The sequence below is a fragment of the Microbacterium sp. OVT16B genome (assembly GCF_019969705.1).
Lineage (GTDB): Bacteria > Actinomycetota > Actinomycetes > Actinomycetales > Microbacteriaceae > Microbacterium > Microbacterium natoriense.
Window position 1 is genome coordinate 1,189,988 of the sequence record NZ_JAHXZA010000001.1, and the last position, 453,213, is coordinate 1,643,200.

The following is a 453,213-nucleotide window of genomic DNA, read 5'->3' on the forward strand; positions in this document are numbered from 1 at the left end:
GACCCGCACGGCGATCGTCTTGGCCGTAGGGGCGTGCCTCATCGCGTTCGTCACGCCCTCCTGCACGATGCGGGAGACCGCGTGCTCGATCGCGGGGCTCAGTTCCGCGCTCCCGGAGGTGGAGAGGGTGACGGGGAAACCCGCCCGCTGCGCGTTCACCACCGTGTCGTGCGGAGCAGGCGCGGTGATGGGCGCCAGCGGCAGCGGAGCGTCATCGTCGCGCAGCACGCCGAGCATCGAGCGCATCTCGCCCAGGGCCGAGCGGGCGGTGTCGGCGGCAGCAGTGGCCGCGGCGCGGGCGCGGGCGGCATCCGGCGTGGCCGCGGCTCCCTCCGAGAGGGCGACGATCACGGTGAGCGAGTGCGAGACGATGTCGTGCATCTCCCGGGCGATCCGTGCCCGCTCGGCGGCCGCAGCCAGCTGAGCCTGCTGGTCTCGTTCGATGAGCAGCTGCCGTGAGCGGTCGATGATCGCAGCGACGTAGCGTTTGCGGCCACCAACGTTGATGCCGATGAGCGTGCCGATGAGGGCGACCACCAGGTTTCCGATCAGCGCGTTCAGGGCGGTCTGGAGCGAGATCGCTCCGACCCCCGCCAGCCCTCCGGCGACGACGGCCAGCCCGGCCAGCCCGTACCCGAGTCCCGCCCAGGCGGCGCGGGTCGACACGTACACGGCGAGGGAGTACGCCGCCACCGTGACCATGGGCGTCCCCCCGGGAGCACCGAGGAAGAGGAAGAGCACCTCGGCGGCGAACGCCGCGGCGAACGCGACGATCGGATGCCGGCGCCGGAAGAGCAGCGTGACGCAGGCGACGAGGACCGAGAGCGGGATCAGCACCGCGATGACGATCCCGAACGGCTCGGGGAGATCGGGGGAGGAGTCTCGGCTGGGAACGATCGAGACCAGCAGACAGAACAGGGCGATCAGCACATCCGCGAAGAGCGGGTGCCGTGCCCAGAAGCGGCGGAACAGCCCGGGAGGACGCGGCAGCCGCAGCCCGTCGTCCTCGCGGACGTCGGCGCTGCGGCTGCGCGTCTTCTTCACGGAGCGACTCTACGCGTCGCGAGTGCGCAGCACCGCCCAGGCGCCGAGCATGCCAGCGACCACCCAGCCGGCCAGCGTCAGGTAGGGCACAGGTCCTTCGAGCGTGGCGCCGTCGGGGAGGATCGCGCTCTGCGCGGCCGCGACGGGCAGGTAGGTCGCGGCATCCATCACCCACTTCCACGTCTCGCCGGCGAAGGCGAAGAAGTTCGCCACGATCGGCAGCACGAACAGCAGACCGACCGTCGCCGCGATGGCGCCGGCGCCGGAGCGCAGGATGAATCCGAACGCCACGCCGATCAGGGCGAACACAGCCATGGCGAGCGACGAGACCAGGATCGGCAGGAGCGAGGCGGATGCGTCGGACCAGTCGATGCTCTGCTCACGACCGGAGACCACGAGCGACACCGCGAGCGCAGCGGCGCCGAAGATGATCAGCGACGACACGAACAGGAACGTGGCGAGCACGGTGGCCTTCGCGGCGAGGACGGAGCCGCGCACGGGGTTGGCGGTCAGCGTCGAGCGGATCATGCCGGTGGAGTACTCGCCGGTGACCGAGATCGCGCCGAGGATGCCCGCGAGGAGCATCGTGAACTGGATCGGCATGACCACGGCGTTGATGGGGTCGAAGCCCGGAACGTCGATGGCCTGGGCGATGAGCATCGCGATGCCGATCGTGAGGACGGCGGTGATCGCGATCGACCACCAGGTCGAACGGACGGTCGCGAGCTTGATCCACTCGCCCTTCAGCGCGCGGAGGAACGTCAGGCGCTGGCCGGAGCTCGTGCGGACGGGAGCCGCAGGAGCGGCCTGGACGGCGGTCATGAGATCTCCTTGGTGCGGTACTCGACGGAATCGCCGGTGAGCGCCAGGTAGGCGTCCTCCAGCGAACCGGTGGTCGGGGTGAGCTCGTGCAGCGGGATGCCGCGATCGGCGGCGAGGTCGCCGATGCGGGATGCCGGGAGCCCGACGATGTCGAGGAGACCGGGCTCGGTGGTCACGATCTCGACCGCGGGACCGGCGACGGCCGCGGCGAGGTCGGCGGCGCGGGGGGTGCGCACGCGCACGGTGTTGGTCGTCCATGCGTGCACCAGCTCGGCGAGCGGAGCGTCGGCGAGGACCTGTCCGCGTCCCATGACGATGACGTGGTCGGCGGTCTGCGCCATCTCGCTCATGAGATGGCTCGACAGCAGCACGGTGCGCCCCTCGGAGGCGGCATGGCGGACGAACTGTCGCACCCAGCGCACCCCCTCGGGGTCGAGGCCGTTGACGGGCTCGTCGAGGATCAGGGTGTGCGGGTCGCCGAGCAGAGCCGAGGCGATGCCGAGCCGCTGCCCCATGCCGAGCGAGAACCCGCCCGCACGCTTGCGGGCGACGGGACCGATGCCGGCGAGATCGATGACCTCGTCGACCCGGGAGGAGGGGATGCCGTGCGTCGCGGCCATCGCCCGCAGGTGGTTCCGCGCCGTGCGTCCGGTATGGACGGCCTTCGCATCGAGGAGCACGCCGACCTCGGTCAGCGGCGCCTTCAGCTTGCGGTACTCGCGCCCGGCGATCGTCGCGCGGCCCGACGTCGGCTGGTCGAGACCGACGATCATGCGCATGGTGGTGGACTTGCCCGCGCCGTTCGGCCCGAGGAAGCCGGTGACGCTTCCCGGCTTGACCGTGAACGACACGTCCTGGACGGCGGTCTTGTCTCCGAACCTCTTCGTGAGGCCTTCAGCTGTGATCATGCCCTCCACGCTAGGCGGCGGCATCTCGACCTCGCGTCCTCCTCAGGTACCGTTCTCGGCGGCGGCATCCCCCGTGCGACGGACTACGGATCGACGATGTCGAAGGTCATGTCCTCGGGATCAGGGCCCCACGGACCGAAGATCACGTCAGGGTCGTAGACATCGGCCGCATGCTCCTCCGGAGGCCCCCAGAAGCCGTCGGCGTCCAGGGCGCGGAAGGTGAACCAGTACCAGCCGACCGCATTCATGCGCAGCCGCTTGACCGCGTGCCCTGTCGCGTCGAGTGCGAAGACCGCCGTGTGCCCCTCCATCGTCGAGACGTAGATCCGTCCGTTCGCGGGACCCGTGGCCGAGATCACGATCCCGGTGGTGCTGGCCTCCTCGACCAGCATGTCCTCCATTCCCGTGAGCTCTTCGAACCCGGCCACGACGATGGGCAGCACGGTGAAGCTGCCCGTCGTGGCCGGCGACTGGTTCTCGGCGTCGAAGGACCAGGCGCGGTAGTCGTATGTCCCGGCGGCGAGCTGGAGGGCACGGGGCTCGAACGTCCAGGCGCCGTCCGCGGCGACGGCAGGTGTGTACCGCCGACCGTCGACCTCGACGGCGACGGCGGACCCGGGCGTCGCCGTGCCCGCCAGCGTCGGCGGAAGGTAGCCCGAGTACCCGGACGGAGTGGTGACGCCGGGTGTCAGCGCGGATGTCGGCTCCTCCGCCGGTCCGGGGGTCGTGCCGGGCGCGGTCTGCGGGCGATCGGGAGCCGTCGGCAGATCGGCGTCCGGATCGTTGACGAGATCGACGGAATCGATGGAGGGGTCGGCGTTGCGGCGTCCGAGGGTCGGGGCGTGAGGTCCCGTCGTCGGAGCCGACGACGGGAGCGCATCCGTCCCCCCGGACCGCGGCCCGGCGGTCTGCGGGGCGGTGACCACCGGACGCGAAGAGGTCGCGTCGATCGCCGAGGGCGCCGCCTCCACGGGGGCGCCCACCAGGATCGCCGCGAGGAGCAGTCCGCCGATCGAGAACGCGCCCACTCCGCCGGCGAGGAGGCTGGCCACCCCGAAGCCCGTCGACGCCGTGATGAGCGCTGCCGCTGCCGCCGTGCCGGGGGCCAGCGCGGAGCCCGACGGGATCGCGACGCCGAGGGCGCCGAAGCCGACGGCGGAGAGCGTGACGCCCTGCAGGCGGCGGGCATCGCTGCGCAGGCTCAGCAGCAGCTCGCCGCATCGGACGCACGAGTCCACGTGGGCGGAGATCTCGGCCGTGAGGTCGGCATCGTCGGGCTCGGTGAGATGGCGGGGGAGGAGCCGCGCGACGTGATCGGGATCATCGCGCAGCAACGCGGGGACCTGCTTCGTGAGCCACTGGAACCTCAGCCCCGATCGCGCCCTGCGATGGAGTGCGGACACGGCGTTCGGTCTGATCCCGAGCTCCTTGGCGATCTCGGGACGTGCGACGTCGGCGACCTCCGCCAGCCACAGCACGCGCTGCCAGCGCTCCGGCAGCTCCTGGAAAGCACCGAGGAGCTCGTTGGCGTCGGCTTCGCGCTCGACCAGGCTCAGGGCGTCGCGGAAGTCGATGCGATCGGCGTCGGCCGTATCGTCGACGCGGTACGCCTCCGTGCGCCATCGGATCGCGATGTTGCGGATGACCGCCTTCAGATACGACCGGAACGCGAACTCCGGACCCTTGTCGGTGGTCGTGACCTGCTGATAGATCGCGAGGAACGCCTCCGAAACGAGGTCCTCGGCACGAGAGGGGAGCAGCCGCGACGCCTGCCGCAGGGCGGCGCCGATGTGCCGCTCCCACAGCACGACGTACGCATCGCGATCACCGTCGCGCAGGGCGCGGAGCAACTCGGCGTCGCCACGAGAATCTTCCACGCTTTCCCTCCCAGAAAACGCACGCTCATTCCCCCGACGAGCAGACGATCGATCGCTCGCGCCGGGTGGGCGACGGGCGGTCGATTGGACTTCTCCTCATGATAGGAGTCGCGTGCGTCGGTGCAGCCCCACCGGACGCCCCACGCGTCCGCCGAACGACGTCGGCCGGGGGAAGGGCTGCACCCTGGGCACCGCGGGGGGAGGGCTCCCGTGATCGATTCCCATAGGGAAGGAGCGGAGGAGGGCGGAAAGGTGACGCGCCGGTCCGCCGCTATCCGGCGGCGGCCGCCGGACTCGACCGCACGGCGCGGTCGGACTCGGCGACGAGGTATCCCTCGGCCCAGGCGATGCGCGCGAGCTCCAGCTTGGATCGCGCAGGACGGCCGATGACCGTGTACTTGTCCCGCACGCGCTTCAGGTACTTCCTGGCGGTGTCGTGCCGCACGCCGATGCGCTCCGCCACCTCCGCGATCGTGAGGCCCGAGGCGTACAGCGCCAGCGCCCGCTCCTCCTGCCTGCTCAGTCGAAGAGTCTGATCCGCGCCGTGGATCGTCGCCTGGGCGCGTGCGGTGATCATCGTCCCCCCGGCCAGCGCGGCGTCGGCGGCGAGCAGGAACTCGTCCTCCCCGTCCGAGGTCGACACCACGGCGTCGATGCCGAGTTCGACCAGCCTGCGCGCGGCGCTGCGGTTGCGCAGAGCAGAGAGCACGAGCACGCGCATGCCGGCGTCGCGCAGCGCGGCGATGAGGTCGAGATCGCGCGGCGGATCGACGTCGGTCGGCAGATCCAGCACGAGCAGATGCGGCCACCGCGTCCGATCCGTGCGCTTGAGCCAGGCCATGAACATCGGGAGCGTCGCGCCCGTATGCACCACCTCGAGCTTCAGATCGTTCGCCAGCAGCTGCGCCGCGCGCGTGCGCTGCAGCACCGACTCCTCCACCACCGCGGCGCGGCGCACTCGCCGCGCGTCGACACGGTCGTTCCGCATCGATACCTCCCCTGGTAGCGGGAGCATCCGTTCGGCAGGGCTCGGGTGACCTGCTGGGGACCGGATCCGGATGCTCCCTTACAGGGAAGGTGCACGTTCGGCGTGAAAAGTGACGCGGGGGTCATGCCTGACCCCCAAAAGGGGTCACGGACACTGTCAGGCGGGCGGTCGACCGAAGATCGCCGGGTCGACCGGACGCTGCGCTCGCGGCAGCTTCTCGACCACGAGGAGGTACGACTCCGTCACCAGCTCGGAGATGAGATCCGCCTCCAGCGATGGCCCGGGCAGCAGCGTGATCCAGTGCTTCTTGTTCATGTGGTAGCCCGGGACGATGTCGGCGAACGTCTCCCGCAGGGCCACCGCATCATCGGGGTGAGATTTCAGCGTCACCCGCCCCGTGCCGTCGAGCGGGGTCAGCAGGAACACCCTGCCGCGGACCTTGAACACGTCCCACTCCGGGCCGAACGGGTTCTCCCGCTCCGACCCGGGGAGCTCCTCGGCACGCGCGGACGCCAGGGCGATCAGTTCTGCGGCATCCATGTCAGAAGAGCCGGTCCGTGCCCTTGTCGTCGGCACGGGGCACCGCGACGACCCGCTCATCGAGGGATGCCGCCGCCAGCAGCGCCTCATCGATGAGCTCGCGGTCGCCCTGCGCGCGCAGCCAGTCCTGAGCGAACGAGGTGGGGATGAGCACGGGCATCCGGTCGTGGATGCCGACCAGGTGCGCGGGTGCAGGGCGCATGACGATCGAATAGCACGTGTACCACTCGCCGTCGTCGGTGCGACCGCGCTGTGTGACGGCGGCCATGCCGAAGAGCCCGCCGCCGTCGAGCCCGAACTCGTGCCAGACCCGTTCGGGCTTCTTGAGCTCGTACCATCCCGTCGCCGGAACGAGCGCGCGCGAGCGCAGGCTGCCGGGGCGCTCCTGGAGCCGTTCCGACCGCGTGTTGATGGACGGGAACCTCGCGGGCTGGCCGTCGACCAGGAAGCCCCACCACGCCGGTTCGACGGCCGTCGAGCCGTCGTCGTCGAGGAGGATCGGATTGAGGTTGCGGAGGTTCCTCCCGGTGGGGCGCACGGTCTCGCCGGCGTTGCGGTCGGCCCAGGTGCGCAGAGCATCGAGCACCGCCTGCTCGGCGGAGTCGAGCAGATCGTCGCTGTCGGTGAAACGGGGGTCAAGGCCGTAGCTCGCGCACATGCTGCCAGAGTAGACCCGGCCCCCGACACGGGCTCGGGTAGGGTCGACAGGTGATCGAGAAGCGCTCCCTGCCCGCTCCGCTTGCACTCGGCGGAGCGGTCGCGATCGGCGTGATGACGGCCGTCCAGGCGCGCGTCAACGGCGTGCTCGGCGTCGAGGTGGACAACGGGATCGTCGCCGGATTCATCTCGTTCTCCGTCGGACTCCTCGTGCTCGTCGTCGTCATCCCGTGCATCCCGTCGGCCCGCCGTGGCGCGGTGCGGCTGTGGACGGGCGTCCGCGGAGGCACGATCCCGTTCTGGATGCTGCTCGGCGGTGCCTGCGGCGCGCTCACCGTCTCCACCCAGGGCATCACCGCCGGAGTCCTCGGCGTCTCGCTCTTCACCGTGGGCGTCGTCGCGGGGCAGACGCTGCACGGCCTGGTGCTCGACCGCATCGGATTCGGCCCGGCCGGTGTCGTGGCGGTGACCCCAGGGCGGGTCCTCGGAGGGGCGCTGGCCCTCGCCGCCGTCGGCATCTCGCTCTCCGGCGACGTGCTCTCCACCGCGCCGCTGTGGATGCTCCTCCTGCCGTTCGCGACAGGGGTCGGCATCGCCTGGCAGGCAGCGACCAACGGCAGGCTCGCGCAGCGCGTGCAGTCGCCGATCACGGCGACGCTGATGAGCTTCATCGCCGGGACCGTCGCCCTCGCGCTCGCCGCGGGCGTCAGCATCGCCGTCAGGGGGATGCCGCAGCCGCCGCCCGCCGAGCCGTGGCTGTACCTCGGCGGATTCCTCGGCTTCGCCTACATCCTGCTCGGGGCCTTCATCGTCGCGCACACCGGGGTGCTCCTGATGGGGCTCGGCTCCGTGCTCGGTCAGCTCACGGCATCCGTCGTCATCGATCTGATCTGGCCGGTGGAGGCGGGTCCCGCTCTCTGGCAGCTCGCGGCGATGGTCATCGTCGCCGTCGGATCGGTCGTCGTGGCCGTGCCGCGTCGACGCGCGCGCTGACTACTTCTTCTTGTCCTTCTTCTTCGGCATCCGCGTCACGAGCTTGCGCGCGTCGACGGGCTTACGCCGACCGGGGCGCTTGCCCGCCGGCTTGCCGCCGACGTAGAGCCAGCCGAGCAGCTCCTCGTCCTTGCCGAGACCGTGCGCCTTGGCGACGGCCTTGGAGCGCGTGTAGTGGCCGGTGCGCCACAGGACGCCCCACCCCGCCTCGTCCAGCAGCAGGCTCAGCGTGTGGGCCACACCGGACGCCACGGCCTCCTGCTCCCACCGCGGCACCTTGTCGCTCTTGCGGTAGCTGGCGACCACGGCGATCAGCAGCGGTGCGCGCAGCGGCTTGGACGACGGCGACTTGTCGCCCTCGGCCTTCGCGATCGCCGCACCCAGCACCTCGCGGTCGGCGCCGCGGAGCTCGATCAGACGCCACGGGCGCAGCGACGAGTGGTCGGCGACGCGTCCGGCGGCCGCCACGAGCTGCAGCAGCTCCTCGCGGTTGGGCGCGAGCTCGGTGACCTTGGACCAGGACTGACGGGAGCGGACCGCCTCCAGCGCGCTCACTCGGCGTCCGGGGTGAAGTTCAGGGCGATCGAGTTCATGCAGTAGCGGTCGCCGGTGGGCGTTCCGAACCCGTCGGGGAAGACATGCCCGAGGTGCGAGCCGCAGTGCGCGCAGCGCACCTCCGTGCGGACCATGCCGAGCGTCGTGTCCTCGATGAGCTCGACGGCCTCCGGACGGATGGACTCGTAGAAGCTCGGCCACCCGCATCCGGAGTCGAACTTCGTGCCGCTCTTGAACAGCTCCGCACCGCACGCACCGCACGTGTAGAGGCCAGCGCGCTTCTCGTCCAGCAGCTCGCCGGTCCAGGCGCGCTCGGTCGCCGCCTCACGCAGCACGGCGTACTGATCCGCGCCGAGCTCGTCGCGCCACTCTTCTTCTGTCTTGTCCACGCTGTACGCCATGCCTCCATTCTCGCGCGTCCGGCTGTGAACGGGGTCCGCCGCGACAGAATGGACGGATGACGGATGCCGTGCAGGAGCGCTACGCCCGATTCGCCGAGCAGGAGGCGCCAGGTCGGAGCGATCTCTACGCCGAGTGGGCGCTCGGGGTCGCCGGCGACCCGGCGGTGCGTGACGTGCTGTCGCGCATACCCGAGAACCGTCGCCAGCCGCCGCTGGTCTTCGCCGTCACGCGGATGCTCGGCGCGGATCTGACCGGGTACGGCGCCTGGCGGGGGTTCGTGCTCGCGCATGCCGAGGAGATCGTCGCGGAGTGCACGGCGAGACGGCTCCAGACCAACGAGCCCCTCCGCCTCGCGCCGCTGCTCCCCGTGCTCAGCGAGATCGAGGGCCCCATCGCGCTGCTCGAGATCGGCGCTTCGGCGGGGCTCTGCCTGTATCCCGACCGGTACTCCTACCGATTCGTCGACGGAGACGGGATGCTGCGGCGATCGCTCGACCCGGTGGACGGCCGGTCGGCCGTCGTGCTGGAGAGCGTGGTCGAGGGTGCGATTCCACCCCTGCGGCTGCCGGAGGTCGTGTGGCGCGCCGGCATCGACCTCGCGCCCCTCGACGCGTCCGACGAACGCGATCGCCGCTGGCTGCAGGGCCTCGTCTGGCCGGGGGAGGAGGGGCGCGAGCAGCGCGTCACGGCGGCGCTCGACATCGCCGCATCCGACCCTCCGCACCTCATCGCCGGCGACGCCCTTGAGCGGATCGACGCGCTCGCCGCGGAGGCGCCGGACGGTGCGACGCTCGTCATCACCACTCCCGGCGTGCTGGTGCACATCCCCCGGGAGCAGAGGCTCGCGCTCGTCGAGGCCATCCGCGCGCTCCCGGCCAGATGGATCACCATCGATCCGCCGGCTCTGCTCGACGTGTGGGAGCCCGCCGTCGACGACGGATCCTGGACCGGGTTCGTCGTCGCGCTGGACGGCAGGGTGCGGGCCGCGGCTGATCCGCTCGGACGATGGTGGGAGTGGCGCGGCGGCGATGGCGTCGCGGCGATCTAACCTGTTCTCATGCTGGGAGAGATGACCGAGCGCGATCGTGCGATCCTCGCGTTGGAGACCGTGTGGCCGCGGCACAGCGGCGCGAAGGAAGAAGTGATCCGCGCGCAGCTCGGCATGAGCTCGGCGCGCTACTACCAGCTGCTCGGTCGGCTGATCGACTCCGACGCCGCGCTGGCGTACGACCCGATGCTCGTCGGCAGGCTCCGTCGGATCAGGGAGTCCCGTGCGCTGCAGCGCTCGGCCAGGACTCCCGGCTTCGTCGGCTGAGTCCGCGGTTTCGGACGCCGCCCCCGTCGTGATGCGGACGCACAGGCGGGTGCCGCTAGCATCGAGTGGTGTCCAAGCCCACTCGTGACCGATTCGACGACGTCCCCCACTCCGCAGGACGTGTAGGAGCGCATCGCGCCGAAGCCCCCGGCATGAACGGCTGGGTCGTGCTGCTCTGGTCGTTCGTGGCCGCGCTGGTGCTGATCATCGCAGGCATCTTCGGCTCGCTCGTCGTCATGGGCCGCATCACGCTCTTCCCCGAGGCCGTGCCGTCGTCGACGCCGACGCCGGTCGAGACCGGCGTCGTCGACACCGCCTACTCGGTGATGATCCTGAACGCGACTCCGGAGGAGGGCCTCGAGGCTCAGATCCGGGCGAAGCTCATCGACAGCGGATGGACCGCCGACAAGGTCTCCGCCACCGAGAGCGCCAGCAAGGACTTCGCCACGACGACCGTGTACTACGTCGACGACGCGGACGAGCTCGCGGCCATCGGGCTCGCCAACCTCATCGGCGGAGCGGACGTGCAGAAGAGCGACTTCTACGCCTCCATGAACGAGACCGGGGGCAAGCAGCTGACCGTCGTCATCGGCCTCGACCGCTCGTCCTCCGCCCCGGCCACCACGGAGGAGACTCCGGCCCCCTGATCGGTCGGCGGCGCACCCTCCTCGCGGCTTGCACTCGAAGGTGTCGAGTGCCAGAATGGCGTTAGCACTCTCTCACTCTGAGTGCTAAACCCAACGTCTACGTCCAGGAGGGACGACAAAACTCATGGCAAAGATCATCGCTTTCGATGAGGAGGCCCGCCGCGGCCTCGAGCGCGGCCTCAACATCCTCGCCGACGCGGTCAAGGTGACCCTCGGCCCGCGTGGCCGCAACGTCGTGCTCGAGAAGAAGTGGGGCGCCCCCACCATCACGAACGACGGCGTGTCCATCGCCAAGGAGATCGAGCTGGACGACCCGTACGAGAAGATCGGTGCGGAGCTCGTCAAGGAGGTCGCCAAGAAGACCGATGACGTCGCCGGCGACGGCACCACCACCGCCACGGTCCTCGCGCAGGCCCTCGTCCGCGAAGGCCTGCGCAACGTCGCGGCCGGCGCCGACCCGATCTCGCTCAAGCGCGGCATCGAGAAGGCCGTCGCGGCGATCACCGAGGAGCTGCTGAGCAGCGCCAAGGAGATCGAGTCCAAGGAGCAGATCGCCGCCACGGCGTCCATCTCCGCAGCCGACCCCGCGATCGGCGAGCTCATCGCCGAGGCGATCGACAAGGTCGGCAAGGAGGGTGTCGTCACCGTCGAGGAGTCGCAGACCTTCGGCACCGAGCTCGAGCTCACCGAGGGCATGCGCTTCGACAAGGGCTACCTGAACCCCTACTTCGTGACGGACCCGGAGCGCCAGGAGGCTGTCTTCGAGGACCCGTACATCCTCATCGCGAACCAGAAGGTCTCCAACATCAAGGACCTCCTGCCCATCGTCGACAAGGTGATCCAGGACGGCAAGGAGCTCGTCATCATCGCCGAGGACGTCGAGGGCGAGGCTCTCGCGACGCTCGTGCTGAACAAGCTCAAGGGCATCTTCAAGTCGGTCGCCGTCAAGGCTCCCGGCTTCGGCGACCGTCGCAAGGCGCAGCTGCAGGACATCGCGATCCTCACCGGCGGACAGGTCATCACCGAAGAGGTGGGCCTCAAGCTCGAGAACGCCACGCTCGACCTGCTCGGCCGTGCGCGCAAGGTCATCGTCACCAAGGACGAGACCACGATCGTCGAGGGTGCGGGCGAGGCGGAGCAGATCGAGGGTCGCGTGACCCAGATCCGTCGAGAGATCGAGAACACCGACAGCGACTACGACCGCGAGAAGCTGCAGGAGCGCCTCGCCAAGCTCGCCGGCGGCGTCGCCGTCATCAAGGCGGGCGCGGCCACCGAGGTCGAGCTCAAGGAGCGCAAGCACCGCATCGAGGACGCCGTCCGCAACGCGAAGGCAGCCGTCGAGGAGGGCATCGTCCCCGGTGGTGGCGTCGCGCTCATCCAGTCGGGCACCAAGGCTCTCGACGCTCTCACCCTCACGGGTGACGAGGCGACCGGTGCGAACATCGTTCGCGTCGCGATCGAGGCTCCGCTGAAGCAGATCGCTCTCAACGCCGGTCTCGAGCCTGGTGTCGTCGCGAACAAGGTCGCCGAGCTGGCCTCGGGTCACGGCCTGAACGCTGCGACCGGCGAGTACGTCGACATGTTCGCAGCGGGCATCATCGACCCGGCCAAGGTCACGCGTTCGGCTCTGCAGAACGCGGCGTCGATCGCCGGCCTCTTCCTCACCACCGAGGTCGTCGTCGCCGACAAGCCCGAGAAGGCCGCCGCCCCCATGGGCGACCCGTCCGGTGGCATGGACTTCTGATCCACACCAGCCGCACTGACAGAAACGCCCCGGCCTCGGCCGGGGCGTTTCTGCATTCCAGGGGGTGTCGAAACAGACGTGTCGGAACTGGCGTGTCTGAACCGATGTGTCGGAACAGGAGCGTCTGAACTGGCGTGACTGAACCTCCACCCGGGAACAGGCAGGGAGGCAGGTCGCCTCAGCGGAACAGGCCGGCCGAGTACTGGTCGGCATCCGCGTACTGCGTCGCGGCGCCGCCCAGCCGGCTGCCGATCGCGTCGAGGGTCTCTTCGACGTGACGGGCGGCGCCGTGCCACTCCTCAGCGCAGCCCTGGAAGGCGTTTGACGCGGTGCCGATCCAGGACGACTGCAGTTGAGCGAGCTGCGCCATCAGGGTCGCTGACTCGCTCCGCAGACGCTCCATGGTGGCTCGTGCGGCAGCCTCTGCCGCGCGGACGGCCTCGGTGTCGACGGTGAAGACGGACATGGGATCTCCTCTCGTTGGAGTCTCCGACGCTACGAGAGGCGGGGCGAGGGCAGTCGTCCTGGTCTCGCCCTTCCACGGGTCCTGTGCGCAACCCCCAAGGTCACACCTTTGTGCAGGAGCACTGCTCAGAGGTCGAGCGGCTCCAGCGGCTGCGTGTCCTCCAGCAGGTGCTCGGGCGTCGCGCGCGAGGGGGCGAGGGGGAAGGTGACGGTGAAGGTCGCGCCGCCACCCGGCGTCTCGGACACCGCGACACTGCCGTGCAGTGCCTTCACGATCGAGGCGACGATGGCCAGGCCCAGACCGGAGCCGCCCGTCTCCCGCGCTCGCGAGGTGTCGGCACGCCAGAAGCGCTCGAAGATCTGCTCGCGGATCTGCGGAGGGATGCCCTCGCCGTGGTCGACGATGGCGATGGAGCCCGTTCCGAGCATCCGATCGGCATCCACGACGATCTCGATCGGGCTGTCCTCGGAGGAGAACCGGCGGGCGTTGCCGAGGAGGTTCGCCACGACCTGGCGGACCTTGTTCTCCTCTCCCAGGATGATCGGAGGCGTGCGCACGGGCACATCGGCGACCTCGGTGAAGTCGATCGCCGGCATCTGCTCGGTCGTGGTGCGCGGGCGACGGCGCAGCCGGGCGAGAGTGGCGCGCGAGAGACCACGGGGTGCGGGCTGCTGCGCGGCGGGCGTCACGGGGATGCTCCGGGTCGGCGTGCTCAGCCGCGCCTTCAGAGTCTCGTCGACGACGGTGATCGTGCGACCGGGGGCCGCCGCCCGCACATCGAGAGCGGCGTCACGGGCGATCGGACGGAGGTCGAGGGGCACGATCTCGAGCTCGCGCTCGTCGTCGAGTCGGGCGAGGGCGAGGAGGTCCTCGACGAGCACGCCCATCCGGATCGCCTCCTTCTCGATGCGCTCCATGGCCCGAGCCGTGTCCTCCTCGCCCTTGATCGCGCCCATCCGGTAGAGCTCCGCGTAACCGCGCACGCTCACCAGCGGCGTGCGCAGCTCATGGCTGGCGTCTCCGATGAAGCGTCGCATGTGCTGCACCGTGCGGTCGCGCTGAGCGAGGGAATGATCGGCCCTGTCGAGCATCGCGTTGATGGCGGCGTTGAGCCGACCGACCTCGGTCGTGGGCTCGAGGTCGGTGAGGCGCTGGCTGAAGTTGCCGGCCGCGATCGACATCGCTGTGGACTCGACCTGACTGAGGCGCCGGAACGTCAAGGTCACGAGTCCGCGGATGAGGAGAGCGGCGATCACGATCGTGATCAGGGCGACGGTGATGTAGATGCCGAAGAACTGACTGATGATGCGGTCGGCGGCCGACAGCGGCATCGCCACGAGCTGGATGCGGACGGCGCCGCCCGAGACCGGCACGTTCGCGACGGCGGCATGGAAGCTCGTCCCCTTCGTCCCGTCCAACGGGAAGGTGACATCGCCCTTCGCGAGCGCCTCCTGCAGCGAGTAGCTCGACGGGAAGATCGGCGAACCGCTGGACGTCGTCGTGTTGCCGGTCGTGCCCCGGAGGACTCCCTCGCCGTCGTACACGGCGAGGAAGAAGTCCCGCGGCGTCTCCTGTGACTGGGTGTACGTCGTCACCCCGTCGTCGGTGGTCATCACCTCGAAGTAGCGTGAGACGAGATCCGACGAGGCGAGCGACGGAAGCTGGGAGTCGATGTTGCCGATCAGCGTGCCCCGCAGGATCGGCACCGTCCCGAGCCCTGCGACGAGCAGGCCGAGGGCGAGGACGGCCACCGTGACGCCGGTGACCTTGGCGCGCAGGCTGATCGCCCGCCACCAGCGGGTCACCGCGTCAGGCTTCCTCGCCATGCGGTCCTCCACGGGTGGCGTCATCGAGCGGTCGGCTGCTTACTTGCCGACCTTGAGCATGTAGCCGAAGCCGCGCTTGGTCTGGATGAGCGACTCCTCGGTGTGCGGGTCGATCTTGCGGCGGAGGTACGAGATGTAGCTCTCCACGATGCCGGCGTCGCCGTTGAAGTCGTACTCCCAGACGTGGTCCAGGATCTGCGCCTTCGACAGCACGCGGTTGGGGTTGAGCATGAGGTAGCGCAGCAGCTTGAACTCGGTGGGGCTCAGCTCGATCGACTCCTTGCCCACCTGCACGTCGTGCGTGTCCTGGTCCATCGAGAGCTCACCGGCGCGGATGATCGACTCCTCATCGGCCTGCATGGTGCGGCGGAGGATGGCCTGTGCGCGGGCGACGATCTCGTCGAGGCTGAACGGCTTGGTGACGTAGTCGTCGCCGCCGGCGTTGAGGCCCTCGATCTTGTCCTCGGTGCCGTCCTTCGCCGTGAGGAAGAGGATCGGCGCGGTGAAACCCGCGCCGCGCAGCCTCTTGGTGACGCTGAACCCGTTCATGTCGGGCAGCATCACGTCGAGGATGATGAGGTCGGGCTCCTCTTCCAGCACCGCCGAGATGGTGGCGGCGCCGTTGGCGACCGTCTTCACCAGGAACCCGGCGAAGCTGAGGCCGGTGGAGAGGAGGTCGCGGATGTTCGGCTCGTCGTCGACGACCAGGATGCGCGGTGCTGTCATGTCCCCATTATGGTGACTCGGGCGATGCTCTGCCTGATTATCCGCCGGAGCGGCGGGTCAGGGGTGCGGCGAGGGGCCGATCAGGCGGCGATGGCGTCCGCATCCATGATCGTGTAGCTGTACCCCTGCTCGGCGAGGAATCGCTGCCTGTTCTGGGCGTAGTCCTGATCGATCGTGTCTCGGGCGACGAGCGTGTAGAAGCTCGCCGTGTGGCCGGACTGCTTGGGACGCAGCAGGCGCCCGAGTCGCTGGGCCTCCTCCTGGCGGGAGCCGAACGAGCCGGACACCTGGATGGCGACCGACGCCTCAGGCAGATCGATCGAGAAGTTCGCGACCTTCGACACGACGAGCAGCTGGATCTCGCCGACGCGGAACTGCCGGTACAGCTCCTCGCGTTCGTCGATCGGCGTCGCGCCGGTGATCTGCGGGGCGTTCAGCGCCTCCGACAGCGTGTCGAGCTGGTCGAGGTACTGGCCGATCACGAGGATCTGCTCGCCGGGGTGCTTGGCGATCAGCTCGCGCACCGCCTCGATCTTCGCCGGGGCGGATGCCGCCAGCCGGTACCGCTCGTCGTCGGTGGCCGCGGCGTACTCCAGCCGGTCGCTCGGCGGCAGGTCCACGCGCACCTCGTAGCAGACGGCCGGGGAGATGAAGCCCTGCGCCTCGATCTGCTTCCAGGGCGCGTCGAAGCGCTTGGGGCCGATCAGGCTGAAGACGTCGCCCTCGCGCCCGTCCTCCCGGACGAGCGTGGCGGTGAGGCCGATGCGACGGCGAGCCTGGAGGTCGGCGGTGAGCTTGAAGACCGGGGCGGGCAGGAGGTGCACCTCGTCGTAGACGATGAGGCCCCAGTCGAGCGCGTCCAGCAGCGCGAGGTGCGCGTACTGCCCCTTCCTCTTGGCCGTGAGGATCTGGTAGGTCGCGATGGTGACGGGCTTGACCTCCTTGGCCTGGCCCGAGTACTCGCCGATCTCCTCCGGTGTGAGGCTCGTGCGCTTGAGGAGCTCGTCGCGCCACTGGCGGGCGGACACCGTGTTGGTCACCAGGATGAGCGTGGTCGTCTTGGTCGCGGCCATCGCCCCGGCGCCGACGATCGTCTTCCCCGCGCCGCAGGGGAGGACCACCACGCCGGAGCCGTCCTTGGAGAAGGCGTCGACGGCATCCTGCTGGTAGGGGCGGATCTGCCACCCGTCCTCGGCGAGGTCGATCTCGTGCGGGGTGCCGGGGGTGTAACCGGCGAGGTCCTCGGCCGGCCAGCCGATCTTCAGCAGCTCCTGCTTGATCTGTCCGCGTGCCCAGGCGTCGACGACGAAGGTGTCTGGCGCCGGGTGGCCGATCAGCAGCGGCTGGATGCGCTTGTTGCCCGCCACCTGGGTGAGCACGGCAGGGTCGGAGGAGCGCAGGATGAGCGTGCCCTCCTCGTCGCGCTCGATGACGAGACGGCCGTAACGGTTCACGGTCTCGCGCAGATCGACGGCGACCGACGGCGGCACGGGGAAGCGCGACCAGCGATCGAGCGTCTCGAGCATGTCCTCGGCGGTGTGCCCGGCGGCCCGGGCGTTCCAGAGGCCGAGCCTGGTGATCCGGTAGGTGTGGATGTGCTCCGGGGCGCGCTCCAGCTCGGCGAAGATCGCCAGCTCGTGTCGGGCGCTCTCGGCCTCCGCGTGGGCGACCTCGAGCAGGACGGTGCGATCGCTCTGGACGATCAGGGGGCCATCAGACATAGCTGACCAGTTTACCGCCCGTCATCGCTCAGGGGGCCACGACGGTCGCGGAGCGGATGCTGGACACGGGGAGTGTGCGCTCCACGTCGGCAGCCCGATCGCGTCCCCGCAGGCGGCCGCCTCCGAGGCCCGTGGCCTCCAGGAGGAGATCCCTGGTCGAGCCGTCCGGCATGCCGACGGTCACCTGGAGCACCGCTCTGGCCCGCACGGCGGCCTCCAGCTCGCGATCCAGCCATGCGGCATCCGCGTCAGGGCCCTGTCGGGTCCGCAGCGCGGCGATGAGGATCGAATGGTCCGGCCGCTCCGGCGTCGAGGCCTCGACGAGCGGATAGCGGTCGCCGGTGAGCACGGTCCCGTGCTCGTCGACCGGGGTCGCGGGGTAGCGGGCATCGGTGAGCGCCCAGTAGACGGTGTCTCGCCCGACGCGTGTGGTGAGTGAGTCGACGTGCTTCGCGAGGGCGAGCGGTCGCAGGCCCTGATCGATCGCCATCGCCTGGATGAGGGTCTGGTCGTCGCTCTCGATCCGGGTGCGGCCCGTCTCGGGATCCGTCGACACCCTGACCAGACCGTGGCGCTGTGCCGTCTGTGCCACGAGGTAGCGCAGCGGCTGTGGGATGCCGGTGAGCGAGAGGTCTTCGAGGAAGCCGATGATCGACTCCTCCGTCTCGCCGCTGACGAGGGCCCGAGCGATGGACTCGCCGGTGAACCGGTAGGAGGAGGCCTGCGCGGCGGACTCGCGGGCCGCGATGGCACGCAGCCTCACGTCGAGCGCGGGGGCGAGCGGGCCGGGTGAGATGGCCGTGAGGTCGTTCTGCAGGAAGATGCGGTCGACCTCGGCCGGAAGCAGCTCGGCGAGTGCGGTCGCGTCGGGGGCGAGGCCGGCGCGCACGGGCTCGGCCCACACCGGCTCGGTGCCGTCGTCGGCGATCAGCCCGAGCAGCCGGGCGCGCTCGCCCAATGCGGCGCTGCGCTCGGGCCAGCCGGCGTCCCAGGGATGCGCGAACGTCCACGACGCCGGAGTCAGGTACCCGCCTGCAGGGGTGTGGATGCCGCGGGGCAGCGTGCTCAGGAAGCCCGAGACCAGGTCGCTCCAGCGGGCGGCCGCCGACGAGCGCAGCCACTCCTCTGCGGTCGTGGTGGCGCGAAGTCGCCTGTCGTCCGCCAGAGCCAGCCGCGCATCGACCGCCAGGGCGACCAGGGGGTCGACGGCGTCGGCGGGGATGCCGTTCTCCGCCAGCTGCTTCCTCTCACCCGCGCTGATGCCCCCGCCCGAGAGGAGCCCGAGGGGGTTCTCTCTCGCCAGGAGCAGCAGATCGGCGACGGCGGCGACGGTCGTGAAGGCGCGCTCGGCGGCATGCGCGGACGCGGCCTGATCGGATGGTGAGAGTGCTGTCTCGGGTACCGGAGCGGGAGCGGGGCGGTCCAGGACGGCGGAGGCGACCGGGGCGAACGGCGTGCCGTCAGGGCGAAGCAGCGCGAGGGCGGTCAGGGTCTCGCGCTCGGCGCCCGCGTCTCCGCCGTGCGCCGCGTGCGCGAGGGCGGAGGCCTCCGCGGCGGTCAGCTGCGGCAGGATGCGCGAGAGCGATCCTGCGTCGAGCAGCGCCTCGGCGGCGTCGAAGAAGTCCTGCCAGCCGGCATCCGTCCGCACGCCGCGCGCACGGAACAGCGTCTCCAGCTCGTCGTCGCTCGCCGCGGCCAGCCATTCGGCCAGTGGTCGGGCGTGCGCGCTCATGTCCGCCTCAGGGCCGCGATGCCGCGCGACCCTTCCGGATGAAGCTCATCACCAGCAGGACGATGATCAGCACGAACGCGACCGGGAGGCCCCAGTAGGGGATCGCGGCGATGAACGGCCAGGCGCCGCCGCCGAAGTCGTCTTGCTTCATGCCGACCGCCGTGCCGATGATGATGGCGAAGAAGCAGATCACGGATGCCGCGGCGATGCCCAGCGCGGTGAACGCCAGGAGGCGATCGACCGGGCGGACCTCGGGTTCGGGATTCTGCGCGCTCATCCTTCTCAGCCTACTGCGTCGCCGACCGGTAGGCTTGAGGGGGCCGCCCGAGGGCGTGCCTTCTTTCCGTACGATTCAGCGAGGTTTCCCCATGCCCACCGGCAAGGTCAGGTTCTACGACGAAGACAAGGGTTTCGGCTTCATCGCCTCCGATGACGGCCAGGACGTCTTCCTGCACGCATCATCCATGCCCGCGGGCACGGTCGTGAAGGCGGGTGCTCGCGTGGAGTTCGGGGTCGCCGACGGCAAGCGCGGACTCCAGGCTCTCTCCGTGCGCGTGCTCGAGGCTCCGCCGAGTCTCGCCAAGGCGAAGCGCAAGCCCGCCGACGACATGGCCATCATCATCGAGGACCTCGTGAAGCTGCTCGACGGCATGGGCGGAGACCTCCGCCGTGGCCGCTACCCCTCCTCCTCGCACGGGCGCAAGATCGCCGCCGTGCTCCGCAAGGTCGCTGATGACCTCGAAGCCTGACGCCGACCAGCGTCTCCTCGACGCCCACGATCTCGCGCTGAACGCTCTGCGCGAGATCACTCCGGCGTCGTCCATCGGGCCCGCAGCGGGCTACCTTCCCGAAGAGGACGGCTCGGTGTCGCTGCGGTTCGAGAACCGTCTTCCCGGATACCCCGGCTGGTACTGGACCGTCACGGTCGACCGGGTCGACGACGAAGAGCCCACCGTGCTCGAGGTGGAACTGCTCCCCGGTGACGGCGCGCTGCTCGCGCCGGAATGGGTGCCGTGGGCCGAGCGCCTCGCCGAGTACCGCGCGCACCAGGTCGAACTCGCCGAGCAGGCCGCCGCTGCGGCGGTCGACGCGGATGGCGACATCGTCGACGCCGAGGAGCTCGAGGACGCCGACGACGAGGATGCTGACGATGACATCGACGACATCGATGAGGACGAGCTGATCGAGGAGACGCGTGTCCTGCACGCGGGCGACCTCGACGGCGTCGACATCGACGAGCTCGACGACTCCGTCGATGACGACGATGAGTCGGATGACGATGACGACGACTCGGATGATGACGAGTCCGACGACGATGACGACGACTCGGATGACGACGAGTCCGACGACGATGACGACGATGAGTCGGATGACGACGATGACGACGATGAGTCGGATGACGATGACGAAGACGAGTCTGACGACGATGTGACCGACTCCGAGGGCCGAGGGTCCGACGAAGAGGAGTGATCTCCGTCAGGAGCATGTAGAAGGGGGCCGCGTGAACACGCGGCCCCCTTCTTCTTTCGTCTCAGGCGGCGCTCAGGCGCTCTGGTGCTCCAGCACGTAGTCCAGGGCGCGGGTCAGCTGACGCACGTCGTCGGGCTCGATGGACACGAAGGTGGCCACGCGGAGCTGGTTGCGCCCCAGCTTGCGGTACGGCTCGGTGTCGACGATGCCGTTCGCCCGCAGGGTCTTCGCGATCGCGGCGGCGTCGATGCTCTCGTCGAAGTCGATCGTGACGACGACGGGGGAGCGGTGCGCGGGGTCGGTTACGAACGGAGTCGCCACCGGCGTCGCCTCGGCCCAGTCGTAGAGCACACCGGACGACTCCGCCGTGCGGGCGGCGGCCCAGGACAGCCCGCCGTTCGCGAGGATCCAGCGGAGCTGGCTGTCGAGCAGATGCAGAGTCGTGAGCGCGGGGGTGTTCAGCGTCTGGTTGAGGCGGGAGTTGTCCACCGCGTTCTTCAGGCTGAGGAACTCGGGGATGTAGCGGTCGGATGCCGCGATCCGCTCGATCCGCTCGATCGCGGCGGGAGAGACCGCGGCGAACCAGAGACCGCCGTCGGAGCCGAGGTTCTTCTGCGGCGCGAAGTAGTAGACGTCGGCCTGCGCGGCGTCGAAGTCGATGCCGCCGGCCGCGCTGGTCGCATCGATCACGGTGAGAGCGCCCTCTGCGGCGACGCGCTCGATCGGGGCGGCGACGCCCGTGGAGGTCTCGTTGTGGGGCCAGGCGTAGACGTCGACCCCGTCGACGACCTCGGCGGCCGAGCGGGAGCCGGGCGCCGACGTGCGCACGTCTGGGGCCTCCAGCCAGGGGGCCGCAGCGGCCGCGGCGAACTTGCCGCCGAACTCGCCGAACACCAGGTTCTGGCTGCGACGCTCGATCAGGCCGAAGGCCGCGGCATCCCAGAACGCCGTGGATCCGCCGTTGCCGACGATGATCTCGTAGCCCTCGGGAAGGCGGAACAGCGCGGCCAGCTGCTCGCGCACGTTGCCGACGAGGTTCTTCACCGGCGCCTGGCGGTGCGAGGTGCCCAGCAGTCCTGCTCCGGCGGCGAGCAGCGCGTCGAGCTGCTCGGGGCGCACCTTTGAGGGGCCGCATCCGAAGCGGCCGTCAGCGGGCAGGAGGTCTCGGGGAATCTCGATCGCCATGGGTCGATTCTAGGGTGCGCGCTCTCCGGGGTTTCGCCGCATGACGCCTCGATGTCCCCGCGGGAATGTAGGCTTGCCTAAGAAGACCCGGAGGGCCAGATGACGGACTTGATCGACACCACGGAGATGTATCTCCGCACCATCCTCGAACTCGAGGAGGAGAACATCGTGCCGCTGCGCGCTCGCATCTCCGAGCGTCTGGGGCACTCGGGCCCCACGGTCTCGCAGACGGTCGGGCGCATGGAGCGCGACGGTCTCGTCGTCGTCTCCGAGGACCGCACCCTCGAGCTCACCGAATCCGGACGCCGCAAGGCGGTCGACGTGATGCGCAAGCACCGTCTCGCCGAGCGCCTGCTCTCCGACGTGATCGGCCTCGACTGGGCCTACGTGCACGAAGAGGCCTGCCGCTGGGAGCACGTGATGAGCGAGCAGGTCGAGCGCCGCCTGGTCGAGCTGCTCGGCCACCCGACGGAGTCGCCGTACGGCAACCCGATCCCCGGACTGGACCAGCTCGGAGACGTCCCCGCCCGCACGTTCGACGAGGGCGTGATCGGTCTCGTGCAGAAGCTCAACGCGGCAGGGGAGCCCATCAAGGGCACGGTGCGTCGTCTCGCCGAGCCCGCTCAGGTCGACCCCGAGCTCCTCGAACAGCTCAGGGATGCGGGCGTCGTGCCCGGCGCCGAGGGCGACTACCGCTTCAACGAGGGCTACGTGCTGATCCAGATGGACGGCAAGGACGAGGGGCTCGAGCTCCCCGTCGAGCTCGCGTCGCACATCTTCCTCGTCGGCGAGCCCAGCTGACCCCGTCGGCGGATCACCGCTGACCCCGCCCGGGGGATTAACAGGTTCTCGGGGTGACACGACCGTTATCTTCCGGTAACCTCGGACAGGTCGTCAGCGAAGAAGCCCGTTGACGGTTACCCGCGAGGATCGCCTTCCAGGCTCGTCGTCTTCACGGTAGGAACGCACAAAGTACCCCGAGCTACATTCGTGCCACGAGAACAGAGTGCCGACGAGCCAGCGCTACCCGAAGCGTGCAGGCGCAGGAGGATTACGTTTTGGCCGCAGACATCGAACCGCCCCTGAAGACAATCGAAGACCGCGCAGTCGCCCGTCGTGGCGATGCTCGCGGCCCGGCCCGCAAGGTCGTCAAGCCGCTCCGTTCGGTCGTGATCTTCGGAGCGGTCGGCGCTCTGGTGGCGGCTGTCGCCCTTCCTGCGTACGCATCGTCGAAGCCCGCCGACACCGCGGCCACCCTGCAGCAGCTCGCGGCGGAGGATGCGCAGTCGCTCGTCGTCGCGTCCGTGGCCACGTCGGCTCCTCTCGAGCACGGCAGCTTCACCGCCACCACGCCGGAAGAGATCGCGAAGAAGAAGGCTGAGGAAGAGGCTGCTGCCCGTGCGGCGGCAGCGGCGAAGACCGCCTCGGTCGCCACAGGCGTCGATCTCAGCAAGTACGCACTGGTCTCCCCGGGATCGGGTGAGGTGCGCTATCCGCTTCCGCAGGGCTCCTACACGGTGAGCCGCACCCTCGGCGGCGCGCACAACGGGGCCGACATGTGCGCCCCCGCGATGACGCCGATCTACGCGGCGGCCGCCGGCGTCGTGCGCGTGTCCTCCGAGAACTACTACGGCTACGGCGTCGGCATCGTCATCGACAGCGTCGTGGGCGGTCAGCGTCTCGAGACCACCTACGGGCACATGACCTACGGCACTCGCCAGGTCGAGGTCGGCGCGACGGTCGCAGCCGGGCAGCTCATCGGGTTCGTCGGCAGCACGGGGCGATCGACCGCGAACCACCTCCACTTCGAGGTCAAGGTGAGCGGAACCCTGCAGGAGCCGATCGGCTGGCTCGCCGCCAACGCCGGCTGATCCACGGCATCCATCGCTGACACGCCTTCGGGCGTTCACCCTCTGTTTCGCCCTGCACCCCGTGGAATGGGTTAGCCTGAACCCGTTGTCGCACTGACGGGAGAGGCTGATGGAACGAATACCGAGCATCCGCACCATGGATGCCCTCGGTCGTCACGTCCTTCAGCATCGGCCGCAGGGATGCCACGGTGTTGCCGTGCGCGAAAGGCGCTGTCTGTAGACAGCGCCTTTTTTCATCCCCGCGTCCACTCGATCATCGTGCGGCTCGTGTGAGTCGAGAGTGCCGGGAAGCCGTCCCGGCGGATCGAGAGGATGATGATGCGCACACTTGTCTTGAACGCCGGATACGAGCCTCTGGCCATCGTGTCCTTCAAGAGAGCCCTGGTCCTTGTCATGAACGACAAGGCCACGGTGATCGAGAGGGTGGACGACGATCCCGTCTGGGGGAGCCACGGCGTCTACGATCGACCGGCGGTCATCATCCTGTCGCGCTATGTGCGCGTCCCGCTCAGCAGGCGCGCGCCGGTGACGAGACGGGGCGTGCTGCGCCGGGACAACCACCGGTGCGGTTACTGCGGCAAGGCGGCGTCCACGATCGACCATGTCCTCCCTCGTTCCCGTGGCGGTGCGGACTCCTGGGAGAACCTCGTCGCCTGCTGCCTGCGCTGCAACAACGTGAAGAGCAACCGCACGCCGCAGGAGATGCACTGGGAGCTGCGGTTCACGCCGCGCCCTCCGCACGGCACGTCGTGGACGGTCCGGGGCTCCGAGCGCAGCGACCCGCGCTGGGAGCCGTACCTCGCCCTCGCCGCGTAAAGGGTGCTACGACGGTTCCCGTAGAATCGTCGTAGGCCCTCGTAGCTCAGCAGGATAGAGCAGCCCTCTCCTAAAGGGCAGGTCGCAGGTTCGAATCCTGTCGAGGGCACCACGACGACGCAACAAGACGGCGCAGCGCGTCAGCCGACCGCCGCCCGCAGGACCGCCGCGAAGGTGGCGTCGAGCACGGACCTGGCGCGGCCGGCGGCCCATCCGCTCTCCGTTCCGATGCGGTACTCGATCAGGGTGAGCGCATCGCTGTCGGTTCCGTGTCCGATGCTGGTCTGGTGCAGCGAGAGCACGTCCACCTGGATGCCGCCGCTCGCCAGCGCGGCGACGAGGCTCTCCACGGGGCCCACCCGATCCGTGCGGTGCGCGATGTCGACGCCGTCGATGCGCAGCGCGATCTCGGTCTGCCCGTCGTCCACGCGGTAGTGCACGAGCTCCGGCGTCTCCGCCGCGCCGCGGTCGACGTAGCTCTCCGTGAACAGGGCCCAAAGCTCTTCCGGGGAGAACTCGGCTCCTGCGGCATCCGCCTGCGCCTGCACCCGGCGAGCGAAGTCGATCTGGAGTCGCCGGGGGAGCTCGACTCCGTACCCGGTCTCCAGCAGGTAGGCGATCCCGCCCTTGCCCGACTGCGAGTTCACGCGGATCACGGCGTCATAGCCGCGTCCGAGATCGGCCGGGTCGATCGGCAGGTAGGGCACGCGCCAGGCGAGATCCTTCTCGGCCACGCCCTCGTGTGCCGCGCGGGCACGGTGCTCGGCGAGGCCCTTCCTGATCGCGTCCTGATGCGTGCCGCTGAACGCCGTGTGCACGAGATCGCCGACGTAGGGATGCCGCGCGTGCACCTCGATGCCGTTGGAGTGCTCGACCGTGCGGCGGATCTCGTCGATGTCGGAGAAGTCGATCATGGGATCGACGCCCTGCGCGTGCAGGTTGAGAGCGAGAGTGGCGATGTCGACGTTGCCCGTGCGCTCACCGTTGCCGAAGATGCATCCTTCGACCCGTTGGGCGCCGGCGAGCACGGCGAGCTCGGCGCAGGCGATTCCGGTGCCGCGGTCGTTGTGCGGGTGCACCGAGAGGATGACGCCGTCGCGCCTCGCGAGGTTGCGGTGCATGTACTCGATCTGGTCGGCGTAGACGTTCGGCGAGGCGATCTCGACGGTCGCGGGCAGGTTCAGGATGACGGGCCGCTCCGGCGTCGCGTCCCAGAGCGTGGTCATGGCGTCGCAGATGTCGAGCACGTAGTCGGGCTCGGTCAGGTTGAAGACCTCGGGCGAGAACTCGAAGCGCACGTTCGAGTGGTCTCCGGCGAGTGACAGCACATCGCGTCCGGCGTCCAGAATCAGTTCTTTGAGGTCGGCACGGGATCGGCCGAGCACGACGTCGCGCCAGGTGGGTGCGGTCGCGGTGTAGACGTGGATGACGACAGGGTTGCGGATGCCGTCGACCGAGGCCACGGTGCGCTCGATGAGGTCGGTCCTGGCTGCGGTGAACACGACGATCGTGACGTCCTCAGGGGCCAGGTCGGTCTCGGCGAGGAGCCGGACGAAGTCGAAATCGGTCTGCGAGGCGGAGGGGTAGCCGACCTCGATCTCCTTGTAGCCCATCGCGACCATGAGCTCGAAGAAGCGACGCTTGCGGGCCGGGTCCATCGGCTCGGCGAGGGCCTGATTCCCGTCGCGCAGGTCGACGGGCACCCACAGCGGGGCGACGGTGAGCCGGCGCGTCGGCCAGCTCCGCTCGGCGAGGGGGAGCAGGACGCGGTCGTGGACGGGGAGGTAGCGGTGCGACGGCATCTGCGAGCCGCGCTGGCGGTTCCAGTGCGGTGCGTCGGCGGGAACCGGCCCTGATGGCGTGGACAGAGTGGGGAACGTGCGGGAGGTCATGCCTGAAGAACGTAGCAACTCCTCAGACAAGTTGACAAGTTATACTCGGGGCATGGCACAGATCCAGCGCACTCCGCTCGCCGATCAGGCGGCGGATCTCCTCCTCGACCGCATCCGCTCCGGCGAGTGGCAGCTCGGGCAGAAGCTCCCGGGAGAGACGACGCTCGCGCCCCAGCTGGGCGTGGGGCGGTCAACGGTCCGCGAGGCCATCCGTCAGCTCGCAGGGCGAGGAGTGCTCGCGACCCGTCAGGGCGCCGGCGTCTTCGTGACAGCGCTCGATGCGCCGGAGGACTGGGATGCCGTGCTGCGCCGGGCGGACATCGTCAGCGTGATCGAGGCGAGGATCGCGATCGAGTCCGAGGCGGCGTCGCTCGCGGCCTCCCGCCGCACCGCGGCGGATGTGCGTGCGATCCGGCGGGCTCTCGACCACCGCGGCGCCGCGGTCTCCAGCATCGAGGAGCACGTCGACGCCGACACGGCCTTCCACCGCACGATCATGGCCGCGGCGCACAACCCGATCCTGCTCGACCTGTTCGACGGCCTGACTCCGCGACTGCGTCAGACGATGGTCGAGATGCTGCGGATCCGTGTGGATTTCGGGGGAGCGGAGGACCACGAGCGGCATGTCCGTCTCGCCGCCACCGTGATCGATCGCGACGCGGACGCCGCCGCCGCGGAGAGCCGCAGCCACCTGATCGCGCTGAAGGCGGCGCTCGCGTGACCGTCGACGTGCTGCGGCTCGACGGGGTGACCTTCCGACGCAACGGGAAGGAGATCCTGCACGGCATCGACCTCCGAGTCGGGGCCGGGGAGCACTGGGCGCTGCTCGGTCCGAACGGTGCGGGAAAGAGCACGATCCTCGGGTTCTGCGGGGCGCAGACCCACCCCACTTCAGGAACGGTCGACGTTCTCGGCCGACGACTGGGGCGCGTCGACATGCAGGAGCTGCGCCGTCACATCGGCCACGTGAACCCTCGGCATCCGATCCGCTCCGACCTGACCGTCGTCGACGTCGTGCTCACCGGGTTCACCGGCACGATCGAGAAGATGATGCGCTGGGCGCCGAGCGACGCCGAGCGCGCGCGGGCGTACGAGCTCATCGCGCTGGTGGGCCTCGACGACCGTGCGGACGCCGAGTGGCCCACGATGTCGCAGGGCGAACGCGGACGCTCGCTCATCGCGCGCGCGCTCGCGGCGTCACCCGCCCTGCTCCTGCTCGACGAGCCCACCACGGGGCTCGACGTCGCGGCGCGGGAGCAGCTGCTGGAGACGGTCGACGACCTCTCCCGCAGCGAGCCGGAGGTCGCATCGGTCCTGGTCACCCATCACCTCGAGGAGCTCCCGGAGAGCACGACGCACGCCATGGTGATCGCCGACGGCCGTGTACTGGCCGCCGGCGCCACCGCCGACGTCGTCACCTCCGAGACGATCAGCGAGGCGTTCCGGCATCCGATCGACGTCGCTCACGACGAAGGGCGCTGGAGCGCCAGGGCGCGCAAGCGCCTCGTCGTCTGATTCAGTCCTGCCCCCTGCGCCACAGGGCAGACGGCCACCAGATGCGTCGGCCGATGTCGTACGCCAGGGCGGGGACCAGCAGGGAGCGGACGACGAAGGTGTCGAGCAGGACGCCGAAGGCGACGATGAACGCCAGCTGCACGAGGAACAGGATCGGGATCACGGAGAGCGCGGCGAAGGTCGCTGCCAGCACGAGTCCCGCCGAGGTGATCACGCCTCCCGTGATCGAGAGTCCTCGGAGGATGCCGTCGCGGGTGCCGTGCCGTCGGGACTCCTCGCGGACCCTCGTCATCAGGAAGATGTTGTAGTCGATGCCGAGGGCGACGAGGAAGACGAATCCGAAGAGCGGAACGGCGGGGTCGGCGCCGGGGAAGCGGAAGATCCCGTCGAAGACCAGCGCGGAGACGCCGAGGGCGGTGCCGAACGAGAGCACGGTGGTGAGGATGAGCAGCACCGGAGCGAGTATCGACCGCAGCAGCAGCATGAGGATCAGCATGATCACCACGAGCACCACCGGGATGATCAGGTTGCGATCGTGGATCGAGGCGTCATTCGTGTCCACCGACGTCGCGGTGACGCCTCCGACGAGGGCGCCGAGCGGATCGAGCTCGGTGCGCAGATCGCGCACCGTGGATGCCGCGGCATCCGAATCGGCCGCGTCGGTGAGCGTCGCCTGAAGGAGGACGTCCCCGTCGACCAGCGTCGGCGAGGGGATCGGCGTCCCCGGCGCGCCGACGGCTCCGATGCCGTCTGCGGTGACCGGCGCCGTCCCGCTCGGCGAGTCGGCCGCGGTCACCGAGACACCGTCGATGCCGTCGTTCGCGAGCAGTGCATCGGCGGCATCCTGCAGGCGATCCTCCGGCACGACCACGTAGACGGGGCTGCCGGAGCCGCCGGGGAAGTGCTCGCCGAGGGCGGACTGGCCGTCCCGCGCCTCGGACGACCCCAGCACCAGGTCGGATTGCGGCACACCGGTGGCGTTCAACTGCGTGAGGCCTGCGGCGCCGATGAGCAGCAGCGCGGTCGTCGCGATCCAGATCGTGCGGGGGCGCCGGCTGATCATCCGTGCGACGCCGGCCCAGAGGCCGGTCGTGGGGCGGCCGTCCTCGGCGGCGACGGCCTCAGGGTCGAACACGGGGCGGCGCGGCCAGAAGACGGCGCGACCGCACAGCATGAGCAGGGCGGGCAGCAGGGTCAGAGCGGCGAGCATGGCGAACACGATGCCGATGGCGGCGACCGGTCCGAGAGTGCTGTTGGACTTCAGGTCGCTGAGCAGCAGGCACAGGAGTCCGGCGATCACGGTGCCGCCGGAGGCGACGATCGGCTCGAACGATCCCTTCCACGCCGCGGCGAGGGCGGCGCCCTTGTCGTGGGTGCCCCGAAGCTCCTCGCGGAATCGGGAGACCAGGAGCAGGGCGTAGTCGGTCGCCGCGCCGATGACGAGGATGAACAGGATGCCCTGGGTCTGACCGCTCAGCAGCAGCACGCCGGTCTTCGCGAGCCACCACACCACGAGGAGCGCCACGCAGAGGGCGAACAGGCTGGTCGACAGCACGACCACGGGCAGAAGCAGCGAGCGGTACACGAGCACGAGGATGATCAGCACGGCCAGCAGAGCGACGCCGAGGAGGAGGCCGTCGATCCCGGCGAAGCCCGCGACGAGATCGGCGCTGAAGCCCGCGGGGCCGGTGATGTAGACGGTCACGCCCTCCGGAGCCGCCGAACGGAGGTGATCGGCGAGCGCGGACACGGCGTCGCCGAGTTCCGCGTCGCTGCTGATCGGGATGAAGGCCTGGGCCGCCTTCCCGTCATCGGAGGTCAGCGCGGGCGACACCTCGTCGGCGACGCCCTCCACCTCGGTCGCCGAGCTCACGGCATCCGAGATGGCCGTCACGTCTCCGTCGGACAGCGTGCCGTCGGCGACGAACACGGCGATCGCCGGGATCGAGTCGCTGTCGGTGAACTCGCCGAGCAGCTTCTGCACCTGGGTGGCATCGGCGGATTCGGGGAGGTACGCGGTGCGGTCGTTCGACGAGACCTCATCGATCTTGCCGAACAGCGGGCCGCCGAGTCCCGCGCCCGCGAGCCACACGAGGATCAGCGCTGCGGGGAGGATGGCGCGCAGCCAGGCGCGGTGCCGAGGGCGCGCGCGGCGCGCGGTGTCGGGGGCGCGGTCTGGTCGGGACATCGGGTTCCTCTCGGGAGGGGCGGTCAGGAGTTCCAGGCGAGGATGAGGATCATCGTCGCGAGGAATCCGGCTATGTAGTTCATGACGATGAATCGACGCCACGCCGTGTTGGTGCGTGCGGAGGTCTCATCCGTCACGCTCCACCAGGGCAGGGCGTTGACGATGTAGGGGAGGGCGAGCACGGCGCCGAGGGGCGCCGGCCAGTGGGTGAAGAGCATGGCGATGCCGGCGACGAACCACAGGATCACAGCCATCCGCACGGTGGCGCGGGCGCCGATCACGGTCGCGATCGACGAGATGCCGGCTGAGCGATCGGGGCCGACGTCCTGCACGGCGCCGAAGGCGTGTGCGGCGGCGCCCCAGAGGAAGAACGCGAGCAGCACGAGAACCGTGCCGAGGGTGATGTCGGCGCCCGCGAGGGTGAGACCGACCACGGCGGGGGAGACGAAGTGGATGCTGGAGGTCGCCGAGTCGAGGAAGGGGCGCTCCTTGAACCGCAGCCCCGGAGCGGAGTAGGCGATGACGGCGAACATGCTCACCCCCAGAGCGATCCACGACACGGGAGATCCGACGACGGCGAGCCAGACCAGGAACGGGAGGTTCGTGACGACAGCGGCCCAGAGCGTCCAGCGGTGCAGCCGAGGCGGCAGCAGCGCCCCCTCGATTCCCCCCTTGCGAGGGTTCGCGAGATCGGAGGCGTAGTCGAAGACGTCGTTGATGCCGTACATGGCGAGGTTGTACGGGATGAGGAAGTACACGAAGCCCACGATCGCCGTCGCGTCGAGCTCTCTCGTCGTGAGCAGGTACGCGGCGCCGAAGGGGAAGGCGGTGTTGATCCAGCTCACCGGCCGCGATGACAGCAGCACCAGAGCGGCGTCGCGCACCGCGGAACGGGGGGATGCCGGGGCGGTCATGTGCTCTCCTCCTCGGCTCGTGCCCGACGGCCCCGCAGGAACTCCCACAGAGCGGGGAGCAGGAGCGCGCCGGCGAGCGGATACGCGAAGTCCTCGACGGGGGCGAGACCCACGCTCACGCCGAGGAGCTGCGCCGCGTCGTAGTGGAAGAGCCCCGCCCCGATCATGAGGTTGTCGAAGGCCGCTGTGAGGACGAAGAGGACGAGCGCCGTCAGGGCCATCGCGCCGACGTGGGCGCGGCGACGCCTCCCGGAGAGGAGGGTGAGCAGCGCGGCCAGCGCGGCGGCGATGCCGACGAACCAGAGCGCGAGTGACAGGTAGGCGGTCATGACGCCTCCTCTCTTCGCGTGCTGCGCCCCCGACGGGAGAGGATCCGTGCGGCACCCGTGTAGGCGATCATGATGCACTGCACGAGGAAGAGGAGGAACACCGGCTCCTCGATCGGCATCTCCGGGGCGAGCACCAGGCCGGTCGCGATCGTCGCGTCGCCGCGCAGGAAGAGGCCGGTCGCGATCCCGGCTGCGTCCCAGGCGAGGAAGAACGCCGCGCCGACGACCGTCACGACGAGCGCGGACAGCGGATCGCGCCAGAAGAACAGCCGATAGCGCCGGTCCACCAGGACCAGGCATCCCGCCGACACGAGGAGTGCGCCGAGGTAGATCAGGCCCGTCATCGCCCGGCCTCCCTGGAGGCGGCGACCGGGTCCGTCGCCAGCGGCCCGCTGGATCGGTCGCCCCTGACCCGCTTGAGGACGATCTCCGCGCTGATCAGGCACATCGGCACTCCGACGCCGGGTGACGTCGTGGCGCCGGCGTAGAAGAGGCCGCGGACGCGACGCGACGCGTTCCCCGCGCGGAACATCGCACTCTGCGAGAGCGTGTGCGCGGGCCCGAGCATCCCTCCGCGCCACGAGTGGAAGTCGTCGCGGAAGTCGGCGGGTCCCGTCGTCTCGCGCACCACGATGCGCTCGCGCAGGTCGTCGATTCCCGCCCAGGTGGCGACCAGGTCGATGGCGGCATCCGCGGCCCGTTCGACCGCGGCGGAACCGGTGCCGTCCGGTCCGCCGTGCCCGATCTCGACGTCCGCGGGGACGGGCACCAGGATGAAGAGGTTCTCGTGCCCCTCCGGCGCGACCTCGACGTCCGTCGCGCTCGGGCGGCAGACGTACACGGATGCCGGAGAGGGGATCGAGGGGTGCGGGCCGAAGATCGCATCGAAGTTGGCATCCCAGTCGTCCGTGAAGAAGAGCGAGTGATGGGGGAGCTGAGGCAGTGCGCCGCGGACGCCCAGCATCACGAGCACCGCACCGGGGCCGCTCGTGCGGCGCTGCCACCATCGCTCGGGATAGGAACGCAGCGCCGGGGGAAGCAGACGGGTCTCGGTGTGGTGCAGATCGGCGGTCGAGACGACGACATCAGCGCGCTCGACGTGCTGCGCGCCGTGCTCGTCGACCCACTGCACGCCGGTGGCTCTGGCGCCCCGGCGCTCGCCGGAGGTGAGGATCGCCGTGACCTCCGCGCCCGTGCGCGTCTCCGCACCCGCCTCGGACGCCAGCGCGGCGATCCTCTCGGCGACACGGTGGAACCCGCCCTGCGGGTACAGCACCCCGTCGTCGAGATCGAGGGCGCTCATCAGGTGGTACATCGCCGGCGCGGTTCGCGGATCGGTTCCGAGGAACACCGCCGGATACCCGAGGATCTGCCGCAGCACCGGATGCCGGAAGCGACGCGCCGCGAACGACTGGAGCCGGGTCAGGAGGAGGGGGACCAGGCGCGGCGCCGCGCGGAGCACCTCGGGGTGCGTCATCCAGGAGGCGCCCGTGAAGGGGTTGTAGAGGAAGTGCTTCTCCGCCATCGCCCCCGCGTGCACGGCGGAGTCGAGGTAGGAGCTCAGGGCCGCCCCCGCGCCGGGCTCCATGGTCTCGAACAGGTGCATGGTCGCGGCGCGGCCCGCGGTGACGGTCACCGCGCCATCCGGGTGCGTCACAGGGTCCGTGAACACGCGATACGCGGGGTCCAGGGCGACGAGGTCGAGTTGCTCTGCGCTGCTCGTCCCCATCATCCGGAAGAAGTGCTCGAACACCTGCGGCATGAGATACCACGACGGGCCGGTGTCGAAGCGGAAGCCCTCGCGTTCCAGCGATCCGGCGCGGCCGCCGAGAGCGCCGTTCTTCTCGAGGATCAGAACCTCATGCCCGTCCTTCGCGAGCAGCGCCGCGGTGGCGAGTCCGGCGACACCCGCGCCGATGACGACGATGCGGCTCACGAGGCGCGCTCCAGACGGGTCCGCAGCGTCGCACGGACCGCGAGCCAGATCTTGAGCGCATCGGGGACCCGCACGCGGCGCCGGTACAGCTCGGCCGTCGGCGTCGTCGCCACCCGGTCCGCGAGCGCGGCGAACAGGTCGTGGGCGCTTCGAACGGCGGAGCGGCAGTCTCGGGGCAGCAGCGGCATCACCGCGCGGGCGTCGGCGAGCTGCGCGCGCACCGTGGCGACCCACCTGTCGCGGTCCGTGTCCGTCAGGCGGTGCTCTCCTGCGAGGTAGCCGCGATGAAGGCGCGTGGTGTCATCGGCGAGGTCCCGCAGGAAGTTGACGTTCTGGAACGCGGCGCCGAGCTGCCGTGCGCCGTGCTCGAGTGCCGCGAGCTCCTGCTCCGTCCGCGACTCCGCCCGGAGGAAGATCCGCAGGCACATCAGCCCCACGACCTCCGCGGAGCCGTACACGTAGCGTTCGTGAGCCCCCGCGTCGTAGGCGACCAGGGCATCGGAGCCGGAGTCGGCGGCGATGTCGGCGGCCATCGACTCGAAGAACGGCCGGGTGAGATCCTCGCCGATGCCGGACGCCCGCGCGGTGCGGGCGAAGGCATGGAGCACGAGGTTGGTGCTGTAGCCGTCGCGCAGGGCGCGGTGGGTCTCGTCGACGTAGGACGACAGCGCGGCGCGCTGCCCCTCGGCATCGAGCCCCGCCTCCGCGGCGACCCCGTCGACGATCTCATCCGCCACGCGCACCATGGCGTACACGTTGCGCACGTGCCGACGGTGGCGCGTGCCGAGGAGCCGCGTCGCCAGGCCGAACGACGAGGAGTACGCCGTGATGACGTCGGCGGACGTCGCCTCCGCCGCTCGGGTGAACCTGTCGAGGGAGCTCACCTCGACGGCGTCGCCGCGGGTCATGACCGTCTCCCCTCGACGCGGTCGACGAGGTGTGCGACGCGATCGACCGCGGTCGGCGGCAGCGCTCCCGATCGCTCCGCGGTCGACAGGAGCGCGCGAGCCGTCGCGATCTCCTCGTCCACCAGCCGCTGCACGAACTCCTCGGCGCCGCAGGCACGGAGGAGGTCGCGCACGTCCGCCTCCTCACCCGGCTGAAGATCGGGGGAGCCGAAGAGCGGAGCGATGCGCGGCCATGTGCTCGTCGTGCGCGCGAAGGCGATGATCGCGGTCACCTTGCCCTCGCGGAGGTCGGAGCGCGGGTCCTTGCCGTGCTCGGCCGCCTCTCCGAAGGCCGAGAGCAGATCGTCCTGCAGCTGATACGCCAGACCGAGGGGGCGACCGATGTCGACGAGTGCGGCCTCGGCATCCTCCGACGCGCCGGCCAGGATGGCGCCGCAGCGCAGGGGGAGCTCGAAGGAGTACGCCGCCGTCTTGTCGGCCGTCATCGCGAGGATGGTCTCGAGGTCGGGCGGGATGATCCCGTCGGCGAGGCCGACGTCGCGGTGCTCGCCCGCGACGGTCTCGGTGACGGTGCGGTCGATCACGTCCAGCAGACGGTCCCGCACGCGGGAGGCGAGGTCGGCTCTGGCCGCGCCGAGGAGAGCGGATGCGAGGAGCAGGTCCCCCATCAGGAGGGCGCTGCTCCGGGCCCAGTGGAGTCGTGCCTCTTCGTCGATCCGTGGGTGCGCCTCGGTGCTGAGCGCGCCGATGAGGTTGGTCGTTCCGCGCCGGAGGACGTCGCCGTCGATGATGTCGTCGTGCAGGAGGAACGCGAAGTGGATCTGCTCGACCAGCGCGGCGATCTCCAGCACGGTCGGCGGCAGCGGATCGGACTCGGCGTCATCGGAGAACGCGTGATGGATCTCGACGAGGAGCCGTGGGCGCAGCAGCTTTCCGCCCACCGCCTTCTCGGCGGTGAGCTCCCACAGGCGGGAGAACTCCGGTCCGTAGCGTCGGGCATCGGGCATGCGCTGGTCGAGCTGGCGGCGCAGTGCCTCTTCGATGGGGATCCGGAGGTCGGCCCCCAGGGCGAGGGCGTTCATGAGGCGCCGATCGGCCGGAGCAGCGGAAGGTGACCGAGCTGCGGCAGCTGCTCCCGCAGCCACGGGCTGAAAGCGAACGGCGCCGACGCGACGGCAGTGGCGAGAGCAGCGGGATCGACCCATGCCCATTCCATGACCTCGGCCGGATCCGGGGACACGGTGCCGTCGATCGTCGCGACATGCACGGGGCAGATCTCGTTCTCGACGATGCCGCTCGCGTCGACCGCACGGTAGCGGTACTCGGGCAGAGCGAGCTCGACGGCGGAGAGTCCGATTCCGAGCTCTGCGAGAGCGTGTCGGTGCACGGCATCCGACATGTCCTCCTGCGGTTGGGGGTGACCGCAGAAGCTGTTGGTCCACACGCCGGGCCACGTGCGCTTCGTGAGGGCGCGCCGGGTGACGAGGAGGTGGCCCGCATCGTCGAAGACGTAGCAGGAGAAGGCCAGGTGGAGGGGAGTGTCGGTGCTGTGCACGCTCTCCTTCGGCATCGTGCCGATGGGGGAGCCGTCTTCAGCGAGAAGCGTGACCTCGACCATCGTCCTCCTCATTTCGCTAGCTTGGCTAATAGTCAACTTAGCATGAAGTAATTCGTGTGTAACATGATCGCATGGACACCGGACCTGATGCCAGCCCGTTGACCGGGGGCACGACGGAGCCCGGTTCCTCCGCCGAGCGGACGTCTCCCGACGGTCTGACGCACGCCGCCATCTACGACGTGGAGGCCAGCGATCCGCGCAGCGCGCTGATCGATCGCACCGGCGTGTCTCCGGAGGATCTCCGGCAGATCGCCGTTCTCATGGGTGCGCTGGGTGACCTCCGCGATGCGGAGCAGAAGCTCTCCCTCGCGTCTCGGCGCTTCATGCGACTCAATGAGACCGACATGCGCGCGCTGCACTACCTCATCGTGTGCGCGAACAGGGGAGTCATCGCGACCCCCTCAGGCATCGCCGGGCACCTCGGCATCTCGACCGCGTCGACGACGAAGCTGCTCGACAGGCTGGAGAAGAGCGGGCACATCGTTCGCGCGCCGCATCCGACGGATCGGCGGGCGCTGGCGATATCGATCACGGCGGAGACCCGCCATGCGGCCATGGAGACCGTGGGTCGGCAGCAGTCCAAGCGGTTCTATGCGGCCGCGCGGTTATCGGCCGCGGAGCGCGACGTCGTGATCCGCTTCCTCGTCGACATGACCGACGAGATCACCCTCAGGGATGAGCCCTGGGCGCAGAAAGGCGCCGAGGAGCCCTCCCGAGATCGGGGAGACTCCTCGGCGCCGGTGTGACTCAGTGAGCCGCGTTGTAGGCCTCGATGACAGGAGCGGGGATGCGACCGCGCTCGGAGAGGGTGTAGCCGTTGTCGTTCGCCCAGGCGCGGATGGCCGCGACCTCGGGGTTGCGCGCGGGGCGCTTGCGGGGAGCGGCAGCGCGAGACGGCGCTCCCGATGAACCCGCACGGCGGCCGGCGGAGATGTACGGAGCGAATGCCTCGCGCAATTCTTCTGCGTGCTCGGCATTCACGTCGATCTCGTATGCGGCTCCATTCAGGGAGAAGTGGATTGTCTCGCCTTCTCCGACTTCCAGGACGCTTCCGTCGATGTCATCGACCAGCTGATGCACAATTCTTTTCGCCATGGAATTGACACTACAACCTGACGGCTAATTGCGCCAAGGATTATTCGTGGCCGGGGTCGATCAGTTTCAGACCGACAATGCAGCCCACGAGACCCAGGAGAAGGAGAATGCGGATCCAGGAGATCTCGCTGTCTCCGGTGATCATCGCCCAGACCACGGTCAGCGTCGCGCCGATTCCCACCCATACCGCATAGGCGGTGCCGGTGGCGATCTCCCGCATGGCGAATGCGAGTCCGAACATCGACAATGCGAGCCCGCCGAGGAAGATCACGCTCGGCCAGAGTTTTGTCAATCCTTCTGATTTACCCAGGGCGGTCGCCCACACGGCTTCGAGGATTCCGGAGGCGACAAGAATGATCCACGACATGATGGTCCTTTCGGACCAGTCTTTTCGCTCACCGGGTACTGGTCTGCCTCGTCCGGGGCCGAGGTTCATCGGCCAGGACCCACCGTAGCAACAGGCGCTGGGCAGGGCCTGTGCAGTCAGGGGAGCAGGCCGGCACGCCGCGCTCTCGCCACGGCGGCGTGGCGGGTGGAGGCGTCGAGCTTCGACATCGCGGAGCCGAGATAGGCCTTCACGGTGCTTTCGCGCAGACCCAGCTGCGTCGCGACCTCCGCGTTGGTGGCCCCGAGTGCCGCGCAGGCGAGAACGTCCGTCTCGCGCCGGGAGAGGTGGATGGTCGGAACGGGGCCGGTCGTGGTCGGGAGCGCATCTCCCGCGAGGGCGACGAGGCGGCTCTCCACTCCGGCGATCCGCGCCCGCAGGTCGGCGTCGTCGATCGATGCGGCGATGCTGCGCAATTCGGCGAAGCTCTCGCGGAGCTCCTCGCGCTGCGACGGCGCGACGGCATCCGATCCCTGTGCCGCGCGCAGGCGTCGATCGACCTCGTCGCGGATCCTCAGCTCGTCTGCGACGGACTGGGCCACCTGCATCGCGGGAGCCGTGGTGACGCCGCCCACCGGGGTCTCGTCCCAGGCGCCGGCGTAGAGCACGCCGCGCGGGCGACCGCTGACCACGATCGGCAGGGCGAGCAGCGTGCGAATGCCCTCGCCGAGCACGAAACCGTCGTAGTCGTGCGTGATCTGCTGCGAGGAGCCGTAGTCGCTGGTCATGCGCGGACGCTGCTCCATCATCGCCCGTCCGCCGAGCCCTCGCTCCGGGCGTACCCGGAGGCCGTCCAGGCTGTGGGTCCGGTTGCCGACGATGCTCGTCACGCGGACGACGCCTCCTTCGACCAGGCCTCCGAAGGCGACGGGGAAGCGCGTGCGCGTGGCGAGCTCTCTCACCGCGCGGGCGACGAGCTCGGCCTCGGATTCCATTCCGGACGGAGTACTCACGACCACCTGCTTCCGGGGTGACGGCGTCGTGCCCCATTTCGTAGCGACGACGTTACCACCGGGCCGTCGTGGGCACGCGGGCCCGGCGGCCTACTCGCCGGACCCGCGTCGTCTTTCCGCTATCCCCTCCGGGCTTCGAGATCGAGCAGATAGCGCTTCCGCTCGGGGTGCGCCCCGTAGTGACCGGGGGTCCCGTCGGAGCGCACCACCCGGTGCACGGGGACGATGATCGAGAACGGTGTGAGCCGGCACGCCGTTCCCACGGCGCGTGCCGCACCCGGATGCCCTGCCAGCGCGGCGACCTCGCCGTAGCTGAGGGTCTCGCCCCACTCGATCGTGCAGATCGTCTGGAGGGCTTTCAGGGCGAAGCCGTCTGCGAGGCGCCAGTCGAGTCGGAGATGATCGTCGAACCGGACCGGTTCGCCGTCGAAGTAGTCCTCCAGCAGATGGGCGAGCTCGTCGGCGGCGCCGGGGTCGGGCTCCGGCACCGAGCGGAGCCTGCGGGCGACGCCCTCGAGGAGCCAGGGGACGGTCGGGTCGTCGGACTCGGACAGGTCGAACTGGACGATCCCCTCGTCGGAGAACACCGCGAGTGCATCACCGAACGGTGTGGGAGCGAAGTCGTAGCGGTACGTCATGAGCCCATACTGACGGGCGACGCCGACCCTGCACGGCACGAGACCCGGGATCGGGGGAGAACCCGTCCACGCCCGGCAGGCGTGGACGAGGAGTGGAAAGGGGAGCGGTGCGGCCGCTCAGCGGCGGAAATCCGGTGAAACCCGCCCGGGATACCGGCCCTGTGGCGTGTCGCGCTTAGGGTGTGAGGTGTGTGGCGACGTGATGGCAAGGCTGCGGAAGAAGCGGCAACGGACGCCGCAGTGACCCTCGGAGAGCTGGGCGACGGCGCCACGGGCGTCGGTGTGGCCCATGCGGCCGAGGCCGAGCGCACCCGGCTCCGCGCGGAGGCCGCCGACCTCGGCGGGCCCTCGCCCCTGGTGTCCTTCCGTGACACCGTCGAATCGGGCATCGACATCTCCAAGGCGCACCCCGGCAGCCTTCCCCAGTTCATCACCGGCAAGTCGACGCTTCTCTCCAACCTCTTCCGCGACGAGGTCGGCCTGCGCACGGCTCGCCTCGCCGCCGAGCGGATCACCGCCAAGAACACCGAGCTGCGCACCGTCCGCGGCATCGAGGCCGTGCATCTCGCGGTCGGCGTCGCGGGATGGCGCATCGGCGGCGTCGACTTCGCGGCGCCCGTGCTGCTGCGCCCGCTCGCCATCCGCCGACACCACTCGGACTTCGAGCTCAAGCTGCAGGGCGCGTTCGAGGTGAACCCCGAGCTCATCCGCATCGCGCGCGAGCACTTCGGCATCACGATCGACGCGGCGGCGCTCGCGGCGCTCGCCTACGACGGCGGCATCTTCAAACCGCAGCCGGTGATCGACAGCCTGCGGGCGACGACGCGCTCGATCGACACCTTCTCCGTGCAGCCCCGTCTGCTGGTCTCGACCTTCGCGGACGTGAGCGGGGCCATGACGCGCGACGCCCGCTCCCTCGATCACGTCGTGCTCAACGCCCTCGCGGGTCATGTCGCAGACCGCGAGCAGGTCACGGCACGGCGCCCCGATCCGCGGTACACCGGACCGGACGACCGCGCCCCGGCATCCGACAATCTGCTCCTCGATGCGGACGCGGAGCAGGAGGCCGTGCTCACGCGGATCGCCGCGGGCCACTCGCTGACCGTCGCCACGCTCCCCGGCACAGGGGGCACGCAGACCGTGATCAACGCGCTCGGAGAGCTGGTGCGTGCGGGCAAGCGCGTCCTCGTGGTGTCTGCTCGACGCTCGACTCTCGACGGCGTGCGTCATCGGCTCGCCGGGATCGGGCTCGACAGCCTCGCCGTGTCGACGGCGGGAGTCCGCCGGGATCTCGTGCGGGCGATCGGCAGGAACGAGAAGGCCGCGGCGCCGAAGGTCAGCGACGTCGACGACGCCCTGGTGCGCCTGCGGACGGTCCTGCGCGACTATCGCAGGGCGCTGACCTCCGAGGTCCACGGGACGGGAGCATCGGTCCTCGATGCGACCAGGCACCTCACGGCGCTCGCCTCGCTCCCGCAGCCGCCGTCCACCACCGCTCGGCTGAGCGCGGAGACGCTGCGCCGCCTGGCCGGAGACCGCACGGCGGCGGCGGAGTCCCTCGCGCAGGCCGCGCGGCTCGGCGAGTTCCGCTTCGGACCCGACGACTCGCCCTGGTACGGCGTCACGTTCACGAGCACGGATGCCGCGCGATCCGCTCACGAGCTCGCCGCACGGCTGCACTCGACGAGCGTGCCCGCCCTGCTCGAGCGCGGCTACGCGCTGATCGCGCAGACCCATATGAGGCCCTTCTCGACGATCGACGAGCTGGGGGAGTACCTGCGGCTGCTCCAGGGCATCCGCGACTCGCTCGACCGCTTCAGCCCCACCGTCTTCGAGCGTCCGCTGGGCGAGCTGATCCAGGCTCACGGTTCCCGACGCGATGCGCCGGGCATGTCCGGCGCCAACCGCCGACGGCTCCGCAAGCTGGCCAAGGAGTACGTGCGCCCCGGTGTGCACGTGACCGAGATGCACGAGGCTCTCCTGCGGATCCAGACGCAGCGGACGCAGTGGCAGCGCTGCGTCGAGGCGGGAGTGGCTCCGGAGATCCCCCTCGGTCTCGCCGACGTCTACGTCTCGTGGCAGCGGGTGCAGGCCGAGCTCGCAGAGCTCGACGCCGCTCTCGGTCGCCGCGAGCCTCTCGCCTCGATCCCGGTCGCGCGACTGGTGCGCACGCTCGCCGGACTCGCCGCGAAGTCCGACGTCTTCGACAACCTCGTCGAGCGGGCGAAGCTGCGCGACAGCCTGGCCGAGCTCGGCCTCGGCCCCCTGCTCGCCGAGCTGTCCGTCCGTCATGTGTCCGAGGCGCGCGTGGGTGACGAGCTCGAGTTCGCCTGGTGGCAGTCCCTGCTCGAGCGGGCGCTGCAGGACGACCGCGCGCTCCTCGGAGCCAACACGGCGGTCGTCGACAGGCTGGAGCGGGACTTCCGACTGGTCGACGAGGCGCACGCGGCGGCCGCGGGTCCTCTGCTGGCGTGGCAGCTGGCGAACCAGTGGAAGATCGCCATCGTCGACGAGCCGCAGGAGTCGCAGCATCTTCGCCGCGCCCTGAAGCAGCCGGGAACGACAACAGCGGAGATCGTGAGCTCCGCTCCGAGCCTCGTGAACGTGCTCGCCCCCGTGTGGATCTCGTCGCCGTATCTCGTGCCCGAGATCCCGGACTCCGTCGAGTTCGACACGGTGCTGCTGGTGGATGCCGCCGCCGTGAACCTCGCGGAGGCGACCCCGGCGATCCGCCGTGCACGCCAGGTCGTGGCATTCGGCGACCCGGTGACGCAGAAGCCCAAGCCGTTCCACGTCGCCGTCGATCCCGCCTCCGACTGGGAGGCCGAGGTGCCGTTCGACGAGGTCTCGGTGTTCGAGCGCCTCTCCGAGGTGCTGCCGGTGATGACGCTGACCCGCAGCTATCGCGCGGGCGGCGAGGATCTGGTCGAGCTCATCAACGACGCCTTCTACGGCGGCGAGATCGTGTCGCTGCCCTGGGCGGGTTCGTACCTCGGTCGTGGCAGCCTCACCGTCGACTACGTGGAGGGTGGCACCGGCGCCCCCGATCCGATCTCCGGAGCCGTCGAGAGCCCCGAGGCCGAGGTCGCCCGGGTCGTCACTCTGGTCGTCGAGCATGCCGTGCACCGGCCGGAGGAATCACTCATGGTCGTCACCGCGAGCGCCCGCCACGCCGAGCGCGTGCGCGCCGCCGTGACGTCGGCGTTTGCCGGGCGCTCCGACGTGGCCGACTTCGTGGGCCGCGACACGGCAGAGCCCTTCGCCGTCCTCACGCTCGAGGAGTCCGTGGCTGAGAGCCGCGATCGGGTGATCTTCTCGCTCGGATTCGGCCTGACCAAGCACGGCCGCGTCCTCAGCGACTTCGGCGACCTGTCTACCCCCGACGGAGAGAGGCTGCTCACGGTCGGGATGACGAGAGCCCGCCGCTCGATGGTGATCGTCTCGTCCATCCGTCCGTCCGCCTTCGACGACGGGCGGCTGGAGCACGGTGCGGCCACGCTCATGTCGACGCTCGGCAACCTCGCCACGCGCGGCAGGGAGGCCCGCCTCGAGGATCTCGCCGATCCGCTCACGCTGGCTCTCGCCAGGGAGCTGCGCCGCCTCGGAGCCTCCGTCGACGTCGACTACCGCGGTCTGCTGCCGCTCGTCGCGCAGCACAACGGCAAGGCGGTGGTCATCGAGTCCGACCCCGAATCGCGGGGGGAGTCGCTGCGGGAGACGCTGCGGCTGCGCCCGCATGTGCTTCGCCGGCTCGGCTGGCACTACGTGCGGGTGCACGCCTTCGACCTGTACAGCGACCCGGTGACGGCGGCGACCCGCATCGCCGGAGTGCTCGGCATCTCGGCATCCGCGCCCCGCGCCGACAACGACACGCAGCCGCTCGACGTCGACGACGCGCGAGATGACTGACGACCGCCCCCAGCACGTCGTGCGGGTCCCCGGCTCGCGCCGCGCTCGGCTGACCCCGGTGCCCGGCACCGACCCGTCTCCGGAGACGGGGACCTCCGACGAGGAGCGCCCGCCGCCGCCGGCATCCGCGGGGAAGGGCCCCAACGATCAGCAGCTGCTGCGCGACGTTCCGCCGCATTACTGAATCGCGAACGTGCCTTAGCCCTGTCGAATCGCGAACGTGCCTTAGCCCTATAGGGGCGGATGCAGCAGAACGCCCGGCTCCTCGAGGGAGGAGCCGGGCGTTCTCGCGTAGACGGGTCAGGCCCCGCGCTGCTGCTTCAGCAGGTCGCGGATCTCGGCGAGGAGCTCGCCTTCGGTGGCCTGTGCGGCCTCTTCGGCGATGGGGTTCTTCGCGGCCTTGCGCGCCTTGTACGCGTTCATCGGCAGCACGAACGCGAAGTACACGACCAGCGCGACGGCGAAGAAGCTGATGACCGCGGTGATGAGGTCGCCCAGAGGGAAGGTGACCTCCTGGCCGTAGATGCCGGTGATCTTCGGACCGAAGTTGCCGGCGGCGTCGGCCATGAAGAACAGCGAGACCAGCGGATTGATGACGCTGGCGACGACCGCGTTGACGATCGCGGTGAACGCGCCGCCGATGACGACAGCGACGGCCAGGTCGATGACATTGCCCTTGAGAATGAACTCTTTGAATCCCTGGATCACAGAAACTCCCCCAAACGGATCGAGGACCTCAGGATGAGGCCGGAGTCGACGCAGGGGCCTTTTTGGCTCCCGTCGAGGATTCCGTCTTCGATGATGCCGAAGCATCCCCAGAACTGACGGATTTGCTGCGCGAGTCCGTGCGATAGAAGCCGGAGCCGTTGAACGTCACGCCGATCGAGCCGTACTGCTTGCGCAGGGCGCCGCCGCATTCGGGACAGATGGTGAGGGCGTCCTCGGCGAAGCTCTGGACGGCGTCGAAGCGGTGTCCGCACGATGTGCAGGCGTAGGCATAGGTGGGCATGTCGTTCCTCTGAGGTCAGCGTCGCGTCTGCGACAGGATCAGGGTCTGCGTCGGCGTCACGACGCCGGTCACCGGCTGGTCGTGGATCTCGCGAGGCAGCGAGTCGAGTATCTCGGAATCATAGATGACCGCGTAGACGGGCGGGCACTTCTCCATCGAGCCGATGGTCTTGTCGAAGTACCCGCGCCCCCATCCCATGCGCATGCCGCTGCGGTCGACGGCCGCCGCGGGGATGATCATCAGGTCCACGTCGTTCACGGCCATGGGGCTCAGCACCTCGCCGGTCGGCTCCGGAAGGCCGAACAGGCCCTCGGCGACCTCGTCGTCGTCGGTGGCGACCGCCCAGTCGAGCAGACCGTCGGTTCGGGTGATGGGGAGCAGGACGCGGATGCCGCGCCGCACCGCCCGCGTGACGAAGTCCCGCGTGCCCGGTTCGGTCGTGGTCGAGAGGAAGCAGGAGATGGACCGCGCGCCGAGGGAGTCCACGAGGTCGTCGAGCCTCTGGCCGATGGCGGATGCCGCATTCTCGCGCTGCGCGGCGCTCAGGAGCTGGCGGCGTTCGCGGAGCTCGGCGCGCAGAGCCCGCTTGGCATGCTCGACGTCATTCGACATGGCTCAGAGTCTACGGGGATGCCCACCGCTAGGCTGGGGAGATGGGTGAGCACAAGATCAAGGCCGTCATTCCCGCAGCAGGATTGGGGACGCGATTCCTGCCTGCGACCAAGGCGATGCCGAAGGAGATGCTCCCCGTCGTCGACAAGCCGGCGATCCAGTACGTCGTCGAAGAGGCGGCGGATGCCGGCATCGACGACATCCTCGTCATCATCGGGCGCAACAAGAACGCGATCTCGAACCACTTCGACTCCGTGCCGGAGCTCGAGGTGAAGCTGATGGAGAAGGGCGACACCGGGCGCCTCGAGCGGGTGATGAAGTCGAGCGACCTCGCCGACATCCACTTCGTCCGCCAGGGAGAGCCGAAGGGACTCGGACATGCCGTGCTGCGGGCCAAGACCCACGTCGGCGACAGCTCCTTCGCCGTCCTCCTCGGCGACGATCTCATCGACGAGCGCGATCCGCTGCTCACCGAGATGATCGCCGAGCACGAGCGCTCCGGCGCCGCGGTCATCGCCCTCATGGAGGTCGACCCCGCCAGCATCCACATGTACGGCGCGGCAGCGGTGGAGGAGATCGAGGGGCAGGGTGCCGTGCGCGTCACCGGCCTCGTCGAGAAGCCGGCACAGGAGGACGCACCGTCCAATCTCGCCGTGATCGGCCGCTACGTGCTGCCCGCGTCGATCTTCGAGATCCTCGAGCACACCGAGCCGGGCAAGGGCGGGGAGATCCAGCTCACCGATGCGCTGCAGGTGCTCGCGACCGACCCGAGCGGCCCCGGGGTCGTCGGAGTGATCTTCCGTGGTCGCCGCTACGACACGGGCGACCGCGTCGACTACATCAAGGCGATCGTGCAGCTGGCATCCGACCGCGATGACCTCGGGCCCGAGCTGCGACCGTGGCTGAAGGAGTTCGCGGAGCGCCTGTAGGCGACGCGGACGTCGGGAGTGCGCGGATGGATCTGTCGACGGGGATGCGGCACGGGCCGATCGAGCTGAGGCTGGTCCGCACGCGCGACGCACGCGCCCTGCAGCATGAGCTGCTGGCCAACCGCTCCTGGCTCCAGCCGTGGGAGGCCACCGTCCCGTACGGATCCGTCTCGTTCGACATGCGGCTGAGCATCCGGCGTCTTCTTCAGCAGTATCGGGACGGGGCGGGATATCCCTTCGTCATGGAGTACGACGGCGAGATCGCCGGACAGCTCAACGTGTGGGGCGTCGCGCGCGGCTCGCTGTGCTCGGCGACCATCGGGTACTGGGTGAGCGAGAGGTTCGCGGGCAGGAACATCACGCCGACGGCCGTTGCGCTCGCGACCGACGCGTGCTTCGTCGAGTACGGCCTGCACCGCATGGAGATCTGCATCCGTCCCGAGAACGCGGCGAGCCTCAGGGTCGTGCAGAAGCTCGGGTTCCGATACGAGGGCCTGCGGCGGCGCTTCATCCACATCGACGGGGACTGGCGCGACCACTACGCGTTCGCGCTGACCAAGGAGGACGTGCCCCAGGGGGTGCTGGCTCGCTGGATCAACGGCCAGGTGCCGCCGGATGCCGCCACCATCCCTCCCGCCGACCGCTTCGCCGTCTGAATAGGCGATCCGATCGCGACACGCGCCCGCGCGGTGCGAGGCGCGCCGCCCTGTTCCCCGTACCGTTGTGGCTATGGATGGGCCGGTGCTGAGCGGGGGAGTGATCGTCCTCGTCGCTGTGCTCCTGTGGATGCTCTATCTGCTGCCTTCGTGGCGCGGTCGCTTCCAGTACAACGCGGCTGAGCGCAACGCCGTCCGCCTCAATCAGGCCCTGCGCGTCCTCGCCGAGACGAGTGAGACTCCGGGTGAGGTGCATCTCGAGCTGACGGCTCGGACCGCGCTCGCCCAGCAGAAGCTCGCCAAGAAGGTGCAGTCGGAGAAGGAGTCCGCCGAACTCGTGCTCTTGCGCGAGCAGCTCGCGGCGACGAAGGCCGACCCGGTGGTCCGGCAGGCGCGCGCCCGCCGCAGGCTGCGCCTCATCGCGACCTCGGCTCTGCTCGTCGGTCTCACCGCAGCGGCGTTCGGCGTGTGGCAGCTCATCGCCGTGCAGGCGTCTGGGCTGTTGTGGGCCGGCGGAGCTCTCGTCGTTGTCGCGAGCGTGATGCTCCAGCGCATGTCTTCCGTGGCCGCTCGTGCGTCGCGACGGTCGGCGGCGCCGATCGCTGCGCCGGCAGCACCGCGCACGGCACCTCCACTCCACGATCAGGGTCCGGCCACGTGGACTCCGCGTCCGCTTCCCGAGCCTCTCGTCTCGAGGGCGGGCTCGCGCGCACAGGTCGCTCTGGCGCAGATCGATGCGCAGGAGGAACTGCGCAAGGCGGCGCGCATGGCCGAGCTCCGTGATCGCGCAGAGCAGATGGCTGCGTCCACGGCGCCGGTGCAGATGCCGGCGGCCTCCTCGCCGTACACGAGGATGGGCTTCGTGGATGATGCGGAGATCGAAGCGCACGTCCGCGACCTGCTCGCCCGCCGTGCGGCCGGGTGACCCGGTCGGCGCAGACGTCTCCTTCAGCGTGATAACGTAGATGACGTCAAGGGCCTATGGCGCAGTTGGTAGCGCGCCTCGTTCGCATCGAGGAGGTCAGGGGTTCGAATCCCCTTAGGTCCACAGACGAAGGAAGCCCCCTCCGAGCGCAGCCCGGAGGGGGCTTCCTACGTCTATACGGCTGAGTGATTCGGGGAGGAGCCGGAGCGCAGCACCGGCGGCGGAGTCCCTCAGGCCCGCCGACGATCTCGGTGACGGAGTCTCCTCAGTCTCACCGGCACCGGAGTTCCCTTGGCTCCACCAATGACGAGGTCTCACGACACACGTTGTCGTAGAGCGACGGATCGATCGCGCCGAAACCCGTCGGTCCCACACGGCACCCGTGAGGAGCACGCCACTCCGGCGACATCCCCCGACAGTTGCAGCTTCCCCACGTCACAGGACCCGCCTGACCCCAAGGCAGCGTCGGCGCCGGCGCTGTCGCACTCCGGTGCGCGAGTGCGCGCGGGCCGCCCCGTGGGGGAGCGCGCATCTGACGACTCTCTCGTGCGATGAGGCTTACGGTGCCTCGGTGCCTCGGTGCCTCGGTGCCTCGGTGCCTCGGTGCCTCGGTGCCTCGGTGCCTCGGTGCCTCGGTGCCTCGGTGTCCTGCGCGCAGGCAGAGCGCCCTCACCGCGGAGGACCACTTCCGCCGCAAAAGGAGTGCCGGATGTGCGACACGCCCGGCGGACCGCCCTGATTTGCCGGAGGCCCGGGATCCACGTAAGTTATTACTTGTTCGCCCCACAGGGAAGCGGAGAGGCCGAGAGCCTTACCCCCCTCAAGCGGAGAACCACCCCCACACGATCAGCTCCTCGGAGAAGATCGCAGACATACTTCTGTCTGATGTGGGGCTCCGGATTCCGGATCGCGTCGATTTGACAGCGAAACGGAATCGGGTAAGCTAGTCGAGTTGCCTCGGCGCGGTAAGCGCCGGGCAATAACATCAGCTCCCGAGCTTTCGGCGTGTCGATTTGACAGCCTGAATTGCTCCGGTAAGATTGAGAAGTTGCCCTTCGGGCCTGGTTGTGATGACTGGGTCGGGGGAGCGTCCGATCCTTGAGAACTCAACAGCGTGCACTTGTCAAATGCCAAATAACCTCGATCTAGCTTCGGCTAGGTGAGATTCCTTTGGATCAAAGACCAGCCCTTCTTTTTGGGGGGTTGGCATTCGGATGAAGTCAGCAATGAATTTGTCTCTTTGGTCAGCATCAAACTCGCTGCGTCACCGTTTTCCCGGTGGGGTATGCATTTCTTTTTTACGGAGAGTTTGATCCTGGCTCAGGATGAACGCTGGCGGCGTGCTTAACACATGCAAGTCGAACGGTGAAGCAGAGCTTGCTCTGTGGATCAGTGGCGAACGGGTGAGTAACACGTGAGCAACCTGCCCCTGACTCTGGGATAAGCGCTGGAAACGGCGTCTAATACTGGATACGAGCAACGGCCGCATGGCCAGTTGTTGGAAAGATTTTTTGGTTGGGGATGGGCTCGCGGCCTATCAGCTTGTTGGTGAGGTAATGGCTCACCAAGGCGTCGACGGGTAGCCGGCCTGAGAGGGTGACCGGCCACACTGGGACTGAGACACGGCCCAGACTCCTACGGGAGGCAGCAGTGGGGAATATTGCACAATGGGCGGAAGCCTGATGCAGCAACGCCGCGTGAGGGATGACGGCCTTCGGGTTGTAAACCTCTTTTAGCAGGGAAGAAGCGAAAGTGACGGTACCTGCAGAAAAAGCGCCGGCTAACTACGTGCCAGCAGCCGCGGTAATACGTAGGGCGCAAGCGTTATCCGGAATTATTGGGCGTAAAGAGCTCGTAGGCGGTTTGTCGCGTCTGCTGTGAAATCCCGAGGCTCAACCTCGGGCCTGCAGTGGGTACGGGCAGACTAGAGTGCGGTAGGGGAGATTGGAATTCCTGGTGTAGCGGTGGAATGCGCAGATATCAGGAGGAACACCGATGGCGAAGGCAGATCTCTGGGCCGTAACTGACGCTGAGGAGCGAAAGGGTGGGGAGCAAACAGGCTTAGATACCCTGGTAGTCCACCCCGTAAACGTTGGGAACTAGTTGTGGGGTCCATTCCACGGATTCCGTGACGCAGCTAACGCATTAAGTTCCCCGCCTGGGGAGTACGGCCGCAAGGCTAAAACTCAAAGGAATTGACGGGGACCCGCACAAGCGGCGGAGCATGCGGATTAATTCGATGCAACGCGAAGAACCTTACCAAGGCTTGACATATACGAGAACGGGCCAGAAATGGTCAACTCTTTGGACACTCGTAAACAGGTGGTGCATGGTTGTCGTCAGCTCGTGTCGTGAGATGTTGGGTTAAGTCCCGCAACGAGCGCAACCCTCGTTCTATGTTGCCAGCACGTAATGGTGGGAACTCATGGGATACTGCCGGGGTCAACTCGGAGGAAGGTGGGGATGACGTCAAATCATCATGCCCCTTATGTCTTGGGCTTCACGCATGCTACAATGGCCGGTACAAAGGGCTGCAATACCGCGAGGTGGAGCGAATCCCAAAAAGCCGGTCCCAGTTCGGATTGAGGTCTGCAACTCGACCTCATGAAGTCGGAGTCGCTAGTAATCGCAGATCAGCAACGCTGCGGTGAATACGTTCCCGGGTCTTGTACACACCGCCCGTCAAGTCATGAAAGTCGGTAACACCTGAAGCCGGTGGCCTAACCCTTGTGGAGGGAGCCGTCGAAGGTGGGATCGGTAATTAGGACTAAGTCGTAACAAGGTAGCCGTACCGGAAGGTGCGGCTGGATCACCTCCTTTCTAAGGAGCATCTGACACCTCTTGTAGGTGTCCAGAACCCAGATCGAAGGCGTACGTTCTTCGCTGGGAGCTCATGGGTGGAACATTTGACATGGCATCGAGATCTTGTCTCGGAATGAGTACGCCGCTTGCGGTGGGAAAGTTCTGGGGGGAGGGGTCGGTGTCTGCACGCTGTTGGGTCCTGAGGGACCGGACGTCGTGGCCTTTCGGGGTTGCGTGTCTGTACCTCTGGGCCTCTTGTTGTTTCCCCTGGTGGGAAGTGGTGAGGGGTACCGCCCGTACTTTGAGAACTACACAGTGGACGCGAGCATCTTGCAACAGCCTTCGGGTTGTTGCGATAGATGATCTTAAAGATCATTAGTCAATTTCTGATCCCGCCTTCGGGTGGGGTCGAGTTTTGATTCAAACTCATGTGATTTCAAGTCTTTAAGAGCAAACGGTGGATGCCTTGGCATCTGGAGCCGAAGAAGGACGTAGCAATCTGCGATAAGCCTCGGGGAACTGATAAGCAAGTTTTGATCCGAGGGTGTCCGAATGGGGAAACCCCGCTGGGCGGCGTGCCGACCTAGTGACTCCCGCCTGAATATATAGGGCGGGTAGAGGGAACGTGGGGAAGTGAAACATCTCAGTACCCACAGGAAGAGAAAGCAACCGCGATTCCGTTAGTAGTGGCGAGCGAAACCGGAACAGGCTAAACCTAGCGTGTGTGATAGCCGGCAGGCGTTGCACGTTGGGGGTTGTGGGACTTTTCAGTCATCTCTGCCGAGGTGGCGGCGTTACACGATGGTATAGACGAACGGTCTTGAAAGGCCGGTCATAGAGGGTGCCAACCCCGTAGTCGAAATGCCAACCGTGGCGCGAAGAGTATCCCAAGTAGCACGGGGCCCGTGAAATCCCGTGTGAATCTGTCAGGACCACCTGATAAGCCTAAATACTCCCAGATGACCGATAGCGGACAAGTACCGTGAGGGAAAGGTGAAAAGTACCCCGGGAGGGGAGTGAAATAGTACCTGAAACCGTTTGCTTACAAACCGTTGGAGCACCCCTGGTAGGTGTGACAGCGTGCCTTTTGAAGAATGAGCCTGCGAGTTAGCGATATGTGGCGAGGTTAACCCGTGTGGGGTAGCCGTAGCGAAAGCGAGTCTGAATAGGGCGATTCAGTCGCATGTCCTAGACCCGAAGCGAAGTGATCTATCCATGGCCAGGTTGAAGCGACGGTAAGACGTCGTGGAGGACCGAACCCACTTAGGTTGAAAACTGAGGGGATGAGCTGTGGATAGGGGTGAAAGGCCAATCAAACTTCGTGATAGCTGGTTCTCTCCGAAATGCATTTAGGTGCAGCGTTGCGTGTTTCTTGCCGGAGGTAGAGCTACTGGATGGCCGATGGGCCCTACAAGGTTACTGACGTCAGCCAAACTCCGAATGCCGGTAAGTGAGAGCGCAGCAGTGAGACTGTGGGGGATAAGCTTCATAGTCGAGAGGGAAACAACCCAGACCACCAACTAAGGTCCCAAAGCGCGTGCTAAGTGGGAAAGGATGTGGAGTTGCTGTGACAACCAGGAGGTTGGCTTAGAAGCAGCCACCCTTGAAAGAGTGCGTAATAGCTCACTGGTCAAGTGATTCCGCGCCGACAATGTAACGGGGCTCAAGCACGCCACCGAAGTTGTGGCATTGACATTATTGGTAGGCCTTCGTGGTCCAGCCGTGTTGATGGGTAGGAGAGCGTCGTGTGGCCAGCGAAGCGGCGGTGTAAACCAGCCGTGGAGGCTACACGAGTGAGAATGCAGGCATGAGTAGCGAAAGACGTGTGAGAAACACGTCCTCCGAAAGACCAAGGGTTCCAGGGTCAAGCTAATCTTCCCTGGGTAAGTCGGGACCTAAGGCGAGGCCGACAGGCGTAGTCGATGGACAACGGGTTGATATTCCCGTACCGGCGAAGAACCGCCCAAACTAATCCAGTAGTGCTAAGTATCTGAATCCTCACATTGGATCCTTCGGGATCCGCCGTGGGGCCTAGCGTACGACCCCATGCTGGTGCGGTTAGCGTATTAACAGGTGTGACGCAGGAAGGTAGTCCAAGCCAGGCGATGGTTGTCCTGGTGCAAGTGCGTAGGCCGAGAGATAGGCAAATCCGTCTCTCACATAGGCTGAGACACGATGCGGATAAAAAGTGGATGATCCTATGCTGCCAAGAAAAGCATCGACGCGAGGTTCTAGCTGCCCGTACCCCAAACCGACTCAGGTGGTCAGGTAGAGAATACCAAGGAGATCGAGAGAATCGTGGTTAAGGAACTCGGCAAAATGCCCCCGTAACTTCGGGAGAAGGGGGGCCATCCACTTATACGGATTTACTCCGAAAAGGGTGTGGTGGCCGCAGAGACTAGTGGGTAGCGACTGTTTACTAAAAACACAGGTCCGTGCCAAGTCGCAAGACGATGTATACGGACTGACGCCTGCCCGGTGCTGGAAGGTTAAGAGGACCGGTTAGCCGCAAGGCGAAGCTGAGAATTTAAGCCCCAGTAAACGGCGGTGGTAACTATAACCATCCTAAGGTAGCGAAATTCCTTGTCGGGTAAGTTCCGACCTGCACGAATGGCGTAACGACTTCCCAACTGTCTCAACCGCGAACTCGGCGAAATTGCATTACGAGTAAAGATGCTCGTTACGCGCAGCAGGACGGAAAGACCCCGTGACCTTTACTACAGCTTGGTATTGGTGTTCGGTGTGGCTTGTGTAGGATAGGTGGGAGACTGTGAAGCAGGGACGCTAGTTCTTGTGGAGTCATTGTTGAAATACCACTCTGGTCACTCTGGATATCTAACTTCGAACCGTAATCCGGTTCAGGGACAGTGCCTGGTGGGTAGTTTAACTGGGGCGGTTGCCTCCCAAAAAGTAACGGAGGCGCCCAAAGGTTCCCTCAACCTGGTTGGCAATCAGGTGTCGAGTGTAAGTGCACAAGGGAGCTTGACTGTGAGACTGACAGGTCGAGCAGGGACGAAAGTCGGGACTAGTGATCCGGCAGTGGCTTGTGGAAGCGCTGTCGCTCAACGGATAAAAGGTACCTCGGGGATAACAGGCTGATCTTGCCCAAGAGTCCATATCGACGGCATGGTTTGGCACCTCGATGTCGGCTCGTCGCATCCTGGGGCTGGAGTAGGTCCCAAGGGTTGGGCTGTTCGCCCATTAAAGCGGTACGCGAGCTGGGTTTAGAACGTCGTGAGACAGTTCGGTCCCTATCCGCTGCGCGCGTAGGAAGTTTGAGAGGATCTGACCCTAGTACGAGAGGACCGGGTTGGACGAACCTCTGGTGTGTCAGTTGTTCCGCCAGGAGCACCGCTGATTAGCTACGTTCGGGATGGATAACCGCTGAAAGCATCTAAGCGGGAAGCCGGCCTCAAGATGAGACTTCCATACCTTCGGGTGAGAGGCTCCCAGCCAGACTACTGGGTTGATAGGCCAGATGTGGAAGTGCAGTAATGCATGCAGCTGACTGGTACTAATAAGCCGATGACTTGATAACACACCGTTTGTAGGTGCTACGCGTCCACTGAGTGGTTCTCGATGTACGGTCGAGAACCACACAACACACACGAACTTTTTCGTGCACATGTTGTGTACTGATTGAAACATCAATAGTGTTTCGGCGGCCATAGCGTGAGGGAAACGCCCGGTTACATTCCGAACCCGGAAGCTAAGCCTCACAGCGCCGATGGTACTGCAGGGGGGACCCTGTGGGAGAGTAGGACACCGCCGGACTCCTTTTAGTCAAAATGGCCACCCATCGCTGGGTGGCCATTTTGCATATACACGAACAAAACAGATTGTGCGCGCAGTACGTCGCACGCTCAGTGAGAAGAGCCACCCGTCACCGGGTGGCTCTTCTGCGTTAACGGATCTTCTCTGTCGACGCCGTGTGTGCCGTTGGAGCTTGTCAGCGGGCGATCGGCAGGCGAAGCGTCAGCACGCTGCCGGCGCCTTCCGCAGAACGGATCGACACATCGCCGCCGTGGCGGCGCATCACCGTCGCCACGAGCGTGAGACCGATACCTGAGCCGCTCACATCGCGTGCGTTCTGCGCACGCGCCAGTTCGTCGAACACAGTGGACAGTTCGGCGGAGGGGATGCCGCGACCGGCATCCGCCACCTCGATGACCGCCCAGCCGTCCTGTTCACGCAGACGCACCTCGATGGGGCCGGACTCGGAGTACTTCGCGGCGTTGCCCAGCACGTTGTCCAGCGCGACGGAGAGGAGGTCGACGTCGACGGAGAGCGGCGGGACCGCCCACGGGACCCGGGTGACGGCGAGGACGACCCTGGCGCCCGCGGTGGGGTTCTGCTGCGCGAGTGCGGTGACGGATTCGCTCAGCAGCTGCTCGAGGTCGACCTGCTCTCTGTCGAGTGGCCGGGTCTCCAGTTCGGCGAGCTTCCGCAGATCGCGGATGAGTGTGCTGAGCTTCGCGGCCTGGGCGTCTATCGTTCGCCATGCGTCGGTCTGCGAGCCGTTCTGAGCCGCGACGGCGGTCGCACGGATGGCAGTGATCGGGTTCTTCAGCTCATGATCGAGCCGGGCGAGGAAGCGCTGGTGGGTCGCGCGCTCGTGGAGGGCTGCCGCATCCGCCGCATCCCTCGCGCGCGCGTCGTTTCGGACGTCGCGGCGCCGGGCGCGGTTGCGCGCTACCAGCACGGTGAGCGGGACCGCGGACAGGACGAGCCCCGCTGCAAAGGTCGCGGCAGGAAGGGGCGTGCTCATCGTCAGGAGGCGCTCGTCTCCGGCCAACAGCATCCCGCCGGCCGTGAGCGTGCACAGCGCCACCGGTACGGCGGTCAGGATGCCCAGGGCGACGTCGGCGCGGCGGCTCATCCGGCCACGACCTTCGGGACGAACTGATAGCCCATGCTCTGCGCGGTCTCGATGAAGCGCCCGTCTCCCAGGACCCGTCGGAGCTCGGCGATCCGGTGATCGACGGCTCTGCTCGATGTGGCGAAGTCGAAGCCCCAGAGGGTGGAGAGGAGGCGCTCGCGCGTGTGGACCTCCTGCGGGTGGAGCATGAGGTACTCGAGCAGCGTCAGCGCCTTGGGCGTGAGCGTCAGTTCGGCATCACCGCGCCAGACCCGGCGAGCGGTGCGGTCGAGGGTCAGGTCGAGGGCACGCAGGCGCGGCGCGGAGCGGAGAGAACCGGCGCCCTGTTCGGTACGGCGCAGCACGGCGCGGATCCTCGAGATCAGCTCGTGAGGATCGAAGGGCTTGTTCAGATAGTCGTCGGCGCCTTCGTCGAGCGCGGCACTGCGCTCCCACGATTCGCCCACCTGGGTGAGCAGGATGATCGGCAGCCAGAGCTGGCGCGCACGTACGCGGCGCACGAATTCGCGCCCGTCGACATGAGGCATGAGCACGTCGCACACCACGAGGTCAGGGGCGTCGCGCTCGACCTCGAGGAGGCCTGCGCGGCCGTCCTCCGCGATGCGCACGTCGAATCCGCTGCGCCCGAGGAACGCGCCGAGCGCGCCCGTGATCGCCTCGTCGTCGTCGACGATGAGGATCCGCGGGCGGTCCGGCGCGTCCATGCTCAGCCCTTCCGCAGCGTGTTGGACGAGCCGCTGTCGTGCACCGTCGGGGTGGCGCCCGACCAGAAGATCGAGCTCGCACTACCCGTGACCGTGACGACACCGAGGTTCTCGGCGTACACGATGGTCCCGCTGCCCTCGAGTGTGAGCTCGTCGACGTCGTCGGCGATCACGACGCCCGCGTCGATCTCGATCACGACCTCGGGGCATGCGCCCTCGACCCGGACGATCGCTCCGTCGGCGGTCAGCGGACCGTCAGGGCACGGCATCGTGGTGGTGGCAGCGGCGATGAGCCGATCGCGCTCCTCCTGCCCGTCGGCGCTCAGCCCGGAGGCCGCGGGCGTCTCGGCCTCCGGCGTCTCCTTCTCGGCATCCGGAGCCTGCGACGTCCGCTCCTGCGTGGGGGACTTCTGTGAGGGTTCGGACGGATCGACGATCCCCACTGTGCATCCGGTCAAGCCCGCAGCGAGAAGGGCGAGGGAGAGGAGGGGCATCAGACGCGGTGCTCGCATGGTTCTATCCTCTCGTCTTTTCAGAGAGTCGCCGGGATGAAGATCTCCACCCGACGGTTGAGCTGCCGACCGGCGGGGTTGTCTGCTCCGTCCACTTCATTGGGAGCGACGGGACGGGACTCGCCGAAGCCCTCCGCCGTGAGCGACGCCGTCACACCCCGCTTCTCCAGACCCGCGACGACGGACTGGGCTCGGTCCTCAGAGAGCTTCTGGTTGGCGTCGTCCGAGCCGATCGCATCCGTGTGGCCTGAGACCTGTGCCTGGGCGATGGACAGGGAGCCGAACACCTCGGCGACGGCATCCAGGGTGGCGGCCGCGTCCGGGCGGATGTCGCTCCGATCGAAGTCGAACAGGACGCCGTCGTCGAAGGTGAGCGTCGTGCCGCAGGATTCGATCGGGGCGAGGGCTCCCAGGGGAGGGAAGGAGCCGAGCTTCGGCACGGGAGGGAGCTTGTCGGCCTCGACGGTCTCGCCGTCGACGAGCGCGGTGCCGTCTCCGAAGTTCTGAATGCTGATCCTGCCGTCGGAGTAGTTGCCGGAGCCGTCTCCGAAGTTCTGGATCGTGACGGTGCCGTCGGAGAAGTTGCCAGAGCCGTCTCCGAAGTTCTGGATCGTCACGGCGCCGTCGGAGTAGTTGCCCGACCCGTCTCCGAAGATCTGCACGGTCTTCGTCGCGTCGGAGTAGTTGCCGGAGCCGTCTCCGAAGTTCTGGATCGTGACGGTGCCGTCCGAGTAGTTGCCGGAGCCGTCTCCGAAGTTCTGGATCGTGACGCCGTTGATCGTGGAGTTGCCGGACCCGTCTCCGAAGTTCTGCACGGTGCCGTCTGCGCCGGTGAACGTGCCGGAGCCGTCGCCGTAGAGGAACGACGTGCCGTTGCCGGACACCACGCCGCCCGACGCATCGCAGTGCGCCGGGGTGGCCGTGACGCCGGGGATGTCGGAGAGCGCGTCGTTCACCTCGATCGTGAAGGCGGATGCCGAGGTGTCGAGCAGCGCCAGGTCGGGGAGCACGAACAGCGGCACGGCAGGGAACTGTCCCACGTCGTACCCCGGCACCACGGAGGTCCGGGGAGCGGAGGCCGACGGAGTGGACGATGCGGGCGGCTTCTTCCCGCCGGAGGCCGGCTCGGCTGCGCAGCCGGTGAAGAGGAGGGTCGCGGCCAGGCCGAGAACGAGGCCGCGGCGACGGATGGTGCTGGTCGAGGAGGTCATGCTTCGACAGTAGCCAGTGGGTGTGGCGGGACTGTCGCCATCGTGTCGCAGGTCTGCGACATTCCGATACTCAGCGTTTCAGGCGGGACTCCAGCGTCGCCGCGGTGTCGCGCACGGCATCCGCCAGAGCGCTTTCGTCGAGGTCGCCGTCCGCCCAGGTGACGGCCACGGCGGCGATCGGCCATCCGGCGTGATCGCGTACCGCGACGCCCACGCTGCGCAGCCCGTCGGCGACCTCGCTGTCTTCCGTGGCGTATCCGCGGGCGCGCACCTCGCGCAGGAGCTCGCGGAGCTCACCCGGCCTGCGGGGACCGAGGCCGGTGCGGTCGGGGAACGAGGAGGCGCTCGGGTAGAGCGCCCGCACCTGCTCACGGGGGAGGGAGGCGAGCATGGCGCGTCCCGACGCCGTCAGGTGCGCGGGGAGCCGCACGCCGACGTCGGTGATCAGCGCGGGCCGTCGAGGAGCGCGCTCCTCGACGATGTAGAGCACGTCTCCGCCGCTCATCACGGCGAGGTGCGTGCTCTCGCCGAGGCGATCGGAGAGGGAGGCCACGAGCGGACGCCCGAGACGGGCGAGTGGCTGCTGCCGTGCGTAGCCGCCGGCGAGCTCGAACGCCGAGGTGCCGAGACCCCATCGCCGCTCCTCGCGGAGATGGAGGACGAAGCCGTGCGCGGCGAGCGTCGTGAGCAGGTGGTACACGGTCGACCGGGGGAGTGCGAGCTCCCTGGCGATGGCGGATGCCGCGACCGGCGCCGGTCGTCCGGCGAGGTAGCGCAGGATGCGGAGCGTGTTCTCCGCCGCCGGAACCTGGGCGGAGGCGGCATCCGATATGTCTGGTATCACAGACAAAGGATGCCATGAACCGGTGCCGCGCGCGACCGCGACGGTGTGGAATCGACGTATGAGTGATCAGTCCCCCGTTCTCGTCGGCGTCGAGCCCCTGCGCCACGCCGACGTCGTCGCCGTCGCCCGACACGGCGCCCCCGTCGTCATCGCCCCCGAGGCTCTCGCCCGCGTCGCCGAGACCCGCACCGTGATCGACGGCCTCGCCGCGGACCCGAACCCGCACTACGGGGTCTCCACGGGCTTCGGCGCGCTCGCGACGACGTTCATCGCCCCCGAGCGCCGCCTGCAGCTGCAGGCCAGCCTGATCCGCTCGCACGCCGCCGGCACCGGCGCGGAGATCGAGCGCGAGGTCACGCGCGGCCTTCAGCTGCTGCGCCTGCAGACGCTCGCCTCGGGGCGCACCGGCGTGCGACCGGTCGTCGTCGAGACCTACGCGGCACTCCTCAACGCGGGGATCACCCCGATCGTGCGCGAGTACGGCTCGCTCGGCTGCTCCGGCGACCTCGCGCCGCTCGCGCACATCGCGCTCGCCACCATGGGCGAGGGAGACGTCCGCGACGCCGCAGGCACGCTGCTCCCGGCATCCGAGGCGCTCGCCGCTGCGGGGATCGAGCCGCTCACCCTCGTCGAGAAGGAGGGCCTCGCCCTCATCAACGGCACCGACGGCATGCTCGGCACCCTGGTGCTCGCACTGCATGACCTGGAGGAGCTCCTGGTCACCGCCGACATCGCGGCCGCGATGTCGATCGAGTCGCAGCTCGGCACCGACGCCGTGTTCGCCGCCGACCTCATGGCGCTGCGTCCGCAGGTCGGTCAGGGAACCTCCGCCGCGAACCTGCGCGCGTTCCTCGGCGACTCCCCGATGGTGCACAGCCACAAGGGCCCGGAGGACGGCCGCGTGCAGGACGCCTACTCGCTGCGCTGCACGCCGCAGGTGCACGGCACCGCGCGCGACACCGCAGGTTACGCGGCGACCATCGCCGACCGCGAGCTCGCCAGCGTCATCGACAACCCCGTGATCACGCTCGACGGACGCATCGAGTCGAACGGCAACTTCCACGGCGCCCCGGTCGCGGCGGTCCTCGACTTCCTCGCCATCTCGGTCGCCGATGTGGCCTCCGTCTCCGAGCGCCGCACCGACCGCGCCCTCGACCCCGCGCGCAACCACGGCCTCCCGCCGTTCCTCGCCGACGAGGTCGGCGTCGACTCCGGTCTCATGATCGCGCAGTACGCGGCGGCCGGCATCGTGTCCGAGCTCAAGCGCCTCGCCGTCCCGGCATCCGTCGACTCCATCCCGTCGTCTGCCATGCAGGAGGACCACGTGTCGATGGGCTGGGCGGCCGGACGCAAGCTGCGCCGAGCGATCGACGGCCTCGGTCGCGTCCTCGCCATCGAGATCCTCACCGGCGCGCGCGCCCTCGACCTGCGCGCGCCCCTCCGGGCCGGAGCAGCCACCGGGGCCGTCCGCGACCTCGTCCGCACGGTCGCCGCCGGCCCCGGCCCCGACCGCTTCCTCTCTCCCGAGATGGAGGCCGTGACCGCCCTCGTGCAGTCCGGCGCCATCGCACGCATCGCAAAGGAGCACGCGAAATGAGCACCACCCACACGAACATCCGGGCGCCGCGCGGCAACGAGCGCACCGCCAAGAGCTGGGGCGCCGAGGCCGCCAAGCGGATGCTGATGAACAACCTCGACCCCGAGGTCGCCGAGCACCCCGAGGACCTCGTGGTCTACGGCGGCACCGGCAAGGCCGCCCGCAACTGGGAGGCGTACGACGCGATCGTCCGCACGCTCGACGAGCTCGAGCCCGATGAGACCCTGCTGGTGCAGTCGGGCAAGCCGGTCGGCGTGTTCCGCACGCACGAGTGGGCTCCCCGCGTTCTCATCGCGAACTCCAACCTCGTCGGCGACTGGGCGAACTGGCCCGAGTTCCGCCGTCTCGAGCAGCTCGGCCTCATGATGTACGGGCAGATGACGGCCGGGTCGTGGATCTACATCGGTTCGCAGGGCATCCTGCAGGGCACCTACGAGACCTTCGCCGCCGTCGCTCGCTCGCTCGGACGGGAATCGCTCAAGGGCACCCTGTCGCTCACCGGCGGCGCCGGCGGGATGGGCGGCGCGCAGCCGCTCGCCGTCACGATGAACGACGGCGCCGTGCTCATCGTCGACGTCGACGAGACCCGTCTGGCCCGTCGCGTCGACCACGGCTACCTCGACGTCTACTACACCGATCTCGACGAGGCCATCGCTCGGGCGGTCGCCGCCAAGGAGGCCGGCGAGGCGCTTTCCGTGGGCATCGTCGGCAACGCGGCCGAGGTCTTCCCCGAGCTGTTCCGTCGTGGCGTCCCGATCGATATCGTCACCGACCAGACCAGCGCGCACGACCCGCTCGCCTACCTGCCGATCGGCATCTCGGTCGAGGACTGGAAGGCCGAGGCCGAGCGCGACCCCGAGGAGTTCACGCGTCGCTCCCGTCTCGCCATGGCGGCGCACGTCGAGGCCATGGTGGCCTTCAAGGATGCGGGGGCCGCGGTGTTCGACTACGGCAACTCGATCCGCGCGGAGGCCCAGCTGGGCGGCTTCGACAGGGCGTTCGAGTTCCCCGGCTTCGTGCCGGCGTACATCCGCCCGCAGTTCGAGGAGGGGCGTGGCCCGTTCCGCTGGGCTGCGCTCTCCGGCGACCCCGAGGACATCCGCAAGACCGACCGCGCGATCGCCGAGCTGTTCCCCGAGGATGCCGCTCTGCACCGCTGGCTGGAGAAGGCCGGCGAGAAGGTCCACTTCGAAGGTCTTCCCGCCCGCATCTGCTGGCTGGGCTACAAGGAGCGCCACCTCGCCGGACTCAGGTTCAACGAGATGGTCGCGTCGGGCGAGCTGTCGGCTCCGATCGTGATCGGCCGCGACCACCTCGACTCGGGCTCCGTCGCCTCGCCGTACCGCGAGACCGAGGCCATGAAGGACGGCTCCGACGCGATCGCCGACTGGCCGCTGCTGAACGCGCTGCTGAACACGGCATCCGGCGCCTCCTGGGTGTCGCTGCACCACGGCGGGGGCGTCGGCATCGGTCGTTCGATCCACGCCGGTCAGGTCACCGTGGCCGACGGCTCAGCGCTCGCCGCCGAGAAGCTCGAGCGCGTGCTGACGAACGACCCCGGCACCGGCGTCATGCGCCACGTCGACGCCGGCTACGAGCACGCCCGCGAGGTCGCCCGTGAGCGCGGCCTCAAGGTCCCGATGCTCTGACTGTGACAACCTCATGAGAGGTCAGAGGACGTCTCTCCGGACCCCCGGCAGGCGACGCTCTCTGACCTCTCACGGAAGGGAGACCCCGGATGACCGTGCTGATCACGAACATCGGCGAGCTGACGACCAACGTCCGCTCGGCCGACGGCGACCCGACCGGAACCCTGCACGACGCCGCCGTCCTCATCGACGACGGGCGGATCGTCTGGGTCGGCGCTGCGGCCGATGCCCCTCAGGCCGACGAGACGGATGACGCCGGCGGCGCCGCGGTCATCCCCGGATTCGTCGACAGCCACAGCCACCTCGTGTTCGGCGGCGATCGCGCCGTCGAGTTCGAGGCGCGGATGGCGGGGCAGAAGTACGCGGCGGGAGGCATCCGCTCCACGGTGGCCGCGACCAGGGCCGCGACGGACGATGAGCTGCGTGCGCGTCTGCGCGGCTTCATCGAGGAGCTGCGCGCTCAGGGAACGACGACCGTCGAGATCAAGAGCGGCTACGGACTGAGCGTCGTCGACGAGGAGCGGCTCGTCCGCCTCGCCGCCGAGGTGACGCCGGAGGTCACGTTCCTCGGCGCGCACGTGGTGCCCGCCGAGTACGCGGACCGCGGCGACGAGTACGTCGACCTCGTCACGGGGCCCATGCTCGACGCCTGCGCTCCCCACGCGAAGTGGATCGACGTGTTCTGCGAGACCGGTGCGTTCTCGGTGGAGCAGTCCCGCCGGGTCCTCGAAGCGGGCATCGCCCGAGGACTCGCTCCGCGCGTGCATGCGAGCCAGCTCGGCCCCGGCGACGGGGTGCGCCTCGCCGTCGAGCTGGGCGCGGCATCCATCGACCACGGCACCTACCTGACGGATGCCGACGTCGAGGCGCTCGCAGGGTCCGACACGGTGCTGACGCTGCTGCCCGGCGTGGAGTTCTCCACGCGCCAGCCGTACCCCGACGCCCGGCGTCTCATCGACGCGGGTGTGACGGTGGCGCTCGCGTGCGACACCAACCCCGGGTCGAGCTTCACGAGCTCCATGCCGTTCTGCATCGCCGTCGCCGTCCGCGACATGGGGATGACGCCGGCCGAGGCGGTCTGGGCCGCCACCGCCGGAGGCGCGGCGGCGCTGCGCCGCGACGACGTCGGCGTCATCGCCCCTGGGTATCGTGCGGATCTCGTGCTGCTGAAGGCCCCCACGCGCATCCACCTGGCGTACCGTCCCGGCGTGCCGCTCGTGGACCAGGTGTGGAAGGACGGGGTCGTCGTCGCCTGAGCGGACGACGACGACCCCGACCGCTCATTCGAGCGCGCGAGCGCAGACCACTGCCGCGGCGGCCGACCAGGCCTGCGGGCGGCACGCGGCAGGGTAGGGGACAGGGCGCCCGCCGGGCACCCTCTCGTCGCCGGCGTGCAGTTCGGGGACCCGGTACTCGAATCCCTCGGCGACGTCGATCAGCTGCGCCGCGACCGCACGCGCCTCGTCGGCGAGACCGGCGCGCAGCATGCCGTGGACGGCGATGGCCGTGTCGTGGGTCCACACGCTGCCGCCGTGATAGCTCAGCGGCCAGTAGCCGGCGGCTCCGGTCGAGAGGGTCCGGATGCCGAAGCCGCTGGACATCGATCGGCCCGTGAGCAGAGCCGCGCAGGCGCGCTCCTCCTCGGGGTCGAGGATGCCGGTGCCGATCAGGTGGCCGATGTTGCTCGTCAGAGAATCGACCGCGGCCCCGTGCGCATCGAGTGCGATGGCGGGATAGTGCCCCTCCTCGGTGCGCACCCAGTACGCGGCGCGGAAGCGGGCCCGCAGATCGGCCGCCCACTCGCGCAGTGCGGTGCCGCCCGTCTCTCCCAGCTGATCGAGCAGCCCGGCCCCGCGCACCGCCGCCTCGTAGGCGTACGCCTGCACCTCGCTGAGGGCGATCGGACCGTCGGCGAGCCGGCCGTCGCGCCACTGGATCGAGTCGCCCGAGTCCTTCCAGCCCTGGTTGGCGAGGCCGTGCCCCGACTCGTCGGCGTAGTCGATGAAGCCGCTGCCCGAGGCGTCCCCGTGCACGATCATCCAGTCGAGCGCCGCACGCAGGGCGGGAAGCAGCTCGCGCAGTTCGTCGTCTGGCATCCCCGCGTCCCGCGCGTCGGCGAGGAGGCACACCCACAGCGGCGTCGCGTCCACCGTGCCGAAGTAGAGGGGCGGCAGGTGCACGCCCTCGTTCGGCAGGGAGAGGATGCCGCTGCGGAGCTCATGCGGGATCTTTCCAGGGGCCTCCGCCGAGTCGGCATCCGTCGTCGTCCCCTGCAGGCGGGCGAGCACCCGCAGCGTCGACGCCGCCATCTCCGGCGCGGCGGCGAGAGCCAGTCGCGCCGCCCAGATCGAGTCGCGGCCGAACAGGGTGAAGAACCACGGGGCGCCCGCGGCGTAGAACGCATCGTCGGGGTGGTCGGGCAGAGCCAGCCGCAGCGCGTCGAGATCGGCGGTCGCCCTGTCCAGCCAGCGGGACGCTCGGGGGTCGACCGGGGAGGCGAGCCGGTGGGGTTCCGCGGGGGCGGCGGCGGAGACGACGAGCGTCGGATCGTCCATGGTCACCGACCAGGAGAGATCGAGCGAGCCGTGCGGCGGTATCACCGCACCCCAGGTCATCGTGATGCCGTGCTCGTCGGCGGTCACGGTCGCTCCGGCGGCGGCGAGCGTGAAGGACGCCTCGTCGGCACGGCAGACCGCGCCGTCCCACGACCAGGACGCCTCGGCGGAGAGCCCGGCCTTCACCTCCTGCATGGGCGCGAAGTCGGGGACGATGCGCACCGTGAGGTCGACGGGCACACCGTCGTCGAGGTGAGCGGAGACGCGGAGACGCTCCGAGAACGCGCCGGCCGTCACGGTGCGCTCGCGGTCGAGCCGCACCTTCGGGTCGGCCGAGTCGTCGTCGATGCCGCGCAGCACGTCGACGAGGAGCACACGGCGGGGGGTGGGGGAGGCGCAGCCGATCGATTCCAGCTCGGTGCCGCGCACGGCGACGTCGATCGCTCTGATGTGCCGCACGTCGCCGTGATAGACCCCGTGGATGGGTGCGGTTCCCATGCGCCCCTCGGCATCCGACCACACCTGGGTCGGCGCCTCGAGGGCGATCACTGCGTCGTGCAGCAGCGGTTGCAGCGGCGGGGTGGGGGTCATTCCTTGACGGCTCCTTCTGTGGTGTTCATGATGCGGCGCTGGAAGATGAAGAACATCACGGCGACGGGGATCGTCATGAGGAGCGCCGCCGCGAGCTTGATCGGGTACTGCGTGCCCTGGCTGAGCTGGCCGCTCGCGAGCGAGGCGACGCCCTTCGTCAGCGTGGTCAGAGCGGGATCGTTGGTGGACACGATGAAATGGCTCAGCTCGTTCCACGAGCCCTGGAACGACAGGATCACGATCGTCACGAGCGCCGGGGTCGCCATCGGCAGGACGACCGACCAGAACAGCCGGAACGTGCCGGCTCCGTCGATGCGCGCCTGCTCCTCGACGGAGACCGGGATCGACTCGAAGAAGTTCTTCATGATGAAGACTCCGGCGGCGTCGACGAGCAGCGGCAGGATCATCCCCGCATAGGAGTTGAAGATCCCGAGCTGGTTGATCACGAGGAACTTGGGGATCAGGAGCACGACCGCCGGCACCGACATGACGGCGACCAGAGCCGCGAAGACGACGCCCCGCCCTCGGAAGTGCAGACGTGCGAGCGCGTACCCCGCGAGCGAGTTGAAGAAGACCCGGCCCGCCGTCACGAAGATCGTCACGATCGCGCTGTTGACGAACCACGACGGGAAGTCGGAGTTCGCGAACAGGCGGTCATAGGCCGCGAAGGTCCACACCTGGGGGATGAGCGAGATGCCGCTGGATGCCGCGTCCTCGTCGGTCTTGAAGCTCGTCGCGACCTGGACCAGGAAGGGGTAGATGTAGATGAGCGCGAGCCCGATGAGCACGGCGTACAGCACGATCTGCCAGGTCAGCTGCTTGCGGGAGAGCCTCATGATGCACCGCCCTTCTCCGTGACCTGGTAGGCGCGGATGCGGCGCTGGGACACGGGGCGGTCGCGCAGCACCCAGCGCTGCACGAGGGTGAAGACGACGATGATCACGAAGAGGATGAAGGCGATCGCGGCGCCCTGGCCCCACTCCTGGTTGTTGAACGCCGACTGGTAGGAGAGGTAGGCGGGCGTCAGCGTGGTCTTGCTCGGCGCGCCGCGGGTTCCGGCGTAGATCTGGTCGAAGACCTGCCAGCATCCGATGAGGCCGAGGGTCAGGACCGTGAACAGGGTCGGCCGAAGCTGGGGGAGGGTGATCCGCCAGAAGCGCTGCCAGCCGTTCGCGCCGTCCATCATCGCTGCCTCCTCGACGTCGCCGCCGAGGTTCTGGAGCCCGGCGAGGAAGAGAAGCATGAACGTCCCGGACGTCGTGAAGACCGCCATCAGGATGTAGGCGCTCATCGCGATGGACGGGCCGGAGAGCCAGTCCCACCAGGAGACCCCCAGCATCCCGCCCTGGGCGAGCGCAGCGGGTCCGCTGTCGCCGAGGAGGAGATGCAGGATGCCGCGCGGATCGTTGAACCAGTTCGGCCCGTTGAGGCCGAACCAGGACAGCACGTCGTTGACCGCTCCGCTCGCCGAGAACAGGAACATCCACAGCACGGTGATCGCGACGGAGCTGGTGACGGAGGGGAAGTAGTAGGCGGTGCGGAAGAAGCCGCGGCCGCGCAGCATCGCCCTGTTGACGAGGACCGCGAGGAACAGCGCGAGCGCCGTCTGCAGCGGCACCACCAGCACGACGTACCAGGCGTTGTTGCGCAGCGCGGTGCCGAAGTCCTTGGTGGCGAGTCCGCCGTCGGTGAGGACCGCGGCGTAGTTGTCGGCGCCGACGAACGACACCGAGCCGGCGAGGGGGCTTCCGCGGCCCGCCCAGTCGGAGACGCTCACCCACAGCGCCATGAGCACCGGGACGAGGAGGAAGACGCCGAGGATGGCGATCACCGGCGCGGTGAACAGCCACCCGGCTGCGGCCTCGCCGCGGCGGAGCCCGGAGGATCCGCCGCGACGAGGCGTGGCCAGAGCGGTCATGGTTACTTGACGACCGCTTCGAGGTTGGACTGGACGGAGTCGAGGATCGTCGCGGGGTCGGCGGTCTTCAGCGACTCGAGCTGCGCGTTGAAGTCGGAGACGACGTCGGCCGCCCCGTCCTGGTTCGGCGGGAACTGCGCGTAGTCGGCGCCGGCGAGGAAGGGGGCGAGGGCGGCGTTGTCGGCCGTCCAGGCGTCGGCTGCCGACTTGATCGAGGGCATGGGGCCGAACGCCTTCGAGAAGGCCAGCTGGCTGTCGGCGCTCGTGAGGTACTCCACGAGGTCGAGGGCGGCCTTCTGGTTGGGGCTGTCGGCCGCCATGCCCCAGCAGTTGGTGAACTGCAGGGTGCCCTGGCCGCTGGGGCCGGCGGGGAGCTCCGCGACGGTGTAGTCGACGGACGAGTAGTCGTTGGTCATCGCCCCGGTGATCCAGTTGCCTTCGATCACCATCGCGGCGGAGCCCTTGCCGAGTGCCTCCCCGCCCCATCCGGCGCCGACGTCCTTGGCGAAGGCGAAGGTGCCGTCCGCGAGGTGCGACTTCACGTAGGTCAGAGCGTCGACGTTCGCCTGGTCGCTTGCGATGGCCTTGCCGTCCTTCACGAGGCCGCCGCCCGCCTGCGCCATGAAGGTGCCGACGCGCTGGTACTCGGCGCCGAACGCGAGGCCCACGTGCTCGGGCGTCGTGAGCTTCTGCGCGACGGAGGCCAGGTCGTCCCAGGTCTTCGGCAGATCGGCGTCGGTGAGGCCGGCATCCGCCCACATCTTCGTGTTGATGACGAGCGCGAGGGTGGAGAAGTCCTTCGGCGCGCAGTAGAAGTCGCCGTCGACGGTGAAGTTCTCGACGAGCGAGGGGTAGAAGTCGTCCTTGTTCTTCAGGTCGTCTCCGTAGGCCTTCAGAGAGCCGTTCGATGCGTAGCCGGCGATCTGGTCGGTGGAGAGATAGAAGAGGTCGGCGGGCTTGCCCGCGGCGAACCCCTGGGAGAGCTCCTGGTTGAGGTCGCTGGCCACCTGGAGGGAGGTCTTCGTGCCGGACTTCGCGGTCCAGTCGTCCAGCGCCTTCTGCACGGCGGCGGTCTCGGCATCGCCCGAGGAGCCGATGAGGACGGTGAGCGCGTCGTCGGAGGAGGTGAGGCCGCCGGCATCCGGCTTCGCGTCTCCTCCGGAGAAGCCGGATCCGCAGCCGGTGAGCACCAGGGTGCTGCTGATCAGCACCGCTCCGGTGCCGAGGACTGCGCGTGTGATGTGCCGTGTCATGGTCTCTCTCCTTTGATGAGTCACTGCGGGCGACGGCCGCGTGCGGCTCGTGCGAGTTCGGGAAGGGTAGGAATTTGAACGATCAAATCCTGTGTGGAATAGGCTAGGGGCGAGGGCGCGGAAGTGTCAACCCCGCACCTGTGACCCAGGCCGTGAACGAGGAGGTGCGATGGCGAAGGCGCCCACTGTCGAAGACGTCGCCGAGCACGCCGGAGTCTCCCGCCAGACGGTCTCGAACGTGCTCAACACGCCAGACATCGTGCGTCCGGCCACGAGGGAGCGCGTGCTCGCCGCCATCGACGCCCTCGGCTACCGACGCCATGCCGCCGCGCGACAGCTCCGACTGCGGCGCAGCTCGACCATCGGCATCCGCCTCGACCCCTACGTCGGCGGCATCTCCGGAGTCGTGCTCGACAGGTTCGTGCACGCCATCACCGAGCACGCGAGTGAGCGGGGCATGCGCATGCTCGTCTACGCCGCTCGCACTCCGGAGGAGGAGATCGCCCGCCTCGCGGAGCTGTGGGAGGGGTCGGAGATCGACGCGGCGATCATCACCGGCACCATGCGCGACGACCCCCGCGTGGGCCGGCTCGACGATTCGGGACTGCCGTTCATCTCGTTCGGACGGCCGTGGGGAGAAGACGACATCGCCGACCCGCGGCACCTGTGGGTCGACGTCGACGGCGCGGCCGGCACCCGCGCGGCGACGGAGCACGCGCTGACCTTCGGCGGCCGTGTCGCGTTCCTCGGCTGGCCATCCGGCTCCGGCACGGGCGACGACCGCGAGCGCGGGTGGATCGAGGCGATGCGCGCGGCCGGCGCGAAGGGTGCGCGGGTCGTCGCCGACGACTCGGTGCCGCAGGTGAGGGCGAGCGTCGCGCGCGCCCTCGACGAGGGACTGGATGCCGACGCCGTCGTCTGCGCGAGCGATTCGCTCGCCGTCGGCGCTCTTCTCGCGCTCTCCGATGCGCGGCGGTCGGTTCCCGTCATCGGCTTCGACAACACCCCGACCGCGGAGGCGCTGGGGTTCTCCAGCGTCGAGCAGCGCCCGGAGGACGTGGCCGCGGCCATCCTGGAGCTCATGATGGGCCCGACAGGCGACGTCGTCGCCCCGCGCCGTGTCCAGTCAGGCTCGGCGCACGCCCTGATCACCCCTGAGCTCGTGGTGCGCTGACCGCCTCGAGCACGTGCGCGAGGCGCTCCTGCGGATCGCCGGAGACGACCAGGAGAGCAGGCAGGGCTCCGTCGCGTTCGAGGTCGTCGACGATCTCCAGGAGCGCATCGTCCATCGCGTCCCTCAGCTCGGGGTCCTCATCGTCGGGGACGAGGATCGGATGCCGCCTGTCGAGGGGGAGCACGACGACGAGGTCGATCTCGCGCATGGAGGCGGCGGCGATCTCCGTGGCTCTGGCGAGAAGAGACCCGTCGCTGCGCCCCAGGGACTCCAGGGCGGTGAGATAGGCGACGAAGTCCAGTGGCCCCCGCTCGGACACGACGGAGGGCTCGTGCGCGGTCTCGCGCAGCCGTGCGGCGGTGACCGCCAGCTGCGCGGCGAAGCTGCGCTCTCCGGTGGGGGCGTCGTCGTCGATGTCGTCGAAGGGGTCGCCGAGCACGAGGTACTCGGGCAGCGCGGCGCGGAGGTCGGCGATCAGGGTGCTCTTGCCGCTCGCGTGGGTTCCGGAGACGACGATCCTCATCGTCGGGAGTGCAGTCCTGCGAGCAGCTCCAGCACGCAGAGCGCGGCGAGGCGGACGGTGCGGGCGTCGTCGGCGTCCGCCGTCGCGTCGACCTCCGCCAGGTCGGCGCTGACGACCCGGGGGTCTGCGGCGACAGCGCGCGTCAGCGCGCGGAGCTCCCAGGCGGCGAGCCCGCCGGGGATGCTCGCAGGGCACCCCGGCGCCACCGAGCGGTCGCACACGTCCACGTCGATGTCCAGGTGCACGCGGGGCGCGGCTCCGGCCCCGGCGATCTCCAGCGCCTCCGCGACGACGTCGTCGATGCCGCGGCGGCGCAGCTCGTCGAGCGTGATCACCCGGATGCCCCAGTCGGCCGCCCGCTTCGCGTACGCCGCGGAGTTCGCGAAGTCGGCGATGCCGATCTGCACGATGTGCGCGGGGTCGATGCGCGAGGTCTCCAGCGTGGCCGCAGCGGGAGCGTCTTCGACGAGTCTGCGCACGGGCGTGCCGTTGGAGACGCCGTCGCGCAGGTCGAAGTGCGCGTCGAAGGTGATGAGGCCGGTGGCCTCGGCGCCGAGGGCCACGGGGTAGGTGAGGGAGTTGTCGCCGCCGAGAGCGATCACGAGTTCGGCGGATGCCGTGAGCTCCCGCACGCGGGAGATCACATCGGACTCTCCCGCGTCGCCGTCCGGCTCGTGGACGTCGCCGGCGTCGGCGATGCGCAGCGCCTCGTTCAGATCGACGATCGGCGGCCCCATCAGCGTGGCGCCGTAGCGGGGCAGCGCCTCGCGGATCGCGGCCGGGGTCGCGTGGGCGCCGGTCGGGGAGAGCGAGGTGCGCCACACCGGCACGCCGAGCAGCACGGCATCCGCCGTGGAGTCGAAGGCCGGCCAGCCGCCTGCGCGCGGCCAGAGGGGATCGTGCGACAGTGCCATGGTTCAGACTCCGGGGATCAGGGCGTGGGCGATGGTGAAGATGGCGAGTCCGGCGAGAGCGCCGACGACGGTGCCGTTCAGACGGATGTACTGCAGGTCGCGTCCGACCATGAGCTCGATCTTCTCCGTGGTCTCGGCCGGGTCCCAGCGTTCGACGGTGTCGGTGATGATCGAGGCGATGTCGTGCCGGTAGCGGTCGACGAGGAAGACCGCGGCATCCGAGACCCAGGTGTCGACGCGGTGCTGCAGCGCGGCATCCGTCGTGAGGCGCTCGCCGACCTCCTGGAGCGCCTGCACGAGCCGTCGCCGAAGTCCGCTCTCGGGGTCGGCGAGGGCGGAGAGGAGCCCGTTCTTCGCCGTGTTCCACGCCTCGGCGGCGAGGGCGCCGACCCGAGGGCTGTCGAACAGGGAGGCCTTCGCGTTCTCGAGCTTGGTGCGGGTCGCAGGGTCGTGCTGCAGGTTGTCGGCGAGGCGGGTGAGGTAGCCGTCGATCGCGAGCCGGGCGGGATGCCGGGGGTCGGCCTTCACCGCGTTCACGAACCGCACGGCCTCGTTGTAGGCGGTCTCGTCGACGAATCGATGCGCCAGACGAGGCACCCACGAGGGCAGGCGGCGGGAGATGAGTCCGTTGAAGGCGACGGCGTTGGCGTTCAGCCAGGTGGCGATGCTGTCGACGGCGAGGTCGACGGCGCCGTGGTGGGCGTCGGCCGCGACGATCTTCTCCAGCCACACTCCGGCCGGCGTGCCCCACTCCGGGGCGACGAGGTGCTCGCGGGCGAGGTCGGTGATGAGGTCGCGCACGTCGTCGTCGCTGAGGGCGTTGAGCACCGCGGTGGCGACCGTCGCTCCCTCCGTGCCGACGCGTTCGGCGTGCGCGGGCTCGCGCAGCCACTCGCCGGCCCGCAGCGCGATCGGGGTGCTGGAGAGCTTCGTGCGCACGACGTCCGCTGCGAGGAAGTTCGTCTCCACGAACTCCCCGAGCGTGCGGCCGATCTCGTCCTTGCGGCTCGGGATGATCGCCGTGTGCGGGATCGGGATGCCGAGCGGATGCCGGAACAGCGCCGTCACGGCGAACCAGTCGGCCAGGGCGCCGACCATGCCGCCCTCGGCTGCGGCGCGCACATAGGAGAGCCAGCCGACGCGCTCCTGAAGGGCGAAGGCGATGACGAAGGCGAGCGCCATGAAGATCAGCGCGCCGAGCGCGACGGCCTTCATGCGGCGGAGCGCGCGCAGTCGGTCCTGGTCGGCGGGGGAGAGCTGCGTCATCGGCGTTCGCGGCATGGAGTCATCCTTTCACGCGATCACCGGGCGGGGCGTGGTCGGGGGGATGAAGCGTCTCGGCGCCCAGACAGGATCACCTGTGTAGTACCATCACTACATTCTGAATCGAGGTGCACGATGTTCACCATGAGCGCTCGAGAGTTCAATCAGTCCGTCGCGCGTGCGCAGCGTGTCGCCGACGGTGAGCCGGTGCTGATCACCAGGCGCGGCGAGCCGGCGTATGTGCTGCTCAGCATCGAGGAGTACGAACGGATCGTTCCAGCCCGACCGGGGTCGATGCTCGAGCTTCTCGCGATGCATGATGACGACCTCGCGCACGACGACGGCGCGTTCGACCGCATCATCGACGAGATCGTCGCCGACCGGAAGAACGACTTCGGTCGCCCTCCGATCGAGTTCTGAGCGATGTATCTGGTCGATACGAACACCTTCTCCGAGGCGCGGCGCGGGGGAGAGCTCGGAAGCGCTGCGCGGACGTGGATGGAAGGAGTGGTCCCTGACGCCCTGCACATGAGTGCGATCACGGACTACGAGTTGGAGCTCGGAGTTCTCGGACTTCACAGACGCGACCCGCAGCAGGCGAGGGCGCTCAGGCAGTGGTTGAGTGTGATCCGCCAGAGCCTCGGCCCGCGGATCCTCCCCGTCTCTCCCGAGATCGCGCGGACGTGCGCCGCGCTCAACGTGCCGAATCGGCGGCCGTGGGCGGACGCGCTCATCGCCGCCACCGCACTGCATCACGGGCTGACCGTCGTCACTCGCAACGAGAAGGACTTCGACGTCCCCGGGCTCGCGGTGATCAACCCCTTCTCGAGCTGATCGGCCGGCGTCCGGCCCACGCGAGTACGCTCGATTCCGTGATCGAAGACATCAAGAAGCGCGCCCTGCACCGCACCAGCATCCTCGAGGGCCAGATGCGCGGCGTCGCGCGGATGATCGAGAACGAGGAGTACTGCATGGACATCATCACCCAGTCCCGTGCGATCCAGAAGTCCCTGGAATCCCTCAACAGGCTCCTGCTGGAGAACCACCTGCGCACGCACGTCACGCACATGTTCGAGGAGGGCGGCGACGAACGCGACAAGGCGGTCGTCGAGCTCCTCAAGGCGTTCGACTTCGATTCGAAGTAGACGACTTGATCGCACGTTGATTCGTGATCTCGCAACGGAAATCGTTGCGAGAGGTCCAACTGGCCTCGGTTTTCGCTGTACCTGACGCGATTCGTGTGTTTGACTGTCCCCCAGTGATTCTCAATGGGGAGGCTTCATGCCCGATTCCACCGGCGGCGTCAGCATCGACGGCGTCACCAAGCTCTACGGCGCCGCCACGGCCGTCGACCATCTGACCCTCGACATCCAGCCCGGCGAGTTCCTCTCCCTGCTCGGGCCCTCCGGCTGCGGCAAGACGACGACGCTCCGGATGATCGCCGGGTTCGAGTATCCGGATGCCGGCGACATCCGCATCTCCGGTCGCAGCGTCCTCGACCTGCCTCCGCACAAGCGCGAGGTCAACACCGTGTTCCAGGCATACGCGCTGTTCCCGCACATGACCGTCGCCGAGAACGTGGCGTACGGCCTGCAGCAGCGCAGGGTGCCCAAGGCCGAGCAGCGCGAGCGCGTCGCCGAGGCTCTCGACATGGTGCAGCTGCGCCGCTTCGCCGATCGCAAGCCCACCCAGCTCTCCGGAGGGCAGCAGCAGCGCATCGCCCTGTCGCGCGCGCTGATCAACCGGCCCAGCGTGCTCCTGCTCGACGAGCCACTCGCCGCCCTCGACCGTCAGCTCCGCGAGGAGATGCAGCTCGAGCTCAAGCTGCTGCAGGCGAGGCTCGGCACCACGTTCGTCTTCGTCACCCACGATCAGGCCGAGGCGCTGTCGATGAGCGACCGCATCGCGGTGATGCGGGCCGGCCGCATCGAACAGCTCGCCGAGCCCGCGGAGATCTACGCCGAACCGGCATCCGCGTACGTGGCGTCCTTCATCGGACAGCAGAACTTCGTGCACGGCGCCGTGCGCGCCGACGGCACCTCCCTCGACACCGGGATCGGCGTGATCGGCGGACGATGGGGTGGGGAGAGGGTCGCATCGGGGCAGGCGGCGGTGGCCGCGATCCGGCCGGAGTACGTGCGCCTCGAGGCGGAGGGAGAAGCCGGCATACCCGGTCGCGTCCTCGGGGTGTCGCACCTCGGCGAGACCCTGCAGGTCGCCGTGCAGGTCGGCGGCGAGTCCACCTTCCTCTCGAGGATGCCCGCTCCCACGGCGCCGCGGATCCAGGTGGATGACGATGTGCGCTGCGTATGGGATGCCGCGGACGTGCGGCTGTTCGCCGCCGACGGCATCCCCACCACGGCGACGCACGTCATCGCACTGCCGAAGGCCGCCGCATGACCGGGGCGCCCCCGGTGCGCGTGCTGGCGGACCGCGGCGCGGCGCACATCATCCGCACCGAGCTGACCAGGCGAGGGTTCCTCGCGACGGCGCTCGCCGCGACCGGGACGGTGCTGTTCACCGCGTGCGCTCCCGGCCAGGTCGGCGCGGCCCCGCAGGCTCATGGCGGTCCGCTCGAGGACAAGCTGTCGATCTACACGTGGAGCGACTACGACGCCCCCGAGGTCCTCGATGCGTTCAGCGCGAAGAAGGGGCCCAGGATCGTCGTCGACGCCTTCAACTCGAACGAGGAGCTGATCGCGAAGCTGGTCGCGGCTCGGGGCACCAGCGGATACGACATCGTCGTGCCCAGCGGCCTGTTCGTCACGCCGATGGCCGAGAACGGGCTGCTCGAGGAGCTCGACCTCGACCTGATCCCGAACTTCGCCACGATGAATCCGAACTTCATCCACCGCTCCTTCGACCCCGACAACCGGTACTCGATCTGCAAGGCATGGGGCACGACCGGCTTCGTCTACGACCGCCGCGTCATCACCAGGGAGCTGACCGACTGGGCGGACTTCATCGATGCGGCGCAGAACGAGGCGTCGGGCAAGGTGTCGCTGCTCGACGATCCCGCTCCGATGTGCGGCATCTACTTCTGGTCGCACGGCATCGACTGGAACACCACGAAGAAGGCAGACCTCGACGCGTGCGAGAGATTCCTCGTGAAGGAGCTCGCCCCGCACGTCTCGACCTTCGACTCCGCGCCGGGAGGGCAGGTGATCCCGCAGGCCTCCGCCGCGCTCGTGCAGTCGTACAGCGGCGACGCGCGCACCGGCATGAACGAGTCCGACGACCCCGAACGCTGGCAGTGGGTGCTCGGCGCCCCCGCCACCGAGCTCTGGATGGACAACTGGGCGATCGCCAAGGGCGCACCGCACCCCGAGGCCGCCCACGCGTTCATCGACTTCATGATCGCGCCCGACGTGCAGCTCGCGCAGGTCGACTACATCGGCTACGACACGGGTGTGCAGGGCACGCAGAAGAAGGCGGAGGACGCCGGGCTCGAGAGGCTCGACATGGTCTACTTCGACGACGCGCAGGTGGAGACGATGCACGAGCAGGAGTTCACCGAGGCGCAGGAGCGGATCGTCTCGATCTGGAACGCGACGAAGGCGGCCGCCGGTGCGTAAGCTCAGGATCCGCTTCGGCCTCGCCCTCCCCGCGTGGGTGTGGCTCATCATCTTCTTCCTCGTGCCGATCGGCGTGGTGATCTGGTACAGCTTCGGATACAAGCCCAGCATCTTCGCCACGAACTCGAACGACAGGCTGTCGTTCGACCGCTACGTCGAGGCGCTGTCGCCGACCTTCTTCACGACGTTCCAGAACACGCTCTGGGTCGGCGTCACCGGCACGCTGCTGTGCCTCCTGATCGGCGCGCCCGTGGCCTACTGGATCGCGGTGAAAGCCGCTCCGTCGCGGAGGGGGATGCTCCTCGCCCTCGTCATGGTGCCGTTCTGGACGAACTTCCTGGTGCGGACCATCGGATGGCAGGTGATCCTCGCCCCCGAGGGGTGGCTCTCGCAGGCGCTGCAGTTCATCGGCGTCATCCCCGGCCCGCTCGAGATGCTCAACACCAGAGGGGCGGTGCTCCTCGGCGTCGTCTACAACTACCTGCCGCTGATGATCCTCCCGCTGTACGTCGCGTTCGACCGCGTCAGTGGACCGCTGCGCGAGGCGAGCAAGGACCTCGGCGCGAACAGCGTCACGACGTTCCTGCGGGTCACGGTGCCGATGGCGCGCCCCGGGATCATCGCCGGCATCCTTCTGGTGTACATCCCTCTCATGGGCGACTACATCACCGCCACCGTGCTCGGCGGCGCGAAGGGCAACATGGTCGGCCAGATCGTCGCCAGCCAGTTCCAGACGGCGCAGAACTGGGCGCTCGGTTCGGCGATGGCGGTGCTGCTCATCCTCACCATCGCCCTGTCGATCGGGGTGGCGGCGCTGCTGCTGTGGCTCGTCACGATCCCGGTGCGACGACGCAACCGGCTCATCCTCGGGGAGGCATCATGACCAGGCGCGGCATCACACGACACCTTCTGCCGATCTGGGCGACTCTGGTGTTCCTCTTCCTGTTCCTGCCGATCATCGTGATCATCGTGTACTCCTTCAACGTCGGTCGGCTGCTCGTGTCGTGGGACCACTTCGGGTTCGACTCGTTCGCCGCCATCGTCACGAAGCCCGCGATCCGCGACGCCGTCCTGGTGTCTCTGCGCACGGGCCTGCTCGCGGCGGTCTTCGCGACCGCCCTCGGAACGCTCGCCGGCATCGCCATGGCGCGGACGCCCGGCAGGTGGGTCGGCTGGTTCCTGGCGATGCTGCTGCTGATCTCGGTGACGCCGGAGATCGTGGACGCGGTGGCGCTGCTGCCGTGGATGGTGTTCCTCGGGCAGGACCTGGGGATGAGCGTCTTCAACGACGGCACGGTGCGGCTCGTCGTCGGGCAGTCGCTGTTCTCCATCGCGATCGTGTCGTACATCGTGCGGGCGAGGCTGGTGGGTCTGGACGCGCGGCTCGAGGAGGCGTCCGCGGATCTGTACGCCCCGCCGTTCCGCACGTTCATGAAGGTGACGCTGCCGCTCGCGATGCCGGCCGTGCTCGCCGGATTCCTGCTCTCGTTCACGCTCGGGCTCGACAACACCGTCGTCTCGGCGTTCGTCCAGGTCTCGGGCACGACCCCGTGGCCGGTCTACGTGCTCAGCGCGCTGCGCAGCGGCCTGCGCCCCGAGATCGCCGCGGTGTCGACGATCATGCTGCTCGTGACGCTGCTGGCGCTCGCGCTGGTGGCCGTGGTGCTGAAGAAGGCCGGCGACTCCGCGACCGACATCGCCCGCACGATGGCGGGCGGCTGAGGGTTCACCTCCCGAACGCGAGAACTCCTCCCGAACCTGTGCGGCTCGGGAGGAGTTTCTCTGCAACGGGTCAGCTCGCGGCGTGCTCGTCCGCGACGGTGAGGGCCTCGTCGATCGCGGACAGGCCGCGCACGAGCTCCTCTTCGGAGATGACCAGCGGGGGAGCGACGTGCACGCGGTTGAAGTGCGTGAACGGCCAGACGCCGGCCTTCTTTGCGGCGGCGGCGAAGGCGCCCATGGGCGCGGCATCCGCTCCCGAGGCGTTGAAGGGCACCAGCGGCTCGCGGGTCTCCCTGTCGCGCACCAGCTCGATCGCCCAGAACAGGCCGCGTCCTCTGACGTCGCCGACGCTCGGGTGCTTCTCGGCCCAGGACCGCAGCGTCGGCTCCACCACGCGGGCGCCGAGGTCGCGCACGCGCTCCAGGATGCCGTCACGACGGAACACCTCGAACGTGGCGACACCTGCAGCGCACGCGAGCGGGTGACCGGAGTAGGTCAGGCCGCCGGCGAAGGGCACGGTGTCGAACGCCTTCGCGATGGCGTCCGAGATGACGACGCCGCCGAGCGGGACGTAGCCCGAGTTGACGCCCTTCGCGAAGGTGATGAGGTCGGGCTTCGCGTCGAACGCGTCGATGCCGAACCACTCGCCCAGACGACCGAAGCCGACCATGACCTCGTCGGCGATGTAGACGATGCCGTAGCGGTCGCACAGTTCGCGCACGCCCTGCAGGTAGTCGGGCGGCGGGATCAGAACGCCGTTGGTGCCGACGACGGTCTCGATGATGATCGCCGCGATCGTCTGCGGACCCTCGAGCTGGATGGTCTGCTCGAGGTGGGCGAGCGCGCGCTCGGCCTCCTGCTCCTGCGTCTCCGAGTGGAACGGCGAGCGGTACAGGTACGGCCCGAAGAAGCGCACGGCGCCGGAGTCGACGGTGTCGTTCGCCCAGCGCCGAGGGTCGCCCGTGAGCGAGATCGCCGTGGCCGTGGAGCCGTGGTAGCTGCGGTACATCGAGAGCACCTTGCGGCGCCCGGTCGACTGCCGCGCCATGCGCACGGCGTACTCGTTGGCCTCGGCGCCGCCGTTGGTGAAGAAGACCTTCTCCATGCCGTCCGGCGCGACCTCGGCGATGAGCCGTGCGAGCTCGCCGCGCACGTCGTTCGCCACGGACGGCTGGATGGTCGCCAGGCGCCCGGCCTGCCGCTGGATCGCCGACACGAGATCAGGATGCTGGTGTCCCAGGTTCAGGTTCACCAGCTGGCTGGAGAAGTCGAGGTAGGCGTTGCCCTGGTAATCCCAGAACGTCGAGCCCTCGCCCGCGGCGACCGGAAGCGGGTCGATGAGGCCCTGCGCGCTCCACGAGTGGAAGACGTGCCCGCGGTCGTCCGCACGCACCTGAGCTTCGGCAGCCGCGTCGGGCAGCGCGTGCGCGGCTCCGTGTCGGTCGGTGTAGTTCGTCATGTCGGTGCCTTTCGAGAACCGTGTCCGATCAGTGGTTGCTGGGGAAGCCCAGGTCGATCTGCGAGGGGGTGTGGTCGGGCCAGCGGGTGGTGACGACCTTGGACCGAGTGTAGAAGTGCACCGATTCGGGGCCGTAGATGTGGGAGTCGCCGAACAGCGAGTCCTTCCAGCCGCCGAAGGAGTACGCGCCGATCGGCACGGGGATCGGCACGTTCACGCCGACCATGCCGACCTCGATGTCGAACTCGTACTGACGTGCGGTGCCCCCGTCGCGCGTGAAGATCGCGGTGCCGTTGCCGTAGGAGTTGGAGTTCACGAGCTCCACGGCGTCTGCATAGCTCTCCACGCGGACCACGGAGAGCACGGGGCCGAAGATCTCGTCCTCGTAGACCTTCATGCCGGGACGGACGTGGTCGACGAGGCTCACGCCGATGAAGAACCCGTCGGAGTCGAACTGCTGAGTGGTGCCGTCGACGACGACGGTCGCGCCCTCGGCCGCTGCGCCCGTGACGTAGGAGGCGACGCGATCGCGGTGCTCGCGCGTGATGAGCGGACCCATCTCGCTCGCGGCATCCGTTCCGTCGCCGATCGTGAGCCCCTGGATGCGCGAGGAGATCGCGTTGATGAGGTCGTCGGCGACGTCGCCGACCGCGACCAGCACCGAGACGGCCATGCAGCGCTCGCCGGCGGATCCGTAGGCCGCGGAGATCGCGGCGTCGGCCGCGGCGTCGATGTCGGCGTCCGGCATCACGACCATGTGGTTCTTCGCGCCGCCCAGCGCCTGGACGCGCTTGCCGGCGGCAGAGGCGCGCTGGTAGATCGAGCGGGCGATGGGGGTGGATCCCACGAAGCTGATCGCGTTCACGCGCGGCGACTCGAGCAGCGCGTCGACCGCCTCCTTGTCGCCGTTGACGACGTTGAGGACGCCGGCGGGCAGACCCGCCTCCTGGAAGAGCTTCGCGAGCCAGATCGCCGCCGACGGGTCCTTCTCGCTGGGCTTGAGGACGACCGTGTTGCCGCAGGCGATCGCGGAGGCGACCATCCACAGCGGCACCATGACCGGGAAGTTGAAGGGGGTGATCGCGGCGACGACGCCGACCGGCTGCTTCACGGAGTGCACATCGACGCCGCGGGCGACCTGCTCGCTGCGCTCGCCCTTGAGCAGGTGCACGAGACCTGCGGCGAACTCGACGTTCTCGATGCCTCGCGACACCTCGCCCGCGGCATCCGACAGCACCTTGCCGTGCTCGTTCGTGACGATCGCGGCGAGCTCGGGGGTGCGCTCCTTGAGAAGCTGGCGCAGGCGGAAGAACACGTCGGCGCGCTTGATCAGGCTCGTCTCGCGCCACGCGGGCAGAGCGGCGGCAGCGGCGGCGATGGCGGTCTCGACCTCGGCGGTCGACGCGAATGCGACCTCCCTGGCGACCTCGCCGGTGGCGGGGTTGAAGATCTTGCCGGTGCGGGCCGCCTCGGCGGTCTCCACTCCGTCGATGACGTGACGAACGATGTCCACGGTTCTCCTTCGAGCTGGAAGCGCTTATCGAACACTCTGACCGGGGTTCGATACGCTGGTACTTCTCAATGATCACAGAGGGGAACGGCGATCAGCGATGTCAGAACGTCAGGACTTCGGCGCAGATCAGACAGATCGTCCGGCGCGACGTGATGCGCTGCTGACCGTGGCGGACGTGCTCGCCGAGCCGGTGCTGCAGGCGGGCTCTCCGGAGGTGATCGTCGGGGGAGGAGCCCTCGACGCCGAGGTGCGCTGGGCGCATGTCTCCGACAGCGCCGCCGTCGCCCGTCTGCTCGACGGTGGAGAGCTGCTGCTCAGCACCGGGGCGGGGTGGCCGTCGGATGCGGGGGAGCTGCGCTCGTTCGCACAGGCGCTGCATCGTGCGGGGATCGCGGGCATCGTCGTCGAGCTCGGCTCCGGGCACGCGCGCGTCCCCGATCCCGTGATCGACGTGTGCGTCGAGGCGGAGCTGGCGCTGATCGCGCTGCACGCGGAGATCAAGTTCGTCACGGTCACCGAGGCCGTGCACCGGGCGCTGATCGCGGCGCAGACCGACGCGCTTCGTGAGCGCCAGCGACTGCACGAGCTGTTCACGGCGCTGAGCCTTCAGGGAGCCCCGGCCGATGTCGTGGTGTCGGAGACGGCGAAGGCGCTGGGCGCCCCTGTCGTCCTGGAGAACCTCGCGCACGAGGTGATCGCGCTGGAGGCGCTGCGGATGCCGGTGGCCGAGGCGCTGAGGGATCTCGGGGAGGCCGATCGCGTCCCGGTGCAGGCGAGAGGGGTGCGGTGGGGGACGCTCCTGGCGCTGCCTGGACCCGCGCATCCTGCGGGTCGCCTCACGGTGCTGGAGCAGGGGGCGACCGCGCTCGCCTTCGGATGCCTCGCCGACGGCGGCGACGCCGAGTGGTCGGTGCTCGCCCAGAGCGGCATCATCGACGACCTGCTGGGGGCGCGGTTCGCGAGCCCCGACGACATCGCCGCACGCCTCGCCGCCGGGGGCTTCGCCGTCGCGGATCGGCAGTGCCACGGAATCGTCGCTCGCGGCGCACGCTCGGCCAGCGAACTCGCGTATCGCGCCAGGCAGGCGGGATGCGCCGTCGTGGCCGCCCGGGTGGGCGACGACGACGTGGCGCTGCTGTCGCTGCCGGCATCCGTCGTGCTCACCGACGAGCTGGTGGTCCGCATCGCGGGCGGCGAGCGGGCGGTCTTCGTCGGGCCGCCGGCCGACGGCGTGCTCGATCTGCTCTCCTCCCTCCGCGCCGCGCGCGACCTGGCGGCGAGCGATCGCTCCGACGCGGGCGCTCGGGTGCGTCGCGTCGACGACCGTCCGCTCGAGCGCCTGGTCGCCTCACTGCGCGACGATCACCGCCTGCACGCGCACAGCGAGCGGATGCTCGCACCCCTCGTCGCCTACGACCGCGAACGCCGAGGCGATCTGCTCGACGTGCTCGGCGCACTCGTCGCTCATCCGGGCAACCGCTCTGCGGCGGCATCCGCCAGCCATCTCTCCCGGTCGGTGTTCTACCAGCGGATCACGCTGATCGGCGATCTGCTGGACGCCGACCTCGACGACGGCGAGACGCTCGCGGCGCTCCACCTCGCGCTGCTGGCGAGGCGGAGCACCGCGGGGAGCTAGAGGACCCCCTGCGCGCGGGTCAGCACATCGCGGAGGATCTGCTCGATCTCGCGGAACTCGGACGGCCCGATCGTGAGTGGCGGTGCGAGCTGGATCACGGGGTCGCCGCGGTCGTCGGCGCGACAGTACAGCCCCGCCTCATAGAGTGCGGGGGAGAGGAAGCCGCGCAGCAGGCGCTCGGACTCCGCGTCGTCGAACGTCTCGCGGGTCGTCTTGTCCTTGACCAGCTCGATGCCGAAGAAGTACCCGTCGCCGCGGACGTCTCCCACGATGGGCAGGTCGCTGAGCTTCTCGAGCTCGGCGCGGAACAGGGGGGAGTTCTCCCGCACGTGCGCGTTGAGGTTCTCCTCGTCGAAGATCGCGAGGTTCTCCAGCGCGACCGCGGCCGACACGGGGTGCCCGCCGAAGGTGTAGCCGTGATAGAAGGTCGTGTCGCCCTTCGAGAACGGCTCGTAGATGCGGTCGCTGACGATGGTCGCGCCGATCGGGGAGTAGCCGCTGGTCATGCCCTTGGCGCACGTGATCATGTCGGGCACGTAGCCGAGTCCCGTGCACGCGAAGGTGTGGCCGAGACGACCGAAGGCGCAGATGACCTCGTCGGACACGAGCAGCACGTCGTACTTGTCGCAGATCGCACGGACCCTGGCGAAGTAGCCGGGAGGCGGCGGGAAGCACCCGCCGGAGTTCTGCACGGGCTCGAGGAACACCGCGGCGACCGTCTCCGGGCCCTCGAAGAGGATCATCTCCTCGATGCGGTCGGCGGCCCAGCGGCCGAACAGCTCGATGTCGTCAGACGGCGCGCCCATCTCGGCGGCGCGGTAGAAATTCGTGTTCGGCACGCGGAATCCACCGGGGGTGACCGGCTCGAACATCGCCTTCATGGCGGGGATGCCGGTGATCGCCAGAGCGCCCTGCGGGGTGCCGTGGTAGGCGACCGCGCGCGAGATGACCTTGTGCTTGGTGGGCTGGCCCATCAGCTTCCAGTACTGCTTGGCGAGCTTGAAGGCGGTCTCGACCGCTTCGCCGCCGCCCGTGGAGAAGAAGACGCGGTTCAGGTCGCCCGGAGCCTCCTCGGCCAGCCGATCGGCGAGCTCGATCGCCGCGGGGTGGGCGTAGGACCACAGCGGGAAGAAGGACAGCTCAGACGCCTGCTTCGCCGCAGCCTCGGCGAGCCGGCGACGGCCGTGACCCGCGTTGACCACGAACAGGCCGGCGAGGCCGTCGAAGTACTCCTTGCCCTTGGAGTCCCAGATGCGGTGGCCGTCGCCCTTGACGATGATGGGCACGCCCGACTTCTCCATCGTGGACTGCCGGGTGAAGTGCATCCAGAGGTGGTCTTTGGCCATCGCCTGGAGTTCGGCTTCGGTGGGTGTGGTGCTCATCTGGTCCCCCAGTTGTAGAGCTGCTTCTGCAGCTTGGCGTAGATGAAGGTCTCGGTCGACAGGACTCCGTCGATCGGTCGGATGCTGTCGTTGATCAGCGCGAGCAGATCGTCGTCGTCCTCGCACACGACCTCGGCGAGGATGTCGAACGAACCGACCGTGATCACGACGTAGTCGATCGCCTCGATCGCGGCGATCTCCTCGGCGACGACCCGGGTGTCGCCGGTCACGCGGATGCCGATCATCGCCTGCCGGCTGAAGCCGAGCTGCATCGGATCGGTCACCGCGACGATCTGCATGACACCGGAGTCGGTGAGGCGCTGCACGCGCTGGCGGACGGCGGCCTCACTGAGGCCGACGACGCGCCCGATATCGGAGTACGAGCGGCGCCCGTCCTCCTGGAGCAGCTCGATGATCGTCTTGGAGACGTCGTCGAGGGTGGGGAGCTTCTTCGTCGAACCCATGGTGCGATCCTCGCATCACCAAGGGTCGATCGGCAACCGATTCCGCAGGAGAAATTCAGAAAATCTGCGAAATCGCGGGTTCAGGCCTCGATTGGCCCCAGCCACGCGCTCGCCGCCGTGGCGTGCGCGGACTCGGGGTCGGAGGGATGGAACGCCCCGGCGAGCACGTCGCGGTAGAGCCGCGACAGCTCGTTGGAGGAGAAGTACGATCCGCCGCCCGCCGTGAGCATCGCCTGGTCGACGACGTGCTTGGCGGTGGTGATCGCACGATGCTTCACACCGGACAGCAGCGAGAACCAGCGGGCGCCGTGGTCTGCGCTCTCGTCGACGTCGCGCGCGAGCGCGGCGATCTGCGGCGGCAGCGCATCGTAGGAGAGGGCCATGTCGGCGATCCGCCAGCGGATGTCCGGGTCCTGGGCGTAGGCGAGGCCGGTCCTCTTCGAGGTGCGCTTCTGCGCGGTCAGCACCGCGAGATCGAGGGCGCGGCGCGCGATGCCCGTGTACACCGAGGCGAGCAGGATCTCGAACACCGAGAAGATGCCGAACACGATCGGATCGGGCGTGGGCCCGGGGTCGATGCGGCGGACCACGTGCGCGGCATCCGCCACCGCGCCCTTCAGCCGGGTGGTGCGCGACTGGGTCGCGCGCATGCCCAGGGTGTCCCAGTCGTCTCCGGTCTCGACGGCCGCCGTGCGTTCCACGAAGGCGAACACGAGCTTCGGGGCGTCGTCGCTCGTGGTGTCGAGCCCGTGCAGTCCGAGCTTCGTCCAGACCGGGGCCAGGGAGGTGAAGATCTTCGTCCCCGTGAAGGAGTAGCCGCCGTCTCCTGTCGGTTCGGCAGCGGTGTCGCTGCCGAACAGCACGAGGTCGTTGCCGCCCTCGCTGATGCCGAAAGCGAAGACCTCCCCGGCGACGGCGCCGTCCTGCACGAACTCGAGACCGGGCACCCCGCGGTCGGAGAAGACCTTCGCGACGCCCGTCCAGACGAGATGCATGTTGATCGCCAGCGCGGTCGCCGGGGCTGCACCGGCGAGCCGCTGCTGCAGGAGCGCGGCCTCGGCGAGGCCCAGCCCCGCGCCGCCGCGCTCGGCGGGCACGAGGATCGAGAGGTAGCCGGCATCCCGCAGCTCGTCGAGGTCCTGCTGGGGGAAGGTGTTCTCGCGGTCGTGGATCGGTGCGCGCTCGCGGATGCGCTCCAGGAGGTCGTCCGGCAGGTACGCGGCGGGATCGAATTCGCTCATGACAGGGCCTCCAACAGGTGACGCACGGACTCGTCCGGCTTGTCGCGGTGCAGCGAGTGGCCGGCTCCCTCGACCACGCTCATCGTGAGACGCGGATTCGATGCGAGGATCTCCGCGGCCGAGTCTCCGCGGAACAGGCTGAAGACGGTCGGATCCGCGGCGATCACGTGCGTGGGGACGGACAGCTGCGCAGCCTCTGGACGGACATCCCAAGGCCGGTTCTGGACGCTCGTCTGCTCGACCGCCCAGCGGCTGGCGCGGTGCACGGCGTCCACCTTCAGCTCGACGTCCTGCGGGTGCCAGTGCGGATGCTCGTCGCGCACGGCGTCGATGCGGTTGTCGGCGAACGCGCGCTCCTGGCTCTTGCGGATGACGTTCGCATCGCGTCCGTCGAGCACGATGGCAGGGTCGATGAGGACGAGTCGGAGCGTCCATCCGGGAGAGGACGCCGCGGCCACCGTGCTGGATGCGCCGCCGAGGGAGTGGCCGATCACGGCATCCCAGGCCCCGTCTCCCTCGGGGCGGGTCGCCGCGAGATCGGCGGCGTACGCCGCGATCGTGTAGTCGAGGGAGCGGGGTGCGTCTCCGTGACCGCGCAGGTCGACGGCGGTGGCGAGCCATCCGGCCCCGGCCAGGGCGTCGCCCAGACGCCACATGAGAGCGGCCGAGGAGCCGAGACCGTGCACGAGGAGCGCTCGTCTGGAGGACGCGGGATCTCCCCAGGAGATGCGGGGGAGGGTGAGCGGCGCGGGCATGAGCCCAGCTTACGATCCGCTCAGGACGGGGTGACGGCGAGCGGCTCCGTGTCGGGGCGGGGGCTCGCGTCGCGGCCGCGCAGGTCGGGGAATGCTCGGACGAACACGATCGACACCACCAGCCCGACCGCGGCGAACAGCGTGGCCGCGAGGTACGCGCCGCGCCAGTCGGTGACGTCGACGAGGAAGCCGGCGACCGCGGAGCCCGCAGCCGCGCCGATGAGCTGACCGGTGCCCGCCCAGCCGAACGCCTCGGCGGTCTCGCTGAACTTCACGCTCGCCGAGGTGATCGCGAAGAGCATCGCGAGGGCGGGGGCGATGCCGATCCCCGCGAGGATCAGGGTGCCGCCGAGCCAGAACACGTTCAGCATCACCATCGTCAGCGCGAGTCCTACCGTGACGATCAGCAGTCGCCTGGCCATCGCCCAGGGGCCGATGGGGAGGTGGCCGAACGCGAGTCCGCCCGCCAGGCTGCCCGCGGAGAACACCGCGAGGACGAGCCCCGCCTCCAGGCTTCCGTGCTCGAAGGTGGCGACGACGCCGACCTCGACCGCGGCGCACGCGCCGATCAGGAGGAAGCCGATCACGGTCGCCAGCATCACCGGAGGCTTGAGCACGACCGTGCCGAGGGGGTTGCGGCTGCGCGGGATGCGGACGCGGCCGACCTCGGGGGAGAGGATGAACCACGAGCCGCCGCCGACCAGCACGATCGCCACGAGCAGCAGGCCCTCCACCGTGCCGATCTGCGTGGACACGAGGGTGATCACCACCGGAGCGAGGATCCAGATGATCTCCTGCAGGGAGGCGTCGAGGGAGAAGAGCGGCGTCAGCTGGGACGAGTTCACCAGCTTGGGGTAGATCGTCCGCACCGCTGCCTGGATCGGCGGGGTGGAGAGCCCGGCGATCAGACCGAGGATCATGTATCCCGGCAGGGTGAGAGGCAGCAGGGCGAGACCCAGGACGGCGACGACGCACACGCTGAGCGTGAGCGTGAGCACGCGCCGCATGCCCCAGACACCCATCCACCGGCTCGTGATCGGACCGGCGACGGCCTGACCGACGCTGGTCGCCGCGAGCACGAGACCGGCGGCGCCGTACGAGCCGGTCTGCTGCTCGACGTGCAGCAGGATCGCGAGGGAGCTCATCCCGTTCGGGAAGCGCGCGGTCAGCTGAGCAGCGATCATGCGCGCCACTCCCGGCGTGCGAAGAAGATCCCGATATCCCGCCACGGGTCAACGCTACCGGGCGGCGGGGACACGGAGGAACCCGCGTGTGCGGTCGCGCACGGCGCTTGCCTCCCGGTGAACGGCTGATCGCGTCCTCTTGCTCACTCGCGGGCACGCGCGCGAACGTGGACCGCGGACCCGGCGCCCGGTCGGGTCGCCGAGGAGGACCCGATGACCGAGGTGCTGAGAGCCCGACGAGGAGCTGTTCCGGCCGAGGCGACGGCCGGATTCTCCTCCTTCCGCGCCGACGAGGCGGAGGCCCTGTGGGGCGCGCTGCGTCGCCACACCCTCGAGCTGAGCTGCGGAGACGGCGACCGGGACGCCCGCCGCGCGGCCGTGGAGGAGGTGCTCGACGTCTGGCTGGACGACGTGCTCGCCGTCGAGGAGCCCGGTGATGAGGAGTCGTCCTGCACGGTGCGGCTGCCGAGCGACGACACCGACCTCGTCCTCGCCCTGCTGACGAGGGGCTTCGCTCCCGTCACGATCGACGCGGTCCGCAGGCTGTCCTCCTCCGGCCGATCGGATGCCGCGCACGGACTCGCCGCCACGCACGGACTCGGAGACGGGGCGCTGCTGCGTGCGGCCTCGGCATCCGACGCCTCGGCGCTCGCTGCCTTCGACGCCCTTCTCCTCTCCCATGAGGCCGACTTCGGCGCCGTGTTCCGCAGGCAGGGGGCGGAGCAGCTGCTTCTGGCGTCGATGACGGATCGGCTGCGGTCCTGGCCGGACTGGACGTGGTTGATCGAGCAGGACGGCGCGGCGCTCGGCTACGTGCACGCCTTCCCCGAGGCGGAGACGCCCGGCTCTCCGCCTCGCGCCTACCTCGACGCCATGTACCTCGCCCCGGATGCGCGCGGAGCCGGACTCGGCCGGAGGGTGGTCGACGCCGTCCACGGCATCCTCGCGGGGGAGGGGGCGGGCTCCGTGCGGCTCGACTACTCGGTGGCGAATCCGCAGTCGGGGCCGTTCTGGTCGCGCCTCGGCTACCGGCCCGTCACGACCACCTGGCAGCGTCGTCCGTCGGTGCGCTGAGGTTCGTGTCGCGGACACGCCGCGACACGCCGGAACGCAGTTTCCACAGAAAATCGAATGTCGGATGCCGCGCGTAGCGTGCCCCCTGTGGATGGATCCGAGCGGGGCTCTCCGGAGCCGCGAGATTACGCGTTTCGACGCCCGGTTCGACACCCTCGGGGCTGTGGAAGAAACGGTGGAGAACCTGTGTTGTATCGGTGGAGAACGGTGGAAAACTACACGGATGTAACTACTACCCCTTGTGGTCGCCTCCAATGTCCGTCCCTATATGTAGTATTGAACTCCCGGCGGGGGTCTGCCGGATAAACCAGAGATTTGAGGGGATTCACGATGTCGATCACGGTCTACACGAAGCCTTCCTGCGTTCAGTGCAACGCCACCTATCGTGCGCTGGATGCCAAGGGCATCGAGTACGAGATCCACGACCTGTCGGAGGACCCGGCGGCGCTCGAGCAGGTCAAGTCGCTCGGCTACATGCAGGCGCCGGTCGTCGTGACCGATGAAGACCACTGGTCGGGCTTCCGTCCCGACAAGATCGACGAGCTCGCGTCCCGTCTGGCCTGATCACCCATGAGCGCCGTCGCGACCGCTGCGCCGCTCCTGGTCTACTTCTCCAGCGTGTCGGGCAACACCGCACGCTTCGTCGAGAAGCTCGGGCTTCCGGCCCGTCGTATTCCGCTTCGACCGCAGGAAGAACCGCTCGTCATCGACGAGCCGTTCGTGCTCGTCACCCCCACCTATGGCGGGGGTGAGGGGCGCGGCGTCGAGCGCGGAGCCGTGCCCAAACAGGTGATCCGGTTCCTCAACGACGAGAACAACCGGCGTCACATCCGCGGAGTCATCTCCGCGGGCAACACCAACTTCGGCGAGTCCTTCTGCCTCGCCGGCGAAATCATCAGCCGCAAGTGCCACGTGCCTCACTTGTACCGGCTCGAAATCTTCGGCACACAGGACGATGTCGATCGGGTGACCGACGGATTGGAGCGACGGTGGGTACCACAGTTGACGAGCAGGACGCAGTGACCGAGACAGTGGCGTTCAAGGCCAACCCCAACTATGAGGGCCTCGACTATCACGCGCTCAACGCGATGCTGAACCTGTACGACGCGGACGGCAAGATCCAGTTCGACGCCGACAAGCGCGCGGCGCGGGAGTACTTCCTGCAGCACGTCAACCAGAACACGGTGTTCTTCCACTCGCTCAAGGAGCGGCTCGACTACCTCGTCGAGAAGGAGTACTACGAGCCCGCCGTGATCGAGCAGTACTCGATGGAGTTCATCCAGAAGCTCAACGATCTCGCGTACGGCAAGAAGTTCCGCTTCGAGACGTTCCTCGGGGCCTTCAAGTACTACACGAGCTACACGCTCAAGACGTTCGACGGCAAGCGCTACCTCGAGCGCTTCGAGGACCGCGTCGTGATGACCGCCCTCGGCCTCGCCGACGGCGACGAGAAGCTCGCCGTCGCGCTGGTCGAGGAGATCATCTCCGGCCGCTTCCAGCCGGCGACCCCGACGTTCCTCAACGCGGGCAAGGCGCAGCGTGGCGAGCTCGTCAGCTGCTTCCTCCTGCGCATCGAAGACAACATGGAGTCGATCGCCCGCGGCATCAACTCCGCCCTCCAGCTCTCCAAGCGCGGCGGCGGCGTGGCGCTGCTGCTCTCGAACATCCGCGAGGCGGGTGCGCCGATCAAGCAGATCGAGAACCAGTCCTCCGGCATCATCCCCGTGATGAAGCTGCTCGAAGACTCCTTCAGCTACGCCAACCAGCTCGGTGCCCGTCAGGGCGCCGGCGCGGTGTACCTCAACGCGCACCACCCCGACATCATGCGGTTCCTCGACACCAAGCGCGAGAACGCCGACGAGAAGATCCGCATCAAGACGCTGTCGCTCGGCGTCGTCGTGCCCGACATCACGTTCGAGCTCGCGAAGAACGGCGAGGACATGTACCTCTTCTCGCCGTACGACGTCGAGAAGGTCTACGGGGTGCCGTTCGGCGACATCTCCGTCACCGAGAAGTACCGCGAGATGGTCGACGACCCTCGCATCAAGAAGACGAAGATCAACGCGCGCGAGTTCTTCCAGACGATCGCCGAGATCCAGTTCGAGTCGGGCTACCCGTACATCATGTTCGAGGACACGGTGAACAAGGCCAACCCGATCAAGGGCCGCATCAACATGTCCAACCTCTGCAGCGAGATCCTGCAGGTGAACACGCCGACCACGTACAACGACGACCTGTCGTACGACCAGATCGGCAAGGACATCTCCTGCAACCTCGGCTCGATGAACATCGCGCTGTCGATGGATGCCGATGACCTCGGCCAGACGGTCGAGACGGCGATCCGCGCGCTGAGCGCGGTCAGCGACCAGAGCCACATCCGCTCCGTGCGCTCGATCGAGGACGGCAACGACCGCTCCCACGCGATCGGCCTCGGCCAGATGAACCTGCACGGCTACCTCGCTCGCGAGCACGTGTACTACGGCTCCGAAGAGGGCATCGACTTCACGAACATCTACTTCTACACGGTGCTGTTCCACGCGCTGCGCGCCTCGAACAACCTCGCGATCGAGCGCAAGCAGGCGTTCGACGGGTTCGAGGACTCGACCTACGCGTCGGGGGAGTTCTTCGACAAGTACATCGATCAGGCGTGGGTGCCGGCGACCGAGAAGGTCAAGGAGCTCTTCGCGGGCAAGCACATCCCGACGCAGGAGGACTGGGTCGCGCTCAAGGCGTCGATCCAGGAGCACGGCATCTACAACCAGAACCTGCAGGCCGTGCCGCCGACCGGTTCGATTTCGTACATCAACAACTCGACGTCGTCGATCCACCCGATCGCGTCGAAGATCGAGATCCGCAAGGAAGGCAAGCTCGGTCGCGTCTACTACCCGGCTGCGTTCATGACGAACGACAACCTGGAGTACTACCAGGACGCGTACGAGATCGGCTACGAGAAGGTCATCGACACGTACGCCGCCGCCACGCAGCACGTCGACCAGGGCCTGTCGCTGACGCTGTTCTTCAAGGACACCGCCACCACGCGCGACATCAACAAGGCGCAGATCTACGCATGGCGCAAGGGCATCAAGACGATCTACTACATCCGTCTGCGTCAGATGGCGCTCGAGGGCACCGACATGACCGAGTGCGTCTCCTGCATGCTCTGACCTGTCCCTGAACCCGAGAAACGACGAGAAGATGACTCCCCACACCCCGATCAAGCTGGTCGACAGCGTTCAGGCGATCAACTGGAACCGCATCATCGACGACAAGGACCTCGAGGTCTGGAACCGTCTGGTGAACAACTTCTGGCTGCCGGAGAAGGTGCCGCTGTCGAACGACATCCAGTCGTGGAACACGCTGACTGCTGATGAGCAGCTGCTCACGATGCGCGTGTTCACCGGCCTGACGCTGCTCGACACGATCCAGGGCACCGTCGGCGCCGTGTCGCTGATCCCCGACGCGATCACTCCGCACGAGGAGGCGGTGTACACCAACATCGCGTTCATGGAGTCGGTGCACGCGAAGAGCTACTCCTCGATCTTCTCGACGCTCGCGTCGACCAAGGAGATCGACGAGGCGTTCCGCTGGTCCACCGAGAATCCGAACCTTCAGAAGAAGGCCCAGATCATCATGGACTACTACCAGGGCGACGACCCGCTCAAGCGCAAGGTCGCCTCGACGCTGCTCGAGTCGTTCCTGTTCTACTCGGGGTTCTACCTGCCGATCTACTGGTCGTCGAAGGCGAAGCTGACGAACACGGCCGACCTGATCCGCCTCATCATCCGTGATGAGGCCGTGCACGGGTACTACATCGGCTACAAGTTCCAGAAGGGGCTCGAGAACGAGACCGAGGAGCGTCGTCAGGAGCTGAAGGACTACACCTTCAACCTGCTGTTCGAGCTCTACGACAACGAGGTGCAGTACACGCAGGACCTCTACGACGGCGTCGGCCTCACCGAAGACGTCAAGAAGTTCCTGCACTACAACGCCAACAAGGCGCTGATGAACCTCGGGTACGAGGCGATGTTCCCGTCGACGGTCACGAACGTGAACCCGGCGATCCTGTCGGCGCTCTCGCCGAACGCCGACGAGAACCACGACTTCTTCTCCGGCTCGGGTTCGTCTTACGTCATCGGCAAGGCCGAGGCCACGGAAGACGACGACTGGGACTTCTAGACCGAGCCGATCAGTCGCAGAGTCTGTGACGACGAAAGGCCCCAGGGTGTTCGCTCGAGCCGAGCGAACACCCTGGGGCCTTCGTCGTGTCCGCCGTGTTCTGCGTCAACGGGCGCGTCCGCTCGCCCCCCAGCGGTGGTGCATCCCGGTCAGGAGCGCATCGAGGCCGATCGTGAACAGCAGGTCACGCGGTGGCAGGTCGCGTTCGGCCACCGTGGCGGCGAACGCCGTCGCCGTACGCGCCAGCACGGGAGAGCGGCCCGGATCCTTGGGCTGATACACGTCATCCGGGGAGTCCGAATCGGCGGTGGCGCCGAAGATGTAGGTCTCCAGGATGCTCATCGCGGTGATGATGCTCTCGTCCGGCCATCCCGCCTCGGTGAACCCGGTCACCACGCGCTGATACATCAGCGCCGTGTAGGGCGTATGAGCCAGAGGGACCGCGACGATGAGCGGCACCAGCTCCGGACGTGCGCGAAGACTCTCCAGATAGCTCCAGGCCCAGCGGGAGAGCGCCTCGCGAAGGGGCACGACGCCGAAGCCTGTCGTGTCCACGGTCGCAGCGAAGCGCTCCTGCAGCAGCGCCAGCACGTCGTCACGGGAGGAGACGTGGTTGTAGAGGGCACTGGGAGTCACCCCCAGTCGTCGCGCGAGCGCACGCATCGTGAGTCCGCGGATCCCCGCGGCGCGGATCTCGGCGAACGCCGCCTCGGCGATCAGGTCGCGATCGAGCACGCGCTCGCGGGGCCTTCCCGGCGCGCGCCGGACGGACGGCGCAGCGGCGGCACGCGATGTCGACATGGGCCCTCATTAATGAACGATTTGAAGTGAGCTTGAGCTGATTCTATGCGCTCCTAGGGCCGATAAATGTACGTTCCCGGTGATCTCCTGGAGCGTGATGCGACCGCTTGCCTAGGCTCGGAGGGCCATCAGCGCTGATTCGGCTCGGTACTCCGGCCACGCTGTGAGCGGGTCCGCCCTGCGCGGTCCGGAGCGAGAGGAAGACCATGACGGGTGCACGATCCACTGCCGGAGACGTGGACGAAACGGAGGTCCTCGACCGTGACGTCGTGGTGATCGGTGCGGGCATATCCGGTCTCGTCACCGCGCGCCGCCTGACGCAGGCCGGGCATTCGGTCGCCGTGCTCGAGGCCAGGGATCGCGTGGGCGGACGCACCTGGTCTCAGACGATCGACGGCTCGTTCTTCGAGATCGGCGGGCAGTGGATCTCGGTCGAGCAGACTGCGCTGAAGGACCTGCTCGCCGAGCTGGGCAAGGAGACCTTCCGCCGGTACCGAGAGGGCGACTCCGTCTTCGTGACCCCCGACGGGGTGCGCCACGAGTTCGACGGGGACTTCCCGGTCGCTCCGGCCACGCTTGCCGAGATCGGGCGTCTGGTCGAGGGGCTGGACGAGCTGGCGGCGCAGATGGACGTGAGCGCGCCCTGGGCGCACCCTCGGGCGGCGGAGCTGGATCGGATCTCGTTCGCCACCTGGCTCTCCGAGCATTCCGGTGACCCTCAGGCCCGTCGCATCGTCGAGCACTACATCGCCGCCGGAATGCTCACCAAGCCTGCACATGCCTTCTCCGTGCTGCAGGCGCTGCTGATGATCGCCTCGGCGGAGAACTTCGGAAACCTCATCGACGAGGATCTGCTGCTGGACGAGCGCGTGGTCGGAGGCATGCAGTCGGTCTCGGAGCAGATCGCCGCCGAACTGGGCGCGGACGTCGTGCGCGTGAACGCCCCCGTGCGCTCGCTGCACTGGAGTGCGGACGGCGACGGCGCACCCGGTGAGGTGCTCGCCGTCAGCGACGGACTGCGGGTGCGGGCGCGCTTCGCGGTCGTGGCGGTCCCGCCGAACCTGTACTCGCGCATCGACTACGTGCCGGAGCTGCCGAGAGAGAGGCAGGTCGCTCATCAGCACGTGTCGATGGGTCTCGTGATCAAGGTGCAGGCCGCCTACGATCGTCCCTTCTGGCGCGATCGAGGTCTCAGTGGGACCGGCTTCGCCTCCCACGAGCTCGTCTGCGAGGTCTACGACAACAGCTCTCCGCACGAGAGCAGAGGAATGCTCGTCGGATTCATCGCGGGGGAGGCCGCGGACCGCGCCTGGGCGCTCCCTGAGGAGGAACGTCGCCGCGCGATCCTGAACTCGTTCGCCGCGTACTTCGGCGAGGAGGCGACGCAGCCCGTGGCCTCCTACGTCTCCGACTGGGGGAGCGAGCAGTGGACCCGCGGAGCATTCGCCACGAGCTACGATCTGGGCGGTCTGAGCCGCTGGGGTCACCAGCAGAACCAGCCGGTCGGGCCGATGTTCTTCGCGAGCAGCGACATCCAGGGCAGCGGATACCAGCACGTCGACGGCGGTGTACGGATCGGCACGGACACGGCAGCGCGGATCGTGGAGGCTCTTTCCGAACGCGTGTGACCTCGACGCGACAGGACGAAGGGCAGTGCCGATCGGCACCGCCCTTCGTCGTTCCTCCGCAGCGGGTCAGCCCCCGACCGGACGTCCGTCCTCGCGACGCGGCACCGACAGCGGGTTGCCGTCGCGCAGCTCCGCCGGGAGCACGCTCTGCGGGGCGTCCTGGTACGCGATCGGAGTGAGGAATCGTCGGATCGCCGTCGCCCCGACCGAGGTGTGCACGGACGCCGTGGATGCCGGCCAGGGGCCGCCGTGGTGCTGGCTCCACGCGATCGCGACGCCGGTCGGCCAGCCGTTGTAGAGCACGCGCCCGGCGATCCGTGACAGCGCCGTCGTCGCCGCCGAGACGAGAGCGTCATCGTCGTCGTCCGGTGCGTACCAGACCGTGCCGGTCAGGCTCCCCTCGAGCACGGCCAGGGCGGCGTCGAGCTGTGCGGCGGAGTCGTACCGCACCAGCAGGGTGAGCGGACCGAAGTGCTCCTGCTGGAACCTCTCCGGCTCTGCGAGGAAGGCGTCGGCGCCGATCGCGGCGACCACGGGCGCGGCCTCCCCGTCCACGGACGGCGCCTGCGCGAGAACCTCCACGTCGGCTTCCGCCTCGAGCTCCGCCGCGCCCTCCCCGAACGCGGAGGAGATCCCGCTGGTGAGCAGTTGCTGCCCGGCTGACGCGGCGACGGCTGCGGTCAGCGCCTCGTCGAACTCGGCGCTCGGCGGCACGAACACCAGCCCCGGCTTGGTGCAGTACTGCCCGCCGTCGCGCGTGAACGAGCCGGCCAGGCCGGCCGCGATGCCGGCGCCGGATGCCGCGACCGCCCGCGGCGTGATCACGACCGGATTCACCGAGCCGAGCTCGCCGTAGAACGGGATCGGCGCGCGGCGGGCGGAGGTGAGGTCGAACAGCGCGCGCCCTCCGCGGGTGGATCCGGTGAATCCGACGGCGGCGATGAGCGGATGCTGGACGAGTGCGGCTCCTGCGCTGACGCCCTCCACGAGCGTCAGCGCGTCTGCGGGGCCGTTCGCGGCGACGAGCGCCTCGCGGGCGATCTCGGCCACCCGGCGGGACAGCCCGGGGTGGCCCGGGTGGGCTTTCACGACGACGGGGCAGCCCGCGGCCAGCGCTGAGGCGGTGTCGTTGCCGAGCACGGAGAACGCGAACGGGAAGTTCGACGCGGCGAACACCGCGACCACCCCGAGCGGCCGCAGGATGCGGCGCAGGTCGGGCCGAGGCGGGATCAGTGCGGGGTCAGGGCTGTCCAACGTGGCCTCCAGGTAGGAGCCCTCGCTGATCACGTCGGCGAAGAAGCGCAACTGGGTGGCGGTGCGCACGACTTCTCCGCCGAGTCTCGCGAGGCTCAGATGGGTCTCGACGTGGGCGAGGGCGATCAGCTCGTCGGCGTGCGCGGTGAGCGCATCGGCGATCGCGCGCAGCCACACCGCGCGATCGGCGCGCGAGGACTCGGCGAGGCCGGAACGGGCGGCAGCGAGGACGGCATCCTCCATGGCATCGTGCGCACTCATGTCAGAACGCGCTCAGGCCGGTCAGGGCGCGTCCGATGACGAGCTGGTGGATCTCGTCGGTGCCCTCGTAGGTGCGCACGGACTCGAGGTTGGCGGCATGCCGCATCACCGGGAACTCGTTCGTGATCCCGTCTCCCGCGAGGATCGTGCGGGCCTGGTGCGCGATCTTCAGCGCCTCGCGCACGCTGTTCAGCTTGCCGACGGAGATCTGCGCCGCGGTCAGAGCGCCGCGCTCCTTCAGCCTGCCGAGGTGCAGCGCGAGGAGCGTGCCCTTCTCGACCTCGAGCAGCATGTCGGCGAGCTTGGCCTGGGTGAGCTGGTTCGCGCCGATCGGCTTGCCGAACACCTCGCGGGAGATCGATCGCTCGAGCGCCGCCTCCAGGCAGCTGCGGGCGGCGCCCATGGCGCCCCAGATGATCCCGTACCGCGCTTCGTTCAGGCACCCGAACGGGCCGGAGAGCCCTTCGGCGCCGGGGAGGATCGCGTCGCTCGGCAGCCGCACGCCGTCGAGCGTGACATCGCACTGCACGGATGCGCGCATCGACAGCTTTCCTGCGATCGGCGTCGCCGTGAAGCCGGGCGTGCTCGTCGGAACCAGGAAGCCGCGCACCGCGCGTCCCCCTTCGCCGTACGCGGGGTCGTCGACGCGCGCCCAGACGATCGCGACGTCGGCGAGCGACGCCAGTCCGATCCAGCGCTTGGCGCCGTCGATCACCCAGCCGTCGCCGTCGCGCCGAGCGGTGGTGGTCATCGCTGCGGGGTCGCTCCCGCCCTGGGGTTCGGTGAGGGCGAAGCATCCGACGGCCTCTCCCGTCGCCATCCGCGGCAGCCACTGCTGCTTCTGCTCTTCGGAGCCGTACTTGGCGATCGCGCTCATCGCCAGCGAACCCTGGACCGATACGAAGGTGCGCCAGCCGCTGTCTGCAGCCTCCAGCTCCAGGCACACCAGACCGTACGACACGGCGCCAGCGCCCGCGCATCCGTATCCGCTGATGTGCATGCCGAGGAAGCCCTGTGCTCCGAGCTCGGGAATCAGCTCTCGACGGAAGTGCGCGTCCTCGAAGTCCTGCTCGATGACCGGCTGGATGCGCTCCTGCGCGAACGCTCGCGCTCGCTGCTGCCAGTCGCGTTCTTCGTCGGTGAGCAGCGCGTCGAAGTCGAACACGGTGTCGATGCGGGGGGCGTGTGTCATGGGAGTTCCTCTCCGGTGAGCCATGCGGCGGGGTGCGCGTCGTTCAGTTCAGGGGGCGCGGTGCGGTAGTCCGCGGGGGTCTCGCTCAGACCGATCGGACTCGCGATCGTGCGCGATGCGCCGAGCTCGACGACCGGGTCCAGCCCGAGCCGTTCGGCGAAGGCGATGGCCTCGGCCACGTCGTTCACGAGGCCGGCGGGGATGCCCGCGGCGCTCAGGTGCGCGACCCACTCCGTCGCCGGGGCGGTCGCCAGGCGATTCTCGAGGATGGCGGTGAGCTCGTCGCGGTGCGCGACGCGGTCGGCGTTGCTCGCGAAGCGCGGATCTGTCGGAAGCCCCGCCAGATCGAGCGCCGCGGACAGCGCGCGGAACTGCTTGTCGTTGCCGACGGCGATCACGAGGTCGCGATCGGCGGCGCGGAACAGCGCGTACGGCGCGATCGACGGATGCTCGTTGCCGAGGCGCCGCGGGGGCGTGCCGGTGGCGAGGGTGGAGGCGGCCTGGTTGGTCAGAGCCGACAGCAGGCTGTGCAGGAGGTCGACCTGGATCCGCTGCCCGACCCCGCTGCGGTCGCGCTCGCGGAGTGCGAGGAGGATCCCCGCGACAGCGTTCTGCCCGCACAGCACGTCGACCAGAGCGACACCGGCCTTGGCCGCAGGGCCGTCGGGGTCTCCGGTGATCGACATCAGCCCTCCCACGGCCTGCACGAGCAGGTCGTAGCCGGCCAGGGCGGCGCCGGCCCCGTCGCCGAAACCGGTGATCGAGCAGTAGACGACGGCCGGATTAACCGCGCGCACGGCGTCGTGGTCCAGGCCGAAACGCGCCATCACGCCTGGACGGAAGTTCTCGACGACGACATCGGCGGATGCCGCCAGCCGCAGTGCACGCGCGCGATCCGCCTCGTCGGTCAGGTCGAGCGCGACAGACCGCTTGTTGCGGTTCACGCTGCCGAAGTAGGTGGCCATCCCGTTCTCGTCGATCGGAGGCAGCCAGTGCCGGGTGTCGTCGCCGAGCGGCGGCTCGATCTTCAGGACGTCGGCGCCGAAGTCGGCCAGAGTCATCGTGGCGTAGGGGCCGGCCAGCACCCGGGAGAAGTCCGCGACGCGCACGCCGTCGAGGACTCCGTGTCGTCCGGAGCGCGCTGAATCGGTCATCGTCATCCGCCTTCGCATGTCGGGTGCAGCGTGCAACCGGTATTGATCCTATATGGAATCTTTCAAAGCACTCAAGCGTTCGGCGAGGCCGGGCTCGACTATCGTGAGGACATGCCCTCGAACCTTGGACCCGGCGTGAAAGCGGCCGTGTTCGCTCAGCTCACCGACGCCGGTCGCGCGGAGCAGGTGGCGCAGCGGCTCGCCGACGGCATCGCGCTCGGTGTGCTGCAGCCCGGTGAGCGGCTGCCCAGCGAGCCGGAGCTGGTGCGCCGCTTCGGCGTGGCGCTCATCACGGTGCGCGAGGCCCTCGGGATCCTCCGCACGGCCGGGGTTCTGGAGACCCGCCGCGGTCGCGGAGGAGGGAGCTTCGTCGTCGGGCAGGGCGGAGACCAGGACGACATGCTCGCTGCCAGAGTGCGGCGTCTGAGTCCGATGGAGCTCGCCGACATCGCCGTGATCTTCGGAGCGCTCGCGTCCGCATCGGCGGCCGCCGCCGCAGAGCGCGCCACCGAGGACGAGGTCGCCAGAGTGACGCGCTGGCTGGATGCGGCGGACTACTCCTCGGCTGCGGCTGCGCGGATGAACCAGGGCGGCTTCCAGCTCGAGCTCGCCGTGCTGAGCCAGTCTCCGCGACTCGTGCGCGAGCAGATCCGTCTCCAGGCGGAGTCGGGTTCCGTGCTGCTGGCGGGTCTCGACGACGAGGCCACGCGGAGCGACGTCAGAGCAGCCGATCGGCGCATCCTCCGTGCGGTCCAGCGGCGGCAGCCGGGGGCTGCGCGCTCTGCGGTGGAAGCGCTCGAGCAGGCGCTCCTCCGGCGCGTGCTGGCCAGCCGCATCGAGGGCGCTCGGCAGGAGGTGAGCGATGGACGCGCGAGCTGACGCCGCGGCGCACGCCGACGACCTCTTCGACGGCGTCGTGGCGACCCTGCACGGCTGGCGGGAGCGCGCAGAGCAGGTGCTGGCCGAGGGGGGAGACCGCCGTGTCGAACTCGATGCCTGCGTGGAGTCTCTGGTGGTGCCGGAGCTGGCGCGCGCGAATCCGCTCCTCGTCGGTGCCGGTGCGATCGCGGACGACGCATCCGAGGGGCCGGGCGGAATGCACTTCGCGTGGTGGCTGGGGCCCCTCAGCACCAACCCGGTGCTTCGCACCACGACAGAGCCCACGCCGCTCGACCTGTCCGCCCGCGGCTACGTCGAGTACGTGCGGGACTTCCGTGATCGCGAGTGGTATCGCGTGCCCGTCGACACCAGGCGGGCTCATGTCACCGGGCCCTATGTCGATCATCTGTGCACCTGCGACTACATCGTGACAGTGACGATGCCGCTGTCGTCGGGGGCGTCGGAATCCGCGACCGTGGTCGGCGTCGTGGGCGCCGACATCGCCGTGAGCACCCTCGAGCGCGAACTCCTTCCCGGTTTCGCCGCTTCTTCCGCCCCGCTGGCGCTGGTCGGAGCGGGTGGCCGGGTGGTGCTCTCCACGGTGCCGGAGATCGTGCCGGGCTCGCGGGCTCGATGGCAGGACGGCGCCGCGCTGGCGTGCCGCAGCGCGCCGTTCGCGGTCGTCATGGACCCGCAGCCGGACCCGGTGCGAGGATGATCAGGGGTCACGTCTTATCCTGAAACATCCTGTGTAGTATCTTTTTTCAACAGCGTGCGGATCGAGCGCGCGCCCGCATGGATCGAAGGAGCCCCATGACCTACGCAGTGACGAACCCGACGACCGGCGTCATCGAGCGCACGTACGACACCATCGGCGAAGACGCCCTCCAACAGGCGATCGCGGATGCCGAGCGGGTGCGGCTCACCTGGACCAAGACGTCGACGGTGGCCGAGCGGGCGGCGCTGATGCGCCGCGTGGCCGAGCTGCACGCCGAGCGCGCCCAGGAGCTCGGCGAGATCATCGTCCGCGAGATGGGCAAGCCGATCGAGCAGGCCGTCGGAGAGGTGGAGTTCGCCAGCGCGATCTTCGAGTACTACGCCGACAACGCCGAGTCGCTGCTGGCGGATGAGCCGATCGAGCTCCTCGCCGGAGAGGGGTCGGCCTTCGTGCGCCGCTCTGCGCTCGGCGTCCTGCTGGGCATCATGCCGTGGAACTTCCCGTACTACCAGGTCGCGCGTTTCGCGGGCCCGAACCTCGTGATCGGCAACCCGATCCTGCTCAAGCACGCCGAGCAGTGCCCCGAGTCCGCCGCGGCGATCGAGAGGATCTTCCTCGACGCGGGGTACCCGCAGGGGGCGTACGTCAACCTCTACGCCTCGCACGATCAGATCGAGACGGTCATCGCCGATCCGCGTGTGCAGGGCATCTCGCTCACCGGGTCCGAGCGCGCCGGAGCCAAGGTCGCGGAGATCGCGGGACGCCACCTGAAGAAGGTCGTGCTCGAGCTCGGCGGATCCGACCCGTTCATCCTGCTCTCCACCGACGATCTCGACGCGACCGTGGAGGCTGCCGTGCTCGCCCGCGTCGACAACAACGGACAGGCGTGCAACGCGGCGAAGCGCTTCATCATCGTCGACGAGCTCTACCAGCCGTTCCTCGACAGGTTCACCGCAGCGATGAACGCGGTCGTCGAGGGCGACCCCGCGCAGGAGGGCACCGCTCTCGGGCCGCTCTCGTCGGCTCGTGCCGCCGAGATCCTCGCCGAGCAGGTCGACCGCGCGGTCGCCCAGGGGGCCACGCTGCACTCGGGCGGCACTCGTCGGGAGAACTACTACTCGGCGACGATCCTGACGGACGTGGCTCCCGGCAGCGACGCGTTCCATGAGGAGTTCTTCGGCCCGGTCGCCCAGGTCTTCCGCGTGGCCGACGAGGCGGCGGCCGTGGAGCTGGCCAACGACACGCCCTTCGGTCTCGGGTCGTACGTCTTCACCACCGACCCCGAGCAGGCACTGCGCGTCGCCGATGGGATCGAGGCCGGCATGGTCTTCGTCAACGTCGTCGGCGCCGACGGTGCCGAGCTGCCGTTCGGTGGCGTCAAGCGCAGCGGTTCCGGCCGTGAGCTCGGCCGCTTCGGGGCCGACGAGTTCGTGAACAAGAAGATGATCCGCATCGGCTGATCGGATCGGATCGGGTCGCGGGAACGGGTCGCTCGGACGCATCCGTCAAGCCCACTGCGCTCATAGGGAGCGCGGCGAATACTGGGGTGATGCTCGATCAGCTCCCCGACCGTTCCGGTGCGATCGACCTCGTGCGGCTCCTCGCGGTCGCCGCGATCGTCGCAGGGCACGCGTTCACGAAGGACGTCACGCAGGCGTGGCTGTACTCGTGGCACGTGGCCGTGTTCTTCATCCTGACGGGGTACCTCTGGAAACCCGGACGGATGCTGCGCACGGAGGTCTTCCGTCGCGCGCTCAGCCTCGGGCGCCCCTACGTGGCGGCGTTCGCCGTGCTGACCGCGGTGCTGCTGATCGTGAAGCCGGTCGATGCGCTGCACACGATCGCCGGGGGTGTGGAGGGCGGCCGGTTCGCGCAGATGCCCTACGTGACGCTGTGGTTCGTCTCGGCCCTGTTCTTCACCGCCGTCGTGTTCCGCGCGATGGAGCGGCTCCCGTACGCCGCGCAGTGGGGCATCGGCATCGCGGGCGCCCTCGCGGCGTGGGCGTGGAGCGGACCGTTGTCGCGCACGCCCCTGGGCATCGGCTACATCGCCACCTGTCTGCTCTACCTGCTGGTCGGCGATGCGCTGCGTCGGGTGCGGGACCGGATCGCGATGCCGCTGGTCTCCGGCGTGGTGGCCCTGACCATCGGCGCCGCGCTCGTCGCGGTCGGCGCGGCGGCGCCGCTGGACATCAAACTCGGCGACGACGGCACGCCAGCCGTGTCCGCTCTCGCCTCGAGCGCGATCGCGATCGGCCTGATCCTCGTGGCCGAGAGCGTCGTGCGCCCCGGGCGCTTCTCCAGGGCCTGCACTCTTCTCGCCCTGCCGCTGCTGACCGTGGTCCTGCTGCATCCGCTCGTGCTCTGGCTGGGGGCGCCGCCGTGGGCGCAGTTCGCCCTCGGCATCCTCGTGCCGCTCGCCCTGGGGCTGGTCGCGCTGCGCACCCCGCTCTCCCCGTGGATCACCGGGCAGACCAGGGTGCGGGGCGCACGGGCGATAGGCTCCGCCGTATGACAGACGACGTTCGCAACGTGCACGACGCCCTCGCGGCCATCACCGAGCACTGGCAGCCGCATCGGCTGACCAGCGTGAACGACTACGACGTCAAGGTGGTGAAGCTGCAGGGCGAGTTCGTCTGGCACACCCATCCCGACACCGATGAGCTGTTCATGGTGATCAGCGGCACCCTGACCATCCAGCTCCGCGACGGCGACGTCGTCCTCGGCCCGAACGACGTGTACGTGGTGCCGCGCGGCGTCGAGCACTGCCCGAAGGCCGACGACGAGGTCCATGCCCTCCTGTTCGAGCCGAAGGGCACGGTCAACACAGGGGATGCCGGAGGCGACATGACCTCGGAGCTGCGAGAGCTCCGCTGACCTGACCGGTCCTCCGCGCCGCGGCGGGGAGCTAGCTCCGGTGCTCGGCGTAGTACTCCAGCAGCGCCTTCGTCGACGGGTCCTGTGCCGCGACGGCATCCGCGTCGCCCTCGATCGCCGGGGCGATCTGCATGGCGAGCTGCTTGCCGAGCTCGACGCCCCACTGGTCGAACGAGTTGATGCCCCAGATCGTGCCCTGCGTGAACGTGATGTGCTCGTAGAGCGCGATGAGCTGGCCGAGCACCTGCGGGGTGAGCGCCGGCGCGAAGATCGACGTCGTCGGGCGGTTCCCGGCGAAGGTGCGGGCGGCGACGAGAGCCCCCGTGGTGCCCTCGGCCTCGACCTCGGCGGCCGTCTTGCCGAACGCGAGCGCCTTGGTCTGCGCGAGGAAGTTCGCCAGGAACAGCGCGTGCACGTCCTGCCCGCCGTCGGTGAGCGGGTAGGCCGGGTTCACGAAGGCGATGAAGTCGGCGGGGATCAGCCGGGTGCCCTGGTGGATCAGCTGGTAGAACGCGTGCTGGCCGTTCGTCCCTGGCTCGCCCCAGAAGACCTCTCCGGTGTCGGTGGTGACGGGCGTGCCGTCCCAGCGCACCGACTTGCCGTTGGACTCCATGGTGAGCTGCTGCAGGTACGCGGGGAAGCGGCTGAGCTGCTGCGCGTAGGGGAGCACCGCATGCGACTGCGCGTCGAAGAAGTTCACGTACCAGACGTTCAGGAGCCCCATCAGGACCGGGACGTTGCGCTCCAGTGGAGTGGTGCGCACGTGCTCGTCGACGGCGTGGAAGCCCGCGAGCAGGTCGCGGAACGTGTCGGGTCCGAGGGCGATCGCGAGCGACAGGCCGATGGCGGAGTCGACCGAGTAGCGGCCGCCCACCCAGTCCCAGAAGCCGAAGGCGTTCGTCGGGTCGATCCCGAAGGCCGCGACCTTGTCGAGCGCGGTGGAGACCGCGACGAAGTGGTGCGCGACGGCATCGGTGCGGGACTGCTCGCCGCCGTCGATCGCACCGGATGCCGTGAGACCGGCCCACAGCCAGTCGCGGGCGAGCCGGGCGTTGGTGAGCGTCTCCAGGGTCGTGAAAGTCTTCGACGCGACGATGAACAGCGTCGTCTCGGGGTCGAGGTCCGACGTCTTCTGCGCGAGGTCGGTCGGGTCGATGTTCGACACGAAACGGGCCTGGATGCCGGCATCCGCGTAGGGCTTGAGCGCCTCGTAGACCATGACGGGGCCGAGGTCGGAGCCGCCGATGCCGATGTTCACGACGTGCGTCACCCTCTTGCCGGTGATGCCGCGCCAGTCGCCGGAGCGGACGCGGTCGGCGAACGCCGAGAGCGCGCCGAGCACCTCCTGCACATCGGCATCCACATCCTGCCCGTCGACGACGAGGGCCGGAGAGGCGTTCGCGGGGCGGCGCAGCGCCGTGTGCAGCACGGCGCGGTCCTCGGTGGTGTTGAGGTGCGACCCCGAGAGCATGGCGGCGTAGCGCTCGGCGACCCCGGTCTCCTCCGCGAGGCGGAGGAGCGCTGCGAGCACGTCGTCGGTGACGAGGTTCTTCGACAGGTCGACGTGCAGATCGGCGAGGGGGAGCGAGAAGCGCTCCGCGCGCGCGGGGTCGGCGGCGAACCAGCCGCGAAGGTCGGGGACGAACCCGCCGCGGAGCGCGGTGAGCTCGGACCAGGCGGACGTGCGGGTCGGGTCAACGGGAGCGGTCATGGGTACATCCTAGGATTGCGGAGATGAGCGAGACGACGGCACCGGCACGGATCGTCGTGCCGCTGTGGCGGCGGATGCTGTTCAACCCGGTGCTCTGGGGGACGGCATTGCTCGCGGCCGCGACCGCGCTGACGCTGGGGACGCAGGACATCGACCTCCCGCAGTTCCTCCTCATGATCGTCGGCGGGTGGTGCTTCGGCCTCGCGTTCGTCAACGCGACCTTCGGGATGCGGCGCAACGGGCTCGTGCTGCACCTCGCCGTCGCGGTCGTCCTGGTGGCGACCATGCTCGTCGTCACGGAGTACGGGTCGCGCCTGCTCGACCCGCTCCCCGACCCGGTGAAGGGCGTGCTCCTCGTGCTCTGGATGGCGGCGATCCCCGCGACGGGGTGGATCGTGCTGGGTCTTCTGGGCAGGGTGACCGATGCCCTCACCCGGCGCGAGCGCAAGAAGACTCCGGTGCGCGTCCCTCCGGAGTGGGAGCGCGATGAGCGCGGCGACGGCTCGTTCGTGCGGTTCCCGGCGATCGAGATGCGGATGCGCGAGCTGACCCTGTCGATCATCGGGATCACGGTCTTCGTCGGCCTCATCGGCATCGCCCTGCTCATCTCATTCAGCGACGTCGTGATGCGCTTCCCGCCCCGTCTGGCGATCGTCCTCATGGGGCTGGTGCTCGGACTCCCCGCCTACCTCGTGCTCACCGCGACGCTCAGGAAGCGCACGAAGGAGTGCACGGTGGCGTTCGGGAACGACGAGATCCGCATCCGGCTCGGCGATTCGGCATCCGTCGTGCGCTTCTCCGAGCTGGAGCACCTGCGCTGGCGCTGCCGCAGCGACTACGCGCGCATCGAGGTGCGCGGTCCTGGCGTCGACCTGTCGCTGTTCGCCGGCTTGGCCAAGGCGCCTCCCGGGCGCACCTCCGAGCTGCCGGTGCTGCCTCGACGCGTCTTCCGCAGGTTGGAGCTCGCGGGTCTCGTCGTGGCGAAGTCCCGGCGGGACGAGGTCATCACGTTCTCGCGCGCGGTCTGAGCAGCGAACGGGCGGAGGTATCCTGGTAGACGGCCGCTACGACAGGAGACCCCGTGATCCTCAGCTTCATCTTCTTCATGATTCTCTTCCTCGGAGGCATCTATCTGATGGGTCTCGCACAGTCGCTCGAGGACTTCCAGATGATCGTGTTCATCGCGGGCCTGCTGATCGTGAGCCTGTCTCTCGCGTTCATGATGCGCCAGGGCGGCTCGGCCACTCGCCGCTCGAACAACTGGTCAGGCAAGGCCGCGGAGTAGCCCCCGCGCCTCAGCGCCTCTTCGCGAGACGCGCCTCGAGGTTCGCCTTGACGGCGGGCCACTCCGGCTCGATGACGGAGTACTCGACGCTGTCGCGCAGGGCGCCGTTGCGGTAGCGGCTCATCGCCCGCATCACGCCGTCCTGCTTGGCGCCGAGTCGCTCTATGGCGGCGCGCGACTGGAAGTTCACCCACTGGGTCGTCAGTCCGACGCGGAACGCGCCGAGCGTCTCGAACGCGTGCTGCATCAGGAGCAGCTTCGATTCGGCGTTCGTGCCGGTGCCATGCGCCGAAGGACGATTCCACGTGTAGCCGATGTGCACACGGGGCACATCGGCGACCAGGTCGTACAGCGAGGTGAGGCCGAGCACCCGGCCGGACGCGTCGAACGCGGTGAACGGCACCATCTCACCCGACTCGATCAGACCGAGACGGCGGTCGATCTCCGCGGCGAGGCCGTCGGGGGACGGCACGGACGTGTACCAGGCGGTCTGCCACAGGTCGCCCTCCTGCAGGGCGTCGAGGAGGCCGTCGTGGTGCGAGCGGTCGAGCGGGCGCAGTTCGACGAGGCGTCCGGTGAGGGTGACGGGGAGCGGAGCGGTGCGGAATGCCATGCGGCCATTCAACCAGCGCGGCGACGATGCGGCGTCACGCCGCACGGGCCCGCTGGAGCAGACGCTGGAACCCGAAGACCAGTTCGACGGTGACCCCCAGCTCGAAGGCGATGCTGGGCGCGTGGGGGCCGCGGGTCGCCTCCGCCTCGGCGTACGAGGCGGGCGTGATCAGCAGCTGAGCCGCCCATTCGTCGGCTCGACGCTCCTGTCGGTCGCGGAGCGACGCCCTCGTCGTCGGAAGGTGTCCGAGGACGGCGTGCGCCAGCTCGTGCGCGAGCACGCTCCTCTTCATGCGCTCGCTCATGCCGGGAGCGAGGCGGATCGTGCGCGACCACGGGTCGAAACCGCCCGGGGTTCCTCCGGGCCTCTCGACGATGCGCAGGCCATGCTCCTCGATGAGGGGAAGGAGCTGGTCCATGCGCTCTCCTACTGGTAGAGGTCGTCCGTGTCGCCGTCGTGGGTGAGGTGCGATTCGAAGGCGACCTCAGCATCATCTTCGCGTCGACCGGGGACATCGGAGCGGCGGCGGATGGGCGTGACCGTTCCGGCGCCCGCTCGCCGGGCGTCGTCGGCGCGGAGCCGCTCCTCTGCGCGGGCGAGGACGACGTGCGGCTCGACGTCGAGGGCGACGCAGACGCCGTAGAGCACGGGGATCGGGATGGAGCGCTTGCCGGTGACGTAGTTGTCGAGTCCGCTTCTCGCGATGCCGACCTCGCGCGCCATCGCGGCGATGCTGCTGCCGCCGGCGGCGATCTCGGCCCGCAGCTGGCGACCCACGGCCGCGTTGAACTGCTCGCCCTGTGTCTTCACCCGTGTCACGATAGCACCGGGGTGAAGCCAAGATGCCGTCATTCTGGTTGCTGAACGCTTGATCGCTCACAGTCGGGGCGATAGTGTCGTCAGGTGACGACAGAAGTGCGACGAAAGGTGGCTGACGCCGTCAGGTCCGCGCTCGCCGCCTCCGGGCACACGGAGCGATGGCTGGCCGCGCGGGCGAGCCTCGACCGTGACGACCTGCGTGACAAGCTCGCGCTGCGCACCGATTTCACCGTCACCGACCTCGCAGACATCGCCGTCGCGCTCGGCATCCCGATCGCGAGCCTGTTCCCGCAGTCGAGCGGCGACGTCTCGCGAGCGAGTGATCATCAGCGCTGATGATCTGCGGCGCACGGCCGCTCAGCGTGAGGATGAGCGCGCGCTCCCTCACCATTCCGCCCGGTAGCGCTGCGCGCATGAGGGTAGCGTTGCACGCATGAAGACTGTGCCCTTCGGCTCCGCCGCCGCCCCCGCCGTCATCGCCGGCATGATGCGCATCGACGACAAGGATGATGCGCAGATCCGCGCGCTCTACGACACGGCCAGGGCCTCGGGGATCGACTTCTTCGACCACGCCGACATCTACGGCGGGCGGATGCACTTCTGTGAGGAGCGGTTCGCCGGAGCGCTGCAGCTCAGCCGGGCGGAGCGCGAGGAGATCGTGCTGCAGACCAAGTGCGGCATCGTCCCCGATCGAGGGATGTTCGATTTCTCCTACGAGCACATCATCGGCCAGGTGGAGGGCTCGCTGCGGGCCCTTCAGACCGAGTACATCGACGTGCTGCTCCTGCATCGCCCCGACGCCCTCGTCGAGCCCGACGAGGTCGCTCGCGCCTTCGACGAGCTGGAGTCCGCGGGCAAGGTCCGCGCCTTCGGCGTCTCGAATCACACGCCCCGGCAGATCGACCTGCTGCGCACCGCCGTTCGTCAGCCCCTCGTCGCGAACCAGCTGCAGCTGTCGATCACCCACGCCCCGATCATCGCCCAGCCGATCGCCGCCAACATGGCGGGTGAGGAGCAGAGCGTCGTCCGCGACGGCGGCGGGATCGTCGACTACTGCCGCGTCAACGGCATCACGATCCAGGCCTGGTCGCCGTTCCAGGGCGGCTTCTTCACCGGGGTGTTCCTCGGCAACCCCGAGTACGCCGACCTCAACGCGGTGATCGACCGGCTCGCGGCCTCCTACGGCGTCGCCCCGATCGCGATCGCGACGGCGTGGATCACCCGCCACCCGGCGAAGATGCAGGTGGTGCTGGGCACCACGACGCCCGGGCGGGTGCGGGATGCCGCGGCCGGAGCCGACGTGGAGCTGACCAGGGCCGAGTGGTACGAGCTGTTCCGGGCGGCCGGGCACCTTCTGCCCTGATCCGGTGCTGCCCTGATCCGGCGGGCGTCGTCTACCCTGAGATCATGCCGTTCCTGTTCTCGCTCCTCGTCATCGCGCTGATGGTCGGCGCGCTGATCGACATCATCACGCGCGAGGACTCGCAGGTGAAGTACCTCCCGAAGATGGTGTGGATCATCCTCGTCATCCTCCTGCCGCTGATCGGCGGCCTGCTCTGGTTCGCGCTCGGCAGGGAGTACGGCGACGGCGGCATCCGGATCCCGCAGATGCGCCGCGCCGCTCCGACGACCCGCACGGCGCCCGCTCCGCCGGCTCCGCCCGCCGACCTGCGGACCACAGAGCAGCAGATCGCCGACCTCGACCGTGAGATCGAGGAGTGGCGGCTCCGCGAGGAGCTCGAGAAGCGCAAGCGCGACCAGCCGCCTGCGGCCGAGGGCTAAGCCCGCGCGAAGGACTCCCGCAGCGCCTCGTCGAGAAGCGGATAGCGGAACTCGAAGCCCGCGGCGGTGAGCTTCTCGGGCAGCACCCAGCGGCTCTTCAGCACGAGCTCCGTCTCGGTGCGGATGCCGATGGCTCCGAGCTCGAGCATCCATCGCGGCATCGGCGGCCCGATGCGCGCCCCGAGCACGGCCCGGACCGCCGCCATGAAGCCGACGTTGTCGACGGGGTTCGGCGACGCCGCGTTGACCGGGCCGTCGAGCGACGGGGTCTGCTCGAGGAAGTCGATGATGCGGGCGATGTCTTCGACGTGCACCCAGCTGAACCGTTGCCGTCCGCGCTTCGCCCCGGGGAAGTGGCCGGTGCCGGCCGCGCGCCGCGCTCTGCTCACGGGCCAGCGGCCGTCGTACTGGGGGCCACCGAGGCCCAGTTTCGCCAGGGTGCGGAGCGGGCCGAGGACTCCGCCGTCGCCCAGCACGATCGCGCTGCGGAGGGCCACCCTGCGTGTCGACGGGAGGTCCTGCGCGAACAGGGCCTTCTCCCACGCCGTGGCGACCTCGACGGAGAAGCCCGTGCCGATCTCACCCGTGGACTCCGTCATCGGACGGTCTTCGGCGTGGCGGTAGATCGTCGCGGTCGAGGAGTTCACCCACAGCGGCGGCGGGGAGTCGGCCCGAGCGATGGCTGTGGCGAGGGAGGAGGTGGTGTCCAGGCGCGACCGGAAGATCTCCGCCCGGTTCTCCGGGGTGTAGCGGCAGTTCACGCTCTTGCCCGCGAGGCCGATGACGAGAGCGGCGCCGTCGACGGCGCGGTCGATGCCCGCCTGGTCGCCCCAGCGGAGGTCGGCGTGCGAGCGGGAGATCGTGATGACCTCTCGCCCGGCCTCGCGCAGCCGCTGCTGCAGATACCCGCCCATGAATCCGGTGGAACCGCCGATCACGACGTGACCCGTGCTCATCCCTGTGCCTCCTCGATGCGATAGTCGAAGTCCCCGCGGTACTCGTACACGCGTCCGATGAACGGCGCATCGACGGTGAGGGCGATGCGCTGGCGTCCGACCTCGTCGTCGAACCTCTCGGTCAAGCGCACGACGGGGGAGAGCGCGCGCGGCGCGCGGAGCCGCAGACGACCGAGGCGGACGCCGACCGCGCGGCTCGTGAGACGGAGGGCGCCGTCTCGCACGTCCACGTCGAAGCACGCGACGACGACGCCCGGTTCGCCGAGCTCATCGACCACGCGGCCGTGGCGGGAGAGGACGACGGCATCGCGCATGGTCCAGGCGCCGGTGGGGAAGTCGAACCGGCGCATGCCGATCGCCCGCGAGGCCACGGTCACGTTCTCGACCCGGAACGGCACGTCGCGCTCCCACCGGGCGGCCACGACGCCGCGGCGCTCCAGTGTGCGCAGCAGCGGCCACAGCCAGCGCCGCGGAGTGCCGACGCGCTGGAAGACCCCTTCGCCGACCCCGACATGGCCGTCGGGGACGCCGCGGAAGTACTCGCGGAGGCGCGGATGCAGCTCCTCGATGCGGTCGCCGAGCGCCCTGGCATACGGGGACTGCGGAACCGGCGTCACGCTCCGAGCCTACCGACCTCGTGCGGGAGGTCGTGCCGGGGAGCGGAGCATCAGCTCGAGCGCGGCGAGGGCGTCGTGCTGCGGGGCGCTGTCGTCGAGCAGCCACTGCGTCTGCAGGCCGTCGGATGCCGCGATGACGAGAGCGGCGACCGCGTCCGGCGGCACGTCGTCGCGGATGAGACCCGACTCCTGCTGCAGCCGTACGCGCTCGGAGAGCTCGTCGCGCAGCCGGGCGAAGCGGGTGGTCGCGAACTCCCGTGCGGCGGGGTGCCCCTCTTCCAGGGCGGTGGCGATGAGCGAGGAGTACAGCTGCACGAGCCCCGGCACCTCGCGGTTGGTGCGGGCCGACTCGATCATGAGCTCGACCGGCGTCATGTCGTCGGGGATGGGCTGGTGCTCGTCGTCCTCATCGCCGCTGGCGAGGTAGACCGCGACGAGGAGCTCTTCCAGAGAGCCGAAGTAGTGGGTGAGGGCGGCGTGCGTGACGCCGACCTCCTTGGCGATCGCGCGCAGGCTCGTGCGGTCGGCGCCTCTCGCCGCGAACACCTCGATCGCCCTGTCCAGGATCTCCTGGCGGCGAGCGACGCCCTTGGCGTAGGCCCCCCGCTGGCGTGGTCGCTCGTTCTGTCCGGACATGACGCGAGTCTATCGAACTAAAACTTCCGCTTGGAGGTTTTCGGTGATAGCCTCCTGTGCACAGGGCGGCACCGGCCCGCGCGTCACCGAAGACCACGAAGGAGCACCACCGATGACGGTTCAGACATCCATCCAGCTGTTCACGCTCAAGAACGAGCTCGACGCCGATCTCGACGGCACGCTCGCCGCCGTCGCCGCCCGCGGATTCGTCGCCGTCGAGCCCTACGACTTCGTGCACCGCGCCGAGCCGCTCGCCGCGGCCCTCGCCGCCGCCGGCCTGGTCGCACCCAGCGGTCACGCCTTCCTCGCCTCGGAGTCCTTCGTCAACCCCGACGGCAGCGGCACCAGCGTCCCCGTGCCGACCCCCGCCGAGGTGTTCGCGGCGGCGAAGACGCTCGGCATGGGCACCGTCATCGACCCCTACACCGAGCCCGCCCGCTGGGAATCGGTCGAGCAGATCGCGGAGACCGCGCGCCTGCTCAACGCGGCCGCCGAGATCGGCGCCGCATCCGGCATCCGAGTCGGATACCACAACCACGCCCACGAGCTGGAAGCGGTCTTCGACGGCGTCACCGGTCTCGAAGTCCTCGCCGGGCTCCTCGACGAGCGCGTCGTGCTCGAGGTCGACCTGTACTGGGTCGCCCGAGGCGGCGTCGATCCCGTCGCGCTGCTGCAGCGCCTCGGCAGCCGTGTCGTCGCCGTGCACGCCAAGGACGGCACGCTCGATCCGGAGCTCGTGAACGCGTACCCGCCCGCCGACCAGGTCCCCGCAGGAGACGGCGCCGTGCCGCTCGTCGCGGCGATCGCGGCCGCACCGGCGCTCGAGCTCGCGATCGTCGAGTTCGACCACTACGAGGGCGACCTCCTCGACGCCGTCGAGCGCAGCCGCATCTACCTCGACGAGAACGTGGCCGCCTGATGGCCGCCGACAGCACGACGGTGGGTGTCGGCATCATCGGCGCCGGCAACATCAGCGACCAGTACCTCAGCAACCTCACCACCTTTCCCGACGTGCGGGTGCTCGCCATCGGAGACGTGATCGTCGAGCGCGCCGCTGCACAGGCGGCGAAATACGGAGTGCCACGCTCCGGGGGCGTCGATGTCGTGCTCGACGACCCCGAGATCGACATCGTCGTGAATCTCACGATCCCGGCCGTGCACGTCGAGGTCTCCGAGGCGATCATCGCGGCGGGCAAGCACGTGTGGACCGAGAAGCCGCTCGGAGTGAGTCGCGAGGAGGCGCGCGGACTGCTGGAGAAGGCGGATGCCGCCGGCCTCCGCGTCGGCGCGGCGCCCGACACCGTGCTCGGCCCCGGAGTGCAGACCGCCAAGCGTCTGATCGCCCGCGGCGACATCGGCCGTCCGCTCTTCGCGCAGACCACCTTCCAGTGGCAGGGTCCGGAGATCTTCCACCCCGACCCCGCTTTCCTGTACGCCAAGGGCGGCGGTCCGCTGCTGGACATGGGACCGTACTACGTCTCCACCCTCGTGCACGTGTTCGGCCCGGTCGCGACCGTGGCCGCACTCGGGCTGAAAGGTGCAGAGACGCGGCGCGTGCAGCAGGGGCCTCTGGCCGGACAGGAGTTCCCCGTCGAGGTGCCCTCGACGCTGAGCGTGCTGATGGACTTCGAGCGCGGCGGTCAGGCGCAGAGCCTGTACAGCACCGACTCCCCGATGCTCCGTCAGGGCATCGTCGAGATCACCGGCACGGAGGGGACCCTCGTGATCCCCGATCCGAACACCTTCGGCGGTGCGATCTCGATCACCCGCCCGCTCACGCGGATGTTCATCCCGCCGGAGCCCATCCAGCAGGAGATCGTCGACGTCGAGCAGGAGGGCGTGCTCTCCGGCCGCGGCATCGGACTGCTCGACATGGTGCGCTCGGTGCGCGACGGCCGTCCGCACGTCGCGACCGGCGAGTTCGGCTACCACGTGCTCGACACGCTGCTGTCGATCGAGGAGGCCGCGGCCTCGCGCTCCTTCGTCGCCGTGGAGAGCACTCTCGACGAGGTCGGGGCGCTGGACGCGTCGTTCGACCCGTACGCCAGGACGTTCTGAGGCGGGCGCCTGGTCAGGCCGCGGGTTCGCGGAGCCTGACCAGGCGCTCGTGACCGGTCTCCTCGAGCTCGGCGATGTCATCGCGCGACTTGAGGAAGTCGGAGAACGAGCGATAACCCAGGGCCTTCTCGCTGAAGGACGGGTCCATGCGCCGCATGTGGGTCTTCACCGCCGAGCTGTGCAGCCACTCGTCGGCATCCGCCTTGTCGTGGCCCAGACGCAGCGCGCGCTGCAGCAGCGCGGTCGCCTCGCCCTGCTCGTCGAGCTTCGCGGGAGCGGGCGCATCCGCCGTCGATGCGGCCTTCGAGCGGGAGGCCTTGGCCTTGGGCGCCGCCTTGGCCTTGGCGGCGGGCTCAACCTGATCGACGGTCTCGGGCGCGGGGGCAGGAGCGGCGATCCGCGTCGGCCTGACCACGCCAGGCAGCGAGTCGTACGACTCGAACTCGTCGCACGCGGCCGCGAGGGACTTCGCGGTCGATCCGGCGACGCCGACGCCGATCACGTAGCGCCCCAGCCGCTTGCAGCGCTGGGCGAGGGGCACGTAGTCGCTGTCGCCGGCGACGATCACGGCGTGGGTGAGGTCGGGGAGGCGGAACATGTCCTCGACGGCATCCACGGCGAGGCGGATGTCGGCGCCGTTCTTCGCGTACGCCGCGGCGGGGAAGAGCTGCACCAGGTCGACGGCGCGGGCCACGAGCTGCGTGCGGTACTCGGCGTTCACCGGCGACGACCAGTCGGCGTAAGCGCGCGTGAGGACGAGGGTGCCGAACGACGCGGCGTAGTCGATGATGGCGCCGACGTCGATCATCGCGGCGCGCAGTCGCTCGGTCACCTCGGGGTCGTCTGGGCGCTCGGTGATGCGCTGGCGGTCTTTGCCGTAGGCGTTGCGCCCGTGCACCCGGTCGTACCAGGAGATGACGATGTTGTCGAAGTCGAGGTAGACCGCGACGCGGGCCTCCGATGCCTCAGCCATTGTGCGACTCCTCTGTGGGGTAGGTCACGCCGATCTGAGCGCGGATCTCGTCGAGCGTGCCCATGATCGCCACGGTCTCGGCGATCGGCAGGATGTCTCCGTCGAGGAGCCCGTCGCGCACGAGGCGCTCGGCGGCGTGGGCCTCGTGCTCCATGCCGCGGGGCGCATCCGGAGCCGGTGGGCCGCCGATCTCCTCGAGGACGGTGCCGTCGGGGGCGATGAGGCGGAGGGTGGATGCCGACGACCACGCCGGCTGGATCTCGATGCGCGCCCTGGTGCCGAGGATCGACGCCGTGTTCGACCCGGCCGCTCTCGACGAGGAGAAGCTCGTCGAGACGGCGCCGCCCTCGTGGACCATGACCGTGGCGACCTCGGCGTCGGCGCCGGTCTCGACGAGACGGCCCGCGGCCTGGATGCTGGTCGGGGCGCCCAGCACGTCCCAGATGAACGAGATCGGGTAGATGCCGAGGTCGAGCAGAGCGCCGCCGCCGAGTTCCAGCGCGTTGAGGCGGTGCGCGGGGTCGGAGGGGAGGAGCTGGGTGTGCGAGGCCGACACCGTGCGGATCTCGCCCAGGGCGCCAGAGGCGATGAGCTCGCGCATCCGCACCATCTGCGGGAGGTAGCGCGTCCACATGGCCTCCATCACGAGCAGGCCGCGCTCGGCGCCGAGGCGCTGCAGGGACTCGGCCTCCGCCCGGTTGACCGTGAACGCCTTCTCGACGAGGACGTGCTTGCCGGCCTCGAGCGCGAGTCGCGCGTTGTCGTGGTGCATCGGGTGCGGCGTCGAGACGTACACGATGTCGACGTCGGGGTCGGCGACGAGCGCCTCGTAGGTGGGGTGGGTGTGCTCGGGGGCGATGCCGTGCGCGGCGGCGAAGGCGTCGGCGGACTCCTGCGAGCGTGAGCCGACAGCCACCAGATCGAGCCCTGCGCTGCGCAGATCGGATGCGAACGCGCCGGCGATGCCGCCGGTCGCGAGGATTCCCCAACGAAGACCAGTCATGGTCTCAGCGTAGAGGGTAGGGGCGCGGTCAGGCCTTCGCGAGCGCCTGATCCAGGTCGGCGATGAGGTCGCGGGGATCCTCGAGGCCGGCGGACAGTCGGATGGTGGTGAGCGAGATGCCCGCCGCCTCGCGCTGCTCGGCGTTCAGGTGCGAGTGCGTCATCGACGCGGGGTGCGCCACCAGGCTGCGCGCATCGCCGATGTTCGCGACGAGACGGACCACCCGCAGGGCGTCGATCACCCGGCCGACGCGCTCCTGGGCGCCCTCGTCCGCAGGGCCGGCCAGGTCGAAGGAGAACACCGACGGCACGCCGTCCGGCAGGTAGCGCTGCGTGAGCCCGTGCCAGGGATTGCCCTCGAGACCGGGGTGGTTGACCCTGGACACCGAGGGGTGCTCGGCGAGGAAGCGGGCGACGGCGAGGGCGGTGGCGCTCTGCCGCGACACGCGCAGGTCGAGGGTCTCGATGCCCTGCAGGATCTGCCAGGCGTTGAACGGCGAGAGGGACGGGCCGAGGTCGTGCACGTACTTCGACTTCACCAGCGCCGCGAACGCCTGCCCGATGCCGAACCGCTCCCACAGCACGAGCTCGCCGAAGCGCTTGTACGGGGCGGTGAACTGCGGCCAGCGGTCGGGCTCCGCTCCGAAGTCGAACGTGCCCTGGTCGACGACGACCCCGCCGAGGGAGGTGCCGTGCCCGGAGAGGAACTTGGTGGCCGAGTGCACGACGAAGTCGGCGCCGTGCTCGCCGGGGCGCACCAGGTACGGCGTCCCCACGGTGTTGTCGATCACGAGCGGCACCCCGGCCTCGTGCGCGATGTCGGCGACGAGTCCGATGTCGAGCACCTGAGCGACCGGGTTCGCGACGGACTCGGCGAACAGGGCGCGGGTCTCCGGACGGATCGCGGCCCGCCAGGCGTCAGGGTCGTCCTGATCGACGAAGGTCACCCCGATGCCGAAGTCCTCGAACGTGTCCTGGAACAGGTCGACGGTGCCGCCGTAGAGCTGGTTCGCGGCGACGATGTGGCCGCGCACGCCGACGAGCGCGAGCAGGGTCACCGCGACGGCGGCCTGACCGGAGGCGACGGCGACCGCGGAGGCGCCGCCCTCGAGCGCCGCGACGCGCTCCTCCAGAACCTGCTGGGTCGGGCTGGCGTTGCGGCTGTAGAGGTTGCCCGTGGTGCGCAGCGCGAACAGGTCCGCAGCATCCGCGAGCGAGGAGAACTGGTACGCGGCCGTCTGGTAGATCGGCGGCACGGCGCTGTTCTGGGGTGTCCCTGGGACGTAGCCGGCCTGGATCTGCCGGGTCGCGAACTCGCTCATCAGACCATTGTGATGAGCGAGCGGTCCGTGCTTCGGCGTGTGTCGAACTGTTGCACCGCGTGAACCTCCGAATCGCCGCCGTGGCGCGGTGGAGCGACCGCTCGTACCGTGGCCGCCATGACCGAACCGCTCATCATCGGCGCCATGGTGCGCACTCTCGGCGCGTACCCCTCCGGGTGGCGTCACCCCGACGCCCACCGCGACCCGTCCGCCGACCACGCCGTCCTGCGGCGCATCGCGGAGGAGGGAGAGGATGCCGGTCTCGACTACCTCTTCTTCGGGGACTGGCTGGCCACGGGGCCCGACCTCGAGTTCCGCGACCCCTACCTGCTCGCACGGATCGACCCGGTGAGCGCCGTGCTGTTCCTCGCCGGGCTCACCTCCCGTATCGGGCTCATCGCGACGGTGAACACCACCTACGCCGATCCCTACACGACGGCGCGCTCGCTCGCATCGCTCGACGTGCTCTCCGGGGGCCGCGCCGGCGTCAACCTCGTCACCGGCGCCGAGCCGCGGGCTGCGGGCAACCACGGCCGCGACGCGCACGCCGACAACGAGGGCCGCTACGACAGGGCGGAGGAGTTCGTCACCGCTCTCCGCCGACTGTGGGACTCGTGGAGCGAGGACGCCTGGGTCGCCGATGCCGAGCGCGGCGTGCTCATCGATCCGGAGGGTCTGCGCCCCGCCGACGTCCGCGGCGACCACGTGCGGGTGGACGGTCCTCTCAACGTCGCCCGACCTCCGCAGGGGCAGATCCCGATCGTGCACGCGGGCACCTCGCCCCGGTCGCGCCACCTCGCCGCGACCGAGGCCGATCTCGCGCTCATCGCGGCGCCGACCCTCGCGGACGCGATCGCGACGCGCGGCACTCTGCGCGACATCGCGGCAGAGGCCGGACGCTCTCCCGACGACGTGAAGGTCATCGCCCCCGTGCTCCCGGTGGTCGCGGAGTCGGATGCCGAGGCCCACCGCATCGTCGAGAGGCTGCTCTCCCTCGTGCCGCTGGCGGAGGGGCATCAGCGGGATCGGACGGCCTTCCCTCCGAACCGCACGGTCGAGGCGGTGGCCGACGCGCTCGGGGTAGCGGCCGACGACCCGCTCAGGGCGGCGTCCTTCGATGCGCCGGTGACCGCCCACGAGGCCGCGCGGCTCGGATCGGCGGGAGAGGCGCTGATCGCCCGCGTCGCGCGCATCGCCGGTCTCGGCGTCGGCGGAGAGCATCCGGTGACCTGGCGTCATCTCGTGGCCGCGCACGCGGTGCCGGCGGCCTTCGTGGTCGGCGACGCCTCGGCGATAGCCGACCACTTCGAGACCTGGCGCGACGAGGGGGCGGCCGACGGATTCAACGTCCTCTCCGCCTTCCAACCCGCGCAGTTCGAGGCGTTCACCCGGCTCGCCGCCCCCGAGCTGCGCCGCAGAGGGCTGCTCGGACGCGACGGCGGCACCCTCCGCGACCGCCTGCGCATTACGTCGCATGTCGATGCGTGACAGCGGGTGACCGCTCGTGAACGGTCGTGTCCGCCGCATCGTCGCCCGGCATCCCTCGTCCCTAACGTGAGTCGCACCCTGCATACCCGAACCCTCCAGGAGGCCCCCGCATGAATCGTCGCCTTGTCCGCGCCGTCGCCGTCGCACTCCCGCTCGTCATGGCGGCCGGTCTCGCCGCCTGCGCCTCGTCTCCGGCGCCGGCGAACGCGCCCTCCGCCGGCGGCGACCCCGTCACGGGCGGCACGCTCACCTACCTCGAGCACCAGACCTACACGAACCTGTACCCGCCGCAGGCCGGCTTCTACCCGAACGGCGGCATCGTCAACAACATCACCGCTCGTCTGACGTGGCAGAACCCGGAGACGCTCGAGATCGAGCCCTGGATCGCCTCCGACTGGACGGTGAACGACGACGCGACCGAGTACACCTTCGACCTCCGCCCCGGGGTCACGTTCTCCGACGGCACCCCGCTCGACGCCGCGGCGGTCGCGAAGAACTTCGACACCTACGGGCTCGGAGCACCGGATCGGGGGCTCACGGTCTCCGAGGCGGTGAACAACTACGCCAGCAGCGAGGTCGTCGACGACGACACCGTCACGTTCCGCTTCTCCGCCCCGTCTCCCGGGTTCCTGCAGGCGACGTCGACCATCAACTCCGGGCTGCTCTCGCCGGACACGCTGGACGGCACGATCGAGGACTTCGGCGCAGGCAACGCGGCCGAGATCATCGGCTCCGGGCCGTTCACTGTGACGGGGGAGAAGCTCGGCACCGAGTACACGCTCCAGGCGCGGAAGGACTACGCGTGGGCTCCCGAGAGCGCCGCGAACCAGGGCCGCCCGTACCTCGACGACGTGCACGTGATCGTGACGCCGGAGGACTCCGTGCGCATCGGCTCGCTGCTCGCCGGTCAGGCCGACCTCGTCCGGTACGTCCAGGCCTTCGACGAGGCCCGCGTCTCGGGCGCCGGCTTCACGCTGTACGCGCCGCAGACCCGCGGTGTGAACAACTCGATCGCCCTCCGCCCGGGGAACCCGATCCTGAGCGACATCACGGTCAGGCAGGCGCTCGTCGCGGCGGTGGACGCCAAGGAGGTGGTCGACACCCTCTTCACCGAGAACTACCCGGTGGCCACGTCGGTGCTCTCCTCCGAGGCGCTCGGCTACAAGGACGAGTCCGAGCACTACGTCTACGACCTCAAGAAGGCGAAGAAGCTCCTCGATGAGGCCGGGTGGGAGGTCGGAGGCGACGGGATCCGCGAGAAGGACGGCCAGCGGCTCTCGATCACCGTCTACGAGGCCAAGCCGCAGCCGCAGTCGAAGGCCACGCTCGAGCTCGTCGCCCAGCAGCTCGCCAAGGCGGGCGTCGAACTGACCGTCAAGCCGGGAGACGCGGGCAGCTACGCCGAGGACACGCGCGATCCGCTCAAGACGGGCTTCTACCACTCGATGGTCGGCCGCGCCGATCTCGATGTGATCAAGAGCCAGTTCTTCACGAAGAACCGCGACGTGCTCATCTCCGAGGATGCCGAGCTCGACCGCCTGCTGCTCGCCGTGGCCTCCGAGCCCGACGCCGACAAGCGCGTGAAGGCGTCGCAGGCGGTGCAGGACTACATCGCCGAGCAGGCGTACGTCATCCCGCTGTTCGAGGAGCCGCAGGTGTACGGAGCGGCGACCTACGTGCAGGGCTTCGCGTCCGAATCGGTCGGCCGCCCGACCTTCTCCGAGGTCTGGCTCCAGGAGCACTGATGACCTTCGTCCTCCGACGAGCCGGGCAGGCCGCGATCGTTCTGATCGCGGCCTTCACGGCCACCTTCTTCCTGCTGCAGCTGCTGCCGGGGGATGCGATCCTCATCAAGTTCTCCGACCCGAGTCTGGGGCTCTCGCCCGAGCAGCTCGACGGCATCCGCGCGGCCTACGGCGCCGACGTGCCGTGGTGGGAGCAGTACGTGCACGCGGGCCTCGGCTTCGTCGCCGGGGACTTCGGCTACTCGACCCAGTTCGGCACCCCGGTGCTCAGGATGCTGGCCGAGGCGCTGCCCGCGACGCTGCTGCTGGCCGCGCTCGGTCTCGTCGTCGCCCTGCTGCTCGCCGTGCTCATCGCGGCCGTGTCGTCTCTGGCCCCGTTCGCGTGGCTCCGCGACGGACTGCGTCAGGTGCCCGGCCTCTTCGTCGCCGTGCCGGTGTTCTGGCTCGGCATCCTCCTCATCCAGGTGTTCTCCTTCGGCCTCGGCTGGGTGCCGATCGTGGGCGCCGATCCGGTGCGGGGGCTGATCCTGCCGGTGCTCACGCTCGCCGTCCCGATCTCGGCTCCGCTCGCCCAGGTGCTCGTGCGCGCCGTCGATCAGGTGCAGGCGCAGCCCTTCATCACCGTGGTGCGCGCGAAGGGCGCCCCTCCGACGTGGGTGCTCACGCGATCGGTCGCGCGCAATGCGGCCGTCCCCGCGCTCACGATCGCGGGCGTCCTGTTCGGCGAGCTCGTCGGCGGCGCCGTCGTGACCGAGACGGTGTTCGGACGCACGGGCATCGGCAGGCTCACGGAACAGGCCGTGGCGAACCAGGACATCCCGGTGCTGCAGGGCGTCGTGCTGCTGTCCGCCCTCGGCTTCGTGCTCATCTCCTTCGCCGTCGATCTGGTCACCCCGCTCATCGACCCGCGTCAGCGTGTCCGCCCCGCGATCGGAGTCCGTTCATGACCGCGCTCGTCGCTGCTCCTGCCCCTGCGCCGGTGTCCGAGGACGTCGCCCGGGTCGTCGCCAGCCGTCGGCCCCGTCGGCCTCGTCGCCCGTGGGGCCTCTACGTCGCGGTGGCCCTCGTCGCGGTGGTCGTGCTGTGGGCCGTGATCCCCGGGGTGTTCGCTCCGGGGGATCCGCTCTCCGGGGCGCCGGCCGACAAGCTCCTCCCGCCGAGCGGGTCGCACTGGTTCGGCACCGATGCCCTCGGCAGGGACCTGTTCGGGCGCGTCGTGCACGGGTCGGTGCACTCGCTCTCCGGGGCGCTCATCGCCGTCACGGTCGGGCTCGGCCTCGGCACCCTGATCGGCGCGGTCGCCGGGGCGCTTGGCGGCATCGTCGACGACATCCTCATGCGGGTCGTCGACGTGCTGCTCGCGATCCCCGGACTGCTGCTCTCGCTCTCGGTCATCATCCTCCTCGGGTTCGGGACCGTGAACGCCGCGATCGCCGTCGGTCTCGGCAGCATCGCCGCCTTCGCGCGGCTGATGCGCTCCGAGGTCGCACGGGTGCGGCGCACCGAGTACGTCGAGGCCGCGTACGGGAGCGGGGGCACCTTCTTCGCCGTGCTCCGCCGGCACGTGCTCCCGAACTCGCTCACGCCGATCGTCGCGCTCGCCGCCCTGCAGTTCGGCACCGCGATCCTCGCGATCTCCACCCTGGGCTTCCTGGGGTACGGGGCCCCGCCGCCCACCCCGGAGTGGGGTCTGCTGATCGCGGAGGGACGCAACTACATCGGGACGTCGTGGTGGCTCACGGCCCTCCCCGGTCTCGTCGTGGTCGCCGTCGTGCTCAGCGCCAACCGCATCAGCCACCGTCTCGGAAGGAACATCCGATGAGCGTCCACGGTGCGCCGGGTGTGCGGGTACAGATCAGCCACCGCCTCGGAAGGAACATCCGATGACCGTCAACGCTCCCACGGGCGGGACCGTCCTCACCGCCGCCGACCTGCGGGTCTCCTATGCGGGCCGAGAGGTCGTGCACGGGGTGTCGTTCGAGCTGAACGAGGGGGAGACCCTCGCCCTGGTCGGGGAGTCCGGATCGGGCAAGTCCACGACCGCGCACGCGATCCTGGGGCTCCTGCCGGAGGGCGGCCGCGTCGACGCGGGCTCGGTGCGCCTCGGCGACCTCGACGTCTCGGGGTGGTCGGACCGGGCACTGCGCGGCATCCGCGGTCCGATCGTCGGCCTCGTGCCGCAGGATCCGGTGACCTCCCTCGACCCCGTGCGGCCGATCGGCGCGCAGGTCGAGGAGATCCTGCGCCTGCACGGTCATCGCGACCGCCGGCGGCGTCGCGCCCGCGTGCTCGAGCTGCTCGACCGGGTCGGCATCGACGACCCCGACCTGCGGGCGCGCCAGTACCCGCACGAGCTCTCCGGCGGCATGCGCCAGCGCGTGCTGATCGCCACGGCGATCGCCCTGCGACCGCGCGTGCTCATCGCCGACGAGCCGACCAGTGCGCTCGACGCCACGGTGCAGCGGCGCGTGCTCGATCTGCTCGACGAGCTGCGGCGCGAGGAGGGCACCGGCATCCTGCTCGTGACCCATGACCTCGGCGTCGCCGCCGACCGCGCCCAGCAGCTGGTGGTGCTGAAGGACGGCGCCATCGTCGAGCAGGGCGCGAGCGCCGACGTGCTGGCGGCCCCCTCCGACGCCTACACGCGGCAGCTCCTCGCCGACGCCCCGGCGTTCGTCACCGGCTTCCGTCGTCCCGAGGCGCCGCCGTTCCTGCGCGACGCCGCCGCCGTCGCCGCCGAGGATCCGTACGCGATCGTCGCCGAGGGGCTCGTGAAGGAGTTCAGGGTCAAGAGACGCGAGAGCTTCCGCGCGGTCGACGACGTCTCCTTCCGCGTGCGCCGTGGCACCACCCACGCGCTGGTGGGGGAGTCGGGGTCGGGCAAGACGACGACGGCGCGGCTGATCACGCGCTTCCAGCGGGCGGATGCCGGAACGATACGGCTGGACGGGGAGGACGTCACCGGGGTGTCCGGCGAGGGACTGCGGGCGCTGCGCCGACGGATCCAGCTCGTGTACCAGAACCCCTTCGCCTCGCTCGATCCGCGACAGCAGGTTGCCGACATCGTCGCCGAGCCGCTGCAGAACTTCCGTGTGGGGTCGAAGGCCGAGCGGCGCGAGCGCGCTCTCGCCCTCATCGACAGGGTGGCGCTGCCCGCCGATCTGGCCCGGCGGACTCCGCGCGAGCTCTCCGGAGGCCAGCGGCAGCGCGTCGCGATCGCGCGGGCGCTGGCCATCGACCCCGAGATACTCGTGCTCGACGAGGCGGTGTCCGCCCTCGACGTCACCGTGCAGGCGCGCATCCTCGAGCTGCTGGCCTCGCTGCAGGCGGAGCTCGGGCTCACGTACCTGTTCATCTCGCACGACCTCGCGGTGGTCCGCAGGATCAGCCACACGGTCTCGGTCATGCGCCGCGGCCGGATCGTCGAGGAGGGCGCCACCGAGGAGCTCTTCCGCGACCCGCAGCACGACTACACCAGGGAACTGCTCGCCGCGGTCCCGGGACGCGCTGCCGAACGCACAGCCGAACCGGCAGCCGCACTCACCGCCGCACTCACAGGAAGAGCCCTCTCATGACCGCGCCCACTGTCGCCTTCTTCACCCGGCTGCTCGACGACGCCGCCCCGGCGGAGCGCTACGCGCTCGCGACGGAGCAGATCCAGCAGGCGGAGAGGTACGGCGTCGGCCGCGCCTGGGTCGCGCAGCACCACTTCCGCGCGGCGGAGGGAGGCCTGCCGTCGCCGCTCGTCCTGCTCGCGAACGTCGCGGCGCGCACCACGAGCATCCGCCTCGGCACCGGCGTCATCACTCTGCCTCTGGAGGACCCCGTGCGGGTCGCGGAGGACGCGGTCGTGACGGATTTGCTCTCTGGTGGGCGGCTGGACCTCGGTCTCGGCAGCGGCGGCACGCCGTCGTCGTTCGCGCCCTTCGGGGAGGACGTGCGCGCGAAGGCGGCGACCTACGACCGCAAGCTCGGGGTGCTGCTGGATGCGCTGGCCGGACGCGACATCGGCGCGGACAACACGCTCTACCCGGATGCCGGCTCGCTCGCCGACCGCATCTGGCAGGCGACGTTCTCGGCGCCGGGCAGTCACAGGGCCGGCGTGCACGGTCACGGCCTGCTGCTCTCGCGCACGCAGCCGCGTCGCGCCGACGACCTGCACGCCCCGCTGTCGGCACTGCAGGACCCGATCATCGACGCGTACCTCGAGGCGCTGCCCGAGGGCGTCGCGCCGCGGATCACGGCGTCCCGCACCGTGTTCGTGGCGGATGACAGGGCCGAGGCGCTGCGCTTCGCCGAGGTCGGGCTGCGCCGGGCCGCCGAAGGCTTCCGGAGTCAGGGGCAGACGATCCCCGGCGACGACCTCGACGACCTCATCGCGGCGCTCGACACCCACCTGGGCACGCCGGACGAGGTCGCCGAGTCGCTCGCCGCCGACACCACGCTCGCGCGGGCCACGGAGGTCGCGTTCCAGGTGCACTCGGTCGACGCCCCGCACGAGCACGTGCTGCGCTCGATCGAGCTCTTCGCCGACAGGGTCGCCCCGGCCCTCGGCTACACCCTCGACACCATCAAGGAGAAGGCATGACCACCGACATCGTCGATCAGATCGCGGGGGTGACGCCCGAGCTCGACGAGCTGCGGCGCCGCCGTCCGGTGACCAGGGAGCAGCTGCAGGCGAGCTTCGACGCGCTGTTCCGGCCCGTCTCCGTCGCGCACGTCTCGCAGGAGGAGCGGGAGCTGGTCGCGGCCTTCGCGACGCGGCTCGCCGGCGACACCGACGCCACGGGCACGTTCTACGCCGACCGCGCGCTCGCCGCCGACCCGCGGCGAGCGGCGATCGTCCTCGCGGAGGCCGCCGAGGCCGCGACGACGGGCCCGTACGGCGCCTACACGGAGGAGGGGCTGCGCTCCGAGAGCACGGACGGACCCCGCTACACCCCGGACGGTGACGCCGTCGATGCGCTCGGGTCGCGGCTGGCCGCTGCGCTCGCGCACACGCACCTGCTCATGCTCCGGCCGCGCGAGGCGTCGGGCGACGACATCGAGCGACTGCTGGACGCCGGCTGGTCGGCAGACGGCATCGTCACGCTGTCGCAGCTCGTCTCCTTCCTCGCCTTCCAGCAGCGGGTCGTCACCGGCCTCCGCGTTCTGGGGGCGGCGGCATGACCGTCGCGGACTCCGTGCTCGTGCACCACGACGCCCCGCATCCGCACGCCTTCACGCGTGCCGAGGTCGGCTGGCGACCCCACCTCGCGCCGCTCGCCGAAGAGGAGCTCACCGAGCGCCACTACGACGGACTCGTCGAGGCGGCGCGCGCGAAGAACGACTACTTCCGGCTGCTGGCGCGCGACCCCGAGGTGCTGAAGGCGCGCACCCTGGTCGACAAGGACATCTTCTACAACGTCGCGGAGGGCCTTCCCCGTGCGGAGCGCGAGCTGGCGGCGACGGCCGCGTCTCGTCGCAACGGCTGCGTGTTCTGCGCCTCCGTGCACTCGCGGTTCGCGGCGCACTACGGCAAGCGGCCCGACGACGTCGACCTCCTCCTCGACGAGGGGACGGACGCCGATCTCGGCGAGCGGTGGAACGCCGTGGTCGCGGCATCCGTCGCCCTCACCGACACTCCGAGCGCCTTCGGCCCCGCTGAGGTCGCCCGGCTGCGTGCGGCGGGTCTCGACGATCTCGAGATCTCCGACGTCATCCACGGCGCGGCGTTCTTCAACTGGGCCAACCGGCTCATGCTGTCGATCGGGCGTCCGGTTGCGCCGGACTGATCCTCAACGCGCCGCAAGGAACCCCGCGACGGCGTCGAGTGCTCCGTCGTGCGCCTCCAGATGGGGGAGGTGAGCGACATCCCGCAGCTCGAGGAACGTCGAATTGGGGATGCTCGCGGCGACTTGGAGGGCGTAGCGCCGGATGTGTTCGAGGTCGAGGTCGCCGACGATGACGAGCGTCGGCACCGCTATATCGCCGAGGCGCGTCCAGGCGTCGCCAGGCTCGGACTGCTCACCCGGATCGGCTGCGCGCAGGGCGACGCCGTTCATCGCCAGAAAGTGCTCGCGGGCCGTGTGCGAGGCGCGACCGGGGCGTTCCGGCCCGTCGAGCCAGACGATCGCCTCGAGGCGGTTCACCTCATCGACGTCTCCGTCGGCGTCTGCTGCGTCGATCAGTTGATCCAGCTCAGCAACCCTCGGGGCGAGCACGGGCGCGGGAGCACCGCTCACGGCTGGTGCGATGAGCACGAGCGCCGACACCCGGTCCGGGTGCGCGAGCGTCAGATCGAGCGCCGTTCTGCCGCCCATCGAGCATCCGATCACGACTGCGGCGCCCGGTTCGCAGGCATCCAAGACGGCGAGCGCGTCTGCGACGGGTGACCACCCGTCCTCGGTCTCGTAGGCGGTCTCCCCGTACCCTCGGGCGTCGAACCTGACCGTGCGGAAACCGTCTCCGAGCCGTGCGACCAGGGAGTCCCACGATGTCCTGTCGGTCACACCGGCGTGGATCATCAGCACGGCGCCGCCGTGACCGGTCGCCTCGGCGGCGAGCTGCGCGCGCCCGGAGGCGACGGTGATCAGAGTCACGGGACGAGGATGAGCTTGCCGTCGGCGGCGTGGGACTCCACGAGTTCGTGGGCTCGCGCCGCCTCGGCGAGCGGCAGCTCCTGACCGAGCTCGACCGTGAAGTCGCCCGCGGCGATGAGCGCGATCGTGGCGGGCAGCGCCTCGGCGCGCCAGGCGAGCTCCTGCTCCGTGAGCGGGATCGGCGATCCGCCGGAGAACGCACGGATGCCGAAGGACGCGGCGTCCGGTCCGCGCACGATCGTCGCGATGCGGTCGCGGTCGGAGACGAGGGCGAGCGAGGTCTCGATCGCCTCGTCGGTGCCAGCGCAGTCGAGGGCGACGGTCGCTCCGTGCGGCGCGGCGGCGCGCACGCGATCGAGCAGCCCGTTCCCGTAGGCGACGGGGATCGCGCCGAGCTCGCGCAGCTGATCGTGTCGTGCCGGGCTCCCGGTCGCGATGACCGTCGCACCCCAGGCCACCGCGAACTGCACGGCCGCCTGGCCGACAGCCCCGGAGCCCGCGTGGACGAGGAGGACGTCGCCGGCGGTCACGGCGAGTGAGCGCAGCGCCTGATACGCCGTACCCGCGGGGATCGCGATCGCCGCGCCCTCGGCGACGGTGACGCTGTCGGGGAGCGGGGCGAGATGAGCAGCCGGGACCGCGAGCGCCGAGGCGTAGGTGCCGAGCGTGTCGCGGATCGCGACGCGGTCTCCCACGGCGAACCCCTCCACGCCCTCGCCGATGGCCTCGACCACGCCGGCGCCGTCGAAGCCGATCCTGCGCGGCTCGGTGATCGGGGCCGAGGGCCTCCTGCCTCCGCGGAGCTTCGCGTCGATCGGATTCACCCCCGCTGCCTCGATGCGGACGACGACCTCGCCGGCACCAGCGACCGGGTCGGGGATGTCGCTGAGATGGAGGACGTCAGGGGAACCGAACTCTGTGTAGACGATCGCGCGAGCCATGTCTCCAGGCTAGCTCCGGCAACCGATCAAGGGGGCGGATGGCCGGCAACCCCTCAGCGGGCCGCGAGCGCCTTCGTGATGCGCTGCGGCGACACCGGCTGCGCGGTTCCGAGGCGCTGCGCGAACACGCTGATCCGGTACTCCTCCAGCAGCCACCGCGTCTCCACGAGGGCGGGCGCGGCGTCGGCGGCGAGCGGGATCGTTCCGCCGGCATCCTCGAACGCCTTCGCCATCCGCTCGAACTCGCTCATGCGCGAACGGTCCTTGCCCGGCTCGCTCGCGAGCGTCTTCAGCCGGTCGAGCATGCCGTCGAGGTAGCGCGGGAAGTGCGCCAGACGGTCGACGCCGGCCGCCGAGATGAACCCGGGGTGCAGGAGCCCTGCGAGCTGGGTGCGGATGTCGTTCAGCGGCCCGAGGAGGGAGAGGGAGTTCTGCGACTTGATGCCGCGCTCCACCTCGCGCGCCTTCGTGAGGACGCGCGCCACCAGCGACACGCACGCGAACAGGTCGTCGACCAGCGTCGCGGACACGGCGTCCCTCGCCTGCGCGAACGCGGCCTCGGTGCGCAGCGGGCCGCGCGCATCGAGCACGCGGCGGGCCACGGCGGTGCGGGCGTCCTCGATGAGCGCCGCCGCATTCTGGTACGGGGATGCCGCGAGTGCCAGCTTCTCCTGGCTGGTCAGGTGCTCCTGGATGTACGAGGAGGGCGTCGGCACGGCGAGGAGCACGAGGCGCAGCACGCCGTCGCGGGTCGCCGCCGCCGCGGCATCCGCCGTCGCCTCGACCCGCACCGCGACGGTCCTGCCCTGGTCGACGATCGCCGGGTATCCGCGCACGACTCCGCCGGCGACCCTGGTGTCGAGCACCTCGGGGAGATCGCCGAAGGTCCACGTGGTGAGCCCGCTGCGCTCGATGGAGGCCGTGGCGGCCGGTGCCGACGGTCCCTTCGCGCCCGCGGGACGGGGGGAGGCGACCGAACGAGCCACGCTGCTGCGCGCGCGGTCGGCCAGACCCTTCTGCAGCGCGGCGAGGTCGCGGTCGGAGCCGACCACGCGTCCGCGCTCATCGACCGCGCGGAAGTTCATGCGCAGATGCGCCGGCACCCGATCGTCCTCGAACTCCGCAGCCGAGACGAGCTGGTTGGCGAGCGGCTGGATGAGACGGGCCAACGCCTCCTTCAGCGTGCGCGACGGGCGGCCGTCGTGCGACTCCGGTCCCTGCCCTGCGAGCTCGACGCCGAACTTCTCCGCCCAGTCCGCTGCGGGCACCACGTGCCGTCTGATGGCCTTCGGGAGGGCGCGCAGGAGTCCGGTGATGAGCTCAGCGCGCAGTCCGGGCACCTGCCAGTCGAAGCCCGTGTCCTCGATCTGCGCGAGGAGTGCGAGCGGCACCACGACGCTCACGCCGTCGTCGGCGGCGCCGGGCTCGAAGCGATAGGCGAGCCCGAGCACCTGGTCGCCCTGCGTCCACCGGGTCGGGAACTCGCTCTGGTCCGCGCGGCCGTCGTCGTCGAGCAGATCGGCCTCGCGCATCACGAGGAGCTTCGGCGTCGCCGTCAGGGCCTCGCGCCACCACTTCTCGAAGGACCGCACGTCGAAGACGTCGGACGGGATGCGCTCGTCGTAGAAGCGGAACACCGCCTCGTCTCCGGCGAGGATGTCGCGGCGGCGCTCGCGCTCCTCCAGCTTCTCGAGGCGCTTGCGCAGTTCGGCGTTGCTGCGCCAGAACGCGCTCACCCTCTTGTCGATCCGGGTCGGGTCCCACTCGCCCTCGACGAGCGCGTGCCGCACGAACATCTCCCGAGAGGCGGCGCGGTCAATACGGGCGAACTGCACGCGGCGTCGGGGGATGATCTCCACGCCGAACAGCGTCACCTTCTCGAAGGCGACGGCCGCTCCGGCATCCTTCGACCAGTGCGGTTCGCTGATCTGACGCTTCGCGAGGTCTCCGGCGAGGGACTCGGCCCATGCGGGGTCGATCTCGGCCACCGTGCGCGCGAACGTCCGCGAGGTCTCCACGATCTCGGCCGCCATCACGGCGCGTGGGCTCTTCTTGCGCAGCCCTGACCCGGGGAAGATCGAGAAGCGGATGCCGCGGGCCCCGCGGTACTCCGACACCGTCCGCTTCTTCGGGGTGCCGCCCTTGGCGGTGCTGCGCTCGTCGATGATGCCGATCTGCGAGAGCAGCCCGGACAGGAGCGCCCTGTGGATCGCATCGGGGTCGGCGGTGCCGGAGCCGTCCTTCTCGCGCACCAGGGAGCGCAGCTGCCGGTGCACGTCGAACCACTCCCGCACGCGCACGTAGTTCAGGTGCTCGCTGCGGCACATCCGACGGAACGCGCTGGAGCCGAGCTCCCGCTGCTGCTCGCGCAGGTGGTTCCACAGGTTCAGCACGGCGAGGAAGTCGCTGGTCGGATCCGCGAAGCGCGCGTGCATCCGCTCCGCCTCGTCGCGCACCCCCTGCGGGGCGTCTGCGGACGGGCGCTCGCGCACGTCCTGGATCGTCAGGCCGGCCACGATCGGCAGCACCTGGGCGGTGACGCCGGTGCGCGAGGCCTCGACGAGCATCCGGGCGAACCGCGGGTCCATCGGCATCCGCGCGAGGTCCCGGCCGATGCGGGTGAGCCTGCCGTCGGCGACCGCTCCCAGCTCGGTGAGCAGGTCGAACGCGGCCTTGACCCCGCGGGAATCCGGAGGGGTGAGGAAGGGAAACTCGGTGATGTCGCCGAAGCCGAGCGACAGCATCTGCAGCACGACGGAGGCGAGTGACGTCCGCAGGATCTCCGGCTCGGTGAACTCGGGGCGCTTGTCGTAGTCGTCCTCGCCGTACAGGCGGATGGCGATGCCGGAGCTCGTGCGCCCTGCGCGACCGGAGCGCTGGTTGGCCGACGCCTGTGACACCGGCTCGATCGGCAGCCGCTGCACCTTCGAGCGGTTGCTGTAGCGGGAGATGCGCGCGGTGCCGGTGTCGACGACGTACTTGATGCCCGGCACCGTGAGGCTGGTCTCGGCGACGTTCGTGGCGAGGATCACGCGGCGCCGCAGACCCGCGACCGTGGAGCGCTCGAAGACCCGGTGCTGCTCGGCGGCGGAGAGCCGCCCGTACAGGGGCAGCACCTCGACCGGCGAGGTCTGCGAGCGGTAGGCACCGCGCACCGCGTCGGCCGCATCGCGGATCTCCGCCTCCCCGGGGAGGAACACGAGCACGTCGCCCGGGGCCTCCCGGTCGAGCTCGCGCAGCGCCGTGACGATCTCGGCGACCTCGTCGTCCTCCGTCTCCTCGGTGCGCGCGCGGTAGCGGATCTCGACGGGGTACGTGCGGCCGGAGACCTCGATGATCGGCGCGGGGCGGCCGTCGGCATCGGCGAAGTGCGCCGCGAAGCTCTCCGGATCGATCGTGGCCGAGGTGATGACGACCTTGAGGTCGGGGCGTTCGGGGAGGATCCGCACGAGGTAGCCGAGCAGGAAGTCGACGTTGAGAGAGCGCTCGTGGGCCTCGTCGATGATGATCGTGTCGTAGCGGCGGAGCAGCCGGTCGCGGTGGATCTCGTTGAGCAGGATGCCGTCGGTCATCAGCGCGATGCGCGTGGCGTCGGAGACCTGGTCGGTGAAGCGGACCTTGTAGCCGACGGCCCCGCCGAGCTCGACCTGCAGCTCCTCGGCGACGCGCTCGGCGATCGTGCGCGCGGCGAGGCGGCGCGGCTGGGTGTGGGCGATGCGCTCACGGCCCAGCTCGAGGCAGATCTTCGGCAGTTGCGTCGTCTTTCCCGATCCCGTCGCACCGGCGACGATCACGACCTGGTGGTCGCGGATGGCGTCGGCGATCTCCTCCCTGGCCGCGCTGACGGGCAGCTCAGGGGGGTAGGAGATCACGGGAGAAGACATAGCCCTCCATCGTATGCCGGGATCGAGCGCATACGATCATCGGGTGACGAGAGTGCTGCGATGGTTCCGCGAGTTCGGCCTCCCTCCGCGGATCCTGGGGCTCGACATCGCCCGCGGCCTCGCGATCCTCGGCATGGCCGGCGCCCACGTCGGCGAGACGGGGGAGTTCGATCTGCTCGACCCCTCGACCTGGCTGGCGATCGTGCACGGCCGCTCGTCGATCCTCTTCGCGGTGCTCGCCGGCGTCTCGATCGCGCTCATGACCGGGCGCAGCGAGCTGCCCGATCCCGCCAGGATGCCGGCGCTGCGACTCAACCTCGTCGGCCGGGGCGCCGTCATCTTCGCGATCGGCCTGGTGCTGGAGATGTTCAACACCCCGATCGCGGTGATCCTCACCCTCTACGGCATCCTCTACGTCGCGATCATCCCGTTCCTGCGGTGGCGTCCCTCGCACCTGCTCCTGCTCGCGGGGCTGCTCGCCGTCGCCGGGCCCGCGGTGCTGGCGCTGATCACCGCCGTGACGCTGCATCCCTACGGCGCGGGGATCTCCTTCGCCCTGTACGGCTCCTATCCGATCACCGTCTGGTTGGCGTTCGTCCTCGGCGGCCTGGCACTCGGCCGTCTGCGGGTCGAGCGCGTCGAGACCGCCCTCGTCGCGTTCGGCGTCGGGCTCGGGCTCGCGGTGGTCGGCTTCGCGCTCGAGGTGGTCGGAGCGGTCGCGGGCATCGGGACGTCGGAGTCCGAGGGGGCGTGGTCGGGAGGCGATGGCTGGAGCGGATATCCGGACGCGCTGGCCGATGCTGATCCCTTCGGCGCCGTGCTGTCGGCGATCTTCGCGTCGTACCCGCACTCCGGGGGCACCGCCGAGATCCTCGGCTCCGGGGGATTCGTGCTCGTGGTGATCGCGCTGTGCCTGCTGCTGAGCCGCCCGCTGCGTCGGGTGCTGCTGCCGCTCGGCGCCCTGGGGTCCATGCCGCTGTCGGCATACAGCCTGCACGTCGTGTCGGTGTCGCTCATCGCGGGCCCCGGCGGCTTCATCCAGAGCAACGCGTTCTGGGCGCTCACGGCCATCGTGCTGCTCCTGCTGGCCACCGTGTGGTCGATCTTCTTCGGGCGTGGTCCGCTGGAGCGGCTCGTCGGCACCGCGGCCACGGCGATGGCTGCGGTGCCGACGAGGTGAGCCGATCAGAAGTGCGTGCCGCCGTCGATGCGCACCTCGGTGCCGGTGATGAAGGCGCCGTCTTCGCTCGCCAGCATCGCGACGACGCCGGCGACGGACTCCGGTCCGGCGAAGCCCTGGCCGATCGCGGGGGCGAGCTTCATGAAGAGGCTCATGTCGGCGTCCTCGGGCAGGCCGGGGCCCACGCTCTGACGGCTCTGGCCTGAGCCGTCCGTCATGCCGGAGGAGATCGAGCCCGGCTGCACGGCCGTGAAGCGGATGCCGCTCTTGGCGTACTCCGCGGCGAGCGCGTGGGTCATCGACTGCACGCCGCCCTTGCTGGCCGCGTAGGCGGCCATGTAGGGGTGCGCGAAGCCGGCCGACGTCGAGCTGAAGTTCACCACGGCCGACGAGGCGCCGTCGCGCAGCGCGGGGATCGCCTCGCGGATCACGAGGAACGTGCCGACCAGGTTGATGCGGATGATCTGCTCGAACTGGTCGAGCGTCGTCTCGTGCGTGTGCGAGGAGCGCAGGATGCCGGCGGCGTTGACGAGCACGTCGAGCCCGCCGAGGGCCTCGACGGCGGCGGCGACCCCGGCGCGGACGGACGCCTCGTCTCCGATGTCCATGGTGACGGTGGTGAGGCGGTCGGAGAGCGCCCCTGCCTTCGCGACCGTGTCGTCGAGGCCGGCGGCGCTGACGTCGGCGGCGACGACGCTGCCGCCCTCGCTCAGCATCCGCAGCACGGTGGCCTGGCCGATGCCAGAGCCTCCGCCGGTGACGAGCGCCCGACGTCCTTCGTAGCGGTTCATGATCTTCCCTTCGTCGATGTGTGATCACTTGGCAGGATATGCCTGGGTGGCACGATGTGCCAACTAGTACTCTGGGGCGGTGGAGACGCAGACCCTGACCGCGCGGCGCAAGGCTGCGACCGAGCGCGACATCGCGGGCGCGGCGGCCGCCCTCTTCGCGGAGCAGAGCGTGGCGCAGGTCACCGCCGAGCAGATCGCCCAGCGCGCCGGGGTGTCTGTGCGCACGTTCTACCGCTACTTCGCGCGCAAGGAGGACGCGATCGCGCCGATCCTCACGGTCGGCGCCGCCCGCTGGCAGGCGGCGTTCGCGGAGGCGGGGGACGGCGCTCTCCGCGAGCGCATCCCCGCCGTGATCGCCGGACAACTCGGCGCCGACGGCGAGGGAGACCTCCAGGTCATGCGCGCGCTGCTGATCGGGATCGAGTCCGACGATGCGCTGCGCGACGTGTGGCTGCGCGTCAACGACGACTCCGAACGGCGGCTGAGGGAGATCCTGCAGGGCCGAGGTGCGGCCGGAGCCGATGCGCGGATCCTCGCCGCCGTCGCGACGGACGCGATCCGCATCGCCTTCGAGGAGTGGGCCTCCACCGACGACGGACCACGGCCCGACGTGCTCGCCGTCGAGATGTTCCGGCTCATGTCCGCGGGGATCTCCGGGCTCGACTGAGCGGTCGTAGGGTGGAGATCATGACGATTCCTGCTCTCGAACTGAACGACGGCCACTCCATCCCGCAGCTCGGCTACGGCGTCTTCAAGGTGCCGCCGGCGGAGACCGAGCGCGCGGTGAGCGAGGCGCTCGAGATCGGCTACCGGCACATCGACACGGCCGCGATCTACGGCAACGAGGAGGGCGTGGGGGCGGCGATCGCGGCATCCGGCATCCCGCGCGAGGAGCTGTTCGTCACCACCAAGCTGTGGAACGACCGCCACCACGACGACGAGCCCCGTGCCGCGATCCGCGAGAGCCTCGACAAGCTGCGCCTCGACAGCGTCGACCTCTACCTCGTGCACTGGCCGACGCCGGCGAAGGACGACTACGTGCACGCCTTCGCGAAGCTGATCGAGCTGCGCGAGGCAGGGCTCACGCGCAGCATCGGCGTCTCGAACTTCCTGGTGCCCCACCTGGAGCGCACGGTGGCGGAGACGGGGGTCGTGCCCGCGGTGAACCAGATCGAGCTGCACCCCGCCTACCAGCAGCGCGATGTCGTCGCGTGGGCCGAAGCCCACGACGTCCGCATCGAGGCGTGGGGACCGCTCGGCCAGGGCAAGTACGACCTCTTCGGCGTGCCCGCCGTCGCGGATGCCGCGGCCGCCCACGGCGTCACCCCGGCACAGGCGGTGCTGCGCTGGCACCTGCAGAAGGGGAACATCGTGTTCCCGAAGTCGGTGCGCGCCGAGCGCCTGCGCGAGAACCTCGACGTCTTCGGCTTCGAGCTCACCGCGGACGAGATCGCCGCGATCGACGCACTCGACCCGCTGGACGGGTCGGGCCGCGTCGGCTCCCACCCCGACGACGTGAACTGAGTCCCTCTCGTTCCTTGCATGACGCCCTGTGTCGCGGCCCGCGACACAGGGCGTCGTCGCGGGTAGCTTCGTCGGCATGACAGCTGCCTACCGTGTCGTCGCCGTCTCGGGTTCCCTGCACGAGCCGAGCAAGACCACCGCTCTCATCCGCGCCATCGGCGCCGCGATCGCCGAGCGCGCCGACATCGAGTTCGAGCTCATCGAGCTCACCGACATCGGTCCGGACCTCGCCGGTGCGCTGCGCCGCGACCAGTTGCCCGCGCGGGTGGAGGACAAGCTCCTCGCGGTCGAGAAGGCCGATCTGCTGATCGTCGGCAGCCCCGTCTACCGGGCGTCGTTCACGGGTCTGTTCAAGCACCTGTTCGACTTCGTGGGGCAGTACGAGCTCGTCGGCAAGCCGGTGCTCCTGGCCGCCACGGGCGGCGGCGAGCGCCACGCCCTGATCATTGAGCACCAGCTGCGTCCGCTGTTCGCGTTCTTCCAGGCGCTCACGCTTCCGCTCGGCGTGTACGCGAGCGACACGGACTTCGCGGGGTACGAGATCAGCTCCGAGGTCCTGCACAGCAGGATCGCCCTCGCCGCTGAGCGCGCGCTGCCCCTCGTCGGCTACGCGGCCACCAGACCCGTGGAGCTGCTCGCCGGCTGATCCGACGGCGGCGTACGGTGAGGCTATGACCAACCGGCTCGCCGACACCCTCAGTCCGTACCTGCGCGCGCACGCCGAGAACCCGGTCGACTGGTACCCCTGGGGTCCCGAGGCCTTCGCCGAGGCCCAGCGACGGGATGTGCCGCTGCTGATCTCGATCGGCTACTCCACCTGCCACTGGTGCCATGTGATGGCGCGCGAGTCCTTCGCCGATCCGGCCATCGCGGCGCTGATCGACGAGGGGTTCGTCGCGGTGAAGGTCGACAGGGAGGAGCACCCTGACGTCGACGGCGCCTACATGGCGGCGGCATCCGCCTTCACGCAGAGCCTCGGCTGGCCGCTCACCGTGTTCGCGACCCCGCGCGGCCGCGCCTTCTACGCCGGCACCTACTGGCCCCCGGAGCCGCGCCCGCCGATGCCGTCGTTCCGCGAGGTGCTGGCGGCGGTGCGCGAGGCCTGGACGCTGCGGCGCGCGCAGGCGGAGGAGTCGGCGGATGCGGTGTCCGACGCGCTCGCGAGAGCGACGGGGTCGGCTCCCTCCGACCTGCCGACCGCCGCTGATCTGGCCGCTGCGGCCACGGCGATCGCCCATCGGGAGGACCGGGTCCACGGAGGGTTCGGCGGAGCGCCGAAGTTCCCGGTGGCGACCGCGCTGAGCTTCCTGCAGACGCCGCTGGTGCGCCGAGAGGCTCCCGAGGCGGCCGCTGCCGCCGAGAGAGCGCTCCTCGCGATGGTCGGCTCCGAGCTGAGGGATCGGGACGGCGGGTTCTTCCGCTACGCCACCCAGCGCGACTGGACGGTTCCGCACTACGAGCGGATGCTGACCGACAACGCGCAGCTTCTCGACGTCGCTCTCGCCTCGGGCGACGATGCGACGGCCGAGGGGGTGGTCTCGTTCCTGCGGGGCTCCCTGCGCCGCGAGGGTGGAGGGTTCGGCGCCGCCCAGGACTCGGAGTCGTGGATCGACGGAACCCGCAGCGAGGGCGGCTACTACGCGAGGACCGCGCAGGAGCGCGCCGGTCTCGAGCCCCCGGAGGTCGACGGCAAGATCATCACGGGCTGGAACGGACTCGCGATCGGGGCGCTCTCACGGGCGGGCGCCCGGCTCGGGGAGAGCACCTGGATCGACGCCGCGGCGGAGGCTGCGGAGTCCGTCCTGCGCGCCAACCGCGCCCCGGACGGCCGGCTCGTGCGCACATCGCTCGCGGGGATCCCCTCGTCCGCCGCCGCGACGGCATCCGATCTCGCACTGCTCGCCGACGGGCTCTTCGCGCTCGCCCTGGCGAGAGGAGAGGTCGCATGGGCGGTCAGGGCACGGGAGCTGCTCGACCAGGCGATCGCCGGCGTCGCGGGCGATCCGCTGCTGTCCGCGCAGGGCATCGCCGGCTCACCTGATCACTCCGACGGCGACCTCCCGTCGGATGCGTCCGCCGTGGCGGCGGCCGCCCTGACGGCGTGGCGGCTGGGAGCGGGGGAGCGCTATCGGGAGGCGGCGTCCGAGATCGTGCGCGTCCACGGCGCGGCCTCGGTGGCGCAGCCCTTCGCGCACGGCAGCATGCTGCGTGCGGCCGCGGGGCTCGTCGATGCGCCGCGGCAGGTCGTCGCCGTGACATCGGCGCCGGACGGCCCTCTCGCGGTCGCGGCGCGCGCGGCGGATGCCGAGGCGGTCGCCGTGGTCTCGCCCGCGCAGGCGCGCGCCTTCGCGGAGGCCGGGTTCGAGCTGTTCGAGGGCAAGGACGCGGTGCCGGAGCGCGTGCACGACTGCCGTGCGTTCGTGTGCCGTCTCCCCGTGAGCGATCCGGCGGAGGTCGTCGCGACGCGCTGAGTCAGCTCGCGTTGCGCGGATGCCGCTTCGCCGCGCGTTCGTTGCCGCGGCGGTAGTTGCCGGTGACCCGCGCCATCAGCAGCTGCGGGTCGCCGGCGTCGGCCTCGGCGAGGAAGGCGGCGGCCTTCGCTCCGCGCAGCACGGTCGCCGTCGTGCCGTGATGGCGGATGACGACGTCGCCTCCGCGCACCACGTACTCGAATCCTGCCGGGGCCGCCATGAGGCGATCGTAGACCGTGAGATCAGACGTTGGCGTAGCCCATGCCCATCGCGGACCTGACCTCGCGCAGGGTGGCGTCGGCGATCGAGCGGGCGCGGGCGTTGCCCCTGCGCAGCACGTCGTCGACGAGACCCGGCTCCTGGGCGAGCTCGGCCCGGCGGGACCGATGCCCGGCGAGGAAGCCGTTGACGGCCTCCGTCGCGAGGGTCTTGAGTCCGGAGGAGCCCGCCGCGCCGACCTCCTCCGCGACGCGCTCCGGGGTCGTGCCGAGGCATGCCGCCGCGGCCTGGAGCAGCCCCGACACTCCGGGGCGCCGCTCGGGGTCGAAGGTGATGAGGCGCTCCGAATCGGTCGGGGTGCGGCGGATCAGGGCAGCCGTCTCGTCCGCCGTCATCGACAGGGAGATCGCGTTCCCGTAGCTCTTCGACATCTTGCGGCCGTCGAGTCCCGGCAGCTCCGGCGTCTCCGTCACGAGCGCTTCGGGTTCGGGGAACACCTCGGCGTAGCGTTCGTTGAACCGTCGGGCGATGAGCCGGGTGATCTCCACGTGGGGGAGGTTGTCCTTCCCCACGGGCACGAGGGTGCCCTTGCAGAAGAGGATGTCGGCCGCCTGGTGCACGGGGTAGGTCAGCAGCAGTCCGCTCAGAGCCCTGCCGGATGCCGCGTGCTCGGCCTTCACGGTCGGGTTGCGGTGCAGCTCCGCCTCGCTGACCAGGCTGAGGAACGGCAGCAGGAGCTGGTTGAGCTCCGGCACGGCGGAGTGCGTGAAGATCGTCGTGCGCTCGGGGTCGAGCCCCGCGGCCAGGTAGTCGAGGATCGCCGAGCGGACGTTCGCGGCGACGCCGTCCGACGCGTCGCGGTCGGTGATCACCTGATAGTCGGCGAGGATCACGAAGGTCTCGACCCCGAGCTCCTGGAGTCGGACGCGCTCCCTGATCGTGCCGAAGTGATGGCCGAGGTGGAGGGCGCCGGTGGGGCGCTCTCCCGTGAGGATGCGGAAGCCGGACGGGTCGTCGGCGATGCGGCGCTCCAGGGAGGGCATGCGTGCGGCGGTCGCGGTGAAGGAATCCATGTGTGCTCCAGGTCGATGGGTGCACGAACAGACATCCGCGGGTCGCGGGCCGCCGTGCAGCCCGCGAGACATGCGTCTGAGGGCTGCTACCGCAGCCACCAGCTCACCGAGAGGAGAGAACGCATGCATCCATCCTACGGCGGGGGAATCACTGTGCAGACTGCTCAGCGATTCGAGGGAAGTACCCGCTCGGCTGCGCGCCCTGCGCAGGGAATGCTGCACCGTTTGCCCAGCGGGCGGCATCCGGTCTAGTGTTGCGCGACAGCGGCCGACGCCGGTCGCCTCCGATCTCAGCAAGGATGCTCTGACGATGACCCTCCCCACCCGTCCAGGCCTCGAGGCCGTTCCCGCCTATCGTCAGGGCCGTTCGGCGCCGGCCGGCGCGTCCAAGCTCTCCTCGAACGAGTCTCCGCACCCGCCGCTCGCCTCGGTGGTGGCCGCCGTGCAGGATCGTCTCGGCACGATCAACCGCTATCCCGACATGAGCGCCGCCGCGCTGCGCGACGCCCTCGCGGCCAGGTACGACGTCGACGCCGCGCTCGTCACGGTGGGCGCGGGCTCGGTGGAGCTCGCCGCACAGCTCATCCACGCCGTCGCGGGCGAGGGAGACGAGGTGATGTTCGCGTGGCGATCGTTCGAGGCCTACCCCTCGCTCGTGCGCATCGCCGGGGCCGTTCCCGTGGCCGTGCCGCTGGACGCCGAGCACGCGCACGACCTCGACGCGATGCTCGCCGCGATCACCCCGCGCACCCGCGCGATCTTCGTGTGCAACCCCAACAACCCCACCGGCACCGTCGTGAGCGCGGCGGAGCTGGAGCGCTACGTCGCCGCGGTGCCGCACGACATCCTCGTCGTGATCGACGAGGCGTACGTGCACTTCGACCGCACCGACAGCTACGGCGCCGGCATCGAGCTGTTCCGCCGGCATCCGCACGTCGCGGTGCTGCACACGTTCTCGAAGGCCTACGGGCTGGCCGGTCTCCGCGTCGGCTACGCGATCGCCCCGCGCGAGGTCGCCGACAATCAGCGCAAGGTCGCGGTGCCGTTCGGCGTCACCGACCTCGCGCAGACGGCGGCCAGGGCGTCTCTGGATGCCGAGGACGAGCTCGCCGTGCGCATCGAGGAGGTCGTCGTGCAGCGCGACCGCCTGCAGGCTCTCCTCGTGGATGCCGGGTGGCCGGCCGTCGCCTCTCAGGCGAACTTCGTGTGGGTGCCGGCGGGGGAGCGCACCTCGGAGCTGGAGGCGCTGCTCCACGAGGGCGGCGTGATCGCCCGCGCCTTCCCCGGCGAGGGCGTGCGCATCTCGTCCGGCAGCATCGACGACATCGACCGCGTGGCAGCCACGCTCGTTCGCAAGGAGGCGACCGTATGACCGAGGTGCCCACCACCACGACCACGACCAAGGGCCTGCATCCGGGACTCACCCGTCGGCAGATCTCCATGATGGGGCTCGGCGGCGCGATCGGCGCCGGCCTGTTCGTCGGATCCGGCCAGGCGATCAGCATCGCGGGTCCCGCCGTGCTCGTCTCCTACCTCGTCGCCGGCGGCATCGTCGTCCTCGTGATGGCGATGCTCGCCGAGATGGTCGCCGCCCGCCCCAGCTCCGGGGCGTTCAGCTCCTACGCGCAGAAGGCGATGGGCCGAAGCGCGGGCAGCGCCGTGGGGTGGCTGTACTGGATCCAGCTCGTCGTCGTGATCGCCGCCGAGGCGACGGGTGCCGGCGGCATCATCGCCCAGTGGGTGCCCGGCATCCCCGCCTGGGCCTGGGTGCTGGTCTTCGTCGTCGCCCTCACCGCGGTGAACCTGTTCGGCGTGCGCAACTACGGACGCTTCGAGTTCTGGTTCGCCGCGATCAAGGTCGCCGCGATCATCGCCTTCCTCGTGGTGGGCGTGTGCGCCATCATCGGGCTGATCCCCGGCGTCCCCGCGACGGGCGTCTCCCACATCGTCGACCACGGCGGCTTCGCTCCGAGCGGCATGACCGGCATCGCCGCCGCGCTGCTCATCGTGGTGTTCGCGTTCGGCGGCACCGAGGTCGTGGCCATCGCCGCGGCGGAGTCCGACGACCCCTCTCGCAACATCCGCCGCATCGTCCGCGAGGTGCTCGTGCGCATCCTCATCTTCTACGTCGGCTCGATCTTCGTGATCGTCGCCGTGCTCCCGTGGAACGACCCGGCGGTGAAGAAGGGGCCGTTCTCCGCGGTGCTCGACACGCTGAACGTGCCCGGCGTGGGGCTCGTGATGGACCTCATCGTCGTCATCGCGCTGCTCTCGGCCATGAACGCGAACATCTACGGCGCCTCGCGCATGGCGTACTCGCTTGGAGAGCGCGGCCTCGCCCCTCTCGCCGCCACCCGCACGAGCGTCAAGGGCGTGCCCTACATCGCCGTGCTCGCCTCGGTGGCGTTCGGCTTCGTGACCGTGGCGCTGAACTGGATCTACCCCGACGCCGTGCTGCCCGCGCTGCTCAACGTCGTCGGCTCGACGATCCTGGTCATCTGGACCGCGACGGCCGTGTCGCAGATCATCCTCCGTCGTCGCGCCGACCGCGACGGCGAGGCGATGCCGATGCGGATGTGGGGCTTCCCGTGGCTGTCGTGGCTGTGCCTGGTGCTGCTCGGCGTCGTCATCGCCCTCGCGATGATCGACGAGGGCGCGCGCGTGCAGCTGCTGCTCACGATCGGTCTCACCGCGGTGCTCCTCGTCGTCGCCCGCCTCACGCGCGGCGTCGCACGGCCCGGCGTGGTGCGGGAGTAGCCCGTGCGGATCGACCGTCTCGATGCGGCGCTGATCCGCCTGCTCACCGAGGAGCCGCAGCTGCCGATCCTCGAGTGCGCACGGCGGCTCGGCGTCGCCAGGGGCACCGCGACGAGCAGGCTCGCGCGTCTGCACGAGGGAGGCGTGATCCAGGCGATCGTGCCGCAGCTGGACCCCGCCGGCTTCGGCTACGCGGTCGTGGCGTTCTGCCTGGTGGAGATCGACCAGAAGGTCGGCCACGATGAGGTCGCGGTCGCCCTCGCCGACGCGGTGCCCGAGATCGTCGACATGCACACCGTCACCGGGGCGAGCGACATGCAGCTGCGCCTCGTCGCTCGGGACGCCGCCCAGCTGCAGGAGGTCCTCGACAGGGTGGCGCTGGTGCCGGGGGTCGCACGCACGGCATCCTCGATCGCGATGCGCACACACCTGTCCGGCCGCGTGCTCCCGCTCGTCGAGCACGTCGCCGAGGCGGAGAACGGCTAGATTCCCGCGTTCGAGAACTCGCCGGTCAGCGTGCCGTCCAGATGCACGCCGTGCCCGCCGAACATGTCCGCGTCATCGAACTCCAGCGAGAACGAGCCGTCGTCGTGCGCGACGTGGATCGAGATGAGTCGCAAACGGGCGGCGAACTCGTCGCCCGTCAGCCGCGCCTCCTCGCTCTCCGCCCAGCTCTCGTTGTACATCTCCAGGAGCGCCTCGGCGGCGAACCCCGTGGCCGCCGACTGCCACTCCGAGGGTGCGGAGAGGAGCGTGGCGATCGTGCCGCACATCGTCGCCATCCGCGCATCCGTCGACGAGACGATCGACACCTCGGCGTCGTGTCCCATCCACCCCCGCCGCATCGAGTACCACCCCGTGGAGCGGTCCTCGGTCAGCGCGCCGAGATCGGCGGACAGGAAGGTCTTCGGCGTCGTCCGCGCCGCGAGGAACGACTCCAGCGCGGGGACGGACCTGGTGGGAAGAACCTCGACCAGGAGGAAGCGGCGCGGGTCGGCGAACGAGAAGCCTCGTTCTTCGAGCTGGCGTCGCGCATCGGCCTCCTCGGGGGAGAGATAGCCGTTGGAGCGCCGCACCCGCACGGTCAGGATGCTGTCGCCGGTGAGCCGCTCGCGCAGAGCGGCCAGGCCGTCGTCGTCGACGAGCTGTTCCAGTCGGCAGCTCTCGCTGATGAGGGGAGCGCCGGCGTCGATGTCCCCGTCGATCCAGGCCGCGATCTCGATCGACGCGGCCCACAGCTGGGCCGGTCCGGACGGGTGCTGCGCTCCGTGCTTCGAGGCCGAGACGCCGTTCGGCCCCGTGACGACGGTGATGTCCTCGGTGCTCCGCTCGAACTTCTGATCCTGCAGGGCGAGCTGGTGAGCCGCGTCCATCACACCCAGCCCGGCAGCCAGTTGTGCAGCAGCCAGAAGTCGTAGGGCACGCTCATGCCGGTCCACACCGGGTAGAAGAACGCCGAGACGAGCACCGCGAACGCCAGGAAGATCAGCACGGTGCGCTCACCCGACTGCCTCCGATGCAGAGGATCCTCACGACGCCCCGCGATCACGCGCATCGTGACGGCGAGCCCGATCACCATGAACGGCATCATCGCGACCGTGTAGAACTGGAAGATCGTGCGCTCGGGGAACAGCAGCCACGGCACGTAGGTCGCGGCCAGCCCGATCAGCGGGTAGGTGAGCGCGGGGTCGAGCGGCTGCTTCGCGATCCAGCTGCGCACCAGACGGTAGAGCAGGTAGACGGATGCCGCCACCGCCGCGTACCAGATGAGCGGGTTCGGGATGCTGGAGATCACCGCGATGCAGTGGTCGGTGCCGCACCCGCTGGGTTCGGCGCCGACCCACACCGCGGTGGGGCGCAGCAGGAGGGGCCACTCCCACGCGGGGCTCGCGTACGGGTGCCCGCTGGTGAGGCCGACATGGAAGTTCAGGATCGCCTGGTGGTAGCGCCAGAGTGAGGCGAAGGGGTTCGGGTCGAGGTCGCGGTTGTAGCCGCCGGAGGTGACGAGCCAGCCCGTCCAGCTCGCGAGGTACACGGCGAACGCCGGGACCACCAGGAGCACGAACGACACGGGGCCCTGCTTGAAGGCGGCGGCGGTCGGCCACAGCACGACTCCCGCCCGGCGCCGGGCGAGGGCATCCGTCACCACGACGTAGAGTCCGAAGGCCGCGAGGACGTACAGCCCCGACCACTTCACGGCGCACGCGGCGCCGAAGGCGAGCCCGGCGGCGACGAGCCATGGGCGTCGCCAGAGCACGCGCCCCCACATCGGATCGGGGGCGTCGTCGTCCCTGCGCTCCAGGAGGGGGATCGTGCGCTCCCTGTCGTACAGGACGAACAGGACGCCGAGCATGATGAAGAAGGTGAGGATGCCGTCGAGGAGGGCGATCCTCGAGAGCACGATGCTGAGCCCGTCGATCGCGAGCAGGCCGCTCGCGACCGACGCCACGACGACCGAGCCGGTGAGCCTGCGCGCGATGAGGTAGGTGAGCAGCACGGTCCCGGTGCCGAGGAGAGCGGTGGCGAGGCGCCAGCCGACGCTGTTGTCGGGTCCGCCGAGAGCCATGCCGAGAGCGATCAGCCACTTGCCCAGAGGCGGGTGGACGATGAACGCGCCCTTCGCGTCGAGCGGGAGCTGCTGCAGCGTGATGAACGCCTCGTTCGCGTTCTCACCCCACGTCCCCTCGTACCCCAGGGTCCACAGCGACCAGGCGTCCTTGACGTAGTAGGTCTCGTCGAAGGCCAGCTGATGGGGGTGCCCGAGGTTCACCAGTCGCAGCACACCGGCGAGCAGGGTGATGACCAGCGGCGCGAACCAGTGGATCATCCGCCCCCAGTCGGGGCTGCGCAGGATGCTGTCGCGCAGCTGTCCGTAGCGGGTGAGGCGCTCCTCGGGGGCGGGCAGCAGGGGCACGGGCGCGGTCACGGGTACAGCCTAGACAACGCGCATAGGCTGAGCGTGTGATCATCCTCGCCGCCACGCCCATCGGAAATCTCGGCGACGTCTCTCGCCGCCTCATCGAGGTGCTGGAGAACGCCGAGGTCGTGGTCGCGGAGGACACCCGCACGACCGGCCGCCTGCTGCAGGCGCTGCAGATCGCGAACCGCCCGAGGCTCATCGCCCTGCACGACCACAACGAGAAGCAGAAGGCCGGCGAGCTCGCGGCCCTCGCCCTCGAATCGGACGTCGTCGTGGTGAGCGACGCAGGGATGCCGGCCATCAGCGACCCCGGCTACGGTCTCGTCGCCGAGGCCGTCGCCCAGGGGGTCACGGTCACGGCGATCCCCGGCCCGAGCGCGGTGCTCATGGCGCTCGCGATCTCTGGCCTGCCGACCGACCGCTTCACCTTCGAGGGCTTCCTCCCTCGCAAGCCGGGGGAGAGACGTTCGACGCTCCGCGCGCTCGCCGCGGAGCCGCGCACCATGGTGTTCTTCGAGTCCCCGTCCCGGCTCGCCTCGTCGCTGGCCGACATGGGCGCCGCCTTCGGAGACGACCGGCGGATCGCCGTGTGCCGCGAGCTGACCAAGTTCTACGAGGAGGTGCGCCGCGGCTCGGCATCCGAGCTCGCAGAGTGGGCCGCCGACGGCGTGAAGGGCGAAATCGTCGTCGTCGTCGAGGGCGCACCGCGCCGAGAGGCCTCGCCCGACGACGCGCTGGCGCAGGTGCAGTCGCTCGTGGCGTCGGGCCTCAGGCTGAAGGAGGCTGCGGCCGAGGTCGCCGGACTCACCGGCCTGTCCTCGCGCGATCTGTACCAGGCCGCGCTCGCCGCGAAGAAGCCGTGACGCCCTCCGCGGATGCCGCGGTCGGCGCCGCCTACGACGAGCGTGCGGACGAGTACGTCGATGTGGCCGGCACGCTCGCGCAGATGGATCAGCGCGACCGTGACACGATCGCGCAGTGGCGGGACACGTGCTCCGGCCCGCTCCTCGACGCCGGATGCGGTCCGGGGCTGTGGGCGGAGTTCCTCGCCCGAGGGGGACGCGAGGTGCGCGGCATCGACCTGTCGGCCGCGTTCATCGCCGCTGCTCGCGCCGCGCACCCTCAGCTGAGGTTCGACGTCGGCTCGTTCCGCGCGCTCCCCGTCGAGGACGGCTCGCTGGGCGGCATCCTCTCCTGGTACTCGCTAATCCACACCGAACCGGACGAGGTCCCCGCCGTGCTCGCGGAGTTCGCCCGCGCGCTCGCGCCCGGCGGAGGCCTTCTGCTCGGCTTCTTCGACGGGCCGTCGCGGCAGGGTTTCGACCACCGGGTGGCGCCGGCCTGGTTCTGGACGCCGGCGACCATGAGCGAGCTGCTCGCGGATGCCGGATTCGAGGTGACACGCACCGAGGTCCGCGGGCGCGACGCCGCGGAGATCAGCGTGCGCCCGCATGCGGCGGTCGCGGCGGTCCGCTCTCCGTCGACGCGGCGAGAGCGTACGCTCTCTCCATGACGCGCAGGCGATCGGGGCTTCGGCCGGGGGTGCTCGGCATCGTCGCCGTGCTGCTCGGCGCCGGCCTCGGCGAGCTCGTCGCCGCGTTCTTCGCCGCGTCGGCCAGCCCGTTCGCCGCGGTCGGCGGCGCGCTGATCGACCTCGCCCCGGCCTGGGCGAAGGACACCGCGATCGCCCTGTTCGGCACGGGGGACAAGATCGCCCTGCTCACCGGGATCGCCATCGTCCTCGCGGCCGTCGCCTTCGGTGCGGGGATGCTGGAGCGACGGCGTCGCTCCGTCGGCGCGGCCGTCGTCGCGGCGATCGGCATCGCCGGTGCGGTCATCGCCGTCATCCGCACCGACCTCGGCCTGCTGGCGGCGCTGCCCTCCCTCGTCGCGGGCGGCGCCGGAGCGATGACGCTGCGCGCGCTCGTGTCTCTCGGCGAGACCGAGCAGGAGAGCGCCCAGGACCAGGACAGGCGGCGGTTCCTCATCTGGACGGGAGCCGCGACGGCCGCGGGCCTCCTGGCCGTCGCGGCGTCGCGCATCGCGACGGGAGCATCCAGGGTCGTCGAGGCCGTGCGCGCCGCCCTCCGACTGCCCGCGCCCGCGACGTCGGCGCCGGCCGTCCCTGCGACCGCAGAGCTCGGCATCCCCGGCCTGGCGCCGGTCGTCACGCCGAACGCCGACTTCTACCGCATCGACACGGCGCTCGTCGTTCCCCAGGTCGACCCGAAGGACTGGTCGCTGCGCGTGCACGGGATGGTCGATCGGGAGGTCGTGCTCACGTGGGACGAGCTGATCGCCTCGCCGCTCACCGAGGCCGATGTGACGCTCGCGTGCGTCTCCAACACCGTCGGCGGCGATCTCATCGGCAACGCGCGGTGGCTCGGCCTCCCCGTGCGAGAGGTGCTCGCCCGCGCCGGGGTGGATGCGGATGCCGACATGGTCCTGTCCACGTCGATCGACGGCTTCACGGCGTCCACCCCGCTCGAAGCGCTCACCGACGATCGCGATGCGCTGCTCGCGATCGGGATGAACGGCGAACCGCTGCCCATCCCGCACGGCTTCCCCGTGCGGCTCGTGGTGCCGGGGCTCTACGGCTACGTGTCGGCGACGAAGTGGGTCACCGAGCTCGAGGTCACCCGCTTCGACCGCGCGACGGCGTACTGGACGACCCGGGGGTGGTCGGAGCGCGGACCCATCAAGCTGCAGTCGCGCATCGACGTGCCGCGTGGCTCGATCGACGCGGGCGACACGGTCATCGCCGGCATGGCCTGGCAGCAGCACGTCGGCGTCCGCGGCGTCGAGGTGCGCATCGACGGAGGACCGTGGCGGCCCGCGACGCTCGCGACGGCCATCTCCGACGACACCTGGGTGCAGTGGAGCCTCCCGTGGGCGGCTGAGAGCGGGCAGCACGACATCGAATGCCGGGCGGTCGGCGCCGACGGCGTCACGCAGACCGATGCGCTCGCGCCCCCTGCTCCGGACGGCGCCACGGGGTGGCACCGCATCTCGGTGACGGTGCGCTGACGCGGCGTAACCACCCTCGGCATCCCACCTAGAATTGTCCCCATGCCCGCAGGCGAATCGTTCTACATCACCACGCCCATCTACTACCCCTCCGATGTGCCTCACATCGGCCACGGGTACACGTCGGTGGCTGTCGACGCGCTCGCGCGCTGGCACCGCCAGGGCGGTGACGACACCTGGATGCTGACGGGCACCGACGAGCACGGGCAGAAGATGCTCCGCGCCGCGGCGGCGAACAACGTCACGCCGCAGGAGTGGGTAGACAAGCTCGTCACCGAGGCGTGGTTCCCGCAGCTGGCGACCCTCGACGTCGCGAACGACGACTTCATCCGCACCACGCAGGCGCGGCATGAGGAGCGCGTGAAGAAGTTCGTGCAGGCCATCTACGACCGCGGGTACATCTACGCGGGCGAGTACGAGGCGCTGTACTGCGTGGGCTGCGAGGAGTTCAAGCCCGAGTCCGAGATCCTCGACGGCACCGGACCGTTCGAGGGGCTGAAGGTCTGCGCGATCCACTCGAAGCCGCTGGAGCTGCTCCAGGAGAAGAACTACTTCTTCAAGCTCAGCGAGTTCCAGGACCGCCTGCTCGAGCTGTACAAGACGGAGCCCGACTTCGTGCGCCCCGAGTCGGCCCGCAACGAGGTCGTCTCGTTCGTGCGCCAGGGGCTCAAGGACCTGTCGATCTCGCGGTCCGCGTTCGACTGGGGCATCGAGGTCCCGTGGGACAGCTCCCACGTCATCTACGTGTGGGTCGATGCGCTGCTCAACTACGCCACCGCCGTCGGCTACGGCGAGGACGAGGAGACGTTCGCCCGTCGCTGGCCCGCGTACCACGTGGTCGGCAAGGACATCCTCCGCTTCCACGCCGTCATCTGGCCCGCGATGCTGATGGCCGCGGGGCTCGACGTGCCCAAGGGCGTGTTCGCGCACGGCTGGCTGCTCGTCGGCGGCGAGAAGATGTCCAAGTCGAAGCTCACCGGCATCGCGCCGACCGAGATCACCGACGTCTTCGGCTCCGACGCGTACCGCTTCTACTTCCTGTCGGCGATCGCGTTCGGGCAGGACGGCTCGTTCTCCTGGGAGGACCTGTCGGCCCGCTACCAGGCCGAGCTCGCCAACGGGTTCGGCAACCTGGCCTCGCGCACCACGGCGATGATCGAGAAGTACTTCGAGGGGATCGTGCCGCCCGCGGCCGAGTACACCGAGAAGGACCTCGAGATCCAGCGGATCGTCGCGGATGCCGCGTCGAACGCGGACGCCGCGATCGAGCAGTTCCGCATCGACGAGGCCATCAAGGAGATCTGGACCATCGTCGACGCGCTCAACGGCTACATCACCGAGAACGAGCCGTGGGCGCTGGCCCGCGACGAGGATCAGCGCGCCCGCCTCGGCACCGTGCTGTACACGTGCGCGGAGGGGCTGCGCGCCCTCGCCGTGCTGCTCTCGCCGGTGATGCCGAAGTCGACCGAGAAGCTGTGGATCGCGCTGGGCGCGGCCGAGACGCTCGGACGTCTGCAGGACCAGCCGATCCGCGAGGCCGGAGCCTGGGGCGTGCTGCGCCCCGGCACGAGCGTCAACGGTCTCGCACCGCTGTTCCCGCGGGTGGAGTCGACCGTCTGACCCATGGCTCACACCTACGTGCAGTCCCGGGACGGCGACGGGCGCAAGGATCTGCGGTACCCCGCGGCTCCTGAGCCCCTCGCCGTCCCGGTGTACGACAACCACGCGCACCTGGAGATCCTCGACGGCGACGAGCCGCTCTCCTTGACGGAGCAGCTCGATCGGGCGCAGGCCGTCGGCATCGCCGGTGTCGTGCAGGCGTCGGGTGACATCGAGTCGTCACGGTGGGCGGTGGAGGCGGCGGCATCCGACCCCCGCGTCCTCGCGGCCGTGGCGATCCACCCCAACGACGCCCCGGTGTACGCGGAGCAGGGGCGCCTCGACGAGGCGATCGCGGTGATCGACGAGCTCGCGGCGCACCCCCGCACGCGTGCGATCGGCGAGACGGGGCTCGACTTCTTCCGCACGGAGCCCGACCGCAGGGATGCGCAGTTCGAGTCGTTCGAGGCGCACATCGGGCTCGCGAAGAAGCACGGCATCGCGATGCAGATCCACGATCGCGACGCGCACGACGCCGTGCTGGAGACGCTGGCGAGGGTCGGCGCCCCCGAGCGCACGGTCTTCCACTGCTTCTCCGGCGACGACGTCATGGCGAGGATCTGCGCGGACGCCGGCTATCACCTGTCCTTCGCCGGCAACGTGACCTTCAAGAACGCGCAGAACCTCCGCGATGCGCTCAAGGTGACCCCGATCGAGCGCATCCTCGTCGAGACGGACGCGCCGTTCCTCACCCCGACTCCGCTGCGCGGCCGCCCGAACGCGCCCTACCTCGTGCCGATCACGGTGCGCTTCATGGCCGCCGAGCTCGAGGTCGACGTCGACGAGCTGTGCGCGCAGCTGGCCGCCAACACGCTCCGCGTCTATGGCGCTTTCGCCTGAACGATGGCGGAGATCGGCCGCCACACGAACAGCAGCGTGAGGGCCGCTCCGGCGAAGGCGAACCACCACGGCGCGGTGAGACCCCACACCTCGGCGATCACTCCGCCGAGCGCCTGGCCGATGACCATGCCGCCGAACACCCCGACCATGTTGACCGAGGCCACCCGGCCCTGCAGGGCCGCGGGGACGAGCCGCTGCCGGACGGTCGTGGAGATCGTGCCCCACACGAACGCGTACGCGCCGAAGACGAACATGATGATCAGGGCGACCCAGCCCGCGGTGGTGAGAGCGAACGCGAGGTGCATGACCACCTCGAGCGACAGCACCACGCGCATGAGCGTCGCGAACGACACGTGGCGCTCCAGCCAGCCGAAGCTCACCGTGGCGAGCAGACCGCCGGCCGCCGACGCCGTCGTGAGGGCGCCGTAGCCCACGGCGCCCATGTGCAGGTGTTCGGTCGCGTAGAGCACCAGCACGCCCCACGGGGCGGCCCACGTGACGTTGAAGAGCAGGATGATCAGCACGAGCATCCGCACCGGGGGATTGCGCCACAGCCAGCGCACGCCCTCTGCGATGTCGGTGTGCACGGGGGCGTGGGTCTCGCGCGGCGGCACCGGCGTCTTCGCCATGCGGGAGATGAGCACGACGGCGAGCCCCACGCACACGACCTCCAGCAGGAACGGCCACGCCGTGCCCGCCGCGAAGAGGAACGCGCCGAGGGGAGGACCGGCGAACTGGTTCGCCACGAGGTATCCGGCCTGCAGCCGCGCGTTGCCGATCCCGAGGTCGGCCGGCTGCACCAGCATGGGCAGCAGCGTGCTGCCCGCGGTGTCGACGAACACCTCGGCCGTGCCGTACAGGAACGCCACCGCGAGCACGACCCAGATGTTCGCGGTGCCCGTCACGAGGAAGACGCACAGGGCGAGCAGCACGACGGCTCTCGCCGTGTTGGCCATCATCACCAGGCGGCGGCGGTCGAAGCGGTCGGCGATCGCCCCCGCGTGCAGGCCGAAGACCAGCCACGGCAGGAACTGCAGGATGGCGCCGGCGGCGACGAGGATCGGCGAGGACGTCATCGACGCGATCAGCAGGGGAGCGGCGGCGAGAGCCACCCCGTCTCCGACGTTGCTCGTCCACGACGACGCCAGCAGCCACCGGAAGTCCCGACCCATGCGGCGGGGCGCGATCAGTTCACCGATGGAGGGCATCCCAGAAGACTACTGAGGGTAGGGGACAATGGGAGGATGACCGTCACCCTCCTCGGCGCCACCGAGATCCGCAGTCTTGCCGCCGAGCTCGACGTCACCCCCACCAAGAAGCTCGGACAGAACTTCGTCGTCGACGCCAACACCGTGCGCAAGATCGTGCACGCGGCCCGCGTGCAGCCGGGGGAGCGCGTCGTGGAGGTCGGCCCCGGCCTCGGATCGCTGACCCTTGCGATCCTCGAGACGGGGGCATCCGTCACCGCCGTCGAGATCGATCACCGTCTCGCCGCCCGTCTCGCGCAGACGGCCGTCGAGCACGGGGTCGACCCCGAGCGGCTGACGGTGGTGGACGCGGATGCGCTGCGCATCACCGAGCTGCCCGGCGAGCCGACGGTGCTGGTCGCGAACCTGCCCTACAACGTCTCGGTCCCCGTGCTGCTGCACTTCCTGGAGAACTTCGACTATCTGCAGCGCGGGGTGGTCATGGTCCAGGCCGAGGTCGCCGAGCGGATCGCGGCGAAGCCGGGGTCCAAGATATACGGCGCCCCCAGTGTGAAGGCGGCCTGGTACGGCGAGTGGAAGCTCGCGGGCACCGTGTCGCGCCAGGTCTTCTGGCCCGTGCCGAACGTCGACAGCCTCCTGGTCGGGTTCGACCGCGCCGAGGGCGAGCGCGGCCCGATCGAGGAGAGGCGGCGCACCTTCGAGATCGTGGACGCGGCCTTCAACCAGCGTCGCAAGATGCTCCGCCAGGCGCTGTCCGGGCTCTTCGGCAGCTCCGCCGCGGCATCCGCCGTGCTCGTCTCCGCCGGCGTCGCCCCGACGGCGCGCGGCGAGGATCTTACGGTCGATGACTATCAGCGCATCGCTCAGCACGCCCTGTCCGCCGCGGAGGACTAATCTGGCACGGTGACAGAGTCTCCGCGCTTCCGACCCGACGTCCCCGAACTGCACCGCCCGTACGCGGCCGACGAGAGCCGCTACCAGCGGTTCGGCTACCGCCAGGTCGGCAGCTCCGGCCTGTACCTCCCGCCGATCTCGCTCGGCCTGTGGTGGAACTTCGGCGACAACATCCCGCTCGACAACCAGCGCGCGCTGCTGCGTCACGCGTTCGACAACGGCATCACGCACTTCGACCTCGCGAACAACTACGGCCCGCCCTACGGATCCGCGGAGAAGAACTTCGGCCGCATCTTCGCCGAGGACTTCCGTCCGTACCGCGATGAGCTCATCATCTCGTCGAAGGCGGGATGGGACATGTGGCCCGGCCCCTACGGCGACTTCGCGAGCCGCAAGTACATCCTCGCGAGCGCCGAGCAGTCGCTGACCCGGATGGGGCTCGACTACGTCGACATCTTCTACTCGCACCGGGTCGACCCCGTGACGCCCATCGCCGAGACCGTCGGCGCGCTGGACACGCTCGTCCGTCAGGGCAAGGCGCTCTACGTCGGCATCTCCTCGTACAGCGCGGAGCGCACGGCGGAGGCCGTCGAGGTGGCGAGGGAGCTCGGCACCCCGCTGGTCATCCACCAGCCGGCCTACTCGATCCTGAACCGCTGGGTCGAGGACGGCCTGACCGACACCCTCCGGGAGAGCGGGCTCGGCGCGATCGCCTTCACCCCGCTCGCGCAGGGGCTGCTCACCGACAAGTACCTCGGCGACGGCACGGCGACCCGGGCGCAGAAGCGCGGTTCGCTGCCGGACGCCCCTCTCACCGAGGAGGCCGTGCAGACGCTCCGCGCGCTGAACGAGGTCGCGTGCGAGCGCGGCCAGTCGCTGGCCCAGCTCGCACTGCAGTGGACGCTGCGCGACCCGGTGGTGGCCTCGGCGCTCATCGGAGCCTCCCGTCCGGAGCAGCTCGACGAGAACATCGCCGCGGTGAACGGTCCTGAGCTGACCGTCGAGGAGCTCGCGCGCATCGATGAGCTGGCCGGCGCGATCGACGTGAACCTGTGGGCGAAGTCCTCGGAGCTCTGAGCGGGTCATGAGCATGGCATCGTCGTCGCCCCGCGTGCACGTGCGCGCACCGGGGAAGATCAACGTGTACCTCGGTGTCGGCGGACGGCATGACGACGGCTATCACGCGCTGGCGACGGTGTTCCAGGCGGTCTCCCTCTACGAGGATGTGATCGCGAGGCACGCGGATGACTTCTCCCTCGTCGTGCGCGGAGTGGAGGACCCGGATGCGGTGCCCCTCGACGACCGCAACCTCGCGATGAGGGCGGCGAAGCTGCTCGCGGCCGCCGCTGGTTACGAAGGGGGCGTCGCTCTGGAGATCCGCAAGAGCGTCCCCGTCGCGGGCGGGATGGGCGGCGGCTCGGCGGATGCGGCGGCGGCGCTCGTCGCGTGCGATGCGCTGTGGGGCACGGGCTTCTCGCAGGCACGCCTGCACGAGCTCGCGGCCCGGCTCGGCGCCGATGTGCCGTTCGCGCTGCACGGCGGCACGGCCGTCGGCACGGGGCGCGGCGATCAGTTGAATCCCGCGCTCGCGCGCGGACGCTTCGACTGGGTGCTCGTGACCAGCGAGGAGGGGCTGTCGACGCCGGTCGTGTACGGACGTCTGGACGCGCTCCGCGATGAGGAGGGCGCGCTCGCCGACGATCCTCCGCTGTCCCTCGACGTCCCTGTCGCGGTGCTGCAGGCGCTGAGGTCCGGCGACCCCGAGGCGCTCGCGGAGTGCCTCTTCAACGACCTGGAGGCGGCGGCGCTCGACGTGCGCCCCGATCTGGAGCAGACGATCCTTGACGGCATCCGCGCAGGGGCGCTGCGGGGGATCGTGTCGGGCTCCGGCCCGACCATCGCGCTGCTGTGCGCGGATCCGGAGGGCGCGCAGCACGTCCAGGCCGCGCTGCGCGAGGCCGGAGTGGATGCGCTGCACGTGCACGGGCCTGTGCCCGGCGCCCGCATCATGGGCTGAGCCCGACCGCCGAACCACGTCGGAGCGGGATTATCCCCGGCTCTGCGGCCCACCCGTGTGACGGCCCCGAGGGTACGGTGAGGAGAGGACGTCCTTCGGCGGTCAGGTGCCGTCATGACGGCGTTCCGGACGGGAGTCATGATGTCTGAAGCGATCATCGTCGGAGCGGTGGAGTCATCGGCGGGAGCCCATGCGATCGCCTGGGCCGCCCAGCGTGCAGCGGACCGGGAGCAGCGCATCGTGCTGTACGGGATCGTCGGAGGCGCGGCAGGCGCCGTCGGCGCGTCGTCCATGATCTCCGACGCGCTGCAGGCGACGGAGGAGTTCCTCCAGGGGCAGGCGGAGACGCTGCGTGCCCGCGGGCTGTCGGTCGAGACGCGGACGGATGCCGGAGATCCGGTCGCGCTCCTCATCGAGGCGTCGAGGTCGTCTGCTCTGCTCGTCATCGGCAGCGACTATCGCGGTCCAGGGACGGGTCCTGCGCGCGGGGTGCACGGCATCCGCATCGCCGCGGGAGCCCATTGCCCTGTCGTCGTCGTGCCGGATCACGACCTCGACGCCACGGGACGGACCGGCGTCGTCGTCGGCGTCGACGGATCGCCCGTGTCGGAGGCCGCCGTCCGCTTCGCGGCGAGTGAGGCCGACCGGCTGGGCGAGCCGCTCATCGCGGTCACGACCTGGACTCCCCTCCCCGCGCCCCGGCACAGCGGCGCCTACCCCCACGGCTATCTGGAGTCGATGAGCGCGATGGCTGAGGAGACGCTCGCCCTCGCGCTCGCCGGTCTCCGCCAGGACTATCCCGACCTTCGGATCGACGCCAGGACGCAGCGCGGATATCCGTCGGAGGTGATCAACGGCATCGCGGCGACGTCCCGACTGGCCGTTATCGGTTCGCACGGCCGGGGGCCGATCGCGAGGTTCCTGCTCGGCTCGATCAGCCATGAGGTGCTCGCGAGGCTCGCGACCGCGACCGCGATCGTCCGGTGACCGGGCTCTCCGCCGAAGCCGGACGTTCATCGGCGGTTCATCCGGACCCGTGATCGGTAGACGCCGGAGTCTCCTAGCGTGGCGGTACGCAAACCACCACAGGGAGTGATCATGGGACTGTTCAACCGCAAGTCGCCGCAGGACCGCCAGGAGGAGGCCATGCAGATGGCCGACGACATCGCGGCCGGGCGGGGGTTCATGGGCAAGATGACGAAGGCCTTCATGGGCAGCGAGTTCACCGACGCGATGAAGCAGGCGACGTCGTCGATCCATCAGGCGGAGCACGTGGCGGCCCTGCGGGCGGCCGGCGTGCCGACGCAGGAGGCGACCGTGCTCGGGATGCAGGACACCGGGCAGACGATCAACGACAATCCGAGCATCGTGCTGACGCTCCAGGTGGGGGCGCAGGCCGTGGCGATCCAGGCGCTGGTGTCGCGACTGGAGATCCCGCGGGTGGGGGAGCAGGTGCTGGTGCTCGCGGATCCGCAGTCCGGGGGGCTGCTGTACGCGGGTCTCGCTCCCCGCGGCTGAGGGGGAGCGTGTCGCGCCCTCTCGGGTTTCGGGTCCCCGGGAGGGCGCGAGCCTCCTTGCGGAGTGCGTCAGTCACGCTGCGTCCCCAGAACCCAGCAGACAGCCCCAGCTGCTCTTCGAGACTAACCCGATATTCCGATGTCCCCCAAATGGGGGACACGCTTTCGACCTGGGAGATCGCTGGGAGAAGTGTCGAGCTATCGCTGGGCGCCCGCACTCGCGTCGGCGGCGAGCAGCCGCAGCTGCACCATCGCGGAGAACCGCGCATCGGGGTCGGAGAGATCGAGACCGCTGATCTCCGACAGTCGACGAAGCCGGTAGCGGAAGGTGTTCGGGTGCGTGTAGACGCGCGCGGCGGCGACGCTCACATCGCCGAAGGCGTCGAGCCAGGCCCGAAGCGTCTCGACGAGACGCGTGCCACGCTCCCTGTCTTGCTCGATCAGGAGAGCGACGGGCCCGGTCGGGCGCTCCCCTCGTGCGCGCACGAGGTCGCCGAGCTCGACGAGCAGGGCCTCCATCTGCACCGCCGAGAAGAGCGCGACCGGCTCGCGCTGCGGTGACTGCCGCAGCACCCGCAGCGCGCGGTCGGCGTTCGCGCGCGATGAGGGGATGCCGGTGCTGTCGTCTGCGACGGTTCCGACGCCGACCCGGATCTCGCTGGTCGCCCCCAGGCGCCCGAGGAAGTCGGCGGCGACCCTGGCGGCCCGGATGTCGGCGTCGCTGTGTCCAGGGCGTATGCCGACGACGGCATAGACGACGTTGCCGATCAGGGCGACCGCGGAGCGGAGGTAGACCGCGCCCAGGTGCACCGCGAACGCGTCGGCGATGCGGTGGCGCTCGGCGATGCTGCGGGCGTCCGCCGAGGCATCCGCGCCGAGCTGATCCGACGCCGACAGGGCCAGCACGACGCAGCTGTGGTCGTTCAACCGCAGCCGGGCGGTCGCGTCCGAGGCGCCGGGACCGCCCTCCAGGATGGTCGCGAGCAGGTCCGCCCGCAGGCGGCGCTCGACATCGGCGCCGGCCCGCAGACGCAGCATGTGCAGGGCGACGAGACCGGCGGAGTCCTTCAGCGCCTGCACACGATCGAACGACAGCGGCTCCTGCACGGCGGCCCAGATCGATCCGAGGATCTCGTCGCCCGCGCGCACCGCGAGGGCGACCCGCGGATACGAGGGGAGTCCCTCGGTGTTCTCGACCGGGCCGACGTCGATGGGGTCCTCGCTGCGGTAGAGCTCCTGGAAGACGCCGCGCTCCTCGAGCTGGCGCGCGAACCGTTCCGGCACCTGCCGCCCGAGCACGGTCTCGATGCGGGCCGGGTCCGCCTCGTCCTGCCGCCCGGAGAACGCGACGACGCGGGAGTTGCGGTCTTCGATCGTGACGGGGGCGTTCAGCAGCGTCGCGATCGCGTTGGCGAGCGCGAAGAGGTCGCCCGACGGCATCCCTCCGAGCGTCTGCGCCCCCTGGTCTCCGACGTCGCCCTCCGCGATGAGGGAGCGCAGCATGGCGGTCAGCTGCGCCCACGACGCGCCTCGCGTGAGCGCCAGCACGGGGATGCCGGTCTCCTCCGACGCGGCGGTGACCGAGGGCTCGGCCCTGACCGGCGCGCGCAGCACGAGCGCAGAAGCCTGCTGGGAGCCCAGGGTCCTGAGCAGCTCGGCGATCTCCTCCGGATCGCTCAGCCCGACGCCGAGGACGAGGGCGCCGCGCATCGGCATCGCGTCGTCGAGCACGTCGTGGATGATGACCGTCTCGATCTCGACATCGCGGTCGGCCGCGCCGCTCACCACCTCGAGCAGGGTGTTGCCGAGATCTTCGATCACACGGCCGAGGCTGGCGCGGGGTCGTGTCGTCACTGACATGAGCACGGACCCCACAGTAGGCGGCGTGCGGGGAGGGGGGACCTGTGGGGCACGACGAAAGAATACCGATGTTTCGTCGTGCCCCACAGGTCCGGGTGGGATCAGCACATCAGAACGTGATCCACTCCGTCCGGGTGGTCACGGCGTCCAGAGCGTCCGCGTGCGGCGTCACGCCGATGCCGGCGCCGGTCGGCACGCGGAGCGCGCCGTTCTCGACGACGAACGGATCGGTGATGTCACTCGAGTAGTAGCGGCCGGACCCCGACGTGTCTCCGGGGAGGGTGAAGCCGGGGAGGGCGGCGAGGGCGACGTTGGCGGCGCGGCCGATGCCCGTCTCCAGCATCCCTCCGCACCACACGGGGATGTCGTTCGCCACGCAGACGTCGTGGATGCGGCGGGCCTCCAGGTAGCCGCCGACCCGGCCCGGCTTGATGTTCACGATCGAGCAGGCGCCGAGGGCGATCGCGTCCGCAGCGGCCCTGGCCGACACGATCGACTCGTCCAGGCAGATCGGGGTCGTCATGGCCTCGGCGAGCTGGGCGTGACCGATCAGGTCCTCCTCGTCGAGGGGCTGCTCGATCAGGAGGAGATCGAACGGGTCCAGTCGGGCGAGGTGCCGCGCATCCCCACGGTGGTACGCGGTGTTCGCGTCGACCTGCAGCAGCACGTCGTCGCCGAAGCGCTCCCGCACGGCGCGCACCGGCTCGATGTCCCAGCCGGGCTCGATCTTCAGCTTGATGCGGACGTAGCCCTCGTCGATGTACCCGCCCACGGCATCCAGCAGCTCGGGGATCGAATCCATGATGCCGACCGAGACGCCGCAGTCGACGGCGTCTCGCACCGCGCCCAGCTCCCGCGACAGCGGAACGCCCTTCGCCCGCAGCTCGGCGTCGAGGATCGCCAGCTCGACGGCCGCCTTGGACATCCGGTGGCCCTTGAACTTCGCCAGCGTCGGCGCCACGGCGTTCGCGTCGAGGTCCTTCACCTGAGCCAGCGCGGGCAGGAGGAAGCGCGTGATCACGTCGACGCTCGCCCCGACGTACTCCGAGGAGTAGAGCGGGTTGTTCATCGCCACGCCCTCGCCCCAGCCCTCGGCCTCGTCGGTGACGGCGCGCACGATCAGCGCCTCGCGCACCGTCTGCACGCCGAACGAGGTGCGGAAGGGCGACACCAGCGGCATCTCGATGACGCGGAGCTCGAATCCGGTGAGCTTCATTGCAGTTCTCCTCTGTCGATGGTGTAGGTGCCTGTGCGATCGAAGGAGAGCACGCGCGCTCCGTCGTCGAGCAGATCTCCGAGGGTGTCGCGCAGCGCGAGACGCCAGTGCGTCGCGTGCTCGGGAGCGGTCACCCGCAGCGCCTCGATGTCGCGGGGGAGCGAGACCCGCACGAAGCGCGCCCCGGTCGGATGCCGCACGGGGTCCTGGTCGTCTCCGACGGTGAGCAGGGGCTCGCCCTCCGGGGCGGAGGCGGAGTCCCGCGAGGATTCGCCCCGGCAGGCCGCGGCGACCCGCGGATCGTGCACGTACCAGGTGACGAGCATCCGGTCGGTGTCGTCGTCGCCGTTGAGGGCGTCGCTCATGTGGCCGTAGAAGTTGCGGTGGTACGCGGTCGGCGTCGCGGCGAGCTTGACGAGGTTGAAGTACGCGTTCCTGCTGATCAGCGGGTCGAAGGTCCAGGAGATCTCGTCGAGCTGCTCGTCGATCGCCCAGGAGCGCTGGTGGACCTTGAGGGCGAAGCCGACGCTGCGGCCGCGCATGCGCTGCGAGACGCCCGCGATGTGACTGTGCAGCGCACGCCGCTCCGGGGCGGCGAAGAAGCCGAAGCACGCGCCGACGAGCTCGTCGCCGTCGAATGCCCCTCCGACGTAGCTGCCCGACTTCGACAGCGCGCGCAGGGTCTCCACGTTCACCGGCATCCGATCACCGCCTGCGCTCCAGATGCTCTGGAAGAGCGCGGCGACCTGCGCGAACTCGGTCACCGTCGAGAGGAGGCGGATCTCGACGCCCGCGGCGTCGGCGGCGGCCCTCGCGAGGTCGGCGGCCTCGTCGCGCGCGGACCTCTGTGCGACGTCGTCCGTCATGGTCATGCCCCTTCTCCAGCCAGGACCTCGACGACGAGCGTCTCGAGGAGGGCGAGCCGCTGGGCGATCATGTCGACCTCGACGTGCTCGTCGTCGGCGTGGGCTCCTCCGCCGACGGCACCGAGACCGTCCAGGGTGGGCACGCCCAGCCCCGCCGTGAAGTTCCCGTCTGACGCGCCGCCCACGGCGACTCCGTCGAACGGGGTCAGGTCCAGGCGCTCCGCGATGTCGCGGGCGCGGGCGAAGAGCGCGGCCGAGGAGGAGGTCTCCATCGGAGGTCGGTTCGGCCCGCCGTCGACGCGGACGAGCGCGCCGGGAGTGCGCGGAAGGAGGGCGCGCATCGCGGCCTCGACCCTGTCCTGCTCCGCGACGGTCCGCACGCGCACGTCGACCGCGAACTCCGCATCGGCCGGCACCGTGTTGGTCGTGCTCCCCGAGCGCAGGAGCGTGGGGGTCACCGTCGTGCCGGCATCCGCGTCGCCCAGCGCCGCGACGGCGAGGACGAGACGCGCGGCCTCGATCGAGGCGTTCACGCCGCGCTCCGGTTCGAGACCCGCATGGGCCGCGCGACCGGTGACGACGACGCGGTACAGCGACACCCCCTTGCGGGCGATCTTGAGATGACCGCCCTCGGCCGCGGCTTCGAGCACGAGCACGGCGGAGCACCGGTCGGCCTCGGCCGTGATGAGCTCCTTCGACGTCGGCGAGCCGAGCTCCTCGTCACCCGTGATGAGGATGCTCACCCCGTCGCGGTCGGGCAGCGCGGCCACCGCGTGCAGGGCCATCGCCACACCCGTCTTCATGTCGAAGCAGCCGGGGCCGCGCAGGACGCCGTCGCGCACCGCGAACGGGTGCGTCTCCAGCGAGCCCACCGGCCAGACCGTGTCGTGGTGTCCGAGCAGGAGAACCCGCGGCTCGCCGAAGCGCCAGCGCAGATGCGTCCTGCCGTCGATCACGATGCGCTCGGGGCCGACGCCCAGCACTCGTTCTCCGAGGGCGGCGACGACCTCGGCGCTGCGGGCCACGGCATCCAGGTCTCCCGAGGGCGACTCGCACCGGATCAGCTCCTCGACGTCGGCGATCAGCCGGTCGATGCCGACGACCTCTCCGACGCTCATCACGAGACCTTCGGCGCCGCGCGGACACCGTAGTGCATGTACTGCTCACCCGTGGCGAGGCGGTAGAAGACGACGGAGTTCCACGCCTGCATCCCCTCGGGGCGGAGCACGAACTCGTTCTCCCTGACCGGCACGAGCGGGTGCTCCTGCACGGGGTCGGGGAGGAGCGCGGCGAGGGGCCCGGTGATCGTGGTGCGCAGCCGCACGCCGTCCTCGGATGCGAAGACCTCGGAACGGACCCCCTCGCGATCGTAGGTGCCGAGCAGCTCGGAGACATCGGCGTCATAGGGCTCCTGCGGCGGAGCCTGCTCCGCGGGCAGATGCACGTCGGCGACCTCCGAGAAGATCTCCTCGTAGAGCTCGAGGTAGAGGTCGTGCGCGTTGCCGCCGTTCGTCAGCAGCGTGACGGCGACCCCCTCGTCGGGCAGGACACGCAGGAACGCGGACTGTCCGATCGTGTTGCCGTCGTGACCGTAGAGCCTGCGGCCGCTCCAGTCGAAGAGGATCCAGCCGACGCCCCACGCATCGCCCAGCGTGTAGGGGTTCGGCACGTCGACCTCGCGCTGCTGCATGCGCTCCACGCTCGCGGCGGAGAGCACACGGGTGCCGTCGGCGGCGAGCCCGCCGGTGAGGTGCAGTCGCGCGAACGCGAGCACGTCGGCCGTCGTGGAGCAGACGAGACCCGCGGGGCCCATCGCCCGCGGCAGCATCCACGCGGGGGCGACCTGCGGGCCGTCCTCGCCGATCTCGGTGTGCCCGACGGCCGCGCTGTGCAGCAGCACATCCTCGGGGAGGGTCGCCGAGTGGGTGAGCCCGAGCGGGGTGATCACCAGATCCTTCAGCGCCTGGTCCCACGTCGTGCCGGTGATCTTCTCGATCACACGGCCGGCGAGCACGAAGCCCGAGTTGCAGTACGACATCGTCGCGCCGATCGGGTGGTTCTGGGCGACTCCGTCGAGCAGCGCGACGTACTTCTCGAGCGTGTCGTCGCCTCGCCCGGTGTCGGTGAACACGTCTCCGTCGATGCCGCTGGTGTGGTTCAGCAGGTGCCGCATGGTGACCGTGCGGGTGATGTCGTCGTCGGACGAGCGGAACTCGGGGACGTACTCCACGACCGGACGGTCGAGGTCGAGGCGTCCCTCGTCGACGAGCTTCATGGCCGCCGTCGCCGTCCACACCTTGGTCATCGAGCCGATCTGGAACAGCGAGTCGTCGGTGACGGCGACCCCCGTGCGGGCGTTCAGGATGCCGTGATGCGCGTAGACCGGATCCTCGCCGAGGCGGAGGATGCCGAGGGTCGCTCCGGGGACCTTGTGCGCGGCGGCGAGGACGCTGAGCCGCTGCTGCCAGTGCCGGGCGTCGAGCCGAGCGCGGCCGCGGACTCCGGCGGCGGGGGCGTACTGCTCGACCCAGTCGATGAGCCGCTGCGAGAAGTCGGCGCGGTGGGATGGCGGGCCCGACAGCGGGAACAGGTGAGCACCGCCGGGGTAGAGCACCAGGCGCGTGGGGACGTCTCGTTCGCGCAGGGCGGCGAACCACTGCTCGGCCTGTCCGACGGGGCAGCGCTCGTCGGCTGCACCGTGCAGGATCAGGGTCGGGGTGACGACCCTGTCGACGTGCGCGTACGGGGACTGCGCCGAGATGCGCTCCTCGTCGCGCCAGGGGAGTCCGCCGTTCTCCTTCGCGGAGAGGTAGTGGCCGACGTCGGAGGTGCCGCCCATCGAGAAGAGGTCGGTGACGACGCCGCCGGCGACGGCAGCCGCGAAGCGATCGTCGCGGGAGGTGAGGTAGCAGGTCATGAAGCCGCCGTAGCTGTAGCCGGTGACGGCGAGGCGGGCGGGGTCGGCCACACCCTCGGCGACCAGCTGGTCGATCGGCTCCAGGAAGTCGTTCGCGTCGCGCACGCCCCACCCTCCGGACACGGCGGAGAAGAACGCATCGCCGTAGCCGTCGCTGCCGCGCGGGTTGATCGTGAGGATCGCCCAGCCGCGCTGCGCGAGCACCAGGTGGTACGGGTGGGTCAGATCCGCGGCGCCGTTCCAGGCGTTGTGGGGGCCGCCGTGCACATCCAGCAGCAGCGGCACCGGGCCCTCGGCATCCGGGTCCCGTCGCAGCCAGCCGGTGACCACGGTGCCGTCGGAGATGGCGAACCGGCGCTCCTCGGCGGGGAGCACGGGCAGGTCGGTCGTGCCGTAGGACGTGAGGGTGCGGATCCCCCCGTCGGCGATGTCGACGACGGCCACGTCGCCGAAGGAGTCCGGCGTCGCAAGCACGATCGCCGCGGTCGGACCCGCCACCGAGAGCCCGGAGACGTTCGCGGTGCCGCCCACGAGGGGACGGATGCCGGAGCCGTCGACGGCGACCCGGTACAGGTGGGTGTACCCGTTGTCGCGCAGGCAGAACACGAGCGTCTCGTCGTCGGAGAACCGGGGCATGCCGCCCGGGTAGCCCGGCCCGCCGGGCATCACGTTGCGGTCGACCGACGAGGTCAGGTCGACCGCTGACCCGCCGCCGACGGGGAACAGGAGGAGACCGGCGTTGCCGACCGCGGTGTTCGTGCGTCCGACGGCGACGATGTGGAGCCCGTCGGGCGTCCAGCCGACCGCGCTCGCCTGGACGTCGTCGGCGCTGACCCGCACCGGGGCGCTGTTGGGGTCGGTCGAGGACGTGACGTGCACCTGGATCCGCATCGTCAGGTCGGCGTCGTCGTCGGGGGACGATGAGAAGGCGAGCCGGCCGCCGTCCGGCGACCAGAACGGGTCGGAGGCGTGAGCGTGACCGCGGGTGAGCGCGGTGACGGCGCCGGACTCCGCATCGACGACGTGCAGCTGCTGCACGAGCGTGCCCAGGTTCCCCGCGCCGTCCGCCTTGTAGCCGAGACGATCCGCGGCGCTCGGCGCCGAGCGCCTGGCGAGGATCGTCGCGGCGTCGTCACCGGGGAGCGCGGCGCTGTCGACCGGCGCGGCGAAGGCGAGCCTGGTGCCGTCGGGGCTCCACACCGGGGTTCCGGCGCCGAGCGGCAGGGTCGTCAGGCCACGAGCCTCCCCACCGTCTGCGGGCAGGATCCAGAGCTGGGCCGGACCGTCCTGCGCACGCAGGAACGCGAGCTTCGATCCGTCGGGGCTCCACACGGGCGACGTGTCCGCGGTGCCGCGGGTCAGCCGGACGGGATCGCCTCCCGAGGCCGGCACCTGCCAGAGCGAGCGGGTGTAGCCGTCGGCTTCCCTGTCCGCGGTGCGCAGCACGTAGACGACGCGCGACCCGTCGGGGGAGAGGGCGGGCTGCTCCGGCGAGCTGATGGACAGGAGGTCGTCGACGGTGACGCGGGTCATGAGGGCTCCAATCGGAAGGTCAGTCCACTGTGTCCGCTGCGAGGGCGTGGCGTGTTGTGCCCGCGTCCGAAACAGCGGAGGTGCTTTGGGGTTCGGGCACAGTTCCGATCGGGAGGGTCGAATCCGTGCCGGCGAAGTGGCAGGCCGCGCCGTGCAGACCGTGGGGGCGCACGGGGGCCGACGCCAGACAGAGCTGACGGTCGGGGCGAGCGGCGGGCCCGATCGGGCAGCGCGGGTGGTACCGGCATCCGCTCGGCGGCGCATGCGGATCGGCGGGCTCGACGCCGATCGGGGCGAGGGGGTCGATCGCGAGCAGATCGCCTGTCCTGGTCGGCGCGGCCTGCAGCAGGTCCTTCGTGTACGGATGCTGCGGATCGGCGAGCACCTGCTCGGTGGGTCCGGTCTCGACGATCTGCCCGAGGTACATCACGGCGATGCGATCGCACAGGTAGCGCACCACGGCGAGGTTGTGGGAGATGAAGAGCATCGTGAGGTCGAGCTCGCCCCGCAGCTCCCGCACGAGGTTGAGCACGGAGCCCTGCACCGACACGTCCAGAGCAGAGGTGATCTCGTCGGCGATGATCACCTCGGGGCGGGCCGCGAGAGCTCGGGCGAGGGCGATGCGCTGACGCTGCCCTCCGGACAGTGCAGCGGGCAGCGAGGAGGCGCGCTCCGGGTCGAGGCTCACCAGCTCGAGCAGCCGCGCGACCTCGGCGCGGCGCGCGGCGGGTCGACGAAGCTCGCGGGGGAGGGCCTCGGAGATCGACTCGCCGATCGTCATCCTCGGATCGAGAGACGAGAAGGGATCCTGGAACACCATCTGGATCGGCCGGCGCCGACGGAACCCGCGGACGTCGGCGCCGTCGAGGGTGATCGCGCCCTCGCTGATCGGGGCCAGTCCGATCGCCGCCCTGGCGAGGGTCGACTTGCCCGAACCGGACTCGCCGACCAGGCCGACGACCGATCCGGTCGGAACGACGAGGCTCACGTCGTCGACGGCCGTGAGACCCGACCGGTGCGAGCCGAAGCGCACGCTGACGTGGTCGAAGCGCAGTTCGCTCATCGGGTCGCCGCCTCTCGTTCGAGCCGCGGAGTCGCGGGGTCCTTCATGACCGGATGCCAGCACGCGACCCGGTGGCCGTCGGAGGCGACCGTCAGCTCCGGGTCGCTCTCGCGGCAGAGCGCGGATGCCATCGGGCAGCGATCCGCGAACGCGCACCCGGCGGGGAAGGCGCCGGGTGCGGGCGGTCGCCCTGGGATGGTCCGGAGGGGGATGTCGCGGTCGGTGTCGAGCTCCGGGATCACATCCAGGAGGGCACGGGTGTACGGATGCTGCGCATCGGAGTGCAGGACGCCGGCGGGGAGATCCTCCACGATGCGTCCGGCGTACATGACCAGCACGCGGTCGCACGTCTGCGCGACGACGGCGATGTCGTGGCTGATGAGCAGGATCGCGGCATCCGTGTCGCGCCGCACCGTGGCGAGCAGTTGCAGCACCTGGCGCTGGACGGTGACGTCGAGGGCCGTGGTCGGCTCGTCGGCGATGATGAGACGAGGGTGGTTCATCAGACCCATCGCGATCATCGCGCGCTGGCGCATGCCGCCGGAGAACTCGTGCGGGAACTGGCGCACCCGCCGCTCGGCCGCGGGCACGCGCACGGCCTGCAGCCGCTCCACCGCCCTGGCCATCGCCGCACGTCTGCTGAGGCCCTGATGCTCCGATGCGGCCTCCGCGAGCTGCGATCCGATCCGCCGCGTCGGGTTGAACGAGGTCATCGGGTCCTGGAACACCATGGCCAGCGACGTGCCGAGGAGTCCGCGGAGTGCGCGGTCGGGTGTCGTGAGCAGCGAGGTGCCGCAGAAGTCGAGGGCGGCCGCCGACACATGTCCCGGGGTCTCGATGAGCTTCGCGGCCGCGAGCGCCGTGAGGCTCTTGCCGGAGCCGGACTCGCCGACGACGCCGATCGCCTCGCCGCGGCGGATGTCGAAGGTCACGCCGCGCACCGGCGTGAGCCATCCGGCCGGGGAGGGGAAGGAGACGCGCAGGTCGTCGACGCGGAGCACCACTTCTTCGCCGTCGACCTGCGCGGGCACGGGGGCGCCGCTGCGGGCGACGAGGGGCAGTCGCGCACGGCGCCGGGCGGAGCGTCCGCCGAGCGCGGCGGCGGCGGTCTCGCCGAGGAGGTTGAAGGCGAGTCCGGCGATCACGACCGCGACCGCGGGGCCGAGTGCCGCGGCCGGGTTGAGGTAGATGCGGTTGAGGCCCTCTCCGAGCAGTCGGCCCCAGTCGTAGGCGGGGACCTGCACGCCGAGTCCGAGGAACGACAGCCCGGCGAAGGCGAGCAGGGCAGAGCCGGCGGCGACCGTGGCGTTCACGATGAGCGGCTCTCCGATGTTGGGGAGGATGTGCCTGATCAGGATCCGGAATCGGGAGACCCCCGCGACCTGCGCCGCGGAGATGAAGTCGCGACCGGCGATCGCCGAGGACAGCGTCTGGGTGAGGCGGGCGAAGCCCGGGGCCATCGCGAAGCCGATCGCGAGCACGGAGCCGGTCGTCCCGACGCCGAAGATCACGGCGAAGAACAGAGCGAGGAGGAGCCCGGGGAAGGCGACGGCGATGTTCACGAACCCGGCGATCGGGCGGCCGGCCCATCGGGGGAGCACGGACGGGGCCGTCCCCAGGATCGCGCCGATGGTCACGCCGATGACGACGGCGATGACGGCCAGGAGCACGGACAGCCGCGTGGCGACCATGACCCTGGCGAGCACGTCGCGGCCCAGGGCGTCTGTGCCGAGGAGATGGGCGGCGCTGGGACCCTGCGTGATGGCGGTGGGGTCGACCTGCTCCGCCTGCGCGCCCCAGAGGAGCGGGGCGAGGATCGCGGTCAGTGCGACGAGGGTCACGAGGGCGAGGGAGGTGATCCCCAGGGGCGAGCGGACGATGCCCGCCCAGACGGTGCGCGCGGACATCAGGCCTCCCGGATGGTGGAGCGAGGATCGAGGATCGCGAGGATGACGTCGATCACGAGGTTCACGAGCAGCACGCCGATGCCGTAGACGAGCACGATGCCCTGGACGACCGAGTAGTCCTTCGACAGGATCGACTGCACGATCATGGTGCCCAGTCCCGGCCACGCGAACACGTTCTCCACGAGCACGGTGCCGGCGACCATCCCCGTCAGCAGGAGACCGGTGAGCGTGAGCGTCGCGGTCATCGCGTTGGGGAGGGCGTGGCGGGAGTAGATGCGATGAGGGGCCAGCCGCTTGGCCCTCGCGGTGCGGATGAAGTCCTGACCGAGCACGGAGAGCACCTCCACGCGGATGATCCGCGAGAACACGGCGATCGGTCCGAGCGCGAGCGCCACGATCGGGAGCACGAGAGCGAACGGCGCCGTGTTGCCCGCGACCGGGAACCAGCCGAGGGAGACGGCGAAGATGTAGACGAGCCCGACCGCGAGCAGGAACTCCGGGATGGCCGCGAGCACGACGCTGCCGGTCGCGAAGCCCAGCTCGAGGCCGCGTCGTCGGCCGCCGCGCGTGGCGACGGCCATCGTCACGCCGAGCGGGACCGAGACGAGCAGGACGAGAAGGACGGCGAGGATCGCCAGCTGGAGGGTCGCGGGCAGACGGGTGGAGATGATCTCGGAGACCGGCTGGCTCGTGAGCATCGACGAGCCCATGTCTCCCGTGAACAGTCCGCCGATGTAGCGGACGTACTGCACGGCGAGGGGCTGGTCGAGGCCGAGCGCCGCGCGGCGCGCCTCGACCAGCTCGACGGGGGCGTTCATCCCCAGCGCCGCGCGCACCGGGTCGCCGGGGACCAGGTGGATCATGAGGAAGGCAGCCGTGACCAGCACCCACACCGAGAGGATGAACTGTCCTCCGCGACGGACCAGGAAGGACACCCACGGGTTGTCCGACCGTGCGGATCTGATCAGGATCGCCTGAGTGGTGGTGGTGCTGGCCATCGGCTGCTTCCGGTCCTTACTCGTACATGCGGATCGACGTGGGGTCGATGCCGTCGCCCTCGGTGAACGTCGCCTTGTTCGCGAAGGTCGAGCGCACGATGTTCGCGTAGGGGACGACGCTCGTCGTGGAGAACAGCGCCTGCTCGGCCGCGCCCCAGTCGTCGCATCCGTCTGCGCCGGCCTTCTGCGCCGCGGCGGTGACCGCTGCCGTGTACTCGGGGTTGTCGACGCCGGCGAAGTTCGTGCCGTTCGGCGGCGTGGGGCCCGAGTAGAAGGGAACGAGCATGCTCGGCAGTGCCACGGTGAGGGGTGCGGCCGAGACGTCCCAGTCGCCGGTGGAGAACAGGGTCTCGCTGAGCTTCGGGGAGTCGACCGCGGTGACGGTGAGCGAGACGCCCAGCTCCTTCCAGGTCGACTGGATGAGCTCGGCGGCGGCGTTGCCGGCGTCGCCGAACAGCGAGGGGTAGATCATCCGCAGCTCCAGCGGGGCGCCGTCCTTGCTGCGGACGCCGTCGGCGCCGAGCGTCCAGCCCGCGTCGTCGAGGGCTGCGGCAGCCGCCTTCGCGTCGAACTTCGGCAGGAAGCCGCTCACCACATCGGCGCGGCAGGGATTCGGCGAGACCGTGACGAGGCCGGTGGGCACCGTGCCCTCGCCGCCGGTGAGCACCTTGCGGAGCTGGTCGAGGTCGAGTGACTCGACCAGTGCCTCGCGCACGGCCTGGTCGGCGGTGGGGCGGCCCTCGTTCTGGTTGAAGACGAGTTGTCCGCCCGGCGTCGGGATCTCGGTGTGGAACAGGCCCGCATCCTGCAGTCTCTTCTTGTCAGGGCCGAGCACGAGCGCCGCGTTCACCTCGCCGGAGAGCACGAGGTTCACCGATGTCGTCTCGTTCGGCACGACGCGGAACACGACCTCGTCGGGGAGCCCCTTCTGGTCGGGGTCCCAGTCGCCGGGGCCCCAGGTGAAGTCCTTGCGGCGGGTGAGGGTGTACTGGCTGTTCGGGACGATCTCGCCCATCGTGAACATCCCGGTCGACCCCTCGCCGGCGGCGAGAGCCTTCGGGTCGTCGATCACGGAGCCGCAGACGATGGAGATGCTGCCGATGTTCTCCACGAGGAACGCATCGGGGCGCCCGCTGGTGACGGTCACGGTGCGCGCGTCGTCGTCGCCCGTCGCGGTCGTGCCCGGCTGCACCTGAAGGCCGATCAGCGGTGAGCCGTTGGCCGGGTCGGTGATGTGCGTGATGTTCGCCGCGACGTCGGATGCCGTGAGCGGGGTGCCGTCCTCACAGGTGAGACCCTCGCGGAGGGTGAAGACGGCCTGGGTGGTGTCCGACTCCCACTTCTCGGCGAGGCCGGAGACGACGCTGCCGTCTTCGAGCACCTCGACGAGCCGCCCGTAGAGGAACCGGTCGATGGAGCGGGCGACCGACATCACCGTGACGAACGGATCGAGACTGCCGGGGTCGGTCGAGATGACCGAGGTGAACGTCTTGCCGTCGACGAGGGTGCCGGAGCTCCCTCCGCCGCCGGTGTTCGCGCCGGCGGCGCACGAGGTGAGGGCGAGGGCCGTCACGCTCAACAGCGCGACCAGCGGGGTACGAGAACGCATCAGAAGCCTCCAGCAGTGAGTCGGGTGAGGTGTGGGGGGACAGAGGTGACGACGGTCAGTCCGCGAGTCCGCGCAGGTGCTCGACCGCGGCCAGCGCCGCACGGCCGATCGACGCGTCGACGAGTGGCTGACGGTCGGCGAGGGTGTCGGCGAGCGTGAACACGGCGACGGCGAACTGCCGTCCGTCGGGGTAGGCCACGACGCCGGCCTCGTTGCGCCAGCGGGGCAGCGTGCCCGTCTTGGCCGCGATCTGCACCCCGTTCGGGAATCCGGACGAGAGCCGGTGCGGCCAGATCTGCTGCGCCATGATCGTGCGCGCCTGCTCGCACGCGGATGCCGGAGCCGCCGCATCCGTCCAGAGGGCGGTGAGAAGCGTGGTCACGTCCCGCGGCGTCGAGTGGGACGTGCGAGGGGGGTCGAGGGCGCGCAGTGCGAGCAGGTCCTCCGCGGAGGCCGAGAGGAGCAGCTCGTCGAGGTCGTCATCGGGCGAGCCGCCCAGGTCCTCCACCACCGAGGCGAACAGGTCTTCGCAGCAGCCGATGAGGGCCGTGCGATCGAGACCGAGGTCGGAGATCACGCGGTCGACGGCGTCGCCGCCGAGGCGGTGGTAGATGACGTCGGTGGCGGCGTTGTCGCTCATCGTCATCATCAGGAGGGCGAGGTCGCGCCAGCTGGCCTCCACATCGTCGGCGAACCCTGCGGTCCCGACGCCGCCGATGCGGTACCGCGCCGTCACGGTGGTGCGCGCGGTCTGGTCGAGCGCGCCCGCGGCGACGTCACGGACGAAGGCCGTGAGCACGAGGATCTTGAACACGGAGGCGAGCGCGACGGGGTCGTCCGACCCGACGCCGACCTCCGGACCGTCCTCGACGCCGATCTCGCGGGCGTGCAGGAAGCCTCGGGCTCCGGCATCCGCGAAGATCCGGGCGATGTCGGCCTCCACCGCGGTGGAAGCCGTCGCCGCGGGCGCGGCGCTCACGCGTCGATCCGACGGTCGGCGCGGCCGGTGTGCAGGTAGAGAGCGCGACCCTCTCCGTCGTCTCCGACGAAGGCGTGGGGCATGTGCATGCCGTGCTGCGGTTCGCGCGGGAGCAGGCTGTCGCCGCTCCACCCGACGAGCTCGACGGGCTCGGGTGCGGGGCCGAGCTCGGCGAAGATGCCCTTCATCGTGCGCTCGAGCCAGATCCGTCCGTCGTCGTCGACGCTCACGACCGAATCCGAGACCGACGACGAGTACGTGCCGAGGATGCGATCGAGGTCCACCTCGACGGGGGAGGCGGGGACCTCGGGGAGGGCGGGCATCGTGACCCCGGCGAGGGCGCTGAGCACCTTCGCGGTGATGGTCTGGTACGCCTCGACCGCGCGTCCTCCGTTGGTGAGGATCGCCACGGCCACTCCGGCCGACGGGACGATGCGCAGGAAGGCGCTCTGTCCGATCGTGCCGCCGTCGTGTCCGATGACCGGTGCACCGTCCCAGTCGAAGAGCTCCCAGCCCAGGCCCCATGCGTCGCCGAGGACGCCGAGGTCGGGCAGCTCGACCTGCTGCTCCTGCATGGCGCGCGTGCTCTGCTCGGAGAGCACGCGGGTGCCGTCGGCGGCGACCCCTCCCTCGATGTGCATGCGGGCGTAGCCGAGCAGGTCGCGCGGCGTCATGGCGAGCATGGAGCCCGCCGGTGCGTTCGAGCGGACCAGGCTCCAGACCGGGGCGGGGACGGGCTCGTCGCCGTCGCCGGAGGGGACGTGGCCGAGTGCGGCGCGGAACATGATCGCCTCCGGCGCCGAGGTGGCGACGTGCGTGAGCCCGAGCGGGGCGATCAGGTGGGTGCGGAGGGCCTGGTCGAAGGGCATGCCGCGCAGCACCTCGATGATGCGGCCGAGCACGACGAATCCGGCGTTGTTGTACGAGAAGCGCTCACCGGGTGCGAACAGCTGCGGCGCATCGGCGATGGTCGCCAGGTACTTCTCGACGGCGTCGTCGCCGACCCCGGTGTCGTTGAACAGGTCGCCCTCGAAGCCGCTCACGTGGCTGAGCAGCTGCCGGGCGGTGATCGCCGAGGCGGCGGCGGCGTCGGCGATGGCAAACTCCGGCACGACGTCGCGCACGGGGGCGTCGAGGTCGAGCAGGCCGTCGTCGACCAGCTGCATGATGAGCGTCGCCGTCCAGGTCTTCGTGATCGAGCCGATCTGGAAGACCGAGTCGTCATCGGCTTCGACTCCGGTGTTCCGGTTCAGGATGCCGGCCGACGTCGTGAAGATCTCGCCTCCGGCGAGGACTCCCACGGATGCGGCGGGGATGTGCGCGTCGGCGATCAGGGCGGGAAGGTTGTCCCGCAGCCAGACGCCGATCTCGTTCAGGTCGGACATGTGCGCTCCTCTTCATCGAGTGCGCCGTCGATCGGGGTGCGACGGCGATGGGCCGAGACTATTCGCGTGTGCGGAGACGCCGTTGGTCGGCGGCGACGAGACTTGCCGGGAGCTTGGTGCTCGCGGACGAAGCCCCGCGGATCACCGTCGTCGCACGGCGCGGAGTCCGATGTGCAGCAGGTCGGGGCCGCCCTCCGCGGCATCGAGCAGCCGACCGACGGCGACGCCCTCGTCGGTCACGAGCGCCCGGTCCTCGCGGACGCCCAGTCGCAGCGGCGGACGCGGCGGGATGCCGAGGGCGGCGATGTCCTCGCGCAGCACCATCGTGAACTCCAGCGCGTCTCCCACCCGCGTGACGTCGTAGTGCCACTGGCCGGCGTCGTACCGCCCGACCGTCTCGTCGAGCGCATCGATGGTGCGCTGGTCGAGCGGCGTCTTCTCCGGAGCGATCCCGCGGAGGTGCTCGAAGCACCAGTCGATGACCCTGGTCCCGAGGGCCTTGCCCGCGCCGCTGTTGGTGAGCACGGTGATCGCGAGATCCTGGTCCGGGGCCATCACGAACTCGCTGAGCTGGGTGTCGGCGATGTTGCCGCCGTGCATCACGAGCCGGGCGGAGCCGTGGTGTGAGAGGAGCCAGGGGAAGCCGATCGCGTCGACCGGCGGACCGGCGCTGAGCTGCGGCTGCTGCATCCGGAGCCTGGTCGCCTCGCTCACGGGCGGAGTGCCCTCGCTCTCCCCGCGCATCTGGAACCGCGCATAGCGCAGCTGATCGCCCACGGAGGAGACGAGCCCGCCCTCGGGGTCGATGTCGCGGGTGATCGGCCACTGGCCGAGGGGGGAGACGGTGCCGTCCTCCGCCGTGACGTGGCCGAGCGCGTGGGGGCGGGCGATCACCTCCCACGGGAAGAAGAAGGTGTCGGCCATCCCGAGGGGATCGAGGACGACGCGTCGCACGGCCTGCTCGAACGGTTCGCCCGCGACGACCTCGACGATGCGCCCCAGAAGGCGGATCCCGGCGTTGCTGTACGACGCGATCGTGCCGGGGGCGAAGAACTGGGGGAGCTCGGCGAAGCTCGCGACGTTGCGGGCGAGGGAGTCGGCATCCCAACCAGGCTGCTCGTCGGCATCGCCGAGGAATCCGCCGGAGTGGGTGAGGAGGTGTCGGACGCGCAGGGCGTCGAGGGCCGCGGCATCGCCGAGGCGGAAGTCGGGGAGGAGGTCGATCACACGGGCGTCCAGGTCGAGAAGCCCGTCGTCGACGAGGCGCATCGCCGCCGTGCCGGTGAACGTCTTCGACGTCGAGCCGATCTGGAACAGGGTGCGCGCGGTGACCGGCGCACCCGTCTCGGTGGAGGCGACGCCCGTGACGGCGATGAGCTCGTCGTCGCCGTCGAGCACGCCGACGACGGCCCCCGGCACGCCGAGTTCGGCGGCGGTGGCGTCCAGGAAGGACTGCAGGTCTTCGGTCATCATGCGTCTCCTCGTATCGCGCGACCGGGGAAGGCATCGGTCACGATCTCTCCGGCGTGCACGACGGGGATGCCGTGCACGTACAGCTGCCGCACGCCCTGGGAGGGCCGCGTGGGATCGGCGTAGGTGGCGCGATCGGTGATCGTCACGGGGTCGATCACGACGACGTCGGCGTCGGCGCCGACGGCGAGATGTCCCTTGCCGCGCATGGCGGACGAGACCTCATCGAGGACCCGCGCCGGAAGGTAGGAGCAGCGTCGGAAGGCCTCGACCCAGGTCCAGGTCTCGGATTCCCTGACCATGAGGCGCAGGGACTTCGCGAAGGTGCCCGCCGTGCGCGGGTGCGTGTGACCGCCGGGAGGCAGCGGCCACTCCCGCTGCTCGTACGCGGTCGGGGCGCCGGCGGTGCTGGTCCAGGACACGGGCATGGCGTCGCTCGCGACGATCGAGTCGGGGTAGGCGAGGGCTCGGTGCAGATGCGCGCGGTCGAGCGGATCGGCCTCGTCGAGGAAGGTGACGATGCACGTGGCGCCGGGGTCGGCGGCGCGCACCTCGCGGAGGCGCGTCTCGTCGGCGATGCGCTCGCCGGTGTCGACCAGGACGAGCGAGCTCGGCGTGATGCCGAGTCCCCGCAGCTTCTCGGGGGCGAGGAAGAACGCGCCGATCGCGGTGCTTCCCGCGCCGTACGGGTACGCCTCGACGGTCACGCGCGACCCTGCCGCACGGCTGCGATCGAGGAGCGCGAGCACGCGGTCGACGTGCCGCAGGGACGTGCTGTTCACATGGCAGTGGTGCATGGCCGCGCCGGTCTCGGCGGCGGCGCGCACGAGCTCCTCCGACCCGTCGATCGGTGTCGCCGGATCGGCCTCGATGAGCTCGCGGACGTGCGTGAAGGTGGGGGCGTGCGCCGCCGCCGCCAGGCGGGAGAGCGCGAGGTACTCGTCCGGATCGGAGCGGGGCGCGTAGCCCATGAGGACTCCGATGCCGAGGGCCCCGGCGGCCAGCTCGCCCTCCAGCAGGCCGAGCCAACGCGTGCGCTCGGGGGCGCTCGACGATCGCTGCCACTCGCCGTTGCCGAGCAGGTCCATCGACGCGGTGAAGTCGGCGACGGGGACGCGGTCGAGGTGCGCGAACGCCCTCGCCTGCGCCCAGGATGCCGAGAAGCCGTAGTTCAGCGGGCGACCGTCGGCCGCGGCCCTGGCCATCGCCTCGGCCACCGGCATGAGGCCGGCCTCGAGGTCGAGCGCGGTGGTCACGCCGTCCATCGCCTGCAGCCGCTGTCCGGCGATGGAGTGGACGTGGCTGTGCAGGTCGACGAAGCCGGGGCCGACGATCAGCCCGCGGACGTCGACGACCGCGGTGCCGGGGGGAGCGATCAGATCGACGCCCACGGCGGCGATGCGTCCGTCGGACATGAGGAGGTCGGCGATCCGGTCGGCGCCGGTCTTCGGGTCGATGACCCGGCCGCCGCGCAGCAGTGTGTTCACGCGCCCAGCGTGGCATCACGGGTGCGGAGGAGTCCGGTGCGGGGGTACGAAATCAGACGGGTCATCCGGTACCGGAGCACAAGCCGCGCACCCGCCGCGCAGCTCGGAGGTGCGCCGGAGGGCGGGGAGAGACATAATGGGGACGATAGATGTGACCGTGCACATGCGAGGAGGCTGTGATGTCGACGGCCTCAGAGCGCGCACGGATGCCCAGCATCCGCGACGTCGCCCGGTTGGCAGGGGTCTCGCACCAGACCGTCTCCCGGGTTCTCAACGATCATCCGAGCATCCGTCCGGAGACCAAGGCCAAGGTCCTCGACGCGATCTCCGTGCTCGACTACCGGCCCAATCTCGCGGCCAGGGCGCTCGTGACGAGCAAGTCCAACATGCTCGGCATCCTGTCGGCGACGGTGGGGGAGTTCGGTCCCACCTCGTCGATCGTGGGGATCGAGGATGCCGCGCGCGAGGAGGGGTACTCGGTCTCGACGCTGAACCTCTCGGCCACCACGCCGGAGGCGATCGGCAATGCGCTGCGACAGCTGTCGCGGGAGCAGGTCGACGGCATCGTGGTGCTCGCCCCGCAGGTGCGGGTGTTCCATGTCCTGCGCGGCATGACCGTCGACATGCCCTTCGTGACGCTGCAGACGGCGTCCGGATCCGACGGCGTCAGCCACTCCGCAGACCAGGTCGCGGGAGCCAGGGCGGCCACGGAGCACCTCATATCCCTCGGGCACACCGACATCCTCCATCTGGCCGGGCCGCAGGACTGGATCGAGGCGGAGTCGCGCATGAGGGGCTACCTCGATGCGCTGAGGGAGGCCGATCTGCCCACGTTCCCGCCGATCCGCGGCGACTGGACGGCGGACTTCGGCTTCTTCGCAGGTCAGGAGCTGTCGCGGCGCCGGGACTTCACCGGGATCTTCGCGGCCAACGACCAGATGGCGATCGGCCTCATGCACGGCTTCCGGGTCGCGGGTGTGCGGGTGCCGGAGGACGTGAGCGTCGTCGGCTTCGATGACATTCCGGTCGCGGCACATGTCGCCCCGTCGCTGACGACGGTGCATCAGGACTTCCCCGAGCTGGGCAGGAGAGCCGTGCGGATCCTGCTCGCTCAGATCCGCGGTGAGGCGGTGCCGGAGTTCGGCGCGCTGCAGACGATGCTGCGTCCGCGGGAGTCGTCCGCGCCGCGATAAGGGCACGATTCGATCACGGGCTTGACACTGCCCCGTGGAGAGTGGACCATATAAACCAATGTGAACGGTCACATGGAAGATGACCGCAAAGGCGCGAGGAAGATCCGTGAGCACCACAGCAACGTTGCCGGTCGTGTCAGGCCCGATCCTGGAGATGCGAGACATCACCAAGGAGTTCCCGGGCGTCAAGGCACTGTCCGACGTGTCGATCACCGTCCGCGCGGGAGAGATCCACGCGATCTGCGGTGAGAACGGCGCGGGAAAGTCCACCCTCATGAAGGTCCTCTCGGGTGTGTACCCGTACGGCACCTACGACGGCGACATCCTGCTCTACGGGCAGGAGCAGCGCTTCAAGGACATCGCCGCGAGCGAGCAGGCCGGCATCGTGATCATCCACCAGGAGCTCGCGCTGATCCCGGAGCTGTCCGTCACCGAGAACATCTTCCTCGGCAATGAGATCCGCAGCTTCGGGCGCATCGACTGGCAGGCGCAGAAGCAGCGTGCGATCGAGCTGCTCGCCAGGGTCGGCCTCGACGAAGACCCCGACGCGCCGATCAAGACCCTCGGCGTCGGCAAGCAGCAGCTCATCGAGATCGCGAAGGCGCTCAACAAGGACGTCAAGCTGCTCATCCTCGACGAGCCCACCGCCGCGCTCAACGAGAACGACTCGCAGCACCTGCTCGACCTGATCCTCGGCCTCAAGGCCAAGGGGATCGCGTCGATCATGATCAGCCACAAGCTCAACGAGATCGAGCAGATCGCCGACGAGATCACGATCATCCGCGATGGACGCACGGTCGAGACCCTCGACATCTCCCGCGGGGAGATCAACGAGGACCGCATCATCCGCGGCATGGTGGGCCGCTCGCTGGAGAGCCGCTACCCCGACCGTGAGCCCGAGATCGGCGAGGTGTTCTTCGAGGTCAAGGACTGGTGGGTGCAGCATCCGACGGTCTCCGAGCGCATGGTCGTGAAGGGCTCGAGCCTCAACGTCCGCCGCGGCGAGGTCGTCGGCATCGCCGGCCTCATGGGTGCAGGACGCACCGAGCTCGCGATGAGCATCTTCGGACGCTCGTACGGCACGTTCCTCTCCGGCACGATCGTGAAGGACGGCAAGGAGATCGAGCTGCCCGACGTGGCGTCGGCCATCAAGCACGGTCTCGCATACGTGAGCGAGGACCGCAAGGTGCTCGGGCTCAACCTGCTCGACACGATCAAGCGCTCGGTCGTCGCCGCGAAGCTCTCGAAGATCGCGAAGCGCGGGGTCGTCGACTCGCGGGCCGAGTTCGCGATCGCCGAGGACTACCGCAAGGCGCTGCGCATCAAGACCCCGTCGGTCGAGGAGGGCGTCGGCAAGCTGTCCGGCGGCAACCAGCAGAAGGTCGTGCTGGCGAAGTGGATGTTCACCGACCCCGACCTGCTGATCCTCGACGAGCCGACGCGAGGCATCGACGTCGGCGCGAAGTACGAGATCTACGCGATCATCAACCAGCTCGCCGCGCAGGGCAAGGGCGTCATCGTCATCTCCAGCGAGCTCCCCGAGCTGCTCGGCATCTCCGACCGCATCTACACCGTTTTCGAAGGTCGGGTCACCGACTGCATCCCGGCCGACCAGGCGACACCCGAGGCTCTCATGCGCAGCATGACCTCCACGAACCAGAAGGCATCCGCATGAGTACCGATCTCACTCCTACGAAGCGCCCGTTCCACTTCGGCGACATCACGAAGATGTTCGGCGGCGGACAGTCCACCCTCCGCCAGTTCGGCATCCTCGGCAGCCTGATCGTGATCCTGGTGTTCTTCCAGATCCTGACCTGGCTCGCGAAGGGGACGGGGCTCACCCTGTCGCCCGAGAACCTGATCAACGTCGTCAACCAGTACTCCTACATCCTGATCCTCGCGATCGGCATGGTGATGGTCATCATCATGGGGCACATCGATCTGTCCGTCGGCTCGGTCGCGGCCTTCACCGGCATCATCGTCGCGAAGGCGATGACCGAGTGGAGCCTGCCGTGGCCGCTCGCGATCGTGCTCGGCATCGGGGTCGGCGTGGTCGTCGGCGCCTGGCAGGGCTTCTGGGTCGCGTACGTCGGGGTGCCGGCGTTCATCGTGACGCTGGCCGGCATGCTGCTCTTCCGCGGCGCGAACCAGTTCATCGGCCAGTCCACGACGATCCCCGTGCCTCCGGAGTTCCGTGTGATCGGCGCCGGCTACCTGCCCGAGGTCGCTCTGCCCGTCCCGTTCAACGTGCCGACCATGATCCTCGCGATCCTCGGCGCCGGATGGATCGTGTTCTGGGAGATCCGCACCCGCCGCGTGCAGAAGAAGATGGGCTCTGACTCCGCGCCCCTGTGGGTGAGCGTCGTCAAGGTCGTCGTGCTCTCCGCCGTCATCCTCGTCGCAGGCTGGCTGTTCGCCACCGGGCGCCCCGGCACGAGCTTCCCGGTGTCGGGTGTCATCCTGCTCGTGCTGGTCATCCTGTACTCGTTCGTCACGAACAGCACGGTGTTCGGCCGTCACATCTACGCGGTCGGCGGCAACCGGCAGGCAGCCCGCCTGTCGGGTGTCAAGGACCGCTGGGTCGACTTCTTCGTGATGATGAACATGTCCGTGCTCGCCTCGCTCGCCGGAATGATCTACGTCGCCCGCGCTGCGGCATCCGGACCTCAGGACGGCAACGGCTGGGAGCTCGACGCGATCGCCTCGGTGTTCATCGGTGGCGCCGCGGTGTCGGGAGGCATCGGCACGGTGATCGGATCGATCATCGGTGGTCTGGTCATGGCGTTCCTGAACAACGGACTCGCCCTCATGGGCGCCGGCGCCGACCTCGTGTCGATGATCAAGGGCCTCGTACTGCTGTTCGCCGTCGGTGTCGACGTGTGGAACAAGCGGCAGGGACGCCCCTCCGTGACGGGGTTCATCATGCGCAACATCGGTCGCAAGAACGATCCGGGCAGCGCGACCTTCGACCCCACTCAGACCTATCAGGCCCCCGCCGTCGAGAAGACGAGCGGAAAGTAGGCGGATGCTGCACGCGCCGCCCGCGTGCATCATCTGTCCCTCACCACAGAAAGAGATCACATGAAGAAGATCATCGTCACCGCGACAGCGCTTGTCGCAGCGGCAGCCTTCACTCTCACCGGGTGCTCCTCGGAGCGCGGGGGAGACACCGGCGGGGGCACCTCGACGGAGGCCAGCAAGGGCTTCGCCGCGGACGCCACGATCGGCGTCGCCCTTCCCGACAAGACCAGTGAGAACTGGGTGCTCGCCGGCCAGCTGTTCACCGACGGTCTCGAGAAGGCCGGTTTCAAGGCCGACGTGCAGTACGCGCCCGCCAGCAACACGGTCGCCGAGCAGCAGAACCAGATCCAGGCGATGGTGACCGGCGGTGCCAAGGTCATCATCATCGGCGCCAAGGACGGCAAGCAGCTCGCGACGCAGGTCGAGGATGCCCAGTCCAAGGGCGTCACGGTCATCGCCTACGACCGTCTGATCGAGAACACCAAGGCCGTCGACTACTACGTCGCGTTCGACAATTTCAAGGTCGGCGAGCTGCAGGGCCAGGCTCTGCTCGACGGTCTGAAGGAGCGTTCGGGTCACGACGCGCCGTGGAACATCGAGCTGTTCTCGGGTTCGCCTGACGACGCCAACTCGAAGGTGTTCTTCGACGGCGCGATGAGCGTGCTGAAGCCGGAGATCGAGAAGGGCGACCTGAAGGTCGTCTCGGGTCAGACCGAGATCGCGCAGACGGCGACCGACGGCTGGAAGGCTGAGAACGCCCAGCGCCGCATGGACTCGCTGCTGACCTCGTCGTACGGCACTGAGACGCTCGACGGCGTCCTGTCGCCGAACGACACCCTGGCTCGCGCCATCATCACGTCCGTCCAGGGCGCGGGCAAGCCGGTTCCGGTCGTCACGGGTCAGGACTCCGAGGTCGAGTCGGTCAAGTCGATCATGGAGGGCATCCAGTACTCCACGATCAACAAGGACACCACGCTGCTCGTCGAGCAGTCCATCAAGATGGTCCAGCAGCTGCAGAAGGGCGAGAAGGTCGACGTCAACGACACCGAGTCGTACGACAACGGCGTGAAGGTCGTCCCGGCGTTCCTGCTGAAGCCGATCATCGTCACCAAGGCCAACGCCGCTGAGGCGTACGCGAACGTCCCGAGCCTGCTCGAGATCGTGAAGTCGTACCAGTAAGCAGCAGCGCTCCGATTCCTGGGGACGCGCGAGCCGTCCGGACCTTCTGGTCCGGACGGCTCGTCTTTTTGTATGGGGCGATGGTCGGGTCAGCAGCCGACCGCGGCGGGGTTCTCGAGGCAGGTGCGTGCGACGAGGGCCGTGTGTGCCTCGAAGATGCGGATCTGCTGGCTGGGGCTGTCGATCGTGAGTTCGCCGATCACGGGGAACCAGCCGCCGCCGAGGTCGACCTGGGCGGAGTAGCGGATGCTGAGGGCGGCCGTGTAGGTGCCGCGTGCGGAGTAGACGTGGCTGGTCGGCGTCGGGGTGAACGGCGCCTGGCCGAGCTCTTCCCAGGTGCGTCCAGGAACGGTGACCGTGGCGGTGGAGCCGTCGCCGTAGGAGTAGTCGTACGCGATGGGCGTGAAGCGAACGCTGATCGGGTTGCCGAACAGCGTCCCGGTCTGCGTGCGGACGGACGCGGCTCCGAGGAGGTTCGTCGGCATGCCGGCGATTCCGGCGTTGCCGGGCTCGACGGCGAAGTCCGCGGCCGGAGGGGCGAACTGCGCGAGGTCGGTCATCGTGATCGAGGGCGCGGGGGTCCCGTCGGGGTTGGCCCGTATCCGTGCGCGGATGCAGCGGCCATCCTCGTCCGTCGTGATGAGGCACCCGTCGGCGTCGTAGGACGACGAGGGAGACGACGGGGAGTCGGAATCGTCAGAGCTGACATCCCTCTGGCCCGTAGATGGAGTCGTGCCCATTTGGGTCGCTGAGCTGCTGACTGTGAGCGATGATCGCCCCGTTGCAATGGCTGCGCTCCCCAAGGGGTTTTCGGGATCAGTTGTCGAGTCTTGGGACGGATGCTGGGTCATGAGCAGGACACCTCCGATCGCGAAAATCGCTGCTACTCCACTACGCATGCGACATCCTCTCGTTCCGCTGCGGAGTCGATTGAGAGGCTGTGGTTCTTCTCGGACACGAAGGTGATCTCAAGTGCGTAAGTAGAAGGACGGTCGGAGCTCACTTGGGACACCCCGGACGAGTCGACGATGGAAACTGATGACACATCGAGGCAGACGTTCGCAACGACGGTGGTAAAGGGTGGCTTGGACCTCACTCCGTCGAAGGAGAGAACCCTTGTTTCTCCGCTCATGATGAAACCATCGGCATGCATCGTGGAGTAGGCCTCGCGATCTGCAGCCTCGAATGAACCGCTGGAGAGCTCGAACAATGGTTCAAAGGTCCTCGTATCGCTGAGATCGACTTCATTCAATCGAGCATTGAACGCCCGGTACACCTCTTCGGCTTTCGCAAACGCCTCCTCCTCGCTCGCGAAGGCCGCGGTGGGCGTCGGGGTCGGGGCCGGAGTGGGTGCGCATCCGGCGACTGCTCCCGCGATGAGTGCGAGGGCGCCGAGTCCGCTGAGGGAGTGGGTGGCTGTTCTCTGGAGAATCACTCGCACACGGTAACCGGATTCGCGAATGCGTCGCCGGAGTTATCCACAGGCCATGATCGTGCGGGAATGCGCGCGCGTGAGCTCAGGAGACCAGAAGACCGGAAGCTCAGAAGACCGGAAGCTCAGAAGGGCGCCCGGGCGCGTGCGAGCAGTGCCGTCCCCGTCGGGGGTACACCGTCGGCCTCGGCGACGAACACCACCGTGTGCGGTACCGGGGGAGTGTCGGTGTAGGTTCGGCCGGCGGGACTCGTCCATTCGAGCACTCCGCCGGGGTGATGTTCGACATGCCACGGCGAGGCGTGTTTGAGCGTGTGGTGCCTGCGGCAGAAGCAGCAGAGGTTGCACTCGGCGGTCGCGCCACCCGTGGACGCCGGATCGTTGTGGTCGATGTCGCACTTCCTGGCGATGATCCCGCAGGTCGGGAACCGGCACCGCTGATCGCGTGCCCTCAGATGCCGTCTGAGCTGCTCCGACGGGCGATACCGGTCGACCGCGAGCATCGCCCCCGTGATCGGGTGGGTGAGCACTCGGTCCCACCCTGTCGCAGAGCCTGCGAGCGCACGAGCGGTGTCGGCGTCGATCGGCACGACACCGTCGAGCAGCGCAGGCGGCGGCGTGGTCGAGGACGCGTCGCCGTCGGCGGAGGCCGCCTCCGCGGCATCCTCCCCCATCAGGGTGATCACGGGCACGGTGATCTCCACGCGCCCGCGGATCTCGCCGAGCAGGCCGTCTGCGCTGTCGTGGGCGACCGGGGTACCGGTGAGTACGAGGTCGGCGAACAGATCGGCGCGGATCTCGTCGACGGACCGGGTGTCGGGGTCGAAGGGGATGCCGTCGGCTGCGGCTTCGCGCGCCTCGCGGATGTTCTCGGTACGGATCCGGTGGGCCATCTCGGACACGCGATCCTTCATCGCGTGCACCAGAACGGCCGGGGCGTGCACGTGGAGATCGGCCATGCCGTCTTCGCCATCCGTCGCCCAGACGCGCCTCCGTTCGCGGGCGGCCCGATGCCGCTCGTCTATCGTCTGCTCCTGAAACCTCTCGGCGATGCGCTTCGCGAGTGCCCGCAGCCGATTCGGAGACTCGACCTCGGCGACGGCGAGCACCGCCTCGGCGTACTCCGCCCGCTGGTCGTCGTCGGTCAGCTGCGCGCCGGCGTCGATGATGACGTGCGCGTGCGCTGCCGTGATGCGCCCCGCGCCCTGTGCCTGCCACACGGCGGGGAAGCCGTCGACCAGCCACGACGCCTCGCCGATCTTCCGCTCGACCGTGCGATCGCTGACCCGGAGCCGCTGCCCGATCTCGGCCGCCACCGCGCGGATCGTCATGTCACCCCGATCGGGGTGATCGCCCTGCTTCGCGATGTCGACGGCCATCCGACCCGCCAGCGCGAACAGCCCGTCGCGGGCCGCCATCATCGCGTTCACCGTCGCATCGGCGATCTCCAGCGACTCGACCAGATCGGCGAGCATCGCCATCTGGGAGTCGGTCGCGTCGATCAGTGCGGTCATGAGTCCAGTACACCAGGGGCCACCGACATTCGAACAAAGATTCCACAGCCCGCAGCCTTCGGAATGTCACAGAAGGATAACGACCGTGATTGACTGACCGGATGCTCCTCCACGCCCTCGACACGGCCGACTCCGCCGACTCGGACAGTGCGGCGACGCCCCCGCTCCGCACCGCCCTGCTCCTGCACGGAGCGATGGGATCAGCCGAGAGCTGGTGGCGCGTCGTCCCGCTCCTCGTCGACCGCGGCTACCGTGTGCTCGCCCTCGATCTCCCCGGCCACGGACGCTCTCCCCGTGACCCGCAGCTCACCGTCGACGCGGCCGCAGCCGCCGTCGTCGAGACGATCAGGCTGCTCGCGCCCGAGGGGCCGCTCCACGCCCTCGGACACTCCTACGGGGCCACCGTGCTGGCAGCGGCCGCCGCGGCTCTCGACCCGAGCCTCACCGTCTACGTCGATGCCGCGCTGTCGATCGAGGGAGGTCATGACCGCGCTGAGCTCGTCGCCCGGTACGGGCGCGACCGCCTCGCACGCATGGATGCCGATGCCCTGCGCCGGAGCCGCCCCTTCTACTCCGAGAGGGATGCCGAGGTCGAGGCTCGTGCCGCCGAGCGGTTCGACCCGGAGACCTTGGCATCCGTCTCCTGCGGAGCCGACGGCGAGTGGCCGCCGGCTCCGGGGTCGGTCGTCGTCAGGGCCGAGCCGAGCTCGTGGGTGAGCGACGCCGACGTGCGGAGGCTCACGGAGCACGGGGCCGACGTCCGCAGCATCCCCGGCGCCGCGCACACCGTCTGGTACAGCCACTTCGAGGAGTTCACGGCGTCCCTCCCCGAGCTGTTCGGAGGCCCGGCCGTCGGGTGAGGCGAGCGCGACTACCCTTGAAGTGACATGGCACATCTTCTCGGGGCAGAAGCCCTCCAGCTCGAATACCCGACCAGGGTCGTCTTCGACTCCGTGACCCTCGGAATCGAGGAGGGCGACCGCATCGGCATCGTCGGCCGCAACGGCGACGGCAAGTCCAGCCTCCTCGGGATGCTGGCAGGCATCAAGGAACCCAACTCCGGCCGCGTGACGGTCCGCGGCGGCACCACGATCGGCGTGCTCGACCAGGCCGACACCCTCGGCGACGGCCTCACGATCAGCCAGGCCGTCGTCGGCGACACCCCCGAGCACGAATGGGCCGGCGACGCGAAGGTCCGCGACGTCATCGACGGGCTGCTGCGGGATCTGCCGTGGGATGCCGAGATCGGCTCACTCTCGGGCGGCCAGCGCCGACGGGTCTCGCTCGCGAAGCTGCTCACCGGCGACTGGGACGTCATCGCGCTCGACGAACCCACCAACCATCTCGACGTCGAAGCGATCACCTGGCTCGCCGGGCACCTGAAGAAGCGGTGGAGCCCGAACTCCGGGGCCCTCATGGTCGTCACCCACGATCGCTGGTTCCTCGACGAGGTCTGCACCGAGACCTGGGAGGTGCACGACCGGATCGTCGAGCCCTTCGAGGGCGGCTACGCGGCGTACATCCTGCAGCGCGTCGAGCGCGACCGGATGGCCGCAGCCACCGAGGCGAAGCGGCAGAACCTCGCGCGCAAGGAGCTCGCCTGGCTGCGCCGCGGCGCCCCGGCACGCACGGCCAAGCCGAAGTTCCGCATCGACGCCGCCAACGAGCTCATCGCCGACGTCCCCGAGATCCGCGACAAGATCTCCCTGCAGTCGCTCGCCGTCTCCCGCCTCGGCAAAGACGTCGTCGACCTTCTCGACGTGGGGGTGTCCTACGGCGACAAGGAGGTGCTGCGCGATGTGGAGTGGCGCATCGCGCCGGGGGAGCGCACCGGCATCCTCGGGGTCAACGGCGCGGGCAAGTCGACGCTGCTCGGCCTGATCTCCGGCACCGTCGAACCCACGGTCGGGCGTGTCAAGCGCGGCACGACCGTCAAGGTGCAGACGCTGACCCAGCGCCTCGACGAGCTCGACCAGCACTGGAACGACCCGGTGCGCGTGGTCATCTCGGGTCTGCGCACCTCGTACACGATGGGCAACGGCTCGAAGGCGCAGGACCTCACTCCCGGGCAGCTGCTGGAGCGCCTCGGATTCTCGTCCGCCCAGCTCTCGACCCCGGTGAAGGACCTCTCCGGAGGTCAGCAGCGCCGTCTGCAGCTGCTGCTCGTGCTGCTCGATCAGCCCAACGTGCTGATCCTCGACGAGCCCACGAACGACCTCGACACCGACATGCTCGCCGCGATCGAGGACCTCCTCGACTCGTGGTCGGGCACGCTGCTCGTCGTCAGCCACGACCGGTACTTCCTCGAGCGCGTGACCGACCAGCAGTTCGCGATCCTCGGCGGCAGACTCCGACACCTCCCCGGCGGAGTCGACGAGTACCTGCGCCTGCGTCAGCTGCAGGACGCCGAGCCCTCCAAGGCGTCCGCCGGAGCTGCGAAGGCGGCTCCGAAGGGGCTGGACGGAGCGGCGCTGCGCACCGCGCAGAAGGAGGTCTCCGCCCTGGAGCGGCGCATCCAGAAGCTCACGGAGCAGGTGGATGCCGCCAAGCACTCGCTCGCCGACCACGACCAGTCCGACTACGCCGGACTCGGCGAGAAGATGAAGGCGATCGGGGATCGGGAGGCGGAGATCGAGGAGCTCGAGCTGCGCTGGTTCGAGCTCACGGAGGAGATCGGCTGACCTGAACCCCCGAACGGGGAATATCCTTCTCTCACCGCTGTTGGGAGGTAGAGATGGAAGGTCTAGAAGTCACCGTCCTGCTCGGACTCACGATCCTCGCAGGAACCCTGCTCGCTCCGCGTATCCGCGTCGCACTCCCCCTCGTCCTCGTCGTCTTCGGGCTGCTGCTCGGCTTCGTGCCGCAGCTGCGCGAGGTGCAGCTGCCGCCGGAGACGGTGCTGCTGCTGTTCCTGCCCGTGATGCTGTTCTGGGAGAGCCTGACGACGTCGCTCCGGTCGATCCGGCGCGACTTCCGCTACATCCTGCCGATGAGCACGCTGCTCGTCGTGGCCTCGGCCTTCGCCGTCGCCGGAGTGGGCGTGCTGTTCGGGATGCCGTGGGAGATCGCGCTCATCCTCGGCGCCGCCGTCGCCCCTCCTGACGCCACGGCCGTCGCGGCTCTCGGGCGACTGCTGCCGCGGCGCATGTTCATGAAGCTGAAGGCGGAGAGCCTGACGAACGACGGCACGGCCCTCGTGCTGTACGCCATCGCGATCTCGCTGGCGGTCGGCGGCGACGTCACGCCGCTGAGCATCACCTGGACCGTCCTGGTCTCGTACGTCGGCGGCGTGCTCGCCGGCGCGGTGATCGCTGCCCTCGCGTACCTGCTGCTGCGCCGGTCGACGAGCACGGCGGTCATCAACGTGACCCTGCTGCTCGTGCCGTTCACGGCGTTCCTGCTGGCGGAGATCATGCACGCCTCGGGTGTGCTCGCGGTCGTCGTGGCTGGGCTCGTCATCGCGTACGTGTCTCCGCGCATCACCACGGCATCCTCCCGCCGCCAGTCCGAGGCCGCCTTCCCGTTCGGCGTCTACCTGCTCAACGGCGCGCTCTTCGTGCTGATCGGGCTCGAGGTGCAGTACGTCGTGCACGAGATCTCCGCCGCAGCCGTGGGCCGCCTCGTGCTCATCACGCTCGGAGTGTGGGTCGCGCTGCTGGCGGTGCGCTATCTGTTCCAGCTGCTCAGCGCCGTGGTGCGCCGCCCGACCGACGCGCGACCACCACGCGGTCTCGCCGCACGCGTCCGCCTCCTCTCCACGTTCGCCGGCATGCGCGGAGCGGTGTCCCTCGCGATCGCGCTCTCCATCCCCGTCGAGATCGGCGGCGAAGGACGCGACGAGGTCGTGGTCGTCACGGCCGGCGTCATCCTGCTCAGCCTGCTCGTGCAGGGTCCGCTCCTGCCGGCCGTCGTGCGCTGGGCCAAGCTCCCCGTCGACACGGCGGAGGTCGAGGAGTACGAGCTCGCCGAGCGCACCATCTCGGGTGCGGCGCTCGCGGCGCTCGACGACCTCGCGGCCGAGCACGGCGTCGGCCAGGAGATCCTCGACCGCGTGCGCAGCGAAGGCTACCTGATGCTCGAGTACGCGAACGCGCGCGCTCTCGCCAGGGAGCAGGCGGCGGTGGATGCTGAGGCCAGCGCCCTCGACGCCATGCTCGACGAGCCGGACCCCTACGGCGGCGGCAGCGCGGGCCTGGAGCTCGTGGATCAGCGGGAGGATGCCGTCGACGGCTCGAGTCTGCAGATCATCGCGACCTCGACCGCGGTCGACGTCGCGCAGCGGTCCCCGCTCATCCGCCACGAGGAGCACACGCGCCTCAAGCTCGCGCTGCTCGACCGCAAGCGCGAGGTGCTGCTGGGGCTTCGCCGTTCGGGCACGGTCGACGACGTGGTGGTGCGCCGCATCTCCGCGCGTCTCGACCTCGAGCAGGTGCGCCTGCAGGGGATCGAGGAGTTCGACTGATCCGGCTGTGACGCCGTGTGACACCCGATTCCTCGGGGTGGGGAGGCCCTGCCTACCGTTGAAGAGTCCCCCCAAGAGAGGAACTCTTCACATGACTCGTCGCACAACGTCCATCCTCGCCGCGCTGGCCGCGGTCCCGCTCTTCGTCGCCCTCGCGGGCTGCGCCACGGCATCCAGCGACGCCGGCGCCGGCAGCGGCGACTCCGCCAAGGACGAGACCGTCAAGATCGGCGTCGTCGGCAAGGGCGACGCGCAGTGGGCGCCCTTCGTCGAGGCTGCGGCCGACGAGGGGATCACGGTCGAGCTCGTCGACTTCGGTTCGTACGAGCAGCCGAACCCGGCGCTCGCCGAGGGCGAGATCGACCTCAACCAGTTCCAGCACATCGTGTACCTCGCGGACTACAACGTGAACTCCGGCAAGGACCTGGTGCCGGTCGGCTCCACCGCGATCTACCCGCTCGGCCTGTACTCCAAGAAGTACGACGACGTGAAGGACATCCCGAAGGGCGAGACCGTCGCCGTTCCGGATGACGCGTCCAACCAGGCTCGTGCGCTTCTCGTGCTGCAGTCGGCGGGCCTCATCGAGCTGAAGAGCGGCGGGTCGATCTTCTCCGACATCGCCGACGTCGACACGGAGAAGTCCAAGGTCCAGGTGAAGGCGCTGGAGGCGGCCCTGATCCCGACCTCGCTGCCCGACGTCGCCGCGGCGATCATCAACAACGACTTCGTCAAGGACGCCGGTCTGACGTTCACCGACGCGATCGCACAGGACGACCCGGAAGACCCGAACGCGCTGCCGTACGTGAACATCTTCGCGGCTCGCGCCGAGGACGCCGACAACGCGACCTACAAGAAGCTCGTCGAGATCTTCCAGACGAACAAGGACGTCCAGGCCGGACTCCAGGAGTCGTCGGGGAACACGGCGGTGCCGCTGCAGACCCCCGTCGCCGACCTCCTCTCCTCGTTGAAGAAGGTCGAGAAGGACACGAAGGCTCAGAAGTAATCAGCGACTGAGAGAATCGGGTGGCGCTCAGCGCCACCCGATTCTTCGTCGCCACGCACCACACCGGAGCAGCACATGCCGATCGTCACCCTCACGAACGTCTCCAAGGCGTACCCCTCGCGGTCCGCCGGGGCGGGCGACGTCGTCGCCGTCGACGACGTGACCCTCTCGATCGAGAAGGGCGACGTCTTCGGCATCATCGGCTATTCCGGGGCGGGCAAGTCCACTCTGGTCCGACTCATCAATGCCCTCGAACCCGCGACCGGCGGCACGATCACCGTGGACGGCGTCGACATCACGGCGCTCGGTGAGCGGGAGCTGCGCAAGATCCGCGGCGGCATCGGGATGATCTTCCAGCAGTTCAACCTCTTCGCCGCGAAGACCGTCAGGGCCAACATCGCCTACCCGCTCAAGCTCGCCGGCTGGTCGAAGGACGACATCGACGCGCGTGTGACGGAGCTGCTCAGCTTCGTCGGTCTCGCCGACAAGGCGAAGGCGTTCCCCGAGCAGCTCTCCGGCGGGCAGAAGCAGCGCGTGGGCATCGCCCGCGCCCTCGCCACCGGCCCGGCGATCCTGCTGGCCGACGAGGCCACCAGCGCCCTCGATCCGCAGACCACCCACGAGGTGCTCGAACTCCTCTCCAGGGTCAATCGGGAGCAGGGCGTCACGATCGTCGTGATCACGCACGAGATGGATGTCATCCAGACCATCGCGACCAAGGTCGCCGTCATGGAGAACGGCCGTGTCATCGAGCAGGGAGACGTGTTCGACGTGTTCTCCTCGCCTCAGAACCCGGCATCCCAGCGCTTCGTCGGCACGGTGGTCAAGGGCATCCCCTCGCCCTCAGAGCTGGCGGTGCTGCGGGAGCGGCACCGGGGTCGCATCGTGACCTTCTCGTTCCGCGACGGCGACTCCTCCCAGGCGCAGGTGTTCCTCGATCTCGCCGGCGCCGGTCTCGATTTCGAGCTGATCTTCGGCGGCATCAACGACATCCGCGGACGCGCCTTCGGGCATCTCACGCTCGCGATCCGCGGCGACGGCGCCGCGATCGACCGGGCGCTCGCCGAGATCGGCACGCGCGTCGACGTCACCGAGATCGCCGGAGAGGAGGTCCGCTGATGGAACGTCTGATGGAACTGTGGCCGGAGTTCTGGAAGTCCGCGCTCGAGACGCTGTACATGACCTCCGTCGCCCTCGTGATCTCCGGGATCCTCGGCCTCCTGATCGGCGTGATCCTCTACGTCACGCGGCCCGGCGGACTCGTCGAGAACCGCGTCGTCTCGTTCCTCATCAACCTCGTCGTGAACTTCTTCCGCCCGATCCCGTTCGTGATCTTCATGGCGGTCGCGCAGCCCCTCGCACGCGTCGTGGTCGGGGTGGGCATCGGCACCACCGCCGGCGCCTTCATCATCGGCCTCGCGGCCTCCTTCGCCATCGGGCGCATCGTCGAGCAGCATCTCGTGTCGGTCTCGCCCGGCGTGATCGAGGCGGCGAGGTCGATGGGCGCAGGACCCCTGCGCATCCTGTTCACCGTGGCGATCCCCGAGTCGCTCGGGCCGCTGATCCTCGGGTACACGTTCATCGTCGTGGCGCTGATCGACATGACCGCGATGGCAGGTCTGATCGGCGGCGGCGGCCTCGGCGCGTTCGCCCAGATCTACGGCTTCCGGCAGTTCGAGCCGGTCGTGATGTGGGCCGCGATCATCCTCATCGTCGTGTTCGTGCACCTCGTGCAGGTGCTCGGCACCCGTCTGGCGCGCAAGGTCATGCGGCGCTAGGGGGCGTCCTTCAGGGCGAGACCGGTCGCGAATTCGCGCTCGGCGCCGCTCAGCGGATCGACGAAGCGCAGCTCCCGCGCCAGCAGCTGGAGGGGGGCGTCGAAGTCGTCGGGCTTCTCCGGCTGCAGCACGGGATAGAACCCGTCGTTGAGGATGCCGAGACCGAGGGCGGCGAGATGCACGCGCAGCTGGTGCATCTTGCCGCTGTGCGGGCGCAGCAGCGTGTGGACGACGCGCTCATCGGCGGCGATCAGCTCGATCAGGGTCTCCGCGTTCGGCTCGCGCTCGGCATCCACCCGCACGCGCACCTCGCCGCGGTGCTTCACGATGTGGTTGCGGTAGACCAGGGGGAGCATCGCGGCATCCCAATCCGCCGGTCGCGCCGACACCGCTTCGTACACCTTCTGCACCTGACGGTTCTCGAACAGCAGCTGGTACGCGCCCCGCGTCTCGGGGCGTGCCGAGAACATCAGCAGACCCGCGGTGGCGCGGTCGAGGCGGTGGATGGGGGTGAGCTCCGGGATGCCGAGGAGGTTCCGCAGGCGGACCAGCGCCGAGTTCTGCAGGAACCTGCCTCCGGGTGTCGTCGGCAGGAAGTGCGGCTTGTCGACGACGACGAGGTCGCGATCCTGATGCAGCAGGACGATCTCGAAGGGGATGTCCTTCTCGGGCGGCGGGTCGCGGTAGTACCAGATGAACTCCTCGGCGCCGAGCGGGGTGTCCCTGGCCAGTGCGCTGCCGTCGCGGGCGACGATCTCACCGCGGTCGAAGCGCACGAGCAGCCGCTCCGGATCCATGTGGAAGAACCGCTCGACCATGTAGGCGGAGATCGTCGGCCAGGCGCCGCTCATCGGCACGTGCAGACGGGTCGCGCCGACGCCGTCGCGCATGGGGAGGGGGGAGGGCATGCCCATTCGGTCAAGCCTACGCGGCCTGCGTGAACCGGGAGCGGTACTGCTGCGGGGCCAGTCCGATCCGGTCGCGGAAGTGCTTGCGCAGCGCCGCCCCGGTGGCGAATCCCGAACGCGCGGCCACGTCGTCGACGAGGAGGTCGGTCGTCTCCAGCAGCTCGCGGGCGCGGTCGACCCTGGCGTCGGCGAACCAGTCGCCCACCGTCCGTCCCGTCTCGGCGCGGAAACGGCGGGTCAGGGTGCGCACGCTCATCCCGAAGCGATCGGCGACGTCCGTGAGTGACAGCGGCTCGTCGATGCGGGAGATCAGCCAGGTCTGGATGTCGCTCGCCGAGCCGACCGTCGGGGAGGACGCCACCGCCGGCCTGGCGACGAACTGCCGTTGACCGCCGCCGCGGTGCGGTGCCGCGAGCGTGACCTGGGAGACCGTCGCCGCGACCGCCGCGCCGAAGTCGTTCGCGATCAGATGCATGGTGGCGTCGACCGCGGCCGACGCCCCGGCGGCGGTCAGCACGCGGCCGGTGTCGACGAAGAGCTCGTCCTCGCGCATGCGCACCAGCGGGAAGCGCCGAACGAACTCGTCCGACGAGCACCAGTGGGTGGTCGCCTCCTTGCCGTCGAGGAGTCCGGATGCCGCGACCGTGAACGCGCCGGTGCAGTAGCTGACGATCCGACGGTCGCCGAACTCGGCCAGTCCGATCGGGTCGTCGGAGATCTCTGCGGCGCTCCACGGGGGCACGATGATCGTGTCCGCGGTGTCGAGCGCGCGCCGGTCGGAGGCCGGGGTCACCGTGAAGTCGGCGTTCGTGGGCACGGGGAGTCCGTTGAGGGTGCAGGTGGTGACGGAGTACAGCGGCTCGCCGTCACGGTGGGCGGCGCGGAAGAAGCGGGCGGGGATCCCCAGCTCGTACGGGAAGACTCCGGGGAGGGCGACGACGACGATGCGGTGCATGGCTATATCGTGACACATATTGTCCATCCGGCCACTGTTGGGGCGATGATCGACAGGCCAGGCTGGGTGGAGCGGTCGGATCGGCCGCATGAGAGAAAGGCAGACCAGTGCGTTCAGCGAAGTACTCGGGTGCAGGGGCGGCGGCTGAGGTCGTCTCCGTCATCGACACCGAGATCCCGTCTCCCGGCCCCGGAGAAGTGCTCGTCAGGGTCGGCGCCGCCGGCCTCAACCCCGTCGACGTGAAGATCCGCGCCGCCGCCGTCGACTTCGGGCCCATCATCTACACGGACCTCCCGGGGTGGGACGTCGCGGGGGTGGTTTCGGACGTCGGGCCCGGCGTCGACGAGTGGGCGGAGGGCGACCGGGTGTTCGCGCTCGCCGCGTTCCCCGCCGCCGCGCACACCCTCGCCGAGTACGCCGTCGTCGCCGCAGGGGATCTCGCCGCGTCGCCGAGCACATGGAGCACCGCGCAGGCCGGGGCTGCCCCGCTCGCCGCCCTGACCGCATGGCAGGCGCTCGAGACCGCGGGCGTCCGTTCGGGGCAGCGGGCGCTCGTGCTCGGCGGCGCGGGCGGCGTCGGCCATCTGGCCATCCAGCTCGCCGCCGCGAGGGGCGCGGAGGTGGTCGCCACCGCGAGCCCCGCCAAGCACGAGCTGCTGCGCTCCTGGGGCGCGAGCGAGACCGTCGACTACCGCGACGAGGCCGCACTCGCGGCGATCGCTCGGGTGGATGCCGTGATCATCACGGTCGACGACACCCTGCCTCCGCGCGGGGCGGTCGCGGCCGGGACCTCCGTCGTCACGATCACCGGGCTGACGGACGAGCGCAGGGCCGAGCTCGCGTCGTGGGGCGCCGGACCGGTCGAGCGCATCCTCGTCTCCGCGAATGGCGGGCAGCTCGCGGAGATCGCCGCCCTCGCCGACTCCGAGGCGGTGACCGTGCACCTCGACTCCGAGTTCGGCCTCGACGAGCTCGCCGCCGCGCAGGAGCGCGTCGAGTCCGGACGTGTCACCGGCAAGGTGGTCGTGGTCGTCGATCCCCGCGTGTGAGCCGTGCGCCGGGGCGCGTCAGCGCGCCCCGGCGGCGAGCCAGTCGTCGAACGTGGTCGGCGCGATCCGGGCGTCCTCGCCGGGGAGCAGCACCTCGCCGGCGAACTCGATCCCCAGTGCGGCGCCGCGCCAGGACGCACGCAGCGGCAGAGCGCTTCCCCTCGCGGCGAGCGTGCGGCGCGCCATGTCCACCGCATCCTCCGTTCGGGGGCCCGCGAGGTCGAACGACCCCTGGAGCGGCGCCGAGATCGCGGCGGCGACGAGGGCCGAGGCGACGTCGGCGGGGGCGATCGGCTGCAGCAGCAGCGGTGGGACGACGCCCTCTCCGTCGATGACCGACCACTCGGCGATCATCGCGGGGAAGTCGTGGAACTGGGTCGCCCTCACGATCGTGAAGGGCACGGCGCCCGCCGCCACCTCGCGCTCCTGGGCGCGCTTGCCGAAGTAGTGGGCGTTGCCTCGAACCGCGTCGAGTGCGGCGATCGAGAGCGCCACGTGGTGCCCGACTCCGGCGGACCGCTCCGCCTCGAGGAGGACGCGCGAGATCGTCGTGAACGTGGCCTCCGCCTCGGCCGCATCCGCGACCGGGGGATTCGTGGCATCGATCACCGCGTCGACGCCCTCGAGGCGTGCGGCGAGCCCGTCCCCGCTGCGCAGGTCGACGCCTTCTCCGCGGGTCAGCGACACCGCGTCGTGTCCCTCCTTCTCGAGCTCGGCGACCACCAGTCGTCCGATCCGTCCCGTTCCGCCTGCCACTGCGATGCGCATGTCCGCTCCTTAATTATGGATATTGCATGTCCACAATATGGGTGTCGCTTAGGATGAGCAAGTGAAGCTTCCCGAGACGTCGGAATGGGTGCTGCACACCGCCACGGTGATCGCACAGCTCCCGGCGGGCTCGACCGTGTCCGCGGCGCAGCTGTCCGAGCACTTCGGCGTCGCCGGTCCCTACCTCTCCAAGCAGCTCGCCAAGCTCGTGCGCGCAGGGATCCTCACCGGGAGCACGGGGCCGCGCGGCGGCTTCCGGCTGGCGCGGGAGCCGGAGCGCATCAGCATCCTCGACCTCGTCATCGCGGTCGACGGCGCGGCGGACCCCTACGTGTGCCGAGAGCTGCGTCAGCAGGGGCGCGGCGCCGCCCGCCCGGAGGACTGCCGGAACCCCTGTGCGCTGGCTGCCGCCATGCGTGCGGCGCACGAGGCCTGGCGGGCGTCGCTGGCGAACGTGACCCTCGCCGGGATCGTCGACGGACTGCCGGCGTCGGTCATCGAGAAGAACCGCCGGCTCCTCGGCTGACGACTCTCAGGCGTCGAAGCTCAGGCTGAGCTTGCGGAGCAGCCCCGCCAGACGATCGCGGTCGCCGCGGGACAGCCCCTGCAGCAGGTCGGCCTCCACATCGACGAGACGGGTGATCGCGGCATCCACCCTGATCCGCCCGTCGTCGGTCAGGATCACCAGCACGCTGCGGCCGTCGCCGGGGTCGGCCTCCCTGCGCACGAAGCGGCGTCCGACGAGCCGGTCGATGCGGTTCGTCATGGTTCCGCTCGACACCAGCGTCTGCTGGAGCAGCTGTTTGGGGGAGAGCTGGAACGGCGCCCCCGCCCGACGGAGGGCAGACAGCACGTCCCACTCCCACGGCTCCAGATCGCTGCGCCGGAACACGTCACGGCGGGCGCGGTCGAGCAGTCGGGTCAGCCTGTCCATGCGGGAGAGGACCTCGAGGGGCGAGAAGTCGAGGTCGGGGCGCTGGGTGTTCCACGCTCCGACGATCCGGTCGACCTCATCCGCCTCGCTCATCCGTCCATTATCGCCGTACGCACAGGGGCGAGCATGGCAGACTTGACGGGCGGCCCCCACCCGGATGCCGCGGTCCGCCGTGGTGTAATGGCAGCACGACAGCCTTTGGAGCTGTGAGGTCTAGGTTCGAGTCCTGGCGGCGGAGCATGACTGGGAACAATCTCGCCATCATCATCCTCGCCGCAGGCCAGGGCACGCGCATGAAGTCGCGCCTGCCGAAGGTGCTGCACCCGATCGGCGGGCGTCCGCTGGTGGGGCACGTGCTCACCACCGCCGCACGGCTGAGCGCCGACCACATCGAGGTCGTCGTGCGCCACGAGCGCGACCAGGTGGTCGCGGCGCTCTCCGCCGACTACCCCGACGCGATCTTCGTCGACCAGGATGACGTGCCGGGCACCGGCCGCGCCGTGCAGGTCGCGGTCGACGCCCTCCCGGCCGACTTCGACGGCGACGTCCTCGTGCTCTCCGGCGACTGCCCGCTCGCCGATGCCGACACGCTCTCCTCCTTCCTCGACGAGCACCGCGCGGCGGGCGCCCCGGCGACGCTGATGACCGCCGTCGTCGACGACCCGACGGGCTACGGGCGCGTCATCCGCGACGCAGACGGCGGCGTGGACCGCGTCGTCGAGCAGAAGGACGCCAGCGCCGACGAGGCCGCCGTCCGCGAGATCAACGCCGGCATGTACGTCTTCCGCGCGGAGACGCTGCGCCGCTACCTCCCCGAGATCGGTGTGGACAACGCCCAGGGCGAGATGTACCTCACCGACGTCCCCGGGCTCCTCCGCCGCGACGGCGACCGGGTCGCGGCATCCGTCGTCTCCGACGTCACCGTGACCTTCGGGGTCAACGATCGTGCGCAGCTCGCCCTGGTGGGTCGGCTCCTCAACGAGCGCATCGTGCGCCGCTGGCAGCTGGAGGGCGTCACGATCATCGATCCGGCGACGACGTGGATCGACGACGACGCGACCCTCGCACCCGATGTGACGATCCTCCCGCACACGCAGATCCTGCGGGCCACCGCCATCTCCGCCGGCGCGGTGATCGGCCCCGACACGACTCTCGTCGACTGCGAGGTGGGGGAGGACGCGATCGTCCGCCGCACCGACGCCACCCTCGCCGTGATCGGTGCGGAGGCCACGGTCGGCCCCTTCTCCTTCCTCCGCCCAGGCACCGTCCTCGGCGCCCAGGGCAAGATCGGCGCCTACGTCGAGACGAAGAACGCCGAGATCGGCGAGGGCAGCAAGGTCCCGCACCTCTCGTACGTCGGCGACGCCACGATCGGGCGGGGCGTCAACCTCGGCGCGAGCACCATCACCGCCAACTACGACGACGTCAACAAGCACCGCACCATCGTCGAGGACGAGGTGCACACCGGGTCGCACACGACCCTCGTCGCGCCCGTTAGGCTGGGGGCAGGCGCCAAGACGGGCGCCGGCGCCGTCGTCCGCAAGGACGTCCCCGCCGGATCGCTCGCCATGAGCGTCGCGCCTCAGCGCAACATCGAGGGCTGGGTCGAGAAGAACAGGGCAGGCACGGACGCTGCGGATGCCGCAGCCCGGGCCCGAGTGGCGGAGTAGGGACCAATGGCGCGCAAGAAGAAGACGGTCGAACTGGACCGCGACAACGATGTGGCCCCCGGTCTCGTCGCCAAGACGAAGAAGCGGCTGGTCATCGCCGGCGGACGCTCCCACCCCGAGCTGACAGCGGCCGTCGCCGCTGATCTCGGCACGGAGATCGCTCCGGTCGAGCACCGCACGTTCGCGTCCGGGGAGATCTACGCGCGCTTCGAGGTCTCGATCCGCGGCTGCGACCTCTTCCTCGTGCAGACGTTCGGCGAGCCGGTCAACGAGTGGCTCATGGAGACGCTCATCATGATCGACGCGGCCAAGCGCGCGTCCGCCAAGCGCATCACCGTCGTCGCCCCGTACTACCCCTACTCGCGTCAGGACAAGAAGGGCCGCGGTCGTGAGCCGATCAGCGCCCGTCTCGTCGCCGACCTGCTCAAGACGGCCGGCGCCGACCGCGTCATGAGCGTCGACCTGCACGCCGCGCAGATCCAGGGCTTCTTCGACGGCCCCGTCGACCATCTCTTCGCGAAGCCGGTGCTGCTGGACTACTTCCAGCGCACGCTGTCGAAGGAGGACCGTGAGATCCTCACGGTCGTCTCGCCCGACATGGGCCGCGTCCGCGTGGCCGACACCTGGTCGGACAGCCTCGGCGCTCCTCTCGCGATCATCCACAAGCGTCGCGACCCGAAGGTGGCCAACCAGGTCTCTGTGCACGAGATCGTCGGCACCGTCGAGGGGCGCACCTGCCTCCTGGTCGACGACATGATCGACACCGGCGGCACGATCGTGAAGGCGGCGCAGGCGCTCAAGGCCAACGGCGCGCACCGCGTCATCGTGGCCGCGACCCACGCGATCTTCAGCGACCCGGCATCCGAGCGTCTGCAGGACTCGTCGATCGACGAGGTCGTCATCACCGACACGATCCCGCTCACCGAGTCGCGTCGCTGGGACAAGCTGACGATCCTCCCGATCGCCCCGCTGCTCGCTCGCGCCATCCACGAGGTCTTCGAGGACGGCTCCGTGACGAGCATGTTCGGCGGAGACGCGTAGCAGAGGCACAGCGGCCACATAGGACGAATGCATACGGTCGAATGCATCGACAGATCGTCGACCAGCACACAGCCGGGAGGACCATCATGATCCGCACGACCGTACCGACCTCCGTCCGCAAGGGCTCCGCTCTCGTCGGCGTCGCAGGACTCCTCGTCCTGGCCGGCTGCTCCGGTGCTGCAGACGCGGACAACAGCGCCTCCACCGGGGGAGACACCGGCTCCGGCTCCTCCTCGGCGCCGAGCGACAGCAGCTCGACGACCTACAAGGACGGCACCTACACGGCCGACGGCTCCTACCAGACCCCCGAGACCGTCGAGAAGATCTCGGTGTCGCTCACCATCGCCGACGGCGTCGTGACGGAGGTCGAGGTCACCGGCGACCCGCAGGCGCGCGAGACCGAGGAGTACCAGGGCAAGTTCATCGGCGGCATCGCGGACGAGGCGGTCGGCGTCCCGCTCTCCGATCTGAAGGTCAGCCGCGTCGCGGGCTCCTCGCTCACCAGCGGCGGCTTCAACCAGGCGGTCGAGTCGATCAAGGAGCAGGCGGCCTCCTAGGCGCCTGACGGGGCGATGACGATCTGGCGTTTCGACGCGATCGGCACCCGCTGGGAGATCGAGGGTGAGCTCTCGTCCGACGATCGCGCGGCGGTCGCGGCGGAGATCGAGCGATTCGATCGGGAGTGGTCCCGCTTCCGACCCGACTCCGACGTCACGCGGCTGGCCGCGCACGGAGGGCGCGTGACGTCTCCCGACGCGGGGCCGATGCTGAGCCTCTACCGCGAGCTCTCCACCGCGACCGCGGGGGCCGTCGACCCTCTGGTCGGCGCCGGTCTCGAAGCCCTCGGCTACGACGCGGCGTACTCGCTGCGCGCCGGAGACCCCGTCTCCGCTCCGTCGGACTGGACGTCTCTCGTCTCGTGGAGCGACCGGGATGCCGAGGTCTCGGCTCCCGCGCTCCTCGACGTCGGCGCGCTCGGCAAGGGACGGCTCGTCGACCTCGTGTTCGCTCTCCTGGCCCACGTGCCGGGAGACCTCGTGGTCGACGCGGCGGGAGACCTCAGGGTGCGGGGGAGTGCGGTGCGCATCGGCCTCGAGCATCCGTTCGAACCCACGAAGGCCGTCGGCATCGTCTCCCTGCAGGATGCGGCGCTCTGCGCGTCCGCGATCAACCGCCGGGCCTGGGGCGACGGACTCCACCACGTCCTCGACGCGCGCACCGGCGTTCCGGTGCAGACCTGGGCGGCGACCTGGGCGATCGGCGCGGATGCGATGAGAGCGGATGCCGTGGCCACCGCGCTCTTCTTCGACGGCGGCCCCGAGCTCGCCGACGACTGGGGCGTCGAGTGGGTGCGGATGACGACCGACGGACGCATCGAGCGTTCGGCGGACTGCAGGGCCGAGCTGTTCGTCGCCCGCCCCTGACCCGGAGAAGTAGGGAAGAGTAGAAGCCGTGATCACCGCTTTCACCACTGTCAGGCAGCGAGTCCTCGCGCTCCTCGGGGCGCTGTCGATGTACCGGCTCGTGCTGTTCTCGCTGCTCGCGCTGGCCGCACTCGCCGAGGTGCTCTCCTTCTTCGGGCTCGTCTCGCCGACGCCGCTCGCGCTGGTGGTCTCCTTCGCCGTGCTGGCGGTCGTGATCTCGGCGGTGGATGCCGTCGCGCAGCGAGTGCTGCGGCTGCCGTGGCGCATCGAGTCGTCTCTGGTCACGGCGCTCATCCTGCTGTTCGTGCTGCAGCCGGGCGCCGATCTCCCCTCTCTCGGCGGACTGGCTCTGGCCGGGGCGCTCGCCAGCATCTCGAAGTACGTGATCGCCTGGCGCGGCCGTCACATCCTCAACCCGGCGGCGTTCGGCGCCGCGGTGGTCACGATCACCGGTCTCGGGACCTTCTCGTCGTGGTGGGTCGGCACGCCGGCGCTGTTCGTCCCCGTCGCGCTCCTCGGACTGATCGTGCTCTGGCGCACCGAGAAGGTGCGGATCGTGCTGGTCTTCCTCCTCGTCGCGATCGTCGTCGCGCTGCTGCGGCAGTACGTCCAGCTGTCGCAGGGAGGGCTTCCCTTCGACCTCGCGACGGCGCTGTCGTTCGCGCTGATGCAGTCGCCCTACCTGTTCCTCGGCGCGTTCATGCTCTCCGAGCCGCTGACCCTGCCGCCGCGGCGGTGGCAGCAGTTCTCCGTGGCCGCGCTCGTCGGCGTCCTCGCGGGCTGGCCGATCCTGATCGGCGGGATCACCCTGGGTCAGGAGCGGGCGCTGCTGATCGGAAACCTGCTCGCCTTCGCGTTCGCCGTGCGCGGCTCGGTGCGGCTCACCCTCGAGAAGCGGGAGTTCATCACCCCGACCGTGCAGGAGCTGACGTTCCGCACCAGGAGCAGGCTGAGGTTCCTCCCGGGGCAGTACCTCGAGCTGGACGTGCCGCACCGCCGTCCCGACGCTCGCGGAACGAGGCGCGAGTTCAGCATCGTGTCGGCCCCGGGCGATCTGCCGACACTGCGCATCGCCTACAAGGACGGCGACCAGAAGCATCCGTCCAGCTACAAGCGCGCGCTGGCGGCCGCTCAGCCCGGTGCGACTCTCGCGGTCACCGGCACCTGGGGCGACTTCCTGCTGCCGCGCTCGCAGGCGCCGGTGCTCATGGTGGCGGCCGGCATCGGCGTGACGCCGTTCGTCTCCCAGCTGCGCCAGCTGCAGTTGGCGGGGGAGACCCGAGACGTCGTGCTGGTCTACGTGGCGTCGGAGCCTGCCGAGCTGGCGTTCCGCGACGAGCTGGCCACCACGGGCGCCCGGGTCGTCGTGTTCACGCGTGAGGAACCGGCCGATCTCCCCGCGCACTGGACCTGGGCGCGGGGCGTGCGCCTCGACGCCGCGGAGCTCGATCGGTACGTTCCCGACATCGCGGCTCGGCACGCCTTCATCTCCGGCCCTCCGCGGCTGATCGCCGACCTCGCTCCGGCCCTGCAGAAGGCGCACAGCCTCACGACCGACGCCTTCGCCGGGTACTGAGCGTCACGAGGACGCGACGCCCGCACCGGGCTCAGGCGCCGACGACCGGCTCGATCGGGAGGCGGACGCTGAACGTCGTGCTCCCCGGAACGCTCTCGACCGTGATGTGCCCGTGGTGCCCCTCGACGATCGCCTTGACGATCGCGAGCCCGAGGCCGGTGCCTCCGGTCTGCCTGGCGCGCGAGCTGTCCCCGCGGGCGAACCGCGCGAACAGCTCCTCGCGGACGGCCGGGTCGATGCCGGGGCCGTCGTCGTGCACCCGCAGCACCGCCTCCTCGCCCTCACGGCTCACGCTGAGCGTGATCTCGGTGCCGGCGGGAGTGTGGGTGCGCGCGTTGGCGAGGAGATTCGTGACCACCTGGTGCATGCGGCCGGCATCCCCGACGATCACGACGGGCTCGTCGGGGACCTCGATGTTCCAGCGGTGATCGGGTGCGGTGGGGCGCGCATCCGACACGCCCTCCAGTCCCAGCTGCGTGAGGTCGACCGTGCCGTAGACGAGCTCCCTGCCCTCGTCGAGGCGAGCGAGGAGCAGCAGATCCTCGACGAGGCGCGTCATCCGCAGCGACTGCGCCTGGATGCGTTCGAGAGACGTGGTCGTGCTCTCGATCACCGCCGGGCCCTCCTGCTGGCCGAGCGCGCGCAGGGAGAGCTCAGAGTATCCGCGGATCGACGCCAGGGGAGTGCGCAGCTCGTGGCTCGCGTCGGCGACGAAGCGCCGCATCCGCTCCTCGTTCTTCTGGCGCGCGGCCAGGGAGGTGTTGACGTGGTCGAGCAGCTTGTTCAGGGAGGCGCCGACCAGCCCGGTCTCGGTGCGGGGGTCGGCCTCGGACGCGGGTATGCGCTCGGTGATGTCGACCTCGCCGCGGTCGAGCGGCTGGTTCGCGACGCGGGTCGCGGTCGCGGCCATCGCCCGCAGCGGGCGCAGGCTCAGGCGGATGGTGATGGCCGTGGTGAGCGCGAGCAGGATCAGCCCGCCCAGCGTCGCGAGCACGATCACCGTGAACAGGGTGGCCATCTGGTTCTGGATGCCGGTGCGGGGAAGACCCGCGACGACGACGGAGTGGGAGACGGGTGATGTGGCCACGACGACGCGGTAGGAGCCGAGGCTCTCGATCGTCACGGTCGCGGTGCGACCGCCGTTCAGCGCATCGTTGATCTGCACCAGCTGCGCCTTGGTCAGGCTGCGGGCGCCCCCGGTGAGCTCGTTGTTCTGGCTGCTCAGCACGATGCCGCCCGTGCCCGCCTGGCTCGAGACGGCGAACAGCGACCCGTTCTCCACGGGCATCCCCGAGAGGGCCTGCTCTGTGGTGGCGAAGCTCCCGGGGAGCTGATCGATGCGTCCGACGACCTCGCTCGCGGTGGTGAACAGCTTCTGATCGAGCTGATCCTCCAGCGTCCGCCCCAGGATGGCGCTGGTGATGACAGCGACGATCACGAGGATGAGCGACACGAACCCGATCACGGCGGACATCAGCCGCGTCTGCAGGCTCATCGGGCGCCGCGGCATCCTCGTGATGCTCACTGAGGGGCCTTGATCATGTAGCCGACGCCGCGCACCGTGTGCAGCAGCGGCGTGCGGCCCGCGTCGATCTTCTTGCGCAGGTAGGAGATGTAGAGCTCGACGACGGAGGACTTGCCGCCGAAGTCGTAACTCCAGACGCGGTCGAGGATCTGCGCCTTCGACAGGACGCGGCGCTCGTTGCGCATGAGGTAGCGCAGCAGCTCGAACTCCGTCGCGGTGAGCTCGATCTCGGTGCCGTCGCGGACCACCTCGTGGCTGTCCTCGTTGAGCGTCAGGTCGGCGACGCGCAGGATCGACTGCCCGTCGTCGGCCGTGGCGTGACCCGTGCGCCGGATGATCGCGCGGAGGCGGGCGATGACCTCCTCCAGGCTGAACGGCTTGGTGACGTAGTCGTCGCCGCCGGCGGTGAGTCCGGCGACGCGATCGCCGACGGCATCCTTCGCGGTCAGGAAGAGCACGGGGACGAGGCTCCCCGACTCGCGCAGCCGCCGCAGCACCGACATGCCGTCGAGGTCGGGCATCATGATGTCGAGCACGAGCGCATCGGGCTCGAACTCGCGTGCGACCTGCAGCGCTTCGAGGCCGGAGGACGCGGTGCGCACCTCCCAGCCCTCCATGCGGAGCGCCATCGCGAGCAGGTCGGTCAGCATCTGCTCGTCGTCGACGGCGAGGATGCGCAGGGGGGAGCCGTCGGGGCGGCGCAGATCGGGATGCACAGTGCTCATGCACCCATTCTGCGGAATCTCCTATGTGATTTCTATGGAGAGCGCTATGTGTTGTCTGGGAGCTCCGGCGCGAGGCGATCCGCCGGGAGCGCGAGGAAGTCGATGCCCTGCTGGAGGGCGAGGCGATCGGCCGCGGCGCCGAGGGGGCCGTCCAGGTGTCCGTTCGCCCTCACGCCGAGGCGCGAGGGCGCCGGGATCGCGTGGTGCACGGCGAACTGCCCGCGCGGATCCACGGCCGGATCGAGCACCGCGGCGATCGTGAGGGTGGGGATGCGCAGCCGTCGTGCGGCGATGGCGGCATCGAAGTAGTCGATGACGGGCCGGTGCTCCGGATGCTCGTGCAGCAGCCGGCGGACGGCCTCTCCGCTGCCGGTGCACCGCCGGGTGAGGCGGATCGCGTGATGACCGAAGCTCGGGACGTCGAGGACAGCGCGGCGGAACCGCGGATCCCAGGGGAGGGCCATCGCGCCGATGCCGCCGCCGAAGCTGCTGCCGCTGAAGTCGAGGGCCGGCGCGGCGGACGGCGCGATGTCGAGCAGGATCGTCGCGGCGCGCCAGATGTCGGCGGCGGCGAAGCGGTGCGAGTACGTGTCGCGGTGCGCGATCCCGGCGACCACGTGCTCATCGGGGACGGCGGGGAAGCGGCTGGGCGTGCCGGGGTGCGTGCCGGGGGCGCACGGGAAGATCGCGGCGGTATCCGACGGGACGCGGTCGGGATCCGGGGCGGTGCGGCCCCCGTAGCCGTGACCGACGACGAGACCACGGCGGATCGCCGAGGGGTCGAGGGGCAGCATCAGGTAGGCCGCTGCGGATTCGCCCGCGGACGAGGCGAACGTCAGCGCCGAGACGCGATGCGTGTCGGTCGGGGCGAGCTCGTGCGTCGTCGCCCACTCCACGGGGCCGACGCCGAACTCCTCGTGGGTCGCCGTCCAGAACTCGTCGAAGTCGTCCGGTTCGATCGGCGGAGCCGGCGGCAGGAGCAGAGCGCTCAGCGCGTACTCCGTCAGCTCTTCCGGCGTGTCCTGGGGCACCTGGTGGGTCCTCTCGGGGGTGAGGGCGATCGACGGCGCCATCGTATCGGCGTGGGGGCATCCGTTGACATTGTCGCATACAGATTGCATCATGTGCATCATGGATTCAATTTCGAACACGGGGGCCGGCGACGACGCCACGCTCTGGAGTCGTCGGGCGGTTCTGCGGATGCTGGTGATCGCCGGGGTGCTGCCTCCGGTCCTCGGGGGCAGCCCCTCATCGGCCTCGGCGTCGATGATGGGCGTCGGAGCCACGGTCACCGGAACCGGCGGGGCCTTTCCCGACGCGCTGCGCCGGCTGACGAAGCCCAACCTGGCACTGACGCAGGTCGCACAGCTCGTGGGGCAGAACCACCGGATGACGTTCCACCACGCCACATGGGACGGCGGGGAGACGATCGTCCGCGACCTCGAGGTCAAGCGGAACGGCGCCTGGCTGCCCATCACCGATCAGGCGCACCGCTTCGACGAGCAGTGGGTCGTGCTGACGGGCACCCTGCCGTCCGGCAGTGCTCCAGAGCTCTACGGACCGCTGGCGACGAGCTGGCTGGGCTTCACGTCGTATCAGGTGCTCGGACCACAGGCGATCGAGCTCCGCACGAGCACGGACGACGTCGACCTGGTCGTGCGCTGGCGGCTCGAAGGCGACAACCCGGAGGCGCACTACGTGCTGACGGCGAAGACGGCGGGCGACTACATCGTCGGGTACCAGAGCCAGGACACGAGGTCGCTGGACGACGTCGACGAAGTGCTCTGCGGCTCGTACCAGCACGCGCTCTCCGTCCTCGACGGCTCGGCGCCCCTCGGCGCATGGGAGCTCTTCGCGCCGATGGCGCTGACCCAGTACGAGGTCGGCGGGGTCGCGGTCACCTCGGGGCTGTACCTCCCCGCGGAGGTCGCCGAGTTCGTGCACGAGCGTCAGCTCATGTCGGATCGCCAGCCCTACGGCATGAGCCTGCGCAACGACAGCCTCGACGTCGTGCCGAGCATGTACTCCCCGCAACCGGGGCTGCGCACCGCGATGACGGTCGGACAGCAGCGCGGGTTCGCCTTCGGCATCGCCGCCCGCGCCGACACCCTGTACGGCACCTACACCCGGCTGTGCCGCGACGAGTACGGGCTCACCGCGTACCGGCGGAACGTCTACGACCGCTCCCTGACCGACGCCGTGCACTCGATGACCGAGCTCATCGCCATCGAGCCGAACGGCGACGACTCGACCGACTACATCCCGTCGTTCTCGGGCTGGTGGAGCCGGGCCAAGGGATTCGTCGACGTCGAGAACGAGGATGCCGTCCGCACCGCCGCGAGCGGCGTCGTGCTGGCGGCGCACTACCTCACGGGCACGGCGGACAGCACCCTGTACGAGCGGCGAGCGCGACCGCTCATCGAGTACCAGCTCTCCCGCAAGGGCATCGGGCACTCGCCGGTCATCGGCAGCCCCGTGTACAACGACACGACGCAGTACCGGCTGGGCAAGATCGCCACGGATGCCGTGAACCTCGCGTCCCTCTATCAGCTCACGCACGGGCGCAACGCGTCGATCCAGCGCCTCGCCGTGCAGGCCACGAAGGCCGGCGTCGTCGGGCAGAGCAGGGCGCCCTTCTCGAACGCCCTGGCCACGTACCGGATCACCGGAGACCCCGCGTACCTCGCGGAGGCGAGCCTGATCGGCAAGCGGTACACGCGCGAGCAGATCCTCACCCCGTACCGCAGCAACGGCCAGCCGCCCGGCGGATTCGCCTACAGCTTCTCGAAGTACTGGGTCGACCTGCTCGAGCTGTTCGAGGTCACCGGCGACACGGAGTTCCTCGACGGCGCGTACCGCGAAGCCCAGCGGTTCATCACGCAGACGGCCGTGCGTCCGGTCCCCGATCAGAACGTCACCGTCCCCGACGGCCACGTGATCACTCAGCAGTACGACTGGGAGACGCGCAGCTCGCTCCCGAGCTATCCGACGACGAGCGTCGCGACCGAGACCGTTCCCGCGTGGTACGTCTCGCCGTCAGGACTCACGTTCGAGGCCCTGTCGTCGTTCAAGCTGGGCGTCAGCTCGCTGACCGATCCGGGAGGCGGCTACGTCTTCAACCCGTGCTGGGCCGGGGCGCTGCTCCGGCTCGCGCACCACACCGGCGACGATCTGCTCGCCGATGTGGCGCACAACATGGTGATCGGACGCTTCACGACCTACCCCGGCTACTACGGACGTCAGTTCCAGGTCGCCCACATGAAGCCCGACTTCGCCACGAGCGGGCCCGTCGGGATCACCGGGTACTACTTCCATCACGCCCCCGCACAGCTGGGGCTCGCGATGGACTACCTCATCAGCGAGAGCTTCTACCGCAGCTCGGGCAGCATCGACTTCCCGCATGTGTTCGAGGCTGACTTCGCGTACTTCAAGTTCTTCGCGTACGGTCACGCCCCCGGCACGTTCTTCGGCGAGACCGGAGTCTGGCCGTACCTCCCCGCGGGTCTCATCTCGCTCGACAACCCCCTGGTCAACTGGATCGGCGGCGTCGGCAACGACGCGCTCTACCTCAGCCTCACCAACTCCGCCGCCGGTGCGCAGCAGGTCGTGGTCGACCTGTCCAGCGACCTCACCGGAATCCCTCGCGGCTCCGCACCCGTGGTCGAACTGGTCGCGGCGGACGGCAGCCGCTCATCCGTCTCGGGGCACAACGGCAGGGTCACGGTCACGGTCCCGGGGCACGGCCTGCTCGCACTCGTCGTGCGCAATGTGACCGTCGAGCGCCCCGCGCTGCCCTCCGACGACATCGTCGACCACGGATCCGACAGCTTCAGCGAGGTCGATTCCGATCCGTCGGGGGAGTACGGGCTCGTCCGCGGGCTGCTGCTGGTCAGGCCGGGCGGGGAGGGGTACGACGCCTACGTCCAGATCGACACCGAGCAGGCGGCCACGCTGAGCTATCGCATCGGCTCGCAGCCCGTGCAGCAGGCGCCGGCCAAGGGCTACCCCTACGAATGGACGATCGGGGTCGACGACCCGACCAAGAGCATCAGCTACACGGTCACGGCGGGTGGGGTCACCACGTCGGAGGTCACGCTGCGGCTGCCCTCGCGCATCAGCGGCGCGCACTCCGGCGTCGCGGGAGACGTCGTCGCCCAGGCCACGGGGACGGCGGGGGATCGCGTGCCGCTGACGATCGAGGTGCGTAACGCCACGAACGCGGCGATCAGCGGGTCCGTCACGGCGACCCTCCCGACCGGGTGGCAGCTCGAGGGCCCCGTGCCGGCGGTGTCCGTCCCGGCGCACGGCACCGCCCGCGTGGAGGCGGCGGCGGTCATCGCGGCGGCTGCCCCGCTCGGGGAGGTGCAGATCGCGGCATCCCTGTCGGTGCCCGGAGGGGCGCCGATCGTTCTGCGTCCGGCTCCCATCGAGGTGATCGACAGGCGCCGCCTCGTGTCGCTGACCTCGGACAAGGAGATCGTGAGCGGTCCCGGCGCTGTCGCCACCCTGACCGCGCTCGTCATCAACACGGGCGTCACCCCGCTGCAGGCGACGCTGTCGCTGTACGGAACCACGGCGTGGAGCATCGCCCAGCGGGATGCCGTCGTGACGGTGCCGCCGCGGTCCGACCTCACGCACTCGTGGACGGTCACGGCGGGACCGACCGTCGCGCCCGGATCGACGATCAGGTTCGAGGCGCGGCTGGATCAGACGCTGCGGCGAGGGGTGCTCGTGCGGGTCGCCGACGAGGGCGTGATCGCCCACACGCAGTCCCCGTGGCCCGGGTATCTCGAGGCGGGGCGGTGGTACCCGAGCGGGCTCTCCGGGTGGAACGGCACGCGCACCCGCTACAGCGACGCCGACTCGGTGGGCAGCACGGTCACCTGGAACGCGAATCTGCCGCAGGCGGGGCTCTACCGGGTGTCGGTCTGGTACCCGACGAACCCCACGACCACGACGTCCGCGGCCTACATCGTCCAGCACGAGTCTGGCAGCACGGAGGTGATCGTGGACCAGACCGTTGGCGCCGCGGCCTGGCGCTCTCTCGGGACGTTCCGCTACGGCGCAGGCGCGGTCGGCGTCGTGAAGCTGGAGGTGCGCAACACGAGCATCCACCGCGTGAGCGCGGCGCAGTTCGTCCGGATCGGCGACTGACGACGAGGAGGGGGTGCGCCGGGAGAGATCCCGGCGCACCCCCTTCTCGTGTGCGTGGTCGGCTGCGCTCAGCTGCGCACGTACCCGCGGACCACGTCCTCGTCGACCTCGACGCCGAGGCCGGGGCCGGTGGGGACGAGGAAGCCGCCGTCGGGCTGCACCTCCAGCGGAGTGGTGAGGATGCGGTTCGCCACCGGAAGCGTGAACGGCTGGTACTCGAACGCGAGCAGGGAGGCGGAGCTCGCCGCGACGTGCACGCCCGCGGCCATCGCGATGCCGAAGGCGGCCGAGTGGTGAGGGGCGACCTGGGCGTGGAACGCGTCGGCCACGGCGGCGATCGCGAGACCCTCGGTGATGCCCGTGCGTCCGATGTCGGGCTGCGTGAGCCCGACCGCCCGGCGGCTGAGCCAGTCGGCGAACTCGAAGCGGCTGCGCATCGCCTCGCCGACGGCGATGGGGGTGGCGAGGCTCGCTGCGAGGTCGCGGTGCCCCTCGACGTCCTCCGGAGCCAGCGGCGCCTCGAAGAACCAGGCCCTGCGGTCGTCGAGCTCGCGGCCGAGCGCCTTCGCCTCTCCGAGGCGGTACGTCCAGTGGGCGTCGAGCGCGAGATCGAGGTCGGGGTGCACCGCCTTGATCGCGTCGAAGGTCGCGAGGTCGGTGCGGATGTCGGTGCCGAGGTGCAGCTTGATGCGGCGAACGCCGGCCTCGACGAGCGCGGCGGCCTTGTCGGCGCGTTCCACGTCGTCGTCCCCGCGGATGCCGGAGACATAGGCGGGCAGGACCTCGGCGAAGCGTCCGCCGGCGAGTTCGGACACGGAGAGTCCGGTCGCGCGCCCCCAGAGGTCCCACAGGGCGATGTCCACCGCCGCCATCGCATCGGCCTGATGACCGGTGAGGTGGCCGCGCTCGCGCATCGACTCCGTCATGCGGTGCCAGAGCGTCCGCACCGAACGGGGGTCCTCCCCGATGATGAGCGGTGTGAGCAGGCGATCCACGATCGCCGCGGCGACCTCGGGGGCGACGGGGGCGAGCGCCTCTCCCCAGCCGACCAGGCCGTCGTCGGTCTCGATCTTCACCATCAGGGTCTCGTAGCCGGGGGAGTACAGGCTCCGCCACGGCGGTCGGATGACGTAGCCGCGATGCGCCACGCCCGTGTCGCCCGCGTAGGAGTCGTCGGCTTCCTCCCTCGACAGGAAGAGCGGGAAGGTCTGCACGCGCGCGATTTTCACAGGGGTCTCCGAAGACAGTCGTGAGGGAAGAGGCCGATGGCGGGTGCCTCGGCGAGGGATTCGAGCGTCGCGGTCGATGCCGCGCCGCGGGTCAGAGCGCGGCGAACGCCGACGCGGAGCGGGAGGGGCTGTAGCCCAGGGCCACGGAGATCTCGTCGGCCGCCTCGATCAGCTGCAGCGCGAGCTCCTGATGGGGTGCGTGCAGATCCAGCACCGAGAGCGGTCCGCTCGCGGAGAGCGCGGCGACGACCTCTCCCGCCCTGTTGCGGATCGGCGCCGCGATGCAGGCGCGGCCGAAGGCGAGCTCCTCGATCTCCGTCGCGTACCCGCGGCTGCGGGTCTCGTCGAGGGCTGTCTGCATGGCGTCGCGGTCGACGATCGTGTGGGGGGTGAAGCGCTGCGGGGACTGCTGGAAGTACTCGTCGACCGCGGCCGACGGCATCCCGGCCAGCAGAGCCTTGCCGAGGCCCGTGGCGTGCAGCGGGCCGGTGCGGCCGGCCATCGCGAACGACTTCGGTGCGAGCGCGCCCTCGAAGTTGCAGAGGTAGGTGAAGGTGAAGCCGCTGAGCTCGGCGACGTTCACGCCGATCTCGATGCGGCGGGCGAGGTTCTGCGCGATCTGCCGGGAGGCGCGGTGGATCGGAGAGCCGTTGAGGGCGATCGTGCCGAGCGCGACCGCGGCGGGGCCGAGGCGGTAGAGGCCGGTGCGTGCGTCCTGCACCACGAACCTCATGCGGTCGAGTGCCGACATCATGCGCGAGACCGTGGACTGGCCGAGGCCCGTCAGCGTGCAGAGCTCGGAGACGCGCAGCTCTCCCGACTCCTCGGTGAAGCATGCGAGCAGCGACATCGCCCGTTCGACGGTCTGGGTGCCTCCCACCGATTCCGATGCCATGTCGACTCCTCCTCCTTGCTGGCGCCGCATCAGCGGCGTCGCGGCTCCACGCCGCTGCCAGTCATCCTAATGAGAGAAGTGGCATCGAGCAAGGCAAATGTGGGTGTCTTATGCATTTTGTGGATTTCGCATCCGCATTGTGGTTGACTAGCCGCACGTCAACGTCGACGACTGTGACGACGACGCGCACGATCCCGTACGGGATCTTCCCTACTCGAAAGTGAAAGCAATGCCACAAGCCACCCTCGAGCGGCCCGAGACACGCGAACGGGTCGAACCGCGTTCCGGTCGACGCTCGACGCTGGGCGCGAAGGATCGCACCTTCGGATTCATGATCGCACTTCCCGCGGTCCTGCTGTTCCTCGTGATCGCGATCTTCCCGCTCGTGTCGAGCATCGGCACGAGCCTGTACGATCAGTCGCTCCTCCGCCCGGAGCGGACCTTCGTCGGGTTCGACAACTACGTCGCGGTGTGGGACGAGTTCGTCGCCCGGCTGGGCACCACCCTCGTCTTCTCGTCGCTCTCCACGATCTTCCCCCTCGTGCTGGGCGTCGCGCTCGCGATCCTGCTCAACTCCCGCCTCCGCGGACGCAACATCCTCCGCGGCGCGCTCATGCTCCCGTGGCTGTTGCCCGGCGTCGTGGTGTCCTTCCTCTGGGCCTGGATCTTCAACGACAGCTACGGCGTGGTCAACCACGTGCTCGCCGTCTTCGGTCTTCCCGAGATCAGCATGCTCGGCAACCCCGTCGGCGCCATGGCCGCGGTCATCATCGCGAAGACCTGGCACTCGTTCCCCTGGATCATGGTCGTCGCCCTCGCCGTGCTCCAGACCCTCCCCAGCGAGCAGATCGAGGCGGCGACGATCGACGGCGCCACGCGGTCGCAGCGATTCCGCTACATCTCGCTCCCGCACATCGCCGGTCCCGTCGCCCTCGTCGCGGTGCTGGAGTTCATCTACAACTTCGGAAACTTCGACACGATCTTCGTGATGACCGGTGGTGGCCCCGGCGACTCGACGACCACCCTGGCGCTCAGCCTCTACCAGCTCGCGTTCGGCAGCTACGAACTCGGCAAGGCCTCCGCGATGGGCGCCCTCTGGCTCGTCCTCCTCGCGATCATCTCGAGCGGGTACCTGCTCCTCAACCGACGACTGGAGAAGTGATGAGCCGCAGCCGCGACATCGGAGAGTCGATCATCCGCCCCCGCCTCTCGCTCCCCGGACGCATCGGCCTCGTGCTGCTCGCGCTGTTCGGACTGCTGCCGATCTACTGGCTCACCGCCACGGCGTTCACGAAGAAGGAGGACGTCTTCGCGCAGGACCGTCCGTTCTTCCCGGTCGATCCGACGTTCGAGAACTTCATCGGCTTCTTCCAGAACGATGCGCTGATCAAGAACCTCGGCAACAGCGTCGTGGTCTCGACCGGCACCGCGGTGCTGGCCGTCCTGGTCGGCGGGCTCATGGCCTACTCGCTCTCCAAGTTCCGCTACCGCGGGCGCAACGCGATCATGTTCATGTTCCTCATCGGGCAGCTCATCCCCGGAGCGCTGCTGCTGATCTCCCTCTACCTGATGCTCAGCTCCGCCGGCCTGCTCTACACCTACACCGGTCTGATCATCTCGTTCACGACGTTCACGCTCCCGCTCACGGTGTTCCTGCTCAAGGGCATCATCGACGGGCTGCCGGACGACATCCTCGAGGCCGCGAAGGTCGACGGACTCTCGCGCACGGGGACCATGTTCCGGATCGTGTTCCCCCTCGTCGTGCCGGGGCTCATCACCGCCGCGATGTTCGCCTTCATGCGCGGCTGGAGCGATCTGCTCTTCGCGCTCACTCTCGCCGGACCCGACAAGCAGACCCTGCCCGCGGGGCTCACGCAGGCGTTCATCCGCGAGGGGACGGCCGACTGGCCGGCGCTGATGGCGGCATCGCTCATCACGTCCCTTCCCCTCGTGATCATCTTCGTCCTCCTCCAGCGCTACTTCGTCTCCGGTCTCGCCGCCGGAGCGGTGAAGGGGTAGCGCCGCCATGACCATCTCGACCCGAACAACTCGATGAAGGAGCAGTCTCCATGACCATCACGAACACGCAGCTGAGCCGCCGTGCCTTCCTCGGCGGAAGCACAGCCCTGGTCGCCCTCGGCGCCCTCACCCTCGCGGGCTGCGCCACCCCCGCCGGTCCCGGCTCCGTCACCGCGACGAACGCGGCGACGAAGGCGAAGACCATCAACTTCTACGGCAACTCCCTCGGCGAGGAGGCGCTCAAGCCCGCGTGGCAGGGCATCCTCGACGGGTTCTCGTCGAAGGCCGGCGTGAAGGTGGCCCCGGTCATCTACCCGTACGACCAGGCCGCCACGCAGCTCGCCCTCACCGGACGCTCCGGCAAGCTCCTCGGCGTCGGGCAGTCGGGCGGATGGCAGGTGCTCACGCCGATGAACGTGCTCGCCGACCTCACCGACCTCGCCAAGGGCCTCGGCATCCCGCAGGGCGTGCTGGACTCATACACGATGGACGGCAAGCTGCTCGTCCTGCCGCTGACGGCGGCCGGCATCGGCCTCATCACCAACGGCGAGATCGCGAAGAGCGTCGGCATCACCTCCGGCATGTCCGTCGAGAAGTTCGCGACGGCGCTCGAGAAGATCAAGTCCCAGGACTCGTCCCTCATCCCGTACGCCGCGGTGACCAAGGCCTCGGAGCTGAAGGATGCCGTGCACTGGATGTGGGGATTCGGCAGCGATGTCGTGACCGACGACCTCGTCTGCACGCTCGGCGACGCGGAGAGCGTCAAGGCGATCACCTGGTACAAGTCCCTGCAGGACGACGGGCTCACGCAGACCAACGTGGCGCGCAGCGATGCCCGCATCCTGTTCGCCAGCGGCAGGACGGCCCTGTACGACGACGCACCCCTCGCGTCGACCTTCGTGAAGACGAACGGCGGGGCGCAGAACATCGTCGACAACATCGGCGCGATCTCCCGTCCGACCGTCGGCAGCAAGAAGTCGTACAACCGGGCATGGGGCAGCGGCCTCTTCGCGAGCGCGGGGGAGGGCGAGGTCACGAGCCGCGAGTTCATCACCTACGCCGCGACCAACGTGAAGGCGGCGACGGCGCTGTACGAGCGGTCGGCGGTGGCGCCGGCGGCGAAGACGGTCGCCGACCAGATCCCCGCTCTCGCCGCCGACAAGTTCCAGGCGGCGTTCCGGACCGAGGTCTCCGAGCACGCGCGAGGCGCTGCGTGGGACCGCGTGGCCGTGACCGCGCAGATCGACGCGGCCATCGGCGGCGGCATCGCCACGATCCTCGCCGGCCAGGTCGACGTGCAGGCCGGCCTCAACGCTCTGAAGAAGGAGGTGCAGGGGCTGCTCGACTCCAACAAGTAGCAGCCACCGCACACGAATGCCCCGCCGGATTCTCCGGCGGGGCATTCGTCGTCTCGATGCGAGGCGTGAGGTCTCAGAGCCAGCGCTCGCGCAGCACGGGCTTCAACCATGCGGCGGGGGAGGAGATGGAGAGACCGCCGTCGACGGCGATCGACGCTCCCGTCACGAAGGATGCGGCGTCGGACGCGAGGAACGCGACGACGGAGGCGACCTCCTCCGGTCGGCCGATCCGTCCGAGCGGGTAGCCCTCGCTCTCTCCGGTGTCGATCGCGGAGATGCTGCCGGGCTCGACCGCGTTCACGCGGATGCCCTGGGGACCGTACTCGAGGGCCAGCTGACGCACGAGCCCGGCCACGCCGGCCTTGGCCGCCGCGTACGCGGGCAGGCCAGGCGCGGCGAGGGAGGCGTTCACGGACGTGACGGCGACGATCGCCGCGCCGCGAGCGAGATGCGGGAGCGCCGCGCGAGCGACGAAGAACGCGGAGTCGAGGGTCGCGCCCAGCGCTCCGCGCCAGTCGTCGTCGCTCGTCGAATGCGCGGGGCTGACCGGCATCCGTCCTGCGGCGAGCACGACCACGTCGAGGCCGTCCAGCGCCTGCACGGCGTCTGCGACCGCGGTGTCCGCGGCCTCGGGCTGACTGCAGTCGGCGACGAGGTAGCGGGCGAAGACCGGATCGTCGAAGGGCTCGAGGCCGACGCCGACGACGGCGTCGCCGTCGGACGCGAACGCGCGCGCGATCGCGAGGCCGATGTCGGAGCTGGCGCCGATGAGCAGGACGCCGCGGCCGCTCACACGCGCACCGCTGACGGGACGGCGGGGAGAGCGAGCTCCTCGATCACGAGGTCGACCGCGGCGCGGCTGCCCTCGTCGAGTCGCGATGCCGGGTACCGCACGGTCGCGTGCTCGATGATGCCGCGCGCGACGAGGATCTCCTTGTGCACCGCCCACGCGATGCCGCCCTGCAGTCCGATGAGCACGAGAGGGAGCATACGACGGAAGCCGGCGCGCGCCTCGTCGACGCGCCCCGCGACGAAGTCGGCGAGTACAGGGCCGAGCAGATCGGGGAACTCGCACGCCGGCATGGTGCCGACGGCGCCGCGGGCGTACTCCTCCAGGCAGAACTGGGCGTTCTGCCCGCCGAGCACGGCGAAGTCGGCGTCGCCGATCGCCTCGACGACGGCGCCCACCTTGGGGGCCGTGGGCGGGGCCTCGACCTTGACCGAGTCGACGTTGTCGAGGCGGGCGAGCTGCGCGATGAGGGCGGGCGGCATGACGACGCCGGTGACGCCGGGGGCGTCCTGCACCATGACCGACAGCGATGTCGCCGCGGCGACATCGCCGTAGAAGTCGACGAGGGTCGCCGCGGGGGGCTTGACCATGAACGGCGGGAGGACCATGAGGGCGTGAGCGCCCCCCTCCTCGGCCAGGAGCGCCTGCTCGATCGAGGTGGCCGTCGAGGTGCCGTTCACGCCGGCGATGACGGGGACGTGCCCGTCGACGACCTCGACGACGTCGGCGAGGATGGTGCGCCGCTCGTCGGTCGTGAGGGCGAACCCCTCGCTGGCCATCCCGAAGACGGCGACGCCGTCGACCTCGGAGGCGAGCTGGAACTCGACCAGGCGTCGGAGGCCCGGCCGGTCGAGCGCGCCCGATTCGTCGAACGGGGTCGCCAGGATCGGCATCAAGCCGTGGAGTGTCGGAGGCATTGGCCAGTTCCCTGCTTTCGCAATCGGAGTCTCGCATTCACGCAAGCGTTATGCACATTGTGAGATAGTCTGCCATATAACGGTTATGGACTACCACTGAAAGCTGGCCCCGATGTCGCGTTCCCCCCGCTCACGCCGTGTCGAGATCCTCTCCGAGGAACGCTACGTACAGGCGGAGTCCCCGCGCTGGGACGCGCGCGACGGGACCCTGGCCTGGATCGACATGTCGACCGGCAGGTTCCATCGCGGCAGCATTGCCGACGGCAGGGTCGTGGCCGGTTCCTCCGTCGTCGTCGGCGCCCAGATCGGCGCTCCCGCTCCGCTCGCCGATGCGGGAGCGGGGTGGGCGGTCGCCGTCGACCGCGGACTCGTCCACGTCGGGGACGACGGGGCGGTGGTCCCGCTGATCGCCGACCTCGCCGCACCCGGCGACTACATGAACGACGGAGGCTGCGACCCCGCCGGACGCTTCTGGGTGGGTAGTCAGTCGATGCCCCGCGACCCGCACTGCGCACTGTGGAGCATCGACGCCGACGGGGTCGCCACCGAGAGGCTCGGCGGGGTCACCGTGTCCAACGGGCTCGTCTTCGACGAGTCCGGTTCGACGCTCTACTACATCGACACGCTGCCCCATCGCAGCATCGAGGCCTTCGACGTCGCCCCGGACGGGCGCCTCTCCGGACGGCGCACCGTGTGCCGCGTCGACGGCGGCAACCCCGACGGCATGACCATCGACGAGGAGGGCATGCTCTGGGTCGCGGTCTGGGATGCCGCAGAAGTGCGTCGTTACTCTCCCGCAGGTCGGCTCGTGGAGACGATCGAGCTCCCCGCGAAGCGACCGACCGCCGTCGCCCTCGTCGACCGACTCCTCGTGATCACGACGGCGAGCGTGGGGCTGGAGCACCCGTCGACCGCGGACGGCGCCCTGCTGGGCGTCGAGGTCGATGCTCCCGGCGCGCCCGCGCTGCCGTGGCGCGGGCGGCATCCGCGTCCATAGGCTTCCCATCGGGCGTCCCTCAGGTCCCCATAGCGGTGGTGCATACCGTCATCCTCACCCGCGAAATCGCGCGGAGGAAGGAGACACATGTACGGGACATATCTGCGGCGCGAACTGGCGGGCCGCAAGAGACAGACGCTGATCGTCGCCATCGGCCTGGCGATCGCCATCGGCCTGGTGATCGTCGTCAACGCGCTCACCACGGGAGTCCGCGATGCGCAGGCCCAGGCGCTGGAGTCGGTGTACGGGGTCGGCACCGACCTCACCGTGACCGGCGCCGCAACAGAGCCGGGGGAGGGCGGACCCCAGCGCTTCGACTTCGGCGCTGACGACGGCAGCACAGACGGAGAGACGACGACCCTCAGTCGCTCGACGCTGCGGACCGACCTCATGCGCGGCACCCTGGAGAGCTCGGTGCTCGACACGGTGTCCTCGACGAAGGGCGTGGCCGCGGCATCCGCGGCGCTCAGCCTGACCGACTCCACGTTCACGGGCGAGATGCCGAGCGGAGGATTCTCTCCGCAGGGCGGCCAGAGTGCCCCCCAGGAGGGCGAGACCGCCCCGCAGGGCGGCGCAGACGGAGCGGGCGGCGGCTCGTTCGGAATCGACTCGTTCTCCGTGCTGGGGATCGACCCGGGGACGGCATCCGTCGGACCGCTCGCCTCGGTCGAGGTCAGCGACGGCCGCGCCTTCACCAGCGGCGATGCGGGGGCGCTCGTCGCGCTCGTCGATGCGACCTATGCGGCGACGAACGAGATCGCCGTCGGCGGCACGATCGACGTCGGCGGCACGATCGACGTCGCCGGCTCGACCGTGCAGGTCGTCGGCATAGTCGCCTCGACCTCCGACACCGCAGACACCGCGGCGAACGTCTATCTGCCGCTCGACACCGCGCAGGAGCTCTCCGGCGCGGGCGACGTCGTCTCGACGATCTACGTGCAGGCCGACTCCGCATCGGGGATCGATGCGGTGCAGACGGCGCTGACGAAGGAGCTGCCCGATGCGACGGTCACCTCGCAGTCCGAGCTCGCCTCCACCGTGTCCGCGTCGCTCTCGAGCGCGACCTCGCTGATCACGAACCTCGGCACGTGGCTGTCGATCATCGTGCTCGCAGTGGCCGTGCTCATCTCGGTGCTGCTCACGCTCTCCGGCGTCTCGCGGCGCACACGGGAGTTCGGCACGCTCAAGGCGATCGGCTGGTCCAATGGCAGGGTCGTCCGTCAGGTCGCCGGGGAGTCGATGCTCCAGGGGCTGATCGGCGGCGCGGCGGGCCTCGTCCTCGGAATCGCGGGGATCGTGCTCATCAACGTGCTGAAGCCGACGGTCGCCGCCTCGAGCGGCGGTGCACAGGGCGGTCCCGGGGGTCAGGGCGGCCCCACAGGAGGCGGCATGTTCCAGGTGCAGCAGGCGGCGGACATCGTGCTCCACGCGCCGTTCACCCCCTGGGTGCTCGCCGCCGCGGTGGGCCTCGCCGTCCTCGGTGGACTGGTCGCCGGCGCCTTCGGAGGATGGCGGGCCGCACGGCTCAGCCCGGCCGAGGCACTGCGCTCGGTCGCATGACGGACTCGTACGGACAAGGAGAATCAGACATGAGCATCGCAGAAGCAGTGCACTCGGCGGAGGGTACGGAACCAGGGGTTCCGCTCTATCAGGCGGAGGGTCTCACCCGCACCTACGCGCAGAAGGGGCGCACGGTCACCGCGGTGACCGGCGTCGACCTCGCCATCATGCCGGGCGAGTTCGTCACGATCCAGGGGCCGACGGGCGGAGGGAAGTCGACGCTCCTGCAGCTCCTCGGCGCTCTCGACCGGCCGTCATCAGGATCGCTCCGATTCGGCGGAGCGGAGCTCGCCCGGGCGTCCGCCCGCGAGCTCAACCGGATTCGCGCCGAGGAGATCGGGTTCGTGTTCCAGGGTTTCAACCTGATCCCGACGCTCACCGCGTCGGAGAACGTGAACATGGCGCTGGAGCCGTTGTCCCTCGCTCGAGCGGAGCGGGAGTCGCGGGTCGCCGCCGCGCTCGCCCACGTCGGCCTCGACGACCGGGGTAGCCACCTGCCGACCGAGCTCTCCGGAGGACAGCAGCAGCGGGTCGCGATCGCCAGGGCCATCGTCAAGCGCCCTCGGGTGCTGCTGGCCGACGAGCCGACGGGCAATCTGGACGAGAGCATGAGGGACGAGATCCTCACGCTGCTGGAGAACCTGTGCGCCGAGGGCATCACGATGATCGTGGTCACTCACGATTCGGCCGTGGCCCGTCGGGCGACGCGGCGGCTGCGTCTGGCGAACGGACGCGTGCAGGACATCACGCGCTGAGCAGATGACGAAGGCCCCGGCGGTGAGCCGGGGCCTTCGTCATGGTGTCGGACGCGCTCAGTGCGTGTCTTCCGCCTCGATCTCGGTGCGGTCGCCCGACCACAGCGTGTGGAAGGTGCCGGGCTTGTCGATGCGCTTGTAGGTGTGCGCGCCGAAGAAGTCGCGCTGGCCCTGCACGAGGGCGGCCGGCAGGCGGTCGGCCCGGATGCCGTCGTAGTACGACAGCGACGAGGAGAACGCGGGCGCGGGGATGCCGGCCTCGGCGGCGGCGACGACCACGCGGCGCCACGCTGCCTGGGCGCGACCGAAGACCTCGGCGAAGTACGGCGCCGTCATCAGCACGGGGAGCCCCGGCTCGGCGTCGTAGGCGTCGGCGATGCGGTTGAGGAACTGCGCGCGGATGATGCAGCCGCCGCGCCAGATCTTGGAGATGGCGCCGAGGTCGATCTTCCAGTCGTACTCCGCTGCACCGGCGCGGATCTCGTCGAAGCCCTGCGAGTACGCGACGATCTTCGACGCGTACAGCGCGAGGCGCACGTCCTCGATGAACGCCTCCTCGTCGGCGACGGCGAACTCCTCGTCGGGGCCGGGGAGGGCGGATGCCACGGCGCGCTGCTCGGGGTGCGAGGACAGCGAGCGGGCGAAGGTGGCCTCGGCGATGCCAGAGACCGGGACGCCGAGCGAGAGGGCCGTCTGCACGGTCCATGCGCCGGTGCCCTTCGCGCCCGCCTGGTCGACGATGACGTCGACCAGCGGCTCGCCGGTGGCGGCGTCGATCTGGCGGAGCACCTCGGCGGTGATCTCGATCAGGTAGCTCTCCAGCTCGCCCTTGTTCCACTCGGCGAAGATCTCGGCGATCTCGGCCGGCGACTTGCCCGTGCCGCGGCGGATGAGGTCGTACGCCTCGGCGATGAGCTGCATGTCGGCGTACTCGATGCCGTTGTGCACCATCTTGACGAAGTGGCCGGCGCCGTCGTGGCCGACGTGCGTGACGCACGGCTCGCCCTCGGCGACGGCGGCGATCGACTTCAGGATCGGGCCGAGGGTCACCCACGACTCGTCGGAACCGCCGGGCATGATCGACGGGCCCAGGAGTGCGCCCTCCTCACCGCCGGAGATGCCGGCGCCGACGAAGTTGATGCCGGTCTCGCGGACGGCCTTCTCGCGGCGGATCGTGTCGGGGAAGAAGGCGTTGCCGCCGTCGACGATGATGTCGCCGGGCTCGAAGACCGAGACCAGGGAGTCGATCACTGCATCCGTCGGGCCGCCGGCCTTGACCATGATGATCGCGGTGCGCGGCTTCTGCAGAGAGTCCGCGAACTCCTGGTAGGTGGAGGCCGGGATGAAGCCCGCCTCCGGGTGCGCGTCGAGCACGGACTGCGTCTTCTCGTAGCTGCGGTTGAAGATCGCCACGGTGTTGCCCTCGCGGCTCGCGAGGTTGCGGGCGAGGTTCGAACCCATGACGGCGAGTCCGACGACTCCGATGTTCGCTGATGCTTCGGGCACAGAGGGCTCCTCGATCGTGAAGTAGGGGATGAACCCAGATTATCGCGACGTGGAGAGCGGGAGCGCGCGTGTGTCGTGGATGCGCGGAGCATCCGACGAACGAGGAGGCGCGGGGGAGTCAGTCCTTGCGGTAGCCCGAGCGGCCGAGGGAGAACAGCGCGCCGAAGGTGAATACCGCCGCGCAGACCGTCATCGCGCCGATCAGCCATGCGAGTGCGTGTGAGAGGAAGGCGCCGTCGAGCATGGGATTCTCCGTGATCTGGGTGGGATGATCGGTGGCTACAGCCTATCGGGTGATCGGGTACCATTGAGGATGTACCTCGGCGAGGGACGCTTCTGCGCGTGCGCAGGCGTCCGTTATCGACGCGGCGGAGCAGGCCCGGTGGCTTTCTCGCGCGTCTGCGTTCGAGATCATGACGAAGAGACCACCGCGTGGCGCACCGCTGCGTGTCCCGAAGGAGAACCACATGTCTGAAGACACCAAGGTCCAGGCCGAGCTGCGCAGCAACTTCGGCAAGGGCTTCGCCCGCCGCCTCCGCGCCGCCGGCAAGATCCCCGCCGTCATCTACGGCCACGGCACCGAGCCGGTGCACGTCGCACTGCCCGGCCACCAGGTCTCGCTCATCATCCGTCGCGCGAACGCCGTTCTCGAGCTCCAGATCGAGGGCAAGGGCGACCAGCTCACCCTGGTCAAGGACGTGCAGAAGGACCCGGTGCACCAGATCATCGAGCACATCGACCTGCTCGTGGTGAAGAAGGGCGAGAAGGTCACGATCGACATCCCCGTCGTTCTCGTGGGCGAGTCCGCTTCCGGAACCATCGCGAACCTCGACGCGACCACCCTGTCCATCGAGGCCGAGGCCACGCACATCCCGGAGAACCTCGAGGTCTCGATCGAGGGTCTCGAGGACGGCGCGCACATCACCGCCGCCGATGTCGTCCTGCCCAAGGGCTCGACGCTGCTCTCCGACCCCGAGGTGCTCGTCGTCGCGATCTCCGTCCCGTCCTCCGGCACCGCCGCGGACGATGAGGCGGACGCCGCCGCCGAGGCCGAGGCCGCCGCGGAGTAATCTCCGACCGATTCACCGCAGAGGGGGCGCGAGCAGATCGCGCCCCCTCTGTCGTATCCTGACCGAGTCCTGCGGACGCGCGGGCGAAAGGACGATGAGATGGCATCCACCTGGCTGGTGGTCGGACTCGGCAACCCGGGACCCCGGTACGAGACGACGAGGCACAACATCGGGCAGATGGTCGTCGACGAGCTCGCCTCCCGTCGGAACGAGAGTTTCCGCGAGCACAAGGGCGGGGCGCGGGTCGTGGAGACCTGGCTGCGGCCCGGCGGCGACAAGCTCGTGCTCGCGAAGCCGAACACCTTCATGAACGTGTCGGGCACGCCGGTCGCGGCCCTCGCGCGCTTCTACTCGGTGCCGCCGGAGCAGATCATCGTCGTGCACGACGAGCTGGACATCCCGTTCGACACCGTGAAGCTGAAGACCGGTGGAGGCCACGGAGGGCACAACGGCGTCCGCGACATCGCGCGCGCCATCACCACCCCCGACTTCCCGCGCGTGCGCGTGGGCATCGGACGGCCGGTCGGGCGACAGGATCCCGCGGACTGGGTGCTGTCTCCGTTCGGCAAGGACGAGCGTGCGAACCTGCCCATCCTCGTCTCGGACGCGGCGGATGCCGTCGAGCTCCTCGTCGCAGAAGGACTGCTCGCGGCGCAGCAGAAGCACCACGCGCCGCGCTGATCCCGTCGGGGCTCAGGAGCCGCCGAGGCCCGTCGCGGTGCCGATCGAGACCGAGAACAGCAGGATCACCCAGAAGGCTCCGGCGCCGATCACGGCGAGGATCAGGCCGGCGATGCCGAGGCCACGCCGCTGCTTCTTGGCGATCGCGATGATGCCGACGACGATCGCCGCGATGCCGAGCACCGTGCCGACCCAGAACGAGATCTCCGTCCAGAGCACCTGATCCCGCGCGGGGGAGAGCAGCGAGAGGAACTCGGGATCGCTCGTGTTGATCCCCGACGAGGGGAGGCGGCGGCCGATCTCGAAGCCGGAGACTCCGGCGATGATCGGGATCACGATCGCGGCCACCACGGCGAGGATGAGCGAGAGGGTGCCGAGCAGGCCCTTGGGCTTCACGGATGCCGCTTCGGGTGCGGCGTAGGCTCCTGCGGGGGCCGCATAGCCGCCCACCGGGACCTGATACGCACCGGGAGGCGCCTGGTACGAGGGGCCGGGAGCGGGAGCGGGAGCGGGAATGCTGGCCGCCGCCGGGTATGTCGGGGGCTGCGTCGGGAAAGCCGGGGGCTGCGCCGTGAAAGCCGGCGGCTGCGCCGGATATGCCGGAGGCTGCGCCGGGTACGCGGTCGGCTCCGCGGGGAAGGCGGGCGGCTCTGCCGGGAAGGCGGGCGACGGCTGCGCGACAGGGGGAGCGACCGGAGGAACCGGCGGCATCTGCGGTGACGTCGTATCCGCACCCTGCGGGGCAGGGGGCACGGGAGGGACGGCGCCGGAGGGCGGGGGCAGCTGCGGATCAGTCACGCCCCCATCCTAGGGCCGCCGCGATCAGATGCGCCGCAGCAGCCCGACGCGATCGTAGACGTCGCCCAGGGTGGCGTCGGCGACGGCATCCGCGCGCTGCGCATTGGCCGCGAGGATCCTGTCGAGCTCGGCGGGATCGTCCAGCAGCTCGAGCGCGCGGGTGCGGACGGGCTCGAACTCGTTCACGACGACCTCGGCCAGACCCTTCTTGAAGTCGCCGTAGCCACGGCCCGCGTACTCGTCTTCGATCGAGGCGACCTGACGGCCGGTGAGGGCCGCATAGATCGTCAGCAGGTTCGAGACCCCGGGCTTGGTCTCGCGGTCGAAGCGCACCGAGCCCTCGGTGTCGGTCACCGCGCGCATGATCTTCTTCGCCGACTTGGCGGGGTCGTCCAGCATCCACAGGACGCCGGCATCGCTCTCGGCCGACTTCGACATCTTCGAGGTCGGGTTCTGCAGATCGTAGATGCGCGCCGTGTCCTTCTGGATCACGGGGCGCGGCACGACGAACGTCTCGCCGAAGCGCGAGTTGAAGCGCTCGGCGAGGTCACGGGTGAGCTCGACGTGCTGCTTCTGGTCGTCTCCCACCGGCACCACGTCGGTCTGATACAGCAGGATGTCCGCGGCCATCAGGACCGGATACGTGAACAGTCCCACGCTCGTCGCGTCGGCTCCGTAACGCGTCGACTTGTCCTTGAACTGCGTCATGCGCCCGGCCTCGCCGAAGCCCGTGATCGTGGAGAGGATCCAGGCGAGCTCGGCGTGCGCCCGCACGTGCGACTGCACGTAGAGAGTGGACTGCGAGGGCTCGATGCCGGCTGCGATGTACTGCGCCGCGGTGCGGCGCGTCTTCTCTCGGAGCTCAGCCGGGTCCTGCGCGACGGTGAGCGCGTGCAGATCGACGACGGAGAAGTACGCGTCGTAGGAGGTCTGCAGCTCTCGCCACTGCAGGAGCGCGCCGATGTAGTTGCCGATCTGGAGGGAGTCGGCGGAGGGCTGCATTCCGGAGTACAGGCGAGGTTTGTTCACCCGTCAATCCTATGCGCCGTGCGACGAGGCTCCGCGTTCCGCATCCTCTACCCTGTGGCTATGGGAGAACGACGCAGGAGGGAACGAGCGCTCTACGTCGAGATCCTCATCGACGCGCCGATCGAGCGCGTCTGGGAGTTGACGCAGACCCCGGAGCACCATGTGCGCTGGGATGGCCGGTTCACGACGATCCGGCCGACGCGTGTCCGTGACGACGGCGCGCAGGAGTTCGCGTACGAGCTCGACCTCGGCATCCACACCATCCGCGGCACCGGCGTCTCGCGAGGAGACAGGCGCGGTCGCGCGGGGGAGCGCACCTCCGCCCTCCTCTTCGACACCGCCGACCGGCTCTCGCCGCTCGGCGCCGGCCGCGGATACTGGCGGTACGTTCCCACCGACGACGGCGTCCGCTTCATCACCGGATACGACTACGCGCCGGGGTGGGGACTGCTCGGACGCCTCCTCGATCCGCTCGTCACGCGCCCGTTCGTGTGGTGGCTCACCGCATGGAGCTTCGACAGGCTGCGGCTCTGGGCGGAGCAGGACGTGCCGCCGGAGGCCACCGGGTTCTGGCTTTCCGTCATGCCCGGTCGGCGACAGCGCGCCCACGCGAGGAGGTGCCTGTCACGTCCCGTCGCAGCAGGAGGCACGATCATGCAGCAGGCGCCGGATTCGCTGTCGGAGCTGCACGCATGAGCGCCGACGGGATCTTCGTCAGGGCGCTCGGCGCCGATTTCGCGCGCCTGCATCCGGAGATGCAGCGCCGCTTCGGCGTGGGGATCGCCGCAGGCTACGGCTGCGTCGGGCGAGGCGTGATGAACGAGGTGCGCCGAGGCCCGTGGTGGACACTGCCGTTCCTCGCCATCGGCACGCTGCGCAACATCCTGTTCCCCGACCGGGGGACCGATATCCCCTTCCAGATCGACAACCATGCGTACGTCGACAGTCTGGGGCGCGAGACCGTCACGTTCGTGCGGACCATGGAGATCCGGCCGGGTCTCCGACGCCGTTTCGATGCCACGATGATCTACAGCGACAGCAGGGGCCGGATCGTCGACTACCTGGGAACGCACCAGCACCTGGCAGTCGACCTCGACCTCGCCGTCACCGACGACGGCGGACTGCGGCTCACCTCGGGCTCCCAGCGTTTCTACGAGGGGCCGATCGCGTTCCGCTTCCCGATGCTGTTCAGCGGACGTGCTCACCTCACCGAGCGCTTCGATGACGAGCGGGGATGCTACGTCATCGATCTGGAGGTGCGCAACGACGTGCTGGGCTTCCTCTTCGGGTACCGGGGCACGTTCACCTGCGATTTCGTCGACGGACAGGACATGCCGGAGACCGTGAAGCCGTACCGCGAGGAACGGCGAGAGTGATCATGCCCGGCGATCGGGAGGGCGTTCCGGTCGGGAGCGGAGAGGCGTTCCTGCGGGCTTTGGGTGCCGACGCCGCGCTGCTGCACCCGGAGATCGCCGCCCAGATGCGCACACCAGCGTCGCGCGCCCGGGGCGAGGGCGTGTTCGCGCGCGCCGGGAGCCGGTACCGTCTGCTCAACGCCCTCGCGATGCCCTTGCTGGGGAGGGATGCCGTCGTGACGCGTATCGCCTCGGACGTGCCGTTCTCGGTGCTCACCGAGTCGGCCGTGACGACGGTGACGGTCGGAGACGCTGCGATCGAGAGGGTGACGCTCCGCACCACGCGGGAGTTCCGCTTCCCGAGCGGTGCGCAGCGCGTCTCCGATGTGATGACCACCAGCGTGCACCCCGGACTCGTGCGCACGCTGCTCGGCGAGCGCGGACGCGTCGAGCTCATCGAGGAGTGCGCGGTCGGAGACGGCGGGACCCTGCGCATGCGAACCCGCCGCGCGGCACTGCGTCTCGGCGGCCGCCGGATCGCCCTCCGCGGCATCCTCGCCGTGCACGTGGATGTCGAAGACGGATGGGACGACGACAACGCCCGACGCACGATCGCCGTCACCGTGCGGAATCCGCTCGCAGGAACCCTGCTCGAGTACCGGGGCTGGTATCGGTACTCGAGCGTCGAGGATCAGTAGCTGTAGTCGACGACCACCGGCGCGTGGTCGCTCCAGCGCTGGTCGTAGGCCGCGGCGCGTGCCACGTGATAGGCCGTGACGCGCTCGGCGAGGGCCGGAGTCGCGAGGTGGTAGTCGATCCGCCAGCCGGAGTCGTTGTCGAATGCCTGGCCGCGCATGGACCACCAGGTGTACGGGCCGTCGACCTCACCGTGGAACCGTCGCCCCACGTCGACCCAGCCGAGACCGGTGCCCACGGAGCCGTCGACCCCTTCGACATCCGCACCGGCTTCGCCGAGGAAACGGTCGAAGTAGGCGCGCTCACGGGGGAGGAAGCCCGCCTTCTTGCGGTTGCCGCGCCAGTTCTTGATGTCGAGCTCGCGGTGCCCGACGTTGAGGTCGCCGGTGACGAGCGCGAGCGCATCATCCTTCCCGAGCTCGGCGAGACGGGTCGAGAACGCGTCGAGGAACTTCCACTTCTCGTCCTGCTTCGGGGTGTCGGCCTCGCCCGTGTGGACGTACGCGCTCACCACGGTGAGCGGACGCCCGCCGATCTCGAAGTCGGCCTCGATCCAGCGACCCTTCGAGTCGAAGTCCTGGTCGCCGAAATCGGTGCGCGAGGCGATCGCGGGGGTGCGGCTGGCGATGGCGACCCCCGCGCGACCCTTGGCGCTCGCCTCGTCGTGCACGAAGGTCCAACCGGGGAGGGCCGCTTCCAGGTGCTCGTCCTGCCCGCGGACCTCCTGCAGCGTCAGGATGTCGACGTCTGCGGCGTCGAGCCATCCGCTCATCCCGTTGCGAGCCGCCGCGCGGATCCCGTTGACATTGACCGTGGCGATGCGCAGATGAGACATGGACACAAGCCTATGGGGCGCCGCCGACATTCCGGGGCGACCGGGTCCGGTTCAGCTCGCTCAGGAGGCGCTGCGCGATCGGCGTGCTCGGCTCGGCGGGCGGGGGAGCGGCGGCCTCGAGAGCCTCGAGGTCGGCCTCGGCGGCGCGCAGGTCGCGCCCCGCCGCCCAGGCGCGGTGCCACGGAGCGGCGTCGAGCGCGGCCGTGGCCTCACGGACGCGGATTCGCGCCGCGGTCAGCAGCGCCTGGTACTCCGCCAGGCGCCTCTCCGCCTCGGACTGCTGCAGCAGCGGGACGTCGCGGTCGGAGGCCGCCACCGCGATCCAGGAGGAGGCCACCAGCATCACCACGCCGTTGATGCGGAACCAGAGCAGGAGGCCGATGAAGATCGCGAACGTCGCCAGCAGCGGATTCGAGGGCGTGTAGCTCAGCAGGAAGCCGGCCCCGAACTGGAGGATCGTCATCGCGCCGCCGCCGAGAAGAGCACCGGGCCAGATGATGCGCCAGTGCAGCGACGTTCCGGTGAGGAAGCGGACCATGGCGGCCAGAGCCGATGACAGCAGCACGAACGAGATGAGGACGGTGCCGATGTGGATGCTGAGGTTCAGTCCGCCGGAGCCCGTGTCCCAGCCCAGCAGGTCGAGGAGCCAGCTCAGGATCCCCGCGCTCGCCGAGCTGAGCAGCGAGCCGACGATCAGTGCGACGCCGAAGATCAGCGCGGCCAGCAGGTCTCTCGCCTTCAGCAGCACGTAGCTGCGGCGGTCCGGCGGCAGGCCGAAGATGTCCCTCGTCGCGCGTCGGGAGAAGGTGACCCACCCGATCGCCGTCCAGATCACGGTGCCGAGGGCGATCAGACCGGTGACGCTGAGGACCCCTGTCGTGTTCGCGGCGATCTCCTGCACCTGATCGGGGGTGACGAGGCCTCCCTCGGGGACGATGAGGTTGGGGATGTAGCTGTTGATGACCCCGATCATCCCCTCGACCGCCTCCGCGCTCCCGCCCAGCCACAGGCCGGCGATCGCGAACGCGAGGTAGATCGCCGCGAAGATCGCGAACAGCGCCTGATAGCTCACGCCTGCGGCGAGGAGGAACCCGTTGTGCTGCAGGAAGTGGCGCCAGACGCGCACGGGGAAGAGGCCGAGCGTGCGCCGGGTCAGCGCCGTGGCGCGTTCGACGGCCACATCGAGGCGACCGGCTTCGGGCGCGGCGCCACCGGAATCAGACACGCCTCCACCCTATCCAAGGGCGGAGGCGTGTCGAACAGCGTGAGAGAGGTCAGGGACGACCGCGGAGAACCGCCTGCTTGACCTCGGCGATGGCCTTGGTCACCTCGATGCCGCGGGGGCACGCCTCGGAGCAGTTGAAGGTCGTGCGGCAGCGCCACACACCCTCCTTGTCGTTGAGGATGTCGAGGCGCACGGCGGCGTTGTCGTCGCGCGAGTCGAAGATGAAGCGGTGCGCGTTGACGATCGCGGCCGGGCCGAAGTACTGCCCGTCGGTCCAGAACACGGGGCACGACGAGGTGCACGCGGCGCACAGGATGCACTTGGTGGTGTCGTCGAAGATCTCGCGGTCGGCGATGGTCTGGATGCGCTCCTTGCCCTTCTCGGGCACGGAGCTCGCCACCAGGAACGGCTGCACCTCGCGGTAGGAGGCGAAGAACGGCTCCATGTCGACGACGAGGTCCTTCTCCAGCGGCAGACCCTTGATCGCCTCGACGTAGATCGGCTTCGAGATGTCGAGGTCCTTGATCAGCGTCTTGCAGGCGAGGCGGTTGCGGCCGTTGATGCGCATCGCATCGGAGCCGCAGATGCCGTGGGCGCACGAGCGGCGGAAGGTCAGCGAGCCGTCGACCTCCCACTTGATCTTGTGCAGCGCGTCGAGCACGCGGTCGGTGGAGTAGAGCTCCACGTCGTAGTCGACCCAGTGCGGTTCCGCGTCGACCTCGGGGTCGAAGCGGCGGATGTTGAAGGTGACGATGAAGGACTGGATGACCTCGGATGCCGAGTCTGCTGCCGGTGCTTCTGCGACTGCGTTCGCCATGCTCAGTACTTCCTCTCCATCGGCGGGTAGTTCAACTCGCCCTGCTCGTTCTTCGTGAACACGACGGGCTTCCAGTCCAGCCGGATGTGGTCGCTCGGGTCGGCGGAGTGCGCGTCGCCCGTGAGGTACGCCATCGTGTGCTGCATGTACTTCTCGTCGTCGCGCTTCGGGAAGTCGTCGCGCATGTGGCCGCCGCGGCTCTCCTCGCGGTTCTGCGCCGCGTAGACGACGACCTCGGCGATGTCGAGCAGGAAGCCCAGCTCGACGGCCTCGAGCAGGTCGGTGTTGAACCGGTGGCCCTTGTCGTCGACGTGGACGTTCTTGTACCGCTCGCGCAGGTCGGCGATGACGCCGAGCACGTGCTGCAGGGACTCGTGGGTGCGGAACACCTGGGCGCCCTTGTCCATCTCGTCCTGCAGCGTCTTGCGGAGCACGGCGATGCGCTCGGTGCCCTGGTTGTTCCGCAGGCCCTCGAGCATGTCGGAGACGAACGCCGCCGGGTTCTCGGGCAGCGGGACGAACTCCGCGGTCTTGACGTACTCGACCGCGTTGCGGCCGCTGCGCTTGCCGAACACGTTGATGTCCAGCAGCGAGTTGGTGCCGAGGCGGTTGGCTCCGTGCACCGAGACGCACGCGCACTCGCCGGCGGCGTAGAGACCGGGGACGACGGTGTCGTTGTCCGCCAGCACCTCTCCGTTGTTGTTCGTGGGGATGCCGCCCATCGCGTAGTGCGCGGTCGGCATCACGGGGACCGGCTCGACGACGGGGTCGACGCCCAGGTACGTGCGGGCGAACTCGGTGATGTCGGGGAGCTTGGTCTCCAGGACCTCCGCGCCGAGGTGCGTGCAGTCCAGCAGCACGTAGTCCTTGTGGGGCCCGGCGCCGCGGCCGTCGAGGACCTCCTGCACCATGCAGCGGGCGACGATGTCACGCGGAGCGAGGTCCTTGATGGTCGGGGCGTAGCGCTCCATGAAGCGCTCACCCGAGGCGTTGCGCAGGATCGCGCCCTCTCCGCGGGCGCCCTCGGTGAGGAGGATGCCGAGGCCGGCGAGGCCGGTGGGGTGGAACTGGAAGAACTCCAGGTCCTCGAGGGGGAGGCCCTTGCGCCACACGATGCCGACGCCGTCTCCCGTGAGGGTGTGCGCGTTCGAGGTGGTCTTGAAGATCTTGCCGAAGCCGCCGGTCGCGAAGATCACGGCCTTGGCCTGGAAGACGTGCAGCTCGCCCGTGGAGAGGTCGTAGGCGACGACGCCCGAGACCTGGGTCTTGCCGTCGGCATCCTTCACCGTCAGCAGGTCGAGCACGTAGAACTCGTTGAAGAAGTTGATGCCGAGCTTGACGCAGTTCTGGAACAGCGTCTGCAGGATCATGTGCCCCGTGCGGTCTGCGGCGTAGCAGGCGCGGCGGACCGGGGTCTTGCCGTGCTCGGCGGTGTGACCGCCGAAGCGGCGCTGGTCGATCTTGCCCTCGGGGGTGCGGTTGAAGGGCAGGCCCATGTTCTCGAGGTCGATGACCGCGTCGATCGCCTCCTTGGCGAGGATCTCCGCCGCGTCCTGGTCGACGAGGTAGTCGCCGCCCTTGACCGTGTCGAAGGTGTGCCACTCCCAGCTGTCCTCCTCGACGTTCGCGAGGGCGGCGGCCATGCCACCCTGCGCCGCTCCCGTGTGGGAGCGCGTCGGGTAGAGCTTGGAGATCACCGCGGTCCTGGCCCCGGGACCCGCCTCGATGGCGGCGCGCATGCCGGCGCCGCCGGCGCCCACGATGACGATGTCGAACTGGTGGTAGTGCACGCCGTCGCGGACGACGGACTCCTGCGCCTCAGTAGTCACTTTTTCGTATGCCTTCTCTATCAGTTAGCCACGGCCTGGCAGGTGTCCCACAGGGTGCTCGACTCGGTCACTCCGAGGCACGGGTCGAACGTGAAGACCACGAGCGTGCCGAGGAGGATGAGGAGGCCGGCTGCGAGGCCCAGTGCCCAGATGAGCACCTTGCGTGCCGTGTTGTTCGTGACGTAGTCGTTGACGATGGTGCGCATGCCGTTGGCGCCGTGGATGAGCGCGAGCCACAGCATCAGCACGTCCCACCACTGCCAGAACGGCGTGGCGAACTTGCCGGCGATGAATGCGAAGTCGAGGGCGTGGATGCCCTCGCCGACCATCAGGTTGATGAAGAGGTGGCCGAAGATCAGCACCACGAGCACGATGCCGGAGCCGCGCATGAAGAGCCAGCCCCACTTCTCGAGGTTGAATCCGCGCTGACGGCGGATCGGGGCGGCGACGGTCTGAGCGGTCATCAGTGTCCTCCTCCGAAGCCGGCGAACGCGAGCGCGAGGTGGCGCGGCACGAAGCCGGCCATCAGCACGGCCCAGACGCCGATGACGACCCAGAACAGCTGACGCTGGTACTTGGCGCCCTTCGACCAGAAGTCGACCGCGATGATGCGCAGACCGTTCATCGCGTGGAACACGATGCCAGCGACCAGCACGACCTCGCCGAGCGCCATGATCGGGTTCTTGTAGGTGCCGATCACCGCGTTGTACGCCTCCGGCGACACCCTGATGAGTGCAGTGTCGAGCACATGCACCAACAGGAAGAAGAAGATGGCGACTCCGGTGATGCGATGAAGCACCCACGACCACATGCCTTCGCGGCCCCGGTAGAGGGTGCCGCGCGGGGTCTTGGACGTGGTTTCCGAAATCGACGGTGTCAAGCGAGCGCTTGTGGACACGGTCGTCCTCCCTGGATCGAAGTGACTCGGTCGCGTGCAGTGCGTGGTCCAAGTGTGAGCCTGTCATCACATCAGGCACGGCCGATCGGTGTCCATCCTATTCCTGTCAGATCGCTGAGAGCGACGAAGGGCAACCTAAGTGTCTCGATGTCGAGAGGATTTCCGCATGGTGTCGAGAGCCTGTGCGCATGATGGGCGGCGGGTACTCTGGCCAGGTGACCCAACCGATCAAGGACTTCTACGCGGTGATCCCAGCTGGCGGCATCGGCAGCAGGCTGTGGCCGCTGTCGCGGGCGGACGCCCCCAAGTTCCTGCATGACCTCACCGGCTCTGGTCATTCCCTGCTGCGTGACACGTGGGACAGGCTGGAGCCGCTCGCCGGGCACGACAGGATCGCCGTGGTCACCGGCCGCGCGCACCGCGCCGCGGTGGAGGAGCAGCTCCCCGACATCCCCGATCTCAACGTCTTCCTCGAGTCGGAGCCGCGCGAGTCGGCGGCGGCGATCGGCCTGGCCGCCGCGATCCTGCACCGCCGCGACCCCGACGTGATCATCGGCTCGTTCAGCGCCGACCACGTGATCCGCGGCACTCGCGTGTTCGAGTTCGCCGTGCGGGATGCCGTCGAGGTCGCGCGCGAGGGGTACATCTGCACGATCGGCATCACTCCGACCGAGCCCGCCATCGGCTTCGGCTACATCAAGCAGGGGGAGGAGCTCGTCGTCGACGGCGCCCGCGAGGCGTCTCTCGTGGAGAGCTTCGTCGAGAAGCCCGACCTGGAGACCGCGAAGGCGTACATCGCCGACCGCAGCTATCTCTGGAACGCGGGCATGTTCATCGCCAAGGCGAGCGTGCTGCTCGACGAGCTGGCGATCAACGAGCCGGAGCTGCACGCGGGGCTGATCGAGCTCGCCGAGGCATGGGACGACCGGGACCGTCGCGGCCCCGCCGTCGACCGCATCTGGCCCCGCCTGAAGAAGATCGCCATCGACTACGCCGTCGCGGAGCCCGCGGCCCAGCGCGGACGCCTCGCCGTGGTGCCCGGTCACTTCGACTGGGATGACGTGGGGGACTTCGCCTCTCTGACCAAGCTCATCACCAACGGCCGCAAGAACGACCTCGCCGTGCTCGGCCCCAAGGCCAGGGTGCTGTCGGATGCGGCGAGCGGCATCCTCGTGAGTCAGACGAGCCGCGTGATCAGCCTCGTCGGGGTGAAGGACATCGTGGTGGTCGACACCCCGGACGCCCTGTTGGTTACCACGGTCGAGCACGCGCAGCGTGTCAAGGGCGTCGTGGAGTCGCTGAAGCTGACGGGGCGCGGCGACGTGCTCTGATGAGCACGCTCAAGTGTCTCGAGACGCGGACCCGGACGTCCGCGCGACGTGCACCTACGTGACGACCCCCTGGACTGCACGGTACAGGCGGCTCAATGAGTGCCATGCTGCCTGCACGCTCTCAGAGTCGGCGCTCCGTCCAACAAGGACTCAACGGGCCGCATCGATGCCATCTTCAAACAAACTCTTGCAGGCAGACAGCTCCTCCAGTCCACAGACGTCGCTGCCGCTGGTGAGCCCGCCCCGGAGGCGGTCCGGAGCGGGCCCCAGTCCTGAATCAGGGGGTTCTGTAGGACACCTTGCCGAACCAAATTCCGGAGGCTTCTTTCACGCAACCCAATCCGGTCGCCTGATAGCCCTTCAACCTGAGTTCCTGTGCCTTCCACAGCACAGCGTTCTGGCACGACTGTTTGAGTTCGTATCCCGTCGAGGTCCATGTTTCTGGATATCCGGCCGCCTGCGCAGGCGATGCGGCCAGCAGCGACGCTCCAATTGCGAGGGCGGTGAGCCCTCCGTAGATCTTCTTTTTAAGCACTTTCTCTACCTTCTCCGGTCGTTCGTTTGTCGGTACCGACAGTGTCAGATCGGATTCCTAGCGTCAATCCACCTCTGCTCTGATGAGCACTTATCGATGCTCATTCGTGGAAAAGGTTTCGGCTTTGTAAAGATTCGCCAACGTCGGGCTTGTGAATCTGTGTTCACGTCGAAACAGTAGGTAACTTTGAGCGATCCGCGATGGCCGCGGGTTCGCTGAGGGAGGCATGAGTTGACCATCTCCACCACCAAGAAGCTGCTGAGCGCAGCCGTCGCCGCGGGCGTCATCTTCGCCCTCGCCGGCTGTGGCCAGGCTCCGACCGACAAGCCGGGCGGCTCTGACAAGCCCGCTGCATCCGACTTCCTTCCTTGCCTGGTCTCCGACGCCGGCGGATGGAACGACAAGTCGTTCAACCAGTCCGCCAAGGAAGGCATGGACGCCGCGGCCAAGGAACTCGGCATCAAGCCGCTCGAGTTCGAATCCGCGAACGACAACGACTACGCACCCAACCTTGAGACCGCGGTCTCCGAGGGCTGCTCTCTGATCATCTCCGTCGGCTTCAAGCTCTCGGCGGCCACGGTGGAGTCTGCGCTCGCCAACCCGAAGCTCAACTACGCGATCATCGACGACTGGGCCGACAACGACTTCGACGGCAAGGTCGACGCTCCGAACATCAAGCCCCTCGTCTTCGACACGGCCCAGGCCGCGTACCTCGGTGGCTACGCCGCCGCGGCATGGTCCGCGCAGAGCGGTGTGAACAAGGTCGGCACGTTCGGCGGAATGCAGATCCCGTCCGTTGCGGTGTTCATGGACGGCTACCAGCTGGGCGTCGAGAAGTACAACGAGGACAAGTCGGCGTCGGTCGAGGTCTTCGGCTGGGACCAGGCTACGCAGAAGGGCTCCTTCACGGGTGGCTTCGACGCGAACGACACCGCCAAGCAGACCGCACAGGGTGTGCTCGATCAGGGTGTCGACGTCATCCTCCCGGTCGGCGGCCCCGTTTACCAGAGCGCGGCCGCGGCGATCGCCGACAGCGGCAAGGACACTCTGATGCTCGGTGTCGACAGCGACCTCGCCGTCGCCGACCCGAGCGTCGCAGGCATCACGCTCGTCTCGATCATGAAGGCGATCGACGTCGCCGTGAAGGACGCGACCCTGGCCGCGGCTAAGGGTGAGTTCGACGCGGCCCCGTATGTGGGAACGCTCGAGAACGAAGGCGTCAAGCTCTCCGGATTCGGCGACTTCGAGTCGAAGCTCCCGGCCGGTCTGACCGACGAGCTGAAGGCTCTGCAGGAGAAGATCATCTCGGGCGACATCAAGGTGGAGTCCCCGAACTCCCCGACCTCCAAGTAATTCCGTCGCAGTTCCCGCACGGGGCGAGTGGTGAGCAAGCTGCCACTCGCCCCGTGTCGTGGACAGACGATGATTCTCCTGGATGACTCTTCTGGATAAGGTGCAGATATGAAGCTCGAACTTCGCGGCATCACCAAGCGATTCGGCACCCTCGTTGCCAACGACCACATCGATCTGGTGGTCGAGCCCGGTGAGATCCACGCGCTGCTCGGTGAGAACGGTGCAGGCAAGTCCACCCTCATGAACGTTCTCTACGGCCTGTATCAGGCTGACGAGGGCGAGATCCTCCTCGATGACGAGGTGCAGCGCTTCCGTGGTCCCGGTGACGCGATGGCTGCGGGGATCGGCATGGTCCACCAGCACTTCATGCTCGTCCCGGTGTTCACCGTGGCCGAGAACGTGATGCTCGGACATGAGCAGACCAAGGCTCTCGGCAGGCTCGACATCGCGAAGGCGCGTGAGCACGTGCGGTCGGTGGCGGCACGCTTCGGTTTCGACATCGACCCCGACGCTCTCGTCGGCGACCTTCCCGTCGGCGTTCAGCAACGTGTCGAGATCATCAAGGCGCTGTCGCGCGACGCGAAGGTGCTCGTGTTCGACGAGCCCACGGCGGTGCTCACCCCGCAGGAGACCGACGAGCTGATGAGCATCATGCGTCAGCTGCGCGACGAGGGCACGGCGATCGTGTTCATCACGCACAAGCTCCGCGAGGTCCGCGAGGTCGCCGACAAGATCACCATCGTCCGTCTCGGCCGCGTCGTCGGCGAGGCGTCCCCGACCGCGACCAACGCGGAGCTCGCTTCGCTCATGGTCGGCCGGGCCGTCGAGCTCACTGTTCACAAGGAGCCGCCGCGCCTGGGCGAAGGCGGGTTCGAGGTCAAGGCGCTGCGCGTGCTGACGTCCACGGGCGCGATCGTTGTCGACGGCGTCGACTTCGCCGTCCGACCGGGAGAGGTGCTCGCGATCGCGGGCGTCCAGGGCAATGGGCAGACCGAGCTCGTGGAGGCCATCGTCGGTCTCGCCGCCCGTGTAGAGGGAACCATCGAGCTCGACGGCAACGAGCTCGTCGGCAAGAGCGTGCGCGCGATCCTCGACGCCGGTGTCGGGTTCGTGCCGGAGGACCGGACGGAAGACGGCCTGGTGGCCGGGTTCTCCGTCGCGGAGAACCTGATCCTCGACCGTTCGGACGACCCGGCGTTCAGCCGCGCCGGGACGCTGCGGCGTGGGGCGCTCGACGAGTTCGCCCGCGCCCGCATCACCGAGTACGACATCCGCACGCAGGGTCCGGAGACCCCCGCGGGCACGCTGTCCGGCGGAAACCAGCAGAAGGTCGTCATCGCCAGGGAGATGAGCCGCGATCTGCGCCTTCTCGTCGCGGCGCAGCCCACCCGCGGAGTGGACGTCGGCTCGATCGAGTTCATCCACAAGCGCATCATCGAAACGCGCGACGCGGGCGTGCCCGTGATCGTCGTCTCCACGGAGCTCGACGAGGTCGCAGCTCTCGCCGATCGGATCGCCGTCATGTACCGCGGCACGATCGTCGGCATCGTCCCCGGGGACACGCCTCGGGAGACGCTCGGACTCATGATGGCCGGAGCGGTCGAAGGAGAGGTCGACGCATGAGCGGAGCGACACCCGGCGCAGGAGATGTGACCAAGCGGATCCCGCCGCAGGAACTCGGCACGAGCACCGGAACGGTCCCGCGCGACCCGTCCGATGTGCCGCCGCCCCCGCGCGGCAATGTCATCCTCAAGGAGATCCTCCGCGGCAGTGCCGTGACGACGATCCTCGCGATCATCCTGGCGCTCATCGTGGGCGGCATCCTGATCGCGGTGACGAACGAGGACGTGCAGGCGGCATCGGTCTACTTCTTCGCCCAGCCCGGTGACACGTTCGTCGCCGCCTGGAACGCTGTGTACAACGGGTACGAGGCGCTGTTCCGCGGGGCGATCTTCAACGCCCGCGGCGCGGACTTCGCGGCGCAGATCCGCCCCCTGACGAACACCCTCGGCTTCGCCGCGCCGCTCATCGCAGCCGGCCTCGGCGTCGCGCTGGCGTTCCGCGTCGGCCTGTTCAACATCGGCGCCCGTGGGCAGATGCTCATCGGTGTCGCTGTCGCGGCTCTGCTGACGTTCTCGCTCGACCTGCCGATCTGGCTGCACATCCCGGTGACGCTGATTGTCGGTATCGCGGGCGGCGCGCTCTGGGGCGCCATCGCGGGCCTGATCAAGGCACGCACGGGTGCACACGAGGTGATCCTCACGATCATGCTCAACTACATCGCGTATTACCTGCTGCTCTGGATGATCCGCACCCCCGGCCTGCTCCAGAAGCCGGGCACGAATCAGGCGCTCGGTTCGGCCACGCCGGAGAGCGCGCAGTTCCCGACGCTGCTGGGACCGCAGTTCCCGTTGCTCGACTTCGGTTTCGTCATCGTGATCGTAGCGACCCTGTTCGTCTGGTGGCTCATCGAGCGCTCGTCGCTCGGCATGCGCATGCGCGCGGTGGGTGAGAACCCGCACGCCGCGCGCGCCGCTGGCATCAGCGTGCAGCGCATCTACGTCTACGCGATGCTCTTCGCCGGTGGTCTCGCGGGTCTCGCAGGTATGAACCAGGTCCAGGGCGCGGTCACCACGGGTGTCACCGAGACCATCGACGCCGGCATCGGCTTCGACGCGATCACCGTCGCCCTGCTCGGACGCAGTCGCGCGTGGGGCACGTTCGCCGCCGGCATCCTGTTCGGCGCGCTCAAGGCAGGATCCTTCTCCATGCAGGCGCAGGACATCCCGGTCGACATCGTGCTCGTCGTGCAGTCGCTCGTTGTGCTGTTCATCGCTGCGCCGCCGCTGCTGCGCACGGTGTTCTTCCTCCCGAAGACCGATATCGAGAAGGCGGCGAGGCTCAGAGCCAAGGCCGCGAAGAAGGCGGTGGCGGCATGATGTCCCTCGTGCAGACCCAGGCCTCCGACGGCACTGTGCAGCTGGCGACCGTGAAAGAGCGGCACCTCAAGGCGCCGATCGTGCTGGCCGGAGCCACCGTGCTCCTCGCACTCCTGTTCCTGCTCGTGCCGCGTGACGGCATCAGCACGTTCCGCCTCTCCGACCAGTCCTCTGCGCTCGCGCTGCCGGACGTGGCTCTCCCGACCGCGTCGACGTTCTGGGTCGTCTTCGGCGTCCTTGTGGTGCTGACGGTCGGGGCGTTCCTGGGGGCGTGGACGTACCGCGATCCCTCGCTCTGGCTGGTGATCGCGTTCAGCGTGCTCGCGGTCTTCGCGTTCCTCGTCTGGGCAGCCGCCGGTGGCCTCGTGCCTGTCACGAGCCTGCTGTTCGGAGCGGTGTCGCTGTCGGTGCCGCTGGTGTTCGGTGCGCTCGGCGGAGTGATCGGCGAGCGTGCCGGGGTCGTGAACGTGGCGATCGAGGGGCAGCTGCTCCTCGGCGCGTTCTCCGCCGCGTTGCTCTCCAGCATCACCGGGAACCCGTTCGTCGGTCTGGTCGGCGCGATGATCGGCGGCGTCCTGGTGGCCAGCGTGCTCGCCGCGTTCGCCATCAAGTACCTCGTCGAGCAGGTCATCGTCGGCGTCGTGCTCAACGTTTTGGTCACGGGCCTCACCGGATTCCTCTACGGCGCGCTGCTCGCACCCAACGAGGCGGCGCTGAACACCCCGGTGCGCTTCCCGCGCATCGAGATCCCGTTGCTGAGCGACATCCCGATCATCGGGCCGGTGCTCTTCAATCAGACGTTCATCGGGTATCTGATGTTCATCACCGTCGCCGTCGTCGCGTGGGGCCTGTACCGCACCAGGTGGGGTCTGCGGCTGCGCGCCGTGGGTGAGCACCCGCAGGCGGCCGACACCGTGGGCATCAAGGTGAATCCGACCCGGTTCTGGAACGTGCTGCTGGCGGGTGCGATCGCCGGCATGGGTGGCGCGTACTTCACGCTCGTCTCCGTGCCGCAGTTCGGCAAGGACATGACCGCTGGCCTCGGATTCATCGCCCTCGCCGCGGTGATCTTCGGTCGGTGGGACCCGATCCGCGCGACGCTCGCTGCCCTGCTGTTCGGTTTCGCGACGAACCTCCAGAACCTGCTCTCGATCCTGAAGACGCCGATCCCCGGCGAGTTCATGCTGATGCTGCCCTACGTGGTGACGTTGCTCGCGGTCGCCGGGTTCGCCGGACAGATCAAGGCCCCTGCCGCCGACGGCAAGCCGTACATCAAGTCCTAGGAGAGACATGACCGACATCGACTGGGACGACCTGAGACAGGTCGCGACGGATGCCATGGCGAAGGCGTACGCGCCGTACTCGCGCTACCGGGTCGGCGCCGCCGCACTGGTCAGCGACGGCAGGGTCGTCGCCGGATGCAACGTCGAGAACGCCTCCTACGGAGTGACTCTGTGCGCGGAGTGCGCGCTGGTCGGCGACCTGCACATGTCGGGCGGCGGCAAGCTCGTCGCCTTCGTGTGCGTCAACAACGACGGCGAGACGATCATGCCGTGCGGCCGCTGCCGCCAGCTGCTGTTCGAGCACGCCATGCCCGGGATGCTCCTGGAGACCGTCTCCGGCATCCGCACCATCGATGAAGTACTGCCGGATGCATTCGGCCCCCGAGACCTTGAGGACGTTCGCTGATGTCTGTTGAGCCCTTCGACGCCGTCGACGTGATCCGCGCGAAGCGCGACGGCGGGGTCGTCCCCGAGCCGGCGCTGCGCTGGATGGTCGACGCCTACACCCGCGGCTACGTGTCCGACGCGCAGATGGCGTCGTTCGCGATGGCCGTGTTCCAGCGCGGCATGGAGCGCGACGAGATCCGGGTGCTGACCGACGCGATGATCGCCACGGGGGAGCGCATGAGCTTCGCGAGCCTGGGCAAGAAGACCGTCGACAAGCACTCCACCGGCGGCGTCGGCGACAAGATCACCCTTCCGCTCGCCCCTCTCGTCGCCGTGTTCGGCGTCGCGGTGCCGCAGCTCTCCGGACGCGGTCTCGGCCACACGGGCGGCACGCTCGACAAGCTCGAGTCGATCCCCGGCTGGCGCGCGGCGCTCAGCAACGAGGAGATGTTCGCGCAGATGCAGAGCGACGTCGGCGCCGTGATCTGCGCGGCGGGCTCCGGCCTCGCCCCCGCCGACAAGAAGCTCTACGCCCTGCGCGACGTCACCGGCACGGTCGAGGCGATCCCGCTGATCGCGTCGAGCATCATGTCGAAGAAGATCGCCGAGGGCACGGATGCTCTGGTGCTGGACGTGAAGTTCGGCTCCGGCGCGTTCATGCAGGACATCGACCGCGCCCGCGAACTGGCCCGCACGATGGTCGCGCTGGGCACCGACTCCGGCGTGGCGACCACGGCGCTGCTGACCGACATGAACGTGCCGCTCGGACTCGCGATCGGCAACGCCAACGAGGTGCGTGAATCGGTCGAGGTGCTCGCCGGCGGCGGCCCCTCCGACGTGCGTGAGCTCACGCTCGCCCTGGCCAAGGAGATGCTCGCCCTCGCCGGACAGCCGGATGCCGATGTGGAGAAGGCGCTCGACGACGGACGTGCGATGGACAGCTGGAAGGCGATGATCCGCGCCCAGGACGGCGACCCGGATGCCGCGCTGCCGACCGCTCGCGAGACGCACGTCGTCACGGCGGACGCCGACGGCGTCGTGTCGCGCATGGATGCGCTCCCGTTCGGGATCGCCGCGTGGCGTCTCGGCGCCGGCCGTGCCAGGGCCGAGGACCCCGTGGTCTTCGAGGCGGGCATCGATCTGCACGCCAAGCCCGGTGACCGTGTCGTGGCGGGGCAGCCGCTGTTCACGCTGTCCGCGGCCGACGAGGCGCGGTTCCCCCGCGCGCTCGAGGCTCTTGCGGGCTCGTGGGAGATCGGCGACGAGGCTCCGGCCTCCGGCCCGATCGTGCGCGAGCGCATCACGGCCTGAGCGCCGACCGCTAGCCTGTACAGAGCGAACCTGCGACCGAGAGGAACTTCCATGTCGATCGACGCGAACGGCGACGTCTCCATTCAGGGAGCGTCACTGCGCAGCCTGCCGAAGGTGTCGCTGCACGACCACCTCGACGGCGCTCTGCGCCCGGCCACCATCATCGAGCTCGCGGATGCCATCGGGCTCGAGGTGCCGGAGAGCAGCCCCGTCGAACTCGGGAAGTGGTTCGCGACGAAGAGCGACTCCGGGTCGCTCGTCGAGTACCTGAAGACCTTCGACCTCACGACCGCCGTCATGCAGACGCAGGAGGGCCTGACCAGGGTCGCCCGCGAGTTCGTGCAGGACCTGGCGGCCGACGGCGTCATCTACGGCGAGGTCCGCTGGGCGCCGGAGCAGCATCTCGCGCGCGGCCTCACGCTGGAGCAGACCGTCGAGGCCGTGCAGCAGGGCATCGAGGAGGGAGAGGACGCCGTCGACCGCGCGGGTCGCAGCATCCGCGTCGGCCAGCTGATCACCGCGATGCGCCACACCGACCGTGCGCGTGAGATCGCAGAGCTCGCGGTGGACTTCCGCGGTCGCGGGGCCGTGGGCTTCGACATCGCCGGTCCGGAGGACGGCTTCCCGCCGTCCAACCACCGTGCGGCCTTCGACTACCTCGCCGAGAACTTCTTCCCGGTCACCGTGCATGCCGGAGAGGCGGCCGGTCTCGCATCGATCCGCTCTGCACTGCTCGACGGCCGCGCGCTGCGCCTCGGTCACGGCGTGCGCATCGCCGAGGACCTCGAGGTGATCACGGAGGAGGGCGACGAGGTGCAGGTGCAGTTCGGCGACCTCGCCCGCTGGGTGCGCGATCGCGAGATCCCGCTCGAGCTCTCGCCCTCGTCGAACCTGCAGACCGGCGCGATCGAGAAGTGGGGCAGGACGCTCGCCGACCACCCCTTCGATCTGCTCTACCAGCTCGGCTTCGCCGTGACGGTGAACGTCGACAACCGCACCATGAGTGCCACCTCGCTCACCCGTGAGCTGGCCCTGCTCGTCGAGGCCTTCGAGTACGACCTCGACGACCTGGAGACCTTCCAGTTCAACGCCGCTGCTGCGGCCTTCCTCCCGGTCGAGGAGCGGGAAGAGCTCGTCGAGATGATCGCCGAAGGCTTCGACATCTAGATCACGATGGCCGGGGGGAAGCGCAAGCGCAAGGTCGTCGTATTCATCATCACCGCGGTGGTGCTCCTGGGAGGGGGAGCGGCCGGGGCCTACGCCTGGATCGCTGGTCGCGCTCCCGAGGAGCCCGTTCCGCGTGCGGAGGCAGGGGTGATCGAGCATCCGCTCACCCCTGCCCAGCAGCTGGTCGCCGATGCCGACGATCCGCAGGCGTGCGCGGTGACGTTCTCGGGAGAGGGCGCGCCGGCCGATCCCCTGCTGCAGTCGCAGGCAGCGCTGTATCAGAACCTCCCGATCCCGGCGATCGAGGGGAAGGTGTTCGCCGGCTGGTACCCCACGGCGGCAGCAGCGGCGGCGTTCGACCCGGCGGCCCGCGTGAACGGCGCCGATCCCGTGGTCTGTACCGACCAGCAGGTCGAACTGTTCGCCTCGTGGAAGACGCCGGAGGAGAACGTCGCGGAGAACGCGAAGATCCCGATCCTCATGTACCACCAGTTCACGGCGAACCCCGAGGGGGAGAAGGGCTGGCTGCGCGGCAACTACGCGTACATCGGCGACTTCGACGCGCAGATGAACCACATCGCGACGACCGGCTTCTACCTCCCCACGTGGGATGAGCTCAGCGCCTTCATCGACGGGAAGCTCTATCTGCCTGCGCGCTCCGTGATCATCACCGACGATGACGCCGACCAGACCTGGTTCGATCTGGCCGTCCCGGTGATCGACAAGTACAAGCTGCTGTCGACGTCGTTCATGATCACGGCCTATCGCCAGGACCCCGCTCCGTCGATCTACGTGCAGCGGCGCTCGCACACCCACGACATGCATCAGGCCGGCGACAACGGCAAGGGCCGCATGGTCAACTGGACGGCGGATCAGATCGCCGCCGATCTCAACACCTCGGGGGACATCCTCGGCGTGCGTCAGGTGATCGCCTATCCGTACGGGCACTACAACGACACGGCGAAGCAGGGCGTGACGCAGGCGGGCTACGAGATGGCCCGCACCATCGAGCCGGGACTCGTGGGGATCGGCACCGACAAGCTCGCGCTGCCGGTGGTGCGGATCGACTACGGGATGACGGTGGACTCGCTGATCAAGCGCATCGGCTGAGTGCGCCCGCTGCGGCAGGATGGGGGCATGTCCTCCGCCTCCGTCGTGATCGCCGGTCCCGCATCCTGGAACTCGATCGTGGTGCTCGACAGGCTCCCCGAACCGGTGCCGCACATGCAGTTCGCCGAGGCGAGCTGGGACACCGTCGGCGGCACCAGCGCGGGGAAGGCGCTGAGTCTCACCGGGCTCGGTCGCTCCGTGCTGCTCTGCGCGCAGGCGGGGGCTGACGAGCACGGAGACCGTGTGCGCGCCGCGCTGAACGCTGCCGGAGTACCGGTGCGCTGGGGGATCGGTACGACCGAACGCCACATCAACCTGATGACCCGAGCGGGCGCGCGGGTCTCGCTGTATCTCTCGACCCCCGCCGCCACCGAGGGCGACCATGACGACGAGCTGCGCGCCGCGATGGCCGCAGCCGATGCGATCGTGCTCGATCTCGCCGCCGAGCCGCTGCGGATGCTGCCCCTCGCCCGAGAGAGCGGACGACCGCTCTGGGTCGACGTGCACGACTACGACGGCGAGGCGGAGTTCCACCGGCCCTTCCTGGAGGCTGCGGATGCCGTCTTCTGCAATGCCGACAGGCTCGCCGATCCTGTCGCCTTCCTGCGCTCGTGCATCGATCGCGGCGCTGGACTCGCAGTGTGCACCCTCGGCGCTGACGGTGCGGTCGGGGTGGATGCCGATGGCGTCGAGCACCGTGTGGCGGCGGAGCCCGTTGACGTGGTCGACACGAACGGCGCGGGCGACGCGTTCCTCGCGGGCGTCCTCGACGCGCGGCTGTCGGGCGCTGCGGTTCCGGAGGCGCTGGCAGCCGGGGCGCGGTCGGCGGCGACGGTGCTCGGCACGAGACACCTGCATCCGCTCCTCGATGCCGTGCTCGGCTGATCCGCTCGTCAGCGGCGAGCGACCCCCGGATGCGTCGCGAGGTACTCCTCGAAAGCCTCGGCCGACGTGCGTGAGGGAGCGAACCCGAAGACATCCTTCAGCCTTGCGTTGGCCAGCACCGGACGGTAGCGGAGGAACGGCACCTTCTCCGGGCCGTGCTCGGTGAGCCGCAGCGTCCTTCCGATCCGCAGGGCGGCCGACAACGCCCAGGCGGGCAGCACCAGCAGGGGTTTGCCGAGTCGTGCGGCGATCTCGGGCACCGTCATCCGTCCGTCTCCGGCGACGTTGAAGATCCCGGCAGGGCCGTCCGTCGCCGCGCGCACCATCGCTGCGGCCACGTCGTCGACCCAGACGAACACGAAAGGGGAGTCGGAGCCGGCGATGCGCAGGAGGCGCCGGCCGTCCCAGAGCGCGGTGATCTGGTTGCGCACGGTCGGACCGAGGATGGTGCCGATGCGGAACACCACCTGCTCCAGCTCAGGGTGCGCGTCTCGGTAGGAGGCGAGCATCTCCTCGACCAGGCGCTTGTGCCGCGAGTACGGGAAGGCATCGTTGCCCCGCAGCGGCTGGTCCTCGTCGATCCAGTCCGGGTTGTCAGGGTGGTAGCCGTAGGCCGCCCCGGAGCTGGACACGACGATCCGGCGCACACCGGTCTCGACGCAGGCCGCGAGCACCTGGGCGGAGCCGGTCACGTCGACGCGGTACTCGAGCTCGACGTCGCGTCCGGGGTTGACGATGGCGGCGAGGTGCACCACCGTGTCGATCCGGTGCGCCCGCAGCACGGGCGCGATCGCGTCGGCATCCGTGACGTCCAGCACTTCGTCGACGATGCCGTCGCGCGGAGTTCCGGCGCGGACATCGGCGGAGACGGCGAGCTCGACGTCCTCGCGAGCGGCGAGAGCCGCGGCCACGTGCGACCCGAGGAACCCGCCGCCCCCGGTGACGAGCACCCGGCTCATGACGCCGCCTTCAGCGTCGCGTCTCCGGTGGCGGAGCCGGTTCGACGCTTCGTGTGCCGGGCCCAGAGACCGGCGACCACGAGGCCGGCGATGATGTCCCATATGCCCCACCAGCCCGCGACGATCGCCATGCCACCGAGACCGTCGAAGAACAGGAAAACGAGTCCGAGACCGAGACCGGCGTTGCGGATGCCGACCTCGAAGGTCATGGCCTTGCGCTCCCGGGTGCCGAGTCCGCCGACCACGGCCGTGCCGTAGCCCAGCGCCAGCGCCACCGCGTCGTGCACAGTGACGACGAGCAGGATGATCCCGAGCACCTGCACGAAGACCGCCCAGTTGCCCACGAGCGCCACGAGGATGAAGCCGAGCAGGGCGAGCAGGCTGAACCACTTCACGAAGGGCTGCACCCGTCGGGTGAGTGCGGGGAGCTTCGCGCGGATCAGGAGCCCGGCCGCGAACGGCAGACCGACGATCAGCAGGATCTCGACGAGCATCCGCCACGGGTCGAGTTCGACGGAGCGGAGCAGCGTGCGGGCCGTCGGGTGCAGAGACCCCCAGAACGTGATGCTCAGGGGCATGGCGACGATGTAGACGAGGTTGCCCACCGCGGTGAGTGACACCGACAGCGCGACGTTGCCCCCGGAGCGGTGCGTGAGCACTTGGGAGATGTTGCCCGGTGGGCAGCAGGCCACGAGCAGCATCCCCAGCGCCATCGACGGCGCCACGGGAAGCACGAGGGTGAGCAGGAAAGTCGCGATGGGAAGCAGGAGCAGCTGCGCGAGGATCGCGATGACGAACGGCTTCGGATGCTTGGCGACCACCCGGAAGTCCTCGGGGGAGGTGTCCAGCGCGATGCCCAGCATGATGAGGCCGAGGACGATGTTGAGGATGGTGAGGGACCCGGGGGAGAACGTCAGCACGACGTCATCGACGTTCATGCTCCGGCCTCCAGCGCGTCCTTCTCGTGGCGGACGGCTCCGCGGTAGGCGTCCTTGTTGACGTAGTACGCCATGCGGTCCAGGCCCAGGTAGTGGTACCCGCCGGTGAGGTCCGGCCACGGCGAGCCCGTCACGCGGTCGCGGAACCGCGCGGCGCGCGCGGGGTCGGTCTCGACGGCATCCAGGTAGGCGGCGAGCAGATCCGCCTGCTCGTAGCGCCCCTGCCAGCCGATGCCCGACGCCTCGATCATGCCCATCACGTAGAGGCCGTTGAACGAGGCGGGGAACAGGTTCAGGAACAGACGCGGCGAGGCGCCGCGCCAGTGCAGGTGCGTCTTGTCGACGAACGGGTAGTCGAGCGTGTAGCCGGTCGCCAGCATCACCAGGTCGTACTCTCCGGTGCTCCCGTCGCGGAAGCGCACGACCGGGCCGTCGAACCTCTCGATGTCGGCACGGACACGCAGATCGCCCTGCCCCAGGTGGTTGAGGATCAGCGTGTTCACGATCGGGTGCGACTCGTAGATGCGGTAGTCGGGCTTCGGGAATCCGAACCGTACGGGGTCTCCCGTGAACGCCCTCAGCACGCGGGTGTCGACGGCCTGCTTGATGCGCGCGGGGAGGGGGCGCCCCTGGTTCAGTGTGTCGCTGGGCCTGCCGAAGAGGTAGCGCGGGACGAAGTAGTAGCCGCGGCGGACGCTCATGTCGACGGATGCCGCGTGGTGCACGGCATCCACGGCGATGTCGCAGCCGGAGTTGCCCGCCCCGATCAGCAGCACGCGCTTGCCGGAGAGCTGCGCCGCGCTCTTGTACGCGCTCGTGTGCAGGATCTCCCCGGTGAACTCGCCGGGGAAGGAAGGCACGTTCGGCTCGGCGAGAGTGCCGTTCGCGAGGACGACTCCCGCGTACCAGCGGGTGCTCGTCCCATCGGGACCGGTGGCGGTGAGATCCCAGCCGCCGTCACGCGGCTCGAGACGCGTGACCCTGGTCTCGAAGCGGAAGAGACCGGTGAGCCCGAAGTGCTCGGCGTACTCGCGGAAGTACTCGAGCAGCACCCGATGGCCCGGGTAGTCGACGTCCGAGCGCATCGGGAACTCGGCGAACTCGGTCGTCGTCCGGGAGGAGATGAGGTGTGCCGACTCGTACATGGTGCTGCGCGGGTTCGAGATGTCCCAGAGGCCGCCGACCCCGTGCGAGGCCTCGTAGCCGTCGACCGTGATTCCACGGCTGGTCAGGGCTCTGACGGCGGCGAGGCCGGAGGGCCCCGCGCCGATGACGGCGTACGTGTTCATGAGTCTCCCTGCACATCGCTGTGCTCCGGTCGGGTCCGGTGAATCGATCGTAACCGTATCGCACCGCCCCGGCTGGAGCACAGGAGGAAGTCTCTAGACGACGCCGAGCTGCCCCTGGCGGGCGATCACGGCATCCCGGATCGAGCGGAACAGCGGATGCTCGGGATCGAGTCCGGTGACCTCGGCGGTCAGCGCCGTGGCGTCCTCGTCATGCAGCCTCTGCTGCAGCTCCACAGCCTGCGGATCGGCCGGTTCGACGAACTCGAGTGCAGCCGACACCGCGGCGACGAGCCCCGCCGTGGAGAGGCCGCGCTCGCTCGCCATCGCGGCGGGGCCGATGAAGCGCTCGTGGCGGGAGAGCTTGCGCAGGGGCTGACGACCGACGCGGTCGACGCTGTCCTCCAGCTCGGGGTTGCGGAAGCGCTCCAGGATCTTCGCCCGGTACGCGGCGAGATCGGCCGGGTCGAGCCCGTGCTCGGCCGTCAGGACGGCAGAGGTCTCCTCCAGGGCGGCTTCGACGCTTCTCGCCACATCGGGATCCGCCAGCGCCGCGGCGATCGAGGTGGCGCCGACGCGGGCGCCGAAGTAGGCCGTCGCCGCGTGGCCGGTGTTGACCGTGAAGAGCTTGCGCTCGATGTACGGAGCGAGATCGTCGACGAAGTGCGCCCCGGGGATCGACGGACGGGAGTCGCCGAAGGGCCCCGCCTCGATCGCCCACTCGACGTACGGCTCCACCGTGACGTCGACGCCCTGCCCCGGCGCCTGAGCGGGCACGATGCGGTCGACGGCGGTGTTCGCGAACACGGCCTTCGCCAGGAGCTCCGCGGCATCCGTCCCCGCGGCCTTCTCGACCTCCGCGCGCAGCTGGTCGGTGGCGCCGATCGCGTTCTCGCAGGCCATGATCTGCAGCGGAGGAGCGTCCGCGTTGCGGCGACGGAGCCCCGCGACGATCGACGGAGCCACGAATCGCAGCACCGTGGGGCCGACGGCGGTCGTCGCGACGTCCGCCGTGGAGAGCTCGTCGGCGACGGCATCCGGGTCCAGACGGCTGTTGACCGCCCGGAAGCCGGTGACGATGTGTTCCACTCCGCCGGGGCCGGCCTCGTGCACGGTGTACTCCGAGGCCGCGTTGATCGCGTCGACGAGCTCGTCGGCGACGTCGGAGAACACGATCTCGTATCCGCCGTCGTGCAGCAGCAGTCCGACGAATCCGCGGCCGATGTTGCCCGCGCCGAAGTGGACCGCCTTCATCAGGCGTTCACCGCCGAGAGGAGGGCGTACAGCTCGTCGGCCGTCTGCGCCGCCGCGAGCTTCGCGACCTCGTCGTCATCGGAGAACAGGATCGCGATCTGGGAGAGGATCTCGAGGTGCTCGTCGCCCTTGCCGGCGATGCCCACCACGAAGTTGGCCTGCTCTCCCGCCCAGTCGACTCCGCCGTCGTAGCGCACGACGGACAGGGCGGAGGCGAGGATCTCGTCCTTCGTCTCGTTGGTGCCGTGCGGGATCGCCAGGCCGTTGCCCATGAACGTGGACACGGTCTCCTCGCGCTGACGCATCGCATCGACGTAGGCGGGCGTTACCGCGCCGACGGAGACGAGGATGTCGGTGGCCTCCTGGAGAGCCGCCTCCTGCGAGACGGACCCCGCGTGGATGCGGACCTGTCCGGGGGTGAGAACGCTCATGGTGATTCCTTTCTGAGTGTGGTGGCGGGGCGGGTGCCGCAGCATCCGCCCCGCCGGTCTGTCACGCGTCGGAGGCGCGCTGTTCCTGGACCATCTCGACGACCTCTTCGTACTTCGGAGAGTTCATGAAGTTGTCGACGGAGACGTGCAGCGAGTTCGGGGACTGCGCCTTCGCGCGGTCGGTCAGCTGCTGCTGGGTGATGACCACATCGGCCGTGCCGTCGAGGTTCGCGATCGCCTGGTTGATGATCGTGAGGTCCTCGATGCCCGCCTTCTTGAACTTGTTGCGCAGCACGCTCGCGCCCATGGCGGAGGACCCCATTCCGGCGTCGCACGCGAACACGATCTTCGAGATCGGAGCGGTGAGCGTCGCGGTCGATGCCGTCTTCGCCGCGAGACCGCTCAGAGCATCGGAGGACTTGCCCTTGTTGGCCTCGGTCTGAGCGATCGCCGCAGCGAACGCGTCTTCCTTCGCGAGGTCCTTCTTGCGGCTGGCACGAAGGATCAGAGTGGCGATCAGGAAGGTGACCGCGGCCGAGAGGACCACCGACAGGATCACGCCGAGATAGTCGGTGCGATACGTCTGGCCGAGCACCGCGATGATGCTTCCTGGCGCCGCCGGTGCGACAAGGCCCGTGTTGAAGAGCATGTTCGTGGTCACACCCGTCATGCCGCCCGCGATCAGGGCCAGGATCAGGATCGGCTTCATGAGCGCGTACGGGAAGTACACCTCGTGGATGCCGCCGAAGAACTGGATGACCGCCGCGCCCGGGGCGGAGGCACGCGCCGCGCCGATGCCGAAGAGCGTGAATGCGAGGAGCAGACCGACACCGGGGCCGGGGTTCGCCTCGAGGAGGAACAGGATCGACTTGCCGCTCTCCGACGCCTCCTGGGATCCGAGCGGGGTCAGCACGCCGTGGTTGATCGCGTTGTTCAGGAAGAACACCTTCGCGGGCTCGATCAGAATGCTCGTCAGGGGGAGGAGATGGTTGTCGACCAGCCATCCCACGGCACCGGAGAGCACGTTCATGATGCCGTTCACGAGCCAGGCGACAGGGTAGAAGCCGACGAGCACCATCACGAAGCCCCAGATGCCGGCCGAGAACATGTTGACCAGCATCTCGAAGCCGGACTTGATCTTGCCCTCCCACAGGGAGTCGAGCCACTTCATCGTGTATGCGGCGAGCGGAGCCATGATCATCGCACCGATGAACATGTGGATCTGTCCCAGGGTCTTCGCCTCGGGGTCGGCCGCGAGAAGCTCCGCGTTGTACTGCGCGATCAGGTAGTCCGAACCCGCGATGGCGCCCATCACGGCGATCGCGGCGACCACGCCACCACGTGTCTTGTACACGAGCGTGCCGCCGGTGTACGCGATGATGATCGGCAGCAGGTAGTGGATCATCGGCCCGACGAGCGTCTCGATCTGGGCGTTCGGTGTCCAGCCGACGGGGATGAAGAAGGCCGTGATGATGCCCCACGCGATCAGTGCGGGGATGTTCGGCATGATCATGCCCGAGAGGAACGTGCCGAAGCGCTGCACGCCCACTCGGAGGCCACCGGGCTTGGTGGCGGGTGACGTCGTCGTCATGATGGTCTCTTTCAGTGTTGAGGGAGGGTAGCCGCGAGGGTGGTCACGGCGGTTCGGGCGGATGCCGCATCGTCTGCGGCGAGGGCGGCCTCGGCGAGGCTGCGCGCCTCGTCGAGGGTGCGGGTGGCGAGGATGCGACGGACGTCGGCCAGGGCCGACGGAGCCATGGAGAGACTCGTCGCTCCCAGGCCGATGAGCACGACGGCGAGCAGCGGATCGGCCGCGGCCTCTCCGCAGATCCCGACGGGCTTGCCCAGCCGGGCGCCGGCGGCGCCCACCTCGCGCACGAGGCGCAGCACGGCGGGGTGCCAGGGGTCCTGGAAGCCCGCCACCGAACCGAGCAGGCGGTCGGCGGCCATCGTGTACTGCGTGAGGTCGTTCGTGCCGATCGAGGCGAAGTCCGCGTGCGCCAGGACCCGATCGGCGAGCAGCGCGCTCGACGGCACCTCGACCATCACTCCCGCCGTCTTCAGCCCGTACTCACGCGCGAGGGTCGTGAAGTACACGGTCTCCTCGACGGTGGCGACCATCGGCGCCATGACCCAGAGGTCGGCGTCGGTCTCGGCATCCGCCTCCGCGAGTGCCGTGAGCTGCTCACGCAGGATGTCCTCGCTGGCGCGCAGAGCACGCAGGCCGCGAAGCCCCAGTGCGGGGTTCTCCTCGTGCGAGTCGTTGAGGAACGCCAGCGGCTTGTCGGCGCCCGCGTCGAGCATCCGCACGACCACCTTCTTGCCGGGGAACGCCGCGAGCAGCTCGCGATAGGACTCGCGCTGCTGCGCGATCGTCGGAGCCTGCGCCGAGGAGAGGAACAGGAACTCCGTGCGGAAGAGCCCGACGCCCTCGGCCCCGCGCGCGACGGCATCGGCCGCGTCTGCAGGCTTTCCCAGATTCGCCAGCAGCGCGATGCGCGTGCCGTCGGCGAGGGCGCCGGGAGTCAGTGGTGCCGCATCCGCCGAGAGGCGTGCGGCGGCGCGCTCGGCGGCGCGGTTCTTCTCTTTGTCGCTCGGGTCGGCCGTGACGATCCCGGCTGCGGCGTCGACGATGACCGTCTGGCCGGTGGCGAGGTCTGCGGCCGCTGCGGCGCCGACGATCGCGACGATGCCCTTCTCCCTGGCCAGGATCGCCGTGTGCGACGTCGGCCCGCCGTCGAACGTGACGAGGGCGAGCACCTTCTCCAGGTCGAGCAGAGCGGTGTCAGCGGGAGCGAGGTCGCGGGCGACCAGGACGAACGGGTGACCGGGGTCGGGCACGCCGGGGGCGTCGACCCCGCGCAGCCGCGCGAGCACCCGCTGGGCGATGTCGTCGAGGTCTGCGGCGCGCTCGCCGAGGTAGCCGCCGACGGCCTCCAGAGTCGCTCTGAAGCCCGCGAAGGCGTCGTGCACAGCCCACTCCGCGGTGCCGCCGGCGTTCAGCCGCTCGTCGATCTCGTCCTGGAGGGTCGGGTCCTCGGCGATCATCGCCTGGGCCTCGAGCACCTCCTGCGCCGATCCTCCTGCGGTCGCGCCTCGGGCGGTCAGCTCCTGCGCCACGGCGGCGACGGCCTCGCGGGCGCGCGTCCGCTCGGCGTCCGCGCCGAGGGTGCTCGCGGTGTTCTGCGGCGCGGGCATGGCTTCCGTCATGCGCACCACGGGGCCCTGGGCGACGCCCAGGCCGATCCCGACTCCTCTGAGCTCGGTCATCCGGCGCTCTCCTGGTCGTGGTCGGTGGTCAGCAGCTCCGTGAGCGTGTCGAGCACGCCCTCGGCGTTCTCGCCGTCGGCGGTGAGGGTCACGTAGTCGCCGAACTCGATCGCCAGGGCGATCACCCCGAGGATGCTGGCGGCGTTGACGGCCTTGCCCGAGTCCTTCGCGATCGTGACGGCGATGCCCGAGTCCTTCGCCGCCTGGGCGAACAGCTTCGCGGGGCGGGCGTGCAGGCCGTGGGATGAGCCGATCCGTACGGTGCGTGTGGCGGTCATGATCTTCCTTCCGAAGAGGTGCGGTTGTCAGCGAGGAGGGCGCGGACGAGCGCGAGCGTGCGGCGCCCGTCGCGGTCGGAGAAGACGTCGTCGGGGAGCACGGCGACCGGCATCGGCAGGACCTCCTGCAGATCGGCGGCGCGGTCCTTCAGGTGCGGTCCGACCAGGATCAGGTCGGCGCTGGACTCGGTGACCGCCTGAGCGGTGCCCGCAGAGGTCTCCCAGTCGAGTCCCGCAGCCTCGGCCGCGCGGCGAAGACGCTGCGCGACGAAGGTGCTCGACGCGCCCGCACCGCAAATCACGAGGATCTTCATTGATTCCGCCTTCCTGAGAACAGTCTGTGAGCCGATGGGGGTGCGCGGCCAACACGAACCTTTCCGCCCCCGCGGAACGTCGCCTTCCGCCCCCGGCTCCCCGGATGCTGACATCATGGGATGCGCGGGACAGGGCCGTCACCCGCGAGTGAGGATCGGAGGAACATGTCGCGCCAGCGTCAGGACCAGCTCCTCACCACCCTGCTCCGTCATGACACCTGGGTCACGGCGGCGAGTCTCGCCGATCAGGTCGGCGTGACGCCGCGCAGCATCCGCTCCTACGTGGCGGCTCTCAACGCGAGAGTCACCGGCGCGGACGCCGTCGAGTCGGGTCCCGCCGGATACCGGGCGGGGGCATCCGCACGCGATGCTCTCCGCACCCGCACGGGCGCCGAGAGCACCCCGCGGCATCGCCTGCACGCCGTGGTGCGCATGCTCCTGGACGACGCGGGTGGAATCGACGTCTTCCAGGCCGCAGACCGGCTGCACGTCAGCGAGGCGACGCTCGAGGCCGATCTCACCAGGGTGCGCGGCCTTCTCGACGGTTCAGGGCTCTCGTTGGAGCGGGACCGCGAGCAGGTGAGGCTCCGCGGCTCGGAGGAGGCCAGGCGCCGCCTGATCAGCAGGCTCGCCCACGACGAGTCGGATGCCGCGTCCTTCCACCCCGAGGTCTTCCGCACCGCGCTCGTCGGCAACGCGGTCGACGCGAGCGCCGTCGGGCCGTTCAAGTCCGCGCTGGTCGACGAACTGGGAGCGCTGGGCTACTTCGTCAACGAGCTCGCGATATCCGACGTGCTGCTGCACATCGCCATCGCGGCCGACCGCGTCGCGGCGGGGCATGCGCTCGCCGCGGAGGCGGAAGGGGTCCGCGACGAGATCCCCCAGGTCGGGAGAGTCCTCGCCCGCCTCGCCGAGGAGCACTTCGGCGTGCCGCTCGGCGACGGCGACAGCGCCCACCTGGCCTCGCTCGTGCTCACGCGCGTCGTCGCCCCCGGCGACACGGCCACCAGAGACGTCGCACGCAGCGGCGTCGAGCCGCGCGTCGAGCGGGCCGTGCGCGAGGAGCTGCAGCGGGCGGCATCCGAGTACCAGCTCGACCTCGTCGATGACACCTTCGTGCTCCGGCTCGCGCTGCACATCCAGAATCTGCTCCGCCGCGCCGAGACGCAGGCGCTGTCGCGGAACCCGCTCACGCGATCGCTCAAGTCGACGTATCCGATGATCTTCGAGGTCGCGGTCTCGATCGCGAGCGGGCTGCACGACCGGGTGGGATCGCCCATCCACGACGACGAGATCGCCTACATCGCCATGCACGTCGGCGGGCGACTGGAACGAAGCCGTGCGGCGGCGTCGATCCTCACCGCGACCATCGTCTGCCCCGGCTATTACGAGCTGCACGAGCTGCTCCGCTCCAGCGTCGACCGATCGCTGGGGTCCTCGATCGAGGTGACCAGCGTCGTGACCAGCGTCGACCCCGACTGGGCGTCCTTCGGGACCGACCTGGTCCTCAGCACGATCGAGCCGGGGATCGCGGGGGAGCGGTTCGTCCGCATCCACCCGTTCTTCTCCGACACCGACGCCGAACGCGTGCAGCAGGCGGCGGCGCGGCTGAGGAGAGCGAGGCGTCTCAACAGGCTCCGCGAGGAGCTGTCGCGCTACTTCGACGCCGAGGCGTTCGTGCACCCACTCCCCGACGAGGGCGAGGAGCAGATCATCCGCCGCCTCGGCGATCGGCTCGTGCGCAGCGGACTGATCGGCGAGGACTACGTCGAGAACACGATCGTGCGCGAGCGCATGTCGTCCACGGCGTTCACCGACGCGCTCGCCGTCCCGCACGCGCTGCAGATGACCGCGACCCGCACCGCGATCGCGATCGGTGTCGCCGACGGATCGGTGGCGTGGGGCGACGGCCGTGTGCAGGTGGTCGCCCTCGCCGCGTTCAGCGAGAGCGACCGCGCTGCATTCCAGACCGTGTTCGAGCAGCTCGTCGAGGTCTTCAGCGAACGCGAGAGCGTGCAGAGGATCGTCCGCAGGGGCACGACGTTCGAGTCGTTCCTCGACGAGCTCGTCTCCGTCATCGACGGCTGACGATCACCGATCTCGAGGGTCGAGCACGGCCGCCATCGAGTCGAGGAGGGCGCCGGATGCCGGGGCATCCGCCGTCTCCAGCTCGACGACGTCGCCCTCGCCGAGGGCGAGATCCATCACCGCGAGCACGCTGCTCAGGTCGGCCTCCGCGCCCGCAGCCGTGCGGACGATCACAGGGTGCGCGGACGACATCGCCAGCCGCGCCAGCTCGGCCACAGGGCGCGCGTGGATGCCGTTGTGGGCGCTGATCGTGATCCGTCTGGTCTGCATCGTCACCACCGCCGGCAGCTCAGGAGCGGTCTCCGAGCAGCGCGCGGACTCCCGCTTCGAGGTCGGCGACAGCCTGCGCCGCCGCGTCGGCGGTGTCGCCCTTCGCGTCGATGTACACCTTGAGCTTCGGCTCGGTGCCGCTCGGGCGCACGATGACGCGTGACCCGTCGGCGAGCCGGTAGCGCAGCACGTCTCCGGAGGGCGCCCCCGGTGCGGCACGGAGCAGGTCCTCGGCGGAGGCGATCGCGTGCGAGCCGATCTGGGTCGGCGGCAGCGTCCTCAGCGAGAGCATGACGTTGCCGATGACGGAGAGGTCGTCGACTCGCACCGACACCTGGCCGCTGGCGAAGTGCCCGTAGGTCTCGCCCAGCTCGGTGAGGAGCGTCGCGATGGTCGCACCCCGATCGCGCGCCTCCGCAGCCAGGCCGAGGATCGCGATCGCCGCGGAGATGCCGTCCTTGTCGCGGACGGTCTCCGGGTTCACGAGGTAGCCCAGCGCCTCCTCGAATCCGAAGGCGATCCCCGGTGCGCGGGAGATCCACTTGAACCCCGTGAGCGTCTCGTGGAAGTCCAGTCCGTGATGCGCCGCGATGGCGCCGAGGCCGGGGGAGGACACCAGCGAGCACGCGAGGGACGCGCCGGGCGTTCCGGCCGCCGCGCGTGCCGCACGGGCGCCGAGCAGCAGCCCCACCTCGTTGCCGGTGAGGCGACGCCAGCCGCCCTCGGCGGTCTCATCGGGGATCGCGACGGCGAGGCGATCGGCATCCGGATCGTTCGCCAGGATGAAGTCCGCCTGCACGCGACGTGCACGCGCGAACGCCAGATCCATCGCGCCCGGCTCCTCCGGGTTCGGGAAGGACACCGTGCGGAAGGTCGCGTCGGGGTCGAGCTGCTCGCCGACCACCATGGGCTGCGGGTAGCCGGCGACGCGGAGGATGCGCGAGAGCGTCTCCCATCCGACGCCGTGCATCGCGGTGTAGACCCAGCGCAGGCCGGTCGCCGTCGAGGGCGCCGGAGCGACAGCCGCGGTGGCCTCGACGTACGCCGTCACGACGTCCTCGCCGGCCGTCTCGTACGCCGACGACCGCGGAAGGGCCTTCACATCGCCGGCATCCGCGATCCGCTGGATGTGCGCGGCGATCTCCGCGTCGGCGGGGGCGACGATCTGCGATCCCTGATTCTCGCCGCCCAGGTAGACCTTGTAGCCGTTGTCGTTCGGCGGGTTGTGGCTCGCCGTGACCATGACCCCGGCGTCGGCGCCGAGGTGGCGCACCGCGAAGGCGAGCACGGGCGTCGGCAGCAGACGGGGGAGCAGGATCGCGCGCAGGCCGGCCCCGGCGAAGATCTCGGCGGAATCCGTCGCGAACACCCGGGAGTTGCGGCGGCCGTCGTAGCCGATCACGACGGTCGGCGTGCGGCCATCGGACTTCTCGCGCAGGTACGCGGCGAATCCCGCGGCGGCCTGGGCGACGAGCACCCGGTTCATCCGGTTGCTGCCCGCTCCGAGCTCGCCGCGGAGCCCTGCGGTGCCGAAGGCGAGCCGGGTGCCGAAGCGGTCGGCCAGGTCGGCGGCTGCCGCCTCGTCGCCGCTCGCGGCGCGGGTGACGATGCCGGCGAGCTCGTCGCGCGTCTGCGCATCGGGGTCCTGACGCAGCCAGGCACGGGCCGTGGCGAGAAGCTCCTCGCTCATAGCGCCTCGATGACGTCGGCGAGCAGCTTGGTGATCACCGGCTCGGCGAGCTGACCGGCTTCGATGACCTCGGCGTGGCTGAGCGGCGTCTTCTGGATGCCGGCGGCCAGGTTGGTGATGAGGGAGAACCCGAGGATCTCCATGCCGGCCTGGCGGGCGGCGATCGCCTCGAGGGCGGTGGACATGCCGACGATGTGGCCGCCCATGTGCTTCGCCATCTGCACCTCGGCGGGGGTCTCGTAGTGCGGACCGGTGAACTGCGTGTAGACGCCCTCGTCGAGGGTGGGGTCGATGGTCCTGGCGATGTCGCGCAGACGCGTCGAGTACAGGTCGGTGAGGTCGACGAAGGTCGCACCCTCGAGGGGGGAGTCGGCGGTGAGGTTGATGTGATCGCTGATGAGCACGGGCTGGCCGGGCTTCCAGGTCTCGCGGATGCCGCCGGCGCCGTTGGTGAGGACCATGATCTTCGCCCCCGTGGCCGCGGCGGTGCGGACGGAGTGGACGACGCGGCGGACGCCGTGCTTCTCGTAGTAATGGGTGCGGGCGCCGATGACGAGGACGTTCTTGCCGTCGGGAGTGCGGATGCTGCGCAGGGTGCCGACGTGGCCCTCGAGGGCGGGCTTGGAGAAGCCGGTGACCTCGGTGGCCGGGATGGTCGCGACCGTCTCGCCGATGATGTCGGCGGCCTTGCCCCATCCGGAGCCGAGGGTGAGGGCGATGTCGTGCTTCTCGACGCCGCTCAGCCGCGCGATGTCGGCGGCGGCGGTCGCCGCCACCTCGAACGGGTTCGCGGTGGGGTCGTCGAGGGGGTTGCTGTGAATCTCGGGCATGGATCCACTCTAGGAAGGTGGAGGGCTCCCCGCCAGGATTGCGGAAGAATGGATTCCATGTCTTCCACCACTTTCGAGCGCACTCAGCGCGTCGCCGTTCTCGGCGGCGGTCCCGGCGGCTACGAGGCGGCTCTCGCCGCCGCCCAGCTCGGAGCCGAGGTGACACTGGTCGAGCGCGTCGGCGTCGGAGGATCCGCCGTCCTCACGGACGTGGTCCCCTCGAAGAGCCTGATCGCGACGGCCGACGCCGCCGTCGCGATCTCCGAGGCCAGCGACCTCGGCGTGCAGTTCTACGCGAAGGGCGAGCACGGCAAGCCGCTCAAGCCCGAGATCGCGATCAACCTCGCCGCCGTCAACAAACGGCTCATCGCCCTCGCGGGCCAGCAGTCCGAGGACATGCGCTCCACCCTGCTGGAGGCGGGTGTCCGCATCCTCTCCGGCCACGGCCGCATCGAGGGGGCGAACGCGATCGTCGTCTCCACCGGTCAGGGCGGAACCGACTTCGACCGCGTCGAGGCCGACACCATCGTGGTGGCGGTCGGCGCCTCTCCCCGCGAGCTGGACTCGGCGAAGCCCGACGGCAAGCGGATCCTCACGTGGACTCAGCTGTACGACATGAAGGCGCTCCCCGAGCACCTCATCGTGGTCGGCTCCGGTGTGACCGGGGCGGAGTTCGCCTCGGCATACATGAACCTCGGCGCGAAGGTGACGCTCGTCTCCAGCCGCGAGCAGGTGCTCCCCGGTGAGGACCAGGATGCGGCGCGCGTCCTGGAGAAGGTCTTCAAGCGCGGGGGGATGCAGGTGCTCTCCAAGGCGCGTGCCGACCGCGTCGAGGTCACGAAGGACGGCGTGACGGTCACGCTCTCCGACGGTCGCACGGTCGACGGCAGCCACTGCCTGATGGCGGTCGGCTCGATCCCCAACACCGCGGGCATCGGGCTGGAGGACGCGGGGGTCGAGCTCACCGAGTCCGGTCACGTCCGGGTCAACAAGGTGGCACGCACGTCCGTGCCCAACATCTACGCGGTCGGCGACTGCACGAACTTCTTCCCGCTGGCATCCGTCGCCTCCATGCAGGGTCGCACGGCGGTGTTCCACGCGCTCGGAGACATCGTCATCCCGCTCGAGCAGATCAAGATCACCTCGAACATCTTCACGGCGCCGGAGATCGCGACGGTCGGGTTCTCGGAGAAGGACGTGGAGGACGGCGTCGCGGACGGCCTCGTCTACAAGCTGCCGCTCGCCGCGAACCCCCGCGCGAAGATGATGGGCATCAAGGACGGCTTCGTCAAGCTGATCGCGCGCAAGGGATCCGGCACCGTCATCGGCGGCGTGATCGTCGCGCCGAAGGCCTCGGAGCTGATCTACCCGATCGCTGTCGCCGTCGAGCGTCGCCTGACGGTCGACCAGGTCTCGCGCGTCTTCGCGGCCTACCCCTCGCTGTCCAGCAGCATCACCGACGCGAGCCGCGCGATGCACCTGGTCAACGCGAACATCACCTGAGCGGACCGACACCGGTACGGAAAAGGCGCCCCGCCGGAGCGGGGCGCCTTTTCCGTACCGGTGGCTCAGCTGATCGTGAGCAGCTGGTGCCCTGCGGAGACCGTGGCGCCGGCATCCGCGTTGATGTTGCCGACGACGCCGTCCTTGTGGGCCTGCAGGGGCTGCTCCATCTTCATCGCCTCGAGGACGACGACGAGATCGCCCTTGACGACCTGCTGCCCCTCCTCGACCGCGATCTTGACCACTGTGGCCTGCATCGGGGACTTCACCGCGTCGCCGGAGGCGCCCGCGTTGACGGTCGTGGAGTGGCTGCGGCGCGACGGCGGAACAGCCGCGGGGCGCCCTGCCGTGCCCACGGCGGCGGCGACGCGGTCGGGGAGGCTGACTTCGAGGCGCTTGCCCCCGACCTCGACGACGACCGTGTGGCGCCCGCTGGTCTCGGCCAGCGGCTCCAGCTCGCCGTCCCAGGCGGGGATGTCGTTCACGAACTCGGTCTCGATCCAGCGCGTGTACACGCCGAAGACGCCGTCCTCCGCGGTGAAGGCCGGGTCGTTCACGACCTTGCGGTGGAACGGGAGGACCGTGGGAAGGCCAGCGACCTCGAACTCGTCGAGAGCACGGCGCGAGCGCTCGAGCGCCTCGGCGCGGTCCTTGCCGGTGACGATGATCTTCGCGAGGAGCGAGTCGAAGGCGCCGGAGACCGAGTCTCCGGCGGTGACGCCGGAGTCGAGGCGGATGCCGGGGCCGCCGAACGTCTTGAAGACGTGGATCGGGCCCGGCTGGGGCAGGAACCCGCGACCGGGGTCCTCGCCGTTGATGCGGAACTCGATCGAGTGGCCCTGGGGCTCGGGGTCGTCGTAGTCGATGGTGCCGCCGGCGGCGATGCGGAACTGCTCGCGCACCAGGTCGATGCCGGTGACCTCCTCGGACACGGGGTGCTCGACCTGCAGGCGCGTGTTCACCTCGAGGAACGACACGGTGCCGTCGGCGCCGATGAGGAACTCGCAGGTGCCGGCGCCGACATAGCCGACCTCCTTGAGGATCGCCTTCGACGACGCGTACAGCTGGCGGTTCTGCTCCTCGGTGAGGAACGGGGCCGGCGCCTCCTCGACGAGCTTCTGGTGGCGGCGCTGCAGCGAGCAGTCGCGAGTCGAGATGACCACGACGTTGCCCTCGGCATCCGCGAGGCACTGGGTCTCGACGTGACGCGGCTTGTCGAGGTACTTCTCGACGAAGCACTCGCCGCGGCCGAAGGCGGTGACCGCCTCGCGCGTCGCGGACTCGAAGAGCTCGGCGACCTCGTCGAGCTCACGGGCGACCTTGAGGCCGCGTCCGCCGCCTCCGTAGGCCGCCTTGATGGCGATGGGAAGACCGAACTCCTGCGCGAACGCGATGACCTCGTCGGCGCCGGACACCGGACCGGGCGTGCCGGGGGCGAGCGGTGCGCCCACCTTCTCGGCGACGTGACGTGCGGTGACCTTGTCGCCGAGCGCCTCGATGGCCTCGGGGGAGGGGCCGATCCAGGTCATTCCAGCGCCGATGACGGCGCGCGCGAACTCGGCGTTCTCGGCGAGGAAGCCGTAGCCGGGGTGCACGGCATCCGCTCCGGCACGGCGCGCGATCGACAGGATCTTCTCGATCTGCAGGTACGTCTCGGCGCTGGTGGCTCCGCCGAGGGCATAGGCCTCGTCGGCGAGCCGCGTGTGCAGAGCATCCCGATCCTGGTCGGCGTAGACGGCGACCGAGGCGATACCGGAGTCGCGTGCGGCGCGGATGATGCGTACGGCGATCTCGCCGCGGTTGGCGATGAGAACCTTGGCGATATCAGGCATGCTTGCCAGCCTAGCGAGAAGCCCGCCGATCTATTTGACGACTCTCCACAAGAAAAGACGAGAAACGTGTCGGGGTGCTACGACCACAGCGAGGTCCACGGCACGCCCAGCTCGGCGGCGAGGCGTCGCACCGTCGACAGCGACATGCCGACCACGGTCGACGGGTCGCCGTCGACGCGGGTGATGAACGCACCGCCCAGGCTGTCGACGGTGAACGCGCCGGCGACGTGGAGGGGCTCTCCCGTCGTCACATAGTCCGCGATCTCGGCATCGCTGATGTCGTCGGCGAAGGTCACGGACGCCTCGGCGACCGCCGTCGCCTCCGTCGGCGCCACGCCGGGAGAGACCCGGTACACGGAGTGACCGGAGTGCAGGATGCCGGTGGCGCCGCGCATCTCCCGCCAGCGCCTGGTCGCCTCCTCCGCCGTGTAGGGCTTGCCGTAGACGCGCCCCCCGAGCGCGAACATCGAGTCCCCGCCGATCACGAGCCCGTCGAACCCGCCCTCAGCGGTGAGCCGGTGCGCGACGTCCGCGGCCTTCGCCCTGGCGAGGAGGAGCACGAGCTCGGCCGGAGGCAGCTCCGCACCGCGCTCGGCGGCTGCCGCTGCCGCGACCGCGTCCTCGTCCACGTCGGGAGACAGGGTGAGCGGCTCGATACCCGCCTGACGCAGCAGCATGAGGCGGGCGGGGGAGGTGGAAGCGAGGCAGACGCGCATGTCCACCACCGTATCCTCGAAGAATGACTTCTTCCGCAGGACCGCTGCTCGATCTCGACATCACGGGGATCGCTCACGGCGGCACCTTCATCGCCCGCCACGAGGGCCGCGTCGTGTTCGTCTCCGATGCGATCCCCGGCGAGCGGGTGCGGGCGCGGCTCGACCCCTCGTCGACCGATGAGTCGCGCAGCTTCTGGCGCGCGGAGACGGTCGAGGTTCTGGAGCCGTCGGAGCATCGCCGACCGCACGTGTGGGCGGAGGCCGACGTCTCGCGCGACCCCGACGACCGTGCAGGCGGCGCGGACCTCGGCCACATCGCCCTGCCGCACCAGCGGACCCTGAAGAAGCAGGTTCTCGCCGAGGCGCTCGACCGGTTCGCGGGCGGTGGCATCGAGGCGCCCGAGATCGAGGCCGTCGACTCCGGCGACGGCACCGGATGGCGCACGCGGGTGAGCCTGCACGTCGACGACGACGGCATCGTCGGCCCCTACGCCGCGCGCAGTCACCGTGTGATCCCCGTGTCATCCCACCCCCTCGCGCGGCCGGCGGTCGCCCAGGCCGCTCTCGCGCTCCAGGGTGGCAAGCCCGGCCGCATCGATCTCGTCGAGCCCGGCGACGGGCGGGTGCGGATCATCCGGCACGAGGACTCGGGGCGGATGCCGCAGCGCGGCCGCCGCCGCGACCCGGAGGTCGTCTACGAGACGGTCGGCGACCGTCGCTTCCAGGTCGACGCAGGCGGCTTCTGGCAGGTGCATCCGCGTGCCGCATCCGTGCTCGACGCTGCCGTCTACGGAGTGCTCGACGGACACGTCGACGAGGCATCCACGCACTACGACCTCTACGGGGGCGTCGGGCTGTTCGGGGCGACGTTGGGCGATCTCGGCGCCACCGACGTCGTCACCGTCGAATCGAGCAAGAGGGCCACCGCCCATGCCAGCGAGAACCTCTCGAGCATCGACGCCACCGCCGTCACCGCCCGTGTCGACCGCTACCTGGCGTCGCTCCCCTCCAACGCGAACGCGGGCGCCGTCGTGCTCGACCCGCCGCGCGCTGGTGCGGGCAGGGCGGTCGTCGACGCGCTGCACGCGCTGGCGCCCGACGCCATCGCCTACGTCGCATGCGATCCGGTCGCCCTCTCGCGGGATCTCGGCACGTTCCGGGGTCACGGATGGACCGTCTCCACGCTGCGGGCCTTCGATCTCTTCCCCCATTCCCACCACTTCGAGGTGGTCGCTCTTCTCACTCGGTGACACGAGACCGTAAAGCATCTGGACGAACTCAGTAGGCTGGACGGATGAGCAGGGTCGCACTCATCGATGATCACGAGTCCGTCCGCCTCGGACTCGAGGCGGCGTGCGCGCGTGACGGCGAGCAGACGGTGGTCTTCTCCGGCAGCACGGTCGCCTCGTACCTCGACTGGCGTGCGGCCTCAGGAGAGGCGCCGGCGGATGTCGTCGTGCTCGATCTCACCCTCGGAGACGGCACGACCGTGACCGAGAACGTCATGGCTGTGGTCAACGACGGCGCGAGCGTGGTCATCCACAGCGTCGCCGATCGGCCCGCGGCTGTGCGGGAAGCGCTCTCCGCCGGAGCTGCGGGAGTGGTGAGCAAGTCCTCCGCGCTCGACGACGTCCTCGACGCGATCCGCACGGTGGCGCAGGGCGAAGCGCTCAACAACGTCGAGTGGGCGAGTGCGGTCGACGGGGACAGGGACTTCGCCGACGCGCAGCTCTCCTCCAGAGAGCGCGAGGTGCTGCGCCTGTACGCCACCGGTCTGCCGCTCAAGGCGGTCGCCGAACGGCTGGGGGTCGCGTACTCCACCGCGAAGGAGAACATCTCGCGCATCCGCGTGAAGTACGTCAGCGTCGGGCGCCCGGCTTCGACGAAGGTCGATCTGCTCCGGCGCGCGATGGAGGACGGAATCGTGGCCGCCGGCGGTGCGCCGAGTGCCGGCTGACACGCTCAGCATCCGCGAAGCCTGGAGCAAGATCCCTTCTCCCGGCGGGGCCGAGACCGGCTTCGAGAGGTTCACGGGCAAGCGCATGGAGCGCATCCTCGCGACCGTGGCCGCGATCGGCTCCGCCGCATTGGGCGTACAGGCATTGATCGCCGCGGTCGCATCGCTGTCCCTTCCGGACGCTCCGCAGGTGGCGATGCTGCTGGTGGTCTTCGTGCCGCTCATCGCGATGCTGATCGCCTGTCTGATCGGACGCGGGGTCCGCACGACATCGGGCATCTTCGCGGTCGCCTACGTGCTCGCGCTCGCCGTCTGGCCCGTGGTCGTCGATCAGCGGATCAAGGTCGCCGCGGAGCAGCCGTGGATCTTCTTCCTCGTCAACGTCGGAGTGGTGGCGGCGATGCTCGCGTTCCCGCTCTGGCTCCAGTTCACCTGGGCCGCGGGGATGCCGTTCGTCTACGGCTACGTGCGCCTCGTGCAGGGCGAGTTCTCGCGGGAGTTCTGGGTGACCACCGCGTTCGACGTGTCGTTCACGCTGATCCTCGGCATCGTGATCATCTCCCTCGGCTGGATGTTCCGCTCGGTGGCCTCCGGCGTCGACGACGTCCGGGGGCGGGCGGTGTCGGCCTATGCCGCAGCCGCCGCGGCAGCCGCGGCGGAGGAGGAGCGCGTGGCGATGTCCGCGCTCATGCACGACAGCGTGCTGGCCGCACTGATCGCCGCTGAGCGTGCGGAGGGGGAGCGCGCCAAGGATCTCGCCGTCGCCATGGCGCGGGAGGCGCTCACGAGGCTCGCCAACACCGAGGCGGCCGTCGCCCAGGAGGGCAGTGACGAACCGGTCGCCGTCGCGCAGATCGTCGCGGAGCTGCGCAGAGCCCTCTCCGAGCTCGGCGCCGATGCGATCGTCGAGGAGCGCGGCGGCATCGGGCTCCTTCCAGGGCGCGTCGCACGGGCGCTCGTCCTCGCCGCGAGGCAGGCGCTCGGCAACTCCGTCACGCACGCGGGCGGCAGGGGGCTGCACATCATCGCCGAGGGGCGCGGGGACGAGGGGATCCGGGTCACGATCAGCGACAGCGGCCCTGGGTTCGACATCGAGGCGATCGGGGCCGACAGGCTCGGCATCCGCGCGTCGATCCTCGCGCGCATGGCCGGCGTCGCCGGAACCGCGTCGATCGACTCCGGCGAGGCCGGCACGGTCGTCACTCTCGGCTGGGAACGCTCATGAACCGCACCGTGCGCAGTGTGGCGACACTGCTCGCCGTCGGCTTCGCGATGTACTTCGCTGCCAGGGGAGTGTGGTGGATCGAACAGCCCAGCGCGCCCCTGCTGATGGTCGCCGCGATCGCGGTGTACCTCGTCGTCGTGAACATCGCGATCCTCTGGGGTTCGGCCACGACCGTGCGGATGCCGCTCTGGGCGGGTGTCTCCGCGGCGGTGTCGAGCTTCCTGATCCCGAGCCTCGCCACCCATTCGCTGGACGCCGCCTACCGCACGGCCCCGTTCGCGACGTGGTACATCGGCGGCATCGGGCTGCTCGGTGTCGTCTGCATCGTCCGTCGACGCTTCCTCATCGGATGGATCACGCTGCTGGGGCTCGTCGTGGTCTCGTCGATCCATCTGGGTCTGCTCGTCTCGCTCTCCCTGGGGCTCGTCGGGTCGATCATGTGGGTCGTGGTGGCGCGGCTCCTCGTGCTGTTCTGGGATCGGGCGATCCGCGACACCGAGAGACTGGCCGACATCCAGCAGGCCGTTTCCGCATGGCATGCGACCCAGCAGGTCCGTCAGCGCGAACGGCGGCTTCGCACCCAGTTCGCTCTGGCCGTCGCCGGTCCCGTGCTCAGCCGCACGGTGGCCGCGCACGGCGACCTCACGGAGGAGGAACGCCTCGAGGCGAGGCTGGCCGAAGGGCGGCTCAGGGATGAGCTCCGCGGGGCGGATCTGCTGAACGACGCGGTGCGCGACGCGATCGCCGACGCTCGGCGCCGGGGCGTCGCGGTGACGGTGTTCGACGAGGGCGGTCTCGACGAGATCGGGGAGGAGCGTCGCGCCGAGATCCGCGATGAGCTCGCCAGGGTGCTCGCGGATGCTCATGCCGATCGCGTCATCGTCCGCGCCGCACGCGACGAGAGAGTCGCGGTGACGGTCGTGGGCCGTGCCAGCGCCGGCTCGTCGAGCGACGACGACTCCGTCGATCTCTGGCACGAGATTCCGCGAGACCCGGCGGCGCGATAACGGCGCCCCCATCTCGGCTCTGATCGGGGGAGGGGGTCAGAGCCGAGAGAGAAGAGAGTGGGCGAGGGGCGGCGAAGCCGCCCGCCCCTCGCCGTTGCGGCCCAGTTACCCGAAAACTGTCCGCTGGTGGCCGATCATCGTCTGTCTACCCTGGGACAGAGAGACCAGCCGAACGCGAAGCGTCCCCCTAAGTCTCTCCCTTCGGGGAAACGTTGTCTGTAGGTATTTTGGGGGACACGAATCGGCGGCGGATGCGGAAGGATAGGACGATGGGCATACGCCGAGGTACGAATCTCCCCCGCATGGGTGACTTCAATCAGTCCGTGATCCTGGAGGCGATTCGTCGTTCCGGTGAGGGGCTCAGCAGGATCGAGCTCGCCGACGCCACGGGCCTCTCGGCGCAGACGGTGACGAACATCACGCGGCGACTGCTCGAGGATGGTCTGATCACCGAGGCGGGGCGCACGATCAACGGGCCAGGGAAGCCCCGGATCACCCTGCGACTGGTCGCGGACAGCCGCTTCTCGATCGGCATCCACCTGGATCCGGCCGTGATCACCTTCGTGCTCCTGGATCTCACCGGATCGGTCGTGCGCCGCCGGGTCGTCCGGACGCCCGCGAAGGATCCGCGACGGATCGTCGATGTCATGGCGCAGGCCGTGGACATTCTGATCGCCGATGCCGGTGTGGCTCGCGATGATGTCGCAGGCATCGGCGTGGCGGCGCCTGGGCCGCTGGATGCCGCCAAGGGCACCGTCATCGATCCTCCGAAACTGCACGGATGGCACCGGGTCCCGCTGCGAGCCGTCCTGGCGGAGGCGACCGGATTCGACGTGACCCTGGAGAAGGACACGACGGCGGCCGCGGTGGGGGAGCTGTGGACCGGCCACGGGCCCGCCGACGACTCGTTCCTCTTCGTGTACCTCGGAACGGGGATCGGAGCGGCCCTGGTGCGCGACGGGGACCCCGCGCGCGGCTCGACACGGAACTTCGGCGAGATCGGACACATCATCGTCGACCCCGACGGACCGTCCTGCCTGTGCGGGATGCGCGGGTGCGTCGAGGTGGTGTGCACCCCGCAGGCGATCGTCGAGCAGGCCGAGCGCGCCGGAGTCTTCGTCGACGACCGGGAGGGCAGCGATGTCGGGGCCGTCGAGGCGCGCTTCACGCTGCTGTGCGAGCGGGCTGCCTCCGGTGACGAGCCCGCTCTGCAGGTGCTGCGTCGTGCAGCCGAGCATCTGACGGTGCTGATCGCGGCCCTGACCAATGTCCTCGACGTCGACAGGGTCGTGCTGGGAGGCCCGTTCTGGTCTCGCCTGGCCGAGGTGTACCTGGCCGAGATCCCGACGCTCCTGGACAGGCTCAGCGCCACGAAGGCCGTGCACACGCTCCCCGTGGACGGCACGGTGGTCGGCGATGACGTCGGCGCGGTCGGTGCGGCATGCGTCGTGCTCGACTCGGTGCTCACCCCGCGGGCATCCGACCTCTACCTGGAGGAGTGACCTCCGGCGCGGGGATTTCGGCGCGCCCTCTTGACATCAATAACTCTAATCGATGTATTATTGCGTGTGCGCCGATCTGGGGAGACCGCGGTATCTGATTCCGCTGTCGATTCGGCGAAAGTGTGTCTGCGCGATCCGTGGGCTGGGGGGCCCGCGGATCCGCAGACTCTCTCACGCGGCCGCGGTGTACCGCGCACGGAATCGCGGGATCACCCCGAGAAGCGCCCCCACGGGATGTCGCGGCGCAACGGCGTGCGCAGCGATCGCTGGGTGCGCGCCCAGGCGGAGACGCGGGTCTCCGCCGCGACCGCGGCTTCCTCTTCGCGTGCGTAGGCGTCGCTGACGACCGCGATCAGGGCGGCGAGCTCTTCCTCGGTCGCCGTGCCGTGTGTGATCTCGACGGTCGGCGGAAGGGATTCTGACGGATCCATCACAGCGGGATGTTCCCGTGCTTCTTCGGGGGCAGCTCCGCACGCTTGCCCCGGAGCGCTCGCAGAGCCTTCGCGATCGAGACGCGCGTGTTCGCGGGCTCGATGATGCCATCGATCTCTCCGCGTTCCGCGGCGAGGAACGGACTCGTGACGCTGTACGTGTACTCGTTGGCGAGGCGCGTGCGCACGGCTGCAACGTCTTCGCCGGCCTCTTCGGCCTTCTTGATCTCGCCGCGGTACAGGATGTTCACGGCGCCCTGGCCGCCCATGACCGCGATCTCGGCCGTCGGCCAGGCGAGGTTCACATCGGCGCCGAGCTGCTTCGAGCCCATCACGATGTACGCGCCGCCATAGGCCTTGCGCAGGATCACGGTGACCAGCGGCACCGTCGCCTCGGCGTAGGCGTAGATGAGCTTCGCACCGCGTCGGATGACGCCCGTCCACTCCTGATCGGTGCCCGGCAGGTAGCCGGGCACGTCGACGAGCGTCACGATCGGGATCGAGAACGCATCGCAGAAGCGGACGAACCGGCTGGCCTTCTCGCCGGCCTCGATGTTCAGCGTTCCGGCCATCTGCGACGGCTGGTTGGCGATGATGCCGACGGAGCGGCCCTCCACGCGGCCGAAGCCGATCACGATGTTCGGGGCGAACAGCGGCTGGACCTCGATGAAGTCGCCGTTGTCGACGACGTGCTCGATGACGGTGTGGATGTCGTAGGGCTGGTTCGCGGAGTCGGGGATGATCGTGTTCAGCGTGCGGTCGGCATCGGTGGTCTCCCATTCGAAGCCGCTCTCGTACCCCGGGATCTCCGCCATGTTGTTGTCGGGAAGGAAGCCGAGCAGCGTGCGCGCGTAGTCGATCGCGTCGTCTTCGTCCTCTGCGAGGTAGTGCGCGACGCCGGAGCGGGTGTTGTGCGTCAGCGCACCGCCGAGCTCCTCCATGCCCACGTCCTCGCCGGTGACGGTCTTGATGACGTCGGGGCCGGTCACGAACATCTGGCTGGTCTTGTCGACCATGATGACGAAGTCGGTGAGCGCGGGTCCGTACACCGCGCCGCCGGCTGCCGGCCCCATGATGATCGAGATCTGCGGGATGACACCGGAGGAGCGGGTGTTCAGACGGAAGATCTCGCCGTACTTGCTGAGGGCGAGCACGCCCTCCTGGATGCGCGCGCCGCCGGAGTCGAGGATGCCGATGATGGGCATGCCTCCGGTGAGGGCGAACTCCATGATCTTGATGATCTTGTCGCCGGAGACCTCGCCGAGCGATCCGCCGAAGGTCGTGAAGTCCTGCGAGTAGACCGCGACGGTGCGTCCGTGGATCGTGCCGACGCCGGTGACGACGGAATCGCCGTACGGGCGGTTGCGGTCCATGCCGAACGCGGTCGTGCGGTGGCGCACGTACTCGTCGAACTCGACGAAGCTGCCGGGGTCGACGAGGAGCTCGATGCGCTCGCGGGCGGTCATCTTGCCCTTCGCGTGCTGCTTCTCCTGCGCGACCTTCTCAGCGTCGACAACGGCTTCGTTGTAGCGCGCGCGGAGGTCTGCGATGCGGCCGGCGGTGGTCAAGAGTTCGGGCTTTTCCGTCACGATTTCCACCCTAGCGTCGGGGCGGGCATGACCGTTGGATGCTCGCCACAACGGGGCGCCGGATCCTTTGGCGACTCTCGTCGAAGGATCCGGCTCATCTCTTCGCCGTCCAGGAACCGCCGTTCTCCCAGAACCGGCCGATGTCCTCCAGCGGGCGTCCCTTGGTCTCCGGTGCCAGCCAGGTGACGAAACCGAAGGCGAGCACAGCGATCACACCGAAGATCGCGAAGGTGCCCGCGCCGCCCGCCGACTGGAGGAGCGAGGGGAAGACGAGCCCCACGATGACGTTCGCGACGAGGTCGGCCGTGAGCATGACGGTCGCTCCGAGAGCACGCAGATGCGCGGGCATGGCCTCTCCGGCGTAGACCCACACGAGGGATCCGAAGCCGAAGGTGAAACCGGCGGTGAAGAGGATCAGCCCGATGAAGCCCAGCACGGTGAGCGCTCCGTCGAACGCCCCGCCGCCGACGAGGAACACGCCGACGAGGAGGGCGTTCGCCGCGATCATCGTTCCGATGCCGATGAGGAGCACGGGGCGGCGCCCCATGCGGTCGATCACGAGCAGAGCGATGAAGACCGCGATGAGACCGGCGACCTGGACGAGGGCACTGAGCCCGAGCTGGGTCACGTGGTCGGTGTAGCCCATCGACTTGAAGATGCTCGGGCTGTAATAGACGATCGCGTTGATGCCGGTCGCCTGAACGAAGAACCCGAGTCCGACCACGAAGAGCGTGGCGCGAAGGAAGGGCGGTCGCAGCAGGTCGAGCCAGCCGGAGGTGTGGGCGGTCGCGAATCCCGCGGTGATGGTCTCGATCTCGGCATCGATGTCGATGGCGTCGCCCTCGATCTGGGTGAGGGCCTTTCTCGCCTCGGCCGTGCGCCCCTTCATGATGTACCAGCGCGCCGTGTCGGGGAGGCGCAGGAGCAGCACGGTGATGATGATTCCCGGAACGGCGGCGAGCCCCAGCATCCATCGCCAGCTCCCGGTCGGCGCGAGCGCCATGGCGATGAGGTAGCCGAGGACGATGCCCGACACCGTCGCCACCTGATACAGCACGAGGAAGGCGCCTCGTGAGCGGGTCGGTGCGGACTCCGCAACGAACACCGGGACGACGACGACCGAGACCCCGATCGTGAGTCCGAGGAGGAAGCGAGCCGCGATCAGGAACTCCAGGCTCGGAGCGATGCCGCTCAGCAGCGAGAAGAGGGTGAAGGTCGATGCGACGAGGACCATCGTCGGCTTCCGGCCGATGCGGTTCGCCAGTGCGCCGCCGAAGAGCGCGCCTGCGATCTCTCCCACGACCACCGTGGTGGCCAGAAGGCCCTGTCCTGCGGCGTCGAGTCTGAACTCCTCGGTGAGATAGATGAGCGCTCCGCCGATGTTCGACGAGTCGTAGCCGTAGATGATCCCGACGGTTGCGGCCGCGACGCCGATCATGATCGCGAGACGCGTCAACCTCGGCGTCTCCGTGAGTGCGTGCATCTCGCTGCCTTCCTTCGGCCGATGCACCAGATGCGGCCTGTGTGGTGAGAACGGCCCTCGCGACGGTTTCGTGTCAACTCGGACCGATGCCGACGGATCGGATGCGTGGTCGATCGTCGTCATGCGACGAACCTCCACACGTACTCCAACCCGTCTGCCTGACGGAACCAGGCTACGGTCACGATCACCTCGTCGAGGTCAGCCGCGCACAGGCACACCTCGATCTGCTCGGCGGGGAGGACCTGCCCCCACAGTTGCGTGCGATCCCGACCGCCGTCATCCCGGAACACTCGCACGAAGTCGGCGGGTTCTGCCGCGTGGTTGATCACGAGGGGGTGGGCGGGATCCGCACGCGAGACGTGCCAGGGAACGCGGTACGCGGAGGGGAACGGAACGAAGGAAGGGACAGCGGGTCTCGGCATGCGGGTCACGCTAGGAGCGGCCGCCGACCTTCTGTCCCCGCGTCGGACTCGAGCCCGAAGGATCTGTGGAGAACGGATCAGCGATCGGTCGCTGTGGACGATGAATCGGCTCCGAGGTCATCGGGCAGGGCGTGTGAACCGAGGCTCTCCACCTCCGCCGTGTCCGACTTCGGGCGTCGACCGACGGAGAGCGCCTTGCGGCCGGCCCAGGTCACTCCGCGTGCGGCCGTGCCGGCCGCGCTCGCCACAGCGCCGCCGACGAACTGCGCGCCGTGCAGCATCCGCAGCTCGAGCTTCTCCGCGCCGTCCACCGGTTCCAACTCGACCGGCAGTCCGACAGGAGCGGCGCCGAAAGCGCGGTGCGAAGTGGTCAGCACCCTCCTGCCGAGAATGTGGTTGCCGGTGCCGCCGATGACCGCACCGACACCGAACGGCAGTGCCTTTCCGATGAACGACGCCCCGCCCTTCGCTGCGAACTGCTTCACGAACATGCTCTTGAGCTGATCGACCATGGGCCCGACGGCGGCGCGGGGGAGCGATTTCGTCACGAGCTCGCCCCAATAGGCCGTTCTGGTGCCTCCGCGCCCGGCTGCCTGTCCGGCGAGCTGGCCGACCAGCGCGACGCCCTCCTTGCCGAGCATCAGAGTCATGACCAGAGCTCGCGCACGATCGGGATTCGAGACGGCGATGCCGTGCACCTCCGCGACGGACTGAGCGAAGAGTGCGGTCGACTCGACGAAGCCCAGCGTCTCGACCCCGGAGAGCGCGAGCGTGACGCCTGTTCCGATGCCGGGGATCACCGCCGTCGCCCCCACGGCGGCGCCGCCGGTCGTCACGGCGGCGAGGTATCGCATCTCGAGGATGCGGATGATCTCCGCCGGCGTCGCGTGCGGGTGCCGAAGACGGATGCTCCGGATGTGCGCGAGCACGAGAGGCCGCTGGATCGACAGCACGCGATCGAGACCGCGGATCGCGAACGGATGCTCGTCCGAACCGGTCGGCGGTACTCCCTTGTCCCACGGCGAGCCGTCAGGGAGGGAATGGATCTTCTGCACCTTCGTCCCCATGACTCAGATACTAGGGAGCGCACCCGCGAAAACGCCGAATGCCCGCCCCCGGAGGGGCGGGCATTCGGACGAAGCAGCAGCGGATCAGACGAAGAGGTTCGCCCGCTCGAGGTCTTCTGCGAAGTCGACCTCGACCGCGTACAGGTCGGAGACGTCCATCGGCTCGAGCAGGATGCCGTCTTCGGCGATCGCGAGTTCGAGGCCGCGCTCGAAGTAGTCCTGGTCCTCGACACGCTGCAGCTGGCGCATGAAGGCCTTCTTGTGAGCGGAGGAGATGTAGTTGATGCCGACGGCCTCGCCGAGACCGCCCTTGACGGTCTTGGACAGCTCCTTGATGAAGCCCTCGGCGGTGACCGTGTACTTCACCTCTTCGTCGCTGACCTTGGAGGTGTTGACCGTGACGAACGACTGGTCGCGCTCGATGTACGCGGCGGCGCGGCCGAGGATCATCGGGTCGAAGACGACGTCGCCGTTCATCCACAGCACGCCGGACTTGCCCGTCGCTCCGAGTGCGCGCAGCAGGCTCTTCGACGTGTTGGTCTCGTCGTAGCGCTCGTTGTGGACATAGTTGACGTGGGGGAACGCCTCGATGACGGTCTCGGCGCGATAGCCCACCACCGTGGTGATGCGAGCGTCGGAGCCGAAGGCCGCGCGGATGTTGTCGTGCTGCTGGCGCATGATCGTGCGGCCGTCGCTCAGTTCGGTGAGCGGCTTCGGCAGTGCACGGCCGAGGCGCGAGCCCATGCCTGCGGCGAGGATGACGGTCTGAAGAGTCACGAGTGCTCCTAAAGGAAAGTGTGTTCACGGTCGGTTCACCGACCAGACACTTCTTCGTGCCGAGTTCATGGTAGCGATTCGGGCTGAGAAGGCCCGGGGCTTTGGGGCCCCGTTGCCATTTCGTGATCGAGTACACACGGAACACTCAGATTCGAGCGACATCCGTCAGGACTCAGGATATACGGCTGATTCGGAGGGCGAAATGTTGCGTCGGACCGGATATGGCGGGACCCCGTTGATACCCTCGAACAGTGACTGCTTCCCCCGACGACCGCACCGAAGAGGTGGGCGACGCCGCGAGCACGCCTGCGAAGAAGACACCGGCGCGAAAGGCGCCGGCGAAGAAGCCTCCGGTGAAGCGCGCTCCCGCGAAGTCAGCGGCCTCGAAGGCCGCCACCACCGTCGAGGCGATCGCCGAGCCGGCTCGCACGGAGGACGCGGAGACGCCGCGCACGCCGAAGAGGACGACCGCGGCCGCGGCGCGCACCGCTGCCGCGAAGAACTCGGCCGCGCGAGCGACCGCTCCGCGTGGCACCTCGTCGACGGCTCGAGCCGCGGCCGCGAAGGCCGGAACCGCCGCGGCGAAGAGCCCGGCTCCCCGGACCACGCCCGCGAAGACCGCAGCGGCGAAGGCCGCAGCCGAACGCACGGCGGCGGCGAAGACCTCCGCGCGCACGGCCACGGCGAAGACCAACTCCGCCAGGACCGCAGCTGCCAAGACCGCAGCTGCGAAGCGCGCCGAGGCGAAGGCCGCCGAGGAGGCGAAGGCTGCCGAGGAGGCGAAGGCTGCCGAGGAAGCGAAGGCCGCTGAGGCTCCCGTCGCGGTGGAGTCGACGTCGGACCTGATCGAGGAGATCGTCGTCGAAGAGCACGAACCTGTCGAGCACGCATCGGCGCCGGGGGAGTCTCCGACGCAGGAGGACCTCCCTGTGGCCGAGCACGTTCCGGCCGACGAGGTCGTGATCGAGGAGGTGGACAGCCCCGAGACGGACAGCCCCGAGGTGGACAGCGTCGAGGAGATCACCCCAGGTGCGGCGGCATCCGATCCTGCCGAGACCTCCGAGCCTGCGCGCGACATGCCCGCGGATTCCGGGACCGAGGCGATCCGCATCCGCGGCCTCGTGAAGAGCTTCGGCGACCACACCGCGGTCAACGGCATCGACCTCACCGTCCCGGCCGGATCCTTCTACGGCATCGTCGGACCGAACGGCGCGGGCAAGACGACCACGCTGTCGATCGTCGCCGGGCTGCTCAGGTCCGATGCCGGCAGCGTGGTGATCTGCGGCATCGACCAGGCCGCCCAGCCCCTCGCCGCCAAGCGGGTGATGGGCGTGCTTCCCGACCGGCTCCGCACGTTCGACCGGCTCACCGGTCGTCAGCTCCTCTTCTACTACGGGCTGCTCCGGGGGCTCGCCTCCGACGTCATCGAGAAGCGCGTCGGAGATCTCGCCAGGGCGTTCGATCTCGGCGACGCGCTCGGCCGTGTCGTCTCCGACTACTCAGCGGGCATGACGAAGAAGATCATGCTCGCCGGCGCGATGATCCACTCACCGCGGGTCCTCGTCCTCGACGAGCCCTTCGAGGCCGTCGACCCTGTCTCTTCCGCTGTCATCCTCGACATCCTGCGGGCCTACGTGTCGCACGGCGGAACCGTCATCCTCTCCAGCCACGGCATGGACCTCGTGGAGCGCGTCTGCTCGCGGGTCGCGATCATCGTCGGCGGCGACGTGCTCGCCGAGGGGACGATCGAGGACGTGCGCGCCGGACAGACGCTGGAAGCGCGGTTCGTCGAGCTCTCCGGCGGTATCGGCGAAGTGGAGGGGCTCGAGTGGCTGCACACGTTCTCCGACTGAGGGCTGCGCTCCTGATCGGGGCGCTGCGCGGCGAACGACGGGGACGCACCCTCGTCATGCTCGTCGTCGTCGTGGCGATCACGGCGGTCGTCTGCGCCGCGGTCCTGAGCCTCGACGACGTGCCTGTCGCCGTCGCGCGCACCGTGATCGTGCTCGGCAGCGCCGCGATCCTCCTGGGCTTCCTGGTCGGTCCGATCCTCGTCGGAGCCGTCGACCAGCTCGATCCCCGTCGGTTCGCCGTGTTCGGCGTCGATGAGAAGCAGATGCCGTGGATACTGGTGCTGGCCGCCTTCGTCAGCGTGCCGAGTGTCGCTCTCCTCGCGGTGAACGTCTGCGTGTGCGTCGTCGCGGTGCAGCTCGGCGCCCCCTGGCCCGCCGCCGTCCTGATGACCCTGCTCGGGGTGCTGACCACGCTGCTGGCCTCGCGCATCGGCATGGCCGTGAACGCGCTGGTGCTCCCGGAGCGGCGCTCCCGCGAGCTCACGGCGCTGTTCGCCCTCGCCCTCGTCGTCATCGCGTTCCCCGTCGCCGTCTTCCTCGCCTCCCTTCGCTGGGACGGGCATGTGCCGGGCGCCGTGGCGTCGATCACCGACACCGTCGGCCTCACACCGCTCGCAGCGAGCCCCGGCTTCCTCTTCGCCGTGGCCGTCGACGACACGGCAGGATCCTGGGTCGCCGGCATCATCGCCGTGCTCACGGCCGCGGTGCTCTGGGTCGTCTGGAGTTGGCTGGTCAGACGGCTGCTCACCACGACCGAACGGCCGGTGACCTCTCGGGAGCGCACCGGACTCGGCTGGTTCGGTCTCCTGCCCTCCAACGCGTTCGGCGCGATCGCGGCCCGCAGCCTGGTCTACTGGCTCCGCGATCGCCGCTACATCATGAACCTCATCGTGGTGCCCGTCGCCGGCGTCCTCACGGTGTTCCCGCTGCTGGTCGCGGGCGTCCCGCTCGAGATCGCCGCGCTCGTCCCCGTGCCGGTGATGGCCCTGTTCTTCGGCTGGCTCCCGCACAACGACGTCGCCTACGACTCGACCGCCCTGTGGACGCACATCGCGAGCGGGGTTCGCGGCATCCCGGATCGGCTGGGGCGCCTTGTGCCCGTCGTGCTCGTCGCCGTGCCCGTGCTCGCGATCGCGGTGCCGCTGACGCTGCTCTGGATCTCCGACTGGCGGCTGCTCCTGCCCCTGACGGGCCTCGCCGCGAGCCTGCTCTTCTCGGCGCTCGGCATCTCCAGCATCGTCTCCGTCGTCGCGCCCTACGCGGTGTCGCGCCCCGGCGACAGCCCGTTCCAGCAGCCGCAGCGGCCGACCTCGCGCGGAGCGTTCGGTCCGGCGGCCGCGTTCCTCGGCGCCATCGTCCTGAGCATCCCGACGATCTGGCTGTTCGTGCTCACGATCGTCGAGGGCTCGGAGTTCGCCCCCGCCACGCTGTGGGCAGGGATCGCGACAGGCGCCGGTGCGCTGGTGATCGGGGTCGCCGTCGGCGGTCGCGTGTTCGAGCGCGGAGGCGAACGTCTCATGGAGTTCGTCGAGACCGCGTGAGACCCGCCCGCTGAGCTCCTCGCGCGACTAGACTCGCGGGATGAGTACTCCGCTGGACAGCCCCGATCAGGGCGGCGTGGCAACGCTTGATCGCGAACTGGAAGAGCTCCTCCGAGAGGAGAACCTCGAACCGGGCGACCACGAGCGTTTCTCGCATTACGTGAAGAAGGACAAGATCCTCGAGTCCGCGATCACCGGCAAGCCGGTGCGCGCGCTGTGCGGCAAGAAGTGGACGCCGGGTCGCGACCCGGAGAAGTTCCCGATCTGCCCCACCTGCAAGGAGATCTACGAGTCGATGGTCGGCTGACCGACGTCAGTCGGCGTCGACGAACACCGTCGGGATCGCCGGGTCGGACTTGCTGAGCGCGAGGGCGCGAACGGGCAGTTCCTCGCGCACTCGAAGATGGTGCGCGCGAGCGGATGCCGTGCCTTCGACGCCCTCGTAAGAGGTGTCGATGTCTCCCGCTTCGACGAATGTCACCTGCAGCGGGCGGCCCTGCGGATGCTCCGACGGGGTGTCGAGCTTCTCGAAACCGTCGGAGACGACCACGGTCTCCTCCGACGCCACGCCGTCGGTCAGCGTGCGGAACGCCGCCTTCCTGCCTCCGTGTGACGCCTTGTCGGCCGAGGCCTTGGCGACGCCGATCCAGGCGCCGTCGGAGTCCTGCCGGGCGACGAGCTTGTAGACCATGCTCGCCGTCGGGTAGCCGGAGCCGGTGACGACGGAGGTTCCCACGCCGTAGGCATCGACGGGTGAGGCGGCGAGTGCCGCGATCGCGTACTCGTCGAGGTCGCTGGTGACGGTGATCCTGGTGCCCGTGGCTCCGAGCTCGTCGAGCTGCGCCCTGACCTCCGCCGCGACGATCGGCAGGTCGCCGGAGTCGATGCGCACTCCGCCGAGTCCGGTGCCGGCGACGCGGATCGCGGTCTCGACGCCGGTGCGGATGTCGTAGGTGTCGACGAGCAGCGTGGTGCCGGTGCCGAGGCTGTCGATCTGCGCGCGGAAGGCGTCCTCCTCGCTGTCGTGCAGAAGCGTCCAGGAGTGGGCGGCCGTGCCCATGGTGGGCAGGCCCCATCGGCGACCGGCCTCGAGGTTGCTCGTGGCGCCGAAGCCGGCGATGTACGCGGCACGGGCGGCGGCCACGGCGGAGTGCTCGGCGGCCCGTCGCGATCCCATCTCCGCCAGCGGGCGCTCGCCCGCGGCGATGCTCATGCGCGATGCCGCGGTCGCGACGGCGGAGTCGTGGTTGAGGACGCTGAGGGCCAGAGTCTCCAGCACGACGGCGTCCGCGAAGGTCCCCTCCACCGTGAGGATGGGGGAGCCGGGGAAGTACAGCTCGCCCTCGCGGTAGCCGCGGATCGATCCGGTGAAGCGGTAGTTCTCGAGGTAGGTCAGCGAGTCGGCATCGACCACGTCGTTGTCGCGCAGGAATCGCAGCTCGTCGTCGCCGAAGCGGAAGTCCCGAAGGAGGGTCAGCAGGCGCCCTGTACCGGCGACCACGCCGAACCGGCGTCCACCGGACAGGCGGCGCGAGAACAGCTCGAACACGCTCGGGCGCGACGCGGTGCCGTCACGGAGCGCGGCGGCGAGCATGGTCAGTTCGTAGCGGTCGGTCAGAAGCGCCGTCGACGTCGTCATGGGCTTCAGCTTAGTGAGCGCGGCGGAGAGCGCGTCGTGTGCGCGCGGGTAGGCTGGGGAGTCATGAATGACGCCCCGATCGGAATCTTCGACTCCGGTGTCGGCGGGCTCACGGTGGCGAGGGCCATCAGGGCCCAGCTGCCCCGTGAATCGTTCGTGTACATCGGCGACACGGCGCACTCGCCGTACGGTCCCAAGCCGATCGCAGACGTGCGACGCTACTCGCTCGAGGTCCTCGACACCCTGGTCGACCAGGGCGTGAAGATGCTGGTGATCGCGTGCAACACCGCGTCTGCCGCGATGCTCCGCGACGCCAGAGAGCGCTACGACGTCCCCGTGGTCGAGGTGATCGGACCGGCCGTGCGCCGCGCCGTCTCGACCACGCGCAACGGACGCGTCGGCGTGATCGGCACGGTCGGGACGATCGGCTCCCGCGCCTACCAGGACATGCTCGAGGTGAACGAGACGCTCGAGGTCTTCACGGCCGCGTGCCCGCGGTTCGTCGAGTTCGTGGAGGCCGGCATCACCGGCACCCCCGAGGTCCTCGCGGTGGCGGAGGAGTACCTGGCTCCGCTGAGGGATGCCGGCGTCGACACGCTCGTCCTCGGCTGCACCCACTACCCCTTCCTGCGCGGAGCGATCAGTTACGTGATGGGGGAGGGCGTGACGCTCGTGTCGAGCGATGACGAGACCGCCGGAGACGTCTATCGCCAGCTCGTGCGCGGTGACCTGCTCGCACCGCCGGACGCCACGGCGACCTACGTCTACGAGGCCACCGGAGACTCGACGGTCGAGTTCACCGCACTCGCGAACCGGTTGATGGGTCGCGAGGTCCGCGACGTCCAGCTCGTGCAGACCGGGGTCATCGACCTTCCGGCGTCCGTCATCGAATCGCTCTGAACCACCGAATCCCCTGACCGAAGGAAGTCCATGTCATCCATCGTCCGCGCCGACGGCCGCTCCACCGACCAGCTCCGCGAGATCACCATCGAACGGGGTTGGAGCGCTCAGGCCGAGGGCTCTGCCCTGATCAGCTTCGGCGGGACCAAGGTGCTGTGCACCGCATCCTTCACGAACGGCGTGCCCCGCTGGCTCACCGGCAAGGGCAAGGGCTGGGTCACCGCCGAGTACGCCATGCTCCCGCGGGCGACGAACAGCCGCAACGACCGCGAGAGCGTGAAGGGTCGCATCGGCGGCCGCACCCACGAGATCTCCCGTCTGATCGGCCGGGCGCTGCGCGCCGTCGTCGACACCAAGGCCCTGGGCGAGAACACGATCGTGATCGACTGCGACGTGCTGCAGGCTGACGGCGGCACCCGCACCGCCGCGATCACCGGCGCCTACGTCGCGCTGGCCGATGCGATCGAGTGGGGCCGGGAGAAGAAGTTCATCGGCCGGAACTCCACGCCGCTGCTCGACTCCGTCGCCGCGGTGTCCGTCGGCATCATCGACGGAGAGCCCATGCTCGATCTGGCATACGTCGAGGACGTGCGCGCCGAGACCGACATGAACATCGTCGTCACCGGTCGAGGCCTGTTCGTCGAGGTGCAGGGCACCGCCGAGGGCGCGCCCTTCGACAAGCGCGAGCTCGACGCCCTTCTCGACCTGGGCGTCGCGGGCTGCTCCGACCTCAAGGAGCTTCAGCTGAAGGCGCTCGCGGGCTGATGCAGATCGTCCTCGCCACGCACAACCCGCACAAGGTGGCGGAGTTCCAGCAGATCACGGCGTCGACCCGCCCCGACCTGGAGATCATCGGCTACGACGGCCCTGAGCCGGTCGAGGACGGCGTGACGTTCGCCGAGAACGCGCTGCTGAAGGCGCGCGCGGCTGCTGCGCACACCGGGCTCGCGGCGCTGGCCGACGACTCCGGCATCTGCGTCGACGTGCTCGGCGGATCGCCCGGCGTGTTCTCGGCGTACTGGGCGGGGCAGAAGAAGGATGCCGTGGCGAACCTCGAGCTGCTGCTCGACCAGCTGCGCGACATCGCCGACCCGCACCGCGCGGCGCACTTCACCTCCGCGATCGCGCTGGTGACCCCGGAGGGCGCCGAGCACGTCGTAGTGGGGGAGTGGCCGGGGCGGCTCGCGCACACGGCGACCGGCGGGGGCGGCTTCGGCTACGACCCGATCTTCATCCCGGACGGTCAGCCGGCGGGCGAGGAGCGCACGGTGGGCGACTTCACCGCGGAGGAGAAGCAGGCGCAGTCGCACCGCGCCCGCGCCTTCATGGAGCTCGGACCGCTGCTCGCGCAGCTGTGACGGACGACCGGGCGAACTGAGAATCATCACCATTCCCGACTAGCCGGAACCACGTCCTCGGGGCGTGGGCCCGGTCTAGCCTGGTCGTATGCACGATCACGCACCCGCAGCAGGCGGCATCCGCTCGGCAGGCCATCGACGTCTGCTGACGATCTCGCTGTGCCTCACGGCGACGATCATGGTCGTGCAGGTCATCGGCGCCATCCTCACGGGTTCTCTCGCGCTCCTCGCCGATGCGGCGCACATGTTCACGGATGCCTCGGCGCTCCTGATCGCCCTCATCGCCGCGGCCGTCGCCGCACGCCCCGCCGACGACAGACGCACCTTCGGATATCAGCGCGCCGAGGTGTTCGGCGCCCTGATCAACGCGGTCATCCTCATCGCGCTGGCCGGATGGGTCGGCGTCGAGGCGATCGGACGACTGATCGACCCAGGGGAGGTGGAGGTCGCCGGCGGCCTGATGCTGGTCGTCGCGGCCGTCGGACTCATCGCCAACGCGATCTCGATGTGGCTCCTCAGCCGGGCGCAGCGCACCAGCATCAACGTGCGCGGGGCGTACCTCGAGGTCATGGGCGATCTGATCGGATCGGCCATGGTGATCGTCGCCGCGATCGTGATCGTCACCACCGGATGGATGCCGGCCGACGCGATCGCTTCGATGTTCATCGCCGTGATGATCATTCCGCGCGCGATCTCCCTGCTGCGCGAGGTCTTCTCCGTGCTGGCCGAGTCCGCGCCCAAGGGCACGGCGGTGAGCGAGATCCGCACGCATCTGCTCGGCTACGAGGGCGTCGTCGGCGTGCACGACGTGCACGTGTGGCAGCTCACGCGAGGTGCACCGGTCTTCACCGCGCACGTCACCGTCGCTCCGGAGATGTTCGCGGACGGCCGCTCAGCGGCCCTGCTGAACGAGATGCAGTCCTGCCTCGCCGAGCACTTCGACGTCGAGCACTCGACGTTCCAGATCGAGCCGGCCGAGCAGTCCGACTGCGAACCGCACCACGCCTAGGCGGTCACGGCGCCCGTGTCGGGGATGCCCGGCCGGGACAGCATGATCGCGAGCACGATGAGCCCCGCGATCGGCACGAGCAGCCAGAACGCGTGGCCCCAGCCTTGGCCCGTGTCGCGCAGGCGGCGCACGAGCACGGCCAGCGTCGGCAGCAGCACGGCGATGCCCCACAGGCTCGACAGGATGGCGCCGAGGCTCGAGCCGTCGCCGACCGGCAGCACCTCGAAGACGCCGAGAGCGGCGGCGACGAGGGCGGAGAAGAGGATCCACCACCAGAACTCGGGGCGGGCGGCTCTGCCGGTGAAGTCCGCGTACTTGCGCAGCACGGTCGTGATCGCTTCGCCGAATGACATGGGCGTCCTCCTCCTGGTGGTCGCGCCCATCCTAGAGCGCGCCGCCGCTCGCGCGGAGGATCACGCGTCGACGACGACCTCGGCGGGGGTCTTGTCCGGGCGCAGGCCGCGCCACCGCGCGTGGCGGAGGATGCCGTCGGGCGTCCAGTTCGCGAACTCCACCTCGCCCACGAGCTCCGGACGCACCCAGAGCGCGTCCGAGGCGTCGAGGGCTGGCACGCCGTCCAGGGGCGCAGCGTCGACGCGCAGCGGGGTGAGCTGCGCGAGCAGATCGTGCAGCATCCGCTCGGTGAATCCGGTGCCGACCCGGCCGACGTAGCGCAGCGTGATCGGATCGGGCACGGCGAGCAGAAGCGAGCCGATCGTGCCCTCCCTGTCGCCCTTGCCGGGGCGGATGCCGACGATCACCGCCTCCTGCATCCGCGTGTGCTTGAGCTTGAGCCACGACGGCGACCGCTGCCCCGGACGGTAGCGGGAGGAGGGATCTTTCACGACCACGCCCTCCAGCCCGAACTCGCGACTGGCGGCGAGGGCCGCGTCGATGTCGTCGAAGACCGGAGGGGCCTGCACCGGGGCGTCGAGATCGGCGACGACGTCCTCCAGGAGCGTGCGTCGCTGGGCGAGCGGCATCGAGGTGAGGTCGTGCCCGTCGAGGCGCAGGAGATCGAACGCGAGGAAGAGCACCGGCGTCCGCACCACCTCCCGCTCGATCTCCCGCGACCTGGTCAGGTGCATCCGATTCTGAAGCAGGGAGAAGCTGGGGCGCCCCGTGCCGTCGAAGGCGACGATCTCGCCGTCGAGCACGGCGTCGGCGACAGGCAGGAAGGGGGCTCCGTCGGCGGTGAGCTCGGGGTAGCGCGCCGTGATGTCGGTGCCGCTGCGGGCGTGCAGCAGCATCCGTCCGCCGGACCACGAGGCCACGGCGCGGATGCCGTCCCACTTCACCTCCACCCACGGCTGCGGGCTCAGCCCCCTCGCGATGGCGGGGGTGCCGTTCTCGGCCAGCATGGGGGCGACGGGCGCCGGAGTGCCCGGCTCTGCGGGGCGCGGGATGCGCGCGTGCGCGCGGCGTGGGGTGGGGGCGGGCATCGGAGCCGATACCGCACCCGAGGGGCCCGCGCTCGCGGGGCGGAACCCGGAGAACGGGTCGAGGCCGTCTGCCGCGCGCTCCAGGACCTGGTCGAGGTCGAGCTGGGCGAGAGCCGGATCGTCGAGCTCGTCCCAGGTGCGGGGCGCCGCGACCCACGGCTGCGCCCGGCCGCGCAGCGAGTAGGGGGAGATCGTCGTCTTCTTGCCGTTGTTCTGGCTCCAGTCGAGGAACACCTTGCCGCCGCGGGCGGCCTTCGCCATGACGCTCGTCGCCAGCTCGGGGTGCTCGTTCTCGATCATCCGGGCCAGCTCCTTCACGACCTCGGAGATCTCCGCGCTCGTCTGCGCTCCGGGGAGTGCCGCATAGAGGTGGAGGCCCTTGCTGCCGCTCGTGACGGGGACGGTGTCGAGGCCCATGTCCGACAGGATGACGCGCGCGATCCGGGCGACCTCGGCGCACTGCGCGAGCTCGACGCCGGGACCGGGGTCGAGGTCGAGGACGAGGCGGTCGGGGCGGCCGGGGAGTCCGTCGGGAGCGAAGCGCCACTGCGGGACGTGCAGCTCGATCGCGGCCACCTGCGCGAGCCAGACGAGAGTCGCCACCTCATCGACGAGGGGGTACTCCTTGGGGCCGTCCGAGTGACGGATCTCCTGCCGGGGGATCCACGACGGCGCTCCCCGCTCCAGCTGTTTGGTGAAGAAGGCGTCGGCGGGCTGTGCGGCGGTGCCCACGCCCTCGACCCAGCGCTTGCGGGTGACAGGACGGCCCGCGAGCTGGGGGAGCAGGAGCGGTGCGATCCGCGTGTAGTAGGCGATGACCTCGCCCTTGGTGGTGCCCGTCTCGGGGTAGACGACCTTGTCGAGGTTGGTGACGCGCAGGCGGCGGCCGTCGACCTGCACCATCTGAGCATCCGCGACCATGACGCCAGCGTAGTCAAGGGACTGGTCGTGACGGGTGTGACTGGTGTCTACTGGTGTGATGAGGACGATCTGGAAGGGCGCACTGACCTTCGGTCTCGTGAACGTGCCGGTCAAGGTGTACTCCGCGACCGAGGACCACGATGTGCCGCTGCATCAGGTGCATGAGAAGGACGGCGGACGCATCCGCTACCAGCGGACGTGCGAGGTGTGCGGTGAGACCGTCGCGTACGCCGACATCGATCGGGCGTACGTCGACGAGGGGCAGACCGTCGTGCTCACGAAGGACGACCTCGCCGCGCTCCCCGCCGAGAAGAGCAGGGAGATCGACGTCGTCGAGTTCGTCCCCTCCGACCAGGTCGACCTGCTCACCCTCGACAAGCCGTACTACCTCGAGCCCGACTCGAAGTCGCCGAAGGCGTACGTGCTGCTGCGCAAGACGCTCGAGCAGACCGATCGCACCGCGATCGTGCGGTTCACGCTGCGGCAGAAGACCCGGCTGGCGGCGCTGCGCGTGCGCGGGAAGGTGCTGGTGCTGCAGACGCTGCTGTGGGCGGACGAGGTCAGAGAGGCCGAGTTCCCGGTCCTCGACGAGGACGTGACGATCTCGAAGAAGGAGCTGGAGCTCTCCTCGTCTCTCGTCGAGAGCTACTCGGCCGACTTCGACCCCGAGGCGTTCGTCGACGAGTACCAGAAGGAGCTGCGCACCCTCATCGACGCCAAGATCGAGGCGGGCGACACATTCGACGCAGCGGTGACGTTCGGAGAATCGGATGCTGAGGCGGCAGGCGGCGAGGTCATCGACCTGATGGAGGCGCTGCGCGCCAGCGTCGCGCGATCGAAGGAGCAGAAGGCGAAGAACGCCGGCTGAGCCGGGTCAGTTCTTGTCGTCGCCGTCCAGGTCGAGCGCGAGCGCCTCGGCCTCAGCGGCATCCGTCACGACGTCCTCCCCGGAGGCCGCGGCCTTCTTCGCCTTGTAGCGCTCGGAGAGGTAGTGCCAGAGCGTGACCAGCGCGGTGCCGCCGACGGCGGCGAGCAGGATCAGGTCGATGTAGCTCTCCACGAAGTGGGCGACCGGCGGGATGAACCCGATCAGGTAGCCGAACATCGTCAGGCCGAAGCCCCAGAGGATCGCGCCGATGAGGTTGTAGAGCGTGTACCGGCGCCACGGCATGTGCCCCACGCCCGCGGCGACAGGCGCGAACGTGCGCACGATCGGCACGAATCGGGCGAGGATGACGGTGATGCCGCCGAAGCGCTCGAAGAACGCGTTCGTGCGCTCGACGTTCTTCTTGCTGAACAGGCCCGATTCCTTGCGTTCGAAGACCGCGGGGCCACCCTTGTGTCCGATGAGGTATCCGACCTCGCCGCCGACGAAGGCGGAGAGCCCGATCAGGAGCGCGACGATCCACACGTTGATGCCGAACACGCCGTGCGGCAGCGCCGCGGAGGTGTGCGACAGGAGTCCCGAGATCACGAGGAGGGTGTCGCCGGGCAGGAGGAATCCGATGAGGAGCCCCGTCTCGGCGAACACGATGAAGCACACCACGAGGAGAGCCCAGGGGCCGGCGTTGCCGATGATGGTGGCGGGGTCGAGCCAGGGAATGAGAGCGGCGTGATGCATGGGGGTCCCGTCGGAGAAAGATGTGCGGCGGTCGAGTGTCTGATCGCACAGAGTGCGATCGAACAGTGCGGAAGGTGGGACTTGAACCCACACGCCCTAGGGCACAGGAACCTAAATCCTGCGTGTCTGCCAATTTCACCACTCCCGCGCGGTGGAATCAGTCTACTGACCGCCGTCCAGAGCGATCCTGAGCATCCGCCCGGACCCGGGCTGTGGATAACTTCCGCGGCCGTTCCGCGAATCTTGCGAGGATGCTCGGGTGCTCCCACCCTCCGTCCTCGTCGCCGAACGCCTTCGCATGCGGCTGCGCGCCGAGGGCACCGATCCGTCGATCGATCCCGATGCGGCCCGCCGCGTGGCGCTCGCCGAGGTCCGCCGCTTCAACGATGCCGCGCTGTCACGCGGCGAGGCGATGATCGACGACGAGCCGGGGTGCGTGCGAGAGGTGCTCGCCGCCGTCAGCGGCTTCGGTGCTCTGCAGCCGCTGCTCGACGATCCCGAGATCGAGGAGATCTGGTGCAACGGCCCCGAACGGATCCACGTCGCGCGCGGCGGCGTCGCCGAGCGCGTCGATCTGCGCCTGACGGAGACGGCGCTGCGCGATCTCGTGGAGCGGATGCTGCAGTCGACGGGGCGCCGGGTCGACATCGGCCAGCCGTTCGTCGACGCCTCCCTCCCCGACGGCTCGCGGCTGCACGTCGCGATCGCCGACGTGGTGCGCGGATCATGGGCACTTAACATCCGCAAGTTCCTCCCCGGTCACCGCACGCTGGAGTCGCTGACCGCGCAGGGAGCGCTTCCGGAAGGGCTCGCGACGACGCTGAGGCGGGCGATGCGCGAGGGACGCAGCGTCATCGTGTCCGGGGCGACCCACGCGGGCAAGACGACTCTCCTCGCGGCCCTGCTCGCCTCCTGCGCAGACCGGCAGCGCATCATCACCGTGGAGGAGACCTTCGAGCTCGCGGTGGACGGCCCCGATCTCGTCGCGCTGCAGGGGCGTCAGGCCAGTCTCGAAGGAACGGGCGAGATCACCCTGAGGCGACTGGTGAAGGAGGCGCTGCGGATGCGCCCCGATCGGCTCGTCGTGGGCGAAGTGCGCGACGCCGAAGCGCTCGATCTCGTCCTCGCCCTCAACACCGGCGTGCCCGGAGCGGCCACCGTGCACGCGAACTCGGCCGCCGACGCTCTCGACAAGCTGACCCTGCTGCCGCTGCTCGCCGGACGCAACATCGATCGGTCGTTCATCGCGCCGGCGCTGGCGATGGCCGTCGATCTCGTGGTCCACTGCGGTCGTGACCTCGATGGCACACGAAGGGTGCGGGAGGTGATCGCGCCGACGGGGGAGATCGTCGACGGTCGGATCGTTTCGAGGACCCTGTACGAGCATGGTGCGGACGCGACCCGGCATACCCGCACCCGCGGGGAGCTGCGACGCGTGGAGGTCGGTGCATGACCGTGCTGTTCGGGGCCGTCCTGGCCGCCGGGGTGCTGCTCTGCGCCTCGCCGTGGTTGTGGCCTCGCCGCACAGAGGCGCCCCGACCGGAAGGACGGGGGAGGCTCGCTCGCCTCGCGGGCGAAGCGGGGTTCGCGTCGCTGGGCACGCGGGCGATCGTCGCGGCGACGGTGGCCACGGCATTGACGGCGGCGTCGGTCGCCTGGCTGCTCACCGGGCTCTCCGCGCTCTCCGCTCTCGCCGGCGCGGCCGGTGCGGGAGTCCCGGTCGCGTTCCTGCGTTCGCGACGTCTTCGCCTGCGCAAAGCTCGACGGCTGCTCTGGCCCGATGTCTGTGACCTGCTGATCGGTTCGATCAGGGTGGGGCTGTCGCTGCCTGACGCCGTGGCGAACCTCGCCGAGTCGGCGCCGTCCATGCTGCGTCCGGCCTTCATCGTGTTCGAGAGGGATCTTCGCGCGACCGGGCGTTTCGAGAGCAGCCTCGACCGGCTGAAGGACTCGCTCGCCGATCCGATCGCCGACCGCATCGTCGAGACGCTGCGGATGGCGAGGCAGGTCGGAGGAACGGAGCTCACCGGCGTGCTGCGAGCTCTCTCCTCATCCGTGCGGGCGGACGCGGCCCTCCGTGGCGAGGTGGAGGCTCGTCAGTCGTGGATCCGTGGAGCCGCCGTCCTCGGCTCCGTCGCTCCGTGGATCATCCTCGGGCTTCTCGTGATGAGGCCGGAGGGCGCATCGGCGTACGGCACCCCGGAGGGCATGCTGGTGATCTGCGTCGGAGCCGCGGTGTCGGTGGCCGCCTACCGCATCATGGTCCGAATCGGACGGCTGCCGGAGCCGGGGCGGTGGTTCGGATGAGCGGGTTCTCCGCGATCGCGGTCGCGATCCTCGCCGGCGGCGGCTTCGCGATCGGAGCGCTCTGCATCCTCGCGACCCTTCCGAGATGGCGCGCGGCCTCCTTGACGGTGCGGATCGCGCCCTACGTGAGAGACGTCGTCGTCGATGACGCCCTGCCCTCCGCGGTCCTTCCGCGGGTCGGCGTGCTGCCCGCGACGCGACGCACGGCCTGGCAGTGGATGCTGGTGGCGTTCGAACGGGTTCTCGGAGGCGGGGAGTCGCTGCGCCAGCGCATCGCCCAGGCGGGCCTGAGCACGGATCCGGCGGCCTTCCGCGGTCGGCAACTGGGCTGGATGCTGGCGGGGATCGGCGCGGGTGCGATGGCGTTGATCGCGCTGGTCCTCCTCGGGCGGATGACCGTGCCCGTGGCGATGCTGCCTCTGCTCGGCGGCGGTGCTGCCGCTCTCGGATACGACATGCAGCTGACCGCGCGGGCGAAGGCCAGACGAGTGCGGCTCGCCGACGAGCTGCCGACCACGTTGGAGTTCCTCGCACTGTGCCTCTCCGCGGGGGAGGGACTGCTCGACTCGCTCCGTCGCGTCGCAGCGATCGGCTCCGGTGAGCTGACCGCCGAACTGCGACAGGTCGTACTGGTCGTGGGGACGGGTTCGCCTCTGGCCGATGCGCTCGGCGAGATGGCGTCCCGGCTCCAGCTGCCCGGGCTCACGAGAGCCGTCGACCAGGTCGTGTCCGCGTTGGAGCACGGCGCGCCCCTCACCGCGGTGCTGCACGCCCAGGCCGGCGATGCGCGCGAAGACGCGAAGCGCACGCTCATCGAGCAGGCGGGGCGCAAGGAGATCCTGATGCTCCTCCCACTGGTGTTCCTCATCCTCCCGCTGAGCGTTCTCTTCGCGATCTACCCCGGCCTCTTCATCCTCCGCCTCGGCATCGGCTGAGCGCTCCACGAAAGGACGACAATGACGACTCTTCGACGATGGTGGCGACGCCCTGGTGAGTGGGCGAACGAGGTCGCAGCTGACGAGACCGGCGACGTGCCCGGCTGGGTGCTCGTGACGCTGATGACCGCGGGATTGGTTGTTCTCATCTGGGCGGTCGCGGGACCCGCGTTGAGCGCCCTCTTCGAGCAGGCCATCCAACGGGTCTCGGGGCTCTGACATGTCCCTGCGGCGTGAGCTGGTCGACGAGCGCGGATCCAGTGCGGTGGAGTTCGTTCTGGTGGGCACACTCCTCACGGTGCTCGCGCTCGCCGTGCTGCAGCTCGCGCTCGCCGTGTACGTGCGCAATGTCGTGCACGATGCCGCGGTGGAGGGCGCATACTACGCGGCACTCGCCGACACGGAGCCCGAGGAGGGGGTGGAGCGCACTCGGATCGCCGTGAACCGCGCGGTGGGGGCGTCTTACGCGGAGGACGTGACGATCTCCATGACGGAGCAGGAGGTCACTGTGAGAGTTCGCACCACGCTCCCTGTGATCGGTCTGCTCGGCATCCCACACGCTCTGGAGGTGGAAGCGCATGCGCCGGTGGAGTCGCTGGGTGAAGAATGAAGACGGCTCGGCCGCACTCGAGTTCATCACGGTCGGGCTCATCCTGCTCGTGCCTCTCGTCTACCTGATCGCGACGCTCGGGGTCATCCAGGAGCAGACCCTCGGGGTGGAAGCGGCCGCGCGGCACACCGCTCGGCTGATCGCCCAGGCATCCGACCCTGCGAGCGCCGCAACCCGGGGCGAGCAGGTGCTCGCGGCGGTCGTCGAGGAGTACGGCCTCGACCCCGAGTCCGTCGAAGTGTCGCTCGTATGCACGCCGGTCGGCGCGGAGTGCCCAGCCGCGGGAGCCACGCTGACGGTCACGGTCCGCACCCGCATCGAGTTGCCCCTGATGCCGTCGGTGCTGGGGCTCGACGAGTCCACGGCGATCCCGGTCGAGGCCGCCTCGGTGCAGAAGATCTCCCGACTGTGGGCGGGCGGCTGATGGCCGCTCGGACGGCAGGCGACGACGAAGGGAGTGTCCTCCTGCTGGCGCTCGGTTACGCTCTCCTCGCGCTCACCCTGATCTTCGTGTGCGTCTGCGCGACCGATCTCTACGTCACCCAGAAGCGGCTCGACGCGCTCGCCGACTCCGCCGCGCTCGCCGGAGCGGACGGCTTCACGCTGACCCTCGACGGTGAGGAGGCGCGAGCCGAACTCGACGACGAGGGTGTTCGCGCGCAGGTCGACGCACTGCTCTCCGCGCTGCCGACGGATGCGCGTCTCGTGTCCGCCGGCACCCCGGACGGACTGTCCGCGCGCGTGACGGTGGAGGGGGAGTGGCATCCGCCGCTCTTCTCCCTGTTCCTGCCGGACGGCGTCCGCCTCGAGGCGACGGGCACCAGTCGCACGGCGCTGCAGTGAACGCGGTCGTGCCGGATCGATCAGGTCTCGTCGGCCGCCGTCCGCGGCACGAACATCGGGATCCAGCGGATGAAGCCCACAGCGCCCAGCAGACCGACCACTCCGATGGCGGCTGCGGCGACCGGCAGGGATGCGACCGCGATGACCCCGGAGATCATCAACGGGGCGACGGCGCCCCCGGCATCCGTCAGCGTCCGCCAGGAACCGAGGAAGGCCGCCGGTTCGCGCTTCGGAGCGACATCGGCGCCGAGCGTGAGCAGGATGCCGCTGGACAGGCCGTTGCCGACGCCGAGCATGGCCGCGAACATGCCGAACCACAGCACGGAGGCGTCCAGGTCGTGCGTGAACGAGAGGGCGAGGAACCCCGCTCCCATGAGCACCATGGCGGGCATCGCCGCCCAGAGTCGGCCGAACCGGTCCATCACCTGCCCGCTCGCGTAGAACAGGGCGAAGTCGATCGCGCCGGAGACACCCACCACGAGGGCGATCGTGGAGGCGTCGAGACCGAGGGAGAGGCCCCACAGCGGCAGGAGCACCTGGCGGGCCGAGCGCACCGCCGAGAGCGACGCGGCCGCCAGCCCGAGACGCCCGAGCACGGCACGCTGCTGCCACATCGTGCGGAAGACCCCGGCGCGCTCGATCGTCGGGATCGAACCGCTCACCACCTCGCCCGAGTCCTCGGTCAACACAGAGGAGGGCGGCACCGGGACGGTCTTCTCCGGGTCGGGGCCGAACACGACGAGCACGACCATCACCACGAGGCAGACGAGGAAGAACCAGAACGCGGCGGCCTCGGCGCCGAACAACTGCAGGAGCCCGGCGGCGACGAACGGACCGATGAAGATCCCGAGGCGGAAACTGCCGCCCAGGAGCGACAGCGCCCTGGCGCGGAAGTCCACGGGCACGCGCGTCGTCATGAAGGCGTGCCGCGCCAGCCCGAACGCCGCAGCGCAGAAGCCGAGCAGGAAGACGGATGCCGCGAGCACAGCGGGCGTCGGAGCGAACAGCATCAGCACGCCCGCCGCGATCGCCACGACGCCGCCGATCACCATCGTCATACGCTCGCCGATGCGGGCGACAGCCCATCCTGCGGGCAGATTGCCGCAGAGCTGACCGACCACCAGAGCGGACGAGATGAGCGCGGCGAGGGCGATATCGGCGCCCATCGACGCCGCGACCACGGGGATCAGCGGGATCACCGCGCCCTCGCCCAGCGAGAACAGCAGCGTCGGCAGGTACACCATGGGCCCGAACTGCCTCAGGACCACGGATGCGCTGCTCATCACTGCGACTCTACTCGGCAGGCTAGGCTGGGTGAGCCATGCTCGAACTCGATCTCTCCGCCGACATCCAGGCCCTGCGAGTCACCTACGGTGACATCCGCGAGGTCGTCGATGTCGAAGCGCTCCGCACAGACATCGCCCGCCTCAGCGAAGAGGCCGGTGCCCCCGACCTCTGGGACGACACCGAGCGGGCCCAGAAGGTGACCAGCGCGCTCAGCCACCGCCAGTCGGCCCTCGCCAGGGTCGAGGGCATCGGCAACCGCCTCGACGACCTCGAAGTGCTCGTCGGCCTCGCCAACGAGATGGACGACGAGGACTCCGCCGCCGAGGCGCGCGCCGAGCTCGCCGCGCTCACCGAGCTGATCAATCAGCTCGAGGTGCAGACGCTCATGGACGGCGAGTACGACGAGCGCAGCGCCATCATCACGATCCGCTCCGGCGCGGGCGGCGACGACGCCACCGACTTCGCCGAGATGCTCATGCGCATGTACCTGCGCTGGGCCGAGCAGCACAAGTACCCGGTCAAGGTCATGGACACCTCCTACGCGGAGGGCGCTGGCATCAAGTCGGCCACGTTCGAGATCGAGGCCCCCTATGCCTTCGGCACGCTGTCGGTCGAGGCCGGCACCCACAGGCTCGCTCGCATCAGCCCGTTCGGCTCCGCCGACAAGCGTCAGACGTCCTTCGCCGCCGTCGAGGTCATCCCGCTCATGGAGGAGGCGACCGAGGTCGACATCCCCGAGGGGGACATCCGCGTCGATGTGTTCCGGTCGTCCGGCCCCGGAGGCCAGTCGGTCAACACCACCGACTCCGCCGTGCGCCTCACGCACCTCCCGACCGGCATCGTCGTGTCGATGCAGAACGAGAAGTCGCAGATCCAGAACCGCGCCGCCGCCATGCGCGTGCTGCAGACCCGCCTCCTGCTCCTGCAGAAGGAGCAGGAAGCAGCGAAGAAGAAGGAGCTCGCCGGCAACATCACGGCGAGCTGGGGCGACCAGATGCGCTCCTACTTCCTCTACGGCCAGCAGCTCGTCAAGGACCTGCGCACCGGGCACGAGTCCGGCAACCCCGCCGCCGTGTTCGACGGCGATCTCGATGGCTTCATCTCCGCCGGCATCCGCTGGCGGAAGCGCAAAGAAGAAGACTGATCCCGCTCACTGGGCGGCGCCGGCGAGAGTGCCGGTGACGTCCTCCTCGCTGTAGACGATGCACTGGATCGCGTGGTCGTCGTCGAGCGTCCAGCTGCGCTTCGTGGGCACGTAGTAGTAGAAATCCAACACGGAGTCCGCATACGGGATGCCGACGAAGGTCTCGAACTCGGCTCTGCACCGGGTCTGGGCCTCGACGTCGACCGCCTTGTCGCCGGGGAATTCGGGCCCTTCGACGTCGAACACGAAGTAGACCTCGTCGGTGTGCGGCTGATCGCACGGGACGACGGGCACCTCGTACACCCCCTTATCCCCGTAATCGATGAGGGGGATGCAGTCTCCCACCGTCAGTTCGATCAGGCCCTTCATGACCGCGCCGTCGACGTCGGCGGGATCGACCGGGGTCGGTTCAGCGCTCGGCGCATCGGAGGGGGCAGTGCTCTCCTCGGCGACAGGACCGGAGGGGGCGGCCGATCCCGTGAACGAGATGAGGGCCACGGCCACCGCGAGGATCGCGCCGAGACCGCTGGCGCCCAGACCGAGGAAGCCCGGCCACTTGGCTCCGCGGAGCAACAGCGAGACGATCGACAGCACGAAGCCGAGGCCGAGCAGCACCCAGCCGCCGACGGCGATCGGGGGGATGCACGAGACGACGATTCCGACGACGGCGACGATGAGGCCCACCAGCCCCAGGACGGACAGCCCCTTCTTCGCGGGCGCGGGTGCGGTCGTGTACGGGGGAGCGGATCCGGAGTATCCGGGGTACACGGTCGGCTGTTCGGCGAACTGAGCGGCCGACGCCCCGGGAGCGGGCAGCTCGAATGGAGGGGCGAACGGAGCCGCGTCGCTGCTCGGCGCTGTCGCGTCGACGCTGGGCGTGGACGCGACAGCCGCGGCGGCGGGAGCCTCTGCACTCTGAGCGGCATCAACGGGGTGCGCGGAAGCCGTGGAGTCTGCCGGCGCCGGGGCCGGTGCGGGCGCCTCCACGAGGTGCTCGGTCCACTGCAGGCCGTCCCACCACCGCTGACGTCCTGACCCGTCGTCGTACCAGCCCGCCGGAATCGTCATCTGTCGCCCTCCGTCGGGATCAGCCGGCCGACGGCGTCACGGTGATGCGCGCCACGGGCTGCAGGATGCCGTCGAGCACGACGACCGTGTAGGAATCGCTCTGCGCGATGTCGAACGTCGCCGTGCCATGCGCCGTCTCCCCGGCCGCCAGCTCTGCGTTCTCGAACTGGCTGTCGGCGAAGAAGTCGTAGGTGCCCTCGGTGCCGTCGGCGGTCTCGACCGTGAAGTAGAACGGGCCGACGTACGTGGTGCCGTCGACGCCCGTCCACGTCACATCGATCGTGAGGAATCCGCCGTTGGTGGCGTCGATGCCGCTGCCGTCGGACGTGCTCCAGGTCGCCGAGCCGATGACGATGTCGCCGGTCCCGGTCGAGTGCGGGACGGTCACCGTCTCGCCCATCGCGCCCTCGACGACCGTTCCGGAGGCGGAGCCGCTGTCGCTGGAGTCCGTGCCGGAGTCCGTGCCGGTGTCGGTTCCCGAGTCGGTGCTGCTCGTCGGGAGATCGGTCGGCAGGTCTCTGATCGCGGAGCCGACGGCCGAGACGGTGAACACGATGGCCATCACCACCGCGAGGATCGTGCCCAGCACCGAGACGATGATTCCCGCGATTCCCGGCCACTTGCGTCCCTTGAGGAACACCGAGATCAGAGACACGACGAATCCGGCGAAGAGGAGGAACCAGCCGAAGATGATCGTGAACGGGATGCAGGAGAGGATCGTGCCGAGTCCGGCGATGCCGAGGCCGACGAGACCCAGGACGGAGAGCGGCACGGGGCCCGTGGGGGCGGCCGCGTAGGGGGCCTGGTAGGCGCCGGGGTAGCTGGGAGCCGCTCCAGGGTACGTCGGCGCAGCTCCGGGGTAGGTCGGCGCCGTGCCGGGGTAGGGCTGTGACGGCGCCGAGCCGGGGTATGCGCCCGGGGCGGGGTATCCCTGGGCCGGGGCTCCCGCGGCATAGGGCGGAAGCGGAGCCGTCGGCGCCGTCGCGCCCGGTGCGATGAAGGGGGTCGTCGGCTGCTCGTCCTGGGGCGCGGCCGCCGCGGGTGCGCCCGCCGCAGGGGCGGACCAGTCCGGCGCGGCAGTCACCTCAGTCTCAGCGGGCGCCGCGGTCTCTGCAGGGGCCGCAGCCTCGGGAGCGATGACCGCATCCTCGGGGGCGGCGATCGGCGTCTCGGGGGACGCGACGGCCTCGGACGCGATGACGGTGCCCTCGATGTCCGACGGCGCATCGGCAGCGGTGCTCGTCTCCGCGACGGCGGCGGTGGGGACCGCCTCGGCCGGGGCGGCGTCGACCGCTGCGGGGGCCTCGACTGCGGCATCCGTCTGCGGCGTCTGTTCGACGGGCGTCTCCGAGGAGAGCTGCGAGTCCGGGGTGCTCTCGGCCACGGGGGCGGCATCCGTCGCGGGCGCCTCGGGCTCGACGAGCGGAGCGAAGTGCTCCGTCCACTGCTCGCCGTCCCACCACCGCTGGCGTCCGGAGCCGTCGTCGTACCAGCCTGCGGGTGTGGTCATCGTGTCCCCCTCGGACCTCGGAGCCCACGCGGGCGGCGTGGATCAGCACCTTCATGTATAGCAGTGAGCGGTGACACGCTCATGGCTGCGGGGTGTCGCTCGACGGCAGACGGGAGCAGGCGCTTAGGCTCGTACCGCCATGATTCGGTTCGAGAACGTCACGAAACGCTATCGCGGGACCACCAGGCCCGCTCTGTCCGGTGTCGACTTCGAGGTCCAGCGAGGAGAGTTCGTCTTCCTCGTGGGGGCGTCGGGGTCCGGCAAGTCGTCGTGCCTGCGACTCATCCTCCGAGAGGATGTGCCGACGTCGGGCCGTGTCGCCGTGCTCGGCCGTGACCTCCGATCCCTCGCGAACCGCAAGGTCCCGTACTTCCGCCGCCACATCGGCTCGGTGTTCCAGGACTTCCGCCTGCTCCCGTCGAAGACCGTCTTCCAGAACGTCGCCTTCACGCTCCAGGTGACCGGATCCTCGCGCGGCTTCATCCAGCAGGCGGTGCCGGAGGCGCTGGCGCTCGTGGGCCTCGACGGCAAGCAGAAGCGCATGCCCCATGAGCTCTCCGGCGGCGAGCAGCAGCGCGTGGCCATCGCCCGCGCTCTCGTGAACCGCCCTCAGGTGCTGCTCGCCGACGAGCCCACCGGAAACCTCGACCCCGCGACCTCCGTCGACATCATGCAGCTGCTCGCCCGGATCAACGCCGGTGGCACGACGGTGCTCATGGCGACGCACGAGGCCGCGTTCGTCGACGCGATGCAGCGTCGCGTGATCGAGCTCCGCGACGGCGAGATGGTGCGCGACGAGGTCCACGGCGGCTACGGCGACACCTCGAACATCCCGCGTCTCGTCCCCGAGGAGGTGCGAGGAGCCGCGGCGGCCGCAGCCCTCACCGCCGTCCAGGAGGTCCAGCGGCAGACCGCCGACCTCTCGGTCGTCCGTGCGGCGCTGGCAGAGGAGCTGAGTGCTCAGCGCAAGGCGGAGGCCTCGACCCCCGATGCCGTGCCCGCGGCATCCGAGATCCCCGAAGCGCAGGCGGCCCCCATCGAGCCGCAGCAGGCACCGCAGGAGGAGAAGCCCGCAGAGGCTCCCGCCGCGGTGGGCCCCCGCACGCACCCGATCGTCCTCCCGCAGGTCGACGTCGCCGAACTCGGCGTCGCCGACAGATTGGGACTCTCCGACGACGGCGACGACGAAGTGGGGCCGACCTCATGAGAATCGGACTCATCCTCACGGAGGCCCTCGGCGGCCTTCGACGCAACATCTCGATGGTGATCTCCGTCGTGCTGGTGACCTTCGTGTCCTTGACGTTCGTCGGAGCGGCGATCCTCATGCAGGCTCAGATCGGCACCATGCGCGGCTACTGGACCGACCGCGCGCAGGTGGTGGTCTCGATGTGCTCGCCGCTGTCCGAGCCCACAAATGCCTGCGTCGGCGGCGCGGCCGACGAGGATCAGGTCGCCGCGGTCAAGGCGACCCTGGAAGGGGACGCGCTCGCACGACTCATCTCGAACGTCCGATTCGAGAACAAGGACGAGGCCTACGCGAACATCGTCGCGCAGCTCGGCGCGGACAAGGCCAGCCTGTTCACCGCCGACCAGATGTCGGAGAGCTTCTACGTCACGCTCAAGGATCCGACCCAGTCGCAGGTCCTCGTCGAGGCGTTCAGCGGCAAGGTCGGCGTCGAGCAGGTGAAGGACCAGCTGCAGTACCTCGAACCGCTGTTCTCGGCGCTCACCGTGGCGACGTACATCGCCGTCGGCATCGCCGCGCTGATGCTGATCGCCGCGATCCTCCTGATAGGCACGACCATCCGGCTGTCAGCGTACGCGCGGCGCAAGGAGATCGGCATCATGAGGCTCGTCGGAGCATCGAACCGCTTCATCCAGACCCCGTTCGTGCTCGAGGGAGTGTTCGCGGCGTTCCTGGGTTCGGTGCTCGCCAGCGCGGCGGTCGTCGCAGGGGTGCACTTCGGGGTCGAAGGATATCTGCGCGGCAGGGTGCCGTTCATCACGACCTGGGTGAGCATGCAGGATGCCGCATATGTGGTGCCCGTGCTCATCGGCATCGGCGTGCTCCTCGCGGCGCTGTCGGCCGGCTTCGCGATCCGCCGGTGGCTGCGCACCTGATAAGCTGACAGGCTGTCGTGCGCCCGCACGGCACGGAATCAGGAGAGCATCATGCCCAGGGAACGCGGGGAGAAGGTCATCGCGACCAATCGTCGCGCACGTCACGACTACAACATCGAGAAGTCGTACGAGGCGGGGATGGTGCTCACCGGCACCGAGGTCAAGTCACTGCGTCAGGGACGCGCGAACCTCAGCGACGGCTACGCGTTCGTCAAGGGCAACGAGGTCTTCCTCGACTCCGTGCACATCCCGGAGTACTCCCAGGGTCACTGGACGAACCACTCGGCCAAGCGGGTCCGCAAGCTGCTGCTGCACCGCGAGGAGATCGCCAAACTCCAGCACGCCGTGTCGGCGGGCGGGTACACGCTCATCCCGCTGAAGCTCTACTTCTCCGACGGCCGCGCCAAGGTCGAGATCGCGCTCGCGAAGGGCAAGCGCGAGTTCGACAAGCGGCAGACGCTGCGTGAGCGGCAGGACACCCGCGAGGCGGAGCGCGCCATGCGGCTGCGCAACCGCGTCGGGGAGTAGTCAGCCGAACACGCGCCGCAGGAAGGCGATCTCGCGCTCCAGAGCGTCGACGATCGTCTCGGCACTGCGGAAGCCGTGCCCCTCACCGGGATACAGCACGTACTCGTGGTCGACGCCGTGCGCGGCCAGGGCGTCGCGGATGGCCTCGGACTGCGCGGGCGGCACGACACGGTCCTCCTCGCCCTGCAGCAGCAGCACGGGGACGTCGATCCGATCCGCATGGGTGAGCGGCGAACGCTCGATGTAGAGGGCGTCGGATGCCGGGAGGGGCCCCACGAGGCCCTCGATGTACGACGCCTCGAAGTCGTGGGAGTGCTCGACGAGCCCGCGCAGGTCGGTCACGCCGTAGCGGCTGATCCCCGCGGCGAACGCTCCTCCGCGCACGAGGGCGGAGAGCACGGTCCAGCCTCCGGCGGACCCGCCGCGGATCGCGATGCGCGCGGGGTCGGCGAGCCCGGCGTCGGCGAGACCGCGTGCGGCGGCGATCACGTCGTCGACGTCGACGACGCCCCACTGGCCGAGCAGTCTCTCCCGATAGGCGCGGCCGTATCCGGTCGACCCGCCGTAGTTCACGTCGAGCACCCCGATGCCGCGACTCGTGTAGAAGGCGATGGCCGCGGCCGCCGCGCCGGTGACGTGGGCGGTCGGTCCGCCGTGCACGAGCACGAGATAGGGCGGACGCCCGCTCTCCGGCGTCGAGACGTCGGGGTTGGCGGGAGCGTAGGCGAAGGCGTGCACCGGTCCGTGCATCCCTTCGACGACCAGCGCACGCGCCGGCGGCATCCACGCGGCGTCCGCAGGAGCGCCTCCGGCGACGGTCGACACGGCGCCCGTGTCGAGGTCGACGCACCAGACTCCCGGAGCGACGGTCGATCCGTTGCCGCTCAGCAGCACCCTGGACCTCGACACGTCGTCGACGCTCACGTGACCGTCGCAGGGCACGGCGAGAGCGCGGGTCGACCCGTCACGGTCGATCAGCACCACCTCGTCGCGTCCGTTCGTCCGCACGGCGACGATCCGGCCGTCGTCGAGGAGCCCGTACCAGCGGTTGCCCAGCACCCACAGTCCGTACCCCGTGTCGGCATCGGCCGGCGCGATCGGCTCGGGGGTCGAGCCGTCGAGCGCGACCCTGTGCAGGTTCCAGCGGCCGGAGGGATCGTCGGCGAACACGAGCTCGTCCTCACCGGCCCACTCCGGTTGGAGGGCGGCGCGCGTGGGCAGGACCAGCTCGGCGCCGTCCGCACCGCGGACGTGCAGCCGGGCGCTGTCCCACGGCATCCGATCGCCGCTCCACTGCACCCAGGCGATCCGGTCGCCGGCGGGGGAGAGCGCGGGATGGGCGTAGAAGCCGGTGCCCTCGACGACCGTGCGAACCCGTTCGACGTCGTCTGCGGCCGAGCCGTCGATCGGGATCTCCACGATCGCGCGCAGATGGGGGTCGGCGGTGAGGTCCTCTCGTACGGCGAACAGCCGCCCGCCCTGCAGCCGCAGCCCTCCGTGGGCAGGACCGGCGGGGGTGAGCGGGCGCGGCTCTGCGCCGTCGTCGCGCCGATACACGCGCTGATCGGAGGCGTTCACGAAGAAGAGCGAACCGGCGGGGCTCGCCGTCCAGGCGCCTCCGCCGTACTCGTGCACGCGGGAGCGCGCGCTCCACGGCGCCGGAAGCACCTCACGCCCTTCTGAGCTGCGCACGGTCACGCGCCCGCCCTCGGAGGGCACCGACTCGCCCCACCAGATCTCGTGGCCGACGAAGCGGGCGCCGTCGATGCGGGGCGAGGACGCCGCGACCGAGGCGGCGGAGAAGGGAGACGGCCAGGACCCGAACGGCATTGACATGCCTCGAGCCTATTGGCGTGCGACACACGACGTCACACAGGATGCGGGCGGGCGTCGGCGTGCCATAGGTTTCTGGAAACGCCCGGTTCGCCCCGGTGCGTGGAGCGACAGCCGAGCCCGGCACCCGCCCGCGAGATCGACGCAGTCCTGCGCCGCTCGCGGCCCCGTGCCCGCCCTGTCCCCAGGAGAAGAAGATGTCTTCCGAGACGCCGAACCCTCGAGTGCCGTTCTCCTTCGAGCTCTATCCGCCGCGCTCGGCGTCCAGCCACGAGGCGCTGCACGAGACTGTCCGTCGGCTGGCGGCCGCAGGGCCCGACTTCATCTCGGTGACCTACGGCGCCGGCGGCTCGACCGGGGGACGCTCCCTGGAGGTGCTCCGCTTCATCCGCGAGCACACCGCCGTCGAGCCCCTCGCGCACCTCACCTGCGTGGGCAACACCTACGCGGGCGCCGCGACTCTCATCAGGGAGTTCCTGGATGCCGGCATCCTCAGCTTCCTCGCCCTCCGCGGGGATCCGCCCGTCGGACAGGACGAGCCGTTCCTCGGCGATCTGGAGAGCGCGGCGCAGCTCGTGCAGCTCATCGACCGCGTGCAGGCGGAGCGCGCCCCCTACGAGGAGTCGCCGGTGCCCGGCATCCCCGGCGCCGCACGCGTGAGCGCGCGCCGCAAGGCGAGCATCGCGGTCGCCGCCTTCCCCAACGGGCACCCGCGCTCCGTCCACCGCTGGCAGGATGTCGACGCGCTGCTCGCGAAGCAGGCCGCCGGCGCGACCTCCGCGATCACGCAGCTGTTCTTCCACGCCGACGACTACCTCACGTTCGTCGAGAGGGCGCGCGCCGCCGGCGTCACGATCCCGATCCTCCCCGGCATCATGCCGATCGTCTCGCCGGTCCGGCTCGCTCGCGTGCTCGAGCTCACCGGCGAGACGCTGCCCAGCGAGCTCGCCATCGCCCTCGACGTGGAGCCGACCCCCGAGGGCCGGCACGAGATCGGCGTCGAGTGGGCCGCGCGCCTCGCCAGGGAGGTCGTCGCCGGCGGCGCACCCGGCGTGCACCTCTACGCGTTCAACCAGCACGACACCGTGCTCACCGTCCTCGAGGAGGCCGGCGTCCTGCCGGTGTCCCGACTCCGCTGACCCCAGAACCCCCGCTGAAAGGAACACCCATGTCCGCATTCCCCGAGGGCACCATCCTCGGCTACCCCCGTATCGGTCGCCGTCGCGAGCTGAAGAAGGCCGTCGAGGCGTTCTGGGCCAGCCGCACCGACCTCGCCGAGCTGGAGGCCACCTCCGCCGAGCTGCGCGCAGCCACGCGCGAGCGTCTCGCCGCGCTCGGCCTCGGCCGTACCGACTCCGCCATCCCCGAGTCGTTCTCGTACTACGACCAGGTGCTCGACGCCGCGGTGACCGTCGGCGCGATCCCCGCGCGGTTCGAGGACCTCCGGTCGGAGGACGGCACCATCGGCCTTCCGGCGTACTTCACGGTCGCCCGCGGCGAGGGGGAGCGCGCCCCGCTCGAGATGACCAAGTGGTTCGACTCGAACTACCACTACCTGGTGCCGGAGATCGGCCCCGAGACGGTGTTCTCACTGTCCAGTGACCGCGTCGTCCGCGAGTTCGCAGAGGGCGCGGCGGCCGGATTCACGACCCGCCCGGTCATCGTCGGCCCGGTGACCCTCCTCGCTCTGGCGAAGGCCTCGGACGACGCCCCCGAGGGGTTCGATCCGCTGTCGCGTCTCGACGACCTGCTCCCCGTCTACGTCGAGCTGCTCGCGCGGCTGAAGGACGCCGGTGCGGAGTGGGTGCAGCTCGACGAGCCCGCCCTGGTCAGCGAGTCGCTCCCTGCGTCGATCGCTGCGCTGTCGGATGCCGCCGGCCGCGCCCTCGGGGTGCTGGGCGGAGCGGCGGCGCGACCGTCGATCCTGGTCGCCGCGCCGTACGCCGACCTCGGTGAGGTGTTCCCCGTGCTGGCCGCCGCCCCGATCGAGGCGATCGCCGTCGACCTCGTGCGCGGAGGCGTCCCCGCCGGCGCAGCCGGCCTGGAGGGGAAGATCCTCGTGGGCGGCGTCGTCGACGGTCACAACATCTGGCGCGGCGACCTCGCCTCGGCCTTCGACACGCTCGAGGCGCTGCGCGCGCTCGGCGCCGCCGGCGTCTCTGCCTCCACGTCGACCTCTCTGCTGCACGTGCCGCACGATGTGTCCGACGAGACGAAGCTCGATGCGCGTCTGGTCTCGTGGCTCGCCTTCGCCGACCAGAAGGTCGAGCAGGTCGTGGCCCTGGCCCGGGGCCTCGCCGAGGGGCGTGCGGCCGTCGCCGCCGATCTCGACGCGGCATCCGCTGCCCTGCAGGACCGTCTCTCGGCTCCGGGAGTCCGCGACGGTGCCGTTCGTGCCCGTGCACTCACCGAGGCGGACTTCTCGCGCGTGTCCTACGAGGAGCGCGAGTCCGCGCAGGAGGCCCTCGGCCTTCCGGCGCTGCCGCTCACGACGATCGGATCCTTCCCGCAGACCGGCGACATCCGTCGCGCCCGGGCGCGGTTCACCAGGGGCGAGATCCCCGCCGAGGACTACGAGGAGTTCCTGCGTCGCGAGGTCGCCAGCGTCGTCTCGCTGCAGGAGGACCTGGGCCTCGACGTGCTCGTGCACGGTGAGCCGGAGCGCAATGACATGGTGCAGTACTTCGCCGAGAACCTCGATGGCTTCGACGTCACCGAGAACGGCTGGGTGCAGTCGTACGGCTCCCGCGCGACCCGCCCGTCCCTCCTGTGGGGCGACGTCTCCCGTCCCGCTCCGATCACGGTGGACTGGTCGACGTACGCCCAGTCGCTCACGACCAAGCACATGAAGGGGATGCTGACGGGCCCCGTCACGATCCTCGCCTGGTCCTTCGTCCGAGACGACCAGCCGCTCGGCGAGACCGCGAACCAGGTGGCGCTCGCCCTGCGCGACGAGATCGCCGACCTCGAGGCCGCTGGTATCGCGATCATCCAGGTCGACGAGCCGGCGCTGCGCGAGCTGCTGCCTCTGAAGAAGGCGGATCAGCCCGCGTACCTGCAGTGGTCGGTGGACTCGTTCCGCCTCGCGACGGGTGGCGCGGCGGCGGGCACCCAGGTGCACACCCACCTCTGCTACTCGGAGTTCGGCGTCGTGATCGACGCGATCCGCGCCCTCGACGCCGACGTGACATCGATCGAGGCGGCCCGCAGCCGCATGGAGGTCGTGGCGGACATCGCCGAGGTCGGCTTCGATCACGGCATCGGCCCCGGTGTCTACGACATCCACTCGCCGCGCGTCCCCTCGGCGGAGGAGGTCGAGTCGCTGCTGCGCCGCGCGGTGGACGAGATCCCGACGCGACAGCTGTGGGTCAACCCCGACTGCGGTCTGAAGACGCGCGGATATGACGAGACCGTGGCGTCGCTGCGCAACATCGTCGAGGCCACGCGTCGGGTGCGCGAGGACGTGGTCGTCGCGGTCTGACGCCCGTCAGAAGAGAGAAGCGAACCGCCCTTCCCGGAGCTCGGGAAGGGCGGTTCGCTGTCGTCAGCCGACGTCAGACCGCGCGCAGCACCGCGACGATCTTGCCGAGGATCACGGCCTCGTCGCCCAGGATCGGCTCGAAGGCGGAGTTGCGGGGGAGGAGCCAGGTGTGTCCGTCGCGGCGGCGGAGCACCTTGACCGTGGCCTCGCCGTCGAGCATGGCCGCGACGATCTCGCCGTTCTCCGCGCTGTGCTGCGAACGCACGACGACCCAGTCCCCGTCGCAGATCGCGGCGTCGATCATCGACTCGCCCGACACCTTGAGCATGAACAGGTCGCCCTTGCCGACGAGCTGCCGGGGGAGCGGGAAGATCTCCTCGACCTGCTGATCCGCGGTGATCGGCACTCCGGCGGCGATGCGGCCCACCAGCGGCACGAGAGCGGCGTCTCCGACCGGGGTGGCGACATCGGCGGGATTCTCGCCGCTCGCGCCGGGGAGGTCGATGAGCACCTCCATGGCCCTGGTCTTGCCGGGGTCGCGGCGCAGATAGCCGCTGAGCTCCAGCTGTCCGAGCTGATGCGTGACGCTGGACAGCGACTTGAGGCCGACGGCGTCGCCGATCTCGCGCATGCTCGGCGGATAGCCGTGCCGGCTGATCGAGTTCTGGATGACCTCCAGGATCGCCATCTGCTTGGGGCTGAGGCTCTTGCGTCGACGGGTGCGCGGCGCCTCGGTGTCGGGGGCGGAGTTCTCGCTCATCGTGCTCCTTTGTACGCGATTCCGGCGTCGCAGTTCGAATGTCGGAGGTCCGTGGTGGGGTATCCGTATCGAAACCGTATCCGAGAAACGGCCCGATCTGGAAGATCTGTTCGAGCGTGTCGGCAGATTCTCGAATCAGGTTTCGAAGAACGCTTGACAGATGTTCGAACTCGAAGATATCTTCGGTACGTAGCTTCGCATTCCTGGCTCCCGGCCGAGTCCTGGATGCGAACGCTACGCCAACTTTCTCCGGCGGGGATGATCCGTCGGAGGGCAGAAAGGGAGCACGACATGAGCACCATCACCTTCGGAACCGCAGCAGTTCTTCCGGCACGTCCGGCCGCACGCCTGCGTCTGACGGTCCGCGGTCGCCGCGTGCTCCTCGGGCTCGCCTCGATCCCTCTCGCGGCGGGCATCGCCTTCGCCGCGCTCAGCGGCGGAAGCGCTGCGGCGTCCGGCGCTCACGTCGCGACGGCGTCCTTCGAGACCGTCACGGTGATGCCGGGGGACACCCTCTGGTCGATCGCCACCACGGTCGCTCCCGACGCCGACCCTCGCGAGGTGATCGGCGAGATCAGTCGGCTCAACATGCTCACGGGCGGCGCACTGCAGATCGGCGACGAGCTCGCCATCCCCGCGCAGTACTCCGAGTGATCTCGGAGCGCGCGTCCTGCGAGCCCGTCTTGGGAGCGGCGCATGCGCAATGCGGCGTCACCCGGTGCATCATCGGCCTTCGCGCGTCCTAGCATGGGAAGGGTGACCGCATCACTCGATGACCTCCCGCTTCGCGACGACCTCCGCGGATTGACTCCCTACGGAGCTCCGCAGGCCCCGCTTCCCATCGCGCTCAACGTCAACGAGAACACGCATCCCATTCCGGATGCCGTCGCCAGCGACATCCTCGACGACATCGCCGTGGCGCTGCGCGACATGAACCGCTACCCGGATCGAGAGTTCACGACCCTGCGCGAGGGCTTCGCCGAGTATCTCGGGCACGGCCTCACTGCCGACCAGATCTGGGCGGGCAACGGCTCGAACGAGGTGCTGCAGCACATCCTCCAGGCCTTCGGCGGTCCTGGACGCACGGCGTTCGGCTTCGCGCCCACGTACTCCATGTACCCGCTGATCGCTCAGGGCACCGGCGCACGCTGGGTGGCGGGTGTCCGCGAGCCCGACTACACGATCACCGCGGAAGATGCTGCTGCTCAGGTGCGCGCTGTCGACCCCGACGTGATCCTGCTGTGCTCCCCGAACAACCCGACGGGCACGCCCCTCGGGCTCGATGTCGTCGAGGCCGTCTACGAGGCGGCCAGAGGCATCGTGATCGTCGACGAGGCGTATCAGGAGTTCGCACCGAGGGAGGCGGCATCCGCCCTCTCCCTTCTCGAGGGGCGTCCGCGTCTGGCGGTGTCGCGCACGATGAGCAAGGCGTTCGCCTTCGCGGGAGCGCGGGTGGGCTACCTGGCCGCCGATCCCGCGTTCATCGACGCGCTGCGCCTCGTGCGCCTGCCCTATCACCTGAGCGCCCTCACCCAGGCGGCGGCGATCGCCGCGCTGCGCAACGCCGATGTCATGCTCGGCATGGTCGACGAGATCGTCGAGCAGCGCGACCGCATCTCGGCGACCCTGGAGGCGCTCGGGTACACGCCGCACGAGTCCTGGTCGAACTTCGTCCTCTTCGGTGGCGTGGTCGACCCGAAGGCCACGTGGCAGCAGCTGTACGACAGGGGCGTGCTGATCCGCGACGTCGGCATCCCCGGCCACCTCCGCGTCACCGCGGGCACGGAGGCCGAGACCACGGCGTTCCTCGACGCCCTCGCCTCGATAGGATCGGCATCATGAGCACCCCCGCCCCGCGCACAGCCCGCCGCGTGCGCAGCACGTCGGAGTCCACGGTCGAGCTCGAGCTCAACCTCGACGGGACGGGTGTGAGCCGCATCGACACCTCGGTGCCGTTCTTCGACCACATGCTGACAGCGTTCGCGAAGCACTCCCTCACCGACCTCACGGTGCGGGCGTCCGGCGACACGAACATCGATGCGCACCACACCGTCGAGGACGTCTCGATCGTGCTCGGGCAGGCGATCCGCGAGGCGCTGGGCGACAAGTCCGGCATCTCCCGCTACGGCGACGCGCTGGTCCCTCTCGACGAGGCGGTCGCGCAGGCGGTCGTGGACATCTCCGGTCGCCCGTACCTCGTGCACGAAGGTGAGCCCACAGGATTCGAGTACCACCTCATCGGCGGTCACTTCACGGGCGCCCTCGTGCGGCACTCGTTCGAGGCGATCACGTTCAACGCCGGACTCACCGTGCACGTCCGCGTGCTGGGCGGCCGCGATCCTCACCACATCGCCGAGGCGGAGTACAAGGCCTTCGCGCGTGCCTTCCGCCAGGCGAAAGCCCTCGATCCGCTGGTCGACGGCGTCCCGTCCACCAAGGGCGCGCTGTGAGCAGCGCGCCCACGGTCGCGGTCTTCGACTACGAGTCCGGCAACGTCCATTCCGCCGTCAAGGCGCTCGTCGCCGCGGGAGCGGATGCTGTGCTCACCCGCGACAAGACGCAGGCGCTGGAGGCCGACGGCCTCGTGGTTCCTGGCGTCGGCGCATTCCAGGCCGTCCGCGACGCGCTGTTCGCCCACGGCGGTGACGAGATCATCGATCGTCGGCTCGCCGGCGGGCGCCCGGTGCTGGGCATCTGCGTCGGCATGCAGGTGCTGTTCTCCCACGGCGTCGAGCGCGGACACGACACCGAGGGCCTCGGCGAATGGCCGGGCGCGGTGACGGAGCTCAACGCGCCGGTCCTGCCGCACATGGGCTGGAACACGGTCGAGCCCGGCGCCGACAGCGTGCTGTTCCGCGGCATCGAGCAGGAGCGGTTCTACTTCGTGCACTCGTACGCGGCGCAGTCCTGGGAGCTCGACGTCATCCCTCCGTTCCCGCAGCCCGTGCTCACCTGGACGACGTACGGAGATCCCTTCCTCGCAGCCGTCGAGAACGGCCCGCTCTCGGCCACCCAGTTCCACCCGGAGAAGTCCGGAGACGCGGGCATCCAGCTGCTGCGCAACTGGGTCGGCAGCCTCTGACCTCCTCGATCGGCGTCACGCATTTGAACGAGCGCCGATTGCGAGGGTAACCTCGGTTCTCGTGCCTCTCATCGGCGCACTCCCACCACTCAAGGACGTCATGAACGACTTCGCGCAGTCTCCCTCCCTCACTCTGCTCCCGGCCGTCGATGTCGCGGGCGGCAAGGCCGTCCGCCTCACGCAGGGCGAGGCCGGCAGCGAGACCAGCTACGGCGATCCTCTCGACGCAGCGGGGGAGTGGGTGGCGCAGGGCGCGAAGTGGATCCACCTCGTCGACCTCGACGCCGCTTTCGGACGGGGGAGCAACGCCCCCATCCTGCGCAAGGTGATCAAGCAGTTCAAGAACGTCAACATCGAGCTCTCCGGCGGCATCCGCGACGACGCGACGCTGGAGGCGGCGCTCGAGAGCGGCGCCACGCGCATCAACCTCGGGACCGCGGCGCTGGAGAACCCCGAGTGGGCGGCAGACGTCATCGGCCGGTTCGGCGAGGCGATCGCGGTCGGCCTCGACGTGCGTGGAACGACCCTCGCGGCCCGCGGCTGGACGAAGGACGGCGGCGATCTCTGGGAGGTCCTGGATCGCCTCGAAGATGCCGGCTGCAGCCGCTACGTCGTGACCGACGTGACCAAGGACGGCACGCTCCGCGGACCGAACCTCGAGCTCCTGCGCGAGATGACCTCGCGCACCCCGAAGCCCGTCGTCGCCTCCGGCGGCATCGCGAACCTTGACGACATCGCCGCTCTCCGCGAGCTCGTGCCGCTGGGCGTCGAGGGTGCCATCGTCGGCAAGGCGCTGTATGCCGGAGCGTTCACGCTGGCCGAGGCTCTGGATGTCGCAGGAGACTGACGCGCACTCCTGCGGGCCCGAGTCGCACAATCACGGCGACTCGGCGGGCGTTCCGTGGGAGGGGCGCAGTTTCGAGCCGAATCCGCACGCCGCGGACGACGGCTCCGCCGACCCCGCGCTGTTCGAGGCGCTGCAGAGGTTCCGTGCGGGTGAGGGCGCTCAGACCGAGGTCATCGACGCCTTCCGCTCCGCGCGCGTGCTGATCCCTCTGGTCGCCGAGAAGGGCGATGAGGGCGTAGGTCCCACGGGCCTGGTCGTCGACAAGACGCAGGAGCTGTCGATCGTCACGGTCGCGGCCCCCGACGGCCGCCGCGTGCAGCCGGTGTTCTCCTCGGTCGATGCGATGCAGCGGTGGGATGCCACAGCCCGGCCCATTCCGGTCGAGGCCGTGCGCGCCGCGCTGGCGGCCTCCGCCGACGACACCGATCTGATCGTGCTGGACCCGACGTCCGACACGGAGTTCGTGATCCGCCGTCCCGCCGTGTGGGCGATCGCTCAGGGGCATTCCTGGGAGCCGAGCTTCCTCTCGCCGGAGGTGTTCGGCGCGCTCCAGGAGAGCGTCGCGCACGAGCTCGCGGTGATCGACGTCGCCGTCGCCGCGGGCGACCCGGACGCGAGGCTCCGCGGCCCTGAGCTCGTCGTGATCCTCGAGCTCGTCGACGGACTCGAGCGCGAGGTGCTCGACGCGGTCCTCGCGCGTCTCGCCCAGCGCTGGTCCGCCGACGATCGCATCGCCGTGCTCGCCGACTCGCTCACCGTCAAGCTCCGCCGCTCCGCCTGACCCTGCCCCGACGACGTGCGATCCTCGCCGCGTTCGTCTCGCCGCGCTCGCTCAACGTCCGGGGATTGGTGCGCTCGCTCAGCGTCCGGGGATTGAGCTTCGTCTCGCTGTGCTCGCTCAGCGCCCGGGTTGCGGACTTCTACCCCAGTCGTTCGTCAACAGGACGTGAGGACGGAGGGATGTCTTGGTCAGGCAAATCGGGAGGGGCCCGCGAAGCGGGAGGGTTCCCGTTCTTTGCCTGACCAAGACATCCCGGAGCCCGCCCCCAAGAGGCCTAGTTGACCGGCCCCGTCCACTTCTCGCCCGGCCCCTTGCCGATCGGGTCGGGGATGACGGAGGCCTCGCGGAAAGCGAGCTGCAGGGACCGCAGTCCGTCGCGCAGCGACCGCGCGTGCATGTCGCTGATCTCGGGGGCGCCGGCCGTGATGAGTCCGGCCAGCGCGTTGATGAGCTTGCGCGCCTCGTCGAGGTCGAGCTGCGCTGCGGCATCCGGGTCGTCGGCGAGGCCGAGCTTGACGGCCGCGGCGCTCATGAGGTGCACGGCCGCGGTCGTGATCACCTCGACGGCGGGGACGTCTGCGATGTCCCGGGTGGCGGATGACGCGGCCTCCTCCTGTCGGGCCCAGCGCTCTTCGCGCTCGCGTGCAGCCTCGTCCGATGCCTGGTTCGTCACTTCGCCTTGCCTTCTGTTAGACTTTGTCGGGCTCCGGAGCGTCATGCTCCGGTACGAAAGAGGATTCACTTCCCACCCGCGCTTGCCGTTCCAGGCTACCGGGTCTTGCACTCCACCGGATCGCATCGACAGATGCCGCCGGCAGACTGGGTGCGAAGCCGGCGTCTGGATGCCGGTGGGTGGGAGACGATTCTGATTTCGCCCGGATCGCGAACAGCATCCGGTGGCCGAAACCATCGTCTAAGGAGTTCCGCATCAGCGATCCCCGCACCAATGAGCGCATCCGCGTCCCCGAGGTCCGCCTCGTCGGCCCCGCGGGTGAGCAGATCGGCGTCGTCCGCATCGAGGCGGCGCTGCGCCTTGCGCAGGAAGCCGACCTCGACCTCGTCGAGGTCGCACCCAACTCGAAGCCGCCCGTGGTCAAGATCATGGACTACGGCAAGTTCAAGTACGAAGCCGCCCAGAAGGAGAAGGAAGCTCGCCGCAACCAGGCGAACACCATTCTCAAGGAGGTCCGCTTCCGCCTGAAGATCGAGGCGCACGACTACACGACGAAGCTCAAGCGCGCCGAGGGCTTCCTCAAGGCGGGCGACAAGGTCAAGGCCATGATCCTGTTCCGCGGTCGCGAGCAGTCGCGTCCCGAGCAGGGTGTCCGTCTTCTCCGCAAGTTCGCCGAGGACGTCGCCGAGCTCGGAACGGTCGAGTCCAACCCGACCATCGATGGACGCAACATGGTCATGATCGTGGCTCCGCTCAAGAGCAAGTCCGAGGCGAAGCAGGAGCAGAACGCCGTTCGCGACGCGCAGCGCGCAGCGAACAAGCAGGCGGCTCGCGAGGCCAAGACCGATGCTCCCGCCGAAGGCGCCGCAGCGGAGTAACTCCCGCCCCACCTACTCCCGCACCGCGGGTTGACACCGTCGCCTGAGAAGGCGCCATACGAAGGAAGAGAAGATGCCGAAGCAGAAGACCCACTCGGGTGCTAAGAAGCGCTTCAAGATCACCGGCAGCGGCAAGCTGAAGAAGCAGCAGGCCGGGATGCGCCACAACCTCGAGCACAAGTCGAGCCGTCGCACCCGTCGCCTCAACCAGGACCAGGTTCTGTCGAAGGCAGACTTCAAGGTCGCGAAGAAGCTTCTCGGTCGCTGACGCGATCGAACGCACGAATAGGAACACAGGAAAATGGCAAGAGTCAAGCGGGCGGTAAACGCCCACAAGAAGCGTCGCGTCATCCTCGAGCGCGCCTCCGGCTACCGCGGTCAGCGTTCGCGCCTCTACCGTAAGGCCAAGGAGCAGGTCATCCACTCCCTGGTCTACTCGTACCGGGACCGTCGCAAGCGCAAGGGCGACTTCCGTCGTCTGTGGATCCAGCGCATCAACGCCGCTGCCCGCCAGAACGGCATGACCTACAACCGCTTCATCCAGGGCCTCGGCCTCGCGGGTGTCACGGTCGACCGTCGCATGCTCGCCGACCTCGCGGTCAACGACGCTGCGACCTTCACCACGCTGGTGGAGACGGCGAAGAAGGCTCTGCCCTCCGACGTCAACGCTCCGAAGTCGGCTGCGTAAGCACCTCTTCACACAGGGCGCTCTCCTTCGGGAGGGCGCCCTGTGGCGTTCCCGGGAGCGCGTGAGCCCCGACGACGCGCGATGGTCTCGTCGACGACGGCGGCCGCGATGACGGCGACGGCGTAGACGACGAGGTCGCGCGGGTCGAACCCGGCCCCCAGCACCAGGCCGATCGGGGGGAACTCCGCCGTCCAGAGACGGGGGAGCCCGGTGAGCTGGAGCAGCTCGATCCCCGCGCAGATCGTGAAGGCGATGAGGGCCGGCCGCAACGGCCGCGCACGTGGGACGACGAAGGCCGCGAGCAGATAGATGAGCACGGCGTAGAGCCCATCGCCGACGACATCTCCGACGGGGCCCGAGACCGACCGGTGCACGAGCAGCCCCAGCCCCACGGTCGCGGCGGCGAGCACCGCGAGCACGAGCCTTCGGCGGATCGGCGTCGGGGCGGCATCCGTCATCATGCACGCACCTTATCCGGATGGCGCGAGAAGGACCTCCACGTTCCCTAGACTGTGATCGTGCTGGAAAACCCCCGGTCCCCCCGAGTCCGTGCCGTCGCGAAGCTGACCAAGCGCAGCGCGCGAACAGAGACAGGGCTGTACCTCCTCGAGGGCCCGCAGGCCGTGCGCGAGGCGCTGACCTACCGACCCGAGACGATCGTCGAGCTCTTCGCGACCCCGACGGGGTGGGACAAGCATCCGGACATCAGGGCGAAGGCGGTGGATGCCGACGTAGACGTCGAGTACGTCACCGAGTACGTCCTCAACGCCATGGCCGACACCGTGACCCCTCAGGGGCTCGTCGCGGTCGTCCAGCAGACGCCGACGTCGGTGCGCGACGTCTTCGCGTCGTCGCCTCGTCTCGTCGCGATCTGCGAGGAGGTGCGCGACCCCGGCAATCTCGGCACGATCATCAGGGCAGCGGATGCCGCCGGAGCCGATGCCGTCGTGCTCACCGGCCGCACCGTCGACCCGTACAACCCCAAGGTCGTCCGCGCCACGACGGGGTCGCTGTTCCACCTTCCCGTGTCGGTCGCGGGGGACCTAGCCGAGGTCGTGGAGCGGGCGCACGACGCCGGTCTCCGCATCCTCGCCGCAGATGTGAAGGGCGACGACCTCCTCGCCGCCCGCGCGGAGGGCGTGCTCGCCGAGCCGACGGCCTGGCTGTTCGGCAACGAGGCCCGCGGTCTCGAGGACAGCGCACTGGAACTCGCCGACCGCGTCCTCAAGCTCCCGATCTTCGGCCGTGCCGAGTCGCTGAACCTCGCGACCGCCGCGAGCGTGTGCCTGTACGAGAGCGCCTTCGCGCAGCGCGCAGCCGTGGCAGACTGATCCGGATGGAGCGGCAGGGCGCCGTTCCCGCCTGACGTGGGGACAGGGGGCCGATGCGAGTTCTGATCGTCGAGGACGACGCCGGCGTCGCGAAGGCTCTCGATGCATTCCTGAGCCGCTCCGGATACGCCACGGTCCGTGCGGCGACCGGTCAGGAGGCGTTGGACGCCCTCGGAGCCGACACCGAGGTCGTGCTGCTCGATCTCGGCCTCCCCGATGTCGACGGCATCGACCTCTGCCGCCGGATCCGAGCGCGCACGGACGTGCCGATCATCGTCGTGACGGCGCGCAGTCAGGTCGACGAGCGCATCAGGGGCCTCAGGGCGGGAGCAGACGACTTCGTCGTGAAGCCCTACGACATCCAGGAGCTGCTGGCCAGGATCGAGGCGGTCACCCGCAGGACCCGGCCCGCGAGAGTCGAGTCGGAGGAGATCGTGCGCCTGCACGGGGGCGCCGTCGAGGTCGACTTCGTCAAGCGCCAGCTGCGGGTGCGCGCCGATCCGGTCGATCTCACCAAGAAGGAGTTCGACATCATCGCCGTGCTGGCGAGATACCCCGGTGTCGCGGTGCCGCGGGACCGGCTGATCAGAGAGGTCTGGAACACCGACTGGCACGGCTTCAGCCACTCGCTCGAGGTGCACGTGGGCGCGGTCAGGCGCAAGGTCGCAGTGCCGCTCATCGAGACCGTCCGCGGAGTCGGCTATCGGCTGATCGGCGGCTGACCCATGCGGAACCGCCTCGTCATCGTCTTCCTCGTGCCCCTGATCGCGATCGTCCTCGCACTCAGCGGAGCGTACGCCTGGAGCGCGGCGCGCAGCGTGCAGCAGTCCTTCTACAGCGATCAGTTCGGCGACCTCACCTACTTCGTGACCAGTGCGCGGCAGTCGCTGCGCGCCGACACCCCCGCTGTGCTCGAGGGCGAGGTCCGCAGGTTCCAGGACGTGTACGGCATCCGCGTGGTGGTCGTCGACGTGTCTGGTGAGGTGTGGGCGGCCAGCGGACCGGATTCGGCGGTGCTGGAGGAGGCGGAGTCCGAACGGGTGCAGCTCGCCCTCAGCGGGCGTCGCTCTGAGCCGCCGGAACCCACTTTCCCCCTGATCGACAACGATGCGGTCATGGCCGAGCCGGTCTTCGACGACAGCGACGTGATCGGCGTCGTCCTGATCTCGTCGAGCACCGATTCGCCGAGGTCGGAGATCCTGCAGCACTGGTTCGTGCTGTCTCTCATCGTGATCGCGACGATCCTCGCCGGGCTGCTGCTCGTGTTCGGGCTGGCGAACTGGGTCCTGGCGCCGGTGCGCCGACTCGATCAGGCGATGGTCGCGATCGAGCGCGGCGAGATGGACGCCAGGGTCTCCGAAGACACCGGGCCGCCAGAGCTGCGTCGCATGACGGTGCTCTTCAACAGCATGGCCGCCGAGATCGAACGCGTGCTCGCCCGTCAGCAGGAGTTCGCCCTGAACGCCTCGCACGAGCTGCGCAATCCGCTGAACGCCCTGCTCCTGAGGGTCGAGCACCTGATGACGGGCCTCGGTCGCGAGTGGCGCGAGGACATCGAGGAGACCAGGGAGGAGGGGCGGCGGATGACGCGGATCCTGGAGACCCTCCTGAGCCTCGCGAAGGGCGGGCGAGGCGATGCGAGCTTCGCCGCCGTCGACCTCGCCGGGCTTGCGCGGCGCAGAGCGGAGGCCTGGCGGGAGGTGGCCGGCCGTCGCTCGGTGACCGTGGAGGTGACCGGCGATCGGGCCGTGCCGACGATGGCGGACAGGACGGTGCTGGAGAGCGCTCTGGACGCGGTGATCGACAACGCCGTGAAGTACTCGCCCGAGGGCGGTCACATAGAGATCCGCGCCGTCGCGGCCGACGGTCGCACGGGGATCGCCGTGCGCGACAACGGCCCCGGTCTCGAGGCGTCCGAGGTCGGAAGCGCGACCGAGCGGTTCTGGCGCAGCTCCGAGACGGGGACCGTGAGCGGATCCGGCCTCGGGCTCGCGATCGCCACCGACCTCCTCGCCTCGATCGGCGGAGAGCTGAGCGTGGAGGCGCCGGACGACGGGGGGCTGCTCGTGTCGCTGTGGATCCCGGACGGAGCCGTCCGATGAGGAGAGGCCTGCGCAGGGTCGTCGCGCTGATCGCCGTGGCAGCCGTCGCCGTCGGGGTCGGCGGCTGCAGCGCGCCGAGCGACGAGTGGAGCACGAGCAGCACCGTGATCGCCGGCGGAAGCACGACGGGCGTCTACTACGACTACGGGGAGCATCTCGCGGGAGAGCTCTCCACCCGCCTCGGGACCCCCGTGACCGTGGCGGAGACGAACGGCTCGGTGGACAACCTGCTGCGCATCGCCTCCGGGCGGGCCGTGGTCGGCTTCGCACAGGGGGATGCCGCGGCCGACGCCGTCGCCGGGACCGGGGTGTTCCAGGAACCCCTCGCCGTGAAGGCCGTGGCGCGGCTCTACGACGAGTACCTGCACATCGTGGTGCGTGCAGACTCCCTCATCGACGATGTGCGCGATCTCGCCGGCATGCGCATCTCCCTGGGCGCCGAGAACTCGGGCGTGCACGTGATCGCCACGAGGCTCCTCGAGGCCGCGGGGGTGGATGCCGCGACGATCAGCGACCCGCAGCTCGGACTCGCCGAGTCCATCGACGCCATGCAGAGCTCGGACATCGACGGCTTCTTCTGGGTGGGCGGCCTGCCTACTCCGGGGATCGCCCAGCTCGCGGAGAACACCCCCGTGCGGCTGCTCCCGGTGGAGCAGGCCTGGGTCAACAGCGTGAACGCGAGCCACTCAGGAGCGTATCGCCCAGCCGACATCCCGGCGGGCACCTACGGCATCGAGGAGCCGACGCTGACGATGGCGGTCCCGAACTTCCTGATGACCGCCACGGACACGCCGGATGCCGTGGTGGAGGACATCGTCTCCACCCTGTTCGATGCCCGCTCCCGCATCGCTCAGGAGGTGCCGGTCGCCGCGCGACTGGACCGGAGGCAGGCGATCTTCACCGAGCCCGTCGAGCTGCATCCGGGTGCGCTGACGTACTACCGGGACACCAGGAACTGAGCCGCGGAGCGCCGCACGCACGTCGTTCCGTGTCCGTTGGGTAACACCCGTGTTACGAGCCTCAAGAAACCCTCAAGAAGTCTGACACCGCTCGTCGCGCTCTGCCATCGTGAGGTCGGTCGCGCACGATTCGATGGAGAACTCAGACGCCCGTGGGGACGGGTGGCGCGCATGAGCTCTCTGGGAGAGCACCCCCGATCGAGCACCGCTGACCACCCTGCGAGTTTGGAGAACACATGACCTCTGGTAACGCCCTTGTGGTGGTCGAGAACGTGCAGAAGCACTACGGCGACTTTCAGGCGCTCACCGACATCGACCTCACGGTCGATCAGGGCGAGGTCGTCGTCGTGATCGGGCCCTCCGGCTCCGGCAAGTCGACGCTCTGCCGCACGATCAACCGCCTGGAGACGATCACGAGCGGCAGCATCCGCATCGACGGCAAGGAGCTGCCCGCCGAGGGCAAGGGTCTCGCGACCCTCCGCGCCGACGTCGGCATGGTCTTCCAGTCGTTCAACCTCTTCGCGCACCTGACGATCCTGGAGAACGTGACGCTCGGGCCCATCAAGGTCCGCGGGATCAAGAAGGCCGACGCCGAGAAGGAGGCGATGGAGCTCCTGGAGCGCGTCGGCGTGGCCAAGCAGGCTTCGAAGCTCCCCGCGCAGCTCTCCGGCGGTCAGCAGCAGCGCGTGGCCATCGCCCGTGCGCTGGCGATGCATCCGAAGGTGATGCTCTTCGACGAGCCGACCAGCGCGCTGGACCCCGAGATGATCAACGAGGTGCTCGACGTCATGATCGAGCTCGCCCAGCAGGGTATGACGATGATCGTCGTCACCCACGAGATGGGCTTCGCCCGCAAGGCCGCCCACCGCGTCGTCTTCATGGCCGACGGGCGCATCGTCGAGGAGGCGACGCCGGAGGAGTTCTTCACGAACCCGAAGAGCGACCGCGCCAAGGACTTCCTCTCGAAGCTCCTCACCCACTGACCTTTCCACCCTGCACACACAGCACACGAAGGAGACGCACATGCGACGCACACGGACACTGGCAGGAATCGGGATCGCTGCGGCTGCGCTGCTCGCGCTGACCGCCTGCAACAGCGGAGCCCCGACCAGCACCGGAACCGGCGGAGGCACCGAGGAGGAGCCGTCGACGAGCAGCACGCCGTGGACGGTGGCGACCGACGTCAAGATCGACGGAAGCCCGACGTTCGACAGGATCTCGTCCTCCGGCACTGTGAAGGTCGGCGTCAAGGAGGACCAGCCCGGTCTCGGCTACCTCGACCCGGTGACGGGGGAGCGCACCGGCTTCGACGTCGACATCGCCCGCTGGATGGCGGCATCCCTCGGCGTCGACCCCGAGAAGATCGAGTTCCAGGCGATCGCGTCGGCGAACCGCGAGCAGGCGATCGTGAACGGCGACATCGACTACTACGTCGGCACCTACTCGATCACCGACAAGCGCAAGGAGCAGATCTCCTTCGCCGGCCCGTACTTCGTCACCGGGCAGGGCCTCCTCGTCGCCTCCGACAGCAAGATCAAGAGCGTCGACGACCTGAGCTCGTCGACGACGGTGTGCTCCGCGACCGGCTCGACGCCGATCCAGAACATCAAGACGAACTACCCCGAGGTCCCGACCAAGGAGTACGACACGTACTCGAAGTGCGTGGAGGACCTGAAGAACGGGCAGGTGGATGCCGTCACCACCGACGAGGCCATCCTCATCGGCTACGCGGCGCAGGCCCCCGACCAGATCAAGGTCGTCGGCAAGCCGTTCAGCGAGGAGCGCTACGGCATCGGCGTCGCCAAGGGCGACACAGCGCTGGTGGAGTACTTCAACACGCAGCTGACCGATGGCGGCGACGTCTGGCAGCAGATCTTCGACAACAACCTCGGCGCATCCGGGGTCAAGGCGACTCAGCCCAAGGTCGACCCGGTCGGCTGAGTTCCGGCGGGCGGCCGATATCCTCGGCCGCCCGCTGATCGGCAGGGGCAGCACGAGCACACGAATCGACAGGAGCAGCAGTGGGAGTCATTACAGACAACCTCGATCTCTGGGGAGAAGCACTGGGGGGCACGATCGTGCTGTTCCTGGGCGGTGGGCTCATCGCCCTGGTGCTCGGGCTGGTCGTAGGAGCAGCGAGGGTGTCCCCGGTGCCGATCGCACGGGCGGTCGGCGGCGTGTACGTGAACTGGATTCGCAACACGCCGCTGACCCTCGTGATGTTCTTCTTCGCGTTCTGCCTGCCGATCCTGCTGGGGGAGCGCGTCAACTCGCTGCTGCTCACGGTGGTGGCGCTGGGCATCTACACCGCGACCTACGTCGCCGAGGCGCTGCGGGCCGGCATCAACACGGTCCCGGTCGGGCAGGCGGAGGCGGCGCGGGCGATCGGCCTGAACTTCGGCCAGGTGATGCGCTACGTGGTGCTTCCGCAGGCGACGCGCTCCGTGGTCCCGCCGATGATGAGCGTGCTGATCGCCCTGCTGAAGAACACCACGGTGGCGGCGGGCTTCTCGGTCCTCAACCTCGGCTCCATCAGGTCGTGGCTGAGCGAGCGCGGTGAGAACGCACTGGTCGTGCTGCTCTGGGTGATGGTGATCTTCGTGGTGATGGTGCTGCTGCTCGGCTGGGTGCAGCGCGTTCTCGAGAACAGGTGGAGGATCGCGCGATGAGTTCCGTCCTTTTCGATGTCCCCGGCCCTCGTGCCGTCGTCCGCAACCGGCTCATCGGAGTCCTGACGATCCTCGTCGTCCTCGCCGTGCTCGGCTGGGTCGTCTGGCGTCTCTTCGCCACCGGGCAGTTCTCCGCGGCGAAGTGGAACATCTTCACCTACTCCGCGGTCTGGGTCCGCTTCGGCGAGGGGCTGTTGAGCACGCTGGCCGCCTTCGCGGTCGCCGGCGTGGGGTCGATCGTCCTCGGGTTCGTCCTCGGCATCGGCCGTCTGTCCGACCACGCATGGGTGCGGGAGCCGGTCAGGTGGATCATCGAGGTACTGCGGGCGGTGCCCGTCCTGGTGCTGATGATGCTGCTGTACTACGGGCTCCCCGTGATCGGCGTGAAGATGCCTCCGTACTTCGCCGTCGTGATCGCGCTGATCGTCTACAACGGCTCGGTCCTCGCTGAGGTGCTGCGCGCCGGAATCGAGTCCCTTCCTCGCGGGCAGCGGGAGGCCGGCTACGCGATCGGTCTGCGCAAGTCCGGCGTGATGCGGCTCATCCTCATCCCGCAGGCGGTGCGGGCCATGATGCCGGTGATCATCGCCCAGCTCGTCGTCGCGCTGAAGGACACCGCGCTCGGCTTCATCATCACGTATCAGGAACTGCTCTTCGTGATCAACCTGATCGGCAACCAGCCGACCTACAACTCCCCGCTGATCCCGGCGGCGATCGTCGGCGGCTCGATGTACGTGGCGGTCTGTCTCGTGCTCTCCTACATCGCCTACCGGCTCCAGCGTCGGGCCAAGCGCTCGCCGAAGCAGGCCGCGGTCGCACACAACGCGGCCGCAGACGACGAATCGACGATGACCGAGGTGATCGCGCTGCAGAGCCGAGCCGGGAAGCACGACGGGAGCAACTCCGGCGCCCAAGGTCTGTGAGCCGCACGGCGCGGTGCCGTGCCCCCGGTAGACTCGACTCTCGTGTCTGAGTCTCCAGAGATCACCCCAGAAGCGGTCGAAGCCGCCGTCGCCGCAGCCCTCGAGGCCATCGGGGCGGCGCGCGACACCACCGAGCTGAAGGCGGCCCGCGCCGCACACGTCGCCGAGGGGTCGCCGCTCGCGGTCCTGAACGCGTCCATGCGGCAGGTCGCCCCCGAGAACAAGGCGGCGTTCGGCAAGCTGGTCGGCCAGGGCCGCGGCCAGGTCACCCAGGCGCTCGCCGCCAAGGAGGCTGAGCTCGCCGAGGCCGAGATCGCCGCTCGGCTCGAATCGGAGCGCGTCGACATCACCGCCGTGCCGTCCCGCACGCGCGTCGGCGCCCGGCATCCGCTCACCCTGCTCAGCGAGCAGATCTCCGACATCTTCGTCGGCATGGGGTGGGAGATCGCGGAAGGCCCCGAGCTCGAGCACGAGTGGTTCAACTTCGACGCCCTGAACTTCGACGTCGACCACCCGGCGCGCCAGGAGCAGGACACGTTCTACGTCGACCCGGCCTCGCGTCACCTCGTCATGCGCACCCACACGAGCCCCGTGCAGGTGCGGTCCATGCTCGACCGCGAGGTGCCGATCTACGTGCTCTGCCCCGGCCGCGTGTACCGGACCGACGAGTTCGACGCGACGCACCTGCCGGTGTTCACCCAGTTCGAGGGCCTCGTCGTCGACAAGGGCATCTCGATGGCGCACCTCAAGGGCACGCTCGACCACGTCGCGCGTCAGCTCTTCGGACCGGAGGCCAAGACGCGCTTCCGCACGAACTTCTTCCCCTTCACCGAGCCCTCCGCAGAGCTCGACCTGTGGCACCCGACCTTCAAGGGCGGCGCGCGCTGGATCGAGTGGGGCGGCTGCGGCATGATCAACCCGAACGTGCTCCGGGCGGCGGGCATCGACCCCGACGTCTACAGCGGCTTCGCCTTCGGCATGGGCGTCGAACGCGGGCTCATGTTCCGCAGCGACGTGCAGGACATGCGCGACATGGCAGAGGGCGATATCCGATTCAGCGAGCAGTACGGGATGGTGGTGTGATGCGCGTCCCGCTTTCGTGGCTGCGTGAGTACGTCGATCTGGCAGCGGATGCCACGCCCGAGGACGTCCTCGCGGCGATGGTGCGCGTCGGCTTCGAGGAGGAGGACGTCCACCGCTTCGACATCACCGGTCCCGTCGTCGTCGGACAGGTCGTCTCGCTCGAGGGCGAGCCGCAGTCGAACGGCAAGACGATCAACTGGTGCCAGGTCGACGTGGGCGAGGCGAACGGCGGCATCCGCGGGATCGTCTGCGGTGCGCACAACTTCGTCGCCGGCGACAAGGTCGTCGTGACCCTGCCCGGTGCCGTGCTGCCCGGTCCATTCCCGATCGCGGCGCGCAAGACTTACGGACACGTGTCCGACGGCATGATCGCGTCGGCGCGCGAGCTCGGCCTGGGGGATGAGCACAACGGCATCGTCGTGCTCTCCGACCTCGGCATCGATGCGCCCGTCGGCGCCGACGCGATCGCGCTCCTCGGCCTCGACGACGTCGCCGTCGACATCAACGTCACCCCCGACCGCGGCTACGCCTTCTCGCTCCGCGGAGTGGCTCGCGAGTACTCGCACGCGACGGGGGCGGAGTTCCGCGACCCCGCCGAGCGCGACTTTGCCGAGCTCCAGCCGGGCACCGGTCACACCGCGATCGTCGACGACCAGGCCCCCGTGCGCGGACGCGTCGGCGCGAGCGAGTTCGTCACCCGCGTGGTGCGCGGGGTCGACCCGTCGCGTCCGACGCCGCCCTGGATGATCGCGCGTCTGACCCTCGCCGGCATGCGCTCCCTCGGCGTGCTCATCGACATCACGAACTACGTGATGCTCGAGCTCGGCCAGCCCCTCCACGGCTACGACCTCGACGCCCTGAGCGGCGGCATCACCGTGCGCCGCGCCTCCGCGGGCGAGAAGATCACGACGCTCGACGGCCAGGAGCGCACGCTCGACGCCTCTGACCTGCTGATCACCGACGACTCGGGCCCCATCGGCATCGCCGGGGTCATGGGCGGCGGCACGACCGAGATGACGGAGACCACGCGCAACGTCCTCATCGAGGCGGCGACGTTCGACCCGGTCACGATCGCGCGCTCGGCACGTCGTCACAAGCTGCCCAGCGAGGCCTCCAAGCGCTTCGAGCGAGGCGTCGACCCGCTGATCCCGTTCGTCGCGGCCCGTCGCGCCGCCGACCTCATGGTCGAGCTCGCCGGCGGCACGCTCACCGAGGAGGGCGGCGCGCTGTTCGCCGAGGTCTTCGTCGGCGACATCGAGCTGCCCACAGGCTTCGTCGAGGGGCTCATCGGCGTGGACTACACGGATGCCGAGATCTCGGGCGCGCTCGAGACGATCGGCGCCGAGGTCACCGCGACCGACGCCGGCTGGACGGTCATCCCGCCCACCTGGCGCCCCGACCTCACGGACAAGTGGACGCTGGCCGAGGAGGTCGCGCGCATCCACGGGCTCGACCGCATCCCGTCGGTGCTGCCCACGCCGCCCTCCGGCCGCGGACTCACCGCGCACCAGCAGGGTCGCCGTCGGGTCGCGAACGCGCTCGCGTCCGCAGGACTCGTCGAGACGTCCGCGTTCCCGTTCACGAACGAGGCGCAGAACGATCTGCACGGCTCCGCCGCGGGCGAGCACCTGCCCAGCATCCGCCTGGCGAACGCCCTCGACGGCCAGGCGCCGTACCTGCGGCGCTCGCTGATCCCCGGTCTCCTGCAGATCGCGCATCGCAACATCTCGCGCGGCTTCACGGACCTCGCGATCTTCGAGACCGGCGTCGTCTTCCTGCCCGAACCCGGCGTCGTCTACGGCACCGACGAGGTGCCGCCGCTCGGCGTGCGTCCGTCGGACGAGACGCTCGCAGAGCTGAACGCGTCGATCCCGCCGCAGCACCGTCACGTCGCGGCGCTGTTCACGGGCAACGTGTCGGCGCGCCAGCCGGGCCGAGCGGCCGAGGCGGCCGGTCTCTCCGAGGCCCTCGACGCCGTGCGCGTCATCGCCGCGGCGGCGGGCGTCGAGATCGACGTGGCGCAGACGCAGCGCGCCGCGCTCCACCCCGGCCGTGCCGGTGCGCTCCGCATCGGGGATGCGGAGGTCGGCTACGTCGGCGAGCTGCACCCGGCGGTCTCCGAGGACGCCGATCTGCCCGGTCCCGCGACGGTGCTCGAGCTCGATCTCGACGGCATCCTCTCGCTCGCCGGGGGAGGGACGGTCGCGGCCTCGCTGTCGACCTTCCCCGCGGCGACGCAGGACGTGTCGCTCACGGTGCCCGCGGAGGTCCCCGCTGGGGACGTCCGTGCCGCTCTCATCGAGGGGGCGGGGCCCATGCTCGAGTCCCTGCGACTGGTCGACGACTACCGCGGCGAGGGCGTTCCCGAGGGGTCCAAGAGCCTCACGTTCGCACTGCGCTTCCGCGCCGACGACCGCACGCTGACCGCGGCGGAGGCCACGGAGGCCAAGCTCGCCGGGGTCGCGGTCGCGGCGGAGCGGTTCGGCGCCGCGCTGCGCGACTGAGCCCGGTTCCGGTACGGCGCCGGGGTAGCGTGTCGGGATGAGCATCCTCCCGCACAGCACCCCGGCGGCCGTTCCCGAGGGCGCCCGTCCGCTCGGCGACGGTCCGTTCCTCACGCCGGGAGCGCAGATCGACTGGCACTACCGCGCGCCCGGCTGGCAGCCGGGAGATCCCTCGACGATCAGCCCCATGCGCGTCGTGCGCGACGATGAGCGCGGTCTCGTGGCCTGGCTCGCCTCCGGCACGCTGCAGGAGGCCCAGGGCACGGTCACGGGCGAGCGCGTGCGCTCGATCCCGCTGGAGCGGCGCTGGCTCGACGGCCGCACGAGGATCGTCGAGGCATGGTGGGGCGGCGGCAGCCTGCGCATCGCTCCGGCCGGAGCACCCTGGTCGGTGTGCCTGTTCTGGACGCACGCGGATGACGGCGACTGGCGCTTCGACGGCTGGTACGTGAACCTGGAGAACGCCCACCTGCGCACCGACCGCGACACCTACTCCTCGGATCACATCCTCGACGTCTGGATCGCGGCGGACCGCACGGTTCATCTCAAGGACGAAGACGAGGTCGCCGCGGCGATCGTGCAGGGTCGCCTCACCCGCGAGCAGGCCGCGCAGATCGAGAGGCATGCGGATGCCGCGATCCAGTCCTTCCACGACGGCGACTGGCCCTTCGACCCGGAGTGGGTCGCATGGCGCCCCGACCCGACGTGGACCCTCCCCGAGCTTCGCGGACTGGAGGAGCTGCGGCGCCCTTGAGGTCGGCTCCGCCGCGGTGTCGGTGCTCTGCTCTGGGCGGAACGGGCTTCCGTGCGGAGGCGGATGCTGATGACATGGACGCATGACGACTGCTCTGATCCTCGGCGGAACCGGCTGGCTCTCCGGTCGCATCGCGCGACGGCTGATCGACGACGGCGTCGAGGTCACGTGCCTCGCCCGTGGTGCACGCACGGCGCCGAGCGGGGCTGCTCTCGTGCGGGCGGACCGGGATGATCCCGACGCGTACGCGGAGGCGGCCGTGCGTGACTGGGACCGTGTGATCGACATCTCCTCCCGTGCCGACCATGTCGTCGCCGCCGTCGCGGCGCTCGGAGACAGAGCCGCACGCTGGACGTACGTCTCGTCGATGTCCGCCTACTCCGACGACGTCACGGTCGGCGCCGACGAGTCCGCTCCGCTGCACATCGCCGCGGCACCGGGGGATGAGTACGAGTACGGTCCGCAGAAGGTCGCGGCGGAGGACGCGGTGCGCACGCTCGCAGACCGGGCGCTCATCGTGCGACCCGGACTCATCGTCGGCGCGGGCGACCCCAGCGATCGCTTCGGATACTGGGCCGCGGCGTTCGACCGCGCGGGCGACGGGACGGTGCTGCTGCCGCCAACGGAGGGGCGCACGACGCAGGTGATCGACGTCGATGATCTCGCGGCGTACGTGGCCGCCACGGCGTCGACCGGTGCGGTGAACACGATCGGCGACGAGCATGCGCTCGGCGAGGTGCTCGCACTGTTCCGCGCGGTGGCGGGGCACGACGGCGACACGGTGTCCGCCGACGAGGGATGGCTCGTGGAGCACGGCGTCGAGTACTGGATGGGGGAGCGCTCGCTGCCGCTGTGGCTGCCGGCGGAGATGACCGGTTTCATGACGCGCTCGAACGCCGCCTATCGTTCCGACGGCGGGACCCTGCGTCCGCTCGGGGACACCGTGGACGCGGTTCTCGCGGACGAACGAGCACGCGGCGTCGACCGCGAGCGGCGCGCGGGGCTCACCCGGGCCCAGGAGCTGGAGCTTCTCGCCGAGCTCGGGTGATCCGCGCTCTTCGCTAGACTGCGAGCAGTGACACGGGGTGCCGCATCCGCGGCTGAGAACAGACCCGTCGAACCTGATCTAGTTAGCACTAGCGAAGGGAATGTCGCATGAGCGATCTTCTGCGTCCTGCGTCCGCCTCCGACCTCGTCTCCGAGGCCGCCACGCTGCTGGGGGTGCTGCGAGAGGCGCCTCCTCTCACGCACTGCATCACCAACGCCGTCGTCACCGGGTTCACAGCCAACGTGCTCCTCGCCGTCGGCGCGGCCCCCGCGATGGTCGACATCGTCGGCGAGGCCGGGATGTTCGCCTGCGTCGCCTCCGGTCTGCTCGTGAATCTCGGCACGCCGAACCCCGAGCAGCGAGCGGCGAGCCTCGAGGCGGCGGCTGGAGCCGTGGCATCCGGCACACCCTGGGTGCTCGACCCCGTCGCCATCGGCGCGCTCCCGGTGCGCACGGCGCTGGCGCAGGAGCTCGTGGCGCTGCGCCCGACGGCCATCCGCGGCAACGCCTCGGAGATCCTGGCGCTGGCCGGACTCAGCGCAGGCGGTCGAGGGGTCGACGCCACCGACACCACGGATGCCGCCGCCGACGCCGCGGTCGCGCTCTCCTCGCGCCTCGGCAGCATCGTCGCGGTGTCGGGGCCGGTGGACCTGATCACCGACGGGGAGCGCGTGCTGCGGCTCGCGAACGGACACGAGCTGCTCACCAGGGTCACGGGAGGCGGCTGCGCTCTCGGCGCCGTCATGGCTGCGTTCCTCGGGGCCGCACGGACCACGGGAGCCGATGCGCTCACGGCGGTCGCCTCGGCCAGCCTCGTCTACACGATCGCCGCCGAGCGCGCCGCTGCGGCATCCGCAGGCCCGGGCAGCTTCGCGGTCGCACTGCTCGATGCGCTCGCCGCCGTGCATCCTGCCGATCTCGCCGGAGCGGCGCGCGTCGAGGGCGGCGCGCTGTGATCGCCGACCTCTCTCTGTACCTCGTCACCGATCCGGGGCTGTGCGGAGAACGCGGCGTCGTGGAGACCGTGCGGATGGCCGTCGACGGGGGAGTGCGCCTCGTGCAGCTGCGCGACAAGCGGGCGACGGATGCCGAGACGACCGCGCAGCTCGTCGAGCTCTCCCGGGTGATCGACGGTCGAGCGCTCCTCGTCGTGAACGACCGTCTCGACGCCGCGCTCGCCGCTCGTGCCGCGGGCGCCCGCGTCGACGGCGTGCACCTCGGACAGGGGGACTCCTCGGTGCTGCGCGCCCGTGCCGCACTCGGCCCCGAGGCCCTGATCGGTCTCACCGCGAACAGCGCTGAGCACCTCGCCGCACTCGGAGAGCTGCCGGAGGGCACAGTGGACTACCTCGGCGTCGGCGTCATCCGACCGACCAGCACCAAGCCCGACCATCCGCCTGCACTCGGCATCGAGGGCTTCGCGGCGGTGGCTGCGGCCTCTCCGCTGCCGTGCGTGGCGATCGGCGGCGTCGGCATCGACGACGCCGAGGCGCTGCGCGAGGCGGGCGCCGCCGGTCTCGCGGTCGTGTCGGCCCTGTGCGCCGCCGATGATCCGGCAGCGGCGGCGCGAGGATTCCTCCGCCGCTGGCGTGCAGCGGGGGTGCCGCGTGTGCTCAGCATCGCCGGCAGCGACCCGTCGGGAGGGGCGGGCATCCAGGCCGACCTGAAGTCGATCGCGGCGAACGGGGGATACGGCATGGCAGTCCTCACCGCGCTCACCGCGCAGAACACGCAGGGCGTCAGCGCCGTGCACGTGCCGCCGACGGAGTTCCTGCGCGCGCAGCTCGACGCGATCTCCGCCGACATCGTCGTGGACGCCGTGAAGATCGGCATGCTCGCCGACGCGGAGGTCATCGGCGCCGTGGCCGACTGGCTCGACCGGGTGCGCCCGCCGATCGTCGTGATCGATCCCGTCATGGTCGCCACCAGCGGGGACCGCCTGCTCGACGCGGCGGCCGAGCACGCGCTGCGCGGACTGCTGAGCCGTGCCGACGTCGTCACCCCCAATCTCACCGAGCTCGCCGTGCTCACCTCCCGTCGGATCACAGGTTGGGAGGAGGCACTCGCCGCGGCGGAGGAGCTGTCGGCCGAGATCGGCGCCCAGGTGCTCGTCAAGGGCGGGCACCTCACCGGTGCGGAGACCCCAGACGCGCTGATCGGCGCCGGGGTGCGGCGCGAGTTCTCCGGCGCCCGCATCGACACCCCGCACACGCACGGCACCGGCTGCTCGCTGTCCTCCGCGCTGGCTACGCTGCTCGCGCGGGGGGAGAGCCCGGCGGATGCCGTCGCCGGAGCGCGCACCTGGCTGCGGGAGGCGCTGCGTGAGAGCCATGAGCTCCGTGTCGGACGCGGACACGGCCCGGTGCACCACTTCGCAGGCCTCTGGTCCCGCGGTGGTCTCGACACCCGACCCACCCCCGGTGAGGTCCGCGCGGACTGGTGGGACGGCATCTCCGACATCCGTTCCGGCATCGACGAGCTCCCGTTCATCCGTGCCCTCGCCGACGGCACGCTGGATCGCGATGCCTTCGTGTTCTACCTCGCGCAGGACGCGCTGTACCTGCGGGAGTACGCCAGAGTGCTGGCGGAGGCGTCCCGCCTGGCGCCGTCGTCGGCGGAGCAGGCGTTCTGGGCGGAGTCCGCACACGGGGCGATCGTCGGAGAGCTCGAGCTGCACGCCTCCTGGCTGACCCCCGCGACGGGCGTCGGCCAGGAGACATTCGCCGCCGCGCCCGCCCCGACCACGACGGCCTACCTCGACCACCTGCGCTCCGTCGCCTTCGGGGGCGACTATGCCGAGCTCATCGCGGCGATCCTGCCCTGCTTCTGGCTCTACACCGACCTCGGTCGGCGTCTGCACGCGGGGGAGTTCGGGGAGTACGCCCGCGATCCACGGCATCCGTACGCGTCCTGGCTCGCAACCTACGCCGACCCCGGTTTCGAAGCCGCGACGGAGACGGCGATCGCGTACGTGTCGCGGGCCGCGGCGGCATCGTCGCCCTCGCGCAGAGAGAGGATGCTCCGCGCCTTCGAGATCGCGAGCGCGCACGAGCTCGCCTTCTTCGCCGCGCCGATTCCGCAGGGCATGTGACGCGCAGGATTTGCGGATGCCGCGGCGCTCGCGCTACTGTCGCGACATGCCTTCGGCCGCCACCGCTTCTCTGACGCTCGCTCCGAGCGTCATCGCTGTGCGCCGACGCCGCGGCGGCCGCCGACTCTAGGCGACCCCGCGCTCCTGCCTGTGCACGCACGGCGGTCGAGTGCCGGTGTCGCCGCTCAGGCCTCCGACCCTCCCACCGTTAAGGTAGAAGCATGACGTACTACGTCGCCGTCTCCGGCGCATCCGGCTACGCAGGCGGCGAGATTCTGCGCCTCCTGGCCGCCCATCCCGACATCGAGATCCGCACCGTCACCGCGCACTCGAACGCAGGGCAGCCGCTGATCCAGCATCAGCCCCACCTGCGCTCGCTCGCCCATCTCACGCTGCAGGACACGACACCCGAGATCCTGGCAGGGCACGACATCGTGTTCCTCGCCCTGCCGCACGGGCAGTCTGGGCAGTACACCGACGCGCTCGGCTCGGTGCCGCTCGTGATCGACGCGGGCGCCGACCACCGGCTCACCTCGAAGGAGTCGTGGGACGCCTTCTACGGCGGCGACTTCCACGAGCCGTGGGCGTACGGTGTTCCCGAGCTGCCCGTCGGCGGGGGGAAGCAGCGGGCGAACCTGCGCGGCGCCACGCGCATCGCGGCACCGGGGTGCAACGCCTCGACCGTGAGCCTCAGCCTGGCGCCCGGCGTCGCCGCGGGAGTGATCGATCCCGGCGACATCGTCTCCGTGCTCGCGGTCGGCCCCTCAGGCGCGGGCAAGAGCCTCAAGACGAACCTCCTCGGCAGCGAGATCCTCGGCACCGCCAACCCCTACGCGGTGGGCGGCACGCACCGCCACATCCCGGAGATCAGGCAGGCGCTCGCCGCGGCGTCCGGGGCAGAGGCCGACGGCATCCGCATCTCCTTCACGCCCGTGCTCGTCCCGATGTCACGCGGCATCCTCGCCACCTCCACCGTTCCGATCGCCGAGGGCGTCACCGACGCGCAGATCCGCGACGCATGGGAGAACGCCTATGCGGGGGAGACCTTCGTCCAGCTTCTCCCCGAGGGGCAGTTCCCGCGCACGGCCGACGTGCTCGGGGCGAACACCGCGCTGATCGGACTCGCGATCGACCGCGCCGCGAACCGCGTCACCGTCGTCACCGCGGTCGACAACCTCGTCAAGGGCACCGCCGGTGCCGCCATCCAGTCCATGAACATCGCGCTCGGCCTCCCCGAAGACCGCGCCCTCTCCGTGAACGGAGTCGCACCGTGAGTGTCACCGCACCTGCAGGATTCGAGGCGGCCGGCGTCGCCGCAGGCCTCAAGAGCACGGGAAAGCCTGACGTCGCCGTGGTCGTCAACCGCGGCCCGCGCAAGGTCGGAGCGGCCGTCTTCACGAGCAACCGCGCCAAGGCCAACCCCATCATCTGGTCGCAGCAGGCCGTGGCCGACCGCGTCGTCGAGGCCGTCGTGCTGAACTCGGGCGGGGCGAACTGCTTCACCGGCAGCTTCGGCTTCCAGACCACGCATCAGACCGCCGAGAAGGCGGCCGAGCTCCTCGGCGTCAGCGCGGGGGATGTGCTCGTGTGCTCCACCGGGCTCATCGGCACCGGTGACGAGGTCTTCCGCTCGAGGGTCCTCGCCGGCACCGCGCAGGCGATCGCCGAACTCTCCTCCGAGGGAGGGGACGCCGCCGCCCAGGCCATCATGACCACGGACACGGTCGCCAAGACCGCGGTGGTGCGCCGCGACGGCTGGACCATCGGCGGCATGGCGAAGGGCGCGGGGATGCTCGCGCCCGGTCTCGCCACCATGCTCGTGGTGCTCACCACCGATGCCGTCCTCGAACCGCTCGAGGCCGATGAGGCGCTCCGTCGGGCGACGGGTCAGACGTTCGACCGTCTCGACTCCGACGGCTGCATGTCGACCAACGACCAGGTGACGCTGCTCGCCAACGGGGCGTCCGAGGTGGCCCCCGACCTCGACGACTTCGCCGCCGCGCTCTCCGAGGTCTGCCAGGAGCTCGCCGTCAAGCTGCAGGGCGATGCCGAGGGCGCGAGCCACGACATCACGATCGAGGTGCAGCATGCCGCATCCGAGAAGGATGCCGTCGAGGTCGGCCGCTCCGTCGCGCGCAACAACCTCTTCAAGGCGGCGATCTTCGGCAACGACCCGAACTGGGGGCGAGTGCTCGCCGCGATCGGCACGACGGCGGCGCAGTTCGACCCCTACGACGTCGACGTGTGGATGAACGGCGTCCGCGTGTGCAGCGAGGGCGGCCCCGACCGTCCCCGCGACGAGGTCGACCTGACCCCTCGGGCCACCCACCTCGTCATCGACCTCAAGGTCGGCGAGGTCACGGCATCCATCCTCACGAACGATCTCACCCACGAGTACGTCCACGAGAACAGCGCCTACGCCTCATGACCGACATCCAGGACACCCCGGCCGAGATCGCCGCGGTCAAGGCTGAGACCCTCATCGAATCCCTCCCGTGGCTGAAGAAGTTCCGCGACCAGATCGTCGTCGTCAAGTACGGCGGCAACGCCATGGTCTCCGACGAGCTGCAGGAGGCGTTTGCCCAGGACATCGCGTACCTGCGCTACGTCGGCGTGCAGCCCGTCGTCGTGCACGGCGGGGGTCCGCAGATCTCGAACATGCTCGATCGTCTCGACATCCCGAGCGAGTTCAAGGGCGGCTACCGGGTCACCACCACCGAGGCGATCAGCGTCGTGCGGATGGTCCTCACCGGCCAGGTCAACCCGCAGCTGGTGTCGAAGATCAACTCGCACGGCCCGATCGCCACCGGTCTCAGCGGCGAGGACGCGGGTCTGTTCGGCGGGCGTCGTCGCGGCGTCATCATCGAGGGGGAGGAGGTCGATCTGGGTCGCGTGGGCGATGTCGTCGAGGTCGATCCGACCCCCGTGCTCGATCACCTGGCCGCGGGGCGAGTGCCGGTCGTATCGTCGATCGCGCCCGATCTGGACCACCCCGGGCAGTCGCTCAACGTCAACGCGGATGCCGCCGCCGCCGCCCTCGCGGTGGCGCTCGGGGCGCGCAAGCTCGTCATCCTCACCGACGTGCCGGGGCTCTACGCCGACTGGCCCAACAGGGACTCCCTCGTCTCGCACCTCACATCGGACGCACTCGTCGAGATGCTGCCGAGCCTGGAGTCCGGGATGATCCCGAAGATGAGGGCCTGCCTGGACGCGGTCGAGGGCGGCGTCGACGCCGCGGCGATCATCGACGGACGGGTGCCGCACTCGGTGCTCGTCGAACTCTTCACCAGCAAGGGAATCGGAACAGAAGTGGTCATGGGAAGCGCAGGGACGACGGCATGAGCAACTGGCAGGATGACGCGGCGAGCGATCTGGTCCTCAACGCGGGGCCCCGCCTCGCCATGCTCACGCGCGGCGAGGGCTCGTATCTGTGGGACTCCGAGGGCAAGCGCCTGCTGGACTTCCTCGCGGGCATCGCGGTGACCTCTCTCGGCCACGCGCACCCCGTGTTCGTCGAGGCCGTGTCCCGCCAGGCGGCGACCCTCGCTCACGTGTCGAACTACTTCGCCACGCCGTCGCAGCTCGCCCTCGCCGCGCGCCTGAAGCGGCTCGCAGGCGCGGGCCTCGACGGCCGCGTGTTCTTCTCGAACTCCGGCGCCGAGGCCAACGAGGCGGCGTTCAAGCTCGCCCGTCTGCACGGCGGAGCGGAGAAGCCGCGCATCATCGCGCTGGAGAACGGCTTCCACGGGCGCACGATGGGCTCCCTCGCCATGACGGCGAAGGAGTCGATGCGCGCCCCGTTCGAGCCGATGCCCGGTGGTGTCGAGCACATCCCGGCGACGATCGAGGCGCTCGAGGCCGCGATCGACGACCGCGTCGCCGCGGTCATCGTCGAGCCCATCCAGGGAGAGGCCGGAGTGGTCGAGCTGCCCGATGGGTACCTCGCCGCAGCGCGCTCGCTCACCCTGAAGCACGGCGCGCTGCTCATCGTGGACGAGATCCAGACCGGCGCCGGGCGCACCGGAGCCTGGTTCGGCTTCAACCACGAGGGCATCACCCCCGATGCGATCACCCTCGCGAAGGGGATCGGCGGCGGCTTCCCGATCGGCGCCCTCGTCACCTACGGGGCCGCGAGCGCGCTCTTCACACCCGGTTCGCACGGCTCGACGTTCGGCGGCAACCCGCTGGCGACCGCCGTGGCCGATGCCGTCCTCGCCGAGATCGAGGACGCGGGTCTCGTCGAGAACGCCGCGCTGCGCGGCGCCGAGCTGCGCGATCTCATCGAGGCCATCGACTCCCCGCTGATCGAGGGCGTCCGCGGTCGCGGTCTCCTCATCGGCGTCGCGCTGACCGCTCCCGTCGCCGGCGCCGTGGTCGCCGCGGCCCAGGAGCGCGGTCTCATCGTGAACGCCGCCAACCCCGAGACCGTGCGCATCGCGCCGGCGCTCACCATCGGCGCCGCCGAGCTCGCCGAGTTCCGCGAGCTGTTCACGGCATCCCTCGCCGATGTCCAGGCATCCCTCACCGACTCCGGAAAGGCCCCCGCATGACCCGCCACCTGCTGCGTGACGACGACCTCACCCCCGCCGAGCAGGCGGAGATCCTCGATCTCGCGCTGGAGCTGAAGAAGGACCGCTGGGCGGACAAGAGCCTCGCCGGTCCGCAGACCGTCGCGGTGATCTTCGACAAGTCGTCCACCCGCACTCGCGTGTCCTTCGCGGTCGGCATCGCGGATCTCGGCGGCTCCCCGCTGATCATCTCGACGGCCAACAGCCAGCTCGGCGGCAAGGAGACGCCCTCCGACACCGCACGGGTGCTGGAGCGCCAGGTCGCGGCGATCGTCTGGCGCACCTACGCCCAGGCCGGTCTCGAGGAGATGGCGAACGGCACCCGCGTGCCCGTGGTCAACGCGCTCTCCGACGACTTTCACCCCTGCCAGCTGCTCGCCGACCTCCTCACGATCCGCGAGCACAAGGGCGATCTGAAGGGTCTCACCCTCACGTTCTTCGGCGACGGGCAGAGCAACATGGCGCACTCCTACGCGCTCGCGTGCGTCACGGCGGGCATGCACGTGCGCATCGCCTCGCCGGCCGACTACGCGCCGCGCGCCGACGTCGTCGAGGCCGCCGACCGCCGTGCCGCCGAGACCGGCGGCTCGATCACGCTCTACACGGACCCGGTGGAGGCGGCGGCCGGCGCCGACGTGGTCGTCACCGACACGTGGGTGTCGATGGGCAAGGAGGAGGAGAAGCTCGCGCGCATCCGCGATCTCGGGGGCTACAAGGTGACGCCGGAGACGATGACGATCGCCGACTCCGAGGCGATCTTCATCCACTGCCTCCCCGCCGACCGCGGCTACGAAGTCGACTCCGAGGTCATCGACGGCCCGCAGAGCGTCGTGTGGGACGAGGCCGAGAACCGCCTGCACGCGCAGAAGGCGCTGCTGGTCTGGCTGCTCCGCAAGAACGAGGAGGCCGCCTGATGGGCGCGGACAAGAACGAGGGCACGAACGAGGGTGCCCTATGGGGAGCGCGTTTCGCGAGCGGTCCCTCTCCCGAGCTCGTCGAGCTGAGCCGCTCGACGCACTTCGACTGGATCCTCGCGCCGTACGACATCGCCGGATCCCATGCGCATGCGACGGCCCTCGAGGCCGCAGGGTACCTCGAAGCCGATGAGGCGACGCGGATGCACGAGGGACTGGATGCCGTGGCCCGCAAGGTCGCGGACGGCTCGCTGCGGCCGCAGCCGACGGACGAGGACGTGCACGGCGCCCTGGAACAGGCCCTGATCGCCGAGCTCGGGCCCGAGCTGGGCGGACGCCTGCGCGCGGGTCGCAGCCGGAACGACCAGATCGCGACGCTCGTGCGCATGTACCTGATCGACCACGCCCGGGTGATCGCCCGTGACATCCTCCGCGTGATCGACGCGCTCGTCGCCCAGGCCGAGGCGCACCCCGATGCGATCCTCCCCGGTCGCACCCATCTGCAGCACGCGCAGCCCGTGCTCCTCGCCCACCACCTGCAGGCGCACGGCTGGCCTCTGGTGCGAGAGCTCGAGCGGCTCGTCGACTGGCGTCGCCGCGCCGGCGTCTCGCCGTACGGCGGCGGAGCGCTCGCGGGTTCGACCCTGGGCCTCGACCCGGCGCTCGTCGCGACGGAACTCGGACTCGACCGTCCCGCCGAGAACTCCCTCGACGGCACATCCGCGCGTGACGTGGTGGCGGAGTTCGCCTTCATCACGGCCATGACGGGCGTCGACCTGTCGCGCCTCGCCGAGGAGATCATCCTCTGGAACACGCGCGAGTTCGGGTTCGTCACGCTGCACGACGGCTACTCGACCGGGTCGAGCATCATGCCGCAGAAGAAGAACCCCGACATCGCCGAGCTGGCCAGAGGCAAGTCGGGCCGGTTGATCGGCAACCTCTCGGGTCTCATGGCGACCCTCAAGGGGCTGCCCCTGGCGTACAACCGCGACCTGCAGGAGGACAAGGAGCCGGTCTTCGACTCCGTGCAGACGCTGGAGGTCGTGCTGCCCGCGTTCGCCGGCATGGTCGCGACGCTGCAGTTCGACACGCAGCGGATGGCCGCGCTCGCCCCGCAGGGCTTCTCCCTCGCGACGGACGTCGCGGAGTGGCTGGTCAAGCGCCGCGTGCCCTTCCGCGACGCGCACGAGATCTCCGGTGCGCTCGTCCGCGCCTGCGAGGACCGGGGGATCGGCCTCGAAGACGCCTCCGACGAGCTGCTGCTCTCGGTGTCCGCGCACCTGGCGCCCGAGGTGCGCGAGGTGCTGACGATCGAGGGATCCGTCGCCTCGCGCACGGGCGCCGGTGGCACCGCCCCCGTGCGCGTCGCGGAGCAGCGCGCCGAGCTCGTCGCACGGGCACAGGCAGCGGCGCACGCTCTCGGGCTGTAGTCCTGCCGCGGCGGATCCGGCTCAGTGCAGGGTCGCGTCCGCCGCGGATCGCACCCAGCGCGTGAATCGCACGGTGAGCCCGGAGCGCATGGGGGCGGCGAGGAACGGACCGGCGGATGCCGCGGCGTCTCCGTCGAACGGCGCGACCCGCACCAGGCGCCAGTCGCCGTCGTCGGCGCGAGCCCGCACGATCACGGCATCCGGCCAGCGGCTCACGCGCACGGTGATCTCGCTTCCGTGCCAGTCGTCGACGTGGCCCACCGACCAGTCGGAGCCGACGTCGGTGACGACGGCGCCGAGTCCGAGGTGGTCGTCGGCGTACTCGATCCCCGCCTTGATCCAGTGCTCGTCGTCGATCTTCACGAAGACACCGGCCTGGTCGAACTGACCGTCCCACGGAGCCTGGAACGACACGTCCATGGCCTCGCCGACGGCGAGGGGCGCGAGAAGCGCGTGCTCGCTGTCGTGCACGAAGCCGTAGGCGGTGCGTCGCCAGGCGTCGCTGCCCTCGACGGCCGTGACGTCGAGGTGGGTTTCGTCGGATGCGGCCGTCGACTGGGCGAAGGGGGCATGGGTCCACGAGCCGTCTGACCAGGGGATGATGTGCGATTCAGGCATATCCTCAAGATATAACTAAATAACGCATAAGTACAGAGTTATTCGTGATACGGTTATCCGATGGTCATCGCCGTACTCGCCGACATCGTCGGCTCCCGCAGGCTCGATGATCGCACGGCCGCGCAGCACGTGCTCGACCGGACGATCGCGCAGGTCGAGGCCGACCTCCCGCTGGCCGCGCAACCGCTGACTCCCACGGTGGGAGACGAGCAGCAGGGCGTCTACAGCGACCTCGGAGACGCGCTGATCTCGCTCCTGATGATCCAGCTCCGGCTGCCGGACGGCATCGCGTTCCGGTTCGGGATCGGCGTGGGGGAGGTGCGTCCCGTCGCATCCGTGCACGGCGAGCTCGCAGACGGACCGGGGTGGTACGCCGCGCGCGCGGCGATCGAGACCGTGCACGCGAGGGAAGGCCGCGCCGTGCCGCGCACGCGCACGTGGATTGTCGGAGCCCCCGGGCAGGATGAGGTCATGGAGACCACGATCGCGGCGTCCAACGCCTACCTCCTCGTCAGGGACGAGCTGGTGGGCGCCATGAACGAGCGCGAACGGCGTCTGACCTACGGACGCATCATCGGACGGTCGCAGCAGGAGCTCGCCGCCGAGGAGGGCATCTCCCAGCCGAGCATCTCGAAGGCGCTGCGCACCGCGGGAGCCGCCGCGATCGTCGAGGGACTGGCCGCGCTCAGAGGGGAGCTCGCATGATCGCCGCCGGATTCGTCCTGCTGGCCGTCGGCGCCGCCGACCTCGTGCGGCAGTTCGCGCCTCGCCGGTGGATCGGCTATCTCTCCGTGGTGGTGATCCTGCTCCTGCTCGGCAGCGTGAGCGACGCCCTGCTGCCGATGATCGCAGCGCTCGTCGTGGGCGCTCTGTGGGTGTGGTGCATGCCAGACGATCGACCGGCGCCCCTGGGATTCTGGCCTGCGGTCCTCCTCGGCGTCCTCAGCGTCGGCGCGGTGGTGTGGTGGGGAGCCCGCACCGACGCCGGTCTCATCGGCGGAGTCTGGAGTCTGCGCTCGCCGTTCGGCGACGTGTCCTTCGACCTGGCGGTGCTCACGCTGGGCGCCGGAGTCTTCCTGCTCGAATCCGCGAACCTCGTGGTGCGCGCCGCACTCGACGGCGAGCACACCTGGCGTCCGGCCGATCCGGTGGCGGTCGTCACCGCGCCGTCGGACTCGGCGACCCCCGTCGCGGAGGCCGAGGCGTCGGGCGCCGAGTCGTCGGGCGCCGAGTCGTCGGGCGCGGAATCGTCGGGCGCGGAATCGTCGGGCGCCGAGTCGTCGGACGATGCGGCGGCGAAGAGCGCAGCCGCTCCTGCTGATCCGCGCGGCGGGTTCAAAGGCGGGCGGCTGATCGGACCGCTGGAGCGCACGCTCGTGATGATCCTCACCCTCGCATCGGCGTACCCGATCCTGGCGGCGATGCTCGCGGCGAAGGGCATCGTGCGCTTCCCGGAGATCTCGCGCGACGGCGAGACCGGAGCCAGGGCGGAGTACTTCCTCGTCGGAAGCCTCGTCAGCTGGGTGATCGGGCTGGGAGCGGCGTTCCTCGTCTGGTGGGCCGCGCACAGCTGAGCGGTTCACCGCTGATAGCCTTGATCGCGTGTCTGATCCCGCTCTGACGACTGCGGCGCCCGCGATCGATCCCACGTTCGACAACGTGTGGGACGAACTCGTGTGGCGTGGCCTCGTCCACGTGTCCACCGACCAGGAGGCGCTGCGCGCCCTGCTCGCGGGAGACCCCATCACGTACTACTGCGGGTTCGATCCGACCGCTCCGAGCCTGCACCTGGGCAACCTCGTGCAGCTGCTCACGCTGCGTCGCATCCAGCTCGCCGGCCACAAGCCCCTCGGCCTCGTCGGCGGCTCGACCGGCCTCATCGGAGATCCGCGACCGACCGCCGAGCGCACGCTGAACACGCGCGAGACCGTGGTCGAGTGGGTCGGGCGCCTGCGCACCCAGGTCGAGCGCTACCTCAGCTTCGAGGGCGACAACGCCGCACGCATCGTCAACAACCTCGACTGGACGGCGCCGATGTCGGCGATCGACTTCCTGCGCGAGATCGGCAAGCACTACCGCGTCGGCACCATGCTGAAGAAGGACGCGGTCGCCGCGCGCCTGAACTCCGACGCCGGCATCAGCTACACCGAGTTCAGCTACCAGATCCTGCAGGGGATGGACTTCCTGGAGCTCTTCCGCCAGTACGACTGCGTGCTGCAGACCGGCGGCAGCGACCAGTGGGGCAACCTCACCAGCGGAACCGACCTCATCCACCGCGTCGAGGGCGCTTCGGTGCACGCGATCGGCACCCCGCTGATCACGAACAGCGACGGCACGAAGTTCGGCAAGAGCGAGGGCAACGCGATCTGGCTGGACGCCGAGATGTGCAGCCCCTACCGGATGTACCAGTTCTGGCTCAGCACCGCGGACGCCGACGTCATCGACCGGCTGAAGGTCTTCACCTTCCTCAGCCGCGCCGAGATCGAGGAGTACGCGGCGCTCGTGGAGTCCGAGCCGTTCCGCCGTGCGGCGCAGAAGCGTCTCGCGCTCGAGGTCGTCGCCACGGTTCACGGCATCGATTCTGCCGCCGCCGTGATCGCGGCATCCGAGGCGCTGTTCGGACAGGGTGACCTGACCGCTCTCGACGCCTCGACGCTGCGGACCGCGCTGGAGGAGCTGCCCAACGCCACCGTGCCTTCGGGGACTCCGGTGGTCGAGGCTCTCGTGACGACCGGGCTGGTGTCCAGTCTCAGCGAGGCCCGGCGTGCGATCACGCAGGGCGGGGTGTCGGTCGACGGCATCCGCGTCGACGACGAGTCCGCAACCGTGAGCGGTGCGCTTCCCGGCGGAGTCTCCGTGCTCCGTCGAGGCAAGAAGACTCTCGCCGGCGTCTTCGTCGGCTGACGCTCGTCTGTCGCGAGCAGAGCGGATGCCGTTCACCCCGAGTCATGCGCTGGTCGCACTGCCGTTCGTGCGCACGCCGCTTGTGCCGTCGGCGATCGCGATAGGTGCGATGGCGCCCGATCTGCCCCTGTTCCTCCGTGGAACGGGGCTGGACTACGGGTTCACTCACACCTACGCGAACGTGATCTGGACGGCGCTCGTCGCATTCGCGCTGTTCCTGATCTGGCGAGTCGTGCTGCGTCCGGCCGTTCCGGAGCTCTCACCGGTCTGGTTGGCGCGTCGGCCTCCTGCGAGCTGGGATGACCGGGGCCTCCCTGCGCTGCGTAAGGCGATCGGCAATGGCGAGTCGCGCTTCTTCCCCCTGCTTCTCGCGGCCTCGCTGATCCTCGGCGTCCTGTCCCACATCCTCTGGGACTCCTTCACGCACGAGGGGCGGTGGGGTGTCGAGGTGCTGCCGGCGCTCGATCGGATGTGGGGACCTCTGACCGGGTTCAAATGGCTGCAGTACGGCTCGGGGGCGGGCGCGCTGGTCATCATCGGCGTCTGGGCGATCCTTCGAGTGACCAAAGCCGTGCCCCGAGAGAGCATCGTGCGGGCGCTCCCCTCGGCCGTGCGGATCTCCTGGTGGCTGTCGCTCCCGATCATCCTCGCCACGGCGTGGATCATCGGGTTCGTGGCCTACGGTCCGTTCACCGATCACTTCACCCTGCAGCACCTCGCCTATCGGGTGCTCCCACCGGCCTGTGCGGTGTGGGGTGCGCTGACCGTGATCCTCTGCCTGCTGCTGCCGGTGTTCCGCGGTCGTCACCAGCGGGGCTGATCCACGCCCCACTCGTGCGGGGCACGGAAGTCGAACCCGGGAAGCGCGGGTCGCGCGGTGGCGAGCCGTCGCCCTCCGATGTCGAAGTGCGCCGTATGGGGTGCGGGGTCGACGTCGCGCTCCGGGGCGGGTTCCGCGTTCCGCGGCATCCCGAGAAGCTCGGCGGCGATGCGACGCAAGGAGGTTCGCACCTGCCAGGTGCCGCCGTCTCGTCGTCGCCGATCGAGCAGCGCGACGACGGATGCGGCGAGCAGATAGCCCGCGCTGTGGTCGAGGGCTTGCGCGGGAAGCGCCCCCGGACGGTCGCCGTCCGCCGACTCGACGAACGCGATGCCTGACTCGGCCTGCACCAGGCTGTCGAAACCGGCACGCTCCGGGTGGTCGACACCCCAGGCGCTGAGCTGCGCGATGACGAGACCTGGATAGCGCTCGGCGAGGAGTTCTGGGGAGAGGCCGAGTCGATCCAGCGCCGCGGGGCGGTATCCGAGCACGACGACGTCGGCCTGGGCGAGGAGCGCGTGCATCTCGGACGAGCGGGCGTCGAGCAGGGCCGACCTCTTGCCGTGGCCGGTGTCGAAGTGCTGCCATTCGGGTTCCGGCAGGTGCGGCGGATCGATACGGAGGACGTCGGCGCCGAGGAGCGCGAGGGTGCGAGTGCAGACGGGGCCGGCGATCACGCGGGTGAGGTCGAGGACGCGAATGCCCGAGAGCGGGAGCGCGCGGACGGGTGAGAGGGGGAGATCCGGAGCAAGGGGTGCTCGACCGGGGCCCTCGACACCGCGGATATCCAACAGGGGAGTGCTGCGCAGTGCGGCATCCTCGATCGGCCGCTCGGTGGAGACGACCACGGCGAGACCTCCCTCGGAGGAGATCGCGGTGGCAGCCTCCGTCGAGGTCCGCTCGGCGAAAGCGGAGGAGATCGCGTCGAGGTCGGTGATCCCGAGACCCCGCAGCAGCGCCTCTGCGTGGTGGCGGTAGTTCCCGTGGGTGCGCACCCACCCGTCGCGGGAGCGCCAGAACCCGGAGTACGGCGACCACACCGATGGCGCCGTGTCGTCGACGGTCAGCAGGCGGTCGCTCCGGTAAGAGAGGGCGATCCGGTCAGGGTCGAGCTCTGCGCTGATCCCCGCCACAGATGCCACCGAGGCCACGCTCGCCCAGGCGAGATCCGCCGTCGCCAGGCGGGAGGGCAGCGGGACGGGGTGTGCCGGCGCGGGAAGAATCAGGACCGACGAGTGATCCATGCCGAGCTCGGTGAGAACCCGATCGCGCAGGGCCTGGTCCGGACGGGGGAGGAGGGGCGCAGACATGAGCCGATCGTACTCCGCGGCGCGATGGACGCCGGATTCGCGATCTGGCCAGGGGGAAATAGCGGGACCGGCGACGACGACACGCCCGGGGGGTACGGCCCGATTTGCCGGAACCCCGGAATCCGCGTAACTTATTACTTGTTCGCCCCACAGGGAAGCGGAGAGGCCGAGAGCTTCACCCCCCTCAAGCGGAGAACCACCTCCCGATCCTCTCACTTGTGAGATCAGACGCCTGCGTCTAGGATGGGAGGTCCACCCCTTCTGCGGCTGTCTCCAGCTGCGCGGCGGATCTCAGATCTGCTCGACGCGCTGATTTGACAAGCGAGGCGGGGCGGATAAGCTAGTGAAGTTGCCTCGGCGCCCTGAGCGGTGAGGTTGCGAATCTGGTTCTGAGCCTCACGGCGTGTCGATTTGACAAGCCGAGCAGGACAGGTAAGATTGAGAAGTTGCCCTTCGGGCCTGGTTGTGATGACTGGGTCGGGGGAGCGTCCGATCCTTGAGAACTCAACAGCGTGCACTTGTCAAATGCCAAATAACCTCGATCTAGCTTCGGCTAGGTGAGATTCCTTTGGATCAAAGACCAGCCCTTCTTTTTGGGGGGTTGGCATTCGGATGAAGTCAGCAATGAATTTGTCTCTTTGGTCAGCATCAAACTCGCTGCGTCACCGTTTTCCCGGTGGGGTATGCATTTCTTTTTTACGGAGAGTTTGATCCTGGCTCAGGATGAACGCTGGCGGCGTGCTTAACACATGCAAGTCGAACGGTGAAGCAGAGCTTGCTCTGTGGATCAGTGGCGAACGGGTGAGTAACACGTGAGCAACCTGCCCCTGACTCTGGGATAAGCGCTGGAAACGGCGTCTAATACTGGATACGAGCAACGGCCGCATGGCCAGTTGTTGGAAAGATTTTTTGGTTGGGGATGGGCTCGCGGCCTATCAGCTTGTTGGTGAGGTAATGGCTCACCAAGGCGTCGACGGGTAGCCGGCCTGAGAGGGTGACCGGCCACACTGGGACTGAGACACGGCCCAGACTCCTACGGGAGGCAGCAGTGGGGAATATTGCACAATGGGCGGAAGCCTGATGCAGCAACGCCGCGTGAGGGATGACGGCCTTCGGGTTGTAAACCTCTTTTAGCAGGGAAGAAGCGAAAGTGACGGTACCTGCAGAAAAAGCGCCGGCTAACTACGTGCCAGCAGCCGCGGTAATACGTAGGGCGCAAGCGTTATCCGGAATTATTGGGCGTAAAGAGCTCGTAGGCGGTTTGTCGCGTCTGCTGTGAAATCCCGAGGCTCAACCTCGGGCCTGCAGTGGGTACGGGCAGACTAGAGTGCGGTAGGGGAGATTGGAATTCCTGGTGTAGCGGTGGAATGCGCAGATATCAGGAGGAACACCGATGGCGAAGGCAGATCTCTGGGCCGTAACTGACGCTGAGGAGCGAAAGGGTGGGGAGCAAACAGGCTTAGATACCCTGGTAGTCCACCCCGTAAACGTTGGGAACTAGTTGTGGGGTCCATTCCACGGATTCCGTGACGCAGCTAACGCATTAAGTTCCCCGCCTGGGGAGTACGGCCGCAAGGCTAAAACTCAAAGGAATTGACGGGGACCCGCACAAGCGGCGGAGCATGCGGATTAATTCGATGCAACGCGAAGAACCTTACCAAGGCTTGACATATACGAGAACGGGCCAGAAATGGTCAACTCTTTGGACACTCGTAAACAGGTGGTGCATGGTTGTCGTCAGCTCGTGTCGTGAGATGTTGGGTTAAGTCCCGCAACGAGCGCAACCCTCGTTCTATGTTGCCAGCACGTAATGGTGGGAACTCATGGGATACTGCCGGGGTCAACTCGGAGGAAGGTGGGGATGACGTCAAATCATCATGCCCCTTATGTCTTGGGCTTCACGCATGCTACAATGGCCGGTACAAAGGGCTGCAATACCGCGAGGTGGAGCGAATCCCAAAAAGCCGGTCCCAGTTCGGATTGAGGTCTGCAACTCGACCTCATGAAGTCGGAGTCGCTAGTAATCGCAGATCAGCAACGCTGCGGTGAATACGTTCCCGGGTCTTGTACACACCGCCCGTCAAGTCATGAAAGTCGGTAACACCTGAAGCCGGTGGCCTAACCCTTGTGGAGGGAGCCGTCGAAGGTGGGATCGGTAATTAGGACTAAGTCGTAACAAGGTAGCCGTACCGGAAGGTGCGGCTGGATCACCTCCTTTCTAAGGAGCATCTGACACCTCTTGTAGGTGTCCAGAACCCAGATCGAAGGCGTACGTTCTTCGCTGGGAGCTCATGGGTGGAACATTTGACATGGCATCGAGATCTTGTCTCGGAATGAGTACGCCGCTTGCGGTGGGAAAGTTCTGGGGGGAGGGGTCGGTGTCTGCACGCTGTTGGGTCCTGAGGGACCGGACGTCGTGGCCTTTCGGGGTTGCGTGTCTGTACCTCTGGGCCTCTTGTTGTTTCCCCTGGTGGGAAGTGGTGAGGGGTACCGCCCGTACTTTGAGAACTACACAGTGGACGCGAGCATCTTGCAACAGCCTTCGGGTTGTTGCGATAGATGATCTTAAAGATCATTAGTCAATTTCTGATCCCGCCTTCGGGTGGGGTCGAGTTTTGATTCAAACTCATGTGATTTCAAGTCTTTAAGAGCAAACGGTGGATGCCTTGGCATCTGGAGCCGAAGAAGGACGTAGCAATCTGCGATAAGCCTCGGGGAACTGATAAGCAAGTTTTGATCCGAGGGTGTCCGAATGGGGAAACCCCGCTGGGCGGCGTGCCGACCTAGTGACTCCCGCCTGAATATATAGGGCGGGTAGAGGGAACGTGGGGAAGTGAAACATCTCAGTACCCACAGGAAGAGAAAGCAACCGCGATTCCGTTAGTAGTGGCGAGCGAAACCGGAACAGGCTAAACCTAGCGTGTGTGATAGCCGGCAGGCGTTGCACGTTGGGGGTTGTGGGACTTTTCAGTCATCTCTGCCGAGGTGGCGGCGTTACACGATGGTATAGACGAACGGTCTTGAAAGGCCGGTCATAGAGGGTGCCAACCCCGTAGTCGAAATGCCAACCGTGGCGCGAAGAGTATCCCAAGTAGCACGGGGCCCGTGAAATCCCGTGTGAATCTGTCAGGACCACCTGATAAGCCTAAATACTCCCAGATGACCGATAGCGGACAAGTACCGTGAGGGAAAGGTGAAAAGTACCCCGGGAGGGGAGTGAAATAGTACCTGAAACCGTTTGCTTACAAACCGTTGGAGCACCCCTGGTAGGTGTGACAGCGTGCCTTTTGAAGAATGAGCCTGCGAGTTAGCGATATGTGGCGAGGTTAACCCGTGTGGGGTAGCCGTAGCGAAAGCGAGTCTGAATAGGGCGATTCAGTCGCATGTCCTAGACCCGAAGCGAAGTGATCTATCCATGGCCAGGTTGAAGCGACGGTAAGACGTCGTGGAGGACCGAACCCACTTAGGTTGAAAACTGAGGGGATGAGCTGTGGATAGGGGTGAAAGGCCAATCAAACTTCGTGATAGCTGGTTCTCTCCGAAATGCATTTAGGTGCAGCGTTGCGTGTTTCTTGCCGGAGGTAGAGCTACTGGATGGCCGATGGGCCCTACAAGGTTACTGACGTCAGCCAAACTCCGAATGCCGGTAAGTGAGAGCGCAGCAGTGAGACTGTGGGGGATAAGCTTCATAGTCGAGAGGGAAACAACCCAGACCACCAACTAAGGTCCCAAAGCGCGTGCTAAGTGGGAAAGGATGTGGAGTTGCTGTGACAACCAGGAGGTTGGCTTAGAAGCAGCCACCCTTGAAAGAGTGCGTAATAGCTCACTGGTCAAGTGATTCCGCGCCGACAATGTAACGGGGCTCAAGCACGCCACCGAAGTTGTGGCATTGACATTATTGGTAGGCCTTCGTGGTCCAGCCGTGTTGATGGGTAGGAGAGCGTCGTGTGGCCAGCGAAGCGGCGGTGTAAACCAGCCGTGGAGGCTACACGAGTGAGAATGCAGGCATGAGTAGCGAAAGACGTGTGAGAAACACGTCCTCCGAAAGACCAAGGGTTCCAGGGTCAAGCTAATCTTCCCTGGGTAAGTCGGGACCTAAGGCGAGGCCGACAGGCGTAGTCGATGGACAACGGGTTGATATTCCCGTACCGGCGAAGAACCGCCCAAACTAATCCAGTAGTGCTAAGTATCTGAATCCTCACATTGGATCCTTCGGGATCCGCCGTGGGGCCTAGCGTACGACCCCATGCTGGTGCGGTTAGCGTATTAACAGGTGTGACGCAGGAAGGTAGTCCAAGCCAGGCGATGGTTGTCCTGGTGCAAGTGCGTAGGCCGAGAGATAGGCAAATCCGTCTCTCACATAGGCTGAGACACGATGCGGATAAAAAGTGGATGATCCTATGCTGCCAAGAAAAGCATCGACGCGAGGTTCTAGCTGCCCGTACCCCAAACCGACTCAGGTGGTCAGGTAGAGAATACCAAGGAGATCGAGAGAATCGTGGTTAAGGAACTCGGCAAAATGCCCCCGTAACTTCGGGAGAAGGGGGGCCATCCACTTATACGGATTTACTCCGAAAAGGGTGTGGTGGCCGCAGAGACTAGTGGGTAGCGACTGTTTACTAAAAACACAGGTCCGTGCCAAGTCGCAAGACGATGTATACGGACTGACGCCTGCCCGGTGCTGGAAGGTTAAGAGGACCGGTTAGCCGCAAGGCGAAGCTGAGAATTTAAGCCCCAGTAAACGGCGGTGGTAACTATAACCATCCTAAGGTAGCGAAATTCCTTGTCGGGTAAGTTCCGACCTGCACGAATGGCGTAACGACTTCCCAACTGTCTCAACCGCGAACTCGGCGAAATTGCATTACGAGTAAAGATGCTCGTTACGCGCAGCAGGACGGAAAGACCCCGTGACCTTTACTACAGCTTGGTATTGGTGTTCGGTGTGGCTTGTGTAGGATAGGTGGGAGACTGTGAAGCAGGGACGCTAGTTCTTGTGGAGTCATTGTTGAAATACCACTCTGGTCACTCTGGATATCTAACTTCGAACCGTAATCCGGTTCAGGGACAGTGCCTGGTGGGTAGTTTAACTGGGGCGGTTGCCTCCCAAAAAGTAACGGAGGCGCCCAAAGGTTCCCTCAACCTGGTTGGCAATCAGGTGTCGAGTGTAAGTGCACAAGGGAGCTTGACTGTGAGACTGACAGGTCGAGCAGGGACGAAAGTCGGGACTAGTGATCCGGCAGTGGCTTGTGGAAGCGCTGTCGCTCAACGGATAAAAGGTACCTCGGGGATAACAGGCTGATCTTGCCCAAGAGTCCATATCGACGGCATGGTTTGGCACCTCGATGTCGGCTCGTCGCATCCTGGGGCTGGAGTAGGTCCCAAGGGTTGGGCTGTTCGCCCATTAAAGCGGTACGCGAGCTGGGTTTAGAACGTCGTGAGACAGTTCGGTCCCTATCCGCTGCGCGCGTAGGAAGTTTGAGAGGATCTGACCCTAGTACGAGAGGACCGGGTTGGACGAACCTCTGGTGTGTCAGTTGTTCCGCCAGGAGCACCGCTGATTAGCTACGTTCGGGATGGATAACCGCTGAAAGCATCTAAGCGGGAAGCCGGCCTCAAGATGAGACTTCCATACCTTCGGGTGAGAGGCTCCCAGCCAGACTACTGGGTTGATAGGCCAGATGTGGAAGTGCAGTAATGCATGCAGCTGACTGGTACTAATAAGCCGATGACTTGATAACACACCGTTTGTAGGTGCTACGCGTCCACTGAGTGGTTCTCGATGTACGGTCGAGAACCACACAACACACACGAACTTTTTCGTGCACATGTTGTGTACTGATTGAAACATCAATAGTGTTTCGGCGGCCATAGCGTGAGGGAAACGCCCGGTTACATTCCGAACCCGGAAGCTAAGCCTCACAGCGCCGATGGTACTGCAGGGGGGACCCTGTGGGAGAGTAGGACACCGCCGGACTCCTTTTAGTCAAAATGGCCACCCATCGCTGGGTGGCCATTTTGCATATACACGAACAAAACAGGGAGCATCATGTCGGAAGAGGAAGAGCGCCGTCCGCGTCGCAACGATAGCGGACCGCGCGGAGACCGATCTTCCGGCGGAGGTTCCCCCCGCAACGGCGGTGCTCCTCGTCGTGAGGGTGGGTATAACCGTGACGGTGGTGCCCCGCGCCGTGAGGGTGGTTACAACCGTGACGGTGGTGCCCCGCGCCGTGAGGGTGGGTACAACCGTGACGGTGCAGCGCCCCGCCGTGACGGTGCAGCGCCCCGTCGTGAGGGTGGTTACAGCCGTGATGGTGGTGCCCCTCGTCGTGAGGGCGGGTACAACCGTGATGGTGTTGCTCCTCGTCGTGAGGGCGGGTACAGCCGTGATGGTGTTGCCCCTCGTCGTGAGGGCGGGTACAGCCGTGATGGTGCAGCGCCCCGCCGTGATGGTGCAGCGCCCCGCCGTGACGGTGCAGCGCCCCGCCGTGAGGGTGGTTACAACCGTGATGGTGGTGCCCCTCGTCGTGAGGGTGGTTACAACCGTGACGGTGCAGCGCCCCGCCGTGAGGGCGGGTTCAACCGTGACGGTGGCGCCCCGCGCCGCGAAGGTGGCTACAACCGCGACGGTGGCGCTCCCCGTCGCGAAGGTGGCTACAACCGCGACGGTGGCGCTCCCCGTCGCGAGGGTGGCTACAACCGCGACGGTGCAGCGCCCCGCCGTGAGGGTGGTTACAACCGTGACGGTGCAGCGCCCCGCCGTGAGGGCGGCTACAACCGTGACGGTGGCGCCCCGCGCCGTGACGGTGGTGCCCCGCGCCGTGAGGGTGGTTACAACCGCGACGGTGCAGCGCCCCGCCGTGAGGGTGGCTACAACCGCGACAGTGGCGCCCCTCGTCGCGAGGGTGGCTACAACCGCGACGGTGCAGCGCCCCGCCGTGATGGCGGGTACAACCGCGACAGTGGCGCACCCCGTCGCGAAGGCGGCTACGGCCGCGACAACGATCGTGAACGAAGCAACCGCTCGTTCCCGCAGCGCGGGGGAGCAGGACGGGACAGGGCGCCGCAGGCCGGCGGTGACCGTCCGCGGCACAACGATCCGGAGGTCCCCGAGGACGTCACCGCTCGCGATCTGCACCCGTCCGCCCGTAACGAGCTCAAGACACTGAGCAAGGAGAACGCCGAGCGGGTCGCGCGCCATCTCGCGATGGCGTCGCGTCTCATCGACGAAGACCCCCAGCTCGCGCACGAGCATGCTCTCGCCGCATCGCGGAGCGCAGGACGCATCGCGATCGTCCGCGAGACTCTCGGCATCACCGCGTACGCGACCGAGGACTTCGCGCTCGCGCTGCGCGAGCTCCGCACCTATCGTCGTATCTCCGGCAACGACGACCAGATCGCGCTCATGGTCGACAGCGAGCGGGGCATCGGGCGCCCCGACCGCGCTCTCGAGACCGGTCGAGCCGTCGACCGCACGTCGCTTGCAACCCCGGTGCGGGTCGCCCTCGCAATCGCGATGTCCGGCGCCCGCCTCGACCAAGGTGACCTCGAGCTCGCCCTCGGCGAGCTGGAGATCCCCGAGCTCGATCCTGATCGTGCCTTCGACTGGAGCCCCGCTCTCTTCGCAGCCCGCGCGGCCGTGCTCGAGGACCTCGGTCGCACCGAGGAAGCCGAGTTCTGGATGAAGCGAGCCGAAGTCGCCGCAGAGGCGCTGGGCATCGATGAGGCCGGCGACGAGGAGATCTTCGTCGAGGATCACCTGATCGAGGACGAAGACGAAGACGACACTGCAGACGACGACACTGCAGACGACGACACTGCAGACGACGCAGATGACGCAGATGACGCACATGACGCATCCGAAGCATCCGAAGCAGCCGATGCCGACGCCGACGCAGACACCGCGAGCACCGACGCAGTTGTAGACGACGCAGCCGACTCTGACGCATCTCGCGATGGCGCGATCGCGGCCGAGCCGTCCGTCGAGGATGAGGTCCGCGAGCTCCTCGGCGAAGACGACGACGCGCAGGCAGCAGAAGACCAGGAGGACGACTCCGCAGGCGACGGCCAGAGCGCCTGATGGGGTTGTTCTCGAAGAAGCAGTCGCTTCGCACGCCGTTGGACGGCGTCGACACCGTGCTCGCCGATCTCGACGGCGTGGTCTACGCCGGTCCGGGCGCCCTGCCGTACGCGGTGGAGAGCCTGAACCGGGCGGCGGAGCATGCGCGTCTCGGCTACATCACGAACAACGCGTCCCGGACGGATGCCGCGGTCGCCGAGCACCTCAGCGGGCTGGGTCTCACGGTGGCTCCGTCTGATGTGGTCACGAGTCCGCAGGCCGCCATGCGCCTGCTCACGACCATGGTCCCTGCTCCGGCGACGATCATGGTCGTCGGCGGCGACGGCCTCGTCGACGAGGTGCAGAAGGCGGGCTACGTCGTGACCCGCAGCGCGGAGGATGCTCCGGCCGCTGTGGTGCAGGGGTTCGCCCCTGAGGTCGCATGGACGGATCTCGCCGAGGCGGCCTTCGCACTGAAGCTCCCTGAAGACGAGGGCGGCATCCCGTGGATCGCCACGAACACCGACTGGACGATTCCGCGTGAACGCGGCGTCGCCCCGGGCAACGGCACGCTGGTCTCGGCTGTGCACACCGCCATCGGTCGGCTCGCGACCGTCGCGGGCAAGCCAGAGGTGCCCATCTTCGAGGAGGCGAAGGCGCGTTTCGACGCGCATCAGGCGCTCTTCATCGGCGACCGACTGGACACCGACATCCTCGGCGCCGTGCGTGCGGGAATCGACTCCGCTCTGGTGCTCACGGGGATCGATCGGCCCAAGCACGTTCTCGCCGCCCCCGAGGGGTCTCGTCCCACGTACATCCTCAGCGATCTCCGCGAGCTTCACGAACCCTATCCGGAGAGTGTGCAGCGCGATGGCGGGCACTGGGTCAACGGCGCCGGCGTGCGCGTGACCGGGGGAGACGTCGAGATCCTCGCCGAGGGCGACGCGCAGATCGACCTGCTCCGCGCCGGAGCATCCGCGATCTGGGCCTCCGGAACGCCGGTGTTCGTGCTGCGCGTCCCCGAACGTCTGTACGACGATCCTTTCCACCGACCCTGACGTGGCGCGGACGGCGTGTCCGACCTCCCGCGTACAGTAGAAGCGTGAGCGAAGAGACGACTGCGCCGACTGACGGCCTGTGGAGCCGCTTGCGTCTGATCGAAGGACAGCCGCTCGCCGATCGCGCCGAGGCGTACTCGGCACTGCACGAAGACCTGTCGCGTCGTCTGGAGAGCGGAGCCAAGCTCGACCAGCGCGAGACCACGGCGTCCCGATGACACGACTGGATGCCGCCCTCGCCGCGCGAGGCCTCGCCCGCTCGCGCTCGCACGCGGCCACTCTGATCGCAGAGGGCCTGGTCAGCGTCGACGGACGTCCCACCGTGAAGGCGTCGACGCCCGTAGCCGACTCGGCGGAGATCACCGTCGCCGGGGCCGATCACTACGTCGGTCGGGCCGCGCACAAGCTCATCGCGGGACTCGACGGCTTCGTCATCGCCGTCGACGGACGACTCGCCCTCGACATGGGAGCCTCCACCGGCGGATTCACGCAGGTGCTGCGCGAGCGCGGAGCCCGGCGCGTTCTCGCGGTCGACGTCGGCCACGATCAGCTCGCGGCATCCGTCGCCGCGGATCCCGGTGTCGTGCTCGTCGAGGGGTACAACGTCCGGCACATGACTCCCGAGAACCTCGCCGCGGCGACGGGGGAGTCCGCGCGCCCCGATCTCGTCGTCGGCGACCTCTCCTTCATCTCGCTCGAACTCGTGCTCCCGGCGGTCGCCGGGGTCGCCGCCCCCGACTCCGACATCGTGCTTCTCGTGAAGCCGCAGTTCGAAGTCGGGCGCACCGCCGTGCGCGGAGGGCTCGTCACCGACCCGGCGACCAGGGCGGATGCCGTGGCCCGGACGGTGTGGAGCGCCTGGGACGCCGGACTCGGGATGCTCGGCATCCTTCCGTCGCCCCTGCTGGGCACCCATGGCAACACCGAGTATCTGGTCCACCTCGCGCCCGGTCGGGGCAGCGATCCGTCAGAATGGTCAGACCGCATCAACGCACTGGCAGGGAGTCGATGAACGAGCGCAGCATCCTGGTCGTCGCCCATGCGGGCCGTGAGGACACGGTCCATGCCGCGCGGCGTGTCGTCGAGGCCCTGCGTGAAGCGGGCGCTCGCCCCGTGCTCGCGGCCGACGACAGCGCGGATCTCTCCGCCGTGGATCCGATGTTCGCGGATGTCGACGTTCTCGGGAAGACGGTCGACCAGGCCGAGCTCGAGCTCGCCATCGTTCTCGGCGGCGACGGCACGATCCTGCGCGCGGCAGAGCTCGTGCGCGGGTGCGCGGCCCCCGTTCTCGGCATCAACATGGGGCACGTCGGATTCCTCGCGGAGATCGACCGAGACGACATGGACGACGCGGTGCGCCGTGTGATCGCGAGGGACTACGAGGTCGAGGAGCGTCTCGCGCTCTCCGTACGAGTGAAGGACTCAGCGGGGGCGGTGATCTACGAGACCTGGGCGCTGAACGAGGCGACGGTCGAGAAGGCCAGCCGTGAGCGGATGATCGAGGTCGTGCTCGAGATCGACGGCCTTCCGCTGTCGAGCTTCGGCTGCGACGGCATGGTCGTGTCCACGCCGACCGGTTCCACCGCCTACAACTTCTCCGCCGGCGGGCCCGTGATCTGGCCCAGTGTCGAGGCGATCGCGGTGATCCCGCTGTCGGCGCATGCGCTGTTCGCGAAGCCGCTCGTGGTCAGCCCCGATGCGGCCGTCGCGATCGAGATGCTCGAGGGCACCTCCGGCTCGGGCATCCTGTGGTGCGACGGACGCCGCTCGCACGATCTGCCGCCGGGCGCGCGCGTCGTCGTCCGCCGGTCATCCCGCCCCGTGCGGCTCGCGCGCCTGCATCCGACGGCGTTCACGAACCGTCTCGTGCGCAAGTTCCAGCTGCCCGTCGCCGGGTGGCGCGGCCAGGATGCGCAGGTGCAGTCGTGATCGAGGAGATGCGGATGCAGGGCCTCGGAGTCATCGCCGACGCGGTGCTGCCCCTCGGCCCTGGTTTCACGGCGATCACCGGCGAGACCGGCGCGGGAAAGACCATGGTCGTCACGGGGCTCGGACTCCTCCTGGGGCAACGCGCCGATTCGGGCGCCGTCCGTGCCGGCGCCGCTCAGGCCTCCGTCGCCGGGGTGTGGATCGTTCCCGATACCGGTGACGTGGCCGACATCGTGGCGGATGCCGGGGGCGATCTCGAACCCGTCGGCGCCGGGTCGGCCGAGCTCTACGTGTCGCGCAGCCTCAGCGCCGAGGGGCGCAGCAGAGCCAGCGTCGGTGGGCGCGCGGCACCGGCCGGCGTCCTGTCCGCTCTGGCGGAGGAACTCGTGGTCGTGCACGGTCAGTCCGAGCAGCTGCGTCTGAAGTCCGCGTCCGCGCAGCGCGACGCCCTGGATCGGTTCGGCGGTGCCCCCATCGCGGAGGCGCTGAGGGCGTACGAGAGCTCCTTCGCACGCTGGCGTGCTCTGGACGCGGAGATCACCGACATCACCGAGAATCGCGATCGGCGACTCGAGGAGGCCACGCGTCTGCGCGAGGCGCTGGCGCTGATCGAGGCGACCGCGCCCGAAACGGGGGAGGACGTGGAGCTGACGGCCAGGGCCGAGCGCCTGGCGAACTCCGAAGAGCTGCGGCTCGCAGCATCCCTCGCCCACACGGCGCTGTCGAGCGAAGAGGGCGATCCCGACGTCTCCGGTCTCATCGGGGAGGCGCGCAGGGTGCTGGAGCGCGCCTCGGATGCGACCCTGACCGAGCTCGCGCAGTCTCTCGCCGATGTCGGCTATCGCGTGGCGGACATCGCAGGACAGCTCTCGGCCTACCTCGCCGACCTCGACGAATCGGGCCCGCATGAGCTGGCCGCGGTCGAGGAGCGCAGGGCGGCGCTCGGCGTGCTCGTCCGCGCCCACGGGTCTCTCGAGGACGCGCTGGAGCTGTGGCAGACCGGTTCGGCCCGGCTCGCCGAGCTCGATGACGACGGAGACCGGATCGAGCGTCTGGAGGAGGAGCGCGACGCCGCGCGAGCCGAGCTCGACGGCCACGCGCGCACGCTGACGGACGCCCGTGTCGCAGCCGCTTCGCGGCTGGGCGCCGCGGTGAGCGAGGAGCTGCATGCTCTGGCCATGCCTGACGCGCGCCTCGAGGTCTCGGTGAGCGAGGGGGCGGAGACTGCGCACGGACGCGACGACGTCGCGATCCTGCTCGCCCCGCATCCCGGCGCTGAGCCCCGCTCCGTGGCCAAGGGCGCATCGGGCGGCGAGCTGTCCAGGGTGATGCTCGCGATCGAGGTCGTGATCGCCGGAACCGACCCCGTGCCCACCTTCGTGTTCGACGAGGTCGACGCGGGCATCGGAGGCGCCGCCGCGATCGAGGTCGGTCGACGACTCGCCCGACTCGCCGAGAGATCTCAGGTGATCGCGGTGACGCACCTCGCCCAGGTCGCCGCCTTCGCCACGAACCATCTCTCGGTCGTCAAAGCCAATGACGGCGCGGTCACGGCGTCCAGCGTCCGACGCCTGGACGGCGCCGAGCGCGAGGCCGAGATGGCCAGACTGCTGTCCGGACTGACCGATTCGGATGCCGCCCTGACACACGCCCGAGAACTTCTCAGCCTCGGGGCCCCCACCGCCTGATAGGATCGAAGCCCGTGATGAACTCTTCTTCCGCGGGGCCCAAGAACGACACGACCAAGCACATCTTCGTGACTGGTGGTGTCGTTTCGTCTTTGGGCAAGGGGCTCACGGCGGCCAGCCTGGGCAACCTGCTCACCGCGCGCGGACTGCGCGTCGTGATGCAGAAGCTCGATCCCTATCTGAACGTCGATCCCGGAACGATGAACCCGTTCCAGCACGGTGAGGTGTTCGTCACCGACGACGGCGCGGAGACCGACCTCGACATCGGCCACTACGAGCGCTTCCTCGACATCAACCTGTCGCAGGCGGCCAACGTCACCACCGGCCAGATCTACTCGCAGGTCATCGCGCGCGAGCGCCGCGGGGAGTACCTCGGCGACACGGTGCAGGTCATCCCGCACATCACCGACGAGATCAAGCGCCGCATGCGTCTGCAGGCGACCGAGGAGCCCCGCCCCGACGTGATCATCACTGAGGTCGGCGGCACGGTCGGCGACATCGAGTCGCAGCCGTTCCTCGAGTCCGCGCGCCAGCTCCGTCACGAGCTCGGCCGCGACAGCGTGTTCTTCGTGCACGTGTCGCTGGTGCCGTTCATGGGCGCATCGGGCGAGCAGAAGACCAAGCCCACTCAGCACTCGGTGGCCGCTCTCCGGCAGGTCGGCATCCAGCCCGACGCGCTGGTGCTGCGCAGCGACCGCCCCGTGAGCGAGAGCAATCGCAACAAGATCGCCCTCATGTGCGACGTCGACGCCGAGGGCGTCATCAACACGGTCGATCTGCCGAGCATCTACGACATCCCGTCGACGCTCAACGAGCAGGGTCTCGACTCCTACATCGTGCGTCGTCTCGGTCTCGACCAGAAGGCGGCGGACGTCGACTGGTCCCGTTGGAACACGGTGCTGCACGCCGTGCACAACCCCAAGCACGAGGTCACGATCGGCCTTGTCGGCAAGTACATCGACCTCCCGGACGCGTACCTCTCCGTGACCGAGGCACTCAAGGCCGGCGGGTTCGCGCAGGAGACCAAGGTCAACATCCGCTGGATCCCCTCCGACCTGTGCGAGACCCCCGAGGGCGCCAAGGAGCAGCTGTCGCAGCTCGACGGCATCTGCGTGCCCGGCGGCTTCGGCATCCGCGGCATCGAGGGCAAGCTCGGCGCGCTGAAGTTCGCGCGCGAGCAGGGCATCCCGACGCTGGGTCTGTGCCTGGGTCTTCAGTGCATGGTGATCGAGTACGCTCGCGACGTCGCCGGCATCGCCGGTGCATCGTCGAGCGAGTTCGACCCCGAGACCACGGAGCCGGTGATCGCGACGATGGCCGAGCAGATCGAGATCCTCGACGGCGGAGACCTCGGCGGGACCATGCGTCTCGGCCTCTACCAGGCGGCCCTCGCCGAGGGGTCGCTCGCCCGCGAGCTCTACGGCGCCCCTCTCGCCTCCGAGCGTCACCGTCACCGCTACGAGGTGAACAACGCGTACCGTGCGCGCCTCGCGGACGCGGGTCTGGTGTTCTCCGGACTGAACCCCGAGCTCGATCTGGTCGAGTACGTGGAGCTTCCGCGGGATGTGCACCCGTACTACATCGCCACCCAGGCGCACCCCGAGCTGCGCTCGCGTCCGACCGCCCCGCACCCGCTGTTCCGCGGTCTGGTGGGAGCGGCGATCGAGCGGCACCGCGCCAGCGAGCTGTTCGACGTCAGCGACGATGCCTGAGCGAACCGGGGGAGTCTCGCCCGAGAGTCTTCAGGACGAGCTGTTCGAGCCCGTGGTCATTGACAGCGAGCTCGTCTACCGCGGCGCGGTCTGGGACGTCCGTTCGGACCGGATCCGCTACGGCGACGGAGAGATCGTCCGCCAGTACATCGATCACACCGGCGCCGTGGCGATCGTCGCGGTCGACGAGGACGACCGCGTGCTGCTGATCCAGCAGTACCGGCATCCGATCCGCCGTCGCGATTGGGAGCTGCCCGCCGGCCTGCTGGATGTGGAGGGCGAGGAGCCGGTGGTCGCCGCGCAGCGTGAGCTGGCGGAGGAGGCCGATCTCCGAGCCGCGCACTGGGAGCCGCTGCTCAGCGCCTTCGCGACACCAGGGGGCAGCAACGAGATCGTGCACTTCTTCCTGGCGACGGGGCTGTCGGAGCTTGCCGATGCGCACGCGCGCGAGGACGAGGAGGCGGACATCCGCGTCGAATGGATCCCTCTGGCGGATGCCATCGGCGCTGTGCTCGACGGGCGCATGCACAACGCGCTGCTCGCGATCGGCGTGCTCGCGGCCGAACGGCACCGCGCGAGGGCGTAGCCGTGCAGCTCGACCGTGCCCTCGACGCGTACCTGCGTCATGTCACGATCGAGCGCGGGCTCAGCGCGCACACGATCTCCGCGTACCGCCGTGACCTCGGCGGCTACCTCGCGTGGCTCGAGGCGGGCGGAATCACCGACTCCGGTGAGATCACCCAGGCCGTGGTCGGGCGGTTCATCGCCGAGAGATCCTCGGCGGTCCCTGCTCCCGCGGCGACGAGCCTCGCGCGACTGCAGTCGTCGGTGCGCGGCTGGCATCGATTCCTCGCTCGAGAGGGCATCGAGCAGGACGATCCGACCGGACGGCTGCGGCCGCCCAAGGCGCCGCGCCGGCTGCCGAAGGCGCTCACGATCGATCAGGTCGAGCGGCTGCTGTCGGCTCCGTCCGGCGAGGATCCCCTCGGCATCCGGGACCGGGCGCTGCTCGAACTCCTCTATGCGACCGGCGCCAGGGTCTCCGAAGCCGTGGGACTCGACGTCGACGATCTGGCGCACGGCGATGTGCTGCGTCTGCGGGGCAAGGGCTCGAAGGAGCGCATCGTCCCGATCGGCTCGTATGCCCGTGCGGCGGTCGACTCGTATCTGACGAGGGTGCGGCCGGGCCTGGCGGCGAAGGGGAGGGCCTCGGCGAAGCTGTTCCTCGGCGCGCGGGGCGCGCCCCTGTCGAGGCAGAGCGCCTGGCTCGTGATCCGCGCGGCGGCAGAGCACGCCCAGATCACGGCGGAGATCTCGCCGCACACGCTGCGTCACTCCTTCGCGACGCATCTGCTGCAGGGGGGCGCGGATGTGCGCGTCGTGCAGGAGCTCCTCGGCCACGCGTCTGTGGCCACGACCCAGATCTACACGCACGTCTCCGTCGAGGCTCTGCGGGACATCTACGCCACATCTCATCCTCGCGCTGTATAGCGCAGATCGAAATGTCCCCCATATGGGGGACGCGAGTTCTCGCGACGCTCAATTATGCTTTCTCGGTATGCAACTCTCCGGTCGTCGAACCGGGGCCGATGAAGGAGTAACGACATGCGATCCACCGGTCCTCTTGCGGTTCTCGCCGCAGCTGCGCTGGCGCTCACCCTTGCCGGATGCTCGACGGGCGGAGGGAACGGCGGCCTGACCTACGAGGACTCCCCGCTGAACAAGTACCTCAGCGCCGCCTACGGGGGAGACCTGTCGCCGGAGGAGCAGCAGAAGAAGCTCGACGAGCAGCAGCGCAAGCAGGAGGACCTGATGGCCGAGTGCATGGCCAAGGAGGGCTTCGAGTACAAGCCGAACCTGCAGAACGGCGGCACCGTGGTCTCCTCCGGCGAGGACATCGAGTGGGAGCCCGAGAAGAAGTCCTGGGTCGAGAAGTACGGCTACGGCATCGTGAACAACCCGTTCAGCGAGCAGGGTGAGAGCGACCCCGGCGAGGAGTACGTCGACCCGAACCAGAAGTATCTCGACTCGCTCTCCGAGTCCGAGCGCACCGCGTTCTACGAGACCGCCTACGGCGCTCCTCAGGAGATGGAGGACACGGAAGAGGGCGGCAGCTACGAGTACAACTGGGAGGACGGCGGCTGCCAGGGATGGGCTCAGCACGAACTCCAGGGCGAGGACCCTTGGCAGTCCGACCAGTTCGCCGACCTCCGCGACAAGATGACCGAGCTGTGGTCGACGACGCAGGAGTCGTCTGAGCTCAAGGCGCTGAACGCGAAGTGGGCCTCGTGCATGGCCGACGGAGGCGAGCCCGGATTCAAGGCTCAGACCGACGCCCAGCAGTCGATCTCCGATGCGCAGAGCAAGATCTACGAGGCCGCGTACGGCGACGGCACGACGGAGATCGACCCGGAGAAGGTCGAAGACCCGAACAAGAGCCCGGAGATGAAGGAGCTCGGCGAGAAGGAGATCGCTCTTGCTCTGGTCGACCTGGGATGCCGCGAGAAGACCTCCTACGCCGACGAGTCGCTGAAGATCCAGTTCGCCCGCGAGGAGAAGTTCATCAAGGACAACAAGGCCGACCTCGAGGCGTTCAAGGCCGCTGCCGAGCAGAACAACTGACGCATGAAGGACGACGAGACCCCCACGACAGAGCTCCCCTCCGATTTCTCCGAGATCATCGCGGGCGACGGGACCGCGGATGCCGAGTCCTCCGCCGAGGAGAAGGACGCGGTCGACATGTCGCGGGTGAGCGGCTGGCGCCGCATCCTGCGCGGCAACCGCACCCTGTGGATCGTCGCCCTGTGCGCGGTCGTCAGCCTCGTCGCGGGGCTCCTCGTCGGTCGCTTCCTGATCTCGCCGGCCGAGGCCGCAGAGGCACCGGACGCCGGGCTGGTGACGGTGCCCGTCGAGTTCGGTCCGCTGAGCAACGACGTCACGCTGCGCGCCGACGTCGGCTATGCGGATGCCGTCGACGTGACCATCGACACCTCCGGCGGCGGCGGCAGCGTCGTGACGGGATCCGTCCCCGAGGTCGGCGCGACACTCAACCCGCTGTCCATCGCTCTCGAAGTGGCTGGACGGCCCGTCATCGTGCTCCCCGGCGACCTCCCGGCCTACCGCACGCTGCGCCTCGGCGTCTCCGGACCCGATGTGCTGCAGCTGAAGCAGGCTCTCGTGAGCGTCGGCATCGATGCGGGCGACGTGACCTCGAATCTGTTCGATCAGGCGACGGCGAACGCCGTCGGTCAGCTCTATGCCCAGGCGGGCTATCCGACCCCTGCTCCCGAAGAGGGCGCGGGCGATGCCGTCCGCAGCGCGGAGCAGGGCGTCCGTGACGCGCAGAGCAGCGTCACGCAGGCTCAGCAGGCCCTGACCGCGGCGGGAGCGGGACCGACCAAGCTGGAGAGCTGGCAGGCCGACGTCAAGGTCGCGCAGGCCGAGCAGGCCCTCGCTGCGGCGCGGAACTGCACGACTCCGCCCGAGGGCGAGGCCTGCCCCAACGTGCAGCAGGCCGAGTGGGATCTGCAGACCGCCAAGCTCGAACGCGACCAGCTGTGGTCGTCGAAGAACACCGGTCCGGAGAAGGCGGCGCTCGACTCCGCCCGCGCCGGCGTCGACTCGGCGAACAAGGCGCTGGAGAGCGCGCGCCAGGCCGTGCTGCCGTTCCTGCCGGCCGGCGAGGTGCTGTTCCTCACCGAGCTCCCGCGGCGAGTGGATGCCGTCAACGTCAAGCGCGGCACCACCATCCAGGGCGCCGTCATGACGGTGTCCGGAGCGACCGTGCGTCTCACCGGCGCCGCGGCCGAGGCCGATGCACGGCTGCTCAAGGTCGGCGCCGAGGCGTCGTTCGAGCTGCCCGACGGCACTCCGCACCATGCGGTCGTCTCGGAGCTGAAGCCAGGCAAGGACAGCAAGGCGCGCTGGGAGGTGCTCTTCGAGCCCGACCCGCTCACGGCCGAGCAGCTGACGCAGCTCCAGGGCAACAACGTCCGCGTGCAGATCGCCGTCGGCGCGACCGAGGGCGATGTGCTGTCGGTGCCCCTCGCGGCGCTGACCGCCGGCCCAGGTGGCGAGTCGCGTGTCGAGGTCGTCGAGTCCGACCCCCGCAAGGGCAAGGACGCGAAGACCCGCACGGTCGTGGTCGAGACGGGTCTCGCGGCGAAGGGAGCCGTGGAGGTGACCCCGGTCGACGGCGACCTCGAGAAGGGCGACCTCGTGGTGGTGGGACGGTGACGGACGAGCAGACCGCGACCGCCGACGCTCCTGAGATCGGCGACGCTCCTGAGGTCGGCGACGCTCTCGAGGATGCCGGCGGGAACGACGAGCTCGTCGTCGAGCTGCGCGACGTCACCCGGTCCTTCCCAGGGCCTCCGGAGGTTCAGGCTCTCAAGGGGGCGACCCTCCAGGTGCGACCGGGGGACTACATCTCGATCGTCGGTCCCAGCGGCTCGGGAAAGTCGACGATGCTCAACATCCTCGGCCTCCTCGACCGCCCCAGCGTGGGGGAGTACCTCCTCGCCGGCGTGCGCACGGGGGACCTCTCCGACGACGAGCGGGCCGCCGTGCGTGCGCAGTTCATCGGCTTCGTGTTCCAGTCGTTCCACCTGATGCCCCGGCGAACGGTGCTCGACAACGTGCTGATGCCGATGCTGTACAGCGGAGTGCCCCGCCGCGAGCGCGAATCGCGGGCGCGCGAGGCCCTCGCCAGGGTCGGGCTGTCGCACCGCGTCGACTTCTTCCCGAACTCGCTCTCGGGCGGTGAGCGTCAGCGCGTCGCCGTAGCCAGGGCGGTCGTCAGCGGGCCGAAGCTGCTCCTCGCCGACGAACCGACCGGCAACCTCGACCAGCGCACGTCCGGCGAGGTCATGTCACTGTTCGAAGAACTCAACGAAGACGGACTCACTCTCATCGTGATCACGCACGACGACAACGTCGCTCGGCGGGCCCGCCGCAGCATCCGCATCGCCGACGGTCGATTGAGCGAGCTGTGATGCGCCTGCCCTGGCGTCGCAAGGCGACAGCGGAGAACGCGGACCAGCCCGAGCAGGGGAGTACACGCGCCGTCCGCAGGAAGGTCGGCGAGAAGCACGCCGACCGGTTCACCTTCCAGGACCTGGTCGCCGAGGCGACGGCGGACATCGGATCCCGCCCCGCGCGTCTCGTCATGACCATCCTCGGCACGGTGCTGGGCATCGCGTCCCTCGTCGCGACGATCGGGTTCGCCCAGACGGCCGCCGCCCAGATCGCGAGCCAGTTCAACGGCGCAGCGTCGACGCAGGTCGTCGTGACCGCCGCAGAGGCGCAGTCCGGTTCCAAGGGCAAGACCGTCGCCGCCGGCCGCCTCCCGTGGGATTCTCCGGAGCGTGTGCTGCTTCTCGCCGGTGTCGAGAGCGCGACCCTCCTCGGTGAGGTCGAACTCGCGGACGACGAGACGATCACCGCGGTGCCGGTGAACGACCCGTCAGCGGCACCCGCCGCATCGCCGCAGCTGTTCTCGTCGTCTCCCGAGCTTCTCGACACCGCGGAGGGCGAGCTGATCACCGGCCGCTTCTTCGACGCGGGGCACGACTCCAGGGGCGATCGGGTCGCGGTGGTCGGGGACCGGCTCGCCAAGGACATGGGCATCAACCGTGTCGATTCGCAGCCGTCGATCTTCATCGGCGGGGTCGCCTACGCCGTGATCGGCATCGTCGACGGCTTCGAGCGCAAGAGCGAGCTGCGGGATTCGGTGATCATCCCGAACGGAGCCGCGCGCGCGGACTTCGGTCTCGCGGTGCCCACCGAGCTCGACATCCGCATCATGATCGGCGCAGGTCCCCAGGTGGCGGAGCAGTCCGTGCTGGCGCTGCAGCCCGATTCTCCCGACTCGCTGAAGGCGCAGGCGCCGTCGGGCGCATCCGACCTCAGCCAGAACGTGCAGGCGGACGTGAACGTGGTCTTCCTCATCCTCGGAGTGATCGCGCTGCTCGCCGGCGGTCTCGGCATCGCGAACGTGACGCTCCTCGGCGTGATGGAGCGCATCGGCGAGATCGGCCTCCGTCGTGCGCTGGGGGCCACCCGCCGTCAGATCGGCGCGCAGTTCATGGTCGAGTCGATCGTGATCGGCTTCATCGGCGGCCTGATCGGCTCTGCGCTCGGCGTGCTCGCCGTGATCGTGGTGGCTGTGGTCCAGGGGTGGACTCCCGTGACGGACCCGTGGGTCGCCATCGCCGGCGCCGTGCTCGGCGCGATCGTGGGCTGGGGCTCCGGATGGTACCCGGCACGTCGCGCCGCGAGGATCGAACCCGTCGCGGCTCTGCGCGGCGCCTGAGTCGTCTGCAGGTTCTCTGCCCGTGGCGGCACTGCGCGACGCCTGAGTCGTCTGCGGGTTCGCTCGGCGTTCGTGGTGGTGCTGCACGGCGGGCGTCGTGTTCTCTGCCCGTCGCGGCACTGTACGGCGATCGAGTGGCTCATTCGATCGGACGCGCGCCTGTGCGCCGGCATCCGTTCTCCGGGTGCCGGCACCTCCGGCTCCGGTGCCCCGGCGTGTCTCGGCGAGCGCTTCTGGTTGAAGGTATGAAGTCAGACCATTGACAGCTGGCGTTCAGGGAGGCCAGAATCGCTGCAACTGCTCCCTCTACTCGAAAGCCAGGTAGCACCCCTATGAGTGACACGACAAAGGCGCCGGACTCACAGCCCATCGATCATGATGCGGCCGCACTCGCAGAGCTCGGCTACAAGCAGGAACTGCACCGCGGCATGTCCGGCTTCTCCAACTTCGCGGTCTCGTTCTCGATCATCTCGATCCTCGCCGGCTGCATCACCTCCTTCAACATCGCGCTGAAGTCCGGCGGTCCGATGGCGATCAACATCGGCTGGCCCCTCGTGGGTGTCTTCGTCCTCTGCGTCGCCCTCGCGATGGCCGAGGTCTGCTCCCGGTATCCCACCGCAGGCGGTCTCTACTTCTGGGCGGGTCGGCTCGCGAAGAAGAACAAGCGTCAGTGGGCGTGGTTCGTCGGCTGGTTCAACTTCCTCGGCGAGGTCGCCGTCACCGCCGCCATCGACTACGGCGCCGCGGCGACGATGATGGCCTTCGCCAACCTGATGTGGGGCGTCGAGGTCAACCCGCTCAACACCTTCGGCCTCTTCATCGTGATCATCGTGATCCACGGTCTGCTCAACACCTTCGGCGTCAATCTCGTCAGCATGCTGTCGAACGTCTCGGCGTGGTGGCACATCGTCGGCGTCCTCATCATCGTCGCGGTGCTGTGGATCATGCCCGCCCACCACCAGGATGTGGCGTGGTCGTTCACGACCTTCCACAACGAGACCGGCTGGACCTTCGGACCGTACGTGTTCCTCATGGGTCTGCTGATGGCGCAGTACACGTACACCGGTTACGACGCCTCGGCGCACGTCGCCGAGGAGACGAAGAACGCCGCTGTCGCCGCCCCCAAGGGCATCGTCATGAGCGTGCTGATCTCGATCATCGGCGGCTGGATCCTGCTCTTCACGATCGTCTCCGCGATCCAGGACGGCAGCGAGGAAGGCCTGTCCACGATCGTCAACACGACCACGGGCTCCGGACCGGCGCAGATCTTCCTCGACGCACTGAACAACCCCGACGTGGCGAAGTTCCTGCTGTTCATCGTCTGCGGCGCCCAGTTCTTCTGCGGCATGGCGTCGGTCACGGCGAACTCGCGCATGAGCTACGCGTTCTCGCGGGACAACGCCATCCCCGGCTCCCGCCTCTGGGCGCAGGTGAACAAGCGCACCGGCACGCCGACCAACTCGATCTGGCTCTGCGTCGTGCTCTCGATCATCGTCACGCTGCCCGCGCTGTTCAACATCACGGCGTACCTCGCGGTGACCTCGATCGCCGTCATCGGCCTGTACATCGCGTATGTCACGCCCGTGCTGCTGCGCCGCCTGAACAAGGAGTTCACGCCGGGGCCGTGGAGTCTCGGCCGCTGGAGCGCCGTGGTCGGGTGGGTCGCAGTGGTCTGGGTGGTCTTCATCGTCATCCTGTTCGTGCTCCCGCCGGTGACGCCCATCACGGTCGACACGTTCAACTACGCGCCTCTCGCGGTCGTCGTGGTCGGCGTGCTCGCCGTCGTGCTCTGGTTCGCCTACGGCAAGCGCGACTTCATGAGCGACGCAGAGGCGGCGCACCTCACCAAGGCCGCCGACGAACTGCTGGAGGAGTGAGGTCGCACGATGACCGATCTGATGGATTCCCCTCTGGTGGATGCTGCGCTCCACCCGGTCCGTGGGCACATGGCCTTCGAGTCCTGCGTCGAGCAGCTCGGCTCCGCCATCCAGCTCGGGATCTTCCGGGTGGGGACGAAGCTGCCGGGGGAGCGTGAGCTCGCAGAGAAGCTCAACGTCTCCCGGGCCACGCTCCGGGAGGCCATCAGCGCCCTTCGCGCCGCCGGGTTCGTGTCCACGACCCGGGGGCGCGGAGGGGGCACGGTCGTCGAACCACTCGCCGAGGTGTGGCCGGCGGGTCAGACCCCGCCGCGCCGTGCCGAGATCGACGACGTGATCGTGTTCCGCGCCGTCATTGAACCCGGAGCCGCCTACCAGGCCGCCCAGCTGGACCTCACCGAGGAGCAGCGGGCTCTGCTGGAGACGAGCCTCGCTGACCTGGCCGAGGCGCAGACTCCGGCCGACTACCGACAGGCCGACGCCCGGTTCCACCTGGCGATCAGCACCGTCTGCGGCTCCGATGAGCTCGCCCGTGCCTGCAGCGGCGTGCAGGTGCGGATCCATCAACTCCTCGCCGAGATCCCCTTCCTGAAGACGAACATCGACCATGCGGAGGACGAGCACCGTGCCATCGTCGCCGCGATCCTGGACGGCGACGCCGTTCGGGCCCGCGACGTGATGACCGCGCACTGCGAGGCCACCGCCGCCCTTCTCAAGGGCCTCCTGAAGTAGGCAATCCTGGAAATGAGTGCGCACAGATGAACATCACCCCCGCCCCGGCCCGCAACGACCGCATGCTCACCGTCGAGCAGCTGAGATCGGCGATCCTCTCCGACGAGATCGACACGGTCGTGCTGGCCTTCACCGACATGCAGGGGCGACTGCAGGGCAAGCTCCTGCACGGACGCTTCTTCCTCGACACCGTGCTGGAGCACGGCACCGAGGGATGCAACTATCTGCTCGCCGTCGACGTCGACATGAACACGGTCGACGGCTACGAGAACGCCTCGTGGGAGTCGGGCTACGGGGACATGGAGTTCATCCCCGACTACTCCACGATCAGGCGGATGCCGCATCGCCCCGGCAGCGTGATGATCCAGTGCGACCTCGCCACGACGTCCGGGCATCCGGTGCGGGTGTCGCCGCGGGAGATCCTGCGGCAGCAGGTGGAGCGCGCGGCCGGGCACGGCTGGACGGCGCTCGCGGGCACCGAGCTGGAGTTCGTGATCTTCAACACGCCGTACGAGAAGGCGTGGGACGACGACTATCGCGGTCTCATCCCCGCGAACCGCTACAACATCGACTACTCGATCATCGGGTCGAGCGTGGTCGAGCCGCTGCTGCGCGAGATCCGCAACACCATGTACGCGTCGGGGTTGAACGTCGAGTCGGCGAAGGGCGAGTGCAACTTCGGTCAGCACGAGATCGCGTTCAAGTACGACGAGGTCATCACGACGGCCGACAACCACGCCGTCTACAAGACCGCGGCGAAGGACATCGCCCGCCAGCACGATCAGTCGATCACGTTCATGGCCAAGCCGAACCAGCGCGAGGGCAACTCGTGCCACGTGCACATGTCCCTGCGCGGACTCGACGGCTCTCTGGTCTTCTGGGACGCGGAGACCGGCTCCCGCACCCCGCTGTACGACCACTTCATCGCGGGCGTCCTGGCGACCATGCGCGACTTCACGCTGTTCTACGCGCCCAACATCAACTCCTACAAGCGCTTCGTCAAGGGGTCTTTCGCCCCGACATCCGTCGCGTGGGGCATCGACAACCGCACGACCTCCGTGCGGCTGGTCGGACGCGGCGCCGGTGCGCGCATGGAGAACCGTCTGCCCGGCGGCGACATGAACCCGTACCTCGGGCTCGCCGCCATGCTCGCGGGTGGTCTGTACGGCATCGAGCACGAACTCGAGCTGGAGCCGGAGACCGCGGGCAACGCCTACGAGTCGGGAGCGCCGATCGTGCCGACGACCATGCATGAGGCCAGAGACGCGCTCGCGCGGTCGGAGATCGCCCGCGAGGTGTTCGGCGAGGACGTGGTCAAGCACTACGTCCACTACGCGGACGTCGAGATCGAGGCGTTCGACGCAGCCGTCACCGACTGGGAACTCAAGCGCGGATTCGAGAGGCTGTGAGCATGATTGCGAGCGCGGTGACTCTGTACCTTCCGATCGGCGATGCCTTCGAGCGCGGATTCGAGAGGCTGTGATCATGACGGTGACTCTGTACCTTCCTGTTGGCAATGCCTTCACGCGCGGATTCGAGAGGCTGTGAGCATGACGGTGACTCTGTACCTTCCTGTTGGCAATGCCTTCACGCGCGGATTCGAGAGGCTGTGAGCATGATTGCGAGCGCGGTGACTCTGTACCTTCCGGTGGCTGGTCCCTTTACGTGCGGATTCGAGAGGCTGTGAGCATGACGGTGACTCTGTACCTTGCGGTGGGCGATGCCCTCAAGCGTGGATTCGAGAGGCTGTGAGCATGACCTTCCAGATCCCTCTCTCTCCCTTCGACGGCGGCGGCACCTTCACGGTCCTCAACCCGTCCAACGGTCAGGCGATCGGCAGCGTCGCACTGGCCGACCTCGCGGCGACGGATGCCGCCATCGAGCGCGCCCATGCGGCCTTCCCCGCATGGCGTGCGATCGCACCCGGCGAGCGCGCGCGTCTGCTGCGCTCCTTCGCGGCGGCCGTCGACGCGCACATCGACGAGCTCGCCGCGCTCGAGGTGATCGGCTCCGGCCATACGATCGGCAACGCCCGCTGGGAAGCGGGGAACGTCCGCGACGTCCTCAACTACTACAGCGCGGCGCCCGAGCGTCATTTCGGGCGGCAGATCCCCGTCGCCGGTGGTGTGGACATCACGTTCCACGAGCCGCTCGGCGTCGTGGGCATCATCGTCCCGTGGAACTTCCCGATGCCGATCGCCGGCTGGGGCTTCGGCCCCGCGCTGGCGGCGGGCAACACGGTCGTGCTGAAGCCGGCCGAGCTCACCCCGCTGACGGCGCTCCGGCTCGGAGAACTCGCCAGGGACGCCGGCATCCCCGAGGGCGTGTTCACCGTGATCCCCGGCAAGGGGAGCGTGGTGGGCGAGAGGTTCGTGACCCATCCGCTGGTGCGGAAGGTCTGCTTCACCGGCTCGACCGATGTCGGCAAGGGCATCATGCGCGGCTGCGCAGACCAGGTGAAGAAGCTGACGCTGGAGCTCGGCGGAAAGAACGCGAACGTCGTGTTCGAGGACGCGGATCTCGAGAAGGCCGCGGCATCCGCCCCCGGCGCCGGACTCGACAACGCCGGACAGGACTGCTGCGCACGCTCGCGCATCCTCGTGCAGGCGAGCGTCTACGACAGGTTCCTCGAGCTGCTGCAGCCCGCGGTCGAAGCCTTCCGGGTGACGGACCCGTCGAGTCCCGACGCCGAGATGGGGCCGTTGATCTCCGCGAAGCAGCGTGACTCCGTGCTCGCGGGCATCGCGGACGCCGACGTCGCCTATCGCGGACAGACCGTGGAGGACACCGGCGGATTCTGGATGCCGCCGACCGTGGTCATGCCGCGCAGCGCCGCTGATCCGGTGTGGTCGCAGGAGCTGTTCGGCCCCGTGCTCGCGGTGATGCCGTTCACCGACGAGGCCGACGCGATCGCGAAGGCCAACGACACCGAGTACGGCCTGTCGGGATCCATCTTCACCCGCGATCTCGGGCGCGCGCTGCGCGTGGCGAGAGGCGTGGAGAGCGGCAACCTGTCGGTCAACTCGCACTCCTCCGTCCGGTACTGGACTCCGTTCGGAGGGTTCAAGCAGTCGGGACTCGGGCGCGAACTCGGACCGGACGCGCCCGACAGCTTCTCCGAGGTGAAGAACGTCTTCATCTCGACCGACGACTGACACAACACAGCACTGACACACCCCGAGAAAGGCAGCAGGACACACGATGGGCAAGCTCGAAGGCAAAGTGGGCGTCATCACCGGCGGATGCAGCGGCATCGGCCTCGCGACGGCGAAGAAGTTCGTCGCGGAGGGGGCCAAGGTCGTCATCGGCGACCTCGACGAGGTGAACGGCCCGCGCATCGCAGAGGAGCTGGGCGGCTCCTTCATCAAGGTGAACGTGACGGATGCCGCAGAGGTGGAGGCGCTGTTCGCGCACGCCAAGGAGAAGTACGGGCGCATCGACATCGCGTTCAACAACGCGGGCATCTCGCCGGCATCCGACGACTCCATCCTGAAGACCGGAATCGACGCCTGGAACCTGGTGCAGGACGTGAACCTCACCAGCGTGTACCTGTGCTGCAAGGCGGTGCTGCCGTACATGCTGGAGCAGGGGAGCGGTTCGATCATCAACACGGCGTCGTTCGTCGCGATCATGGGCGCCGCCACCTCGCAGATCTCCTACACCGCGTCGAAGGGCGGCGTGCTGGCGATGACCCGGGAGCTCGGGGTGCAGTTCGCGCGCAAGGGCATCCGCGTCAACGCGCTCTGCCCCGGCCCCGTGAACACCCCGCTGCTGCAGGAGCTGTTCGCGAAGGATCCGGAGCGCGCCGCGCGCCGTCTGGTGCACGTCCCTATGGGGCGCTTCGCCGAACCGGAGGAGATCGCCAACGCCGTCGCGTTCCTCGGCAGCGACGAGTCGAGCTTCATCACGGCGATGGACTTCCTCGTCGACGGCGGACTCTCCAACGCCTACGTCACGCCGCTGGATTCGGACTTTGACTGACCAGCGCCCGATCATCGGCATCACGACCTACCGCCAGGCGGCCTCCTGGGGCGCCTGGCGGGAGGTACCGGCCGACCTGCTCCCCAGCGACTACGCCCTCGCGGTGGAGCGGGCAGGGGGCATCCCCGTGCTCGTCCCGCCGCTCGCCGATCGCGGCGCGGCAAGAGCCGTGCTCGGTCGGCTCGACGGTCTGCTCATCGCGGGCGGAGCCGACGTGAACCCCGCGCGCTACGGGCAGGAGCCGGACCCGAACGTCGTGCGCTGGTACGACGACCGCGACGCATCGGAGCTGTGGCTGCTCGGGGAGGCGGACGCGCTGCGGCTCCCTGTGCTGGGCATCTGCCGGGGTATGCAGCTCATGGCTGTCGCCGCCGGCGGATCGCTCGTGCAGCATCTGCCCGACGTCGTCGGCCACGATCGGCACGGGGGCGGCGAGAGCTCCTACGAGGCCATCCCCGTGGCGGTGGATCCGGGGCATCGGGTCTCCACACTGCTCGGTGAGCAGATCACCAGCGCCAGCCACCACCACCAGGCGGTCGCGGACCACCCCGGTTTCGTCGCGACAGCGCGTGATGCCGACGGCGTGCTCCAGGCGATGGAGGCCGAGGGGGACCGCTTCGAGGTCGGGGTGCAGTGGCATCCGGAGACCACCGACGACGTGCGGGTGATCGAGGGACTGGTCGACGCAGCGAGGGACAGCGCCGCGCGCCGACGCGACGAGAGGTGAGCCTGCGACTACAATCGAGCAAGCACGAAGGAGCAGGAGAACCGGTGGCTGAGAGAGCGGCAACGTCCAGGGCGAAGGCGAAGAAGGCCGACGACACACCCATCGGACCCACCGGTCGTCCCTATCACGGGTTCCCGACGCCGGAGCCGCTGGCGTCTCACGGCCCCGCGCGCATCATCGCACTGTGCAACCAGAAGGGCGGCGTCGGCAAGACGACGACCTCCATCAATCTCGCCGCGGCCCTCGCGGAGTACGGGCGCAAGGTTCTCGCGGTCGACTTCGATCCGCAGGGCGCTCTGTCGGCCGGTCTCGGCATCCAGACGCACGAGACGCCGACGGTCTACGACCTGCTGCTCGACACGAAGCGCGACGCACACGATGCGATCGTGCGCTCCGGCGTCGAGGGACTCGACGTGATGCCGGCGAACATCGACCTCTCCGCCGCCGAGGTGCACCTCGTCAACGAGGTCGCGCGTGAGACGATCCTCGCCCGGGTGCTCCGCCAGGTGGCGGGGGAGTACGACGTCATCCTCATCGACTGCCAGCCGTCGCTCGGGCTCCTCACCGTGAACGCCCTCACCGCCGCTCACGGCGTGATCATTCCGCTGGAGTGCGAGTTCTTCGCGCTCCGCGGCGTCGCGCTCCTCATCGAGACGATCGACAAGGTGCGCGACCGGCTGAACCCGTCGATCACGATGGACGGCCTCCTCGCCACGATGTACGACCCGCGCACGCTGCACTCGCGCGAGGTTCTCGAGCGCGTGGTCGAGGCCTTCGGCGACGACGTCCTGGAGACCGTGATCGGCCGCACCGTGAAGTTCCCCGACGCCTCGGTCTCGGGTGTGCCCATCACCGAGTTCGCGCCGGAGCACGCCGCCGCCCAGGCGTACCTGCGGCTGGCGCGGGAGCTGGTCGCCCGTGGCGCCGTCGCCTGACGAGACCCCTCGCCACGAGACCGACGCGACTGTGTCGTCTTCGAGTACCGCGTCGTCTTCGGGAACCGCGTCGCATGACGAGACCCCTCGCCACGAGACCGATGCGGCTGCGTCGTCTTCGAGTACCGCGTCGTCCAGGGAATCCTCGGATACCTCATCTCCCGAGGAGAACTCCGGTTTCCGTGTCTCCCTGTCGAACTTCGACGGCCCGTTCGACCTGCTGCTGAATCTCATCTCGAAGCATGAGATGGACATCACCGAGGTCTCGCTCAGCGCCGTGACGAACGAGTTCATCTCCTACCTGAGGGAGCTCGACGACGATGAGGAGCTCGACCAGGCGTCGGAGTTCCTCGTGGTCGCCGCGACACTGCTCGACATGAAGGTCGCCGGACTCCTTCCGCAGGGAGAGCTGGTGGATGCTGAGGCCGTCGCACTGCTCGAGGCTCGGGACCTGCTGTTCGCGCGACTGCTGCAGTATCGGGCCTTCAAGGAGGTCTCCGCCTGGTTCTCCCGCTGCCTGCAGCGAGAGGATCGGCGGCACGTCCGCGCTGTGCGACTCGACGAGAAGCACCGCAAGAAGACGCCGGAGCTGGTCTGGTCTCTCTCGGCCGACGACTTCGCCGCACTCGCCCTGCTCGCGTTCGCGCCCAAGGAGATCCCGCACGTCGGACTCGATCACCTGCACGCTCCGCTCGTCAGCATCCGTGAGCAGGCGGCGATCGTGGTGACGCTCCTCCGCGGCGCCGAGTCGCTGAGCTTCCGCGAACTCGTCGCCGGCATCCGCGAACCGGGTATCGTCGTCGCGCGCTTCATCTCGGTGCTGGAGCTCTACCGCCACGCGGCGCTCTCCTTCGAGCAACTGGAACCGCTCGGCGAGCTGACGCTGCGCTGGGCCGCCGACCACTGGTCGGACGAATCACTCGCCACCCTGGGAGCCGACTATGACCGATGACCTCGAACCGTCAGCCGGAGTGCTGACCGAGAAGATCGAGGCGATCATGCTCATCATTGACGAGCCGATCGGACTCGTGGCGCTGGCCGCCGCCGTGGGGTCTCCCGTGGCCGCCGTGCGGCAGGCGCTCGAGACGCTCGTCGACGACTACGACGGCAGGGGCCGCGGTCCGCGTCGAGGCTTCGAGCTCCGCGAGGTCGGAGGCGGCTGGCGGCTCTACGTGCGCGAGGACCACGACGACCTCGTCGCGGAGTTCATCGGCGGCCAGGCGCCGGCTCGACTGTCCCAGGCCGCGCTCGAGACGCTCGCCGTCATCGCCTACAAGCAGCCGGTCACCCGCAGCCAGGTCGCGTCGATCCGAGCGGTGAACGTGGACTCCGTCGTGCGCACCCTGCTCGCACGCGGCCTCATCACCGAGCTCTTCGCCGACTCCGAGACGGGCGCCATCAACTACGGCACCACGGATGCACTGCTGCAGCACCTGGGCATCAACTCGCTCGACGAGCTGCCTCCGATCTCCCCGCTGCTCGATGACGGCGCAGACGGCTTCGATGAGGGGCTGGTCCGGTGAGCGCGCGTGTGACTGGCGCCGTTGCGGCACGGTGTGGGTACTTCGATGAGGGGCTGGTCCGGTGAGCGCGCGTGCGGTTGACGCCGGTACGGTGCGGCTTGGGCGCTTCGATGAAGGTTTGGTTCGATGAGTGCTCGCGCGGAAAGCACCCTTCTGGTGCCGCGCGGACGCTTCGATGAAGGAATGGTTTCATGACTGATGGTTCGATGACAGACGGCTCCGCCCCCGAGGGCGTGCGCCTGCAGAAGGTGCTCTCCGGAGCGGGCGTGGCCTCCCGACGCGTGGTCGAGAACTACATCGTCGAGGGCCGCATCCGCGTCAACGGCGTGGTCGTGACCGAGCTCGGCACCCGCATCGATCCGGAGACCGACCTCGTCGATGTCGACGGCACCGCTGTGCAGCTCGACGTCTCGAAGCGCTACGTGATGCTCAACAAGCCCACCGGCGTCGTGAGCAGCATGCGCGATGAGAGCGGCCGCCCTGATCTGCGGCTCTTCACGAAGGACTATGAGGAGCGCCTGTACAACGTCGGCCGGCTGGATGCCGAGACCAGCGGACTGCTGATCCTCACGAACGACGGCGCGCTCGCGCACGTCCTCGCGCATCCGTCCTTCGGCGTCACCAAGGTCTACATCGCGAAGGTCGAGGGGGAGGTCACCGCCCAGACGATCTCGAAGCTCACGAAGGGCATCGAGCTGGAGGACGGACCCATCGCGGCCGACAAGGCGCGGCTGCTGGACACCTCGCGGGGGTCGAGTCTCGTCGAGCTCACGCTGCATTCCGGACGCAACCGGATCGTCCGCCGCATGATGGCGGCGGTCGGGCATCCCGTCACCGAACTCGTGCGACGCCAGTTCGGTCCGCTGCACCTGGGAACGCTCCCGGCGGGGAAGAGCCGCGAACTGACTAAAATCGAACTAGGCGCGCTGCTTACTCTGTCGCGCCGTGATTCCGGTGTCGCCGAGGCGCCAGGCGAGCAGCAGGAGAACGAGTGACCGACACGACGAGTGCGCCCAGCGCGCCGCGCACGGCGACCGCCGTCGCGTCGCGTCTCTCGGGCACCGTCCGCATCGTCGGCACGGGGCTGCTCGGTGCGAGCATCGGGCACGCGCTCAGCGCGAAGGGCGTCGATGTCGTGCTCTCCGACACGTCTCCCGCACAGCAGCGCCTGGCGATCGACTACGGCGCCGGTCGTGCCCCGTCTGCCGACGACGCGCCAGTCCTGATCGTCGTCGCCGTGCCGCCAGACGTCACCGCCGATGTCATCCAGGCGGAACTCGAGCGGTACCCGGATGCCGTCGTCACCGATGTCGCGAGCGTCAAGCTCGAGCCCTTCCGCGCACTGACGTCGCGCGGTGTCGATCTCGCCCGCTACATCGGCTCGCACCCGCTCGCCGGTCGCGAGCGCGGCGGGGCGATCTCCGCGCGGGCCGACCTGTTCATCGGCCGTCCGTGGGTCGTGTGCCGCGACGGCGAGACGAAGGCCGCCGATCTCGCACTCGTCGAGGCTCTGGCTCTCGACGTCGGCGCGCAGCCGATCGAGATGACACCGGAGGAGCACGACCGCTCGGTCGCGCTGACCTCCCACGTGCCCCAGGTCGTCGCGAGCCTGCTCGCTGGCCGCCTCGCCGAGGCCGAGGAGGGCGCTCTGCGTCTCGCCGGTCAGGGCGTGCGCGACACGACGCGCATCGCGGCATCCGCCCCCGAGCTCTGGGTGCAGATCCTCGGCGCGAACGCGGCGCCCGTCGTCGAGATCCTCGACGCCCTCGCCGAAGATCTCCGCGAGGTGTCGGATGCGCTGCGCGCTCCCGAGGCGCCCGGCTCCCGGCGTGCGGTGGCGGAGACGATCCGTCACGGCAACGACGGCGTCGAGCGTCTGCCTGGCAAGCACGGCCAGAACCGCCGCTTCGAGTCGTTGGTCGTCATGGTCGACGACACGGCAGGACAGCTCGGACGCCTCTTCGGCGAGCTCGGCGAACTCGGAGTCAACGTCGAAGACCTCCGCCTGGAGCACTCGCCCGGCGCGCAGTTCGGTCTGGCGGAGATCAGTGTCGACCCGGCCGCGCTGCACGGCGCGGTCACCGGACTCACCGAACGCGGCTGGCGGATTGCGGGGAACACCAATGACTGACGCGACGACCGCCACCGCTGCGCGCACTCCCGACTTCATCGCCATCGACGGCCCTGCGGGGTCGGGCAAGTCCAGCGTGTCGAAGGCCGTCGCGCGCACGCTCGGATTCGGCTACCTCGACACCGGCTCCGCGTACCGCGCGCTGGCCTGGCACGTCCTCGATCGAGGGGCGGACACGGCGGATGCCGCAGCCGTCCTCGCCGCGGCATCCGACTTCCCCGTGCGGCTGGGGCTCGACCCCGACGACCGCACGGTGCGCGTGGGCGACGTCGACGTCACCGAGGCGATCCGCGCACCGCACGTGTCGGGCGCGGTCAGTGGCGTGGCGCGCGTGCCCGAGGTCCGCGCGCAGGTGAACGAGCTGTTCCGCTCGCTCGTGGCCGAGGCCCCGTTCGACGCGGTCGTCGTGGAGGGACGCGACATCACCACCGTCGTCGCCCCCGACGCTCCCGTCCGCATCCTTCTCACCGCTGCCCCCGAGGTGCGCGCTGCGCGCCGGGCGGGCGAGCTCGCCGGTGAGAACGCTGCCTCCGTCGCCGCCGCGCTGCACAAGCGCGACGCATCGGACAGCGCCGTCGTCGACTTCCTCAACGCCGCAGAGGGCGTGGAGGTCGTCGATTCGACGGATCTCGATTTCCCCCAGACCATCGATGCCGTACTCGCGGTGATCGAACGACTCCGAGGAGCACACAGTGGCTGACGACGAATACGAAGGCGGCCCCGACCACCTCGCAGAGAAGATGGAGGCGCTCGACGAGCACCTCGCAGAGCAGCGCGCGGAGACTCTGCGCGCGGGTCTCGCCGACTACGAGCTCGACGACGAAGACGCTGCGCTTCTCGCCGGGATCACGATGGACGAGGACGGCATCCAGTTCATGCCGGCCCTCCCGGTCGTGGCGATCGTCGGACGGCCGAACGTCGGCAAGTCCGCGCTCGTGAACCGCATCCTCGGCCGTCGTGAGGCTGTCGTGGAGGACACCCCCGGTGTCACCCGCGACCGCGTCACGTACAAGGCCGAGTGGAACGACCGCCGCTTCACGCTCGTCGACACCGGCGGGTGGGAGCCCGACGCCCGAGGCATCGACCGCTCGGTGGCGGCGCAGGCCGAGGTCGCGATCGACCTCTCCGACGTCGTGCTGTTCGTCGTCGACGCCATGGTCGGAGCGACGTCCACCGACGAGCACGTCGTGAAGATGCTCCGCAAGAGCGGCAAGCCCGTGTTCCTGGTCGCGAACAAGATCGACGACGCGCGCCAGGAGCCGGAGGCCGCAGCCCTGTGGAACCTGGGCCTCGGCGAGCCCCACCCGGTCTCCGCGATCCACGGCCGCGGCGTCGCCGACCTCCTCGACGCGATCCTGAAGACGCTCCCCGAGATCTCGGCCGTCGCCAAGCAGGAGATCGGCGGCCCTCGCCGCGTCGCGATCCTCGGGCGCCCGAACGTCGGCAAGTCGTCGCTGCTGAACAAGGCCGCAGGCGAAGAGCGGGTCGTCGTGAACGACCTCGCCGGAACCACGCGCGACCCGGTCGACGAGATCGTCGAGCTGGGCGGCAAGCTGTGGCGTTTCGTCGACACCGCCGGCATCCGTCGCCGCGTGCACATGGCTCAAGGCGCCGACTTCTATGCGTCGCTGCGCACCTCTGCGGCGCTGGAGAAGGCCGAGGTCGCGGTGGTCGTTCTCGACGTTTCCGAGACGATCAGCGAGCAGGACGTGCGCATCATCGACCTCGTGCTCGAGTCCGGACGTGCGCTCGTGCTCGCGTTCAACAAGTGGGATCGCCTGAACGACGACGACCTGGAGAACCAGGACCGTCGCCGCTACCTCGAGCGTGAGATCGAGCAGGACCTCGCGCACGTCGCGTGGGCTCCGCGCGTGAACATCTCGGCGAAGACCGGTCGTCACCTCGACAAGCTGGTTCCTGCGCTGGAGACCTCGCTGGAGAACTGGGATCGCCGCATCCCCACCGGCAAGTTCAACGCGTTCCTCGCCGAGCTCGTCGCCGAGCACCCGCACCCGCTGCGTGGAGGCAAGCAGCCGCGCATCCTGTTCGGCACGCAGGCCTCGACCCGTCCGCCGACGTTCGTGCTGTTCACGACCGGATTCCTCGACCCGGGCTACCGCCGGTTCATTCAGCGCCGCCTGCGCGAGCTGTACGAGTTCGAGGGAACTCCGATCGTCGTCAACATGCGTGTGCGGGAGAAGCGGCAGCGCTGATCGGCCCGGGAGTTCGTTGGCTGAAGGGCTGGGACTCGTCTCTGGACCCGCTCGGTTCCAGTTCGTGTCGGGTCGGTGCGCCGTACCCCGGATGCTGTGACAGGCTGAAGGGGTGACGGTCGTACCTCCTGCAGCTGGTGAACCGCGCCGCCCCGAGGGGCCGCGCAACCCGGGCGACGCCTGGGTGATCGCGGACACGGGAGAGCGGTACTGGGGCCGGTTCGGCGCTGCGGGGCTGCTCGCCTTCGACCCCGCGCGCGGCGTGCTCCTGCAGCACAGGGTCGCCTGGAGCCACTTCGGCGGCACCTGGGGTCTCCCCGGCGGTGCGATGCACGAGGGCGAGAGCGCCATCGTCGGCGCTGTGCGTGAGGCGCAGGAAGAAGCGGGCGTCCCGGACGGCGCCGTGCGCGTACGTGTGACGAGCGTGCTGGACCTGTCGATCTGGTCGTACACGACGGTCGTCGCCGACGTCGTGGAGCCCTTCGAACCGGTGATCAGCGACCCGGAGAGCGTGGCGCTGGAGTGGGTGCCCGTCGAGGACGTCGATGCGCGTCCGCTGCATCCGGGTTTCGCCTCGTCGTGGCCGATGCTTCGGACCCTGCTCGACGAGCGTCCTGCGATCGTCGTCGACGCCGCGAATGTCGTCGGCTCGGTGCCGAACGGCTGGTGGAAGGACCGAGCCGGAGCGGCAGCGCGGCTGCGGGAACGCCTGGTCGACCTCGCCGTGCCGGCGGAGGATCTCGGCATCGGAGCGACGACCTGGTTCCCCGAGGTGTCGCTGGTCGTCGAAGGTCAGGCGCGGGCGATCGAATCCGAGGAGTCTCCCGTGCGGGTGGTCAGGGCGGATGCCGCCGGAGACGATGCGATCATCGACGAGGCCGCTCGGCTGCTCTCGATAGGCCGCTCGGTCGCCGTCGTCACCAGCGACCGCGGCCTCACTGCGCGGGTGGAAGCTCTCGGCGCCCGGGTTCTGTCTGCCGGGTGGCTGCTGCGTACTATCGATCACTGAGGCTCGTGCTTTGAGTTCTCTGCGCGCTCCCGATCGCTGAGGCTCGTGCTTTGAGTTCTCTGCGCCCGGAGAGCCCTCTGAACCCTCTGAACCCTCTGAGCCCTCTGAGGCCTGCGAACGCCCGGCCCTCCAAGCCCCCGGCCCCTCCAAGCCTCCGGCGCCCTCTAAGCCCTGCCTTCCGAGCCTCGTCCTCGGAGCCTCCGAGATCGTCCGGCGTGCAGGTCAGATGAACATCACTCGTCGCGGTGTGCGGTCGGTGTACGCGCGCCCGAGCGGACTGGTCCAGGTGATGGAGCCTCCGGGGCGCTGTTGAGCCGTCCACCTGTGCGGGTCGGGCACGTCGGGATGCTTGAGCGCGTGGTGGGTTCTGCAGAAGTGCGCCAGATTGTCTACCGCCGTCCGTCCACCCTTGGCGTGATCGTGGTTGTGGTCGATCTCGCTGCGGTGCACCGGCATCCGGCATCCCGGGAAGCGACAGTGCTGGTCACGCGCCCGCAGGAATCTCTTCATCGCGGTGGTGGGCGTGTACGTGTCGGTCTCGACGACGAGGCCGGACGGATCGAGGAACAGCCGCGTCCATCCGCTGTTCCGCCCTGCGAGCGCTCGTGCGATGTCAGCGTCGAGCGCTCCGTGGCCGTCGAGCTGCGCGGGTCGATCGTCGAGCCCCGCGAGTGTGGTCGCCGCGACCGTGACCTGAATCCGGGCGTGAACGTCGTCGAGGGCATCGCCGATGGCTGTGCTCGGAGTGGCGGTGAGGAGCATGTCGGCGAGGACATCGGCGCGGATCTCATCCAGGGAACGCTCGTCTGCGGGGATGCGCTCGACGTCGGAGAGCGGGTCACGCGCGAAAGTCGCTCGATCGTCGCTGAAGATCATGCCGGCATCGGCATCGGCATCGGCACCGAAATCCGCGTCGGCGCCGGAATCGGTCCCCGGCGTCGAGTCGCGCACGGCAGAAGCAGCGTCAGCGGTGGTATCGGCGCTGGTATCGGCGAGGATCGCGGGGGCGAACGGATCGGCGAGGAACGCGTCGAAGAAGGGATCGGCGAGATCGACGTCCTCGGCGTGGACGGCGTCCGCGCCGGGGTCGATGGCTGACGGGTCGAGCTGAGGCTCGCGGGTTTCCCGGGCCCCGATGACCTCTCGCGCGACGTGCGTGAGACGGTCCTGGATCGCGAGGGCGATCCACTCGGGGAGAACCGCCGTGAGCAGGGCGAGCCCGTCGTCGAGCGAGGTCACGGAGACGCTGCGATCCTTGGCGGCACGGCGATGGCGTTCGACGACCGTCTCTCCCGCGAGAGACGCGGCGACCTCTCGCGCGTGGGCACGGGTTCGTGCTGCCGTGTCGCACTCTGCCACGACAAGCGCGGCGGTCTCGAACAGGCCCATGACGGCGGCATCCGCTCTGCGGTTCGCGATCGCCTCGGCGACGACCGCTCCCGCCCGTACGATCTCGCGGACGTGGGCGGCGGTGATGCGACCCTCGGCGAACGCGGCACGGACGCCGGGCATGCTGTCTCGGAGTGAACGTGCATCGGCGAAGGCGAACTCCATCGACGACCTCGGGATGCGCGCGGCTGCCGAGAACTCCGCGATCATCGACCGATAGATGGCGTCGCGATGGTAGGGGCTCTCCGCCACATCCTGATCGTGGATGACGAGCTGCTCGATCAGCAGTTCTGCGGCCTCGGCCTCAAGCACGGCGATCTGCCGGCGCTTCAGCGCCCAGGCGTCGAGAACACGACGTCGTTCCTCGAGATCGAGGTCGAGATCGGTGCGGTGGGCCATGTACCCAGATTAGAACAAACGTACGAAAGAGTGAACCGTCAGGAATGGGGGAACTCCTGGTCGTCTGGGTCGCGTCCGCGGAGCCGATCGATCTCCCGGCGTTCTCGCTTGGTGGGACGGCCCGCTCCGCGGTCGCGCAGTCCCAGCGCGGCCTGCGGCTCGCGCTCGGGCGTGCGGTCCTCGTAGGCGAGGGCCGCGACGGGGGCGCCGACACGCTTGACGAGGAGCTGTCGCACGATGAGGATCCGGTCGAATCCGGAGATGCGGATGCGCAGCTCATCGCCGATGCGCACGGCCTGCGCCGCCTTGACCTTGTCGCCGTTGAGTCGTACATGCCCCGCGCGGCATGCAGTCGTCGCCGCGGAGCGCGTCTTGTACACGCGGATCGCCCAGAGCCAGCTGTCGACGCGTGCGGAGTCCATCAGGCGACCTTCCGTGTGCGGAGCGCGAGGAGCGTCCCTGCGATGATGAGGCCTTGCCCGATCGTGTAGGTGAGCATGACGGCGGGGCTGCTCCACGACGGGAGTGCGTCGGGAAGGAAGAGGCGGAACGCGAGGATCGAATCGCTCGCGAGGAAGAACACGCCTCCCGTCGCGACCACGGGACCGCACCGCGTGGAGAAGGCGGCTGTGCCGCCGAGCACGAGTCCGTAGACCGCGACCGCGGGGAACAGTCCTCCCGCGTGCGGCCCGATCACGCTGACCATGGCGATCCACCAGGCGGCGTAGACGAGCGCCCACCACGGCATCCGTCGTCGAGAAAGGTGTCGTGCGAAGAGCGCGATGTAGGCGAGATGAGCGATGCCGAAGAACGCGAGCATGAGCGGCAGCTCCGGGGCTGAGGGGAAGAACGCGCCGGCGCCGTCGCCGAGCCAGGAGAAGAGCAGGGCGGCGAGGATCAGCACCATGGCGGCGCGGGGTTTCAGCCGTCGGGCCGACACCAGCACGGGAACCAGCAGGAGCGGCATCAGGATGAGCTTCGTCGGCGCGGCCAGAGGACTCTGCACGGCGAGCAGGATCACGTGAAGCGTCGACGCGACGATGTAGGGCGCGAACGCCCAGAGGAGAGCGCGGTTCTTCATCAGGTCTCGACGGTGACCTGTTCGACCCGGTCATCAGCGTCGAGGTGCACCGCCGGCCAGTATCCATCGGGGAAGTGCTCGCCGCAGCTGTCGGTGAGGTGCAGGACGATCGTGCCATCGGCCGACGCCTCGATCGTCTCGAGGGATAGGTCGGATGCCGCCTCCTCGAGCTCGTGCGGCTCGGGGTCTCCGGTGCTGAACTGTGCGACCACGGCATCCGAGGCGACGCGTCGCAGCGCGTCGAGGTGCGAGACGACCTCGCGGAGCCGGGGGAGCAGCGGAGCGATCTCGTCGGGGCTCGTGCCTTCGATCATGAGGTCGAGCTCTCCGCCGTCGGTCGTGATGCCGCCGATGTACCAGTCGGAGACGAGCACGTCGCCGTCGGTGAGCTCGGTGGTCGCACGGACGAGGGCGCCGAGCTCGGCGTCTTCGACGATCGGATGCTGGTCGCTCATGCCTCCACGCTAGTGGTCAAGGGGCGAGTTCGAGGGCGACGAGGGAACGGCCCGGCTTGAGGTCTGTCTTCTCCTCGAATCCTGCTGCGAGGAAGGTGCCGAGGGTGCCGTGGAACAGGTCGTTCGAGCGCTGCTTCTCGCCACCGGTGTCGACCGGGTAGCCCTCGATCACTCGGGCGCCGGACTCGCGCGCATAGTCGACGGCCGCGCGGAGCAGGTCGAGGTTGAGGCCGGAGCCCCGATGCTCTCGGCGCACCACGAAGCAGGTGACCGCCCAGACCGAGGCATCGTCGAACGGTTCGGTCGACGCCGCCGCGATGATGCGCGTTCGCGGAATCCGCGCCTGTCGCGTGCGGGGTCCGATGCGGATCCAGCCGGCGGCGTCGCCGTCGACGTAGGCGATGATGCCCGGGGGAGGCCCCTCGTCGATCTCCGCGCGCAGCATCTCGGTGCGCTGGTCTTTCGTCGTCGAATTCCAGTCCTTGTTGCTGAGAACCGGCCAGATGCACTGGCAGCTCGCGCCATCCCCGCCGCCCGTGAGCGCGTGCTGCACATCGCTCCACCTGGCCGTCGTCGCCACCTCGGTCGTGATCGTCGCCATGCACCGGACGCTACGCCGGACCTCCGACACACGCAACGCTGCTCGGTTCGCGGACGGCCTCGGCATCAGGCTAAGATAGGGGAGTTGCCTGCGGCGAAAGCCACGGACAACGGGCTGTGGCGCAGCTTGGTAGCGCACTTGACTGGGGGTCAAGGGGTCGCAGGTTCAAATCCTGTCAGCCCGACCAGAATGCAAGAGGCGGATCGCTCCGAGGAGTGATCCGCCTCTTGCATTTCCTCGCACCTGTAGGGCGCTGCGGGGACGCCGCCCGACCAGAATCCCCGGTGAGAGGAACCCTTAGTCAGGACTTCGCCGTTTCTGCGGGTGGCCATTGGCTGGTTAACTCGCCCGGTCTACTCGATCCGGTCGCCGCTGAAGCGGACCCATCTCCTTCGGCCTCAGTGCCTGCGAAGTGCACCACGAGGTTCGTGTGGTGTGGACCGGTACGGGTTCGCCTGTCTGGCGGCTTCGGCGAAGTGCCGAGGGTTGGGCAGGTCGCTGGTGCCGGGGAATCGCCTGGAGGACGTGTAGTGCGATCCGAGCATCGGCCACCCAGATCGCGCCGGTTTGGCTCAGCCCCAGGTCTGGTGCGGTTGCCGAACCTGAGCTTCGCCCCGAGGTCGTCCCAGTGCGTCGCATCGCGGACAGTGACTGTTTTGAGGACGCCGCCGCGCACCCCGTGCAGGAGCGGATCGTCGGGTGCCCCTCCGAAGCACTGTCCGCGGAGGCGGGGCCGTCGACCCCACCCGGCCTACGTGGTGAGCGCTGCCGTCGGGGACGTGCGCGCGGCACGCACTGCTGGCAGGAGCCCTGCGACGGCCCCGACGATCACCGTGACCGCGACCGCGATGACCAGCACTTCGGGCGGGATCGCGACGACCCATCCGTTGGCCTTGGCGGCGACCGCTGTGATGATCCAGCCGAGAGCCACACCGGCGATCCCGCCATATGCCGAAAGCAGCATGGCCTCGAAGAGGAATTGCTGTCGCACGTGACGCTTGGTCGCGCCCAGCGACCGGCGCAGGCCGATCTCGCGGCGACGCTCGAGCACCGAGATAACCATGGTGTTGGCCACGCCGATGCCGCCGACCAGCAGGGCGATCGAACCGACGCCGATGAGGAGCCCCGTGAATGCCTGGTCGACGGTGTTCTTCGCCGCGAGCGCGTCCGAGGGGCGGCTGACCTTCACCTCGCTCGGGGACTGCGGGCTGATCGTGGGGGGCAGAAGCGTGCGCACCTCGGCCACGCGGTCCTCCTCGGACCGTTCGTAGATCATCGTGGGATTGCCCTTGTAGCCGAACGCCTGGCGGGCGATCGGCTCGCCGATGAAGGCGACGGAGTCGAGCTCGGGCACCAGCGGAGACGAGTCGAGGATGCCGACGACGGTGAACTGACGCTCGCCGAGCCAGACGAGCGAACCCGCATTCAGGATGCCGAGTCGTTCGGCAGCGGTGCGCCCGAGCACGGCCGTCGGGAACTGCGCCGTGGCTTCGTTGAGCCACACGCCGGTGAGCATCGTGGTGCCGGTCGCCGCCAGCAGGTCCAGATCCGCCGCCGCGACGGTCATCCCGCCGGTGCGCGAACGCTCGATGTCCGCATTGCGGTAGATGTTGACCTTGTCCAGCGTGCTCGTCGAGCTCGCGTTGAGCACCCCGGGAATACGCCGCACCTGGGCGACGGCATCCTCGGGGAGAGGCGCTGGTGCGCCGAGCATGTCGGTGCCGCCGGTCACGGTGAGCAGATTGGTGCCCAGCGCGGCCAGCTTGTCCTTGATCAGCGCCTGGCTCGAGGTCGAGATGCCGATGACGGCGATCATCGCGGCGATGCCGATGGCGATGCCGAGCGAGGACAGCACCGCCCGGAGCGGCCGAGCCCGCAGTCCGTGGAACCCGAGGGCGAACAGGTCGGCGGGGCGCAGGCGGGAACGACGGTCGAGACTCATGCCGCCACCTCCCGCTCGTCGGCCACGATCTCGCCGTCACTGATGTGGACCCGCCGGGGCATTCCCGTCGCGACGCCCTGATCGTGCGTGATGACCACGACCGTGGTGCCCGCGTCGTGCAGCTCGCCGAGTATCTGCATCACGCCGGCCCCGGACTTGGTGTCGAGGCTGCCAGTCGGCTCGTCGGCGAGGAGCAGCTTCGGCTCACCCACCACCGCGCGGGCAATGGCCACCCGCTGGCGCTCGCCGCCGGACAGCTGGCGTGGGTGGTGGTGCAGCCGGTCGCCCAGACCGACGCGTTCGAGGGCGACCGCGGCCCGCCGACGGCGCTCGCGGGGAGGCATGCCGGTGTAGAGAAGGCCGGTCGCGACGTTGTCGAGCGCGGTGACGCCGTCCGACAGATGGAACTGCTGGAAGACGAACCCGATGGTGAAGGCGCGCAGCGCGGAGAGCTCATTATCGCTCATGCGCATGACGTCGTTGCCGGCGATCTCGGTGCTGCCGGCGGAGGCGCGGTCGAGTGACCCGATTATGTTGAGCATCGTGGACTTGCCCGAACCGCTGGGGCCGACGATCGCGAGCATCTCACCCTCCTCGATCGTCAGGTCGACACCGTTGAGGGCCACCGTGGGTGGGGAGCCGTAGCTGCGCGTCACGCCGCGCAGCTGCACGATCGGGGTGCTCACTTGGCCACCACCACCTTGTCGCCCTCGGCGAGGCCCCCGCCTGTGACGGCCACCAGGCCGCTGGCGAAGGCGCCGAGCTCGACGGGCACGAGCTTCGTCTTGCCAGACTTTCCGGTGGTCACCTCGACGGCGAATCCACCGCCCGGCTGAGCCAGCAGCGCCGTGACCGGAGCGAGGAGCAGGTCCGTGCCCTTGCTCTGGGCGAGCAGGACGCTCACGGTCACCTTGTCGAGGTCCGCGCCGACGGCGGGGTCATCGAGGGTCAGCGTCACCGGAGCCTGCAGTGTCTTGCCGTTGGTGCCGTCCCGCTCGACCGGCGCGCTGACCGTGACGATGGTGCCGGTCGTCTGCACTCCGCCGGGGAGCACGACGGTCACGCTCTTGCCTGTCGGGGCGATCGCCTGGTCAGCGGTGTCGATGTACACCACGACCTCCTTGGAGGTGCCAGTGACGGAGACGATGGCTGCACTCGCGGCGTCACCGACAGCGGCCTTCGCCGACTGGATGCGCACATCCGTGGGGGAGAAAACGATCCGGCCGTCCTCGATCATCCCTGTCTGCTCCAAGCCGAGCGACTTCTGCCACTTCTTGATCGCATCGATGGTGTGCCACGTGAACTGCGCGTCCGGGGTGCGTCCGAAGAAGCCCAGCGCGGCGAGGTTCGTCTCGAGCTGCAGGACATCCGCACCATTGGTCATATCCTCGCTGAACGCGCGCCAGACGGGAAGGTTGCCGTGCATCAGGATGATGGGGGTGTCGTTGACGCGGAACAGCTCCTGACCCGCGGCGATGACGGCGCCGCCGACCGGAACGCCAGTGACGATGCCCGACAGCGTCGTGCCGATGTCACGGGGCGAGGAGAATCCGAGCGTGCCCTGGGCGCGCAGCTGTTCGGTCAGCTCGCCGCGGGTTATGGTGACGGTGTTCACCGCGACCTTGTCATCTTTGGGTTCGGCCGAGGACGGCCGCTGCACGAGCACGACGACGGCGCCGATCGCCGCGACGACGAGAACGCCGAGGCAGGTCAGCAGCAGCGCGCGCTTCCGCCGAGGACGTAGGGCGGTCGGTGGGGTGTCGATGCTCACTTGGACTCCACCGCCTGGTTGGCCTTCTCGGTGCAGGTGTCGACGTCGTCGCCGTTCGTCTCCGGGCCGAACGCCTGTCCCATGCCGCCCGAGCCCTTGACCGGGTCCGGGTAGTCGTAGCCGAGCTCGCGCATGCACTTCGCGAATATGAGCTGAGACTCGAATAGTTCGTCCTCGCTGGGCACGCTGTCATCGACCGGCGCCTCGCCGACCTCGGCGGTGCACGAGGCGTACGCCTTGTCGAAAGCGGCCATGTCCCACTGCGAAGTGTCGATGGATTCGGAGGGGCTACCGTCCGCGGACGTCTGTGCCAGGTCGAAGCCGGCCTTCAGCATGCAGTCGTCCATCGACTGACGCCAATCGACGATCGAAGCCTCGTGATCGCCGGACTTGAGCTCGGGGTCGGCGCTTCCAGCCGGTGCGCAGGCGGACAGCCCGAGTGCGAGCACCGCGCCGGTCGCGAGGGCGAGGGCGCCGGTGGTCGCGCGGCGACTGCGAGTGATGGTGAAGAATCTCATGTGGTTGCTCCTTACGGCATCGCCACGGTCGGACGGCCGGGCAGATTCCACTCCACCAAGGACGCGGTTTCGAGACGGTAAAGCGTCCCTTTTACCTTTCTCCAACCTGCGGTCTGCTTGACTCGGTACGGAGATGACCGACCGGAGGAGGAGTGCATGCGCGTGCTGATCGTGGAGGACGAAGATTTCCTCGCCGACGCCATCCGCACCCGGTTGGAGATGGAGTCGATCGCGGCCGACATCGTGGGTGATGGGGATGCCGCGCTCGCCGCGGTGGAGATCAACGACTACGACGTGGTGCTCCTGGACCGCGACATCCCGGGCGTGCACGGCGACGACGTCTGCCGCGCCCTCGCCGCCGATCCGATCGGCCCCGCCGTTCTGATGCTGACCGCGGCCGGCGCTCTCAACGACCGCGTGGGCGGGCTCGAACTCGGCGCCGACGACTATCTGACCAAGCCGTTCGAGTTCGCCGAGCTGATCGCCCGCCTGCGCGCGCTGAACCGTCGCACGTTCACCGCGCTCCCGCCCGTGCTGGAGAAGCGCGGCGTGCGTCTTGACCCCTTCCGCCGCGAAGCCACGCGTGACGGCCGGTTCGTGCAGCTCACCCGCAAGGAGTTCGCCGTGCTCGAGCTGCTCCTGCGCGCGGACGGCGTGGTCGTCAGCGCCGAGACGATCCTGGAGAAGGCGTGGGATGAGAACGCCAACCCCTTCACCGCCACGGTGAAAGTGACCATCAGCAACCTGCGCCGCAAGCTCGGCGAGCACAGCATCATCACCACGGTCCCGGGGGTCGGCTATGCCATCACAGACCACGACTGAGCCGCCGACGCGGCGCTATCGCGCCACCGTCCGCACGCGTCTGGCGCTGACATACTCCGCACTGCTGACCGGTGCTGGACTCGTGATGCTCACGATCGTCTACTTGGTCATGCGCTTCGTGCCCACATACGCCCTCGTGCCGTCCGATTCCTTCCCGGCCGAGCCCTCGGAGCCGGGCATCGCGACGCCGCTGCCCGAGTCGACCGAGGGCGCGGCGGCGGCATCGACCACTCCGGCCTCCGAGATCCTGATCACCTCGACCGAGCAGATGCTCAACCTGCTGCTGATCGTCTCCATCGCCGTGCTCATCGTGCTCGCCGTCGTGGGCATCGCCGTCGGCTGGGCCGTCGCCGGGCGGATGCTGAAGCCGCTGCAGTACATCAACGGTGCCGCCCGCAGGGCCGCGCATGGCGACCTCGCGCAGCGGATCCGGCTCGAGGGGCCGCGGGACGAGATCTCCGAGCTGGCGATGAACTTCGACGATATGCTCGCGCAGCTCGAGCGCTCCTTCGCCGCCTCGAAGCGGTTCGCCTCGAACGCATCGCACGAACTGCTCACCCCGCTGGCCACAACTCGGGCGATGCTCGATGTCGCGATCGCCCAACGCGACGATGCAACCGAGCGCGCTCTGTTCGGTCGGCTGCGAGCGATGAACGAGCGCAGCATCGAGACGGCCGAAGCCCTGCTCGGCCTGGCGCAGATCGAAGCATCGACAGTCGCCGGTGAGCGCATCGACCTGGCCAGGGTTGTGGCCGAGGTTGCGGAGTTCTGCACCGACGAAGCGGCCGAGGCCGGCGTCACGATGACGCTCGATCTGCAGCCTGCGCACTTCGACGGTGAGCCGGTGCTGGCGCGACAGCTCGTCAGCAACCTCGTGCAGAACGGGATCCGGCACAATGCCGCATCCGACGGCTTCCTCTCGATCATCACGCGCACGGCCACGGACGGGTCCGCGCTGATCGAGGTCAAGAACAGCGGAGAGATCCTGGAAGCGGATGCCGTCACCGCGCTCGCGGAGCCGTTCACGCGCGCCGCCGGTCGCCGGTCTACGACGTCGGCGAAGGGGCATGGTCTCGGGCTGTCGATCGTGTCGGCGATCGTCACACGCTTCCACGGCATCCTCAAGCTGGCAGCCCGCCCGGGCGGAGGCCTGCGCGTCGTGGTGACCTTCCCGTCCGCGGGATAGCTCTGCGCCTTCCGATCGGCCAAGCGCAGCTGAGGTCTTCGAGTTTCAGCATCCTCTCGCGAGCCGACCATGGTGTGATGGACGATGAGGCGCCGCTCAAGGGCGTCCGCGAGGGCGGATGCACGCATCCGTCATGCGTACCCGCGCGCGTCCAAACAGGTGTGGCTGATCCTCGTCCTCGTCGCGGTGCTGATGGCGGCAGGATTGACGGCGTCGATGCTGCGCGCGGCGCGCACCGCCGGCATCCGCGCTGTTGCCTACAGTGACAGCGAAGGTGACTCGCGGGCCGATGCCGACTCCTTCACAGTGGTCGGCAGCCTGAGAACAACAGAGAACTCATCGGTGACGTCGGTCTGTTCGTCGCGCTTGAAGCCGAGGGGCCGGAGCTTCCGTGCGAGAGCCGCGGCTGACCATTCCGGCGGAGTGCACCGCTGAAACAGGAAACGCCCGGTCAACAGGGGCTAAGAGACCTGGTCGGGGCTACTAGGGGTCAAGGGGGCGCGCCGTCCTAATGCGGCGCTCTTCAGAGATGCTTCCACAGAACCCCACGTAAACCCCGTGATGGGTCTGCCGATGGCTACCAAGAGTAGGGACCTGGCCGGGACCTGATGCATGCAAACCATGCAATCCATGACGTGAAATGAGGTCGCTTGAGGGGCAGAGAACCCTGGAAAACCAAGGATTTGGGCTGAACCGTCTACCTGGGGGTCAAGGGGTCGCAGGTTCAAATCCTGTCAGCCCGACCAGATAGCCCCGGAGAACCGCAGAAACACGCGGATCTCCGGGGCTTTTTCCCTGCCGTCTCGCATGAGGTCAGGCTGACGTGGCCGCTTTCGGAGTGAGTCAGGGTGTCGCATTGCGACGCCTCAAGATTGCGGCGGACGCCTAGCGCCGTCACGACGGCGGAGCTCCCGGCACGCCGCGCATCGGGGTTGACGCCGTGTCGACGTCAACCGGGCAGTCTCAGGATCGCATTCGAGCCATGAATTGAGAGGGCACCGGCAGTTCGGAGAAACCGTACTGCTCATAGAGGCCGTGTGCGTCTGCCGTCGCAAGGAGAGTCCGGCGCAACCCCAACGGTTCCAGGTCGGCGATGACACCAGACATCAGCATCTTCCCCACGCCGACGCCGCGTACTTCCGGAGCCACGAACACGTCGCAGAGCCAGGCGAACGTCACGCCGTCCGTGATGACGCGGGCGTACGCGACTTGCTCCCCAGAGATCTCATGCCACACACCGTAGTTGCGCGACGAGTCGATGGCTGCGTCCTGCACCGCTCGGGGGCGACCGAGCGCCCAGTACGACGCCTCGGACAACCACCGGTGCACGAGTGCGCGGTCGATCCGGTCCGACTCACCCGAGAAGAAGTACTGGCTGGCCATGATCCATGGATATCACGAAGTCGGCAGGGGGAATCCGATGAGTCTTCCGCTGGTTGGATGGTTCCATGCCCGCAATCACTCATGTTCAGCTGCGCCCGTTCGTGAGGGCGAGGTTCAGCCCTCTTCGGTTCGATCCGCGCAGCACTGTTTCCGGTGATGAGGTGGATGCCCTCCTCGACGCGGCGCGGCACGCTCCTTCGGCAGGCAACTCGCAACCGTGGTCGTTCATCGTGGGGCGCCGCGGCGACGATGTTCACCGGAGGTTGACCGCCCACCTGGCGCGCAGTTCGTCGATCTGGGCCGCAGATGCGGGGCTTCTCTTAGCGAATCTCGCTCACCGAAACGTCGAGGGTTCTGACTTCGAGTACTCGGAGTTCGCGCAATACGACCTCGGTCAGGCGTTGGCGCATCTGACGTTCCAGGCCTACGAGATGGGGATGCAGGTCCACCAGTTCCGCGCGTTCGACCGGGCGGCGGTGGCCGACGAGTTCCAGGTTCCTCCGCACTGGGAGGTGACCAGCATGGCGGCGATCGGTGTGCCGGAGGCCGATGCTCGACACCTCACGGGTGCGGGAACGAGCCGCGAGCGGATGCCGCTCGATGCCATCACGTGGGCACGAGCACTGAGCTGACTTCGGGGTTTCCTGCAGCGGATCCGCAATCCACAGCCCACTCGGATCGAATCTGTCTGGTCGGGCCGGCATCAGCACCTCGGTTCGCAAAAATATGTAGACCGGTCTATTATCAATACATGACCTCCAAAGGCGACCAGACCCGGGCGCGACTCGCGGCGTCCATGCTCGAACTCATCCAGACCAGCGGCTACAGCGGCACGGGCTTGAACGCGGTGATCGACCACGCCGGCGCTCCGAAGGGGTCGATCTACTTCCACTTCCCCGACGGGAAGGTCGGCTTGGGCGTCGCCGCCGTCGAGCTCGCGGCGACGCAGTTCGAGGCGCTGATCGCCGAGGCTGCGGTCTCGACGGGCAGCGCGGCCGGTGCGGCCCGCGCGGCGATCGAGGCGCTGGCGAGCATCGTCAGCGAGAGCGACTACCGGCTCGGTTGCCCGGTCTCCGTCGTGACGCTGGAGATGGGAGCCGAGAGTGAAAGGCTGCGGCAGGCCTGCGCCAGCGCGTTCGAGTCGTGGATCGCGCCGACGGCCGCGCTCCTCGAAGGAAACGGCCTCGCGACCGAGGAGTCCCGCTCTCTGGCGACCGTCGTCGTCTCGATGATCGAGGGCGCGGTCATCGTCTCCCGCGCCACGCGGAGCACCCAACCCCTGGAATCGGCTGCAGAGGTCATCGCGGAGTTGATCGAGCGGCGCGTCGAGAACGCCGGGGGATCCAGATGAGCGCCCAGGACGCCCCGCGTCACGCCCTCGTGCTGGGAGCCTCGGGGCTGGTCGGCCGGCACCTCGTGCTGACCCTCGCGAGAGCCGGAGCTGACGTCACCGCGGCAGTGCGGAGCGCAGCATCCGGGGCGCGCGTCGAGGCATGGCTGCGGAAGCACGGCCTGGCGCGGAGCATCGACATCGTGATCGCCGACTTCGACGCGCCGGAGATCATGGTGGGCGGCGCGGCGGCCTTTGCGCACGTCACCGAGATCCACAACTGCGCCGGTGCGTATCGATTCGGGATGCCCGCCGAGGAAGCGCGGGCCGCGAACGTCGGCATCGTCGAGAAGGTCATCGATCTCGCCGCAGAACTCCCGATGCTGCAGCGCGTGGTTCACGTCTCGGGGTACCGCGTCGGCGGGCAGGACCCCGACGCCGTTCCCTGGTCGGAGGAGCACCGCGCGGCGGTCTACGCGGAACTGGGCGGCTACGAGGCGTCGAAGGTGGAATCCGACGCCGTCTTCCAGGCTCGGGCCCGGGAGCGCGGCGTGCCCTGGACGATCGTCAATCCGGCCAGCGTGATCGGAGACAGCGCGACGGGGGAGTCCGACCAGCACATCGGATTGGCGAGCACCATCGAGCAGATCTGGGACGGGACTGCGGCCGCGCTGCCCGGAGGCGCCGCGACCTTCCTTCCGGTCGTCACCGTCGACTATCTGGCGGCGTTCATGGCCACGGCGGCGGTCGATCCCGATGCCGTGGGTACGGCCTATTGGATTCTCGACGATGCGACCCCGCTGCTGGCCGATCTGCTCACGGACGTCGGACGGCACCTCGGGGCGAACGTCCCGAGGCTGAAGGTGCCGGCGAGCGTCATCACACGGCTGCCTCGATGGATCACGCGGGCCGACCCCGAGACCCTCGGCTTCCTGTCCGCCGATCGCTATCCCACAGCATCCGCGATCGAGCTCGCCGACCGGCACGGGCTCCGTCTGCCCGACGTGCGGGTGTCGCTCGAACGGTGGGCTGACCATCTGGCCGCGCACCGTTTCGGTGCGGCCGCGGGTGACGAGCGCCGATTCGTCGACGTCGCCGGTGTGCGGACCTTCGAGCTGGGATCGTCGGGATCCCGTCGGGTGATCCTCCCCGGGCTGCCGGTCAACGCAGACACCTGGTCGGACGTGGCATCGGGCATCGGCGCGCGAGCGGTCGATCTTCCCGGTCTCGGGCTGAGCGGCGGAACGGGCATTCGCGACTGGGAGCGCTGGCTGCCCGCGATGCTCGGGGACGAACCCGCCGAACTCATCGGCCACTCGATCGGCGCAGCAGCGGCGGTCATCGCTGCCGACCGGTTCCCCGAACGGATCGAGTCCCTCACTCTGATCGCGCCCTTCTTCCTGCAGGCGCCGGTGCGCGGGGCGGCACGTGTGCGGATGCTCGTTCGCGCCTTCTTGCGGCGCGCCGATCCCGTGCAGCTGTCACGCCGACTCACCGGCGCGGATGCGAGCGCGAAGGCTCTCGAGAGCAGCATCCGCGACCTCCGGAGAGGTCGTGCGAAGAGCGCGGCCGAGCAGCTCACCTCCGCCGGATCGACGCGATGGCGAGCTGAGCTCCGCGACGCGCTGGGGCGATTCCACGGCCCGGTGCGCATCATCACCGGAAGCGAGGACCCGCTCGACCCTGCCGCGGTCGCGCACCTGGAGTCGCTTCCCCACGTCGAGCTGATCTCTGTGCCCGGGGCTGGGCATCATCCGCAGCTCACCCACAGCGACGCGCTCATCGATCTGCTCGGTCGCCCTGCCGCCCTTCGGCGGATTGGTGAGACTCGTCTGCCGGACGCACCGCACGCCCTCTACGAGATGAGGATCGCATGACACACGAGACACTCCCGCACGGACTGCGACCGGCAACGTCCGGCGACCTCGACGAGATGACGCGAATCCTCACGGCGGCTTTCTTGGACGACCCCGTCTGGGGACCCTCGTTCCCCGATGTCGAGACGCGTCCGCAGGTGGCCGGTGCGTACTGGCGGTTCATGGTCGGGCAAGCGCTGCGCTTCTCCGAGTCGCGAGTGCTCGAGCGCGGCTCCGACGGCGAGGGCACGTCGCAGGGTGCGAGCACGCGCGGCGCTCTTCGCGCGGTCTCCGTGTGGTACCCGCCGGGTGAGGACGAGATCTCCGTCGAGGACCATGCTGCCTACGACGCGCTGGTCAGCGAGTTGCTCGACCCGGAGGCTGCTGCCGCCGTGGAGCAGGCCGGTGCCAGGTTCGCCGATGCGCGGCCCAGCGATCCGCATGCCTACCTGACACTCCTCGGTGTGGCGCCCGAGGCCCGCGGCGGCGGACACGGCATGGCGTTGCTCCGGGCGGCCCTGGCCCACTATGACGACGCGGGGATCTCCACCTACCTGGAGTCGTCGAACCCGGCGAACGATGCGCGTTACGAAAGGCTCGGGTACCGTCCCCGCGCAGTGGTGGAACTCGTCGGAGGCGTTCGGGTGCAGACCTACTGGCGGGATCCGCGGGGTGCTCGGCCGGCGGTCTGACGCGCATTCCGCTCATCGCGCGTAGCGCAGACGGCGAGCAGTGCGACCGCGCCGGGCCGCTCACGCGACGGTGTGCATACCGACGTTCACGATCCGCCCGTCGGAACCACGGTAGAAGAAGCGCGTGACGCCCCAGGGCTCGTCCGTGAGCGGATGGACGATCTCCAACCCGGCCGACTCCACGCGGGCGAGCGCGGCGTGGACGTCGTCGACGAAGACGGAGACGTCGGGTGCGACGGATGCCGTGGCATCCCGCGTGATGAGACTCAGCTGATGACCCTCGTCGTCGCCGAGGGTGACGATCCACCCGTGGTCCATGAGCACACGGAGGCCGAGCGCAGCCGTGTGTTCGGCGACCGCGCGCGGGAGGTCGGTCACGGTGAGGTTCGGAACGATCCGGTGCACGTCCATGCATTCATTCTGGTGACGGCATCCGACATCGCGGTCGAGCGGCGCTCCGGGCGTCAGTGCTGCAGGATCGCCCAGGCGAGCAGGCTGTCGATGCGACGGATGTCGGCGCCCTTGGTGAGCTTCACCTTGATGTGGCCGGCGCGGGTCCACAGCTCGACCTCGGCGTCGCGGTCGAGCAGCCCTCCGGCGTTCTCCGTCGACCACATGTTGATCGCGGAGTAGGGGAGCGAGTAGATCTCGACCTTCTTGCCCGTGATGCCCTGCGCATCGCGGACGATGAGCCGCTTGGTCGTGAACGTGGCGCTGTCGCGGAACGTCTTGAACGATGCCACCGGCTGCTCGCCCTCGACGAGCAGCGGCATCACGTCCGCGGGTACGGGGATCTCCTGTTGCAGCGTCCAGGCCAGGATCGGTGCGGACTCGACCATGTCGTCTCCTCGTCGGGGTTCGGCGCGGTCGGATGCCGCGCGATCGCACTCAGGCTAGCGAATCGAGGCTCCGTCCGGACGGCATCCGACACTCTCAGCCCGCGCTAATCTTGCAGTCGTGTAATATTGCACGTCTGCAATAATCCTCACGCCTTCCGAAGGGCTGGAATGTCAACTGTCTCCACCCGCACCGGTGCCACGCCGGTCGCGAAATCTGACGCGTCGAAGCCGATCATGACGCACCGTCAGATCCTCCTCGTGATCTACGGCCTCATGGCCGGAATGTTCCTGTCGTCTCTCGACCAGACCATCGTCGGCACGGCGATCCGCACGATCGGCGACGACCTGCACGGCCTCGACCAGCAGGCCTGGGTCACCACGGCGTACCTGATCACGTCGACCATCTCCGTGCCGATCTACGGCAAGCTCTCCGACATCTTCGGGCGCCGCCCGCTGTTCATCTTCGGCATCACGGTGTTCATCATCGGCTCCGTGCTGTCGACGTTCTCGACGTCGATGCTGATGCTGGCCGGCTTCCGCGCCTTCCAGGGCATCGGCGCCGGCGCGCTGATGTCGCTGCCGCTCGCGATCATGGCCGACATCCTCGCCCCGCGCGAGCGCGCCAAGTACCAGGGCTACTTCTTCGCCGTCTTCGGCATCTCCTCGCTGATCGGCCCGCTCGTCGGCGGTCTCTTCGCAGGTGCCAACGAGATCCTCTGGATCTCCGGCTGGCGCTGGGTCTTCCTCATCAACCTGCCCATCGGTCTCATCGCGCTCGGCATGGTGATCACCTTCCTGCACCTGCCGAAGGTCGCGAAGCACGACAACCCGCGCATCGACTGGTGGGGAGCGACCGCGGTGATCGTCGCGCTCGTGCCGCTGCTTCTGGTCGCAGAGCAGGGCCGCGAGTGGGGCTGGGGCTCCGTCGCCTCGATCGCCTGCTACGTGATCGGCGGACTCGGCGCCATCGGATTCGTGCTCATCGAGATCGCCATGAAGAACGACGCGATCATCCCGATCCGCCTCTTCCGCTCGAACACGTTCTCGTGGGCGACCATCATCGGCGTGCTCGTGGGCTTCGGCATGTTCGGCGCCATGATGACGATCCCGCTGTACATGCAGATCGTCGCCGGTCTCACCCCGACTGAGTCTGGCTTCGCGATGCTGCCGATGGTGGTGGGTCTCATGGCCTCCTCGATGGCGGCCGGCCAGATCACCGCGCGCACCGGCAAGTACGGCATCTTCCCGCGCACCGGCACCCTGACCACGGCGGTGGGCTTCCTGCTCCTGACGTTCGTCTCGTCGACCACCTCGGTGTGGTTCATGATGATCGGCATGTTCGTGGTCGGTCTCGGCCTCGGCCAGCTGATGCAGTCACTCACCATGGCGAGCCAGAACGCGGTCGAGGCGCCCGATATGGGCGTCGCCACCAGCGCAGCGACGTTCTTCCGTCAGATCGGTGGAACGCTGGGTACCGCGATCATGCTGTCGGTGCTGTTCACCCTGCTGCCGACGAACATCACGCACAGCATGGGCGATAAGCCCACGCTGACGGCCGCTCTGAACGCCGCGCTGGATCCCGCCGTCGCCGGCGAGAAGCAGAACAAGGCCGTCATGGAGCAGCTGTGGACGCCGATCGTCGGCCCGCTGCAGGAGAACATCCAGTCGCAGCTCGACAAGGGCGTGACCGAGGCGAAGGCCTCGGCGGGCGAAGCCGTGACGACCGCGGTGACCGACTCCGTGAACCAGGCCGTCGCCGCGGGGCAGCTTCCGGCCGCCGCCGCGCAGACGGTGATCGACCAGAAGGTCGCGGAGGCCACCCCGGCCGCCGAGGCCAAGGCGCTCCAGGCTGTCGCCGACAAGGCTCACGCCTCCGTGACGGACGGCACCGTGTCTGTGGACTGGTCGGACAAGGCCCAGCGCACCTACTGGGTGGACCAGCTCGTCCCCGACATCGCCGAGAAGATCAACAAGGGCACGTCAGAGGCATCGAACGGATCGAGCAGCTCGGTCAGCGACACGTCGTTCCTGAACGGCGCGGATACCGCGCTCACCAAGCCCTTCATGGTCGGCTTCACCCAGGCGATCGACGTGATCTACTGGGTAGGCTTCGGGGTGCTGATGCTCGCGTTCGTGCTGAGCTGGTTCTTCAAGGCTCCGCCGCTGCGCACCCGCTCGGCTCTGCAGGAGATGGCGGACGACGCCGGCATCAGCGAGACCGGGACGATCAAGGTGCAGAGCTGATATGACGAACGACCAGAGCGCAGGGGAGCCCGAGGGGCTTCGCGAGCGCAAGAAGAAGCTGCGGCGGGAAGCGCTGCACGAGGCTGCCCTGCGCCTGGTCGAACGTCAAGGGCTCGACGGAACGACCGTCGAGCAGATCTGCGAGGAGGTGGGGGTCTCGCCCCGCACCTTCTTCAACTACTTCCCGTCGAAGACGGCGGCGGCCCTCAACCTGCCGGAGCAGATCATCTCTCCGGAGGCGGCTGCGCGGTTCCGAGCGGCGACGGGGGAGCTCATGCCCGCGATCTGCGATCTCCTCGCCGACTCGATGAGCTCGGGCGTGGAGCGCACGAGGCTCAAGAAGCTCGTCACGGAGCAGCCCCAGCTCGTCGCGACGTTCACGCAGTGGATGGGAGCGCTGAAGGCCGAGTTCGGTCTGCTCATCGAGGAGCGCGCCGGGTCGCCCGAGGTGGCGGATGCCGCGATCCTCCTCGCGCTGAGCTCGCTGCGCACCCTCATGCACCGTCCGGCCGACGACACCCGACCGGATTCGGTCAGGCTCCTGGAGACGATGGACCGTCTGATCGCCGTGCGCCACGCGCCGATGGTCGGTCCATAGGCTCAGGCCACCCCGGCGAGACGGGCGAGCCTCTCGGCCATCGCCTGCGGCTCCCAGGAGTGCCACGCGCCGGCCAACTGCTCGGAATGGCCGTCCGACGCCGCCTCCGCGAGCGCGTCAGCCGTCGCGATCATGCCGGGGAAGGTCTCCGCGCCGACGATGGCGACGACGGGTGCGGCGACAGGGGCGAGTGCCTGCCGATAGCCGCTCGCCTCGACCTCCGCCAGAGCCTCTCCGTCGGGGATCCAACTGTGGATCAATCCGGGGTAGTCGGGGGACTTCTTGAGCCCCTCGAGCCATTCCGGCGGCATCCCGACCATGTACCTCGCGACGGCCTCCTCGAGGTCACCGGCGTCGATCGACTCGCGCACGCGCGCCCACCACGACGGCGCGCCGCCCTCGAAGAGTCCGAGCGGAGCCTCCCACAGCACGAGACCGGCGAGCTCCGCCACGCGAGACGTCGCGAGCATCGCGATCGCGCACCCGGAGGAGTGGCCGATCAGGACGACGGGAGCCTCCGCCTCTCGGGCGAGCGCCTCGATCGCGTCGAGCTGGGCGGTGAGTTCGATCGGACCCGCCGATGTGCTCTCGCCGCGCCCGAGCCGGTCGGCGATCAGGGCGCGTCCGCCTAGTGCGGCGAAGGCCTCACTCGTGGCGAGGGTGATCGGGTCGTCGGCACGTGTGGGCCCGGCGCCGGCGATGAAGATCGCCGTGGGTGCGCCCGGCGTTCCGAGGTCGTCGTAGACGATGCGGTCGCCCCGCGGGGTGGTGAGAGCGCTCATGACGCGGCCTCGCTCGGATGAGTGCGCTCTGCGTCGAACTCGAGGGTCTTCCTGCTGTCCATCGTCATCTCCAATTTCAAGACTGGTCGGTATGATTTCTATAAACTAGACTCATGAGTATGAAATCGTCAAGGGGTGCTGAGGATCTCCGCCCGAGCTCGGTGCGCAAGCGCGAGTCGATCCTCGCCGCCGCCCAGGAGCAGTTCCTCGCCCACGGGTACGAGGCGGTGACGATGGACTCCATCGCTCGGGTGTCTGGAGTGGCCAAGCAGACGCTGTACAGCCACTTCGGCGGCAAGGAAGGCCTGTTCCTCGCGCTGGTCGGATCGCAGACCAGCGCGGCGAGCGAGCGCGTGCTCGGCGCACCTCCGGTTGTGCGCGACGGAGCGGATGCGCGCACCGTGCTCGCCCCGATCCTCGAGCAGCAGCTCTCGACCGTGCTCGACCCGGGTCTCCTCGCGCTCCGCCGGCTGGTCATCGGCCTCATGCCGCAGTTCCCCGACCTGGCCCGTTCGCTGCACCTCAACGGCCCGCAGCGGGCGATCGACTCCCTCGCCGAGGTGATCGGCAGGATGGATGCCGCCGGCATCCTGCGCGCGCCCGATCCCGTCCTCGCCGCCACCCAGCTCAACTGGCTGGTGATGGGAGAGCCCGTCAACCGGGCTATGCTCCTCGGCGACGACGAGGCCCTGCCGAACGGAGATGCGGCAGGGCACGTGGCGCGTGCCCTCGACGTGTTCCTCGCGGCCCACCGATCCGAAGGGTGATCCGCTCAGGCGGGGCGCTGTTCGACCAGGCCGATCGTGTTGCCCTCGCTGTCGACGATGAACGCCTGCCACTCGTCGGTGCCCGCGGGGCCGAGAGTGCCGTCCGCATGGCTGAAGATCACGTGCGGCTCGCTGACGATCGTCGTGCCCGCGGCCCGAAGCCGCTCGACGGCGCCGTGGATGTCGACGACCTCGATGTAGAGCAGCGCGCTCGCCGCTCCCGCATCGAGCAGCAGCCGCACCCCGTCGAGGTCGAAGAAGAGCAGTCCGGGCGGATCGAAGCGTGCGGCGGGTTCTGTGCCGAGCAGGTCGCTGTAGAACGCGGCGGCGCGGTCGAGATCCGTGGCGCGCTGCGCGACCTGGATGAGCTTCATGTCGACCTCCTCTGCCCGAGATCCTAGATCTCCTGGCGCCCGGCTGGCCAGAGGGCGTATACCGGAGACGACACCCCGACCGTGAAGGAGCACTCCATGACCTACCGCATCGGCTATCTCGTCGGCAGCCTCTCCCGGGACTCGATCAACCGCATCCTCTCGAAGGCGCTCGTACGGCTCGCCCCGCCGAGTCTGGAGCTGACCGAGATCTCGATCCGCGACCTGCCGCTCTTCGATCGCGACGACGAGCAGAGTCCGGCCCCTGCCGTGACCGCGTTCAAGAGCGACGTCGAGGAGTCGGAGGGGCTGCTGTTCGTGTCGCCGGAGTACAACCGGTCCATCCCCGGTCCGCTCAAGAACGCGATCGACTGGGGATCCAGGCCCTGGGGGCACAACTCCTTCGCGCGCACCCCCACGGGGATCATCGGCGCCTCGACCGGGGCGATCGGCACCGCGGTGATGCAGTCGTCCATGCGCAGCGTCCTGAGCTTCCTCAACGCGCCGCAGCTGAACGCGCCGGAGGCGTACATCACGTTCAAGCCTGACGTGTTCGGGCCCGATGGCGAGGTGGCGGATGCCGGCACGGAGGGCTTCCTCCGGCACTACATGGAGGAGTACGCGGCGTTCGTCGAGCGCGTGCTCTCGGTCACGGCACCGGGGCACGTCGGGGACCGAGACTAGGTCGGCGCCAGGGGAACTGGTTGCCCTCCCGAGTCGCTTCGCCCCAGATCGAATCGCTCGAGAGGGCTCACCGCCCATCCCGGACGGTAGGGGAGGCGGCGAAGATCTCGCTGCTCTCGTCGGCTGTTTCCCCAGTTCTCAGCCGGTAGCCCCCGCTACTCATATCAGAATATCGCGAAAATGTCTTGTCCGCCATTTGGGGGACAAAGAAATCTACGAATATTTCTGAGCGCCCGTGGGTCTTGTCTTCTCCGCGCCGGATCATAGGGTGGTTCCATGGACAGAAAGCTCGTGCTGAACGCGCAGCTCGCCATCGCGCGCGGGCACCGCGTCGAGGTGACGGAGCAGAGGGACGACGCCGCCGACGAGGCGGTCGTCTTCGCCGTCATCGACCTCGACACCGGCATCCGCTACCGCCGCGCCGAGGATCCGCGCGGCGAGGTGAGCCGGTGGCTCGGGCGCGTCCTCGACTGCACCGTCATGATCGGCGGGCACGGTGCGCACACCGTGCTCTCCGTGATGCCGGACGGCGGCGGCGCGAGCGCCAAGGCGGCGCTGCGCGGAGCGGATGCCGCCGCCGAGGCGGCGAAGGCCGAGGCCGACCGCTGGGGTGGAGCCGATCGCACTCCGGAGCCCCCGGCCGAACGCGTCTGGTGACGTCGGCGCGGAGCCCGTTCACTGGAAGTCCCGCGATCGGTGGGCGAGCCCGGTGCGCAGATCCTCGAAGGCATCGGCGAGCACGTTCACGACCCCCTCGGCGGATCTCTCCAGGATGCCGCGGATGATGAGGGCGGGGGAGTCTCGGGCGATGCGCCGGTAGCGCGCCCACACGCCCCGTGAGCAGATCACGTTGACCAGCCCGTGCTCGTCCTCCAGATTGATGAAGGTCACGCCGGCGGCGGTCTCCGGACGCTGCCGGTGCGTGACGAGCCCGGCGACCTCGATCCGACGCCCGCTCTCGTGCGCCCGCAGCTGCGCAGACGTGATCACCCCGCGCTCCCTCAGCTGCGCGCGGAAGTGCGTCATCGGATGGTCGTCGGTGGACACCCCCGTCGCCCAGAGATCGGCCGCGAGCTGCTCGTAGCCCGACTGGTCGGGGAACAGCGGCGGCTGCACGGCGATCGTCGTGCCCGGGAGGAAGCGCGCGCGGTCCTCGGCGGCCGCCCCGGCCAGCCAGATGGCCTCGCGTCTGGTCAGACCCAGGCAGTCGAAGGCGCCCGCGGTCGCGAAGGCCTCGAGCTGGGCGGTCGTGGCATCCGTGCGGCGCACCAGGTCGTGGAGATCGCGGTAGGGGCCGTGCGCCTCTCGTTCGCCGACGATCCTCTCGGCCAACGGCGTGCCGATCCCGCGGATGCCGCCCAGGCCGAGCCGCACGGCGTAGCCGCCGTCGCGACGGTGCGCGGCCGTCTCATCGGGGGCGGTGCGGTCGAACCGGGTCTTCAGCGGCGGCTCCGCCTGGATGAGGCAGGAGTCCCGCCCGGTGGCCGCCCGGGAATCCGACAGGGCCTCCAGGGTCTCGGTCGCTCCGGACAGGTGCAGATCGGGCCTGCGCACCTCCACGCCGTGTCGACGCGCATCACCCGTCAGCGTCGACGCCGAGTAGAAGCCCATCGGCTGAGACCGCAGGAGTCCCGCCAGGAACGCGGCGGGGTAGTGCAGCTTGAGCCAGGAGCTGGCGTAGACGAGCAGGGCGAAGGAGAGGGAGTGGGACTCGGCGAAGCCGAAGTTCGAGAACGCCTGGATCTGCGCGTAGATCCGGTCGGATGCCTCCTGCGACAGCCCGTGCCGCGCCATCCCCGCGTAGAGCTGCTTCTGGATGCTGTCGATCTTCTCCAGACCGCGCTTCGACCCCATCGCCCGACGCAGCGTATCGGCCTCGTCCGCCGTGCAGTCGCCGATGATCGTCGCCATGTGGATGAGCTGCTCCTGGAAGATGGGGATGCCGAGCGTGCGCTCCAGCACCTTCTTCAGGGCGGGATGCGGATACGGGACGTGCATCGTCAGCGGCTCCTCGCCGCGCTCCTCGCGCCGTTCGTTCTCGGCATCGGTCCTGTCCTTCTCCATCTTCAGCCGGACGAACGGGTGCACGGCTCCGCCCTGGATGGGGCCGGGGCGGATGAGGGCGATCTGGATCGCGAGGTCGTAGAAGCAGCGCGGCTGCAGGCGGGGGAGCAGACCCATCTGCGCCCGAGACTCCACCTGGAAGACGCCGATGGAGTCGGCCCGGCAGAGCATGTCGTAGACCGCCGGCTCCTCCTTGGGGATCGTCTCGAGTTTCCAGACCTCGCCGGTGCTCCCCTCGATGAGGTCGAAGCAGTGCCGGAGGGCGGAGAGCATGCCCAGCCCCAGCAGGTCGAACTTCACGAGCCCCATCCAGGCCGCGGAGTCCTTGTCCCACTGGATGACGGTGCGGTTCTCCATCCGCGCGTGCTCCACCGGCACGACCTCGCCCACGGGGCGCTCGGTGAGCACCATGCCGCCGGAGTGGATGCCGAGGTGCCGCGGCGCCTTCATCAGCTGGTTCGCGTAGTCGCGGACGATCTCGGGGAGGTCGGTGTCGTCCTGCTCCGACAGCTGAGAACCCCAGCCGTCGACCTGGCGGGACCAGGCATCCTGCTGGCCGGGGGAGAACCCCAGCGCCCGCGCCATGTCGCGCACCGCGTTCTTCGGCCGGTACTGGATGACGTTCGCGACCTGCGCGGCCCGATCGCGCTTGTACTCGTCGTAGACCCACTGGATGATCTCCTCCCGGCGGCTGGAGTCGAAGTCCACGTCGATGTCGGGCTCCTCCTCGCGGGTGGTGGCGAGGAACCGTTCGAAGGGGAGGTCGTAGAGGATCGGATCGACCGCAGTGATGCCCAGCAGGTAGCAGACCGCGCTCGCCGCGGCCGAGCCCCGCCCCTGGCAGAGGATGCCCAGCTCCCTCGCCTTCGCGACGATCCCGTGCACGATGAGGAAGTACCCGGGGAAGTCCTTCTCCTCGATGACGTTCAGCTCCCGTTCGATCCGGCTGCGGCCGCCGGCGTCGAGGTTCGGATACCTCTGGGGCACGGCATCCCACACGAGCCTGCGCAGCCAGCTCATCGGGGTGTGTCCGGCCGGCACCTTCTGCGTCGGGAGGGCGGGCCGCGCGCGTCGGAGGGGGAAGGCGGATGCCGCGGCCAGCTCCAGCCCGTGCTCGATCGCCCCGGGGTAGCGCCGGAACCGGGCGGTCATCTCCGCACCGCTGCGCAGGTGGGCCCCGTCGTGGGCGGGGAGCCAGCCGTCGAGATCGTCCATGCTGCGCACCGCCCGCACGGCGGACATGGCCTCGGCGAGCCGGGCGCGGTCAGGGGACGCGTAGTGCACGTTGTTCGTCGCGACCACGGGCAGCCGCATCCGCCTGGCGAGGTCGGCGAGAGCGTCGTTGCGCCGGGTGTCCAGGGGGTCGCCGTGGTCGAAGAGCTCGACGGCGACGTGATCGCGGCCGAACAGGTCGACGAGTCGCCGCAGCGGGGTCTCGGCGTCGCCCTGCTCCAGACCTCGGCGCACGGCGCCCTTGCGGCATCCGGTCAGGATCGCCCACTCGCCGCCCGCGCGATCGGCGAGCGCGTCGAGGTCGTAGACCGGACGTCCTTTCTCTCCGCCGCGCAGCTGCGCCTGGGTGATCGCCCCGGAGAGGCGGTGGTATCCCTCCATGCCCCTGGCGAGGACGAGCAGATGCTCGCCTGCGGGATCGGCGGCTCCGCGCTGCGGTGCGGGCAGATCCAGGGACAGCTCGGCGCCGAACACGGTCTGCACCTGGACCTTCATGTGCTCGGCGACCTCGCCGAAGCGTGCGGCGCCGTAGAAGCCGTCGTGGTCGGTGATCGCGAGGGCGGAGAGGCCGAGCCGCTCCGCCTCGGCGAGAAGCTCCTCGGGGGAGGAGGCGCCGTCGAGGAAGGAGTACGACGAGTGCGCGTGCAGCTCGGCATAGGGCACGGCGTCTTCGGGGCGGGGGATCTCGGTCGGGAGCACGCGCTGCCGGCGCCGGCTGACCGGACCCGCGTCCTCCCTCGTGCCCTGCGGCTCGGCGGGGGTCGGAGTGGAGAGCGGCTCCTTGCCGCTCAGGGTGCGCTCCAGCTCCGTCCAGGAGAGCGGCGGGTTGTGCCAGCCCATCAGCGGTACCTCCCCTCGGCCCACCAGCGGACGCCGGTGCGGAACACGAGCCACGCCCTGTCGCTCTCGTCGACGATCTGCAGCCGATGCCCGACCCGCCCCTGCGCGCGATCCCAGAGCCGCTCGTGCACGGGCCAGGGGCCGGCCCAGGCCTGCACCGCGGCGCCGTCGATCTGCGCGGGAGGCGCCGAGAGCGCCCCGCGCTCGTCGATGTCGACGGATGCTCCGGCGGCATCGACCACTCCGATCGGCCGCGGCGGTGCGAACACCTCGGCGGGGACCGGGTCGGGGAGGCTGCCCGGCCACGGACGCTCCGGATCCCTGGGGGCGGTGCCGCGCTCTCCCCACGGCGTGAGCACCTGACGGTCGGAGAGCCAGCGGCCTCCGGAGACCGTCGCGGTGACGACCCCCTGGTGACCGAGCATCGTCTGCACGCGCGAGACGGCGTGGTGCAGCCGCTCGTCGGTGCCGGAACCGAACAGCCCCGGCTGATGATGGGCGGCGTCGTCGACCGCGGCGGGGATGATGCGCACTGCCACGATGCCGCCGAACGCCCTGGCCTCATCGATCGGCTCCTTCGCCTGCGCGGTCGCCAGCGCCTCCAGCTGCCAGCGCACCCTGTCGACGAGATCGGCGGCGTCGAAGCAGGTCGGATGCAGCCAGGTGCGGGAGAACACCTTCCCGTTGTCGTCGGTCAGATCGATGCGCACCTCGGTGCACACGACGGAGGCGTCGGCGAGTGCGAGCAGCACGGCATCCGCTGTCTGCCGCACCGCGAACGCCACCTGATCGGCGCCGGCCAGGGCAGGTTCGAACTCGACCGTCCGCACCAGCTCCGGGTCGGGAGGCAGCGGCGTCAGAGGGCGGGAGTCCGCACCGGCGGCGAGGCCGTGCAGGCGCGCCCCGCGCTCGCCGAACCGGTCGCGCACCTCGAGTCCGTCGAGTGCGGCGAACGCGCCGAGAGTGCGTACGCCGAGCCTGGTCAGGAGCCCCGAGAGATGCTCGTCGCGGAGCACCTGGACGGGCAGCGGGGCGAGGAACTCCCGGGCTCTCCCCGCCGGGACGACGGCGCAGGGTTCGGCTGCACGCGCGGCGAGCTCTGCGGTGAACGGGCCGTCGGCGATGCCGATGCGCACCTCGGGGAAGCCGGCGTCGGCGAGGATGGCGATCAGCGCGCGACCGGCTTCATCCTCTCCGCCGTGGTAGCGGGAGACGCCCCTGGCGCGGATGGCGGCGAGCCCCGGTCGCAGGATCGTCGCCCCGGGGGCGTGCCGCTCGAGGATCCGCAGCACGGGGAGGAAGGCCCGCTCGTCTGCGGCCGGGTCGTGGGGGAGCACCCGCAGCGAGGAGAGGTGGCCCTGGGCGACGCGGCGGCGCTGGCCGATGCGCACGCCGTGCTCCCGAGCCGATGCGGTGCAGGCGACGACCGTGTTCGCCTGCACGAGAGCCGTGGGCGGATGCGGTGGGGCGCCGCCCAGAGCAGCGCGCAGCGGCCAGTCGGGGAACCACAGCACGATCACGCGGAGAGGAGCAGTCATCCCGCCACCGCCCAGGACGCCTCATCGGCGGGAGCATCTGCGGTCCTGTCGCGCAGGGGAGGCAGCGCGGTGAGAGAGGGGGGCGGCGACACGGTCTCGATGGCGCCGCTGCTCCCCGGCAGCCGCACCAGCACGCTCGACGGCGCGGGGCTCCGTCTGGTCTGCGCCGTCACCGTCGCCGTGCAGCCGGAGAGCAGGCCCCAGCCGGCGCCGAGCCCGTGCCAGTGCTGATCGTGGAGACGAATGCTGCCCTCGCTCTGCGGCCAGAGACCGAGCGCGGAGGACTCGGCGACGAGCAGCGTGGTGCCGCGGTCTCGCAGTCGGGCGCTCAGGCGTGAGACATCGGCATCGCGCACACGGGAGCCGGGCTGCACGACGATCAGCGGGACGACCTCGGCGAGGGCGGAGGTCGCGGCCAGCCAGCGATCGCCGGGAGCCGGAACGAGGATCAGTCGGGCGAGATCGATGCCGAAGGCGGATGCCGCCTCCACGCCGAGCGTCGGCATGCCGATCACCGCGCACCAGTGCCCCTTCTGCGATGCCGCGCTGAGGAGGGCGAGCACGAGGGACGGGGACGGGGAGACGGTGTAGGCGCTGCCCGTCAGCAGGCCCTCCTCCGGCAGCAGGGAGGAGAGCGCGGGGTCGAGGGGGAGCAGCGGATGCTCGCTGCGGCGGCGCTGCATCCGGCTGATCTCACGGCGCAGCCGCAGCACCTCCACGGCGCGGACATCGGCGGACTGACCCATGCATCCATCCTCGAACATATATACGAATAAAACAAGGTGACGTGATGACGATAGTTCGAACGTCGGACATGACGCGCGATGCCGGAGAACAGGTGCAACCGAGGTTCTCCACAGGGGTCGGGCGCGGGTGCTCCCGCTCGCCTAGCCTTCCGTCATGGATCTCCGCACTGTGCTCGTGGTGCTCGCCCACGCGGCCCTCCTCGTCATCGCCGTCGCGCTCGCCGTGATCGACGCCCGCACGCATCGACTGCCGAACCGCATCGTGCTGCCGACCCTGGCGGGGGCCGCGCTGCTCGCGGCGACCGAGGCGATGCTCACGGGGGAGAGCGCGGCGCTCATCCGCGCCGGGTGGGGGATGGTGCTCCTCGGCGGCTTCTACGCGGCGCTGCGGATCCTCGGAAGGTCGGGGATGGGCGGCGGCGACGTGAAGCTCGCCGCCCTCATCGGCCTGGTGCTGGGGTGGCACGGGTGGACCGCGCTCGCCGCGGGGGCGGCATCCGCCTTCGTCCTCGCCGCGCTGTACGCCCTGGTGCTGATGGCGCTGCGCAGGGCGGACGGGGCCACGCGCATCGCCTTCGGTCCGTGGATGCTGCTCGGGGCGCTTCTCGGCATCGCCGTGACGTGGGCGCCCCTGCCGACGGTGACGGCGCTAGGGTGAGCACATGGCACTCGCACGACTCCACGGCGGCCCGCTGGACGGGCAGATCATCCCCCTCGGCGACGCGGACGACAAGCTGATCGTCCCCTACAGCGAGACCCAGGTGGTGTACAACCGACGGGGCGAACCGCAGAACACCGGTTCGCACGACGGCCCCACCGAGATCGACTACTGGTACGACGAGTCCCTCGAGGACATCAATCCCGCGGATGTCTGAGGCGCCGTCCGGATCCGAGCCCTCGCGCACCGTCGAGGTCGAGCGCAAGTACGACGTCGACGCGGACACGACGCTGCCCGACTGGCGGGACATCCCCGGAGTCGACGCGGTGTCGGAGGGAGAGCTGCGCGAGCTCGACGCGCGCTACCTCGACACGGCCGACGCCGCCCTCTCCCGATCCGGCGTGGCGCTGCGACGTCGCACGGGCGGGCCCGACGCGGGCTGGCACATCAAGGGACCCCGCGAGGGCGACGGTCGGCTGGAGATCGGCTGGCCGCTCGGCGAAGATGACGGCATCCCGGACGCCGTCTCCGCTGCTCTCGCGCGGTGGACCACCGCGGAGCTGACACCCCTCGCGCGCATCGAGAACAGCCGCACGGCCTATCTGCTCACGGGGCCGGCCGGCGTCGTCGCCGAGTTCGTGGACGACAGGGTCAGGGCGACCGACCTCCGCCACGGAGTGCAGCGCGAGTGGCGGGAGTGGGAGCTGGAACTCGGCTCCGCAGCCCCCGACGATCCCGAGGGGCGGGAGGGGCTGTTCGCCGCCGCGGAGAGGGCGATCTTCGCCGCCGGTGGTCGCGACGCGGCATCCGGCTCGAAGCTCGCGCGCGCACTGGGGTTCTGAGGGCGAGCGCAACCCCCTTCCGCGCGGACCCGGCGCATGCTTGAGTGACAGCATGCGCCCACCCGCCAGGCTCCGTTCCCTGCAGACGATCGTCCCCGACACCCTCCTCGTGCAGGACGAGGTGCGCGACGTCTTCGCCGCCCAGCCCGACATCGGACGGCTGGCGCAGCGCATCGTCGGGGCCTCGTTCAACGGCTCCGGCATCGACACCCGCCACACGGTGATCGACGAGCTGTCGCTGACGGCCGACGTCGCCGACCCGGTGTTCTTCGATCGGGCGAGCGGGCGTCTGCTGTCCCCTGGCACCCGGGAGCGCAACGAGCGGTACGTCCGTGAGGCCTCGCGGCTGTTCGTCGAGGTCGCCCGGCGCGCCATCGCTGTCGATCCCGACATCGAGGCGGCCGATATCACCCACGTGGTCACCGTGTCCTGCACCGGCTTCCACGCGCCAGGCCCTGAGTACGAGATCGTCAGGGCGCTCGGTCTCCCCGACGGGGTGCAGCGGTACCACCTCGGCTTCATGGGCTGCTACGCGTCGATGCCGGCGCTGCGAGCGGCGAGCCAGTTCTGCGCCGCGGACCCCGAGGCGGTGGTCCTCGTGGTCAGCGTCGAGCTGTGCACGCTGCACCTGCGCTCCTCGGAGGACCCCGACACGATCGTGGCGTCGTCGCTGTTCGCAGACGGGGCCGCCGCGGGCATCGTCACCGCGCGCGACCTGCCCACGCCGGTGACGGCGCTCAGGCTCGACCGATTCCACACAGCCATCGCCCCCGAGGGGGAGAAGGACATGGCCTGGACCATCGGAGACAACGGCTTCGAGATGATCCTCTCCACCGCGGTCCCGCAGATCATCGGGGAGGCGATCATCGGCGCCCTGCGACCGCTGTACGCGGGCGAGCAGGAGCTGCTCGAGGCCTACGATGGCGGAGAGGTCTCCGAGGCCGTGCAGCACTGGGCGATCCACCCCGGAGGCCGCAGCATCCTCGACCGCGTGCAGGAGCGGCTGCACCTGAGCGATGTCCAGCTGCACCCGGCGAGAGAGGTGCTCAGGGTGAACGGCAACATGTCGAGCGCGACCGTGCTGTTCGTGCTGAGGAGCATCCTGGAGCAGGAGGACTCCCGCGACGGCGACCGCGTCGCTGCCATGGCATTCGGACCGGGGCTCACCGCGGAGAGCGCACTGATGACGGTCGAGTCCCCCGAGGGGTCATGAGCCCCGACCTCTCGGCCAGGGCCGTCGACGCCAGGGAGCTGATGGACGACCCCGAGGCGGACCAGCGGATGCTGGAGCGCACCTATCTGCGCTTCGAGATGGTGAACCGTGTCGTCTCCGGTCCTGGAGCGCTGTACCGCCGCGACATTCGTCCGCGAGCCCGACAGCGACCTCTGCGGATACTCGACGTGGGATCCGGCGGCGGCGACCTCTGCCGCGGGCTCGCGGCTCGTCTCCGCCGCGACCGGCTGGATGCCGACATCACGGCTCTCGACGCCGACGGCAGGGCGACCCGGTGGGCGCAGGCGCATGACGGCGGTGCGGGCGTGCGGTACCGCTGCGCGCTCACGGCCGAGCTCGTGCGCGACGGCGAGGTCTTCGACGTCGTCCTGTCCAATCATCTGCTGCACCACCTCGAACCGGGTGAGCTGCAGCAGCTGCTCCGGGAGACCAGGCAGCTCGTCGGAGAGGACGGGGTCGTGGTGCACGGCGACATCGCGCGCAGCCGGACGGCCTATGCGCTGTTCGCGGCATCCACCCTGCCGTTCTCGCGGAACCTGCTCGCTGGATCGTTCATCCGCGCCGACGGCCTCACCAGCATCCGCCGCTCCTACTCGCCGCGGGAGTTGGTCGCGGTCGCCCCTCCTGGGTGGCTGGTGCGTCGGCGTCTGCCCGCACGGATCGAGCTGAGATGGGACGCGGCGGATGCCTGACCACGATGCCGTCGTGGTCGGCGCGGGTCCGGTGGGTCTCCTCGCAGCGTGTCTGCTGATCCGGCGCGGGCTCGACGTGGCGGTGCGTGAGAAGCGGGAGGGGCCGGACCCGCGCAACAGGGCGATCGGGATCCACCCGGCCGGCCTCGGTGCGCTCGATGCGGCAGGTGTCGGAGACGCGGTGCGCGCGGAGGCGCTGGCGCTCCGCGGAGGCGACGTTCTCAGTCGGGGCCGGATGCTCGCCTCCGTCGACTTCGCCGAGGGGCGGCGGGTCCTGATCCTTCCGCAGCGTCGGACCGGGGCGCTGCTCGCGGAACGGCTCGAGGGGCTCGCGCCCGACGCTCTCCGCCTCGGGTGCGCCGTCGTCGATATGCGGGAGGAGCGCGATCGCGTGCGGGTCGTCACTGAGTCCGATGGCGCCCGTGAAGAGCTCACCGCGTCGTTGGTCATCGTCGCCGACGGAGTGCGCAGCGGCCTGCGCGACGGTCTGGGGCTCTCGTGGACGCAGCGTCCGGGAGCGGCGACGTACGCCATGGCCGACGTCGTCGACCGGTCAGGAGGAGATCGTGCGCGCCTCCACTGCGAGCCGGGGGGACTGGTGGAGAGCTTCCCGCTTCCGGGCGGCATGCGGCGATGGGTGCTGCGCGAGGACGGGCAGGGTCTCGGCGATCCTTCCGCGTTCCGGACCGCGATCGCTCAGCGCGTCGGCGCCGAGCTGGAGGCGGATCCGGCGCCCGTCGTGTTCGACGCCGCTCAGCACCGGGTCGACCGTGTCGTCGTCGGAGGGCGCATCGTGCTGCTCGGCGACGCCGCTCACGAGATCAGTCCGATCGGCGGTCAGGGGATGAATCTCGGCTGGATCGATGCGCAGCGTCTCGCGGCATCCGTCAGTGCGTCGGGCGCCGCCGATCTGTCGGAGTTCGCGCGGCGCGGAGCCAGAGCGGCGGGGCGGGTGCAGCGGCGAGCACGCTTCTACATGTCGATGGGCGCCCCCGCCGGCGGGATGCCGCTCCGCGTGCGGGAGGGCCTGATCCGGGCGCTCGGCGCGCCCCTGCTGCGTGAGCGCACGGCGGACATCCTGACGATGGGGCGCCTGTAATAGACGCAGAACGGGGTGACGACGAAACCGTCGTCACCCCGTTCGATCCTGCGTCGATCAGAAGTTGATCATGTGCCCCGCGAGGCCGTGGAAGCCCTCCTGCAGCGCCTCCGACAGCGTCGGGTGGGTGTGCACGTTGCGGGCCAGCTCGAGGGCCGTGAGGTCCCACTTCTGCGCGAGGGTGAGCTCGGGAAGCAGCTCAGACACGTCGGGGCCGATCATGTGGGCGCCGATGAGCTCGAGGTGCTCGGCATCCGCGATGAGCTTGACGAAGCCGACGGGCTCGCCGAGGCCGTGGGCCTTGCCGTTGGCCATGAACGGGAAGGTCGCGACCTTGATCTCGCGGCCCTCGTCCTTCGCCTGCTGCTCCGTGAGGCCGAACGAGGCGACCTGGGGGGAGCAGAACGTGGCACGCGGCATCATGCGGTAGTCGCCCAGCGTCTGGGTCTCGGCGCCGCCGATGGTCTCGGCCGCGACGACGCCCTGCGCCTCCGCCACGTGGGCGAGCTGGAGCTTGGCGGTCACGTCGCCGATGGCGTAGATGCCCTCGACGTTGGTGCGCATGTGGTCGTCGATGTCGATCGCACCGCGCTCGGTGAGCTTCACGCCGGTGTTCTCCAGGCCGAAGCCCTCGACGTTCGGGGCGAACCCGACGGACATCAGCACCTTGCCGGCCTCGATGGAGGCCTGCTGGCCGTCCTTGCCGGTGTACGTGACGGTGACGGACGAGCCGTTGTCGACGATCGTCTCGACCTTGGTCGAGGTGAGGATGTCGACGCCGTAGTTCTTGTACTGCTTCGTGATCTCCTTCGACACGTCGGCGTCCTCGTTGGGGAGGGCGCGGTCGAGGAACTCGATGATCGTGACCTTGACGCCGTAGTTCGTCAGCACGTAGGCGAACTCCATGCCGATCGCGCCGGCGCCGACGATGACGATCGACTCGGGGAGCTCGCGGGTCATGATCTGCTCTTCGTAGGTCACGACGTTCTGGCTGAGCTGCACTCCCGGCAGCAGGCGCACCCTCGAGCCGGTCGCGATGATCACGTTGTCGAACGTGACCTCCTCTGTCGTCCCGTCGGCCTTGGCGACGGAGATCGCCTTGGGGCCGGTGAAGGTGCCGCGACCGTTGTACTCGGTCACCTTGTTCTTCTTCATCAGGAAGTGGATGCCCTTGACGCGGCCCTCTGCGACCTCGCGGCTGCGGTCGAACGCCTTGCCGAAGTCGATCGTGAACTCGCCCGAGATGCCGAAGAAGTCGGCCTTGTGATTCAGGGTGTGTGCGAGCTCCGCGTTCTTCAGGAGGGCCTTGGAGGGGATGCAGCCCACGTTGAGGCAGACACCGCCCCAGTACTTCTCCTCGATGATGGCGGTGGAGAGGCCGAGCTGCGCGCTGCGAACTGCAGCGACGTATCCGCCAGGACCTGCACCAAGGATGACGACGTCGTAGTGTGGCATGCTCCCAGCCTATCGTTCCGAGGGGGAGTCTGAGCCGGCCGGAGGCCGGTTTCCACGTCGTGAAAGAAGCACGATGACGACGGCCGCGACGACGAGGACGCCGACGATCCCGAGGACCCAGAACCCGACCGGGTCCGCGCCCTCGACGGCATCCTGCGGGGCCTGAGTCGCGACGGCCTCGGGGGTCTCCGACGGTGTCGTGGAGGCGGTGGCGGTCGGCGTGGCGGTGGGGGCCGTGACCGTGCTCGTCGTCACGGTGAAGGAGAACTCGCCCGAGGTCGGGTGGCCGTCGCTCGAGACGATCTTCCAGATGACGTGATAGACCCCGGCGTCGCCCTCAGCGGCGAGCGGCTGCGTGACGATGGCGCCGTCCACGGTCGCGGGCCCGTCGGTCACCGAGGCGCCGGCGGCATCCGTCACGACGACCTCGGTCGCGCCCTCGCCGGTGATCAGCTTCTCGCTGAAGGTGAGGGTGATCTCGCCGGGCAGCGTCTCGACCGTGCCGTCTGCGGCGGGGGATGACGCGATGAGCGCATCGTGCGCCGAGGCGGAGAGCGGCGCGAACAGCACGACGAAGGCGGCGAGCAGGGCCGCCGCCAGCGCTGCGGGGGCGAGAGGGATGCTGCGAGCTGTGGTCTTCACCGCTCCAGCCTATGAATCCTCCGTATGGGATGGCTGAGTGCACCTGCACCTCCCGGAGGCCGCCTTCGATCGGTTAGTCTGGACGATCAGGAGGGCACAGTGACAGACAACGACAGCCGACCGGCCGGCGACGCCGCGATTCACCGTTCCGGTGAGCAGAAGCACGACGTGACGCAGACGTTCGGGCACGATTCGGATCTTTCCTTCGTGCCGTTCGGCGTGGAGCTCACAGACGTGGAGCAGAGCGCCATCGCCTCCCTTCCGTCGGGATCCGCCCTGCTGCTGGTCCGCTCCGGCGCTCTCGCAGGGGCCCGCTACCTCCTCGACACCGACGTCACCACTGTCGGCCGTCACCCGGAGGCCGACATCTTCTTCGACGACGTGACCGTGTCGCGCCGTCACGCCGAGATCACCCGCACGGGGACCTCCTTCGAGATCATCGACCAGCGGTCGCTCAACGGCACCTACGTCAACGGCGAGCGGGTCGACCGCAGCCCCATCGTCGACGGCTCCGAGCTGCGCGTCGGCAAGTTCCGGCTGAACTTCTTCGCTTCACCGCTCGACCGCGTCGCGGCGAACGACTGATGGCGGCCGCTCCCGCCCGCGAACGGTCTGCGTCCGCGGGCCTGCTGAGCATCGGTCAGGTCCTCGCCCGGCTCACGCCGGAGTTCCCCGATCTGACCTCCAGCAAGCTGCGCTTCCTCGAAGTGCAGGGGATCGTCACCCCGTCCAGGACCGAGTCCGGATACCGCAAGTTCTCGACCGCCGACATCGAGCGGCTGCGCCTGGGGCTCACGCTGCAGCGCGACCACTACCTGCCGCTGAGCGTCATCCGCGAACAGCTCGACGACGCCGATGCGAGCGGCGAGGCGGCGGGAATCGTCCCGCCTCCGTCGATCACCCCCACCCCTCGGCGCTACCGCCGAGAGGAGCTGCTGGCCGCGGCGGGCGCCGGGCCCCAGCTGCTCAACGACGCGATCAGCACCGGAGTGATCACGGCGCAGGAGAACTACCCGGAGGCGACGGTCACGCTGCTGCGCAGCCTCGTGGGCCTCGACCGCCACGGCATCGAGCCGCGGCACCTCCGGTCGCTGCGACAGGGGGCCGAGCGGGAGGTCGCGCTGATCGAATCCGCGCTGTCCGCACTGCTGCGTCGCACTGATGCTGCATCGCGGGCGAAGGCGAGCGAGATGGCTCCCGAGCTCGCCGCGAAGATCGACGAAGTGCGCTCGCTCTTCGTCAAGGACGCGCTCACCAGGGTGCTTTCGTAACGAACTGATTGCGACACACCTTCGAGGTCGCACGGATGTCATTGCCGCTGCCTGGACGCTGCTCTAGCGTGGAGGTAACAGCTCCAGGGAGGACTTCAGATGAGTGCGGATGAGCGTGCAGGCGACCCGCGGTTCGTGACCGAACTCCTCTTCACCGACGGTCTTCCGGCGATGGACGACGAGGTCGGGTACCGCGGTGCAGTGGCGGCTCGCGCAGCCGGGATCACCTATCGTCAGCTGGACTACTGGGCGCGCACCGAGCTCGTGGAGCCGACCGTCCGCGGCGCCAGCGGCTCGGGTTCGCAGCGCCTCTACGGCTTCCGCGACATCCTCGTGCTCAAGCTCGTGAAGAGCCTTCTCGACACGGGCATCTCGCTGCAGCAGATCCGCACCGCGGTCGAGGAGCTCCGCCGCGCCGGCATCCGCGACCTCGCGGGCACCACGCTGATGAGCGACGGCGCCTCGGTCTACCTGTGCACCTCGAACGACGAGGTCATCGACCTCGTGAGCCGCGGCCAGGGCGTGTTCGGCATCGCCGTCGGGAAGGTCCTGCGCGAGGTGGAGTCCACTCTCGTGGAGTTCGATCCCACGGCGCCCGACCCCGTCGACGAGCTCTCGGCCCGACGGTCCAAGCGCTCCGCCTGAACGTCACCGGAAACGGAAAACGCCCGCTCATCGAGCGGGCGTTTCGCGTAGCGGTGGGGATCAGGCCTGAGGGCCGGTCTCCGCGACCTGGATGCGTCCGGTGCGGATGATCCGGTCGAGCAGCTGGTCGAAGTCGGCAGCGAGCTCCTGTGCGGAGTCTCCCGGCCAGATGTGCAGCGGCTTCGCCGCACCCTGGGCCTGCTGCAGCGACGTGCGCTCCGGCAGCTGGGGGGAGAGCACGAGCGGGCCGAACATGTCACGCAGCTCCTTGATGCGGAACTGGTGCTCGATCGACTGCGGGCGCACGCGGTTCACGACGATGCCGAGCGGCTGGAGGCGAGGAGAGAGTCCACGACGGATCTCCTCGATCGCGCGCAGGGCGCGATCCGCCGCGGCCACGGAGAACAGGCCGGGCTCGGTGACGACCATGACGCGGTCGCTCGCGGCCCACGCCGTACGGGTCAGCGCGTTCAGCGAGGGCGCGCAGTCGATCAGGACGAGGTCGTAGTCGGCCTCGACGGATGCCAGCGCCTCCTCGAGCTTCCACACGTCGCGGACGCTGGGGTGCGGCCCGTCGAAATTGATCGCCGAGGGGCTGCCGATGAGCACGTCGATCGTGCCGGGGTGCACCTTCGCCCAGCCGCTGGAGGTGATCGCCTGACGGACGACCTTCTCCTTCGGGTTCGCCAGGACGTCGGCGATGTTGAGCCGGCCGGCCACCTGGATATCCATCCCGGTGGACACGTCGGACTGCGGGTCGAGGTCGACGACGAGCGTCCGGACACCACGGGCGAAGGCCGCTGAGGCCAGGCCGAGGGTCACGGTCGTCTTGCCGACGCCTCCCTTGAGAGAGCTGACGCTGAGTACGTGCACGGACACCACGTTACCTTCCCCTAGGCTGGGGGAACACTCAGCCCCGCCCCATGCGCGTCGAAAACGCCGTGCATCGAGCTCTTAGAGGTGTGCATGTTCACGAAGATCCTTGTGGCGAACCGCGGCGAGATCGCGATCCGCGCCTTCCGTGCGGCCTTCGAGGTGGGAGCGAGGACCGTGGCGGTCTTCCCCCACGAGGACCGCGGATCCGTTCACCGGCTGAAGGCCGATGAAGCATACGAGATCGGGGAACGCGGTCATCCGGTCAGGGCCTACCTGAACGTCGACGAGATCATCCGCGTGGCGCTGGAGGCCGGAGCGGACGCGATCTACCCGGGTTACGGATTCCTCTCGGAGAACCCCGAACTCGCGGAGAAGGCGGCCGCCAACGGCATCGTCTTCATCGGGCCTCCCGCGAACGTGCTCGAGATGGCGGGGAACAAGGTCGAGGCCAAGCGCCACGCGATCGAGGCGGGCGTGCCCGTCCTCCGCTCCACCGAGGCGTCGGATGACGTCGAGGCTCTCGTGGCCCAGGCCGACGGGATCGGCTTCCCGCTCTTCGCGAAGGCCGTCGCAGGCGGCGGCGGACGAGGGATGCGCCGCGTGGAGACGAAGGGCGAGCTGGCCCCCGCTCTCGCGGAGGCCATGCGCGAGGCGTCCAGTGCCTTCGGCGACCCGCGCATGTTCCTGGAGCAGGCCGTCCTGCGACCTCGCCATATCGAGGTCCAGATCCTCGCCGACAAGACCGGCGAGACCGTGCACCTCTTCGAGCGGGACTGCTCGGTGCAGCGGCGCCACCAGAAGGTGGTCGAGATCGCTCCGGCCCCCAACCTCGACGACGGCGTCCGCACAGCCCTGCACGGCTACGCGGTCGCCTTCGCCCGCTCGATCGGGTACGAGAACGCCGGCACCGTCGAGTTCCTGCTGGAGACGGCGGGGGAGCGCGCGGGAGAGGTCGTCTTCATCGAGATGAATCCGCGCATCCAGGTCGAGCACACGGTCACCGAGGAGGTCACCGACGTCGACCTCGTGCAGAGCCAGATGCGGATCGCCGCGGGCGAGACCCTCGCCGACCTCGGGCTGCAGCAGGAGAACCTGCACCTGCGCGGTGCGGCCCTGCAGTGTCGGATCACCACGGAGGACCCGACCCAGGGGTTCCGGCCCGACACGGGCAAGATCACCACGTACCGGTCACCGGGCGGTGCGGGCGTCCGTCTCGACGGCGGCACCGTGCACCAGGGCGCGCAGATCAGCCCGCACTTCGACTCGATGCTGGCGAAGCTGACCTGTCGAGGACGCGACTTCCCCGCCGCGGTCGCCCGCGCGCGCCGCGCCCTCGCCGAGTTCCGCATCCGTGGCGTCTCCACCAACATCCCGTTCCTGCAGGCGCTGCTCGACGACGACGCCTTCGTGGCCGGAGACGTGAGCACGTCCTTCATCGACGAACGTCCTGAGCTGCTCCGCGGACGGATCTCCAAGGACCGCGGGACGAAGATCCTGAACTGGCTGGTCGACGTCACGGTGAACAAGCCGCACGGGGCCCACCCCGGCGTCGTCGATCCGGTGGCGAAGCTCCCTACGATCGACCTCGCCACCGCGCCCGCTCCCGGATCACGGCAGCGGCTGCTCGAACTCGGACCGGAGGGGTTCGCGAAGAGCCTGCGTGCGCAGTCGGCCCTCGCCATCACCGACACGACGTTCCGCGACGCTCACCAGTCGCTGCTCGCGACGCGTGTGCGCACGAAGGACCTGGTCGCCGCTGCTCCCTACCTCGCCCGCCTGACCCCCGGACTGCTGTCGGTGGAAGCCTGGGGCGGCGCGACCTACGACGTCGCGCTGCGGTTCCTCGGCGAGGACCCGTGGGAGCGGCTCGACAAGCTGCGGGCGGCCCTGCCGAACGTCGCCATCCAGATGCTGCTGCGTGGGCGCAACACGGTCGGCTACACGCCGTACCCCACCGCGGTCACTGAGGCGTTCGTCTCGGAGGCGGCCGCCAGTGGCGTCGACATCTTCCGCATCTTCGACGCGCTCAACGACGTCGAGCAGATGCGTCCAGCGATCGAGGCCGTGCGTCGGACGGGCACCGCGGTCGCGGAGGTCGCTCTCTGCTACACGGGAGATCTGCTGAACCCCGCCGAGGACCTCTACACCCTCGACTACTACCTGGCGCTCGCGGATCAGATCGTCGCCGCCGGAGCGCACATCATCGCGATCAAGGACATGGCGGGCCTGCTCCGCCCCGCAGCGGCGGCGAAGCTCGTGGCGGCTCTGCGCGAGCGCTTCGATCTGCCCGTGCACCTGCACACGCACGACACGCCAGGCGGCCAGCTCGCGACCCTGCTCGCCGCGAGCGCTGCGGGCGTCGACGCGGTGGATGCGGCATCCGCTCCGCTCTCGGGCACCACGAGCCAGCCCTCGCTCTCGTCTCTCGTCGCGGCGCTCGCGCACACCGAGCGCGACAGCGGTATCGACCTCGATGGGGTCTCGGACCTCGAGCCGTACTGGGAGGCCGTGCGCCGTCAGTACGCGCCGTTCGAGTCCGGCCTGCCCGGACCCACGGGGCGCGTGTACCACCACGAGATCCCGGGCGGCCAGCTGTCCAACCTGCGCCAGCAGGCGAAGGCTCTCGGACTCGCCGACGACTTCGAGCTGATCGAGGACATGTACGCGGCGGCCGACCGCATCCTCGGTCGCGTGCCGAAGGTGACGCCCTCCTCCAAGGTCGTCGGAGACCTCGCGCTGCACCTCGCCGCCGTCAAGGCGGATCCGGCGGACTTCGAGGCGAATCCCGAGAAGTACGACGTGCCGGACTCGGTGGTCGGATTCATGGCCGGCGAGCTGGGCGATCTTCCCGGCGGCTGGCCCGAGCCCTTCCGCACGAAGGTGCTCGCGGGGCGCGCGGTGCGCACCGGAATGACCGAGATCTCCGCCGACGACGAGACCGCACTCGCGGGAGACAGCGCCGCGCGTCGGGAGAGACTGAACACCCTGCTGTTCCCCGCTCCGACGAAGGAGTTCGCTCAGATGCGCGAGCTCTTCGGCGATCTCTCGGTCCTCGACACGAGCGACTACCTCTACGGGCTCGTCCAGGGACAGGAGCACCTCATCGAGATCGACCGCGGCGTGCAGCTGTACGTCGGGCTCGAGGCGATCGGCGAGGCGGATGACAAGGGCATGCGCACGGTCATGACCACCCTGAACGGGCAGCTGCGCCCGGTGTTCGTGCGCGATCGCTCGATCGTCGTCGACGCCCATGAGGTCGAGAAGGCCGACACCTCCGTGCCCGGTCAGGTGGCGGCGCCGTTCTCCGGCGTGGTCACCCTGAAGGTCGAGGTAGGCTCCGCCGTCAGGGCAGGGGAGCCCGTCGCTTCGATCGAGGCGATGAAGATGGAAGCGGCGATCACGGCGCCGGTCGACGGGGTCATCGAGCGCCTCGCGATCGGAGAGACGCAGCAGGTGGACGCAGGAGATCTTTTGGTCGTGATCCGCCCCGCGCACTAATCTTGTGCGGGCGAGGGCCGCGCACGCACGTGACGCACCCGAGGCCCGCACAAGCTTGGAGTGACATCGTGACCGTGAAAAAGGGGTCCACCCCGAAAGACGAAGAGTCGAGAGGGGTGCTCGACGAAGCCGCGTCCCTGGACACGTCCGGAATCGGCATCCTCGGCGGCACGGCCCAGGTGAACGTGATCCTTCCGCAGGCGGACGATGACGATCTCGCCGACGACGGCGTCGTCGACGGCGAGGTCGTCGATCTGATCATCGACGACGAACCGGTCTTCGATCGCACATCGTTCGTCGAGAACGAGATCGCGCCCGAGGCGGATGCCGTCATCGAGTCGATCGTCATCGAGCTGCCCGCGGACGCGGAGATGCCGCCGACCGTGCCGTCCGCGGAGGCGGTCGAGGTGCCGGCGTCGTCTGACGGGACCGTCGAAGAGTCCGCGCCCGAGGCCGCGCTGCCGGAGTCTCTCGAATCCGAGTCTCTCGAATCCGAGGTCGCAGAGGTCATCGTGTCGGAGGTCGTCGAGTCGGAGCCCGTCGAGGTCACCGACGCCGAGGCCGAGATCACAGCGGCCGATCGCATCGCCGTGGCCGATCACATCGAGGTCGACGAGCCCGCGGTCGCCGAGAGCGCAGCCGCGGTGGTCTCATCTGAGGCTGAGGCTGAGGCTGAGGCTGAGGCTGAGGCTGAGGCTGAGGCTGAGGCTGAGGCTGAGGCTGAGGCTGAGCCCGCGCCCACGGCTGAGCCCGAACCTGAGCTCGCAGCTGAGTCCGAGACTGCGCCCGAGCCGGAAGCCGTGAATGAGCCCGAGCCCGAGCCCGAGCCCGAGGACGCCGTCGCTGCCGAGGCGGCAGCGGCCGCTGCCTTCATCGCGCGTGCGAAGGCCGATCTCGAGGCCAAGGCGACGGCTCTCGCCCCTTCACCGTCTGTCGCATCCCGAAAGGAGATCCCCGTCGTGAACGATGCGAAGGAGAAGTCCGTGGCGACGCAGCCCACCCGTGCGTCGCGCACCGAGGTGGCGCTCTCGTCGAAGCGCCTCGACGATCTGGGGGAGGCCTCGCGCGAGAGCGCCGATCTGCTCACCGCCGACCGTCTGCTCGACCCGAGCCGCGTCACCAGGCCCGAGCCGGAGGGCGCGTGGAGCCACTTCCTCTACACGGTCTCCGGGCGTCGCATCAACATCGGCGACGGCAGGCGTGCTCGCGAGCGAAAGGCTCTCAGTGCGAGGATCGCGGCCCCACTGTCCGGCGGCGCGCGCTTCGTGCCCGTTCTGTCGCGCAAGGGCGGCGTCGGCAAGACGACGATCACCGCGCTCCTGGGGATGGCGCTCGCGGATGCTCGCGAGGACAGGGTCATCGCGGTCGACGCCAACCCCGACAGGGGCACTCTCGCCGATCGCGTCGTGCGGTCGGCCCACAGCCGGACGGTGCGCGACCTCGTGCGCATCCACGATGACGTGAAGGGCTACCACGACATCTCCTCGATCGTCGCACGCGACGCCACCCGTCTCGATGTGCTGGCCTCGGATTCCGACCCCCGCATCGCGGAGGCGTTCAGCGACAGCGACTACCGCGACGTCGCAGGCGTCGCGGCGCACTACTATTCCCTCGTCCTCACCGACACGGGCACGGGCATCGTCCACTCCGTGATGTCGGCGACGCTCGACCTCGCCGACCAGGTCGTGATCGTGTCGGGTCTCAGCGTCGACGAGGCGCGGTTGGCGTCCGAGACGCTGACCTGGCTGGAGACCAACGGATACGCGGAGCAGGCACGGGAGGCCATCGTGGTGCTCAACCAGTCCACGCCCGGTGCTCCGCTGGTGCGGCTGAACGAACTCGAGGCGCACTTCCGCACCAGGGCCAAGAAGGTCGTCCGGGTGCCGTACGATTCCCAGATCGCGGGAGGCGGCACGATCGTCTTCGCAAACCTGCAGCCGGAGACCCGTGTCGCGGCGCGAGAGCTCGCGGCGCTGCTGGTCGAGGGCCTCCGGGCGAAGGCCGCCTGATGGCCGTCCGTGAGATCCGCGTGTTCGGCGACCCCGTGCTGCGCACCGTGTGCGCGCCGATCGAGGTGATCGACGACGGCGTGCGCGCCCTGGTGACCGATCTGGTGGAGACCGTGGAGCTGCCCGGACGGGCGGGCGTCGCCGCTCCGCAGATCGGCGTCGCGCTGCGCGCCTTCAGCTACAACATCGACGGCGACATCGGCTACGTGTTGAACCCGGTGCTGACGGAGGTCCGCGGTGAGGCCGTGCCGACCGGCGAGGGCTGCCTCTCGGTGCCAGGGCTCTGGCACGACGCTCTGCGGCATCCGTGGGCCCGTGTGGAGGGCATCGATCTCGACGGCAACCCCGTGGTGCTGGAGGGCGACGGTCTGCTGGCCCAGGCCCTGCAGCACGAGACGGATCACCTCGACGGCAAGCTGTACCTCACCCGCCTCGATCCGGAGACCCGCAAGGTCGCCATGCGCGAGGTGCGCGAGAGCTCCTGGTTCTGACCGGTCATGCAGAAGGGCCCCGCCTCGGCGGGGCCCTTCTGCATGACCATGGTGGATCCGAGCTCAGCCGCCGATCGCGACGTTCGTGGTGGCGACGGGCTCGTCGTAGATCGCCGAGATCTCGTCGGCGAAGTCGCTCATGATGACGTTCCGCTTGATGGAGAGCTTGGGCGTGAGGTGTCCCGAGGCCTCAGTCCACTCGCTGTCGAGGATCGTGAACTTGCGGATCGACTCCGCGCGGGAGACGCGGGTGTTCGCGGCATCCACCGCCTTCTGCACCTCGGCGCGCACGGCGGCGTTCGTCGACGCCTCCTCGAGGGACATGTCGGCCGGGAGCCCGTTGTTGCCCAGCCAGGTCGGGAGCATCTCGGGGTCCAGCGTGATGAGGGCGGAGATGAACGGCTTCTGATCGCCCACGACGACCACCTGACCGATGATCGGGTTCGCGCGGATCGGGTCCTCGAGCGCGGCGGGGGCGACGTTCTTGCCGCCCGCCGTCACGATGATCTCCTTCTTGCGACCCGTGATCGTGAGGAAGCCCTCGGCGTCGAAGGTGCCGATGTCGCCGGTGCGGAACCAGCCGCCCTCGCTGAACGCGTCGGCGGTCGCCTGCGGGTTGTTCCAGTACTCCTTGAACACGTTGATGCCGCGGACCTCGATCTCGCCGTCCTCGGCGAGACGGATGCCGACGCCGGGGAGCGCGGGGCCCACCGTGCCGATCTTCGACTTGTCCGCGAGGTTGACCGTGGCGGGCGCCGTGGTCTCGGTCAGGCCGTAGCCCTCAAGGATCACCACGCCGAGGCTGTGGAAGAAGTGGCCGAGACGCGCGCCGAGGGGGGCGGAGCCGGACACGGCGTAGACGACGTTGCCGCCCATGGCCTCGCGCAGCTTGCTGTAGACGAGCTTGTTGAAGAGCGCGAACTTCAGGCGCATGCCGAACGGGATCGGCTTGCCGGCCTCGAGGAGCTTCGAGTGCTCGATCGCGACCTCGGCGGCGGCGCGGAAGATCTTGCCCTTGCCGCCGGCCTCGGCCTTCTGCTCGGCCGAGTTGTAGACCTTCTCGAACACGCGGGGCACCGCGAGGAGGAAGGTCGGTTTGAAGGATCCGAGCGCCGGCAGCAGCTGCCGGGTGTCGGGCTGGTGGCCGGTGCGGACGCCGGCGTGCACGTCGAGGATCGAGATGAAGCGCGCGAACACGTGCGCCGTGGTGATGAACAGCAGCGTGGAGGCTCCGGGCGTCTGCACGACCTCGTTGAGGGACTTCGCCGCGTTGCGGGAGAGCTCGACGAAGTTGCTGTGGGTGAGAACGCAGCCCTTGGGGCGGCCGGTCGAGCCCGACGTGTAGATGAGGGTCGCGATGTCGCTGCCGACCGCGAGGTTGCGTCGACGCTCGATCTCGTCATCCGTCACCGCGGCACCCTGCGCGGTGAGGGCGTCGATCGCTCCGAGGTGCATCTGCCAGACCTCGCGGATCAGGGGGAGGTCGCCGCGGACCTCGTCGACCCGGGAGAAGTGCTCGGGGGACTCCACGAGGAGGGCGATGGCGCCGGAGTCCTCGAGGATCCACTGGATCTGCGACGGCGAGCTGGTCTCGTAGATCGGGACCATCACGGCCCCGGCGTAGAACAGCGCGAAGTCGACGAGCGTCCACTCGTACGTCGTGCGAGCGAGGAAGCCGACCTTCTCTCCCGGCTGGATGCCGGCGGCGGCGAACCCCTTGGCCAGGGCGATCACGGCCGTCTGGAAGTCGGCGGCTGTGATGTCGCGCCAGCCTTCTCCTTCGGGCACGGAGAAGAGCGCGAGGTTCGGAGTGGCTTCGACGCGCTTCGCCAGGATGTCGGAGATGTTCGCATCTGGGTCGGCGGGGACGACGGCGGGGACTTCAAACTGGACCACGGCAGCTCCTTCGGTACCGGTCGGGCACGTGTTCACCCGAGTCTAAGGCATGGGACTGAATTTCATTCAGGATGAAACTCAGTCGCCACCGTGAATGGAAGCCATCCACGGCGCTAGACTTCACCACGATGTTCTACTGGCTGATGAAGTACGTCGTGATCGGCCCTCTGGTGAAGGCGATCTTCCGACCATGGGTGGTGGGCCGAGCGAACGTGCCCGCCAGCGGCGCGGCGATCCTCGCCAGCAACCATCTGTCGTTCGCCGACTCGATCTTCCTGCCGCTCATGCTCGACAGGTCCATGTCCTTTCTCGCCAAGAGCGACTACTTCACCGGACGTGGCATCAAAGGCCGTGCGACGAAGTTCTTCATGAAGGCCACGGGTCAGCTGCCGATCGACCGTTCTGGTGGCAAGGCATCCGAGGCATCCCTCAACACGGGACTGCAGGTGCTGGGCGGCGGCGACCTCCTCGGCATCTATCCCGAGGGGACGCGCAGCCCCGACGGCAAGCTGTACCGGGGGCGCACCGGCATCGCCCGGATGGCGCTCGAGGCCAAGGTCCCCGTCGTCCCGGTGATCATGGTCGACACCGACACGGCGATGCCGATCGGCCGGCGCATCCCGCGGATCATGCGCGTGGGGATCGTCATCGGAGAGCCGCTCGACTTCTCGCGCTACGCGGGCATGGAGAACGACCGCTACATCCTCCGATCCGTCACCGACGAGATCATGGTCGCGCTCCAGCGACTGGGGGAGCAGGAGTACGAAGACGTCTACGCGTCGACCGTCAAGGACCGCCTTCCGACCGCTGCCACACGGCGCTCCTGAGCCTCAGCTCCCGCTAGGCTGGGGGCATGCTCCCGCACCACATCGACGCCCTTGACGCGTGGCGCTCGCTCCCGATCAAGCAGCAGCCGCAGTGGCCCGACGCAGAGCGCGTCGCCGAGGTCTCCCGCCAGATCTCGACCCTCCCTCCGCTGGTCTTCGCCGGTGAGGTCGACAACCTCCGGGATCGCCTCGCTCGCGCGGCATCCGGCCGGGCGTTCCTGCTGCAGGGCGGCGACTGCGCCGAGACGTTCGCCGGAGCGACCGCCGAGCAGATCCGCAACCGCATCAAGACGGTGCTGCAGATGGCCGTCGTGCTCACCTACGGCGCATCGATGCCCATCGTGAAGATGGGACGCATGGCCGGGCAGTTCGCCAAGCCGCGCTCCAGCGACTCCGAGACCCGCGGCGACGTCACGCTCCCCGCCTACCGCGGCGACATCGTCAACGGCTACGACTTCACCGAGGGATCCCGTCAGGCCGACCCCGGCCGACTGCTGCAGGGGTACCACACGGCCGCGTCCACGCTGAACCTCATCCGCGCCTTCACACAGGGTGGTTTCGCCGACCTCCGCGAGGTGCACTCGTGGAACAAGGGCTTCGCGCAGAACCCGGCGAACCAGCGCTACGAGCGCATGGCCGCCGAGATCGACCGCGCGATCAAGTTCATGGAGGCCGCGGGTGCGGACTTCGACGAGCTCAAGCGCGTCGAGTTCTTCACCGGTCACGAGGGCCTGCTGATGGACTACGAGCGGCCGATGACGCGCATCGACTCCCGCACCGACACCCCGTACAACACCTCGGCGCACTTCCTCTGGATCGGCGAGCGCACCCGTGAGCTCGATGGCGCGCACGTCGACTACTTCTCGAAGATCCGCAACCCCATCGGCGTCAAGCTCGGCCCGACGACGTCCCCCGACACGGCGCTCGCGCTGATCGACAAGCTCGACCCGAACCGTGAGCCCGGTCGCCTGACCTTCATCACGCGCATGGGCGCCGGCAAGATCCGCGATGCGCTTCCGCCGCTGCTCGAGGCCGTCCGTGATTCGGGTGCGCAGCCGCTGTGGGTCACCGACCCGATGCACGGCAACGGCATCACCACGCCGACCGGGTACAAGACCCGTCGCTTCGACGACGTCGTCGACGAAGTCCGCGGATTCTTCGAGGCGCACCGCGCGGTGGGCACGTTCCCCGGAGGCATCCACGTCGAGCTGACCGGCGACGACGTCACCGAGTGCCTGGGCGGTTCCGAGCAGATCGACGAGGCCGCTCTCGGCACCCGGTACGAGAGCCTGTGCGACCCGCGTCTGAACCACATGCAGTCGCTCGAGCTCGCCTTCCTCGTGGCCGAGGAGCTCGAGAAGCGCTGACACGCGCCGAACGCCGAATGAAGAAGGGCCGGAACCTCCTGGGTTCCGGCCCTTCTCCGTGTCGGGTCAGGAACGCGTGCGGCGGCGGACGATCAGCAGCACGGCACCCGCGAGGAGCAGGATGCCGGCGCCCACGGCCACCGGCAGGAGCCAGGACGCGTCACCGCCGGTCGTGGCCAGGTCGCCAGGTCGCACGGAACCTCCGGTGCCGGGGGCCGTCGCCCCGCCGGACGCGGTCACCGTCAGCGGGGTGCGGGCCGTGACCTCGCCCGCGACGGCGACGATCTCGTGCGCTCCCGGCGCGGTGCCCGCGGGGACCGCGCCGGTGAAGCGCAGGGCGCCCTGGGCGTCGGTCGAGGCGGTGCCCAGCACGACCGGATCGCTGTGCAGCTCGATGCGCACCTCCGTCGAAGCGGGGAACCCCGTTCCCGTGACGGTGAGCTCGGCGCCGGCCTTCACGCTCGACGCACTCAGGGCGAGCGACGGCACCGCGGGCGTCGACGTGTCGGGGAAGACCTCGGAGGCGGCGCCGAGGCGCAGGAACACGGTCTCGCCCGTGGCATCCTTCAGCCCGTCGTTGTCGGTGACCCCGTACAGGCGGCCGTCCGCCGCGATCGCGAAGCCCTCGAGCTTCTCCTGGGTCCAGCCGGCCGTCGCCCTCAGCTGGGGCAGCACGTCGATCGCGGTCGTCTTCTCGAGCACGGTCAGAGGCTGCCCGAACGCGCTGGGCGCAGCATCCGCCGGGATGTCGACGCGCGTCACGCGCTTCACCGCGGCCGAGGGGCCGTTGAGCTTGTCCCGCTCGATGATCGCGAACGTGTCGTCGTCGATCGCCGTGATCTCCGACAGCCCCATCCAGTCTCCCTGGACGGTCGTCGCGTCGAGGCGGTAGCCGAACCACTCCCATGCGCCCGTCGCCGGGTCGAGGCGGCCGATGCGGGTGATGTCGGCTCCGTCCACGGTGCCGGCGGCGAGGTTCGATGGGTCGGTCCAGAGCGGACGCTGGATGACGCTCCACACACGGAGGTCGGCGCCCTCGCCGGTCACGCTGACGCCCTCGAAGCCCCACTTGCCGACGTGCGCGGCGACCTCGGCCGGCAGCGGGTGACGCGAGAGCACGGTACCTGCGGCATCCGTGTGGACGATGGTGTTGCCGGCTCCCGCCGCGCCCTCCACGGCCAGCCAGAAGGTGCCGTCCGCGGCGGCGGAGATGCCCTCCACATCCAGAGCGATGGGCGAGCCGCTCTCGGTGACGGCCGTCGAGGCGGTGATGCGGGCAGGAGTCTGCGACACGTCGACGGTGTAGATCGTCGCCGGGGAGACGACGGCGTCGCTCGCGGCGTAGACGAGCGAGGAGTTCGTCGGGTGCCCGGAGAGCGCGCCGAGCGCGGACCATCCGATCGGCGCGCCGCCGACCGCATCGGACAGGATGCTGGGCTGCGCGGGCGCACCGGCGCCGAAGGAGAACAGGCTCACGGAGGCGCGGACGCCGACGCTCGCGTCGTCCGTCTCGCTGGACACGACGAGCAGATCGCGCCCCGGCACCGGGAGGATGCCCTCGGGGCCGTTGGTCGTGAACAGGATCTGATCGAACACGGGGGAGGCCGGGTCGGTCATGTCGTACACGGCGACGAAGTTGGAGCGCTCACTGGCGACGAACACGTACGGCGTGCCGCCGAACTCGGCGAACGCGAGCCCTTCGGGCTCGGCCCCCTTCTTGGCCGCGCGGTCCTCGTTGTGCAGGCCGTACTGCACGGCGATGTTCGCGAAGCTGTTCCCCGCGTCCCACACAGGCAGACCGGTCGCGGTGTCGAACACCGTCCAACCGCGGGTGCCGCCCTTCCAGTCGCCCTCGTTGGCCGTGGCCACCAGACCGTCGCCGACCCACGCGATCGAGTCGGGCTCGCGAGGCGTCGCCGGCAGCGATCCGGTGAGGTCGATGCGGCCGTCCTTCACGGTGTCCACGCCGCTGAGCGCGACCGCGCCCGCCGAGAAGACGGACGTGAGCGTCTTGGTCTCCAGGTCGATCACGGCGATGCCGTTGTTCTCCTGGAGCGTCACCGCGAGCCGGTTGCGATCGTCGATGGTGACGTACTCCGGCTCCGGGTCCTGCGGGGTGTCGATTCCGGATGCCGCGAAGATCGGCAGCGGGCTGCCGTCCTCGGCGAGGAAGCGCACGGGGGTCGTGGTCCAGGCGGCGGGGTCCTCGCCGAGGTCGAGCACCTGGACGAATCCGCCGGGCAGCTGGGGGAGATCCCCCTTCTTGCCGCCGGCGGGCTTGATCTCCTCGTCGCGCTGGTTCTCCATCGCGATCGCCGCGTACGCGCCGTCGTGCGAGATCGCGATGGAGTCGGGCTGGCCGCCCAGATCGATCGAGCGCACGAGGGAGCGGTCGGATGCGCGCAGCACGTCGAGCCGCCCGTGCGGATCGGTGAACTGCCCGCCGGTCTCGTCGATCACGACGAGGATGTAGTCGCCGTAGGAGGCGACCGACGTGGGCTGGTCGTCGGGGTGGCCGAGGTCGGCGAGGGAGACCGTTCCGGTTCCGCGGGGGTTCGACGGGTCGGTCACATCGACGAAGCCGATCCGCTTTCCGAGAGCGTCGGTGTAGACGACGGTGCCGTCGGCGGTGATCGTGGAGATCTCCGCGACGGTGGCGGATGCCGGGTCCACCCCCGCAGGAGCGTTGAGGTACACGGGGTAGGTCGCGGCGCGGGAGAAGACGTCGGCGGTGCGGGGGGCCGCGGAGGCCGGGACGGCGGCGACGGTGATCGTGCCGGCCAGAAGGCAGGTCGCGAGCACCGCGGCGGAGAGGGGACGAGAGGGCATGGCACACTCCGGGTCGGCGAGTACGGGGGTACTCGACAGAGTGTGGGCGTCAGGCATCCGGCAGATGCCGGGGGAGTTGCCCCGCCGTGGCCGGGAGGTGAACGGCGGGTGACGCGCAGCGGATGCTAGCCGCTGAGTCCCATCTGGAGCACGATGGTGGTGCTCTTGCGCTGCGGCTCGGTCGGGCTGTAGGAGACGACCTTGGTGTTCTTGTTGTCGAGCAGGTCCCACGCGCCATCCGGGATCATGGTGTCGCTGGTGTAGCTCCACTTGAACCCGGCGTTGGTGAGGGCCTCCTTCGCCTTGTCCCGCGTCATCCCCTTCACATCGGGGACGTCGAACAGCTCGGGCCCCTTCGAGACGATGAGCTGGATGGTGTCGCCCGGTCGCCAGGATCCCGCCTCGGCGCGGTCGGCGTACCCGATCACCTTGTCCTTGGCGACGTCCTCGCTGAACACGGTCTGGCTCTCCGGGTTGACCACGAGACCCTTGTCGGTCAGCGTCTTGGTCGCCTGGTTGACGTTCATGCCGCTGACGTCGGGGACAGGGCCCACCGACACCTGGATGGTCGCCGTGTCCTTCTCGTGCACCGTGCAGCCCTGGTCGCAGCCGAAGGCGTCGCCGCCGCCACGAGGGGTGATGCGCACGTTGAGGACCATGCCGTCGTCGAGGTCGTCGAAGTACTTCTCGTCGTCGGTGATGTCGAGGTTCGCCGCGTCGAGCTGACCGCGGACGGTCTCGACGTCCACTCCGGCGACGGGGGCGAGATCGTGCGGTGCGGGTCCGGTGGAGACGATCACCGTGACCGTCACGCCTCTGTCGAGACGCTGGCCCTCTCCGGGGTCCGTCTTGATGACCTCTCCTGCGGGGATGTCGACGGAGAACTCGTCCTTCTGCACCGGCACGAATCCCTCGGCCGTCAGCGTATCCGCGGCGTCCTGGTACGACATCCCGGCCACACCGGGCACGGCCACGAGCGAACCGGGGCCCGATCCGAACCACCAGCCGACGCCGCCGGCGACCGCGGCCAGCAGCAGCACGAGCGTGAGCAGGAAGGCGCCGCGGGCACGTCGCTTGGACGACCGGCGACGCAGCAGCGTCGCGTTGTCGACCGTCTGCGGCACGGGAGCCGTGGGGTCGGCGATGGGCAGCGTTCCCGGCATGACCTTGGTGAGATCGCCGGAGTCGGCGTGCGCGCGCTGTGGCGCGGTGGCGGAGGCGACAGCGGGGGCGATGCCGAGAGAACGCTCGATCTCGCGCAGGCGCTCCAGCATCTGGCCCGCGTCGTCCGGACGGTCGTCTGGGGACTTCTCGGTGGCCCAGAGCACGAGCTCGTCGAGCTGCTCTGGCACGCCGGGGTTGCGCGCGCTCGGCCTCGGCACCGATTCCGTCGCGTGCTGGAAGGCGATCTGCATGGGCTGCTCGCCCTTGTAGGGCTGCTCGCCGACCAGCATCTCGTAGAGCATGATGCCGAGCGCGTAGATGTCGCTGCGGGCATCGGCGGTGCCGCGTGTGACGAGCTCGGGGGCGAGGTAGGCGATCGTGCCGAGCAGCTGCTGACCGGTCGCGGTGTTCGCCGTGGTGGCACGTGCGAGGCCGAAGTCGCCGATCTTGATGCGGCCGTCCTCGGCCAGCAGCACGTTCTCGGGCTTCACGTCGCGGTGCACGATGCCGGCGCGGTGAGCGGCGGAGAGCCCGGAGAGCACCGCATCCATGATCGTGATCGTCTGCGAGATCGTGAGGCGCTTCTGCTCGCGGAGGAGCTCGCGCAGGGTGATGCCCGGCAGGTACTCCATCACCAGATAGGCGAGCTCGCCGTCCTGGCCCTGGTCGAAGACGTTGACGACGTGCGGGTCGGCCAGACGCGCCGCCGAACGGGCCTCCTGGATGAACCGGCTCTGGAAGGCCGAGTCGTCGCTGAGGTGCGCGTGCATGACCTTGAGGGCGATGCGCCGCTCGAGGCGAAGGTCGGTGGCGACGTACACCGTCGCCATGCCGCCTCGCGCGATCCGGGCCCTGACCCGGTACCGACCGTCGACGAGCCGCCCGATGAGGGGGTCGGCCTGCTGATTGGTCGTCACGTCAAGATTCTATGGAAGACAGGCTGAAAGCCTGCGGAACGGCTCGCCCCTGAGGGCTGCGGGTTTGCCGGGAGGTTCACCCGAGGTGGGCGAGCCACTGGTATGCCTGGGACTCCCACTGGCCGTAACGCAGGGGATACGCGGAGATCTGCACCGCCTGGGCGGCGTCTGTGAACGCCATGCCGTCCCATCCGGGGATGTCGAGCAGACCTCGGGAGTTCTGCCCGTTGGGGTCGCTCTGCCCGCCGTAGAAGACGCGGGTGCTGCGGTCGGCATCCATGATCTGCTCCGCGGCGCCCCACCCGGTGCTCGGGCGCTGCTGGAAGAGTCCGAGCGAGTCGCGGTCTCCGTAGGAGAGGTTGCGCATGCCCGACTCGACCATCGCGGTGGCCAGTGCGATCGCGACGCCGCGATCGGAGACCCCGAGCTGGCGGCCGATGCGGACGATGAGCGCCGCGTTCGCCGTCTGCTCCGCGTCGAGGCTCGCGCTGAGCTGCTCGGTGCCGGATGCCGCTGCGGCAGGGGGAGCGGAGACGGTGATGCTCTGCCCCGGATAGATGATCGATCCCGGGCCCAGGCCGTTCCACGCGTACAGGTTCGCGGTCGAGGTGCCGTACTTCTGGGCGATCGCGGAGAGCGTGTCGCCCGCGACCACCGTGTAGGCCTGCCCGCCCGTCGGCGCCGGTGCGGCGACGACAGCGGGAGCCGCTGCAGGGGCCGAGGCTCCGGTGACAGCAAGGGTCTGGCCCGGGTAGATCACGGATGCCCTGGTGAGACCGTTGGCAGCGAGCACGGCGTCGACCGTGGTGCCGTACTTCTGCGCGATGCCGTAGACGGTGTCCCCGGCGACGACCAGGTGGCTCTGCCCGACCGCAGCCGACGGCGCGGGAGAGGCGGGCGCTGCGGCGCCCGTGAGGGTGAGCGTCTGGCCGGGGTAGATCACCGAGCGCCAGGTGAGGCCGTTCCATGCGAGCACATCGGTGGTGCGCAGACCGTGCTGCTGCGCGATGGCGGACACCGTGTCGCCAGGCTGCACGACGTAGCTCGTCGGCGAAGCCGTGGCGGGCACGATCCGAAGGCCGGAGAGATGGAGACGCTCGATCTGCGTCGATGACGCGTCGGCGGATGCCGGGGCTGCGGCGATCGTTCCGGCGAGGGTGCCGAGCACGGCAGCGGGCACCCCCAGCTGCAGGTAGCGCATGCGTCGCGCTGCGGAGTTCGGTCTCACGGGTCCCCCTTGTTCGACGTCTGCCCACGCTGACACGTAAGTAAACAGAAGTCAACAATAGTGACTCAAGTGAAAGATGTGACGGGTGTGACGATATGCGCCGCGCGCGCAGAGGTGAGATAGTGGGCAACGTGTCTGAGAACGTCGCTGCATCCACCGAGTCCGCCTGGCTGACCATGCCCGATCTCGTCGAGGTGCTCGATGTGCCGCTCGGCCGCGTGCGCCGCCTGATCGACGAGCACTACCTGATCGGCTCCAAGCGCAGCGGCGTCTTCGCCGTTCCCACGGAGTTCATCGTGGACGGCCACCCGCTCCCGTCGCTGCGCGGCACCATCATCGCGCTGCAGGACGCCGGGTTCAGCGACGACGAGGTCATCGACTGGCTCCGCGGCGAAGAGGAGACGCTCGGCCGCTCGCCGATCGCCGCGCTGCTCGCCGGGCACAAGAGCGAGGTGCGGCGCATCGCGCGCGCGCTCGCATGATCAGGCCGATCGCGTCGTCGCCGCCCTGGCGAGGTCGCGCAGGCCGCTGACGGCGGCGTTGTCGAGCCGAGCGCCCGAGAGCGCACGGTCGGCATCCTTCGCATAGGCGTCGATCATCTCCTCGACGCGGGCGAGGGCGCCGGAGCCGTCGATCGTCGCCTGCAGGAAGGACACCTGCTGCGCGTCGAGATCCGGATCCCCGAGCATCTCGTCGAACAGATTCCTGGCGGAGGCGTCGAGGGTCTGCCTCGTCAGTGCGACGAGGACGGTGCGCTTGCCCTCACGGAGATCGTCTCCGGCCGGCTTGCCGGTGACCGCCGTGTCGCCGAAGACGCCGAGGACGTCGTCCCGCAGCTGGAACGCCATCCCCACCGGATGTCCGAACCTGCGCAGCGCCCGCAGCTGCTCCTCGTCCGCGCCCGCGAGGGACGCGCCCAGCACGAGCGGCTGCTCGATGCTGTAGCGGGCCGACTTCAGGGAGACGACGCGCAGTGCGCGCTCGACGTGGGAGTCGGCGGCGTTCACGCTCCATGCCGACTCCTCCGCGATGTCCAGGAATTGGCCGACCGTGACATCGCGGCGCATCCGTGCGTACTCCCGTCGCACGCGAGCGGCGTGCGGATGCGTCTCCAGCGCGTCCTCCAGCAGATCGTCGCTCCACGCGACGAGGAGGTCTCCGAGCAGGATGGCTGCCGAGCGTCCGAACGCAGCGGCGTCTCCGGTCCAGCCCGAGCTCTCGTGAGCACCCTCGAGGGCGCGATGCGCGGCCGGCCGGCCCCGTCGCGTGTCGGAGTTGTCGATCAGGTCGTCGTGGACCAGCGCGGCCGACTGGAAGATCTCCAGTGCGGCGCAGACGTCCCAGAGAGAAGAGGTCTCGGCGGCGTCGCGGTCGCGGAACCGTGCTACGGCGCTCCAGCCCGAATGGCAGAACCGGGCGCGCAGCCTCTTGCCTCCGACGAGGGTGTCCGCGGCCGCGTGGAGCATCGCGGCCGCGTCGGGACCGTACTCGACGGACTCGACGCGCATCCTCTCGATGAAGAGATCGAGGCGTTCGGCGACGGCGTCGGGGACGGGAGTGGGTGACGGCACGACTCCCAGCATACGTAAAGGGAATCCGGGCACGAACGGCTACCCCGAGGCGCCGAGGCGCGCGTAGAATGGTCGGAAGAAACCCGAGGGGGACGAAATGCCACTCTCCGAACAGGAGCAGCGTCTGCTCGATGAGATGGAACGCCATCTCCTCCACAACGACGCGGATGTCGTGAGCGCGCCTACCGGCGACCGCACTCTGAGCTATCGCAATCTCGTCTACGGAGCCCTGCTGCTCCTGGCAGGCGTGGGCGGTCTGATCGTCGGCGTCATCCTCGGTGACGTCTGGGGGATCGTGGTCGGCGTCGTCGCCTTCGCCGCGATGCTCGGCGGTGTGATGCTCGCCGTCACCCCGGTTCGACGCCCCGTCTCCGCCGTTCCCCGCGAGCGCGCGAAGAAGCAGCAGCAGAACTCGGCCTCCTTCATGGATCGCATGAACGATCGATGGGATCGCCGCCAAGACGGTCACTGACCGCAAGAACTTCTCAAGGCCCGGATGCTCAGCATCCGGGCCTTTTTCGTGTCCGGTGTGGCGCTGGAGGGGGCTGGAGCCGTCCTCCACGGGCTTCCACCCGTCCTCCACTGGCACTCCACTCTCCTCCACCGCGTCTTTCCGCGGAAACTTGGGGTGCCCTGACCGGACGATGCTGGTATTTCACCGAATTGTCGTAGGAAAGTGGAGGGAAGTGGAGTAAAGTGGGGCGCACCTCGAGTTGGCCGGACGGAGAGGGGGTGATGGCCGATGCTGCTGGGTACGCACTCACCGAAGCTGGACGACAAAGGGCGGGTCATCCTGCCCGCGAAGTTCCGCGAGGACCTGGGCGGCGGCATCGTCGTCACCCGTGGTCAGGAGCGCTGCCTCTACGTCTTCAGCACGGCCGAGTTCGAGTCCATGCACGAGCGGATCCGTCAGGCGCCGCTCGCCAACAAGCAGGCGCGCGACTTCATGCGCCTGTTCCTCTCCGGTGCAAGTGCGGAGATGCCCGACAGCCAGAACCGCATCACCATCCCTGCTCACCTGCGTCAGTACGCCGGGCTTCAGAAGGAGCTCATCGTCACCGGTGTCGGCGCACACGCCGAGATCTGGGACGCCGAGAGCTGGAACACCTACCTCGCCGCCGGCGAGGAGACCTACTCCGAGCTGGAGCAGGAGGTGATTCCGGGACTCTTCTGACCACGGCTGTGATGCCCCGCCGCTCCCGCCCCGACACACTTCCCCGGTGCCGGGTCGAGCAGCGGAGGGGGATCAGAGCCGAAGGTCACCCCGAGAAAGATCATGAACCTCCGAGACATACACACCCCCGTCCTGCTCGAGCGCTGCATCGAGCTGCTCGCTCCCGCCCTCCAGGCGGACGGAGCGGTGCTCGTCGACGCCACCCTCGGGATGGGCGGGCACTCCGAGGCTCTGCTCGAGCGGTTCCCGAACATCCGCCTCGTGGGTCTCGACCGCGACACCGACGCCCTCCGCATCGCGGGGGAGCGGCTCGCCCGATTCAAGGACCGCATCACCCTCGTGCACACGGTCTACGACGAGATCGGCCTGCACGCGCAGGGCGCCGCGGGCATCCTGTTCGACCTCGGCGTCTCCTCCCTGCAACTCGACGAGGCCGAGCGCGGCTTCGCGTACTCGAAGGATGCGCCGCTGGACATGCGCATGGATCAGACGAAGGGCATCACCGCCGCCGAGGTCATCGCGACCTACAACGAGGGAAACCTCCGTCGCATCTTCGAGCGATACGGCGAGGAGAAACTGGCCGGCCGCTACGCGCGCTTCATCATCGATGCGCGGCAGAAGCAGCCGATCGCCCGATCGGGAGAGCTGGTCGAGATCCTCATCGCCGCGACACCGGCGGCCGCTCAGCGCGCGGGGCACCCCGCAAAGCGGGTGTTCCAGGCGCTGCGGATCGAGGTGAACGCCGAGCTCAACGTGCTCGCCGACGCCATCCCTTCCGCGATGGACGCGCTCGCGGTCGGCGGGCGGATCGTGGTCATGTCCTATCAGTCCCTCGAAGACCGCCTGGTCAAGCAGGCGTTCGCGGCGGGCGCGGCATCCACCGCTCCGAAGGGGCTGCCGGTCGAGCTTCCCGAGCACGCACCGAAGTTCCGCATCATCACGCGGGGAGCAGAGCTCGCCGACGACGAGGAGCGCGCGCGCAATCCGCGTGCGATCCCGGTACGGCTGCGCGCAGCCGAGAAGGTGCGGGAGAGCGCATGAGTCTGAACGCCGTCGTCCGCACGCCCAAGGTCGCCCCCGAGGCGCCGTCTCGGGCGCCCCGTGCGCGTCTCGAGCCGGTCACCGCGCCGCGGGCTCGACGCAAGCCGAAACTCGCCTACGCGCTCGTCGCGCTCGGGGGAGCGATGGCGATCGGCGCCGCGCAGATCGGGCTCTCGCTCGCGATCACCCAGGACTCCTTCACGCTGGCCTCCCTGTCGTCGCAGCAGGGGGATCTGAACCTGCGCACGCAGGCGCTGCAGGAGGAGCTCACCGGAGTGAGCTCCCCGCAGGCGCTGGCGACGGGCGCCTCCGCTCTCGGCATGGTCGTGGCGGGCGCTCCTTCGTACCTGCGGCTCAGCGACGGCGCCGTGATCGGTGCGGGCACCGGCGCGGGATGGGCCTCGACGGTCGATCCGAACGGAGCGGGAGCGGTGAGCAACTCCCTGTTGCAGGCGCCGACGAACGACGCGACCGACGGCCCCGTGACCGAGGACGCGACGACGCCCACAGAGCAGCTGCCGCCGGCGATCACCGACGGCCTTCCCAGCCCCACGACCCACTGACACCCACGACCACCATCTGACGGAGAGAGTCCATGACGACACGAGCCACCCGGAGTCCCCGGCGACGCACCGTCGTCGCACTCGCCGTCATCCTGTCGATCCTCTGCGTGTTCATCGTGCGCCTGGTCGACATCCAGGTCGTGAGCGCCGACGAGCACGTCAACCAGTCGCTGAAGTATCTCGGCGAGGGAGACTCCATCCCCGGGCAGCGCGGGGACATCGTGGACGCCGACGGCACGGTGCTCGCCGAGAGCGTCACGGTCTACGACTACGTCATGGACCCGAAGGCGATGAAGACGGTGGAGGACAACGAGAAGAACCCGCCGAAGCTCCCGTGGGCCGAGGCCTCCACGAAGATCGCCGAGATCATGGGCCTGAACGCCGACGAGCTGCGCGCAGGCGTCGCCGCCGCTCAGGCGGAGAACCCCGACACGCAGTGGTACCAGCTCGCCAAGAGCATGAACGCCGAACAGCACACGCAGCTGCGCGCACTCAAGTTGCCGTACCTCCACTTCGAGAAGCGCGAGAAGCGGGTGTACCCGAACGGCGCTGTCGCGGGCAACCTGCTCGGCTACCTCGACGGCTCCGGCACGGCTCAGGCCGGCGTCGAGAAGATGGAGGGACAGTGCCTCGCTCCCAGCAATGGTGAGAAGAGCTACCGCAAGGGCATGGACGGCGTCGTGATCCCCGGCAGCGAGCGCACGGTGGATGCGGTGAACGGCGGCACAGTGCAGCTCACGATCAACAGCGATCTGCAGTGGTACATGACGCAGATGATCGCGGAAGAGGCGCAGGCTCAGGGAGCACAGGGCGGCACCGTCACCGTCGTCGACGTCAAGACCGGCAAGATCCGCGTCGCCGCCGAGTGGCCGACGATGGACCCCAACGACCTCGATGCGTCCGCGCCGAGCACCTGGGGCAGCAAGCTCTTCACCTACCCCTTCGAGCCCGGTTCGACGTTCAAGGCGGTCACGGCTGCGGCGATCATGGAGAACGCCGGCGTGACGCCGACCAGCCCCACCGTCACCGCCTCCTCGAAGGAGAAGTTCGAGAACGGAGCCGTCATCAACGACGCCTTCGTGCACCCGACCTACAACTACACGCTCGCAGGGGCTCTGATCGACTCCTCGAACGTCGCGCTGTCGAAGTTCGGCACCATGGTCAGCCCCGACGTGCGCTACGACTACCTGCAGCGCTTCGGCGTCGGCACACCGACCGTCGGATTCCCGGCCGAGTCCGGCGGCGAACTGCACCCCACCAGCGAATGGGACAACCAGTCGCTGTACACCACGACCTTCGGCCAGCACTTCACCGTCACCGCTCCGCAGATCGCCGGCGCATACCAGGCCATCGCGAACGGCGGAGAGAAGATCGACCTCTCGCTCATCGAGTCGTGCACCGACGCCGCCGGCACCGTGCACGAGGCGGCTGCACCGAAGAAGGAGCAGATCATCAAGCCGGAGACGGCTGCGGAGCTCACGCGCATGCTGGAGAACGTCGCGGTGCAGGGTGGCAACGCCGAGCGGATCAAGGTTCCCGGCTACCGGGTGACCAGCAAGACCGGCACCGCGCAGATCCCCGACGGCAACGGAGGCTACAAGTCGGGCGTCTACTACACCAGCATGGTGGGCTTCGCGCCGGTCGACGATCCGCAGTACGTCGTGATCGTCACTCTCGACCAGCCGACTAGAGTTACATCGTCCGCTGCGACGGCATCCGCCTTCCAGAAGGCGATGACGCAGGTGATGAAGACCTACCGCGTGATGCCCTCGACCGTCCCCATGGACGCCCTTCTTCCCAAGTTCGAATAGCCGGCACCCCCATGCCGCGCCTGGAGATGTCATGATCGCCCTGTCGCTCGCTGAGATCGCCGCCATCCTCGGCGGTGAGCTGCGCCTCATCGGAACCGATACGGCGGAGACCGTCCTGGACGGTGTCGTCGACACCGACTCCCGCACGATGTCCGCGGGGTCGATCTTCGTCGCCAAGCCCGGCGCCGAGACCGACGGCCACCGCTTCGTCGGCGCGGCTGTGACCGCGGGCGCCCGCCTCGCCATCGTCGAGCATCCCGTGGACGAGCCGGTCTCGCAGATCGTCGTGGCCGACGCCGTCGCAGCCCTCGCCGATCTCGCCCGTGAGGTCGTCTCGCGCGTGCGCGCGCGGGGAGATCTCAAGATCGTCGGCATCACCGGATCCAACGGCAAGACCACGACGAAGAACTTCCTCGCGCGCATCGTCTCGGACGAGGGCGAGACGGTCGCCCCGATCAACTCGTACAACAACGAGGTCGGAGCGCCGGTGACGATGCTGCGCGTCACGGAGAGCACCCGGTACCTGGTCAGCGAGTTCGGGGCCGCCGCTCCCGGCAGCATCGCGCGTCTCGCGGGACTCGTCGAGCCCGACGTCGCCGTCGTCCTCATGGTCGGCATGGCGCATGCGGGCGGCTTCGGAGGCATCGAGGAGACCGCCAAGGCCAAATCGGAGCTGGTCGCCGCGGCGACGCCGAACGGGGTCGCCGTGCTCAACCTCGACGACCCGCGCGTCGCAGCGATGCGCGAGCTCGCCGAGTCCCGAGGCATGAGCGTCATCGGCTTCGGCCAGACCGCTGCGGCAGACGTGCGGGCCCACGACCTCGTCGTGTCGGCATCCGGAACCTCCTGCATCATCGAGGCGGACGGACAGCGGATGCCGCTGCACCTGCGCGTGCTCGGAGCCCATCACATCAACAACGCCCTCGCCGCGATCGCGGCAGCCGGAGCGCTCGGCATCCCGGCCGCCGATGCGATCGCCCGCCTGGAGACGCTCGACATCGCCGAGCGCTGGCGCATGCAGCCGATGGGCAACGACAGCATCCGCATCATCAACGACGCCTACAACGCGAGCCCCGACTCGATGGCGGCCGCCCTGAGGACCCTCGCGCAGATCACCGGACCGGGGGAGCGCACGGTCGCTGTCCTCGGCGCGATGAGCGAGCTCGGCGAGACCGCGGGCGAGGAGCACGACCGCATCGGCCTGCTCGCGGTGCGACTCAACATCCAGCGCATCGTCGTGGTCGGGCCCGAGGCGCGTCGACTGTATCTCTCCGCCGTCGGCGAGGGGTCATGGGACAGCGAGGCCGTGCACCTGCCGGATCAGGATGCGGCATTCGAGTATCTGCGCACCGAGCTGCGCGACGGGGACAGGGTCCTCGTGAAGTCATCAAACTCCGTAGGCCTCAGGCATCTCGGCGATCGTCTGGGAGAATTGTTCTCGTGAGGTCTCTCATCATCGCGGCGGCGATCTCGCTCGCCTTCACCCTGTTCCTGACCCCCGTCTTCCTGAGACTCTTCCGGAAGTGGGGATGGGGGCAGGTCATCCGCACCCCCGAGGCGGTCGAGAACCCCAGCCACGAGGCCAAGCGCGGCACCCCGACGATGGGCGGCGTGATCTTCATCGTCGGCACCATGGTCGGCTACTTCGCTGGTGTCTTCGCCGGCGGGCGGGTCCCCGCGCTCTCGTCGATCCTGGTGATCTGGCTCATGGTCGGCTTCGGGGTCGTGGGGTTCATCGACGACTACATGAAGGTCCGCAGCCAGCGCAGCCTCGGCCTGTCGGGCTGGCGCAAGGTGATCGGCCAGCTGCTCGTCATCGTGCCCTTCGGCATCGTCGCGCTCAACTTCCCGAACCACGCTGGGCAGACTCCGGCGTCCGGGGCCGTCTCGCTGTTCCGCGACATCCCGTGGCTCAACTTCTTCGCGTTCGCCGCTGTCATCGGCTGGGCGCTCTACCTCGTCTGGATCTCGGTGATCGGCGTCGCCACGTCGAACAGCGTGAACCTCACCGACGGGCTCGACGGCCTCGCGGCCGGCGCCGGCATCATCGTCGTCGGCGCCTACGGCCTCATCTCCTTCCGACAGTTCCAGCAGTCCTGCGTCGGCGAGTCGATCGAGAAGGCCGCCCTCGGAGGCTGCTACGAGGTGCGCGATCCGCTGGATCTCGCGATCGTCGCCGCCGCGTTCGCCGCCGGCCTCATCGGCTTCCTGTGGTGGAACGCCCCCAAGGCCAAGGTGTTCATGGGCGACGTCGGCTCGATGGCGATCGGCGGCGTGATCACCGCGATGGCGATCCTCACCCGCACCGAGCTGCTCCTGTTCGTGATCGCCGGCGTCTTCGTGCTCTCCTCCGGCTCGGTCATCCTGCAGCGCACCTACTTCAAGATCACGCGTGGCAAGAGGCTCTTCCTCATGAGCCCCTTCCACCACCATCTCGAGATGCGCGGCTGGTCCGAGGTCACGATCGTCGTGCGGATGTGGATCATCGCCGGACTCCTCGCGGTGACGGCGGTGGGCCTGTTCTACGTGGAGTGGCTGACGCGTGTCAGCTGAACGCCTCTCGACCCTGACGAGCTGGCACTCCGACTGGTCCGGTCTGCGGGTCGCCGTGCTCGGACTGTCGATGACGGGCTTCTCCGTCGCTGACACCCTCGGCGAGCTGGGCGCCGACGTCCTCGTCCTCAGCGAGTCCGCCGAGGAGGAGTACGCGCGACTGCTCCCGGTGATCGGCGTGCGCCTCGAGCTGGGCTCCCTCTCCGAGGTGCCCGAGGCGCTCGAGAGCTTTGACGCCGACGTCGTGATCGCCTCGCCGGGGTTCTCTCCGTCGCATCCGGTGATCCGCTGGGCGCAGGAGTCGGGGATCGCGATCTGGGGTGACATCGAACTCGCCTGGCGCGTGCGCGACAAGGTGACCCGTGCGGATGGCACTCCGGCGGAGTGGGTCCTCATCACGGGCACGAACGGCAAGACCACGACGACGCAGCTCACGGCATCCCTCCTCGTCGAGGGCGGGCTGCGAGCCGCGCCGTGCGGCAACATCGGAGTGCCCGTGCTCGACGCCGTGCGCGACCCCGCCGGGTTCGACGTGCTCGTCGTGGAGCTCTCCAGTCACCAGCTCTGGTACATCGGCCAGTCGAGCGCGGAGGGCCAGCTGTACCCGTACGCATCGGTGTGCCTGAACCTCGCCGACGACCATCTCGTCTGGCACGGCAGCGCCGACGCCTATCGCGAGGCGAAGGCGTACGTGTACCGCAACACCAGGGTCGCGTGCGTCTACAACAAGGCGGATGAGGCGACGAGGCGGATGGTCGAGGACGCCGATGTGATCGAGGGGGCGCGAGCGATCGGCTTCGACCTCGGCACCCCCGGCCCCAGCGACCTCGGCGTCGTGGAGGGACTGCTCGTCGACAGGGCCTTCCTCGACGATCGCGCGCGCAGCGCCCTCGAGCTCACGACCCTGCGAGATCTCGACGACGTCGGCCTCGCCGCGCCGCACATCGTGCAGAACATCCTCGCCGCGAGCGCGCTCGCTCGGTCCCTCGGCGCGGAGCCCGAGGCGATCCACTCCGCGCTGCAGAAGTTCCGTCTGGACGCCCATCGCATCCAGGTGATCGCGCGGCACGCGGGCATCACGTGGGTCGACGACTCCAAGGCCACGAACCCGCACGCCGCGGCGTCGTCCCTGCGCGCCTACCCCGGCGCTGTCTGGGTGGTCGGCGGCGATCTCAAGGGCGTCGACATCGCTGAACTGGTCGCCGACGTGGGCGGCACCGCCCGTGCGGCCGTGGTGATCGGCGTCGAGCGCGAGGCCGTCGTCGCGGCATTCCGGCGACACGCGCCGACAGTGCCGGTGTTCGAGGTGGATGCTGGCGAGACTGGACAGGTCATGAACCGCGTCGTGGAGATCGCTGCGGGGATCGTCGACGAGGGCACTGTACTGCTGGCCCCCGCCGCGGCATCCTTCGATCAGTTCTCCAGTTACGCGGATCGCGGCCACCGCTTCGCCGAAGCGGTGCGGGAATGGATCGACCGGGGGAGCACCGATGACGCAGGTGGCTCGCACACCTCGCTCTGATCCCGCGCGCTCCGAGTCGCGCGGTCTCGCCGCCAGGGTCTCGCTCGGTCGCCGGTTCACTCCGGTGTCGACCGAGTTCATGATGATCGCGTCGACGGCTCTGCTGCTCACGATCTTCGGCCTGGTGATGGTGCTGTCGGCGACGAGCGCCGTCGCCGTGTCCAAGGGCGAGAACCCCATGGACGGCGCGCTCCGCCAGGGCATCTTCGCAGTGCTCGGCATCCCGCTGATGTTCGTCATCTCACGGTTCCCGATCGACTTCATCAAGAAGATGGCGTGGCCCGCCCTGTTCGGCGCCATCGCACTTCAGTTGTTGGTCTTCACCCCACTCGGCAAGGCCGACGGCGGCAACAGGAACTGGATTCTCGTCGGAGGTTTCACCCTCCAGCCCTCGGAGTTCCTCAAGCTCGCTCTCGCTCTCTGGATCGCCTACGTGCTGCTGCGCAAGCGGACCATGCTCGGCACCTGGCATCAGGTGTTCATCCCGGTCGTTCCGGTCGGGGCGCTGGCGATCGGCACGGTCCTCGCAGGCAAAGACCTCGGCACGGCGATGGTGCTCGTGCTCATCCTCCTCGGCTGTCTGTTCTTCTCCGGGGTGAAGCTGCGGCTGTTCATCATCCCGGTGCTGCTCGGCGTGCTCTCGGTGGTCCTCCTCGCGGTGACCAGCACCGACCGGATGCGCCGCATCACCGCGGTCTGCTCCGACATGAACAACTACACCGGCGACTGCTACCAGTCGATCCACGGCATGTGGGGAATGGCATCCGGGGGGATCTTCGGCGTCGGACTCGGCAACTCCCAGGAGAAGTACGGCTGGTTGCCGGCCGCCGGAAACGACTTCATCTTCGCGATCGTCGGCGAGGAGCTCGGGCTCATCGGATGCCTCGTGGTGCTCGCCCTGTTCGCCACCTTCGCTGTCGGCGTGTTCCACATCATCCGCAAGACGCAGGATCCGTTCATCCGGGTCGCCGCCGGCGGAATCACGGTGTGGATCGTCGGCCAGGCGATCTTCAACATCGGCGTCGTGATCGGGCTCTTCCCGGTCATGGGCGTGCCGCTGCCCTTCATGTCGCAGGGCGGTACGGCGCTGCTCGCCGTGCTCATCGCGTGCGGCGTGCTGCTGGCCTTCGCACGCACGATCCCCGCAGCCGAGCGGGGTAAAGTCACACGGTGACCACGTACCTTCTCGCCGGCGGGGGCACCGCCGGCCACGTCAATCCCCTGCTCGCCGTCGCCGATGGGCTGCGCGAGCGGGACGCCGACGCATCCGTCCTGGTGCTGGGCACGGCCGAAGGCCTCGAGGCCCGTCTCGTCCCCGCCCGCGGCTATGAGCTGCTGATCGTCGCCAAGGTGCCGTTCCCACGTCGCCCGAACGGGCAGGCCCTCGCGTTCCCCGGACGCTTCCGCCGTGCGATCGCACAGGTGCGGGAGCACATCCGGACGCACAGCGTCGACGTCGTGGTGGGCTTCGGCGGCTACGCCTCGGCTCCGGCCTACGTGGCGGCGCGCCGAGAAGGCGTTCCCTTCGTCGTGCACGAGGCCAACGCGAAGCCCGGACTCGCGAACGTGCTCGGCGCACGCCGTGCCGCCGCGACGGGAGTCGCCTTCGACGGCACCCCGCTGCGGGGGAGCGAAGTGGTGGGCATGCCGCTGCGCCGCGAGGTCATCGAGCTCGATCGCGCCGCTCGCCGCGCCGAGGCCGCCGAGTACTTCGGCCTCGACGAATCCCGCCCCGTGCTCCTCGTCTTCGGCGGATCGCTCGGGGCGCAGCGTCTCAACGAGGCGCTGGCGGGCTCGTGGGGCGACATCCTCGCGTCCGGGTGGCAGCTGCTGCACGTCACGGGGGAGCGCAGCGACCTGGCGGACCCCGGAGTGCCCGGATACGCGCTGCGGCGCTACGTCGACCGGATGGACCTCGCGTTCGCCCTGGCCGATCTGATCGTCTCCCGCTCCGGAGCCGCGACCGTGAGCGAGGTGAGCGCCCTCGGCATCCCCGCGCTCTATGTGCCGTACTCGGTGGGCAACGGGGAGCAGCGCCTCAACGCCGCCTCCGCTGTGGCCGCAGGCGCCGCTGAGCTGCTGGACGACCCGACCTTCGACGCCGACGCTGTGCGCCGCATCGTCGTGCCGCTCCTCGGCGACTCCGGGCGGATCGCGCGCATGGCCGCGGCCGCCGAGCGCGTCGGAACCCGCAGCGGCACTGACAACGTCATCGCCCTCATCGACCGCGCGCTCGACGCCTCGAACTAAACTGAGACGGACATGATCAGACCCGACCTCTCCCTCCCGATCCCCGCGAACATCACCTCCGCGCATTTCATCGGCATCGGCGGTTCCGGTATGAGCGGCCTCGCCCGGATGTTCCTCGACGCCGGCATCCGCGTCTCCGGTTCCGACCGTGCGGACAGCGACAACCTGCGCGCCCTCGCCGCGGCAGGGGCCACCGTGCACGTCGGACACGACGCCGCCCACCTGGGCGACGCCGACACCGTGGTGCACACCGGAGCGATCTGGCCGGAGAACCCGGAGTTCCTCCTCGCCAAGGAGCGCGGGCTGCACGTCATCCACCGTTCGCAGGCCCTGCACTGGCTCATCGGCTCGCGTCGACTGGTCTCGGTCGCGGGAGCCCACGGCAAGACCACCTCGACCGGCATGATCGTGACGGCGCTGCAGGCACTGGGCGCCGACCCCAACTTCGTCAACGGCGGCGTGATCGAGCAGCTCGGCCTCTCCAGCGCCACCGGAGCGGACGACCTCTTCGTCATCGAGGCCGACGAGTCCGACGGCACCTTCCTGCTGTACGACACCGCGGTGGCTCTCATCACGAACGTCGACCCCGATCACCTCGACCACTACGGCTCCGACGAGGCCTTCCACGACGCCTTCGTGCGGTTCGCCGATGCCGCGTCCGAGGCCGTCGTGATCTCCAGCGACGACGCGGGCGCTCTGCGCGTGGGTGCGGGACTCTCGCACCGCAACGTCATCACGTTCGGGCAGGCCGACGACGCCGACGTGCGCGTCTCCGACGTCGTCGCCGCGGGGCCGGTCGCCGCGACGATCACGCGCGGTGACGACAGCGTCCGGCTGCAGCTCGCGGTCCCGGGGCTGCACAATGCGATCAACGCCGCGGGCGCCATCGCGGTGCTGGGCGCACTCGGCTACGGCCTCGAGGAGTCCGCCCGTGCCGTCGAGGGCTTCGCCGGCACGGTTCGCCGCCTCGAGAAGCACGGCGTCGAACGGGGCGTGTCCGTCTACGACGATTACTCGCACCACCCGACCGAGGTGCGCGCAGCGCTTGAGGCGATGCGTTCCATCGCCGACGGCGGACGTGTCATCGCGATCCAGCAGCCGCACACGTACTCGCGCACGCAGCACATGTTCCGCGAGTTCGCCGAGGTCCTCGAGCACTACGCCGACCACACCGTCATGCTCGACGTGTACGGCGCGCGCGAAGACCCGGTGCCCGGCGTGACGGGCGAGCTCGTCAGCGACGCCTTCCAGGATCAGGGCAACGTGCACTACGTCGCCGACTGGCAGCAGGCGGCCGACTACACGGCGAGCGTCGCACGCGACGGCGACTTCGTGGTCACTCTCGGATGCGGCAACGTGTACCAGATCATCCCGCAGGTCCTCGAGTCTCTGCGCGCGTCGTCAGAGGACTGAGCCGATGCGTCGCCCCGCTCCGCTCCCGGCCGTGCGGGAGAACCCGGACGAGAAGGAGACTCCGCTGCGGCCGGTCTCCCGCATCCGGGGGCGCGCAGAGGCGGATGCCGTATCCGAAGACCTGAACGATATCGACGAGGCGAGCTCGGGGCTGGAGCCCGAGGTGCAGCCGACATCGGCGCGCGACGTCTGGCGCGCTGCTCGCGCTCGTCGCAAGGCGCTCCGCGCCGAGATCCGCCGCTTCACCCAGCGCTCCCGGCGCCGCAGGATCATCTGGCTCAGCGTGATCGGCGCCGTGCTTCTGCTCATCGGCGGCAGCGTCGCTGCGGCGTACAGCCCCCTGTTCGCGGTCCAGCGGATCACGGTCGTCGGTGCGACGACGCTGGACCCGGCTGCCGTCGAGGCCGCGCTCGCGGACCAGATCGGCACGCCGCTGGCGCTGGTCAGCACGAGCGAGGTCAAGGCCGCTCTCCTCGCGTTCCCCCTCATCGAGACGTATGCGCTCGAGGCGAAGCCGCCGAACGATCTGACGGTCCGGATCGTCGAGCGCACGCCGATCGGCGTCATCCGCTCCGACGCCGGGTACACCCTCGTCGATGCGGCAGGGGTCGCCCTCGCGACGACGACGGATCAGCCCCCGGGGCAGCCGCTGCTCGACATCGACGGCGGCATCGACTCCCGCGCGTTCGAGAGCACGGGGCTCGTCATCCGGTCCCTCCCCGCCGACGTCCGGGCTGCACTGACGGGGGTTCGTGCGAGCACGGCGGACGACGTGACCCTCACGCTGAACAGCGGGCTCACGGTCATCTGGGGGAGCTCCGACGAGTCGGCGCTGAAGGGCCTGACACTCGCAGCCGCGATGGCCGCGAACCCCGGCGCCGCATCGATCGACGTCACCTCGCCGCACGTCGCCGTCATCGGCTGACCGCGCTGCGGTCGCGTGATCGGCGAATCGGCACGCCAAACAGACGACACGCCCGTGTCGCTGCGGGCGCGCGCGTATGCGGCGCTTACCTTCGAACAAGAGAAACCAATACCGGGAAATACTTTACACCTCTAGTTGAGGTTTAAGGTTCAACCCTCGGTATTCGTCAGAAATCCAGGCTCGAATACTTCGGAGGCCGGCCATGAGCCAGAACCAGAACTACCTCGCCGTGATCAAGGTCGTCGGCGTCGGCGGTGGCGGCGTCAACGCCGTGAATCGCATGATCGATCTCGGCCTGCGCGGTGTCGAGTTCATCGCAGTCAACACCGACGCCCAGGCGCTGCTCATGAGCGACGCCGACGTCAAGCTCGACGTGGGCCGCGAGCTCACGCGCGGCCTCGGCGCCGGCGCCGACCCCGAGGTGGGTCGACGTGCGGCGGAGGACCACGCCGAGGAGATCGAGCAGGCGCTCACCGGCGCCGACATGGTCTTCGTCACCGCGGGCGAGGGCGGCGGAACCGGCACCGGCGGCGCACCCGTCGTCGCGCGCATCGCCAAGTCGATCGGCGCACTGACCATCGGTGTCGTGACCAAGCCGTTCTCCTTCGAGGGGCGTCGTCGGCAGAGCCAGGCCGAGGCCGGCGTCGCGAAGCTCAAGGAAGAGGTCGACACCCTCATCGTCGTCCCGAACGACCGACTGCTGGAGATCAGCGACCGCGGCATCTCGATGATCGAGGCCTTCGCGACGGCAGACCAGGTGCTCCTCGCCGGTGTGCAGGGCATCACGGACCTCATCACGACTCCCGGTCTGATCAACCTCGACTTCGCCGACGTGAAGTCGGTCATGCAGGGCGCGGGCTCCGCGCTCATGGGCATCGGCTCCGCCCGCGGCGCCGATCGTGCGATCAAGGCCGCCGAGCTCGCGGTCGAGTCGCCGCTGCTCGAAGCGTCGATCGAGGGCGCGCACGGTGTGCTCCTCTCGATCCAGGGCGGTTCGAACCTCGGCATCTTCGAGATCCACGACGCGGCCGACCTCGTCAAGGAAGCCGCTCACCCCGAGGCGAACATCATCTTCGGAACGGTCATCGACGACACCCTCGGCGACGAGGTGCGCGTGACCGTGATCGCGGCGGGCTTCGACGGCGGAGAGCCGTCGCTGCGCCTCGACCCGATGGTCGTGTCCCGCCCGGCGACGACGACGCTGCCGGAGGTCGCCCTCACCGAGGAGCCCGAGAGCGCATCGTCCGAGAAGGTCGACGCCGAGCCGGTGCAGCGCTTCACCACGACGAGCATCGAGCCCGCCATCGTCGACGACGACATCGACATCCCCGAATTCCTGAAGTGACCGACCTGGGAGCGCGGCTGTCGGCGATCGACGAGCAGATCGCCGACGCCGCGCGCCTGGCCGGAAGGGGCGCGGACGAGATCACCCGCATCGTCGTCACGAAGTTCCACCCGGCATCCCTCGTTCGCGAACTCCACGGCCTCGGCGTTCGCGAGGTGGGGGAGAACCGGCAGCAGGAGCTCAGCGCGAAGAGCGTGGAGCTGTCCGAGCTTGACGACCTGCGCTGGCACTTCATCGGGCAGGCGCAGACCAACAAGGCGTCGGCGATCCGGCGCAGTGCTCAGGTCGTGCACTCCATCGATCGCGATCGGCTGGCGGATGCGCTGCACCGAGCGGCCGAGGACGACACTGTGCTCGATGTCCTGGTGCAGGTGAACCTCACCGACGACGTCGGACGCGGAGGCGTCGCTCCCGACGCCGCTGCCGCTCTTGCCGAGCACGTGATGACCCTCCCCTCCCTTCGTCTGCGCGGGGTCATGGCGGTCGCACCGCTCGACGAGGAACCGGCATCCGCCTTCGCACGTCTGCGCGGCGTCGCCGACGGCATCCGCGCACTCGACCCATCCGCCACCTGGATCTCCGCCGGCATGACCGGCGACTTCGTCGAGGCGATACAGGCGGGCGCGACACACCTGCGGATCGGCTCCGCAATCACCGGACCCCGGCCAGACCGGGGTTAACCTGTCACAAGACCAACCCGAATCGTTCGAACCGGAGGACACAATGGGTAACCCGCTGAAGAAGACCATGGTGTATCTCGGCCTCGCCGACGAGGAAGAGGTCTACGAAGAAGAGACGCAGGCACCGGCCCGCTCCCACCGGGAGCGCGAGCGCGCGAGCGAAGAGCCGACCCCGGCTCCCATCACGCCGCTGCGCCGCCCGGTCGCCGTGCGTCAGCCCGCAGGAGGGGCAGTGAACGAGATCCTCACCGTGCACCCGAAGCAGTACCGCGACGCTCAGCTCATCGCTGAGAGCTTCCGCGAGGGTGTGCCGGTCATCATCAACCTCTCGCAGATGAGCGACGCCGACGCGCGGCGTCTCATCGACTTCGCCAGCGGGCTCTCGCTCGGCCTCTACGGCCGTATCGAGCGGGTCACCTCGAAGGTGTTCCTGCTGTCTCCGGAGAACATCGCGATCTCCGGTCACGGGGGAATCGCGCACGCAGACGCCGAGTCTGCGGGCTTCGATCAGTCGTAGCCCGTGGAGCTGGTCTCCGTCGTCGCCAGCATCGTCCACCTGGCGTTGCTGCTGTACCTTCTGGTTCTCTTCGCGCGCCTGATTCTCGACTACATCCCGATGTTCAACAGGGAATGGCGTCCCAAGGGCGCCGGCCTCGTCGCCGCCGAGTTCGCCTACACGCTGACGGACCCGCCGATCCGGTTCTTCCGGCGGTTCATCCCTCCGCTGCGCATCGGCTCGATCTCCTTGGACTTCGGCTTCTCGCTGACGATCCTCGTCGTGCTGATCCTCATGAACATCGTGCGGATCTTCATCTGAGAGATTCCCGACTTTCGTCGCGCCCTGGTGTTGCGGCGTCGCGGCTGACAGGAGCGAGGACTATGCTTGGCTCCCAGGTGCGCGCCCCGGGTTCGCGCCACATCACGACCGCGCCATTCACAACTGGCAACCGAAATCATCGAAGGAGCCACCATGGCACTCACCCCGGATGACGTCGTCACCAAGCAGTTCCAGCACGTCCGCTTCAAGGACGGCTTCGACCCGGACGAGGTGGACGACTTCCTCGACGAGATCGTCATCGAGTGGCGCAAGGCCATCGAGGAGAACACCGAGCTGAAGGCGAAGCTCGCCGCCTACGAGTCCGGCGCAGCGCCCGCAGAGGCCGCGCCTGTCGCCGAGGCTCCCGCCCCCGCTCCCGTCGCAGAGGTGCCCGCTCCGGTCGCCGCAGAGCCCGCTCCGTCCGGCTCCGCCACGGCTACCGCCGGCATCATCGAGCTCGCGCAGCGTCTGCACGACGAGCACGTCGCCGAGGGTGAGGCGAAGCGCAACCAGCTCATCGCCGACGCCGAGAACGAGGTCAACCGCATCCGCACCGAGGCTGAGGCGAAGCAGCGCGAAGAGACCGCTCGTCTCGAGCGCGAGCGCAACACGCTCGAGGCCCGCATCACCGAGCTCCGCAACTTCGAGCGCGATTACCGTTCGCAGCTGCGCGGCTACATCGAGGGTCAGCTCCGCGACCTCGACGAGAAGTCGGCGTCGACGGACTCCACGCCGGTCTCCGCGATCGGTCTGTAAGGCGCCCTCTTGTCAGGACGCCGTCCCCTTCGTCGGTCGGCGGCCGGTGCGATCGTTGCGATTCTCGCAGCGGTCGTGCTGGCCGCCGATCAGTTTGTGAAGCACCTCACCATCGAGAACCTCCCCAAAGAGGAGGCCGTACCGGTCCTGGGTGACTTCCTGCAGCTCTTCTACATCCGCAACTCCGGCGCCGCGTTCTCGCTCGGCTCCGAGGTCACGTGGATCTTCACGATCGCGCTCACCGTGGTCGCGGGCGTGATCGTCTGGAAGGCCTTCGGCCTGCGTTCGCGCCTGTGGGCCGTCGTGCTCGGCGCGCTGCTCGGCGGCGTGCTCGGAAACCTCACCGATCGCCTGTTCCGCGAGCCCGGCTTCGGCGTCGGGCACGTCGTCGACATGATCTCCATGCCGTGGATGCTCCCGGCGATCTTCAACGTCGCGGACATCTTCATCGTCACCGGCATGATCTCCGTCGCCCTGCTGGTCGTGTTCGGACTGCGCTTCGACGGCACGCGTGAGCGGGATCACGTCGTCGTCGAGACCGACGAGGAGGCCGAGGCGGTCGCGATCGCCGAGCGTCGTGCAGAGGGCCAGGATCGCGTCGACGGAGAACCCGGCGACGACGCGCCCTCCGAGAGCCGCTGACCGTGGAATCGCGGTCCCTCCCGGTCCCGGACGGGCTCGACGGCGTACGCGTCGATGCGGCTCTCGCGAAGATGCTCGGGTTCTCCCGAACCTTCGCCGCCGACGTCGCGGCCGCGGGCGGTGTGCGGCTCGACGGCGCGCTTCTCGACAAGTCCGATCGCCTTCGCGCTGGCGGCTGGCTGGACGTCGAGTGGCAGCCGAAGGAGGAGCCGCGGATCGTGCCGATCGCCGTTCCTGAGCTCGGCATCGTGTACGACGACGATGACATCGTCGTCGTCGACAAGCCCACCGGCGTCGCGGCGCACCCTTCTCTGGGCTGGGAGGGACCGACCGTCGTCGGCGCACTGGCCGCGGCCGGCTTCCGCGTGGCGACGACGGGCGCCCCCGAGCGTCAGGGCGTCGTCCATCGGCTCGACGTCGGCACCAGCGGCCTCATGGTCGTCGCGAAGACGGAGTCCGCGTACACCGCCCTGAAGCGGGCCTTCAAGGAGCGTACGGTCGAGAAGATCTACCACGCGGTCGTGCAGGGGCACCCCGACCCGCTGGTCGGGACGATCGACGCCCCGATCGGACGGCATCCGAACCATTCGTGGAAGTTCGCCGTCACGCCGGACGGCAAGTCGTCGGTGACCCACTACGAGACCCTCGAGGCGTTCCCCGGCGCCTCTCTGCTCGAGATCCATCTCGAGACGGGGCGCACGCACCAGATCCGCGTGCACATGGCCGCTCTGCGGCATCCGTGCGTGGGCGACCCGCTCTACGGCGCCGATCCGACTCTCTCCGCGCGGCTGGGACTCACCCGCCAGTGGCTGCACGCCCACCAGCTGGGGTTCGCCCATCCCGCGACGGGGGAGTGGGTGCAGTTCGAGTCGCCGTACCCCGCGGACTTCCGGCACGCGCTCGCTGTGCTGCGCGGCGAAGTCGGCGTCTAGAAGCGGGCTCTCCCTGCGGCGTCCACGACGCCGTCCAGTGTCTGCTCCAGGAACTCGACGACCGCGTCGTCATCGGCGCGGCGATCGACGATGAGCTCGAGCAGGGTCTCCTCGGTGAACGACACCCACGCGCGCAGCGCCACCCGGAGCGCCGCGGAGTCGGGTATGCCGAGTTCGGTGAAGGCCTCGAGGAGGCGCAGGGCGTTCAGCTCGCGCGACTCGTCGACGATCGCGCGCACGGCGGAGTCGCCGCTGGCGACGCCCCGGACGAGCGAGGAGAACGTCCCGCTGTGCTCGCGGACGAATCCGGCGATGCGCAGGAGCGTGTCGTGGATGCGCTCGCGCGGCGGCAGGTCAGGGCGGGGCTCGCTGGCAAGGAGGAGGCTGTCGCGCGCGGTGGTCACGATCGCGCGTTCCACGCCCTGCCTGCTGTCGAAGTAGTGGAAGATCAGTGCCTTGGACACTCCCGCGCGGGCGGCGAGCTCCTCGATCGTCAGCTCCTCCAGCGGGTGCTCGGCGAGAAAGCCCACTCCGATGGCGATGAGCTGCGCGCGGCGCTGATCGGGGCTGAGGCGAGATCGCTGCTCGGAGGACATGCGAGAAGCCTAGCCAGAATGGTATTGACTCCTGGTCAATTGTGCCTAGTATCGAGATATCGCGTGGACGCCGTCGTCCGTGCGAAGGAGGAGGATCGATGAAGTTCCCGAAGCTCTCTCAGGCGGTGTCGAAAGCCACGGCATCTCACGCCGGCCGGATCACGCTCGTCGCCGTCCCCGTCGGCATCGTCGCGGCATCCCTGCTCGGGGGAGTGGCGCAGGGCGCCGTTCCCGTGTCGTTCGCCGTGTCGGGAAGCCAGTTCCAGATCGGCGCCAGCCAGCTCGAAGGCACCGGCTTCTCGCAGTACGCGGGAGTGGCGACCGACTCCGAGGGCGTCGAGCACACGGTCGCGATCGCGAACATCAAGAGCGCGACGCTGAGCGATCTCTGCCAGTCCGTCATCACGGAGACGCCCCTCGGCACGGTCGGAGTGCTCATCAAAGCGGGTGGCGGCGGCAACCCGGCGACCGCGAGCGATCTGCAGATCGGCATGACCGGACTCAAGGGCGATGCCTCCTTCGGCAAGATCAGGATCGGCGTCGACGCCTCCACGGTCAACACCGAGGCCAAGGGCAGCGCCGGCGACTTCGCCCAGGACTCCGACACGGTCTCGATCAAGAACCTGCAGCAGACGGCATGGAGCACCCAGGCGTCCGTGTTCACTCTGACCGGGATGACGCTCGAGCTCACGGACGGTTCGCAGGGATGCTTCTGAACGGAGCGGATGCCGTGATCGATGAGGAAGCCGCAATGGTTCCTGCCGAGCCCGGAGGATTCCGATCCTGGCGCAGGCGGCGCCCCTTCATCGGCGGGGTGCTCGTCGCGCTCGGCGGCGTGGAGATGTTCTTCTCCGGGCAGCTGGACATCGGGCACCTGCACGTGCAGATGGGCATCGAGGGCATGCAGGCCACGATCATCCCTGTGCTCCTGCTGCTGCTCGGCATCCTCGCCATCGCGATGCCGACGCATCACATCTTCTACGGCGTCATCGCCCTCGCCGTCGCGATCTATTCGCTGATCGGGGTGAACCTCGGCGGTTTCCTGATCGGCATGCTGCTCTCGACGGTCGGCGGAATCCTCGTCGTGGCCTGGATGGGACCGAAGGCGACATCCGCGGCGGCGCCGGACGGAGCGGACGAGGTGACGACGTCGTGACCTCCCGCCGCCTGAGCCTCGCCGCTCTGCTGGTGGCGTCCCTGGTCGTGATGCCGTCGATCCTCGGCGCCGCGGCGGCGCCGCAGTACCGCGACGCCGGCTTCTGCATCCCCCTGATCTACTGCCCGACACCCTCGCCGAGCCCGACACCCTCGGCGCCGTCCCCGACGGATCCTGCGCCGCCCACCGCCCCGGAGACGCCCACGGTTCCGACACCCTCCGTCGGTCCGGTGGCCCCCGTCGATCCGTCAGCGACACCGGAGCCGTCCGAGCCCGTGCCTGCGCCGATCGACGAGGGCGCGCCGGTGTTCACGGGCACGCCCGCGTCGATGGGGTCGAGCTCCCTCTCGTTCGCGGGGCTGAAGGGGATATCGATCGTCAGCGTGCCGACGGTCGGCGGAGGCAGCGTCCGCGCGCTGAAGATCACCGCCGACTCCATCACGATCGAGGGCTTCTCCCTCACCGTGCGGCCGCCGAACGGACCGGGCCTGGTCACGACGGCCGACACCATGTCCCTGCAGGGCGACGTCACCGTCTACATCGGGTCGGTGACCGCTTCGTCGATGGGCGGCGCCCCGCTGACGCTCGGCACCGACACGCCACCGCCGCTCACCGACGTCGAGCCGGGGCTGCTGAACGTCAGCATGGGCCTCGTGGGCAGCATCGCGGATCGGATCACCTACTCGAACACCGATCAGCGCATCGTCGCGGCGAAGTAGAAGGCATGTCGGAGGCGTGCGCGAGACTGGGCGCATGAGCATCGAGGTGCGTCCGGCGACCGAGTTCGACGATGTGGCGCTGCTCGTCGGCCCCAAGAAGCCGACGTCCAACGTGTGCTTCTGCCTGAGCTACCGGATCGGGAACAAGGAGAACGTCTCCCTTCGCGGCCCCGAGCGCGCAGAACGGGTGCGCGGGCTGTGCCACCAGGATCCGCCGCCCGGGGTCATCGCCTATCTCGACGGGGAGCCGGTGGGGTGGGCCGCGCTCCACCCGCGGCGGGACACGAGCTTCGCGACCAATCGGCTCATCCCGCAGGTCGACGATCTCGACGTGTGGTCGCTGTGGTGCTTCCGGGTGCGTCCCGGGTTCCGCAAGCAGGGTGTCTCGCACGCCCTGATCCAGGGCGCGATCGCTTACGCGCGCGAGAGAGGCGCCCCTGCCGTCGAGGGGTATCCGGTCGACAACGACGGCGAGAAGGTGAACCTGACGATGGCCTACGTCGGCACGAGGAGCCTCTTCGAACAGGCGGGTTTCACGAAGGCCGCCGAGACCGGGTCGGTGCTCGACGGGTACCCACGGGTGCTGATGAGACTCGACCTGAGGTGAATCTCCTGTGAATGGAGAAAACGTGAACTCATCGGAGACGCTCAGACAATAGACAGTGTGAGCACAGACAGCGAGATCATCCAACGATCTCTTCATCAGCCGGCGGCGTTCGCAGAGCTCTTCGATCGGCACGCGCGTACGATCAACGCGTTCGCGACCTATCGTGTCGGCCGCGGAGCGGCGGAGGACGTGCTGAGCGAGACGTTCCTCGTGGCGTTCCGCAGGCGCGCCGACTTCGACGTCGATGCCGAGTCCGCCTCGCCGTGGCTGCTGGGGATCGCGTCCCGCCTGATCCGCAGGCATCGTGCCGTGGAGGCGAAGCAGTGGCTGTCGTTCGCGGCATCCGTCTCGCGGCAGGATCACTCATCGCTTGGAGGGTTGGAGGATGCGATGGCTCGCGTCGACGCCGAGCGGGAGGTCGCGACGCTCAAGACGCGCATCGCCGCATTGGCCCCCAAAGATAGGGAGACCCTCTTGCTCTACGCGTGGGAGGGGTTGAGCTACGACGAGATCGCGGTCGCACTCGACGTCCCTGTCGGCACTGTGCGTTCGCGGTTGAACAGGGTGCGCAGACGTCTGGACCCCGAGCGCAGGATCCGCGCATTCGAGAAGCAGGAGCAGAAGGGAGAGTCCGTTGGACGTGTTTGAGAAGGTGCGGGAGACCAAGCCGGAGATCGATGGCGCCGACGAGAACCTCAGCGCGGCGCGCTCGCTTCTCATGGCGGAGATACGGGGGGAGCAAAGGCCCGCGAGAACCCGAGTGGCACGCCGCCCGTGGATTGTCGCCGGATCACTTGTCGCCGGAGGCGCGGCCGTGACGGCCGGTGTGATCCTGGGGTCCATGATGTCGGCACCGGAACCCGTGAGCCATGCGAATCCAACGAACCGGCCGGCACACAGTGCGGAACCTACACGGACCCCTGCGGAATCGTCGCCGACCCCGCAGCCGCTGACGGTGAAGGGCGTGCTCATGGGCGCAGCGAGCGCCTCCGCAGCGCACGAGTCCCCGGTCGCCGGTCCTGGGCAGTATCTCAAGATCGAGCACCAGACGCGCCATCTCGTTCTCTGGTCGCCGGATGAGCCGGTGAATGCAACCCGTGAGCAGGCGACCGCTGGATGGGTCGCCGACAGCTCCTACACTTCGTACATCCCGGCCTCGGTGACAGACGACTGGGTCGATGTGTTCCATGCACAGATGTCCGTCACCGAGCTCTTCGGCGCCGATGCGGCTGCACAGTCAGAGCGATGGCTTGACGGTGTCTCATGGATGCAGGAGTCGGTGCAGCGCACCCCTGGGGGGTCCGGATCCTCGAACGCCAACATCGCGGCCTATCCGATGATGCCGCGGGATCCAGTTGCGCTGCTCGATTGGACGCGGAGCTGGTTGGGGCCCCACGATGGCATGGATGAGGACGCCCTCATCGCGAACTCATTCATCCAGGAGCTGCAGCTGAACGCCGCTCCGGCGGATCTGCGTTCCGCGATGTTCCGCGCGCTCAGCATGGTGCCGGGAGGGCGGATCGACAGTGTGAACGACAACGCCGTCACGCTGAGCTACTTGACCAATGCCGAGCAAGAGCGACGCGAAGCGATCGAGATCGACACGCGCACAGGCCTTGTTCTTCGGTATGCGGTCACCTTCGGCGAAGGGACGAACGGGGCAGTCGTGCCGGATGACGTGCCGGACTACGTGACTGTGCGCACGGTCACCGTCGTCGACGACGCACCCTGAGTCGAGATCGAAGCGGAGCCGGCGAGCGGATCCGCTTCGCTGCGCAGGACTCAAAGGACGCACCGTGACCTTCGAGTTCTACCTCCCGGCAGGCGGAAGTACGGCATCCTCGGTGAGCCGCCAGACTTCGACCATAGAGATGGCGACGGGGCTCGCGATCAAGGTCACCTCGATACCCCAGGCGACCCAGGGGATGGTCCCCGAAGTGGCCCTGATGTCGAGGTC

The 453,213-nt window shown here is 69.2% G+C and carries 424 protein-coding genes, 5 tRNA genes, 6 rRNA genes, 1 pseudogene, 1 CRISPR repeat array and 2 riboswitches (1 of these 439 running past the window's edge); of the genes and pseudogenes, 262 read left to right on the forward strand and 174 right to left on the reverse strand.

What is annotated here, in order from left to right; translation table 11 throughout:
- The 7 genes from LC438_RS05565 to LC438_RS05595 all read right to left on the reverse strand — a co-directional run.
- A protein-coding gene (locus LC438_RS05565) for a sensor histidine kinase (RefSeq protein WP_105675608.1) crosses the window boundary here: on the reverse strand, positions 1-1,044 show its 5' portion. The gene continues 216 nt to the left of window position 1, outside the view; the window shows 1,044 of its 1,260 coding nt (coding positions 1-1,044); its start codon is at positions 1,042-1,044; its stop codon lies off the left edge, out of view.
- Positions 1,045-1,053: 9 nt separating this feature from the next.
- Entirely contained in the window at positions 1,054-1,866 is an 813-nt protein-coding gene (locus tag LC438_RS05570) for an ABC transporter permease (RefSeq protein ID WP_223586055.1), read from the reverse strand.
- A complete protein-coding gene (locus tag LC438_RS05575) occupies positions 1,863-2,774 on the reverse strand; it encodes an ABC transporter ATP-binding protein (RefSeq protein WP_223586056.1) in 912 nt (303 codons plus the stop codon). The genes LC438_RS05570 and LC438_RS05575 overlap by 4 nt, the downstream gene beginning before the upstream one ends.
- Positions 2,775-2,857: 83 nt before the next feature.
- Positions 2,858-4,651, reverse strand: a complete 1,794-nt coding sequence (locus tag LC438_RS05580; RefSeq protein ID WP_105675611.1) for a sigma-70 family RNA polymerase sigma factor — start codon at positions 4,649-4,651, stop codon at positions 2,858-2,860.
- A 271-nt stretch (positions 4,652-4,922) separates the two neighbouring features.
- On the reverse strand, positions 4,923-5,639 hold the full coding sequence (locus LC438_RS05585) for a hypothetical protein (protein WP_223586057.1): 717 nt from the start codon (positions 5,637-5,639) through the stop codon (positions 4,923-4,925).
- A gap of 156 nt (positions 5,640-5,795) precedes the next feature.
- Positions 5,796-6,179 carry an MmcQ/YjbR family DNA-binding protein gene (locus LC438_RS05590; protein WP_105675615.1) on the reverse strand — a complete coding sequence of 128 codons (384 nt, stop codon included), beginning with the start codon at positions 6,177-6,179 and terminating at the stop codon, positions 5,796-5,798.
- Between the two features lies 1 nt (position 6,180).
- Positions 6,181-6,837 (reverse strand): SOS response-associated peptidase family protein, encoded by a 657-nt coding sequence (locus tag LC438_RS05595; protein WP_105675617.1) that lies wholly within the window; start codon positions 6,835-6,837, stop codon positions 6,181-6,183.
- 53 nt (positions 6,838-6,890) lie between these two features.
- Between LC438_RS05595 and LC438_RS05600 the strand changes: the two genes are divergently transcribed.
- Entirely contained in the window at positions 6,891-7,829 is a 939-nt protein-coding gene (locus LC438_RS05600; RefSeq protein ID WP_223587455.1) for a DMT family transporter, read from the forward strand.
- Here LC438_RS05600 and LC438_RS05605 read toward each other — a convergent pair whose 3' ends face one another.
- On the reverse strand, positions 7,830-8,384 hold the full coding sequence (locus LC438_RS05605; RefSeq protein ID WP_223586058.1) for a nitroreductase family protein: 555 nt from the start codon (positions 8,382-8,384) through the stop codon (positions 7,830-7,832).
- Positions 8,381-8,785, reverse strand: a complete 405-nt coding sequence (msrB, locus tag LC438_RS05610) for a peptide-methionine (R)-S-oxide reductase MsrB (RefSeq protein ID WP_223586059.1) — start codon at positions 8,783-8,785, stop codon at positions 8,381-8,383. The genes LC438_RS05605 and msrB overlap by 4 nt, the downstream gene beginning before the upstream one ends.
- 56 nt (positions 8,786-8,841) lie before the next feature.
- Here msrB and LC438_RS05615 point away from each other — a divergent pair, with 56 nt between their 5' ends.
- From LC438_RS05615 to groL, 4 genes are all read left to right on the forward strand, one after another.
- The gene (locus tag LC438_RS05615; protein ID WP_223586060.1) at positions 8,842-9,834 is read left to right on the forward strand and encodes a DUF2332 domain-containing protein; all 993 of its coding nucleotides are present in this window, start codon (positions 8,842-8,844) and stop codon (positions 9,832-9,834) included.
- Between the two features lie 9 nt (positions 9,835-9,843).
- Complete coding sequence (locus tag LC438_RS05620) at positions 9,844-10,101, forward strand: DUF3263 domain-containing protein (protein WP_223586061.1); 258 nt, start codon at positions 9,844-9,846, stop codon at positions 10,099-10,101.
- A gap of 68 nt (positions 10,102-10,169) precedes the next feature.
- Positions 10,170-10,748 carry a LytR C-terminal domain-containing protein gene (locus LC438_RS05625; protein ID WP_308116175.1) on the forward strand — a complete coding sequence of 193 codons (579 nt, stop codon included), beginning with the start codon at positions 10,170-10,172 and terminating at the stop codon, positions 10,746-10,748.
- A 124-nt stretch (positions 10,749-10,872) separates the two neighbouring features.
- Positions 10,873-12,492 carry a chaperonin GroEL gene (gene groL / locus LC438_RS05630; RefSeq protein WP_105675629.1) on the forward strand — a complete coding sequence of 540 codons (1,620 nt, stop codon included), beginning with the start codon at positions 10,873-10,875 and terminating at the stop codon, positions 12,490-12,492.
- A gap of 178 nt (positions 12,493-12,670) precedes the next feature.
- On the opposite strand, the gene LC438_RS05635 is transcribed toward groL, so the two are convergent.
- From LC438_RS05635 to LC438_RS05660, 6 genes are all read right to left on the reverse strand, one after another.
- A complete protein-coding gene (locus LC438_RS05635) occupies positions 12,671-12,958 on the reverse strand; it encodes a WXG100 family type VII secretion target (RefSeq protein WP_105675631.1) in 288 nt (95 codons plus the stop codon).
- A 125-nt stretch (positions 12,959-13,083) separates the two neighbouring features.
- The gene (locus tag LC438_RS05640) at positions 13,084-14,784 is read right to left on the reverse strand and encodes a cell wall metabolism sensor histidine kinase WalK (RefSeq protein WP_105675633.1); all 1,701 of its coding nucleotides are present in this window, start codon (positions 14,782-14,784) and stop codon (positions 13,084-13,086) included.
- A gap of 39 nt (positions 14,785-14,823) precedes the next feature.
- Positions 14,824-15,510: a response regulator transcription factor gene (locus tag LC438_RS05645; RefSeq protein WP_105675635.1), complete on the reverse strand. Its 687-nt coding sequence runs from the start codon at positions 15,508-15,510 to the stop codon at positions 14,824-14,826.
- Between the two features lie 80 nt (positions 15,511-15,590).
- Entirely contained in the window at positions 15,591-17,231 is a 1,641-nt protein-coding gene (locus tag LC438_RS05650) for a DNA repair helicase XPB (protein WP_223586062.1), read from the reverse strand.
- 28 nt (positions 17,232-17,259) lie between these two features.
- On the reverse strand, positions 17,260-18,963 hold the full coding sequence (locus tag LC438_RS05655; protein WP_223586063.1) for a helicase-associated domain-containing protein: 1,704 nt from the start codon (positions 18,961-18,963) through the stop codon (positions 17,260-17,262).
- 7 nt (positions 18,964-18,970) lie between these two features.
- Positions 18,971-19,240 carry a multidrug ABC transporter ATPase gene (locus LC438_RS05660; RefSeq protein WP_105675640.1) on the reverse strand — a complete coding sequence of 90 codons (270 nt, stop codon included), beginning with the start codon at positions 19,238-19,240 and terminating at the stop codon, positions 18,971-18,973.
- A 91-nt stretch (positions 19,241-19,331) separates the two neighbouring features.
- Here LC438_RS05660 and LC438_RS05665 point away from each other — a divergent pair, with 91 nt between their 5' ends.
- Together LC438_RS05665 and LC438_RS05670 are read left to right on the forward strand one after the other, a co-directional pair.
- The gene (locus tag LC438_RS05665; protein ID WP_105675642.1) at positions 19,332-19,712 is read left to right on the forward strand and encodes a cold-shock protein; all 381 of its coding nucleotides are present in this window, start codon (positions 19,332-19,334) and stop codon (positions 19,710-19,712) included.
- Entirely contained in the window at positions 19,696-20,433 is a 738-nt protein-coding gene (locus LC438_RS05670; protein ID WP_223586064.1) for a DUF3027 domain-containing protein, read from the forward strand. Before LC438_RS05665 ends, LC438_RS05670 begins: the two co-directional genes overlap by 17 nt.
- Before the next feature lie 72 nt (positions 20,434-20,505).
- On the opposite strand, the gene serC is transcribed toward LC438_RS05670, so the two are convergent.
- Entirely contained in the window at positions 20,506-21,618 is a 1,113-nt protein-coding gene (serC, locus tag LC438_RS05675; RefSeq protein WP_223586065.1) for a phosphoserine transaminase, read from the reverse strand.
- Between the two features lie 99 nt (positions 21,619-21,717).
- Here serC and LC438_RS05680 point away from each other — a divergent pair, with 99 nt between their 5' ends.
- The 4 genes from LC438_RS05680 (at position 21,718) to LC438_RS05695 (ending at position 24,417) form a co-directional block, all read left to right on the forward strand.
- Positions 21,718-22,419 carry a metal-dependent transcriptional regulator gene (locus LC438_RS05680; protein ID WP_105675648.1) on the forward strand — a complete coding sequence of 234 codons (702 nt, stop codon included), beginning with the start codon at positions 21,718-21,720 and terminating at the stop codon, positions 22,417-22,419.
- 257 nt (positions 22,420-22,676) lie between these two features.
- Positions 22,677-23,489, forward strand: coding sequence for a M23 family metallopeptidase (locus LC438_RS18470; protein WP_105675650.1), 813 nt, complete (start codon positions 22,677-22,679; stop codon positions 23,487-23,489).
- A 318-nt stretch (positions 23,490-23,807) separates the two neighbouring features.
- Positions 23,808-24,305, forward strand: a complete 498-nt coding sequence (locus tag LC438_RS05690; RefSeq protein ID WP_105675652.1) for an HNH endonuclease — start codon at positions 23,808-23,810, stop codon at positions 24,303-24,305.
- 35 nt (positions 24,306-24,340) lie between these two features.
- Positions 24,341-24,417: transfer RNA gene (locus LC438_RS05695), tRNA-Arg, on the forward strand.
- A 28-nt stretch (positions 24,418-24,445) separates the two neighbouring features.
- Here the strand turns inward: LC438_RS05695 and LC438_RS05700 are convergent.
- Positions 24,446-26,197: a 2-isopropylmalate synthase gene (locus tag LC438_RS05700; RefSeq protein ID WP_223586066.1), complete on the reverse strand. Its 1,752-nt coding sequence runs from the start codon at positions 26,195-26,197 to the stop codon at positions 24,446-24,448.
- A gap of 52 nt (positions 26,198-26,249) precedes the next feature.
- Between LC438_RS05700 and LC438_RS05705 the strand changes: the two genes are divergently transcribed.
- Positions 26,250-26,918, forward strand: coding sequence for a FadR/GntR family transcriptional regulator (locus LC438_RS05705; RefSeq protein WP_105675656.1), 669 nt, complete (start codon positions 26,250-26,252; stop codon positions 26,916-26,918).
- Complete coding sequence (locus LC438_RS05710) at positions 26,915-27,712, forward strand: ABC transporter ATP-binding protein (RefSeq protein ID WP_223586067.1); 798 nt, start codon at positions 26,915-26,917, stop codon at positions 27,710-27,712. The genes LC438_RS05705 and LC438_RS05710 overlap by 4 nt, the downstream gene beginning before the upstream one ends.
- A gap of 1 nt (position 27,713) precedes the next feature.
- Here the strand turns inward: LC438_RS05710 and LC438_RS05715 are convergent, their stop codons facing one another.
- Genes LC438_RS05715 through idi form a run of 8 tightly spaced genes read right to left on the reverse strand, consistent with a single transcriptional unit; the run spans position 27,714 to position 35,605 of the window.
- The gene (locus LC438_RS05715) at positions 27,714-29,900 is read right to left on the reverse strand and encodes an MMPL family transporter (RefSeq protein ID WP_223586068.1); all 2,187 of its coding nucleotides are present in this window, start codon (positions 29,898-29,900) and stop codon (positions 27,714-27,716) included.
- Positions 29,901-29,923: 23 nt separating this feature from the next.
- The gene (locus LC438_RS05720; RefSeq protein ID WP_223586069.1) at positions 29,924-30,814 is read right to left on the reverse strand and encodes a prenyltransferase; all 891 of its coding nucleotides are present in this window, start codon (positions 30,812-30,814) and stop codon (positions 29,924-29,926) included.
- The gene (locus LC438_RS05725) at positions 30,811-31,143 is read right to left on the reverse strand and encodes a lycopene cyclase domain-containing protein (protein WP_223586070.1); all 333 of its coding nucleotides are present in this window, start codon (positions 31,141-31,143) and stop codon (positions 30,811-30,813) included. The genes LC438_RS05720 and LC438_RS05725 overlap by 4 nt, the downstream gene beginning before the upstream one ends.
- Positions 31,140-31,487, reverse strand: a complete 348-nt coding sequence (locus LC438_RS05730; RefSeq protein WP_223586071.1) for a lycopene cyclase domain-containing protein — start codon at positions 31,485-31,487, stop codon at positions 31,140-31,142. The genes LC438_RS05725 and LC438_RS05730 overlap by 4 nt, the downstream gene beginning before the upstream one ends.
- Complete coding sequence (gene crtI, locus LC438_RS05735) at positions 31,484-33,079, reverse strand: phytoene desaturase family protein (protein WP_223586072.1); 1,596 nt, start codon at positions 33,077-33,079, stop codon at positions 31,484-31,486. The genes LC438_RS05730 and crtI overlap by 4 nt, the downstream gene beginning before the upstream one ends.
- On the reverse strand, positions 33,076-33,987 hold the full coding sequence (locus tag LC438_RS05740; RefSeq protein ID WP_105675669.1) for a squalene/phytoene synthase family protein: 912 nt from the start codon (positions 33,985-33,987) through the stop codon (positions 33,076-33,078). The genes crtI and LC438_RS05740 overlap by 4 nt, the downstream gene beginning before the upstream one ends.
- A complete protein-coding gene (locus LC438_RS05745) occupies positions 33,984-35,069 on the reverse strand; it encodes a polyprenyl synthetase family protein (protein ID WP_223586073.1) in 1,086 nt (361 codons plus the stop codon). Before LC438_RS05745 ends, LC438_RS05740 begins: the two co-directional genes overlap by 4 nt.
- Positions 35,066-35,605 (reverse strand): isopentenyl-diphosphate Delta-isomerase, encoded by a 540-nt coding sequence (idi, locus tag LC438_RS05750; RefSeq protein ID WP_105675673.1) that lies wholly within the window; start codon positions 35,603-35,605, stop codon positions 35,066-35,068. Before idi ends, LC438_RS05745 begins: the two co-directional genes overlap by 4 nt.
- Positions 35,606-35,676: 71 nt before the next feature.
- Between idi and LC438_RS05755 the strand changes: the two genes are divergently transcribed.
- Positions 35,677-36,351 (forward strand): MarR family winged helix-turn-helix transcriptional regulator, encoded by a 675-nt coding sequence (locus LC438_RS05755; RefSeq protein ID WP_105675675.1) that lies wholly within the window; start codon positions 35,677-35,679, stop codon positions 36,349-36,351.
- A 1-nt stretch (position 36,352) separates the two neighbouring features.
- On the opposite strand, the gene LC438_RS05760 is transcribed toward LC438_RS05755, so the two are convergent.
- The 4 genes from LC438_RS05760 to LC438_RS05775 all read right to left on the reverse strand — a co-directional run bounded on the left by LC438_RS05760 (position 36,353) and on the right by LC438_RS05775 (position 38,676).
- Positions 36,353-36,700, reverse strand: a complete 348-nt coding sequence (locus LC438_RS05760) for an Lsr2 family protein (protein WP_223586074.1) — start codon at positions 36,698-36,700, stop codon at positions 36,353-36,355.
- Positions 36,701-36,740: 40 nt separating this feature from the next.
- Positions 36,741-37,067: a multidrug efflux SMR transporter gene (locus LC438_RS05765; protein ID WP_105675679.1), complete on the reverse strand. Its 327-nt coding sequence runs from the start codon at positions 37,065-37,067 to the stop codon at positions 36,741-36,743.
- Between the two features lie 10 nt (positions 37,068-37,077).
- Positions 37,078-37,145, reverse strand: a riboswitch (guanidine-III (ykkC-III) riboswitch).
- 38 nt (positions 37,146-37,183) lie between these two features.
- Positions 37,184-38,020: a LuxR C-terminal-related transcriptional regulator gene (locus LC438_RS05770; RefSeq protein ID WP_263294975.1), complete on the reverse strand. Its 837-nt coding sequence runs from the start codon at positions 38,018-38,020 to the stop codon at positions 37,184-37,186.
- A gap of 137 nt (positions 38,021-38,157) precedes the next feature.
- On the reverse strand, positions 38,158-38,676 hold the full coding sequence (locus LC438_RS05775; protein WP_105675705.1) for a methylated-DNA--[protein]-cysteine S-methyltransferase: 519 nt from the start codon (positions 38,674-38,676) through the stop codon (positions 38,158-38,160).
- 240 nt (positions 38,677-38,916) lie between these two features.
- Here LC438_RS05775 and LC438_RS05780 point away from each other — a divergent pair, with 240 nt between their 5' ends.
- Both LC438_RS05780 and LC438_RS05785 read left to right on the forward strand, forming a co-directional pair.
- On the forward strand, positions 38,917-42,585 hold the full coding sequence (locus LC438_RS05780; protein ID WP_223586076.1) for an AAA family ATPase: 3,669 nt from the start codon (positions 38,917-38,919) through the stop codon (positions 42,583-42,585).
- Complete coding sequence (locus LC438_RS05785) at positions 42,578-42,769, forward strand: hypothetical protein (protein WP_223586077.1); 192 nt, start codon at positions 42,578-42,580, stop codon at positions 42,767-42,769. The genes LC438_RS05780 and LC438_RS05785 overlap by 8 nt, the downstream gene beginning before the upstream one ends.
- 116 nt (positions 42,770-42,885) lie before the next feature.
- Here the strand turns inward: LC438_RS05785 and mscL are convergent, their stop codons facing one another.
- From mscL to LC438_RS05800, 3 genes are read right to left on the reverse strand one after another with little or no spacing between them, the layout of a single operon-like run.
- The gene (gene mscL / locus LC438_RS05790; protein ID WP_223586078.1) at positions 42,886-43,293 is read right to left on the reverse strand and encodes a large conductance mechanosensitive channel protein MscL; all 408 of its coding nucleotides are present in this window, start codon (positions 43,291-43,293) and stop codon (positions 42,886-42,888) included.
- Between the two features lie 28 nt (positions 43,294-43,321).
- Complete coding sequence (locus LC438_RS05795) at positions 43,322-43,594, reverse strand: FmdB family zinc ribbon protein (protein WP_105675689.1); 273 nt, start codon at positions 43,592-43,594, stop codon at positions 43,322-43,324.
- 15 nt (positions 43,595-43,609) lie between these two features.
- Positions 43,610-44,206 (reverse strand): 5-formyltetrahydrofolate cyclo-ligase, encoded by a 597-nt coding sequence (locus LC438_RS05800; protein ID WP_223586079.1) that lies wholly within the window; start codon positions 44,204-44,206, stop codon positions 43,610-43,612.
- 41 nt (positions 44,207-44,247) lie between these two features.
- Between LC438_RS05800 and galU the strand changes: the two genes are divergently transcribed.
- The 7 genes from galU to rrf (LC438_RS05835) all read left to right on the forward strand — a co-directional run bounded on the left by galU (position 44,248) and on the right by rrf (LC438_RS05835) (position 53,292).
- Positions 44,248-45,135: a UTP--glucose-1-phosphate uridylyltransferase GalU gene (galU, locus tag LC438_RS05805; protein ID WP_223586080.1), complete on the forward strand. Its 888-nt coding sequence runs from the start codon at positions 44,248-44,250 to the stop codon at positions 45,133-45,135.
- A gap of 26 nt (positions 45,136-45,161) precedes the next feature.
- Entirely contained in the window at positions 45,162-45,791 is a 630-nt protein-coding gene (locus LC438_RS05810; protein ID WP_181155927.1) for a GNAT family N-acetyltransferase, read from the forward strand.
- 73 nt (positions 45,792-45,864) lie between these two features.
- Complete coding sequence (locus LC438_RS05815; RefSeq protein ID WP_105675695.1) at positions 45,865-46,716, forward strand: hypothetical protein; 852 nt, start codon at positions 45,865-45,867, stop codon at positions 46,714-46,716.
- A 50-nt stretch (positions 46,717-46,766) separates the two neighbouring features.
- Positions 46,767-46,839: transfer RNA gene (locus LC438_RS05820), tRNA-Ala, on the forward strand.
- Between the two features lie 1,174 nt (positions 46,840-48,013).
- Positions 48,014-49,536, forward strand: a 16S ribosomal RNA gene (locus LC438_RS05825).
- 416 nt (positions 49,537-49,952) lie between these two features.
- A 23S ribosomal RNA gene (locus tag LC438_RS05830) occupies positions 49,953-53,056 on the forward strand.
- A gap of 119 nt (positions 53,057-53,175) precedes the next feature.
- Positions 53,176-53,292 (forward strand): 5S ribosomal RNA (rrf, locus tag LC438_RS05835).
- The 16S, 23S and 5S rRNA genes sit together here, the layout of an rRNA operon.
- A gap of 175 nt (positions 53,293-53,467) precedes the next feature.
- On the opposite strand, the gene LC438_RS05840 is transcribed toward rrf (LC438_RS05835), so the two are convergent.
- The 5 genes from LC438_RS05840 to LC438_RS05860 form a co-directional block, all read right to left on the reverse strand.
- Entirely contained in the window at positions 53,468-54,397 is a 930-nt protein-coding gene (locus tag LC438_RS05840; protein WP_223586081.1) for a sensor histidine kinase KdpD, read from the reverse strand.
- A complete protein-coding gene (locus LC438_RS05845; protein WP_105672369.1) occupies positions 54,394-55,101 on the reverse strand; it encodes a response regulator transcription factor in 708 nt (235 codons plus the stop codon). Before LC438_RS05845 ends, LC438_RS05840 begins: the two co-directional genes overlap by 4 nt.
- A 2-nt stretch (positions 55,102-55,103) precedes the next feature.
- Complete coding sequence (locus LC438_RS05850) at positions 55,104-55,613, reverse strand: DUF3060 domain-containing protein (protein ID WP_223586082.1); 510 nt, start codon at positions 55,611-55,613, stop codon at positions 55,104-55,106.
- A gap of 20 nt (positions 55,614-55,633) precedes the next feature.
- Positions 55,634-56,824 (reverse strand): OmpA family protein, encoded by a 1,191-nt coding sequence (locus tag LC438_RS05855; RefSeq protein ID WP_223586083.1) that lies wholly within the window; start codon positions 56,822-56,824, stop codon positions 55,634-55,636.
- A gap of 70 nt (positions 56,825-56,894) precedes the next feature.
- A complete protein-coding gene (locus LC438_RS05860) occupies positions 56,895-57,674 on the reverse strand; it encodes an IclR family transcriptional regulator (protein WP_223586084.1) in 780 nt (259 codons plus the stop codon).
- Between the two features lie 52 nt (positions 57,675-57,726).
- Between LC438_RS05860 and hutH the strand changes: the two genes are divergently transcribed.
- The 3 genes from hutH to hutI all read left to right on the forward strand — a co-directional run bounded on the left by hutH (position 57,727) and on the right by hutI (position 62,170).
- Positions 57,727-59,265 carry a histidine ammonia-lyase gene (hutH, locus tag LC438_RS05865; protein WP_223586085.1) on the forward strand — a complete coding sequence of 513 codons (1,539 nt, stop codon included), beginning with the start codon at positions 57,727-57,729 and terminating at the stop codon, positions 59,263-59,265.
- Positions 59,262-60,914, forward strand: a complete 1,653-nt coding sequence (hutU, locus tag LC438_RS05870; RefSeq protein ID WP_223586086.1) for a urocanate hydratase — start codon at positions 59,262-59,264, stop codon at positions 60,912-60,914. The genes hutH and hutU overlap by 4 nt, the downstream gene beginning before the upstream one ends.
- 89 nt (positions 60,915-61,003) lie before the next feature.
- Positions 61,004-62,170: an imidazolonepropionase gene (hutI, locus tag LC438_RS05875; protein WP_105672363.1), complete on the forward strand. Its 1,167-nt coding sequence runs from the start codon at positions 61,004-61,006 to the stop codon at positions 62,168-62,170.
- 24 nt (positions 62,171-62,194) lie between these two features.
- Here the strand turns inward: hutI and LC438_RS05880 are convergent, their stop codons facing one another.
- From LC438_RS05880 to LC438_RS05895, 4 genes are read right to left on the reverse strand one after another with little or no spacing between them, the layout of a single operon-like run.
- Positions 62,195-64,060 (reverse strand): glycogen debranching N-terminal domain-containing protein, encoded by a 1,866-nt coding sequence (locus tag LC438_RS05880; protein ID WP_223586087.1) that lies wholly within the window; start codon positions 64,058-64,060, stop codon positions 62,195-62,197.
- Positions 64,057-64,896, reverse strand: a complete 840-nt coding sequence (locus LC438_RS05885) for a carbohydrate ABC transporter permease (RefSeq protein WP_223586088.1) — start codon at positions 64,894-64,896, stop codon at positions 64,057-64,059. Before LC438_RS05885 ends, LC438_RS05880 begins: the two co-directional genes overlap by 4 nt.
- On the reverse strand, positions 64,893-65,978 hold the full coding sequence (locus LC438_RS05890) for a carbohydrate ABC transporter permease (protein WP_105672361.1): 1,086 nt from the start codon (positions 65,976-65,978) through the stop codon (positions 64,893-64,895). The genes LC438_RS05885 and LC438_RS05890 overlap by 4 nt, the downstream gene beginning before the upstream one ends.
- 2 nt (positions 65,979-65,980) lie before the next feature.
- Positions 65,981-67,231 carry an extracellular solute-binding protein gene (locus LC438_RS05895; RefSeq protein WP_223586089.1) on the reverse strand — a complete coding sequence of 417 codons (1,251 nt, stop codon included), beginning with the start codon at positions 67,229-67,231 and terminating at the stop codon, positions 65,981-65,983.
- A 169-nt stretch (positions 67,232-67,400) separates the two neighbouring features.
- On the opposite strand from LC438_RS05895, the gene LC438_RS05900 reads away from it, so the two are divergent.
- Positions 67,401-68,405, forward strand: coding sequence for a LacI family DNA-binding transcriptional regulator (locus tag LC438_RS05900; RefSeq protein ID WP_105672359.1), 1,005 nt, complete (start codon positions 67,401-67,403; stop codon positions 68,403-68,405).
- Here the strand turns inward: LC438_RS05900 and LC438_RS05905 are convergent.
- From LC438_RS05905 to LC438_RS05915, 3 genes are read right to left on the reverse strand one after another with little or no spacing between them, the layout of a single operon-like run.
- Positions 68,380-68,928 (reverse strand): AAA family ATPase, encoded by a 549-nt coding sequence (locus LC438_RS05905; protein ID WP_223586090.1) that lies wholly within the window; start codon positions 68,926-68,928, stop codon positions 68,380-68,382. The genes LC438_RS05900 and LC438_RS05905 overlap by 26 nt on opposite strands.
- Entirely contained in the window at positions 68,925-69,842 is a 918-nt protein-coding gene (locus LC438_RS05910) for an arginase family protein (RefSeq protein WP_223586091.1), read from the reverse strand. The genes LC438_RS05905 and LC438_RS05910 overlap by 4 nt, the downstream gene beginning before the upstream one ends.
- Positions 69,843-69,845: 3 nt before the next feature.
- Complete coding sequence (locus LC438_RS05915; protein WP_105672356.1) at positions 69,846-71,123, reverse strand: DUF445 domain-containing protein; 1,278 nt, start codon at positions 71,121-71,123, stop codon at positions 69,846-69,848.
- A 126-nt stretch (positions 71,124-71,249) separates the two neighbouring features.
- On the opposite strand from LC438_RS05915, the gene LC438_RS05920 reads away from it, so the two are divergent.
- From LC438_RS05920 to LC438_RS05950, 7 genes are all read left to right on the forward strand, one after another.
- Positions 71,250-71,525, forward strand: a complete 276-nt coding sequence (locus LC438_RS05920) for a type II toxin-antitoxin system prevent-host-death family antitoxin (protein ID WP_223586092.1) — start codon at positions 71,250-71,252, stop codon at positions 71,523-71,525.
- Positions 71,526-71,528: 3 nt separating this feature from the next.
- The gene (locus LC438_RS05925; protein WP_105672354.1) at positions 71,529-71,939 is read left to right on the forward strand and encodes a type II toxin-antitoxin system VapC family toxin; all 411 of its coding nucleotides are present in this window, start codon (positions 71,529-71,531) and stop codon (positions 71,937-71,939) included.
- Between the two features lie 38 nt (positions 71,940-71,977).
- Positions 71,978-72,250: a metal-sensitive transcriptional regulator gene (locus LC438_RS05930; protein ID WP_105672353.1), complete on the forward strand. Its 273-nt coding sequence runs from the start codon at positions 71,978-71,980 to the stop codon at positions 72,248-72,250.
- 136 nt (positions 72,251-72,386) lie between these two features.
- A complete protein-coding gene (locus tag LC438_RS05935; protein WP_223586093.1) occupies positions 72,387-73,505 on the forward strand; it encodes an ABC transporter ATP-binding protein in 1,119 nt (372 codons plus the stop codon).
- Positions 73,502-74,680, forward strand: coding sequence for a spermidine/putrescine ABC transporter substrate-binding protein (locus LC438_RS05940; protein WP_105672351.1), 1,179 nt, complete (start codon positions 73,502-73,504; stop codon positions 74,678-74,680). Before LC438_RS05935 ends, LC438_RS05940 begins: the two co-directional genes overlap by 4 nt.
- Positions 74,673-75,563 (forward strand): ABC transporter permease, encoded by an 891-nt coding sequence (locus LC438_RS05945; protein WP_105672350.1) that lies wholly within the window; start codon positions 74,673-74,675, stop codon positions 75,561-75,563. The genes LC438_RS05940 and LC438_RS05945 overlap by 8 nt, the downstream gene beginning before the upstream one ends.
- Positions 75,560-76,402, forward strand: a complete 843-nt coding sequence (locus tag LC438_RS05950) for an ABC transporter permease (protein ID WP_223586094.1) — start codon at positions 75,560-75,562, stop codon at positions 76,400-76,402. Before LC438_RS05945 ends, LC438_RS05950 begins: the two co-directional genes overlap by 4 nt.
- A 70-nt stretch (positions 76,403-76,472) precedes the next feature.
- On the opposite strand, the gene LC438_RS05955 is transcribed toward LC438_RS05950, so the two are convergent.
- Both LC438_RS05955 and LC438_RS05960 read right to left on the reverse strand, forming a co-directional pair.
- Entirely contained in the window at positions 76,473-77,861 is a 1,389-nt protein-coding gene (locus tag LC438_RS05955; RefSeq protein ID WP_223586095.1) for an aspartate aminotransferase family protein, read from the reverse strand.
- A gap of 28 nt (positions 77,862-77,889) precedes the next feature.
- Complete coding sequence (locus tag LC438_RS05960) at positions 77,890-79,374, reverse strand: CoA-acylating methylmalonate-semialdehyde dehydrogenase (RefSeq protein WP_223586096.1); 1,485 nt, start codon at positions 79,372-79,374, stop codon at positions 77,890-77,892.
- A 97-nt stretch (positions 79,375-79,471) separates the two neighbouring features.
- On the opposite strand from LC438_RS05960, the gene LC438_RS05965 reads away from it, so the two are divergent.
- Entirely contained in the window at positions 79,472-81,010 is a 1,539-nt protein-coding gene (locus tag LC438_RS05965) for a PucR family transcriptional regulator (RefSeq protein WP_223586097.1), read from the forward strand.
- On the opposite strand, the gene LC438_RS05970 is transcribed toward LC438_RS05965, so the two are convergent.
- The 5 genes from LC438_RS05970 to LC438_RS05990 all read right to left on the reverse strand — a co-directional run bounded on the left by LC438_RS05970 (position 81,007) and on the right by LC438_RS05990 (position 86,036).
- Positions 81,007-82,392, reverse strand: coding sequence for an aspartate aminotransferase family protein (locus tag LC438_RS05970; RefSeq protein ID WP_223586098.1), 1,386 nt, complete (start codon positions 82,390-82,392; stop codon positions 81,007-81,009). The genes LC438_RS05965 and LC438_RS05970 overlap by 4 nt on opposite strands.
- A complete protein-coding gene (locus tag LC438_RS05975) occupies positions 82,389-82,856 on the reverse strand; it encodes an Lrp/AsnC family transcriptional regulator (RefSeq protein ID WP_105672344.1) in 468 nt (155 codons plus the stop codon). The genes LC438_RS05970 and LC438_RS05975 overlap by 4 nt, the downstream gene beginning before the upstream one ends.
- 80 nt (positions 82,857-82,936) lie before the next feature.
- Complete coding sequence (locus LC438_RS05980; RefSeq protein WP_223586099.1) at positions 82,937-84,097, reverse strand: acyl-CoA dehydrogenase family protein; 1,161 nt, start codon at positions 84,095-84,097, stop codon at positions 82,937-82,939.
- On the reverse strand, positions 84,094-84,852 hold the full coding sequence (locus LC438_RS05985; protein WP_223586100.1) for an alpha/beta fold hydrolase: 759 nt from the start codon (positions 84,850-84,852) through the stop codon (positions 84,094-84,096). The genes LC438_RS05980 and LC438_RS05985 overlap by 4 nt, the downstream gene beginning before the upstream one ends.
- A gap of 20 nt (positions 84,853-84,872) precedes the next feature.
- Entirely contained in the window at positions 84,873-86,036 is a 1,164-nt protein-coding gene (locus LC438_RS05990) for an MFS transporter (protein ID WP_263294797.1), read from the reverse strand.
- A gap of 213 nt (positions 86,037-86,249) precedes the next feature.
- On the opposite strand from LC438_RS05990, the gene LC438_RS05995 reads away from it, so the two are divergent.
- The 5 genes from LC438_RS05995 to nrdF all read left to right on the forward strand — a co-directional run bounded on the left by LC438_RS05995 (position 86,250) and on the right by nrdF (position 91,286).
- Positions 86,250-87,110 (forward strand): GNAT family N-acetyltransferase, encoded by an 861-nt coding sequence (locus LC438_RS05995; protein WP_223586102.1) that lies wholly within the window; start codon positions 86,250-86,252, stop codon positions 87,108-87,110.
- Between the two features lie 330 nt (positions 87,111-87,440).
- Complete coding sequence (gene nrdH, locus LC438_RS06000; protein ID WP_067118559.1) at positions 87,441-87,674, forward strand: glutaredoxin-like protein NrdH; 234 nt, start codon at positions 87,441-87,443, stop codon at positions 87,672-87,674.
- Positions 87,675-87,680: 6 nt separating this feature from the next.
- Complete coding sequence (gene nrdI / locus LC438_RS06005; RefSeq protein WP_105672339.1) at positions 87,681-88,133, forward strand: class Ib ribonucleoside-diphosphate reductase assembly flavoprotein NrdI; 453 nt, start codon at positions 87,681-87,683, stop codon at positions 88,131-88,133.
- Positions 88,130-90,274, forward strand: coding sequence for a class 1b ribonucleoside-diphosphate reductase subunit alpha (gene nrdE, locus LC438_RS06010; protein ID WP_223586103.1), 2,145 nt, complete (start codon positions 88,130-88,132; stop codon positions 90,272-90,274). The genes nrdI and nrdE overlap by 4 nt, the downstream gene beginning before the upstream one ends.
- A 31-nt stretch (positions 90,275-90,305) precedes the next feature.
- The gene (nrdF, locus tag LC438_RS06015; RefSeq protein ID WP_105672337.1) at positions 90,306-91,286 is read left to right on the forward strand and encodes a class 1b ribonucleoside-diphosphate reductase subunit beta; all 981 of its coding nucleotides are present in this window, start codon (positions 90,306-90,308) and stop codon (positions 91,284-91,286) included.
- A 105-nt stretch (positions 91,287-91,391) separates the two neighbouring features.
- Here nrdF and LC438_RS06020 read toward each other — a convergent pair whose 3' ends face one another.
- A complete protein-coding gene (locus LC438_RS06020) occupies positions 91,392-92,087 on the reverse strand; it encodes a TetR/AcrR family transcriptional regulator (protein ID WP_105672336.1) in 696 nt (231 codons plus the stop codon).
- Positions 92,088-92,293: 206 nt separating this feature from the next.
- Between LC438_RS06020 and LC438_RS06025 the strand changes: the two genes are divergently transcribed.
- The gene (locus tag LC438_RS06025) at positions 92,294-93,715 is read left to right on the forward strand and encodes an NAD(P)/FAD-dependent oxidoreductase (RefSeq protein WP_263294798.1); all 1,422 of its coding nucleotides are present in this window, start codon (positions 92,294-92,296) and stop codon (positions 93,713-93,715) included.
- Between the two features lie 66 nt (positions 93,716-93,781).
- Here the strand turns inward: LC438_RS06025 and LC438_RS06030 are convergent, their stop codons facing one another.
- Genes LC438_RS06030 through LC438_RS06040 form a run of 3 tightly spaced genes read right to left on the reverse strand, consistent with a single transcriptional unit; the run spans position 93,782 to position 97,576 of the window.
- Positions 93,782-95,230 carry an aldehyde dehydrogenase (NADP(+)) gene (locus LC438_RS06030; protein WP_105672334.1) on the reverse strand — a complete coding sequence of 483 codons (1,449 nt, stop codon included), beginning with the start codon at positions 95,228-95,230 and terminating at the stop codon, positions 93,782-93,784.
- A 1-nt stretch (position 95,231) separates the two neighbouring features.
- Positions 95,232-96,422, reverse strand: coding sequence for an acyl-CoA dehydrogenase family protein (locus LC438_RS06035; RefSeq protein ID WP_105672333.1), 1,191 nt, complete (start codon positions 96,420-96,422; stop codon positions 95,232-95,234).
- A complete protein-coding gene (locus LC438_RS06040) occupies positions 96,419-97,576 on the reverse strand; it encodes a CaiB/BaiF CoA-transferase family protein (RefSeq protein ID WP_105672426.1) in 1,158 nt (385 codons plus the stop codon). The genes LC438_RS06035 and LC438_RS06040 overlap by 4 nt, the downstream gene beginning before the upstream one ends.
- A gap of 111 nt (positions 97,577-97,687) precedes the next feature.
- Between LC438_RS06040 and LC438_RS06045 the strand changes: the two genes are divergently transcribed.
- From LC438_RS06045 to LC438_RS06065, 5 genes are all read left to right on the forward strand, one after another.
- The gene (locus LC438_RS06045; protein ID WP_105672332.1) at positions 97,688-98,455 is read left to right on the forward strand and encodes a FadR/GntR family transcriptional regulator; all 768 of its coding nucleotides are present in this window, start codon (positions 97,688-97,690) and stop codon (positions 98,453-98,455) included.
- Positions 98,439-99,173 (forward strand): cache domain-containing protein, encoded by a 735-nt coding sequence (locus LC438_RS06050; protein WP_105672331.1) that lies wholly within the window; start codon positions 98,439-98,441, stop codon positions 99,171-99,173. The genes LC438_RS06045 and LC438_RS06050 overlap by 17 nt, the downstream gene beginning before the upstream one ends.
- Positions 99,174-99,268: 95 nt before the next feature.
- Positions 99,269-100,633 carry an NAD-dependent succinate-semialdehyde dehydrogenase gene (locus LC438_RS06055; RefSeq protein WP_105672330.1) on the forward strand — a complete coding sequence of 455 codons (1,365 nt, stop codon included), beginning with the start codon at positions 99,269-99,271 and terminating at the stop codon, positions 100,631-100,633.
- An 89-nt stretch (positions 100,634-100,722) separates the two neighbouring features.
- Positions 100,723-101,688 carry an acyltransferase gene (locus LC438_RS06060; RefSeq protein ID WP_105672329.1) on the forward strand — a complete coding sequence of 322 codons (966 nt, stop codon included), beginning with the start codon at positions 100,723-100,725 and terminating at the stop codon, positions 101,686-101,688.
- Complete coding sequence (locus LC438_RS06065) at positions 101,685-102,050, forward strand: cupin domain-containing protein (protein ID WP_105672328.1); 366 nt, start codon at positions 101,685-101,687, stop codon at positions 102,048-102,050. The genes LC438_RS06060 and LC438_RS06065 overlap by 4 nt, the downstream gene beginning before the upstream one ends.
- 31 nt (positions 102,051-102,081) lie before the next feature.
- On the opposite strand, the gene pgi is transcribed toward LC438_RS06065, so the two are convergent.
- Positions 102,082-103,761, reverse strand: coding sequence for a glucose-6-phosphate isomerase (gene pgi / locus LC438_RS06070; protein WP_105672327.1), 1,680 nt, complete (start codon positions 103,759-103,761; stop codon positions 102,082-102,084).
- 23 nt (positions 103,762-103,784) lie between these two features.
- On the opposite strand from pgi, the gene LC438_RS06075 reads away from it, so the two are divergent.
- Both LC438_RS06075 and LC438_RS06080 read left to right on the forward strand, forming a co-directional pair.
- Positions 103,785-104,789: a hypothetical protein gene (locus LC438_RS06075; RefSeq protein ID WP_105672326.1), complete on the forward strand. Its 1,005-nt coding sequence runs from the start codon at positions 103,785-103,787 to the stop codon at positions 104,787-104,789.
- A gap of 53 nt (positions 104,790-104,842) precedes the next feature.
- Positions 104,843-105,046 (forward strand): hypothetical protein, encoded by a 204-nt coding sequence (locus LC438_RS06080; protein ID WP_181155782.1) that lies wholly within the window; start codon positions 104,843-104,845, stop codon positions 105,044-105,046.
- Positions 105,047-105,056: 10 nt separating this feature from the next.
- On the opposite strand, the gene LC438_RS06085 is transcribed toward LC438_RS06080, so the two are convergent.
- Genes LC438_RS06085 through LC438_RS06095 form a run of 3 tightly spaced genes read right to left on the reverse strand, consistent with a single transcriptional unit; the run spans position 105,057 to position 106,469 of the window.
- Positions 105,057-105,659: a GNAT family N-acetyltransferase gene (locus LC438_RS06085; RefSeq protein ID WP_105672325.1), complete on the reverse strand. Its 603-nt coding sequence runs from the start codon at positions 105,657-105,659 to the stop codon at positions 105,057-105,059.
- Positions 105,660-105,693: 34 nt separating this feature from the next.
- On the reverse strand, positions 105,694-106,077 hold the full coding sequence (locus tag LC438_RS06090; RefSeq protein WP_105672324.1) for an ImmA/IrrE family metallo-endopeptidase: 384 nt from the start codon (positions 106,075-106,077) through the stop codon (positions 105,694-105,696).
- Positions 106,078-106,085: 8 nt separating this feature from the next.
- Positions 106,086-106,469: a helix-turn-helix domain-containing protein gene (locus tag LC438_RS06095; protein WP_223586105.1), complete on the reverse strand. Its 384-nt coding sequence runs from the start codon at positions 106,467-106,469 to the stop codon at positions 106,086-106,088.
- 93 nt (positions 106,470-106,562) lie between these two features.
- Here LC438_RS06095 and LC438_RS06100 point away from each other — a divergent pair, with 93 nt between their 5' ends.
- The 3 genes from LC438_RS06100 (at position 106,563) to LC438_RS06110 (ending at position 108,260) form a co-directional block, all read left to right on the forward strand.
- On the forward strand, positions 106,563-106,814 hold the full coding sequence (locus LC438_RS06100; protein ID WP_146114242.1) for a hypothetical protein: 252 nt from the start codon (positions 106,563-106,565) through the stop codon (positions 106,812-106,814).
- Positions 106,815-106,911: 97 nt separating this feature from the next.
- On the forward strand, positions 106,912-107,841 hold the full coding sequence (locus tag LC438_RS06105) for an aldo/keto reductase family oxidoreductase (RefSeq protein WP_105672322.1): 930 nt from the start codon (positions 106,912-106,914) through the stop codon (positions 107,839-107,841).
- Between the two features lie 44 nt (positions 107,842-107,885).
- A complete protein-coding gene (locus tag LC438_RS06110; protein WP_105672321.1) occupies positions 107,886-108,260 on the forward strand; it encodes a PLDc N-terminal domain-containing protein in 375 nt (124 codons plus the stop codon).
- Here LC438_RS06110 and LC438_RS06115 read toward each other — a convergent pair.
- The 3 genes from LC438_RS06115 to LC438_RS06125 are packed head-to-tail and all read right to left on the reverse strand — an operon-like array spanning position 108,257 to position 110,469.
- Positions 108,257-109,216: an epimerase gene (locus tag LC438_RS06115; protein ID WP_105672320.1), complete on the reverse strand. Its 960-nt coding sequence runs from the start codon at positions 109,214-109,216 to the stop codon at positions 108,257-108,259. The two genes, LC438_RS06110 and LC438_RS06115, sit on opposite strands and share 4 nt — an antisense overlap.
- Positions 109,213-109,833, reverse strand: coding sequence for a DUF4166 domain-containing protein (locus tag LC438_RS06120; protein WP_105672319.1), 621 nt, complete (start codon positions 109,831-109,833; stop codon positions 109,213-109,215). Before LC438_RS06120 ends, LC438_RS06115 begins: the two co-directional genes overlap by 4 nt.
- A gap of 9 nt (positions 109,834-109,842) precedes the next feature.
- A complete protein-coding gene (locus LC438_RS06125) occupies positions 109,843-110,469 on the reverse strand; it encodes a TetR/AcrR family transcriptional regulator (protein ID WP_105672318.1) in 627 nt (208 codons plus the stop codon).
- 112 nt (positions 110,470-110,581) lie between these two features.
- Here LC438_RS06125 and LC438_RS06130 point away from each other — a divergent pair, with 112 nt between their 5' ends.
- Both LC438_RS06130 and LC438_RS06135 read left to right on the forward strand, forming a co-directional pair.
- Entirely contained in the window at positions 110,582-111,388 is an 807-nt protein-coding gene (locus LC438_RS06130) for a sugar phosphate isomerase/epimerase (protein WP_105672317.1), read from the forward strand.
- A complete protein-coding gene (locus LC438_RS06135) occupies positions 111,388-112,527 on the forward strand; it encodes a Gfo/Idh/MocA family protein (protein WP_105672316.1) in 1,140 nt (379 codons plus the stop codon). Before LC438_RS06130 ends, LC438_RS06135 begins: the two co-directional genes overlap by 1 nt.
- 13 nt (positions 112,528-112,540) lie before the next feature.
- Here LC438_RS06135 and LC438_RS06140 read toward each other — a convergent pair whose 3' ends face one another.
- Genes LC438_RS06140 through LC438_RS06150 form a run of 3 tightly spaced genes read right to left on the reverse strand, consistent with a single transcriptional unit; the run spans position 112,541 to position 115,824 of the window.
- Positions 112,541-113,500, reverse strand: coding sequence for an NYN domain-containing protein (locus tag LC438_RS06140; RefSeq protein WP_105672315.1), 960 nt, complete (start codon positions 113,498-113,500; stop codon positions 112,541-112,543).
- Entirely contained in the window at positions 113,493-114,503 is a 1,011-nt protein-coding gene (locus LC438_RS06145) for a Gfo/Idh/MocA family protein (RefSeq protein ID WP_105672314.1), read from the reverse strand. Before LC438_RS06145 ends, LC438_RS06140 begins: the two co-directional genes overlap by 8 nt.
- 28 nt (positions 114,504-114,531) lie before the next feature.
- Positions 114,532-115,824, reverse strand: a complete 1,293-nt coding sequence (locus LC438_RS06150; protein WP_105672313.1) for an O-acetylhomoserine aminocarboxypropyltransferase/cysteine synthase family protein — start codon at positions 115,822-115,824, stop codon at positions 114,532-114,534.
- Positions 115,825-115,941: 117 nt separating this feature from the next.
- Here LC438_RS06150 and LC438_RS06155 point away from each other — a divergent pair, with 117 nt between their 5' ends.
- From LC438_RS06155 to LC438_RS06190, 8 genes are all read left to right on the forward strand, one after another.
- The gene (locus LC438_RS06155) at positions 115,942-117,312 is read left to right on the forward strand and encodes an NtaA/DmoA family FMN-dependent monooxygenase (RefSeq protein ID WP_105672312.1); all 1,371 of its coding nucleotides are present in this window, start codon (positions 115,942-115,944) and stop codon (positions 117,310-117,312) included.
- Positions 117,313-117,422: 110 nt separating this feature from the next.
- Entirely contained in the window at positions 117,423-119,057 is a 1,635-nt protein-coding gene (locus LC438_RS06160; protein ID WP_105672311.1) for a TIGR04028 family ABC transporter substrate-binding protein, read from the forward strand.
- The gene (locus LC438_RS06165; RefSeq protein ID WP_105672310.1) at positions 119,057-120,004 is read left to right on the forward strand and encodes an ABC transporter permease; all 948 of its coding nucleotides are present in this window, start codon (positions 119,057-119,059) and stop codon (positions 120,002-120,004) included. The genes LC438_RS06160 and LC438_RS06165 overlap by 1 nt, the downstream gene beginning before the upstream one ends.
- Positions 120,001-120,879 carry an ABC transporter permease gene (locus LC438_RS06170; RefSeq protein ID WP_223586106.1) on the forward strand — a complete coding sequence of 293 codons (879 nt, stop codon included), beginning with the start codon at positions 120,001-120,003 and terminating at the stop codon, positions 120,877-120,879. The genes LC438_RS06165 and LC438_RS06170 overlap by 4 nt, the downstream gene beginning before the upstream one ends.
- A gap of 61 nt (positions 120,880-120,940) precedes the next feature.
- Positions 120,941-122,632, forward strand: a complete 1,692-nt coding sequence (locus LC438_RS06175; RefSeq protein WP_105672308.1) for an ABC transporter ATP-binding protein — start codon at positions 120,941-120,943, stop codon at positions 122,630-122,632.
- Complete coding sequence (locus tag LC438_RS06180) at positions 122,629-123,645, forward strand: putative FMN-dependent luciferase-like monooxygenase (RefSeq protein WP_223586107.1); 1,017 nt, start codon at positions 122,629-122,631, stop codon at positions 123,643-123,645. The genes LC438_RS06175 and LC438_RS06180 overlap by 4 nt, the downstream gene beginning before the upstream one ends.
- Entirely contained in the window at positions 123,642-124,226 is a 585-nt protein-coding gene (locus LC438_RS06185; RefSeq protein WP_105672306.1) for a CMD domain protein, read from the forward strand. The genes LC438_RS06180 and LC438_RS06185 overlap by 4 nt, the downstream gene beginning before the upstream one ends.
- Complete coding sequence (locus LC438_RS06190) at positions 124,223-124,831, forward strand: alkylhydroperoxidase domain protein (RefSeq protein ID WP_105672305.1); 609 nt, start codon at positions 124,223-124,225, stop codon at positions 124,829-124,831. Before LC438_RS06185 ends, LC438_RS06190 begins: the two co-directional genes overlap by 4 nt.
- A gap of 3 nt (positions 124,832-124,834) precedes the next feature.
- Here the strand turns inward: LC438_RS06190 and LC438_RS06195 are convergent, their stop codons facing one another.
- The 3 genes from LC438_RS06195 to hrpA are packed head-to-tail and all read right to left on the reverse strand — an operon-like array spanning position 124,835 to position 130,463.
- Entirely contained in the window at positions 124,835-125,638 is an 804-nt protein-coding gene (locus LC438_RS06195; protein WP_223586108.1) for an alpha/beta fold hydrolase, read from the reverse strand.
- Positions 125,635-126,579, reverse strand: coding sequence for an NADP-dependent oxidoreductase (locus LC438_RS06200; RefSeq protein WP_105672303.1), 945 nt, complete (start codon positions 126,577-126,579; stop codon positions 125,635-125,637). Before LC438_RS06200 ends, LC438_RS06195 begins: the two co-directional genes overlap by 4 nt.
- A gap of 53 nt (positions 126,580-126,632) precedes the next feature.
- Positions 126,633-130,463: an ATP-dependent RNA helicase HrpA gene (gene hrpA / locus LC438_RS06205; protein WP_223586109.1), complete on the reverse strand. Its 3,831-nt coding sequence runs from the start codon at positions 130,461-130,463 to the stop codon at positions 126,633-126,635.
- Between the two features lie 43 nt (positions 130,464-130,506).
- Between hrpA and LC438_RS06210 the strand changes: the two genes are divergently transcribed.
- Positions 130,507-131,643 carry a heparan-alpha-glucosaminide N-acetyltransferase domain-containing protein gene (locus LC438_RS06210; RefSeq protein WP_105672423.1) on the forward strand — a complete coding sequence of 379 codons (1,137 nt, stop codon included), beginning with the start codon at positions 130,507-130,509 and terminating at the stop codon, positions 131,641-131,643.
- A 5-nt stretch (positions 131,644-131,648) separates the two neighbouring features.
- On the opposite strand, the gene LC438_RS06215 is transcribed toward LC438_RS06210, so the two are convergent.
- A complete protein-coding gene (locus LC438_RS06215; protein WP_105672301.1) occupies positions 131,649-132,434 on the reverse strand; it encodes an SDR family NAD(P)-dependent oxidoreductase in 786 nt (261 codons plus the stop codon).
- 79 nt (positions 132,435-132,513) lie between these two features.
- Here LC438_RS06215 and LC438_RS06220 point away from each other — a divergent pair, with 79 nt between their 5' ends.
- The 4 genes from LC438_RS06220 to LC438_RS06235 all read left to right on the forward strand — a co-directional run bounded on the left by LC438_RS06220 (position 132,514) and on the right by LC438_RS06235 (position 136,429).
- Complete coding sequence (locus LC438_RS06220) at positions 132,514-133,101, forward strand: TetR/AcrR family transcriptional regulator (RefSeq protein ID WP_223586110.1); 588 nt, start codon at positions 132,514-132,516, stop codon at positions 133,099-133,101.
- Between the two features lie 20 nt (positions 133,102-133,121).
- Positions 133,122-133,958: an aldo/keto reductase gene (locus LC438_RS06225; protein ID WP_223586111.1), complete on the forward strand. Its 837-nt coding sequence runs from the start codon at positions 133,122-133,124 to the stop codon at positions 133,956-133,958.
- Positions 133,959-134,034: 76 nt separating this feature from the next.
- Positions 134,035-134,604, forward strand: a complete 570-nt coding sequence (gene msuE / locus LC438_RS06230) for an FMN reductase (protein WP_105672420.1) — start codon at positions 134,035-134,037, stop codon at positions 134,602-134,604.
- A 25-nt stretch (positions 134,605-134,629) separates the two neighbouring features.
- Complete coding sequence (locus LC438_RS06235) at positions 134,630-136,429, forward strand: thioredoxin domain-containing protein (RefSeq protein ID WP_223586112.1); 1,800 nt, start codon at positions 134,630-134,632, stop codon at positions 136,427-136,429.
- 1 nt (position 136,430) lies between these two features.
- Here the strand turns inward: LC438_RS06235 and LC438_RS06240 are convergent, their stop codons facing one another.
- Positions 136,431-136,649: a hypothetical protein gene (locus LC438_RS06240; RefSeq protein WP_223586113.1), complete on the reverse strand. Its 219-nt coding sequence runs from the start codon at positions 136,647-136,649 to the stop codon at positions 136,431-136,433.
- Positions 136,650-136,671: 22 nt separating this feature from the next.
- A complete protein-coding gene (trpS, locus tag LC438_RS06245) occupies positions 136,672-137,721 on the reverse strand; it encodes a tryptophan--tRNA ligase (RefSeq protein ID WP_223586114.1) in 1,050 nt (349 codons plus the stop codon).
- Positions 137,722-138,031: 310 nt separating this feature from the next.
- Here trpS (LC438_RS06245) and LC438_RS06250 point away from each other — a divergent pair, with 310 nt between their 5' ends.
- Genes LC438_RS06250 through LC438_RS18745 form a run of 3 tightly spaced genes read left to right on the forward strand, consistent with a single transcriptional unit; the run spans position 138,032 to position 140,964 of the window.
- On the forward strand, positions 138,032-139,093 hold the full coding sequence (locus tag LC438_RS06250) for a histidinol-phosphate transaminase (protein WP_223586115.1): 1,062 nt from the start codon (positions 138,032-138,034) through the stop codon (positions 139,091-139,093).
- Positions 139,090-140,478 (forward strand): amino acid permease, encoded by a 1,389-nt coding sequence (locus LC438_RS06255; RefSeq protein WP_223586116.1) that lies wholly within the window; start codon positions 139,090-139,092, stop codon positions 140,476-140,478. The genes LC438_RS06250 and LC438_RS06255 overlap by 4 nt, the downstream gene beginning before the upstream one ends.
- A gap of 3 nt (positions 140,479-140,481) precedes the next feature.
- Positions 140,482-140,964, forward strand: a complete 483-nt coding sequence (locus LC438_RS18745; RefSeq protein ID WP_105672295.1) for an Lrp/AsnC family transcriptional regulator — start codon at positions 140,482-140,484, stop codon at positions 140,962-140,964.
- On the opposite strand, the gene LC438_RS06265 is transcribed toward LC438_RS18745, so the two are convergent.
- Positions 140,961-141,851, reverse strand: a complete 891-nt coding sequence (locus LC438_RS06265) for a DUF2262 domain-containing protein (RefSeq protein WP_223586117.1) — start codon at positions 141,849-141,851, stop codon at positions 140,961-140,963. The two genes, LC438_RS18745 and LC438_RS06265, sit on opposite strands and share 4 nt — an antisense overlap.
- Positions 141,851-143,404, reverse strand: a complete 1,554-nt coding sequence (locus tag LC438_RS06270; RefSeq protein WP_105672293.1) for a dolichyl-phosphate-mannose--protein mannosyltransferase — start codon at positions 143,402-143,404, stop codon at positions 141,851-141,853. Before LC438_RS06270 ends, LC438_RS06265 begins: the two co-directional genes overlap by 1 nt.
- A gap of 35 nt (positions 143,405-143,439) precedes the next feature.
- Here LC438_RS06270 and rsmI point away from each other — a divergent pair, with 35 nt between their 5' ends.
- Genes rsmI through LC438_RS06295 form a run of 5 tightly spaced genes read left to right on the forward strand, consistent with a single transcriptional unit; the run spans position 143,440 to position 148,924 of the window.
- Positions 143,440-144,261 (forward strand): 16S rRNA (cytidine(1402)-2'-O)-methyltransferase, encoded by an 822-nt coding sequence (rsmI, locus tag LC438_RS06275; RefSeq protein ID WP_105672292.1) that lies wholly within the window; start codon positions 143,440-143,442, stop codon positions 144,259-144,261.
- Entirely contained in the window at positions 144,258-144,911 is a 654-nt protein-coding gene (locus LC438_RS06280; RefSeq protein WP_223586118.1) for a class I SAM-dependent methyltransferase, read from the forward strand. The genes rsmI and LC438_RS06280 overlap by 4 nt, the downstream gene beginning before the upstream one ends.
- Positions 144,908-146,425, forward strand: a complete 1,518-nt coding sequence (locus LC438_RS06285) for a molybdopterin-dependent oxidoreductase (RefSeq protein WP_223586119.1) — start codon at positions 144,908-144,910, stop codon at positions 146,423-146,425. Before LC438_RS06280 ends, LC438_RS06285 begins: the two co-directional genes overlap by 4 nt.
- A 42-nt stretch (positions 146,426-146,467) precedes the next feature.
- Positions 146,468-148,045: a methionine--tRNA ligase gene (gene metG, locus LC438_RS06290; protein ID WP_105672289.1), complete on the forward strand. Its 1,578-nt coding sequence runs from the start codon at positions 146,468-146,470 to the stop codon at positions 148,043-148,045.
- Positions 148,046-148,048: 3 nt separating this feature from the next.
- Positions 148,049-148,924 (forward strand): TatD family hydrolase, encoded by an 876-nt coding sequence (locus LC438_RS06295; RefSeq protein ID WP_223586120.1) that lies wholly within the window; start codon positions 148,049-148,051, stop codon positions 148,922-148,924.
- Here the strand turns inward: LC438_RS06295 and LC438_RS06300 are convergent.
- Positions 148,906-150,132: an MFS transporter gene (locus LC438_RS06300; RefSeq protein WP_105672287.1), complete on the reverse strand. Its 1,227-nt coding sequence runs from the start codon at positions 150,130-150,132 to the stop codon at positions 148,906-148,908. The two genes, LC438_RS06295 and LC438_RS06300, sit on opposite strands and share 19 nt — an antisense overlap.
- Before the next feature lie 36 nt (positions 150,133-150,168).
- Between LC438_RS06300 and rsmA the strand changes: the two genes are divergently transcribed.
- The 5 genes from rsmA to LC438_RS06325 all read left to right on the forward strand — a co-directional run bounded on the left by rsmA (position 150,169) and on the right by LC438_RS06325 (position 154,561).
- Positions 150,169-151,026, forward strand: a complete 858-nt coding sequence (gene rsmA, locus LC438_RS06305; RefSeq protein ID WP_105672286.1) for a 16S rRNA (adenine(1518)-N(6)/adenine(1519)-N(6))-dimethyltransferase RsmA — start codon at positions 150,169-150,171, stop codon at positions 151,024-151,026.
- Between the two features lie 9 nt (positions 151,027-151,035).
- Positions 151,036-152,103: an L-glyceraldehyde 3-phosphate reductase gene (gene mgrA / locus LC438_RS06310; RefSeq protein ID WP_223586121.1), complete on the forward strand. Its 1,068-nt coding sequence runs from the start codon at positions 151,036-151,038 to the stop codon at positions 152,101-152,103.
- Between the two features lie 7 nt (positions 152,104-152,110).
- Positions 152,111-153,043 carry a 4-(cytidine 5'-diphospho)-2-C-methyl-D-erythritol kinase gene (locus LC438_RS06315; protein WP_105672284.1) on the forward strand — a complete coding sequence of 311 codons (933 nt, stop codon included), beginning with the start codon at positions 152,111-152,113 and terminating at the stop codon, positions 153,041-153,043.
- A gap of 141 nt (positions 153,044-153,184) precedes the next feature.
- Positions 153,185-154,030, forward strand: a complete 846-nt coding sequence (locus LC438_RS06320; RefSeq protein ID WP_105672419.1) for a universal stress protein — start codon at positions 153,185-153,187, stop codon at positions 154,028-154,030.
- Positions 154,031-154,141: 111 nt separating this feature from the next.
- On the forward strand, positions 154,142-154,561 hold the full coding sequence (locus LC438_RS06325; protein WP_105672283.1) for a hypothetical protein: 420 nt from the start codon (positions 154,142-154,144) through the stop codon (positions 154,559-154,561).
- A gap of 197 nt (positions 154,562-154,758) precedes the next feature.
- Here LC438_RS06325 and LC438_RS18750 read toward each other — a convergent pair whose 3' ends face one another.
- The 13 genes from LC438_RS18750 to LC438_RS06390 form a co-directional block, all read right to left on the reverse strand.
- Complete coding sequence (locus LC438_RS18750) at positions 154,759-156,381, reverse strand: helix-turn-helix domain-containing protein (protein WP_223586122.1); 1,623 nt, start codon at positions 156,379-156,381, stop codon at positions 154,759-154,761.
- A gap of 148 nt (positions 156,382-156,529) precedes the next feature.
- Entirely contained in the window at positions 156,530-157,636 is a 1,107-nt protein-coding gene (gene menC, locus LC438_RS06335; RefSeq protein ID WP_105672282.1) for an o-succinylbenzoate synthase, read from the reverse strand.
- Positions 157,633-158,508 carry a GNAT family N-acetyltransferase gene (locus LC438_RS06340; RefSeq protein WP_223586123.1) on the reverse strand — a complete coding sequence of 292 codons (876 nt, stop codon included), beginning with the start codon at positions 158,506-158,508 and terminating at the stop codon, positions 157,633-157,635. The genes menC and LC438_RS06340 overlap by 4 nt, the downstream gene beginning before the upstream one ends.
- The gene (locus LC438_RS06345) at positions 158,505-159,620 is read right to left on the reverse strand and encodes a M20 family metallopeptidase (RefSeq protein WP_223586124.1); all 1,116 of its coding nucleotides are present in this window, start codon (positions 159,618-159,620) and stop codon (positions 158,505-158,507) included. The genes LC438_RS06340 and LC438_RS06345 overlap by 4 nt, the downstream gene beginning before the upstream one ends.
- Positions 159,620-162,952: a serine hydrolase gene (locus tag LC438_RS06350; protein ID WP_223586125.1), complete on the reverse strand. Its 3,333-nt coding sequence runs from the start codon at positions 162,950-162,952 to the stop codon at positions 159,620-159,622. Before LC438_RS06350 ends, LC438_RS06345 begins: the two co-directional genes overlap by 1 nt.
- Positions 162,953-162,971: 19 nt before the next feature.
- Positions 162,972-164,015, reverse strand: coding sequence for an ABC transporter ATP-binding protein (locus tag LC438_RS06355; protein ID WP_223586126.1), 1,044 nt, complete (start codon positions 164,013-164,015; stop codon positions 162,972-162,974).
- Positions 164,012-165,922, reverse strand: a complete 1,911-nt coding sequence (locus tag LC438_RS06360) for a dipeptide/oligopeptide/nickel ABC transporter permease/ATP-binding protein (protein WP_223586127.1) — start codon at positions 165,920-165,922, stop codon at positions 164,012-164,014. Before LC438_RS06360 ends, LC438_RS06355 begins: the two co-directional genes overlap by 4 nt.
- Complete coding sequence (locus LC438_RS06365) at positions 165,922-166,920, reverse strand: ABC transporter permease (RefSeq protein ID WP_105672278.1); 999 nt, start codon at positions 166,918-166,920, stop codon at positions 165,922-165,924. The genes LC438_RS06360 and LC438_RS06365 overlap by 1 nt, the downstream gene beginning before the upstream one ends.
- A gap of 16 nt (positions 166,921-166,936) precedes the next feature.
- A complete protein-coding gene (locus LC438_RS06370; protein ID WP_223586128.1) occupies positions 166,937-168,529 on the reverse strand; it encodes an ABC transporter substrate-binding protein in 1,593 nt (530 codons plus the stop codon).
- A gap of 55 nt (positions 168,530-168,584) precedes the next feature.
- Positions 168,585-169,508, reverse strand: a complete 924-nt coding sequence (locus tag LC438_RS06375) for a serine hydrolase (RefSeq protein ID WP_223586129.1) — start codon at positions 169,506-169,508, stop codon at positions 168,585-168,587.
- Entirely contained in the window at positions 169,505-170,893 is a 1,389-nt protein-coding gene (locus tag LC438_RS06380) for a serine hydrolase (protein WP_105672275.1), read from the reverse strand. The genes LC438_RS06375 and LC438_RS06380 overlap by 4 nt, the downstream gene beginning before the upstream one ends.
- Before the next feature lie 141 nt (positions 170,894-171,034).
- Positions 171,035-172,366, reverse strand: coding sequence for a serine hydrolase (locus LC438_RS06385; RefSeq protein ID WP_223586130.1), 1,332 nt, complete (start codon positions 172,364-172,366; stop codon positions 171,035-171,037).
- Positions 172,363-173,850, reverse strand: coding sequence for an amidohydrolase family protein (locus LC438_RS06390; protein WP_223586131.1), 1,488 nt, complete (start codon positions 173,848-173,850; stop codon positions 172,363-172,365). The genes LC438_RS06385 and LC438_RS06390 overlap by 4 nt, the downstream gene beginning before the upstream one ends.
- 179 nt (positions 173,851-174,029) lie before the next feature.
- Between LC438_RS06390 and LC438_RS06395 the strand changes: the two genes are divergently transcribed.
- From LC438_RS06395 to LC438_RS06410, 4 genes are all read left to right on the forward strand, one after another.
- Positions 174,030-175,043 carry a LacI family DNA-binding transcriptional regulator gene (locus LC438_RS06395; protein ID WP_105672272.1) on the forward strand — a complete coding sequence of 338 codons (1,014 nt, stop codon included), beginning with the start codon at positions 174,030-174,032 and terminating at the stop codon, positions 175,041-175,043.
- A 154-nt stretch (positions 175,044-175,197) separates the two neighbouring features.
- The gene (mmsA, locus tag LC438_RS06400; protein ID WP_263294988.1) at positions 175,198-176,718 is read left to right on the forward strand and encodes a multiple monosaccharide ABC transporter ATP-binding protein; all 1,521 of its coding nucleotides are present in this window, start codon (positions 175,198-175,200) and stop codon (positions 176,716-176,718) included.
- Positions 176,715-178,064, forward strand: a complete 1,350-nt coding sequence (gene mmsB, locus LC438_RS06405; RefSeq protein ID WP_105672270.1) for a multiple monosaccharide ABC transporter permease — start codon at positions 176,715-176,717, stop codon at positions 178,062-178,064. The genes mmsA and mmsB overlap by 4 nt, the downstream gene beginning before the upstream one ends.
- A 60-nt stretch (positions 178,065-178,124) precedes the next feature.
- Positions 178,125-179,243, forward strand: a complete 1,119-nt coding sequence (locus LC438_RS06410) for a sugar-binding protein (RefSeq protein ID WP_105672269.1) — start codon at positions 178,125-178,127, stop codon at positions 179,241-179,243.
- A gap of 89 nt (positions 179,244-179,332) precedes the next feature.
- Here the strand turns inward: LC438_RS06410 and LC438_RS06415 are convergent, their stop codons facing one another.
- From LC438_RS06415 to LC438_RS06425, 3 genes are all read right to left on the reverse strand, one after another.
- Entirely contained in the window at positions 179,333-179,803 is a 471-nt protein-coding gene (locus LC438_RS06415; protein ID WP_105672268.1) for a hypothetical protein, read from the reverse strand.
- Positions 179,804-180,126: 323 nt separating this feature from the next.
- A complete protein-coding gene (locus LC438_RS06420) occupies positions 180,127-180,678 on the reverse strand; it encodes a hypothetical protein (protein ID WP_105672267.1) in 552 nt (183 codons plus the stop codon).
- Positions 180,679-180,800: 122 nt separating this feature from the next.
- Positions 180,801-182,189: an HNH endonuclease signature motif containing protein gene (locus tag LC438_RS06425; RefSeq protein ID WP_223586132.1), complete on the reverse strand. Its 1,389-nt coding sequence runs from the start codon at positions 182,187-182,189 to the stop codon at positions 180,801-180,803.
- A gap of 101 nt (positions 182,190-182,290) precedes the next feature.
- Between LC438_RS06425 and LC438_RS06430 the strand changes: the two genes are divergently transcribed.
- The 6 genes from LC438_RS06430 (at position 182,291) to LC438_RS06455 (ending at position 189,432) form a co-directional block, all read left to right on the forward strand.
- Positions 182,291-183,049 (forward strand): alpha/beta fold hydrolase, encoded by a 759-nt coding sequence (locus LC438_RS06430; protein ID WP_223586133.1) that lies wholly within the window; start codon positions 182,291-182,293, stop codon positions 183,047-183,049.
- A 27-nt stretch (positions 183,050-183,076) separates the two neighbouring features.
- Complete coding sequence (locus LC438_RS06435) at positions 183,077-184,870, forward strand: ABC-F family ATP-binding cassette domain-containing protein (protein ID WP_105672264.1); 1,794 nt, start codon at positions 183,077-183,079, stop codon at positions 184,868-184,870.
- Between the two features lie 53 nt (positions 184,871-184,923).
- Positions 184,924-186,651: a Na+/H+ antiporter gene (locus LC438_RS06440; protein ID WP_223586134.1), complete on the forward strand. Its 1,728-nt coding sequence runs from the start codon at positions 184,924-184,926 to the stop codon at positions 186,649-186,651.
- 91 nt (positions 186,652-186,742) lie between these two features.
- Positions 186,743-187,654 carry a MetQ/NlpA family ABC transporter substrate-binding protein gene (locus LC438_RS06445; protein WP_105672262.1) on the forward strand — a complete coding sequence of 304 codons (912 nt, stop codon included), beginning with the start codon at positions 186,743-186,745 and terminating at the stop codon, positions 187,652-187,654.
- 75 nt (positions 187,655-187,729) lie between these two features.
- Complete coding sequence (locus LC438_RS06450) at positions 187,730-188,773, forward strand: methionine ABC transporter ATP-binding protein (RefSeq protein WP_105672261.1); 1,044 nt, start codon at positions 187,730-187,732, stop codon at positions 188,771-188,773.
- Positions 188,773-189,432 (forward strand): methionine ABC transporter permease, encoded by a 660-nt coding sequence (locus LC438_RS06455; RefSeq protein WP_105672260.1) that lies wholly within the window; start codon positions 188,773-188,775, stop codon positions 189,430-189,432. The genes LC438_RS06450 and LC438_RS06455 overlap by 1 nt, the downstream gene beginning before the upstream one ends.
- Here LC438_RS06455 and LC438_RS06460 read toward each other — a convergent pair.
- Both LC438_RS06460 and LC438_RS06465 read right to left on the reverse strand, forming a co-directional pair.
- Complete coding sequence (locus LC438_RS06460) at positions 189,429-190,340, reverse strand: pseudouridine synthase (protein WP_223586135.1); 912 nt, start codon at positions 190,338-190,340, stop codon at positions 189,429-189,431. The two genes, LC438_RS06455 and LC438_RS06460, sit on opposite strands and share 4 nt — an antisense overlap.
- A 16-nt stretch (positions 190,341-190,356) precedes the next feature.
- Positions 190,357-191,295 carry a GlxA family transcriptional regulator gene (locus tag LC438_RS06465; RefSeq protein ID WP_223586136.1) on the reverse strand — a complete coding sequence of 313 codons (939 nt, stop codon included), beginning with the start codon at positions 191,293-191,295 and terminating at the stop codon, positions 190,357-190,359.
- A 107-nt stretch (positions 191,296-191,402) separates the two neighbouring features.
- Here LC438_RS06465 and LC438_RS18755 point away from each other — a divergent pair, with 107 nt between their 5' ends.
- Complete coding sequence (locus LC438_RS18755) at positions 191,403-192,344, forward strand: NADP-dependent oxidoreductase (RefSeq protein ID WP_223586137.1); 942 nt, start codon at positions 191,403-191,405, stop codon at positions 192,342-192,344.
- A gap of 18 nt (positions 192,345-192,362) precedes the next feature.
- On the opposite strand, the gene LC438_RS06475 is transcribed toward LC438_RS18755, so the two are convergent.
- Positions 192,363-193,112, reverse strand: coding sequence for an SDR family oxidoreductase (locus LC438_RS06475; RefSeq protein ID WP_223586138.1), 750 nt, complete (start codon positions 193,110-193,112; stop codon positions 192,363-192,365).
- A gap of 61 nt (positions 193,113-193,173) precedes the next feature.
- On the opposite strand from LC438_RS06475, the gene LC438_RS06480 reads away from it, so the two are divergent.
- The gene (locus tag LC438_RS06480) at positions 193,174-193,638 is read left to right on the forward strand and encodes an Rrf2 family transcriptional regulator (protein WP_223586139.1); all 465 of its coding nucleotides are present in this window, start codon (positions 193,174-193,176) and stop codon (positions 193,636-193,638) included.
- Between the two features lie 6 nt (positions 193,639-193,644).
- Here the strand turns inward: LC438_RS06480 and LC438_RS06485 are convergent, their stop codons facing one another.
- On the reverse strand, positions 193,645-194,139 hold the full coding sequence (locus LC438_RS06485; RefSeq protein WP_105672254.1) for a MarR family winged helix-turn-helix transcriptional regulator: 495 nt from the start codon (positions 194,137-194,139) through the stop codon (positions 193,645-193,647).
- A 73-nt stretch (positions 194,140-194,212) separates the two neighbouring features.
- On the opposite strand from LC438_RS06485, the gene LC438_RS06490 reads away from it, so the two are divergent.
- The 6 genes from LC438_RS06490 to LC438_RS06515 all read left to right on the forward strand — a co-directional run bounded on the left by LC438_RS06490 (position 194,213) and on the right by LC438_RS06515 (position 199,757).
- Positions 194,213-194,284: transfer RNA gene (locus LC438_RS06490), tRNA-Gln, on the forward strand.
- A gap of 1 nt (position 194,285) precedes the next feature.
- Positions 194,286-195,716: a bifunctional UDP-N-acetylglucosamine diphosphorylase/glucosamine-1-phosphate N-acetyltransferase GlmU gene (gene glmU, locus LC438_RS06495; RefSeq protein ID WP_223586140.1), complete on the forward strand. Its 1,431-nt coding sequence runs from the start codon at positions 194,286-194,288 to the stop codon at positions 195,714-195,716.
- A gap of 6 nt (positions 195,717-195,722) precedes the next feature.
- The gene (locus LC438_RS06500; RefSeq protein ID WP_105672252.1) at positions 195,723-196,757 is read left to right on the forward strand and encodes a ribose-phosphate diphosphokinase; all 1,035 of its coding nucleotides are present in this window, start codon (positions 195,723-195,725) and stop codon (positions 196,755-196,757) included.
- A gap of 86 nt (positions 196,758-196,843) precedes the next feature.
- Positions 196,844-197,314 (forward strand): FMN-binding protein, encoded by a 471-nt coding sequence (locus tag LC438_RS06505; RefSeq protein ID WP_223586141.1) that lies wholly within the window; start codon positions 196,844-196,846, stop codon positions 197,312-197,314.
- Between the two features lie 15 nt (positions 197,315-197,329).
- Positions 197,330-198,181: an FAD:protein FMN transferase gene (locus LC438_RS06510; protein WP_223586142.1), complete on the forward strand. Its 852-nt coding sequence runs from the start codon at positions 197,330-197,332 to the stop codon at positions 198,179-198,181.
- Between the two features lie 28 nt (positions 198,182-198,209).
- Complete coding sequence (locus LC438_RS06515; protein WP_223586143.1) at positions 198,210-199,757, forward strand: FAD-dependent oxidoreductase; 1,548 nt, start codon at positions 198,210-198,212, stop codon at positions 199,755-199,757.
- A gap of 31 nt (positions 199,758-199,788) precedes the next feature.
- Here LC438_RS06515 and LC438_RS06520 read toward each other — a convergent pair whose 3' ends face one another.
- The 3 genes from LC438_RS06520 to LC438_RS06530 are packed head-to-tail and all read right to left on the reverse strand — an operon-like array spanning position 199,789 to position 203,080.
- Positions 199,789-201,252, reverse strand: coding sequence for a cell wall metabolism sensor histidine kinase WalK (locus LC438_RS06520; RefSeq protein ID WP_223586144.1), 1,464 nt, complete (start codon positions 201,250-201,252; stop codon positions 199,789-199,791).
- Positions 201,253-201,278: 26 nt separating this feature from the next.
- On the reverse strand, positions 201,279-202,007 hold the full coding sequence (locus LC438_RS06525) for a response regulator transcription factor (RefSeq protein WP_105672248.1): 729 nt from the start codon (positions 202,005-202,007) through the stop codon (positions 201,279-201,281).
- A gap of 44 nt (positions 202,008-202,051) precedes the next feature.
- Positions 202,052-203,080, reverse strand: coding sequence for an acetylxylan esterase (locus tag LC438_RS06530; protein ID WP_223586145.1), 1,029 nt, complete (start codon positions 203,078-203,080; stop codon positions 202,052-202,054).
- A gap of 58 nt (positions 203,081-203,138) precedes the next feature.
- Between LC438_RS06530 and LC438_RS06535 the strand changes: the two genes are divergently transcribed.
- Positions 203,139-207,161, forward strand: coding sequence for a hypothetical protein (locus LC438_RS06535; protein WP_223586146.1), 4,023 nt, complete (start codon positions 203,139-203,141; stop codon positions 207,159-207,161).
- A gap of 68 nt (positions 207,162-207,229) precedes the next feature.
- Here LC438_RS06535 and LC438_RS06540 read toward each other — a convergent pair whose 3' ends face one another.
- Complete coding sequence (locus LC438_RS06540) at positions 207,230-208,390, reverse strand: mandelate racemase/muconate lactonizing enzyme family protein (protein WP_105672245.1); 1,161 nt, start codon at positions 208,388-208,390, stop codon at positions 207,230-207,232.
- Between the two features lie 91 nt (positions 208,391-208,481).
- Positions 208,482-209,285 carry an IclR family transcriptional regulator gene (locus LC438_RS06545; RefSeq protein ID WP_223586147.1) on the reverse strand — a complete coding sequence of 268 codons (804 nt, stop codon included), beginning with the start codon at positions 209,283-209,285 and terminating at the stop codon, positions 208,482-208,484.
- A gap of 331 nt (positions 209,286-209,616) precedes the next feature.
- Between LC438_RS06545 and LC438_RS06550 the strand changes: the two genes are divergently transcribed.
- From LC438_RS06550 to LC438_RS06560, 3 genes are read left to right on the forward strand one after another with little or no spacing between them, the layout of a single operon-like run.
- Positions 209,617-210,447, forward strand: a complete 831-nt coding sequence (locus LC438_RS06550) for a carbohydrate ABC transporter permease (protein WP_223586148.1) — start codon at positions 209,617-209,619, stop codon at positions 210,445-210,447.
- Positions 210,447-211,304 carry a carbohydrate ABC transporter permease gene (locus LC438_RS06555; RefSeq protein ID WP_105672242.1) on the forward strand — a complete coding sequence of 286 codons (858 nt, stop codon included), beginning with the start codon at positions 210,447-210,449 and terminating at the stop codon, positions 211,302-211,304. The genes LC438_RS06550 and LC438_RS06555 overlap by 1 nt, the downstream gene beginning before the upstream one ends.
- A gap of 50 nt (positions 211,305-211,354) precedes the next feature.
- Positions 211,355-212,662: an ABC transporter substrate-binding protein gene (locus LC438_RS06560; RefSeq protein ID WP_223586149.1), complete on the forward strand. Its 1,308-nt coding sequence runs from the start codon at positions 211,355-211,357 to the stop codon at positions 212,660-212,662.
- A 73-nt stretch (positions 212,663-212,735) separates the two neighbouring features.
- Here LC438_RS06560 and LC438_RS06565 read toward each other — a convergent pair whose 3' ends face one another.
- Both LC438_RS06565 and LC438_RS06570 read right to left on the reverse strand, forming a co-directional pair.
- Positions 212,736-213,455: an SDR family NAD(P)-dependent oxidoreductase gene (locus LC438_RS06565; RefSeq protein WP_223586150.1), complete on the reverse strand. Its 720-nt coding sequence runs from the start codon at positions 213,453-213,455 to the stop codon at positions 212,736-212,738.
- A complete protein-coding gene (locus tag LC438_RS06570; RefSeq protein ID WP_258132416.1) occupies positions 213,452-214,345 on the reverse strand; it encodes a dihydrodipicolinate synthase family protein in 894 nt (297 codons plus the stop codon). Before LC438_RS06570 ends, LC438_RS06565 begins: the two co-directional genes overlap by 4 nt.
- 136 nt (positions 214,346-214,481) lie before the next feature.
- Between LC438_RS06570 and LC438_RS06575 the strand changes: the two genes are divergently transcribed.
- From LC438_RS06575 to LC438_RS06585, 3 genes are all read left to right on the forward strand, one after another.
- Positions 214,482-215,366 carry an SMP-30/gluconolactonase/LRE family protein gene (locus tag LC438_RS06575; protein ID WP_223586151.1) on the forward strand — a complete coding sequence of 295 codons (885 nt, stop codon included), beginning with the start codon at positions 214,482-214,484 and terminating at the stop codon, positions 215,364-215,366.
- Between the two features lie 87 nt (positions 215,367-215,453).
- On the forward strand, positions 215,454-216,926 hold the full coding sequence (locus tag LC438_RS06580) for an ABC transporter permease (RefSeq protein WP_223586152.1): 1,473 nt from the start codon (positions 215,454-215,456) through the stop codon (positions 216,924-216,926).
- 29 nt (positions 216,927-216,955) lie between these two features.
- Positions 216,956-217,681, forward strand: a complete 726-nt coding sequence (locus tag LC438_RS06585) for an ABC transporter ATP-binding protein (protein ID WP_223586153.1) — start codon at positions 216,956-216,958, stop codon at positions 217,679-217,681.
- A 57-nt stretch (positions 217,682-217,738) separates the two neighbouring features.
- Here the strand turns inward: LC438_RS06585 and gndA are convergent, their stop codons facing one another.
- Both gndA and LC438_RS18500 read right to left on the reverse strand, forming a co-directional pair.
- Positions 217,739-219,187, reverse strand: coding sequence for an NADP-dependent phosphogluconate dehydrogenase (gene gndA / locus LC438_RS06590; protein ID WP_223586154.1), 1,449 nt, complete (start codon positions 219,185-219,187; stop codon positions 217,739-217,741).
- Between the two features lie 118 nt (positions 219,188-219,305).
- Entirely contained in the window at positions 219,306-219,431 is a 126-nt protein-coding gene (locus LC438_RS18500; protein ID WP_258132415.1) for a hypothetical protein, read from the reverse strand.
- A gap of 223 nt (positions 219,432-219,654) precedes the next feature.
- Between LC438_RS18500 and LC438_RS06595 the strand changes: the two genes are divergently transcribed.
- Positions 219,655-220,257 carry a 50S ribosomal protein L25/general stress protein Ctc gene (locus LC438_RS06595; RefSeq protein ID WP_105672234.1) on the forward strand — a complete coding sequence of 201 codons (603 nt, stop codon included), beginning with the start codon at positions 219,655-219,657 and terminating at the stop codon, positions 220,255-220,257.
- Between the two features lie 99 nt (positions 220,258-220,356).
- Complete coding sequence (pth, locus tag LC438_RS06600; RefSeq protein ID WP_105672233.1) at positions 220,357-220,938, forward strand: aminoacyl-tRNA hydrolase; 582 nt, start codon at positions 220,357-220,359, stop codon at positions 220,936-220,938.
- 12 nt (positions 220,939-220,950) lie between these two features.
- On the opposite strand, the gene LC438_RS06605 is transcribed toward pth, so the two are convergent.
- The gene (locus tag LC438_RS06605; RefSeq protein ID WP_223586155.1) at positions 220,951-221,736 is read right to left on the reverse strand and encodes a hypothetical protein; all 786 of its coding nucleotides are present in this window, start codon (positions 221,734-221,736) and stop codon (positions 220,951-220,953) included.
- Between the two features lie 24 nt (positions 221,737-221,760).
- On the reverse strand, positions 221,761-222,765 hold the full coding sequence (trpS, locus tag LC438_RS06610; protein WP_105675383.1) for a tryptophan--tRNA ligase: 1,005 nt from the start codon (positions 222,763-222,765) through the stop codon (positions 221,761-221,763).
- Between the two features lie 60 nt (positions 222,766-222,825).
- On the opposite strand from trpS (LC438_RS06610), the gene LC438_RS06615 reads away from it, so the two are divergent.
- Genes LC438_RS06615 through LC438_RS06625 form a run of 3 tightly spaced genes read left to right on the forward strand, consistent with a single transcriptional unit; the run spans position 222,826 to position 224,818 of the window.
- The gene (locus tag LC438_RS06615; protein WP_223586156.1) at positions 222,826-223,461 is read left to right on the forward strand and encodes an SRPBCC family protein; all 636 of its coding nucleotides are present in this window, start codon (positions 222,826-222,828) and stop codon (positions 223,459-223,461) included.
- Positions 223,458-224,141, forward strand: coding sequence for a DUF4166 domain-containing protein (locus LC438_RS06620; protein WP_223586157.1), 684 nt, complete (start codon positions 223,458-223,460; stop codon positions 224,139-224,141). Before LC438_RS06615 ends, LC438_RS06620 begins: the two co-directional genes overlap by 4 nt.
- Before the next feature lie 2 nt (positions 224,142-224,143).
- Complete coding sequence (locus tag LC438_RS06625; protein ID WP_146114335.1) at positions 224,144-224,818, forward strand: DUF4166 domain-containing protein; 675 nt, start codon at positions 224,144-224,146, stop codon at positions 224,816-224,818.
- On the opposite strand, the gene LC438_RS06630 is transcribed toward LC438_RS06625, so the two are convergent.
- From LC438_RS06630 to sdhC, 6 genes are read right to left on the reverse strand one after another with little or no spacing between them, the layout of a single operon-like run.
- Positions 224,812-225,651: an exodeoxyribonuclease III gene (locus tag LC438_RS06630; protein ID WP_181155919.1), complete on the reverse strand. Its 840-nt coding sequence runs from the start codon at positions 225,649-225,651 to the stop codon at positions 224,812-224,814. The genes LC438_RS06625 and LC438_RS06630 overlap by 7 nt on opposite strands.
- 10 nt (positions 225,652-225,661) lie before the next feature.
- Positions 225,662-226,876, reverse strand: coding sequence for a YihY/virulence factor BrkB family protein (locus LC438_RS06635; RefSeq protein ID WP_223586158.1), 1,215 nt, complete (start codon positions 226,874-226,876; stop codon positions 225,662-225,664).
- Between the two features lie 49 nt (positions 226,877-226,925).
- Positions 226,926-227,693: a succinate dehydrogenase iron-sulfur subunit gene (locus LC438_RS06640; protein WP_105675371.1), complete on the reverse strand. Its 768-nt coding sequence runs from the start codon at positions 227,691-227,693 to the stop codon at positions 226,926-226,928.
- A 2-nt stretch (positions 227,694-227,695) separates the two neighbouring features.
- Entirely contained in the window at positions 227,696-229,522 is a 1,827-nt protein-coding gene (gene sdhA, locus LC438_RS06645; protein ID WP_105675369.1) for a succinate dehydrogenase flavoprotein subunit, read from the reverse strand.
- 20 nt (positions 229,523-229,542) lie between these two features.
- On the reverse strand, positions 229,543-229,986 hold the full coding sequence (locus tag LC438_RS06650; protein ID WP_105675367.1) for a succinate dehydrogenase hydrophobic membrane anchor subunit: 444 nt from the start codon (positions 229,984-229,986) through the stop codon (positions 229,543-229,545).
- Positions 229,986-230,420 (reverse strand): succinate dehydrogenase, cytochrome b556 subunit, encoded by a 435-nt coding sequence (gene sdhC / locus LC438_RS06655; RefSeq protein WP_105675364.1) that lies wholly within the window; start codon positions 230,418-230,420, stop codon positions 229,986-229,988. The genes LC438_RS06650 and sdhC overlap by 1 nt, the downstream gene beginning before the upstream one ends.
- A 215-nt stretch (positions 230,421-230,635) precedes the next feature.
- Between sdhC and LC438_RS06660 the strand changes: the two genes are divergently transcribed.
- On the forward strand, positions 230,636-231,751 hold the full coding sequence (locus tag LC438_RS06660; RefSeq protein ID WP_105675399.1) for a mannose-1-phosphate guanylyltransferase: 1,116 nt from the start codon (positions 230,636-230,638) through the stop codon (positions 231,749-231,751).
- Between the two features lie 277 nt (positions 231,752-232,028).
- On the opposite strand, the gene LC438_RS06665 is transcribed toward LC438_RS06660, so the two are convergent.
- Positions 232,029-232,286 carry a hypothetical protein gene (locus tag LC438_RS06665; RefSeq protein ID WP_146114334.1) on the reverse strand — a complete coding sequence of 86 codons (258 nt, stop codon included), beginning with the start codon at positions 232,284-232,286 and terminating at the stop codon, positions 232,029-232,031.
- A 231-nt stretch (positions 232,287-232,517) separates the two neighbouring features.
- Here LC438_RS06665 and LC438_RS06670 point away from each other — a divergent pair, with 231 nt between their 5' ends.
- From LC438_RS06670 to LC438_RS06710, 9 genes are all read left to right on the forward strand, one after another.
- Positions 232,518-233,639 carry a BMP family protein gene (locus LC438_RS06670; RefSeq protein WP_105675362.1) on the forward strand — a complete coding sequence of 374 codons (1,122 nt, stop codon included), beginning with the start codon at positions 232,518-232,520 and terminating at the stop codon, positions 233,637-233,639.
- Positions 233,640-233,747: 108 nt separating this feature from the next.
- Positions 233,748-235,262, forward strand: a complete 1,515-nt coding sequence (locus LC438_RS06675) for an ABC transporter ATP-binding protein (RefSeq protein ID WP_105675360.1) — start codon at positions 233,748-233,750, stop codon at positions 235,260-235,262.
- Positions 235,259-236,578, forward strand: a complete 1,320-nt coding sequence (locus LC438_RS06680) for an ABC transporter permease (protein ID WP_105675358.1) — start codon at positions 235,259-235,261, stop codon at positions 236,576-236,578. The genes LC438_RS06675 and LC438_RS06680 overlap by 4 nt, the downstream gene beginning before the upstream one ends.
- On the forward strand, positions 236,578-237,861 hold the full coding sequence (locus tag LC438_RS06685; protein ID WP_374197886.1) for an ABC transporter permease: 1,284 nt from the start codon (positions 236,578-236,580) through the stop codon (positions 237,859-237,861). The genes LC438_RS06680 and LC438_RS06685 overlap by 1 nt, the downstream gene beginning before the upstream one ends.
- Before the next feature lie 7 nt (positions 237,862-237,868).
- Positions 237,869-238,267 carry a cytidine deaminase gene (locus LC438_RS06690; RefSeq protein ID WP_105675354.1) on the forward strand — a complete coding sequence of 133 codons (399 nt, stop codon included), beginning with the start codon at positions 237,869-237,871 and terminating at the stop codon, positions 238,265-238,267.
- Positions 238,267-239,559, forward strand: a complete 1,293-nt coding sequence (locus LC438_RS06695; protein WP_223586159.1) for a thymidine phosphorylase — start codon at positions 238,267-238,269, stop codon at positions 239,557-239,559. Before LC438_RS06690 ends, LC438_RS06695 begins: the two co-directional genes overlap by 1 nt.
- Before the next feature lie 51 nt (positions 239,560-239,610).
- The gene (locus LC438_RS06700) at positions 239,611-240,726 is read left to right on the forward strand and encodes an adenosine deaminase (RefSeq protein ID WP_105675350.1); all 1,116 of its coding nucleotides are present in this window, start codon (positions 239,611-239,613) and stop codon (positions 240,724-240,726) included.
- A 6-nt stretch (positions 240,727-240,732) separates the two neighbouring features.
- Positions 240,733-241,836, forward strand: coding sequence for a polysaccharide deacetylase family protein (locus tag LC438_RS06705; protein ID WP_105675348.1), 1,104 nt, complete (start codon positions 240,733-240,735; stop codon positions 241,834-241,836).
- 27 nt (positions 241,837-241,863) lie between these two features.
- Positions 241,864-242,721, forward strand: a complete 858-nt coding sequence (locus LC438_RS06710; protein WP_105675346.1) for a carbohydrate kinase family protein — start codon at positions 241,864-241,866, stop codon at positions 242,719-242,721.
- Positions 242,722-242,729: 8 nt separating this feature from the next.
- Here the strand turns inward: LC438_RS06710 and LC438_RS06715 are convergent, their stop codons facing one another.
- The 9 genes from LC438_RS06715 to LC438_RS06755 form a co-directional block, all read right to left on the reverse strand.
- Complete coding sequence (locus LC438_RS06715) at positions 242,730-243,680, reverse strand: SDR family oxidoreductase (RefSeq protein ID WP_223586160.1); 951 nt, start codon at positions 243,678-243,680, stop codon at positions 242,730-242,732.
- Positions 243,677-244,618: a bile acid:sodium symporter family protein gene (locus tag LC438_RS06720; protein ID WP_105675342.1), complete on the reverse strand. Its 942-nt coding sequence runs from the start codon at positions 244,616-244,618 to the stop codon at positions 243,677-243,679. The genes LC438_RS06715 and LC438_RS06720 overlap by 4 nt, the downstream gene beginning before the upstream one ends.
- On the reverse strand, positions 244,615-245,907 hold the full coding sequence (locus tag LC438_RS06725; RefSeq protein WP_223586161.1) for an NAD(P)/FAD-dependent oxidoreductase: 1,293 nt from the start codon (positions 245,905-245,907) through the stop codon (positions 244,615-244,617). The genes LC438_RS06720 and LC438_RS06725 overlap by 4 nt, the downstream gene beginning before the upstream one ends.
- A 93-nt stretch (positions 245,908-246,000) precedes the next feature.
- On the reverse strand, positions 246,001-247,158 hold the full coding sequence (locus LC438_RS06730; protein WP_223586162.1) for a mannitol-1-phosphate 5-dehydrogenase: 1,158 nt from the start codon (positions 247,156-247,158) through the stop codon (positions 246,001-246,003).
- Entirely contained in the window at positions 247,158-247,589 is a 432-nt protein-coding gene (locus LC438_RS06735; RefSeq protein ID WP_105675336.1) for a PTS sugar transporter subunit IIA, read from the reverse strand. Before LC438_RS06735 ends, LC438_RS06730 begins: the two co-directional genes overlap by 1 nt.
- A 61-nt stretch (positions 247,590-247,650) precedes the next feature.
- A complete protein-coding gene (locus LC438_RS06740) occupies positions 247,651-249,180 on the reverse strand; it encodes a PTS mannitol transporter subunit IICB (protein ID WP_223586163.1) in 1,530 nt (509 codons plus the stop codon).
- 11 nt (positions 249,181-249,191) lie between these two features.
- Complete coding sequence (gene ptsP / locus LC438_RS06745; RefSeq protein WP_223586164.1) at positions 249,192-250,859, reverse strand: phosphoenolpyruvate--protein phosphotransferase; 1,668 nt, start codon at positions 250,857-250,859, stop codon at positions 249,192-249,194.
- Positions 250,856-251,137: an HPr family phosphocarrier protein gene (locus LC438_RS06750; protein ID WP_105675330.1), complete on the reverse strand. Its 282-nt coding sequence runs from the start codon at positions 251,135-251,137 to the stop codon at positions 250,856-250,858. The genes ptsP and LC438_RS06750 overlap by 4 nt, the downstream gene beginning before the upstream one ends.
- Entirely contained in the window at positions 251,134-251,451 is a 318-nt protein-coding gene (locus LC438_RS06755; protein ID WP_105675328.1) for a PTS sugar transporter subunit IIB, read from the reverse strand. The genes LC438_RS06750 and LC438_RS06755 overlap by 4 nt, the downstream gene beginning before the upstream one ends.
- 165 nt (positions 251,452-251,616) lie before the next feature.
- On the opposite strand from LC438_RS06755, the gene LC438_RS06760 reads away from it, so the two are divergent.
- Positions 251,617-253,539, forward strand: coding sequence for a transcription antiterminator (locus LC438_RS06760; protein WP_223586165.1), 1,923 nt, complete (start codon positions 251,617-251,619; stop codon positions 253,537-253,539).
- Between the two features lie 3 nt (positions 253,540-253,542).
- Here the strand turns inward: LC438_RS06760 and LC438_RS06765 are convergent, their stop codons facing one another.
- From LC438_RS06765 to LC438_RS06775, 3 genes are read right to left on the reverse strand one after another with little or no spacing between them, the layout of a single operon-like run.
- Positions 253,543-253,809 (reverse strand): HPr family phosphocarrier protein, encoded by a 267-nt coding sequence (locus tag LC438_RS06765; RefSeq protein WP_223586166.1) that lies wholly within the window; start codon positions 253,807-253,809, stop codon positions 253,543-253,545.
- Between the two features lie 19 nt (positions 253,810-253,828).
- Complete coding sequence (locus LC438_RS06770; protein WP_223586167.1) at positions 253,829-255,499, reverse strand: phospho-sugar mutase; 1,671 nt, start codon at positions 255,497-255,499, stop codon at positions 253,829-253,831.
- The gene (locus LC438_RS06775) at positions 255,496-256,329 is read right to left on the reverse strand and encodes a purine-nucleoside phosphorylase (protein ID WP_105675320.1); all 834 of its coding nucleotides are present in this window, start codon (positions 256,327-256,329) and stop codon (positions 255,496-255,498) included. The genes LC438_RS06770 and LC438_RS06775 overlap by 4 nt, the downstream gene beginning before the upstream one ends.
- Positions 256,330-256,377: 48 nt before the next feature.
- Here LC438_RS06775 and LC438_RS06780 point away from each other — a divergent pair, with 48 nt between their 5' ends.
- Entirely contained in the window at positions 256,378-257,832 is a 1,455-nt protein-coding gene (locus tag LC438_RS06780) for an NAD(P)H-quinone dehydrogenase (protein WP_181155917.1), read from the forward strand.
- Between the two features lie 65 nt (positions 257,833-257,897).
- On the opposite strand, the gene LC438_RS06785 is transcribed toward LC438_RS06780, so the two are convergent.
- Complete coding sequence (locus tag LC438_RS06785; protein WP_105675316.1) at positions 257,898-259,664, reverse strand: biotin carboxylase N-terminal domain-containing protein; 1,767 nt, start codon at positions 259,662-259,664, stop codon at positions 257,898-257,900.
- A 77-nt stretch (positions 259,665-259,741) separates the two neighbouring features.
- Entirely contained in the window at positions 259,742-260,380 is a 639-nt protein-coding gene (locus LC438_RS06790) for a nucleoside triphosphate pyrophosphatase (RefSeq protein ID WP_105675397.1), read from the reverse strand.
- Positions 260,381-260,403: 23 nt separating this feature from the next.
- Between LC438_RS06790 and LC438_RS06795 the strand changes: the two genes are divergently transcribed.
- The 5 genes from LC438_RS06795 (at position 260,404) to LC438_RS06815 (ending at position 266,071) form a co-directional block, all read left to right on the forward strand.
- On the forward strand, positions 260,404-261,630 hold the full coding sequence (locus tag LC438_RS06795; protein WP_105675314.1) for a class I SAM-dependent RNA methyltransferase: 1,227 nt from the start codon (positions 260,404-260,406) through the stop codon (positions 261,628-261,630).
- A gap of 44 nt (positions 261,631-261,674) precedes the next feature.
- Positions 261,675-262,337, forward strand: coding sequence for a response regulator transcription factor (locus LC438_RS06800; RefSeq protein WP_105675312.1), 663 nt, complete (start codon positions 261,675-261,677; stop codon positions 262,335-262,337).
- Positions 262,327-263,562, forward strand: a complete 1,236-nt coding sequence (locus LC438_RS06805) for a sensor histidine kinase (RefSeq protein ID WP_105675309.1) — start codon at positions 262,327-262,329, stop codon at positions 263,560-263,562. Before LC438_RS06800 ends, LC438_RS06805 begins: the two co-directional genes overlap by 11 nt.
- Positions 263,559-264,569 (forward strand): hypothetical protein, encoded by a 1,011-nt coding sequence (locus tag LC438_RS06810; RefSeq protein WP_223586168.1) that lies wholly within the window; start codon positions 263,559-263,561, stop codon positions 264,567-264,569. The genes LC438_RS06805 and LC438_RS06810 overlap by 4 nt, the downstream gene beginning before the upstream one ends.
- Positions 264,570-264,871: 302 nt before the next feature.
- Positions 264,872-266,071 (forward strand): ROK family transcriptional regulator, encoded by a 1,200-nt coding sequence (locus LC438_RS06815; protein WP_223586169.1) that lies wholly within the window; start codon positions 264,872-264,874, stop codon positions 266,069-266,071.
- A 209-nt stretch (positions 266,072-266,280) separates the two neighbouring features.
- Here LC438_RS06815 and LC438_RS06820 read toward each other — a convergent pair whose 3' ends face one another.
- The 6 genes from LC438_RS06820 to LC438_RS06845 form a co-directional block, all read right to left on the reverse strand.
- Positions 266,281-266,502 (reverse strand): acyl-CoA carboxylase subunit epsilon, encoded by a 222-nt coding sequence (locus tag LC438_RS06820; protein WP_105675303.1) that lies wholly within the window; start codon positions 266,500-266,502, stop codon positions 266,281-266,283.
- Positions 266,502-268,091 carry an acyl-CoA carboxylase subunit beta gene (locus tag LC438_RS06825; RefSeq protein WP_181155916.1) on the reverse strand — a complete coding sequence of 530 codons (1,590 nt, stop codon included), beginning with the start codon at positions 268,089-268,091 and terminating at the stop codon, positions 266,502-266,504. Before LC438_RS06825 ends, LC438_RS06820 begins: the two co-directional genes overlap by 1 nt.
- Before the next feature lie 94 nt (positions 268,092-268,185).
- Positions 268,186-269,574 carry a sugar porter family MFS transporter gene (locus tag LC438_RS06830; protein WP_223586170.1) on the reverse strand — a complete coding sequence of 463 codons (1,389 nt, stop codon included), beginning with the start codon at positions 269,572-269,574 and terminating at the stop codon, positions 268,186-268,188.
- A gap of 119 nt (positions 269,575-269,693) precedes the next feature.
- Positions 269,694-269,996, reverse strand: a complete 303-nt coding sequence (locus LC438_RS06835) for a hypothetical protein (RefSeq protein WP_105675297.1) — start codon at positions 269,994-269,996, stop codon at positions 269,694-269,696.
- Between the two features lie 77 nt (positions 269,997-270,073).
- Complete coding sequence (locus LC438_RS06840; RefSeq protein WP_223586171.1) at positions 270,074-271,063, reverse strand: hypothetical protein; 990 nt, start codon at positions 271,061-271,063, stop codon at positions 270,074-270,076.
- A gap of 84 nt (positions 271,064-271,147) precedes the next feature.
- Complete coding sequence (locus LC438_RS06845) at positions 271,148-271,840, reverse strand: NTP transferase domain-containing protein (protein ID WP_105675295.1); 693 nt, start codon at positions 271,838-271,840, stop codon at positions 271,148-271,150.
- 251 nt (positions 271,841-272,091) lie between these two features.
- Here LC438_RS06845 and LC438_RS18760 point away from each other — a divergent pair, with 251 nt between their 5' ends.
- Genes LC438_RS18760 through LC438_RS06860 form a run of 3 tightly spaced genes read left to right on the forward strand, consistent with a single transcriptional unit; the run spans position 272,092 to position 275,541 of the window.
- Positions 272,092-273,693: an ABC transporter ATP-binding protein gene (locus tag LC438_RS18760; RefSeq protein ID WP_308116176.1), complete on the forward strand. Its 1,602-nt coding sequence runs from the start codon at positions 272,092-272,094 to the stop codon at positions 273,691-273,693.
- Positions 273,669-275,234: a hypothetical protein gene (locus LC438_RS06855; RefSeq protein WP_105675293.1), complete on the forward strand. Its 1,566-nt coding sequence runs from the start codon at positions 273,669-273,671 to the stop codon at positions 275,232-275,234. Before LC438_RS18760 ends, LC438_RS06855 begins: the two co-directional genes overlap by 25 nt.
- A gap of 40 nt (positions 275,235-275,274) precedes the next feature.
- Positions 275,275-275,541 carry a DUF3039 domain-containing protein gene (locus LC438_RS06860; RefSeq protein WP_028503536.1) on the forward strand — a complete coding sequence of 89 codons (267 nt, stop codon included), beginning with the start codon at positions 275,275-275,277 and terminating at the stop codon, positions 275,539-275,541.
- 6 nt (positions 275,542-275,547) lie between these two features.
- On the opposite strand, the gene LC438_RS06865 is transcribed toward LC438_RS06860, so the two are convergent.
- Positions 275,548-276,873: a nicotinate phosphoribosyltransferase gene (locus LC438_RS06865; protein WP_223586172.1), complete on the reverse strand. Its 1,326-nt coding sequence runs from the start codon at positions 276,871-276,873 to the stop codon at positions 275,548-275,550.
- Between the two features lie 63 nt (positions 276,874-276,936).
- Here LC438_RS06865 and murI point away from each other — a divergent pair, with 63 nt between their 5' ends.
- The 4 genes from murI to LC438_RS06885 all read left to right on the forward strand — a co-directional run bounded on the left by murI (position 276,937) and on the right by LC438_RS06885 (position 280,140).
- Positions 276,937-277,773 carry a glutamate racemase gene (gene murI / locus LC438_RS06870; RefSeq protein WP_105675289.1) on the forward strand — a complete coding sequence of 279 codons (837 nt, stop codon included), beginning with the start codon at positions 276,937-276,939 and terminating at the stop codon, positions 277,771-277,773.
- A gap of 30 nt (positions 277,774-277,803) precedes the next feature.
- The gene (gene rph / locus LC438_RS06875; protein WP_223586173.1) at positions 277,804-278,538 is read left to right on the forward strand and encodes a ribonuclease PH; all 735 of its coding nucleotides are present in this window, start codon (positions 277,804-277,806) and stop codon (positions 278,536-278,538) included.
- Positions 278,538-279,131 (forward strand): RdgB/HAM1 family non-canonical purine NTP pyrophosphatase, encoded by a 594-nt coding sequence (rdgB, locus tag LC438_RS06880; protein ID WP_223586174.1) that lies wholly within the window; start codon positions 278,538-278,540, stop codon positions 279,129-279,131. The genes rph and rdgB overlap by 1 nt, the downstream gene beginning before the upstream one ends.
- Positions 279,132-279,219: 88 nt before the next feature.
- Positions 279,220-280,140 (forward strand): cation diffusion facilitator family transporter, encoded by a 921-nt coding sequence (locus LC438_RS06885; protein ID WP_223586175.1) that lies wholly within the window; start codon positions 279,220-279,222, stop codon positions 280,138-280,140.
- Here LC438_RS06885 and LC438_RS06890 read toward each other — a convergent pair.
- Positions 280,137-280,493, reverse strand: coding sequence for a DUF805 domain-containing protein (locus LC438_RS06890; protein WP_223586176.1), 357 nt, complete (start codon positions 280,491-280,493; stop codon positions 280,137-280,139). The genes LC438_RS06885 and LC438_RS06890 overlap by 4 nt on opposite strands.
- A 60-nt stretch (positions 280,494-280,553) precedes the next feature.
- Complete coding sequence (gene ligD / locus LC438_RS06895; RefSeq protein WP_223586177.1) at positions 280,554-282,503, reverse strand: non-homologous end-joining DNA ligase; 1,950 nt, start codon at positions 282,501-282,503, stop codon at positions 280,554-280,556.
- A gap of 58 nt (positions 282,504-282,561) precedes the next feature.
- Between ligD and LC438_RS06900 the strand changes: the two genes are divergently transcribed.
- Entirely contained in the window at positions 282,562-283,371 is an 810-nt protein-coding gene (locus tag LC438_RS06900; RefSeq protein ID WP_105675393.1) for a Ku protein, read from the forward strand.
- 6 nt (positions 283,372-283,377) lie between these two features.
- Here LC438_RS06900 and LC438_RS06905 read toward each other — a convergent pair whose 3' ends face one another.
- Together LC438_RS06905 and LC438_RS06910 are read right to left on the reverse strand one after the other, a co-directional pair.
- Positions 283,378-284,124, reverse strand: a complete 747-nt coding sequence (locus LC438_RS06905; RefSeq protein WP_223586178.1) for a DedA family protein — start codon at positions 284,122-284,124, stop codon at positions 283,378-283,380.
- 66 nt (positions 284,125-284,190) lie between these two features.
- Positions 284,191-284,272, reverse strand: a tRNA-Leu gene (locus tag LC438_RS06910).
- Positions 284,273-284,383: 111 nt separating this feature from the next.
- On the opposite strand from LC438_RS06910, the gene LC438_RS06915 reads away from it, so the two are divergent.
- From LC438_RS06915 to LC438_RS06945, 7 genes are read left to right on the forward strand one after another with little or no spacing between them, the layout of a single operon-like run.
- Positions 284,384-285,577 carry a CpaF family protein gene (locus LC438_RS06915; protein WP_374197868.1) on the forward strand — a complete coding sequence of 398 codons (1,194 nt, stop codon included), beginning with the start codon at positions 284,384-284,386 and terminating at the stop codon, positions 285,575-285,577.
- On the forward strand, positions 285,574-286,431 hold the full coding sequence (locus tag LC438_RS06920) for a type II secretion system F family protein (RefSeq protein WP_105675275.1): 858 nt from the start codon (positions 285,574-285,576) through the stop codon (positions 286,429-286,431). The genes LC438_RS06915 and LC438_RS06920 overlap by 4 nt, the downstream gene beginning before the upstream one ends.
- Complete coding sequence (locus tag LC438_RS06925) at positions 286,428-287,366, forward strand: type II secretion system F family protein (protein ID WP_105675273.1); 939 nt, start codon at positions 286,428-286,430, stop codon at positions 287,364-287,366. The genes LC438_RS06920 and LC438_RS06925 overlap by 4 nt, the downstream gene beginning before the upstream one ends.
- 21 nt (positions 287,367-287,387) lie before the next feature.
- Positions 287,388-287,585, forward strand: a complete 198-nt coding sequence (locus tag LC438_RS06930; protein ID WP_223586179.1) for a hypothetical protein — start codon at positions 287,388-287,390, stop codon at positions 287,583-287,585.
- Position 287,586: 1 nt separating this feature from the next.
- On the forward strand, positions 287,587-287,976 hold the full coding sequence (locus LC438_RS06935) for a TadE/TadG family type IV pilus assembly protein (protein ID WP_223586180.1): 390 nt from the start codon (positions 287,587-287,589) through the stop codon (positions 287,974-287,976).
- Positions 287,966-288,400 carry a TadE family protein gene (locus tag LC438_RS06940; RefSeq protein WP_223586181.1) on the forward strand — a complete coding sequence of 145 codons (435 nt, stop codon included), beginning with the start codon at positions 287,966-287,968 and terminating at the stop codon, positions 288,398-288,400. The genes LC438_RS06935 and LC438_RS06940 overlap by 11 nt, the downstream gene beginning before the upstream one ends.
- A complete protein-coding gene (locus LC438_RS06945; RefSeq protein ID WP_105672432.1) occupies positions 288,400-288,819 on the forward strand; it encodes a pilus assembly protein TadG-related protein in 420 nt (139 codons plus the stop codon). The genes LC438_RS06940 and LC438_RS06945 overlap by 1 nt, the downstream gene beginning before the upstream one ends.
- A gap of 20 nt (positions 288,820-288,839) precedes the next feature.
- Here LC438_RS06945 and LC438_RS06950 read toward each other — a convergent pair whose 3' ends face one another.
- Positions 288,840-290,102 carry an MFS transporter gene (locus LC438_RS06950; protein ID WP_105672411.1) on the reverse strand — a complete coding sequence of 421 codons (1,263 nt, stop codon included), beginning with the start codon at positions 290,100-290,102 and terminating at the stop codon, positions 288,840-288,842.
- Between the two features lie 38 nt (positions 290,103-290,140).
- On the opposite strand from LC438_RS06950, the gene prfB reads away from it, so the two are divergent.
- Positions 290,141-291,250, forward strand: a complete 1,110-nt coding sequence (gene prfB / locus LC438_RS06955; protein WP_105672410.1) for a peptide chain release factor 2 — start codon at positions 290,141-290,143, stop codon at positions 291,248-291,250.
- A 6-nt stretch (positions 291,251-291,256) separates the two neighbouring features.
- Here prfB and LC438_RS06960 read toward each other — a convergent pair whose 3' ends face one another.
- Together LC438_RS06960 and LC438_RS06965 are read right to left on the reverse strand one after the other, a co-directional pair.
- Entirely contained in the window at positions 291,257-292,318 is a 1,062-nt protein-coding gene (locus LC438_RS06960; protein WP_223586182.1) for a DUF2510 domain-containing protein, read from the reverse strand.
- 19 nt (positions 292,319-292,337) lie between these two features.
- Entirely contained in the window at positions 292,338-293,828 is a 1,491-nt protein-coding gene (locus LC438_RS06965; protein WP_223586183.1) for a DUF2510 domain-containing protein, read from the reverse strand.
- Positions 293,829-293,967: 139 nt separating this feature from the next.
- On the opposite strand from LC438_RS06965, the gene ftsE reads away from it, so the two are divergent.
- The 3 genes from ftsE to smpB are packed head-to-tail and all read left to right on the forward strand — an operon-like array spanning position 293,968 to position 296,477.
- Positions 293,968-295,035: a cell division ATP-binding protein FtsE gene (gene ftsE / locus LC438_RS06970; RefSeq protein WP_105672408.1), complete on the forward strand. Its 1,068-nt coding sequence runs from the start codon at positions 293,968-293,970 to the stop codon at positions 295,033-295,035.
- Positions 295,032-295,949 (forward strand): permease-like cell division protein FtsX, encoded by a 918-nt coding sequence (ftsX, locus tag LC438_RS06975; protein WP_223586184.1) that lies wholly within the window; start codon positions 295,032-295,034, stop codon positions 295,947-295,949. Before ftsE ends, ftsX begins: the two co-directional genes overlap by 4 nt.
- Positions 295,950-296,000: 51 nt before the next feature.
- Entirely contained in the window at positions 296,001-296,477 is a 477-nt protein-coding gene (smpB, locus tag LC438_RS06980) for an SsrA-binding protein SmpB (protein ID WP_060927199.1), read from the forward strand.
- Here smpB and LC438_RS06985 read toward each other — a convergent pair whose 3' ends face one another.
- Positions 296,478-298,313 carry a prolyl oligopeptidase family serine peptidase gene (locus LC438_RS06985; protein ID WP_223586185.1) on the reverse strand — a complete coding sequence of 612 codons (1,836 nt, stop codon included), beginning with the start codon at positions 298,311-298,313 and terminating at the stop codon, positions 296,478-296,480. It lies immediately after the preceding gene.
- Between the two features lie 194 nt (positions 298,314-298,507).
- Between LC438_RS06985 and LC438_RS06990 the strand changes: the two genes are divergently transcribed.
- Together LC438_RS06990 and metE are read left to right on the forward strand one after the other, a co-directional pair.
- Positions 298,508-299,449: a methylenetetrahydrofolate reductase gene (locus tag LC438_RS06990; protein WP_105672405.1), complete on the forward strand. Its 942-nt coding sequence runs from the start codon at positions 298,508-298,510 to the stop codon at positions 299,447-299,449.
- Between the two features lie 29 nt (positions 299,450-299,478).
- Positions 299,479-301,791 carry a 5-methyltetrahydropteroyltriglutamate--homocysteine S-methyltransferase gene (metE, locus tag LC438_RS06995; protein WP_223586186.1) on the forward strand — a complete coding sequence of 771 codons (2,313 nt, stop codon included), beginning with the start codon at positions 299,479-299,481 and terminating at the stop codon, positions 301,789-301,791.
- Between the two features lie 73 nt (positions 301,792-301,864).
- Here the strand turns inward: metE and lexA are convergent, their stop codons facing one another.
- Positions 301,865-302,551 carry a transcriptional repressor LexA gene (gene lexA / locus LC438_RS07000; protein WP_105672403.1) on the reverse strand — a complete coding sequence of 229 codons (687 nt, stop codon included), beginning with the start codon at positions 302,549-302,551 and terminating at the stop codon, positions 301,865-301,867.
- A gap of 291 nt (positions 302,552-302,842) precedes the next feature.
- Here lexA and LC438_RS07005 point away from each other — a divergent pair, with 291 nt between their 5' ends.
- The 6 genes from LC438_RS07005 to LC438_RS07030 all read left to right on the forward strand — a co-directional run bounded on the left by LC438_RS07005 (position 302,843) and on the right by LC438_RS07030 (position 307,261).
- Positions 302,843-303,205, forward strand: coding sequence for a LysM peptidoglycan-binding domain-containing protein (locus LC438_RS07005; RefSeq protein ID WP_105672402.1), 363 nt, complete (start codon positions 302,843-302,845; stop codon positions 303,203-303,205).
- 93 nt (positions 303,206-303,298) lie between these two features.
- Positions 303,299-304,393, forward strand: a complete 1,095-nt coding sequence (locus LC438_RS07010) for a histidinol-phosphate transaminase (protein WP_223586187.1) — start codon at positions 303,299-303,301, stop codon at positions 304,391-304,393.
- Positions 304,390-305,001, forward strand: coding sequence for an imidazoleglycerol-phosphate dehydratase HisB (gene hisB / locus LC438_RS07015; protein ID WP_223586188.1), 612 nt, complete (start codon positions 304,390-304,392; stop codon positions 304,999-305,001). Before LC438_RS07010 ends, hisB begins: the two co-directional genes overlap by 4 nt.
- Positions 304,998-305,633, forward strand: coding sequence for an imidazole glycerol phosphate synthase subunit HisH (gene hisH, locus LC438_RS07020; protein WP_105672399.1), 636 nt, complete (start codon positions 304,998-305,000; stop codon positions 305,631-305,633). Before hisB ends, hisH begins: the two co-directional genes overlap by 4 nt.
- Before the next feature lie 100 nt (positions 305,634-305,733).
- Entirely contained in the window at positions 305,734-306,480 is a 747-nt protein-coding gene (gene priA, locus LC438_RS07025) for a bifunctional 1-(5-phosphoribosyl)-5-((5-phosphoribosylamino)methylideneamino)imidazole-4-carboxamide isomerase/phosphoribosylanthranilate isomerase PriA (RefSeq protein WP_105672398.1), read from the forward strand.
- Positions 306,464-307,261 carry an SseB family protein gene (locus tag LC438_RS07030; protein WP_223586189.1) on the forward strand — a complete coding sequence of 266 codons (798 nt, stop codon included), beginning with the start codon at positions 306,464-306,466 and terminating at the stop codon, positions 307,259-307,261. The genes priA and LC438_RS07030 overlap by 17 nt, the downstream gene beginning before the upstream one ends.
- Positions 307,262-307,535: 274 nt before the next feature.
- On the opposite strand, the gene LC438_RS07035 is transcribed toward LC438_RS07030, so the two are convergent.
- Positions 307,536-307,934: a DUF1844 domain-containing protein gene (locus tag LC438_RS07035; protein WP_223586190.1), complete on the reverse strand. Its 399-nt coding sequence runs from the start codon at positions 307,932-307,934 to the stop codon at positions 307,536-307,538.
- 179 nt (positions 307,935-308,113) lie between these two features.
- Here LC438_RS07035 and infC point away from each other — a divergent pair, with 179 nt between their 5' ends.
- The 3 genes from infC (at position 308,114) to rplT (ending at position 309,500) form a co-directional block, all read left to right on the forward strand.
- Positions 308,114-308,812 (forward strand): translation initiation factor IF-3, encoded by a 699-nt coding sequence (gene infC, locus LC438_RS07040; protein WP_374197869.1) that lies wholly within the window; start codon positions 308,114-308,116, stop codon positions 308,810-308,812.
- A 73-nt stretch (positions 308,813-308,885) separates the two neighbouring features.
- A complete protein-coding gene (rpmI, locus tag LC438_RS07045; RefSeq protein WP_060927878.1) occupies positions 308,886-309,080 on the forward strand; it encodes a 50S ribosomal protein L35 in 195 nt (64 codons plus the stop codon).
- A gap of 33 nt (positions 309,081-309,113) precedes the next feature.
- On the forward strand, positions 309,114-309,500 hold the full coding sequence (gene rplT, locus LC438_RS07050) for a 50S ribosomal protein L20 (RefSeq protein ID WP_017202428.1): 387 nt from the start codon (positions 309,114-309,116) through the stop codon (positions 309,498-309,500).
- Between the two features lie 8 nt (positions 309,501-309,508).
- On the opposite strand, the gene LC438_RS07055 is transcribed toward rplT, so the two are convergent.
- Positions 309,509-309,961 carry a DUF2809 domain-containing protein gene (locus tag LC438_RS07055; protein ID WP_223586191.1) on the reverse strand — a complete coding sequence of 151 codons (453 nt, stop codon included), beginning with the start codon at positions 309,959-309,961 and terminating at the stop codon, positions 309,509-309,511.
- Between the two features lie 57 nt (positions 309,962-310,018).
- Here LC438_RS07055 and LC438_RS07060 point away from each other — a divergent pair, with 57 nt between their 5' ends.
- The 20 genes from LC438_RS07060 to argH all read left to right on the forward strand — a co-directional run bounded on the left by LC438_RS07060 (position 310,019) and on the right by argH (position 332,876).
- On the forward strand, positions 310,019-310,831 hold the full coding sequence (locus tag LC438_RS07060) for an RNA methyltransferase (protein ID WP_105672429.1): 813 nt from the start codon (positions 310,019-310,021) through the stop codon (positions 310,829-310,831).
- 53 nt (positions 310,832-310,884) lie between these two features.
- On the forward strand, positions 310,885-311,553 hold the full coding sequence (locus tag LC438_RS07065) for a response regulator transcription factor (protein ID WP_105672394.1): 669 nt from the start codon (positions 310,885-310,887) through the stop codon (positions 311,551-311,553).
- 3 nt (positions 311,554-311,556) lie between these two features.
- The gene (locus LC438_RS07070) at positions 311,557-312,933 is read left to right on the forward strand and encodes a HAMP domain-containing sensor histidine kinase (RefSeq protein WP_105672393.1); all 1,377 of its coding nucleotides are present in this window, start codon (positions 311,557-311,559) and stop codon (positions 312,931-312,933) included.
- A complete protein-coding gene (locus LC438_RS07075; protein WP_223586192.1) occupies positions 312,930-313,892 on the forward strand; it encodes a TAXI family TRAP transporter solute-binding subunit in 963 nt (320 codons plus the stop codon). Before LC438_RS07070 ends, LC438_RS07075 begins: the two co-directional genes overlap by 4 nt.
- A 236-nt stretch (positions 313,893-314,128) precedes the next feature.
- Entirely contained in the window at positions 314,129-314,875 is a 747-nt protein-coding gene (locus LC438_RS07080; RefSeq protein ID WP_105672391.1) for an amino acid ABC transporter ATP-binding protein, read from the forward strand.
- Between the two features lie 40 nt (positions 314,876-314,915).
- Positions 314,916-315,833 (forward strand): glutamate ABC transporter substrate-binding protein, encoded by a 918-nt coding sequence (locus LC438_RS07085; RefSeq protein ID WP_223586193.1) that lies wholly within the window; start codon positions 314,916-314,918, stop codon positions 315,831-315,833.
- 80 nt (positions 315,834-315,913) lie between these two features.
- Complete coding sequence (locus tag LC438_RS07090; RefSeq protein WP_105672389.1) at positions 315,914-316,561, forward strand: amino acid ABC transporter permease; 648 nt, start codon at positions 315,914-315,916, stop codon at positions 316,559-316,561.
- Entirely contained in the window at positions 316,558-317,484 is a 927-nt protein-coding gene (locus LC438_RS07095) for an amino acid ABC transporter permease (protein ID WP_105672388.1), read from the forward strand. The genes LC438_RS07090 and LC438_RS07095 overlap by 4 nt, the downstream gene beginning before the upstream one ends.
- A gap of 42 nt (positions 317,485-317,526) precedes the next feature.
- Positions 317,527-318,567, forward strand: a complete 1,041-nt coding sequence (gene pheS / locus LC438_RS07100) for a phenylalanine--tRNA ligase subunit alpha (RefSeq protein WP_105672387.1) — start codon at positions 317,527-317,529, stop codon at positions 318,565-318,567.
- Positions 318,567-321,071, forward strand: a complete 2,505-nt coding sequence (pheT, locus tag LC438_RS07105) for a phenylalanine--tRNA ligase subunit beta (protein ID WP_223586194.1) — start codon at positions 318,567-318,569, stop codon at positions 321,069-321,071. Before pheS ends, pheT begins: the two co-directional genes overlap by 1 nt.
- Positions 321,072-321,108: 37 nt before the next feature.
- Positions 321,109-321,825, forward strand: a complete 717-nt coding sequence (locus LC438_RS07110; protein ID WP_223586195.1) for a DUF402 domain-containing protein — start codon at positions 321,109-321,111, stop codon at positions 321,823-321,825.
- A gap of 82 nt (positions 321,826-321,907) precedes the next feature.
- Entirely contained in the window at positions 321,908-322,873 is a 966-nt protein-coding gene (locus LC438_RS07115) for an NAD-dependent epimerase/dehydratase family protein (protein WP_223586196.1), read from the forward strand.
- 23 nt (positions 322,874-322,896) lie between these two features.
- Positions 322,897-322,991, forward strand: a riboswitch (TPP riboswitch).
- Positions 322,981-323,829, forward strand: coding sequence for a hydroxyethylthiazole kinase (thiM, locus tag LC438_RS07120; RefSeq protein WP_223586197.1), 849 nt, complete (start codon positions 322,981-322,983; stop codon positions 323,827-323,829). Its footprint overlaps the riboswitch before it by 11 nt.
- Entirely contained in the window at positions 323,826-325,964 is a 2,139-nt protein-coding gene (thiD, locus tag LC438_RS07125; protein ID WP_223586198.1) for a bifunctional hydroxymethylpyrimidine kinase/phosphomethylpyrimidine kinase, read from the forward strand. The genes thiM and thiD overlap by 4 nt, the downstream gene beginning before the upstream one ends.
- A gap of 221 nt (positions 325,965-326,185) precedes the next feature.
- A complete protein-coding gene (argC, locus tag LC438_RS07130) occupies positions 326,186-327,238 on the forward strand; it encodes an N-acetyl-gamma-glutamyl-phosphate reductase (RefSeq protein WP_223586199.1) in 1,053 nt (350 codons plus the stop codon).
- Positions 327,235-328,392 (forward strand): bifunctional glutamate N-acetyltransferase/amino-acid acetyltransferase ArgJ, encoded by a 1,158-nt coding sequence (argJ, locus tag LC438_RS07135; protein ID WP_105672380.1) that lies wholly within the window; start codon positions 327,235-327,237, stop codon positions 328,390-328,392. Before argC ends, argJ begins: the two co-directional genes overlap by 4 nt.
- Positions 328,389-329,306, forward strand: a complete 918-nt coding sequence (gene argB / locus LC438_RS07140) for an acetylglutamate kinase (RefSeq protein WP_105672379.1) — start codon at positions 328,389-328,391, stop codon at positions 329,304-329,306. The genes argJ and argB overlap by 4 nt, the downstream gene beginning before the upstream one ends.
- On the forward strand, positions 329,303-330,514 hold the full coding sequence (locus LC438_RS07145) for an acetylornithine transaminase (protein WP_105672378.1): 1,212 nt from the start codon (positions 329,303-329,305) through the stop codon (positions 330,512-330,514). Before argB ends, LC438_RS07145 begins: the two co-directional genes overlap by 4 nt.
- The gene (gene argF / locus LC438_RS07150) at positions 330,511-331,446 is read left to right on the forward strand and encodes an ornithine carbamoyltransferase (protein ID WP_223586200.1); all 936 of its coding nucleotides are present in this window, start codon (positions 330,511-330,513) and stop codon (positions 331,444-331,446) included. Before LC438_RS07145 ends, argF begins: the two co-directional genes overlap by 4 nt.
- Positions 331,446-332,876: an argininosuccinate lyase gene (gene argH / locus LC438_RS07155; RefSeq protein ID WP_105672376.1), complete on the forward strand. Its 1,431-nt coding sequence runs from the start codon at positions 331,446-331,448 to the stop codon at positions 332,874-332,876. The genes argF and argH overlap by 1 nt, the downstream gene beginning before the upstream one ends.
- A 21-nt stretch (positions 332,877-332,897) precedes the next feature.
- Here argH and LC438_RS07160 read toward each other — a convergent pair whose 3' ends face one another.
- Positions 332,898-333,494: a DUF1349 domain-containing protein gene (locus LC438_RS07160; protein ID WP_223586201.1), complete on the reverse strand. Its 597-nt coding sequence runs from the start codon at positions 333,492-333,494 to the stop codon at positions 332,898-332,900.
- A 60-nt stretch (positions 333,495-333,554) separates the two neighbouring features.
- On the opposite strand from LC438_RS07160, the gene LC438_RS07165 reads away from it, so the two are divergent.
- Genes LC438_RS07165 through LC438_RS07180 form a run of 4 tightly spaced genes read left to right on the forward strand, consistent with a single transcriptional unit; the run spans position 333,555 to position 337,218 of the window.
- A complete protein-coding gene (locus LC438_RS07165) occupies positions 333,555-334,199 on the forward strand; it encodes a SatD family protein (protein ID WP_105672374.1) in 645 nt (214 codons plus the stop codon).
- Positions 334,196-335,068 (forward strand): hypothetical protein, encoded by an 873-nt coding sequence (locus LC438_RS07170; RefSeq protein ID WP_223586202.1) that lies wholly within the window; start codon positions 334,196-334,198, stop codon positions 335,066-335,068. The genes LC438_RS07165 and LC438_RS07170 overlap by 4 nt, the downstream gene beginning before the upstream one ends.
- Before the next feature lie 28 nt (positions 335,069-335,096).
- Positions 335,097-336,398, forward strand: coding sequence for a tyrosine--tRNA ligase (gene tyrS / locus LC438_RS07175; RefSeq protein WP_105672372.1), 1,302 nt, complete (start codon positions 335,097-335,099; stop codon positions 336,396-336,398).
- 25 nt (positions 336,399-336,423) lie between these two features.
- Positions 336,424-337,218 carry a DUF4184 family protein gene (locus LC438_RS07180; protein ID WP_223586203.1) on the forward strand — a complete coding sequence of 265 codons (795 nt, stop codon included), beginning with the start codon at positions 336,424-336,426 and terminating at the stop codon, positions 337,216-337,218.
- Here LC438_RS07180 and LC438_RS07185 read toward each other — a convergent pair.
- The gene (locus LC438_RS07185; protein WP_223586204.1) at positions 337,203-338,528 is read right to left on the reverse strand and encodes a CoA transferase; all 1,326 of its coding nucleotides are present in this window, start codon (positions 338,526-338,528) and stop codon (positions 337,203-337,205) included. The genes LC438_RS07180 and LC438_RS07185 overlap by 16 nt on opposite strands.
- Positions 338,529-339,223: 695 nt before the next feature.
- Between LC438_RS07185 and LC438_RS07190 the strand changes: the two genes are divergently transcribed.
- From LC438_RS07190 to rrf (LC438_RS07200), 3 genes are all read left to right on the forward strand, one after another.
- Positions 339,224-340,746: ribosomal RNA gene (locus LC438_RS07190) — 16S ribosomal RNA — on the forward strand.
- Between the two features lie 416 nt (positions 340,747-341,162).
- Positions 341,163-344,266: ribosomal RNA gene (locus LC438_RS07195) — 23S ribosomal RNA — on the forward strand.
- A 119-nt stretch (positions 344,267-344,385) separates the two neighbouring features.
- Positions 344,386-344,502 (forward strand): 5S ribosomal RNA (gene rrf / locus LC438_RS07200).
- Positions 344,503-344,511: 9 nt separating this feature from the next.
- Here the strand turns inward: rrf (LC438_RS07200) and LC438_RS07205 are convergent.
- Positions 344,512-345,663, reverse strand: a complete 1,152-nt coding sequence (locus LC438_RS07205) for a hypothetical protein (RefSeq protein ID WP_223586205.1) — start codon at positions 345,661-345,663, stop codon at positions 344,512-344,514.
- Positions 345,664-345,732: 69 nt separating this feature from the next.
- Here LC438_RS07205 and LC438_RS07210 point away from each other — a divergent pair, with 69 nt between their 5' ends.
- The 15 genes from LC438_RS07210 (at position 345,733) to LC438_RS07280 (ending at position 361,893) form a co-directional block, all read left to right on the forward strand.
- Complete coding sequence (locus LC438_RS07210; RefSeq protein WP_223586206.1) at positions 345,733-346,605, forward strand: hypothetical protein; 873 nt, start codon at positions 345,733-345,735, stop codon at positions 346,603-346,605.
- Positions 346,605-347,642 (forward strand): HAD-IIA family hydrolase, encoded by a 1,038-nt coding sequence (locus LC438_RS07215; protein ID WP_105676883.1) that lies wholly within the window; start codon positions 346,605-346,607, stop codon positions 347,640-347,642. The genes LC438_RS07210 and LC438_RS07215 overlap by 1 nt, the downstream gene beginning before the upstream one ends.
- A 44-nt stretch (positions 347,643-347,686) precedes the next feature.
- Positions 347,687-347,860, forward strand: coding sequence for a hypothetical protein (locus LC438_RS07220; protein ID WP_181155975.1), 174 nt, complete (start codon positions 347,687-347,689; stop codon positions 347,858-347,860).
- Positions 347,857-348,654 (forward strand): TlyA family RNA methyltransferase, encoded by a 798-nt coding sequence (locus LC438_RS07225; protein ID WP_223586207.1) that lies wholly within the window; start codon positions 347,857-347,859, stop codon positions 348,652-348,654. Before LC438_RS07220 ends, LC438_RS07225 begins: the two co-directional genes overlap by 4 nt.
- Complete coding sequence (locus LC438_RS07230) at positions 348,651-349,571, forward strand: NAD kinase (RefSeq protein ID WP_223586208.1); 921 nt, start codon at positions 348,651-348,653, stop codon at positions 349,569-349,571. Before LC438_RS07225 ends, LC438_RS07230 begins: the two co-directional genes overlap by 4 nt.
- Positions 349,568-351,259 (forward strand): DNA repair protein RecN, encoded by a 1,692-nt coding sequence (recN, locus tag LC438_RS07235; RefSeq protein WP_223586209.1) that lies wholly within the window; start codon positions 349,568-349,570, stop codon positions 351,257-351,259. Before LC438_RS07230 ends, recN begins: the two co-directional genes overlap by 4 nt.
- 17 nt (positions 351,260-351,276) lie before the next feature.
- Entirely contained in the window at positions 351,277-352,971 is a 1,695-nt protein-coding gene (locus LC438_RS07240) for a CTP synthase (protein ID WP_105676878.1), read from the forward strand.
- Positions 352,964-353,557, forward strand: coding sequence for an NUDIX hydrolase (locus LC438_RS07245; RefSeq protein WP_223586210.1), 594 nt, complete (start codon positions 352,964-352,966; stop codon positions 353,555-353,557). Before LC438_RS07240 ends, LC438_RS07245 begins: the two co-directional genes overlap by 8 nt.
- 2 nt (positions 353,558-353,559) lie before the next feature.
- On the forward strand, positions 353,560-354,462 hold the full coding sequence (xerD, locus tag LC438_RS07250) for a site-specific tyrosine recombinase XerD (protein ID WP_223586211.1): 903 nt from the start codon (positions 353,560-353,562) through the stop codon (positions 354,460-354,462).
- A gap of 114 nt (positions 354,463-354,576) precedes the next feature.
- Positions 354,577-355,593: a hypothetical protein gene (locus tag LC438_RS07255; RefSeq protein WP_105676874.1), complete on the forward strand. Its 1,017-nt coding sequence runs from the start codon at positions 354,577-354,579 to the stop codon at positions 355,591-355,593.
- A gap of 3 nt (positions 355,594-355,596) precedes the next feature.
- Complete coding sequence (locus LC438_RS07260) at positions 355,597-357,207, forward strand: hypothetical protein (protein ID WP_105676873.1); 1,611 nt, start codon at positions 355,597-355,599, stop codon at positions 357,205-357,207.
- 35 nt (positions 357,208-357,242) lie between these two features.
- On the forward strand, positions 357,243-357,965 hold the full coding sequence (locus LC438_RS07265; protein ID WP_105676889.1) for an ABC transporter ATP-binding protein: 723 nt from the start codon (positions 357,243-357,245) through the stop codon (positions 357,963-357,965).
- Complete coding sequence (locus LC438_RS07270; protein WP_223586212.1) at positions 357,965-359,284, forward strand: ABC transporter permease; 1,320 nt, start codon at positions 357,965-357,967, stop codon at positions 359,282-359,284. Before LC438_RS07265 ends, LC438_RS07270 begins: the two co-directional genes overlap by 1 nt.
- Positions 359,285-359,616: 332 nt before the next feature.
- A complete protein-coding gene (locus LC438_RS07275) occupies positions 359,617-361,161 on the forward strand; it encodes an amino acid permease (protein WP_105676870.1) in 1,545 nt (514 codons plus the stop codon).
- Between the two features lie 9 nt (positions 361,162-361,170).
- Positions 361,171-361,893 carry a FadR/GntR family transcriptional regulator gene (locus tag LC438_RS07280; RefSeq protein WP_105676869.1) on the forward strand — a complete coding sequence of 241 codons (723 nt, stop codon included), beginning with the start codon at positions 361,171-361,173 and terminating at the stop codon, positions 361,891-361,893.
- Positions 361,894-362,209: 316 nt separating this feature from the next.
- On the opposite strand, the gene LC438_RS07285 is transcribed toward LC438_RS07280, so the two are convergent.
- A complete protein-coding gene (locus LC438_RS07285) occupies positions 362,210-362,395 on the reverse strand; it encodes a hypothetical protein (RefSeq protein ID WP_223586213.1) in 186 nt (61 codons plus the stop codon).
- Between LC438_RS07285 and LC438_RS18920 the strand changes: the two are divergent.
- The 12 genes and pseudogenes from LC438_RS18920 to LC438_RS07345 all read left to right on the forward strand — a co-directional run.
- Positions 362,328-363,224 (forward strand): annotated as a pseudogene (locus LC438_RS18920) (glutamine synthetase family protein); the annotation flags it as partial. The gene LC438_RS07285 and the pseudogene LC438_RS18920 overlap by 68 nt on opposite strands.
- A 60-nt stretch (positions 363,225-363,284) precedes the next feature.
- Positions 363,285-363,651: a CRISPR direct-repeat array (repeat unit 24 nt; unit sequence GGATTCGAGAGGCTGTGAGCATGA).
- 8 nt (positions 363,652-363,659) lie between these two features.
- On the forward strand, positions 363,660-365,048 hold the full coding sequence (locus LC438_RS07295; protein ID WP_223587457.1) for an aldehyde dehydrogenase: 1,389 nt from the start codon (positions 363,660-363,662) through the stop codon (positions 365,046-365,048).
- Positions 365,049-365,094: 46 nt separating this feature from the next.
- The gene (locus LC438_RS07300) at positions 365,095-365,874 is read left to right on the forward strand and encodes a 3-oxoacyl-ACP reductase (protein WP_105676864.1); all 780 of its coding nucleotides are present in this window, start codon (positions 365,095-365,097) and stop codon (positions 365,872-365,874) included.
- Positions 365,867-366,601, forward strand: a complete 735-nt coding sequence (locus tag LC438_RS07305) for a gamma-glutamyl-gamma-aminobutyrate hydrolase family protein (protein WP_219844638.1) — start codon at positions 365,867-365,869, stop codon at positions 366,599-366,601. The genes LC438_RS07300 and LC438_RS07305 overlap by 8 nt, the downstream gene beginning before the upstream one ends.
- A 44-nt stretch (positions 366,602-366,645) precedes the next feature.
- The gene (locus LC438_RS07310; protein ID WP_105676861.1) at positions 366,646-367,536 is read left to right on the forward strand and encodes a ParA family protein; all 891 of its coding nucleotides are present in this window, start codon (positions 366,646-366,648) and stop codon (positions 367,534-367,536) included.
- 190 nt (positions 367,537-367,726) lie between these two features.
- Positions 367,727-368,488, forward strand: a complete 762-nt coding sequence (locus LC438_RS07315; RefSeq protein WP_105676888.1) for a ScpA family protein — start codon at positions 367,727-367,729, stop codon at positions 368,486-368,488.
- Positions 368,478-369,059, forward strand: a complete 582-nt coding sequence (gene scpB / locus LC438_RS07320; RefSeq protein ID WP_223586214.1) for an SMC-Scp complex subunit ScpB — start codon at positions 368,478-368,480, stop codon at positions 369,057-369,059. Before LC438_RS07315 ends, scpB begins: the two co-directional genes overlap by 11 nt.
- Before the next feature lie 191 nt (positions 369,060-369,250).
- Complete coding sequence (locus tag LC438_RS07325) at positions 369,251-370,054, forward strand: pseudouridine synthase (RefSeq protein WP_374197870.1); 804 nt, start codon at positions 369,251-369,253, stop codon at positions 370,052-370,054.
- Positions 370,051-371,190: a prephenate dehydrogenase gene (locus LC438_RS07330; RefSeq protein ID WP_223586215.1), complete on the forward strand. Its 1,140-nt coding sequence runs from the start codon at positions 370,051-370,053 to the stop codon at positions 371,188-371,190. Before LC438_RS07325 ends, LC438_RS07330 begins: the two co-directional genes overlap by 4 nt.
- Positions 371,183-371,890, forward strand: a complete 708-nt coding sequence (gene cmk, locus LC438_RS07335; RefSeq protein ID WP_223586216.1) for a (d)CMP kinase — start codon at positions 371,183-371,185, stop codon at positions 371,888-371,890. The genes LC438_RS07330 and cmk overlap by 8 nt, the downstream gene beginning before the upstream one ends.
- A 40-nt stretch (positions 371,891-371,930) precedes the next feature.
- Positions 371,931-373,403, forward strand: a complete 1,473-nt coding sequence (gene der, locus LC438_RS07340; protein ID WP_223587458.1) for a ribosome biogenesis GTPase Der — start codon at positions 371,931-371,933, stop codon at positions 373,401-373,403.
- A gap of 112 nt (positions 373,404-373,515) precedes the next feature.
- On the forward strand, positions 373,516-374,412 hold the full coding sequence (locus LC438_RS07345; protein ID WP_223586217.1) for an NUDIX domain-containing protein: 897 nt from the start codon (positions 373,516-373,518) through the stop codon (positions 374,410-374,412).
- Positions 374,413-374,634: 222 nt separating this feature from the next.
- Here the strand turns inward: LC438_RS07345 and LC438_RS07350 are convergent, their stop codons facing one another.
- Genes LC438_RS07350 through LC438_RS07370 form a run of 5 tightly spaced genes read right to left on the reverse strand, consistent with a single transcriptional unit; the run spans position 374,635 to position 378,337 of the window.
- A complete protein-coding gene (locus LC438_RS07350) occupies positions 374,635-376,200 on the reverse strand; it encodes an HNH endonuclease signature motif containing protein (RefSeq protein ID WP_223586218.1) in 1,566 nt (521 codons plus the stop codon).
- A gap of 38 nt (positions 376,201-376,238) precedes the next feature.
- Positions 376,239-376,622, reverse strand: a complete 384-nt coding sequence (locus tag LC438_RS07355) for an RNA-binding S4 domain-containing protein (protein ID WP_223586219.1) — start codon at positions 376,620-376,622, stop codon at positions 376,239-376,241.
- The gene (locus LC438_RS07360; protein ID WP_223586220.1) at positions 376,622-377,281 is read right to left on the reverse strand and encodes a lysoplasmalogenase; all 660 of its coding nucleotides are present in this window, start codon (positions 377,279-377,281) and stop codon (positions 376,622-376,624) included. Before LC438_RS07360 ends, LC438_RS07355 begins: the two co-directional genes overlap by 1 nt.
- Entirely contained in the window at positions 377,281-377,736 is a 456-nt protein-coding gene (locus tag LC438_RS07365) for a hypothetical protein (RefSeq protein ID WP_223586221.1), read from the reverse strand. The genes LC438_RS07360 and LC438_RS07365 overlap by 1 nt, the downstream gene beginning before the upstream one ends.
- 16 nt (positions 377,737-377,752) lie before the next feature.
- Positions 377,753-378,337 (reverse strand): GNAT family N-acetyltransferase, encoded by a 585-nt coding sequence (locus LC438_RS07370; RefSeq protein ID WP_223586222.1) that lies wholly within the window; start codon positions 378,335-378,337, stop codon positions 377,753-377,755.
- Positions 378,338-378,447: 110 nt separating this feature from the next.
- Between LC438_RS07370 and LC438_RS07375 the strand changes: the two genes are divergently transcribed.
- Positions 378,448-378,524, forward strand: a tRNA-Pro gene (locus LC438_RS07375).
- Positions 378,525-379,088: 564 nt separating this feature from the next.
- Here the strand turns inward: LC438_RS07375 and LC438_RS07380 are convergent.
- From LC438_RS07380 to LC438_RS07395, 4 genes are read right to left on the reverse strand one after another with little or no spacing between them, the layout of a single operon-like run.
- Complete coding sequence (locus tag LC438_RS07380) at positions 379,089-380,279, reverse strand: ABC transporter permease (RefSeq protein WP_223586223.1); 1,191 nt, start codon at positions 380,277-380,279, stop codon at positions 379,089-379,091.
- Entirely contained in the window at positions 380,276-380,965 is a 690-nt protein-coding gene (locus LC438_RS07385; RefSeq protein ID WP_223586224.1) for an ABC transporter ATP-binding protein, read from the reverse strand. Before LC438_RS07385 ends, LC438_RS07380 begins: the two co-directional genes overlap by 4 nt.
- Positions 380,962-382,050, reverse strand: coding sequence for an efflux RND transporter periplasmic adaptor subunit (locus LC438_RS18765; protein ID WP_223586225.1), 1,089 nt, complete (start codon positions 382,048-382,050; stop codon positions 380,962-380,964). Before LC438_RS18765 ends, LC438_RS07385 begins: the two co-directional genes overlap by 4 nt.
- The gene (locus LC438_RS07395) at positions 382,047-382,568 is read right to left on the reverse strand and encodes a hypothetical protein (RefSeq protein WP_223586226.1); all 522 of its coding nucleotides are present in this window, start codon (positions 382,566-382,568) and stop codon (positions 382,047-382,049) included. The genes LC438_RS18765 and LC438_RS07395 overlap by 4 nt, the downstream gene beginning before the upstream one ends.
- 156 nt (positions 382,569-382,724) lie before the next feature.
- Between LC438_RS07395 and LC438_RS07400 the strand changes: the two genes are divergently transcribed.
- Positions 382,725-383,390 (forward strand): response regulator transcription factor, encoded by a 666-nt coding sequence (locus tag LC438_RS07400; RefSeq protein WP_223586227.1) that lies wholly within the window; start codon positions 382,725-382,727, stop codon positions 383,388-383,390.
- A complete protein-coding gene (locus LC438_RS07405) occupies positions 383,368-384,576 on the forward strand; it encodes a HAMP domain-containing sensor histidine kinase (protein WP_223586228.1) in 1,209 nt (402 codons plus the stop codon). Before LC438_RS07400 ends, LC438_RS07405 begins: the two co-directional genes overlap by 23 nt.
- 963 nt (positions 384,577-385,539) lie before the next feature.
- On the opposite strand, the gene LC438_RS07410 is transcribed toward LC438_RS07405, so the two are convergent.
- Positions 385,540-385,959 (reverse strand): GNAT family N-acetyltransferase, encoded by a 420-nt coding sequence (locus tag LC438_RS07410; RefSeq protein WP_223586229.1) that lies wholly within the window; start codon positions 385,957-385,959, stop codon positions 385,540-385,542.
- A gap of 65 nt (positions 385,960-386,024) precedes the next feature.
- Between LC438_RS07410 and LC438_RS07415 the strand changes: the two genes are divergently transcribed.
- The 4 genes from LC438_RS07415 (at position 386,025) to LC438_RS07430 (ending at position 389,837) form a co-directional block, all read left to right on the forward strand.
- Positions 386,025-386,591, forward strand: a complete 567-nt coding sequence (locus tag LC438_RS07415) for a nitroreductase family protein (RefSeq protein ID WP_223586230.1) — start codon at positions 386,025-386,027, stop codon at positions 386,589-386,591.
- A gap of 119 nt (positions 386,592-386,710) precedes the next feature.
- Complete coding sequence (locus tag LC438_RS07420; RefSeq protein ID WP_223586231.1) at positions 386,711-387,310, forward strand: TetR/AcrR family transcriptional regulator; 600 nt, start codon at positions 386,711-386,713, stop codon at positions 387,308-387,310.
- Positions 387,307-389,166 carry an alpha/beta fold hydrolase gene (locus LC438_RS07425; protein WP_223586232.1) on the forward strand — a complete coding sequence of 620 codons (1,860 nt, stop codon included), beginning with the start codon at positions 387,307-387,309 and terminating at the stop codon, positions 389,164-389,166. Before LC438_RS07420 ends, LC438_RS07425 begins: the two co-directional genes overlap by 4 nt.
- Positions 389,163-389,837 (forward strand): N-acetyltransferase, encoded by a 675-nt coding sequence (locus tag LC438_RS07430; protein WP_223586233.1) that lies wholly within the window; start codon positions 389,163-389,165, stop codon positions 389,835-389,837. The genes LC438_RS07425 and LC438_RS07430 overlap by 4 nt, the downstream gene beginning before the upstream one ends.
- A 60-nt stretch (positions 389,838-389,897) precedes the next feature.
- Here the strand turns inward: LC438_RS07430 and LC438_RS07435 are convergent, their stop codons facing one another.
- Together LC438_RS07435 and LC438_RS07440 are read right to left on the reverse strand one after the other, a co-directional pair.
- Positions 389,898-390,248: a VOC family protein gene (locus LC438_RS07435; RefSeq protein WP_223586234.1), complete on the reverse strand. Its 351-nt coding sequence runs from the start codon at positions 390,246-390,248 to the stop codon at positions 389,898-389,900.
- A gap of 53 nt (positions 390,249-390,301) precedes the next feature.
- Positions 390,302-390,676 (reverse strand): PH domain-containing protein, encoded by a 375-nt coding sequence (locus LC438_RS07440; RefSeq protein WP_223586235.1) that lies wholly within the window; start codon positions 390,674-390,676, stop codon positions 390,302-390,304.
- 234 nt (positions 390,677-390,910) lie between these two features.
- Here LC438_RS07440 and LC438_RS07445 point away from each other — a divergent pair, with 234 nt between their 5' ends.
- Together LC438_RS07445 and LC438_RS07450 are read left to right on the forward strand one after the other, a co-directional pair.
- On the forward strand, positions 390,911-392,920 hold the full coding sequence (locus LC438_RS07445) for an MDR family MFS transporter (RefSeq protein WP_374197871.1): 2,010 nt from the start codon (positions 390,911-390,913) through the stop codon (positions 392,918-392,920).
- Between the two features lies 1 nt (position 392,921).
- Positions 392,922-393,518: a TetR/AcrR family transcriptional regulator gene (locus tag LC438_RS07450; RefSeq protein ID WP_223586237.1), complete on the forward strand. Its 597-nt coding sequence runs from the start codon at positions 392,922-392,924 to the stop codon at positions 393,516-393,518.
- A gap of 2 nt (positions 393,519-393,520) precedes the next feature.
- On the opposite strand, the gene LC438_RS07455 is transcribed toward LC438_RS07450, so the two are convergent.
- On the reverse strand, positions 393,521-394,300 hold the full coding sequence (locus tag LC438_RS07455) for an alpha/beta fold hydrolase (protein ID WP_223586238.1): 780 nt from the start codon (positions 394,298-394,300) through the stop codon (positions 393,521-393,523).
- Between the two features lie 119 nt (positions 394,301-394,419).
- On the opposite strand from LC438_RS07455, the gene LC438_RS07460 reads away from it, so the two are divergent.
- Entirely contained in the window at positions 394,420-395,067 is a 648-nt protein-coding gene (locus LC438_RS07460; protein WP_223586239.1) for a TetR/AcrR family transcriptional regulator, read from the forward strand.
- Positions 395,068-395,072: 5 nt separating this feature from the next.
- On the opposite strand, the gene LC438_RS07465 is transcribed toward LC438_RS07460, so the two are convergent.
- The gene (locus LC438_RS07465; protein WP_223586240.1) at positions 395,073-395,441 is read right to left on the reverse strand and encodes a VOC family protein; all 369 of its coding nucleotides are present in this window, start codon (positions 395,439-395,441) and stop codon (positions 395,073-395,075) included.
- Between the two features lie 96 nt (positions 395,442-395,537).
- Here LC438_RS07465 and LC438_RS07470 point away from each other — a divergent pair, with 96 nt between their 5' ends.
- Positions 395,538-396,122, forward strand: coding sequence for an NADPH-dependent FMN reductase (locus tag LC438_RS07470; protein WP_223586241.1), 585 nt, complete (start codon positions 395,538-395,540; stop codon positions 396,120-396,122).
- A 276-nt stretch (positions 396,123-396,398) separates the two neighbouring features.
- Positions 396,399-396,779 (forward strand): hypothetical protein, encoded by a 381-nt coding sequence (locus LC438_RS07475; RefSeq protein ID WP_105676952.1) that lies wholly within the window; start codon positions 396,399-396,401, stop codon positions 396,777-396,779.
- An 18-nt stretch (positions 396,780-396,797) separates the two neighbouring features.
- Here the strand turns inward: LC438_RS07475 and LC438_RS07480 are convergent, their stop codons facing one another.
- The 3 genes from LC438_RS07480 to LC438_RS07490 are packed head-to-tail and all read right to left on the reverse strand — an operon-like array spanning position 396,798 to position 402,543.
- Positions 396,798-400,259 (reverse strand): error-prone DNA polymerase, encoded by a 3,462-nt coding sequence (locus tag LC438_RS07480; RefSeq protein WP_223586242.1) that lies wholly within the window; start codon positions 400,257-400,259, stop codon positions 396,798-396,800.
- Entirely contained in the window at positions 400,259-401,797 is a 1,539-nt protein-coding gene (locus LC438_RS07485) for a DNA polymerase Y family protein (RefSeq protein ID WP_105676950.1), read from the reverse strand. The genes LC438_RS07480 and LC438_RS07485 overlap by 1 nt, the downstream gene beginning before the upstream one ends.
- Positions 401,794-402,543 carry a hypothetical protein gene (locus LC438_RS07490; RefSeq protein WP_223586243.1) on the reverse strand — a complete coding sequence of 250 codons (750 nt, stop codon included), beginning with the start codon at positions 402,541-402,543 and terminating at the stop codon, positions 401,794-401,796. The genes LC438_RS07485 and LC438_RS07490 overlap by 4 nt, the downstream gene beginning before the upstream one ends.
- 154 nt (positions 402,544-402,697) lie before the next feature.
- Between LC438_RS07490 and LC438_RS07495 the strand changes: the two genes are divergently transcribed.
- The 6 genes from LC438_RS07495 to LC438_RS07520 are packed head-to-tail and all read left to right on the forward strand — an operon-like array spanning position 402,698 to position 407,068.
- Positions 402,698-403,201: an A24 family peptidase gene (locus tag LC438_RS07495; RefSeq protein WP_105676947.1), complete on the forward strand. Its 504-nt coding sequence runs from the start codon at positions 402,698-402,700 to the stop codon at positions 403,199-403,201.
- 4 nt (positions 403,202-403,205) lie between these two features.
- Positions 403,206-403,418 carry a response regulator gene (locus LC438_RS07500; RefSeq protein ID WP_105676946.1) on the forward strand — a complete coding sequence of 71 codons (213 nt, stop codon included), beginning with the start codon at positions 403,206-403,208 and terminating at the stop codon, positions 403,416-403,418.
- Entirely contained in the window at positions 403,411-404,043 is a 633-nt protein-coding gene (locus LC438_RS07505; RefSeq protein ID WP_105676945.1) for a CYTH domain-containing protein, read from the forward strand. The genes LC438_RS07500 and LC438_RS07505 overlap by 8 nt, the downstream gene beginning before the upstream one ends.
- 52 nt (positions 404,044-404,095) lie before the next feature.
- Complete coding sequence (locus LC438_RS07510) at positions 404,096-405,256, forward strand: type III polyketide synthase (RefSeq protein WP_105676943.1); 1,161 nt, start codon at positions 404,096-404,098, stop codon at positions 405,254-405,256.
- Positions 405,253-405,969 (forward strand): methyltransferase domain-containing protein, encoded by a 717-nt coding sequence (locus tag LC438_RS07515; RefSeq protein ID WP_223586244.1) that lies wholly within the window; start codon positions 405,253-405,255, stop codon positions 405,967-405,969. The genes LC438_RS07510 and LC438_RS07515 overlap by 4 nt, the downstream gene beginning before the upstream one ends.
- Entirely contained in the window at positions 405,962-407,068 is a 1,107-nt protein-coding gene (locus LC438_RS07520; protein ID WP_223586245.1) for an NAD(P)/FAD-dependent oxidoreductase, read from the forward strand. The genes LC438_RS07515 and LC438_RS07520 overlap by 8 nt, the downstream gene beginning before the upstream one ends.
- Before the next feature lie 57 nt (positions 407,069-407,125).
- Here the strand turns inward: LC438_RS07520 and lpdA are convergent, their stop codons facing one another.
- Complete coding sequence (gene lpdA, locus LC438_RS07525) at positions 407,126-408,523, reverse strand: dihydrolipoyl dehydrogenase (RefSeq protein WP_105676939.1); 1,398 nt, start codon at positions 408,521-408,523, stop codon at positions 407,126-407,128.
- Between the two features lie 9 nt (positions 408,524-408,532).
- Positions 408,533-409,165 carry a copper resistance CopC family protein gene (locus tag LC438_RS07530; protein WP_223586246.1) on the reverse strand — a complete coding sequence of 211 codons (633 nt, stop codon included), beginning with the start codon at positions 409,163-409,165 and terminating at the stop codon, positions 408,533-408,535.
- 99 nt (positions 409,166-409,264) lie between these two features.
- Here LC438_RS07530 and LC438_RS07535 point away from each other — a divergent pair, with 99 nt between their 5' ends.
- The 3 genes from LC438_RS07535 to LC438_RS07545 all read left to right on the forward strand — a co-directional run bounded on the left by LC438_RS07535 (position 409,265) and on the right by LC438_RS07545 (position 411,081).
- Complete coding sequence (locus LC438_RS07535) at positions 409,265-409,750, forward strand: FHA domain-containing protein (protein ID WP_105676937.1); 486 nt, start codon at positions 409,265-409,267, stop codon at positions 409,748-409,750.
- On the forward strand, positions 409,750-410,436 hold the full coding sequence (locus LC438_RS07540) for a MerR family transcriptional regulator (protein ID WP_223586247.1): 687 nt from the start codon (positions 409,750-409,752) through the stop codon (positions 410,434-410,436). Before LC438_RS07535 ends, LC438_RS07540 begins: the two co-directional genes overlap by 1 nt.
- A 99-nt stretch (positions 410,437-410,535) precedes the next feature.
- The gene (locus LC438_RS07545; protein WP_105677517.1) at positions 410,536-411,081 is read left to right on the forward strand and encodes a MerR family transcriptional regulator; all 546 of its coding nucleotides are present in this window, start codon (positions 410,536-410,538) and stop codon (positions 411,079-411,081) included.
- 60 nt (positions 411,082-411,141) lie between these two features.
- Here the strand turns inward: LC438_RS07545 and LC438_RS07550 are convergent, their stop codons facing one another.
- Positions 411,142-411,954, reverse strand: a complete 813-nt coding sequence (locus LC438_RS07550) for a ParA family protein (RefSeq protein WP_105677519.1) — start codon at positions 411,952-411,954, stop codon at positions 411,142-411,144.
- Positions 411,955-412,047: 93 nt separating this feature from the next.
- Here LC438_RS07550 and LC438_RS07555 point away from each other — a divergent pair, with 93 nt between their 5' ends.
- The 3 genes from LC438_RS07555 (at position 412,048) to def (ending at position 417,955) form a co-directional block, all read left to right on the forward strand.
- Complete coding sequence (locus LC438_RS07555) at positions 412,048-415,455, forward strand: pyruvate carboxylase (protein WP_223586248.1); 3,408 nt, start codon at positions 412,048-412,050, stop codon at positions 415,453-415,455.
- 68 nt (positions 415,456-415,523) lie between these two features.
- Positions 415,524-417,464 (forward strand): MinD/ParA family protein, encoded by a 1,941-nt coding sequence (locus LC438_RS07560; protein ID WP_223586249.1) that lies wholly within the window; start codon positions 415,524-415,526, stop codon positions 417,462-417,464.
- The gene (gene def / locus LC438_RS07565) at positions 417,464-417,955 is read left to right on the forward strand and encodes a peptide deformylase (protein ID WP_105676492.1); all 492 of its coding nucleotides are present in this window, start codon (positions 417,464-417,466) and stop codon (positions 417,953-417,955) included. Before LC438_RS07560 ends, def begins: the two co-directional genes overlap by 1 nt.
- 63 nt (positions 417,956-418,018) lie before the next feature.
- Here the strand turns inward: def and LC438_RS07570 are convergent, their stop codons facing one another.
- Positions 418,019-419,851, reverse strand: coding sequence for a long-chain fatty acid--CoA ligase (locus LC438_RS07570; RefSeq protein ID WP_105676490.1), 1,833 nt, complete (start codon positions 419,849-419,851; stop codon positions 418,019-418,021).
- 128 nt (positions 419,852-419,979) lie between these two features.
- Between LC438_RS07570 and LC438_RS07575 the strand changes: the two genes are divergently transcribed.
- A complete protein-coding gene (locus LC438_RS07575) occupies positions 419,980-420,678 on the forward strand; it encodes a 1-acyl-sn-glycerol-3-phosphate acyltransferase (protein ID WP_223586250.1) in 699 nt (232 codons plus the stop codon).
- 26 nt (positions 420,679-420,704) lie between these two features.
- Entirely contained in the window at positions 420,705-422,045 is a 1,341-nt protein-coding gene (locus LC438_RS07580) for a class II 3-deoxy-7-phosphoheptulonate synthase (protein WP_105676486.1), read from the forward strand.
- A gap of 66 nt (positions 422,046-422,111) precedes the next feature.
- On the opposite strand, the gene LC438_RS07585 is transcribed toward LC438_RS07580, so the two are convergent.
- The 3 genes from LC438_RS07585 to LC438_RS07595 all read right to left on the reverse strand — a co-directional run bounded on the left by LC438_RS07585 (position 422,112) and on the right by LC438_RS07595 (position 428,183).
- Entirely contained in the window at positions 422,112-424,874 is a 2,763-nt protein-coding gene (locus LC438_RS07585) for an esterase-like activity of phytase family protein (protein ID WP_223586251.1), read from the reverse strand.
- A gap of 125 nt (positions 424,875-424,999) precedes the next feature.
- Positions 425,000-426,955 (reverse strand): Stk1 family PASTA domain-containing Ser/Thr kinase, encoded by a 1,956-nt coding sequence (gene pknB / locus LC438_RS07590; RefSeq protein WP_223586252.1) that lies wholly within the window; start codon positions 426,953-426,955, stop codon positions 425,000-425,002.
- Positions 426,956-427,031: 76 nt separating this feature from the next.
- Entirely contained in the window at positions 427,032-428,183 is a 1,152-nt protein-coding gene (locus LC438_RS07595; RefSeq protein WP_223586253.1) for a LysM peptidoglycan-binding domain-containing protein, read from the reverse strand.
- 122 nt (positions 428,184-428,305) lie between these two features.
- Here LC438_RS07595 and LC438_RS07600 point away from each other — a divergent pair, with 122 nt between their 5' ends.
- On the forward strand, positions 428,306-428,665 hold the full coding sequence (locus LC438_RS07600) for an Rv2175c family DNA-binding protein (protein ID WP_374197872.1): 360 nt from the start codon (positions 428,306-428,308) through the stop codon (positions 428,663-428,665).
- On the opposite strand, the gene LC438_RS07605 is transcribed toward LC438_RS07600, so the two are convergent.
- Positions 428,666-429,766 carry a polyprenyl synthetase family protein gene (locus LC438_RS07605; RefSeq protein WP_105676480.1) on the reverse strand — a complete coding sequence of 367 codons (1,101 nt, stop codon included), beginning with the start codon at positions 429,764-429,766 and terminating at the stop codon, positions 428,666-428,668.
- 85 nt (positions 429,767-429,851) lie between these two features.
- On the opposite strand from LC438_RS07605, the gene LC438_RS07610 reads away from it, so the two are divergent.
- The 19 genes from LC438_RS07610 (at position 429,852) to LC438_RS07700 (ending at position 448,178) form a co-directional block, all read left to right on the forward strand.
- A complete protein-coding gene (locus LC438_RS07610) occupies positions 429,852-430,226 on the forward strand; it encodes a DUF3040 domain-containing protein (RefSeq protein ID WP_105676479.1) in 375 nt (124 codons plus the stop codon).
- Positions 430,227-430,496: 270 nt separating this feature from the next.
- On the forward strand, positions 430,497-430,928 hold the full coding sequence (gene mraZ / locus LC438_RS07615; protein WP_105676477.1) for a division/cell wall cluster transcriptional repressor MraZ: 432 nt from the start codon (positions 430,497-430,499) through the stop codon (positions 430,926-430,928).
- A gap of 102 nt (positions 430,929-431,030) precedes the next feature.
- Positions 431,031-431,969: a 16S rRNA (cytosine(1402)-N(4))-methyltransferase RsmH gene (rsmH, locus tag LC438_RS07620; RefSeq protein WP_105676476.1), complete on the forward strand. Its 939-nt coding sequence runs from the start codon at positions 431,031-431,033 to the stop codon at positions 431,967-431,969.
- Positions 431,966-432,532 carry a hypothetical protein gene (locus tag LC438_RS07625; protein ID WP_105676475.1) on the forward strand — a complete coding sequence of 189 codons (567 nt, stop codon included), beginning with the start codon at positions 431,966-431,968 and terminating at the stop codon, positions 432,530-432,532. The genes rsmH and LC438_RS07625 overlap by 4 nt, the downstream gene beginning before the upstream one ends.
- Before the next feature lie 32 nt (positions 432,533-432,564).
- On the forward strand, positions 432,565-434,343 hold the full coding sequence (locus LC438_RS07630) for a penicillin-binding protein 2 (RefSeq protein ID WP_105676473.1): 1,779 nt from the start codon (positions 432,565-432,567) through the stop codon (positions 434,341-434,343).
- A gap of 31 nt (positions 434,344-434,374) precedes the next feature.
- On the forward strand, positions 434,375-435,787 hold the full coding sequence (gene murF, locus LC438_RS07635) for a UDP-N-acetylmuramoyl-tripeptide--D-alanyl-D-alanine ligase (protein ID WP_223586254.1): 1,413 nt from the start codon (positions 434,375-434,377) through the stop codon (positions 435,785-435,787).
- Positions 435,784-436,896, forward strand: coding sequence for a phospho-N-acetylmuramoyl-pentapeptide-transferase (mraY, locus tag LC438_RS07640; RefSeq protein WP_105676471.1), 1,113 nt, complete (start codon positions 435,784-435,786; stop codon positions 436,894-436,896). Before murF ends, mraY begins: the two co-directional genes overlap by 4 nt.
- Positions 436,886-438,418: a UDP-N-acetylmuramoyl-L-alanine--D-glutamate ligase gene (gene murD, locus LC438_RS07645; RefSeq protein WP_223586255.1), complete on the forward strand. Its 1,533-nt coding sequence runs from the start codon at positions 436,886-436,888 to the stop codon at positions 438,416-438,418. Before mraY ends, murD begins: the two co-directional genes overlap by 11 nt.
- Positions 438,387-439,592, forward strand: coding sequence for a putative lipid II flippase FtsW (ftsW, locus tag LC438_RS07650; protein WP_105676468.1), 1,206 nt, complete (start codon positions 438,387-438,389; stop codon positions 439,590-439,592). The genes murD and ftsW overlap by 32 nt, the downstream gene beginning before the upstream one ends.
- Positions 439,589-440,668, forward strand: coding sequence for a glycosyltransferase (locus LC438_RS07655; protein WP_105676467.1), 1,080 nt, complete (start codon positions 439,589-439,591; stop codon positions 440,666-440,668). The genes ftsW and LC438_RS07655 overlap by 4 nt, the downstream gene beginning before the upstream one ends.
- Before the next feature lie 12 nt (positions 440,669-440,680).
- A complete protein-coding gene (murC, locus tag LC438_RS07660; RefSeq protein ID WP_223586256.1) occupies positions 440,681-442,081 on the forward strand; it encodes a UDP-N-acetylmuramate--L-alanine ligase in 1,401 nt (466 codons plus the stop codon).
- A gap of 4 nt (positions 442,082-442,085) precedes the next feature.
- On the forward strand, positions 442,086-443,006 hold the full coding sequence (locus LC438_RS07665) for an FtsQ-type POTRA domain-containing protein (protein WP_223586257.1): 921 nt from the start codon (positions 442,086-442,088) through the stop codon (positions 443,004-443,006).
- A 202-nt stretch (positions 443,007-443,208) separates the two neighbouring features.
- Positions 443,209-444,351, forward strand: a complete 1,143-nt coding sequence (ftsZ, locus tag LC438_RS07670) for a cell division protein FtsZ (protein WP_105676463.1) — start codon at positions 443,209-443,211, stop codon at positions 444,349-444,351.
- Positions 444,348-445,031, forward strand: a complete 684-nt coding sequence (locus LC438_RS07675) for a YggS family pyridoxal phosphate-dependent enzyme (protein ID WP_223586258.1) — start codon at positions 444,348-444,350, stop codon at positions 445,029-445,031. The genes ftsZ and LC438_RS07675 overlap by 4 nt, the downstream gene beginning before the upstream one ends.
- Positions 445,032-445,074: 43 nt before the next feature.
- Positions 445,075-445,548, forward strand: coding sequence for a cell division protein SepF (locus tag LC438_RS07680; RefSeq protein ID WP_105676460.1), 474 nt, complete (start codon positions 445,075-445,077; stop codon positions 445,546-445,548).
- Between the two features lie 3 nt (positions 445,549-445,551).
- Entirely contained in the window at positions 445,552-445,848 is a 297-nt protein-coding gene (locus LC438_RS07685; RefSeq protein WP_105676459.1) for a YggT family protein, read from the forward strand.
- Positions 445,849-446,001: 153 nt separating this feature from the next.
- Complete coding sequence (locus tag LC438_RS07690) at positions 446,002-446,604, forward strand: DivIVA domain-containing protein (protein ID WP_105676458.1); 603 nt, start codon at positions 446,002-446,004, stop codon at positions 446,602-446,604.
- Between the two features lie 96 nt (positions 446,605-446,700).
- Positions 446,701-447,246, forward strand: coding sequence for a signal peptidase II (locus LC438_RS07695; RefSeq protein WP_374197873.1), 546 nt, complete (start codon positions 446,701-446,703; stop codon positions 447,244-447,246).
- A gap of 2 nt (positions 447,247-447,248) precedes the next feature.
- Positions 447,249-448,178 (forward strand): RluA family pseudouridine synthase, encoded by a 930-nt coding sequence (locus tag LC438_RS07700; protein WP_105676455.1) that lies wholly within the window; start codon positions 447,249-447,251, stop codon positions 448,176-448,178.
- On the opposite strand, the gene LC438_RS07705 is transcribed toward LC438_RS07700, so the two are convergent.
- Positions 448,175-448,774, reverse strand: coding sequence for a TetR/AcrR family transcriptional regulator (locus LC438_RS07705; protein WP_105676453.1), 600 nt, complete (start codon positions 448,772-448,774; stop codon positions 448,175-448,177). The genes LC438_RS07700 and LC438_RS07705 overlap by 4 nt on opposite strands.
- A 98-nt stretch (positions 448,775-448,872) precedes the next feature.
- Here LC438_RS07705 and LC438_RS07710 point away from each other — a divergent pair, with 98 nt between their 5' ends.
- The 6 genes from LC438_RS07710 to LC438_RS07735 are packed head-to-tail and all read left to right on the forward strand — an operon-like array spanning position 448,873 to position 452,988.
- Complete coding sequence (locus LC438_RS07710; RefSeq protein ID WP_223586259.1) at positions 448,873-449,490, forward strand: DUF6230 family protein; 618 nt, start codon at positions 448,873-448,875, stop codon at positions 449,488-449,490.
- Positions 449,481-449,930 carry a DUF6114 domain-containing protein gene (locus tag LC438_RS07715; RefSeq protein WP_219844629.1) on the forward strand — a complete coding sequence of 150 codons (450 nt, stop codon included), beginning with the start codon at positions 449,481-449,483 and terminating at the stop codon, positions 449,928-449,930. The genes LC438_RS07710 and LC438_RS07715 overlap by 10 nt, the downstream gene beginning before the upstream one ends.
- On the forward strand, positions 449,927-450,649 hold the full coding sequence (locus tag LC438_RS07720) for a hypothetical protein (protein WP_223587496.1): 723 nt from the start codon (positions 449,927-449,929) through the stop codon (positions 450,647-450,649). Before LC438_RS07715 ends, LC438_RS07720 begins: the two co-directional genes overlap by 4 nt.
- A gap of 34 nt (positions 450,650-450,683) precedes the next feature.
- A complete protein-coding gene (locus tag LC438_RS07725) occupies positions 450,684-451,256 on the forward strand; it encodes a GNAT family N-acetyltransferase (protein ID WP_105676449.1) in 573 nt (190 codons plus the stop codon).
- A gap of 57 nt (positions 451,257-451,313) precedes the next feature.
- Positions 451,314-451,904, forward strand: coding sequence for an RNA polymerase sigma factor (locus LC438_RS07730; protein ID WP_105676448.1), 591 nt, complete (start codon positions 451,314-451,316; stop codon positions 451,902-451,904).
- Positions 451,891-452,988 carry a hypothetical protein gene (locus LC438_RS07735; RefSeq protein ID WP_223586260.1) on the forward strand — a complete coding sequence of 366 codons (1,098 nt, stop codon included), beginning with the start codon at positions 451,891-451,893 and terminating at the stop codon, positions 452,986-452,988. Before LC438_RS07730 ends, LC438_RS07735 begins: the two co-directional genes overlap by 14 nt.
- Positions 452,989-453,213 lie beyond the last annotated feature (225 nt).

Bases quoted from the DNA above. Each gene is read 5' to 3' on its own strand.
- LC438_RS05570 (WP_223586055.1), bottom strand. From the start codon at position 1,866: ATGACCGCCGTCCAGGCCGCTCCTGCGGCTCCCGTCCGCACGAGCTCC.
- LC438_RS05575 (WP_223586056.1), bottom strand. From the start codon at position 2,774: ATGATCACAGCTGAAGGCCTCACGAAGAGGTTCGGAGACAAGACCGCC.
- LC438_RS05585 (WP_223586057.1), bottom strand. From the start codon at position 5,639: ATGCGGAACGACCGTGTCGACGCGCGGCGAGTGCGCCGCGCCGCGGTG.
- LC438_RS05590 (WP_105675615.1), bottom strand. From the start codon at position 6,179: ATGGATGCCGCAGAACTGATCGCCCTGGCGTCCGCGCGTGCCGAGGAG.
- LC438_RS05595 (WP_105675617.1), bottom strand. From the start codon at position 6,837: ATGTGCGCGAGCTACGGCCTTGACCCCCGTTTCACCGACAGCGACGAT.
- msrB (WP_223586059.1), bottom strand. From the start codon at position 8,785: ATGGCGTACAGCGTGGACAAGACAGAAGAAGAGTGGCGCGACGAGCTC.
- LC438_RS05615 (WP_223586060.1), top strand. From the start codon at position 8,842: ATGACGGATGCCGTGCAGGAGCGCTACGCCCGATTCGCCGAGCAGGAG.
- LC438_RS05620 (WP_223586061.1), top strand. From the start codon at position 9,844: ATGCTGGGAGAGATGACCGAGCGCGATCGTGCGATCCTCGCGTTGGAG.
- groL (WP_105675629.1), top strand. From the start codon at position 10,873: ATGGCAAAGATCATCGCTTTCGATGAGGAGGCCCGCCGCGGCCTCGAG.
- LC438_RS05635 (WP_105675631.1), bottom strand. From the start codon at position 12,958: ATGTCCGTCTTCACCGTCGACACCGAGGCCGTCCGCGCGGCAGAGGCT.
- LC438_RS05640 (WP_105675633.1), bottom strand. From the start codon at position 14,784: ATGGCGAGGAAGCCTGACGCGGTGACCCGCTGGTGGCGGGCGATCAGC.
- LC438_RS05645 (WP_105675635.1), bottom strand. From the start codon at position 15,510: ATGACAGCACCGCGCATCCTGGTCGTCGACGACGAGCCGAACATCCGC.
- LC438_RS05650 (WP_223586062.1), bottom strand. From the start codon at position 17,231: ATGTCTGATGGCCCCCTGATCGTCCAGAGCGATCGCACCGTCCTGCTC.
- LC438_RS05655 (WP_223586063.1), bottom strand. From the start codon at position 18,963: ATGAGCGCGCACGCCCGACCACTGGCCGAATGGCTGGCCGCGGCGAGC.
- LC438_RS05660 (WP_105675640.1), bottom strand. From the start codon at position 19,240: ATGAGCGCGCAGAATCCCGAACCCGAGGTCCGCCCGGTCGATCGCCTC.
- LC438_RS05665 (WP_105675642.1), top strand. From the start codon at position 19,332: ATGCCCACCGGCAAGGTCAGGTTCTACGACGAAGACAAGGGTTTCGGC.
- LC438_RS05670 (WP_223586064.1), top strand. From the start codon at position 19,696: ATGACCTCGAAGCCTGACGCCGACCAGCGTCTCCTCGACGCCCACGAT.
- serC (WP_223586065.1), bottom strand. From the start codon at position 21,618: ATGGCGATCGAGATTCCCCGAGACCTCCTGCCCGCTGACGGCCGCTTC.
- LC438_RS05680 (WP_105675648.1), top strand. From the start codon at position 21,718: ATGACGGACTTGATCGACACCACGGAGATGTATCTCCGCACCATCCTC.
- LC438_RS05690 (WP_105675652.1), top strand. From the start codon at position 23,808: ATGCGCACACTTGTCTTGAACGCCGGATACGAGCCTCTGGCCATCGTG.
- LC438_RS05700 (WP_223586066.1), bottom strand. From the start codon at position 26,197: ATGACCTCCCGCACGTTCCCCACTCTGTCCACGCCATCAGGGCCGGTT.
- LC438_RS05705 (WP_105675656.1), top strand. From the start codon at position 26,250: ATGGCACAGATCCAGCGCACTCCGCTCGCCGATCAGGCGGCGGATCTC.
- LC438_RS05715 (WP_223586068.1), bottom strand. From the start codon at position 29,900: ATGTCCCGACCAGACCGCGCCCCCGACACCGCGCGCCGCGCGCGCCCT.
- LC438_RS05720 (WP_223586069.1), bottom strand. From the start codon at position 30,814: ATGACCGCCCCGGCATCCCCCCGTTCCGCGGTGCGCGACGCCGCTCTG.
- LC438_RS05725 (WP_223586070.1), bottom strand. From the start codon at position 31,143: ATGACCGCCTACCTGTCACTCGCGCTCTGGTTCGTCGGCATCGCCGCC.
- LC438_RS05730 (WP_223586071.1), bottom strand. From the start codon at position 31,487: ATGACGGGCCTGATCTACCTCGGCGCACTCCTCGTGTCGGCGGGATGC.
- LC438_RS05740 (WP_105675669.1), bottom strand. From the start codon at position 33,987: ATGACCCGCGGCGACGCCGTCGAGGTGAGCTCCCTCGACAGGTTCACC.
- LC438_RS05745 (WP_223586073.1), bottom strand. From the start codon at position 35,069: ATGAACGCCCTCGCCCTGGGGGCCGACCTCCGGATCCCCATCGAAGAG.
- idi (WP_105675673.1), bottom strand. From the start codon at position 35,605: ATGGTCGAGGTCACGCTTCTCGCTGAAGACGGCTCCCCCATCGGCACG.
- LC438_RS05755 (WP_105675675.1), top strand. From the start codon at position 35,677: ATGGACACCGGACCTGATGCCAGCCCGTTGACCGGGGGCACGACGGAG.
- LC438_RS05760 (WP_223586074.1), bottom strand. From the start codon at position 36,700: ATGGCGAAAAGAATTGTGCATCAGCTGGTCGATGACATCGACGGAAGC.
- LC438_RS05765 (WP_105675679.1), bottom strand. From the start codon at position 37,067: ATGTCGTGGATCATTCTTGTCGCCTCCGGAATCCTCGAAGCCGTGTGG.
- LC438_RS05770 (WP_263294975.1), bottom strand. From the start codon at position 38,020: ATGGAATCCGAGGCCGAGCTCGTCGCCCGCGCGGTGAGAGAGCTCGCC.
- LC438_RS05775 (WP_105675705.1), bottom strand. From the start codon at position 38,676: ATGACGTACCGCTACGACTTCGCTCCCACACCGTTCGGTGATGCACTC.
- LC438_RS05785 (WP_223586077.1), top strand. From the start codon at position 42,578: ATGACTGACGACCGCCCCCAGCACGTCGTGCGGGTCCCCGGCTCGCGC.
- LC438_RS05795 (WP_105675689.1), bottom strand. From the start codon at position 43,594: ATGCCCACCTATGCCTACGCCTGCACATCGTGCGGACACCGCTTCGAC.
- LC438_RS05800 (WP_223586079.1), bottom strand. From the start codon at position 44,206: ATGTCGAATGACGTCGAGCATGCCAAGCGGGCTCTGCGCGCCGAGCTC.
- galU (WP_223586080.1), top strand. From the start codon at position 44,248: ATGGGTGAGCACAAGATCAAGGCCGTCATTCCCGCAGCAGGATTGGGG.
- LC438_RS05810 (WP_181155927.1), top strand. From the start codon at position 45,162: ATGGATCTGTCGACGGGGATGCGGCACGGGCCGATCGAGCTGAGGCTG.
- LC438_RS05815 (WP_105675695.1), top strand. From the start codon at position 45,865: ATGGATGGGCCGGTGCTGAGCGGGGGAGTGATCGTCCTCGTCGCTGTG.
- LC438_RS05840 (WP_223586081.1), bottom strand. From the start codon at position 54,397: ATGAGCCGCCGCGCCGACGTCGCCCTGGGCATCCTGACCGCCGTACCG.
- LC438_RS05845 (WP_105672369.1), bottom strand. From the start codon at position 55,101: ATGGACGCGCCGGACCGCCCGCGGATCCTCATCGTCGACGACGACGAG.
- LC438_RS05850 (WP_223586082.1), bottom strand. From the start codon at position 55,613: ATGCGAGCACCGCGTCTGATGCCCCTCCTCTCCCTCGCCCTTCTCGCT.
- LC438_RS05855 (WP_223586083.1), bottom strand. From the start codon at position 56,824: ATGACCTCCTCGACCAGCACCATCCGTCGCCGCGGCCTCGTTCTCGGC.
- hutH (WP_223586085.1), top strand. From the start codon at position 57,727: ATGAGTGATCAGTCCCCCGTTCTCGTCGGCGTCGAGCCCCTGCGCCAC.
- hutU (WP_223586086.1), top strand. From the start codon at position 59,262: ATGAGCACCACCCACACGAACATCCGGGCGCCGCGCGGCAACGAGCGC.
- hutI (WP_105672363.1), top strand. From the start codon at position 61,004: ATGACCGTGCTGATCACGAACATCGGCGAGCTGACGACCAACGTCCGC.
- LC438_RS05880 (WP_223586087.1), bottom strand. From the start codon at position 64,060: ATGACCCCCACCCCGCCGCTGCAACCGCTGCTGCACGACGCAGTGATC.
- LC438_RS05885 (WP_223586088.1), bottom strand. From the start codon at position 64,896: ATGAGGCTCTCCCGCAAGCAGCTGACCTGGCAGATCGTGCTGTACGCC.
- LC438_RS05890 (WP_105672361.1), bottom strand. From the start codon at position 65,978: ATGACCGCTCTGGCCACGCCTCGTCGCGGCGGATCCTCCGGGCTCCGC.
- LC438_RS05895 (WP_223586089.1), bottom strand. From the start codon at position 67,231: ATGACACGGCACATCACACGCGCAGTCCTCGGCACCGGAGCGGTGCTG.
- LC438_RS05900 (WP_105672359.1), top strand. From the start codon at position 67,401: ATGGCGAAGGCGCCCACTGTCGAAGACGTCGCCGAGCACGCCGGAGTC.
- LC438_RS05905 (WP_223586090.1), bottom strand. From the start codon at position 68,928: ATGAGGATCGTCGTCTCCGGAACCCACGCGAGCGGCAAGAGCACCCTG.
- LC438_RS05910 (WP_223586091.1), bottom strand. From the start codon at position 69,842: ATGGCACTGTCGCACGATCCCCTCTGGCCGCGCGCAGGCGGCTGGCCG.
- LC438_RS05915 (WP_105672356.1), bottom strand. From the start codon at position 71,123: ATGCCGCGAACGCCGATGACGCAGCTCTCCCCCGCCGACCAGGACCGA.
- LC438_RS05920 (WP_223586092.1), top strand. From the start codon at position 71,250: ATGAGCGCTCGAGAGTTCAATCAGTCCGTCGCGCGTGCGCAGCGTGTC.
- LC438_RS05925 (WP_105672354.1), top strand. From the start codon at position 71,529: ATGTATCTGGTCGATACGAACACCTTCTCCGAGGCGCGGCGCGGGGGA.
- LC438_RS05935 (WP_223586093.1), top strand. From the start codon at position 72,387: ATGCCCGATTCCACCGGCGGCGTCAGCATCGACGGCGTCACCAAGCTC.
- LC438_RS05940 (WP_105672351.1), top strand. From the start codon at position 73,502: ATGACCGGGGCGCCCCCGGTGCGCGTGCTGGCGGACCGCGGCGCGGCG.
- LC438_RS05950 (WP_223586094.1), top strand. From the start codon at position 75,560: ATGACCAGGCGCGGCATCACACGACACCTTCTGCCGATCTGGGCGACT.
- LC438_RS05955 (WP_223586095.1), bottom strand. From the start codon at position 77,861: ATGACGAACTACACCGACCGACACGGAGCCGCGCACGCGCTGCCCGAC.
- LC438_RS05965 (WP_223586097.1), top strand. From the start codon at position 79,472: ATGTCAGAACGTCAGGACTTCGGCGCAGATCAGACAGATCGTCCGGCG.
- LC438_RS05970 (WP_223586098.1), bottom strand. From the start codon at position 82,392: ATGAGCACCACACCCACCGAAGCCGAACTCCAGGCGATGGCCAAAGAC.
- LC438_RS05975 (WP_105672344.1), bottom strand. From the start codon at position 82,856: ATGGGTTCGACGAAGAAGCTCCCCACCCTCGACGACGTCTCCAAGACG.
- LC438_RS05980 (WP_223586099.1), bottom strand. From the start codon at position 84,097: ATGAGCGAATTCGATCCCGCCGCGTACCTGCCGGACGACCTCCTGGAG.
- LC438_RS05985 (WP_223586100.1), bottom strand. From the start codon at position 84,852: ATGCCCGCGCCGCTCACCCTCCCCCGCATCTCCTGGGGAGATCCCGCG.
- LC438_RS05990 (WP_263294797.1), bottom strand. From the start codon at position 86,036: ATGATCGCTGCTCAGCTGACCGCGCGCTTCCCGAACGGGATGAGCTCC.
- LC438_RS05995 (WP_223586102.1), top strand. From the start codon at position 86,250: ATGACCGAGGTGCTGAGAGCCCGACGAGGAGCTGTTCCGGCCGAGGCG.
- nrdH (WP_067118559.1), top strand. From the start codon at position 87,441: ATGTCGATCACGGTCTACACGAAGCCTTCCTGCGTTCAGTGCAACGCC.
- nrdI (WP_105672339.1), top strand. From the start codon at position 87,681: ATGAGCGCCGTCGCGACCGCTGCGCCGCTCCTGGTCTACTTCTCCAGC.
- nrdF (WP_105672337.1), top strand. From the start codon at position 90,306: ATGACTCCCCACACCCCGATCAAGCTGGTCGACAGCGTTCAGGCGATC.
- LC438_RS06020 (WP_105672336.1), bottom strand. From the start codon at position 92,087: ATGTCGACATCGCGTGCCGCCGCTGCGCCGTCCGTCCGGCGCGCGCCG.
- LC438_RS06025 (WP_263294798.1), top strand. From the start codon at position 92,294: ATGACGGGTGCACGATCCACTGCCGGAGACGTGGACGAAACGGAGGTC.
- LC438_RS06030 (WP_105672334.1), bottom strand. From the start codon at position 95,230: ATGAGTGCGCACGATGCCATGGAGGATGCCGTCCTCGCTGCCGCCCGT.
- LC438_RS06035 (WP_105672333.1), bottom strand. From the start codon at position 96,422: ATGACACACGCCCCCCGCATCGACACCGTGTTCGACTTCGACGCGCTG.
- LC438_RS06040 (WP_105672426.1), bottom strand. From the start codon at position 97,576: ATGACCGATTCAGCGCGCTCCGGACGACACGGAGTCCTCGACGGCGTG.
- LC438_RS06045 (WP_105672332.1), top strand. From the start codon at position 97,688: ATGCCCTCGAACCTTGGACCCGGCGTGAAAGCGGCCGTGTTCGCTCAG.
- LC438_RS06050 (WP_105672331.1), top strand. From the start codon at position 98,439: ATGGACGCGCGAGCTGACGCCGCGGCGCACGCCGACGACCTCTTCGAC.
- LC438_RS06055 (WP_105672330.1), top strand. From the start codon at position 99,269: ATGACCTACGCAGTGACGAACCCGACGACCGGCGTCATCGAGCGCACG.
- LC438_RS06060 (WP_105672329.1), top strand. From the start codon at position 100,723: ATGCTCGATCAGCTCCCCGACCGTTCCGGTGCGATCGACCTCGTGCGG.
- LC438_RS06065 (WP_105672328.1), top strand. From the start codon at position 101,685: ATGACAGACGACGTTCGCAACGTGCACGACGCCCTCGCGGCCATCACC.
- pgi (WP_105672327.1), bottom strand. From the start codon at position 103,761: ATGACCGCTCCCGTTGACCCGACCCGCACGTCCGCCTGGTCCGAGCTC.
- LC438_RS06075 (WP_105672326.1), top strand. From the start codon at position 103,785: ATGAGCGAGACGACGGCACCGGCACGGATCGTCGTGCCGCTGTGGCGG.
- LC438_RS06085 (WP_105672325.1), bottom strand. From the start codon at position 105,659: ATGGCATTCCGCACCGCTCCGCTCCCCGTCACCCTCACCGGACGCCTC.
- LC438_RS06090 (WP_105672324.1), bottom strand. From the start codon at position 106,077: ATGGACCAGCTCCTTCCCCTCATCGAGGAGCATGGCCTGCGCATCGTC.
- LC438_RS06105 (WP_105672322.1), top strand. From the start codon at position 106,912: ATGAAGACTGTGCCCTTCGGCTCCGCCGCCGCCCCCGCCGTCATCGCC.
- LC438_RS06110 (WP_105672321.1), top strand. From the start codon at position 107,886: ATGCCGTTCCTGTTCTCGCTCCTCGTCATCGCGCTGATGGTCGGCGCG.
- LC438_RS06115 (WP_105672320.1), bottom strand. From the start codon at position 109,216: ATGAGCACGGGTCACGTCGTGATCGGCGGTTCCACCGGATTCATGGGC.
- LC438_RS06125 (WP_105672318.1), bottom strand. From the start codon at position 110,469: ATGTCCGGACAGAACGAGCGACCACGCCAGCGGGGGGCCTACGCCAAG.
- LC438_RS06130 (WP_105672317.1), top strand. From the start codon at position 110,582: ATGACGGTTCAGACATCCATCCAGCTGTTCACGCTCAAGAACGAGCTC.
- LC438_RS06135 (WP_105672316.1), top strand. From the start codon at position 111,388: ATGGCCGCCGACAGCACGACGGTGGGTGTCGGCATCATCGGCGCCGGC.
- LC438_RS06140 (WP_105672315.1), bottom strand. From the start codon at position 113,500: ATGGCTGAGGCATCGGAGGCCCGCGTCGCGGTCTACCTCGACTTCGAC.
- LC438_RS06145 (WP_105672314.1), bottom strand. From the start codon at position 114,503: ATGACTGGTCTTCGTTGGGGAATCCTCGCGACCGGCGGCATCGCCGGC.
- LC438_RS06150 (WP_105672313.1), bottom strand. From the start codon at position 115,824: ATGAGCGAGTTCGCGACCCGGCAGATCCAGGCCGGCTACGTCCCAGGG.
- LC438_RS06155 (WP_105672312.1), top strand. From the start codon at position 115,942: ATGACCGAACCGCTCATCATCGGCGCCATGGTGCGCACTCTCGGCGCG.
- LC438_RS06160 (WP_105672311.1), top strand. From the start codon at position 117,423: ATGAATCGTCGCCTTGTCCGCGCCGTCGCCGTCGCACTCCCGCTCGTC.
- LC438_RS06165 (WP_105672310.1), top strand. From the start codon at position 119,057: ATGACCTTCGTCCTCCGACGAGCCGGGCAGGCCGCGATCGTTCTGATC.
- LC438_RS06170 (WP_223586106.1), top strand. From the start codon at position 120,001: ATGACCGCGCTCGTCGCTGCTCCTGCCCCTGCGCCGGTGTCCGAGGAC.
- LC438_RS06175 (WP_105672308.1), top strand. From the start codon at position 120,941: ATGACCGTCAACGCTCCCACGGGCGGGACCGTCCTCACCGCCGCCGAC.
- LC438_RS06180 (WP_223586107.1), top strand. From the start codon at position 122,629: ATGACCGCGCCCACTGTCGCCTTCTTCACCCGGCTGCTCGACGACGCC.
- LC438_RS06185 (WP_105672306.1), top strand. From the start codon at position 123,642: ATGACCACCGACATCGTCGATCAGATCGCGGGGGTGACGCCCGAGCTC.
- LC438_RS06190 (WP_105672305.1), top strand. From the start codon at position 124,223: ATGACCGTCGCGGACTCCGTGCTCGTGCACCACGACGCCCCGCATCCG.
- LC438_RS06200 (WP_105672303.1), bottom strand. From the start codon at position 126,579: ATGGCTCGCGCGATCGTCTACACAGAGTTCGGTTCCCCTGACGTCCTC.
- hrpA (WP_223586109.1), bottom strand. From the start codon at position 130,463: ATGTCTTCTCCCGTGATCTCCTACCCCCCTGAGCTGCCCGTCAGCGCG.
- LC438_RS06215 (WP_105672301.1), bottom strand. From the start codon at position 132,434: ATGAACCGCTACGAAGGACGTCGGGCGCTCGTCACCGGCGGAGGCTCT.
- LC438_RS06225 (WP_223586111.1), top strand. From the start codon at position 133,122: ATGACGATTCCTGCTCTCGAACTGAACGACGGCCACTCCATCCCGCAG.
- msuE (WP_105672420.1), top strand. From the start codon at position 134,035: ATGACAGCTGCCTACCGTGTCGTCGCCGTCTCGGGTTCCCTGCACGAG.
- LC438_RS06235 (WP_223586112.1), top strand. From the start codon at position 134,630: ATGACCAACCGGCTCGCCGACACCCTCAGTCCGTACCTGCGCGCGCAC.
- LC438_RS06240 (WP_223586113.1), bottom strand. From the start codon at position 136,649: ATGGCGGCCCCGGCAGGATTCGAGTACGTGGTGCGCGGAGGCGACGTC.
- trpS (WP_223586114.1), bottom strand. From the start codon at position 137,721: ATGGATTCCTTCACCGCGACCGCCGCACGCATGCCCTCCCTGGAGCGC.
- LC438_RS06250 (WP_223586115.1), top strand. From the start codon at position 138,032: ATGACCCTCCCCACCCGTCCAGGCCTCGAGGCCGTTCCCGCCTATCGT.
- LC438_RS06255 (WP_223586116.1), top strand. From the start codon at position 139,090: ATGACCGAGGTGCCCACCACCACGACCACGACCAAGGGCCTGCATCCG.
- LC438_RS06265 (WP_223586117.1), bottom strand. From the start codon at position 141,851: ATGGACGCGGCTCACCAGCTCGCCCTGCAGGATCAGAAGTTCGAGCGG.
- LC438_RS06285 (WP_223586119.1), top strand. From the start codon at position 144,908: ATGACGCGCAGGCGATCGGGGCTTCGGCCGGGGGTGCTCGGCATCGTC.
- metG (WP_105672289.1), top strand. From the start codon at position 146,468: ATGCCCGCAGGCGAATCGTTCTACATCACCACGCCCATCTACTACCCC.
- LC438_RS06295 (WP_223586120.1), top strand. From the start codon at position 148,049: ATGGCTCACACCTACGTGCAGTCCCGGGACGGCGACGGGCGCAAGGAT.
- LC438_RS06300 (WP_105672287.1), bottom strand. From the start codon at position 150,132: ATGCCCTCCATCGGTGAACTGATCGCGCCCCGCCGCATGGGTCGGGAC.
- rsmA (WP_105672286.1), top strand. From the start codon at position 150,169: ATGACCGTCACCCTCCTCGGCGCCACCGAGATCCGCAGTCTTGCCGCC.
- LC438_RS06315 (WP_105672284.1), top strand. From the start codon at position 152,111: ATGAGCATGGCATCGTCGTCGCCCCGCGTGCACGTGCGCGCACCGGGG.
- LC438_RS06320 (WP_105672419.1), top strand. From the start codon at position 153,185: ATGTCTGAAGCGATCATCGTCGGAGCGGTGGAGTCATCGGCGGGAGCC.
- LC438_RS06325 (WP_105672283.1), top strand. From the start codon at position 154,142: ATGGGACTGTTCAACCGCAAGTCGCCGCAGGACCGCCAGGAGGAGGCC.
- menC (WP_105672282.1), bottom strand. From the start codon at position 157,636: ATGAAGCTCACCGGATTCGAGCTCCGCGTCATCGAGATGCCGCTGGTG.
- LC438_RS06340 (WP_223586123.1), bottom strand. From the start codon at position 158,508: ATGACCATGACGGACGACGTCGCACAGAGGTCCGCGCGCGACGAGGCC.
- LC438_RS06345 (WP_223586124.1), bottom strand. From the start codon at position 159,620: ATGAGCGTCGGAGAGGTCGTCGGCATCGACCGGCTGATCGCCGACGTC.
- LC438_RS06350 (WP_223586125.1), bottom strand. From the start codon at position 162,952: ATGACCCGCGTCACCGTCGACGACCTCCTGTCCATCAGCTCGCCGGAG.
- LC438_RS06355 (WP_223586126.1), bottom strand. From the start codon at position 164,015: ATGAGCGAACTGCGCTTCGACCACGTCAGCGTGCGCTTCGGCTCGCAC.
- LC438_RS06360 (WP_223586127.1), bottom strand. From the start codon at position 165,922: ATGTCCGCGCGCACCGTCTGGGCGGGCATCGTCCGCTCGCCCCTGGGG.
- LC438_RS06365 (WP_105672278.1), bottom strand. From the start codon at position 166,920: ATGGCCAGCACCACCACCACTCAGGCGATCCTGATCAGATCCGCACGG.
- LC438_RS06370 (WP_223586128.1), bottom strand. From the start codon at position 168,529: ATGCGTTCTCGTACCCCGCTGGTCGCGCTGTTGAGCGTGACGGCCCTC.
- LC438_RS06380 (WP_105672275.1), bottom strand. From the start codon at position 170,893: ATGTCCGACCTGAACGAGATCGGCGTCTGGCTGCGGGACAACCTTCCC.
- LC438_RS06385 (WP_223586130.1), bottom strand. From the start codon at position 172,366: ATGATGACCGAAGACCTGCAGTCCTTCCTGGACGCCACCGCCGCCGAA.
- LC438_RS06395 (WP_105672272.1), top strand. From the start codon at position 174,030: ATGTCGACGGCCTCAGAGCGCGCACGGATGCCCAGCATCCGCGACGTC.
- mmsA (WP_263294988.1), top strand. From the start codon at position 175,198: ATGCGAGACATCACCAAGGAGTTCCCGGGCGTCAAGGCACTGTCCGAC.
- mmsB (WP_105672270.1), top strand. From the start codon at position 176,715: ATGAGTACCGATCTCACTCCTACGAAGCGCCCGTTCCACTTCGGCGAC.
- LC438_RS06410 (WP_105672269.1), top strand. From the start codon at position 178,125: ATGAAGAAGATCATCGTCACCGCGACAGCGCTTGTCGCAGCGGCAGCC.
- LC438_RS06415 (WP_105672268.1), bottom strand. From the start codon at position 179,803: ATGACCGACCTCGCGCAGTTCGCCCCTCCGGCCGCGGACTTCGCCGTC.
- LC438_RS06425 (WP_223586132.1), bottom strand. From the start codon at position 182,189: ATGACCGCACTGATCGACGCGACCGACTCCCAGATGGCGATGCTCGCC.
- LC438_RS06430 (WP_223586133.1), top strand. From the start codon at position 182,291: ATGCTCCTCCACGCCCTCGACACGGCCGACTCCGCCGACTCGGACAGT.
- LC438_RS06435 (WP_105672264.1), top strand. From the start codon at position 183,077: ATGGCACATCTTCTCGGGGCAGAAGCCCTCCAGCTCGAATACCCGACC.
- LC438_RS06440 (WP_223586134.1), top strand. From the start codon at position 184,924: ATGGAAGGTCTAGAAGTCACCGTCCTGCTCGGACTCACGATCCTCGCA.
- LC438_RS06445 (WP_105672262.1), top strand. From the start codon at position 186,743: ATGACTCGTCGCACAACGTCCATCCTCGCCGCGCTGGCCGCGGTCCCG.
- LC438_RS06450 (WP_105672261.1), top strand. From the start codon at position 187,730: ATGCCGATCGTCACCCTCACGAACGTCTCCAAGGCGTACCCCTCGCGG.
- LC438_RS06455 (WP_105672260.1), top strand. From the start codon at position 188,773: ATGGAACGTCTGATGGAACTGTGGCCGGAGTTCTGGAAGTCCGCGCTC.
- LC438_RS06460 (WP_223586135.1), bottom strand. From the start codon at position 190,340: ATGCCCTCCCCCCTCCCCATGCGCGACGGCGTCGGCGCGACCCGTCTG.
- LC438_RS06465 (WP_223586136.1), bottom strand. From the start codon at position 191,295: ATGCACCGCATCGTCGTCGTCGCCCTCCCCGGAGTCTTCCCGTACGAG.
- LC438_RS06475 (WP_223586138.1), bottom strand. From the start codon at position 193,112: ATGCGCATCGCAGTGGCAGGCGGAACGGGACGGATCGGACGACTGGTG.
- LC438_RS06485 (WP_105672254.1), bottom strand. From the start codon at position 194,139: ATGAGCGAGGCGGATGAGGTCGACCGGATCGTCGGAGCGTGGAACACC.
- glmU (WP_223586140.1), top strand. From the start codon at position 194,286: ATGACTGGGAACAATCTCGCCATCATCATCCTCGCCGCAGGCCAGGGC.
- LC438_RS06500 (WP_105672252.1), top strand. From the start codon at position 195,723: ATGGCGCGCAAGAAGAAGACGGTCGAACTGGACCGCGACAACGATGTG.
- LC438_RS06505 (WP_223586141.1), top strand. From the start codon at position 196,844: ATGATCCGCACGACCGTACCGACCTCCGTCCGCAAGGGCTCCGCTCTC.
- LC438_RS06510 (WP_223586142.1), top strand. From the start codon at position 197,330: ATGACGATCTGGCGTTTCGACGCGATCGGCACCCGCTGGGAGATCGAG.
- LC438_RS06520 (WP_223586144.1), bottom strand. From the start codon at position 201,252: ATGAGCCTGCAGACGCGGCTGATGTCCGCCGTGATCGGGTTCGTGTCG.
- LC438_RS06525 (WP_105672248.1), bottom strand. From the start codon at position 202,007: ATGAGCACTGTGCATCCCGATCTGCGCCGCCCCGACGGCTCCCCCCTG.
- LC438_RS06530 (WP_223586145.1), bottom strand. From the start codon at position 203,080: ATGGCGCCGTCGATCGCCCTCACCCCCGAGAGGACCCACCAGGTGCCC.
- LC438_RS06535 (WP_223586146.1), top strand. From the start codon at position 203,139: ATGGATTCAATTTCGAACACGGGGGCCGGCGACGACGCCACGCTCTGG.
- LC438_RS06545 (WP_223586147.1), bottom strand. From the start codon at position 209,285: ATGGCATCGGAATCGGTGGGAGGCACCCAGACCGTCGAACGGGCGATG.
- LC438_RS06550 (WP_223586148.1), top strand. From the start codon at position 209,617: ATGATCGCACTTCCCGCGGTCCTGCTGTTCCTCGTGATCGCGATCTTC.
- LC438_RS06555 (WP_105672242.1), top strand. From the start codon at position 210,447: ATGAGCCGCAGCCGCGACATCGGAGAGTCGATCATCCGCCCCCGCCTC.
- LC438_RS06560 (WP_223586149.1), top strand. From the start codon at position 211,355: ATGACCATCACGAACACGCAGCTGAGCCGCCGTGCCTTCCTCGGCGGA.
- LC438_RS06570 (WP_258132416.1), bottom strand. From the start codon at position 214,345: ATGCCGATCCTGGCGACCCCGTTCGACGAATCGGGCGCGCTCGACCGG.
- LC438_RS06575 (WP_223586151.1), top strand. From the start codon at position 214,482: ATGTCGCGTTCCCCCCGCTCACGCCGTGTCGAGATCCTCTCCGAGGAA.
- LC438_RS06580 (WP_223586152.1), top strand. From the start codon at position 215,454: ATGTACGGGACATATCTGCGGCGCGAACTGGCGGGCCGCAAGAGACAG.
- LC438_RS06585 (WP_223586153.1), top strand. From the start codon at position 216,956: ATGAGCATCGCAGAAGCAGTGCACTCGGCGGAGGGTACGGAACCAGGG.
- LC438_RS18500 (WP_258132415.1), bottom strand. From the start codon at position 219,431: ATGCTCGACGGCGCCTTCCTCTCACACGCACTCGCATGGCTGATCGGC.
- LC438_RS06595 (WP_105672234.1), top strand. From the start codon at position 219,655: ATGTCTGAAGACACCAAGGTCCAGGCCGAGCTGCGCAGCAACTTCGGC.
- pth (WP_105672233.1), top strand. From the start codon at position 220,357: ATGGCATCCACCTGGCTGGTGGTCGGACTCGGCAACCCGGGACCCCGG.
- LC438_RS06615 (WP_223586156.1), top strand. From the start codon at position 222,826: ATGGGAGAACGACGCAGGAGGGAACGAGCGCTCTACGTCGAGATCCTC.
- LC438_RS06620 (WP_223586157.1), top strand. From the start codon at position 223,458: ATGAGCGCCGACGGGATCTTCGTCAGGGCGCTCGGCGCCGATTTCGCG.
- LC438_RS06625 (WP_146114335.1), top strand. From the start codon at position 224,144: ATGCCCGGCGATCGGGAGGGCGTTCCGGTCGGGAGCGGAGAGGCGTTC.
- LC438_RS06630 (WP_181155919.1), bottom strand. From the start codon at position 225,651: ATGTCTCATCTGCGCATCGCCACGGTCAATGTCAACGGGATCCGCGCG.
- LC438_RS06640 (WP_105675371.1), bottom strand. From the start codon at position 227,693: ATGGCGAACGCAGTCGCAGAAGCACCGGCAGCAGACTCGGCATCCGAG.
- LC438_RS06650 (WP_105675367.1), bottom strand. From the start codon at position 229,986: ATGACCGCTCAGACCGTCGCCGCCCCGATCCGCCGTCAGCGCGGATTC.
- LC438_RS06675 (WP_105675360.1), top strand. From the start codon at position 233,748: ATGAAGCTCGAACTTCGCGGCATCACCAAGCGATTCGGCACCCTCGTT.
- LC438_RS06680 (WP_105675358.1), top strand. From the start codon at position 235,259: ATGAGCGGAGCGACACCCGGCGCAGGAGATGTGACCAAGCGGATCCCG.
- LC438_RS06685 (WP_374197886.1), top strand. From the start codon at position 236,578: ATGTCCCTCGTGCAGACCCAGGCCTCCGACGGCACTGTGCAGCTGGCG.
- LC438_RS06690 (WP_105675354.1), top strand. From the start codon at position 237,869: ATGACCGACATCGACTGGGACGACCTGAGACAGGTCGCGACGGATGCC.
- LC438_RS06695 (WP_223586159.1), top strand. From the start codon at position 238,267: ATGTCTGTTGAGCCCTTCGACGCCGTCGACGTGATCCGCGCGAAGCGC.
- LC438_RS06700 (WP_105675350.1), top strand. From the start codon at position 239,611: ATGTCGATCGACGCGAACGGCGACGTCTCCATTCAGGGAGCGTCACTG.
- LC438_RS06705 (WP_105675348.1), top strand. From the start codon at position 240,733: ATGGCCGGGGGGAAGCGCAAGCGCAAGGTCGTCGTATTCATCATCACC.
- LC438_RS06710 (WP_105675346.1), top strand. From the start codon at position 241,864: ATGTCCTCCGCCTCCGTCGTGATCGCCGGTCCCGCATCCTGGAACTCG.
- LC438_RS06715 (WP_223586160.1), bottom strand. From the start codon at position 243,680: ATGAGCCGGGTGCTCGTCACCGGGGGCGGCGGGTTCCTCGGGTCGCAC.
- LC438_RS06720 (WP_105675342.1), bottom strand. From the start codon at position 244,618: ATGAACGTCGATGACGTCGTGCTGACGTTCTCCCCCGGGTCCCTCACC.
- LC438_RS06725 (WP_223586161.1), bottom strand. From the start codon at position 245,907: ATGAACACGTACGCCGTCATCGGCGCGGGGCCCTCCGGCCTCGCCGCC.
- LC438_RS06730 (WP_223586162.1), bottom strand. From the start codon at position 247,158: ATGAAGGCGGTCCACTTCGGCGCGGGCAACATCGGCCGCGGATTCGTC.
- LC438_RS06735 (WP_105675336.1), bottom strand. From the start codon at position 247,589: ATGAGCGTTCTCACCCCCGGACAGGTCCGCATCCACGCGGGGTCCGTC.
- LC438_RS06740 (WP_223586163.1), bottom strand. From the start codon at position 249,180: ATGACGACGACGTCACCCGCCACCAAGCCCGGTGGCCTCCGAGTGGGC.
- ptsP (WP_223586164.1), bottom strand. From the start codon at position 250,859: ATGACCGAGCTCAGAGGAGTCGGGATCGGCCTGGGCGTCGCCCAGGGC.
- LC438_RS06750 (WP_105675330.1), bottom strand. From the start codon at position 251,137: ATGACCGCCACACGCACCGTACGGATCGGCTCATCCCACGGCCTGCAC.
- LC438_RS06755 (WP_105675328.1), bottom strand. From the start codon at position 251,451: ATGAAGATCCTCGTGATTTGCGGTGCGGGCGCGTCGAGCACCTTCGTC.
- LC438_RS06760 (WP_223586165.1), top strand. From the start codon at position 251,617: ATGTCGCGCCAGCGTCAGGACCAGCTCCTCACCACCCTGCTCCGTCAT.
- LC438_RS06765 (WP_223586166.1), bottom strand. From the start codon at position 253,809: ATGCAGACCAGACGGATCACGATCAGCGCCCACAACGGCATCCACGCG.
- LC438_RS06770 (WP_223586167.1), bottom strand. From the start codon at position 255,499: ATGAGCGAGGAGCTTCTCGCCACGGCCCGTGCCTGGCTGCGTCAGGAC.
- LC438_RS06775 (WP_105675320.1), bottom strand. From the start codon at position 256,329: ATGCCCGAGATTCACAGCAACCCCCTCGACGACCCCACCGCGAACCCG.
- LC438_RS06780 (WP_181155917.1), top strand. From the start codon at position 256,378: ATGGATTCCATGTCTTCCACCACTTTCGAGCGCACTCAGCGCGTCGCC.
- LC438_RS06785 (WP_105675316.1), bottom strand. From the start codon at position 259,664: ATGCCTGATATCGCCAAGGTTCTCATCGCCAACCGCGGCGAGATCGCC.
- LC438_RS06790 (WP_105675397.1), bottom strand. From the start codon at position 260,380: ATGCGCGTCTGCCTCGCTTCCACCTCCCCCGCCCGCCTCATGCTGCTG.
- LC438_RS06795 (WP_105675314.1), top strand. From the start codon at position 260,404: ATGACTTCTTCCGCAGGACCGCTGCTCGATCTCGACATCACGGGGATC.
- LC438_RS06800 (WP_105675312.1), top strand. From the start codon at position 261,675: ATGAGCAGGGTCGCACTCATCGATGATCACGAGTCCGTCCGCCTCGGA.
- LC438_RS06810 (WP_223586168.1), top strand. From the start codon at position 263,559: ATGAACCGCACCGTGCGCAGTGTGGCGACACTGCTCGCCGTCGGCTTC.
- LC438_RS06815 (WP_223586169.1), top strand. From the start codon at position 264,872: ATGGGTGACTTCAATCAGTCCGTGATCCTGGAGGCGATTCGTCGTTCC.
- LC438_RS06820 (WP_105675303.1), bottom strand. From the start codon at position 266,502: ATGGATCCGTCAGAATCCCTTCCGCCGACCGTCGAGATCACACACGGC.
- LC438_RS06830 (WP_223586170.1), bottom strand. From the start codon at position 269,574: ATGCACGCACTCACGGAGACGCCGAGGTTGACGCGTCTCGCGATCATG.
- LC438_RS06835 (WP_105675297.1), bottom strand. From the start codon at position 269,996: ATGCCGAGACCCGCTGTCCCTTCCTTCGTTCCGTTCCCCTCCGCGTAC.
- LC438_RS06840 (WP_223586171.1), bottom strand. From the start codon at position 271,063: ATGGGGACGAAGGTGCAGAAGATCCATTCCCTCCCTGACGGCTCGCCG.
- LC438_RS06860 (WP_028503536.1), top strand. From the start codon at position 275,275: ATGAGTACTCCGCTGGACAGCCCCGATCAGGGCGGCGTGGCAACGCTT.
- LC438_RS06865 (WP_223586172.1), bottom strand. From the start codon at position 276,873: ATGACGACGTCGACGGCGCTTCTGACCGACCGCTACGAACTGACCATG.
- murI (WP_105675289.1), top strand. From the start codon at position 276,937: ATGAATGACGCCCCGATCGGAATCTTCGACTCCGGTGTCGGCGGGCTC.
- rph (WP_223586173.1), top strand. From the start codon at position 277,804: ATGTCATCCATCGTCCGCGCCGACGGCCGCTCCACCGACCAGCTCCGC.
- rdgB (WP_223586174.1), top strand. From the start codon at position 278,538: ATGCAGATCGTCCTCGCCACGCACAACCCGCACAAGGTGGCGGAGTTC.
- LC438_RS06885 (WP_223586175.1), top strand. From the start codon at position 279,220: ATGCACGATCACGCACCCGCAGCAGGCGGCATCCGCTCGGCAGGCCAT.
- LC438_RS06890 (WP_223586176.1), bottom strand. From the start codon at position 280,493: ATGTCATTCGGCGAAGCGATCACGACCGTGCTGCGCAAGTACGCGGAC.
- ligD (WP_223586177.1), bottom strand. From the start codon at position 282,503: ATGGTCGCGGATGCTCAGATGGTGCAGGTCGACGGCCGCCGCCTGCGC.
- LC438_RS06900 (WP_105675393.1), top strand. From the start codon at position 282,562: ATGAGGACGATCTGGAAGGGCGCACTGACCTTCGGTCTCGTGAACGTG.
- LC438_RS06905 (WP_223586178.1), bottom strand. From the start codon at position 284,124: ATGCATCACGCCGCTCTCATTCCCTGGCTCGACCCCGCCACCATCATC.
- LC438_RS06920 (WP_105675275.1), top strand. From the start codon at position 285,574: ATGACCGTGCTGTTCGGGGCCGTCCTGGCCGCCGGGGTGCTGCTCTGC.
- LC438_RS06925 (WP_105675273.1), top strand. From the start codon at position 286,428: ATGAGCGGGTTCTCCGCGATCGCGGTCGCGATCCTCGCCGGCGGCGGC.
- LC438_RS06930 (WP_223586179.1), top strand. From the start codon at position 287,388: ATGACGACTCTTCGACGATGGTGGCGACGCCCTGGTGAGTGGGCGAAC.
- LC438_RS06935 (WP_223586180.1), top strand. From the start codon at position 287,587: ATGTCCCTGCGGCGTGAGCTGGTCGACGAGCGCGGATCCAGTGCGGTG.
- LC438_RS06945 (WP_105672432.1), top strand. From the start codon at position 288,400: ATGGCCGCTCGGACGGCAGGCGACGACGAAGGGAGTGTCCTCCTGCTG.
- LC438_RS06950 (WP_105672411.1), bottom strand. From the start codon at position 290,102: ATGAGCAGCGCATCCGTGGTCCTGAGGCAGTTCGGGCCCATGGTGTAC.
- prfB (WP_105672410.1), top strand. From the start codon at position 290,141: ATGCTCGAACTCGATCTCTCCGCCGACATCCAGGCCCTGCGAGTCACC.
- LC438_RS06960 (WP_223586182.1), bottom strand. From the start codon at position 292,318: ATGACGATTCCGGCGGGCTGGTACGACGACGGGTCAGGACGTCAGCGG.
- LC438_RS06965 (WP_223586183.1), bottom strand. From the start codon at position 293,828: ATGACCACACCCGCAGGCTGGTACGACGACGGCTCCGGACGCCAGCGG.
- ftsE (WP_105672408.1), top strand. From the start codon at position 293,968: ATGATTCGGTTCGAGAACGTCACGAAACGCTATCGCGGGACCACCAGG.
- ftsX (WP_223586184.1), top strand. From the start codon at position 295,032: ATGAGAATCGGACTCATCCTCACGGAGGCCCTCGGCGGCCTTCGACGC.
- smpB (WP_060927199.1), top strand. From the start codon at position 296,001: ATGCCCAGGGAACGCGGGGAGAAGGTCATCGCGACCAATCGTCGCGCA.
- LC438_RS06985 (WP_223586185.1), bottom strand. From the start codon at position 298,313: ATGTCAATGCCGTTCGGGTCCTGGCCGTCTCCCTTCTCCGCCGCCTCG.
- LC438_RS06990 (WP_105672405.1), top strand. From the start codon at position 298,508: ATGTCTTCCGAGACGCCGAACCCTCGAGTGCCGTTCTCCTTCGAGCTC.
- metE (WP_223586186.1), top strand. From the start codon at position 299,479: ATGTCCGCATTCCCCGAGGGCACCATCCTCGGCTACCCCCGTATCGGT.
- lexA (WP_105672403.1), bottom strand. From the start codon at position 302,551: ATGAGCGAGAACTCCGCCCCCGACACCGAGGCGCCGCGCACCCGTCGA.
- LC438_RS07005 (WP_105672402.1), top strand. From the start codon at position 302,843: ATGAGCACCATCACCTTCGGAACCGCAGCAGTTCTTCCGGCACGTCCG.
- LC438_RS07010 (WP_223586187.1), top strand. From the start codon at position 303,299: ATGGGAAGGGTGACCGCATCACTCGATGACCTCCCGCTTCGCGACGAC.
- hisB (WP_223586188.1), top strand. From the start codon at position 304,390: ATGAGCACCCCCGCCCCGCGCACAGCCCGCCGCGTGCGCAGCACGTCG.
- priA (WP_105672398.1), top strand. From the start codon at position 305,734: ATGAACGACTTCGCGCAGTCTCCCTCCCTCACTCTGCTCCCGGCCGTC.
- LC438_RS07030 (WP_223586189.1), top strand. From the start codon at position 306,464: ATGTCGCAGGAGACTGACGCGCACTCCTGCGGGCCCGAGTCGCACAAT.
- rpmI (WP_060927878.1), top strand. From the start codon at position 308,886: ATGCCGAAGCAGAAGACCCACTCGGGTGCTAAGAAGCGCTTCAAGATC.
- rplT (WP_017202428.1), top strand. From the start codon at position 309,114: ATGGCAAGAGTCAAGCGGGCGGTAAACGCCCACAAGAAGCGTCGCGTC.
- LC438_RS07055 (WP_223586191.1), bottom strand. From the start codon at position 309,961: ATGATGACGGATGCCGCCCCGACGCCGATCCGCCGAAGGCTCGTGCTC.
- LC438_RS07065 (WP_105672394.1), top strand. From the start codon at position 310,885: ATGCGAGTTCTGATCGTCGAGGACGACGCCGGCGTCGCGAAGGCTCTC.
- LC438_RS07070 (WP_105672393.1), top strand. From the start codon at position 311,557: ATGCGGAACCGCCTCGTCATCGTCTTCCTCGTGCCCCTGATCGCGATC.
- LC438_RS07075 (WP_223586192.1), top strand. From the start codon at position 312,930: ATGAGGAGAGGCCTGCGCAGGGTCGTCGCGCTGATCGCCGTGGCAGCC.
- LC438_RS07080 (WP_105672391.1), top strand. From the start codon at position 314,129: ATGACCTCTGGTAACGCCCTTGTGGTGGTCGAGAACGTGCAGAAGCAC.
- LC438_RS07085 (WP_223586193.1), top strand. From the start codon at position 314,916: ATGCGACGCACACGGACACTGGCAGGAATCGGGATCGCTGCGGCTGCG.
- LC438_RS07095 (WP_105672388.1), top strand. From the start codon at position 316,558: ATGAGTTCCGTCCTTTTCGATGTCCCCGGCCCTCGTGCCGTCGTCCGC.
- pheT (WP_223586194.1), top strand. From the start codon at position 318,567: ATGCGCGTCCCGCTTTCGTGGCTGCGTGAGTACGTCGATCTGGCAGCG.
- LC438_RS07110 (WP_223586195.1), top strand. From the start codon at position 321,109: ATGAGCATCCTCCCGCACAGCACCCCGGCGGCCGTTCCCGAGGGCGCC.
- LC438_RS07115 (WP_223586196.1), top strand. From the start codon at position 321,908: ATGACGACTGCTCTGATCCTCGGCGGAACCGGCTGGCTCTCCGGTCGC.
- thiM (WP_223586197.1), top strand. From the start codon at position 322,981: ATGAGCGATCTTCTGCGTCCTGCGTCCGCCTCCGACCTCGTCTCCGAG.
- argC (WP_223586199.1), top strand. From the start codon at position 326,186: ATGACGTACTACGTCGCCGTCTCCGGCGCATCCGGCTACGCAGGCGGC.
- argB (WP_105672379.1), top strand. From the start codon at position 328,389: ATGACCGACATCCAGGACACCCCGGCCGAGATCGCCGCGGTCAAGGCT.
- LC438_RS07145 (WP_105672378.1), top strand. From the start codon at position 329,303: ATGAGCAACTGGCAGGATGACGCGGCGAGCGATCTGGTCCTCAACGCG.
- argF (WP_223586200.1), top strand. From the start codon at position 330,511: ATGACCCGCCACCTGCTGCGTGACGACGACCTCACCCCCGCCGAGCAG.
- argH (WP_105672376.1), top strand. From the start codon at position 331,446: ATGGGCGCGGACAAGAACGAGGGCACGAACGAGGGTGCCCTATGGGGA.
- LC438_RS07160 (WP_223586201.1), bottom strand. From the start codon at position 333,494: ATGCCTGAATCGCACATCATCCCCTGGTCAGACGGCTCGTGGACCCAT.
- LC438_RS07165 (WP_105672374.1), top strand. From the start codon at position 333,555: ATGGTCATCGCCGTACTCGCCGACATCGTCGGCTCCCGCAGGCTCGAT.
- LC438_RS07170 (WP_223586202.1), top strand. From the start codon at position 334,196: ATGATCGCCGCCGGATTCGTCCTGCTGGCCGTCGGCGCCGCCGACCTC.
- LC438_RS07180 (WP_223586203.1), top strand. From the start codon at position 336,424: ATGCCGTTCACCCCGAGTCATGCGCTGGTCGCACTGCCGTTCGTGCGC.
- LC438_RS07185 (WP_223586204.1), bottom strand. From the start codon at position 338,528: ATGTCTGCGCCCCTCCTCCCCCGTCCGGACCAGGCCCTGCGCGATCGG.
- LC438_RS07210 (WP_223586206.1), top strand. From the start codon at position 345,733: ATGGCGTCGCGTCTCATCGACGAAGACCCCCAGCTCGCGCACGAGCAT.
- LC438_RS07215 (WP_105676883.1), top strand. From the start codon at position 346,605: ATGGGGTTGTTCTCGAAGAAGCAGTCGCTTCGCACGCCGTTGGACGGC.
- LC438_RS07225 (WP_223586207.1), top strand. From the start codon at position 347,857: ATGACACGACTGGATGCCGCCCTCGCCGCGCGAGGCCTCGCCCGCTCG.
- LC438_RS07230 (WP_223586208.1), top strand. From the start codon at position 348,651: ATGAACGAGCGCAGCATCCTGGTCGTCGCCCATGCGGGCCGTGAGGAC.
- LC438_RS07240 (WP_105676878.1), top strand. From the start codon at position 351,277: ATGAACTCTTCTTCCGCGGGGCCCAAGAACGACACGACCAAGCACATC.
- LC438_RS07245 (WP_223586210.1), top strand. From the start codon at position 352,964: ATGCCTGAGCGAACCGGGGGAGTCTCGCCCGAGAGTCTTCAGGACGAG.
- LC438_RS07255 (WP_105676874.1), top strand. From the start codon at position 354,577: ATGCGATCCACCGGTCCTCTTGCGGTTCTCGCCGCAGCTGCGCTGGCG.
- LC438_RS07260 (WP_105676873.1), top strand. From the start codon at position 355,597: ATGAAGGACGACGAGACCCCCACGACAGAGCTCCCCTCCGATTTCTCC.
- LC438_RS07270 (WP_223586212.1), top strand. From the start codon at position 357,965: ATGCGCCTGCCCTGGCGTCGCAAGGCGACAGCGGAGAACGCGGACCAG.
- LC438_RS07275 (WP_105676870.1), top strand. From the start codon at position 359,617: ATGAGTGACACGACAAAGGCGCCGGACTCACAGCCCATCGATCATGAT.
- LC438_RS07280 (WP_105676869.1), top strand. From the start codon at position 361,171: ATGACCGATCTGATGGATTCCCCTCTGGTGGATGCTGCGCTCCACCCG.
- LC438_RS07300 (WP_105676864.1), top strand. From the start codon at position 365,095: ATGGGCAAGCTCGAAGGCAAAGTGGGCGTCATCACCGGCGGATGCAGC.
- scpB (WP_223586214.1), top strand. From the start codon at position 368,478: ATGACCGATGACCTCGAACCGTCAGCCGGAGTGCTGACCGAGAAGATC.
- LC438_RS07325 (WP_374197870.1), top strand. From the start codon at position 369,251: ATGACTGATGGTTCGATGACAGACGGCTCCGCCCCCGAGGGCGTGCGC.
- cmk (WP_223586216.1), top strand. From the start codon at position 371,183: ATGACTGACGCGACGACCGCCACCGCTGCGCGCACTCCCGACTTCATC.
- der (WP_223587458.1), top strand. From the start codon at position 371,931: ATGGAGGCGCTCGACGAGCACCTCGCAGAGCAGCGCGCGGAGACTCTG.
- LC438_RS07350 (WP_223586218.1), bottom strand. From the start codon at position 376,200: ATGGCCCACCGCACCGATCTCGACCTCGATCTCGAGGAACGACGTCGT.
- LC438_RS07355 (WP_223586219.1), bottom strand. From the start codon at position 376,622: ATGGACTCCGCACGCGTCGACAGCTGGCTCTGGGCGATCCGCGTGTAC.
- LC438_RS07360 (WP_223586220.1), bottom strand. From the start codon at position 377,281: ATGAAGAACCGCGCTCTCCTCTGGGCGTTCGCGCCCTACATCGTCGCG.
- LC438_RS07365 (WP_223586221.1), bottom strand. From the start codon at position 377,736: ATGAGCGACCAGCATCCGATCGTCGAAGACGCCGAGCTCGGCGCCCTC.
- LC438_RS07370 (WP_223586222.1), bottom strand. From the start codon at position 378,337: ATGGCGACGATCACGACCGAGGTGGCGACGACGGCCAGGTGGAGCGAT.
- LC438_RS07380 (WP_223586223.1), bottom strand. From the start codon at position 380,279: ATGAGTCTCGACCGTCGTTCCCGCCTGCGCCCCGCCGACCTGTTCGCC.
- LC438_RS07395 (WP_223586226.1), bottom strand. From the start codon at position 382,568: ATGAGATTCTTCACCATCACTCGCAGTCGCCGCGCGACCACCGGCGCC.
- LC438_RS07400 (WP_223586227.1), top strand. From the start codon at position 382,725: ATGCGCGTGCTGATCGTGGAGGACGAAGATTTCCTCGCCGACGCCATC.
- LC438_RS07405 (WP_223586228.1), top strand. From the start codon at position 383,368: ATGCCATCACAGACCACGACTGAGCCGCCGACGCGGCGCTATCGCGCC.
- LC438_RS07410 (WP_223586229.1), bottom strand. From the start codon at position 385,959: ATGGCCAGCCAGTACTTCTTCTCGGGTGAGTCGGACCGGATCGACCGC.
- LC438_RS07415 (WP_223586230.1), top strand. From the start codon at position 386,025: ATGCCCGCAATCACTCATGTTCAGCTGCGCCCGTTCGTGAGGGCGAGG.
- LC438_RS07420 (WP_223586231.1), top strand. From the start codon at position 386,711: ATGACCTCCAAAGGCGACCAGACCCGGGCGCGACTCGCGGCGTCCATG.
- LC438_RS07425 (WP_223586232.1), top strand. From the start codon at position 387,307: ATGAGCGCCCAGGACGCCCCGCGTCACGCCCTCGTGCTGGGAGCCTCG.
- LC438_RS07430 (WP_223586233.1), top strand. From the start codon at position 389,163: ATGACACACGAGACACTCCCGCACGGACTGCGACCGGCAACGTCCGGC.
- LC438_RS07435 (WP_223586234.1), bottom strand. From the start codon at position 390,248: ATGGACGTGCACCGGATCGTTCCGAACCTCACCGTGACCGACCTCCCG.
- LC438_RS07440 (WP_223586235.1), bottom strand. From the start codon at position 390,676: ATGGTCGAGTCCGCACCGATCCTGGCCTGGACGCTGCAACAGGAGATC.
- LC438_RS07445 (WP_374197871.1), top strand. From the start codon at position 390,911: ATGACGCACCGTCAGATCCTCCTCGTGATCTACGGCCTCATGGCCGGA.
- LC438_RS07450 (WP_223586237.1), top strand. From the start codon at position 392,922: ATGACGAACGACCAGAGCGCAGGGGAGCCCGAGGGGCTTCGCGAGCGC.
- LC438_RS07455 (WP_223586238.1), bottom strand. From the start codon at position 394,300: ATGAGCGCTCTCACCACCCCGCGGGGCGACCGCATCGTCTACGACGAC.
- LC438_RS07460 (WP_223586239.1), top strand. From the start codon at position 394,420: ATGAAATCGTCAAGGGGTGCTGAGGATCTCCGCCCGAGCTCGGTGCGC.
- LC438_RS07465 (WP_223586240.1), bottom strand. From the start codon at position 395,441: ATGAAGCTCATCCAGGTCGCGCAGCGCGCCACGGATCTCGACCGCGCC.
- LC438_RS07470 (WP_223586241.1), top strand. From the start codon at position 395,538: ATGACCTACCGCATCGGCTATCTCGTCGGCAGCCTCTCCCGGGACTCG.
- LC438_RS07475 (WP_105676952.1), top strand. From the start codon at position 396,399: ATGGACAGAAAGCTCGTGCTGAACGCGCAGCTCGCCATCGCGCGCGGG.
- LC438_RS07480 (WP_223586242.1), bottom strand. From the start codon at position 400,259: ATGGGCTGGCACAACCCGCCGCTCTCCTGGACGGAGCTGGAGCGCACC.
- LC438_RS07485 (WP_105676950.1), bottom strand. From the start codon at position 401,797: ATGACTGCTCCTCTCCGCGTGATCGTGCTGTGGTTCCCCGACTGGCCG.
- LC438_RS07490 (WP_223586243.1), bottom strand. From the start codon at position 402,543: ATGGGTCAGTCCGCCGATGTCCGCGCCGTGGAGGTGCTGCGGCTGCGC.
- LC438_RS07495 (WP_105676947.1), top strand. From the start codon at position 402,698: ATGGATCTCCGCACTGTGCTCGTGGTGCTCGCCCACGCGGCCCTCCTC.
- LC438_RS07500 (WP_105676946.1), top strand. From the start codon at position 403,206: ATGGCACTCGCACGACTCCACGGCGGCCCGCTGGACGGGCAGATCATC.
- LC438_RS07505 (WP_105676945.1), top strand. From the start codon at position 403,411: ATGTCTGAGGCGCCGTCCGGATCCGAGCCCTCGCGCACCGTCGAGGTC.
- LC438_RS07510 (WP_105676943.1), top strand. From the start codon at position 404,096: ATGCGCCCACCCGCCAGGCTCCGTTCCCTGCAGACGATCGTCCCCGAC.
- LC438_RS07515 (WP_223586244.1), top strand. From the start codon at position 405,253: ATGAGCCCCGACCTCTCGGCCAGGGCCGTCGACGCCAGGGAGCTGATG.
- LC438_RS07520 (WP_223586245.1), top strand. From the start codon at position 405,962: ATGCCTGACCACGATGCCGTCGTGGTCGGCGCGGGTCCGGTGGGTCTC.
- lpdA (WP_105676939.1), bottom strand. From the start codon at position 408,523: ATGCCACACTACGACGTCGTCATCCTTGGTGCAGGTCCTGGCGGATAC.
- LC438_RS07540 (WP_223586247.1), top strand. From the start codon at position 409,750: ATGGCGGCCGCTCCCGCCCGCGAACGGTCTGCGTCCGCGGGCCTGCTG.
- LC438_RS07545 (WP_105677517.1), top strand. From the start codon at position 410,536: ATGAGTGCGGATGAGCGTGCAGGCGACCCGCGGTTCGTGACCGAACTC.
- LC438_RS07555 (WP_223586248.1), top strand. From the start codon at position 412,048: ATGTTCACGAAGATCCTTGTGGCGAACCGCGGCGAGATCGCGATCCGC.
- def (WP_105676492.1), top strand. From the start codon at position 417,464: ATGGCCGTCCGTGAGATCCGCGTGTTCGGCGACCCCGTGCTGCGCACC.
- LC438_RS07575 (WP_223586250.1), top strand. From the start codon at position 419,980: ATGTTCTACTGGCTGATGAAGTACGTCGTGATCGGCCCTCTGGTGAAG.
- LC438_RS07580 (WP_105676486.1), top strand. From the start codon at position 420,705: ATGCTCCCGCACCACATCGACGCCCTTGACGCGTGGCGCTCGCTCCCG.
- LC438_RS07585 (WP_223586251.1), bottom strand. From the start codon at position 424,874: ATGCCCTCTCGTCCCCTCTCCGCCGCGGTGCTCGCGACCTGCCTTCTG.
- LC438_RS07605 (WP_105676480.1), bottom strand. From the start codon at position 429,766: ATGCTGGGAGTCGTGCCGTCACCCACTCCCGTCCCCGACGCCGTCGCC.
- LC438_RS07610 (WP_105676479.1), top strand. From the start codon at position 429,852: ATGCCACTCTCCGAACAGGAGCAGCGTCTGCTCGATGAGATGGAACGC.
- mraZ (WP_105676477.1), top strand. From the start codon at position 430,497: ATGCTGCTGGGTACGCACTCACCGAAGCTGGACGACAAAGGGCGGGTC.
- rsmH (WP_105676476.1), top strand. From the start codon at position 431,031: ATGAACCTCCGAGACATACACACCCCCGTCCTGCTCGAGCGCTGCATC.
- LC438_RS07625 (WP_105676475.1), top strand. From the start codon at position 431,966: ATGAGTCTGAACGCCGTCGTCCGCACGCCCAAGGTCGCCCCCGAGGCG.
- LC438_RS07630 (WP_105676473.1), top strand. From the start codon at position 432,565: ATGACGACACGAGCCACCCGGAGTCCCCGGCGACGCACCGTCGTCGCA.
- murF (WP_223586254.1), top strand. From the start codon at position 434,375: ATGATCGCCCTGTCGCTCGCTGAGATCGCCGCCATCCTCGGCGGTGAG.
- ftsW (WP_105676468.1), top strand. From the start codon at position 438,387: ATGACGCAGGTGGCTCGCACACCTCGCTCTGATCCCGCGCGCTCCGAG.
- murC (WP_223586256.1), top strand. From the start codon at position 440,681: ATGATCAGACCCGACCTCTCCCTCCCGATCCCCGCGAACATCACCTCC.
- LC438_RS07665 (WP_223586257.1), top strand. From the start codon at position 442,086: ATGCGTCGCCCCGCTCCGCTCCCGGCCGTGCGGGAGAACCCGGACGAG.
- ftsZ (WP_105676463.1), top strand. From the start codon at position 443,209: ATGAGCCAGAACCAGAACTACCTCGCCGTGATCAAGGTCGTCGGCGTC.
- LC438_RS07680 (WP_105676460.1), top strand. From the start codon at position 445,075: ATGGGTAACCCGCTGAAGAAGACCATGGTGTATCTCGGCCTCGCCGAC.
- LC438_RS07690 (WP_105676458.1), top strand. From the start codon at position 446,002: ATGGCACTCACCCCGGATGACGTCGTCACCAAGCAGTTCCAGCACGTC.
- LC438_RS07705 (WP_105676453.1), bottom strand. From the start codon at position 448,774: ATGTCCTCCGAGCAGCGATCTCGCCTCAGCCCCGATCAGCGCCGCGCG.
- LC438_RS07710 (WP_223586259.1), top strand. From the start codon at position 448,873: ATGAAGTTCCCGAAGCTCTCTCAGGCGGTGTCGAAAGCCACGGCATCT.
- LC438_RS07715 (WP_219844629.1), top strand. From the start codon at position 449,481: ATGCTTCTGAACGGAGCGGATGCCGTGATCGATGAGGAAGCCGCAATG.
- LC438_RS07725 (WP_105676449.1), top strand. From the start codon at position 450,684: ATGAGCATCGAGGTGCGTCCGGCGACCGAGTTCGACGATGTGGCGCTG.